The 461,373-nt window shown below is 37.9% G+C and carries 425 protein-coding genes, 1 tRNA gene, 5 pseudogenes and 1 riboswitch (2 of these 432 only partly in view); of the genes and pseudogenes, 182 read left to right on the top strand and 249 right to left on the bottom strand.

The window, feature by feature from the left end:
• Positions 1-621: the 3' portion of an AraC family transcriptional regulator gene (locus F936_RS10550; protein WP_005047329.1), read on the top strand. Its footprint begins 420 nt before the window's first position; only the last 621 of its 1,041 coding nucleotides appear in the window; the start codon falls outside the window, past its left edge; the stop codon is at positions 619-621.
• A 38-nt stretch (positions 622-659) separates the two neighbouring features.
• Here F936_RS10550 and F936_RS10555 read toward each other — a convergent pair whose 3' ends face one another.
• Positions 660-1,235 (bottom strand): recombinase family protein, encoded by a 576-nt coding sequence (locus tag F936_RS10555; protein ID WP_004642761.1) that lies wholly within the window; start codon positions 1,233-1,235, stop codon positions 660-662.
• Between the two features lie 836 nt (positions 1,236-2,071).
• The gene (locus F936_RS10560; protein WP_005047331.1) at positions 2,072-2,473 is read right to left on the bottom strand and encodes a J517_1871 family lipoprotein; all 402 of its coding nucleotides are present in this window, start codon (positions 2,471-2,473) and stop codon (positions 2,072-2,074) included.
• A gap of 192 nt (positions 2,474-2,665) precedes the next feature.
• Here F936_RS10560 and F936_RS10565 point away from each other — a divergent pair, with 192 nt between their 5' ends.
• The 5 genes from F936_RS10565 to F936_RS10585 all read left to right on the top strand — a co-directional run bounded on the left by F936_RS10565 (position 2,666) and on the right by F936_RS10585 (position 7,905).
• The gene (locus F936_RS10565; protein ID WP_003651681.1) at positions 2,666-3,547 is read left to right on the top strand and encodes a LysR family transcriptional regulator; all 882 of its coding nucleotides are present in this window, start codon (positions 2,666-2,668) and stop codon (positions 3,545-3,547) included.
• 246 nt (positions 3,548-3,793) lie between these two features.
• A complete protein-coding gene (locus F936_RS10570) occupies positions 3,794-4,498 on the top strand; it encodes a CoA transferase subunit A (protein WP_005040846.1) in 705 nt (234 codons plus the stop codon).
• A 1-nt stretch (position 4,499) separates the two neighbouring features.
• Positions 4,500-5,141 (top strand): 3-oxoacid CoA-transferase subunit B, encoded by a 642-nt coding sequence (locus F936_RS10575; protein WP_004642758.1) that lies wholly within the window; start codon positions 4,500-4,502, stop codon positions 5,139-5,141.
• Positions 5,142-5,257: 116 nt separating this feature from the next.
• Complete coding sequence (locus tag F936_RS10580; protein WP_005047333.1) at positions 5,258-6,667, top strand: short-chain fatty acid transporter; 1,410 nt, start codon at positions 5,258-5,260, stop codon at positions 6,665-6,667.
• Positions 6,668-6,732: 65 nt separating this feature from the next.
• Positions 6,733-7,905 (top strand): thiolase family protein, encoded by a 1,173-nt coding sequence (locus F936_RS10585; RefSeq protein ID WP_005047334.1) that lies wholly within the window; start codon positions 6,733-6,735, stop codon positions 7,903-7,905.
• 48 nt (positions 7,906-7,953) lie between these two features.
• Here F936_RS10585 and F936_RS10590 read toward each other — a convergent pair whose 3' ends face one another.
• The 4 genes from F936_RS10590 to F936_RS10605 form a co-directional block, all read right to left on the bottom strand.
• Positions 7,954-8,847 carry a LysR family transcriptional regulator gene (locus F936_RS10590; protein WP_003651675.1) on the bottom strand — a complete coding sequence of 298 codons (894 nt, stop codon included), beginning with the start codon at positions 8,845-8,847 and terminating at the stop codon, positions 7,954-7,956.
• 231 nt (positions 8,848-9,078) lie between these two features.
• Entirely contained in the window at positions 9,079-9,972 is an 894-nt protein-coding gene (locus F936_RS10595; protein ID WP_005047335.1) for a LysR substrate-binding domain-containing protein, read from the bottom strand.
• Positions 9,973-10,519: 547 nt separating this feature from the next.
• Complete coding sequence (locus F936_RS10600; RefSeq protein ID WP_080028261.1) at positions 10,520-10,741, bottom strand: hypothetical protein; 222 nt, start codon at positions 10,739-10,741, stop codon at positions 10,520-10,522.
• 111 nt (positions 10,742-10,852) lie between these two features.
• Positions 10,853-11,035 (bottom strand): hypothetical protein, encoded by a 183-nt coding sequence (locus tag F936_RS10605; RefSeq protein WP_003651668.1) that lies wholly within the window; start codon positions 11,033-11,035, stop codon positions 10,853-10,855.
• 413 nt (positions 11,036-11,448) lie between these two features.
• Here F936_RS10605 and F936_RS10610 point away from each other — a divergent pair, with 413 nt between their 5' ends.
• Positions 11,449-12,867 carry an aspartate ammonia-lyase gene (locus tag F936_RS10610; RefSeq protein WP_016801908.1) on the top strand — a complete coding sequence of 473 codons (1,419 nt, stop codon included), beginning with the start codon at positions 11,449-11,451 and terminating at the stop codon, positions 12,865-12,867.
• A gap of 55 nt (positions 12,868-12,922) precedes the next feature.
• Here the strand turns inward: F936_RS10610 and F936_RS10615 are convergent.
• A pseudogene (locus F936_RS10615) lies at positions 12,923-15,125 on the bottom strand (TonB-dependent siderophore receptor).
• A gap of 528 nt (positions 15,126-15,653) precedes the next feature.
• On the opposite strand from F936_RS10615, the gene F936_RS10620 reads away from it, so the two are divergent.
• Complete coding sequence (locus tag F936_RS10620) at positions 15,654-16,940, top strand: MFS transporter (protein ID WP_004642750.1); 1,287 nt, start codon at positions 15,654-15,656, stop codon at positions 16,938-16,940.
• Between the two features lie 179 nt (positions 16,941-17,119).
• Positions 17,120-18,466: a chromate efflux transporter gene (gene chrA / locus F936_RS10625; RefSeq protein WP_005047338.1), complete on the top strand. Its 1,347-nt coding sequence runs from the start codon at positions 17,120-17,122 to the stop codon at positions 18,464-18,466.
• 19 nt (positions 18,467-18,485) lie between these two features.
• Here the strand turns inward: chrA and F936_RS10630 are convergent, their stop codons facing one another.
• The gene (locus tag F936_RS10630; protein WP_005047339.1) at positions 18,486-19,340 is read right to left on the bottom strand and encodes a helix-turn-helix domain-containing protein; all 855 of its coding nucleotides are present in this window, start codon (positions 19,338-19,340) and stop codon (positions 18,486-18,488) included.
• 166 nt (positions 19,341-19,506) lie between these two features.
• Between F936_RS10630 and F936_RS10635 the strand changes: the two genes are divergently transcribed.
• The gene (locus F936_RS10635) at positions 19,507-20,424 is read left to right on the top strand and encodes a DMT family transporter (RefSeq protein ID WP_005047340.1); all 918 of its coding nucleotides are present in this window, start codon (positions 19,507-19,509) and stop codon (positions 20,422-20,424) included.
• A gap of 31 nt (positions 20,425-20,455) precedes the next feature.
• Here the strand turns inward: F936_RS10635 and F936_RS10640 are convergent, their stop codons facing one another.
• The 4 genes from F936_RS10640 to F936_RS10655 all read right to left on the bottom strand — a co-directional run bounded on the left by F936_RS10640 (position 20,456) and on the right by F936_RS10655 (position 24,977).
• Complete coding sequence (locus F936_RS10640) at positions 20,456-21,460, bottom strand: homoserine dehydrogenase (protein ID WP_005047341.1); 1,005 nt, start codon at positions 21,458-21,460, stop codon at positions 20,456-20,458.
• Positions 21,461-21,571: 111 nt separating this feature from the next.
• Complete coding sequence (locus F936_RS10645; protein WP_005047342.1) at positions 21,572-22,363, bottom strand: sulfite exporter TauE/SafE family protein; 792 nt, start codon at positions 22,361-22,363, stop codon at positions 21,572-21,574.
• Between the two features lie 253 nt (positions 22,364-22,616).
• Positions 22,617-24,272 (bottom strand): bifunctional protein tyrosine phosphatase family protein/NAD(P)/FAD-dependent oxidoreductase, encoded by a 1,656-nt coding sequence (locus F936_RS10650; protein ID WP_005047343.1) that lies wholly within the window; start codon positions 24,270-24,272, stop codon positions 22,617-22,619.
• A 9-nt stretch (positions 24,273-24,281) separates the two neighbouring features.
• Positions 24,282-24,977 (bottom strand): MBL fold metallo-hydrolase, encoded by a 696-nt coding sequence (locus tag F936_RS10655; RefSeq protein ID WP_005047344.1) that lies wholly within the window; start codon positions 24,975-24,977, stop codon positions 24,282-24,284.
• Between the two features lie 192 nt (positions 24,978-25,169).
• Between F936_RS10655 and F936_RS10660 the strand changes: the two genes are divergently transcribed.
• Both F936_RS10660 and F936_RS10665 read left to right on the top strand, forming a co-directional pair.
• Positions 25,170-26,441, top strand: coding sequence for a sigma-54 interaction domain-containing protein (locus F936_RS10660; RefSeq protein WP_005047345.1), 1,272 nt, complete (start codon positions 25,170-25,172; stop codon positions 26,439-26,441).
• A 69-nt stretch (positions 26,442-26,510) separates the two neighbouring features.
• Complete coding sequence (locus F936_RS10665; protein ID WP_005047346.1) at positions 26,511-27,422, top strand: bestrophin family protein; 912 nt, start codon at positions 26,511-26,513, stop codon at positions 27,420-27,422.
• 45 nt (positions 27,423-27,467) lie between these two features.
• Here F936_RS10665 and F936_RS10670 read toward each other — a convergent pair whose 3' ends face one another.
• Genes F936_RS10670 through F936_RS10695 form a run of 6 tightly spaced genes read right to left on the bottom strand, consistent with a single transcriptional unit; the run spans position 27,468 to position 34,321 of the window.
• A complete protein-coding gene (locus F936_RS10670; protein ID WP_004642737.1) occupies positions 27,468-28,526 on the bottom strand; it encodes a 2,3-butanediol dehydrogenase in 1,059 nt (352 codons plus the stop codon).
• 29 nt (positions 28,527-28,555) lie between these two features.
• Positions 28,556-29,341 (bottom strand): acetoin reductase, encoded by a 786-nt coding sequence (locus F936_RS10675; RefSeq protein ID WP_005047347.1) that lies wholly within the window; start codon positions 29,339-29,341, stop codon positions 28,556-28,558.
• Positions 29,342-29,368: 27 nt separating this feature from the next.
• Entirely contained in the window at positions 29,369-30,772 is a 1,404-nt protein-coding gene (lpdA, locus tag F936_RS10680; protein WP_005047348.1) for a dihydrolipoyl dehydrogenase, read from the bottom strand.
• A 10-nt stretch (positions 30,773-30,782) separates the two neighbouring features.
• Positions 30,783-32,324 carry a 2-oxo acid dehydrogenase subunit E2 gene (locus tag F936_RS10685; RefSeq protein ID WP_005047349.1) on the bottom strand — a complete coding sequence of 514 codons (1,542 nt, stop codon included), beginning with the start codon at positions 32,322-32,324 and terminating at the stop codon, positions 30,783-30,785.
• A 1-nt stretch (position 32,325) separates the two neighbouring features.
• Positions 32,326-33,345 (bottom strand): alpha-ketoacid dehydrogenase subunit beta, encoded by a 1,020-nt coding sequence (locus F936_RS10690; protein WP_005047350.1) that lies wholly within the window; start codon positions 33,343-33,345, stop codon positions 32,326-32,328.
• A gap of 13 nt (positions 33,346-33,358) precedes the next feature.
• Entirely contained in the window at positions 33,359-34,321 is a 963-nt protein-coding gene (locus tag F936_RS10695) for a thiamine pyrophosphate-dependent dehydrogenase E1 component subunit alpha (RefSeq protein WP_004642729.1), read from the bottom strand.
• A gap of 361 nt (positions 34,322-34,682) precedes the next feature.
• Here F936_RS10695 and lipA point away from each other — a divergent pair, with 361 nt between their 5' ends.
• A complete protein-coding gene (gene lipA, locus F936_RS10700; protein WP_005047351.1) occupies positions 34,683-35,669 on the top strand; it encodes a lipoyl synthase in 987 nt (328 codons plus the stop codon).
• 156 nt (positions 35,670-35,825) lie between these two features.
• Positions 35,826-36,965, top strand: coding sequence for a hypothetical protein (locus tag F936_RS10705; protein WP_005047352.1), 1,140 nt, complete (start codon positions 35,826-35,828; stop codon positions 36,963-36,965).
• 48 nt (positions 36,966-37,013) lie between these two features.
• On the opposite strand, the gene F936_RS10710 is transcribed toward F936_RS10705, so the two are convergent.
• Positions 37,014-37,766 carry an iron-containing redox enzyme family protein gene (locus tag F936_RS10710; RefSeq protein ID WP_003651630.1) on the bottom strand — a complete coding sequence of 251 codons (753 nt, stop codon included), beginning with the start codon at positions 37,764-37,766 and terminating at the stop codon, positions 37,014-37,016.
• Positions 37,767-38,085: 319 nt separating this feature from the next.
• Between F936_RS10710 and F936_RS10715 the strand changes: the two genes are divergently transcribed.
• Complete coding sequence (locus F936_RS10715; protein ID WP_005047354.1) at positions 38,086-39,315, top strand: GGDEF domain-containing protein; 1,230 nt, start codon at positions 38,086-38,088, stop codon at positions 39,313-39,315.
• Between the two features lie 303 nt (positions 39,316-39,618).
• Here F936_RS10715 and F936_RS10720 read toward each other — a convergent pair whose 3' ends face one another.
• The 8 genes from F936_RS10720 to F936_RS10755 all read right to left on the bottom strand — a co-directional run bounded on the left by F936_RS10720 (position 39,619) and on the right by F936_RS10755 (position 47,023).
• Positions 39,619-40,344, bottom strand: coding sequence for a hypothetical protein (locus F936_RS10720; protein ID WP_005047357.1), 726 nt, complete (start codon positions 40,342-40,344; stop codon positions 39,619-39,621).
• A gap of 332 nt (positions 40,345-40,676) precedes the next feature.
• A complete protein-coding gene (gene aroC, locus F936_RS10725) occupies positions 40,677-41,768 on the bottom strand; it encodes a chorismate synthase (protein ID WP_005047359.1) in 1,092 nt (363 codons plus the stop codon).
• A 12-nt stretch (positions 41,769-41,780) separates the two neighbouring features.
• Positions 41,781-42,785 (bottom strand): 50S ribosomal protein L3 N(5)-glutamine methyltransferase, encoded by a 1,005-nt coding sequence (gene prmB / locus F936_RS10730; protein WP_003651622.1) that lies wholly within the window; start codon positions 42,783-42,785, stop codon positions 41,781-41,783.
• Positions 42,786-43,011: 226 nt separating this feature from the next.
• Positions 43,012-44,217 (bottom strand): tryptophan synthase subunit beta, encoded by a 1,206-nt coding sequence (gene trpB / locus F936_RS10735; protein ID WP_005047361.1) that lies wholly within the window; start codon positions 44,215-44,217, stop codon positions 43,012-43,014.
• Between the two features lie 37 nt (positions 44,218-44,254).
• Positions 44,255-45,442: a vWA domain-containing protein gene (locus F936_RS10740; protein ID WP_005047362.1), complete on the bottom strand. Its 1,188-nt coding sequence runs from the start codon at positions 45,440-45,442 to the stop codon at positions 44,255-44,257.
• A 15-nt stretch (positions 45,443-45,457) separates the two neighbouring features.
• The gene (locus F936_RS10745; protein ID WP_004642719.1) at positions 45,458-46,309 is read right to left on the bottom strand and encodes an AAA family ATPase; all 852 of its coding nucleotides are present in this window, start codon (positions 46,307-46,309) and stop codon (positions 45,458-45,460) included.
• A 29-nt stretch (positions 46,310-46,338) separates the two neighbouring features.
• A complete protein-coding gene (locus tag F936_RS10750; RefSeq protein ID WP_003651617.1) occupies positions 46,339-46,725 on the bottom strand; it encodes a hypothetical protein in 387 nt (128 codons plus the stop codon).
• Positions 46,718-47,023: a YcgL domain-containing protein gene (locus F936_RS10755; protein ID WP_005047363.1), complete on the bottom strand. Its 306-nt coding sequence runs from the start codon at positions 47,021-47,023 to the stop codon at positions 46,718-46,720. The genes F936_RS10750 and F936_RS10755 overlap by 8 nt, the downstream gene beginning before the upstream one ends.
• A 471-nt stretch (positions 47,024-47,494) precedes the next feature.
• Here F936_RS10755 and F936_RS10760 point away from each other — a divergent pair, with 471 nt between their 5' ends.
• Complete coding sequence (locus tag F936_RS10760; protein ID WP_002113596.1) at positions 47,495-47,659, top strand: hypothetical protein; 165 nt, start codon at positions 47,495-47,497, stop codon at positions 47,657-47,659.
• 66 nt (positions 47,660-47,725) lie between these two features.
• Here F936_RS10760 and F936_RS10765 read toward each other — a convergent pair whose 3' ends face one another.
• The 3 genes from F936_RS10765 to F936_RS10775 all read right to left on the bottom strand — a co-directional run bounded on the left by F936_RS10765 (position 47,726) and on the right by F936_RS10775 (position 49,435).
• A complete protein-coding gene (locus tag F936_RS10765) occupies positions 47,726-48,061 on the bottom strand; it encodes a hypothetical protein (RefSeq protein WP_005047367.1) in 336 nt (111 codons plus the stop codon).
• Between the two features lie 159 nt (positions 48,062-48,220).
• Positions 48,221-48,487, bottom strand: a complete 267-nt coding sequence (locus tag F936_RS10770) for a hypothetical protein (RefSeq protein WP_003651614.1) — start codon at positions 48,485-48,487, stop codon at positions 48,221-48,223.
• 96 nt (positions 48,488-48,583) lie between these two features.
• Positions 48,584-49,435 (bottom strand): LysR family transcriptional regulator, encoded by an 852-nt coding sequence (locus tag F936_RS10775; protein WP_005047369.1) that lies wholly within the window; start codon positions 49,433-49,435, stop codon positions 48,584-48,586.
• Positions 49,436-49,553: 118 nt separating this feature from the next.
• Between F936_RS10775 and F936_RS10780 the strand changes: the two genes are divergently transcribed.
• The gene (locus tag F936_RS10780; RefSeq protein ID WP_080595307.1) at positions 49,554-50,237 is read left to right on the top strand and encodes an FMN-dependent NADH-azoreductase; all 684 of its coding nucleotides are present in this window, start codon (positions 49,554-49,556) and stop codon (positions 50,235-50,237) included.
• 321 nt (positions 50,238-50,558) lie between these two features.
• On the opposite strand, the gene recR is transcribed toward F936_RS10780, so the two are convergent.
• The 4 genes from recR to F936_RS10800 all read right to left on the bottom strand — a co-directional run bounded on the left by recR (position 50,559) and on the right by F936_RS10800 (position 53,392).
• Complete coding sequence (recR, locus tag F936_RS10785) at positions 50,559-51,155, bottom strand: recombination mediator RecR (RefSeq protein WP_005047371.1); 597 nt, start codon at positions 51,153-51,155, stop codon at positions 50,559-50,561.
• 9 nt (positions 51,156-51,164) lie between these two features.
• Entirely contained in the window at positions 51,165-51,494 is a 330-nt protein-coding gene (locus F936_RS10790) for a YbaB/EbfC family nucleoid-associated protein (protein ID WP_003651604.1), read from the bottom strand.
• A 281-nt stretch (positions 51,495-51,775) separates the two neighbouring features.
• The gene (locus F936_RS10795; RefSeq protein WP_005040939.1) at positions 51,776-52,009 is read right to left on the bottom strand and encodes a hypothetical protein; all 234 of its coding nucleotides are present in this window, start codon (positions 52,007-52,009) and stop codon (positions 51,776-51,778) included.
• 195 nt (positions 52,010-52,204) lie between these two features.
• On the bottom strand, positions 52,205-53,392 hold the full coding sequence (locus F936_RS10800; RefSeq protein WP_005047373.1) for an O-succinylhomoserine sulfhydrylase: 1,188 nt from the start codon (positions 53,390-53,392) through the stop codon (positions 52,205-52,207).
• Positions 53,393-53,527: 135 nt separating this feature from the next.
• Between F936_RS10800 and F936_RS10805 the strand changes: the two genes are divergently transcribed.
• From F936_RS10805 to F936_RS10825, 5 genes are all read left to right on the top strand, one after another.
• On the top strand, positions 53,528-54,613 hold the full coding sequence (locus F936_RS10805) for an alpha/beta fold hydrolase (RefSeq protein ID WP_005047375.1): 1,086 nt from the start codon (positions 53,528-53,530) through the stop codon (positions 54,611-54,613).
• Positions 54,614-54,623: 10 nt separating this feature from the next.
• Entirely contained in the window at positions 54,624-55,496 is an 873-nt protein-coding gene (locus F936_RS10810) for an NAD(P)-dependent oxidoreductase (RefSeq protein ID WP_005047377.1), read from the top strand.
• Positions 55,497-56,298: 802 nt separating this feature from the next.
• Positions 56,299-56,568: a YARHG domain-containing protein gene (locus F936_RS10815; protein WP_004792570.1), complete on the top strand. Its 270-nt coding sequence runs from the start codon at positions 56,299-56,301 to the stop codon at positions 56,566-56,568.
• Positions 56,569-56,586: 18 nt separating this feature from the next.
• Positions 56,587-57,000 carry an HIT family protein gene (locus F936_RS10820; protein ID WP_004642705.1) on the top strand — a complete coding sequence of 138 codons (414 nt, stop codon included), beginning with the start codon at positions 56,587-56,589 and terminating at the stop codon, positions 56,998-57,000.
• Between the two features lie 255 nt (positions 57,001-57,255).
• Entirely contained in the window at positions 57,256-58,362 is a 1,107-nt protein-coding gene (locus F936_RS10825; protein ID WP_005047379.1) for a porin, read from the top strand.
• Positions 58,363-58,483: 121 nt separating this feature from the next.
• On the opposite strand, the gene F936_RS10830 is transcribed toward F936_RS10825, so the two are convergent.
• Positions 58,484-59,074, bottom strand: a complete 591-nt coding sequence (locus F936_RS10830; protein WP_005047381.1) for a YidB family protein — start codon at positions 59,072-59,074, stop codon at positions 58,484-58,486.
• Between the two features lie 99 nt (positions 59,075-59,173).
• Entirely contained in the window at positions 59,174-59,635 is a 462-nt protein-coding gene (locus tag F936_RS10835) for a DUF6231 family protein (protein WP_005047382.1), read from the bottom strand.
• Between the two features lie 39 nt (positions 59,636-59,674).
• Here F936_RS10835 and F936_RS10840 point away from each other — a divergent pair, with 39 nt between their 5' ends.
• Positions 59,675-60,544: a DUF2797 domain-containing protein gene (locus tag F936_RS10840; RefSeq protein ID WP_004642701.1), complete on the top strand. Its 870-nt coding sequence runs from the start codon at positions 59,675-59,677 to the stop codon at positions 60,542-60,544.
• Between the two features lie 44 nt (positions 60,545-60,588).
• On the opposite strand, the gene lpxB is transcribed toward F936_RS10840, so the two are convergent.
• The gene (gene lpxB / locus F936_RS10845) at positions 60,589-61,764 is read right to left on the bottom strand and encodes a lipid-A-disaccharide synthase (protein ID WP_005047383.1); all 1,176 of its coding nucleotides are present in this window, start codon (positions 61,762-61,764) and stop codon (positions 60,589-60,591) included.
• 220 nt (positions 61,765-61,984) lie between these two features.
• On the opposite strand from lpxB, the gene F936_RS10850 reads away from it, so the two are divergent.
• From F936_RS10850 to F936_RS10875, 6 genes are all read left to right on the top strand, one after another.
• Positions 61,985-64,120: a TonB-dependent siderophore receptor gene (locus F936_RS10850; protein ID WP_005047384.1), complete on the top strand. Its 2,136-nt coding sequence runs from the start codon at positions 61,985-61,987 to the stop codon at positions 64,118-64,120.
• A 66-nt stretch (positions 64,121-64,186) separates the two neighbouring features.
• Positions 64,187-64,486 carry a hypothetical protein gene (locus tag F936_RS19550; RefSeq protein ID WP_026055624.1) on the top strand — a complete coding sequence of 100 codons (300 nt, stop codon included), beginning with the start codon at positions 64,187-64,189 and terminating at the stop codon, positions 64,484-64,486.
• A complete protein-coding gene (locus F936_RS10860; protein WP_005047387.1) occupies positions 64,479-66,035 on the top strand; it encodes a PepSY-associated TM helix domain-containing protein in 1,557 nt (518 codons plus the stop codon). The genes F936_RS19550 and F936_RS10860 overlap by 8 nt, the downstream gene beginning before the upstream one ends.
• Positions 66,032-66,313, top strand: coding sequence for a hypothetical protein (locus F936_RS10865; protein ID WP_003651588.1), 282 nt, complete (start codon positions 66,032-66,034; stop codon positions 66,311-66,313). The genes F936_RS10860 and F936_RS10865 overlap by 4 nt, the downstream gene beginning before the upstream one ends.
• 156 nt (positions 66,314-66,469) lie before the next feature.
• Entirely contained in the window at positions 66,470-67,357 is an 888-nt protein-coding gene (locus tag F936_RS10870; RefSeq protein WP_005047388.1) for a sulfite exporter TauE/SafE family protein, read from the top strand.
• A 117-nt stretch (positions 67,358-67,474) separates the two neighbouring features.
• Positions 67,475-68,563, top strand: coding sequence for a 3-deoxy-7-phosphoheptulonate synthase (locus F936_RS10875; RefSeq protein ID WP_026055623.1), 1,089 nt, complete (start codon positions 67,475-67,477; stop codon positions 68,561-68,563).
• 100 nt (positions 68,564-68,663) lie between these two features.
• On the opposite strand, the gene F936_RS10880 is transcribed toward F936_RS10875, so the two are convergent.
• The 8 genes from F936_RS10880 to ybaK form a co-directional block, all read right to left on the bottom strand.
• Positions 68,664-69,404 (bottom strand): adenosylcobinamide-GDP ribazoletransferase, encoded by a 741-nt coding sequence (locus F936_RS10880; protein WP_005047391.1) that lies wholly within the window; start codon positions 69,402-69,404, stop codon positions 68,664-68,666.
• 108 nt (positions 69,405-69,512) lie between these two features.
• Positions 69,513-71,084, bottom strand: coding sequence for a histidine-type phosphatase (locus F936_RS10885; RefSeq protein WP_005047393.1), 1,572 nt, complete (start codon positions 71,082-71,084; stop codon positions 69,513-69,515).
• Positions 71,085-71,208: 124 nt separating this feature from the next.
• On the bottom strand, positions 71,209-71,808 hold the full coding sequence (locus tag F936_RS10890) for a histidine phosphatase family protein (RefSeq protein ID WP_005047394.1): 600 nt from the start codon (positions 71,806-71,808) through the stop codon (positions 71,209-71,211).
• Positions 71,801-72,856, bottom strand: a complete 1,056-nt coding sequence (gene cobT, locus F936_RS10895) for a nicotinate-nucleotide--dimethylbenzimidazole phosphoribosyltransferase (RefSeq protein WP_005047396.1) — start codon at positions 72,854-72,856, stop codon at positions 71,801-71,803. Before cobT ends, F936_RS10890 begins: the two co-directional genes overlap by 8 nt.
• A 1-nt stretch (position 72,857) precedes the next feature.
• Positions 72,858-73,376 (bottom strand): bifunctional adenosylcobinamide kinase/adenosylcobinamide-phosphate guanylyltransferase, encoded by a 519-nt coding sequence (gene cobU / locus F936_RS10900; RefSeq protein WP_005047397.1) that lies wholly within the window; start codon positions 73,374-73,376, stop codon positions 72,858-72,860.
• Positions 73,364-73,990 (bottom strand): 2'-5' RNA ligase family protein, encoded by a 627-nt coding sequence (locus F936_RS10905; RefSeq protein WP_005047398.1) that lies wholly within the window; start codon positions 73,988-73,990, stop codon positions 73,364-73,366. Before F936_RS10905 ends, cobU begins: the two co-directional genes overlap by 13 nt.
• A gap of 105 nt (positions 73,991-74,095) precedes the next feature.
• Positions 74,096-76,243 (bottom strand): bifunctional mannitol-1-phosphate dehydrogenase/phosphatase, encoded by a 2,148-nt coding sequence (mtlD, locus tag F936_RS10910; RefSeq protein ID WP_005047399.1) that lies wholly within the window; start codon positions 76,241-76,243, stop codon positions 74,096-74,098.
• 649 nt (positions 76,244-76,892) lie between these two features.
• Complete coding sequence (gene ybaK, locus F936_RS10915) at positions 76,893-77,360, bottom strand: Cys-tRNA(Pro) deacylase (protein ID WP_004642683.1); 468 nt, start codon at positions 77,358-77,360, stop codon at positions 76,893-76,895.
• Positions 77,361-77,550: 190 nt separating this feature from the next.
• Between ybaK and F936_RS10920 the strand changes: the two genes are divergently transcribed.
• The 4 genes from F936_RS10920 to F936_RS10935 all read left to right on the top strand — a co-directional run bounded on the left by F936_RS10920 (position 77,551) and on the right by F936_RS10935 (position 82,197).
• Positions 77,551-77,853 (top strand): hypothetical protein, encoded by a 303-nt coding sequence (locus tag F936_RS10920; protein WP_005047401.1) that lies wholly within the window; start codon positions 77,551-77,553, stop codon positions 77,851-77,853.
• Positions 77,854-78,085: 232 nt separating this feature from the next.
• The gene (locus F936_RS10925; RefSeq protein ID WP_005047402.1) at positions 78,086-79,459 is read left to right on the top strand and encodes an ABC1 kinase family protein; all 1,374 of its coding nucleotides are present in this window, start codon (positions 78,086-78,088) and stop codon (positions 79,457-79,459) included.
• 229 nt (positions 79,460-79,688) lie between these two features.
• Positions 79,689-80,972: an acyl-CoA dehydrogenase family protein gene (locus F936_RS10930; RefSeq protein WP_171061255.1), complete on the top strand. Its 1,284-nt coding sequence runs from the start codon at positions 79,689-79,691 to the stop codon at positions 80,970-80,972.
• Between the two features lie 22 nt (positions 80,973-80,994).
• Positions 80,995-82,197: an acyl-CoA dehydrogenase family protein gene (locus F936_RS10935; protein ID WP_005047405.1), complete on the top strand. Its 1,203-nt coding sequence runs from the start codon at positions 80,995-80,997 to the stop codon at positions 82,195-82,197.
• Positions 82,198-82,307: 110 nt separating this feature from the next.
• On the opposite strand, the gene F936_RS10940 is transcribed toward F936_RS10935, so the two are convergent.
• The gene (locus tag F936_RS10940; RefSeq protein WP_005047406.1) at positions 82,308-83,531 is read right to left on the bottom strand and encodes an alkane 1-monooxygenase; all 1,224 of its coding nucleotides are present in this window, start codon (positions 83,529-83,531) and stop codon (positions 82,308-82,310) included.
• 189 nt (positions 83,532-83,720) lie between these two features.
• Here F936_RS10940 and F936_RS10945 point away from each other — a divergent pair, with 189 nt between their 5' ends.
• Positions 83,721-84,665: a cupin domain-containing protein gene (locus F936_RS10945; RefSeq protein WP_016801999.1), complete on the top strand. Its 945-nt coding sequence runs from the start codon at positions 83,721-83,723 to the stop codon at positions 84,663-84,665.
• A 48-nt stretch (positions 84,666-84,713) separates the two neighbouring features.
• Here the strand turns inward: F936_RS10945 and F936_RS10950 are convergent, their stop codons facing one another.
• From F936_RS10950 to F936_RS10960, 3 genes are all read right to left on the bottom strand, one after another.
• Positions 84,714-86,579 (bottom strand): SurA N-terminal domain-containing protein, encoded by a 1,866-nt coding sequence (locus tag F936_RS10950; RefSeq protein ID WP_005047408.1) that lies wholly within the window; start codon positions 86,577-86,579, stop codon positions 84,714-84,716.
• A gap of 131 nt (positions 86,580-86,710) precedes the next feature.
• Positions 86,711-86,983 carry an HU family DNA-binding protein gene (locus F936_RS10955; protein WP_001043034.1) on the bottom strand — a complete coding sequence of 91 codons (273 nt, stop codon included), beginning with the start codon at positions 86,981-86,983 and terminating at the stop codon, positions 86,711-86,713.
• Positions 86,984-87,151: 168 nt separating this feature from the next.
• Positions 87,152-87,607 carry a phasin family protein gene (locus F936_RS10960; protein WP_005047410.1) on the bottom strand — a complete coding sequence of 152 codons (456 nt, stop codon included), beginning with the start codon at positions 87,605-87,607 and terminating at the stop codon, positions 87,152-87,154.
• 208 nt (positions 87,608-87,815) lie between these two features.
• On the opposite strand from F936_RS10960, the gene F936_RS10965 reads away from it, so the two are divergent.
• The 8 genes from F936_RS10965 (at position 87,816) to fdx (ending at position 93,927) form a co-directional block, all read left to right on the top strand.
• On the top strand, positions 87,816-88,463 hold the full coding sequence (locus F936_RS10965; protein ID WP_005047411.1) for a hypothetical protein: 648 nt from the start codon (positions 87,816-87,818) through the stop codon (positions 88,461-88,463).
• Between the two features lie 109 nt (positions 88,464-88,572).
• On the top strand, positions 88,573-89,046 hold the full coding sequence (locus F936_RS10970) for an Rrf2 family transcriptional regulator (RefSeq protein WP_003651563.1): 474 nt from the start codon (positions 88,573-88,575) through the stop codon (positions 89,044-89,046).
• 1 nt (position 89,047) lies between these two features.
• A complete protein-coding gene (locus F936_RS10975) occupies positions 89,048-90,265 on the top strand; it encodes an IscS subfamily cysteine desulfurase (protein WP_003651562.1) in 1,218 nt (405 codons plus the stop codon).
• Positions 90,266-90,332: 67 nt separating this feature from the next.
• A complete protein-coding gene (gene iscU, locus F936_RS10980; RefSeq protein WP_003651560.1) occupies positions 90,333-90,719 on the top strand; it encodes a Fe-S cluster assembly scaffold IscU in 387 nt (128 codons plus the stop codon).
• Positions 90,720-90,749: 30 nt separating this feature from the next.
• Complete coding sequence (iscA, locus tag F936_RS10985) at positions 90,750-91,070, top strand: iron-sulfur cluster assembly protein IscA (protein ID WP_003651558.1); 321 nt, start codon at positions 90,750-90,752, stop codon at positions 91,068-91,070.
• Positions 91,071-91,154: 84 nt separating this feature from the next.
• The gene (hscB, locus tag F936_RS10990) at positions 91,155-91,673 is read left to right on the top strand and encodes a Fe-S protein assembly co-chaperone HscB (protein ID WP_005047412.1); all 519 of its coding nucleotides are present in this window, start codon (positions 91,155-91,157) and stop codon (positions 91,671-91,673) included.
• Between the two features lie 38 nt (positions 91,674-91,711).
• On the top strand, positions 91,712-93,571 hold the full coding sequence (hscA, locus tag F936_RS10995) for a Fe-S protein assembly chaperone HscA (protein WP_005047414.1): 1,860 nt from the start codon (positions 91,712-91,714) through the stop codon (positions 93,569-93,571).
• Between the two features lie 17 nt (positions 93,572-93,588).
• Positions 93,589-93,927, top strand: a complete 339-nt coding sequence (gene fdx, locus F936_RS11000) for an ISC system 2Fe-2S type ferredoxin (RefSeq protein WP_003651552.1) — start codon at positions 93,589-93,591, stop codon at positions 93,925-93,927.
• Positions 93,928-93,972: 45 nt separating this feature from the next.
• Here fdx and F936_RS11005 read toward each other — a convergent pair whose 3' ends face one another.
• From F936_RS11005 to F936_RS11040, 8 genes are all read right to left on the bottom strand, one after another.
• Positions 93,973-95,439 (bottom strand): adenylate/guanylate cyclase domain-containing protein, encoded by a 1,467-nt coding sequence (locus tag F936_RS11005; RefSeq protein ID WP_004642669.1) that lies wholly within the window; start codon positions 95,437-95,439, stop codon positions 93,973-93,975.
• A gap of 56 nt (positions 95,440-95,495) precedes the next feature.
• Positions 95,496-95,930: an HIT domain-containing protein gene (locus F936_RS11010; RefSeq protein WP_003651547.1), complete on the bottom strand. Its 435-nt coding sequence runs from the start codon at positions 95,928-95,930 to the stop codon at positions 95,496-95,498.
• Positions 95,931-96,131: 201 nt separating this feature from the next.
• Entirely contained in the window at positions 96,132-99,593 is a 3,462-nt protein-coding gene (gene mfd, locus F936_RS11015; RefSeq protein WP_005047415.1) for a transcription-repair coupling factor, read from the bottom strand.
• 134 nt (positions 99,594-99,727) lie between these two features.
• Positions 99,728-100,084 carry a hypothetical protein gene (locus F936_RS11020; RefSeq protein WP_005047416.1) on the bottom strand — a complete coding sequence of 119 codons (357 nt, stop codon included), beginning with the start codon at positions 100,082-100,084 and terminating at the stop codon, positions 99,728-99,730.
• Positions 100,085-100,166: 82 nt separating this feature from the next.
• The gene (locus F936_RS11025) at positions 100,167-101,099 is read right to left on the bottom strand and encodes a Dyp-type peroxidase (protein ID WP_026055629.1); all 933 of its coding nucleotides are present in this window, start codon (positions 101,097-101,099) and stop codon (positions 100,167-100,169) included.
• Positions 101,100-101,232: 133 nt separating this feature from the next.
• Positions 101,233-102,015 (bottom strand): glutathione S-transferase N-terminal domain-containing protein, encoded by a 783-nt coding sequence (locus tag F936_RS11030; RefSeq protein ID WP_080595308.1) that lies wholly within the window; start codon positions 102,013-102,015, stop codon positions 101,233-101,235.
• A 21-nt stretch (positions 102,016-102,036) separates the two neighbouring features.
• The gene (gene rraA / locus F936_RS11035) at positions 102,037-102,543 is read right to left on the bottom strand and encodes a ribonuclease E activity regulator RraA (RefSeq protein ID WP_005047419.1); all 507 of its coding nucleotides are present in this window, start codon (positions 102,541-102,543) and stop codon (positions 102,037-102,039) included.
• A gap of 12 nt (positions 102,544-102,555) precedes the next feature.
• On the bottom strand, positions 102,556-103,221 hold the full coding sequence (locus F936_RS11040) for a Rossmann-fold NAD(P)-binding domain-containing protein (protein ID WP_005047422.1): 666 nt from the start codon (positions 103,219-103,221) through the stop codon (positions 102,556-102,558).
• Positions 103,222-103,433: 212 nt separating this feature from the next.
• On the opposite strand from F936_RS11040, the gene rpsT reads away from it, so the two are divergent.
• Positions 103,434-103,700 (top strand): 30S ribosomal protein S20, encoded by a 267-nt coding sequence (rpsT, locus tag F936_RS11045; RefSeq protein WP_003651535.1) that lies wholly within the window; start codon positions 103,434-103,436, stop codon positions 103,698-103,700.
• 57 nt (positions 103,701-103,757) lie between these two features.
• Here rpsT and F936_RS11050 read toward each other — a convergent pair whose 3' ends face one another.
• Positions 103,758-104,492 carry a histidine phosphatase family protein gene (locus F936_RS11050; RefSeq protein ID WP_004642661.1) on the bottom strand — a complete coding sequence of 245 codons (735 nt, stop codon included), beginning with the start codon at positions 104,490-104,492 and terminating at the stop codon, positions 103,758-103,760.
• A gap of 57 nt (positions 104,493-104,549) precedes the next feature.
• Positions 104,550-105,407: a 3'(2'),5'-bisphosphate nucleotidase CysQ family protein gene (locus F936_RS11055; RefSeq protein WP_005047424.1), complete on the bottom strand. Its 858-nt coding sequence runs from the start codon at positions 105,405-105,407 to the stop codon at positions 104,550-104,552.
• A gap of 298 nt (positions 105,408-105,705) precedes the next feature.
• On the opposite strand from F936_RS11055, the gene F936_RS11060 reads away from it, so the two are divergent.
• Positions 105,706-106,074: a hypothetical protein gene (locus F936_RS11060; protein WP_003651529.1), complete on the top strand. Its 369-nt coding sequence runs from the start codon at positions 105,706-105,708 to the stop codon at positions 106,072-106,074.
• 59 nt (positions 106,075-106,133) lie between these two features.
• On the opposite strand, the gene F936_RS11065 is transcribed toward F936_RS11060, so the two are convergent.
• From F936_RS11065 to F936_RS11095, 7 genes are all read right to left on the bottom strand, one after another.
• Positions 106,134-106,793, bottom strand: a complete 660-nt coding sequence (locus tag F936_RS11065) for an SOS response-associated peptidase family protein (RefSeq protein ID WP_003651527.1) — start codon at positions 106,791-106,793, stop codon at positions 106,134-106,136.
• A gap of 106 nt (positions 106,794-106,899) precedes the next feature.
• Positions 106,900-108,633 (bottom strand): ABC transporter ATP-binding protein, encoded by a 1,734-nt coding sequence (locus F936_RS11070; protein WP_005047425.1) that lies wholly within the window; start codon positions 108,631-108,633, stop codon positions 106,900-106,902.
• Positions 108,634-108,646: 13 nt separating this feature from the next.
• Positions 108,647-109,789 (bottom strand): ABC transporter permease, encoded by a 1,143-nt coding sequence (locus tag F936_RS11075; RefSeq protein WP_005047426.1) that lies wholly within the window; start codon positions 109,787-109,789, stop codon positions 108,647-108,649.
• A gap of 7 nt (positions 109,790-109,796) precedes the next feature.
• On the bottom strand, positions 109,797-110,735 hold the full coding sequence (locus F936_RS11080) for an ABC transporter permease (protein WP_003651522.1): 939 nt from the start codon (positions 110,733-110,735) through the stop codon (positions 109,797-109,799).
• A 12-nt stretch (positions 110,736-110,747) separates the two neighbouring features.
• The gene (locus F936_RS11085) at positions 110,748-112,760 is read right to left on the bottom strand and encodes a M3 family metallopeptidase (RefSeq protein WP_005047428.1); all 2,013 of its coding nucleotides are present in this window, start codon (positions 112,758-112,760) and stop codon (positions 110,748-110,750) included.
• 20 nt (positions 112,761-112,780) lie between these two features.
• Positions 112,781-114,604: an ABC transporter substrate-binding protein gene (locus F936_RS11090; RefSeq protein WP_080547590.1), complete on the bottom strand. Its 1,824-nt coding sequence runs from the start codon at positions 114,602-114,604 to the stop codon at positions 112,781-112,783.
• 15 nt (positions 114,605-114,619) lie between these two features.
• Positions 114,620-116,398 carry an ABC transporter substrate-binding protein gene (locus F936_RS11095; protein ID WP_005047429.1) on the bottom strand — a complete coding sequence of 593 codons (1,779 nt, stop codon included), beginning with the start codon at positions 116,396-116,398 and terminating at the stop codon, positions 114,620-114,622.
• A 782-nt stretch (positions 116,399-117,180) separates the two neighbouring features.
• Between F936_RS11095 and F936_RS11100 the strand changes: the two genes are divergently transcribed.
• From F936_RS11100 to F936_RS11120, 5 genes are all read left to right on the top strand, one after another.
• Positions 117,181-119,853, top strand: a complete 2,673-nt coding sequence (locus tag F936_RS11100) for a TonB-dependent receptor (RefSeq protein WP_005047430.1) — start codon at positions 117,181-117,183, stop codon at positions 119,851-119,853.
• Between the two features lie 110 nt (positions 119,854-119,963).
• Positions 119,964-120,677, top strand: coding sequence for an energy transducer TonB (locus F936_RS11105; protein ID WP_003651510.1), 714 nt, complete (start codon positions 119,964-119,966; stop codon positions 120,675-120,677).
• A 40-nt stretch (positions 120,678-120,717) separates the two neighbouring features.
• Positions 120,718-121,596, top strand: a complete 879-nt coding sequence (locus F936_RS11110; RefSeq protein WP_005047431.1) for a MotA/TolQ/ExbB proton channel family protein — start codon at positions 120,718-120,720, stop codon at positions 121,594-121,596.
• 15 nt (positions 121,597-121,611) lie between these two features.
• Positions 121,612-122,034 carry an ExbD/TolR family protein gene (locus F936_RS11115; RefSeq protein WP_003651506.1) on the top strand — a complete coding sequence of 141 codons (423 nt, stop codon included), beginning with the start codon at positions 121,612-121,614 and terminating at the stop codon, positions 122,032-122,034.
• 19 nt (positions 122,035-122,053) lie between these two features.
• Positions 122,054-122,467, top strand: a complete 414-nt coding sequence (locus tag F936_RS11120; protein WP_005047433.1) for an ExbD/TolR family protein — start codon at positions 122,054-122,056, stop codon at positions 122,465-122,467.
• A 70-nt stretch (positions 122,468-122,537) separates the two neighbouring features.
• Here F936_RS11120 and F936_RS11125 read toward each other — a convergent pair whose 3' ends face one another.
• The 3 genes from F936_RS11125 to F936_RS11135 form a co-directional block, all read right to left on the bottom strand.
• Positions 122,538-124,703, bottom strand: coding sequence for a malate synthase G (locus F936_RS11125; RefSeq protein ID WP_005047434.1), 2,166 nt, complete (start codon positions 124,701-124,703; stop codon positions 122,538-122,540).
• A gap of 366 nt (positions 124,704-125,069) precedes the next feature.
• The gene (gene zapE / locus F936_RS11130; protein WP_005047436.1) at positions 125,070-126,212 is read right to left on the bottom strand and encodes a cell division protein ZapE; all 1,143 of its coding nucleotides are present in this window, start codon (positions 126,210-126,212) and stop codon (positions 125,070-125,072) included.
• A gap of 77 nt (positions 126,213-126,289) precedes the next feature.
• Positions 126,290-127,312 (bottom strand): AraC family transcriptional regulator, encoded by a 1,023-nt coding sequence (locus tag F936_RS11135; RefSeq protein ID WP_016802036.1) that lies wholly within the window; start codon positions 127,310-127,312, stop codon positions 126,290-126,292.
• 121 nt (positions 127,313-127,433) lie between these two features.
• Here F936_RS11135 and F936_RS11140 point away from each other — a divergent pair, with 121 nt between their 5' ends.
• Together F936_RS11140 and F936_RS11145 are read left to right on the top strand one after the other, a co-directional pair.
• Positions 127,434-128,981, top strand: coding sequence for a flavin-containing monooxygenase (locus F936_RS11140; protein ID WP_080595309.1), 1,548 nt, complete (start codon positions 127,434-127,436; stop codon positions 128,979-128,981).
• Between the two features lie 49 nt (positions 128,982-129,030).
• A complete protein-coding gene (locus F936_RS11145) occupies positions 129,031-129,942 on the top strand; it encodes a LysO family transporter (protein ID WP_003651493.1) in 912 nt (303 codons plus the stop codon).
• On the opposite strand, the gene pyrF is transcribed toward F936_RS11145, so the two are convergent.
• From pyrF to F936_RS11285, 28 genes are all read right to left on the bottom strand, one after another.
• On the bottom strand, positions 129,939-130,637 hold the full coding sequence (gene pyrF / locus F936_RS11150) for an orotidine-5'-phosphate decarboxylase (protein WP_003651491.1): 699 nt from the start codon (positions 130,635-130,637) through the stop codon (positions 129,939-129,941). The genes F936_RS11145 and pyrF overlap by 4 nt on opposite strands.
• Positions 130,638-130,822: 185 nt before the next feature.
• Positions 130,823-131,188 (bottom strand): lipopolysaccharide assembly protein LapA domain-containing protein, encoded by a 366-nt coding sequence (locus tag F936_RS11155; protein ID WP_003651489.1) that lies wholly within the window; start codon positions 131,186-131,188, stop codon positions 130,823-130,825.
• 25 nt (positions 131,189-131,213) lie between these two features.
• Positions 131,214-131,516: an integration host factor subunit beta gene (locus F936_RS11160; protein ID WP_003651488.1), complete on the bottom strand. Its 303-nt coding sequence runs from the start codon at positions 131,514-131,516 to the stop codon at positions 131,214-131,216.
• A gap of 156 nt (positions 131,517-131,672) precedes the next feature.
• The gene (rpsA, locus tag F936_RS11165) at positions 131,673-133,346 is read right to left on the bottom strand and encodes a 30S ribosomal protein S1 (protein ID WP_003651487.1); all 1,674 of its coding nucleotides are present in this window, start codon (positions 133,344-133,346) and stop codon (positions 131,673-131,675) included.
• A 111-nt stretch (positions 133,347-133,457) separates the two neighbouring features.
• Positions 133,458-134,138, bottom strand: coding sequence for a (d)CMP kinase (gene cmk, locus F936_RS11170; protein WP_005047442.1), 681 nt, complete (start codon positions 134,136-134,138; stop codon positions 133,458-133,460).
• Positions 134,139-134,148: 10 nt separating this feature from the next.
• The gene (locus F936_RS11175) at positions 134,149-134,589 is read right to left on the bottom strand and encodes an SRPBCC family protein (RefSeq protein WP_004642638.1); all 441 of its coding nucleotides are present in this window, start codon (positions 134,587-134,589) and stop codon (positions 134,149-134,151) included.
• Between the two features lie 73 nt (positions 134,590-134,662).
• Positions 134,663-135,163, bottom strand: coding sequence for a tRNA adenosine(34) deaminase TadA (gene tadA / locus F936_RS11180; RefSeq protein WP_005047443.1), 501 nt, complete (start codon positions 135,161-135,163; stop codon positions 134,663-134,665).
• A 5-nt stretch (positions 135,164-135,168) separates the two neighbouring features.
• Positions 135,169-136,293 (bottom strand): enoyl-CoA hydratase/isomerase family protein, encoded by a 1,125-nt coding sequence (locus F936_RS11185; RefSeq protein ID WP_016802048.1) that lies wholly within the window; start codon positions 136,291-136,293, stop codon positions 135,169-135,171.
• Positions 136,290-137,003, bottom strand: a complete 714-nt coding sequence (ung, locus tag F936_RS11190; protein ID WP_003651482.1) for a uracil-DNA glycosylase — start codon at positions 137,001-137,003, stop codon at positions 136,290-136,292. The genes F936_RS11185 and ung overlap by 4 nt, the downstream gene beginning before the upstream one ends.
• A 49-nt stretch (positions 137,004-137,052) precedes the next feature.
• Positions 137,053-137,649, bottom strand: a complete 597-nt coding sequence (locus F936_RS11195; protein WP_003651480.1) for a 6-pyruvoyl trahydropterin synthase family protein — start codon at positions 137,647-137,649, stop codon at positions 137,053-137,055.
• A 229-nt stretch (positions 137,650-137,878) separates the two neighbouring features.
• Positions 137,879-138,838, bottom strand: coding sequence for a type II secretion system minor pseudopilin GspK (gene gspK / locus F936_RS11200; protein WP_005047445.1), 960 nt, complete (start codon positions 138,836-138,838; stop codon positions 137,879-137,881).
• On the bottom strand, positions 138,838-139,650 hold the full coding sequence (gene gspJ, locus F936_RS11205) for a type II secretion system minor pseudopilin GspJ (protein WP_005047446.1): 813 nt from the start codon (positions 139,648-139,650) through the stop codon (positions 138,838-138,840). The genes gspK and gspJ overlap by 1 nt, the downstream gene beginning before the upstream one ends.
• Positions 139,650-140,030, bottom strand: a complete 381-nt coding sequence (gene gspI, locus F936_RS11210) for a type II secretion system minor pseudopilin GspI (protein ID WP_005047448.1) — start codon at positions 140,028-140,030, stop codon at positions 139,650-139,652. The genes gspJ and gspI overlap by 1 nt, the downstream gene beginning before the upstream one ends.
• Positions 140,020-140,574: a type II secretion system protein gene (locus tag F936_RS11215; protein ID WP_005047450.1), complete on the bottom strand. Its 555-nt coding sequence runs from the start codon at positions 140,572-140,574 to the stop codon at positions 140,020-140,022. Before F936_RS11215 ends, gspI begins: the two co-directional genes overlap by 11 nt.
• Positions 140,575-140,583: 9 nt before the next feature.
• On the bottom strand, positions 140,584-141,192 hold the full coding sequence (locus tag F936_RS11220; RefSeq protein WP_004642629.1) for a TetR/AcrR family transcriptional regulator: 609 nt from the start codon (positions 141,190-141,192) through the stop codon (positions 140,584-140,586).
• A 36-nt stretch (positions 141,193-141,228) separates the two neighbouring features.
• Positions 141,229-142,002 (bottom strand): TatD family hydrolase, encoded by a 774-nt coding sequence (locus tag F936_RS11225; RefSeq protein WP_005047451.1) that lies wholly within the window; start codon positions 142,000-142,002, stop codon positions 141,229-141,231.
• 17 nt (positions 142,003-142,019) lie between these two features.
• Entirely contained in the window at positions 142,020-142,361 is a 342-nt protein-coding gene (locus tag F936_RS11230) for a PilZ domain-containing protein (RefSeq protein ID WP_003651467.1), read from the bottom strand.
• Positions 142,362-142,371: 10 nt separating this feature from the next.
• Complete coding sequence (locus F936_RS11235) at positions 142,372-143,352, bottom strand: DNA polymerase III, delta' subunit (RefSeq protein WP_005047452.1); 981 nt, start codon at positions 143,350-143,352, stop codon at positions 142,372-142,374.
• A 13-nt stretch (positions 143,353-143,365) separates the two neighbouring features.
• Positions 143,366-144,127, bottom strand: coding sequence for a 3-deoxy-manno-octulosonate cytidylyltransferase (gene kdsB, locus F936_RS11240; protein WP_005047453.1), 762 nt, complete (start codon positions 144,125-144,127; stop codon positions 143,366-143,368).
• Positions 144,128-144,136: 9 nt separating this feature from the next.
• Positions 144,137-145,147, bottom strand: a complete 1,011-nt coding sequence (gene lpxK, locus F936_RS11245; protein ID WP_005047454.1) for a tetraacyldisaccharide 4'-kinase — start codon at positions 145,145-145,147, stop codon at positions 144,137-144,139.
• Between the two features lie 2 nt (positions 145,148-145,149).
• Positions 145,150-146,877 (bottom strand): lipid A export permease/ATP-binding protein MsbA, encoded by a 1,728-nt coding sequence (gene msbA / locus F936_RS11250; RefSeq protein ID WP_004642622.1) that lies wholly within the window; start codon positions 146,875-146,877, stop codon positions 145,150-145,152.
• A complete protein-coding gene (locus F936_RS11255; protein ID WP_004642621.1) occupies positions 146,874-147,302 on the bottom strand; it encodes an ExbD/TolR family protein in 429 nt (142 codons plus the stop codon). The genes msbA and F936_RS11255 overlap by 4 nt, the downstream gene beginning before the upstream one ends.
• A 14-nt stretch (positions 147,303-147,316) precedes the next feature.
• A complete protein-coding gene (locus F936_RS11260; protein ID WP_005041113.1) occupies positions 147,317-147,952 on the bottom strand; it encodes a MotA/TolQ/ExbB proton channel family protein in 636 nt (211 codons plus the stop codon).
• A gap of 50 nt (positions 147,953-148,002) precedes the next feature.
• Positions 148,003-148,890 carry a ParB/RepB/Spo0J family partition protein gene (locus tag F936_RS11265; protein WP_004642619.1) on the bottom strand — a complete coding sequence of 296 codons (888 nt, stop codon included), beginning with the start codon at positions 148,888-148,890 and terminating at the stop codon, positions 148,003-148,005.
• The gene (locus F936_RS11270; protein ID WP_003651453.1) at positions 148,887-149,669 is read right to left on the bottom strand and encodes a ParA family protein; all 783 of its coding nucleotides are present in this window, start codon (positions 149,667-149,669) and stop codon (positions 148,887-148,889) included. Before F936_RS11270 ends, F936_RS11265 begins: the two co-directional genes overlap by 4 nt.
• 21 nt (positions 149,670-149,690) lie before the next feature.
• Positions 149,691-150,323: a 16S rRNA (guanine(527)-N(7))-methyltransferase RsmG gene (gene rsmG, locus F936_RS11275; protein WP_005047457.1), complete on the bottom strand. Its 633-nt coding sequence runs from the start codon at positions 150,321-150,323 to the stop codon at positions 149,691-149,693.
• Positions 150,324-150,410: 87 nt separating this feature from the next.
• A complete protein-coding gene (murU, locus tag F936_RS11280; protein WP_005047459.1) occupies positions 150,411-151,100 on the bottom strand; it encodes an N-acetylmuramate alpha-1-phosphate uridylyltransferase MurU in 690 nt (229 codons plus the stop codon).
• On the bottom strand, positions 151,100-152,113 hold the full coding sequence (locus tag F936_RS11285; RefSeq protein ID WP_005047460.1) for an aminoglycoside phosphotransferase family protein: 1,014 nt from the start codon (positions 152,111-152,113) through the stop codon (positions 151,100-151,102). Before F936_RS11285 ends, murU begins: the two co-directional genes overlap by 1 nt.
• Before the next feature lie 120 nt (positions 152,114-152,233).
• Here F936_RS11285 and F936_RS11290 point away from each other — a divergent pair, with 120 nt between their 5' ends.
• Together F936_RS11290 and F936_RS11295 are read left to right on the top strand one after the other, a co-directional pair.
• Positions 152,234-154,672, top strand: a complete 2,439-nt coding sequence (locus F936_RS11290; protein WP_005047461.1) for an LPS-assembly protein LptD — start codon at positions 152,234-152,236, stop codon at positions 154,670-154,672.
• On the top strand, positions 154,672-155,982 hold the full coding sequence (locus F936_RS11295; protein ID WP_005047462.1) for a peptidylprolyl isomerase: 1,311 nt from the start codon (positions 154,672-154,674) through the stop codon (positions 155,980-155,982). The genes F936_RS11290 and F936_RS11295 overlap by 1 nt, the downstream gene beginning before the upstream one ends.
• A 119-nt stretch (positions 155,983-156,101) precedes the next feature.
• Here the strand turns inward: F936_RS11295 and fba are convergent, their stop codons facing one another.
• From fba to F936_RS11310, 3 genes are all read right to left on the bottom strand, one after another.
• Entirely contained in the window at positions 156,102-157,139 is a 1,038-nt protein-coding gene (gene fba, locus F936_RS11300) for a class II fructose-bisphosphate aldolase (RefSeq protein WP_003651441.1), read from the bottom strand.
• Positions 157,140-157,260: 121 nt separating this feature from the next.
• The gene (locus F936_RS11305) at positions 157,261-157,506 is read right to left on the bottom strand and encodes a hypothetical protein (protein WP_005047464.1); all 246 of its coding nucleotides are present in this window, start codon (positions 157,504-157,506) and stop codon (positions 157,261-157,263) included.
• Between the two features lie 124 nt (positions 157,507-157,630).
• On the bottom strand, positions 157,631-158,818 hold the full coding sequence (locus F936_RS11310; RefSeq protein WP_005047465.1) for a phosphoglycerate kinase: 1,188 nt from the start codon (positions 158,816-158,818) through the stop codon (positions 157,631-157,633).
• 138 nt (positions 158,819-158,956) lie between these two features.
• Between F936_RS11310 and F936_RS11315 the strand changes: the two genes are divergently transcribed.
• From F936_RS11315 to putP, 14 genes are all read left to right on the top strand, one after another.
• Positions 158,957-159,340 carry a DUF2237 family protein gene (locus tag F936_RS11315; RefSeq protein WP_003651438.1) on the top strand — a complete coding sequence of 128 codons (384 nt, stop codon included), beginning with the start codon at positions 158,957-158,959 and terminating at the stop codon, positions 159,338-159,340.
• On the top strand, positions 159,340-159,933 hold the full coding sequence (locus F936_RS11320) for a Maf family protein (protein ID WP_005047468.1): 594 nt from the start codon (positions 159,340-159,342) through the stop codon (positions 159,931-159,933). The genes F936_RS11315 and F936_RS11320 overlap by 1 nt, the downstream gene beginning before the upstream one ends.
• A 31-nt stretch (positions 159,934-159,964) precedes the next feature.
• Entirely contained in the window at positions 159,965-161,128 is a 1,164-nt protein-coding gene (locus F936_RS11325) for a ribosomal protein uL16 3-hydroxylase (protein WP_005047469.1), read from the top strand.
• A 374-nt stretch (positions 161,129-161,502) separates the two neighbouring features.
• Positions 161,503-162,066, top strand: coding sequence for a TetR/AcrR family transcriptional regulator (locus F936_RS11330; RefSeq protein ID WP_005047471.1), 564 nt, complete (start codon positions 161,503-161,505; stop codon positions 162,064-162,066).
• Positions 162,067-162,532: 466 nt separating this feature from the next.
• The gene (locus F936_RS11335) at positions 162,533-162,844 is read left to right on the top strand and encodes an ArsR/SmtB family transcription factor (RefSeq protein WP_002121379.1); all 312 of its coding nucleotides are present in this window, start codon (positions 162,533-162,535) and stop codon (positions 162,842-162,844) included.
• A 410-nt stretch (positions 162,845-163,254) separates the two neighbouring features.
• Positions 163,255-164,457, top strand: a complete 1,203-nt coding sequence (sstT, locus tag F936_RS11340) for a serine/threonine transporter SstT (RefSeq protein ID WP_005047472.1) — start codon at positions 163,255-163,257, stop codon at positions 164,455-164,457.
• A 5-nt stretch (positions 164,458-164,462) separates the two neighbouring features.
• Positions 164,463-165,143 carry a YoaK family protein gene (locus tag F936_RS11345; RefSeq protein WP_005047473.1) on the top strand — a complete coding sequence of 227 codons (681 nt, stop codon included), beginning with the start codon at positions 164,463-164,465 and terminating at the stop codon, positions 165,141-165,143.
• 3 nt (positions 165,144-165,146) lie between these two features.
• Complete coding sequence (locus F936_RS11350) at positions 165,147-165,683, top strand: DUF2058 domain-containing protein (protein ID WP_003651432.1); 537 nt, start codon at positions 165,147-165,149, stop codon at positions 165,681-165,683.
• 367 nt (positions 165,684-166,050) lie between these two features.
• Positions 166,051-167,898 (top strand): ABC transporter ATP-binding protein, encoded by a 1,848-nt coding sequence (locus F936_RS11355; protein ID WP_003651430.1) that lies wholly within the window; start codon positions 166,051-166,053, stop codon positions 167,896-167,898.
• Entirely contained in the window at positions 167,898-168,338 is a 441-nt protein-coding gene (locus tag F936_RS11360; protein ID WP_003651428.1) for a MaoC family dehydratase, read from the top strand. The genes F936_RS11355 and F936_RS11360 overlap by 1 nt, the downstream gene beginning before the upstream one ends.
• 107 nt (positions 168,339-168,445) lie before the next feature.
• A complete protein-coding gene (locus F936_RS11365; protein ID WP_003651426.1) occupies positions 168,446-169,471 on the top strand; it encodes an AraC family transcriptional regulator in 1,026 nt (341 codons plus the stop codon).
• Between the two features lie 37 nt (positions 169,472-169,508).
• Positions 169,509-169,883 (top strand): glycine cleavage system protein GcvH, encoded by a 375-nt coding sequence (gene gcvH / locus F936_RS11370; protein WP_005047476.1) that lies wholly within the window; start codon positions 169,509-169,511, stop codon positions 169,881-169,883.
• Between the two features lie 99 nt (positions 169,884-169,982).
• On the top strand, positions 169,983-170,690 hold the full coding sequence (locus tag F936_RS11375) for an SIR2 family NAD-dependent protein deacylase (protein WP_080595310.1): 708 nt from the start codon (positions 169,983-169,985) through the stop codon (positions 170,688-170,690).
• A 397-nt stretch (positions 170,691-171,087) separates the two neighbouring features.
• A complete protein-coding gene (gene putP, locus F936_RS11380; RefSeq protein WP_005047480.1) occupies positions 171,088-172,578 on the top strand; it encodes a sodium/proline symporter PutP in 1,491 nt (496 codons plus the stop codon).
• 33 nt (positions 172,579-172,611) lie between these two features.
• Here putP and F936_RS11385 read toward each other — a convergent pair whose 3' ends face one another.
• Positions 172,612-173,100 (bottom strand): Lrp/AsnC ligand binding domain-containing protein, encoded by a 489-nt coding sequence (locus F936_RS11385; RefSeq protein WP_003651419.1) that lies wholly within the window; start codon positions 173,098-173,100, stop codon positions 172,612-172,614.
• A 125-nt stretch (positions 173,101-173,225) separates the two neighbouring features.
• Between F936_RS11385 and putA the strand changes: the two genes are divergently transcribed.
• The 4 genes from putA (at position 173,226) to F936_RS11405 (ending at position 179,227) form a co-directional block, all read left to right on the top strand.
• Positions 173,226-176,978 carry a trifunctional transcriptional regulator/proline dehydrogenase/L-glutamate gamma-semialdehyde dehydrogenase gene (gene putA, locus F936_RS11390; RefSeq protein ID WP_005047482.1) on the top strand — a complete coding sequence of 1,251 codons (3,753 nt, stop codon included), beginning with the start codon at positions 173,226-173,228 and terminating at the stop codon, positions 176,976-176,978.
• A gap of 105 nt (positions 176,979-177,083) precedes the next feature.
• Complete coding sequence (locus F936_RS11395) at positions 177,084-177,563, top strand: GrpB family protein (protein WP_005047484.1); 480 nt, start codon at positions 177,084-177,086, stop codon at positions 177,561-177,563.
• A gap of 98 nt (positions 177,564-177,661) precedes the next feature.
• Positions 177,662-178,747, top strand: a complete 1,086-nt coding sequence (trmA, locus tag F936_RS11400; protein ID WP_005047485.1) for a tRNA (uridine(54)-C5)-methyltransferase TrmA — start codon at positions 177,662-177,664, stop codon at positions 178,745-178,747.
• A 249-nt stretch (positions 178,748-178,996) separates the two neighbouring features.
• A complete protein-coding gene (locus F936_RS11405; RefSeq protein ID WP_003651412.1) occupies positions 178,997-179,227 on the top strand; it encodes a hypothetical protein in 231 nt (76 codons plus the stop codon).
• A gap of 35 nt (positions 179,228-179,262) precedes the next feature.
• On the opposite strand, the gene F936_RS11410 is transcribed toward F936_RS11405, so the two are convergent.
• Positions 179,263-180,009 (bottom strand): phosphodiester glycosidase family protein, encoded by a 747-nt coding sequence (locus tag F936_RS11410; protein WP_005047487.1) that lies wholly within the window; start codon positions 180,007-180,009, stop codon positions 179,263-179,265.
• A gap of 194 nt (positions 180,010-180,203) precedes the next feature.
• Between F936_RS11410 and F936_RS11415 the strand changes: the two genes are divergently transcribed.
• Positions 180,204-180,794 (top strand): lecithin retinol acyltransferase family protein, encoded by a 591-nt coding sequence (locus F936_RS11415; protein WP_004642591.1) that lies wholly within the window; start codon positions 180,204-180,206, stop codon positions 180,792-180,794.
• A gap of 43 nt (positions 180,795-180,837) precedes the next feature.
• On the opposite strand, the gene F936_RS11420 is transcribed toward F936_RS11415, so the two are convergent.
• A complete protein-coding gene (locus F936_RS11420; protein WP_005047489.1) occupies positions 180,838-181,419 on the bottom strand; it encodes a YceI family protein in 582 nt (193 codons plus the stop codon).
• A 218-nt stretch (positions 181,420-181,637) separates the two neighbouring features.
• Between F936_RS11420 and F936_RS11425 the strand changes: the two genes are divergently transcribed.
• Positions 181,638-182,045, top strand: a complete 408-nt coding sequence (locus F936_RS11425; RefSeq protein ID WP_005047491.1) for an OsmC family protein — start codon at positions 181,638-181,640, stop codon at positions 182,043-182,045.
• Between the two features lie 58 nt (positions 182,046-182,103).
• Here F936_RS11425 and tkt read toward each other — a convergent pair whose 3' ends face one another.
• The gene (tkt, locus tag F936_RS11430; RefSeq protein ID WP_005047492.1) at positions 182,104-184,092 is read right to left on the bottom strand and encodes a transketolase; all 1,989 of its coding nucleotides are present in this window, start codon (positions 184,090-184,092) and stop codon (positions 182,104-182,106) included.
• Between the two features lie 537 nt (positions 184,093-184,629).
• On the opposite strand from tkt, the gene metK reads away from it, so the two are divergent.
• Entirely contained in the window at positions 184,630-185,796 is a 1,167-nt protein-coding gene (metK, locus tag F936_RS11435) for a methionine adenosyltransferase (protein ID WP_004642588.1), read from the top strand.
• Between the two features lie 127 nt (positions 185,797-185,923).
• On the opposite strand, the gene F936_RS19410 is transcribed toward metK, so the two are convergent.
• Positions 185,924-186,172, bottom strand: coding sequence for a hypothetical protein (locus tag F936_RS19410; RefSeq protein WP_005047493.1), 249 nt, complete (start codon positions 186,170-186,172; stop codon positions 185,924-185,926).
• Between the two features lie 258 nt (positions 186,173-186,430).
• On the opposite strand from F936_RS19410, the gene F936_RS11445 reads away from it, so the two are divergent.
• Positions 186,431-186,625: a hypothetical protein gene (locus tag F936_RS11445; RefSeq protein ID WP_003651394.1), complete on the top strand. Its 195-nt coding sequence runs from the start codon at positions 186,431-186,433 to the stop codon at positions 186,623-186,625.
• A gap of 67 nt (positions 186,626-186,692) precedes the next feature.
• On the opposite strand, the gene F936_RS11450 is transcribed toward F936_RS11445, so the two are convergent.
• A complete protein-coding gene (locus F936_RS11450) occupies positions 186,693-187,253 on the bottom strand; it encodes an FxsA family protein (protein WP_005047494.1) in 561 nt (186 codons plus the stop codon).
• Positions 187,254-187,749: 496 nt separating this feature from the next.
• On the opposite strand from F936_RS11450, the gene F936_RS11455 reads away from it, so the two are divergent.
• Positions 187,750-188,571, top strand: coding sequence for a carbapenem-hydrolyzing class D beta-lactamase OXA-213 (locus F936_RS11455; protein WP_005047495.1), 822 nt, complete (start codon positions 187,750-187,752; stop codon positions 188,569-188,571).
• Positions 188,572-188,637: 66 nt separating this feature from the next.
• On the opposite strand, the gene F936_RS11460 is transcribed toward F936_RS11455, so the two are convergent.
• Positions 188,638-189,183, bottom strand: a complete 546-nt coding sequence (locus F936_RS11460) for a GNAT family N-acetyltransferase (RefSeq protein ID WP_005047496.1) — start codon at positions 189,181-189,183, stop codon at positions 188,638-188,640.
• On the bottom strand, positions 189,180-189,773 hold the full coding sequence (locus F936_RS11465; RefSeq protein WP_005047497.1) for a helix-turn-helix domain-containing protein: 594 nt from the start codon (positions 189,771-189,773) through the stop codon (positions 189,180-189,182). The genes F936_RS11460 and F936_RS11465 overlap by 4 nt, the downstream gene beginning before the upstream one ends.
• Positions 189,774-190,011: 238 nt before the next feature.
• Between F936_RS11465 and ruvC the strand changes: the two genes are divergently transcribed.
• On the top strand, positions 190,012-190,557 hold the full coding sequence (ruvC, locus tag F936_RS11470; protein WP_003651385.1) for a crossover junction endodeoxyribonuclease RuvC: 546 nt from the start codon (positions 190,012-190,014) through the stop codon (positions 190,555-190,557).
• A gap of 7 nt (positions 190,558-190,564) precedes the next feature.
• Here the strand turns inward: ruvC and F936_RS11475 are convergent, their stop codons facing one another.
• Positions 190,565-192,022 carry a bifunctional ADP-dependent NAD(P)H-hydrate dehydratase/NAD(P)H-hydrate epimerase gene (locus F936_RS11475; RefSeq protein ID WP_005047499.1) on the bottom strand — a complete coding sequence of 486 codons (1,458 nt, stop codon included), beginning with the start codon at positions 192,020-192,022 and terminating at the stop codon, positions 190,565-190,567.
• Between the two features lie 26 nt (positions 192,023-192,048).
• Here F936_RS11475 and queG point away from each other — a divergent pair, with 26 nt between their 5' ends.
• Together queG and bioB are read left to right on the top strand one after the other, a co-directional pair.
• On the top strand, positions 192,049-193,143 hold the full coding sequence (queG, locus tag F936_RS11480) for a tRNA epoxyqueuosine(34) reductase QueG (RefSeq protein WP_005047500.1): 1,095 nt from the start codon (positions 192,049-192,051) through the stop codon (positions 193,141-193,143).
• Positions 193,144-193,236: 93 nt separating this feature from the next.
• A complete protein-coding gene (gene bioB / locus F936_RS11485; protein WP_005047502.1) occupies positions 193,237-194,226 on the top strand; it encodes a biotin synthase BioB in 990 nt (329 codons plus the stop codon).
• 48 nt (positions 194,227-194,274) lie between these two features.
• Here bioB and F936_RS11490 read toward each other — a convergent pair whose 3' ends face one another.
• Positions 194,275-194,487, bottom strand: a complete 213-nt coding sequence (locus F936_RS11490; protein ID WP_005047503.1) for a hypothetical protein — start codon at positions 194,485-194,487, stop codon at positions 194,275-194,277.
• Positions 194,488-194,550: 63 nt separating this feature from the next.
• Positions 194,551-194,901: a hypothetical protein gene (locus F936_RS11495; protein ID WP_005047504.1), complete on the bottom strand. Its 351-nt coding sequence runs from the start codon at positions 194,899-194,901 to the stop codon at positions 194,551-194,553.
• Between the two features lie 449 nt (positions 194,902-195,350).
• Here F936_RS11495 and F936_RS11500 point away from each other — a divergent pair, with 449 nt between their 5' ends.
• The 7 genes from F936_RS11500 (at position 195,351) to F936_RS11530 (ending at position 202,870) form a co-directional block, all read left to right on the top strand.
• Positions 195,351-195,887, top strand: coding sequence for a fimbrial protein (locus tag F936_RS11500; protein ID WP_026055636.1), 537 nt, complete (start codon positions 195,351-195,353; stop codon positions 195,885-195,887).
• A 73-nt stretch (positions 195,888-195,960) separates the two neighbouring features.
• Positions 195,961-196,704 carry a fimbrial biogenesis chaperone gene (locus F936_RS11505; RefSeq protein ID WP_005047506.1) on the top strand — a complete coding sequence of 248 codons (744 nt, stop codon included), beginning with the start codon at positions 195,961-195,963 and terminating at the stop codon, positions 196,702-196,704.
• Between the two features lie 56 nt (positions 196,705-196,760).
• Positions 196,761-199,301, top strand: coding sequence for a fimbria/pilus outer membrane usher protein (locus F936_RS11510; RefSeq protein WP_005047507.1), 2,541 nt, complete (start codon positions 196,761-196,763; stop codon positions 199,299-199,301).
• Positions 199,298-200,317 carry a fimbrial protein gene (locus F936_RS11515; RefSeq protein WP_005047508.1) on the top strand — a complete coding sequence of 340 codons (1,020 nt, stop codon included), beginning with the start codon at positions 199,298-199,300 and terminating at the stop codon, positions 200,315-200,317. Before F936_RS11510 ends, F936_RS11515 begins: the two co-directional genes overlap by 4 nt.
• Before the next feature lie 560 nt (positions 200,318-200,877).
• Entirely contained in the window at positions 200,878-201,057 is a 180-nt protein-coding gene (locus F936_RS11520; RefSeq protein ID WP_003651366.1) for a hypothetical protein, read from the top strand.
• Positions 201,058-201,141: 84 nt separating this feature from the next.
• The gene (locus F936_RS11525) at positions 201,142-202,146 is read left to right on the top strand and encodes an AraC family transcriptional regulator (protein ID WP_005047511.1); all 1,005 of its coding nucleotides are present in this window, start codon (positions 201,142-201,144) and stop codon (positions 202,144-202,146) included.
• Positions 202,147-202,243: 97 nt separating this feature from the next.
• Complete coding sequence (locus tag F936_RS11530; RefSeq protein ID WP_004642570.1) at positions 202,244-202,870, top strand: sterol desaturase family protein; 627 nt, start codon at positions 202,244-202,246, stop codon at positions 202,868-202,870.
• Positions 202,871-202,960: 90 nt separating this feature from the next.
• Here F936_RS11530 and F936_RS11535 read toward each other — a convergent pair whose 3' ends face one another.
• On the bottom strand, positions 202,961-203,812 hold the full coding sequence (locus F936_RS11535; protein WP_005047512.1) for a LysR family transcriptional regulator: 852 nt from the start codon (positions 203,810-203,812) through the stop codon (positions 202,961-202,963).
• A gap of 94 nt (positions 203,813-203,906) precedes the next feature.
• On the opposite strand from F936_RS11535, the gene F936_RS11540 reads away from it, so the two are divergent.
• The 3 genes from F936_RS11540 (at position 203,907) to F936_RS11550 (ending at position 207,217) form a co-directional block, all read left to right on the top strand.
• Positions 203,907-204,836, top strand: a complete 930-nt coding sequence (locus F936_RS11540; RefSeq protein WP_005047513.1) for a DMT family transporter — start codon at positions 203,907-203,909, stop codon at positions 204,834-204,836.
• 254 nt (positions 204,837-205,090) lie between these two features.
• Positions 205,091-205,555, top strand: a complete 465-nt coding sequence (locus F936_RS11545; RefSeq protein ID WP_003651360.1) for a hypothetical protein — start codon at positions 205,091-205,093, stop codon at positions 205,553-205,555.
• A 246-nt stretch (positions 205,556-205,801) separates the two neighbouring features.
• Positions 205,802-207,217, top strand: a complete 1,416-nt coding sequence (locus tag F936_RS11550) for a purine-cytosine permease family protein (RefSeq protein WP_005047515.1) — start codon at positions 205,802-205,804, stop codon at positions 207,215-207,217.
• Between the two features lie 58 nt (positions 207,218-207,275).
• Here F936_RS11550 and F936_RS11555 read toward each other — a convergent pair whose 3' ends face one another.
• A complete protein-coding gene (locus F936_RS11555) occupies positions 207,276-207,713 on the bottom strand; it encodes a PACE efflux transporter (protein WP_005047516.1) in 438 nt (145 codons plus the stop codon).
• Positions 207,714-207,802: 89 nt separating this feature from the next.
• Here F936_RS11555 and F936_RS11560 point away from each other — a divergent pair, with 89 nt between their 5' ends.
• The gene (locus tag F936_RS11560) at positions 207,803-208,687 is read left to right on the top strand and encodes a LysR family transcriptional regulator (protein WP_005047517.1); all 885 of its coding nucleotides are present in this window, start codon (positions 207,803-207,805) and stop codon (positions 208,685-208,687) included.
• A gap of 1,017 nt (positions 208,688-209,704) precedes the next feature.
• Positions 209,705-209,781: transfer RNA gene (locus F936_RS11565), tRNA-Ile, on the top strand.
• 185 nt (positions 209,782-209,966) lie between these two features.
• Here the strand turns inward: F936_RS11565 and F936_RS11570 are convergent.
• Positions 209,967-210,830, bottom strand: coding sequence for a heme oxygenase-like domain-containing protein (locus F936_RS11570; protein ID WP_005047519.1), 864 nt, complete (start codon positions 210,828-210,830; stop codon positions 209,967-209,969).
• Positions 210,831-211,108: 278 nt separating this feature from the next.
• Here F936_RS11570 and F936_RS11575 point away from each other — a divergent pair, with 278 nt between their 5' ends.
• The 3 genes from F936_RS11575 to F936_RS11585 all read left to right on the top strand — a co-directional run bounded on the left by F936_RS11575 (position 211,109) and on the right by F936_RS11585 (position 213,312).
• Positions 211,109-211,681 carry a TetR/AcrR family transcriptional regulator gene (locus tag F936_RS11575; protein WP_005047520.1) on the top strand — a complete coding sequence of 191 codons (573 nt, stop codon included), beginning with the start codon at positions 211,109-211,111 and terminating at the stop codon, positions 211,679-211,681.
• A gap of 175 nt (positions 211,682-211,856) precedes the next feature.
• Entirely contained in the window at positions 211,857-212,402 is a 546-nt protein-coding gene (locus F936_RS11580) for a 1-acyl-sn-glycerol-3-phosphate acyltransferase (RefSeq protein WP_005047522.1), read from the top strand.
• A gap of 160 nt (positions 212,403-212,562) precedes the next feature.
• The gene (locus tag F936_RS11585) at positions 212,563-213,312 is read left to right on the top strand and encodes a YebC/PmpR family DNA-binding transcriptional regulator (RefSeq protein ID WP_003651352.1); all 750 of its coding nucleotides are present in this window, start codon (positions 212,563-212,565) and stop codon (positions 213,310-213,312) included.
• A gap of 44 nt (positions 213,313-213,356) precedes the next feature.
• Here F936_RS11585 and F936_RS11590 read toward each other — a convergent pair whose 3' ends face one another.
• Complete coding sequence (locus F936_RS11590; RefSeq protein ID WP_004642558.1) at positions 213,357-213,827, bottom strand: Lrp/AsnC family transcriptional regulator; 471 nt, start codon at positions 213,825-213,827, stop codon at positions 213,357-213,359.
• A gap of 344 nt (positions 213,828-214,171) precedes the next feature.
• Between F936_RS11590 and F936_RS11595 the strand changes: the two genes are divergently transcribed.
• Positions 214,172-215,485, top strand: a complete 1,314-nt coding sequence (locus F936_RS11595) for a DcaP family trimeric outer membrane transporter (protein WP_026055663.1) — start codon at positions 214,172-214,174, stop codon at positions 215,483-215,485.
• 53 nt (positions 215,486-215,538) lie between these two features.
• Here F936_RS11595 and F936_RS11600 read toward each other — a convergent pair whose 3' ends face one another.
• The 5 genes from F936_RS11600 to F936_RS11620 form a co-directional block, all read right to left on the bottom strand.
• Positions 215,539-216,282: an amino acid ABC transporter ATP-binding protein gene (locus F936_RS11600; protein WP_003651348.1), complete on the bottom strand. Its 744-nt coding sequence runs from the start codon at positions 216,280-216,282 to the stop codon at positions 215,539-215,541.
• A 13-nt stretch (positions 216,283-216,295) separates the two neighbouring features.
• Positions 216,296-216,973 carry an amino acid ABC transporter permease gene (locus tag F936_RS11605; protein ID WP_005047524.1) on the bottom strand — a complete coding sequence of 226 codons (678 nt, stop codon included), beginning with the start codon at positions 216,971-216,973 and terminating at the stop codon, positions 216,296-216,298.
• Between the two features lie 2 nt (positions 216,974-216,975).
• Entirely contained in the window at positions 216,976-217,818 is an 843-nt protein-coding gene (locus F936_RS11610) for an amino acid ABC transporter permease (protein ID WP_003651344.1), read from the bottom strand.
• 93 nt (positions 217,819-217,911) lie between these two features.
• Positions 217,912-218,805, bottom strand: a complete 894-nt coding sequence (locus F936_RS11615; RefSeq protein WP_003651343.1) for an amino acid ABC transporter substrate-binding protein — start codon at positions 218,803-218,805, stop codon at positions 217,912-217,914.
• A 536-nt stretch (positions 218,806-219,341) separates the two neighbouring features.
• Positions 219,342-220,106, bottom strand: a complete 765-nt coding sequence (locus tag F936_RS11620) for a glutathione S-transferase family protein (protein ID WP_005047525.1) — start codon at positions 220,104-220,106, stop codon at positions 219,342-219,344.
• A gap of 343 nt (positions 220,107-220,449) precedes the next feature.
• Between F936_RS11620 and F936_RS11630 the strand changes: the two genes are divergently transcribed.
• From F936_RS11630 to ychF, 8 genes are all read left to right on the top strand, one after another.
• Positions 220,450-221,685 carry an SfnB family sulfur acquisition oxidoreductase gene (locus tag F936_RS11630; protein WP_016802016.1) on the top strand — a complete coding sequence of 412 codons (1,236 nt, stop codon included), beginning with the start codon at positions 220,450-220,452 and terminating at the stop codon, positions 221,683-221,685.
• Between the two features lie 12 nt (positions 221,686-221,697).
• A complete protein-coding gene (locus tag F936_RS11635; protein WP_005047528.1) occupies positions 221,698-222,921 on the top strand; it encodes an SfnB family sulfur acquisition oxidoreductase in 1,224 nt (407 codons plus the stop codon).
• Positions 222,921-224,333, top strand: coding sequence for an LLM class flavin-dependent oxidoreductase (locus F936_RS11640; protein ID WP_005047529.1), 1,413 nt, complete (start codon positions 222,921-222,923; stop codon positions 224,331-224,333). Before F936_RS11635 ends, F936_RS11640 begins: the two co-directional genes overlap by 1 nt.
• A 14-nt stretch (positions 224,334-224,347) precedes the next feature.
• The gene (locus F936_RS11645) at positions 224,348-225,178 is read left to right on the top strand and encodes a MetQ/NlpA family ABC transporter substrate-binding protein (RefSeq protein WP_005047530.1); all 831 of its coding nucleotides are present in this window, start codon (positions 224,348-224,350) and stop codon (positions 225,176-225,178) included.
• Positions 225,179-225,191: 13 nt separating this feature from the next.
• Positions 225,192-226,025, top strand: coding sequence for a MetQ/NlpA family ABC transporter substrate-binding protein (locus F936_RS11650; RefSeq protein ID WP_005041243.1), 834 nt, complete (start codon positions 225,192-225,194; stop codon positions 226,023-226,025).
• A 5-nt stretch (positions 226,026-226,030) separates the two neighbouring features.
• The gene (locus F936_RS11655; RefSeq protein ID WP_080595354.1) at positions 226,031-227,107 is read left to right on the top strand and encodes a methionine ABC transporter ATP-binding protein; all 1,077 of its coding nucleotides are present in this window, start codon (positions 226,031-226,033) and stop codon (positions 227,105-227,107) included.
• Positions 227,088-227,747, top strand: coding sequence for a methionine ABC transporter permease (locus F936_RS11660; protein ID WP_003651328.1), 660 nt, complete (start codon positions 227,088-227,090; stop codon positions 227,745-227,747). Before F936_RS11655 ends, F936_RS11660 begins: the two co-directional genes overlap by 20 nt.
• A 93-nt stretch (positions 227,748-227,840) precedes the next feature.
• Complete coding sequence (gene ychF / locus F936_RS11665; RefSeq protein ID WP_005047532.1) at positions 227,841-228,932, top strand: redox-regulated ATPase YchF; 1,092 nt, start codon at positions 227,841-227,843, stop codon at positions 228,930-228,932.
• 50 nt (positions 228,933-228,982) lie between these two features.
• Here the strand turns inward: ychF and F936_RS11670 are convergent, their stop codons facing one another.
• Complete coding sequence (locus F936_RS11670) at positions 228,983-229,510, bottom strand: Mpo1 family 2-hydroxy fatty acid dioxygenase (protein WP_005047533.1); 528 nt, start codon at positions 229,508-229,510, stop codon at positions 228,983-228,985.
• 92 nt (positions 229,511-229,602) lie between these two features.
• Between F936_RS11670 and F936_RS11675 the strand changes: the two genes are divergently transcribed.
• Positions 229,603-230,310 carry a Crp/Fnr family transcriptional regulator gene (locus tag F936_RS11675; RefSeq protein WP_005047534.1) on the top strand — a complete coding sequence of 236 codons (708 nt, stop codon included), beginning with the start codon at positions 229,603-229,605 and terminating at the stop codon, positions 230,308-230,310.
• 172 nt (positions 230,311-230,482) lie between these two features.
• A complete protein-coding gene (locus F936_RS11680) occupies positions 230,483-230,779 on the top strand; it encodes a hypothetical protein (RefSeq protein WP_003651320.1) in 297 nt (98 codons plus the stop codon).
• Between the two features lie 72 nt (positions 230,780-230,851).
• Here the strand turns inward: F936_RS11680 and F936_RS11685 are convergent, their stop codons facing one another.
• Positions 230,852-231,322 carry a hypothetical protein gene (locus F936_RS11685; protein ID WP_003651318.1) on the bottom strand — a complete coding sequence of 157 codons (471 nt, stop codon included), beginning with the start codon at positions 231,320-231,322 and terminating at the stop codon, positions 230,852-230,854.
• Between the two features lie 121 nt (positions 231,323-231,443).
• Between F936_RS11685 and F936_RS11690 the strand changes: the two genes are divergently transcribed.
• From F936_RS11690 to dapC, 6 genes are all read left to right on the top strand, one after another.
• Positions 231,444-232,166, top strand: coding sequence for an AzlC family ABC transporter permease (locus F936_RS11690; RefSeq protein ID WP_016802018.1), 723 nt, complete (start codon positions 231,444-231,446; stop codon positions 232,164-232,166).
• Between the two features lies 1 nt (position 232,167).
• The gene (ygaH, locus tag F936_RS11695; RefSeq protein ID WP_003651314.1) at positions 232,168-232,509 is read left to right on the top strand and encodes an L-valine transporter subunit YgaH; all 342 of its coding nucleotides are present in this window, start codon (positions 232,168-232,170) and stop codon (positions 232,507-232,509) included.
• 134 nt (positions 232,510-232,643) lie between these two features.
• The gene (locus F936_RS11700; protein ID WP_003651313.1) at positions 232,644-233,033 is read left to right on the top strand and encodes a tautomerase family protein; all 390 of its coding nucleotides are present in this window, start codon (positions 232,644-232,646) and stop codon (positions 233,031-233,033) included.
• 103 nt (positions 233,034-233,136) lie between these two features.
• Positions 233,137-234,354, top strand: coding sequence for a formate-dependent phosphoribosylglycinamide formyltransferase (gene purT / locus F936_RS11705; protein WP_080631699.1), 1,218 nt, complete (start codon positions 233,137-233,139; stop codon positions 234,352-234,354).
• 27 nt (positions 234,355-234,381) lie between these two features.
• Entirely contained in the window at positions 234,382-237,045 is a 2,664-nt protein-coding gene (gene glnD / locus F936_RS11710) for a [protein-PII] uridylyltransferase (RefSeq protein ID WP_005047539.1), read from the top strand.
• A 25-nt stretch (positions 237,046-237,070) separates the two neighbouring features.
• Complete coding sequence (dapC, locus tag F936_RS11715; RefSeq protein ID WP_026055603.1) at positions 237,071-238,240, top strand: succinyldiaminopimelate transaminase; 1,170 nt, start codon at positions 237,071-237,073, stop codon at positions 238,238-238,240.
• 50 nt (positions 238,241-238,290) lie between these two features.
• Here dapC and F936_RS11720 read toward each other — a convergent pair whose 3' ends face one another.
• The 4 genes from F936_RS11720 to msrB all read right to left on the bottom strand — a co-directional run bounded on the left by F936_RS11720 (position 238,291) and on the right by msrB (position 240,733).
• On the bottom strand, positions 238,291-238,923 hold the full coding sequence (locus F936_RS11720; RefSeq protein WP_005047541.1) for a LysE family translocator: 633 nt from the start codon (positions 238,921-238,923) through the stop codon (positions 238,291-238,293).
• Between the two features lie 63 nt (positions 238,924-238,986).
• On the bottom strand, positions 238,987-239,832 hold the full coding sequence (locus F936_RS11725) for an AraC family transcriptional regulator (protein WP_005047542.1): 846 nt from the start codon (positions 239,830-239,832) through the stop codon (positions 238,987-238,989).
• Positions 239,832-240,317, bottom strand: a complete 486-nt coding sequence (locus F936_RS11730) for a glutathione peroxidase (RefSeq protein WP_003651303.1) — start codon at positions 240,315-240,317, stop codon at positions 239,832-239,834. Before F936_RS11730 ends, F936_RS11725 begins: the two co-directional genes overlap by 1 nt.
• The gene (msrB, locus tag F936_RS11735) at positions 240,314-240,733 is read right to left on the bottom strand and encodes a peptide-methionine (R)-S-oxide reductase MsrB (RefSeq protein WP_004792889.1); all 420 of its coding nucleotides are present in this window, start codon (positions 240,731-240,733) and stop codon (positions 240,314-240,316) included. Before msrB ends, F936_RS11730 begins: the two co-directional genes overlap by 4 nt.
• A 238-nt stretch (positions 240,734-240,971) precedes the next feature.
• On the opposite strand from msrB, the gene F936_RS11740 reads away from it, so the two are divergent.
• The 8 genes from F936_RS11740 to F936_RS11775 all read left to right on the top strand — a co-directional run bounded on the left by F936_RS11740 (position 240,972) and on the right by F936_RS11775 (position 254,534).
• Positions 240,972-242,402 carry a pyridoxal phosphate-dependent aminotransferase gene (locus tag F936_RS11740; protein ID WP_005047543.1) on the top strand — a complete coding sequence of 477 codons (1,431 nt, stop codon included), beginning with the start codon at positions 240,972-240,974 and terminating at the stop codon, positions 242,400-242,402.
• A 474-nt stretch (positions 242,403-242,876) separates the two neighbouring features.
• Complete coding sequence (locus tag F936_RS11745; protein ID WP_003651300.1) at positions 242,877-244,184, top strand: dicarboxylate/amino acid:cation symporter; 1,308 nt, start codon at positions 242,877-242,879, stop codon at positions 244,182-244,184.
• 687 nt (positions 244,185-244,871) lie between these two features.
• On the top strand, positions 244,872-245,939 hold the full coding sequence (locus tag F936_RS11750; RefSeq protein ID WP_003651299.1) for a type II asparaginase: 1,068 nt from the start codon (positions 244,872-244,874) through the stop codon (positions 245,937-245,939).
• 199 nt (positions 245,940-246,138) lie between these two features.
• Positions 246,139-249,702 (top strand): DNA polymerase III subunit alpha, encoded by a 3,564-nt coding sequence (gene dnaE, locus F936_RS11755; protein WP_005047544.1) that lies wholly within the window; start codon positions 246,139-246,141, stop codon positions 249,700-249,702.
• A 14-nt stretch (positions 249,703-249,716) separates the two neighbouring features.
• The gene (locus F936_RS11760) at positions 249,717-250,556 is read left to right on the top strand and encodes an RNA methyltransferase (protein ID WP_005047545.1); all 840 of its coding nucleotides are present in this window, start codon (positions 249,717-249,719) and stop codon (positions 250,554-250,556) included.
• Positions 250,549-251,364 (top strand): serine O-acetyltransferase, encoded by an 816-nt coding sequence (gene cysE, locus F936_RS11765; RefSeq protein WP_005047546.1) that lies wholly within the window; start codon positions 250,549-250,551, stop codon positions 251,362-251,364. The genes F936_RS11760 and cysE overlap by 8 nt, the downstream gene beginning before the upstream one ends.
• 105 nt (positions 251,365-251,469) lie before the next feature.
• Positions 251,470-252,411, top strand: a complete 942-nt coding sequence (locus tag F936_RS11770; RefSeq protein ID WP_003651293.1) for an ABUW_2363 family tetratricopeptide repeat lipoprotein — start codon at positions 251,470-251,472, stop codon at positions 252,409-252,411.
• A 116-nt stretch (positions 252,412-252,527) separates the two neighbouring features.
• Entirely contained in the window at positions 252,528-254,534 is a 2,007-nt protein-coding gene (locus tag F936_RS11775; protein WP_016802329.1) for an esterase/lipase family protein, read from the top strand.
• Positions 254,535-254,588: 54 nt separating this feature from the next.
• Here the strand turns inward: F936_RS11775 and ahpF are convergent, their stop codons facing one another.
• From ahpF to F936_RS11790, 3 genes are all read right to left on the bottom strand, one after another.
• Complete coding sequence (gene ahpF, locus F936_RS11780) at positions 254,589-256,154, bottom strand: alkyl hydroperoxide reductase subunit F (protein WP_005047551.1); 1,566 nt, start codon at positions 256,152-256,154, stop codon at positions 254,589-254,591.
• 179 nt (positions 256,155-256,333) lie between these two features.
• Positions 256,334-256,855, bottom strand: coding sequence for a chromate transporter (locus tag F936_RS11785; protein ID WP_005041292.1), 522 nt, complete (start codon positions 256,853-256,855; stop codon positions 256,334-256,336).
• Complete coding sequence (locus tag F936_RS11790; RefSeq protein ID WP_003651289.1) at positions 256,855-257,415, bottom strand: chromate transporter; 561 nt, start codon at positions 257,413-257,415, stop codon at positions 256,855-256,857. The genes F936_RS11785 and F936_RS11790 overlap by 1 nt, the downstream gene beginning before the upstream one ends.
• Positions 257,416-257,516: 101 nt before the next feature.
• On the opposite strand from F936_RS11790, the gene F936_RS11795 reads away from it, so the two are divergent.
• Complete coding sequence (locus tag F936_RS11795; protein WP_005047553.1) at positions 257,517-258,416, top strand: LysR family transcriptional regulator; 900 nt, start codon at positions 257,517-257,519, stop codon at positions 258,414-258,416.
• Positions 258,417-258,480: 64 nt separating this feature from the next.
• Here the strand turns inward: F936_RS11795 and arsH are convergent, their stop codons facing one another.
• Genes arsH through F936_RS11815 form a run of 4 tightly spaced genes read right to left on the bottom strand, consistent with a single transcriptional unit; the run spans position 258,481 to position 261,046 of the window.
• Complete coding sequence (gene arsH, locus F936_RS11800) at positions 258,481-259,194, bottom strand: arsenical resistance protein ArsH (protein WP_005047555.1); 714 nt, start codon at positions 259,192-259,194, stop codon at positions 258,481-258,483.
• Positions 259,181-260,227 (bottom strand): ACR3 family arsenite efflux transporter, encoded by a 1,047-nt coding sequence (gene arsB, locus F936_RS11805; protein WP_003651286.1) that lies wholly within the window; start codon positions 260,225-260,227, stop codon positions 259,181-259,183. The genes arsH and arsB overlap by 14 nt, the downstream gene beginning before the upstream one ends.
• An 11-nt stretch (positions 260,228-260,238) precedes the next feature.
• Positions 260,239-260,712, bottom strand: a complete 474-nt coding sequence (locus F936_RS11810) for an arsenate reductase ArsC (protein ID WP_005047558.1) — start codon at positions 260,710-260,712, stop codon at positions 260,239-260,241.
• Between the two features lie 4 nt (positions 260,713-260,716).
• Positions 260,717-261,046, bottom strand: coding sequence for a metalloregulator ArsR/SmtB family transcription factor (locus F936_RS11815; RefSeq protein WP_003651284.1), 330 nt, complete (start codon positions 261,044-261,046; stop codon positions 260,717-260,719).
• 84 nt (positions 261,047-261,130) lie between these two features.
• On the opposite strand from F936_RS11815, the gene arsC reads away from it, so the two are divergent.
• The gene (arsC, locus tag F936_RS11820; RefSeq protein WP_005047560.1) at positions 261,131-261,559 is read left to right on the top strand and encodes an arsenate reductase (glutaredoxin); all 429 of its coding nucleotides are present in this window, start codon (positions 261,131-261,133) and stop codon (positions 261,557-261,559) included.
• Positions 261,560-261,630: 71 nt separating this feature from the next.
• Here the strand turns inward: arsC and F936_RS18845 are convergent, their stop codons facing one another.
• The 3 genes from F936_RS18845 to F936_RS11830 form a co-directional block, all read right to left on the bottom strand.
• Positions 261,631-261,792: a DUF1427 family protein gene (locus F936_RS18845; protein WP_000784879.1), complete on the bottom strand. Its 162-nt coding sequence runs from the start codon at positions 261,790-261,792 to the stop codon at positions 261,631-261,633.
• 56 nt (positions 261,793-261,848) lie between these two features.
• A complete protein-coding gene (locus tag F936_RS11825; protein WP_005047562.1) occupies positions 261,849-263,723 on the bottom strand; it encodes an amidohydrolase in 1,875 nt (624 codons plus the stop codon).
• Positions 263,724-264,054: 331 nt separating this feature from the next.
• Positions 264,055-264,741: a hydrolase gene (locus F936_RS11830; protein WP_003651277.1), complete on the bottom strand. Its 687-nt coding sequence runs from the start codon at positions 264,739-264,741 to the stop codon at positions 264,055-264,057.
• A gap of 197 nt (positions 264,742-264,938) precedes the next feature.
• Between F936_RS11830 and F936_RS11835 the strand changes: the two genes are divergently transcribed.
• Positions 264,939-265,829, top strand: coding sequence for a LysR family transcriptional regulator (locus F936_RS11835; protein ID WP_005047564.1), 891 nt, complete (start codon positions 264,939-264,941; stop codon positions 265,827-265,829).
• Between the two features lie 39 nt (positions 265,830-265,868).
• On the opposite strand, the gene F936_RS11840 is transcribed toward F936_RS11835, so the two are convergent.
• Entirely contained in the window at positions 265,869-266,618 is a 750-nt protein-coding gene (locus F936_RS11840) for a GntR family transcriptional regulator (protein ID WP_017389931.1), read from the bottom strand.
• Between the two features lie 398 nt (positions 266,619-267,016).
• On the opposite strand from F936_RS11840, the gene F936_RS11845 reads away from it, so the two are divergent.
• Both F936_RS11845 and F936_RS11850 read left to right on the top strand, forming a co-directional pair.
• On the top strand, positions 267,017-268,486 hold the full coding sequence (locus tag F936_RS11845) for an NCS1 family nucleobase:cation symporter-1 (RefSeq protein WP_005047567.1): 1,470 nt from the start codon (positions 267,017-267,019) through the stop codon (positions 268,484-268,486).
• The gene (locus tag F936_RS11850) at positions 268,483-269,217 is read left to right on the top strand and encodes an aspartate/glutamate racemase family protein (RefSeq protein WP_005047569.1); all 735 of its coding nucleotides are present in this window, start codon (positions 268,483-268,485) and stop codon (positions 269,215-269,217) included. Before F936_RS11845 ends, F936_RS11850 begins: the two co-directional genes overlap by 4 nt.
• 67 nt (positions 269,218-269,284) lie before the next feature.
• On the opposite strand, the gene tauD is transcribed toward F936_RS11850, so the two are convergent.
• Genes tauD through tauA form a run of 4 tightly spaced genes read right to left on the bottom strand, consistent with a single transcriptional unit; the run spans position 269,285 to position 272,885 of the window.
• A complete protein-coding gene (gene tauD / locus F936_RS11855; protein ID WP_005047571.1) occupies positions 269,285-270,166 on the bottom strand; it encodes a taurine dioxygenase in 882 nt (293 codons plus the stop codon).
• 8 nt (positions 270,167-270,174) lie between these two features.
• Complete coding sequence (gene tauC, locus F936_RS11860) at positions 270,175-271,044, bottom strand: taurine ABC transporter permease TauC (protein ID WP_005047573.1); 870 nt, start codon at positions 271,042-271,044, stop codon at positions 270,175-270,177.
• On the bottom strand, positions 271,041-271,835 hold the full coding sequence (locus F936_RS11865) for a taurine ABC transporter ATP-binding protein (protein ID WP_005047574.1): 795 nt from the start codon (positions 271,833-271,835) through the stop codon (positions 271,041-271,043). Before F936_RS11865 ends, tauC begins: the two co-directional genes overlap by 4 nt.
• A 9-nt stretch (positions 271,836-271,844) precedes the next feature.
• The gene (gene tauA / locus F936_RS11870; RefSeq protein WP_026055578.1) at positions 271,845-272,885 is read right to left on the bottom strand and encodes a taurine ABC transporter substrate-binding protein; all 1,041 of its coding nucleotides are present in this window, start codon (positions 272,883-272,885) and stop codon (positions 271,845-271,847) included.
• A gap of 441 nt (positions 272,886-273,326) precedes the next feature.
• Between tauA and F936_RS11875 the strand changes: the two genes are divergently transcribed.
• Entirely contained in the window at positions 273,327-274,511 is a 1,185-nt protein-coding gene (locus F936_RS11875; RefSeq protein ID WP_005047576.1) for a hypothetical protein, read from the top strand.
• Positions 274,512-274,571: 60 nt separating this feature from the next.
• Here F936_RS11875 and F936_RS11880 read toward each other — a convergent pair whose 3' ends face one another.
• The 4 genes from F936_RS11880 to F936_RS11895 form a co-directional block, all read right to left on the bottom strand.
• Positions 274,572-276,038 carry an MFS transporter gene (locus tag F936_RS11880; RefSeq protein WP_005041326.1) on the bottom strand — a complete coding sequence of 489 codons (1,467 nt, stop codon included), beginning with the start codon at positions 276,036-276,038 and terminating at the stop codon, positions 274,572-274,574.
• Between the two features lie 192 nt (positions 276,039-276,230).
• Positions 276,231-277,622, bottom strand: a complete 1,392-nt coding sequence (locus F936_RS11885) for an LLM class flavin-dependent oxidoreductase (protein WP_005047578.1) — start codon at positions 277,620-277,622, stop codon at positions 276,231-276,233.
• Between the two features lie 169 nt (positions 277,623-277,791).
• Complete coding sequence (locus F936_RS11890; RefSeq protein WP_005047579.1) at positions 277,792-279,087, bottom strand: acyl-CoA dehydrogenase family protein; 1,296 nt, start codon at positions 279,085-279,087, stop codon at positions 277,792-277,794.
• Between the two features lie 117 nt (positions 279,088-279,204).
• Entirely contained in the window at positions 279,205-280,023 is an 819-nt protein-coding gene (locus F936_RS11895) for a hypothetical protein (protein WP_005047580.1), read from the bottom strand.
• Positions 280,024-280,676: 653 nt separating this feature from the next.
• Here F936_RS11895 and F936_RS11900 point away from each other — a divergent pair.
• The 5 genes from F936_RS11900 (at position 280,677) to F936_RS11915 (ending at position 285,808) form a co-directional block, all read left to right on the top strand.
• Positions 280,677-282,122: a cytochrome ubiquinol oxidase subunit I gene (locus F936_RS11900; protein WP_005047581.1), complete on the top strand. Its 1,446-nt coding sequence runs from the start codon at positions 280,677-280,679 to the stop codon at positions 282,120-282,122.
• Positions 282,115-283,122 carry a cytochrome d ubiquinol oxidase subunit II gene (cydB, locus tag F936_RS11905; protein ID WP_003651254.1) on the top strand — a complete coding sequence of 336 codons (1,008 nt, stop codon included), beginning with the start codon at positions 282,115-282,117 and terminating at the stop codon, positions 283,120-283,122. Before F936_RS11900 ends, cydB begins: the two co-directional genes overlap by 8 nt.
• Before the next feature lie 15 nt (positions 283,123-283,137).
• Positions 283,138-283,272 (top strand): hypothetical protein, encoded by a 135-nt coding sequence (locus tag F936_RS18855; protein WP_003651253.1) that lies wholly within the window; start codon positions 283,138-283,140, stop codon positions 283,270-283,272.
• Between the two features lie 98 nt (positions 283,273-283,370).
• The gene (locus tag F936_RS11910) at positions 283,371-284,789 is read left to right on the top strand and encodes an aminotransferase-like domain-containing protein (protein ID WP_005047583.1); all 1,419 of its coding nucleotides are present in this window, start codon (positions 283,371-283,373) and stop codon (positions 284,787-284,789) included.
• 101 nt (positions 284,790-284,890) lie between these two features.
• Positions 284,891-285,808: a LysR family transcriptional regulator gene (locus tag F936_RS11915; RefSeq protein WP_005041338.1), complete on the top strand. Its 918-nt coding sequence runs from the start codon at positions 284,891-284,893 to the stop codon at positions 285,806-285,808.
• A gap of 53 nt (positions 285,809-285,861) precedes the next feature.
• Here F936_RS11915 and madM read toward each other — a convergent pair whose 3' ends face one another.
• From madM to F936_RS11970, 11 genes and pseudogenes are all read right to left on the bottom strand, one after another.
• Positions 285,862-286,623 (bottom strand): malonate transporter subunit MadM, encoded by a 762-nt coding sequence (madM, locus tag F936_RS11920; protein WP_016801884.1) that lies wholly within the window; start codon positions 286,621-286,623, stop codon positions 285,862-285,864.
• Positions 286,624-286,667: 44 nt separating this feature from the next.
• On the bottom strand, positions 286,668-287,069 hold the full coding sequence (madL, locus tag F936_RS11925) for a malonate transporter subunit MadL (protein ID WP_005047586.1): 402 nt from the start codon (positions 287,067-287,069) through the stop codon (positions 286,668-286,670).
• A gap of 48 nt (positions 287,070-287,117) precedes the next feature.
• Positions 287,118-288,056 (bottom strand): malonate decarboxylase subunit epsilon, encoded by a 939-nt coding sequence (mdcH, locus tag F936_RS11930; protein ID WP_005047587.1) that lies wholly within the window; start codon positions 288,054-288,056, stop codon positions 287,118-287,120.
• A 12-nt stretch (positions 288,057-288,068) separates the two neighbouring features.
• A complete protein-coding gene (locus F936_RS11935; protein WP_016801885.1) occupies positions 288,069-288,677 on the bottom strand; it encodes a malonate decarboxylase holo-ACP synthase in 609 nt (202 codons plus the stop codon).
• Positions 288,668-289,495 (bottom strand): biotin-independent malonate decarboxylase subunit gamma, encoded by an 828-nt coding sequence (mdcE, locus tag F936_RS11940; protein WP_005047590.1) that lies wholly within the window; start codon positions 289,493-289,495, stop codon positions 288,668-288,670. The genes F936_RS11935 and mdcE overlap by 10 nt, the downstream gene beginning before the upstream one ends.
• Complete coding sequence (locus F936_RS11945) at positions 289,492-290,343, bottom strand: biotin-independent malonate decarboxylase subunit beta (RefSeq protein WP_005047591.1); 852 nt, start codon at positions 290,341-290,343, stop codon at positions 289,492-289,494. Before F936_RS11945 ends, mdcE begins: the two co-directional genes overlap by 4 nt.
• Positions 290,336-290,635, bottom strand: coding sequence for a malonate decarboxylase subunit delta (locus tag F936_RS11950; protein WP_004642485.1), 300 nt, complete (start codon positions 290,633-290,635; stop codon positions 290,336-290,338). The genes F936_RS11945 and F936_RS11950 overlap by 8 nt, the downstream gene beginning before the upstream one ends.
• A gap of 2 nt (positions 290,636-290,637) precedes the next feature.
• Positions 290,638-291,523, bottom strand: a pseudogene (locus tag F936_RS11955) (triphosphoribosyl-dephospho-CoA synthase).
• The gene (gene mdcA / locus F936_RS11960) at positions 291,523-293,202 is read right to left on the bottom strand and encodes a malonate decarboxylase subunit alpha (protein WP_005047593.1); all 1,680 of its coding nucleotides are present in this window, start codon (positions 293,200-293,202) and stop codon (positions 291,523-291,525) included. Before mdcA ends, F936_RS11955 begins: the two are co-directional and overlap by 1 nt.
• A 165-nt stretch (positions 293,203-293,367) precedes the next feature.
• Complete coding sequence (locus tag F936_RS11965; protein WP_005047594.1) at positions 293,368-293,961, bottom strand: GNAT family N-acetyltransferase; 594 nt, start codon at positions 293,959-293,961, stop codon at positions 293,368-293,370.
• Positions 293,962-294,003: 42 nt separating this feature from the next.
• Positions 294,004-294,639, bottom strand: a complete 636-nt coding sequence (locus tag F936_RS11970; RefSeq protein WP_005047595.1) for an FMN-binding negative transcriptional regulator — start codon at positions 294,637-294,639, stop codon at positions 294,004-294,006.
• Positions 294,640-294,754: 115 nt separating this feature from the next.
• On the opposite strand from F936_RS11970, the gene pdxR (F936_RS11975) reads away from it, so the two are divergent.
• A complete protein-coding gene (pdxR, locus tag F936_RS11975) occupies positions 294,755-296,248 on the top strand; it encodes a MocR-like pyridoxine biosynthesis transcription factor PdxR (protein WP_005047596.1) in 1,494 nt (497 codons plus the stop codon).
• 7 nt (positions 296,249-296,255) lie between these two features.
• Here the strand turns inward: pdxR (F936_RS11975) and F936_RS11980 are convergent, their stop codons facing one another.
• Positions 296,256-296,945: an LrgB family protein gene (locus F936_RS11980; RefSeq protein WP_005047598.1), complete on the bottom strand. Its 690-nt coding sequence runs from the start codon at positions 296,943-296,945 to the stop codon at positions 296,256-296,258.
• Positions 296,946-296,956: 11 nt separating this feature from the next.
• Complete coding sequence (locus F936_RS11985; protein ID WP_005047599.1) at positions 296,957-297,388, bottom strand: CidA/LrgA family protein; 432 nt, start codon at positions 297,386-297,388, stop codon at positions 296,957-296,959.
• Between the two features lie 110 nt (positions 297,389-297,498).
• Here F936_RS11985 and F936_RS11990 point away from each other — a divergent pair, with 110 nt between their 5' ends.
• The 3 genes from F936_RS11990 to yghU all read left to right on the top strand — a co-directional run bounded on the left by F936_RS11990 (position 297,499) and on the right by yghU (position 300,030).
• Entirely contained in the window at positions 297,499-298,404 is a 906-nt protein-coding gene (locus tag F936_RS11990) for a LysR family transcriptional regulator (RefSeq protein WP_005047600.1), read from the top strand.
• Positions 298,405-298,522: 118 nt separating this feature from the next.
• Complete coding sequence (gene yfcF / locus F936_RS11995) at positions 298,523-299,149, top strand: glutathione transferase (protein WP_005047601.1); 627 nt, start codon at positions 298,523-298,525, stop codon at positions 299,147-299,149.
• A gap of 32 nt (positions 299,150-299,181) precedes the next feature.
• The gene (yghU, locus tag F936_RS12000) at positions 299,182-300,030 is read left to right on the top strand and encodes a glutathione-dependent disulfide-bond oxidoreductase (protein ID WP_005047602.1); all 849 of its coding nucleotides are present in this window, start codon (positions 299,182-299,184) and stop codon (positions 300,028-300,030) included.
• Positions 300,031-300,107: 77 nt separating this feature from the next.
• Here the strand turns inward: yghU and F936_RS12005 are convergent, their stop codons facing one another.
• Positions 300,108-300,515, bottom strand: a complete 408-nt coding sequence (locus tag F936_RS12005) for a DUF2000 domain-containing protein (protein WP_005047604.1) — start codon at positions 300,513-300,515, stop codon at positions 300,108-300,110.
• Positions 300,516-300,670: 155 nt separating this feature from the next.
• On the opposite strand from F936_RS12005, the gene F936_RS12010 reads away from it, so the two are divergent.
• Positions 300,671-301,273, top strand: a complete 603-nt coding sequence (locus F936_RS12010; protein ID WP_005047605.1) for a LysE family translocator — start codon at positions 300,671-300,673, stop codon at positions 301,271-301,273.
• Positions 301,274-301,320: 47 nt separating this feature from the next.
• On the opposite strand, the gene F936_RS12015 is transcribed toward F936_RS12010, so the two are convergent.
• Positions 301,321-302,139 carry an AraC family transcriptional regulator gene (locus F936_RS12015; RefSeq protein WP_003651218.1) on the bottom strand — a complete coding sequence of 273 codons (819 nt, stop codon included), beginning with the start codon at positions 302,137-302,139 and terminating at the stop codon, positions 301,321-301,323.
• Between the two features lie 361 nt (positions 302,140-302,500).
• On the opposite strand from F936_RS12015, the gene F936_RS12020 reads away from it, so the two are divergent.
• The 4 genes from F936_RS12020 (at position 302,501) to F936_RS12035 (ending at position 307,090) form a co-directional block, all read left to right on the top strand.
• The gene (locus F936_RS12020) at positions 302,501-303,010 is read left to right on the top strand and encodes a rhodanese-like domain-containing protein (RefSeq protein ID WP_005047606.1); all 510 of its coding nucleotides are present in this window, start codon (positions 302,501-302,503) and stop codon (positions 303,008-303,010) included.
• A gap of 18 nt (positions 303,011-303,028) precedes the next feature.
• Complete coding sequence (epsC, locus tag F936_RS12025; protein WP_080595315.1) at positions 303,029-303,970, top strand: serine O-acetyltransferase EpsC; 942 nt, start codon at positions 303,029-303,031, stop codon at positions 303,968-303,970.
• Positions 303,971-304,221: 251 nt separating this feature from the next.
• Positions 304,222-305,154 carry a family 2A encapsulin nanocompartment shell protein gene (locus F936_RS12030; protein WP_001107602.1) on the top strand — a complete coding sequence of 311 codons (933 nt, stop codon included), beginning with the start codon at positions 304,222-304,224 and terminating at the stop codon, positions 305,152-305,154.
• The gene (locus tag F936_RS12035) at positions 305,129-307,090 is read left to right on the top strand and encodes a family 2A encapsulin nanocompartment cargo protein cysteine desulfurase (RefSeq protein ID WP_005047609.1); all 1,962 of its coding nucleotides are present in this window, start codon (positions 305,129-305,131) and stop codon (positions 307,088-307,090) included. Before F936_RS12030 ends, F936_RS12035 begins: the two co-directional genes overlap by 26 nt.
• A gap of 397 nt (positions 307,091-307,487) precedes the next feature.
• Here the strand turns inward: F936_RS12035 and F936_RS12040 are convergent, their stop codons facing one another.
• Positions 307,488-308,126: a LysE family translocator gene (locus F936_RS12040; RefSeq protein ID WP_005047610.1), complete on the bottom strand. Its 639-nt coding sequence runs from the start codon at positions 308,124-308,126 to the stop codon at positions 307,488-307,490.
• Positions 308,127-308,768, bottom strand: a complete 642-nt coding sequence (locus tag F936_RS12045; protein ID WP_005047611.1) for an alanyl-tRNA editing protein — start codon at positions 308,766-308,768, stop codon at positions 308,127-308,129.
• Positions 308,769-308,858: 90 nt separating this feature from the next.
• Here F936_RS12045 and F936_RS12050 point away from each other — a divergent pair, with 90 nt between their 5' ends.
• The gene (locus tag F936_RS12050) at positions 308,859-309,794 is read left to right on the top strand and encodes a LysR family transcriptional regulator (RefSeq protein ID WP_005047612.1); all 936 of its coding nucleotides are present in this window, start codon (positions 308,859-308,861) and stop codon (positions 309,792-309,794) included.
• 232 nt (positions 309,795-310,026) lie between these two features.
• Here F936_RS12050 and F936_RS12055 read toward each other — a convergent pair whose 3' ends face one another.
• The 5 genes from F936_RS12055 to F936_RS12075 form a co-directional block, all read right to left on the bottom strand.
• Positions 310,027-310,893, bottom strand: a complete 867-nt coding sequence (locus F936_RS12055) for a cysteine ABC transporter substrate-binding protein (RefSeq protein ID WP_005047613.1) — start codon at positions 310,891-310,893, stop codon at positions 310,027-310,029.
• A gap of 82 nt (positions 310,894-310,975) precedes the next feature.
• On the bottom strand, positions 310,976-311,836 hold the full coding sequence (locus F936_RS12060) for a transporter substrate-binding domain-containing protein (protein ID WP_005047614.1): 861 nt from the start codon (positions 311,834-311,836) through the stop codon (positions 310,976-310,978).
• A 31-nt stretch (positions 311,837-311,867) separates the two neighbouring features.
• Positions 311,868-312,599 (bottom strand): amino acid ABC transporter ATP-binding protein, encoded by a 732-nt coding sequence (locus F936_RS12065; RefSeq protein ID WP_004642454.1) that lies wholly within the window; start codon positions 312,597-312,599, stop codon positions 311,868-311,870.
• A 2-nt stretch (positions 312,600-312,601) separates the two neighbouring features.
• Entirely contained in the window at positions 312,602-313,267 is a 666-nt protein-coding gene (locus F936_RS12070; protein ID WP_005047615.1) for an amino acid ABC transporter permease, read from the bottom strand.
• Positions 313,257-313,916: an amino acid ABC transporter permease gene (locus tag F936_RS12075; protein WP_002114214.1), complete on the bottom strand. Its 660-nt coding sequence runs from the start codon at positions 313,914-313,916 to the stop codon at positions 313,257-313,259. Before F936_RS12075 ends, F936_RS12070 begins: the two co-directional genes overlap by 11 nt.
• Before the next feature lie 64 nt (positions 313,917-313,980).
• Here F936_RS12075 and F936_RS18870 point away from each other — a divergent pair, with 64 nt between their 5' ends.
• A complete protein-coding gene (locus F936_RS18870) occupies positions 313,981-314,094 on the top strand; it encodes a hypothetical protein (RefSeq protein WP_080026786.1) in 114 nt (37 codons plus the stop codon).
• Positions 314,095-314,199: 105 nt separating this feature from the next.
• On the opposite strand, the gene F936_RS12080 is transcribed toward F936_RS18870, so the two are convergent.
• Positions 314,200-314,484 (bottom strand): GNAT family N-acetyltransferase, encoded by a 285-nt coding sequence (locus F936_RS12080; protein ID WP_005047617.1) that lies wholly within the window; start codon positions 314,482-314,484, stop codon positions 314,200-314,202.
• Between the two features lie 262 nt (positions 314,485-314,746).
• On the opposite strand from F936_RS12080, the gene F936_RS12085 reads away from it, so the two are divergent.
• Positions 314,747-315,952: an MFS transporter gene (locus F936_RS12085; RefSeq protein WP_005047618.1), complete on the top strand. Its 1,206-nt coding sequence runs from the start codon at positions 314,747-314,749 to the stop codon at positions 315,950-315,952.
• Here the strand turns inward: F936_RS12085 and F936_RS12090 are convergent.
• Complete coding sequence (locus F936_RS12090) at positions 315,930-316,820, bottom strand: LysR family transcriptional regulator (protein WP_005047620.1); 891 nt, start codon at positions 316,818-316,820, stop codon at positions 315,930-315,932. The genes F936_RS12085 and F936_RS12090 overlap by 23 nt on opposite strands.
• 285 nt (positions 316,821-317,105) lie before the next feature.
• Between F936_RS12090 and F936_RS12095 the strand changes: the two genes are divergently transcribed.
• Together F936_RS12095 and F936_RS12100 are read left to right on the top strand one after the other, a co-directional pair.
• On the top strand, positions 317,106-317,582 hold the full coding sequence (locus F936_RS12095; protein WP_005047622.1) for a cyclophilin-like fold protein: 477 nt from the start codon (positions 317,106-317,108) through the stop codon (positions 317,580-317,582).
• 45 nt (positions 317,583-317,627) lie between these two features.
• Positions 317,628-318,698 carry an alpha/beta hydrolase gene (locus tag F936_RS12100; RefSeq protein ID WP_005047623.1) on the top strand — a complete coding sequence of 357 codons (1,071 nt, stop codon included), beginning with the start codon at positions 317,628-317,630 and terminating at the stop codon, positions 318,696-318,698.
• A gap of 37 nt (positions 318,699-318,735) precedes the next feature.
• Here F936_RS12100 and F936_RS12105 read toward each other — a convergent pair whose 3' ends face one another.
• Both F936_RS12105 and F936_RS12110 read right to left on the bottom strand, forming a co-directional pair.
• Complete coding sequence (locus F936_RS12105) at positions 318,736-319,695, bottom strand: response regulator transcription factor (protein WP_005047624.1); 960 nt, start codon at positions 319,693-319,695, stop codon at positions 318,736-318,738.
• Positions 319,692-323,156 (bottom strand): hybrid sensor histidine kinase/response regulator, encoded by a 3,465-nt coding sequence (locus tag F936_RS12110; RefSeq protein WP_005047626.1) that lies wholly within the window; start codon positions 323,154-323,156, stop codon positions 319,692-319,694. Before F936_RS12110 ends, F936_RS12105 begins: the two co-directional genes overlap by 4 nt.
• Before the next feature lie 195 nt (positions 323,157-323,351).
• On the opposite strand from F936_RS12110, the gene F936_RS12115 reads away from it, so the two are divergent.
• Complete coding sequence (locus tag F936_RS12115; protein WP_004642440.1) at positions 323,352-324,968, top strand: purine-cytosine permease family protein; 1,617 nt, start codon at positions 323,352-323,354, stop codon at positions 324,966-324,968.
• A gap of 59 nt (positions 324,969-325,027) precedes the next feature.
• Here F936_RS12115 and F936_RS12120 read toward each other — a convergent pair whose 3' ends face one another.
• Positions 325,028-325,483, bottom strand: a complete 456-nt coding sequence (locus tag F936_RS12120; protein ID WP_000376211.1) for an Lrp/AsnC family transcriptional regulator — start codon at positions 325,481-325,483, stop codon at positions 325,028-325,030.
• Between the two features lie 157 nt (positions 325,484-325,640).
• On the opposite strand from F936_RS12120, the gene F936_RS12125 reads away from it, so the two are divergent.
• Positions 325,641-326,252 carry a LysE family translocator gene (locus F936_RS12125; protein ID WP_005047627.1) on the top strand — a complete coding sequence of 204 codons (612 nt, stop codon included), beginning with the start codon at positions 325,641-325,643 and terminating at the stop codon, positions 326,250-326,252.
• 76 nt (positions 326,253-326,328) lie between these two features.
• On the opposite strand, the gene F936_RS12130 is transcribed toward F936_RS12125, so the two are convergent.
• A complete protein-coding gene (locus F936_RS12130; protein ID WP_005047628.1) occupies positions 326,329-326,940 on the bottom strand; it encodes a LexA family protein in 612 nt (203 codons plus the stop codon).
• A 287-nt stretch (positions 326,941-327,227) separates the two neighbouring features.
• Here F936_RS12130 and F936_RS12135 point away from each other — a divergent pair, with 287 nt between their 5' ends.
• Positions 327,228-327,461 carry a hypothetical protein gene (locus F936_RS12135; RefSeq protein WP_003651181.1) on the top strand — a complete coding sequence of 78 codons (234 nt, stop codon included), beginning with the start codon at positions 327,228-327,230 and terminating at the stop codon, positions 327,459-327,461.
• Between the two features lie 193 nt (positions 327,462-327,654).
• Here F936_RS12135 and katE read toward each other — a convergent pair whose 3' ends face one another.
• Positions 327,655-329,799 carry a catalase HPII gene (gene katE, locus F936_RS12140; protein WP_080595317.1) on the bottom strand — a complete coding sequence of 715 codons (2,145 nt, stop codon included), beginning with the start codon at positions 329,797-329,799 and terminating at the stop codon, positions 327,655-327,657.
• Between the two features lie 49 nt (positions 329,800-329,848).
• A complete protein-coding gene (locus F936_RS12145; RefSeq protein ID WP_005047631.1) occupies positions 329,849-331,261 on the bottom strand; it encodes an iron-containing redox enzyme family protein in 1,413 nt (470 codons plus the stop codon).
• 313 nt (positions 331,262-331,574) lie between these two features.
• On the opposite strand from F936_RS12145, the gene F936_RS12150 reads away from it, so the two are divergent.
• The 3 genes from F936_RS12150 to F936_RS12160 all read left to right on the top strand — a co-directional run bounded on the left by F936_RS12150 (position 331,575) and on the right by F936_RS12160 (position 332,994).
• A complete protein-coding gene (locus F936_RS12150; RefSeq protein ID WP_005047632.1) occupies positions 331,575-332,072 on the top strand; it encodes a CinA family protein in 498 nt (165 codons plus the stop codon).
• Between the two features lie 259 nt (positions 332,073-332,331).
• Positions 332,332-332,562 (top strand): hypothetical protein, encoded by a 231-nt coding sequence (locus tag F936_RS12155; protein WP_005047633.1) that lies wholly within the window; start codon positions 332,332-332,334, stop codon positions 332,560-332,562.
• 114 nt (positions 332,563-332,676) lie between these two features.
• Positions 332,677-332,994, top strand: a complete 318-nt coding sequence (locus F936_RS12160) for a hypothetical protein (RefSeq protein ID WP_005041460.1) — start codon at positions 332,677-332,679, stop codon at positions 332,992-332,994.
• A gap of 95 nt (positions 332,995-333,089) precedes the next feature.
• Here F936_RS12160 and F936_RS12165 read toward each other — a convergent pair whose 3' ends face one another.
• Positions 333,090-333,518: a hypothetical protein gene (locus F936_RS12165; RefSeq protein ID WP_005047634.1), complete on the bottom strand. Its 429-nt coding sequence runs from the start codon at positions 333,516-333,518 to the stop codon at positions 333,090-333,092.
• Between the two features lie 1,312 nt (positions 333,519-334,830).
• Between F936_RS12165 and F936_RS19565 the strand changes: the two genes are divergently transcribed.
• Positions 334,831-335,124 (top strand): hypothetical protein, encoded by a 294-nt coding sequence (locus tag F936_RS19565; RefSeq protein ID WP_005047637.1) that lies wholly within the window; start codon positions 334,831-334,833, stop codon positions 335,122-335,124.
• Position 335,125: 1 nt separating this feature from the next.
• On the opposite strand, the gene F936_RS12175 is transcribed toward F936_RS19565, so the two are convergent.
• A complete protein-coding gene (locus tag F936_RS12175) occupies positions 335,126-336,031 on the bottom strand; it encodes a LysR family transcriptional regulator (RefSeq protein WP_016801994.1) in 906 nt (301 codons plus the stop codon).
• Between the two features lie 110 nt (positions 336,032-336,141).
• On the opposite strand from F936_RS12175, the gene F936_RS12180 reads away from it, so the two are divergent.
• Complete coding sequence (locus F936_RS12180; RefSeq protein WP_005047640.1) at positions 336,142-337,380, top strand: SGNH/GDSL hydrolase family protein; 1,239 nt, start codon at positions 336,142-336,144, stop codon at positions 337,378-337,380.
• A 48-nt stretch (positions 337,381-337,428) separates the two neighbouring features.
• Here the strand turns inward: F936_RS12180 and F936_RS12185 are convergent, their stop codons facing one another.
• The 5 genes from F936_RS12185 to F936_RS12205 all read right to left on the bottom strand — a co-directional run bounded on the left by F936_RS12185 (position 337,429) and on the right by F936_RS12205 (position 343,602).
• On the bottom strand, positions 337,429-338,784 hold the full coding sequence (locus F936_RS12185) for an MFS transporter (protein ID WP_005047641.1): 1,356 nt from the start codon (positions 338,782-338,784) through the stop codon (positions 337,429-337,431).
• Between the two features lie 99 nt (positions 338,785-338,883).
• Positions 338,884-340,155 (bottom strand): DcaP family trimeric outer membrane transporter, encoded by a 1,272-nt coding sequence (locus F936_RS12190; protein ID WP_100224329.1) that lies wholly within the window; start codon positions 340,153-340,155, stop codon positions 338,884-338,886.
• A 279-nt stretch (positions 340,156-340,434) separates the two neighbouring features.
• The gene (locus tag F936_RS12195; RefSeq protein WP_005047643.1) at positions 340,435-341,106 is read right to left on the bottom strand and encodes a class I SAM-dependent methyltransferase; all 672 of its coding nucleotides are present in this window, start codon (positions 341,104-341,106) and stop codon (positions 340,435-340,437) included.
• 73 nt (positions 341,107-341,179) lie between these two features.
• Positions 341,180-342,874 carry an AMP-binding protein gene (locus tag F936_RS12200; protein ID WP_005047644.1) on the bottom strand — a complete coding sequence of 565 codons (1,695 nt, stop codon included), beginning with the start codon at positions 342,872-342,874 and terminating at the stop codon, positions 341,180-341,182.
• A gap of 110 nt (positions 342,875-342,984) precedes the next feature.
• Positions 342,985-343,602, bottom strand: a complete 618-nt coding sequence (locus F936_RS12205) for a TetR/AcrR family transcriptional regulator (protein WP_003651165.1) — start codon at positions 343,600-343,602, stop codon at positions 342,985-342,987.
• A gap of 144 nt (positions 343,603-343,746) precedes the next feature.
• Here F936_RS12205 and F936_RS12210 point away from each other — a divergent pair, with 144 nt between their 5' ends.
• From F936_RS12210 to F936_RS12230, 5 genes are read left to right on the top strand one after another with little or no spacing between them, the layout of a single operon-like run.
• Positions 343,747-344,919 (top strand): isovaleryl-CoA dehydrogenase, encoded by a 1,173-nt coding sequence (locus F936_RS12210; protein WP_005047645.1) that lies wholly within the window; start codon positions 343,747-343,749, stop codon positions 344,917-344,919.
• Between the two features lie 24 nt (positions 344,920-344,943).
• Entirely contained in the window at positions 344,944-346,545 is a 1,602-nt protein-coding gene (locus F936_RS12215) for a carboxyl transferase domain-containing protein (RefSeq protein WP_004642417.1), read from the top strand.
• 9 nt (positions 346,546-346,554) lie between these two features.
• On the top strand, positions 346,555-347,358 hold the full coding sequence (locus F936_RS12220) for an enoyl-CoA hydratase/isomerase family protein (RefSeq protein ID WP_005047646.1): 804 nt from the start codon (positions 346,555-346,557) through the stop codon (positions 347,356-347,358).
• Between the two features lie 11 nt (positions 347,359-347,369).
• Positions 347,370-349,358, top strand: a complete 1,989-nt coding sequence (locus F936_RS12225) for an acetyl/propionyl/methylcrotonyl-CoA carboxylase subunit alpha (RefSeq protein WP_005047647.1) — start codon at positions 347,370-347,372, stop codon at positions 349,356-349,358.
• Positions 349,355-350,257: a hydroxymethylglutaryl-CoA lyase gene (locus F936_RS12230; RefSeq protein WP_005047648.1), complete on the top strand. Its 903-nt coding sequence runs from the start codon at positions 349,355-349,357 to the stop codon at positions 350,255-350,257. Before F936_RS12225 ends, F936_RS12230 begins: the two co-directional genes overlap by 4 nt.
• A gap of 249 nt (positions 350,258-350,506) precedes the next feature.
• Here the strand turns inward: F936_RS12230 and F936_RS12235 are convergent, their stop codons facing one another.
• Positions 350,507-351,448, bottom strand: a complete 942-nt coding sequence (locus tag F936_RS12235; RefSeq protein WP_005047649.1) for a LysR family transcriptional regulator — start codon at positions 351,446-351,448, stop codon at positions 350,507-350,509.
• A 204-nt stretch (positions 351,449-351,652) separates the two neighbouring features.
• Here F936_RS12235 and F936_RS12240 point away from each other — a divergent pair, with 204 nt between their 5' ends.
• Positions 351,653-355,135, top strand: coding sequence for an indolepyruvate ferredoxin oxidoreductase family protein (locus F936_RS12240; RefSeq protein ID WP_005047650.1), 3,483 nt, complete (start codon positions 351,653-351,655; stop codon positions 355,133-355,135).
• Positions 355,136-355,208: 73 nt separating this feature from the next.
• Here F936_RS12240 and F936_RS12245 read toward each other — a convergent pair whose 3' ends face one another.
• The gene (locus F936_RS12245) at positions 355,209-356,012 is read right to left on the bottom strand and encodes a thioesterase family protein (RefSeq protein WP_005047651.1); all 804 of its coding nucleotides are present in this window, start codon (positions 356,010-356,012) and stop codon (positions 355,209-355,211) included.
• Between the two features lie 196 nt (positions 356,013-356,208).
• On the bottom strand, positions 356,209-358,011 hold the full coding sequence (locus F936_RS12250; RefSeq protein WP_005047654.1) for an acyl-CoA dehydrogenase C-terminal domain-containing protein: 1,803 nt from the start codon (positions 358,009-358,011) through the stop codon (positions 356,209-356,211).
• A gap of 304 nt (positions 358,012-358,315) precedes the next feature.
• Between F936_RS12250 and F936_RS12255 the strand changes: the two genes are divergently transcribed.
• Entirely contained in the window at positions 358,316-358,765 is a 450-nt protein-coding gene (locus F936_RS12255; protein ID WP_080595319.1) for a PaaI family thioesterase, read from the top strand.
• A gap of 20 nt (positions 358,766-358,785) precedes the next feature.
• Here F936_RS12255 and F936_RS12260 read toward each other — a convergent pair whose 3' ends face one another.
• From F936_RS12260 to F936_RS12290, 7 genes are all read right to left on the bottom strand, one after another.
• Positions 358,786-360,003 (bottom strand): MFS transporter, encoded by a 1,218-nt coding sequence (locus F936_RS12260; RefSeq protein WP_005047658.1) that lies wholly within the window; start codon positions 360,001-360,003, stop codon positions 358,786-358,788.
• Positions 360,004-360,021: 18 nt separating this feature from the next.
• Positions 360,022-361,338 (bottom strand): outer membrane trimeric porin-like protein DcaP, encoded by a 1,317-nt coding sequence (gene dcaP / locus F936_RS12265; RefSeq protein ID WP_005047660.1) that lies wholly within the window; start codon positions 361,336-361,338, stop codon positions 360,022-360,024.
• Positions 361,339-361,377: 39 nt separating this feature from the next.
• The gene (locus F936_RS12270; protein WP_005047662.1) at positions 361,378-362,031 is read right to left on the bottom strand and encodes a 3-oxoacid CoA-transferase subunit B; all 654 of its coding nucleotides are present in this window, start codon (positions 362,029-362,031) and stop codon (positions 361,378-361,380) included.
• Positions 362,031-362,699, bottom strand: coding sequence for a 3-oxoacid CoA-transferase subunit A (locus F936_RS12275; protein WP_003651139.1), 669 nt, complete (start codon positions 362,697-362,699; stop codon positions 362,031-362,033). Before F936_RS12275 ends, F936_RS12270 begins: the two co-directional genes overlap by 1 nt.
• 17 nt (positions 362,700-362,716) lie before the next feature.
• On the bottom strand, positions 362,717-363,994 hold the full coding sequence (locus tag F936_RS12280) for an MFS transporter (protein WP_005047664.1): 1,278 nt from the start codon (positions 363,992-363,994) through the stop codon (positions 362,717-362,719).
• A 181-nt stretch (positions 363,995-364,175) separates the two neighbouring features.
• Positions 364,176-365,462, bottom strand: coding sequence for an MFS transporter (locus F936_RS12285; protein ID WP_005047666.1), 1,287 nt, complete (start codon positions 365,460-365,462; stop codon positions 364,176-364,178).
• A 57-nt stretch (positions 365,463-365,519) separates the two neighbouring features.
• A complete protein-coding gene (locus F936_RS12290) occupies positions 365,520-366,674 on the bottom strand; it encodes an acyl-CoA dehydrogenase family protein (protein WP_003651134.1) in 1,155 nt (384 codons plus the stop codon).
• A gap of 311 nt (positions 366,675-366,985) precedes the next feature.
• On the opposite strand from F936_RS12290, the gene F936_RS12295 reads away from it, so the two are divergent.
• From F936_RS12295 to F936_RS12320, 6 genes are all read left to right on the top strand, one after another.
• A complete protein-coding gene (locus tag F936_RS12295; protein WP_005041507.1) occupies positions 366,986-367,774 on the top strand; it encodes an enoyl-CoA hydratase in 789 nt (262 codons plus the stop codon).
• A 29-nt stretch (positions 367,775-367,803) separates the two neighbouring features.
• Positions 367,804-368,565 carry an SDR family oxidoreductase gene (locus F936_RS12300; RefSeq protein WP_005047667.1) on the top strand — a complete coding sequence of 254 codons (762 nt, stop codon included), beginning with the start codon at positions 367,804-367,806 and terminating at the stop codon, positions 368,563-368,565.
• Between the two features lie 61 nt (positions 368,566-368,626).
• Entirely contained in the window at positions 368,627-370,150 is a 1,524-nt protein-coding gene (locus F936_RS12305) for a 3-hydroxyacyl-CoA dehydrogenase (RefSeq protein ID WP_005047669.1), read from the top strand.
• A 14-nt stretch (positions 370,151-370,164) separates the two neighbouring features.
• A complete protein-coding gene (locus F936_RS12310) occupies positions 370,165-371,370 on the top strand; it encodes a 3-oxoadipyl-CoA thiolase (protein WP_005047671.1) in 1,206 nt (401 codons plus the stop codon).
• Between the two features lie 107 nt (positions 371,371-371,477).
• Entirely contained in the window at positions 371,478-372,320 is an 843-nt protein-coding gene (locus F936_RS12315; RefSeq protein WP_005047674.1) for an IclR family transcriptional regulator, read from the top strand.
• 64 nt (positions 372,321-372,384) lie between these two features.
• Complete coding sequence (locus F936_RS12320; RefSeq protein ID WP_016801901.1) at positions 372,385-373,557, top strand: MFS transporter; 1,173 nt, start codon at positions 372,385-372,387, stop codon at positions 373,555-373,557.
• 72 nt (positions 373,558-373,629) lie between these two features.
• Here F936_RS12320 and F936_RS12325 read toward each other — a convergent pair whose 3' ends face one another.
• The gene (locus F936_RS12325; RefSeq protein ID WP_004642382.1) at positions 373,630-374,601 is read right to left on the bottom strand and encodes an NAD(P)H-dependent flavin oxidoreductase; all 972 of its coding nucleotides are present in this window, start codon (positions 374,599-374,601) and stop codon (positions 373,630-373,632) included.
• A gap of 288 nt (positions 374,602-374,889) precedes the next feature.
• Here F936_RS12325 and F936_RS12330 point away from each other — a divergent pair, with 288 nt between their 5' ends.
• The gene (locus F936_RS12330) at positions 374,890-375,699 is read left to right on the top strand and encodes an enoyl-CoA hydratase (protein WP_005047679.1); all 810 of its coding nucleotides are present in this window, start codon (positions 374,890-374,892) and stop codon (positions 375,697-375,699) included.
• Positions 375,700-375,770: 71 nt separating this feature from the next.
• Here F936_RS12330 and F936_RS12335 read toward each other — a convergent pair whose 3' ends face one another.
• Positions 375,771-376,616: an IclR family transcriptional regulator gene (locus tag F936_RS12335; RefSeq protein WP_017389939.1), complete on the bottom strand. Its 846-nt coding sequence runs from the start codon at positions 376,614-376,616 to the stop codon at positions 375,771-375,773.
• Positions 376,617-376,791: 175 nt separating this feature from the next.
• Complete coding sequence (locus tag F936_RS12340; RefSeq protein ID WP_005047684.1) at positions 376,792-378,009, bottom strand: CaiB/BaiF CoA transferase family protein; 1,218 nt, start codon at positions 378,007-378,009, stop codon at positions 376,792-376,794.
• 331 nt (positions 378,010-378,340) lie between these two features.
• Between F936_RS12340 and F936_RS12345 the strand changes: the two genes are divergently transcribed.
• Positions 378,341-379,492 (top strand): acyl-CoA dehydrogenase family protein, encoded by a 1,152-nt coding sequence (locus F936_RS12345; RefSeq protein WP_005047687.1) that lies wholly within the window; start codon positions 378,341-378,343, stop codon positions 379,490-379,492.
• A 60-nt stretch (positions 379,493-379,552) separates the two neighbouring features.
• The gene (locus F936_RS12350; RefSeq protein WP_005047689.1) at positions 379,553-380,803 is read left to right on the top strand and encodes an MFS transporter; all 1,251 of its coding nucleotides are present in this window, start codon (positions 379,553-379,555) and stop codon (positions 380,801-380,803) included.
• Between the two features lie 283 nt (positions 380,804-381,086).
• On the opposite strand, the gene pobA is transcribed toward F936_RS12350, so the two are convergent.
• On the bottom strand, positions 381,087-382,319 hold the full coding sequence (pobA, locus tag F936_RS12355; protein ID WP_005047691.1) for a 4-hydroxybenzoate 3-monooxygenase: 1,233 nt from the start codon (positions 382,317-382,319) through the stop codon (positions 381,087-381,089).
• Positions 382,320-382,460: 141 nt separating this feature from the next.
• Here pobA and pobR point away from each other — a divergent pair, with 141 nt between their 5' ends.
• Positions 382,461-383,276, top strand: coding sequence for an IclR family transcriptional regulator PobR (gene pobR / locus F936_RS12360; RefSeq protein ID WP_005047693.1), 816 nt, complete (start codon positions 382,461-382,463; stop codon positions 383,274-383,276).
• 163 nt (positions 383,277-383,439) lie between these two features.
• Here the strand turns inward: pobR and F936_RS12365 are convergent, their stop codons facing one another.
• Positions 383,440-384,084: a glutathione S-transferase family protein gene (locus F936_RS12365; protein WP_005047695.1), complete on the bottom strand. Its 645-nt coding sequence runs from the start codon at positions 384,082-384,084 to the stop codon at positions 383,440-383,442.
• Between the two features lie 216 nt (positions 384,085-384,300).
• Positions 384,301-384,858: a TetR/AcrR family transcriptional regulator gene (locus F936_RS12370; protein WP_005047697.1), complete on the bottom strand. Its 558-nt coding sequence runs from the start codon at positions 384,856-384,858 to the stop codon at positions 384,301-384,303.
• A gap of 1,052 nt (positions 384,859-385,910) precedes the next feature.
• Between F936_RS12370 and F936_RS12375 the strand changes: the two genes are divergently transcribed.
• The gene (locus tag F936_RS12375; RefSeq protein WP_228127750.1) at positions 385,911-387,089 is read left to right on the top strand and encodes a reverse transcriptase domain-containing protein; all 1,179 of its coding nucleotides are present in this window, start codon (positions 385,911-385,913) and stop codon (positions 387,087-387,089) included.
• 79 nt (positions 387,090-387,168) lie between these two features.
• On the opposite strand, the gene F936_RS12380 is transcribed toward F936_RS12375, so the two are convergent.
• The 3 genes and pseudogenes from F936_RS12380 to F936_RS12385 all read right to left on the bottom strand — a co-directional run bounded on the left by F936_RS12380 (position 387,169) and on the right by F936_RS12385 (position 389,319).
• Positions 387,169-387,501: a hypothetical protein gene (locus F936_RS12380; protein WP_005047702.1), complete on the bottom strand. Its 333-nt coding sequence runs from the start codon at positions 387,499-387,501 to the stop codon at positions 387,169-387,171.
• 69 nt (positions 387,502-387,570) lie between these two features.
• Positions 387,571-387,931: pseudogene (locus F936_RS18895) on the bottom strand (PaaI family thioesterase).
• 8 nt (positions 387,932-387,939) lie between these two features.
• Positions 387,940-389,319 carry an L-serine ammonia-lyase gene (locus tag F936_RS12385; RefSeq protein WP_005047704.1) on the bottom strand — a complete coding sequence of 460 codons (1,380 nt, stop codon included), beginning with the start codon at positions 389,317-389,319 and terminating at the stop codon, positions 387,940-387,942.
• A 466-nt stretch (positions 389,320-389,785) separates the two neighbouring features.
• On the opposite strand from F936_RS12385, the gene F936_RS12390 reads away from it, so the two are divergent.
• The gene (locus tag F936_RS12390; RefSeq protein WP_005047707.1) at positions 389,786-390,409 is read left to right on the top strand and encodes a hypothetical protein; all 624 of its coding nucleotides are present in this window, start codon (positions 389,786-389,788) and stop codon (positions 390,407-390,409) included.
• A 72-nt stretch (positions 390,410-390,481) separates the two neighbouring features.
• Here F936_RS12390 and F936_RS12395 read toward each other — a convergent pair whose 3' ends face one another.
• From F936_RS12395 to F936_RS12405, 3 genes are all read right to left on the bottom strand, one after another.
• Entirely contained in the window at positions 390,482-390,916 is a 435-nt protein-coding gene (locus F936_RS12395) for an I78 family peptidase inhibitor (RefSeq protein WP_005047708.1), read from the bottom strand.
• 158 nt (positions 390,917-391,074) lie between these two features.
• Positions 391,075-391,542, bottom strand: coding sequence for a redox-sensitive transcriptional activator SoxR (soxR, locus tag F936_RS12400; RefSeq protein ID WP_005047710.1), 468 nt, complete (start codon positions 391,540-391,542; stop codon positions 391,075-391,077).
• Between the two features lie 192 nt (positions 391,543-391,734).
• Positions 391,735-392,028, bottom strand: a complete 294-nt coding sequence (locus F936_RS12405; RefSeq protein ID WP_003651095.1) for a hypothetical protein — start codon at positions 392,026-392,028, stop codon at positions 391,735-391,737.
• A gap of 449 nt (positions 392,029-392,477) precedes the next feature.
• Here F936_RS12405 and F936_RS12410 point away from each other — a divergent pair, with 449 nt between their 5' ends.
• Entirely contained in the window at positions 392,478-393,137 is a 660-nt protein-coding gene (locus F936_RS12410) for an epoxyqueuosine reductase QueH (RefSeq protein WP_003651086.1), read from the top strand.
• Between the two features lie 277 nt (positions 393,138-393,414).
• Here F936_RS12410 and pdxR (F936_RS12415) read toward each other — a convergent pair whose 3' ends face one another.
• On the bottom strand, positions 393,415-394,893 hold the full coding sequence (gene pdxR, locus F936_RS12415) for a MocR-like pyridoxine biosynthesis transcription factor PdxR (protein ID WP_005047715.1): 1,479 nt from the start codon (positions 394,891-394,893) through the stop codon (positions 393,415-393,417).
• A gap of 111 nt (positions 394,894-395,004) precedes the next feature.
• On the opposite strand from pdxR (F936_RS12415), the gene F936_RS12420 reads away from it, so the two are divergent.
• On the top strand, positions 395,005-395,460 hold the full coding sequence (locus tag F936_RS12420) for a GNAT family N-acetyltransferase (protein ID WP_005047717.1): 456 nt from the start codon (positions 395,005-395,007) through the stop codon (positions 395,458-395,460).
• A gap of 90 nt (positions 395,461-395,550) precedes the next feature.
• On the opposite strand, the gene F936_RS12425 is transcribed toward F936_RS12420, so the two are convergent.
• The 31 genes and pseudogenes from F936_RS12425 to F936_RS12570 all read right to left on the bottom strand — a co-directional run bounded on the left by F936_RS12425 (position 395,551) and on the right by F936_RS12570 (position 435,895).
• A complete protein-coding gene (locus tag F936_RS12425; RefSeq protein WP_005047719.1) occupies positions 395,551-396,699 on the bottom strand; it encodes a winged helix-turn-helix domain-containing protein in 1,149 nt (382 codons plus the stop codon).
• Between the two features lie 127 nt (positions 396,700-396,826).
• Positions 396,827-397,495: a hypothetical protein gene (locus F936_RS12430; protein WP_005047721.1), complete on the bottom strand. Its 669-nt coding sequence runs from the start codon at positions 397,493-397,495 to the stop codon at positions 396,827-396,829.
• A 12-nt stretch (positions 397,496-397,507) separates the two neighbouring features.
• Positions 397,508-398,461, bottom strand: a pseudogene (locus tag F936_RS12435) (M15 family metallopeptidase).
• A gap of 7 nt (positions 398,462-398,468) precedes the next feature.
• Positions 398,469-399,092, bottom strand: coding sequence for a hypothetical protein (locus F936_RS12440; RefSeq protein WP_005047729.1), 624 nt, complete (start codon positions 399,090-399,092; stop codon positions 398,469-398,471).
• A 12-nt stretch (positions 399,093-399,104) separates the two neighbouring features.
• The gene (gene icmH, locus F936_RS12445; RefSeq protein ID WP_005047732.1) at positions 399,105-399,911 is read right to left on the bottom strand and encodes a type IVB secretion system protein IcmH/DotU; all 807 of its coding nucleotides are present in this window, start codon (positions 399,909-399,911) and stop codon (positions 399,105-399,107) included.
• 17 nt (positions 399,912-399,928) lie between these two features.
• The gene (tssK, locus tag F936_RS12450) at positions 399,929-401,293 is read right to left on the bottom strand and encodes a type VI secretion system baseplate subunit TssK (RefSeq protein ID WP_005047735.1); all 1,365 of its coding nucleotides are present in this window, start codon (positions 401,291-401,293) and stop codon (positions 399,929-399,931) included.
• A 16-nt stretch (positions 401,294-401,309) separates the two neighbouring features.
• Positions 401,310-402,404 (bottom strand): type VI secretion system protein TssA, encoded by a 1,095-nt coding sequence (gene tssA / locus F936_RS12455; protein WP_005047738.1) that lies wholly within the window; start codon positions 402,402-402,404, stop codon positions 401,310-401,312.
• 22 nt (positions 402,405-402,426) lie between these two features.
• Positions 402,427-405,108, bottom strand: coding sequence for a type VI secretion system ATPase TssH (gene tssH, locus F936_RS12460; RefSeq protein WP_080631700.1), 2,682 nt, complete (start codon positions 405,106-405,108; stop codon positions 402,427-402,429).
• Positions 405,109-405,256: 148 nt separating this feature from the next.
• A complete protein-coding gene (locus tag F936_RS12465) occupies positions 405,257-405,520 on the bottom strand; it encodes a PAAR domain-containing protein (RefSeq protein ID WP_003651066.1) in 264 nt (87 codons plus the stop codon).
• Positions 405,521-405,536: 16 nt separating this feature from the next.
• Positions 405,537-406,304: an OmpA family protein gene (locus F936_RS12470; RefSeq protein ID WP_005047743.1), complete on the bottom strand. Its 768-nt coding sequence runs from the start codon at positions 406,302-406,304 to the stop codon at positions 405,537-405,539.
• Between the two features lie 2 nt (positions 406,305-406,306).
• Entirely contained in the window at positions 406,307-407,266 is a 960-nt protein-coding gene (gene tagF, locus F936_RS12475) for a type VI secretion system-associated protein TagF (protein ID WP_005047747.1), read from the bottom strand.
• 37 nt (positions 407,267-407,303) lie between these two features.
• On the bottom strand, positions 407,304-411,125 hold the full coding sequence (tssM, locus tag F936_RS12480; RefSeq protein WP_005047749.1) for a type VI secretion system membrane subunit TssM: 3,822 nt from the start codon (positions 411,123-411,125) through the stop codon (positions 407,304-407,306).
• Positions 411,126-411,155: 30 nt separating this feature from the next.
• On the bottom strand, positions 411,156-412,565 hold the full coding sequence (locus F936_RS12485; RefSeq protein ID WP_005047752.1) for a hypothetical protein: 1,410 nt from the start codon (positions 412,563-412,565) through the stop codon (positions 411,156-411,158).
• The gene (gene tssG, locus F936_RS12490) at positions 412,562-413,560 is read right to left on the bottom strand and encodes a type VI secretion system baseplate subunit TssG (RefSeq protein ID WP_005047754.1); all 999 of its coding nucleotides are present in this window, start codon (positions 413,558-413,560) and stop codon (positions 412,562-412,564) included. Before tssG ends, F936_RS12485 begins: the two co-directional genes overlap by 4 nt.
• Positions 413,524-415,335, bottom strand: coding sequence for a type VI secretion system baseplate subunit TssF (gene tssF, locus F936_RS12495; protein WP_005047757.1), 1,812 nt, complete (start codon positions 415,333-415,335; stop codon positions 413,524-413,526). The genes tssG and tssF overlap by 37 nt, the downstream gene beginning before the upstream one ends.
• A gap of 16 nt (positions 415,336-415,351) precedes the next feature.
• Positions 415,352-415,828 (bottom strand): type VI secretion system baseplate subunit TssE, encoded by a 477-nt coding sequence (tssE, locus tag F936_RS12500; protein WP_002048404.1) that lies wholly within the window; start codon positions 415,826-415,828, stop codon positions 415,352-415,354.
• 78 nt (positions 415,829-415,906) lie between these two features.
• Positions 415,907-416,410 carry an Hcp family type VI secretion system effector gene (locus tag F936_RS12505; protein ID WP_003651052.1) on the bottom strand — a complete coding sequence of 168 codons (504 nt, stop codon included), beginning with the start codon at positions 416,408-416,410 and terminating at the stop codon, positions 415,907-415,909.
• A gap of 49 nt (positions 416,411-416,459) precedes the next feature.
• Complete coding sequence (tssC, locus tag F936_RS12510) at positions 416,460-417,941, bottom strand: type VI secretion system contractile sheath large subunit (protein ID WP_005047761.1); 1,482 nt, start codon at positions 417,939-417,941, stop codon at positions 416,460-416,462.
• On the bottom strand, positions 417,934-418,437 hold the full coding sequence (tssB, locus tag F936_RS12515) for a type VI secretion system contractile sheath small subunit (protein WP_003651049.1): 504 nt from the start codon (positions 418,435-418,437) through the stop codon (positions 417,934-417,936). Before tssB ends, tssC begins: the two co-directional genes overlap by 8 nt.
• Before the next feature lie 16 nt (positions 418,438-418,453).
• Positions 418,454-419,143: a hypothetical protein gene (locus F936_RS12520; RefSeq protein WP_016801976.1), complete on the bottom strand. Its 690-nt coding sequence runs from the start codon at positions 419,141-419,143 to the stop codon at positions 418,454-418,456.
• Between the two features lie 694 nt (positions 419,144-419,837).
• Positions 419,838-420,743, bottom strand: coding sequence for a tetratricopeptide repeat protein (locus F936_RS12525; protein ID WP_005047765.1), 906 nt, complete (start codon positions 420,741-420,743; stop codon positions 419,838-419,840).
• 16 nt (positions 420,744-420,759) lie between these two features.
• The gene (locus F936_RS12530) at positions 420,760-421,542 is read right to left on the bottom strand and encodes a putative type VI secretion system effector (protein ID WP_005047767.1); all 783 of its coding nucleotides are present in this window, start codon (positions 421,540-421,542) and stop codon (positions 420,760-420,762) included.
• A 2-nt stretch (positions 421,543-421,544) separates the two neighbouring features.
• Positions 421,545-422,336, bottom strand: coding sequence for a putative type VI secretion system effector (locus F936_RS12535; protein WP_005047769.1), 792 nt, complete (start codon positions 422,334-422,336; stop codon positions 421,545-421,547).
• Positions 422,337-425,114, bottom strand: a complete 2,778-nt coding sequence (locus F936_RS12540) for a T6SS effector BTH_I2691 family protein (RefSeq protein ID WP_005047771.1) — start codon at positions 425,112-425,114, stop codon at positions 422,337-422,339. It abuts the gene before it with no gap.
• 4 nt (positions 425,115-425,118) lie between these two features.
• Positions 425,119-426,057: a hypothetical protein gene (locus F936_RS12545; RefSeq protein ID WP_005047772.1), complete on the bottom strand. Its 939-nt coding sequence runs from the start codon at positions 426,055-426,057 to the stop codon at positions 425,119-425,121.
• Positions 426,054-428,681: a type VI secretion system Vgr family protein gene (locus F936_RS12550; RefSeq protein WP_005047774.1), complete on the bottom strand. Its 2,628-nt coding sequence runs from the start codon at positions 428,679-428,681 to the stop codon at positions 426,054-426,056. The genes F936_RS12545 and F936_RS12550 overlap by 4 nt, the downstream gene beginning before the upstream one ends.
• 152 nt (positions 428,682-428,833) lie before the next feature.
• Positions 428,834-429,157, bottom strand: a pseudogene (locus F936_RS18900) (hypothetical protein); the annotation flags it as partial.
• 65 nt (positions 429,158-429,222) lie between these two features.
• On the bottom strand, positions 429,223-430,239 hold the full coding sequence (locus tag F936_RS12555; protein ID WP_005047776.1) for a PoNe immunity protein domain-containing protein: 1,017 nt from the start codon (positions 430,237-430,239) through the stop codon (positions 429,223-429,225).
• 7 nt (positions 430,240-430,246) lie between these two features.
• The gene (locus tag F936_RS12560) at positions 430,247-431,818 is read right to left on the bottom strand and encodes a hypothetical protein (RefSeq protein ID WP_005047777.1); all 1,572 of its coding nucleotides are present in this window, start codon (positions 431,816-431,818) and stop codon (positions 430,247-430,249) included.
• Positions 431,818-434,895 (bottom strand): DUF2345 domain-containing protein, encoded by a 3,078-nt coding sequence (locus tag F936_RS12565; protein ID WP_005047779.1) that lies wholly within the window; start codon positions 434,893-434,895, stop codon positions 431,818-431,820. Before F936_RS12565 ends, F936_RS12560 begins: the two co-directional genes overlap by 1 nt.
• Before the next feature lie 103 nt (positions 434,896-434,998).
• Entirely contained in the window at positions 434,999-435,895 is an 897-nt protein-coding gene (locus F936_RS12570) for a LysR family transcriptional regulator (RefSeq protein ID WP_016801988.1), read from the bottom strand.
• A gap of 98 nt (positions 435,896-435,993) precedes the next feature.
• On the opposite strand from F936_RS12570, the gene F936_RS12575 reads away from it, so the two are divergent.
• The 4 genes from F936_RS12575 (at position 435,994) to F936_RS12590 (ending at position 439,646) form a co-directional block, all read left to right on the top strand.
• Positions 435,994-437,334, top strand: coding sequence for an MFS transporter (locus F936_RS12575; RefSeq protein ID WP_005047784.1), 1,341 nt, complete (start codon positions 435,994-435,996; stop codon positions 437,332-437,334).
• Positions 437,327-437,725, top strand: a complete 399-nt coding sequence (locus F936_RS12580; RefSeq protein ID WP_003651037.1) for a hypothetical protein — start codon at positions 437,327-437,329, stop codon at positions 437,723-437,725. The genes F936_RS12575 and F936_RS12580 overlap by 8 nt, the downstream gene beginning before the upstream one ends.
• Before the next feature lie 95 nt (positions 437,726-437,820).
• Positions 437,821-438,765 carry an ABC transporter permease gene (locus F936_RS12585; RefSeq protein WP_003651036.1) on the top strand — a complete coding sequence of 315 codons (945 nt, stop codon included), beginning with the start codon at positions 437,821-437,823 and terminating at the stop codon, positions 438,763-438,765.
• The gene (locus F936_RS12590; protein ID WP_005047789.1) at positions 438,765-439,646 is read left to right on the top strand and encodes an ABC transporter ATP-binding protein; all 882 of its coding nucleotides are present in this window, start codon (positions 438,765-438,767) and stop codon (positions 439,644-439,646) included. Before F936_RS12585 ends, F936_RS12590 begins: the two co-directional genes overlap by 1 nt.
• Positions 439,647-439,697: 51 nt before the next feature.
• On the opposite strand, the gene F936_RS12595 is transcribed toward F936_RS12590, so the two are convergent.
• From F936_RS12595 to F936_RS18905, 4 genes are read right to left on the bottom strand one after another with little or no spacing between them, the layout of a single operon-like run.
• Positions 439,698-440,720 carry an ABC transporter substrate-binding protein gene (locus F936_RS12595; RefSeq protein WP_005047792.1) on the bottom strand — a complete coding sequence of 341 codons (1,023 nt, stop codon included), beginning with the start codon at positions 440,718-440,720 and terminating at the stop codon, positions 439,698-439,700.
• Positions 440,717-442,528: an allophanate hydrolase gene (atzF, locus tag F936_RS12600; protein ID WP_005047794.1), complete on the bottom strand. Its 1,812-nt coding sequence runs from the start codon at positions 442,526-442,528 to the stop codon at positions 440,717-440,719. Before atzF ends, F936_RS12595 begins: the two co-directional genes overlap by 4 nt.
• Positions 442,529-442,540: 12 nt before the next feature.
• Complete coding sequence (locus F936_RS12605) at positions 442,541-442,975, bottom strand: CopG family ribbon-helix-helix protein (RefSeq protein ID WP_001118705.1); 435 nt, start codon at positions 442,973-442,975, stop codon at positions 442,541-442,543.
• Positions 442,976-442,979: 4 nt separating this feature from the next.
• Positions 442,980-443,105, bottom strand: coding sequence for a hypothetical protein (locus F936_RS18905; RefSeq protein WP_005047797.1), 126 nt, complete (start codon positions 443,103-443,105; stop codon positions 442,980-442,982).
• Positions 443,106-443,396: 291 nt separating this feature from the next.
• On the opposite strand from F936_RS18905, the gene F936_RS12610 reads away from it, so the two are divergent.
• Entirely contained in the window at positions 443,397-445,256 is a 1,860-nt protein-coding gene (locus tag F936_RS12610) for an AAA family ATPase (protein ID WP_005047799.1), read from the top strand.
• A 10-nt stretch (positions 445,257-445,266) separates the two neighbouring features.
• Here F936_RS12610 and F936_RS12615 read toward each other — a convergent pair whose 3' ends face one another.
• On the bottom strand, positions 445,267-445,638 hold the full coding sequence (locus F936_RS12615) for a winged helix-turn-helix transcriptional regulator (protein WP_005047802.1): 372 nt from the start codon (positions 445,636-445,638) through the stop codon (positions 445,267-445,269).
• A 92-nt stretch (positions 445,639-445,730) separates the two neighbouring features.
• Between F936_RS12615 and F936_RS12620 the strand changes: the two genes are divergently transcribed.
• Positions 445,731-446,267, top strand: coding sequence for an NAD(P)H-dependent oxidoreductase (locus F936_RS12620; RefSeq protein WP_005047804.1), 537 nt, complete (start codon positions 445,731-445,733; stop codon positions 446,265-446,267).
• A gap of 40 nt (positions 446,268-446,307) precedes the next feature.
• Here F936_RS12620 and uca read toward each other — a convergent pair whose 3' ends face one another.
• From uca to F936_RS12640, 4 genes are all read right to left on the bottom strand, one after another.
• On the bottom strand, positions 446,308-449,913 hold the full coding sequence (uca, locus tag F936_RS12625) for an urea carboxylase (RefSeq protein ID WP_005047807.1): 3,606 nt from the start codon (positions 449,911-449,913) through the stop codon (positions 446,308-446,310).
• 2 nt (positions 449,914-449,915) lie between these two features.
• Positions 449,916-450,569 carry an urea amidolyase associated protein UAAP2 gene (locus F936_RS12630; protein WP_005047809.1) on the bottom strand — a complete coding sequence of 218 codons (654 nt, stop codon included), beginning with the start codon at positions 450,567-450,569 and terminating at the stop codon, positions 449,916-449,918.
• Positions 450,570-450,584: 15 nt separating this feature from the next.
• Positions 450,585-451,325, bottom strand: coding sequence for an urea amidolyase associated protein UAAP1 (locus tag F936_RS12635; protein ID WP_005047811.1), 741 nt, complete (start codon positions 451,323-451,325; stop codon positions 450,585-450,587).
• 28 nt (positions 451,326-451,353) lie between these two features.
• A riboswitch (guanidine-I (ykkC/yxkD leader) is annotated at positions 451,354-451,449 on the bottom strand.
• A 295-nt stretch (positions 451,450-451,744) separates the two neighbouring features.
• Positions 451,745-452,695 (bottom strand): 3-hydroxyacyl-CoA dehydrogenase NAD-binding domain-containing protein, encoded by a 951-nt coding sequence (locus F936_RS12640; RefSeq protein WP_005047813.1) that lies wholly within the window; start codon positions 452,693-452,695, stop codon positions 451,745-451,747.
• A 204-nt stretch (positions 452,696-452,899) separates the two neighbouring features.
• Here F936_RS12640 and yddG point away from each other — a divergent pair, with 204 nt between their 5' ends.
• Positions 452,900-453,817, top strand: a complete 918-nt coding sequence (gene yddG, locus F936_RS12645) for an aromatic amino acid DMT transporter YddG (RefSeq protein WP_005047815.1) — start codon at positions 452,900-452,902, stop codon at positions 453,815-453,817.
• A gap of 42 nt (positions 453,818-453,859) precedes the next feature.
• Here yddG and F936_RS12650 read toward each other — a convergent pair whose 3' ends face one another.
• Positions 453,860-454,933: an alpha/beta hydrolase gene (locus F936_RS12650; protein WP_005047817.1), complete on the bottom strand. Its 1,074-nt coding sequence runs from the start codon at positions 454,931-454,933 to the stop codon at positions 453,860-453,862.
• 229 nt (positions 454,934-455,162) lie between these two features.
• Here F936_RS12650 and F936_RS12655 point away from each other — a divergent pair, with 229 nt between their 5' ends.
• Together F936_RS12655 and F936_RS19415 are read left to right on the top strand one after the other, a co-directional pair.
• Positions 455,163-455,594, top strand: coding sequence for an SRPBCC family protein (locus tag F936_RS12655; RefSeq protein ID WP_004642298.1), 432 nt, complete (start codon positions 455,163-455,165; stop codon positions 455,592-455,594).
• A 362-nt stretch (positions 455,595-455,956) separates the two neighbouring features.
• Positions 455,957-456,190: a hypothetical protein gene (locus tag F936_RS19415; protein ID WP_005047819.1), complete on the top strand. Its 234-nt coding sequence runs from the start codon at positions 455,957-455,959 to the stop codon at positions 456,188-456,190.
• Between the two features lie 53 nt (positions 456,191-456,243).
• Here the strand turns inward: F936_RS19415 and F936_RS12665 are convergent, their stop codons facing one another.
• The 3 genes from F936_RS12665 to F936_RS12675 all read right to left on the bottom strand — a co-directional run.
• Positions 456,244-456,798 (bottom strand): TetR/AcrR family transcriptional regulator, encoded by a 555-nt coding sequence (locus tag F936_RS12665; RefSeq protein WP_005047821.1) that lies wholly within the window; start codon positions 456,796-456,798, stop codon positions 456,244-456,246.
• A 689-nt stretch (positions 456,799-457,487) separates the two neighbouring features.
• Complete coding sequence (locus F936_RS12670) at positions 457,488-460,652, bottom strand: hypothetical protein (RefSeq protein ID WP_005047825.1); 3,165 nt, start codon at positions 460,650-460,652, stop codon at positions 457,488-457,490.
• A gap of 356 nt (positions 460,653-461,008) precedes the next feature.
• Positions 461,009-461,373: the 3' portion of a chloride channel protein gene (locus F936_RS12675; RefSeq protein WP_005047827.1), read on the bottom strand. Its footprint extends 856 nt past the window's final position; 365 of the gene's 1,221 nt are visible here — the last part of the coding sequence; the start codon falls outside the window, past its right edge — the gene reads right to left on this strand; the stop codon is at positions 461,009-461,011.

Genomic DNA, 461,373 nt, shown 5'->3' on the forward strand with positions numbered 1-461,373 from the left:
TACAACGGTCCTCCTCCAAGGCAATCTATGGATCTATGTATTGGTACAATACATCAGCATGCAAAATGCTTATTTGGGAAAGATTATGGTCTTAAAGCAGTCTCTTTTCCTTATGGTAAATCAGCCTCATTGAGTATGTATCAGAAAGTTTTTAACGTCCCTATTTATTTTAATCAAGAACGAGCATCCCTACATATAAGTAAAGACTTCTTATTATTAGAGCCTAATGGATCGAATCCATTACTTAGACAGATTGTTGAAGATTATATATTAAGAAATTTTAGCATGCGAAATGATAGTTTCAGTGATCGCGTTAAAAAAACTTTGAGATTAAATCTAGGTACCTCTCAAACAAGTAAAATTAATATTTCTAATCTTTTAGCGATACATCCTAGAACTTTACAAAGAAGGCTTAAAGATGAAAATACAACTTTCGAAGAAATAAAAGATAATTTAAGAAAGGATTTAGCCATTTATTATATAACACAAACAACTATTCCTTTTTATCAGTTAACAAGTTTATTAGGTTTTCCTGAGCAATCTGCTTTAAGTCGAGCTATAAAACGCTGGTATAACCTAACACCAACAGAACTTAGAGTAATGAGATTTATAAAATCCTAGAAAATAATCACAATATTTTTACTTAAAATATTAAAACTTTAATCAACCCCTTTAGTTTTATCCAATATTCTTTGTATCACAGTGCGAGTAACTGAAAAATTTTTAGCTAAACCGTATACTGTATGTCCCTTTTTATACATTTCTATTACTTTAGCTTTCTGTTTTTCATTTAAAATTTCCGGACGTCCAACTTTTTTAGTATTTTTTATATCTATATTATTTGAAAGGCTAAATTTTTTCTCAAATTCTTTACACATACTCAAAAAATGGATGAAAAAAACTTTTAATTCACCATTAATTTCACTTTTTGAATAATCTAAACATATTAATTTTATTCTTTTTTCATCTATTTCCTTAAGAGTATTATAAATTTCATCAAAGCTATTACCTAAACAATCTAAACTTTTTATTACCAAACTATCTTCTTGCTCTAAAGAATAGTTTATTAAATTCATAAAAATGTTTCTATAACAGATTGATTTACTTACTAGCACCTCTTCTACTACTAATCTATTTTTTTGAATATTGTACCCATAATCCTTAAATATTGATATATAGTTTACTTTATCAATATTATCATATGGATCAACTCTAATATAAGCATATGTACGCATTTTACAAACCCAATAATATACCACCAATCATCAAAATCAATGCACATATATCTAATTAAAAAACCATTAATTATATAAATATAAGTTTATTAGATTTCATCATATTTTATTGTTTATCGAAATAAAATTATTGACAATATGAGACAATCACTTAACACCCTGAGACAGTTTTTTTAAATAAATTATTTATAAAAATTTTATATTAGTAGATTTCTTTTCAACAATTGGTTCTGTAAATTATAATTCTGATAAAAATTTAAGTTAATCTTAATGAATACATCCGATTAGGTAATTGTTTCCTTTAATTTGCAATAAATCGCAATCGGATGTATCAATTTTTGATTTTCATAATTAAGAATATGGGTAATCCCAGATAAAAATTTGAATTATCATTTTCCAAATTTCAGCAAGCACCTCTGTCTTTATGCCATTTTCTATTAGGTGGATTAGTCTTTAGGAAGCGTTTTGTTAATTTCACCACCTGCAGTTTCATAAAATTTTAATAAGTTGAAACTTTCATAGTTAGCGAAAATACAAAAGAGAAGAGCGACTAGCAAAATTAGGGTAATTTTATTCATTTCATTTTACCTTAGAGATTTTAATTTTTTTAATCTCGTAATGGTACATGAAAATACTATCAAAACCTTAATTATTAAGAATCAATCACAATTTATTACAAAAGCTGTTTTGTAAAACTTAACCACCTTTTAAATCTCTTAATGCCAATACATCTTGCGAATCAACAACAATGACCAGACGACCGGATTCTTGTGCCAATTTTACTTTCCTTCTAGGCAATAAAAAACCGCACTAAGCGGATTTATGAAAGTAGATATCTATAATTCTTTGGCGCACTTCAGAGAAGCTGCTCTTAAGTCATTATCAGCTTTGTAAAGCATATTCAAATTAGAGGCACTTATAGTTGTTCTAGCTTCAAGTATATCTTTGTTTAGGAGCTTCACTTCTAGAGTCATACCATTTTGAATGTAAATCATATTATTTGCATACTTAACTTTGTTGAATACAACATACCCATTAGTATCGTCACAAAGTATTCCATTGCCATCTGAATCAATTTTTATTGTCGATATGCCAGGGCTGATCGAAATCGTCCATATACCTGACACTGAAGGTATTGAAGGTTGTACTTCTCTAAATTTATTATTAATCATTTGAGTGGCTGGAGTTACACATCCGCTTAATAAAAAAAACAAGCTCAATGCAAATATCTTTTTCATTAAATTATCCATTTTAGTTATGAGTAAAATTTACCAGATCAGAAAATGGAAAACCACCCGAAGGTAACTTAAGTAGTTCAGCCTATTGTTCTTCACTTTCTTTTTCTTAAATTTTTGTCAAAAAACATCTTATTAGACAAATTTTCGTATAAATTACAGCACTAGGCTGGAACTGTAATCTAAAGGAACGAAATGACGCTTAAACAACTAAAAGCTTTTTTGGCCCTTGCTCGTACGCTTAACTATGCCAATGCCTCTTTAGATTTACATCTTAGCCAGTCCGCTTTAAGCCTCACTATCAAAAGTCTAGAAGAAGAATTAGGCGGGAAACTATTTAATCGTAATACTCGGCGTGTTGAACTTACTCAGGAAGGTAAATCACTTATTCCCTATGCAAAAAAATTAATTGCCAATTGGGATGAAATGGAAAATGATGTTAAACAAAGGTTTAAGCTTAATCGTGGAACCTTAAGTATTGCCTCTATGCCATTTGTGACTCATGCAATTTTGCCTCAAGTCATTCATGAGTTTTTGAGTCTCCACCCAAACCTTAACTTTTCAATTCATGATATTCCTAATGAAACCATCATTGAAAAAGTACAGGATGGTATTTTTGAGCTTGGCCTATGTTTTGAGCCAGATCTCACTGAAGGTTTAGAGTTTAAACCGCTTTTTGAAGAAGATTTTTTAGCTCTGTTGCCAAAGACTCATCCCCTTGCCCAAGCCTCATCAATTACTTGGCAACAGCTTTGTTCTAACCCATTTGTCACTTTGCAAAAACCTTCGATTGTTCGTTATTTGGTTGAGCAAAATTGTTTACGAAATAATATAACTCTCGATTTAAAGGTTGAATGTCACCAAATTTCTTCACTTTCGAGTTTTGTTGCTTATGGAATTGGGGTAAGTGCAATTCCAAGACATTTTGCGTCTCACATTGATAAAGAACACAATGTATTAATTGAGCTACAAGACGAAGCTATTCATAAAACAGTTGGAATTGTCTATAAAAAGAACTTTGAAATTTCAAATATTTCAGCTCAATTTATTGAAGCATTGCTTCAATATAAATTTTAAAAAATTAAATACTGTATTTTAGGATGAGCTAAGCTTACGGCTAAGGTTAATTTCTTAATTATTATAAATTTCAATGCTATGAAATGATTTTTTTTAAGATTTTTTGCTTTTGTGCTTCTTATCTTTTGTTGTTAATTTGATGCGATTCATTGATTATACTTATTAATCCTTTTAAAAAATTAACTTCTATAACATAAAACTAGATGCTAAAACTAAAACCACTAAGGGATATAGGAAAACAATAGAATGAATAAAGTTTATGCCAATGCAGAGGCAGCACTGAAAGATGTTATTGCAGATAATCAAACGCTTGCCGTTGGCGGTTTTGGTTTATGCGGAATTCCTGAAAAACTGATTGTTGCAGTTAAGCAAAGTGGTGTAACTGGTCTCACTTGTATTTCTAATAACGCAGGTATAGATGACTTTGGCTTAGGTATTTTGCTTCAAACCAAACAGATTAAAAAAATGATCTCTTCTTATGTTGGAGAAAACAAAGAATTTGAGCGTCAGTATTTAAATGGTGAACTTGATGTAGAACTCACCCCACAAGGTACTTTAGCTGAAAAATTACGTGCTGGTGGTGCTGGAATTCCCGCGTTTTATACTCAAACTGGCGTAGGTACACTGATTGCTGAAGGTAAAGAAGAACGTACCTTTAAAGGCAAAAACTACATTTTAGAAGAATCTTTAACAGCCGATGTAGCACTTGTTAAAGCATATAAAGCCGATAAAGCGGGTAATTTAGTTTTCCGTAAAACTGCTCAGAACTTTAACCCTGAATGTGCAATGGCTGGAAAAATTACAATTGCTGAAGTTGAACAGGTTGTTGAAATTGGTGAATTGGATCCGGATGAAATCCATTTAGCGGGAATCTATGTAAATCGCATTGTACTTAATGCATCACCTGAAAAACGCATTGAGCATAAAACTTTAAGCACGGAGGCAGTATAAAATGGCTTGGTCACGCAATGAAATGGCACAACGTGCTGCAAAAGAACTTGAAGATGGTTTTTATGTCAATTTGGGTATTGGCTTACCTACCCTAGTTGCCAACTATATTCCTGAAAATATTAATGTTTGGCTTCAGTCTGAGAACGGTTTATTGGGTATTGGCGAGTTTCCAACTGAAGAAACTGTTGATGCCGATTTAATTAATGCAGGCAAACAAACGGTTACTGCTCGCCCTGGCGCTGCTTTTTTCTCAAGCTCAGCGTCATTTGCCATGATCCGTGGCGGCCATGTAAACATTGCAATTTTAGGTGCAATGGAAGTTTCCGAAAATGGTGACTTGGCTAACTGGATGATCCCAGGCAAGAAAGTAAAAGGTATGGGCGGCGCAATGGATTTGGTTGTTGGTGTCCAAAAAGTTGTAGTTCTTATGGAACATTGTGCAAAAGACGGTACGCCCAAAATTGTGAAAAACTGTAGTTTACCTTTAACCGGTAAAGGCGTGGTTCACCGCGTAATTACGGACTTAGGTGTAATGGACATTACCCCACAAGGTGTTGAACTGATTGAACTTGCTAAAGATGTCACTCTAGAACAGATTCAAGCTGTTACAGGCGTCGAATTCTATAAAACCTTAGTTGCTTAAATTTTAATTTTTAGTTAGCCAGACAAGACTTAAGCTCACTTTCTAGCTTAAGTCTTAGCTTCTTTAAGCACCGGATGTGCTGTCAACGAATAAGAACGAGAAGGATTTTTTCAGCTATGGAAAAACAGCAAGGAATTTTTGAAAGATTTGCCCTTCGGATTAGTGACTGGTCTGAAAAGTGGTTTCCAGATTCATATATTTTTGCTTTACTCGGCGTCATTATTGTCTCTATTGCCGCTTTGGGTATTGGTGCACCTATTCAAGATGTAGCGACGTCATTTGGTAATGGTTTCTGGAGTCTTATTCCATTTACTTTGCAAATGACCATGCTGATTATTGTGGGTTATGTCGTTTCCGTATCTAAGCCCGTAAAATTCCTGATTCAAAAAATGGCCCGTATTCCAAATTCTGGACGTGGTGCTATTGTTTTGGTTGCGACCGTCAGCTTGTTAATTTCGCTGGTCAATTGGGCGGTAAGTACCATCCTTACGGCACTTTTGGTGATCGCATTGGCAAAACGTAAAGAACTCAATATGGATTATCGTGCTGCCGCAGCGGCTGCGATTATTGGTATGGGTGCAACTTGGGCGTTGGGAATTAGTTCGTCAGCAGCACAACTTCAAGCGAATAAAAGCAGCTTGCCTGAGTCGATTTATAATTTGACCGGTGTTATTCCATTTACAGAAACGATCTTTCTTTGGCAATCAATTGCGATGACCATTATTTTGGTGATTGTTTCAATCGCAATCGCGTATTGGTCAGCTCCCAAAGGTAATAACGTTAAAACGATTGATAGTTTTAATGTGCAATTTGAAGAAGAAAAGCCACATGAAGAGAAATCTACCCGTCCGGGTGACTGGTTAGAAAACTCGCCTATTTTAACGATTATTGTGGTGGCTTTAGGTCTAATCTGGATGTTTTTTGAATTTTCAAAAAGTAATCCAATCATTGCCATTTCAAGTCTAAACACCTACAACTTTGTCTTTTTAATGCTAGGTCTAGCATTACATGGAACGCCACGAAACTTTTTAAATGCTGTTGCGAAAGCAGTTCCAGCAGTATCAGGCATTTTAATCCAGTTCCCGTTGTACGGAAGTATTGCCTTTATTATGACGCAAGCTTTAAATAGCCAAGATTTATCACTGTCGCACTATATTGCCGAGTTTTTCGTCTCTATCGCTTCAAAAGAAACCTTTGCGATTGTGATGGGAATTTACTCTGCCATACTCGGGTTCTTTGTACCTTCTGGCGGCGGAAAATGGATTATCGAAGCGCCATATGTCATGCAAGCGGCAAATGATTTAAAAGTTCATTTGGGTTGGTCAGTACAAATTTATAACGCAGCTGAAGCTTTACCAAACTTAATCAATCCATTCTTCATGCTTCCAATGTTGGGCATTTTAAAACTAAAAGCAAAAGATGTGATTGGTTTTACAGTTACTCAGCTCGTCGTGCATTTTCCTTTAGTTTTATTTTTACTGTGGTTCTTTGGAAGAACGCTTAGCTACACCCCACCTACTTTTTAATTTAATGGCGCCTTTAGTTTCGGTTAGAGGCAAATTTAGCAAATACATCAATAAGAGATATTAAGATGAGTTCAATTGTTATAGTTTCAGGTAGTCGTACTGCAATGGGCGGTTTTCAGGGCAGTTTATCTTCTTTAACAGCTCCAGAGCTTGGTGCTGCAGTAATCCGTGAATCGATTAAACGTGCAGGTGTTGCACCAGACCAAGTAGATGAAGTTATTTTTGGTTGCGTATTAAGTGCAGGTATAGGCCAAGGTCCCGCTCGTCAGGCTATGCGTAAAGCTGGCGTGTCCGATCATGTCGGTGCAGTCACCATTAATAAACTGTGTGGCTCTGCCATGAAAGCGGTATTAATGGCATCAGATACCTTAAAAGCTGGTAGTGCCAACATTATTGTTGCGGGTGGTATGGAATCTATGACCAATGCGCCTTATATTTTGCCTAAAGCTCGCGGTGGTTACCGTATGGGACATGGTGAAATTAAAGACCACATGTTTTTAGATGGTCTTGAAGATGCTGAAACTGGCCGATTAATGGGTTCTTTTGCTCAAGACATGGCAAATACCAAAGGCTTTACACGTGAACAAATGGATAATTTCGCGATTGCTTCACTTAAAAAAGCGCAAACTGCAATTACAGAAGGTTACTTCAAAGAAGAAATTGTTCCTGTTGAAGTAAAAACACGTAAAGGTGTTGAAGTTGTTGATCAAGATGAACAACCATTAAAAGCGAATCTTGAAAAAATCCCAACTTTACGTCCTGCTTTTAGTAAAGACGGTACAATTACAGCGGCTAACTCAAGCTCAATTTCTGATGGCGCTGCTGCATTAGTACTCACCACTGAAGAATATGCTCAGTCTCATGGTTTAAATACTTTAGCAAAAATTGTGGCGACTTCTAGTCATTCACAGCATCCAAGCGAGTTTACAATTGCTCCAATTAGCGCAATTCAAAAAGTACTTGAGCGTGCTGGTTGGTCTGTTGACGAGGTAGATGCTTGGGAAATTAATGAAGCTTTTGCAATGGTCGCAATGGCGCCAATTCATGAGCTCGGCATTGATGAAGCAAAAGTAAACGTACATGGCGGAGCATGTGCTTTAGGACATCCAATTGGCGCAACTGGTTCAAGAATTATCCTTTCTCTTATCTATGCTTTAAAACGCCTAGGTAAAAAGAAAGGTGTTGCTACGTTATGTATTGGTGGCGGGGAAGCTACAGCTGTCGCAATTGAAATCTAAAAATCAAACTACACAGAAGATGTAGGAGTTTTTCTTACATCTTCTTTTTCAGACTTTAAAAAGTTCATAACAGGTTTGGCGGAACCATTTATGGCTACTTTTATGATGACAAGACATATGCCAATGTTGTTTAACATCATAAGTTGGGAAGTCGAGAGGTGCTGGTAAAATCTGTAAATTTTCTCTGACCAATAAGACTTGGCTCAAATAATACGGTACGGTTGCAATCGCATCTGTTTCTTGAACGACTAGGCCCACCCCTAGATAACTTGGTAAGCGAATCAAGATATTTCTATCCAATCCTTTGTTCTGTAATTCATTTTTAATGTGGTAGTGACCGATTCCTGCATCAATATCGATATGATATTCCCGCATATAATCATCTAAAGTAAAATTATTTGGATCTAAACGAGGATGGCTCTTAGAGCTAATCACCACATAATGTTGTTTGAAAAACTTTTGTTGATAAAAGCCTTCTTCTAATTGAGGTAAAAAACCAATTGCAAGGTCAATTTCACCATTTGCCATTTGATAGCTAGTTTCTGGTGTAATCGGCCGAATATTCAAGCGAATTAAAGGAGCTTTCTCTTTTAAATAGTTTGTTAATTGCGGCAATAAGACCAGATGAGATACATCAGTCATCGCAATAGTAAAAAGTTGATCCGAAGTAAGTGGGTCAAAGTTCACACTAAAGTTGTTAATACTTTCAACTTTATCAATCACTTCACTAATGAGTGGAAAGATTTCTTTAGCTAATTCGGTTGGAATCATTTCATTCCCAACACGAATAAAAAGTGGATCATTAAAATGCTGACGGATTTTGTTTAGTCCATTACTAACACTCGGTTGGGTAAGACCAATAGCATCAGCAGCCATTGAAACGCTTTTAAACCGATAAATATGATAAAAAATATTTAGTAATCTACTATCTAGATCAAACAAAATTGTCTCCGTCTGGATCAAATAATCCATTCAAAAGGAATGAAATCAGGTACAGCATATATAAAAATGCTCACTAGATTTCTGAATTATTGATATATGGTCTAAATTAACAAAGAATCTAGACCATGAGCAATGTTTTATAAACCCTTTCATCATAAAGACAAAGGTATGGGCGCTTTAATTGATTACTTTGTATATAACTTTGCTGAATACAGCCCATAATTATAAATTTTAATCAGGCTGAGTTTGGAAGCCCTTCCAGATTTGTTGGACTGCTTTGTTATCACTCAAATTATTTTTAAAAATGTAAATATCTTGAGGAAGACAATATTCATGATGATCCAACATGACCAGTTTTCCGTTAGCAAGATCTTCCTCTACATTAATTTTTGGAATCCATGCCACCCCTAGACCTTGCAATACCAGCTCTTTCAAATTAGTTGCATTATCAGTCTCGTATAAGGTTTTATAAATTAGTTTACCTTCGATCAGTTGGTCCACTAATTTTCGCAAATACGCATGTTTACTGTAAGCAAGCAATGAAAAATTATTCTGAATTGTATGCTTAGGCGTATGGTCGACTTCGGTAGCTGATACAGGAACAATCTCTGTTTCCGCAATCTTGATCCCACTTAAAATATCATCACCAACACGATTAATATGAGATCGGTCTGCATAACAAATCATAAAATCGCAGGCACCCTCTTTTAAAAGAGATAAACCCTCACCACTATTGGTCGCTACAATTTCAATTTTTAAATCACGCATAAACGTTGGGAATTTTTTCAAAAAAGTCGTTAAAAAACCAGAAGCTAATGAATGAACAACACAAAAACGAATAGTAGATTCGGTTTCATTTTTAATATTTTTAATCAGCTTAGCGGTCTCTTCCACCTGCTTTTCAATATTTTTAGACATAACCAGCATAATTCGCCCGATGTCTGTAAATTCAATATTATTTTTATTATTTCTAATAATAACTTCAGCTCCTATCATCTCTTCTAATTGCTGAATTCTACGCGTAAAAGCAGATTGACTAATAAATCGCTTTTCGGCTGCCTTTGAAATAGAACGCTCACGCTCTAATGTCAAAAGATCTTCTACCCAACGTACTTCTAAGTTCATTTTATGCATTCCCTTTTTATATTTATGTCCTTAATTTGTCTTGTTGGGAAGCTGGATAAATAGCTGAATAGATGAATGAAAAATATAAAACATGGGAGTACCTGCAAAAATGCGATGGAAGAATGGCAAGGCCAAACGATAAAAGTATGTATTTAATAATTCTGACATAGAAAAGAGTGTAAGAGAATAAAAGACTTTGATTTAACTCATCAACTCATACAAATATAAAATTATTGCGGTAAAAATTATTTAAAATCAATAATTAAATTAAACATAACCTAAGTAAATGAACACTTCAATCTTAATAAAAAATAAAAATAATCTTATGTTTTCATCATGTTTTTAATTTTGATAAAAAAAAGTCCGTACCTTGGGGAAGAATACGGACTGTAAAACTAAAATGTTACTATTTTGATTATTTCAGGATTTAAGCTTTCTGACCTAATAAAATCATTCAAATCAGAAGATATATTTGCAGTATAATTCAACTAAATAAACCTGACTATTCTACTAAAGTATCTATCCGAGATTGAGCTGAAACAAATTTCTAATATTCACCAATGAGATAATATAGCTTTCTTGAAATTTCAACCATCATATTAGAAGTATATTGAGTGATTTCAAAAACTTGTTTTTTCTGTGGGTTAAACACCATATTATCTTTTTCATCGCTAAAAAAGATATAAGTGGTGTATTTGTCCATTTGATGGATATGCTCTTTTAAGCTTACTTTTTCCCCAGAATTGGGATCATAGGCGATAAACTTCATTCTCATGAATTTTGTCTCTATACATACGGTCTTTTACCTAAAGTTTAATAAAATTTAGGTAAAACAATATTTTGATGGATAATGTAAAATAGTTAGGCTAAGTAACCGTGGCTATTTATAAGATACTGCTACGATACTATTTGCCTTGTTTACAGAGGTTTCCGCAGAAGCAATAGATTGCTCGGCTTCTTTAAGCAGACGAGAAGTTTTTGACTCTCTCTTCTCTTCACCCTGAAAAAGTACATAGTATGTAAAACTACCCAAAATAATTAATGCAGCTGTGACTTTTAACATAAACTTAAAACTAGGATTTTTTCGTATTATAGTGGTTTTTATGTGAAATGCATCACATTTTTATATAAATTTGTTAGATGAGCTACACTCTTTGTGCTGTAAACCTTATTAATTTACTTGATATTTCACTTAAATTAATGAATCTATAATTTCGTATTCGGTTGTTTTTTAATTACATGACCATTTTGTTCATCAAAGAATTTTTGCATATTAAATTTATCTAAACAGTAAGCTGTTAATTTAAAAAATAAAATTTAGATTCAATGAGTGCAGGAAAAAGAATTTTTTATTTTTAAATTTAGAAAAGAAGAAAACTGATATGCAAAAAATGCATAATTAACTTGATAAATGCATTAGAAGTGAAGCATTTCGAAATCTAATATGAATTATCTACTCTACTAATTCGAAGTTTAATGATGAACGCTGAAATTACCACCCGTATTGAGAAGGATCTTATTGGTTATAGAGAAATCAACAATAATGATTATTACGGAGTTCAAACATTACGTGCTCTAGAAAACTTTAATTTAACCCAAAGCAAGGTTGGAAATTTCCCCCATTTAATTAAAGCTTTAGCAATGGTAAAACTTGCTTGTGCTGAAGCGAATCATAATCTTAAAAGCTTAGATCAAACTAAATTTGAAGCTATTGAATACAGTTGTAATCAACTTATTCGTGGTAATTTTCACGATCAATTCCCGATCGATATGTTGCAAGGTGGTGCTGGTACTTCAACCAACATGAATGCAAATGAAGTATTGGCGAATATTGCTTTAGAATATATGGGACATGCAAAAGGCCAATATCAATATTTACACCCTAATAATGATATCAACATGTCACAGTCTACAAATGACGTGTACCCTACTGCAATTCGTTTAGGCTTATTATTAAATTTAGACGAATTGAATCTCCCTTTTAATAACTTAATTTTAAGTTTCCGTAACAAGTCTCAAGAATTTGCTCACATCTTAAAAATGGGTCGTACTCAGTTGCAAGATGCTGTACCAATGACATTGGGTCAAGAGTTTGGAGCTTTTGCAGTAACCTTACAAAAAGACCTTGAGCAAATTAATACGCTTATTCCAAATGTTTTAGCTTACATGAACCTTGGTGGCACAGCGATTGGTACGGGCATTACCACTGAATATAGTTACCGTGAACTTGCGATTCAAGCGCTTGAAAAAATTTCTGGTAAGAAAATTAAGTCTGCTCCAGATCTAATTGAAGCAACTTCAGATATGGGTGACTTTGTTCTTTTATCTGGTTTATTAAAACGTACCGCAACTAAACTTTCTAAAATTGCTAACGACTTGCGTTTACTTTCAAGTGGTCCACGTACTGGTATCAATGAAATTAATTTAGAAGCACGTCAACCTGGTAGTTCGATCATGCCGGGTAAAGTAAATCCAGTTATTCCTGAAGCAATGAACCTCGCTTGCTTCCAGATTATTGCAAATGATTTGGCTGTAACTTTAGCTGCTGAAGCTGGTCAACTACAGTTGAATGCAATGGAACCACTTATTGCATTCAAACTATTTGAATCGATGGATTTGCTTGGTAACGCGATGGCAATGTTCCAAAGTAAATGTATTGATACGATTACGGCGAACCCTGAGCATTGCAAAGCTTTAGTTGAAAACTCAATTGGGATTGTGACTGCACTTAACCCATATTTAGGTTATGAAACTACAACTCGTATTGCTAAAACTGCAAACGAAACTGGACAAAGTGTATTGGCACTCGTTCAGAACGAAGGCTTATTATCGGCACAAGTGCTTGATGATATCTTGTCGATTAATAATATGGTTAAACCAAAAATGTCGGCTTAATTCCTGAAAATAAAAAAGGAGCTTTTATAAGCTCCTTTTTTATTTGTTCTATATTTTAAAAACTGAAAGTTGTAGAGAACTGGGCTGTACGTGGATTACCTAAGAATAGGTAGTCATCCCCCATAAATGCCCCTACATCACGCCAATATTTCTTATTAAATAAGTTATCAATATTGAATCTAAAAGTAGTGTCATGCCCAGCAAAATTTGTTTTATAGGCAGCACCAATATTAAAGACGCTATAGCCACCTACTTTTGCAGTTCCCTCTTTGTTTGCATATTTACTGCTGCTGTATTGCATTCCACTGAGTAATCTTAATCCTTCAACAGAAGGTACTTTATAAGATAACTGCGCAGTTGTGCGGACTTTCGGTACATTTTGAGTTTGGTGGCCTTTATAACTGTCAGTATCAACATCAACAAGGCGAGATTTGGTATAGGTAATACCTGAGCTTACGTCAACTGTATCAGTTAAGGCACCAGTCAGACCTAATTCAATACCTTGATTGTGTTGTTCACCTTGTTCAACAAAATCGAAAGATCCATCGGCATTGACTTTACTGTATTGATTATCCTGTTTTAAATCAAAGATAGCAGCCGTTATTAAGAGGTTTTGTACTTGTTGCTTAACACCAAGTTCAAATTGTTCAGAGTTTCTAGGTGCTAAAATTTCAAGAGCATTATTAGCAAACCAAGGTGCTTCACCACCATCAGATAACCCTTTGGCATATGATGCATAAAGATTAGTCGTAGCAGTTGGGCTATACATGAGAGCTAATTGCGGTAAAAACTTATTTAGGTCTGTATCTCGGCTTTGTTGTCCATCTGAATTATAAGCCTGTTCATCAAGGTGAATAAGTTTTCCACCCAGTAAAGTTGACCATTGCTCGTTAAATTGAACTCGGTCAGATATCGTGAAAGCAGTCTGATCACTTTCTAGAGCTTTGTAACGATCGCCTAAGCTATCTGATGATGGGCTGTAGTCAATCGTATCTTGATAAATATTGCCTGTTCCTACCGCTACATTAAGAGGTGTATGGTGCTTTAAGGTCTTATAAGTACGTTGTAGTTCCAAAGCAACCTGATGTTGAATATTGGCAGTGTTGAATTGTCCATTTAGCCCAGCAGCAAATTGATTAGTAATACGTGTGTCATCTGGGCTACGGAAATCGTAAATATCGTAATTACCGTGTTTATCAAAAGTATTGCCTAAACCAGTAACTTCACAATTATCGTTATAACATCCCCATGGGAAAGCACTATTATCATCAATCACAACACGGCTTTGCGATGCACTTAAGCTACCATTCCACTGATCGTTAAAGGCATATTGATATTTCAAGCTTGCATTTACGCTGTTATTTACAACAGGTTTGCTCCAAGACTGATACCCCAACAAACGGTCTTCATCAACATTTGTTGGTACTTGCCCATCAAGCAGTTGATACCCCGGAACTGAGCGTTGGCTTTGATGCTGAGCTTCAATATCAAACAGTAGTTTAGAGCGATCATTAATTTTCCAATCTAAAGCAACTGAACCAAACTCACGTTTACCATTTGCATGATCGACATTTGGGTGAATACTTTCATGGGCTAAATTAATTCGATATCCAAATTTATCATTCAAAAAGCCACCTACATCCGTTGCAAGTGTATAACCACCTTCTGAGTTTGCATCGACGGTAACACTCTTAACATCGGCAGGTCGTTTGGTTACATAGTTGACAACACCGCCTGGAGTCGACATTCCACTTTGAATAGCGGAAATCCCTTTTAAAATTTCTACTCGCTCTTTGTTTTCTAAAGCAACGTTTTGTTCACCACGAATGTTATGGCCATTAATAAGATAACTTGAACCTAAATCGAGCGAAAAACCACGAGCTACGAAATTTGGATAATAGCCAATTGCAGCATAACCATCTCCTAACGATGAGTCATTCTTAACAACATCAGTCAGTGTTTTTGCATGCTGGTCTGCCATGCGTTCAGATGTAATTGTTGTGATAGATGCAGGAATCTTTTTTATATCGCCTGTTTGAAAACCAGATAAATCAACTTTTTTTGAGGAATATAAATCGTTAGTGTTTTGGGTAGCATTCACGGTAATTGTAGGTAGTTGAGAAACTTCCGCTTCATTTGCATAGACAACCGATGTCATCAGTGCAATAGATGATGCTAATGCTGTTTTAGAACATGTAATGAAGTGAAGATTTAACGAGTGTCTGTCCATTGAATAACTACCTGCCCATACCGTGCATAATATAAGTATGCTAAAAGTCGGAAATCTTCCATATTTTTTAGCCTCGAAAGAATACAGTGACACATATCGAGAAACAACAAATTATGTAATTTTCAGATCAAGTAAATTTTATGTAATAAAGCGTCATCATTATATAAATTTCATTTATTTTCTTTGAAATTGGTACTATAACTTTTTAAGTATTACCAAATAGTCAAAATAAAACTAAGCTCAAAATAAGCTTAAAACCAAGGAGGAATACAATAAAGAATATGGTTGATAAATTAGATGTCTGATTTTAAATAAAGTTTATAGTGCGATGATCGTCTAAGTAAATTAAGGAAATGTTCGATAATCGATAAAAATATCTTTAAATCGAACAAAAGATCATACAATCACTAGAATGGAAATTTAAAATTATAAAAAATGCATGGAGAGGAATTCTAAGGTAAGTACTCAGGATTGAGTGATATTTAAAAACTCATGCTATTTCCTGTTCAGTACACCTAAAAATTTCTATTTTTTTCTGCTAACTGACGGAATATATATGACATACACTAAGGAAGAAAAACGTAGCAGAATACGCGGTATTGTTGGTGCGGCCTCTGGTAACCTTGTTGAATGGTTTGACTTTTATATCTATGCAGTCTTTGCTGCCTATTTTACACAAGCCTTAACTGCACCCGATATGGATAGTTCGACCAAAGCTATTTATGTCTGGGGTGTATTTGCTGCAAGTTTTTTCATGCGTCCTATTGGTAGTTGGATATTCGGGCGCATTGCAGATCGACATGGTCGAAAAAAATCAATGGTCATTTCTATTTGTTTAATGGCATTGAGTTCCTTCTTATTTGCGGCCTTACCTACCTACGATCAAGTCGGATTATTTGCCCCATTTCTATTACTGGTAGTACGCTTACTTCAAGGTTTATCAGTCGGTGGTGAATACGGTGCCGTAGCAACCTACATGAGTGAATTAGGCTTAAAAGGTCAACGTGGTTTTTACTCTTCTTTTCAATACGTCACACTCTCTGGTGGTCAATTGCTGGCAAGTTTGCTCGGCGTAATCTTATTAGCATTTTTGAGTGAGCAACAATTACATGACGGCGGTTGGCGTATTCCGTTTGTTATTGGTGGTTTTGCTGCAATTTTATCCTTACTTGCTCGTAGTCGTTTGGAAGAAACCCTTTCTCATCAAGACAGTGAACGTGAAGAGTCTGGTAGCTTAAGAGAACTCTTTAAAAAACATTGGAAAACCTTTTTATTGGTGGTTGGTTATACCTCTGCTGGTTCATTAACTTTTTATGTTGAAACCGTTTATTCAAAAACCTATTTAACTAACTTAGGTATGGATGGAAAAACTGTTGGTTATATTATGACCTTCGCGTTATTTGTCTATATGTGTGCTCAACCTGTATTTGGTTCAATTTCCGACCGCATTGGGCGACGTTCTTCAATGCTGGCATTTAGCTTATTATCTGCAATTTTTATCTATCCAATTATGGCGATCGGTATGCCTAATTATATAGATTCACCGATTATCATTACCTTGCTACTCATTTTTATGATGATGATCCTGAGTTTCTATACATCAATTAGTGGCTTAGTCAAAGCAGAGATGTTCCCTCCTCATGTGCGTGCACTAGGTGTAGGCTTCTCTTATGCGGTAGGTAATGCCATTTTTGGTGGATCGGCTCCTTCAGTTGCACTACAGTTTAAAGCTGCTGGAATTGAAAACACTTTCTTCATCTATGTCATTGTTATGCTTATTATCTGTTTCTTGTGTAGCCTTGCGCTCCCTAAAAAACCAGATTATTTAGAACATGATCACTAAAAAATAAAATATAGATATTCTTCTAGAGATTTTTTAGAAGAATATCTTTTTAAAATAATAAGAAATTCACTTTTGTTCTGTATCTTATAGCTGCATAGCACATCTAACCTATTCGATTAACTATAAATTGCTAGTTTGATGTTCATGATCTGTATAAATCAATTTTGATGGGATAAAAAATGGAAAATGAAAAATCCCCTTTGCCTGAAAGCATTAATCAAGTCACCTTCTGGCAAGCCTTTTTATTTTGGCTCAAGCTTGGTTTTATTAGTTTTGGGGGGCCAGCTGGACAAATTGCTGTGATGCATCAGGAACTAGTTGAACAAAAACGCTGGATTTCTGAGAAAAGATTTTTACACGCGCTTAACTACTGCATGTTATTGCCTGGCCCTGAAGCACAGCAATTGGCGACTTATATTGGTTGGCTTATGCACAGAACGGCTGGAGGGTTGGTCGCTGGTATTTTATTTGTATTACCTTCTTTATTTATTTTAATTGGACTGTCTTGGGTTTATATAAAATTTGGAGATGTTCCGGTTATTGCGGGAATTTTTTACGGGATTAAACCTGCTGTCACCGCAATTGTTTTTCATGCTACTTATCGAATAGGTAGCCGCTCACTTAAAAATAAGTTTTTATGGGGAGTTGCAATTGCTGCTTTCTTTGCCATCTTTGTCTTAAAACTTCCTTTCCCTCTTATTGTTTTATCAGCTGGTATTGCAGGCTATTTAACGAGTAAAAAATATCCTGAGCTATTTTCTTCAGCGGCTAGTCATAAAGCCAGTCAAAAAGATTATGGTCGAGCATTTATTGATGATGATACCCCCACGCCAGAACATGCTAAATTCCTATGGTCGCGTTTAGCTAGACTTATTTTTGTGGCTATCGGCTTATGGTTATTACCCATTTTAGCTTTGGGTTCATATTTTGGATGGCATCATTCTTATACTCAAATGGCATGGTTTTTTACTAAAGCTGCACTGCTTACGTTTGGTGGTGCATATGCCGTTTTACCTTATGTATATCAAGGTGCAGTTAATAACTTTGGCTGGCTTTCACCTACTCAAATGATTGATGGACTAGCTTTAGGTGAAACCACACCAGGCCCACTGATTATAGTCGTTGCTTTTGTTGGTTTTTTAGGTGGTGTGAATCATGCACTACTTGGCTCTGAGCATCTATTCTTTGCTGGTGCATTAGGTGCAGTCATTGTCACTTGGTTTACTTTTCTCTTTTCATTTGTATTTATTTTTGCTGGTGCGCCCATCATTGAATCTACACATAATGAAATCAAGTTTACGGCGCCACTCACTGCGATTACCGCGGCTGTGGTCGGTGTAATTTTAAATCTGGCATTATTTTTTAGCTACCATGTTTTGTGGCCACAAGGTTTTTCTGGTCACTTTGATGTTGTTGCGGCTTTAATTACCATTGCAGCATTTATTGCCTTGTTCCGTTTTGAAATTAATGTGTTATACGTGATTTTTACATCTGCCCTTATTGGCTTGTTGGTTTATCTTTTATAGAAAATTAACCATGAGTCCTTTAACGCAACTGTGAAGGACTCATGCCATAAAACTGTTTAAAGCGATGGCTCAAATGGCTTGCTGAACTAAAGCCACATACCAATGCAATGTCTTGTAAAGAAAAGTGTGAAGACTGAATTAGTCCTTTTGCCTTGGTTAAACGTCTTTGCATGACATATTGGTGAGGTGCCATATTCATGGATTGTTTAAACATATGGGCAAAATGGTATTCGCTTAAATTCACAACATTTGCCAAATCTGACAAAGTCATAGCTTGATCGAGATGATCTTCAATCCATTCTTGAATATATTTGAGCTTATGAGGCGCAAGCCCGCCTTTAATGGCAGGCTGTTGCCATTTAACATTGCTATATCTTCGAATTAAATGATTTAGCAATAAACTGGCGGTTGTACTCATTTGCAAATGATTAGATGAATCTTGCCAGTCACAGTCGAGTAAGAAGAACTGATATAACGCACGAATCCGTTCATCGTCATTAAAGACAACTTCATTTAGTTCAATTTGATTGGGCTCTTTGTCCCATATTTTTTCAGCAACATCACGCAAATGTTGGTCGGTATAGTACAAGTGAACGAATTTAAGCCCACCACGTATATCCCAAGTTGACTCCTGATGTTCAGGCAATAAACAAAAACGACCCGGCCCACCGCCATTTTTCCAGCCCGCAGGTGTTTTTTGATAGCTTTCATAGCCATCTTGAATATAGAGACTTAAAGTGTGGTGATCGCTACAGACACTTACACGATCTTGCTCATTAGACCAAAATGCAAGTTGCATATTTTCATCAAGCACCACGGTTTCGTGAAGCTTGGCTTTAGATTGCTGTAGCTGTTCTAAAGTTTGATAGGCCATGCAAAATTAAAACGAATATTATTGAGCTTAAGTTAACCATATTCAGTAAAATTGAGCTAGTTTAGATCTATAAAAAACGCAAGATCTTGCATGTATAACACAAGAATATATACGTGAAAAATGAAGCATTCCTCGATACTTAAGCTTGGTAATCGAGGATGAAGTTATGAATATTTTACTCTATGTTGCGGTGGTGTTGATTTGGGGAACAACATGGATTGGAATAGCTGTTCAGAGCCATTATGCAACACCCATTGTCGCAATTTTATGGCGTTTTGCCATTTCAGCCTTATTGCTTTGGGTTGTTTTATTATTTTCAGGAAAATTACAACGAATTGCTTTTAAAGATCACTTGTTTTGTATACTGCAAGGGCTTTGTGTTTTTGGCCTAAACTTTATTTGTTTTTATACCGCAGTTAAATATGTAAATAGCGGTTTAGAATCTGTCATTTTTTCTATGGCCGTTTTCTTTAATGCCATTAATGCGCTTATCTTTTTTAAGCAAAAACCTTCCCCAAACTTTGCTCCAGCTGCACTTTTAGGACTTGGTGGTATTGTTTTACTCTTTTGGCATGACCTGATTAATAGCCAGTTTAATGCACAGTTATTGATGGGTATTGGGCTGTGTGCAATAGGCACTTATGGTTTTTCTTTAGGGAACATGATTAGTGTTAGACATCAGAAACGTGGCCTAAATATCTTTTCAACCAATTGTTATGCCATGACTTATGGTGCATTGGTGATGTTAAGTCTGGCTTTATTTACTGGCCAAGATTTAATGCCTCCTATGAATTTTCCATTTTTAAGTTCAGTACTTTATCTAGCTGTATTTGGCACAGTAATTGGCTTCTCTGCTTATTTTTCATTGGTTGGGCGAATTGGCGCTTCAAAAGCAGCATATAGCACCTTACTTTTCCCTTTAGTCGCGCTTTCTGTTTCTACATTCTTTGAAGGATATGTATGGACCCTAAACGCTCTATTCGGAATTTTATTAATTTTACTCGGCAACTACTTAATGTTTAGTAAGTTTGAAATTGGAAAAAAGTTATTTAATACTCAAAAAAGTTGTGAGAAGCAGGCCTAAAAGCCTGCTTTTTTATAAACCATGATTAATTCTAGCAGCCCGTTTTTAGCATCAACTCGAAATCTTTTAAAGCTGCGGCTGCTGTGGCTAAGGGCGCGGATGCTCCTCCACTTACCACAAGTTCCCCCATTTCTTGTGTTAACACCCGAATGCATTTATTTGAACCTTGAAGATGGGCAAAAGGGTGATTTGCTGGGACTAAACGTAATTCAACCCCTGTTTGAATTTGCTGATTTTCAATATGAATAAAACCCACCAGACGAGGAATTAGATCTTCTTTTTTCCAATCACGAATATGATCGGCAGTAACATGGCTGATTCCTTGTCTTGGAATATCTTTAATTTTTACATCAGCTCCCAAAACGGTATTTGCCAATATCGTAATTTTAGCAGCAGTATCCCATCCATCTACATCAAAAGAACTATTAGGTTCGGCAATACCTTTTGCTTGGGCTTTTTCAAGAGATTCTGCAAACGCACATTCATGTTGCAACATATCATTTAAAATAAAATTTGTGGTTCCAGTAAAAACACCTTCTATTTCTAAAATCTGACAGCCAGCCAAGTTATATTCAAACAAATCAACTGTCGGTAAAGCCGCAGCCGTCGCGCCGCTAAAAAATAATTTTTTATTGTGTTGATGCGCCAAGTTAATTAATTTTTTACCTTCTACTACTAAAGCACCTTTAGATACTGCTATCGCATTCATGTTATGTGTTAAAGCATAATTTAAATAAAACAGGCCTTTGCCTCCTGTCACATAATCACTTGGCCCAGTCTCAAGAATGACATCCGCTTGTACCTGTTCTAAAAACTTTTGCTCAGTGAGACCTGCTTGATATTGTGTTTTATCTAGCCATTTGGCAGCTTGCAAACCGTCTTGGTCGATTAAGCCTGATGATGAGTTGCAGACACCTACTAAACGGGCATCAATTTGATATTTTTCTTTATAGTATTCAGATCGATTTAAAAGAAGCTCTGCAATTTGTTGCCCAATCCGTCCAAAACCACAAATTGCCACGTTGACTCGCTTCATATCGCTTTCTCAAAAAACTTAAAGGGTTTAAATAGAAAATTTCCAAAGTTAATGTTAAGGCTTCATTTGGAAACTTTGTATTTATAAAGGTAAGTTAAAATACTATATCACTTAGATATTTGTGAGATTAACAATCTTAACTACCATATAAATTGCGACAGCAAAAACCATTAAAGCAAAGACTTTTTGTACAATTGCAGCCGGAATAAAACGAATGGCTCTGCGCCCTAATAACATACCGAATGCACATGCGAGTGCAAACGCACTGGTAATACCTACTGGATAGTGAAAACCCTCTGCAATATGCATCACAATACTTATGCCACTAATGAGAAAAATAATCATGAGTGAGGTTGCAACAATGCTATGCATGTCGAGGTTAGTGACTTTTCTAAGTGCAGGTACGATCACAAAACCACCGCCAACCCCTAACATTCCCGTTAAAAGCCCAGCAATAATCCCGATGCTCGCAAGAACGCCTCCCGTTTTAAAATTCCAGATAAAGCGCCCGGTACTTGGGTTAACCTGACACGGCGGATTATGAAAATCTGATACTCGGTTACTGATGAGTCGATAGCCCACTGTAAACATAACTAAGCTAAACATGAGCATGAGCCAAACAGGAGAAATCGTGTTGGCTATTAAAATTCCGATATGTGCCATAGGTGCGCCAATAATGGCAATCCAGATTGCAGCACGATAACGAACCATCTTTTTAAATAGTCCTTCAATCGTTCCAATCAGTGTAGAAAGCGCAACCGCCAATAAACCAATCGGTGCTGCTTGAGCTACGCTCCAACCTTGACTGGTCATTAGTGCAGGTACAGCAAGAATACCGCCACCGGCACCAGTAAGACCAAGTAAAAAGCCAATCACAATGCCTTCAACGACAAGTAATAACATATTAGAAGCCTAAAATTTCATGTTTTTCATTTGCAATGAACTACTGTATTTACTCGAACCTAGTTCTCACCTTCTTTGGAAGCTTTAACCGCTTCTCAGGAAAAAGCGTTGCTTTGTTTAACCTCTTCCACTCGAACCTAGTTCTCACCTTCTTTGGAAGCTTTAGCCGCTTCTCAGGGTAAAGCGTTGCTTTACTTATCCTCTTAACTCGAACATAGTTCTCGTCTTGCGCTCGTACAAAGCGTTGCTTTGCTTAACCTCGCTCAGGTTTGACCATCCATTCGCGGCCTTTGAGCATGCCTTGCCAATAAATCGGTGGCAAAATTTGCTCTTTGAGTAACCATGCCAAACGAGATGGTTTTTGCCCATCAATCACCCATTTGGGAAAACTTGGAAGTAATTTGCCGCCATAACCAAACTCAGCCAGAACAATCTTTCCACGCTCTACAGTCAGTGGGCATGAACCATAACCGTTGTATTCACAAAAGTTTTGCTCACCTTTTAGTTTCGCAAGAACATTCACAGCGACAATTGGAGCTTGTGCCCGTGCCGCAGCAGCAGTTTTTGCATTAGGTGCATTCATCACGTCGCCTAAAGCAAAAATATTGGCATGTTCGGTATGTTGTAAAGTTTGCGAGTTAACGCTCACCCATCCAGCTTCATCTGTGAGAGTACTGGCACGAATGAAATCAGGCGCTTGTTGCGGTGGAACAACATGCAACATGTCAAAATCGGTTTCGACTAGTTCTGCATTTTCATCGTTTACTACCTTAAACCAAGCCTTCTTCGCAGGCCCATCTACTTTGACAAGTTGATGGTTAAAGTGCAGTTCAGAACCATATTTTTCGACATATTGCATCAGTGCAGGCACATATTCTTTCACACCAAATAAAACACCGCCGGTGTTATAAAAATGGATAGAAATATCTTTAATTTTGCCTTGCTTTAACCAGTAGTCGGCTGAAAGATACATTGCTTTTTGAGGAGCACCAGCACATTTAATCGGCATAGGTGGCTGGGTAAAGATTGCCTTTCCAGCGTTTAGCTGTTGTACCAGTTGCCATGTATAAGGTGCCAAGTCATAACGATAGTTAGAGGTCACCCCATTTTTACCAAGGGTTTCGACTAAACCTTCAATCCCATGCCAATTCAGTTTTAAACCAGGGCATACGACCAACGCTTTATATTGAATCGGTTGGCATCCTTCCAGAATAACCTGATTGTGCTCAGGGTCGAATCCGGCAACGGCAGCTTTCATCCATTTAACTTTGGATGGAATCACACTTGCCATTGAGCGTGCTGTTACTTGCGGCTTAAAAATACCAGCCCCTACCATGGTCCAGCCGGGTTGATAATAATGCGTATCTGCCGGATCAATAATGACAATATCTAAGTTCGGTTCACGGCATAAGAGACTAGACGCTACAGAAATTCCAGCTGCACCAGCCCCCACAATCACAACGCTATAGCAAGGAATCGTTGCTGATTCATGATCCCGTTTTAAAATACGTGGCACTAAGCCTTTCAAGTTAAAACCAAGTTTATTACCTGTTTCGACTAAAAGTGCTGCATTTGAAGGATCAACTTCCGCTAAAGCCCATAGACTGATGGCACGCATGCCAGAGCGGCAATACGCTAAAACAGGTTTCTGAGTATTGTGGTAAAACTGCTTAAACTCGGTAACTTGTTGATCGGTAATTTTGCCACTTGTCACTGGTTGATAAATTACATTTAGGCCATGTCGCTGAGCTGCTTCTTCAATTTCAATCACATTGGGTTGGTCTGCACCTTCTCCATCTGGACGGTTACATATCAGAGTTTTTATCCCCTGATCCGCAATTTTTGCGACTTCATCAGCAGTGATTTGACCAGCAACATAAAAATCTTGATTAATTCGTTTGAGTTCCATATTGCCACCCTAAGATTGCGAAGTTGAGCCACAGGCTTGATTAGCTGGTAATGCTTTATCGATCTGTTTTGGATATGGCAGATTTAAATCATCCATTAATTTAATAAAATCTTCACGTGACCGTTTTTGGCCTAAACGTGAGTTATATAAACGTTCATTAGCAATAGTCGAAGATAAACGTCCTTTATAATCATGTCCCGGATAAACAATTGTATCGTCAGGCAAACTGAAAAGTTGTTTATGAATACTGTCATAGAGCGTTCCAGCATTACCCGCTTGGAAGTCAGTTCGACCACAACCGTCAATTAATAATGCATCCCCAGTGAAAACCATGTTTCCAACCAGATAACTCGTACAAGCATTGGTATGACCTGGTGTATAGCGCGCTTCAATACTAAGGTTGCCCAATTTAAGCGTGCAACCATCTGTGATTAAAATATCTCCGCAATTTACACCTGAATTTCGGTGTAAAACTGATTTGCAATGAAAGCGTTCACGCAGCAAATTCGCAGCCGTAATATGGTCTGCATGAACATGTGTGTCTAAGGTATAGATGAGTGTAAATTGATGCTGCTCTAATTCTTTTGTATAAATCTCTATATCTGATGCGACTGGGTCAATTAAAACAGCCTCAAATGTTTCTTCACATGCAAGCATATATGTATAAGTCGAACTTTCTTGCTCAAAAAACTGTTTAAAGAACATGGTTTATATCCCCAATAATTTATTTCTTTCCTATATTTTGCAAATAAGATGCCAATTATTTCAATTTAAATAATAAATATAAAAATCAAATATTTAAAACAATAAGTAAAATTAAAGTTATAAAATAAATTCAGCTTGATGTTCCTTTGAAACTCAAGTATGTTTCAATGAAACGATTGTGAAACACAGACAATGGCAAAGTTAAATTTTGAGTCAGAACAAGATTTTTTTATTCTATTTGAACAATTAAAGGCTTTATTCCCAAGTGCTAGTCTGTTTTTAGCAGATATAACGACTCAAGCAATTCACTATAAATTTAATACAGATAATATTTCTGTCGAGAGTATGGCAGCTCTGACTCAAGATCATCACAATCAATATCTTGAAATTAATACGCATAAAATTAAAAAGCGATTTATCTATCAGGAAAATGATATTTACATCGCAGAGCATCGCATTATCGGAAAATTGCATATTCTACAGCCCGTTAGCATAGAGAATGATATTGCTGATCAAGTAGAGCTAACAGAACAATTGCAAGACTTGGCTAAAGTTTTCAATAGTTGTTCACCAGAAATGGCCCGTATGTTTTCAATTATTCAAAGGGTGGCAATTACTGAGTTTCCAGTACTCGTCCGAGGCGAATCTGGTAGTGGTAAAGAACTCGTGGCAAAGGCTATTCATGATTATAGCCAACGTAAAAATAAGATCTTTGTTGCCATTAACTGTGCTGCTCTAAATGCCAATATTCTAGAAAGCGAACTCTTCGGGCATGTTAAAGGCGCTTTTACTGGAGCAATTCGCGATCATAAAGGCGTGTTTGAACGTGCCGCGGGCGGAACCCTTTTTCTTGATGAAATTGCCGAGATCCCTTTAGAGCTACAAGCTAAATTATTACGGATACTAGAGACAGGTGAATTTACACCGGTCGGTGGTGAAAAACCTATTCAGGCCAATGTGCGCATTATTACAGCAACGCACAAAGCTTTACGTGAGGAAGCTAAGGCTGGGCGTTTCCGCCACGATCTACTCTATCGTTTACGCGTGATTCCAATTTTTATACCACCTCTTAGGGAACGTAAAGTCGATATTCCACTTATTGTCGATCAGATTTTAAAAGAAAGCTCCACGCAACTGGACACAATGCCTCATCAAGTCAATCAAAAAGCCATGCAAGTTTTGCTTAACTATGATTGGCCGGGGAATGTTCGCGAGCTTAAAAACACATTGCTTTATGCTTTAACAATGGCAAATGGTAAAGATGAAATTGAAGTCGAAGACTTACCGAATGAGCTCTTAAATGCGGATGATTACGTTAAATTACCCGAAGCAAATACGGAACTTAATCCTGAAAATGTGCAAGCAGCTTTAGAAAAATATAATCACAACCTGAATATGGTGGCTAACATTTTTGGAATTAGCCGCACTACGCTTTGGCGATATAGACAAAAACATAAGCTTTAGGTAAGTATTTATCTGATCTAAGGCGTATCATACTGCACTTGGTTAGGTCCGTTAGTTCAAAGGCTTTCTATGATTGTTCGCGATAAAAGCAGCGTTTTTAAACTCTTATTTGCATGGAAAGGAACAGTTCTACCCAAGGTTTTACCCGCGCTAATTTTTGTTGTTCTTATTTCAGCCAGTGTAGTCTGGCTTTCTTATTATCATTGGATTCAAATTCCTACCGTACCCGCAATTGGATTTACCATCTTTGGCGTTATTCTTTCAATTTGTACCGGTTTTAGAAATAACGCGTGTTATGACCGTTGGTGGGAAGGACGCAAGTTATGGGGCGCTTTAATTGCAAATGCAAGGCATATTGTCAGAGATAGTCATGTTCTATCCAATGAACAACGTGAAAATTTAATTCATCAAGTCTTAATTTTTAGTAATTTATTGCGCGACCGTTTGCGCCAACAAACAGCAGAGCCGACGAAATTTCTTGAACATGCCTATTTAAATAACTCTTCACTCGATTATTTAAATGAGCATATTAACGCGCCTCAGTTTGTACTCGAAAATATTCAAAAAGATTTGGTCAAAGCGTTAAAAGATGGCGAAATTAGTGACATTATCTACAGCACATTGACGCGTCATATTGTTGAGCTAGGTAATATTCAAGCAGGTTGTGACCGAATTGCTGGTACACCTTTGCCCTATTCATATTCAGTACTTTTACATCGCGCTGTTTACTGTTTCTGTTTCATATTGCCTTTTAGTCTTGAAGCAGCTTTAGGTATTTGGACACCACTTATTGTTGGCTTAATTGCCTACATGTTTTTAGGGTTAGATGCCTTAAGTGCCCAAATTGAAGAACCTTTTGGTTTACAAGAAAATGATTTACCGCTTGATTCAATTGTTCGTTTGATTGAACGAGAGTCGTTAAGTTCTTTAGGGCAGCCATTACCCCCTATTATTGAAGCCCAAAATAACAATTTACTTTAATAAAAAAGAGCGAATTATCGCTCTTTTTTAGATTTAAAGGTTTATTTATGGTTGTACGATAATCTTAACGGCGGACTCATTGTTATGAATTAAGGTTTCAAAACCTTGTGAAATCAAATCATCAAGCTGAATACGCTGGGTAATAAAAGGTTCCAGATTTATTTTACCTTCTTCGACTAGCTTAATGGTTTCCTGATGGTCATTGACGTAGGCAATTGTTCCTCGCACATCAAGCTCTTTCATCACCACACTATGCACATTAATTGATGCTGGATGGCTCCAGATCGAAACAATAACAATAACGCCTGTTGGTTTCACTGCCGCAACCAAAGTATCTAAAACTTTGTTAACGCTACTACATTCAAATGCAACATCGACGCCATCACCATTGGTGATTTTCATGACCTCAGAAACCACATCAACTTCTGATGGATCTAAAATATAATCTGCGACTCCCGACTCTTTGGCTTTTTCTTTACGTTTTGCACTCAGCTCGGTAATGATGACGGTAAGTCCTTTGGCCTTTAAAATTGCCGAAAGTAATAAACCAATTGGCCCTGCACCACCAACCAGAGCAATATCACCAGCCTTCGCGCCACTGCGGACATAAGCATGATGACCAACCGATAACGGTTCAATCAATGCAGCTTGATCAAGTGGAATTTTATTAGAGATTGGGTGTACCCAACGACGCTTAACCGCAATTTTTTCCGACAAACCGCCTCCACGACCACCTAAACCAATAAAGTTCATATTTTTGGAAAGATGATAATTATCTCCCGGTCCAGTCGGAACATCCTCGCCCACAATATAAGGCTCTACGACCACATGTTGACCGACTTCAATATCATCAACACCTTCACCTACGGCATAGACAACACCAGAAAACTCATGTCCCATCGTAATCGGCGCAGATTCACCTGAAATAGGATGCGGATGTCCACACGGTGGAATAAAAATCGGTCCTTCCATAAATTCATGCAAATCTGTACCACAAATTCCACACCAAGCAACCTTAATGCCTACAGTGCCGGGAGTGACTTCTGGTTCTGGGATATCCTCAATACGGATATCGCCTCTGTCATAAAAACGCGCTGCTTTCATTATTATCTCCCTCAAATCAGGATGTTGTTTTAACGATAGACAATTCCGCCGTCCGTTAAAATAGATTGACCCGTAATGTAATCTGAATCTTCACTTGCTAAAAAAGCAACTAATGCAGCTACATCCTCTGGCGTTTGGGCTCTACCTAAAGCAATGCCTTCTACATATTTTTTATAAGTTTCACCTATAGCCGCACCGGTAATTTCAGCAAACCGTTTATCGATTTCAACCCACATGTCGGTTCCAACAATTCCGGGACAATATCCGGTTACCGTAATACCATGACTGGCATATTCTTTTGCGGCGGCTTGGGTAAGCGCACGCACTGCAAACTTGGTAGCAGAATAAACACCTAGCAAAGCAAACCCGTCGTGGCCTGCAATTGAGCAAGCATTAATGATTTTACCTTTATGTTGGCGTTGCTTAAATTTTGCAGCAGCAGCCTGTATGCCCCACAGTACACCGCCAATATTGATATCAACGATTTTGTGAAATTCATCAGGTGTCGTATCAGCAATAGCCTGAACCTGAGCAATTCCAGCATTATTAATCATGATGTCAAAGCCACCAAGCGTCTGTTCAGCATGATTTATAGCGGCATACACTTGTTCGTGGTCACTGACATCGGCAATAAACGTACTGGCATTTACGCCTAGAGCTTGAATCTCTTGCTGTACAGCATTGAGTCGATCTTGTTTCGTATCGACCAATGCAATGTGTACACCCTCTTGTGCCAAGCGCAGGGCAATCCCACGGCCAATGCCTTGAGCTGCCCCTGTCACTAAAGCGACCCTATCTTTTAATCCCTTAATCATTCTTCAACTCCTGTAAATGTAGAATTTCTACATATGAATTGCACGTTGCATTGAAGCCAAAATGGATTCATGCATGGCTTCTGATAATGTTGGATGTGGGAAAATGACTTGAGCTAGACTTTCATCAGTCGCTTCTAGATATTTAGCAATGGCGAAACCTTGAATTTGCTCGGTCACTTCATGGCCCACCATGTGTGCACCAAGTAATTCACCCGTTTCTGCATGTATGATAGTTTTAACGAAACCTGACGCATCTCCAATTGCTAAAGCTTTGCCATTCGCAGTTAAAGAAAACTTGCCGATTCGTACGGGTAAGTTCTGAGCTTTTGCTGCACTTTCTGTCAGACCAATGCTAGCCACTTGTGGATGAGTGAAAATACAACCTGGAATTTGGCTACGGTCGAGTGAATGCACGTTTGCTACGCCAGCAATTTTTTCGACACATATCATTGCTTCATGGCTTGCTTTATGGGCAAGACACGGTGCTCCAGCAACATCACCAATGGCATAAAGCCCTACTACGTTGGTTTTACAATAATCGTCAATTGCCACAAAACCTTGCGGGTTCAGTTCTACGCCTAAACATTCCAGTCCTAGTCCCGCAGTATTAGGCTGTACACCAATTGCCGAAAGCACACGATCAAAAACGACTGTTTGAACATCATTTGCCGTTTCAATTACACAGTGAACTTGCCCATTTTCAATTTGAATACTTTGAACAACAGCATCCGTTAGGACCTTCATTCCTTTTTGTTCAAATTGTTTTCTAACGTATTGAGCAACTTCTGCATCTTCGGTCGGTAGAATCTGCTTAGCTAAATCAATAAGCGTGACCTGACACCCCAAGTCTTGATAGAGGCTGGCAAACTCACTACCAATTGCACCCGAACCAACGACGAGTAAACTTTTTGGCAGTTCTTCTGGAATAAGCGCTTCTTTATAGCTCCAGACATATGTTCCATCGACAAGAAGCTGAGGAACATGTCGAGCTTTAGCTCCAGTTGCCAAAATAATATGTGGGGCGCTCAAAGCCTGACTATTACCTTGAGTATCTGTCACTTCAAGTTTTTCTTTCGCTGTAAGTTGAGCCCGACCATTAAACACAGTCACTTGATTCTTTTTTAGCAAGTAATCAATGCCCTCTACCAACTGTGCTGACACTTGTCGGCTATGTTGCACAAGCTTTTGAATATCAAAATCGAGTTGAGATACCTGAAAACCAAACTGTGCTGCATTTTTAAATTGAGTTGCCAACTCTGCGCCAGCCAATAGAGCTTTGGTTGGAATACACCCCCAATTCAGGCATATTCCGCCCAAATGCTGCTCTTCTACAATTGCGGTTTTTAGCCCGAGCTGGGCTGCACGAATTGCAGCCACATATCCACCCGGTCCCGCACCAATCACAATCAAATCGAATTGAGTTTCTGACATGCGGGTTCTCCTACACCAAAATTAAAGCAGGGTTTTCAACAAACTGCTTAAAGCTGGCCAAGAATTTCGCCCCAACTGCACCATCAATGACTCGGTGATCACATGACAATGTCGCTGTGACAATCTCACGAACCACTACATTTCCATTTTCAACGACAGCACGTGGTTCTGAAGTACCCAATGCCATAATTGCGCCTTGCGGTGGATTAATAATGGCATCGAACTGTTTAACGCCTAGCATTCCTAAATTTGAAATGCTAAAGCTGCCTCCCTGAAATTCATCAGGTTGTAACTTGCCAGTCTTGGCACGCGTTGCCAAATCACGCATGTCATCGGAAATCTGTGCTAAAGACTTCTGATTAGCGGCTTTCACGATTGGTGTGATTAAACCGTTTGGAATCGCCACAGCCACCGAAATATCTGCTTGTGAAAATTGCAGAATCGACTGTGTGGCTTCATCAAATTGAACATTCACTTCAGGTACTTTAATGAGTGCTGCTGCGGCGGCTTTAATGAGCATGTCATTAATAGAAAGTTTCACCTGTGGAACAGTCTCATTAATCTGCTTACGTAAATTTTGAAGTGCTTCCACGTTTAGATCGACTACAAGACGGAAATGTGGCGCATTACGTTTTGCCGCTTGCAAGCGTGAGGCAATCGCTTTACGCATACCATTCATTGCGACAGTCGTAATTGTCGATTGTGGTTGAGCAACAGCACATTGTGTAGACTGTTCACTTCCCGCCGTTGGGTTATTACGGTTGTAAACCGCTTCAACATCTTCTTTGCAAACGCGGCCTCGGGTACCTGAAACACGGCAGTCATTAAGGTTAATGCCCCATTGTCTTGCCAAACGGTGTGCAACAGGTGTTGCTAGAACTTGGCTATCATCGGCAGTTGACTTAACCACTTTAGCTTGATGTTGCTGTTTAACATCAGGCCACTGGCCTCCAGCAGCTTGCACACCTTTTTGAATGTCTTGAACACTAATACGTCCTTCACGACCAGAACCCGTCACTTTTGCCAAATTAACATTATGCTTTTCAGCAAGTCTCAAGGCATGCGGGGTTGCAAAAAGCTCATTAGATGCTTGATAGCCTTGTAATGACTCGGGTACAGCGTAATCACCTTTAGTAGCTTTTAATGGAACCGAAGCACTAGTTGCTACAGTCATTGGTTGTTCCGCTTTTTCAACAACAGCAGGTACAGATGTTTCCGCTTTACTTTGTTCTGAAGATGTTTCAGGTGCTTTAGCTGCCGCACCACCCAATGATGCAATAAACTTCTCAATTTCAGCATCAGAAACTTGGCTTTCAGCACACACAGCAATAAGACCACCTACAGGTAAAGTATCACCGTCTTTTGCTAAGATTTTACGGAGTGTTCCCGCAAAAGGTGCTTCTAATACATTGACGATTTTCGTGGTTTCAATTTCACAAATTTCATCGCCCTTATTAAAGCTATCGCCTTCTTTAATCAGCCATTGGGCAATCGTGCCTTCTTCCATGGATAATCCCCATTTCGGGATCTCCAGCGTTTTAATTTCGCTCATCCTAAGCCTCCAATGTTTTTCGCACAGCTTGCTCAATACGCTCTACACTTGGAATCCATTCTTTTTCTAAAACTGGAGAGAATGGAACAGGCGTATGTGGTGGCGTTACGAGTTCAACAGGTGCTTTTAAATAATGGAAACCTTTCTGTGCCACCAATGCAGCAACATCATGACCAAAACCACAGCGTGCCGCTGACTCATCCACAATCACAACACGCCCAGTTGATGCCACAGACTCTAAAATTCCTTCTTCATCAAGAGGCGAAATTGTTCGAGGGTCTACTACTTCAACCGAAATACCATCTTTTGCTAGCTTATCTGCTACTTCATTAGCGCGGTGTACCATCAAACCTAAAGCAATAATGGTCACGTCCGTACCTTCTCGGGTGTAATTCGCTACCCCAAAAGGAATGGTATAGGCTTCATCAGGAACATCACCTTTAATGTCATAGAGCATTTTGTGCTCACAGAACACGACAGGGTCGTCATCTCGAATTGCTTGAATTAAAAGTCCTTTCACATCATATGGGCTAGATGGAACCACAACTTTTAAGCCCGGAACCGCAGCGAATACGTTATATGGTGACTGAGAGTGTTGAGCTGCTGCAGAAAAACCAGCACCAATCATACCGCGAACAACCATTGGCGCTTTTGCTTTACCACCGAACATATAACGGAATTTTGCAGCTTGGTTATAGAGCATGTCATGACACACGCCATAAAAATCCATAAACATTAGATCGGCAACAGGACGTAAACCAGTTGCAGCAGCACCAGCCGCCATACCAATAATTGCAGATTCAGTAATTGGCGTATCAATGACACGTTCCGAACCAAATTCTGTCCACAAACCTTTAGTTACACCCAGCACACCACCGAAACCTTCAAGCTGGTTATCTTCGGTATTTTTACCGCCATGTCCACCGCGTACATCTTCCCCTACAACAAACACAGTTGGGTCACGGCGCATTTCTGATTCAATGGCTTCTTTAATTGCATTACGAAAACTTTTATTTGGCATCTTTACTATTCCTTTAGTAAGAGACATAGACGTCGGTAAGGAGTTGTTCTGGTTTTGGATATGCCGCAGCACGAGCTTTAGCAACTGCATCATCAACGTTTGCCTTAGACACTGCATCAATCTCGTCTAATTTAGCTTCATCAATTTTGCCTTTAACTTTTTCTCGGAAAATTTTCAAAGGGTCTTTATTTTCTTTAACAAAGTCGACTTCCTCTTTTGAGCGAATGAGCCCTGGGTCACCTTCAAAATGTCCATAAAAACGGTTAGTAATCGTTTCAATAACACTTGGCCCTTCACCACGGCGTGCACGTTCAATGGCAGTTTGAGCCGCTTCATATACAGCAAAGAAATCAGTACCATCGACTTTAACTGCCGGCAAACCAAAACCTGCTGCACGCCCAGCAATGTCTTTACTTCCTACCGCGTAGTCATGACCTGTACCCTCACCAAACCCATTATTCTCAAAGACAAAAATCACAGGAAGTTTAAGTACGACAGCCATGTTCATCGCTTCGAAAGTAAGGCCCTGATTTGAACCACCATCACCTGTAAAAGAAAGCCCAACACCGCCTGTCTTTAATGTTTTAGCTGTTAGCGCAGCACCAATTGCCAAAGGAGGTCCACCACCCACAATCCCGTTGGCGCCAAGCATGCCTTTGTCTAAATCGGCAATATGCATAGAGCCGCCTTTTCCTCGGCACAGCCCATCATCTTTACCGAAAATTTCCAGCATCATGCCGTGAATGTCACAGCCTTTTGCAATACAGTGTCCATGGCCACGATGGGTTGAAGTGATGTAGTCTTTATCTGTTAAATTCTCACAAATACCGACTGCTACAGCCTCTTCACCACTATATAAGTGAATAAAGCCGGGAATATCACCATTGGTATTTTCTTCGTGAAGTCGATCTTCAAATTCACGAATATCACGCATGCTTTTATATGCTGCGAGTAATTGCTCTTCCGTTAATTGCATATCCTTTTCCTTTATTATCTTGATTTCAAAAATCAACCAAGTTTCAAGCGAAAATTCTAGTTCGCTATAAATACTTAAACTTAAATTCAATAATTGATCTATTAGACTAAAAAGTTTTTATTTAAAATATTTTCAATTAAATTATTAATTTCAAAAACTTAACAACTCAAAATAAATTTAAAAAATTTTTATAATTTTCATTGGCTTGCAAAACAAACCTTTAACCAACCTTTGTTATTTTATAATACTCGCCACACCCTGTGTTTATAATTAATTGTGACTTATTAAGGAAATTTAAATTAGTCTTTAAATTAAATAGGCAGGAGTTTAAGTAAGTTTTAAATAAAATGGAATTATTAATATGGATTTTAAAAGACAAGTGGAAACTGGTGTTAAATTACGGGGAGCTGATAAAGTCGCCCGTATTCCAATTAAGGTTTTACCAACAGAAGAGTTGCCAACTAAACCTGAGTGGATTAGAGCAAAAATTACAGATTTTGAAGAAATTAAACGTATAAAAAACCTTTTACGTCAGCAAAAGTTACATAGCGTTTGCGAAGAAGCGGCATGTCCGAATTTACCGGAATGCTTTGGTGGAGGTACAGCAACGTTTATGATTATGGGTGATATCTGCACCAGACGTTGCCCTTTTTGTGATGTCGCTCATGGTCGCCCAAAACCCCTAGACGAAGATGAACCTAAACATTTGGCAGAAACGGTCGCAAACCTAAACTTAAAATATGTAGTGATTACCTCTGTAGACCGTGATGATCTACACGATGGGGGCGCTGCACATTTTGTAAAATGCATTGAAGAGATCAGAAAACGCTGTCCAGAAACTTTGATTGAAATTTTGGTACCCGATTTTCGCGGTCGTTTGGAGACAGCTCTTTCGACTTTGAGCTTATCTCCTCCCGATGTTTTTAATCACAATATCGAAACTGTTCCTCGTTTATATAAGGCAATGCGTCCAGGCTCAGACTATCAACATTCATTGGAACTACTAAAACGCTTTAAAGCATATTGTCCCGATATCAAAACCAAATCTGGTTTAATGGTTGGATTAGGAGAAATTGAAGCAGAAGTACTTGCCCTACTGAACGACTTAAAAGATTATCAAGTAGACCTTATTACCATTGGACAGTACTTGCAGCCTTCAAAGTCACATGCACCCATTCATCGATTTGTAAATTTACAAGAATTTGAAAGATATACGCGACATGGCAAACGGCTAGGTTTTAAAAATATCTGGAGTGCTCCTATGGTCCGTTCAAGCTACTTTGCTGACCGACAATATTTTGGAGAAGAAGTACCAAAGCCTTTTAGTCGAAAAGATGTCTTATCTTAAGGATCATGTAATTAACAAAACTTATCCAATAGGCTAATGGTCAAGACTTATAAAAGTATTTAAGGTAAGGAGATAACGAGGAAATAGTCACAATAAAAAAGTTATAACGGTTGAGCGGCTACGGATACGCCATTTCAATGATAAAGGAATTTCGATATGGATATGTCAGAACAATTATCATCGCCTTTTATAAATAATACTCCCCCCTTATTTCGGCCGGAAAAGTCATCTCATTCTCAACAATTAGGAAAAAAGCCATCACTTGACCTTGAAGCAGCTCCTATATTTGACCTAAGTGAAGAATGGGAACATTCATTATTCGGGCGTTCTATTCATGAGTGTCACCGAAACTTAATGCATATTGCCGAAGATGCCGATATGGCAATCGGTGTGACCGACCCACATGGCACCCTACTTTGGACATGGAGCAGTCATCCTATGCGCTCTTCGGCAGAGCAAGTTCATTTTGTTGAAGGGGGTCAGTGGTCTACTCAAGCAGTGGGGCAAAATGCAATTGGTTTAGCATTAAATACTCATTCAGCTAACTGCGTTTACTCACACGAAAACCAAATGAATAGTGTAAGAGATTGGGTCTGCTATGCAGCGCCGATTACCGATGCAAACACAGGCCAGTTTTATGGGATTATGAATTTATCGACTAAATATCAAAAGCATAACTCGTTAGGTATTTTAGCCGTTGAGAGATGTGCGGACATTGTTAAACAAGCAATTCAGCTTCACCAGAAGAATATTTTATACATTAAGGCCTTTGGAACTCCAAAAGTTCAATATAACCAACGCAGCCTTACTTTAACTCAACGTCAAATTGAGATTCTGTGCATTCTGACACTGTGCCCTGAAGGTATTAATCTTGAAGAGCTTCACTATGCGTTATATGGTGATCGGCCAGTAAGTACCACCACTTTAAAAGCAGAACTTTCTCAACTCAGAAACTTAATTCCCGATGTGATCGAGTCTCGCCCTTACAGACTTAACTGTGAAATTCAATGTGATTTTTTAATGGCAGAACAAGCATTAAATTTAGGCTTCACATCGACAACATTAACGCTTTACAGAGGGAGTTTTTTAGCTAAATCGGAAAGTCCATTTTTGTGTGCATGGAGAGATTGTTTTGATGCTCGCTTAAGTCATGTGATTTATCAGATTGAAGATGTTGATCAATTATTACGAGTCGTCAGTCGTGTACCTGACCGTGTAGACGCAGTTGAGCGTTTGCTTGAATTATTGCCTGAAGACACGCCTTATCGAACCAAACTGTTAAAACTACTCGAATAAAATAAAAGGGAGAATATCCATACGATATCCTCCCTTTTTAAGATAAGATCAAGCAGAGGCTTGAAGCTGTACCTTATAGCAATCGTCTAAAGCTAACTCATAATACCGCAGCCCTTCTTCCGCGGCATGAAATGCTTTTTGCTGCCAGTCGGGACGATCATTACATAAACGCTTAATCAGCTCCATGGCTTCATAAGGATGAAGATCATCATAGTGAGCATGCGCACGCAACCAAGCTAAAGAACGTTTATCAATCGTTACTTCAGGATGATCAGTATAGGTATGAATACCCTTATAGACCTGAATCGACCAATCCCCAGTTGCCCACTCAATTGCCAGATTTGTTGCAGCAAGGCATTCTGCTAAATTACCACGATGACTCATATTCCATAAGAAATGGTTCACCGCATTCATCGCAGCTGGCGGTCGTACATGATCAAGCTCATCAACAGTTAAGCCAAAACCTCCAGCCCAGTCGCGATACCATTTTAAGTGTCGCTCTTCTACCTTAATATTCTGGATTAACCAATCTCGTGCTTCTGTAACGCCAGGTTCAGAAAACCCCGTTGCTTTGCCTAACGCCCCTGCCATATATGACGGGAAATGCGCGACTAATGGATAGAAATTAAGTAAAGCATAACGGAAACTATCTAGGCTCAATCCCCCATTGGCCATTTCCGAAAAAAACGGATGTTTACTCACCCGTTCTTTCGCTGGTAGCAGGTCATCCCAGAACTGCTGTGACCATCCATTATGCGGTGTAATTTCTAAATGCATTCCATATTGATTTAGAGCAGTCATTGCTAATTTTCCTATTTATATGACAGCAATCATCTGTATTTCACGGTATAAGTCTATCCGAAAATGATAAAGATACAATCGTTAATCGACCATTTGTAACTTTTTTCGATGGATTGTGAATCTTTAGATAATTGTTACGCTAATCATTGAAATGTCGTGATTTTTATCACATTTAACTTAGATAAAAATCATTACTTTTTTAAAAAAACTGTATTATTATTTTGAATAAATCACACATTATATAATCAATATTTTTAGATGGAACTTTACTAAAATAAGTCTCATTTTATGACAACTTCCAATATAGTGAGCATTAATTATGAAGTTGCAGGGTTCCAATATATTGGGACAGGAACAAATAGATTTATTAACCACACGAGGATTAAATTTCGTATGGTTTCCAAAGCAGCTTGAAACGATTTATCGTTTTCAATACCAAAATGGTGCTGCCTATGAGTTCCGCTATAGAGCGCCTATTATTTTAATATTATATATATTTTTAAGCTTTGGTATATATCAAGTTTTACCAACTGAGCAAGTTTTACCCTGGTTTAGCTATTATTCATGGGTAGGCATAATCATTCTTATCGCCTGGATTTTATCATTTATTAAAAAATTAAATCAGTATTTTGATTATTATGTAGGAGTCGGTTCAGCTTTAGCTGTGGCAATCACTTTTATTTTAATTAACGTCATTGAAAATGGCCAAGATAATGTTCTTTTTCATGCAGCGATGATGTATGCGATTGTGATTATCTATGGTGCGGTAGGTATGCGCTTTTATACGGCCATATTTTCTGGATGGATGGGCGGGCTTGTTGGAATTTTGATAAGTAATTACTTAAATGGGGTGATCGACTGGACCTTCTTGAACCGGACTTACACCTTCAGTAGTTTTTTAGGAATGACCCTCGCCTATGCAACTGACCGTCAACATAGAGAAAACTATTTACAAAACTGCATGATTGAGCTGAATCGTATTGAACTGATGCAGCAAGCACAGCAATTATCTTTACTTTCACAGCAAGATGCACTCACCGGTTTAGCCAATCGACGCTATCTAGATGAAACACTTGATAATGAATGGCGCCGTGCTTTACGACATGAAATGCCCCTGACCATCATGATGGTCGATATCGACTATTTTAAAGCATACAACGACACTTTAGGACATCTAAAGGGAGATGAATGCTTAAAAGAAATCGCAATTGCTATTTCTTCTATTGCTGCACGCAGTGGTGATTTAGTTGCTCGTTATGGCGGCGAAGAATTTTTACTCTTATTCCCAATGACAAATGCTCAGCAAGCCTTGATCCAAGTTGAACGTTTAATGAATGCTATTGATAAAATTGCAATTAAACACCCATGTAGTGATGTTTCACCACAAGTCACTATTAGTGTTGGAGTCGCAACCACAATTCCACGTCTAAACGATTCAATTTCTGCTTTTGTAGCTCGTGCTGACCATGCTTTGTATAAAGCAAAAACCAATGGGCGTAATCAATATAAGATTGCTGTAAACGAAGAACAAATTGTAGATTTAACTTAAAAAGTCAGACTTCTATTCAAAATGACTTTTGACTAATTATTATCTCTCTTAGCTTCTTTTATAGCTCCTTTCCCAATTAAAATGACTCGAAATAAACAATTAGCTTTTCCATCCGTGGTAAAGCTAAAATGTAATTTAGAACCAGTAAGTACAAAAATCTCTTTTATTTAAGTTTAAACCATCTGTTAAAAATGACTTATATAAACTTAATAAATTTAGCGACTTTCAATACATCAACATCCTGTTTTTAGATAATGACATTACTAGATTCAGACAATCTAATATAGAAAAAATTCCATTTCATTAGAGCTCACCTTTCAGTCTCTTCCAAAATTTAATTAAAAAATAAAATAGTGAATTTTGTTCTATTCTTTGCGGTACAGTGGAAATAGCTTCAGTTGAAAATGGTAAAATCGAAACAATATTCTCATGTATTGTTTCATAATTTGGATAGGCTTCTTTTTTTATTATTTCTATAATTTTTTGTATTTCATCAATAGATAAATTCAAAAACCTCTTAATTTCTTGGGCTGTTTTTGACTCAATAGATAATAAAGCACAAACTCTAGTGACATTAACGATCTGCTCGGCATGAATGTTTTTAAAGTTTGGATAACAGACAAGCTTGTAAAGAATTTTTGTCTCTAAATGATCTTTAGACACTATATTATCGTTATTTATTATACGCTCTTGATGACTTGTTTTAAAATATTCATTCTTCTCAATATCTTGTAAAATATTGAGAAGTTCCTGATATCTTATTGGTCTCTTCAAACCATACTGATAGCCCTTTAAAAGCTCAGGATTATTACTTAATACGATCTTAATTTTTTTTGGAATAAGAATATTGGTATAACCACTATCTAAATCAATAATATGTATATCAGGCTTGTCTTCACTATATATCCAATTCCCCACAAGATGAGATGACAAAGATAAGTCATGAATAACTTTTATCATTGCCTCTAAATTTTTAGGCAATAGCCTATCCTTTGACATACAGCCAATTCTATATGTACACTGATTCATTGATATTTCCCCAATTTCAATGATGACTTTGAAAATTCTTTGTTAAAAGTAATAAAAATTTAAATATGTAATAAACTTATATAAAAGCAATTTGAGTAAATTAACTTTCAGTGATAAATATAGATATCGGGTGTAGTAAAAATTAACAAGATTTAATTGCCAAGTTCTACAGATGAATACACTCAAAAATAATTCGCAGAATATTATATTTATATAAATATTATAAGACAAGAAAATAATTTAAAATTTAATCAAACTCAATGGAATAAAAATTTAAAACCCCACATTTAATTTAAATATGGGGTTTTATTTACTTTAGTCAAAAATTATGACTATGGTTCGATTGGAGCAAATGGTGGAATAACATCTGAATTTTGTGCGCGATGGCGTAAGAAGTGATCCATCAAAACAATTGCTAACATTGCTTCAGCAATTGGGGTTGCTCGAACACCTACGCAAGGATCATGACGGCCTTTAGTCAACACATCTGTATCTTCACGATTTAAATTAATCGTTTTACCTAGTGTCGTAATGCTTGCTGTTGGTTTTAGTGCAATCGCTACTCGAATGGTCTGACCACTTGAGATACCGCCCAAAATACCGCCTGCATGATTCGCTAAAAAGCCATTACTGGTCATTTCATCACGTGTTTCATGACCAAACTGTCCAGCAACTGCAAAGCCATCACCAATTTCAACACCTTTAACCGCATTAATACTCATCATCGCATGAGCAATGTCAGCATCTAAACGGTCAAAAACAGGTTCGCCCCAACCCACAGGAACTTTTTCAGCTAAAATTTCTAGCTTTGCACCGCAGCTTGTTCCTTGTTCACGTAAAGAAGTCACTAAGGCTTCAAAACGTGAAACAGCGTCTACATCACCACAGAAAAATGGATTATTCGGAACTTCATTCCAATCCAGTTTTTCGGCAACTTCATTACCAATTTGTGTCACATGACCACGAATCAAAACGCCAAATTTTTCTGCTAAATATTTTTTAGCAATTGCACCTGCTGCAACACGCATAGCAGTTTCACGAGCACTTGAACGGCCCCCGCCACGATAGTCACGGAAACCGTATTTTTGCGTATATGTATAGTCGGCATGGCCAGGTCTAAAAGTTTGGGCAATATTGCCATAATCTTTCGATTTTTGGTCAGTATTACGAATCAATAAACCGATTGGTGTACCAGTGGTTTTACCCTCAAATACACCTGAAATAATTTCAACTTGATCAGGCTCTTTGCGTTGAGTCGCAAATTTTGATGTACCTGGCTTACGACGGTCTAGATCTTTTTGTAGATCTTCTTCGGTTAACGCAAGGCCCGGTGGCACACCATCAACAATTGCCATTAAGCCAACGCCATGAGACTCACCACAAGTAGTTACACGAAAGAGTTGTCCAATACTATTCCCTGCCATATGCCCAACTCCTTATATTTGCTCTTCAAATAGTTTTCTATAACGGCGACATTGTTCAGCAGTCAAAGCAAAAATACCTGAACCACCTTTTTGGAAAGTGAGCCAGTTGAAATCAATCGTATTAAAGTTCTGACGCATTGACCATTCAGAATTACCTACTTCAATGACAATGAGACCATCTTCAGTTAAGTAATCTGCTGCTTGTGCAAGCATTTTACGAACTAAGTCTAAACCATCTTGGCCCGCTGCCAATGCAAGTTCAGGTTCATGTAAAAATTCTTCTGGTAAGTCGGCCATATCTTCAGCATCAACGTACGGTGGATTACTTACAATCAAATCATACTGATTTTCAGCTGGAATCTTGGCGAATAGATCCGACTCAAGCAATGCAACTTGATATTGCTTATTGTGGTGCTCAGTATTAATTGAAGCAACTTCTAAAGCTTCTTTAGAGATGTCAGTTGCATCTATTTCAGCGTCTGGATAAGCATAAGCCAAAGCGACTGCAATACATCCAGAACCTGTACACATATCTAAAATACGGTGCGGAGTTTTAGGCTTTGCATTTTCTGGCAAATTATTGAGAGCTTCACGCATTTGACCATTTTCATCTAAACAATATGGTGCAAAACGTTGCTCAATTAATTCTGCAATTGGTGAACGTGGAATCAATACACGCTCATCTACATAGAATGGTTTATTAAAGAAATAAGCAAGGTTTAATAAATAAGATGTTGGAATACGATCATTGATACGGCGTTCCAATAAGCTTAAAAATTCTGCTTTCTCGCTTGGTAATAACTTCGCATCTAGAATTTCTGCGTCTGCTGACCATTCAAGAGATAAGGTTTGTAAAACTAATGCAGAACTTTCTGCAAAATAATCTTCAGTACCTTGTCCTAAATGTGCATCATGTTGACGTAATGCTGATACCCCAAAACGAATAAAATCTCGAATTGTTGATAAATTTTCAGCCGCTTCCTGTAAATTTTCAGGGCTAATCGTCGGTCGCTCCACTTAGGCGTCTCCAAAGGCAAATTTTGCAAAGTGACTATTCTACTGAGTGAGGTACAGCAAAGCAACGCTTTGCCTTGTGAACCGGAGTTTTACACGCCTATCTCGAACAATCACACGTTAAATTCAGAATACTTTGTTTTAATTGTAAAATGATGAACTTTAATTTAGATATTCAAAATAAAAAACGGCCCTTAAATGATGGACCGCTTCTAAAGTTTAATGGGTTTTAAAGCTTAAGCTTTTCAGCGACATAATCAGAATCTTTATCTCCACGCCCAGATAGATTCACTACAATCATGGTTTCTTTCGCTAATTGAGGAGCTTCACGAATTGCCCATGCAACAGCATGTGAACTTTCAAGCGCAGGAACAATACCTTCAACACGAGAAAGCGTCATAAAAGCATCTAAGCACTCTTGGTCAGTTGCAGTGATATATTCAACACGACCTAAATCTTTTAAAAAACTGTGTTGTGGGCCAACACCTGGGTAGTCAAGTCCTGAAGCAATAGAATGCACCGGTAAAGGCTCACCGTCCTCATTTTCAAGGACATAACAGGCCATACCATGAATTTGACTTGGCTTACCTAAAGTTAGTGTTGCTGAATGCATATTGGTGTCTAAACCATGTCCAGCCGGTTCAACTCCTACCAGCTTTACATCTGAATCATTTAAAAATGCAGTAAATGCGCCTATTGCATTTGAACCGCCACCGACACATGCCACAACATAATCCGGATTTTTTCCAAAACGATGATGTGTTTGTTCTTTAATTTCTATACCAATAATCGATTGAAAATCACGAACCATTTTAGGGAATGGATGTGGGCCCACGACAGAACCAATCGCATATATAAAGTTTTTTGGGTCTTTTAAATATTCTTCAAATGCACTATCTACAGCATCTTTTAATGTTGCTGTACCGCGTGTTACTGCGACCAAATGAGCACCCAAAATTTTCATTTTGACGACATTTGGATGTTCTTTTTCAATATCTACTTGCCCCATATGAATTTCACATGGAATCCCCACTAAGGCGCAAGCTGTTGCCAAAGCAACCCCATGCTGACCAGCACCAGTTTCAGCGATAACTTTCTTTTTACCCATATACTTGGCAAGTAAAGCTTCACCTAAACAATGATTGATTTTATGTGCACCCGTATGATTTAAGTCTTCACGCTTTAAATAAATTTGTGCACCGCCTAACTGTTCAGAAAGACGCTTCGCATGAAATAAAGGACTTGGACGGCCTACATAATTAGTAAAGAGATCTGCTAATTCATTTTTAAATTCAGGGGTATGGCGAATCTCTTCATAAGCAACATTAATCTCATCCATTGCCTCTTTTAAATGTGGAGGAATGAACTGTCCGCCATATTCACCAAAAAATCCTTGTTCATTCGGCAAAGCAATACCGTTAATTTGATGTTGCATGTCATCTCTCTTTTTTAAATTATTAAAGTTATCAAGTTTATCGAGAAAGGTAGCGAGTCATATCTTCAATGCCCTTTAGCGTCATTGGATACATATGATTTTCAAAAATTTCTTTAATCCAGCCAATGGTTTGAGTGTAATGCCAATACCCTTCAGTTTCAGGATTTAACCAAGCTGTTTTATCGAAATGTTGACGTAAGCGGCGTAACCAAACCTCACCAGTCTCATCATTCATATATTCAACCGAGCCACCCACCGATTTCAACTCATACGGTGCCATACTGGCATCACCCACTACAATTACACGATAGTCGCGTCCATAAGTGTGAAATAGATCCCATGTATTCATACGGGTAGCTGTGCGGCGATGGTTATCTTTCCAAACATAGTCATAGAGACAATTATGGAAATAAAAGTACTCAAGTGTCTTAAACTCAGTTTTAGCGGCACTAAAGAGTTTCTCGCATTGGGCAATATGAGCGTCCATAGAACCGCCTACATCGAACAACATAAGCACTTTTATTCGATTTCGACGCTCTGGTACCATTTGAACATCAAGAATACCTTGCTTGGCTGTTTCACGGATTGTACCGTCAACATCCAACTCTTCAGCTGCACCTTGACGTGCAAATTTACGCAAACGGCGCAAAGCAATTTGCATCTGACGAGTACCAAGAACTTGGTCGTCATCTAGATTTTGATATTTACGCTGTTCCCATACTTTAACAGCCGAACGTTTACGACCCGGCCCACCAATTCGAACACCTTCAGGATGATCACCAAAAGCCCCAAAAGGTGAAGTACCACCTGTACCCACCATGCGGTTGCCGCCTTGATGTTTCTTATGCTGTTCGCGTAACCGCTCTTCTAGCATTTTCATCAGTTCTTCTAAGGAACCTGCTTTTTGGAGTTCTGCTCTTTGTTCTGGAGTTAAATGCTTTTCTAGAAGTTCTAAATCAAACCAGTCTTTTGGTAATTTATGAACTTGCTTGAGTAACTCATCCAGATCAAAGGTTTCGATACCTTCAAAGTAGTCTTTTATGGCACGGTCAAACTTGTCAAAAAAGCGTTCATCTTTAACTAAAATAGTTTTAGCAAGTTGATAGAACTCTTCTTGATCGGCAAAAACTAAACCTTCACTTACAGCGCGGTTTAAGTCAATAAGCTCACGAGTTGTAACTGGAACACCGTATTTACGTAGGGTGTAAAATAACCGCACAAACATGGGTTATTCCCTCCTTTAACGTCGAGACATGAAAGCCAAACGTTCGAGGAGTTGTACATCCTGCTCGTTTTTGATGAGAGCACCATATAACGGTGGAATAGCTTTAGATGTATCTCGATTACGCAATACATCTTCAGGCATATCATCTGCCATGAGCAAGCTTAACCAATCAATTAACTCAGATGTTGATGGTGGTTTCTTCAAATTAGGAATTTCACGTAATTTAAAGAAAACCTGTAAAGCTTCGTTGACGAGTGTTGCAGAAATATTCGGGAAATGAACATCGATAATCTCTCGCATGGTCACTTCATCTGGAAACTCAATGTAATGAAAGAAACAACGACGCAAGAAAGCATCTGGTAACTCTTTTTCGTTATTCGAGGTAATAATTACAATTGGGCGTTGTGTTGCCGTAATGGTTTCACTCGTTTCATAAACATAGAAAGACATTTTATCGAGTTCATGCAACAAGTCATTTGGAAACTCAATATCGGCTTTGTCAATTTCATCAATTAACAAGACACAACGCTCTTCACTCGTGAAAGCTTCCCACAATTTACCGGGTTTAATATAGTTCTTAATATCGTAAACACGGTCATCACCTAACTGGCTGTCTCGTAAACGAGAAACAGCATCATATTCATACAACCCTTGCTGTGCTTTGGTTGTCGATTTGATATGCCAAGTAATGAGTTTTAAGCCCAAACTTTCTGCTACTTGTTCAGCAAGTAAAGTTTTACCCGTACCAGGTTCACCTTTAACCAGTAAAGGCTTTTGTAAAGCACGGGCTGCTTTTACAGCGAGCTTAAGACTGTCAGTCGCGATATATTGATCTGTACCGGTAAAATGTTGGGTATCAGCAGACATGTAAAGACCTTATTTTTCTATTTCAATGGTTAGATGGAACGCATGCTTTTGTTTGTTGAATATTTTGACCAACAATAGCCAATAACCAAACCTAGACCAACTACAAACAGAATTAAAGATAAATTTGACCAGATTAGAGGGCTATCTTTGGTTAAAACACCAAAAAGTAGTCCAAAAATAGCTGGTGCTACCGATGCATTCGGACCTTCAGACACGGTTGGTGTGACTAAAATAGCAAATACAATAAGCCAGCTAATCGCACCAAAAGTTGTAGGAAGACGGCGCATTAATCGCCACCAACACCACAAAGCAATAATAGCGCCTATTCCATAAGCTGTTAAAGCAATAGCATCTTCAGGAATAAAATCCAAAAAAGAGAATAATTGATTCATTATTCCAGTTTGATTTTCACGCACCACGTAAGCCCTCTGGTTCAACTGCATTTGGGTTAATTAACCCTTCTGGCGGCATCTGAAGAAAGAAACCTTTTGTTTGTAATGAGTCTAAAACATGTAAAACATTAGCACGCGCCAATTTACGTGTTGGAGCTAATTCTAAATGCATGACAAACGTTGCACGACCAAACGCTTGTAGAACAGCTTCAGGAACATTTTCAAACGGATCAGCTTGTTCCGCATCGTCAGGATAGTTTGGACGAGCAATATAAATGTACATTTCATCTTTTTTGCTCGATCTATAAATATCACAGTGCATTTCAAATCAACTCTTGAACTAAGGACAGCATACATGAAAAAAAACGACTCACCCACGCAGGTTTGTTTACGCATCAGTCGTTTTTTTAATTCTTGGGAAATATTAACCCACAACGTTGATTAAGGTCGATAATAACTTTGTTCTAGACTAAAGCCAGCTTACACACAAATAAAATAAGTTGCTGATTTTAAACATTAAATACAATTATCCATTTTAATAAAATAAAAACAATTTTAGAAAAAAATAAGAAATCGTTTGTTACTGAGTACTTTTTGTGATCTGTTTTTAATAATTTTACCCTTTAATACTATGAAATTTATCGTATTAAAATTAGCTATTACCTTTTTAAATTCACATTTAAGTAAAACTTCTAACCACTTAACAAACATTAGCAGACATTACTTAACTGGTTTAAATTCTCAATATGTTTCAATAATAAGTATCTTAATAATAGATGCGGAGGATGAACTTATGCCTCGTGGCGATAAAACAGCTTACACAGCAAAGCAAAAACGTCAGGCTAAACATATTGTTGAGAGTGAAGTAGACAGAGGTCATTCTCAAGAAGAAGCTGAACGAATCGCATGGTCTACCGTCAATAAACAAGATGGCGGCGGTAAGAAAAAGTCTCATTAATACAAACTTGAATACTTCTTTAGCCCAAGCTAAAGAAGTATTTTTACCAGTACAAATTAATGGTGTTTAGAAAACTCGAGAACTCTTTATATAGTTATCAGTTACTTGATTTAGGGCATTCAAAATAGCACTATCATCTTGACTTAATAGAGCTTCATTAAGGCATTCCATGTAGCCTATGAGCGTAGTCTTAGAAACGTTGGCAAATTCAGTTGTGACTGCTTCATCTTCATATAAAATCACGTAACTACGTGCAAAACCATAGATCAAATAGACAGCTGCTTTTTCTTTTGTATTTTGAGATTCTTTAAGAGACTGTTCACAAGCATTTTTTAAATCTTTAAATGCATCTGTACCAGTAGATTGATTTTTGAAAGATAAAAGTATTGTTTGGAAGTTCATATCCATATTCCACTTAAAAAGTAAAGCTACAGAAGATGGTAGAACGTGTCAAATAAAATCATGATTAACATAAGTTTAAATGTAAATAAATTTATATTCCCTTTTTTAACTCTATATAAAAGACCGCTCTTAAAAAGCGGTCTAATAAAAAATCGATATTTAAAAGCTTATTTCTATCGTTATGGTTGTACCAGAGTCCTCAATATTGGTTGAAACATTGAAGCCTCTCCCTCTAAGTTCCTCTTCTACGTGTGTGAGATGATCAGGACTTACAGCGTCAATAGGAAACAGGAAAGTTGCTTTTCGCTTCCCTGCTTTAGAATCAGTTTCAGTACCTGTTAAAATTTTTTCCAGCATGGCCTCTTGATTGATTTTAAAATTTTTAGCATTTTGACGCGCTTGTTCAGCACTAAAGTTATTAAGCATATTTATCTCTCTAATTATTAATTTATCTAATTTTATAGCATAAAAAGCTTATATAGTTTTGGTGTTGTGTAGTTAATTCCAATCAAAAATATAAGCTTATTGATTAAATAATCTTTCTATCCAGTCAATAAATTTTCTGGCATTTCTATTTTTAAAATCTTCTTTATTTGGGATGTAGTAGCACAGCTCAGATTGAACTGATTTAGTCTTAAGAGGTTGTATAAGATTCGCTTTAATAAATCTCTGGGCAAGTGTAGAAGAACAAAATACGAGTCCATTGGCCGCTAATGCCTCATGTATTCCAAAAATTTCCTGATCAAACTTCTTAATTGTTATTTGCGTTCGGTCCCATCCATTCACCTCAAGCCAAGTGTCTAGTGGTGGACTTGGTAATGCTTTATTTTTCCATTCTGTGGTAAATAGCGTTATTGGCTCAGTCGTATATTTGGAAAGATCAAGTTTAGATGTACCAAATACATTAAAAGACTCATATTTAAGAATATCGTTAGAAGGTATTAAAGATACATCGCCATATCGAATAGGTAATGTATATAAGTGACTTTCTAAAGCTTCCCCTGTAGAAAATTCAACTGAGATATCAGGATGTAATTGATAAAATTCATTTATTGAAGGAATTAACAACATTGCTGCCAATGAAGATGTTGTCGCCACTCTGAGTGTATTTCCATTTACTGTTATTTCATCTAGCGCATCTTCAATTTTACGAAATCCTTCAGAAATCGCTATTGCTAGCCTATCACCTGTCGTTGTAAGCGTTATTTTTCTTACCTGTCGATGAAATAAATCAACATTCAACCTGCTTTCAAGATTGGCAATATGATGTGAAATTGCAGTCGGTGTTAGCGAAAGCTCTTCAGCAGCCAATTTAAAACTGCCTAGTCGAGCAGCTGATTCAAATGCCCTAAGTGCTTGCAATGAGACTTGCATGCTTTCTCCTGAATCACAGTTATAGGTGATTTAAAATCATCTATAGCTGTAATTTTCTCGTTTGTCTACTTCTCATTTAAAACTCAGAATAAATTAACTCCTAACCCTTATGGAATTTATGATGAGCAAAATGTTACATATAGATGCCAGCGTACGAGCTGCAATTAACCCCAATCCAAATCATAATTCTATTTCAAAAAATATTGCCAGCCGATTGGTCAGTTTGTGGAAAAATAAAAGGCCTATGGATGAGTATATTTATCGGGATGTAGGAATGAATCCACCTCCATTTATTACTCAGGACTGGATTGATGCTGTATTCACACCTGAAAATAAAAGAACACAAACTCAATGTGATGTCTTATCAATATCCGATCAGTTAATAGCGGAGGTTTCGAGTTCAGATATAATTCTAATTTCTTCTCCTATGTACAATTACGGTATGCCTGCTCAACTAAAAGCATGGTTTGACCAAATTATTCGAATTAATAAAACATTTGATTTTGACCTTGCTCGAGGAGAATTCCCTTTACAACCTCTTTTATCTGGAAAAATTTTAATTATTATCACGTCTAGTGGAGAGTTTGGTTTTGAGAAAGATGGAATTCGTCACAACATGAATCATCTTGTACCTCACCTGCGTACACTCAGTAAATATTTAGGTGTAGAGAAAATTTATGAAATTGCCTCAGAATATCAAGAGTTTGGAGATGAACGACATATAAAGTCATTAGAAAATGCTTTTCAAAAAGCTGAAGAACTTGTAGCTGAACTTGCTGGTTCATTCACAAAAAGTCCGTAGAATATTAATACTTAGAGTGCTTAGAACTCTGGTATATATAACATAGAAGTAGGAAATTACCACTTAAACCTTTATGAATACTCTATTTTTGAACAATTTTTCGAAAATAGATAATTTTTTGATCTTTTATTTATACTTTTAAAGTTAACTCCAAATACTCATTCTTTAAAATCTCTAAGATCTTTTTCATTCTTATGTGCTTTCATATTTTATTTAAACTATCTTTTCTAATTAAAGACAGAATAATATTTGCCTTTAATAGCTAAATTAATAAATTTAATTCAATTTTATATCGCATCAATGAAATAAGCATCGGAATGCTTATTTCATTCTCATACGGTTATGAACTGCCTGACTTAAGGTGTGGCTATCCACATACTCAAGTTCACCACCTTGCGGTACACCTTGAGCAATACGCGTCATTTGTATAGGTAAGTGCTTAGTCGCCTCTACCAAATAATGAGCGGTCGCCTGCCCCTCTACAGTCGCATTAGTTGCCAAAATCACTTCTTCAATAGTGCCTTGACTTAAGCGCTGAATCAGATAAGGAACACCAATTTCTTCTGGGCCAATACCATCCAAAGGAGAAAGATGTCCCCCTAAAACATGGTATTTACCACGAAAACTACCACTTTGTTCAATCGCCATGACATCCGCTGGTGATTCAACTACACACAATAGTTGGTCTTCTCGCTCAGTTGAGGCACAAATATCACAAATTTCATTTTCAGTTAGAGAATGACAAACGCTGCACTCATGAATATAACTTGAAGCTTCATGTAAAGCATGAGCTAATGCGAACGCACCTTCTCGATTTTTCATCAAAAGATGTAATGCCATACGTTGAGCCGATTTCGGACCAACGCTAGGCAATATACGTAAAGCTTGAACGAGTTGTTCAAATCTATCACTAAACACAGAACTTCCTTAGAACATGCCCGCTAAGCCAGGTGGCAAGCCCATACCAGAATTCGCTTTTTGCATTTTTTCTTCTGAAATAACTTCTGCTTGACGCACAGCATCATTTACCGCTGCAGCAATCAAATCTTCAATCATATCTGGTTCATCTTGAAGTAATTCAGGGCTAATTTCGATACGTTTTACAAGATAGCGCCCATTCATTGTTACTTTAACCAAACCACCACCAGCTTCTGCTTGGACTTCAGTTTGGGCAAGCTCTTCTTTCGCCTTTTTTATATTTGTTTCCATATCTTTTTGCATGCGCTGCGCTTGCTGCATGAGCATATTGATATTCATAACTTTACTCCGTATCTCTATCAAATCTTTAAAGTATTATTGGTTATCTGGTAATACTTTATAAAAACTTAATCTCATTGAACCAACCCATGTGATTAAAATCCATACAGATTAGTGCATTGAACTCAAATTAATCTGTAATTCTGACACAATAGACTAATGTTTTCTATCAGTATCTCTAGCTCTATTTCACGTAGCTACATGAGTGGCATGATTAAACTTAGATCCACTTCATAAACGCCTAAAAATTGTACATTAAAGCCTTATGAAAATTTAGGTCACTATTGAGATGCCTGTAACCCTTTATCAATTGTTTTATATTCACTTAAAGGGACTTTCTTAAAGGAGGTATTTGCTTCTTGAATAGATTTATCTGCTTCTTGCACCGACTTCTCTGCATTGTTAATCAATAAGGTTGTCTCATTCACTGGGTTCTGATTCGGTTTGGTCAGCAATTTGTATCCAACTACCCCGATTACCCCCACTACAACGACAATAGCAATAGGCTTAAGCATTTTTAAAACTCGCATTTCTTTTAATTAAATTTAAAGTCTTTATACCTTGTGCTCTTAGCCCTTATTTAAACAAAAATGTAGGTTTTTTATTGCAATTCTGAAATTTGAGTAACATTTAAATATAAAAAACCATCTCGATTAAAGAGATGGTTTCATGAACAAAATAACCAAAGAGTGTTATTTCGATAGAATTAATTAGATTAAATCCAGACCACGTGAGATATCACGGATAATATCATTAATATCTTCTAAGCCTACCGATACACGTATTAGACCCTCTTGGATGCCTGCCGCAGCTTTAGCTTCAGCAGAAAGTTTGCCATGTGTAGTCGTTGCAGGATGTGTAATTGTTGACTTCACATCGCCCAAGTTACCAGTAATTGAAATAAACTTAGTATTATCAATAACCTTCCAAGCACCTTCGCGTTCGCCTTTAACTACGAAAGAAACGATCCCGCCAAAACCATTTTGCTGTTTGGCAGCAAGCTCATGACCTTCATGAGTTGGCAAACCAGCGTAGTAAACTTTTTCTACTTTTTCATGAGTAGATAACCATTCTGCAAGAATTTGAGCACTTTCACAGTGTGCTTTCATACGCAAACGTAAAGTCTCTAAGCCTTTTAAGAAAACCCATGCATTAAATGGACTCATTGATGGTCCAAGCGTACGGACAACACCAAAAACTTCTTCTAATAACTGATGATTACCGACAACAGCACCACCTAATGCGCGCCCTTGCCCATCTAAATATTTAGTCGCCGAGTAAATTACAAGGTCTGCCCCAAACTTTAATGGTTGCTGTAAAACAGGCGTACAGAAGCTGTTATCAACCGCAAGTAATGCACCATTCGCATGAGCAATATCTGCAAGCGCTTGAATATCTGCGATCTCTGCTAGAGGATTAGATGGCGACTCAACAAATAAAAGTTTAGTTTCTAGACGTACTGCGTTTTTCCAATCGTCTAAATCACATAAATCGACAAATGTAATATCTACACCAAACTTGGCAATATATTTTTCAAACAAGGCAACAACTGAACCAAAAACTGCTCTTGAGCAAATAACATGATCACCCGCTTTGAGATATGCCATAGTAACTGACAAAATCGCGCCCATTCCAGAGCTTGTCGCAACAGCACGTTCAGCACCATCTAAAGCTGCTAAACGTTTTTCGAACATCGATACAGTCGGATTAGTAAAACGAGAATAGATATTTCCTTGAACTTGACCAGAAAATTTTGCTGCAGCTTCTTCTGCATTTTCATATACAAAAGATGATGTCAAAAAAATCGGTTCGCCATGCTCACCTTCAAAACTACGAGTATGTCCGGTACGAATGGCTAAGGTATCAAGTTGGTATTCTAAATCATCAGACTGGTTCATTAAATGTTCGCCTTTACTGGTCATGTACTAAAAACTATCATCATTTTGAGTGTCTAATGTATTTAAGGTCAAGGTAAACCTTAAAATTATCGCTTAGACTTTATACAATCTTTAGTAAATAGTTGGTAAAGCAAGATGAAACGCTTAAAGTCCCTTGTCTCTGAACAAAGTCAAATGAAGCATCTTTCTGCCCGACTATTTCACCCAAAAACATTGGTTCTGTCACAAAGCACTCCCTATGAAGTCATTGGCGAGTTCAATCAAACCCGTATTCGCTATTACGCAGCAACACAGAAAAGATTTAAAGAGCCTTTAGTATTTGTTGCCCCACTCGCCATTAATATGGCGATATATGATTTATATCCTTATCGCTCTCTTATTAAATATTTCCAAAATGCTGGTTTCGATGTCTATTTGGTCGATTGGGGAAGTTTAAAGTTTAAAGATAGACATCTTAACTTTTTATCATTTATTGAAGATTTCATTCCTAAAGCGATAGAAATTGTCCGCACACATTCAGGAAGTGAACAAATCTCACTTCATGGATGGAGTATGGCTGGCATATTCGTCACTCTATATACTGCGCTTAACCAACCTAACTATATTAAAAACCTGATTGTTCTTGGTAGTCCAATAGATAGTTATGCATCTGGCTATATTGGCAAACTCTACCGAAACATGAATCATCTTATTGGTCGTAACAAAAAAATTCAGGACCGTATTTATTCTGGATTGCCAAAACGCCTGATTCATAGTCCCGGAATTTTAAATTCATTAGGCTTTAAAATTCTTGATCCTAAAGGCTGGTTTGATGGGCATGTTCAATTGCTAAAAAATCTTGATGACCTACAATTTGTACAAGAGCATGCAACCTTAAGTAGCTTTTTAAATAATATGATTGATTACCCAGGTGGGATTAATCAGGATATGTTGTTTAATGTCTGGCTACAAAATCCATTAAAACGTGGCTTTATTCAATTAGAAGATAACAAAATCGAATTAAAAAATATAGATTGCTCTCTCTTAGTTGGCGCGGGTCGTAGTGATCAGTTGGTGACTGCTGATGCTGCTTCTCCATTAAGTCAATTGACAAGCAGCCAAGATGTCACGTTTACTCTCATCCCCGGTGGTCATTTAGGCCTAATGTCGAGTCAGGCCAGTGCTCTGGAGTTTTGGCCACAACTGGCAAAATGGCTGACCGAACGTTCAACACAAATTTAAGGACAAGGTCATGAGTCAATCTGTTGCATTTATTGGTTTGGGTGCAATGGGCTACCGTATGGCAGCACATTTACCGAAACACTTCGATACTGTCTATGTATGGAATCGAAATTTCGAAAAAGCCAAACAACATGCAATAGCATATGGCACAAAGGCTGCCTCATTAGAGCAAGCGGTACAAGCAGATATTATCTTTTCATGTTTACCGACAAGCAGTGACGTAGAAGCACTTATTAATGATGTACAAATTAAATCTGGGGCAATCTGGATAGACTGTACAAGTGGAGTCCCTGACTCTGCCCGCACATTAGCAAGCTCATTAAAACAATTGAATGTTGATTTTCTTGATGCTCCAGTAAGCGGTCAAACCGTAGGAGCTGAAAATGCAACTTTAACTGTAATGGTTGGTGGTGATGTAGCAGCTTTCGAACGCGCATTACCAGCTCTACAAGCGGTAGGACAATTAATTAAACATGTCGGTGAGTCTGGCGCTGGATTTGCAGTAAAAGCAGTTAATAATATGCTACTCGCGGTCAACCTTTGGTCTGTTGCAGAAGGTTTTAGTGCTTTAAAAGCGCATGGGGTAAGCTTGAACGAAGCTTTAGAGTGTATTAACGCTTCAAGTGGTAAAAGTCTGGTAACAGAAACTATCTTCCCGCAGCGTGTATTGAGTCGTGAATTTCCAGTAACCTTTGGTTTACCGCTTCTGGCCAAAGATACAGGAATTGCTTTAGATTTAGTCCATCAAGCTAAGCTTCCTGCTCCACTTTTGTCATTAACACAAAGTTTAATTCAGGCTGCGAATTTAACTGCTGAAGACAATAGTGACTTCTCGGCGGCAGTTAAAATGTATGAAGCATGGACCAGGATTACATTAGAATAAATTTAATCTTTTAGATGGCAGCTTATTAAAGATGCTTAATTTTAATAAGCTACATAATGAATATCGAAAGAAAAGGATTGGTAAACATATAGCTCGGCAGCAAACTATATATGCCAATATAGAAGATTGAATTAGTATAATTCGAAATAACTTTAATAAAAAAAAACCCATTTCAATTTTAGAAATGGGTTACAAAAACAAAAAACTATCAAACGCAGCAATTAAGGATCACATAATAGAAGTTAAAACATGTAAAATCAATACATCTTTCAGTTGAATTGTAAACTAAGATCAATTTTGGCTTATTTATATTTTAGATATCAAAAGAAAAAGCCCATTTCCGTCTAAATTAAAATGGGCCCTGTGAATTCCACTTAATCCTAAAATACAAAAATGTGATAATTATCACGCTTTGTATTTTTATAATGTCATTGATATATTTCTTTTTCATTGACCCAATTTCAAACTCAAGCCGTCTATTTAGCAAATGAAAAAGCTATAAGATCTCATTTTTTCCTACAATTTTTTATATATTATCAACCGAACCAGAAGTATATTTTTCTCTCTTCAATAACAGTTAAAGTAGATTAAAAAGAGAATCAAATTCTGGAAATATATATATAATTTTTCTTAAGTTTATGTTTTTATTTGATTTTTATAAATAGTTGATATATAAAGTTTTTATTTATATTGTGAACAAATTATCAACCAAAATGACACTTGAGTAATTAATAGTCATTGAAATATTGGTAATAAACCTTATATTGAGTACAGGTTCATACCTTTAACTGAGGAAACGCTCATGAATAAATTTATGGTTGCAGTCTTTACTGGCATGGTGAGCATTGCTGGTTTAAGCGTTCAAGCTGCAACGCCTGAGCAAGAATGTCAGAAATTGCAAGACGATTATAATTTGATTTATGCATCAAAAGGCTTTTGTTTTAAAGATCCTGATGCAAAAGAAAAATATGGTAATGAAAACTGTCATACGACAAAACCAAAGTTTTCTGACAAAGAGCAACAACGTCTTGATGCTATTAAAGAGCGTCAGAAAGAATTGAAATGTAAATAATTTTTAAAGGAATAATACATGGCATACGATGATCAAAATATCTTCGCAAAAATTTTACGTGATGAACTTCCAGCGATAAAAATCTATGAAGATGATCAAGTTCTAGCTTTTATGGATATTATGCCTCAAGCCGATGGTCATACATTAGTTATTCCAAAAACACCTGCTGTAACGCTCCTTGATTTACCTCCAGAAGCAGCCGCATATACCATACAAATTGTTCAAAAAATTGCGAAAGCAATGGAAAAAGCCCTCAATTTAGAAGGTATTGTCTTGATGCAACTTTCTGGAGCAGCGGCAGGACAAACTGTTCCGCATGTTCATTTTCACCTTATTCCTACAAATGTGCATCAACTTGGACGCCATGCTGTAGAGTTAGGTGACCAAGAAAAAATTAAAGGATTAGCTGAGAAAATTAAAGCAGCTCTTTGATTTTTAATTCATTAAAGCGGAGTTTTGACTCCGCTTTTTTTCGTCTAAAAACTATAAAAAATTAAAATAATTAATTTATTTCTAAATTTTAACCGTCATAAAACTGTCATTTATTTTTCACGCCCCTGTCACAAAGTTTGCCGATACTGCTTAGCAAGTTGGTGAGCTTTTGTAACTTTTTGTACATAAGTCAACTACAAAATAAATAGTTAACTAGGCATACGCCATTTTTAAAAACTTTTTGGAGAAATCTCAATGAAGAAATTGCTACTCGCTGCCGCAGTTGCAACTTTGAGCATAAACGCGGTGCAAGCAGCGCCAACTTTGTATGGCAAACTGAATGTTTCTATTAACCAAGTTGACAATAAAAATTTCGATGGAAAAAGTGACGTTACTGAAGTTAACTCAAACTCGTCTCGCATTGGGGTAAAAGGCGAAGAGAAATTAACTGACAAGCTATCTGCTGTTTATTTAGCTGAATGGGCAATTTCTACTGATGGTTCAGGTTCTGATACTGATCTTAGCGCTCGTAACCGTTTTATCGGTTTAAAAACTGAAGGCGTTGGTACATTAAAAGTAGGTAAGTACGATTCTTACTTCAAAACTGCTGCTGGTGGTAACCAAGACATCTTTAATGACGATACACGTTTAGATATTACCAACATCATGTACGGCGAAAACCGTTTAGATAACGTGATTGGTTTTGAATTAGACCCTAAATTATTAGCGGGTTTAACTTTCAATATCATGGCTCAAACTGGTGAAAGCACCTCAGATAGCAAACAAGGTGAAACTGGTAAAGATAGCAAAAATGACAGCTTTGACTCTGTGTCAACTGCGCTTGGTTATGAAAACAAAGACCTTGGCTTAGCAGTGGCTGCCGCTGGTGACTTCGGTATTAAAGGTAAATATGCTGCTTACGGTCTGAAAGATGTTTATACAGATGCTTACCGTGTAACGGGTTCTTACGACATCGCAAAATCAGGCTTTGTTGTAGGTGCTTTATGGCAACATGCTGAGCCTACTGATGACTTGACTGCATATGGTCAAACATATAAATCAGATGGTGCAGTTGACAAAGCTGGTAAAGCATACCGCGGTTTAGAAGAGGAAGCTTATGCTGTTACAGCGGCTTATAAAATTCCAAATACTAAACTTAAAGTGAAAGCTGAATACGCTTCTGCTGAAACACAAGTAAGTGGTCAAACAGATCGTAAAATTGACTTGTACGGTTTAGGTCTTGATTACCAAATCAACAAACAAGCTCGCTTCTACGGCATCGTTGCTCAACAAAAACGCGACTGGCTAAATGATGACGACAAGCAAACTGTTGTTGGTACAGGTATCGAATATAATTTCTAATCAGTCATATCTGATTTAATTATAAAAATAAAAGGGCTTATGCCCTTTTATTCTTTATTGTGTAGTGTGAAAAATAAAAAAGCCGATACCAATTTTATCGGCTTTCATAACAATCTTTTTCTTATTTCAAGAAACCACTCACAAGATTCATCACATTTTGAATGTCCTGATTTGCTTCTTGATGGTCTGTACTGTCACCCTGAGGCGTTAATGAGTCAATGACTTGAGGTAAGACTGAAGCAATTGCACCGTAAACTTGTTCTTTTGGAGCTTGAGCTTGCTCTGCAACTTGTTCAATATCAGCGGGATTAAATAGACTTTGTAATTGTTGCGTTGGAACGGCGCTATTCGCTTGGTTTGGATCAACCCAGCTTTGAACTTGACTACCTAGACCTGCTCCTTTTAACTTTTCTAAAGCTGCTTGCAAACCACCTTGTTGCTGAACCCAACCTAAAATTAAAGGCACAACCGCAATTAATAAACTTTGTACACCACCACCTGCTTGAGGTGCATTATTATTGCCAGTCACTTGACCTAATACAGAACCTAATACTCCACCAAGGCCCCCTTGAGCGCCAGAAGAAGTATTACCACCCATTTGTCCAAGTACTAAACCTAAAATTCCGCCCAAACCGCCTTGACCTGATGCTTGCTGGTTCCCACCTAATGCTTGTTTAGCCAAAACTTCAACAATGCTGCTTAAATTTGTCATATGTAACTCTTATGTATGGTTTCTACATGAGCATACGCGGATTCTTGTTCAGACAGCAAAAGCCAAATTGTTAAATTTTGAAAGAGATTTAATGCTCTTTTACCAACGGAATTTATTCCAGTTTTCTGGGTTTGCCCAAAACTTTGAATTAAACCAATCTGGAACATGTTTATAGGTCAATATATTAAATTGCCATAGGGCAAAATCACTATCATGTGAAGTTTTATCAATGAGTTGAGTGAAACCTAGGGAGCGTAACAACTGTTCATCACTTCTTCTGCTCACCACAACAATTCGTTTTGCTAATAAATCTCGTAGCTTTACTAATAATTGTGATTTTTGCATATCACTAATGTTATGCATTTCATCAGTATCAAATAATACAAAACCCAAATCATAACGCTGAGTAAAAGGCAGACTTAAAAGCTCAGTTACGCTAAAATAGTGCCATTGAATTGCGTGATTCTGGTCAATTTTTTGGCCAATACAAAGTGCAGTATGAATGGGCTGTTCTTTTGATAAATCGTCTAGCATAGAAGCGATGACATTTTGTTCAGCCATGACTGCAACCCTTAATTGAAAGATGTGAGTTTAAACTTTATGGAACTACAAGGCATTTGCCATAAAATGCATGCAGGCCTAAAAGATGCTAGTGTAACTGATCAACAGACAACCAAGGCAAATGTTGAATACAAATTTGTATTAGACCGTTCAGAAATTGATCTTCCTTTTAATTTAGGACAAGAACTAGAGATCGAATGGACAGGTAATATTTACTGCACTTCTTGTGGCACTAAAACACCAAAATCTTATTCTCAAGGTCACTGCTTTAAATGTTTTAAAACGAAAGCGGAATGTGACCTCTGCATTATGAAACCAGAAACATGCCATTACCACTTAGGTACATGTCGTGAAGATGACTTTGCCCACAATGTTTGTTTTCAACCCCATATTGTTTATTTAGCAAATTCTAGCGCTTTGAAAGTTGGCATTACCCGTGTTAGTCATATGCCAGGTCGTTGGTTAGATCAAGGTGCAACTCAGGCCTTACCAATTATGAAAGTTGGATCACGTCGTTTATCTGGTCAGCTTGAAACAATGTTTGGTTCTTTAGTTGCTGACAAAACTGATTGGCGTAAACTCCTTAAAGGAGAAGCTGAACCTCTAAAACTAACTGAGCAACGTGATCAGTTAATCGAAGAATTTGCGCCCAAAATTCAAACGATTCGTGAGGAATTTAGCCAAAATCTTGAATTTAACGAAACCGTTGAATTATTAGAAGATGAGCTACCACGTGAGTTTGTTTACCCTGTTGAGCAGTACCCTGAAAAGATTAAGTCGTTAAATTTGGATAAAACTCCAAAAATTCGCGGCGTATTACAAGGTATTAAAGGTCAATATTTAATCTTTGATATTGGTGTTATTAATGTTCGTAAATATACGGGTTACGAGCTCATTGTGCGTGCTTAAACTAAAATAGAAATAGGCATTCAGAAGAATGCCTATTTTTTTAATTACTTTTCTAAAATTTTTAAAATTGCCTGTACTGGATCTTCTGTATTTCCAGAAATAAGCTGTTTATGCATGGTTAAATGTTGCATCACTTGAATTTGTGCCTTTTCAACATTCATCAATTTTTCTATTTCAGCTGCTAAATTTTCTGGCGTTGCATCTGCCTGAATCAACTCTTCAATCACTTTTTTACCAGCAATAATATTTGGTAAAGAATAATAAGGAATTTTCACCAAAAACTTAGCAATTAAATAGGTCAACCAATGCAACTTATAAAAAGTGACCATAGGTCTATGCATTAACATTGCTTCTAATGTCGCTGTTCCAGAAGCTAAAGCAATGATGTCACTTGCATTCATGACCATACGGCCAACTTTTGATTCAGTATCTGTATTTTCTAAAATATGAATTGCAGCTTTTAAATGAGGTGCTAATTGTTCAACACCCTGCTCAATCTGCTGTTTACGTGCGTCGTTGATTGCGGGAATCAAAAATTGAATATCTGGATATTTGGTATACAAAATATTGGCAGCGCCCAGCAACATAGGTAAAAGTCTCTCTACTTCCCCTTTACGGCTACCTGGCAACAAAGCAATATGTTTTTGATTCTCATCAAGACCTAATTGCCCTTTTGCAATTTGAATTGGATTTTCAAGTGGTAATTGTTTCGCTAATGGATGGCCCACAAAAGCTGCCGGAACTTCATATTGCTCATAGAAGACTTTTTCAAAAGGAAATAAACAAAGAACTAGATCTATACTCTGTTTAATGCCATGAACACGCCCCTGACGCCATGCCCAAACCGAAGGACTCACATATTGAACTGTTTTTATTGGAAGATTCTTTTCTTTAATACTTTTTGAAAGTCTGAGGTTAAAATCTGGCGCATCAATACCAATAAAAATATCAACGGGATGCTCAGTCCATTGGTTAATTAAACCATCACGTACAGCGAATAGTTTTTTTAAGTCTTTTAGTACTTCAACAATCCCCATTACCGACAAAGTTTCCATTGGGTAATAGCTGTTAAAACCTTCAGCAATCATTTGAGGTCCACCAATTCCCTCAAATTCAGCATCGATTCCCTGCTCACGAAAACTACGCATGAGCTTAACACCAAGCGTATCTCCTGAAACTTCCCCAACTACAATGCCTATTTTAAGTTTTCGGTTTGCCAAGGCGATTTACCCAAGAATTTGAAATAACGCATTCTAGCATAGAGGCTTATCAATCTTGAACTTGATCGATGCATCCTCACTAAAAGCGACCACGGCGTACACTATCTAAAATTACATTCATTCACCATCTTTTAATCTAAATTAACAATGCAATTTGAATTGTAGCTTACATACACAAACAATAAAATAAATGAGAATTATTTACATTATCTTTACTCTTATGAATATCCCACCTCGACCATTCAAGCTTACCGTAATCGCCTGCGCGATTTGTTATGCGAACCTCTCTTATGCTCAAGACTCAGAGGTACAAGCTTTACAGACCATTCAAGTTAAAGCCTCAAATGCTGAGCAGTCTTCTGAACAGACCAAAGCATACAATGTTAAAAATTCGAGTAGCGCAACCAAGCTTAATATTGAGGCTAAAGAAACTCCTCAAACTATTAATGTCGTTACTCGTCAGCAAATGGAAGATTTTGGGCTTACCAGTACGAGAGATGTTCTAAAAAATACTCCAGGAGTAACTGTAAGCAATCAGGAAACCGAACGTACTTCGTACATGGCTCGTGGTTTTGAGATTTCAAATATTTTGACTGACGGCGTGGGCTTTCCCCTCTCAGGTTATAACTACAACAACACTAACCCTGATACCTACTTTTACGATCGTGTAGAAATAGTTAAAGGTGCAGACTCTTTGACTAACGCATTTGGTGACCCAAGTGCAACGATCAACAATATTCGAAAGCGACCAACTCAAGAGTTCCAAGCTAGTGGTGGTTTGAATTATGGTTCTTGGGATACTCAACGTTATGAAGCTGACGTATCAGGCTCAATTACCCCTAGTGGAAAATTACGTAGCCGTATCATGGGCTATGAGCAAACGGGTGATTCCTACATTGACCGATATTCTTCAGAAAAAAATGGTTTCGCAGGTATTGTTGAAGCTGATTTAACAGATAGTACTTTACTCACCGTAGGCTATAGCCAAGAACAAAATAAACCGAATGCAAATAACTGGGGTGCTCTGCCCTTACTCGATGCAAATGGCAAGCAAATTTCATACGACCGCTCATATAACCCTAACCCCGATTGGGCACACTGGGATAATGAAACACAAAATGCTTTTGTCGAATTAAAGCAAAAAATTAATGAGCAATGGGCAGCGAAGCTAACCTATAACTATCTTGATACTAAGCATAATAGTCGCCTCCTTTACTATTATGGTTATCCAAAAGCTGATGGTTCAGGCGTATCTTTAACACCTTGGGGAGGTCAAGAACATCAAGAGAAACATGCAGTAGATTTTAACCTCGAAGGAACCTATAAACTTTTTAACAGGGAACATGAAGCAACTCTGGGTTATAGCTATGTACGTAGTCGTCAGCAAGATAAACAATCTACAGGAACGATTAACGATAGTAATGTTATAAAATCAACGACTACAGACTGGGCAAGCTGGACACCTCAATCTATAACTTGGTCAGATTTCACAGAAGCGGCTAACTATACGCAAAACATTGACTCGATCTATGCCGCGACGCGCTTACATCTCAATGAAGATTTAAAACTTTTACTTGGCGCAAACTATGTCAAAGCTGAGAGTAAAGGCGAAAGCTATGGCTCACCAATGTCATATAGTGAAAGTAAAGTATCACCCTATGTTGGACTCACCTATAACTTCACACCTGAATATACAGGTTATATGAGTTATACCTCTATTTTCCGCCCTCAAACCGGTATTGATAAAGACACCAATCAAGCTTTAAAACCTATTGACGGCAAAAGCTATGAAATGGGTGTAAAAAGCTCGTGGCTAGATGACCGTTTAACCGGAACACTTTCAGTATTTAAAACTGAGCAGAATAATTATCCGCTACGCAACTCTGACGGAAATCCTCTCAACAGAAAAGTACCAACCAGTGATTTAGAATCGCAAGGTGTAGAAGTCGGATTATCGGGCCAAATCACAGATAATGTGAATCTTTCTTTCGGTTATGCTCAATTTAGTATTAAAGATATTAAGAATGGTGGCGAGGCAAGAACTTATAATCCAAACCAGACGCTTAATTTGCTGACGACCTATACGCCGTCAGTTTTACCTAAGCTGAAAGTTGGAGCAGGCTTACAATGGCAAGATGGTGTAAAGCTATATGACTCAACTGTAAACAGTACTATCACACAAGATGCCTATGCCTTAGTCAACTTAATGGCGAGCTATGAAGTAAATAATCATATTACGCTTCAAGCGAATGGTAATAACATTTTCGATAAGAAGTATCTATATAGCTTCCCTGATGGCCAAGGATTTTATGGTCCTTCTGCCAACTATACAGTTGCTGTAAAGTTTAAATATTAATATCGTAGCCAATCCCAATTTAGGGATTGGCTTTTCTTATTACTCTTTGTTTATGTGTCATTAAAGATGTCCAAAACTGTAAATCTCCCTGTGTCATATCGCATAAAAGTTTTCTATCGATTTTTGCTGGTTTTCGGTATGGGTTTTGCCTGTATGGCGTATTTAAGTCTTGGACTCATTGGAATTTTTCTTTTGACCCTCGACAAAGCTGAAGCCATCTATCTCGCAGCATTTATAGCAATTCTATTTTATGTATTATTCGTAATTATAGGTTTTTGCATCCAGTCACTTTTGAAACTCACGGGGCTATCAGTCATTCTATGTGCCCTTTTCTTTTTTGCAACGCATATGGTGGGTTATGCATAAAGGTATACGCCAATCTATGGCATGGCTACACTCATGGACTGGCTTAATTTTTGGATGGCTCGTATTTGCCATTTTCTTAATGGGAAGTTTGTCTTATTACCGCCACGAAATTAATTTATGGATGCAGCCTCCACTTGTGCAATATGAAGTAAAGCAAGATATTGCTATTAAAACAGCCTATCAATACTTACAAGACCATGCTCCAGATGCCAAATCTTGGTATTTAAATGTTGCAACAGCTGAGAGTCCGGTAAACACCATGTATTGGGAAAAACCAGACGGCGGTTATGGAAATGCAACTCTGGATGCAAACACAGGCCAAGAGCTTAAACTTTCGGCAACGCTAGGCGGCGACTTTTTTTACCAATTCCACTACCAACTTTTTGGTATTCCAATATTCATCGGGCGATTATTAGTCTGTATCGCGGCATTTATTATGTTGATTGCCTTGGTTTCAGGCATCATTACCCATAAAAAAATATTCACCGACTTTTTTACTTTGCGTACATTTAAGTCTCAGCGTTCATGGTTAGACTTTCATAATATTTCTTCGGTCATTGCCCTGCCTTTCTTTTTAACCATTACATTTACAGGCCTAGCCATTTTCTTTTATTTATATCTGCCTTGGGGCATGCAAAAGCTCTATCCTGAAAACCCATATCAATATTTTACCGAAATACGTACAAAGACTGTGCTTGAGAATCAATCGATACAGCCAGCTCAGAACTTATCTATCGAAAAGTTATTAAACCAAGTACAACAACGTTGGGGAAATCAAACTTTATCGACAATTAGTGTAAAAAATCCAAATACCAATCAGGCTCAAATTAACTTTATTCAAAATGAAGATCATTCAATTACCCGGAATCAGGCTCAAATTACATTGAATGCTTCAACAGGCAAAGTCTTAGAAGACACACGTAATAATAGTGTTATTGCAACGCTGAATGCAGGAGTTTACGGTCTACACATGGCAACATTTGCCCAGCCTTTACTTCGCTTAGGTCTCTTCTTTTCTGGCATTTTAGGCTGTGTCATGATTGCCTCTGGTTTGTTACTCTGGAGCCTTAAACGGCAAATTCAAAATAAAAATAGTAAATTTCACTTTGGACACTATTTAGTTGACCGTTTAAATGTCGCAACTTTTGTAGGATTGCCGTGTGCAACTGTCGCCTATTTAAGTGCGAATCGATTATTTACAGTCACTTCAACCACGATCAATTATGAAATTTATAGCTTTTTCTTGGTCTGGCTAATCAGCTTAATCATTGCTTTAGTCACTAAAAAACAATATTTATGGCGAACTCAACTGAGTATTTTTATTCTGCTTTGTATGACTCTTCCAGTCTTAAATCTAATTTATTTGCTCAAGCATGATTATGTTGAAAGCTTCAATAACTATTGGGTATTTGCACGTATAGATGTATTTTTGTGGATATTTGTAGGCTTAGCGATTTTTATATTCTGCAAAATTCAACCTATTCAGCATAAAGCTGTAGAAAAAATTCAAAAGAAGCTGAATAAATTAAATACTGAGGTGAGCTCATGATCTTTATAGCTTTCATCTTAATTTTATTAGGAATGTATTTGTTATTTATGGCGAGTGAAAAATATCGATCGCCAAAATCAACAGGTCATTTCAAATCATTAGCTCAAAAATATTACCAGCACTTTAAGATAGCTGCATTCATATTATTTGTTTTATGCGCATATCTTCTGATTCGACATTATAATTTTTCAATTGGTTTTGTCAGTTGGTGGATATTTGCAACGCCCTTAACTTTTGGTCTCATACTTCTACTTAACCCATTAAAACCATCAAAATAATCTTAGACTCTAATAATTTGATGAAAAATAGCTCAAGCTAAGCAATTAAATTTTGATTGCTTAGCTTTTTTTTGCATAAGTAAATCATTATTCATGACAACTGTTTATCTCTAAAAGGAATAAGATATGGGCGTTTCGTGATAAGTGGCGATAAAGATGTCTGGTGCTTTTGAATTTATCTTAGCGGGTATGTTAGTTGGTTTCTGTGTAGGGATTACAGGAGTTGGTGGTGGGTCATTAATGACACCAATTTTAATTAGTCTTTTTAGAATTGAACCGCATATCGCAATTGGTACCGATTTACTTTATGCCGCAATTTCAAAGTTCTGTGGCTCAATGGTCCATGCTAGAAAACTCAATATTGTCTGGCCTATTGTTTTATGGCTTGCAGTGGGTAGTATTCCAGCATCTTTCATTACCTCATGGGTACTTGAACATTATTTAAGTCAGTCAACTCATTATAAAGCTGTGTTAACCATGGTTTTAGGTTTTATGCTAACTCTGACTGGTGTTTCAATTATCTTTCGTTCTCGTATTGAAAAATTCTTTAATCGTTTTAGAAGTAAAGAAGTAACCCAAACAGAAAATGAGCAATTGGCTATTCACCATAAACGCCTCTACATCATTATTATGGGTATTATTTTAGGCGTATTCGTAACGCTTTCATCTGTTGGCGCTGGTGCATTTGGCATTATGGCGCTCGTGATCATGTTCCCTAACTTGCCAATGATTCGAATTATTGGTTCAGATGTGGTACATGCGGTATTGCTTACATTAGTGGCCGGCCTTGGACACATGAGTGCTGGTAACGTCGACTTTACGCTTCTTATGTGGTTATTGGTGGGTTCAATTCCAGCAATTATTGTAGGTACGCTCATTAGTTCCCGCATGCCTGAACGTTTAATCCGAAAAATTTTAGGGATTACCCTATTTGCTCTTGGTGTTAATTTTATGGTTAACCCGGTCAAAGCAAAACCAAAAGCCCCTGTGGTACAACAACAAGTAGTGATTGCTGAAAAAACAAGCAATCCAACTGAAAGATAGCAAAATCAATAAGATTTTTCCAAACTGAAATACCATGAGATGTAGGATTTTCATAATTATTTCATGGTATATTCAGTACACAAAACAACCTTTAGTATGATCGAACCAGTGACAGCAATGAATACAAATTCAAAATCCGTTTCCAAGCCCGATATCGACGACGTTAATATTAAAAGCATTCAAACTCTTGTAACACCAGCTGAGCTTAAATCAGAGTTGCCTTTATCTGATGTTGCTTCACAAACCGTTCTAAAAGGTCGCGAAACTATTCGTAATATTTTAGATGGTTCAGATAAACGTTTGTTTGTCGTTATTGGTCCTTGCTCTATTCACGACCCGAAAGCTGCTCACGAATATGCCGATCGCTTAAAAGTGCTAAGCGAAAAAGTTAAAGATTCATTGTATCTAGTCATGCGTGTTTATTTTGAAAAACCACGTACGACAATTGGTTGGAAAGGTCTAATCAATGACCCAGACATGAATGACTCATTTAACATCGAAAAAGGTTTACGTATTGGTCGTAAACTTCTGCTCGAATTAAATGAAAAAGGTCTGCCATGTGCAACTGAAGCACTAGACCCTAACTCTCCACAGTACTATCAAGACTTAATTTCATGGTCTGCAATTGGTGCACGTACCACCGAGAGTCAAACTCACCGCGAAATGTCTTCCGGTTTGTCATCACCAGTTGGTTTTAAAAATGGTACTGATGGTGGCTTAACTGTTGCCACCAATGCGATGCAATCTGTTAAATATGGCCATAGTTTCTTAGGCCTGAACGAAGACGGTCAAGTTTCGATTATTAATACGAGCGGCAACCCTTATGCACACGTCGTATTACGTGGTGGTAATGGTAAGCCTAACTATGATGCTGGCTCTGTTGAAGAAGCAGAAAATGCTTTAGCGAAAGCAAAAGTTAGCAATAAAATCATGATTGATGCGAGTCACGCGAACTCAAATAAAGACCCGTACTTACAGCCACTTGTTCTTAAAAATATTACTGAACAAATTTTAGATGGTAATAAGTCAATTGTTGGTCTTATGGTTGAAAGTCACTTAAAAGGCGGCCGCCAAGATATTCCTGAAAACCTTTGTGACCTAGAATATGGTAAATCAGTGACTGATGGCTGTATTGACTGGGAAACCACTGAAAAAACATTGCTTGAAATGCATGAAGCTTTAAAAGACGTTTTACCAAATCGTTAATTCATCTTTTAAGAATATCGATTAAGCCCTCATTTTTGAGGGCTTTTTATTTTAATGAAATTTCTAGATAAGCCGTAATAGCGTTTAAAAGTTTTACTATTTATAAATAAAAATAGCTTACGATAAAAGCAAAAAGCAGCACAGTTTCGCTAATCTCAATCGCGGCCCCCACAGTGTCCCCTGTAATACCATCAATACGTTTTATAAACACATGTCTTAAATAAACAAGGCTCATTAAAAAGCCAATCACGGCAATTAGACCTTGCCATCCCCAATATAAAGGTAGCAGCAAAACTAACCCAGTTATTATCCAAGATGCTGTTTTAGGTAAATGATCAGTCAGAGAACGGCCTAAACCTTTTTCTCGAACATACGGCGTAGTTAAAAATAAAATTGATGGCACAAGGCGCCCAAGAGCAGGAACCAATATTAAAAATAGCATTTGATGCTGTTCAATCAGTACATAGACCAGTGCGAACTTGAGTAAACATATAACAACTAAACTCAATACTCCAATGGGGCCACAACTTGGATCCTTCATAATTTGTAAAGTACGTAGCTTGTCTCCAAAACCACCTACCCACGCATCTGCCGTATCTGCCAGCCCATCTAAATGCAATCCTCCTGTCAGCCAAACCCACAAAGTCGTTATGATGGCCGCAAGCAGAAAAATTGGTAACTTTGCGAACAAACATACAATAAGAAAAAGGATGCCACCGATAATGAGTCCAACCAATGGATAAAACAAAATAGCTCGACCATTTTGTTGCGCCGTCGGCATTATCTTTAACTCGATCGGCAGAACAGTTAAAAATTGCAATGCGATCCAAAAGGGTGTCATGTCCAAATCTCTAACTGAACTATATTTAAAAAACAGTTTGAATTATGAAGAAATAAAAATGGGAATAGCAATCCCTATTCCCTTTAAAGACGTCAGAAAACTGAAAATCTATTGTATTTGATAGCACTGTTTCAATTTTATGTAGTCGTAGTAGAAACTGGTTGGGCTATAGCGCGCATAGTTACATGCAGACTTAAACAAAGTTTCCTTTTCGTTATAAAGCATTTTTACCAAAGTATTGCCTTGGCCATTTTGATAAATATCCCACTGTACATTGGCAGCCATAGGTGAAACCACTTCTCCACGCCATGTGCTTGTTGAATAGTTATAAGTCTGGCGTAGAGGTAGAGGCTGCATCATATTATGCAGATCTAAGCTGGTCGCCAGAGGAATAATAATTTCAGCATGGGCAAAACGTAAAACCGCTTTGTAAGGTTGGGCTTTATTCACAACAGCATCAACTTGTTGGAACAGATCTTGTTTTAAGCCTTGTGCAATTTCACTCGTGACTAGATTTGACTCTGTGAAACTTGGGCCTTTTTCATAGAAATCATTGGCATCATTAAATTCAGCATAGAATTTTGCGGCTTCAATAGGCATATACTTATCAAAATCGATACCTTTTAGCTCATCTTTCATACCACCAGAAATCGAATAGAGCTCATACACATAAGCTGCTGCATCAACTGCACTGGCGATAGTGTTTTTACCCTTACCTTTTTCCGTAATTTCCTCACCTTTAGGCGAAGTTACGGTAAAAGACCCTGTATTACTAAAGTTATAACCCGCTGTACCCAATTTTTTAATAAAGTCTGCTTTAAAAATCGGGTTGAGTACAGTCTGAGCAGTTTTTTCAGCCAGAGAATTCTTTGATAACTCATCAAGTTTTTGGGCTAAATCATTATTATTTTCTTCAAAATCTTGATAGGTATGACTTGCATCATAAATTTTCTGCTGACTAGCACTGAGTGGCTGTGTTAAGTCTTCATCTGCATTCAAGCTATGGAAATAAAGTTTAAAACGGTCTACCCCACCATCTTCAACACTTGGAACGCTTGCACTCGACAAATTGGTATAAGAGACTGGAACAATTTTATCTTTGAGCTGCGGTTGTTGTTTAATTAATTCAGCCGTAAAAAATTTAGCACTATCTACCGCACGATCGACACCTGAACTTTGTACCGATATAGAGGCTTGCGGATTTAAAAGATTTGGTAAGCGTTGTAATAATCGATCTGCAATACCACGATGTTCTAAAATGCCCGTCATAGTTTCGTTTCCATAACCAAACTGGCGAATTCCCTCAACACCATAACCTAACAGAATATTGGCTTTCATCATTGCTTCTAAATCAGCACCTAATTGCTCACCTAACGGCGTTAAGGCATTTTCTGCTTTTGCCTGTTTCCACAAATTATAAAGTGCCAAGTCATATTTGAGACTTGATAAACCTCTTGAACCATGACGCGCCACTAACTCTGTAAAAACTGGCTGGAACCCATTGGGTGCTTGTTCATAGCTTTTTAAATCTTGTTGGGGTTGATAAGGCGTTTTGGTTTGATAATATTTTGATTGGGTTGTAGGTGGGGTCGTTGGTTGATCATCTTGATCGTCATTATTATTACAAGCCACAAGCAGCAGTGACGCAGCAAGCATCGTCGTTTTAAATAAAATATTCATAAGTCTGATAAGTGATTAATAAGAAATGCCCATAGCTTAATTTTTAGCAATGACAGTACGATTACACGACTTCAAATATCTTTATAAAAATAATAACTTACAAGTGTATAAAAATATAAATTTGCTATCTCAGCATAAAAGTTAATTGACCATCCACTTCAGAAAATTCGAGGGAATATAATTTCCCAAGCTCCGCTGGCATTTTAAGTAAGTCATCTAAAGGTTGCTGCCCGGCTAAACAAGCCAATAGCTTAATGACACCACCATGGGTAACTACCAATGCGTGTTGCCAGTTCTGCTTTTGCATATTTTCAAGTAAATCTTGAAAACCTTTCAAAACCCTTATTTGAAATTGCATTAATGTTTCTGCCCCAGGCGGACAATATTGACTTGGTTTTTCCCAAAAATTTGCCAGTAATTCTGGTGAAGTTTCATAAATTTGCTGAGTAGAAACGCCTTCCCAGTCTCCAAAGAACATTTCTTTTAAATCATGATTTAAAAGCAAAGGGAGTTCGGTTGTTTTAGCAAGTTGCTCCGCAAAGCATGCACAGCGTTTTAACGAAGAACTTACAATGACATCCCATGTCTGATTTTTATGTTGCTCAATGGTTGACTGCATTTGCTGCCAACCTTTTGGTGTTAGGTCATCATCTAAATGGCCACGTAAAGTATGGCTAAACTGACTTTCACCATGTCTGAGTAAATCAATTTTCAATTTACTCAATTTTGTCTCCACTTACAGCAGCTTGAGCAAAGGTAGCCATTTGGTTGTGTAATACACATGCCATTTTAACTAATGCCAAAGCAGCAGCTGCTCCACTACCTTCACCTAAACGCAAATTCATCTTTAAAATTGGCTCGGCATTGAGTTCTTGCAAAATGCGACGGTGACCATATTCTGCCGATTGATGACCAAATAACATCCAGTCACGTACTTTAGGGTTCATTCGTACTGCACATAAAGCTGCTACCGAACTAATAAAGCCATCCACAATTACAGGTAAGCCAATTTGAGCACACCGAATATAAGCACCGGTTATCGCCGCAATTTCCAAACCGCCTACAGCACTTAGGGTTTTAAACGCATCCCCAATCACATGTTGGTAGTGACGCTCTATTGCCTGCTCAATCACTTCGATTTTATGTCTTAACTGATCGGCACCAATTCCTGTACCTACACCAGTTAATTGCTCAGCCGTATCATTTAATAAAAGACATGCTAAGGCAGAAGCAGAACAGGTATTCCCAATACCCATTTCACCCGCAATATAAATATCTGCGCCGTCGGCTTTAGCTGTATCTACGCTCTTTTTTCCTAATTCTAAAGCAGCACGACATTCTTCAGCATTCATTGCCACTTGTTTGGCAAAATTTGCTGTTCCCGCACGAATACAATGACGTTCAACACCGACATATTCGTATGCTCCGCCTACTGTGCCACAATCAATGACTTGCAAATGAGCTTGATGATATTTAGCAATTACACTAATTGCTGCACCACCAGTTGTGAAGTTTTGCAACATTTGGCGTGTGACAGCTTGAGGATATGCAGAGATATTCTCTTCAACCACGCCATGATCGCCTGCAAAAACTGTGATCCACGGATGGTTAACTTGAGGATGAGCATTGGACTGTAAACTGGCAAGTGTAATTGCAATCTGCTCTAAATCACCTAAGGCACCTGTAGGTTTGGTGAGTTGAAGTTGATGTTGCTCAGCTTGTTGTTTTGCTTCCAGATTAGGTTGCTGTACAGATTCTAACCACCAGTTCATTTTACTTCTCACCTTTTAAAATCATTGGAAAACCAGCCACACAAAACATAACCTTATCTGCAATTTGTCCTAAAGCTTGATGCAGTCTTCCAGCTTCATCTACAAAACGACGGCTAATCTCGCCTAATGGCACAACACCTAGACCAGTTTCATTACTTACTAAAATAATTTCTGACTGGAGCTTAGGTAAAACTTTTAACAGCTGCTCACACTCAAACTCTTGAACGTTTTGATCATCTAAAAGTAACAAATTCGTTAGCCAGAGCGTTAAACAATCCACCAGAATAATTTGATTAGGTCGATCAATTTTTTGCAAAGTTTTTGCCAAAAATAATGGCTCTTCAACCAAAGACCAGTGAGCAGGACGCTGATTTTGATGGTGTGCAATTCGGTTTTGCATTTCTGGATCAAGCGCTTGCGCCGTTGCGACATAAGTCACAGCTAATTGCGTAGCTATTGCCGTTTGTTCAGCCAGTCGACTTTTACCAGAACGAGCACCACCCAAAATTAGTTGCAACATGAATCACCTAAAAATAAATGCTGATATGAATATAACTTACCTTGTAAAGTTTGGGCCTGGTAATAACCAAACGTCAAATGCTCAATTTTAAGTTCAAATTCAGCATGTTTATATTGTACAGGTAATTCAGAAATTTTTTGTAAAATCAAATCACTATTATAATTTTCTCTATATAGACCTAAGGTAATGTGTGGGCAATAATCTAAAGCTGCAATTTCATTAGAAACTGTGCCTAACTTTTGTCGTATTAGAGATAAGATATTTCTGGCATCTTGGATTTCTACAAATAAAGCACTACTAAAGCTATCAACTGAACCAATTTTTAATTCAAATGACGCAAAATTCTTTTTTCTTAAAATTTCTCTCTGCTGCTCAAACTCACTAAAGCTAAAGTCATCTTTATAAGCTTTAGATTCATCAGTCAAAAAACCACATATAAACAATGTGACATGATATTGGCGGCTATTGGGTTCTAACAGAAAATCTGAAAAATGCGCGCGCAATCCATCTAAATAATCAACTAATTTTTGATCATTAATTTCCAGATACCATAAGGCATAATTTTGACGCCCAAGGTGCCATTCCGGATAGTCCCGTAAAGGAGTTGGCACCATGGATGTCGAAGGTTTTAGCAGCACAGCTTTAATTCAAAATGATTCAATTTTTGTATTAAAGCATGTTTGCCTTTTAATTGTAGAGTCTTAATTCATTGAACGAATTTAAGCATATTGAGTTCGCGTAGTTTTGACGCTGGTAATATTCATGTTCAAAGGTTGCTTGCCTTGTTCAGAAAATAAATATTGAATTAATTGTGTCAACTCAACTTCCAGCTGTCTTTTCTGAACTGTACTCATGTCCAAGTTCTGAATTTGTTGCTGCAAATGTTTAATCGCATCAGTCTCATCAATTTCTAAAAATTGAATTGCATAGGCATAACCTAAAGCGGCGCCTTTTAATAAGTTTTTATAGGGTAAATCATGACCTATATTCACCACAATTGAAGCTATTACCCGTTCATTGTGACCCAGTTTACGCAGCGGATCTCGCGCAACACGCTGACATGGATCTTTAAATGCATATTCACATGAATCTAGAAAACTCTGTGCAAGTCGATCTAGATCTTTTGCATAGTTAGGTAATACGATTGCAAGTCCTTGCTTTACTTCTGTAATCAAATTCTCTGCAAATGCTTTAACAGAACGATCACCCATAGCAACACCAATAGAATCATAACCCAGTAAAGATGCATACCAAGCAAGCATCGCGTGTACGCCGTTCCACAGTCGATTTTTGATTAATTGAATATCTGTAATTTGCTCAACCAACACAACTTGGCGCAATTTTTCGAGTAAAGGGCTACCTTTTTCTACATAAATTGGCATATCAGTTTCGCTATGGAACAAGATTAGATCCATGCTTTGTAATATATGTCCCGGCTGAAAATTACGACGCATGTTATCTACATATAAAGATGCCTGATTTTGCTGATCTTGAGTCAGTTTATTGCAATCTTCAATTTCGACCTGCTCTTCATGTTCCACATCAGATAGATGCTGTTCAAGAAAATGATGCTTAATGCGAAGCTGACGATATAGATTTTGATTAGACAATTTTGAAACCATACGGTTTACAACGGTGTCGCAAAAGTAATGTTCTTTTAAAATATGCTCCGTCACGTCCTCATCATTAGTTAGTTCTAAAAGTGCTTCTCTAAGATGCTTCATCACCAAATATTTTGCGCCAACTTTATTTAAAATAATTAAAAAAGTTAACGGTTCTATACATGTTTCGAGTGACGAGTTAAAACGAGCGTATAAACCTTTTGCAATCGTTTTTGACTCAACTTCAATAGCTTGTTCAGGCAAACATAGTGCAATCAAACTTGAATGGGTATACATCTCTAACATTTGCTGTTCATTGTCAGAATCAACAATTGTCATATTTTCAATACGTTCATCATACGAAAACTGTCCATAGCGAATGCTATAAGTTCCAAATGCATTTACCGCTTCACGAAATAGACTATTACGTGTAGAAGCAATAATACGTCTTGGTTTTGTGTATCCATCCCAGTGCGACAAGATTTGCGCTATATAGCCGCCGCCAATAGCACCAAAACCGTGCATACCAACCGTAAGTTGATTTAGGCTTTGCGGAAAAGACTCTTGTCCTTGTGGCATATCCATAACAGGAATAAATTGGTCGAGATCTGTTAAGAAGTCATACATCTGATCGTAATAAAAATCGGCTTTTTCCAACATTTCATCATTTGGTTCTTTAATATCTTTTAATAAAATTGTTAGACCTTTCGATGAGTGAGCTGATGTTAAACCATTTTCAGAATCTTCAAACATTAAACATTGGTTAGCATCTAAATGAAGCTGACTTGCTGCTTTTAGGAATATTTCAGGATGAGGCTTTCCATTTTGTACTTCATCCCCACAAGTAATTACATCAAAAAATTTATAAACATTCGCGTTAATTAAATATTCTTCGGCAATTGCTCTACGACTTGAAGTAGCCACAGCCATTCTTAAACCTGATTTTCTTAAACGTTCTAAAACTTGAACTAAACCCTTCTTGATAGGAACGCCGTGTTTTCGTATATGTTCAAGCTCCATCTCATCGGCTCTTTTTCGTATCTCTTTATATGGAACATTCACACCATACAAACGTTGAGCCAATTGTTCAGCAGTAGTTGCACTTAAACCTAAACATTGCATTAAATATTCGTGTGAAAATTCCTGTCCAATGAGTTCTTGAGATGCTTGTTGCAATGTTTGAAACCGTAACCTCTCAGTATCAAACATTGTCCCATCCATATCAAAAATTGCTCCATGAACAGGTTTTCCATGAAAAATAAGCACGCTTTTACCTCTTTTTTTGATCATGTTTTATTCAGGGTATACAAAAAATAGGCTAAAAAGGCAGGATGTTAATAAATGAAACATTAGTGATCATTTTTTAATCAAAAATATAAGTAATCTGTTACTGAGCAGAGTTAAAACTCTAAAAAGGTTGAACAATATAAATAAGTATGAAATTAACTTTAAATACAAGAGTAGCAAGCCATCCTCGCTTGCTACTCTTGGTTTATTCTTTTTATTGCGCTGATAGTATTTATTTTTCTTAGTTCCATTTACCGCTGCTTGAACCCGCATATTTTTATAATGTCTTGCAGGTGTCACATACCAGAGATCAACTCGCCTTTCCTGTTCTTCTTATTTGAGCTTCTGGTATAACTCTAAATTTCATTAGAAAATGAGCATAAACTTAGAACATGGGCTTTATATTGCAATCAATCTCCTCCCCCCTATCGGGACTAGGACTATATCGCCATTAACAATAATGATAATCATTTTCATTTAATGGTTCAAGCTTTTTTACAATTATTTGTGCTTATCTCTTTTTTGAAAAATAAAGAAGGATCCGCAATGAGCTATACCTCTCAACAAAGTATTTTCTCAATGAAGATAAGATAATGATTAATTCTTAGAGTATTCCTTTAAACGTTTATTACTGATCAAGCACATCAACAAATTGAGCATTTAAAAGCTGTGCTAAATCTTTAGGATTTAAACCAATATCCAGCCCTCTTTTTCCGCCACTGACATAAATTTTGCTAAAGTTTTGTGCTGATGCATCAATGACAGTTTTTAAACGTTTCTTTTGGCCTAAAGGGCTAATTCCTCCTACCAAATATCCCGTTAAACGTTCAGCATCTTTAGGATTAGCCATCTGTAATTTTTTACATCCAAACGCCGTAGCTACTTTTTTTAAATTTAATTGGTGATTAACCGGCAAGACAGCAACAAAATAATTCTTATCGTCACTCACCATTAGAGTCTTAAATACTTCTTTTACATCCAAATCTAATTTTTCGGCTGCTTCTAATCCAAAACTTTTGGCATTTGAATCATGTTCATATTCATGAATTGAAAATTCAATTTTATTACTTTTTAACAATCTGCATGCAGGAGTCATGATAAGTAGTGTTATAGATGAAATTGTTTAGATTATAGTTTTTTTTAAAAAATTTTTAAATTTGCTTAGGCTATTTACAAGAGTTACATAAAAACTCAATCAGCAACTGAAGAAAAAATAATCTCAACTTGATATTCGCTGCTCGAGTCCATATATTTTATTTAGATTTGAAGTCTGAGCTGGCAATTTTATGAGTTATAAACACAACAATCTAATGGCTATGCGTCACCGTTTTTGGGATGAATCTTCAGATTCTGTATTAAACGAAAAGCAGTTTTTGCAGCAGACGTTAATTGAACAAGGTATTTTTAATAACGCAACTCTTGATGATGTTAAGTACTTCTTTTATACCCTGCCTAGCATCATTATCGTAAAAGCTCATGCACTTGGTTTCATGCATGATTCAGTCAAACAGATGTTATTGCAACATATTCAGAATAATCGCCTTCATTTGATGCAGAAATCTGAATTAAAGATTCAATTTAAAATGTAATCCATTTTGTTTTCAAAGGTCCGTTTTATCTTAGTTTTACTCATCTGAATGCTCTTAATTTCTTAAATTTATAAATTACTTAGGCTATTTAATAGTTAATGAAATAAAGATGGTGATTTCGACCTATCATTCAGTCTGAGAGAACTATTTTAATACGCTCAAAACATGTAATATTCGTTACAATTTTAGATCACAGCGTTTGGCTGCATGATGCGCATAGGATTCTATTTTCATGTCAAATCAGAAAGATAAGCTTAAGAGTTTAAAAACTTCTTCCATGGATCGACGCTTATCAATCGCGAAAGCTTCTTTACTTGCAGGAACACGTTGGGCAACTGCAAGTGCTTCTTCTATTTTTTCTAATGAGGAAGACAAAGAAAAGAAACGTAAAAAAGCGATGAGCGAACAAGCTAATTATCTGGTTTCTGAAATAGGTAAACTTAAGGGTTCTATTGTTAAAATTGGGCAAATGATGGCTCTTTATGGTGAACATTTTTTACCAGAAGAGATTACACAAGCATTAAATACCCTAAATAACCAAACCGTTGCTTTAGATTGGCCTGCAATTAAGCCACATCTACAAGAACAATTGGGCGCCAAGTTAAATGATTTAACAATTGATCATGAGCCAATTGGTACCGCCTCTCTCGCACAAGTACACCGTGCAACACGTAAATCAGATGGTTTGGAATTAGTTCTAAAAATTCAGTATCCAGGTGTTGCGAACGCCATTGATTCAGATATGAGCTTGTTTAAAAACATGCTTAAACTGACACGTATGGTGCCACAAACCCGTGAGTTTGATCAGTGGTTTGATGAAGTACGTGAAATGATGCATCGTGAAGTTGACTATGATGTTGAAGCAGCCACTACTCGTCGCTTCGGTGAACGCTTAAAAGATGACGAGCGTTATATTGTTCCGACAATTGTAGATGAATATTGCACCAACCAAGTACTGTGCATGACTTTCGAACGCGGTGTTCCAATCAATAGCCCTGTGATGTTGTCTTTGCCTCAAGAGCGTCGTAATCAGCTTGGTGAAGCTTCACTAGAAATTGCTGTTCGTGAAATTTTTGAATGGGGCGAAATGCAAACCGATCCTAACTTCGGTAACTACCTTGTACGTTTAGGTAATGGTCAAGATGTTCAGGATAAGATTGTATTATTAGACTTTGGTGCTATCCGTCAGTTTGATGACCACTTGTTATCGGTTGCCCGTAATCTAATTCAGGCAGGTTATCAGCATGATAAACATGCGATGGTACAAGCAATGACTGGTTATGAATTTTTTGATGCAATGCCGGAAAGCATTAAGCCAGGTATGGCCGATGTTTTTCTATTAGCGACAGAAGCATTTAGCACCCCTTCAAATAATCCACATATGCCTGCTGGTCTAATGGATGAACATGAACGTTATGACTGGAAGAAAAGTCAGTTACATAGCCGTGTTATGCAGCAAGCAAGTAAATCAATGGCATCACGTTATTTCTCAGTTCCTCCAAAAGAATTTATGTTTATTAGCCGTAAATTTATTGGGGCATATACGTTTATGACAGTCATCGATGCAAAAACAAATGTACGTCGTATGATTCGTAACTTCGCTTAATTTAGTGAACGGCTAGAATGATTCCATGTCATTCTAGTCAATACCCCTCTCAATACATCACAATAAAATTATTTTTAATAAATAAAATCATGCACTTAAAATACGTTTATTTTTTACCTACCATTTATCCACTCATTTTTTGAATGTCAGTAACGACATAGTCTTTTACTATGATGCGTGTCAGCATAAAACAATAACAACGTGTTAGGACACCATAATCATGACAAGTATGATCAATAAAGCTCAGGGTTTGGGTTTATCGCTGATCACAAAATTGGCTGGAAGCGATGTACTTGATCAACTCAAGTTACGTAAATTTTTAGAAAAATCCCTTTATCAAGGTTCAAAAGCTGGTTTTAGAGCATTAAGCCAGACTCAAAAAGCATTTAAACCTAAGCAAATATCTCAACAACGTCTACCTCAGCAGAACAAGAATCTGTTTGATTTAAACCTAACCGAAGAACAACAAATGACTTCCGAAGCAATGTCTCAATTTGCTCAAGAAGTTCTACTGGGGTTAGCTCATGATGCAGATCAGACTGCTCAGTTTCCAGAAAGTCTTTGGCAATATATAGAAGATCTAGGTCTTAACTACTATGCACTTCCAGAAGCATTAGGCGGTGTAGCAACTGAACAAAATATTGTAAGTAACTTATTGATTGCTGAAAAATTGGCTGAAGGCGATTTTAGCCTTACAGCTGGATTACTCAGCACATTTAGTGTCATTAATGCAATTACGCGTTGGGGTTCTGCCGAAGTTCAGTCGATGTACTTACCTTGTTTTGCAGAAGACTCAGACATTACAGCAACCTTTGCTGTACAAGAAGCAACTCCAGCATTTAATCCTTATGTATTAAAAACCAAAGCATCACTTGAAAATGATCAATTCTATATTGAGGGTGAAAAAACGCTTGTTATTTTAGGTGATCTGGCCGATATCTTTTTAGTAAGTGCGGACTTTAATGGCAAGCCAGATATATTTGTAGTGCAATGCAACGATAGCATTTCTATCAAAAATACGCCTGCTATGGGCCTTAAAGCGACAGAAACAGCAACTTTACGCTTTAATCACACTCCTGCTCTACGCTTAGGTACAACAGACTTTGATTACACTGCTTTTCTAGATTTAGGAAATTTAATGTGGTGTGCAATGGCTGTTGGTACTTGTGATGCTGTAAAAGCCTATTGTATTAAATATGCCAATGAACGAACTGCTTTCGGAGAGCCGATTTCTCACCGCCAAAGTGTCGCTTTCATGATTGCAGATATGGCAATTGAAATTGATGCAATGCGTATGTTGATCTTGAATGCTGCAAGCCGTGCTGAAGCAGGTCAATCATTCCATCGTGAAGCCTACCTTGCTCGTTTACTTTGTGCTGAAAAATCCATGAAAATTGGTACAGATGGTGTGCAAATTCTTGGGGGACATGGTTTCACAAAAGAACACCCTGTTGAACGTTGGTATCGTGATTTACGAGCTACTGCAATTTTACATTCTGGCTTACATGCATAACTGATGATCAGAGGATAATACAATGAACTTACAAAATCCTAAAAAATTCAAAATGATGATTGATCAGGCACATGATGTTGCGATCAATGTTTTACGCCCTATTTCTCGTAAATATGATAAAGCTGAGCATGCTTATCCAAAAGAGCTCGATATGTTAGCTTCACTCATTGATGGTATGAACGAAGGTGGCGAAGGCATTAATGCAGGCGCTGCCGTTGGTAAAAAACGTGGTGAAGTTGAAACAGGCAATAAAAATGGTAATAACATTTCAACTGCACTTGGCGTAATTGAAATGTGTTATGGCGATGCAGGCATGATGTTAACAATGCCACGCCAAGGACTTGGAAACTCAGCAATTGCTGCTGTTGCCAATGACGAACAGCTTGAGCGCTTCAAAAACACTTGGGCGGCAATGGCAATCACAGAACCAGGTTGTGGTTCTGACTCAGCAGCGATTCGTACCACAGCAACCAAAGATGGCGATGAATATGTCATCAATGGCGAAAAAATCTTTGTAACTTGTGGTGAGCGTGCTGACTCTGTTGTCGTTTGGGCGACTTTAGATAAAAAACTGGGTCGTGCTGCGATCAAATCTTTTGTTGTACCTAAAGGTACACCTGGCATGAAAGTTGAACGCTTAGAATATAAATTGGGCATTAAAGTATCAGATACTGCCGTGATCAGTTTTATTGACTGTCGTGTTCCTGCTGCCAACCTTCTAGGTAATCCTGAAATTGATGTGGCTAAAGGTTTTGCAGGCGTGATGGAAACTTTTGACAACACTCGTCCATTGGTCGCAGCGATGGCGGTTGGTTGTGCGAAAGCCTCTTTAGAACGTATCAAAGAGATTTTTAAAGATCAACTTGATGCTGACTATAAAACACCGTACTTACAAGCTTCTAATCTTGCTGCTCAAATCTATCGAATGGAAGCTGAATGGGAAGCTGCACGTTTGCTAACGCTAAAAGCCTGCTGGATGGCAGATAACAGAAAGCCCAACTCTAAAGAGGCTTCTATTGCGAAAGCCAAAGCTGGCCGTGTGGGTAACGAGATTACTTTAAAATGTGTCGAACTGGCTGCAAGCATGGGCTATAACGAAGATGAGTTACTTGAGAAATGGGCACGCGATTCGAAAATTCTCGATATCTTTGAAGGTACTCAACAAATCCAGCAATTGATCATTGCCCGCCGAGAACTGGGTAAATCTTCTAGCGAACTAAAATAATAATTAAGGGGAATTTTTCCCTTCTTTTATTAGCTCTTTATGTCAAAACTTAAAAAGCCCTCTAGCTATTAAACTAGAGGGCTTCGTATTTCAGGAATTAATATTTTTATTTATTCAGTAGTTGTACTATCTAACGTTTTATCAACTACACCAAATTTCTTAAAGATTTTTGCACGACGCTTTGATGAAATATTCGCTTTGTTTAAATCACCTTTATAGTGATCAAAAACTCGCTTATCCATGATTTTAAACCACAATGAAGGGATTAATGCCGGTAGTAGCATACTTGCGTAACCGCTTGGTAGATCTGGTGCCTCATCAAAATGACGTAATGCTTGGAATGGACGAGTCGGATAAGCATGATGGTCTGAATGACGCTGCAACTGGTACAAGAATAAGTTTGTTACTACGTTATTGTTGTTCCAGCTATGCTCAGGCATTGTACGCTCATAATTACCATCAGCTTTTTTCTGACGCAATAAACCATAGTGCTCAATATAGTTAATAATTTCGAAAAGAGTAATACCATAAAAAGCTTGTGTGGCTAAATATGGAATTGTACCTTTACCAAAGATTCCACCCATAGAACCATGAAAAGCAGCAGTCATTCCCCAGCCTTGTAATAATTCATTATCTGAAGACCAGAATTCTTTACCTTTACGTTTTAAACGATTTTTTTCAATTTCTATTGCAGATTTAAAAGAACCAATAACAGTACGTGGCCAGAACTCATAGAAGGTTTCACCCATACGTGATGAAGCAGGATCTTCTGGCGTTGCTGCACGCTTATGATGACCGTAAGGATGCTCAATACGGAAATGATTATAACCTGTAGGCACTAGTGCAAGATGAGACAGAATATGGTCTATACGATCATGCTTATGACTTAACTCATGGGCTGTATTAATCGCAATACCATTGATTGCACCCATTGAGATACCAAGTAAAATCTTATCAATAAAAGATGTCGTTTTACGACTTGTTAAATAACATGCATAAACATTTGCAGCGTACTGTAGAGGAATAAAGCTCTTCACAAGACGAGAATAATATGGATCTTTTTCTAAAAGCTTAATTTCTTCATCTGTCGGATTTCGAGCATCTTTCCCAATAATAGTATCAATTGCCGGAATCACGACATGTAATAAAAGTGGACCACCTAAAGCAAAGACTTTCTTTAAAGGGCGTGGACCAAACTGATAACCTGCTAAAATACCTAAACCGATAGCAGGTAAAGCAGGACTAATCATCCATAAAAAGCGTTTGCGATCTATTTCACGCATAGACGCAGGCACTGGCATAAGTTCTTGCTGAACATTTACTGGTGCATTCATAGCTATATTTCCTTTTTCTATATATCTATATAGTTAAAGAAATAGTGTTTAGTTAACAGTAGTAACTGTCCAAAAAACCTATGTTAAAGTCTTTGGCATTTTCTTCCACTTTTTTGTCCTAAAAACACATGTTGATCTATTCTTATAGCTCACTATAATTTTATTAAAATAATGATTGATCATTTAAATATGGATGCACTAAGTAAATTTTTTGATGATATTCACCTTAATAAGTCTGAATACATCTATTTAAAAGCGCAAGGAGAATGGGCTTTTAAAACACAAGATCAATCTGCTCTACTTGCTTATATTGTTTTAACTGGTTCAGTATATATACAACTTAATGCTTCAGAAAAAATAACTGCGACTGCTGGTGATATTATTTTAATTCCCTCTGGGAAAGCACATAGTGCGACTGACTCAAAATCAACAGCGAGTAAGTTGGTAGATTCTCTGGATATCACTTCGCTTTTTAACGGTCACAGACAAGACGCAATCGAGTTTGGTACTTCATCTCCGGATAATACATTATTGCTATGTTTACGCTGCCAAATCGATACTCATATGGCTGGACCACTCATTAATGCACTGCCGTCCATCATGCATATTCAGCATGAAAATCAAACCAATCCACCTGAATGGCTACAAATTGGACTCTATTTTCTAGCCATTGAAACTCAAAAAATTCGACCAGGCCATGACAAAATTATTGATCATTTAGTCAGTATTTTGCTCATTGAATGCATTCGTGATCATATTCAACAAATGACAGATCAACAAAACTGGTTAAGTGCCTTAACTCATCCTGAACTGAGCAATGCCCTATCTGCTATTCATAGTCGGCCTGAAGTCACATGGACAGTTGAATCTTTAGCTGAACAATGCTGTATGTCACGTTCTAAATTTGCAAATATATTTAACAGTATTATTGGTGAGCCACCCCTCACATATTTGCAGCATTATCGTTTTCGCTTGGCAAGTCAGTATTTACGCACAAGCAACTTATCAATTCAGCAAATTTCAAATAAGGTCGGCTACTCATCTGAAACAGCATTTAGTCAAGCATTCAAACGAATTTTTGATTTATCTCCTAAACAATATAGACAGCAATATATTGGACACAGCTTAGATTAACTGCCAATAAAAAAAGCGCCTCGGCGCTTTTTTTATTGAATCAAATTACTATTTAATTTTCGCATGTGATTTTAAATATTGACTGTAATCTTCTAATATTTGTTGACCACGCGATTGACGATAAAGTTGCTGTAACTGCTGTAACTGATCAGCAGGAATAGCATTCACAGCAGATGAATTTACATTTGAAACGGCAACAACAACCAGCTCATTTGGTAAATTCGCTGTTGAAACAGACCACATACCTGGCTTAGGTGTAGCTGCACTAAATGCTGCGCGCTCAATTTCACGCTTTAATCCTTGTGAACGACTAAATACGCCAGCTGATTCAAATACTACTTTATTTTTAGCAACAACTTGATCTGCTGGTTGAGTTTTAAATTCAGCCAACATTGTAGCAATTTTTGCTTGAACAGCTTTACGCGCTTTTTCATCGATAACTTTTGCTTTCGCTTCATTCATCGCTTGTGCTAAAGGTTTTACACCAGCAGCATGATAATCACGTACTTTAATCCATACCGTATCACCATTCGCTAACTGAATATTAGATGATGCATTACGGTCACCATTTTTCACGTCATCATTAAACAATTTAATTTTAACGTTTGGATCACTTAAATATGGATTTTGTGTAGCTAAAGTTACGCCATTGAATGATTCAACTTTTGTACCTTTTACTTCTTGTACAACAGCTTCTAAAGAATCATTACCAACAATAGTTTCATTTAAACTATTCACGGTATCTGAATAAACAGTCGCAACTTTATTCTTTTCAACCTCAGCAGTTAAACGCGCCTTCTCTGCTTCGAATGAAGGGATTTGATTAGCTTGAGTTTCTGCCTCAATAATATGATAACCATATTGAGTTTTTACTGGTTGAGAAATTTGTCCATTTTTTAAGCTTACTACAGTTTTATCAAATGCATCGGAAAAAACACCCGGTGCATATGCTTCAACTAAACCGCCTTTTGCTTTCGAACTTGGATCTTCAGAGAACTGAGATGCAGCTTGTGCAAATGTAAGACCGCCTTGAATTTTCACATATACTTCTTTAGCAAGTTTTTGAGCTGCTGCATCATCACGAGCATCTGTAGTAATTAAAATATGCTTCACCGTTCGTTTAGCATCTTTTTTCTGAGTTTCAACGAACTTGCTATATGCTTGCTGAAGTTCAGCTTCAGTTGCAGGAGCTGGTTTAGCCATCAGTGATGGAGACACAACAACATAATCCACGTCAACAGAAGCCTGTTGTTTAAATTCATTTTTGTGTTTGTTGTAATAATCTGTAGCTTCTTGATTAGATGCTGTTAAACCTGTTTTATAACCATCTAATTTAATACTAGCCAAATGTAATGTACGTTGTTCAGTTTGCAAATTTGCAATTTGCATTAAATCAACTTTACTTACTAAAGAGTAATCTGAAAAAGTTGAAGTTAGCATTTTTAAAGCATGATCTTGACGAAGGCTAGATATTAAGCCCTGACTTGTCATACCAATAGAACGTAAATAATTTTCATAGAGTTTTTGCGAAAATTGTCCATTCTCTTGCAAACTAGGCTGCTGAGCTAACATCTGCTCAATTTGAGTATCACTCAGTGAAATACCTAGTTTTTCAGCTTGTTGAATTAGTAAATTACGTGACACTAAAATATCGAGTGCTTTAGCCTGAATAACAGGCAAATTAAGTAAACTCTCATCACCTTTAACAGCAGCTAAATATTGTTCTTTGTAAGACTGAGTTAAAGTTTCAAGGTCTTTTTTAGATATTTCTTGGCCATTTACTGTCTTTGCAACATCAGCCTTGTTTCCCCCATTAAAATATCCTTCAATACCTACAAGTGCTAAAGGGGTCAAAAACAAAATTAGAAGGACTTTGCCGAGCCAACCCTTAATGACTGTACGAAACGATTCCATAAGTATTCCAATATTTTATTTCGAGGCGAATTTTAACTGAAAAACCACAATCAATGAATGAGCAATATTGGTCAATTCAGATTTTTAATAAAAAACGCGCCTATATTGGCGCGTTTAATCATCTTAAAAGATTAAGCTACTGAATCTTTAAGACCTTTACCAGCTTTGAAGCTAGGTACTTTTGTTGCTTTAATTTGAAGCTCTTCACCAGTTTTAGGGTTACGACCAGTACGTGCAGCACGTTCTTTAACACTGAAAGTACCAAAACCAACTAAAGTTACTGTGTCACCTTTTTTAAGTGCTTCAGTAATTGACGCAATTGTCGCATCGAGTGCCTTGCCTGCATCAGTCTTAGATACTCCCCCTTTTTCAGCAATTGCATCGATTAATTCTGATTTATTCATGAATAAAACATCCTCTTAATATCGTTTGTTTAAGGTCCAAGGCTATAGTTTAAAAGGCCATGACGCCTTTATAGCAATGCTTTGGGGGAAAACGCAATACTAGAGCAGGGCTTTTAGCGAAAATAAATGCTAAAAAACTGTTATATATTTGCTAAATCCCAACATTTTTTACTTTTTATTCAATTTTTCTTTCAACTGCTGGTTTTCTTCTATTAAAGCATCCACCTTAATATGAAGCTGTACCAAGAGCTGTTCAATGTGCTGTAAATCCTTCGGAGTCACCAATCCAATCCGGTTTAAAGAATGGTTAACACTGGTATCAAGAATTTTTTCTACTTTATCTTTTGTTTCAGATACAGATTCTTTTGCTTTTTCTGTGACCTTACCGACAGTAGTATCTGCTAATTCTCCTGTTTTAGATTCCAGTTCTTCACCTACCTTGACCAAAGAGTCAAATAGCTTATTACCTTCTTCTTCTGCGCGTGAAAAAGCCCCTAGCCCTGCTAACCAAATTTGCTTGGTATACTTTCTAAAATCCAAAGCCGACTTTCTTGAACCTCTTGATTTTAATTTGTTTTTTTCTTCTGAATCTTCTATCGAGGTATCTATATTTGCATTATCCATTGATCTAAGCTCCTAATCAGATGAGAGAGATGATGACTGATTTGACCACAAAATATTTCTATAATATCAAAGTAAAGACTTGATCCATTTACAAAACTGTTCTACAAAGCAATTAAGTCGTGTAAATATATTTAACAGGACATTTATTAAAGTTTGGGATAGGATGTCCCATTCTTCGGTTAACTGCTATTTGTAAGGATAAACTTTTATGAGTGAAACGCAACAAAGACAAAAACATCCCCGTCTGTTGCTGAATATTGTTCTAATTATTTTAGAAACTTTCTTTTCATTTATTCTCACCCACGATGGTGTTCTTCGCTTGCAAGCGAAAAAGTTTATTTCAAACAAAACAACTATTCGCATCAATAGCTACCTTCCTTTTTTTGACTTTTATGTTCAATTTACAGAAAAGGGTTTGTTGTTCGATATCCATTCTTTTGACCGACGTATTGATCTTGAAATCAATAGTACGCTTATCGACTTGATTAAGATTTTCGCTTTTTCAAACCAGCGTAGTCTTAAGAACATGCGTATTGATGGTGATGAAGAAACGAAAAAAGAGTTATTAGATTTAATTTCTCATCTTACTCTGCCTAAACTTTTAGCTGACTGGAAGCAATGGTTTAATACACCAGATGATGAAGCTGAAACTCTTGCTTCACGTAAACGAATTGCCCCATTGCTTGAAAAAATTGATCAACAACGTTCAGAAATTAATTCACTTCATGTAGAAATTAAACAATATCAAAATCGAATTACTCGCTTACAACAACGTCAACGCAACATTAACTTAGGCTTTGGTATAATTAGCCTGATATTTATTGTTTTTTTCATATATAATTTGTGGATAGCTTAAATTATTTTTCCATCCTGTTCCTGCACTTGAATTAAAAATAAAAAAACTTGACTATTTTAGTCGGGATTCATAAAATCCTATTATCTAGTCTTAACATGTGTATCGAATCATGCGCCTTACAACTCGCGGTCGCTACGCAGTGACTGCTCTACTTGATTTAGCTTTGCAGCCAACTGAACAAACGATCACGCTCGCCGAAATTGCCGCTCGTCAATCTATTTCAGTTGCTTACTTAGAGCAGTTATTCGCTAAACTTAAGCGTCATGGGTTAGTTTCTAGTGTCCGTGGTGCAAATGGTGGTTATCATTTGGCTCGAAACGCTGATGAAATTACTGTGTTAGAAATTATTGAAGCCGTAAATGAAACCGTTGATGCAACACGTTGCGACCACAAAGCTAACTGCCAAAATGGTGCAATGTGTCTTACTCACGATTTATGGCAAGAACTCTCTCATCATATTGCCGACTATTTAGCAAAAATCTCTCTTGCCGACCTCATTAGCCGAGACAACGTTCAAACTGTTGCATTACGCCAAAATGTGACTGGCACAGATTCAGCTCTTTTATCGGGTACAGGTATTTGATATGAAACGTCCAATTTATCTTGATTACGCAGCAACCACTCCAGTAGATCCGCAAGTTGCAGAACGTATGATGGAGTGTTTAACTTTCGACGGTACCTTTGGTAATGCTGCATCTCGTTCCCACGCTTATGGCTGGCAGGCAGAAGAAAAAGTTGAATATGCACGTGAGCAAGTCGCAAATTTAATTAAAGCCGATCCACGTGAAATCGTTTGGACTTCTGGTGCAACTGAATCAGATAACCTTGCACTTAAAGGCGTAGCTCAATTCTATGCATCTAAAGGCAAGCACATTATTACAAGTAAAATCGAACACAAAGCTGTTCTAGATCCTTGTCGTGAATTAGAAGAACAAGGTTTTGAAATTACTTATTTAGAACCAGAACCACAAACAGGTTTAATTACCCCTGAAATGGTAAAAGCTGCCCTTCGTCCTGATACTGTTCTTGTTTCTCTTATGATGGTAAACAACGAAATCGGTTCAGTTACAGATGTAGCAGCAATTGGTGAATTAACACGTGCCAATAAAACGTTCTTCCATGTAGATGCTGCTCAAGCTGCTGGTAAAGTCGAAATCGATTTATCTACCATGAAAATTGATCTTATGAGTTTCTCTGCTCATAAAATTTATGGTCCAAAAGGTATCGGTGCATTATATGTACGTCGTAGCCCACGTGTTCGTTTAAAAGCACAAATTCATGGCGGTGGTCATGAACGTGGTATGCGCTCTGGTACTTTAGCAACTCACCAAATTGTTGGTATGGGTGAAGCTTTTGAACTTGCTGGTAAAAGATTGCATGCAGAACAAGAACGCATTCGTAAACTACGTGACAAACTTTGGAATGGTTTACAAGGCCTTGAACAGGTTTTCTTAAACGGCCATCCAACTCAAAACGTTGCTAACTATTTAAACGTCAGCTTTAACTTTGTTGAAGGTGAATCTTTAATGATGGCACTTAAAGATGCTGCTGTATCAAGTGGTTCTGCTTGTACTTCTGCAACTTTAGAGCCTTCATACGTTCTTCGCGCATTAGGTTTATCTGATGAGCTAGCGCACAGCTCGATCCGCTTCAGTTTTGGTAAATACACAACTGAAGAAGACATTGATCATGTGCTTACAATTACCAAAGCCGCTGTTGAGAAATTACGTGAACTTTCTCCGCTTTGGGATATGTATAAAGAAGGTATCGATCTTTCTACAGTTGAATGGGCTGAACACTAATTCATTGAAATTAGTATTTTTACCCTCATATTAATATTAGGCTGACCCCGAGGTTTGGAGAAGCGACATGGCTTATAGCGAAAAGGTAATTGATCATTACGAAAACCCTCGTAATGTTGGTGTTTTAGATAAAAACTCTGAAAATGTTGGTACAGGTATGGTCGGTGCACCTGCGTGTGGTGACGTAATGCGTTTACAAATCCAAGTAAACGATAACGGTGTAATCGAAGAAGCACGTTTTAAAACTTATGGTTGTGGTTCTGCAATCGCATCAAGTTCTCTTGTAACCGAATGGTTAAAAGGCAAAACTCTTGATGAAGCTCAAACCATCAAGAATATTGATATTGCGACTGAGCTTGCACTTCCACCAGTAAAAGTTCACTGTTCTGTACTAGCTGAAGATGCGATTAAAGCTGCGATTGAAGATTACCGCACTAAAAAATCTAAAGCGTAATTTGTTACCATTGTAAACGTTGGAGTTTTCATGATTCATTTAACTGAAAATGCTGCGACTCATATTAGCAATTACCTTAAAAATCGAGGTAAGGGTGAAGGCATTCGCGTGGGTGTGAAAACTTCTGGTTGTTCTGGATTGGCCTATGTTCTTGAGTTTGTAGACTCTATTGATGAACATGACCAAGTTTTCGAACAATTTGGCGTTAAGGTGTTTGTAGATCCAAAAAGCTCCGTGTATTTAGAAGGCTTAGAAATGGACTACGTTAAAAATGGCCTTAATGAAGGGTTCGAATTTAACAATCCTAACAAAAAAGGTGAATGTGGCTGCGGTGAATCTTTCACTGTCTAAGCTTTCTCCTTTCATCTCTCATTAAAACAGTGTCTTTTTATAGCACTGTTTTAATGTATTTAATTAATGTGGACCTCATTTCCAATGAATCATTTTGAGTTGTTCAATTTACCCGTAGCACTCGATATCGATTTGGCGAGCTTAAAATCTAGTTTCTTGAATTTGCAGCAGCAGTATCATCCAGATAAAGCTGAAGATAAAGATCAGGGGTTGATCAAATCAAGTGAAATCAATCAAGCTTTTAAAACTTTGTCGCAAGTAGATAGCCGCGCTGCTTATCTATTGTCACTCAAAAAGCAAGATCACCACCTCGATCAATCCATTAGCGACTTTGAGTTCTTACAATCAGCTTTAGAAATTCGTGAACAACTTGATGAAGCAACTTCACAAGAGCATCTGACCACACTTAAACAAGAAGTGTTTCAATGGATGGATGGTCTAGTTCGCGAATTTAAGATTGATTACGCAGATGAGGACTGGGGCGAAGCTCGAGATACTGTACGTAAATTACGTTTCTTTCAGCGCGTTCTTAACGACATTGAAAAAGCAGAAGATCAAATGTTGGATGACGAAGACAACTTTGATTTAGACGACGATTTTTAATTTTGCTTTTTCCAAATTATATTCAAGGGATTTAACTCATGGCACTTTTGCAAATTGCTGAACCGGGTCAATCCAGTGCCCCACATCAACACCGCATTGCGATTGGTATCGACCTAGGAACAACACATTCTTTAGTTGCGACAGTGTTATCAGGCAAACCTAAAGTACTCAATGACGAAAAAGAAAGAAGACTCCTTCCTTCTATTGTGCACTATGGAAATGATGCAACTCACTATGGTGAAGAAGCAAAGCCTTTCCTTATTGCCGATCCTAAAAATACAATTGTTTCTGTAAAACGTTTTATGGGTCGTTCAAAAGCAGATATTAAATTTCAACACCCATATGAGTTAGTGGGTTCTGAAAATGAAATGCCAGCTTTTGAAACACGTGCGGGACGAAAAACACCAGTTGAAATTTCTGCTGAAATTTTAAAGCAATTAAAAGACCGTGCTGAAGCTAGCTTACAAAATCCAATAAATGGCGCAGTGATTACTGTTCCAGCCTATTTTGATGAAGCTCAGCGACAAGCAACACGTGATGCTGCCCAGCTTGCTGGCTTAAATGTATTACGTTTATTAAATGAGCCAACCGCCGCTGCTGTTGCTTATGGTTTAGACCAAGAAACTAATTTAGCTACAGATCATAACTATGTAATTTATGATTTAGGTGGTGGTACTTTCGACGTATCAATCTTGCGTTTCTCACAAGGTGTCTTTGAAGTATTAGCTACAGGTGGCCATACTGCTTTAGGTGGTGATGACTTAGATCGTCTCATTGTTAAATGGGCTAAAAAGCAGCTCAATATCGATACTCTTAACGATGAAACTTATGCAGTATTTATTGTTGCTGCTCGTCAAGCGAAAGAACAACTATCAACTCAAGAATCAGTTCAATTAAAACTACTTAAGAATGTACTAACACTTGATCGCCCAACTTTTGAAAGCATTATTCAAGTTGCTTTAGATAAAACAATCAGTGTTTGTAAACGTGTTTTACGTGATGCCAAACTTGAGTTAACTGATATTCAGAATGTTGTTTTAGTTGGTGGCTCTACCCGTTCGTATGCTGTTCAGCAAGCGGTTCGTAATGTATTTAATCAAGAACCACTTTGTACGATCAACCCTGATGAAGTAGTTGCAATTGGTGCTTCCATTACTGCAAACCAATTAATTGGAAACAGTCAAGACGGCTCATTACTTTTAGATGTCACTCCTCTTTCACTTGGCTTAGAAACCATGGGTGGATTAGTTGAGCGTCTTATTTCACGTAATACCGCTATTCCAGTCGCTCGTCGTCAAGAATTCACAACTTATCAAGATGGCCAAACTGCCATGCTTATTCATGTGGTTCAAGGTGAACGAGATTTGGTAGAACATTGTCGTTCATTAGGAAGATTTGTCCTTCATGGCATTCCTCCAATGACTGCTGGTCAAGCACGAATTGAGGTTACCTTTCAAGTAGATGCTGATGGTTTACTAACAGTTTCTGCTCGTGAAACAACTTCAGGTGTACAGGCTCAAATTGATATTAAGCCATCTTATGGCCTATCGGAATCTGATACTGAACGCTTATTAATTGAAGGTTTCCAGCACGCAGAAGAAGATAAAAATCTGCGTCATTTAAAAGAAACCAAAGTTGAAGCCCAACGTGAGCTTGAAGCTTTAGAACAAGCTCTCAAAGTTGATGCTGATTTGCTCAATGATGAACAGCTTGAAGCACTTAAAACTGCTGAAAACTTGCTTAAAGTACAACTTGAAGGCAATGATATTCAAGCAATTGAAAAAGCTGTAGAACAACTTAAAGTACATAGTGATGCTTTTGCCGCACTACGTATGAATCGACATATTGACCACGCCTTAAAAGGTACAACACTTGAAGATTGGTCAAATTCAAACTAAAGGTATAGGTGATCAATATGCCCCGTATTAAAGTACTTCCTCATGCTCAGATCTGCCCTGAAGGCGCAGAATTTGAAGTCGAACAAAATGCAAATCTTTGTCAAAGTTTGCTTGATCGAGGAATTAAAATTGAACACGCTTGTGACATGTCGTGTGCTTGTACAACTTGTCATGTAGTCGTTCGCAAGGGCTTTGACAGTCTAGAAGAAATGGATGACGTTGAAGCAGATCTTTTAGATCGGGCTTGGGGTCTTGAACCAGATTCTCGTCTCTCTTGCCAAGTGAAGATTGTTGATGAAGATTTAGAAATTGAGATTCCTAAATATACAATCAATCACGCTTCCGAAAATCATTAAAATAAAAAAGCTGCTTTAAAAGCAGCTTTTTTTTACTTCACGTTTTTAAACTTGATCTTGTTGATCAATTTCAACTGGCTTCACTTCATCTTCAAGCCTTAACCGTGCAATGCCTTGAGTATTAATTAAAGTTTGTTGAACTTTAAGTCGTTGAACCATTTTCTCGAGTACTTCTACTAATTCTGGATATTCATAATTTTGTACTTCTTCTAAATTAAGTACTAAATGAAAGCCTTTATACTCATAGTCAAACCATTGTTGATGATCTGACTTATTCCCCGTGTACTTCTCCATCACCTGCCATGTCTTTACTGCACCTTGAATACCTTTTAAGTAAATTGGCGTTTTGGGAGCACAAAGAAAATCACTTTTGATTATTTGATAAGTATCATCTGAAATTAAGATTTCATCTATTTCAGCAGCATATTGTAAACGAGCTGCCAAATTCACATCACGGCCTACAATGGTATAAGCCATACGATGCGTTGCCCCATAATTTCCTACGTGGCAGTAACCGGTACTAATTCCCATACGAATGTGTAAGGCTGAATAGCCCATTTTTTTCCATCGTTCGCGTAACAATTTCATTTGCTGACGCATAGCGATTGCCATTTCTACACAGGCTTTGGCATCTTGCTCTACACCCTGAGAATTTGGATCACCAAAAAATATGAGGATGGCATCTCCCATAAATTTATCGACAGTGGCTTCATACTGCTTCGCAATTTCCGTCATATGGCTTAAATAATCATTAAGCAAAAAAGCCAAATCATCAGGAATTAATGTTTCTGATAACTCTGTAAAGCCCTGAATATCAGAAAAAAATACAGTCATTTTTTTTCGCTTATATTCAATTTTTGCTTCCGCTTCACCACGCATAATAGACTGCCAGAGCTGTAGCGGTGCATAACGACTTAACTGATTAGCAAAAGCAATATAGCGCGTCATTTGATCATAGTAATGTTGGCGCTGTTGACTGATTTTTTTAACCCAACGATGTTGGTAATAATTTCCAATGGTGATAAACATGACCAAACCCAAGAGTGTAATTACTGTTAACTCTTGGCTAGTCGGTTCAAAATATGTATAAAAACCAAATAGGAAAAAAGTACTTAAATAAAAAATAATCGCGCCTAGCAAACTAGTCAAACAAATGACTGCGAAAGAAATACGACTATTAATTGCAGAATAAAATAATGCAAAAAGTGCAATAAATGTAGGCACCAAATTAAGATGCAAACCTGCTAAGGTAACCGCTACAACAATTGCATCAATTGCAAAAAAAACACTTTTTTGTGTTTTCTTATCAAATTGGTATTGAAGCCAGTGCTCTAACTTTGAGCTAATAAAAAGTAAAAATAGGAAGAAAGGTGGAACGTAGATCTGATAATTTGTATTAGGTGAGGTAAAAGCATAGATCACTAAAATTAAGGACAGAATTGAATATCCCATCAAGCGATGAAAATATGCAAACTGCTTAGGCTCTCTATCGATAAACCTCTCTAATTGCACCCTATCCTCCATACCTCAATGTAGCCACATTCATATAAATGTGGCATTGCATTGATTTAATCCATGCGCCAATCAAAAGGCATATCACCTTGACCACGTAAAGCAAGCATAAGGGTTTGACGCATGTGAGCCAGTACATCATTTGTGTATGGAACAGCAGGTGTGCCCCAAACTGGCTTAGGCCATGCAACATCATTTTGATAACGCACGACATGATGGAAATGCAACTGAGGCACGATGTTACCTAGAGCTGCAACATTCATTTTATCAGCACGGAATACTCGAGATAGCTGGCTAGACAACCAACTTGATTCACGTAAAAACTGCTCTTGATCAGCTTGGCTCAATTCATATAATTCTGTGATTCCCGGCACACGAGGGATTAAAATCAGCCACGGGAATTGCATATCATTCATTAAACGACATGTTGAAAGCGGGAAATCGCCTACAAAAAAAGTATCTTGAGCAAGTTGTGGATGCAAACTAAACATATCTTTTATAAATGACAATAAACAATAATGGCTAATACTATCACATCAGTTTTGATGTGAGTATTGGTAGTGTCTGGTTTGATTACAAATAACAATGATTTTATGCACTTATTCCTCCTATGGTCCAAGAAATCGTGCATAAAACCATGCTATCAACTTACATAAAATTCACACGCAGTAAAAAATGCTTCAAAACATCATTTATACATGTATTTCAGTTAATAATTTCGCTAACAAATCGTTAATGAACTGGATACGTTTTTCATGTTCTTCAAGCTGAACCATAACCTTCAAACGCTGCCCACCATCCATGCGGTAATAGGTCGGATTTTTTTGCATTAACTGAATAATGCTGATGGCTTGAACTGGAGTATCCGGTGAAAACTCAATATTACCGCCTTGTGTATTGATATCAATTTTCGTAATACCCAACTGCTCTGCTTTCAACCTAATCTGATGAACACTAAATAAGTGTTTTACAGATTGTGGTGGAACACCAAAACGGTCAATTAACTCCATACGAATATTGTCGAGTTTTTCTTGTGTATCTGTATTACTAATACGCTTATAAAACAACAAACGCTGATGAACATCGCCTAAATACTCATCTGGAATAAGCGCTGGAATATGTAAATTGATTTCCGCAGTTAATGACAAAGGTGCATCAAAATTCGGGGTTTTACCTTGCTGAATTGCCTTAGTGGCTTTCTCCAGCATTTCCATATACAGACTATATCCAATTGCCTGCATTGAACCACTTTGTTGCTCGCCTAAAAGCTCACCTGCACCGCGAATTTCTAAATCTTCTGTAGCTAGCATAAAACCAGCACCCAAAGTTGAAGCACGCTGGATTGCATCTAAACGCTTTTCTGCATCACCTTTTAAATGTTTAATAGAAGGAACCAGTAAATAAGCATAAGCTTGGTGGTGTGAGCGTCCCACACGCCCTCGTAATTGATGTAATTGAGCTAAACCAAGTTTGTCGGCCCTTTCTATCAAAATTGTGTTGGCATTTGGGACATCGATTCCAGTTTCAATAATGGTTGAGCATACCAATACATTAAATTCTTTGTGATAGAACTGCTGCATGACTTGTTCGAGCTCTCGTTCTCTCATTTGCCCATGAGCTACTGCCACACGAGCTTCAGGCACAAGAACACGGATGTTTTCAGCAGCTCGTTCAATCGTATCGACTTCATTATGTAAGAAGTATACTTGGCCACCACGTAGCAATTCACGCAAGATCGCTTCTTTAATAGAAGCTTCCGTATGTTCCTGTACAAATGTTTTAACCGCTAAACGACGGGCTGGTGGTGTAGCAATGATAGATAGATCACGCATTCCCGAAAATGCCATATTTAAAGTTCGTGGAATTGGTGTTGCGGTAAGCGTCAACATATCTACATCTGCACGTAATGCCTTGATCCGCTCTTTATCACGCACACCAAATCGATGTTCTTCATCGACCACCATTAGACCCAAGTCTTTAAATTGCACATTTTCTTGTAAAAGTTTATGTGTTCCCACCACAATATCTACTTTACCAGCAATTAAATCTTCAATATTTTTTGTATGGGCTTTATTTGAGCCAAAGCGTGACAACACTTCTATACGCACAGGCCAATCAGCAAAACGATCTTTAAAAGACTCATAATGTTGTTGTGCAAGTAAAGTTGTAGGGACTAAAACAGCAACTTGCTTACCGTTTTGCACAGCAACAAACGCGGCTCGCATTGCTACTTCAGTTTTACCGAAACCAACATCACCACAAACAAGTCGATCCATAGGCCTAGCTTGTTGCATATCGTGAAGCGTGGCTTCAATAGCATTCGCCTGATCGAGTGTTTCTTCGTAAGCAAATCCACTGGCAAATTGCATATAAAGTGATTGATCAAGTTCAAAACCAAAACCAGGTTTTGACTGACGACGTGCTTGTATATGTAATAATTCGGCTGCAACATCATGAATTTGTTCTAAAGCTTTGCGTTTAGCTTTACTCCACGCATCACTTCCAATTTTATGAAGTGGAGCTAAATCTGGGTCTCCACCACTATAACGACTAATAAGATGCAAATTAGTCACAGGCACATAAACTTTTGCCCCTTCAGCATAATTTAGTTGCAAGAATTCATAATCTTGCCCTTCAATTGCTAAAGTAACTAATCCTGCATAACGCCCTACACCATGATCAATATGGACAACAGGAGCATCTATACTTAATTCAGTCAAACTGCGAATTAAGAACTCTTCTGAAACTTCTTGCTGACGTTTACGACGACGCTGAACTACCCGATGTTCATATAACTGATTTTCTGAAATAACCGACAATCGGTCTGTTAAAAGTAAACCACGGTCTAGCGGTGCATTTGTAATAGCAATCGCAAACTGACTTGTCTGAAATTGCTCAAAACTATCTACGCCTGGGATATCTCCTAAACTAGCACGTAAACCATCTCTTAAGCTTTCACGTCGACCTGCACTTTCTGCAACCAACAAGACCGGATGATTTGCTTCATCAATATATTTTTTGACTACAGCGAATGGTTTTTCTTTTTTTGGATCAACTGGTAACTTGGGTGGCTGCTCTACCTTAAGATTTAACGCGCCAGCTTTTTCTTCAACTATTTCGGCGCTCACCAACATACGCGGAAACTGATTTAAAGCACTGAGCAGATGATTTGGAGCAATAAATAATTCTTCAGGAGGAAGAATTGGCTGATCTACGTTATGACGTCTGTCTTCATAACGACGAAAAACTTCTTTCCAAAAATTTGTTAAATCACTGTCTACATCACTTGTTGTAATTACAATGCAATTCTTTGGGAAGTACGTTGCAAGTGTACTTTGCGATTGCATTTGTGCTTTATCAAAAAATAATGGTAAATAAAACTCAATTCCTGGTGAAGCAATTCCCTCTAGGACATCTTGATAAATCGGGTTTTTCTTAGGGTTAGCCGTAGGGAAAAGTTCAGAATACCGATCTCTAAAAATTGAACGGGCTTCTTTTAGTGGAAATTCTTTTGCTGGTAAGACTGTAAAACTTTTTAAAGGCTTCGTTGTTCTTTGCGTTTCTGGATCAAAGAATTTTAATGTATCAATTTCATCATCAAACAGATCAATACGAATAGGCGCTTCTTGGCCTGACGCAAAAATATCCATAATACTGCCACGTACAGCAAACTCACCATGATCATAAACAGTGTCTACCAAATGATAACCGGCTTGTACTAAACGTAACTTTTGCTGTTCTAAATCGAATTTCTGTCCAACGTGAATATCAAAATGTTCGCCCAAAACCCATGAATACGGTGCAACTCTTTGAGCTAAAGTACTTGCTGAAATGAGCAATACACCCTTCTGAGGCATATTAGATAAAATTGCGAGACGTTCTGAAACAATATCTTGATGAGGTGACAAACGATCATACGGCAAGATTTCCCAATCAGGAAAAATTGTCGGTTTTATGCCATAAAACTCAAGTTCACTTTCTAATTGAGCAACATGTTGGTTATTTCTAGCGACCACAACAAGTAAAGATGGATGCTGAACAGCAATTTCTTTAAATAATAATGCAGCAGATGAACCTAATAACGACCCCACCCAACGCTTTTCACCGGCTTTGAGCTGTTGTAAATTCAATTGAGAGATTTCTTGTTGAAACATGTATATGGCTTTTATCAGCTAAGAAGATATGAGCCTAATAGTAGCATGATGTTTTTAGTGAAATGAGTTATTTTTTTGAAAATCAAACTACTAGTTAGCTCTACTTTTTATATTTTTTAATCAATCAACTATGATTATTTATCACGCAAAAACAAAACGTAATATTGATTTAATATTTGTATAATCGCTTTAAGCTGAAGTAGCTTTTCTTGTGTATTTCCTAATCTTTCTACATAACGTTGGGTTGCGATTTCCAGATCAATCTTTTCATTAATTTGTGGAGTAATTAGGAATAATTTCTGAAGATTATCAAAATTTTGCAATTTACGGTTTGAGAAATACTCAAGATGTTCTGACCATTTCTCATTAATCAGTACCTCCTTGATTATAGGACCGCGTTCAGAATCAAATTTTAATAGATTCTCTTGCAAGTAAATTTGTTCTGGCGTTTCTTTTGAGCCTTGAAAAAGCTGCGTTATCTTCTTAAACATTTCATCACATCATATTAATTTTCAATTCAAGCAATGGAAGTAATCTAGTTACTTCCATCATTTAAGCCTTTTAGTTTAACGACTAGTCATCACCTAAATCATCAAGAAAATCGACCGTTGGTACAAAAAATAAAGTTCCTGTTTGAGCAGTACTAAAGTCAAGCAACCGATCAAGATTGCCCTGCTCGTTCCCCAAGAACATGTTTTCAAGCATTTGTCGAGTTGTACTAAATTTACGCGAGTAACCGATAAAAAATGTGCCATATTCATTTTTTGAAGGATTTGAGAAAGGCATATTAGCTCGCATAATTTTAAGCTCATTACCTTCTGCATCATGCGCTTTACTTACAACATTATGAGCAGTTAAAGGCTTTTCATCATCACCTAACTCAATATCATTGAACTTTTTACGGCCAATCACTTTTTCTTGTTCTTCATCGGTTAATGAACGCCATTTTTCCATGTCGTGTGTATATTTCTGGATAAAAGCATAACTTCCACCGATAAAGTCAGGATCTTCATTGCCCACTAATGCCCATTGCGCTGCAATAACTGGTTCTGGATTCTCTGTTCCATCTACGAAGCCAATAATTGCCCGTCCATCAAAATAACGAAAACCATGCACTTCATCAATTGGATAAGTCACTTTACCAAGTTGTTGATTGATTATATTACCCAGCTCATAACATAAAGCCTGACGATCAGCACGAATATGAAAAAATAGATCACCAGCTGTTGAAACAGCCGTGTATTTCGGCCCTTTAATTTCTTTAAATGTTTCTAATTCTTGAGGCTTCGCTTGTTCTGAAAATAAGATATCCCATGCATTTGAACTAAAACCTAGTGTGGCATTAAACTTACTATCTGGATAACGATTAGTTAGACTTCTAGTTAATGCTGAAAAATTACTAGCAAAATCTTTTACTTTTTCTATTACAGAATCACCTTGAGTGAGTCCCAATACGATAAATAGTGCATTTTCACCAGGACTGCTCGTTACAGGTTGAATTCTCATACATTCCATAAAATATGCCTTATTTGGGTATTTAACCTCTTTAATTTAGCATATTCATGTTCTTATGAAATCTGATCTTTCTAAGAGTTTAAGTAAATTGACTTAAACTCTTACTAAAACCTATCTTAATTAATCAACGACCATATTGCTTCTTTAAATATTTTACGATTTGAGCAGACTCAAACATCTTCACTCCCGTATTTGGGTCTACCAAATAAGGTACCTGCATTTTACCTTGCATAACAGGCATTATTTTTTCTCGTTTTCCACCTTTTAGAGGTACATATTTACCCGGTTTTAAGCGAAGAATAGCTGGGCCTTGATCTTGCCATCTTTCTTTTGCAACATTATGCAGAATATAAGGAAGCTCCAGCTCACAGAGTAGACTTCTTACAACTCGTGAATAAGGGCTTGCCTCAAAGCTCCATAACTCAAGTTTTTGTTCAGGCGCAACTCTATCAATGATTTTTTTATTTATCCAAACTCCCCGAGCACCATTTAATATGGTCCCAGCAAATGCAGCATAAGGGACCTTAGGGTAACTCGAAAATTTCTGAGGCGTCTTTCCGGTCTTACCGTAGTGTTTAAATAAATGATGAATAATTTCTTGTGACTCATATAAGTAGTCACTTGTATTTTCATCTACTAAAAAAGGAAACTGTAATTTACCGCCAGTCTCTTTAACAATAGAACGATACTTCAACCCACCTTTAGGGCATGGATAAATTTCAACATCCAGATTTAAGAGAGTAATCACTTCGCGAACACGACGGCAAAATGGTGAACCTTCAAATTCATATAGCTTCAAGGCTTTTACAGGTTGCTGAGGAAATGCTGTACCTGTTACGCCCCGACCACCTTCAGCAATTGCAGAGACAACTGCCTGTAATACTTTAATTTGATGATTCACCATCATGCGATCCTTTATAAACTGTGATTACACTAATTTTTCTTTTGAAATCACAATTCCATTATTATCAGCATAGATATAATCGCCTGATTGAATTGTGACACCACCAAAATACAAAGTGGTATCTACTTCGCCAATGCCTTTACGATTACTTTTTTGGGGAATTGCTGCCAATGCATGTATACCCAAATCAAGGGTAGCAATAGCATCGACATCGCGTACACAGCCATAGATTACGACACCATTCCAGTTATTTTTAACTGCCGATTCCGCAATCAGGTCACCCATAAGCGCACAACGCATAGATGCACCACCATCTACAACGAGTACTTTATCTGTACCATCTGTTGCCAATAACTCTTTTACACGCGAGTTATCTTCAAAACACTTTACTGTTACAACCTGACCCCAAAAAGATTTACGCGCCCCATAACTTTGAAAGAACTTTCCATCCATTGAGGGAATTACAACTTGTAAGTCTTTTTCAGGGTTATCATCTAATAAATCACATGTTACAAACGGTACTGTGGACACTTCTATTCTCCCTTATCGAGTTTTCTGTATGCTCAGATTATCATATCGTTTGAATGCTTCAATTTGCGTTAGCGCCGCTACGACCATGGTATGAGCCAATTGCTCCGCAGTCACAGGTTTATATTTGAATGGTTTTTGCCATTTATTCTCAATAAATTTAAATAGACTTTGCCCTAAATCCTCTATAAGCCGCACATCACTGCGCTTACCAATCAGTAAAGAGGGTCTAAAAATAGATAATTTTTCAATTCCCAAGCTCTCGATATAATCTTCTAACTGTCCTTTCACTTTATTGTAGAAAATTGGTGAATTTGCATTTGCACCAAGGGCACTCACTAATAAAAGGTGAATATGTTTATCTTGTACCAAATCTGCCAAATGGGCATTGATTTCATAATCTACTGCGTAGAAACCTTGCTTTGAGCCCGCATTTTTTAATGTTGTTCCCAGACAGCTAAATGCATGGGTATAACCATTCACATCTTCATCATTCAACATTAAGAAATCTTCTATGATGAGCTGATTAACTTTTTCATATGTATTAAATACTTGAGATTCTTTTCTAACCACTAGCGTAATGGCTTCAAATTCTGGAGCCTGCTGGAGCTTTTCAACAAGTGCTAATCCGACCAACCCTGTTGCGCCGAGCACAATCGCTTTTTTCTTACTTGCTGTCATTTTTTATCCATCCCTCTTTAACTTTGTTTTAAATTTAACCTTTTCTTACCGTTTTAACAGCCCCTAAAACAGCTTAAAACGTTCTCAAGGCTTGACTTCACGGTGTCTATTCATCACAATATGGCACTTGTTTACGGGCTGGTGATGGTTGCACCAGTTTACTGGATTGACCACAGCCCGCCCAGACCAACTTATTTTCAAGGAGTGCAAGAGTGGCAAACTCTGCTCAAGCTAAAAAACGTGCGCGTCAAAACGTTACTGCACGTAAACACAACGCAAGCTTGCGTTCTATGGTTCGTACATACATCAAACGTACTTTAAGTGCAATTGCTGGTGGTGATCATGCTGTTGCTACAGAAGCTTACCAAAAAGCTGTTCCTGTAATCGACCGTATGGCTGATAAAGGCATCATCCACAAAAATAAAGCTGCTCGTCATAAGAGCCGTTTAAATGCTCAAGTTAAAGCGTTAGCTAACTAATTAAAGCATGTAAAAAAAGCCCAATAGGGCTTTTTTTATTATCTATCATTTTTGAGCTTATAGCGTTTTTCCAAATTTGGCTACATTTAGCTCATAGGCCTTACCTCTCCAAATCCATTTTAATTTACAATTTGGAAATTCTTCGCCTTCAAACCATACAAATAGGCCTTCCATCATTTCAGGCCAATCTTCTTTCTTAATTTCATTTTCACCAGAAATTACAGCAACAATTGCAGCAATAATAGTGTCATGGCTGACAGCTAAACTAAGCCCGCCTTGAGTTTTAGGATGCGTATGATAAATAAGCTCTAGTACATCTAAAACACCCGTAATTGGGTGTTTCATACCAGGTAATGCATTATTTACAAAACTATTAATAAAACCCAAAGCACCTTGCTTTTTAAAATAAGGGGCAGCTTGTTGTATGTCTAATACAAAGCTACCAGGTTCAACCAGTAGGCCTTGCTCAATAATTTCAATCGTATGTGTATTAAATTCAGGACTTACGGCATCAGCCCCTTCGATCATGAGTGCAGCCGTATCGACACAACGTTGTATTGGACTTGAAATACAATGCTGAATAACACGATCTGTATTTTTAATTAAATAGTTACCCCATGCCTGCGCAAGCTCACGCCCTTGAGGAGTGAGTTGGAGATCATATCCAGCTAAGCCCTGTCCATCTACAAGTTCTCTTAGAGAATGACGCGTAAATAAGGTTACAGGAGTTGAAGCATCGGGCAATAAATCAATTGCTTCAAACATACTTTTAGGCAATAAATCGAGTGCCATTTTTATCTTGTCATCTTTTTTCAATACTTTGCCACTATAACATGTCTGGCATAACTCTCAATCAATAACACCTGCTTGGGCTAATGCTTCAAATGCTATTTTTTTGCTTTCCTGATCACGAAATGCGATAAAGCCCTTATTTAAAACCGTGTGTCTCTGATTATATTCAAAAGGTTTTCCATCAAGAGTAAGTAAGCCACCCCCTATACTCTCTAACAAACCTTGACCAGAACTGGTGTCCCATTCAGAAGTTGGATGAAATCGCGGGTAAATATCTATTTCACCTTCCAACATCATGCAGAATTTGTAGGCACTTCCTGCTTCTCGTCGAATAATGCTATGTTTTTCTTCAATAGGTTGAATAAATTTTTGATATTTGGGGTTTTTACTGCCATGACTAAGTCCTATTTGAATAGGCTCATCTGGCGAAAACGAAGTTATTTGATATTGATACCATTGTTTTTGAGTGAAACTATATTTAAAAGGTAAATCTTGCAGATATCCCAAGTACACGACTTGTTGACATGGCACAGCAATAACTGAAAAGATCGTTTCTTTACCCTTAATCAAACTTAGGTTGATCGTAAACTCATCACGCTCATGTATGAATTCTTTAGTTCCATCAAGAGGATCTAACATCCAGCATGTGGACCACTCATGCCGAGCACTATAATCACTTTCTTCAGACAAAACCGGCAAGTCTGGCGTAATCTCTGCCAAGTGCTTTAATAAGAAAAGGTTCACTTTTAAATCTGCTTGAGTTACAGGTGAATCATCTTGTTTTTCGTGAATAGTAAACTCATAACCCGCAGAATAATTTTGATATTCTTGTAATAAAATCTGGCTCGCTTGTTCCAAAATTGGAAGAAGCTGATTAATCAAAGTATCTTGTGGGCGCGTAGTTGTTATAAACATAAATATGCTCTACATAGTTTCATTTCTATTATAGGTGAATTATGAACAATTCAGTATTCGCCAACAGTTTGATTTACTAAAATAGTCATTTATCTTAATCATTAGGTAAGCGCTGCTTTCTGTGCATGCTATATAGCTAATATGAATAATTATAGTGTTTAAAAGAAGCCTTTATCACGTACAAAAAACAATCTATAAGTTATGAAAAATAAACAACTTAAATAAGATTTATCCATTTCCTTTTCATGTATTTCTTGCTATGTTCAATCACACAATAACAAGATGGAAGAAAGCGTACATGATGCTATATGGATATCATTTCTCGACAATAGAACATAACTGGGAAGAACTCACTCCCTTAAATGAGTTCCTACAAACATTTGCAGATGATGATGGTGGTGTTTCAACAAGAGATAAAGAGTCTCTCAAAGAAATCATTGCGAAATCAGATACAGCTTTAGCTTTAGCAAGAGAAATGGGTTGGGATGGCAGTTACACAGGATGTCCTTATCTATTCTGGTTACCAAGTAAAAATAGCCAGTCTTTTGAATATGGCTTTGTATTTAAACAGACATCAGACAATACCACTTTTGTTATTTCGCCAATTGAGTTGAGCTATCTAGCTCAAGATTCAGAAGTACAAACACTAAGTAAAACTATTGAATAAGCAATATCGGTTATTGATTCAGATTTGACATCAATAACCTCATCTTGATTTTATTTATGTTAGTCAAACATGCTTAACTGTGGTGTAGGTTTTATAATTTTTTCTTTTGGTACATGCGAGCATTCAAATTCTTCAACTGGAAAACCTTCGATAAAGCTTGAAATATCAGGTGATTCCAAACTCAACCATTCTTCTAATCGGTCATGTGGGATCACAATAACTGATCTTTTGACATCTCCTGGCTCATGAAAATCTTTCATCATAGGATGGTCTATGGCATCCATGGTCAACATACTTGCAGAACGAATAATCGTTTCATTTATTTTGCAAATTTCATAGATTGCTGCAATAAAAAAAGCCTGTCCATCTTTACGGCGTACACCCCACCGCTCAGGTTTATCATTTATATATTTACTTTCATAGAATTCAGTCACCGGAATCACACCGAACTTACACTTAAGTGCAGCTTCTTGAAAACTCGGTTTTTGGAAAATCGTTTCATGACGGGCATTGTAGGTATGTTTTGCTATGTTTGTATCTTCGGCCCATTTAGGAACTAGGCCAAACATGACTTCACGCCATTCAAGACCTTGTGGTGATTTAAATAATAGCGGCATTGTTCCCGCAGGATAAACCTCTTCGGCATAGCTAAAGCCGACCACAGGCAACTGGAGTTGCTGCAATTGGGCAAGAGTTAAAGGCTTAAAGTTGGCACACATAGCAAGACTAAACTACTGTATTTTTACTCTCTTATTTTATAAGCATTTACGCGATAAACCAAATAAAAAGGCACTCTAAAGTGCCTTTAACGACATAACTTTACGCTTATGAAACGTGATGAATCCCTTGAGGAATGGCTTGTAAAAGTCGTTTGGTATAATCATGTTGAGGATGTGCATAGAGCTCATCCGAATTGGCAATTTCAACAACTTCACCATGATTCATGACCATGACCTGATCAGATATATATTTTACAACCGATAAGTCATGTGAAATAAAGATATAACTGAGTCCAAACTCATCTTGTAAATCTTGTAATAAGTTAAGTACCTGTGCTTGAACCGAAACGTCTAGTGCTGAAACAGATTCATCACAAATCAAAATTTCAGGTTTTAGGGTTAAACATCGTGCAATCGCAATACGCTGACGTTGCCCCCCAGAAAATTCATGAGGATAGCGATAATAAGCTTGCTCAGGTAAATTCACTCGCTCAAGCAGTCCAAGCGCAATTTGTTTACGCTCAGCATCATCTTTACCAATACCATGAATTTGCATGGGTTCTAATAAAATCTGCCCAACTGTAAAGCGTGGATTAAGAGAAGCATATGGGTTTTGAAAGATAATCTGGATTTTCCGTTGATATTTAGCAAACTCTTTTTCAGTTAATGAAAGAATATCTTTTCCTTCAATGAAAGCCTGCCCACCTGAAGCTTCATGTAACCGCATGAGTAGTAGACCTACCGTCGTTTTACCTGAACCAGATTCACCGACTAAACCTAAAGTTTTTCCTTTAGCAAGTTTAAAAGAAACTCCTTTTACGGCTTGAAACTCTTCTTTGCCAAATAATCCTTTACGACTATAAAAGCTTTTTTTCAGATCTTTTACTTCTAAAATAATTTGCTCATCGCCATTTAAGCCACGTTTGCGCTGCGGAATTTCCGAAGCATCAAAACTTTTCTCAACCAAGATATCGTCTTCTTGGCACATAAAATCACTGGTCACAGGCAATCGATAAGGACGCTGTGATATTTGTGGACGACAGTAAAGTAATGCTCGGGTATATACATCTTTGGGCTGTTCCAGAACCTGCTCAGCAGCACCTTGCTCTCTAATTTCACCATGACGCATCACAATGACTTTATCTGCAATTTCACCGACCAGTGCCAAATCGTGGGTAATAAAAAGCATCGACATTTGACGGCGCTTACGCAACGATTCAAGTAAATCAATAATCTGCTTTTGAATGGTGACATCAAGTGCCGTAGTGGGCTCATCGGCAATCAGTAGCTTAGGTTCACAAGCAATCGCCATTGCAATCATGACACGTTGCTGTTGACCACCTGAAAGTTGATTTGGATAGGCATTAATTTTAGTTTCAGGTGAAGGAATGCCTACTTCTTTAAGTAATTCTAAAACGCGTTGTCGGGCCTGTTTACGGTTTAACCCCATATGCAAACACAATACTTCCGCAATTTGATTACCAACTGTAAAAACTGGGTTTAAAGATGACATTGGTTCCTGAAAAATCATGGCAATATCTTTACCACAGATTTTCCGCATCTCTTTACGAGACAAACTGAGTAAGTCTTTGCCTTCAAATATAATTTTACTTTGATCATCAATTTTGCTTTGCCCTACAGGCAGTAAACCCATTGTTGCCAAAGAAGTTACCGATTTACCACTACCTGATTCACCGACTAAAGCAACTGTAGTATTTGCTGGAATATCAAAAGAAATTCCTTTTACGGTTTCAATATATTGCTTATCTTCACCTTTAAAACTTACTCGTAAATTTTTAACATGAAGCAACGGCGCATTCTTATATTCTTGTTCTATCATTTGGACCTTCCTCTTATTTTAGCTTTGGGTCTAACGCATCACGAAATGCATCAGTAAACATTGAGAATGCCGTAACTAAAACAGCCATTGCGACAGAGGCTGCGACTAGCTGCCACCATTTACCTAAAAGAAGTTCACTTTGCGCTTCATTTAACATGCTCCCCCAAGACACCACACCTACTGGTACACCAAAACCCAAGAAACTCAAAATCACTTCAGATTTAATAAAAGAAACCACCAAAATCGACATTTGAACTAAAGCGATATGGCTCACATTAGGAAAAATATGAATGAACATACGGCGGAAGTGACCAACGCCAATTGCTTTAGCTGCAAGAACATATTCACGCGCAGTATGTTTCATATATTCAGCACGAATTAAGCGATAAACGCCTGTCCAACCCGTTAAACCTAAAATCAGAACAATAGATAAAATACCTTTTTGTTGAAGCACGGCAGCAATAGCAAGCACTAATAATAAATATGGAATTGAGGTAAAAATGTTATAAAACCAGTTGAGAATATCATCCACCCAACCGCCAAAATATCCTGAAATTGCGCCTAAAAGTGTACCGATACCTACTGCAAGTAAAGCAGATATAACCCCAACAATAATTGAAGTTTCAGCCCCTTTAATTGTTTTCTTTAAAACGTCTTGTCCCCACTTATCAGCGCCAAACACAAGTGTGCTTTTAAGCTCGGCTTGCTGGTCTAATAAATGTCCGCCAAGTTGCTGATCGATCGCTTTCATATCATCAGCTAATGGATCAACTACACCATAGTAATCGATCGCATCCCCAGAACTCTTGCTTTGCTTAATCTGCGCATTCAGTTCTTTGATAACATCTTTTAATGGATCGACTGGATTTATCGGTAATTCCTCGTCAACCGCCGCTGCATTTTGTCCAGCATCTGTAGTCTTATCTGCACCTATAAATGTGGGAGGTGCGTAGCTCACTGCAACTTCTTTATTCCAATCAGATGCAATCACACCCGTCATTGATAGAATCAAGATAATAAAATAAAGCAATACGATCGCTAGTGATGACATCGCGATTTTGTCAGCCCGAAGACGTCGCATGGCAAGTTTCCACAGGCCAGATGAATGAGCTTCGGCTTTTGTTTGTTCTTTTCTTTTTGATAAAACGCTCAGCATAGCCCACCTATTTCAACTGTACACGTGGATCAACCACTTTGTAGACCAAATCGGCAATCAGGTTAAAAATCATGGTTGCAGCTGCGATGTAAACTGTAATTGCCTTAATAACAGGGAAATCACTTCGTTCAACTGCAATAATGACCTCTCGACCAATACCGGGAATACCAAAAAAACGTTCAATTAAAAATGCGCCTATGAGTAATGCAGGTAAAGTTGACATCACGTCGGTAATAATAGGAATTGAAGCGTTACGCAGTACATGCACACCTAAAATTCGGCTTTCACCTACACCTTTGGCACGTGCTGTTCGAACATAGTCCTGATTAATTTCATCAAGCACAAAACTACGATATAAACGTAAGGTTGGTGCAATACTCACAACTAACATGATTAAAATTGGAAGTAAGGCAAATTTAAATAAATTCTCGGTAAAGGTGTCACTCCAGCCTTGTACAGGAAACCAACTGAGCTGATAAGCCAAAACATATTGAAAAACAATAATGTAAACTAAAATACTAATTGACATAGCAATAGTACATAGCATCATGACCATACGGTCGGTTAGAGAACCTCGTACCGCTGCAACTGCCAATGCCAAAATAATTGAAATAACGGTTTGTAAAATAGTGAGCGGAATTAAAAGAGTTAACGACGGCCCTAATCGGGTTAAAATAATTTGGGAAACAGGTTCGCCAGTACTCCAACTCGCACCATAGTCAAAAGTCAGAATCTGCTTAATGAAAATCCAGAGTTGAACGTAATACGGCTGATCGACACCTAGCTGTTTACGAATGTTTTCGATTTGCTCAGGATTAGACATCTTGCCTGCTAAAATATAGGCAGGATCTCCACCGACCCAGTTAAAAAGAATAAAAATAAGTAAGACGACTCCCAACATGGTTGGAATCATCTGCCATAAACGCCGAATAACATATGCCAGCATAGTGATAATTCCTTATTTAACCCGTTGTCCGGTAATTTCATTAAAGAACGCTTTATTGTCAGGCTCACGACCAAGAAAATCTTTCACTAGCTCAGCAGCTGGCTTTTGGCTACCTTGCGATAAAATCGTTTGACGGTAACGTTGCCCTACTTGAGGATTATTGAGGTTATCGCCATAAGCAGAAAGCATGTCTAAAGCCAAAACTTCAGACCACATATAGCCGTAATAACCTGCTTGATAACCGCCCATCAAATGACCAAACTGCCCAGGAAACTCTGTTGTTGGTACATAACCTAAGGCTGTAGCGGCTTCCATTTTTTGCCAAGTTTCCAAAGGTTTTACTTTTAAAGCATCAGCGCTATGAAGGGCCATATCGTACTGGGCATAGAGTGTCTGACGTGCATAACGCAAACCACGTCCATAGTTATGCACCGCTTTTAAACGGGCAATTAACTCATCATCAACACGTGGACATGCCGGATCACAATAATCAGCCACTTTTGATAAAGTCTCTTTACGACGTGCCCACTCTTCATACATTTGAGAAGGTGCTTCTACAAAATCACGTTCTACGGATGTTCCTGACTGACTGGCATAACGTGTATTTGACAAAATGCCATGCAAGGCATGACCAAACTCATGAACAAAAGTTTCTAACTCATCGCTATTTAAACCTTTGCGGTTAAAATTGGTGACCAATGCTGAAACAGATAAACGGTTGGTTAAAGTGCTACCACCGTATACTCCCCAAACCGCGGCATGGCCATATTTCCCCTCACGAGGGAATTTATCCATATACAGACCGCCTAAAAGTTTTCCTGTCTTTTTATCAACTACATCGTAATATTCAACTTCATCCTGCCATGCTTTAACTTTGACAGGTTTAAAGTCAATACCGTAAAGGTCAGATGAAATGGCAAACAACCACTTTTGAGCAGCTAAAGTTGGGAAATAATCACGAAGCTTTTCCTGATCAATCTGATATTTACTCTTACGAAGTTTTTCACTCCAGTAAGCTTCACTCCAACGTGTTATCTCAGTTTTATCTAATGGCGTTTTTAAAGTTTGCGCTTTAAATGCTCGGAGTTCTTCGACTTCTTTACGTTCAAGTGGTGCTACTGTTTTTTGTACGTCTGCTAAAAACTGGTTTACAGCATCAGGGGTTTTAGCCATACGATCTTTTAAAACCCAATCCGCATAACTTGCTTTTCCAAACAATTGTGCCAACTCATAACGCAAATCTATTGCCTGCTTGAGTAGTTTTAAATTTTGCTCAGTACCACGTCTTGTAAAAGCAATCTGATATCTTTTTCGGGCATCATCATTGTCTGCCAACTCCATAAATGGCCGATATTCTGGATATTCAAAACCAACCAAATAATTTCCTTTCGCATTCTTTTTCAAAGCTGAAATATAACTTCCTGGTAAACCCTTCATCTCTTCAGGAGTAAACTCAAGTTTTTCAGGGTTATCACGAACGTTACGGCCATATTCTTGTTCTAATTTAGTCAATTCATCCAGAATAGCTTTCATTCTTGCGCGTTTTGTAGGTTCAAGTTGAACACCTGTATCTTCAAATTGGCTCAAAATATCTTGACGATATTTTTTATCAACTGGGTCCATTGCTTGTGTATTTTTAATTAAGTTATATAGCTTGGGATTTTGAAACATATCAGTGTGAAATTGATTAATTTTGATTTCACAATCTTCGGCTGCCTTACGCAGCTTTGCATCTGGGTCTACGTTGCTATATAAGCTTATCGGACCTGAAAAATCTTCAAAATGAGCAAAAATTTTATCCCATTTTGCCAAAATAGGTGCCGCTGCCGCGTTAGCATTAACAGGTGTTTTCTCAAAGTCTGTAATCTGTTGCTGAATTTTTTTTAAATTAGAATCACACCATGTTGGAAGCTGCTTTGCTTTAAGTAGTGGCAATGTACTACGAGTTGTTTCAGCTGAAGCATATTGGTTTATACCTATAGCCAACATACATAACGTTGTCATTTTTAGTGTTTTATTCTTCATCATATCTCCAGATTTTTCATTTAATGATTAGATTTAGTATTTGTATCAATATCAAAGTACATCCACTCAGCATGTAAAATTGGATGCTTTTTATAGCCAATGACACGCGGCTGGGCCAACATATTTCGGTAGCGGGCATAGGACATCTGCACAGGCATATAGACTTCTAACAAACGCGTCATTTTTCGATAAAGTGCATCTCGTTCAGAGCCAGCTTTCATTTGTTGGGTTTGGCGATACAACTGGTCAAACTCTGGAATCGGACCACAAGACCAGTTCGTCATATGCGTATTTGGACCATAAAAATTCTGCATAAAATTATCGCCATCAGGATAATCAGCAATCCATGCTGAAGCACCAAACATACCTTCACACTGTTTTTGTGCTCGAATTAGATCTGCAAAAAGCATTGGTTTAAACACCATTCGAATATTCAAACTATCAAAGTTTTTTTTCCAAAGTTCAGCACTTTGCTGACCAATACTGTCACTGCGAGCCATATATTCAATTACAAGGGGCTTTCCATTTGGTTGAGTTCGCCAACCTGATGCATCTTTTTTATAGTGATATCTATCTAACAGTAAATTTGCTGCTTTCACCGAATATGGCGTACTGGTTCTATACCGAGGGTCATATCCCACTACACCGGGTGGAACTGGAAAATGTAGACGCTCGGCATCATCATTTCTTACTAATTTAATTTCTTGATCTAGTGAGCGAGACATTGCAATTGCACGGCGTAAAGCAATTTTTTCTTTACTCATTCCCCCAACAACCGGATTTTTAAGGTTCCAATAAATATAGCTAATTTCAGGATCAACAATACGAGATAAATGCACACCTTCTTTAGCAAGCTCAGGTCTTAACTTACCGTCTTTAATCGCCTTCGCGACCAATTGCCCTTCAAGCTGAAATATATCAATCTCACCACGCTGAAATGCCAGCCATCGTGATTGGTTTTCCTCCATAACCTGAATATCAATTGTACCTATTTGCGGCATTTTTTTACCCTTAAGGCGCTTCACAATTGCCCCATCCTCAGGGCTACTGGCTGCAAAGTTCCAAGTAAAGCCGCGATAATCGGGATTCGCTTTTAGAACAATACGCGAAGCAGGCACCCATTTACTGAGTACATAAGGTCCAGTTCCTACAGGATGTCCCATGACAAAACCAGCTTTGTCTTTATACTTTTCGATGACTTCACGCGCTACTGCACCTGTCGGGTCATGTGCCAGTAATAAAGGAAAGTTATAATCTGGCTTAACTAAACGGATCACCAAAGTGTATTTATCTGGTGTTTGTAAACCACTTACCTTTTGGTCATAGTTAAATTTTCCGGTTTTATTAGCTGCTTTTATTAATGCATCCATACCTTCGATTTTGTTCTCTAATAACCAGCTATTGGGAGAACGTAAATTCGGATCCAATAAGCGCTTAAAAGAGTACGCATAATCATTGGCTGTTAACTCTCTAGGCTTCCCTTTAAAAACAGAGTCCTGCGTAAAATAAATGCCTTTTTTAATGTGGATGGTATAAGTCAGACCATCTGCACTGACTTGTGGCATAGTCGTAGCAATATGAGGAACTAATTTTGCGGGCCTTGCTAAATAGTCATACGTATATAAAGTTTCAAATATTGAAGTGGTTACATGCGCCGAATATAAATCATGGATATAAGCTGGGTCGAAACCTGTTTCAGCTGTCGGGAATACATAACGTAAAACTTTATTGGGATCGGCTGGGCTTTTCGCAAAAATACTTGTAGATCCAGTTAATGCCATGCTGGCAAGTAACAAACCGACACCACAATGCTTGAGCTGTTTTATTAAATTTTCAGTCATAATTATCTTTATCTAAAATTATTTTTTAACAGGAGTAATATCAAGATATTGCCAGTTTGTATTCATCATTGGGTGGGGTTTAAAACCCTGAACTTGTGGTCGTATCAACCAATTACGAATTCGAGTTACATGAACAATCCACGGATTATCAGCCTCAATCTGGCGGTTAAGCTTTTCATAATATGGAAGACGTTGTTGGGGTGGTAAATGAGTGGCTTGATTATAAAGAGTATCATATGTTTTAGACTGGTAACAAGCATGGTTTCCCTGACCTGCGTTTGGACCATACAGTAATTGTGCAAAATTATCTCCTTCAGGATAGTCAGCAATCCATGCGCCGCCCCAAATCATATATTTACATTGAGTTGCGGCTTTTAAATTATCTGCAAAATTACTTACTTTAAAGTCAGCACGAATACCAATGGCATCTAGATTTTTTTTCCATAGTTCGGAAAGAATAACTGAAGCCGAGCTATTTTCATTATTAATTTTTAAAACCAAAGGCTTCCCATTTGGTAAGTTTCGGTAGCCATCAACCCCTTTTTTATAGCCATAATAATCAAGTAGTTTATTGGCTAATAGCGGATTGTATCCTACGCTACTTTTATACTTTGGGTTATATCCATTTACACCTTCAGGTATAAACATTTCTGCTCTAACTGCCTGACCTTTATATACTTGTCGTATGCTTTCATTTTGATCATAAGCCAAAGTAATTGCTCTACGAAGCGCTATTTTTTCAGGACTAAAACCACCAATGACAGGGTCACGCATGTTCATCATCGTATAAGTAATTTCAGGTTCTTTATATGGAAAGTGTTTAATTCCTCTTTTTTGAAAAGAAGTCTTAAGTTGATTGCCATCTAAAGCTTGCGGAACAGCATCTGCTGTAAGTCTATCAAAATCCAATTGACCAGACTGAAAAGCTAACCATCGTGACTGTTGTTCTTCAATAATACTGACTACAACTTTACCAATTTGCGGCATTTTCTTACCGCTCATTTCTTTAACAAGCTGGTTATCCCACGGCGTTCCTGTTGACTTAAAGTTCCAAACAAAACCACGATAATCAGGATTGGCAACGAGCTCGACCTTACTTCGTGGTACATATTTACTTAACATGTAAGGTCCTGTACCTACTGGATGCATGCCAATACGATCACCGTAATAATCAACAACCTCCTTAGCAACACCACCAAATGCAATATAGGCAAGAATATAAGGAAAATTAAAGTCTTGCCGAGTTAAAGTGAGTTGTAGGGTATATCGATCAAGCGCTTTCACTCCTGCAATGGGTGCGGCGTAATCAAATTTTCCAGTTTTCTTTGCTTTAGCTACAACCGCATCGGCACCTAACAATTTCCCATCAATGAATGAAACAGAAGGTGCCCTATTTTCAGGATCTAAAATGCGTTTAATTGCATAAACATAATCTTCTGCCACAAGTTCACGGCGTTTACCTTTAAAAGCAGGGTCATTGGTGAAGTAAATACCTGGTTTAATTTTAAATGTATAAACTTTACCGTCTTGTTCCACCTTAGGCAGACTTTCAGCCGTATAAGGAACTAACTGCACAGGACGAGCTAAATAATCATATTTGAGTAAAGGCTCAAAAATAGCTTCTGCAATACTGCCACTATAAAAATTGGTGGTTTTAACCATGTCAAAACCATCATCAGGCGCTTCATAAGCAACATGTAATATTTTGTTTGGTTGTGCAGGCGTTTGGGCGAAAGCACAAGAAACTGATGTAATAGCCAGACTTAAAATGGCGAGCTTAAAAATTTTTAATTTCAAGTTCCTACCTACTTAATTAATATTTTAAAGATATTATCCTTTTGAGTAACATCTAAATCCGCATAAGAAAAGTTCTTTCTCAACGGACTACTTTCTTCTTTGTAAATTACTAACCGTTTTATTCAATCTTTTATTTGATCAAATGGAAAAAGCTAACAATAAAATTAGAAAGCTGTAACTATCTAATATAAAGCGAATTTCATGCCATATTTTGTGATCAAGAATAATCCATATAAAAATATTTAAAATTTACATTTTTATTAGGCACTTAAAACTTCTGGGACTATATAAATAAAAGTAAGTTTTTGCCAAATATTATATTTATATAACCTATCCATCATTAACCTATATTGCACAATTAAAAGTCACAAATGTTTCATTCTAGTTCAGAAAAAATCGTTATTTTTCACAAAAAATAACAGATCAACATTTTGATTTATAAATAGAAGTATATGAAATTATCACAATGTTACGTTATACAATTACATTTAATAAAGTTCTAAAAAGATACAGAAATGGATATCTAATACATGAAGATTCAAACAATGATTATTTTTTATACAAATAAATTTGAAACTTTTCGCCAACTCATTATTTTTTTCCAAATAGAAAAATAATTTTTTTGATTCCACCTTCTGAATTACAGCCTCAACCATAATAAAATCAATATTTATCAAAATTTTGCATAAACTAAAAAAAGAAAAATATATAGTTGGCACTTGCTTTGCTTAAACACTTTTCAGCAATATCGCTAACTACAACAAAAAGGGATCAAATCTACGATGAAAAAAAAATACAATGTTCGATCTCAGGTAACCCCCAAGATCGGCAAAACAATTCTTAAATTAAGCACCCTTAGTTTAAGCATGATGTGTCTTACCCTGGCACAAGCAGCAGAAACCGAACCATCATCAACATCTGAAGACAAACCAGTCAAAGTCATAAAAGTTGCTGTAACTGGCTCATCAATTAAAGGAGTTGCTGCTCAAAGTGCTTCACCCATTACTGTAGTAAAAGTTGATGAAATTTTAAAACAAGGGGTGACTACAACTGAAGAAGCCTTAGCCAAAATTAGCGCAAACCAATCAAATTTTGTTACTGCCAGCAACGTGGGTAGAAGTAAAACAGCCGGCTCGGCGGCAAACCTTAGGGCTTTAGGCGCCAACAAGACACTTGTTTTACTTAATGGTCGACGACTAGCTGCAAATGCCTATGATAGCGGTGTCACAAACTTAAATATTATCCCACTCGCAATGTTAGACCGTATTGAGGTTTTACGAGATGGCGCCTCTTCCATTTATGGAACAGATGCAATTGGCGGGGTAATTAACTTCATTACTAAAAAGCAGTTTACAGGTCTAAACTTAACCGCTGGTTATCAAAAACCAGAACAAAAAGGTGGTGAACAGCAAGACTATAGCATCTTTGGCGGCTTCGGTGATTTAGACGAAAATGGCTATAACGTTTTTGGTGTTGTGGACTATCGCAAAGGCGATGATGTCATGGCCAAAGACCGCAAGGTCAGTCAGCGTGGAGGGATATTACCCGAATTAGATGTTAATAGGACAAGTAGTGGTTCATTCCCTGCCAATGTCCCAGGTTTAGGTAACCCTTACGCATCCACTGGTTGTGGTAATAATCCTCTTAATAGTAACGATGATGGAACTTGTCGATATAACAGTCAAGCTGTGATTGGAATTGTTCCAAAAACAGAAGACATCTCAGCTATGGGTCGAGCTACTTTTAAACTGAACGATAACTTTAATGCGATTGCAGAATATTTATATGCAAGAAGTGAAGTTACCACTTCAGTTGCACCAGATGTATTTTTTGATTTGACGCTTGACCCTAGCAGTAAATATTATCCAGGAAATGGCATAACTCCAGCCCTAGCAGGCGCTACTGGAACTATCCCCCTATATCTGCGTTCACAATCGGGTAATCGTGTAAGTAATAGTATTAACCAGTCACATAGAATATTTGCTGGTATTGAGGGTGAAACTCATGGTTGGGATATTAATTCAGGAGTTACCTACGCACATAGTAGTGCATCAGATGCTCTCGTAAGTGGCTATTTAAACTATGACAAAACCCAAGAAGCTTTAACCAATGGCACATTAAACCCGTTCGGACCTCAAAACCCTGAAGATGCAGATGCGTGGAATCAGTTAGGTGTTGAAGGTAAATATTTAAAAGCTAATCTAGACACAACTACTGTAGATTTCACTGCAAGCCGACCTATATTTAAATTACCAGCTGGAGACGTTGGTTTTGCGATTGGTGCAAGCTATCGTTATGAAGATTGGACTTCAAAAGTTATGGCGGATATTGCCCGTGTAGCTCCAAGTGCAGGTAGCGACCCAGATGAGCCAGAAAATAATGGTGATCGTAATATTAAATCGGTATTTACCGAGTTCCATATTCCACTTCTTAAAACCTTAGAAGCTCAAATCGCTGCTCGCTATGATGACTACAATGATTTTGGCGATACGTTTAATCCAAAATTTGCACTTCGTTGGGAACCTATTAAACAGTTAATGTTCCGTACAACTTATAGTACAGGTTTCAGAGCCCCAACACTTTGGGAAGTGAATGGTCCAAATTCCGTAACCAATACAGGTGCGTCATATGATGATCCAGTACTTTGCACAGGTGGCAAGGTACAACCAGGAGGAAAAAAAGAACGCGATTGTAATATGCAATTCGACAGACAAAATGGGGGGAATAAAACGCTAGATCCGGAAGAGTCAAAGTCTTTTACCGCAGGCTTAGTATTTGAACCAGTTAAAAATTTAGCCTTTACTCTCGATTACTTCAATATAGAAGTTGATAAGCAAATTGCTACACTTTCAGAAACTGCTATTTTTGACGACCCAGTGAAATATGCAGATAAATTTGTCCGTAATCCTGATGGCTCATTAGATTATATTATTACAACGCAACAAAATTTAGGTGGAATTAAAACCTCAGGCTTCGATGTAGGCTTAAGTTGGGTTTCTCCAATGACAGCTACTGGTCGGTTTGGTTTTAATATTGATGGGACATATATAACAGACTACAAATATCAAGCTGAGCCAAATGGCGAATGGAAAGGCGTTGCCGGATCATACAGCGGCTTAGACTATCAATCTATTATTCTGCGCTGGAAACACACTGCAAACCTAAATTGGAATTATGAAAACTGGGCTTTAAACCTACAACAAAACTTCTCACGTGGGTATCAAGATCAGAACTCTAATGATCAAAACCATAGAGTCAGCGACTATACAACATATAACATTTCAGGCACCTATAAAGGCTTTAAAAACCTAGAAGTCACAGCTGGTATCAAAAATATTTTTGATGAAGACCCTCCTGCTTCTAATGTAATTGATAACTTCCAAATGGGATATGACCCACGTTACGCAGATCCTTTAGGACGTACGTACTTTGTACGAGGTACATATAAGTTCTAAATGGTTGTTCTGCAAACATAACTCTCAACAGTTAGTTTGCAGAACAAATACCCATTCTTAGCCAAACAGTCATTTAAAAAAATTGTTTGTCTACAGTTTCAGGAGTAACTATGGGCATGACTTTTACAGACATAGAAAATAAATCTGCAAAGCGCCTTATTGGTATTGCCGCAGTGCTTTTTCTGCATCTTCTTGTTGCCTATATTCTGATGTCAGGTTTAGCAAACAATATTCAAAAACCAGCAGAAAAACCTGTGGAATTACAAATTATTCAGGATATTAAGCCACCTCCTCCACCTAAACCGGAGGAGCCCAAGCCTAAGGAAAAACCGCCTGAGCCACCTAAAATGGTAGAAAAGGTAGCCAAAGTACCCGAGCCAGTGAAACAGGTCGAAAAAGCGACGCCTGTACAAAAAGTGACTCCAGTAGCACAACCGACAAAAGTTGCCCCAACTCCAACTGCTGCACCTAGCACTCCATCACCTAGTCCAGTTGCAGCACCGGCTCCAGTGGCTGCTGCTGCACCTGCACCAAAACCAACTGGTGTAACTCGCGGTGTTTCGGAAGGTTCTGCTGGCTGCGAAAAACCGGAATATCCACGCGAAGCGCTTATGAATGAAGAGCAAGGGACCGTACGTATACGTGTTCTAGTCGATACTTCTGGCAAGGTCATTGATGCCAAAGTCAAAAAAACGAGTGGCAGCAAAACTTTAGATAAAGCAGCAACTAAAGCCTACAGCTTATGTACGTTCAAACCAGCAATGAAAGATGGCGTGCCTCAGCAAGACTGGTATGAAATTGAATATCCATTCGTAATTGAATAAACAACTGTATTAGCAAGAAATTAAAAATATTGGAGATAATATGATGAAAAAACCAACTCAACACCTAGCACGCTTCGCTTCTGCAAGTTTAATCGCAGCATGCTCTTTACTTCCATTAAGCTCGGTTTTTGCAGAAGAAACTAATACTCCAGTTGCAACAGCAACCGCTGAGACAACTTCAAATGCTGCAACTCCTACTCCACCACCAAAGCCAGCAACAAGTGAAACTGTTAAAAATCCTTATGGCCTAGAAGCGCTTTGGCGTGAGGGAGATTTAGTTGCTAAATCTACTTTATTTATATTAGTACTCATGTCGATTGGTACTTGGTACATCATTATTTCTAAATTCTTACAGCAAGCTAAAGTAAAGCGCCAAGGTAAAGAAGCAGAGAAAAGTTTTTGGGAAGCAACTTCACTAGATAATGCAGCCGACAATCTAGAGCAAAGTAGTGCATATCGCTTTATTGCAGAAAAAGGCATTAATTCAACTAAATCACACGGCGGCTCTTTACTTGAACGTATTGACTTTAATACATGGGTAAGCATTTCAATTCAACGCGCAATTGAAAAAATACAAAATCACTTAGGTGGTGGCTTAGCCTTTTTGGCAACAGTTGGATCAACGGCACCATTTGTGGGTCTTTTTGGTACGGTTTGGGGAATTTATCACGCATTAACAGCGATCGGAATTTCAGGTCAGGCATCTATTGATAAAGTTGCTGGTCCTGTCGGTGAAGCTTTAATTATGACAGCTATTGGTCTTGCAGTCGCAGTACCTGCTGTACTTGGTTACAACTGGCTAACTCGCCGTAATAAAGCAGTTATGGAAAATGTCCGTTCGTTTGGTTCAGATTTGCATGCGGTTTTATTAAGCGGAGAAATTAATACCAATAACTCCATTAACCGCAGCATTAAATAATCAGGAGTAAACATTATGGGTATGAGTGTTGGCTCTGAAGATGATGATGAAATGATTGGCACAATTAACACGACGCCTCTCGTGGATGTCATGTTGGTTTTACTTATTATTTTTCTTATTACGATACCGGTAGTTACACATACGGTTCCAGTGAAACTGCCAGAAGAAAAAAATACTCCGTACGCAACCACGCCTGAAAATATTCAACTTTCTGTGAACAAGCAAGGAGATATTTTCTGGAATGAAAGCTATGTGCCTAATAAAGAAATATTGTTATCAAAACTCCAAGCAGTTGCACAAAAAAGACCTCAGCCAGAGGTACACATTCGTGGAGATCAGCTTACCCATTTTGAGGCAATAGATCAGGTCATTAGCACGACCAAACAAGCCGGTATTGGCAAAATTGCCTTTGTCACTAGCCCTCCAGCCTCCCCGTAATTAACTTAAGGAGAATTTTATGGGTATGAATGTCGGCTCAAATAATGATGATGACGTGATGTTGGAAGTCAACATGACACCTCTTATTGATGTCATGCTGGTACTCATTATTATGTTTATTATTACCATACCTGCGCCAAACAACGCGATTAATATTAATTTGCCAAATGGTACACCGCCACCAACAAATGAAAAGCCACCTGAAGTCATTGATGTTCGTATTGATTCAGCTGGCAAAGTATTTTGGAATAACCAACAGGTTTCTGACCGCACCGCACTAGAGACTTTATTTCAAAGTGTTGTCGCCAAAAAAGATCAAGACCAGATCAAACTTAAACCTGACCAAATGGCTGAATATAAAAATGTAGCAATGGTCATGGCTACAGCACAGCGTTTAGGTGTCACTAAAATTGGAATTGTGAGTAATAATTAAGTCATACATTTGATTTATTCTTGCAAATAAAAAAAGCCTCCGAAGAGGCTTTTTTTATGACAGGTTAAAATTAGTCACCTGTATAACCTTTTAACTTTAAACGAGCAGCATGAAGTAACGGCTCAGTATAACCAGAAGGCTGTTCACAACCTTTAAAGATGAGGTCAGAAGCTGCTTGGAAAGCGATATTGGTTTCAAAGTTAGCTGCCATTGGTTTGTACAATGGATCATTCGCGTTTTGCTCATCAACAATTTTCGCCATGCGTTTAAGCACTTCTTCAACTTGTTCACGAGTCACAATACCGTGACGCAACCAGTTCGCAACGTGTTGAGAAGAAATACGTAATGTTGCACGGTCTTCCATCAAGCCCACGTTGTTAATATCAGGAACTTTCGAACAACCCACGCCTAAGTCAACCCAACGTACCACGTAACCTAAAATACCTTGGCAGTTATTTTCAAGCTCATTGTTGATCTCTTCTGCTGACCAATTTGTTTCTGGTGCAAATGGAGGTGTCAACAAGTCGTCTAATGACAACATTTCTTCAGCTTTTAACTGATCTTGACGCGCTTTTACATTAACTTGATGATAATGCATTGCATGAAGTACCGCACCTGCCGGAGATGGAACCCAAGCACATGATGCACCCGCATTTGGATGTGCAGCTTTAGTTGCTAACATATCTTTCATGCTATCTGGTTTTGGCCACATGCCTTTACCAATTTGTGCTTTACCTTGTAAACCAGTCTTCAAACCAATTGCAACGTTACGATTTTCGTAAGCAGCAATCCATTTTTGTGTTTTTACAGCTTCTTTACGAACAACTGGTGCAGCTTCCATTGACGTATGAATTTCATCGCCAGTACGGTCCATGAAACCAGTATTAATAAAGATCGTACGGTCTTTTGCAGCAGCGATACAGTTTTTCAAGTTTACAGATGTACGACGTTCTTCATCCATAATACCGATTTTTAATGACTTCGCTGGTAATCCAATGGCCTGTTCAGCACGTTCAAATAACTCTACAGCAAATGCAACTTCTTCTGGACCATGCATTTTTGGTTTAACAATATACATAGAACCTTTACGTGAGTTCTTGTTTTCGTTTTCACTACGGATATCAGCAACTGACAATAATGGTGTTACCAGTGCATCCATAATTCCTTCGAAAATTTCTTCACCATCTACCAAAATAGCTGGGTTAGTCATTAAATGACCTACGTTACGAAGTAACATAAGTGAACGACCATGAAGTTTTGTTGTGCCACCAATTAAGTTTTTAATTTCGCGGTCTTTATTTAAATCACGAACAATCGTTTTACCATTTTTCTCGATAGATTCTTGAAGCGTACCCTTCATTAAACCTAACCAGTTACGGTAGCCTTCAACTTTTTCTTCAGCATCTACCGCAGCAACAGAATCTTCTAAATCCTGAATTGTAGTTACAGCTGCTTCAAATGTTAAATCTTTAACACCAGCTAAATCAGTTTGACCAATTGGGCTAGTCGCATCAATTTCGATAATGACATGAAGGCCATTACTTAGAAGTACAACTTCTGTAGGATTCGCTTCTTCACCGTTGAAACCAACGAACTGAGCTTCATGAGCTAAACCTGTTTTTGAACCATCTTTCAAAGTTACAACAAGTTTATTTTGCTCAATCTCATATTTTGTTGCATCTGCATGTGAACCTTGCGCAAGCGGAAAAACTTCATTTAAGAAATTTTTAGCGAACTCGATAACTTTTGCACCACGTACAGGATTATATCCTTTACCTTTTTCAGCTCCGCCTTCTTCAGAAATTACATCGAAGCCGTAAAGTGCATCATATAAAGAACCCCAACGAGCATTTGCTGCATTTAAGCTATAACGTGCATTACGTACAGGCACAACTAACTGCGGTCCTGCCAATAATGCAATTTCTTCATCAACATTTTCAGTTGTAATTTGAAAATCTTCAACTTCTGGCAATAAATAACCAATTTCAGTTAAGAACGCCTTATAAGCACCTAGTTCAAATTTATTGTTACGGTGCCATTCATCAATTTTTGCTTGTAATTCATCACGCTTAGCCAATAATGCTTTATTTTTTGGGCTAAGATCGACAACAACTTGCTCAAAGTTCTTCCAGTAAGTTTCACTATCTAAACCAGAACCTGGTAAAGCTTCATTTTCGATAAAATCGTAAAGTTCTTTAGCAATCGCTAACTTGCCTTTTTGAATACGTGCAGTCATTGTCTTTCCTGAAGTTGCTACTTTTTATACCAAGAGAATCCTAGTATACCGATTTAAATTAAGCTGAATACTAATATCACATTCCTAAATAGTAAGCATTTTCCCTTGTAAAACTATTGACAAAGATAAATTTTTCTATATAGAAAATATTAAAATTCTAACTAGGATTCCCAACAATTTATTCAATATTTAAAGATACTGAAACTAGACTTTTTGTTAACAGACAAAAAATTTCACTATCTTATTTTTCTAAAGCGTATTTAGTTATATCAAACTTTGCAGGTTGAAAAAGCACTATTTAACGAAATTTATTTATTTTTGTTGTAAAAAAAGCGCTCAATCTAGAGCGCTTTTCATATCTATTTTTTATGCGTTTTTAGCTTCATCAATATGGCGATGTTCTGAATGCAAATATTCATCGGATTGCATTTCTAATAAACGCGAACGAGTACGCTCAATTTCAAAGGCTAATTTTTCACCTTGATAAATATCAATAATACTATCTTGCAAAGTTAAAAGTAATTTTACTCCACGGTCATAAAACTCATCGACTAGATAAATAAAACGACGTGTGCCTTCAGACAAAAAATCTGTTAAATGAGGAACATTACTCACTAGAACCGTATTATAGATATTTGCAATTTCAATAAAATCTGCTGGGCTACGTGGTTTAAAGCAGAGTTCAGAAAACTCACACCACAATACATCTTCTGTATGCCCTAGAGTCTCAACAATACGATTATTGATTACAATAGGCTCTTGAGAATGAGCTTGTGTATGAGTTAATGCACTGAAACGTTCAGACATCCAGTTTTGGACTTCATTACTTAATGGTGATTTAAATAATTGAGCTTGTTTTAATACGCGTAAACGATAATCCACACCTGCATCTACATTTAAAATAGCGCAGTTCTTTTTAACCATTTCAATTGTTGGCAAGAAACGGTCACGATGAATACCATTTTTATATAAGCCGTCTGGTGCAATGTTTGATGTTGCAATTAATGTCACGCCACGAACAAACAATTTTTGAAATAAATCACTTAGAATCATTGCATCTGTTACGTTTGATACAAAGAACTCATCAAAACAAATAACGACTGCATCTTTATAAATTTGGTCAGCCACGATTTCAAGTGGATTACGTTGGCCTGAAAGCTTATTTAGCTCTTTATGAACATGTTGCATGAAATGATGAAAATGCATACGTGTTTTACGACGAAATGGCACTGACTCATAAAATTGATCCATAAGCCAAGTTTTTCCACGACCTACACCACCCCACATATAGACACCTTTAGGTGATGTTTGGCGGCGAAAACGACGGAAAGCTTTTTTAGAGGCTTTATAACGGTTTAAAAGTTCTTTCCATACACGATCTAATTCTTGCACTGCCTGTGCTTGCGCTTCATCTGCCATAAACTGGCCTGAAGCTAAAGCCTCAGCATAGCGTTCTGCTGGGGAAGAAGGTGAGAATGCAGTACTATGAGAAGATTTTAAATTTAACATATCGTTTTATTTCAATTTTAACTGATAGGAGTATAGCGAACATTTTGTTCAACCACATTAGCTTTTAGCATCAAGAATTACGACGATGACTCTTTGCCATATTGTCGAGGACTCTGTCCAAACCATCGTTTAAATGCATGATTAAACGCCGCTGGTTCAGAATAACCGAGTAAGTCGGCAATAACTTCTATTGAGTATTCTCTATATTCCATAAGCTTTAATGCCTTATTCTTGATAATTTGTTCACGAATTTGCTTATAACTCGTATTTAACTGTTGCAATTGATGCCTTAATGTCCTTTCAGGCATTTTCAATGCAAAAGCAGTTTCCGCCATGCTCGGGATAATACCTTGTTGCAACTCAAGATAATCTTGCACACATTGTATGATATGTGGAGTTTGGTGATCTTGTTGATTTAATCTTGTTATTTCTGTAATACATTTTGATTCATAAATACGATGTGTAATGATATCCGCTGAGGGAATCTTAATTTCAAGCACATCCTTGCTTAGGCTAAATGCTGCATATTTACCATTAAAGTGCACATCATCGCCATAGTATGCAAAATAGCGAGATAAAGTATCTGAGTCAGTTGGTTTTTCAAACGGAAGTTCTATACGCATAGCGGGCATTTGTAATCCCATCATCGTATAAATATCTTGAATAAATTTATAAGTTCCTGAAACTTCACATTGGGCCCGCAACTTGCCAATTTGTGTTTTCAAATCAACAGGCAAATAACTTAAAATTGTACGCTCATCAGTTTCATATAGGCCTAAAGCACCAAATAAATGAGTAAGTTTTTGATACTTTATCCCTTTATTTAATGCAGTTTGAACATCATTACTTGTGACAAGCAACATGAGCAATGGTCCGTAACCGGCTAAAGCATAATGCTGTCCAATAAATAGGCCCTTTTCAGGCTCAACATTTTCACTAATAATTTGCTGAATATCCCATTCTAGGCGATCATGAATTGTGGAACTCGGATCTAAAGCATCAACCTTAATTCCTATACCAGCCAAACGTGAGTCGACATCAATGCCTGCATTGCGCATTCCTTGAATTAAATACATTAAACCAAGTATCGACCGTTTCATTCTTCTATCAATTTCCCTAGACTCAAATGTTTTACTATAAACAAGAAAGAAAATTAATTGCCGAATCTATCAATTTTCACGTCGATACAATCATGTTTAAACTGGTTAAAAAACGTTAGTCTTGCCTGCAATCCTCCTTTTAGCTTATGCAGGGTTTCCAATGCTAAACGCAAAGCAAGATGCTATTCAAAAAACTAAAATCGCTATTATTGGTGCTGGATTTGGTGGCCTAGGAATGGCAATCCGTTTACTGCAAAATCAACAGCAAGACTTTGTTATTTTAGAAAAGTCTAATGATGTTGGCGGAACTTGGCGGGAAAATCGCTACCCAGGTGCGGCATGTGATGTTCAATCTCATATGTATTCCCTCTCTTTTGCACCTAAAACCGACTGGTCAAAACGCTATGCTGAAGCACCAGAGATTTTTCAATATATTCAAGATATTACAAAAAAATATAAGATTAAAGATTATTGCAAGTTTAACCATGATGTGAGCAATGTCCAATATGATGAAGCACGTCATGTATGGACTCTAGACTTTAAAAATCAGCCTTCTATTGAAGCTCAATTTGTTGTTTTTGCCTCAGGCCCGTTGCATATCCCGCAAATTCCCCATATTCAGGGTATCGAAAAATTTAAAGGGAAAGTTTTCCATTCATCACAATGGGAACATGACTATAATTTGAATGGTAAATCAGTCGCATCTATTGGTACAGGTGGTAGCGCAATTCAATATATTCCGGAAATAGCTGGAGATGTTAAGCAGCTCTATGTATTTCAAAGAACGGCAGCATGGGTAATACCACGAGATGAACGCAAATACTCAGGTTTGAGTAAAGCATTATTCAAATCTTCCAATATCTATCGCCAAATTCATCGTAGTCGTCTTTATTGGAGTAATGAGTCACGTGTTGTACCGATTGTTCAACCTCGAATCATGAAATATGGTCAAAAATTGGCAGAAGCTTTCATTCGCTTCCAAGTTAAAGACAAGGAAGTGGCTAAGAAACTCACACCGGACTTTGTGATGGGATGTAAACGTATTCTTATTTCAAATAAATATTTCCCTATATTTAACCGTAAAAATGTTGAGCTAATAACGGATAGCATTCAAGAAATTAAAGAAAATAGTATTATTACGAAAGATGGTAAAGAACGACCTATTGATTGTTTAATTTACGGCACAGGTTTTATTACTGACCCCCGTATTTACTTAAAACATTTCACTTGTATTGGACGCAATCAACTCGAGTTAAAACAAGCATGGAAAGATGGTGCAGAAAGTTATTATGGCATTATGACTAAAAACTTTCCTAACCTATTTCAATTAGTCGGCCCTAATACAGTACTAGGTCATAATTCAGTTATTTTTATGATTGAATCTCAAGTAAATTACATTTTACAGCTCATTCAACTTGTAGAGAAATCTGGTCAAAAAGCAATTGAGATCAAACCAGAAGTTCAAGACGCTTTTAACGAGCGGGTTCAAACTCAGCTTCAAGGGACTGTGTGGCAAGCTGGAGGCTGTAGTAGCTGGTATCAATCTGCCGATGGAAAAAACTTTTCGTTATGGCCCACCTATACATGGAAGTATTGGTTAGAGACGCGTAAAGTTAATCCAAAAGATTACTTACTCTTAAATAAAAGCTCACAGAGCTATGCAGCTTAAAATGTTCAAGACATAATAGGTGGGTTAAAAACAATCCACCTATTATTATATGCAATCCTTTTATCTTATCATTCAAATTTTTTTAGCACTTGCTTTCGGCTATTTTCTAGCACCTAGACTATCTCTAAATATCCGACAGTTTATTTTTAAAATACTACCCTATTTTTCTTATATTCTCTTAGCAAGTGTGGCTTTAGAATTAACACTAGCACTTGATCAAATTGAGAACCCATCTGCGATACTTCCACCGGCTATAATCATTGCACTTACCACATCTTTTGGTTCTTTTTTTACATGTTTATTGGCTTATACAATTTTTGATAAACAAAGTGTAAAAGGAAAAATCTCACTTCAACTTTTTGTAAATGCTTTAAAGAATATTGCAAAAGCCTTTCTTGCCTTAGGCGTCGGTGTTCTATTAGGAGCTATCGCTACTCAATTCAATTCACATATGGCATTTAATAGTTGGTATTTATTATTACTGTTTATTTTCTTAATTGGTATTGAACTTGCCTTCACTCATTTCAACCGTACGTGGTTAAGCTGGAAGGTTTTAATTGTACCTTTAGCTGCTTTTATAGGGTCATGTATTGCTGGCTTCTTCAACTACTTTTTGCTTAACAAGCATTTTGCACTGAACGAAACATTAGCATTAGCACAAGGTTATGGCTGGTACTCAATGTCAGGGATCTTATTTACGCAATTACATTCGGCAGAACTAGGTGGCATCGCGCTATTGACTGATTTATTTAGAGAAATTGTTGCTATATTTTTAATGTATACCATGGGATGGCGTTTTCCTCGCCCTGCTATCTCAAGTGCTGGCGCAACGTCAATGGATGCTACCTTAGCAATGGTAAAACAGTCATGTGGTACACATTATGTACCACATGCCATGATGAGTGGCTTATTATTAAGCCTACTCGCCCCGTTATTAATTAGCTTATTTCTAAATTTTTAGGCAATTGAAGCAAGAATAGATTTCAACATTTCTGTTGGGTTTTCTGCTTTAGTAATCGGTCGACCAATTACCAGATGTGTAGAACCATCAAGCATAGCCTGCTTTGGAGTTACAATACGTTTTTGGTCGTCTGCATTAGAACCTTCTGGGCGAATACCTGGTGTTACCAAAGAGAAGTCTTCCCCAATTAATTCACGAAGAATCTTAGCTTCTTGAGCAGAACAAACCACACCATCCAAGCCACTTTCTTTAGTGAGTTTAGCCAAGCGCTTTACATGTTCTACAGGTTCAACATCCAAACCAATATCTTTTAAATCTTCACGCCCCATTGAGGTCAACACTGTGACCGCAATTAACTGAGTTTGATAGTTACCCGCTTTTAAACGCTCTACACAAGTTTCCATCATTTTACGGCCACCTGAAGCATGGACATTTACCATCCACACTCCTAAATCAGCTGCTGCACAAACAGCCTGAGCGGTGGTATTTGGAATATCATGAAATTTAAGATCAAGAAAAACTTCAAAATTTTGTTCTTGCAGTTTTTTTACAACAGATGGGCCTTCATGAGTAAAAAGCTCTTTACCCACTTTTACACGGCATAAAGTAGGATCAAGTTGTTCAACAATTTTTAAAGCGTCATATTGGCTTTTTGCATCTAACGCAACAATGATACTCAAGAGACTTTCTTCCATCATATAAAATCAGCATCATTATAATAGACAAGTCATCAAGTAATAAAGGAATGTATAAGGAAGGCTTTCAAATTTAGAGACAATAATGCCACGAGGACTAATTTTTAGAAAAATAAAAAGAAGAAAACACTGATAAATTAAGGAATATACTACTCTTTACTCGTGAATAAAGAGTAGTGTTCGAATTATAACGGAGTAGAGTTTTTATCTTGAGGATAAGCATCTAAAACGGTTTTTTCATGTCTTACATTTGCAGCGGCTTCTGCTGCTGCTAATTGAGCACTTTGAATTTGTTCTTTTCTCAAATGGTCAATATCTTTACGAAGACGTTTAATTTCCCAGCTTTGTTGAAACACTCTGAAAACCTGTACACCTAGCAAAAGACCGACCACTGTTCCAAGTACTAATGTGAGTAGCAATAATAAGCCTAATCGCATAGCTGGAACTTGGGTAAATAACAAATCAACAGAAAGCTCTGTTGGATTTTGCAATACAAGTGCTAAAGAATAACCAAATACAACAATAAGCAATGCAATCAAAATATAACGCATAGGCACCCCACTTATAAATTTTTATTTATTTCCCGGATTCGTTGACTGCATCACGCAGTGCTTTCCCGGGTTTGAAATGTGGAACAGCTTTAGCGGCCACTTCCACTGACCTTCCTGTTTTAGGATTGCGACCAACTCTTGGGTCACGGTGGTGTAAAGCAAAGCTACCAAAACCACGGATTTCAATTCGATTATCAGTTGATAGTGCTTCTATCATTTGATCAATCATAATTTTAACCGCCTCTTCCACCAAAGGTTCAGCTAAGTGTGGGTTTTTTAGCGCAATGCGTTCAATCAAATCAGACTTATTAAGAGCTTCAGTAGTCATCTACGACCTCGTTATTTATTGCTACTCTATGTCGTCTGATAATAACCTGTTTAAATACAAAACGGTAGCGCAGTATGTTGAATACTAGGCTACCGTTTACAGTAATTTGTATAAAAAGTACAATTCCGTTACATGAAACTGTACTTTATTAACCTATTACTTCATTTGTGCTTTGATCAAATCACCAATAGTCTTAGGACCATTTTCTTGACTTGTTGTTACTGTACGTAAAGTAGCAACTGCTTCTTTCTCTTCAGCTTCGTCTTTCGCTTTAACAGACAAGTTGATAGAGCGAGATTTACGATCAACGTTGATGATTTTCGCTTCAACTTCTTGACCAACTTCTAAGAATTTAGTTGCATCTTCAACGCGGTCACGGTTGATTTCAGAAGCTTTAAGAGTAGCTTCTACTTCGTCAGCCAACTTAACAGTTGCGCCACGAGCATCAACTGCAGTTACAGTACCTTTAACTAAAGCACCACGTTCGTTAGCAGCTAAGAAATCATTGAACGGATCGCTGTTCAATTGCTTGATACCAAGGCTGATACGGTTACCTTCAGCGTCTACAGACAAGATAACAGCTTCAACAGTGTCACCTTTCTTGTAACGACGAATAGCTTCTTCGCCTTGCTCGTTCCAAGAAATATCAGACAAGTGTACTAAACCGTCGATACCGCCGTTCAAGCCGATGAAGATACCAAAGTCAGTGATAGACTTGATAGTACCAGATACTTTTTCGCCTTTCTCATGAGCTTTAGCAAACTCTTCCCATGGGTTAGCACGAGTTTGTTTGATACCAAGGCTGATACGACGACGTTCTTCGTCAACTTCAAGAACCATAACATCAACTTCATCACCAATCTGAACAACTTTAGATGGGTGGATGTTTTTGTTAGTGTGGTCCATTTCAGAAACGTGAACTAAACCTTCAACGCCTTCAGCGATTTCAGCGAAACAACCGTAGTCAGTTAAGTTAGTTACACGAGCTTTAACGATAGAACCTTTAGGGTAACGGCTCATGATCGCTAACCATGGATCTTCGCCTAATTGTTTAAGACCTAAAGATACGCGGTTACGCTCACGGTCAAATTTAAGTACTTTAACAGTAACTTCTTGACCAACTTCAACAACTTCTGAAGGGTGCTTGATACGTTTCCAAGCCATATCTGTGATATGGAGAAGACCATCAATACCGCCAAGATCAACGAATGCGCCGTAATCAGTAAGGTTCTTGATAGTACCTGTAACTGTTTGACCTTCTTCAAGTTGAGCAAGTAATGCTTCACGGTCAGCAGAAGATTCTGCTTCCATAACAGCACGACGAGATACAACAACGTTATTACGTTTAGCATCAAGTTTGATTACTTTAAACTCTAACTCTTTACCTTCAAGGTGAGTAGTGTCACGGATAGGACGAGTGTCAACTAATGAACCTGGTAAGAATGCACGAACAGGACCGATGTCAACAGTGAAACCGCCTTTAACTTTACCAGAGATAACACCAGTAACGATTTCGCCATCTTCAAAGATTTTTTCAAGTTTAGTCCAAGTTTCAGCACGCTTAGCTTTTTCACGTGATAAAACTGTTTGACCCATACCGTTGTCAAGAGCTTCAACAACTACGTCAACAGTATCACCAACCTGAACTTCAAGTTCACGTTGTTCATTTAAAAATTCAGCACGGTCAACAATGCCTTCAGACTTTAGGCCAGTGTCAACAGTTACCCAGTCGCTATCGATGTTTACAACAACACCTTGGATGACTGCACCCTTTTCAACGTTGAGGTTTAATTCACTTTCTTCAAAGAGGGCTGCAAAAGATTCGGTCATGATATACCTGATAAATTCCGCGGTCTTGGATCAGACAAGGCCGGTTTAGTTAAGTATCAACATAGTCTTTATAGACTGATCAAGCTATGCGTCAACTGATAATTCTATTTGCTAAATGGTACGGCTATTGACATACTCAACCATTAACTTAAACACCTGATCGATCGTTAATTCCGAACTATCAATGATATAAGCGTCTTTGGCTGGCTTGAGTGGAGCAACTTCTCGCTCCATATCTCTTTTGTCACGCGCCTGTATATTAGCTAAAATGTCGTTTATTTTAGCATCTAGGCCCATGCCCTGCAACTGTTTTACTCTTCGCTCGGCACGCGACTCAGCTGAAGCTGTTAGATAAATTTTCGCATTTGCTTCAGGGAAAATAGCTGTTGCCATGTCACGGCCGTCTGCAACTAAGCCTGGATTTTGTGCAAAAGCTCTTTGTCGCTCAAATAATGCCTGTCTAAGCTCTGGAATTGCTGCAACTTTCGATGCATATTCACCAACCCGTTCTGTACGAATTGTTTGAGATACATCTTCGCCATCTAGAAAAACTAAAATCCCTGCTTCGGAAGTTTCAAATTTAATATCCAGTTGACGTGCATATTGAATGCACTCATCGAGCTGACTGTCTAATTTCTCTAATAAATCGTGTTTATGTAATGACAACCCTAATAAACGATATAAGGCACCAGAATCGAGTAAATGATATTGATAATGTGCTGCAAGTTTTGCGGCCAATGTTCCTTTACCCGAACCACTCGGACCATCAATAGTAATAATTTGAACTGTCATTGAACTCTCACTAAGAAGCAATTGCTTTAGCTAATCTCGAAAAGCCTAGTGTAATGGCTAGTTTTAGCTGTGCAAGGATTAATTTACTTACCACTGGAGCTTTTGCTGTTAACTCGATGCGGTATGTAACTAAAGTTATATATGGCGTAATTTCAGAAAACTCGATTCGACCTAAATGGTGTTTAATCAAAGGATTATCTATTAATTTATATTCAATGCTTTTATTTTCTTCAAGCAATGTAATTTCTTCTTTAAGTGGTTTGATTGGACCAAATCCCATACGACGAACTGAGCCTAAACCATCAGGTCTTTTAGAATCTGCTGAGTCTTTTACTCGTACCACTTGTAATGGTGCAAAAGCAGTATTATAAGTTGCATGTTTAGAGAGCAAGTTAAATACATCACCAAGAGGAGCATTAAATTCTTTTTTTACGGTAATTACATTACGCATTGGTGTTCCTTATTAAATAGAATAATGGCACTAAAGTCGCGTTAGTTTGCCATAAGCTCATGTTACTTTTTAATCACTTAAGGACGTTTTTTTGTTGTTTTTCTAGTTTCTTTTGCTCACGTCTTTGTTTAAAAAAATGACTGAGTTGTTGGGCACATTTTTCTTGTAAACAACCATGCTGAAAGGTAAATCTGTGATTGTAATAACCATGTTGTAGTAACTGTCGAGCGCTTACCAATGAACCTGCTTTAGGTTCTGTTGTACTAAAAACCACATGTTTGATTCTTGCATGTACTAATGCGCCTACACACATTGTGCACGGCTCAAGAGTGACATATAAAGTTGCATCTTCAGGTAATCGATAATTCTCTAATGATAAGCATGCTGCACGGATAGCTTGAATTTCTGCATGTGCAGTTGGATCTAACAAACTAATTGGAGCATTATATCCAGATCCAATCACTCTATTTTGGCTCACCACAACCGCTCCAACGGGGATTTCACCCTGCTGAGCGGCTAATTCAGCTTGCTCGTAAGCAAGCTGCATCCAATATTCATCACTATATTCAGTCATGTATTTTAAATGATCACACCATGTTGTCTAAGCAAAGCATTCCAGCTATCTATTGAGGTAACTGGCGGACAATCAGCTAATATGCCTCTTAGGCTTAGGTCTTCACATGGTTTCCACTCTGGTGATAAATCTTTATCAACCAAGCGTGCACGAACACCTTCTACAAAGTCAGGATGCCGAATTTTCCACTCAGAAATTTGAGCTTCTAAATCAAAGACCTCATCCCAAGAATGTATTTGTTTACCCCATTGCCACAGCAACCAAGTAATTGCCGCAGTACTAGGAGATCCTTTTTGCAAGTTCTCACTCGCTTGGCGGAGCCAATCACTGCTGGCATCACGCAAGCTAACAATAGCTTGGTAATCTTGTTCAAAATTAAAGCCACGGCAAACGCTATGAATCACATCTAGCGAGTTTTGCAATGGACCTGCCGCAACAGGACGATGCAAACTATTTAAAGTATCATCAATTGCGCGGAAATCCCCTGCAGGATAATGAGCCCAATTAATATTTAAAACTTTTTGCAAAACATTATCACGCTGTGCTTCACAAATATGTGTTGCCCAACCGATGCTATATGCTCCAGCGGCTGTCATGATTGAACCAGTTAAACCAGTAAACAAACCTACTGGACCACGATCTGCTAGGAAACGGCTCGCCCCGACATCTGGATATAAACCAATATTAATCTCAGGCATTGCCAAACGAGAATATGGGGTTACTAGACGGAATGGTGCTGCCATAAACAAGCCCAAACCACCACCCATAACATAGCCTTCACCCCAAACAACCACAGGTTTAGCATAATTATGTAAGAGTAAGTCTAAAGCATATTCTTGCTGAAAAAATTTATTCGCAGTATCTACTTCTTGATTTATAACAAGTTGACGTAATTTTCTAACGTCCCCACCTGCACAAAAAGCTTTTGGTGTAGTTGAATCTAACCAAATTGCTTTAACGCTCTCATCATCACGAAAATCTTCAAATACACGTAATAATGCCGTTACGATTGACTCATCTAAAGCATGCAATGATTTAGGACGATTCAAACGTACTATACGCCAGCCGTTTTTTGCTTCTTCAACCACCAAGTCCGGGTGATAGTTATTTACATTGGGAGAGTTCATCATGCGTCCAATTGCCAGTCTATGGGCTCAATGCCATGTTGTTTCAAATATTGATTTGTTTTTGAGAACACTTTGCATCCAAAAAAACCTCCTCTATTTGCAGCAAGAGGTGATGGATGTGCGGCGGTTAAAACCAAGTGTCTATCTCTATTTATACGTTGTCCTTTGCGCTGTGCATAAGCACCCCACAAAATAAATACCACATGTTCTCTTTGCTCATTCAAAACATCAATGACTTCATCAGTAAATGCTTCCCAACCTTGCTTTTGATGTGAAGTTGGCTGCCCAGCTTCAACAGTAAGCACGCTGTTTAGTAAAAGCACCCCTTGATTAGCCCATTTCGTTAAGTCACCATGGCGAGGAGCTGGAATACCCAAATCTGTATGCAATTCATGAAAAATATTACGTAAAGATGGTGGTAATGCAATACCTTTTTGAACAGAGAAACTTAATCCATTCGCTTGGTTCGGTCCATGATATGGATCTTGTCCTAGAATAACGACCTTCACATCAGCCAATGGTGTCGTATTTAGAGCACTAAAGATTTGTTTACTCGGTGGATATATTATTTTTTGTGCTTGCTTCTCTTGAAATAAGAAATCGCGCAAATTATCCATTTGAGGACTTAATAAAAAAGGTGCTAAAGATATTTTCCAGCTTTCTTCTAATTGAACTTTACTGAGTTTATCTTGCTGTTGCTCAGTTAATTGCATTAATGTCATCCTAGATCAATTTTCAATTCTACAAATAGAGTAACTCGATTTACACTTCGACTTGTAAATCAACTTGAGGATTATTAAATTTCATCCCTTTTTTCAAGTCTTCATACATTTGCGGATTTGCCCACTCTATCTGAATTTGTTCTGAAAAAACAATTCCATCAAGACTTAAGATCCCCATTTGTTCGTTTTGAATATCTTCAATAAAGCTTTGAGCATATCCAGTATCGGTCTCATGAACAATAACTGAATAAACCTCAACATCACCTTCCCCATTTTGAGTGATTGTTGATTGCAAAACTTGCTGAGCTAAATAAAAGAAAATACGAGAGAACTGTTCGGCTGAGGGTGAAACCGGTAAAGAAATCCAGCGAGCACTAAAAGTCTGACAAGCATCAATATATTGAGAATCATCTTTTTCCCAAAAACAGATTGCATGATCAAAGCTGTCAATAAGGTCTTTTATTACCCCTTTTAAAAGCCCAAAATCATAAACCATTTGTCCATGATCTAATTTCGAAGCTTTAAGCAATAATTCGACTTTATAGCTATGTCCATGAATTGATCGCTTACAACGATCCGATGTACAGTTACGTACAACATGTGCATTTTCAAACTTAAATAACTTGCGAATTAACATGTGCCAAATCGATCATTCCTTCTAAGAACATTATTATAAAGCAAAAGACAAAAACTTCGCACCACTTTTCAATTAGAAACAATTAGCGAAAAGTATGATAAGACTTGTGAAGAAATATTGAAGATAAACATATGGAAAATTTATATTTATTCTATTATGTCCATTAGAGAAATTCATAAAAAAGACTTTTCAATGACATGACCCAAACAAATAAATTAAAATTTTTCAACTAGTTAAATGGTGACATATTTCTAGAATAAACATAAACCTGCTTATCATTACGCATGAGTGCACTTGTAAATTGTCTTTTTCTATTATTAAGCATGACCTCAATTTGTGCTTGAAAAAAACTCGACTTTACATCCAACAGGCTATTCACCTCAGTTCTCTTTTGAGTATCGACTGTTGAAAAAGCATTCAATTGCCATAATTCATCAACATTTTGAAAGAATTTTAAATTTTGTTGGCGCATTTGAAGTTCTTTTTCTACCGCCCCTACATCCAATTTTTGATCAATACTCGCTAAGACTAATGGTGAAGCGGTATTAATATTCACTTTTGTATTTTCAGGTAATGCAGAAATATAGGGAGCAATTAAATCGTATTTCTTGCCGTCAAAACCTCTTACTAATTTCAACTCTTCGATACGATGAAATTTAGCATTTGAAGCTAAATAGCTAGGATCAAGGCCTTCATAATAACTGCTTTCAGCACCCATAGGTCCAGATGGCTCTTCATCTGAATCTTGCCAATCAATAACTGCTTGACTTAACTCTGCTGGCAAGCCTACACGTACAAGTAAGCGCTCAAACCAGCTTTTGGCAGCTTCATTTACTTTACCTTCATTGGTCGTTAAATTGTTTAAGTTAAATTTCCCTGATTCGTCTATTAAACGCCCTGACACAGTTCCATCTTCTATTGGAAAAGGTGGCATTGGCTGTGCCCATGTTTCTTTTAAATGATCAACGCCACCAGCATTGTTTGTATCTTGAATTAATAACTCAGAAAAAAAAGCTTCTGCACTTTTGGCATAAAGTAGTGACTGATTTTGACGCATTAAATAACCAGTGTTTTCCATCGTGTTGGTTTGATGCTTTGCAATAGAGGCAGCTAAAATTGTAGCCAATGCAACCATAATTAAAATTGTGAGCAAAGCTACACCTTGCTGGCTCTTTTTATAGTGCAACATTATGCCCCTCCTTCTTTGGAGAGCGATAAATTCCCTTGGTTTAAGCTATAAATCCAATCATAACTTACGCCTGCAACCGTGAGTTGTATTTTTATTCCTTTCGGTAGTTTTCTAAACTCTTCTGGCTTTGTGGGATCAATATTAATTTCTGGCCACTTTGTCACTTCATGGGGTGTGAGCACCATAATTTGAAATTGTTCAACTTGGCTCAACAGCGTACTTGATAATGGCTGCTCTCTGTTTGAAGTATTTAAATTACTATATTTAAGACGATAAAGCTTTTTTTGATCAGGATCATATCGATATTCAATACGCTCAAAAGGTGATAATCCTTGTTTCAAGGGATCAGTAACACCAGCCTTACTAAAATAGAGTACTTGGTTATCAAGTTCTAATGCTGGATGAAGCTGTCCCCCTTGATTTGCCGATAAAGGTATAATTTGCAATGTATCTCGCAAAACTTGTTGATATGCATCTTGTAATTCAAATAGCTGCACTTCATGTTGAGCATTACGATCACGGACTTTTAATAAATAATCAAAAATCTTCCAACCTAATAAAGATAGAACAGCAAAAATTGCAATTGCGACTAAAAGCTCAACTAAAGTAAATCCTGAGGCACGAGTTAATCGAGCACTGCTCGATCGTGTCGCAAGATGAGAAACTGTGTTTCGAGTGTGAGAGTCTTTAAAGCAACGCTTTGTCCGAGCGCAAGACGAAGAGCTCCGCTCGGAGTAGCCCCTCATCATTTCCGATCGTGCCGCAAGACGGGAAGCTGTGCTTCGAGAGTAAAAATATTTATTTTTTATCATTATTTTGCTTTCATTGGATAATTAAAAAACACCAAATGGGTAATACCATTTTGAACTTTTCCTTTATCAGAATCATATAAGCTAATTTGTAAATCTACTTTCTGAACATTCGGGCTGACGGTAGATTCAGCTGATTTATCAATCTGCCAAGTTTCCCCTTGAGAAGTAACCTGCTTACTTTGAGTGCCTTGAAGCCATTCTTGATTTATCTCCATTAAGGCTACTTCATTCATTGCCACAAACCGAGCTTTTGTTCTAAGAATTGCATTTGAGGTAGATTGGGTATATTGCATGGCCACTTTAGTTAACGCGACAGCAGCTACTGCAAAAATTGCTAAAGCTACCATTACTTCTAATAGAGTAAAGCCTTTAGATTTCATTTATTTTACCCAAATGATCAATTTGTATTTCTGAACCAATTGGTTTTTGTTCAAAGTAAAACTGTATTTTAACTGTTTTAGCTTCACCATTTCCAAACCAGATTAGCTGAGGAGCCTGTCCTCCAACTAAATCGGTATTCGTCGCTTTTGAATAGGTTTGACCATCTAGAGGTTGTACTGTAAACGATACATGTTTAGGCAATTGGCGCGTAGTAAATTCTGGGTATTTCTGCCAACGGTTTTTTAAATCTTGGACCTGTAATTTACTCTGATCGTGGTATTCATACAGTTCATAGGAAAATGGGGAAACGTCAGTCTCACTCAGAGTAGATAAAGCTAAAACACGAGATTGATCAAGTGATTCTTTACCAATTTTATGTACATCAAGCAAAAATAATTCTCTTGCTTGCATCGCTTTCTTTTGATCAACCCCGCCTATGTTGAGTACAACTAGAGAGGTCATAATCGTCATAATAACAATCACCACCATCACTTCAATGAGGGTAAAACCTTTTTGTGATTTAGGCGGTGATTGAGATTTCATATCGACCTATTAAGCATATTGTTCAACAGCTTGTTTAGGTAAGGCTAATGCCTGATCAATATAAGCCACTCTTAACGTGTCCCTTGAACCTAAATACCGTTGGTAAAAACTTGAATTGAGAATAGCTGCTGCACCATGAGTTAATGACCAAATAGATGCTAAATAATCTCGAGTAGGCATATTGCTTTGGATAGATTCTAAATAGTGATCTGTCATGCGAATAATAATTCGTAATCGCTGTTTACGCACCTGATAAAGTTCATTAAAAAGGTGATGTACGCCTTGAGCTGTAATCGAAAGTTTTTCCTCAATTTGATGAAATAAAACTGTCCGCTCAGGATGATGTAAATGATGCAACATAAAAAAGGCCAAGTGTTCCGGAAAGGCCTTTTCAGTATCTTGAACCATTTCTAGTAACATACGTTCATTACGAATAATCAATAGCATGTACAATTCATCTTTACTTTGAAAGTGTTTGTACAAAGTTCCTTTTGCTAAATCAAGCTCAGCAGCCAAGACATCAAGTGTCATTCCGGCTTCGCCATTTTCTAGCAATAATTGCTCCGCAACCTGAAATATTAATACTTCTCTTGCTCGGAACTGAGCCTGACGATCCATCTTCACGCAATTACTCTCTTATATAGTTTCTATAACTTAAATCGCTTTTAGCAAGTTCTCAAAATTTTGTGAGGTGATCATTGCAATTTCCTCAACTGATTTATCATATACATCGCTGAGCGCTTTGGCTACATAAGGCACATATTTTGGTTCATTTGTTTTACCGCGGTATGGAACAGGTGCTAAATAAGGACTATCTGTTTCAATTAAAAGTCGATCTAGCGGAACTTGTTTAGCTACATCACGCAAGTCTTGTGCATTTTTAAATGACACAATACCAGAAAAAGAAATGTAATAACCGCAATCCAGTACAGCCTTAGCCGTTTCCCAATCTTCGGTAAAACAATGCAAAATTCCATGCGTGGAATGTTCAGCACGGATAATATCTACCGTATCATGCTTTGCTGAACGCGTATGAACGACGACTGGTTTTTTTAAAATTTTCGAAGCTTGGATATGTCTTGCAAAACATGCCTTTTGTTCTTCAACAAAATCTGTACTGTGATAATAGTCCAGTCCAGTTTCACCCAGAGCCCATACTTTTTCCGACTGAGCTAATTCAATCAAGTGCTCAGTCGTTGCACGTGCCATCGTATCTACATCTTCACAAGGATGCACACCTACCGTATAACCAACGTCTTCATGCCTATTTGCAATTTCTGCTAGTGCAATATGGTCATCAAGATCAACAGAAATTGCCATAAATTTAGACACTCCTTCTGCTCGTGCTGCAGCGAGCGCAAGGTTCAGATCACCGTTATAAGGCGTTAAATCTAACATCGTTAAATGGCAATGCGTATCAACAAACACTTTTCTATCCTATTTGATTACATGGTATAACTTGGACGATCTAGAGACATACTACCAGCCAAAACTCTTTCTGCCTCAGCTTTATAGTAAATTCCCTTATCTCCACTTAATTGAATAGCAAAACCTTGAGGTTTAAATCCACTTTGCTTGTGTGATATCCAAATTACCTTACCAGTGAGAGGAATTTTTTGAGACTGCTCAGGTAAAGTAGCTAAAATGAAAATTTCTTGCCCCATCTTTACCTTTTGTTTTGATGGTACAAATAGGCCTCCACCTTGCACATATCCCATATAGCTTGCTTGCAAAGTAGCTCTATCAGGAATATTTACCTGAATAATCCCCCCCATTTGCGGTTGCATAATCTTCCCCTTAAATATTCATTAACGTTATAAACAATTGATCTATAATAAGTTGACTTTGTACATTTTGCTCAACAAGCTTTTTTGCTTGTTGTAATTCACTATAAATATTAAATAAGCTTTCTAAATCGTAATATGGACTTAATTGATCAAAATCTAAATCAGTATTTTTTTGTGGCTGATTTAGCTTGACACAAATTAAATCTCCCAACAAGTATTCAAAAAGTACGATAAAATCATTAAAACTTAATTCTTTTTGCCATTTTCCTGAGAAAAATAGAGGCATATTTTTTTGAGCTACAATTTTTAGCCAGTCATTTAAGAAAATCTGTCGTTTAGCAAACCAATCACTTTTTGCAATTTCTATGGCTTGCAAAGGCATATCATTAGATAGACCAAGTAATAAATCAGGTTGTACTTCTGCAAGTTCAGATAAATGCTCGTCCAAATATGAAGTAGCCTGTTCATATGAAATACGATCTAAAGCAAAATGCTGCAATCGACTACGAATAGTGGCTGGTAATTTAAGGTAATGATCAGCCAATAAAATTAAAACAACACGTTCACCGGGTTCTTCTAAAGTTTTTAGTAGCGCATTTGAGGATGCCAAGTTAAGAGCTTCAGCAGGCTCAATAAGAATAACGCGCCAGCCTTCTCCCGTTTGTTGCACGAAAGGCAGTAAATCTCGAATCTTTTCGATTTTTATTTTTGCATTCTGCTTTTTATTTTCTTCATCTGTTGTGATATGGACATAATTTGGATGAGTATCTGACTTTAACCATTGGCAGCTACTACACTCACCGCAAGCGCCATGAACCTGCTTATTAAGACAAAGCACCCATGCCAAAAAATGCTTAGCAAAAGCATGTTTTCCACAACCTTGCTTGCCATAAAATAATAGGCCATGTCCAATATTGGGAAACCTTGTTATTAAGGTATCCCATGTTGTTTTTTGCCAAGGATAAACCTTTGAAGTTACATTCGGATTCATTAAAAATTAACGCTTATTCAAAAGATTCGACAGGCATTTTATTTAAGCGAGCAAGATCAGCTTGAGTGTCCACACCAGGAGGTAAATTTGCTTGAGCGACAGCAATCGCAATGCGATGTCCATTTTCTAAAACACGTAATTGTTCAAGACTTTCTAACTTTTCAAGCTTACCCATATCCCAAGTCACATATTCTTGTAATAAGTTCACTCGATAGGCATATAAACCTAAATGGCGAAATGCTTGGTTATGTAAACTTGGCTCTGCTTGTGCAGCCCCATCACGGTCGTACGGAATGGTTGCCCGGCTAAAATATAACGCTTCATTTTGCTTAGACATGACTACTTTTACAATGCTATCACGCTGAAATTCATCTAAGGTATGAATAGGCTCGCACAACGTAGACATTGAACAATTTGGTTTATCAACCAAGAGTTTTGCAACTTGTTGAACAAGTTGAGCTGGCAATAAAGGTTCATCCCCCTGAACATTCACAATAATATCATCTGCTGCCCACCCCTTAATACGAGCAACTTCGCTTAATCGGTCTGTTCCTGATGGATGATCAGGACTCGTAAGCACAACGTCCACACCATCTGCACGGCAAATCTCAGCAATACGCTCATCATCTGTTGCCACACATAGATCATCAAAACCTTCGACTTTTTTTGCTTGATCCACCACACGTAAAATCATAGGACGGTCATGAATAAGCAACAATGGTTTACCTGGCAAACGCGAACTTGAGAAGCGTGCTGGAATGACGATGTGTTTCATTTTTTCTTCCTAAGATAATTGGATATCAAGTTTTTGCAGTTGCTGTTTTAAAACCTGATAACACTCTATAGACAGGATAGCTTTAACAGGAACAACCCAAATAGGCTGTTTAAATTCCGGATGTTTTTCAAGCAACGGTAATAATTTAACTGCATCTTTTTCAGTTGTAATAAGTGGCAGTTCATCATTAAAAATTAAATCATTGATTGTGTAATCATGATGGTCACGAAACGCATGCTCTTGAAATTGTTTCAGGCCTAAATCTTTAAGTGTTTGATAAAAACGCTGTGGAAAGCCAATACCCACTACAGCATGATAACTATTTTGAGGATTGAAATCGTGTTCGACTATTGAGGATGGATTGAGTAAATATGGCCGCCCTGTATCGAGATGCATATTTAATTCTGTAGTTGGTTTATACGCATGTTCAATTACTGTTCCAGTTTCTAAACGCTCAACTGGCTCTCTCAAATATCCCTCAGGTAATAGTTTTTGATTTCCTAAACCACGATTTTGATCGAGCACAATCCACTCGATTTGTCGTCCCAAAGCCCAATGCTGTAAGCCATCATCACTAATAATTAAATCTAGTGGTGTTGATGCAATCAAGAGCTCTATTGCAGCCTGCCTATTAGGACCTACTGCCATTGGTACGCTCGTCGATTGAACAATTAATGCAGGCTCATCTCCAACCTGAGTCGCTTGAGCACCCGAAGTAACCAACATTGGAAAAGGGCCACTACCACCATACCCCCGACTAATTACTCCAACTTTGACATTGTGCTGTTGTAGATAATTCACCAGTTGTATTAATAATGGAGTTTTTCCACTGCCACCCACCGTAATATTGCCAATAACCATAACAGGTACAGGTGCTTTATAGACTTTCTTTAAACCCACTGTATAAAAATTACGATTTAATAGAAACCCAGCACGATACAAACAAGATAATGGGCGTAAAGCAATCAACCAACTCGATTGCTTATTCCATGCATTCTGGATCAGCTGGGCCAATGACATGCTTAGTTATCCTCAAAATTACGCTGATGTAATTGATAATAAGCACCATGTTTTTCAAGAAGTTCTTGATGAGTACCTTGCTCAACAATTTCCCCTTGATCCATCACCACAATACAATCAGCATTTTCAATTGTTGACAAACGGTGCGCAATAACGATTGTTGTACGGTCTTGCATCGCTTCATCAAATGCTTGCTGAATAAAATGTTCAGATTCGTTGTCGAGAGCACTCGTAGCTTCATCTAAAATTAGAATTGGAGCATTCTTTAAAATTGCTCGAGCAATTGCAATTCGCTGACGCTGACCACCTGATAGGTTTAGACCTTGTGCACCTAAAACAGTGTCATAACCGTTTGGTAAATTCATAATGAAGTCATGTGCATATGCTGCTTTTGCCGCTGCATAGATTTTTTCATCTGATGCACCTTCCAACTGACCATATGCGATGTTTTCACGAACAGTACGATTAAACAATATAACTTGTTGATTTACCATTGCAATTTGCGTACGTAGACTAGAAAGCTCAATATCATTAATTGGCAAATCATCTAAATAAATTTGTCCACTCGATACTTCTTGAAAACGTACCAACATATTGACTAATGAACTTTTACCCGCCCCTGAACGACCAACCAATGCCACAGTTTGACCTGGACGAATATCTAAAGAAAAATCTTTAATAGCTGCTACGTCATCAGCATAATTTAATGTCACATGATCAAAACGGATTGCCCCATTTAATTTGGGTTTCAATTGACCATTGTTTTGCTCTTCAGGTAAATCTAGTAATTCAAAAACAGAATGAGCTGCTGCTAAACCACGTTGTAACTTTTCATTAACATCAGTCAAGCTTTTAACTGGCTTTGCTAACAGACCAGCTGCTGTAAGGTAAGCTACAAATTCACCAGCACTTGTAGTGCCTAAAATCTGAGGTCGTAAAGCTAACCATACAATAAGAGCCATAGCACAAGCCATTACCACCTGAACAACTGGACTATTCAGGTTTTGTACAATTACCATTTTTAAGCCGCGTTTTAGGTTCTCTTCCGATGACTTATAGAAACGTTTTTGTTCAGATTCTTCACCCGCAAAACTTTTTACAACAGCATTACCATTAATACTTTCCTGAACAACATGATTGACGTCGCCCATGGTATCTTGAACCTGTAACGAAAGCTTACGCATTCGTTTCGAAGCTTTACGTACTAAGACCCCAATCACAGGTAAAAATACAAAAATACATAAAGTAAGACGCCAATTGGTATAAAACAGATAGCCTAATAGCCCCAGAGTAATCATCCCATCCCTAACGATGGTTCTTAATGATTCCGAAGAAGCAGCCGTAAGCTGTTCAACGTTATACATAATTTTGGCAGTAATATGGCCAGATGAATTATCTAAGTAATATTGTGCTGGGAGTTTTAAAAGTTTCGCATAAACTTCCTGGCGAATACTAAAAACCAAACTGCGTGAAATCACCGCAGTATAGTAGCCACCCATAAATAGGCCTAAGCCGCGAAAGAATACTAATAAAATAATTAATAACGGGAACCAATCCAAATCTGCTCTACTGCTGTTTTGGATTGCATCAATAATAAATTTAATCAATTTAGCAACGGAAACTTCTGTTGCTGAGTTTATACCGAACCCGATAAGTACTAATAAGGCCGCGCCCCAATAAGGTTTTAAATAGGCTATGAGACGCTTATAAACCTTAAAATCTTGATTCACTCAGAAAAACCTCTAGAAGGAACTTTGGTACTAATATTGATGTTAACAAAACCGAGTTGTCCTGCCACATCCATAACACGAATTACATCCTGATGAGACGCTTTGGCATCCGCAGCAATGATGAACATAAAATCACGGTGCTCTTGAGCAACTTGCTTAATCGCAGTACTCAGATCAGCAACCTCTTTAGACGAAAGTGCTTGACCATTCACAGCATAATGACCAGCAGAGTCTACCACGACTTCAATTTTGTGATCGTACTGTTTTGGTGGAACACCTTGTGCATCTGGTAATGTTAGATTGATGCGACTTGGCTGATTAAAAGTGGTCGACAGCAATAAAAAAACCAAAATGAATAACAAACAGTCAATCATAGGCGTTAAATTGATATGAATGTCTTCAACCTGAGAACGTTTAAATTTCATCTGGCTTTCACCTCCTAACCAACACGGCGGTGTTCAGCTACAGACGAAGAACGCTTATAGAACAATGAGGCATGAAATAAGGTCGATTGCTGTTCTAATTCGGCAATATAATCTTGCACTACTCTTTGAAAGTAGCGATAAGCAATCAAAGCAGGAATTGCAATTAACATCCCCACAGCTGTGGTAATTAATGCTTTAGAAATACCAGGAATCATTAAACTTGGACTACCAGCCGATCCAAAATCAATAACAAGAAATGACTCAATAATTCCCACTACAGTACCAAGCAACCCTAACAGTGGTGCTACAGCACTTAGAGTGCCCAAAAAATTAATATTTTTTTCCAAATAAGAAATTTCTTGAGAAGCTGCTACTTCCATTTGCGCACGAGCAAATTGCTCACCATGCTCGCGATGCTCAAAACCTGCTTTTAAAATGTGTCCCAATGCGCTACTTTGCGCTTCTACATTTTGTTCTAAACTTTCCACGATATCTTCAGCTCTTAAAGAGCCCTTACCGCTTAATGCTTCGGGTAGAACTTGTGAACGTCTTAACCGAACAAAACGCTCAATACTGATCGCAACAGTTAAAATCGAGCATAGAATTAAAGGCAGCATCAACCAGCCACCCGCTCTCACAAGTTCCCACATATGTTCTTCCCCAAGAATATAAAATTAGAAATACATGACCCAACTGCAAATTATTCTGGCAAACAAATATTTAAAATGCCATCTAACTCATCCAAGGTATGATAATGAATAACAAGTTTACCCTTACCTTTTTGGTTATGATCAATTTTTACATTAGCGCCAAAACGCTCTGATAATTTTTGCGTCAATTGCTCAATATCTGGTGCTACAGTCGTTTTTTCCTTCTCTTGTTTAGGCTCACTTCTATCACGCACCAATTGCTCTGTTTGACGAACGGACAATCCTTTCTCAATTACAATTTTAGCGACTTCTAATTGATCTTTCCCTTTCAATGTCAAAATTGCTCGAGCATGCCCCATATCAAGCTGGCCTTGCTGCATGAAATCTTTAATATCATCAGCTAAACTCAATAATCGCAATAAATTACTCACAGTAGTACGTGCTTTCCCTACCGTGTCAGCAATTTCCTGATGACTTAGACCAAATTCATCATGAAAGCGCTGTAAAGCGATTGCTTGATCAATTGGATTTAAATCTTGACGCTGAATGTTTTCAATTAACGCTAAAGCAATCGCAACCTGATCATTCAAATCTCGAACAATTGCTGGAATTTCAGTTAAGCCCGCAATTTGTGCTGCACGCCAACGACGTTCACCCGCAATGATTTCAAATGGATAAGTTTCATCATCAACTGGACGGATGACAATAGGCTGCATCACCCCATGTTTTTCAATAGACGATGCCAACTCTTGTAAATCATGCTCATGAATAAAACGACGTGGTTGATATTCACCACGTTTCAGTAAATTCACATCAACTTGTTTTAACTGTCCGTGGTCTAAAGCCTGTGCTTCCAGTTGTAATTTTTCTTTTTGAATTGAACCAAGTAATGCATCTAAACCACGTCCTTTAGCCAATCCGCGTTTTTTGATGCTCATACTTTACTTCCTTTCTTCACTTTACTTCTCTTTAACATCTCAGCTGCAAGATTTAAGTATGCAACTGCACCTTTAGAACTTTTTTCGAAATAGATAACAGGTAAACCATGTGCTGGTGCTTCTGCTAAGCGAACATTTCGTGGAACAACAGTATCATAAAGTTTTTTGCCGAAATATTGCTCTAGTTCTGCAGATACATCACGTGTTAAAGCATTTCGTGCATCGTACATCGTACGTAATACACCAATAATCTCTAAATCAGGATTGAGTGCTTTTTGAATACGATCAATGGTCTGAGTTAAATCAGCTAAACCCTCTAGTGCATAATATTCGCATTGCATTGGAATAATTACACTATCTACAGCCGCCAAAGCATTGACAGTAATCAAACTCAAGCTTGGAGCACAATCCACAATGATATAGTCAAATGAGTTTCTGATTTCATTCAAAGCATTTTTTAGAATGAATTCACGACCTTCTTGCTCTGCAATAGCAAGCTCTACACCTGAAAGCTCACGATTAGAGCCTAAAACTTTATATCCAACTTCTGCTTTTTGAATGGCTGTTTCAATTGGAACTTCGCCAAGAAGAACATCTGTAATTGAATACAAAAGATCGTTCTTTTGGATACCAGACCCCATCGTAGCATTACCTTGTGAGTCCATATCTACAAGTAATACACGTTTTTTTAATACAGCTAGAGACGCTGCAAGATTTACTGCAGTCGTTGTTTTACCAACACCACCCTTTTGGTTTGCAATCGCAATAATTTGAGCCATGGTAACCTTAATACTTTTTATTTAGATACGTTGAAGTAAAAGTAAATGACGTTGTTCATCAAGTCTTGGTACGCGCAGTTCAATCACTTTACATGAAAAGTCCTGCTTGAGCTGCTCAATTTCCTCAACTGGCACTACACCTTTCATCGCTGCGATTATACTGCTCTGATGAAGGTATGGCTGAGCCGCATCTACAAAGTCCGTTAAAGAAGCAAAAGCTCGACTTGTTATGACGTCAAACTGGCCAAGCTCATCAATTGTATCTTGATTCTCAACACGTGTTTGCACTGCCACAACGTTACTCAATTTAAGATCAGCAATAAATTGCTTCAAAAAACGAATTTTTTTACCATTAGAATCTAAAAGAACACATTGGCGTTCTGGCTGACAAAGAGCAATAATCATGCCAGGCATACCACCACCTGTACCCACATCAAGCAGTCTACCTTCAGGTAAATCATTTAAAATACTTAGACTATCCAACAAATGCTTCACTAACATTTCTTTCGGATCACGAATTGCTGTCAGATTATATGCTTTATTCCAAAGTACCAAAGCATCTTGATATTTTAACAATAATGCCAAAGCTTCATCGCTAAGCGATAAACCTAATTTTTGACTACCCTGTTGTAACTCTTGAAAAAACGGATGCATAAACAGATAACATCTAAGTAAAATTTAAAACAAAGTATACCCATTTATGCATCGTGGAACACTAGTTAACGATTAGGGATTACACAGTTAATCGTAGAAGCCTTCACGAATTTGCAAATCTAGCTCCATTAAACGCTCAGGCGTTCCCACATCTACCCATGCACCTTTAAGTTTTTCACCAGATATTTTTTGATTCTGCATCGCTTGCTTCAACAATGGAGCTAAGGGACGTTTACCAGGTTCCAATCCATCAAAAAGCTTAGGATGGATAACAGACACGCCACTAAAAGTGAGATTCTCACCCGTCACATCTTGATCGAATGTAAAAGTGCGTCCATCGAACAACGTAAAGTCACCTTCAGGATGCTGTTTAGGATTATCAACCAACACAAGATGTGCTAAATCATCATTTAGCTTAATATGGCGTAGGGCTTCAAAATCCATTGTGGTCCATACATCTCCATTCACCAGAATAAACGGATCTGTTCCAAGCAGTGGCAAAGCATTAATAATTCCACCAGCTGTTTCTAGCCCTTCATCCTCTCGTGTCCAACGGATATCCACACCAAATTGAGAGCCATCGCCTAAGCTGCTGATGAGTTTATCGGCCAACCATGCAGAATTGATGACAATTTCGGTCACACCAATTTTCTTAAGTTTTTCAATATGCCACACAATAAGCGCCTTACCACCTACCTCAAGCAAAGGCTTTGGTGTATATAGCGTAAGTGGACGCATACGATTACCCAAACCAGCAGCAAGAATCATTGCTTTCATTATGCTGCTACCTCGTAGTTACCATATTTCTCGATAAACTTCGGCATAACTATGTCATTTATGAACAACATAAACTCATCAAGTTCAGCATAACCACGGCTTTCTTCGATCAAATACCACATTACTCGTGGTAAATCTTTTAAATAACCTGATTTACCATCGCGCTCAAACAGACGCACAAAGATGCCCAAAATTTTAATATGACGCTGAATAGCCATTAAATCTGCATCACGTTTGAATTGTTCAAAACTACGGTTCTGTTTCGCAGACTCAGGTAATAAGTCATAAAAGACTCTAAACCATTGATACACACGCTCTGCATTCCACTGAACATAAGCATCACGAGTAATCGAGATTAGATCATAAGTATCTGCACCAATCACCGCATCCTGAAAATCAATAACTCCAAGCTCTGGTTCATTTGCAATTTTCATCAAATTACGACTGTGAAAATCACGATGTACAATCACTTGCGGCTGAGCCAATGCAGTTTTTGCTAATACATTGAAAGCATCATCAATTATCTGTTGCTGGTTCGCATTCGGAGTAATCTGCAAAGATGGCAGCATCCAGTCAGTCAACAGCTTCATTTCAGTTAACAATTTCTCATAGGAGTATGCTGGAAATTGCTCCTGACCATTCACAGACTGCAAATGAATCAGCTGTTTAAAGCTTTGTTCATAATATTTATCGACTGTTTCATCATTTAATAATGTCGACAACAGCACATCACCAAAATCTTCTAATAACAGAAAACCTTGAGCTAAATCTTTCGCGACGATCTGAGGGACGCGTACACCATGGCCTGCAAAAAATTCGTCAATGGTCACAAACGGAACACAGTCTTCTTTTTCTGGAGGGGCATCCATGAGCATATACGTTTTATTTTGTAACTGGATACGCGCATAACGGCGGAAGCTTGCATCACCTGCCAAAAAAGCGATCTTAAATTGATCATTTTCAAGAACAGATGTAAGCCATGTATATATCAATTGTTCACGTTGTGTATTCATTTGCAATAAAATCTAAAACAAGCTGAGATTTTTGAAGGGTTAAGTGTAGCCACTTATAAACTTTTTCTCTATGATGCGACAATAATTAATTGTGAATTAGCATACTTGGTTAATGAGACAATGAAGCATCAGTTTAAATTTAATCCTTTAGCGACAGCTATTTTTACGCTCTTATGTGGCTCCATACAATCAAGTTATGCTGAGTCAGCTGATGTTGTCTCCAATATAGACAATAATCAACTTAAAGCGAGCATCAAAGAAGCCTACCCGGGTCAAGAATTCTTTCAACAGTATTATGTTGATAAATCAGCACCTGAGGCACAGCTTCGTGACAATAAATATTTAAGCTCGGCATTTTGCCAGGGTACATGGGTTACACCGATTAACCCTGAGACCAAAGCACTAGATGCCGACAAAACGACTTCTGTCGTTACGGCTAACTATGGACACTATAATCCTGCCGGTGACTCTGTTTTAGAAGGTGACGTGGTTATTGATCAGGAAGGACGCACGGTTCGTGCTGACAAGGTTACGATTGATAAGACCCAAACCTTTGCACATGCACAAGGCCGAGTACAACTCGCTCAAGGTGGGTTGATTTCACAGAGTGACGAAATTAATTACAACCTGAAAAACCAGACTGGTAATTTAGACAACAGTTTTTATATTTCTGAACAGCAACATGCCCATGGTCATGCAGGCAAAATCGAAAGAACATCGCCAAATGTCATGGTTCTTAACGATGCAACCTATACGACTTGCCCGCCAGGCCAAAAACCGGGTTGGAAAATTCAGGCAAATAAAATTGAGTTGAATCAAGAAACTGGGCGTGGTGTAACTCGCGGGACAAAACTGTATGTTAAAGATGTTCCTGTTCTAGTAGTTCCTTACTTTAACTTCCCGATTGATGATCGCCGAACTACAGGTATTCTCAACCCACAGTTTGGTTTCTCAAACGATGGTGGTATTGAGCTTTCTGTTCCAGTTTATTTAAACCTTGCACCTAACTATGATCTAACACTGACTCCGCGTTATTTAGCAGACCGCGGTGCAATGCTAAAAGGTGACTTTCGATACTTAACCGATGGTTTTGGTGCGGGTGAAATGTGGGGTGGCATGTTGCCATCTGACAAAGAATACGATGATAAAGATCGTAAAGATTTCCATTTTTTACATAACTGGGATATCAACGATCAATGGTCAACTAATCTCGAATATAATTACGCTTCAGATAAAGATTATTTCTCAGATTTAGATAGCAGCCCTAACTCTAAAACAGACCTAAACTTACGTAGAGCATGGGAACTTAACTACCAACATGGCATTCCGGGGTTAAAAGCTCAGCTTAAAGTTGAAGATTTCCAAACGCTTGACCCAGAAATTGCAGATGCAGATAAACCTTATGCCCGTTTACCACAATTCTTATTAAATTACGTCACTGGTAATCCACTAGGTTTACAATACGAATTTAATAACGATACAGCCTATTTCAAGAAATCGATTAATGATGATTCTGCTCAAGAAAGTAGCGGTACACGTATCTACAACCAGTTTGCTACGCGTTATAACTACCGCACACCAGCAGCATTTGTAATACCTGAAGTTTCAGTACGTTCTATTCAAACATTCTATGATAAGGATAGTATCGCATCTCAGGGTTTAGATGGCGGTTCTGAAAATAAATCAGTAGTTGTACCTCAATTTACATTGGACACTGGACTGAATTTTGAACGTGAAGGCAAATATTTACAAACCCTTACTCCTCGTGCATTTTATGCCTATGCTCCATACAAAAACCAAGACAGCTATCCAAACTTTGACTCAACTTCAGCATCAGTAAGTTACGATCAATTATTTAACCCTTACCGCTTCTATGGACATGACCGTCTTGAAGACAACAACTTTCTATCACTTGGCGTAAGCTACAGTCTTTTTGACACAGTAGGCTTAGAACGTTTACGTGCAAGTGTTGGTCAAAGTTATTATTTTGAAGACCGCCGTGTGACATTAAAGCAACAAGACGAGATTGATACAGAACGCAATACTGGTCCGGTTGTAAGTTTAACAAGCCAGTTAAATCAAAACTTCACTATCGCAGCTAACTCAGCATGGATGTCGAATGGTGACAACGCTCAGCGTGATTTTCAGGTTTATTATACTGGAGATAAAGGCAATCTATATAACTTAGGCTATTTCTATCGCAAAGATATTCAAGGACGCCAAGACACTTACGATCAGGTCGTTGCATCGTTTATACAACCAATTAAAGACAATTGGCGTATTATGGGCCACGTACAATACGACATGGACAATGATGTTGCCCGTGAGCTCTTATTAGGGGTTAACTATGAATCATGTTGCTGGGGTATTTCAGTCTATGGCCGCTCATATTACAACGATCTAGACGATCCAAAATCTCCAGATGTTAGTGAAAAACGCGCCATTATGGCCGAAATTACGCTAAAAGGTTTAGGTGGTTTAAACAATAAACTCGCGTCTTTACTTGAAAATCGCGTTTTAGGTTTTAACAAAATTAATCAATCTTGGACACAACGTTAATGAAGACAAAGCATCTTAAACAGTTTTTTAAAGCAACAACACTTGCTGCCCTAATCTCTTCATCAATGCATAGTTTTGCCCAACCAGCTGATGAAGTTGTGGCAATTGTGGACAATAGCGTTATTTTAAAAAGCGATCTTCAACAAGGGATGGCCGAAGCTGCCCACGAACTACAAGCACAAAAAAAAGAGGTACCACCTCAGCAATATTTACAATTTCAGGTGTTAGATCAATTAATCTTGCGTCAGGCACAACTTGAGCAAGTTAAAAAATATGGTATTAAGCCTGATGAAAAAAGCTTAAATGAAGCTGTACTAAAAGTAGCAAGTCAATCTGGAACTAAAAGTTTAGAAGCCTTCCAGCAAAAGTTAGATGCTATGGCGCCAGGGACTTATGAAAGTTTACGTGGTCGAATCGCTGAGGATTTAGCGATTAGCCGTTTGCGCCAACAACAAGTAATGTCTCGTATTAAAATTAGTGATCAAGATGTAGAAAACTTCTTAAAATCACCTCAAGGTCAAGCAGCGCTAGGTAATCAAGTACGTGTAATTCATATGCGTATTGCTGGCGAAAATCCACAGGAAGTTCAATCTGTGGCTCAAGAAGTACGTTCAAATCTTGCACAAAGTAATGACATCAACGTATTGAAAAAACTTTCAACTGCAAATGTAAAAGTTGAGGGTGCTGACATGGGATTCCGTCCACTTTCAGATATCCCGGCTGAACTTGCAGCACGTATTACTCCATTACAAGACGGCCAAACAACTGACTTAATTTCAGTACGTGATGGTGTACATGTTTTAAAGCTTATTGAACGTAAACAAAATGAGCAAAAAGCATTAGTACCTCAATTTCAAACTCGCCATATTCTCATTCAACCTTCTGAAGTGGTTAGCCTTGAAAATGCCAAGCAAATTATTGACAACATCTATAAACGCTTAAAAGCTGGCGATGATTTTGCAACACTTGCAGCTACCTATTCTAATGATACGGGTTCAGCTCGCGATGGCGGTAGCTTAGGTTGGGTAACTCCTGGCATGATGGTGCCTGAATTTGATAAAAAAATGCAGGAAATTCCTGTAGGTGAAATCAGCGAACCATTCCAAACTCAATTCGGTTGGCATATCTTACAAGTAACTGAAAAACGTGAAAAAGATATGACTCATGAATATCAAGAGCGTATGGCACGTCAAATTTTAGGTGAACGCCAATTTAACACTGAAATCGACAGCTGGTTGCGTGAAGTACGTGCAAATGCATATGTAGAAATCAAAGATCCAAGTCTAGACAAAAAGAACTTACAGAAATAAGTTCTTTTATCGTCATCAAAACCTGTGTTTATCACAGGTTTTTTTATGAATGAAATTTAACTAATAAAAAAACCGGTTATATAAATAACCGGTTTCTATAAATTAAACCCTAACGGGAATTATTTATAACGATCAACCATTTTCTCTAAAGAAATTGGGCGGATCTTGTCAGCATTTCCAGCTGTACCAAACGCTTCATAACGATCGATACAAATTTGCTTCATTGTATCAACTGTTTTAGCAAAGTATTTGCGTGGATCAAACTCAGATGGATTCTCAGCCATAAACTGACGAATCGCACCAGTTGAAGCTAAGCGTAAATCAGTATCAATATTGATTTTACGTACACCGTGTTTGATTGCTTCTACAAGTTGCTCAACAGGTACACCATAAGTTTCGCCGATATTACCACCGAACTCATTGATTACCTTTAACCATTCTTGTGGAACAGAACTCGAACCATGCATTACAAGGTGAGTATTTGGCAATGCTGCATGAATTTCTTTAATGCGGTCAATTGCCAAGATATCGCCTGTAGGTGGACGCGTAAATTTATACGCACCGTGTGAAGTACCAACTGCAATTGCTAGTGCATCAACATTTGTATCAGCAACGAATTGAGTCGCTTCTTCAACAGAAGTTAAAAGTTGTGAGTGGTCAAGTACACCTTCCGCACCCACACCATCTTCTTCACCAGCCATACCAGTTTCAAGGCTACCTAAACAGCCAATCTCACCTTCGACAGAAACACCACATGCGTGTGCCAAAGCAACAACATTACGAGTTACATCAACATTGTATTCATAAGATGTAGGTGTTTTACCATCTACACCTAATGAACCGTCCATCATTACTGAGCTAAAGCCAAGCTGAATTGAACGCTGACAGATATCAGGGCTTGTACCATGGTCTTGGTGCATTACCACTGGAATATGTGGCCATTCTTCAATTGCAGCCAAAATAAGATGGCGTAAGAATGGAGCGCCTGCATATTTGCGAGCTCCAGCTGATGCTTGAACAATTACAGGTGAATTGGTTGCATCCGCAGCAAGCATGATTGCGCGCATTTGTTCTAAGTTATTTACGTTAAATGCTGGTACGCCGTAGTTATGTTCAGCAGCGTGATCCAAGAGCTGGCGCATTGAAATGAGTGCCATAATATCCTCCCAGGTAGTGCGGGTTATTCTACCCTTTCATTTATTTCAATTCAGCAACAAATCACAGTATTTCAAAAAAAATCCCCGCATATGCAGGGATTTTTTAACAAAAAACAACAAATTAATGTGTTTCTGAAGCAGCAGCCTCACTTGGTGCACTACCTTCAACCACATCGGTATTCTTTTCATCTAAAACTGGCTTATCAATCGCGTCAATTGATGCTTGTTGCTCAGGTGTTACTTTTTCAGAAACAGCAGTAGAAGCAGCCGATTCTTGTCCAGCCTGAGATGCTTCATCTTTCTTAGCACAAGCAGTCAACATCATCGGTACAATTAACAGAGCAGCAAATGTAAGCTTTAAATTCATCACTATTGTCCACAGTTGGTGATTTAATGCTCGCTATTTTATTGCAGATATATGACAGTTTAATGACCTATCCATGAAAAAAGGGACTGGTAACCCAGTCCCTTCTTATTTTTATATAACAGTATTAAGCACGCTCAAGTAAAACCGCGACTGCTGGCAAAGTCTTGCCTTCAACAAACTCAAGGAATGCACCGCCACCTGTAGAAATATAACCAATTTGATCAGCAACGTTATATTTATCAATCGCAGCTAAAGTATCTCCACCACCAGCAATCGAGAAACCAGCAGATTGTGCAACAGCAAGAGAAAGTGCTTTAGTACCTTCACCAAACTGATCAACTTCAAATACGCCTACAGGACCATTCCAAAGAATCGTTTTTGATGTTGTTAAAATATTTGCAAATGCTTTAGCTGTTTCCGGACCAACATCTAAAATCATATCGTTTGATGTTACATCTTCTACTTTCTTCACAACTGCTTGCGCTGCTGCTAACGAACCTAAGAAATCTTCAAAATTAATTTGCGAAGCATCGGCAACTACTACATCTGTAGGAAGTGGAACACTTACTTTCGCAGCAATTTGTTTTGCAGTTTCAACCAAGTCAGCTTCATATAATGATTTACCAACATTAAAACCAGCAGCTGCCAAGAATGTATTTGCAATACCGCCACCAACAATTAGTTGATCACAAATAGTAGAAAGTGAGTTTAAAACATCAAGTTTAGTTGAAACTTTAGAACCAGCAACAATTGCAACCATCGGTTTTTCAGGAGTTTGCATTGCACGGCCTAATGCATCTAATTCGGCAGCCAATAAAGGACCAGCTGCAGCAACAGGAGCAAAACGAGCTACACCTTCGGTAGATGCTTCTGCACGGTGAGCAGTACCAAATGCATCCATAACAAATACATCACATAGTGCTGCATATTTTTGAGCAAGGTCTGGATTATTTTTCTTTTCACCATGGTTAAAGCGCACATTCTCAAGCAATACAACTTGCCCAGCTTCAACTTCTACGCCATCTAAGTAATCTGTTAACAATTTAACTTCTTGGCCCAATACTTCTGTTAAATAAACAGCTACTGGTGCAAGTGATTGTTCTGGCTTTGGTTCACCTTCAACAGGACGACCCAGATGCGAAAACACCATCACAGCTGCACCTTTTTCTAAAGCAGCTTTAATAGTTGGTAATGCCGCGCGCAAGCGAGCATCGCTAGTAATCACACCATTTTTGACAGGAACGTTTAAATCTTCACGAATAAGGACACGTTTACCTGTTAAGTTAAGGTCAGTCATGCGCTGAAAATTCATGTAAAGCTCTCTTTATGATTTTAAAAACGCGCCAATTTTAAATGATTACATCAAAAAAGGTTAGTTTTTTTGCATAAAAGCTGTAGAAAGCCCCAGTTTTGATTATGATAGAGATAGTCATTTGATATTTCATCCATTATGTCTATTCATCCAGATCCACAAATCAATCGTTTAAATGTTTTAGGGGAACCTTTAGCAAGTTGTTGTTTCGACCCTATTACTGGCTATTTTAGAAATGGCTTTTGCCACACAGCAGTCACAGACCTTGGTCAGCATACTGTATGTGCGCAAATGACCTCTGATTTCTTAAATTTTTCACAAAAAATTGGAAATGATCTTATTACCCCTTTACCAGAAGTAGATTTTCCTGGCCTAAAGCCAGGTGATTTCTGGTGTATCTGTGTAACTCGTTGGGTAGAAGCTTATCAAGCGGGTCAAGCCCCTCCCATCAAAATACATGCATGTCATCAAGCTGTATTAAGCTATGTGCCTTTAGACGTTTTAATGGAATTTGCAGTGTAATGGTACAGCCACAAATTATTTTGGCATCAAGCAGTCAAACGCGCAAAGCCTTAATGGATCGCTTAGGGATTAACTATATCTGTGTTAGTCCAGATATTGATGAGAGCCCTCGGGATGAGATCCATGCGGATGAACTTGCAAAAAGGTTGGCTTTCACAAAAGCTCAAGTAATTGCTGCACAAAACCCACATGCAATTATTATTGGTTCCGATCAACTCGCATGGCGAGAACATGCTCCCAATGACTTTATTGGTAAACCGATGACCATTGAAAATGCCAAAGTACAGTTAGCAGAAAACTCAGGTCGAACAGTCTACTTTAGTACCGCACTCAGCGTGCAATGGCTTGACAGGAATTTTGAACAAACGCTTGTTGAACATTATCAAGTTCAATTCCGAACCTTAAATCAAGCTGAAATTGAACGATATATTGCATTAGATCAACCATTCCATTGTGCTGGTAGCTTTAAGTGTGAAAGTTTAGGAATTAGTTTGTTCGAAAAAATGACAGGCCAAGACCAGACGACTCTTATGGGTTTACCCATGATTCAACTTTGCCATATTTTAAGGCAGCTTGGCCTACAAATTCCTTAATTTTAGATATTTTTATAAATAGGTTATTTCCATGACAGAACCTTTAGCAGTTTTAGGCGGTATTACTGCCGAACAATTTTTAGCAGAATATTGGCAGAAAAAACCTTTGCTGGTACGTAACGGATTGCCAGAGATTGTAGGTCTTTTAGAACCGCAAGATGTGCAAGAACTTGCTTTGGAAGAACATGCGAGTGCCCGACTCATTCGCCAAAAAGATAGAAATCCAAATGAATGGCACGTCAAGTCTTCACCTCTAACCAAAGGTGACTTTCAAAAGCTACCAAAATTATGGACTCTTTTAGTACAGGCAGTAGACCACTACTCTTTTGACCTTTCTGAGCTTTGGAAAAAATTTCCTTTTATTCCTCAATGGCGCCGTGACGATATTATGGTGTCTTATGCACCTAAAGGCGGTTCAGTTGGAAAACATTTTGATTTTTATGATGTGTTTTTAGTTCAAGGTCACGGACATCGTCGCTGGCAGATAGGAAAAATGTGCGATATAAATACTGCATTTGTACCTAATCAACCATTAAAACTTTTACCAGAAATAGACGTACAATTTGATGAAGTTCTAGCACCAGGTGATTTACTGTATGTTCCGCCTGGAATGGCACATTATGGCGTTGCCGAAGATGATTGCTTAACTTTCTCATTTGGTTTTCGTATGCCAAACGTTGCAGGAATGATGGAACGTATTAGTGATCAATTTTCAGCTAATACTTTATTACAAAATCCTGTTGTAGACATTGCACGCAAACAGATGGGGCAAATTGGTGAAATTAACGCAACTGAACTGAGCCACTTAAAAGACTTAGTTTTAGCTCAATTAAAAGATTCATCAGCACTTGATGCCGCTATCATGTCTTATATGAGTGAACCTAAATATCCGGATAATATTCCAGAAGCTGATGAAATCGAAGCCGATGACTTGAAAGAAATTTTACACGAAGGATACGAAGTTCTTTTAGAGCCAGCCTCTCGACTACTTTATACAGAACAAAACGGAACCCTAAACTTTTGGGGAAATGGTGAAGTTCTATTTATAGCTGAACCCTTTGAGCAAAAATTAAAAGCGATTGCCAATGGAGAAAGCCTGCCATTTGATAGCCAATTTAATGATGACGAAACACTAGAAAACGTTGCTCACTTATTAAATGAATCTATTCTGATGCTTTTACCCCCCGCAGAGTAAATGTTTTAATAAAAGTAGGTTTTTTCATGAAAGTGGAAAAACCTACTTTTTAAATTAGCAAGCAAACTCAAAAATACATTCTATTATTATTCGTTAAATTTATCTAAAAAAATCTTAAATAGTGCGTGTTTAAGATTATTAAACTTTAAAGAAATCTTGAAATGAGAATTAAAAATAGAAAAGCTTCATGATTAAAAAAACAACATATTTCTTACTTACTTTTTCCTTAAAATTTAAACGTTACAGTTTAAAAAAATAATATCTTTTTTCTATCAATAACAAACAATACCTTGTAAAATTAAAGATCCAGATTTTCATTAATACAGATCACAGTTCACAAGCTAATAGCAATTCATTTGTGAGAGGCTAAAAATATGTCGAAGAAAGATGACATTATTAACACCGCATTAAGACTTTTTAACTCGTATAGCTACAATTCTATAGGTGTGGATCGCATCATTAATGAATCTGGCGTTGCAAAAATGACTTTCTACAAGCATTTTCCATCAAAAGAAAAATTAATTGAAGAATGTCTACTTCTACGAAACACGCTTTTACAGAACTCTCTTACCTCGGCCTTATCAAAACATGATGAGTTAGACCCTCTTGCGAGAATTAAAGCAGTATTTTTATGGTATTCCGACTGGTTTAATAGTGAAGACTTTAATGGCTGTATGTTTCAAAAAGCTTTGGAAGAGGTTTTAAAACAATATCCGTCAACGCATCAACCTGCCACTTTGTATAAAGCTTGGTTGACTCAACTCATGCAAGACCTTCTCAACCAATATGATGTAAATGAACCAGGTCCTTTATCTTTACTACTCGTTAATATATTGGAAGGTATGACCATTCAAGCTCAGGTCGAGCATGGCTCAATAAAAATTTATGATTATTGGAATCGAGTTGAAAAATTAATCGACTTTGAAAGAGCAGCTTAAAAATAAAGCGTGACATTCTTCTTCTTATATTAATATTCTTCTTATCTATCACGCTGCGTCTGAAAGTAATTTTGGTTCAAAATTAGACGTTTTTTTCGACCTTACTAAACCAAAATATACAGACCTGTCTGTACAAAACAGATTATATATTTAAAAAATAAAAACTCAATCATTTTTTTTGTTTCATTCAAAGATAAATTAGATTTAACTATTTATCGGAATGAAATAAGGCTTATTTCATGCTGGCTTCAATTCACTTATACTTAACAATCAAACTTATAACACAACGCAACATTTTAAACACAAAATAAATACAAACAACTGTTTTTAATTAAAAATACTACTTATTTATCAATTCCCCTTATATTGCTTTTCAACAAAAACAATTGGATTGATTAGTTTTGCTACATTCATTTTAGCAAGATCAATCTATACTATGCCCGCTATATTGATATAGGTATAAAGTATGAAAGATGGACTCCAAATTGAAGAAATGAAAAATGCGGCTGATTCAGTCGTGGGAATTCTAAAATCTTTGGCTAATACAGATCGTTTATTAATTTTATGTCACTTAGCTTACGAGGAGCTAAATGTCTCACAGATTGAAGAGAAGACCCAAATTACACAACCCACTCTTTCACAACAGCTTATGATGTTACGTAAAAGTGATGTTGTATCAACTCGTCGTGATGGAAAGCAAATTTTTTACTCTATTAAGGATGACAATATGCATTCAATTTTAAATACGCTTCATCAGCTGTACTGTGCAAGTAAATAATATTTTTAAATTATAAATTTATAATAATAGTAGTAATTTCCTGAAATATGCGATTTTTCAGCTTGAAAGCTTAGAGTTTAGTCCAAGCACAAAGTTTTGAAAATTCGCGTAGCTTTTCCAAAGCCTCACCGATACCATTTAATCTGTTATCAATTTATTTCTCTTGAGTTCATTCGGCACTTTCACCCCTTTTGATATATTTCATTTACTTAACGAACAATTAACAAGCAAAGCCTCCAATAAAAAAATTTAAAATTTAAAATTAACCAAAACTAAAACAATGACTTAATATTACCATCTACTATAAAAATCTCTAGTTAGCATAAAAAAGCTTAAGATTCCCATAACTTAAGTATAAAATACTCCGCTTGTTCAACCTTTAGCCACGAATAGATTAATAAGGTCTTTATATGCTTGAATTCCTTTCTCGATTAAGCTTGGTAGCCAAGATTATTATCGCCATTATTTTAGGTATTGGCGTTGCATTACTATTTCCAGACATTACGCCATATTTAAGTTTGTTTGGTGAGCTTTTTATTAAAGCATTAAAATCTGTTGCTCCTATTTTAGTCTTTGTATTAGTACTTTCTTCTATTGCCAACTTTCAAGTCGGTCATAGTGCAAATTTACGTCCAATCATGATTTTATACGTAGTAGGTATGTTGCTTGCTGCTTTCACAGCTGTGATTGTTAGTCTTTCTTTTCCTAGTACTTTGTTCCTCAACACTGTTTCACACAATGATTTGCAAGCACCAGGCAGTTTAGCTGAAATTTTAAAAAACTTGCTTTTAAGCTTTATTGCTAACCCTGTTCAAGCAATTAGCGAAGCAAACTTTATTGGTATTTTAGCTTGGGCAATTGGCCTTGGTTTAGCGATGCGCCATAGCTCAGACACCACAAAACAAGTCATGCAGGATGTTGCACATGCTGTTAGTGCTATTATTCATAAAGTAATTGCTTTTGCACCTGTCGGTATTTTCGGTTTAGTTGCAGTGACTTTTGCAGATGCTGGTCTCGCAACGCTTGAAAGTTATGCGCAATTATTAGTAGTACTGTTAGGTACGATGTTCTTTGTTGCTTTAGTTATCAATCCAATTCTTGTTGCGCTTACTATACGTGGGAATCCATATCCTCTCGTGTTTAAATGCCTTAAAGAAAGTGGGATTACTGCTTTCTTCACACGAAGCTCAGCAGCCAACATTCCAGTTAACTTAGATTTGGCAGAGCGCTTAGGTGTTAATCCATCTACAGCAAGTGTATCTATTCCATTAGGTACGACAGTAAATATGGCTGGTGCAGCTGTGACGATTACTGTACTCACACTAGCAACTGTTCATACGCTTGGAATTCATGTTGATTTTGCAACAATGCTTATCTTATCAGTTGTTGCTACAGTTTCAGCATGTGGTGCTTCTGGCGTAGCTGGTGGCTCTTTACTTCTGATTCCAGTAGCTTGTAGTCTATTTGGTATTTCAACCGAAATTGCTATGCAAGTAGTGGCTATTGGTATGATTATTAGTGTATTGCAAGACTCTACAGAAACAGCGCTTAACTCGTCTACGGATATTCTATTTACCGCAGCTGTAGATATTCGTTCCAAGCAAGCTTCATAAACGAAATGCCATTTCAACGCCTACCAAACTGGTTCCAACTTGGAGCCTTTTTACTGGCATTCAATGCCGGAATGATTAATGTATTAGGGCTAATTACCCTTTTGCATCAATCTATTTCACACATGACTGGCAACGTTAGTATGTTAGCTATGAGTTTGGTAGAGTGGCAACCAGAACATATCATTTTCTTGCTTCTGGTAATTATTTGTTATGTTTGCGGTTCATTTTATAGTGGTTTTATTTTAGGCAGCAGCCATTTTCGACTAGGTCGTCGCTATGGCTTACCTTTGAGTCTTGTTGCGTTATTCATTTTTCTTTGTTGGCTATTACTTCCTTATTTTCCACGCTATGGATTATTATGGGCTTGTACAGCGATGGGCCTACAAAATGCAATGATTAGCCATTATAAAGGAACCATTATTCGAACTACCCATCTATCTGGCGTTTTAACAGATATTGGTTTAGCACTTGGATATAAAGCTAGGGGCTTACAGGTGGAAAACCGACGTATAGTTTTACACTTACTAATTTTTGTAGGTTTTCTGCTAGGTGGAATTCTCGCCGCGCTGGTACATCCACATTTAAAGTTACAAGCATTTTTATTGCCAGCAACTCTAAGCTTAGTCTTAAGTATTTCTTACTGGGTAGTTTACTTTTATAGCCCTTCAACCTCACATAAGGATTAAGTCATGGTTAAAAATGCCTTACAAGCACAGCTACTAAAAGCTGGGTTAGTGGATAATAAAAAAGCAAAAAAATTAACAAAACAAGCTCATCACGAACAACGTATCGGTCAAAGTAATGAGGCCGAAATCAAAGCGAATATTGAAAAAGCTCAACAAGAAAAGTTAGCTAAAGATCAGGCTTTAAACTTAGAAAAACAACAACAACTTGAGGAAAAAGCCCTCAAAGCATCAATCATTCAAATGATTAAACATCATAAAATTTCAAATACTGATGGTGATAGTGTTTATCAATTTATTGATGAGAGTAAGATCAAGAAGGTATATATTTCTCAGCAAGTATATAATGCCCTTGTTTCAGGCAGTCTAGTCATTGCTAAAGATCAAAATCAATATGCTTACTTACCCAAAGCATTAGCTGAAAAAATTGATCAGAAGATGAAAGGTTTTATTTTATTGAACAATGCTGAGTCCAATGAACAGACTACAGATGAAGAAGATCCATATGCAGCTTATGTTATTCCTGATGATTTAATGTGGTAAGACATACAAGGGCCTTTATAATGCAAATATAAAGGCCTTTTTCAAATGGGTTTAAAAAGTATTAATTTAACAATTGTTCAAAATAGTAAGAAAAAATACTTAAAGAATAAATTCCTTCACCACTTTATCTATTAATCCCGATATAATAAATCATAATTTTTTAAGTCTTCGTGACATTCTTGAAGATTTCTTCAGGCATCCAAATTTACGTCATGTACTAATGAATGACGTACAACATAATCAGTTCATGTGTATTTGTGCATATTCAAAAGATCGAAAACCGAAGTGATATTGATCTAACTGACTTTTTTGTAAATTTAATTGCAAAGACTTAATTAAGTGGCTTTTGTCTTAAAGGTAGTAATTCATGCTGAAGTGGTTTGAAAAACTTGTAGATCCCTACCCAACAAAAGGTCTGGATGAACCTTTACCGACTCGTTTTTTTCCATTTGTCTGGCAAGCAACGGAAGGCTTACGCCCTTACTTATTCTTACTTATTCTTTTTACAGCAGGTGCGGCAAGCTTTGAAGCCTTACTTTTTTCAAAGATTGGACAACTCGTAGATTGGTTAAGTAGTAGTCACCCTGAAAGTTTTTTAAGTCAGCACACGACTGATTTACTACTTTTAATTGGTGTTTTATTTACCAATATCTTTTTTGTAAATATTCAATCTATTGTAAAACATCAGATTTTATATAGTACTTTTCCAATGCGTTTGCGTTGGCGTTTCCATAATCTTTTATTAAAACAAAGCTTAGATTTTTTCCATAACGACTTTGCTGGTCGACTTTCTGCAAAAGTGATGCAAACGGCTCTGGCCATCCGTGAATTCTGGATTATTTTGGGCGATATGTTGGCTTACGTCGCTATTTACTTTATTACCGTTAGTATTGTTCTGGGCTCGATTTCAACAATTTTGCTAATACCACTTTTAGTTTGGTTAACCTTATTCTTATTAAGTGCTTGGTTCTTTATTCCTCGTTTAAGTAAAGTATCTCAGCAGCAAGCCGATGCCAGATCAATTATGACTGGTCGCGTTACCGACGCTTATACCAACATTCAAACTGTTAAATTATTTGCTCATGCAGGACGTGAGAGCCAATATGCAAAAGCATCAATGAAAGAGTTTATGACAACAGTCTATGCTCAGATGCGTTTAGGCACTCTTTTTGAAATAAGTATCAACATGCTATCAGCCGTCTTATTTATTGGCGTTATTGGTACTTCAGTTTGGCTATGGACTCAAGGTTTAGCAGCATTAGGTGTAATTGCAGCGACTACTGCCATGATTTTAAAACTTAATAGTATGGCTGAGTTTATGATGTGGCATATGTCCGCGTTATTTGAGAATGTTGGAACCATTCAAGATGGTATGCAAACATTAGGTAAAAAAATTAATATTCAAGACAAACCTGATGCAAAAACACTTGAAGTAAGCCAAGGCGAGATTGTATTTAAAGATGTAAGCTTTGCTTATAACAATAAAAATGTGATTAATCACTTCAACTTAAAAATTAAAGCAGGTGAAAAGATAGGAATTGTTGGACGCTCTGGAGCAGGCAAATCTACACTTATTCAGTTGCTTTTACATTTTTATCATCTTAAGCAAGGTGCAATTTTAATTGATGGGCAGAATATTGAAGATGTGACTCAAGACAGTCTAAGAGCGAATATTGCCTTGGTAACACAAGATACGTCTTTATTACATCGCTCAGTCGCTGAAAATATTAAGTATGGACGTCCAGATGCATCTGATGCCGACATGAAAAATGCTGTAAAGAAAGCAAAAGCCGCAGAATTTATACCTCAATTGGTAGATTTAAAGGGTCGTAATGGATATGACGCTCAAGTAGGTGAACGTGGTGTAAAACTTTCTGGTGGTCAAAGACAACGTATTGCTATTGCACGTGTATTTTTAAAAGATGCCCCTATTCTCATTTTAGATGAAGCCACTAGTGCATTAGATTCAGAAGTTGAAGCAGCTATCCAATCAAGTTTAAATGACCTTATGGTTGATAAAACTGTTATTGCAATTGCACACCGATTATCTACTATTGCACAAATGGATCGTTTAATTGTTCTTGATGAAGGCCAAATTGCTGAGCAAGGAACACATGAAGAGTTAATTGCGCAAAATGGAATATATGCCCAATTATGGAAACGTCAAACAGGCGGCTTCCTAATTGAACAAAAAGTTTTACAGGGTCAAGATTAATGCTTTATTTAGAAGATTTGAAAATTGGTGATCGTTTTATTAGTCGTGAATATGAAATCACCTTAGATGAAATCAAAAAATTTGCAAATTCCTATGACCCTCAACCATTTCATATAGATGAAGAGCAAGCTAAGCATGATCCTATTTTTCAAGGGATTGCTGCCAGTGGTTGGCACACTTCTGCCATCACTATGCGTTTATGGACAGAATGCATGCCTATTCATGGAGGCTTGATAGGTTCAGAATCTAGTTTGCGGTGGCCACGCCCCACTCGACCGGGTGATAGAATTCATGTTGAAACTGAAATTTCAGCTATCACCCCATCCAAAACAAAATTAGATCGTGGTATTGTAAGTTACGTTACACAAGCCTTAAATCAACATGGGGATGTTTTACTTATTTCAACAACAAAAATTGTTGTCTTTAAAAAGAATGTTTAAAAATGGTTGATATGATTGTCTAACAGTTTTTATAAACTCAGATTATATTTCATGACAAGATGTGTAAGAAATGCATGTGAAAAATTGATGAGAGCAATGGAACGCATATGAAAATTACCTCAGCTCGTCAAGATCAGGGTATTCCGGGTGTCTATGGCTTATTGCTATTAGATGTCGTTTCACGTTGGGGATACAACGACGAAACATTATTTGCTCCATTTCATCTTACAAGCGAGCAACTGGCTGACCCTGACTATCGTATTTCTACACCAGTAGCAAATGAACTGGTTAAACACGCTCTTAAACTAACTGGTGAAACTACTTTGGGTTACCATCTTGGTACTCAAATGCGTATTTCAATTCATGGTTTCATTGGCTATGCAATTATGACAGCCAAAGATATTACAGAAGCAATTGCACTCGCAGCACGCTTTATTCAGCTACGCCTGCCCTTTTTACAATTATATTTCTCAACTTTTGGACCCAAGGCGACCTTACAATTACAGTGTGATATTGAACTTGAGCCTTTACGTACAGAAATCGTTTTAGGTTTAACCATTGGTATCATGAGCATGGCAAAAGCTATGACTGGCATTGAAGATTTAGCTGGGGATGTAGACTTAGATTTTCCAGAGCCAGAAGGTTTTGACAAATATAAAAATAAACTAAGCAGCACAATTCGCTTTAACCAACCACATTTAATTTCAAGTTTTGATAAAAAATATTTAGGACTTAAATTAGTCAACGCCGACCCTATTGCAAGTCAAGTTGCCATTAACCAATGTGAAACTGAACTTTCCGCTTTGGGTGAGCGCCGACGTTTAGCAATGCGAGTTCGTGATATTTTAAGTAATTCTGAACAACATTACTTAAGCATAGAAAATGTAGCAGAATGCTTACATATGTCGGACCGCACACTTAAACGTCAATTGGCAGCAGAAGGAACTTCCTTTTCTACATTAGTTGATGAAGTACGCTATCGACATGCAACATCTTTGCTTTCGCGTACAGATTATAGTCTTGAACAGATTGCGGATGAACTTGGCTATTCGGACGTAGCAAATTTTAGCCGTGCTTTTAAACGCTGGAGCGGCCGCAGCCCAAGCAACTGGCGTAAAGACCCATACTTATAATGTTTAAAACTATTGGACACAAGCTTAAGGAGTTACCATGAATCACCCTTCGGAACTGAAGTATGCACGTACACATGAGTGGGTAAAAATTGAAGGTGATCTTGTTATTACAGGGATTACTGACCACGCACAAGATGAGCTTGGCGATTTGGTATATGTCGAAACTCCTGAAGTTGGTAGTCAAGTTACAGCTGGCGAACAAGCTGGAGTTGTTGAATCAGTGAAAACTGCTTCAGACATCCATGCTCCTGTTTCAGGCACAGTAGTAGAAGTAAATACTGACCTTGAAGATGATCCTGATTTTGTAAATGACGATCCATACGACAAAGGCTGGATTTATAAAATCAAACCAGACAATATTGCAGATGTTGAAAAACTTTTAACAAATGCAGAATATGAAGCTGGCCTATAACATAGGTATAGTTTTCAAGATTTAATAAAAACCAGTTTAGATTTAGACTGGTTTTTTTCTTTGTTTATGCAGTTAATTTAAAATCAGCTATCTGATTTGGTGACCTATATGACAAAACTTGTTGTATTCTCTGGCGCAGGCATGAGTGCCGAAAGTGGAATTAGTACTTTTCGTGACAGTAATGGTCTATGGGAAAATTATGACATTCAGCAAGTTGCCACACCTGAAGCATGGCAAAAGAACCCTGCTTTAGTTCAACGCTTTTATAATGAAAGACGCAAAAATATTTTAGAATCTCAACCTAATCAAGCTCATCAATATATTTCCAAACTACAAGATTATTTTGAAGTACAAGTTATTACTCAAAACATTGATGATTTGCATGAACGCGCAGGAAGTTCCAACGTTTTACATTTGCATGGAAACATTCGGTTAGCAAAAAGCTCGGGTCCAAAGGCACAATTCACAACTCAGTTTTATGACATTAAGGGTTGGAAATTAGACTTAGAACACGACCTTTGCCCAGATGGATATCCCCTTCGCCCACATGTAGTCTGGTTTGGTGAAGCTGTACCGTCTTATGAAGAAGCAATTAGGTTAGTGCAAAGTGCAGATATTTTTATTGTAATCGGGTCGACATTAAGCGTATATCCGGTTGCAGGTTTAGTACATGAAATTGCAGCTCAATGTAAAGCTTACTATATAGATCCTCAGGCAGATCATGTGCGTGTTCCCCAACAATACGAATTGTTAAAGATGTCAGCTACTCAAGGAATGCATGAACTTTTTAAGAATTTAACTAATTGACTGCTATTTTTGAGTACCAAATAAATTTAATTTGAATAAAAATTATTTTTTTTGGATAAAATTCTCTAACATTGCTCTAATTTCGCGCAATAAAATTTTGCCTTCCACTCTCTTTGTAACCGAATATAGAGTTATTTTTTTAAAAAAATTATTTTTCTCAAGATAATTCAAAAAGACAAAATATTAAAAAACATAAGTCAATGATTAATAATATATTTTTTTAATTGTAATTTAAACTACACTCACTTACACAATGATACAAAAATATAATATAAAAATAACAGAGCAAAAAAATTCTTTTGTGGTTGAATCTCAACCTCTTGAATGCCGTACAAGAAAACAGCGACCTGGATTAGGTTACAATCACGGATTATGGATATAAGGACACACATCCATCATGAGTTATTTTGATCCCACCCTCATCATGTTTATGGTGTACATCTTAGCAATGGTACTTATTGGCTTATTTGCCTACCGTGCTACAAGCGACTTCTCAGATTATATTCTTGGTGGTCGTAGTTTAGGCAGTTTCGTTACTGCATTATCCGCAGGCGCATCAGACATGAGTGGTTGGCTGCTCATGGGTTTACCAGGAGCGATTTATCTCTCTGGTTTGTCTGAAGCGTGGATTGCAATTGGTCTTATTATCGGTGCTTGGCTTAACTGGCTACTGGTTGCTGGTCGATTACGCGTTCATACTGAAATACAAAATAATGCATTAACTTTGCCAGATTATTTTACAAGCCGTTTTGATGACCAGAAAAAAATACTTCGTATCTTTTCAGCGGTTATTATTTTAGTTTTCTTCGCAATTTACTGTGCTTCAGGCATGGTAGCTGGCGCCCGTTTATTTGAAAATTTATTCGGAATGTCCTACAACACTGCAATTTGGCTTAGTGCTATTGCGACCATCAGTTATGTTTGTATCGGTGGATTCTTAGCAATCAGCTGGACTGATACATTCCAAGCTGGCTTGATGATTTTTGCTCTGTTGTTAACACCAATCGTGACTTACCTTGCGATCGGCGACACAACTCATTTTGTTACCCTCATTGAAACTGCACGTCCGCATGCATTTAATCTCATCTCAGATTTTGGTGTGGTAGCAGTTTTATCCTCCATGGCCTGGGGTCTTGGTTACTTTGGTCAACCACACATCCTTGTGCGTTTCATGGCGGCTGATTCAGTAAAATCTATTCCTGCTGCACGTCGTATCGGTATGACATGGATGATTTTATGCTTAATCGGAGCTGTAGGTGCGGGTTTCTTCGGTATTGCTTATTTTGAGCAACACCCTGAATTAGCAGCAGTTGTAAGTAAAAACCCTGAAACTGTATTTATGGAATTGACTAAAATTTTATTCAATCCATGGATTGTGGGTATTATTTTGGCTGCAATTTTAGCTGCTGTTATGAGCACGTTAAGCTGCCAGCTTTTAGTATGTTCAAGTGCGCTAACTGAAGACTTGTACAAAGGCTTCGTTCGTAAAAATGCATCTCAAAAAGAACTTGTATGGGTTGGTCGTCTCATGGTTCTTGCAATTGCTGTTCTTGCAATTGTTCTTGCAGGTAACCCAGACAGTAAAGTTCTTGGCCTTGTTGCTTATGCATGGGCTGGTTTTGGTGCTGCATTTGGTCCGCTTATTATCTTGTCATTGTTCTGGAAACGTATGAATTTACAAGGTGCTTTAGCGGGTATGATCGTTGGTGCAGTTGTGGTTATTGGCTGGAAAAATCTTTTCGCAGACACTGGTGTTTACGAAATTATTCCTGGCTTTATCCTTGCATTTATCAGCATCGTTGTTGTGAGTCTTTTAACTAAAGCGCCAAATACGACAGTAACTGGACGCTTTGAACAAGCAGATAAACTCTACAAAGAAAGCGTATAATCCATCTAAATAAACTAAGGGGCTTCGGCCCCTTTATTTATTTTTAGTTTTGATTTTAATTTTTGAAGTATCCTTCACGACTTGCATTACTGGGTAACTACGGGTTTCTTTTACCCCAGGTAACTGCCATAACACTTGCCCTGCAATACGTCTAAACTCTTCCATACTGGCACTTCGTAATTTAATTAAAAAATCAAAGCCCCCACTGACCATATGGCACTCAACAATTTCCGGATAATGCACCACAGCATCAATAAACTCATCTAAAACATTAGGCGTCGTTTTATCCAGTAATACTTCAACAAACACCAAAAAATTAGCATTTAACTTAACAGGGTTTAACTTAGCCTCATATCCCAAGATGAATTCATCCTTCGTTAGCTTTTGAACTCGTGCCATCACAGCAGTTGGAGATAAATTCACAAGTTCGGCTAATTTACTGTTCGAAATACGCCCATCTGTTTGAAGAATATCCAAAATTTTTAAATCAGTGCGATCAAGGCTTAATAATGGGCCATTCATCTGAATTTTCCTCTAAAAAATGGGATAAATATAGTGAGTTATTCGGTGTTTCTTCTGTAATGATAAATTATCTAAACCTCTCTACTCAAGATAAATAGTACGAGAGCTAGTTGGCGGAAACAGATATGAATACAATGGATACTTTTCATCAAATGGATAAATCTCACCAAGGCTATATCACCGAATTCAACGATAAAAGTGAGTTTGAACAACGCATTAACACAGCTTGGCGTCGTGCTGAACCAGAAGCTGTAGAAGAGCTATTACAAGCTGCCGCGGTATCTGATGATTTAGATCATAAAATTTATGACCTTGCCTTTAATCTTGCCCATAACTTACGTGAACGTAAAACTTCTTCGGGTAAAGCAGGTATTGTTCAAGGGTTACTACAAGAATTCTCCCTTTCTTCACAAGAAGGCGTGGCTTTAATGTGTCTTGCTGAAGCTTTGCTTCGTATTCCAGACTCAGCAACACGTGATTTACTTATTCGAGATAAAATCAATCAAGGCAACTGGAAAGAACACGTTGGCCAAAGCAGCTTAATGTTTGTAAATGCTGCTGCATGGGGCCTTATGCTGACTGGTAAGCTGATGGAAACACCAAAGCAAACTAGTCTTTCAAGTGTACTTACTGGCCTTTTAGCACGTAGTGGCCGTGGCATTATTCGTAAAGCAGTCGATGTTGCAATGCGTATGATGGGTGAACAGTTTGTTACTGGTGAAACCATTGAAGAAGCTGTAGACCATGCAAGAGTACTTGAAGACAAAGGTTTCCGCTATTCTTACGACATGTTGGGTGAAGCTGCCTTAACAGAACATGATGCTGAACGTTACTTCAATGATTATACACAAGCCATCCATGCAATTGGCAAAGCGTCTAACGGTAAAGGCGTTTATGATGGCCCAGGTATCTCAATTAAGCTTTCTGCTTTACACCCTCGCTATCAACGTGCGCAAATTGAACGTGTTCATCAGGAACTTTACGGCAAAGTATTCGAACTCGCTCTTTTAGCAAAACAATACAACATCGGTTTAAATATCGATGCAGAAGAGTCAGAACGTTTAGAAATTTCTCTTGAATTACTTGAACGTCTTTGCTTCGAACCAGAACTTGCAAACTGGAAAGGCATTGGCTTCGTGATTCAAGCGTACCAAAAACGCTGTTTCTTCGTGGTTGATTATATTATCGATCTTGCCAAGCGCAGCCAAAAGCGCCTCATGATCCGTCTTGTGAAAGGTGCGTATTGGGATAGCGAAATCAAGAAAGCACAAATCGAAGGTATGGATGACTACCCTGTATTCACTCGTAAAGTGCATACGGATTTATCTTATATCGCTTGTGCTAAAAAATTACTTGCAGCACCAGATTTCATCTATCCGCAATTTGCAACTCATAATGCTCAAACGTTAGCAACGATCTATCATTTGGCTGATCCAAGCAAATATTATGCTGGTCAGTACGAGTTCCAATGTTTGCATGGTATGGGTGAGCCACTTTATGAACAAGTTGTTGGCCCACGTGAGCAAAATAAATTAGGCGTACCATGCCGTATTTATGCTCCGGTTGGTAACCATGAAACTTTGTTGGCTTACTTAGTTCGCCGTTTACTTGAAAATGGTGCAAATACTTCATTTGTTAACCGTATTGCCGATAAAACACTTAAAGTTGAAGATCTGATTCAGTCTCCAATTTACGATATTCGCAATGCAGCTAAACTTGAAGGTTCAGTTGGCTTAAAACACCCGTCTATTCCATTACCTTTAGACATATATGGCTCGCTCCGTAAAAACTCTAAAGGATATGATTTAGCAAATGATGCTCCACTTGAAGCTTTAGACAGCACAGCTCAACAACTGCGTAGTCGTATTTGGCAAAGCCATCCGTTATTGGCAGATAACAGTTCTTTAGAACAAGGTAATTCTGTTGCAATTACAAACCCAGCACAAAATGATGAAATTGTTGGGTATGTACAAGAAGCTGATCTAAAGCATGTAGAAGTTGCACTTAATGCAGCTGAACAAACTCAGTCTGAATGGGCTAATACACCTAAAGATCAACGTGCTCAATACTTAAAACGTGCAGCTGACCTGATGGAAAGCCGTATTGAAGAGTTAATGGTATTGCTTTGCCGTGAAAGTGGTAAAACCTATGCCAATGCGATTGCTGAAGTTCGTGAAGCTGTAGATTTCTTACGTTACTACGCAACTCAAGTTGAGAACCTTCCAGCTAATACAATCATTCAGCCTTTAGGTACTGTACTTTGCATTAGCCCATGGAACTTCCCTCTTGCGATTTTCTCAGGCCAAATCGCGGCTGCATTAGTCAGCGGTAACTGTGTTATTGCTAAACCTGCCGAACAGACTCCATTAATTGCAGCTCAAGCAGTGCAAATTTTATGGGAAGCTGGTATTCCTCATGGCGCTGTGCAGTTATTACCAGGTCGTGGTGAAACAGTTGGAGCTCAACTCAGCCAAGATAGCCGTATCGATGGCATCATGTTTACAGGTTCAACTGAAGTTGCAAAAATTTTACAGAAGACTGTTGCAAAACGTTTATCTGAAAATGGCCAGTCAATTCCCCTCATTGCAGAAACTGGTGGTCAAAATGCAATGATTGTGGACTCATCAGCTTTAACTGAACAAGTCGTACTTGATGTTGTAAGTTCAGCTTTTGATAGCGCTGGTCAACGTTGCTCTGCTTTACGTATTTTATGTGTGCAAGAAGACAGTGCTGCAACCGTTATTAAAATGCTTAAAGGTGCAATGCAACAACTTATCGTAGGTAACCCTGCGATTTTAAAAACTGATATTGGTCCTGTTATTGATGTTGAAGCAAAACAGACGATTGATCAGCACATCCAAAAAATGAAGTCTAAAGGCTATCCAGTACATCAGCTAATGTTTGGCGCAACGAGCCAGAATGAATTAGATAAAGGAACTTTTGTTGTACCAACAGCAATTGAGTTACCTAACCTTGATGATTTACAACGTGAAGTCTTTGGTCCAGTTTTACACATCATTACCTATAAGTATGGCGAGCTTGAGCAACTCATCTCGCGAATTAATGCCAAAGGTTATGGTTTAACAATGGGTCTTCATACGCGTATTGATCAAACGATCCAAACAGTGATTCAACATGCTGAAGTTGGTAACCTTTATATCAACCGAAATATTGTTGGTGCTGTTGTTGGTGTTCAACCATTCGGTGGTGAAGGTTTATCTGGTACAGGTCCAAAAGCTGGTGGTCCGCTTTACATGTACCGCTTAATGCAGCATTGTTCAAATAAAGTATTGGCAACACCATTTGCTATGAAAAATGAACAAACTGCTTTTGAAGGCTTTAACCGAGAGGTTTATCAGAGCTTACAAAATTGGGCGAAACAGCATTTACCGCAAGCAAATCGCGAAATTGAACCATTTGGCGTTGGTAAGTTTTATGAGTTACAAGGCCCTACTGGGGAAAGTAACCAATATATTATTCTGCCGCGTCACCGTGTTCTTTCAATCGCTGACACAGAACAAAATCAGTTGCATCAGCTGCTCGCAATTTTTGCAGTTGGTAGTCAAGCTGCGGTAATGCCTAATAGCCCATTATTGGCAAAATATAAACAAACTTTGCCAAAAGATGTATTAGATGCAATTCGTGTTATTAAAAACATCAGTTCAGATGATTTTGATGCAGTTTTACATCATGGTAACCGCGAAGAAATCTTCTCATTACAGCAAGAAGTTGCTACTCGTTCTGGTGCAATTGTGGGTATTACACATGTTGAGCCTAATGAGACTATTCCACTTGAACGTTTAGTAATTGAACGTGCAATTAGTGTGAATACAGCTGCGGCTGGCGGTAACGCAAGCTTAATGACAATGTCTGATTAATACGTAAGTTTCTAAAAAAGCCCAAATCTTAGTATTTGGGCTTTTTTATATAATGAAGTAATCTTTTCTTAAATATATAAATTTTATCAATTCGAGATTCTAATAATGATCTTTTTAGAACCAGAACAATATCAACAAAAATGCGCTCAGCTTTTTAATTTATACCAAAAAGATATTTCCACACTACTACCATTTGCCAGAATTGAGCATATTGGTTCATCTTCAATACCGAATGCAATTTCAAAGGGTGATTTAGATATTTATATTGAAGTTAAGCCTGATCAGTTCGAATTCGCAATCGAACAATTAAAAAAGCTAAACTTTATAGAAAAACAAAACACGCTGAGAACACATGAACTTTGTATGCTTGAGTCACTCAATAACGATGATGTTGCTTTTCAAATTGTAGCCACAGGTTCGAAGTTCACATTTTTCTTAACATTTAGAAATAAGCTTATCGCCTCTCCAGCACTGGTCGATGAATATAATCAATTAAAATTACAGTGTAGTCATTTAGACCATGATCAATATAGAGCAATAAAATCAGAATTTATTAGCCGTGTATTAAATCAACCTAAGGTTTAGCTACGTGTCGGTATTGATATCTAGCTAAAATTGGCTCCTGTAACCACGTTTTTTTTGATACCATTCACTATTTGATTCTGTCTAAATTTTCTTTGTCTATGACCTCTTCTTATCATCAACAACTTCAAACTAAAATTGACCGCATTACTGCCCAATTTTCTGAATTTACTCCACCTACATTAGAAGTGTTTGAGTCACCTGAACAACATTTCCGTATGCGTGCTGAGTTTCGTATCTGGCATACAGAAAATGACATGTTCTATGCTATGTTTGAACGTAACGATGATGACAAACAAAAAACCGTTTTACGCATTGATGAATTCCCTATTGCAGACCAAAGCATTAATGATTTAATGCCAAAACTTTTGGAAGAACTCAAAGCAGAACCTAAGCTTTCTAGCCGTTTATTTGAAGCTGATTTTCTTGCAACACTTAGCGGGGAAATGTTAGTTACATTAATCTATCACCGTAAATTAGATCAGGAATGGGAACAATCAGCTAAAGCGCTTGCTGAGAAGTTAGACATTAAGATTATGGGTCGTAGTCGTGGTCAAAAAATTATTATTGGCGATGATTTTGTCGTAGAAGAATTTGAACTTTTAAATCGTTCATTTAAATACAAACAAATCGAAAGTAGCTTTACTCAGCCGAACGCGCAAGTTTGCAAAAAAATGCTGCAATGGGCGTGTGATGCAGCTGAAGGATCGAAAAAACACTTATTAGAACTTTATTGTGGTAATGGTAACTTTACTCTACCTCTTTCTTTAAAGTTTGAACGTGTTCTAGCAACAGAACTTGCGAAATCTTCCGTTTATGCTGCTCAATGGAATATCGAGCAAAACCAGATTGATAATATTCAAGTAGCCCGTCTTTCAGCTGAAGAATTTACCCAAGCCTATCAGGGTGAGCGCGCATTCCGCCGCTTACAAGAAGCAAATATTGATATCCAAAGTTATGACTTTGATACCGTATTTGTTGATCCCCCACGCGCAGGGATTGATGATGAAACTTTAAAACTTTTACAAGGTTTTGAACGTATTATCTACATTTCATGTAACCCAGATACACTGTATGAGAACTTAAAAATATTAGGTTTAACTCATCGTATTACCAAGTTTGCATTATTCGATCAGTTCCCATATACACATCATGTTGAGTCAGGTGTATTACTTGAGAAGATTTAAACAAAATCTTTCATTGTAAATTTAAAATCAAAGGAGGTTACATACCTCCTTATTTTTTAATGTTTTTTTATTTAACTATTTAGATTTTTAAAAAATATCAAGTCATCTATCCGTCATAATTTCGTTTAACTCACGCATTCCTATCGAAAATTCTCGAGTTCAATTGGTGGATTTATCACTTATAGAGACTTGTATTTTATTTTAAATTGGCTATATTTCGAGCTATGTTAGATTGTATATGAAGGCTCTATGAGTTTTTGGCAAAAGCTGTTCTTAGCAGATCAACAGCATAACGAGCATAAAAACCAAACTGCTTGTGTTGAAAATGACTGCTCATGTAAAACAAATGAACAACTTCTAAGTGCTCTTGCACTAGCAACAGATGAAGATGTCATTAAGGGAATAAAGAAAGTTCTTATTTCCCGTGGTTATAGCCGAAAAGAGTTGAATGAACTCACTCAAAAACCATCTATCCATTAATTAAAAAGCCAGTCTTGTACTGGCTTTTTTATATTTCACTTTAATCTACACTCTGTCTGATCTACCCAACCAACAATTGGTCCCATTTCAAATTGTTGATCATTACGCTTGTCTTTTTGAACATATAAACTAGAAATAGAACCATCAAGATATAAAGCCTGCTCTACCTTAAGATTTCTTTGAAAGAACTGAGCAAACTTGTAGAAACTCACACTATTCTTCGATATTACAAAGTAGAGTTTATTATTTCGAATACCGACTCCATTACGAATTTTATTTGATTGAGAGTCCGATAAAAAAAGGGAATTTATCTTTCCATCAATCACTAACATCGGGCCAGATTGTGTCGCATAATCAACGTTGAAATCTCGGCGACTGTATTGCTGCGTTGTTAAAATGAAGGCCTGCTTTTTATTCCAACTTAACACCCCATTAGGCTGCAAAAAGAAATTTCCCAATCCTTTACTTTTATTTAGTGGCTGAATCACCTTAGCTTGTTCAACATACAGCCCTACTGGAGAAAATCCCGGATGAAACATCCCTGCATTCATTGCGAAAGAAAGTCGCTCACATTGCTTTAAATGTTTCTGCACACTATTAAAGCTTTTGTAATACTGTTGATTATTAGAATTCTTAAGAAACAAGCGTAACTGTTTTAAATTGCTAATTGCAACCACATCATATTGGTCGCCTTCCGCTGTTTTAACTTGCTGGTGTTCTATCGCATAGACAGACTGAATCAAAAGCCCATATATAGTTAAGCACCACATCAACCATTTCATTTAATACCACCAGACATGACATTTTTTCTTCATATTAAATCTTTAAATTATATACAATAAACACAATTATAATTGGATATGTACCAAACTCATCCATTCGACGTAATCAATACACTCCACATTGCTGATATTGGTTATAATGATTAGCAGCTTTTCAATAAAAGCCTTTTACACTTTATTGGATCAGCGTAAGCATGCAACAACCGAATAAGCGCTACCCTTTGGGGGCTCATCTCATCGTAAGGCATCTCGGCTATAGCCATCATGGTATATACGCAGGGAGAGGTCGAGTCATCCATTATTCAGGCTTAGCGCATTTCATCAAAAAACGCCCCATTGAAATTACCTCAATAGATGCATTCTCGCATGGCAAAAAAATACATGTTCGCTCTTATGATACGCCCCGCTATAAAGGAAGAGCTGTCGTGCGCCGAATGCGTTCACGTATGCATGAAAACCACTACCATCTAATTATTAATAACTGTGAACATTTATGTAGTTGGGCAATTACCGGAATCGAAAGTAGCACCCAAGTTGAACGTATGATGCATCGATTAACGACCATAGGTTATGTAAGTTCAATCATGAGCTATATGAATGGGATGATGCTCACTGTTGCAACAACATGTTTTGCTCTTGTTCTTTATATTAAAAAGAAATTGCGTGATCAGGCAAAAATGAAGGTCCCTACTTATCAATTCCTTAGAGAAAAATCTGAAAAAAGGAATATTGATCCTTCAGTCCCCTTAGTGTTTATAGATCCAGATAAAAAAGAACCAATTTAATAAAAAAGCCCTCAAATATGAGGGCTTTTAGAAAACTTAAAACTTATTTTTTATCAACTTTTGCTTCAGTCGTAATGTTTACAGTGATCTTATCACCTACGTTTGGAACGTAATTACCTAAACCAAAGTCAGAACGCTTGAATGAAGTTGTAGCATTGAAACCAATCGCTGGAACTTTTGCCATTGGGTGTTCGCCTTGCTTGTTTAAAACAGCATCAAGTACAACAGGCTTAGTTACACCTTTAACCGTTAAGTCGCCAGTAATTTTAAAGTGCTTTTTGTCTTTGGTTTCAACTTTAGTACTTTTAAACGTAATATTTGGATATTTAGCAGCATTAAACCAAGCTTCTTCTTGGAACTCTTTATCCAAAGCAGGAACGTTTGTATTTACGCTGCTTAAAGGAATAGTCACATTTACAGATGAATTTGCTGGTTTAGCATTATCAACTTTAATTACACCTTGGATATCCGAGAAGTTAGCGTTTGGAGTAGAGAAACCAAAGTGATTCCACGAGAAAACAGTAGCTGTATGTGTAGGATCAATTTTGTAGTCCACTGGCGCAGCTAAAGTAACTGAACTAGCCAATGCTACTGCCAAACCAAAGCTTAGTGTTTTAAGATGCATTTTTCGTATCCTTTATTGATATAGTCGTTAGTGTATACATCAAGTAATTTAATTCACTATTCTTTATAAAACGATATGTTTCATCCATGCAACAATAAAAGCGTTACAGTTATTATTTAAAAACAATATTATAAGACATCGGTGTTGTCATACCGCTTCCGAACTCTCAAATTAATTCGTTTTTACTTCGACTTTATTGATCAATAACAAGGTAAAACATGGCTAATACTGCTCAAGCACAAAGTACTTCCACTCCATATCGAGTAACTCTGACCGATCCTTCGGGTCACCAATGGTTTGCTGATGAACCTACAGACAAAGGTGGTCTAGATACTGCTCCAAACCCAGTTCAAATCTTACTATCTGCTTTAGGCGCTTGTACCACCATCACATTAGAGATGTATACGAATCTTAAAGGTATTAAGCTTGATCATGTTCAAGTTGATTTAGTATTAAACCCAAATGGTGAACCAGAGAAAGGCCAAAATCATATTGAACGCAAAATCACGCTCAAAGGTGAATTCAGTGAAGACCAACACAAGCGTTTATTAAAAGTTGCCGAGAACTGCCCTATTCATAAATTACTCACTTCTCAAATTAATATTCAAACCGAACTTAGCATTTAACCTTTCAGATATAAAAAAAGCGCTCCCTATGGAGCGCTTTTTTACACTACTTCAATATTTAAGCAGTTAATTCTTTTACTGCTGCAACAACAGCTTCAGTTGTAATACCAAAGAATTGGAACAAATCTTTTGCTGGTGCAGATTCACCATAAGTTGTCATACCAATTACTTTGCCATCAAGACCAACAAACTTCCACCAGTAGTCAACATGAGCAGCTTCAACCGCAACACGCGCACGGATATGAGCTGGTAATACAGCTTCACGATATGCAGCGTCTTGTTTCGTAAATTCTTCCGCACATGGCATAGAAACTACACGCACACCGTCAAGTTGAGCATAAGCTTCCATTGCTAAAGAAATTTCAGAACCAGTTGCAATAATAATTGCTTTTAATTCGCCTTTTTCTTGAGCAAGAACATAACCACCTTTTGCAACATTTTGAATTTGTTCTTCAGAACGTGCTTGGAATGGTAAGTTTTGACGAGAGAAAATGAGTGCTGTAGGACCATCTTTACGCTCTAGAGCAGATTTCCACGCAGTAGCAGTTTCAACAGTATCAGCAGGACGCCATGTATTTAGGTTAGGTGTACCACGTAAAGAAGCAATTTGTTCGATTGGTTGGTGAGTTGGACCATCTTCACCCAAACCAATTGAGTCATGTGTATAAACATGAATTACACGTTGTTTCATCAATGCAGACATACGTACTGCATTGCGCGCATATTCCATAAACATCAAGAATGTTGCAACGTAAGGAACAAAACCACCATGTAATGCAACGCCATTAGCAATTGCAGTCATACCGAACTCACGTACGCCATAATATACGTAGTTACCAGCTGGGTTTTCTTGAATGCCTTGGCAACCTTTCCAAAGCGTTAAGTTAGAACCCGCTAAGTCAGCAGAACCACCTAGCAATTCAGGCAATAAAGGACCAAATGCTTGTAATGTGTTTTGGCTTGCTTTACGTGTTGCGATTGTCTCGCCTTTCGCATTTGTTTCACGAATGAATGCATCTGCTTGCGCTGCAAATTCTGCTGGTAAGTCACCGCTAATACGACGAAGTAACTCAGCTGCTTCAGTTGGATATTTTGCTTGATACTGTGCAAATACCACATCCCAAGCTGCTTCAGATTCAGTACCTTTTGCTTTCGCGTCCCATGCAGCATATACATCAGCAGGAATAACGAATGCTTCTTCTTTCCAGCCTAATGCTTCACGAGTTAAGGTAATTTCATCTTTACCTAATGGCGCACCATGACAGTCTTCTTTACCTTGTTTATTTGGTGAACCTAAACCAATAATGGTTTTACACATAATAATGGTTGGTTTTTGAGTTTCAGCTTTTGCTTCGATTGTTGCTTGACGTATCGCATCAGCATCATGACCATCTACACGAAGAACTTGCCAACCATAGGCTTTAAAACGCTCTTCCGTATCATCGCTGAACCAGCCTTCTACTTCACCATCAATTGAAATGCCATTATCATCATAATAAGCAATCAATTTACCAAGTTGTAAAGTACCTGCTAAAGAACATACTTCGTGAGAAATACCTTCCATTAAACAGCCATCACCTAAGAAACAGTAAGTGAAATGGTCTACAACGTTTAAATCATCTTTATTGAACTGGGCAGCTAAAGTCTTTTCTGCCAATGCAAAACCAACAGCATTAGCAATACCTTGACCTAAAGGACCAGTCGTTGTTTCGATACCTGGTGCATAACCATATTCAGGGTGACCAGGAGTTTTTGAATGTAATTGACGGAACTGTTTTAAATCTTCAATTGAAAGATCATAACCTGTTAAATGAAGCAAAGCGTATTGCAACATTGAGCCATGGCCGTTTGATAAAACGAAACGGTCGCGGTTTGCCCATTGTGGATTAGTTGGGTTGTGATTTAAAAACTCGCGCCAGACGACGTCAGCAATATCTGCCATCCCCATTGGAGCACCAGGATGCCCTGAGTTTGCCTGTTGCACAGCATCCATTGCCAATACACGAATTGCATTTGCAATACGACGTTCGTTTAAAGGGGTCGCCATAAGATCAGAATCCAATTTTAATAGATTGATGAAAAGAAGAAGATGAATAACAATTCAATGCCGCTATATTGTCTTAAAAAAAAGGCTGAGGGTAAACCCCAACATAGTATATTTCTTTATTTTTAACCGTTTCTTGGTTACACAAAAAACATTTGCACCTTTAAGTTATACAAAACAGTGCTCATTTCTTAAATACTACTCCAATATGCGAGCAGGCAGTTCTATTAGACTTTGATATATAGATAAAATATTTTGAAATCTCTACCTAGATCGATCATGTTTCTTTTCTTTAAAATCCGACTTGTAAGGCATCATCTTTTTGTTAAGTCATATGTCTAAAAAACGCACTAATAACAAATTATTAAAATACCAATACTTTAAATAAATACTCTTTATATCAATTTTACTAATACACTTATCAATTAAAACACAGTATAAATGAAACAAATTCATGCTTTTTGGTCAGTATGAACTGGTCCTCAAGCTCAAGTCGATGTAACATATTATGTCTTTTGAAATAACCAAGATAGGACTTTCATGCGCGAGTACGCTGTTTTTACCTCGGAATCTGTAAGCGAAGGTCATCCTGATAAAATGGCCGACCAAATTAGCGACGCTATTTTGGATGCAATCTTAAAAGAAGACCCATACGCACGTGTTGCTTGTGAAACACTGGTAAAAACAGGCGCTGTTGTACTTGCTGGTGAAGTAACAACGACTGCTAATATTGATGTTGAAGCTGTTGTTCGTCATACCGTTAACGGTATTGGATACCACCACTCTGATCTTGGCTTTGATGGATCAACATGTGCTGTAATCAATATGATTGGTAAACAATCACCAGAGATTGCACAAGGTGTAGATCGTCAAAAACCTGAAGATCAAGGTGCCGGTGACCAAGGTTTGATGTTCGGTTATGCAAGCCGTGAAACAGACGTGTTAATGCCTGCTCCGATTTCTTATGCACACCGATTAATGGAACGTCAGGCTGAACTTCGTCGCTCAGGCGCACTTCCATGGTTACGCCCAGATGCAAAAAGCCAAGTTACTTTTGCATATGAAAATGGCAAGCCTGTACGTCTAGATGCTGTCGTTTTGTCTACTCAACATGATCCTGAAATTACTCAAAGCCAGCTTAAAGAAGCGATCATTGAGGAAATTATCAAGCCGATCATTCCTGCTGAAATGTTCCATGCTGCTACTAAGTTCCATATCAACCCAACTGGCATGTTCGTTATTGGCGGACCTGTGGGTGACTGTGGTTTAACAGGCCGTAAAATTATTGTAGATACCTACGGTGGTATGGCTCGTCACGGCGGTGGTGCTTTCTCTGGTAAAGATCCATCTAAAGTTGACCGTTCTGCTGCATATGCAGGTCGTTATGTTGCAAAAAATATTGTAGCAGCTGGTCTTGCTGACAAATGTGAAATTCAGGTGAGTTACGCAATTGGTGTAGCAGAACCTACTTCAATTTCAATTAATACATTTGGTACAGCAAAAGTTTCTGATGAGCTGATTATTCAACTTGTACGTGATCATTTCGATTTAAGACCATTTGGTATTACTCGCATGCTGGATCTTATTCAGCCAATGTATAAACAAACTGCGGCTTATGGCCACTTTGGTCGAGAAGGATCAGACACTGCATTTACATGGGAAAAAACTGATAAAGTTGATGCCCTTAAAGATGCTGCTGGCCTCTAATATAATGTCATAAAAAAGCCCGCCAATAAGCGGGCTTTTTTATTTATAGTTTAAATTTTATAGTATGTCGGGTTTACTCTTCTAGCAACCATCCTTGATGCCATATCATTTGTAACTGTGAACAAAATTATTGTCTTGTCGTTTTATTATCCTGATTTAGCACATCAAGTAATGTTGACTGCATTGGCGTATCTTGATGGTTCTGTACATAAATATGGACAACTTTAAATACAACAACAACCGCTAGACAAGCCATCACACAAAACATCCACAAACCATACGGGCTTCGAATATGTTGCGAACCACAATGTGGACATGATTTATCAGTTGATGCCACAACTTTGTCGCAACACGCACAATGGTATTGATATAGCATAGGTAACCCTCCTTCCCTCATTTCAACCGTTGTTGTTTTAATAGGTTTGCTACATTTTTAATTTATACATCCTTTATATTTATCCTATGTGAAATGAAAAGATAATTCAATCTGAATGAACAATTGAGTCAATTAAAAAATATTTTTAAAATACAAAAAGATAAGTTAAATATTATTTTTTTGGCACTATTTTTCTTATTTTGATATTTTGTCAAATTTGCTAAAATAAGCAAATAATCTCACATTTTAGGTCAATGCATGTCAGATACACAGCTCATTAATAAAGGTGGCTTTCGCGAAAGAGCAAACCGAAATCGAGGTTATCAACAATCTGAAAACAAGCAAACCGCTCTACCTTCAAATAAATATCAACCGCAGTCGAAACCACAAGAAGAAACTAAATTAGAAATAGACGATAGTGATTCATCTACTTCGGTTTCTCAGAATCAATAATAATTTAAAAATAAAAAAAAGCTTAAACCCATGAGGTTTAAGCTTTTTCATATTCATAACACACTTATTAATCTTTATTTTTATGCTCTATTTTTTTGTGGTTTGGCGTAACATCTCGCGCTTCACCATCGATAATGTTTGAATCATGGTGGCCTTGACCACCACCCTGCTGGTTCTGCATATCTTGCATTTGACGCATTAAATCAGCAAATGGATTTTGTCCCGAAGCATTACCGCCCATACCACCCATCATTTTATTCATCATAGCTTGCTGGCGTTTTGCAAGAGTTCTCATCGCTATATTACGAAATGCGGTTTGAACACCAGGAATCAAAATTAAAACAGCCAGAACATCTGATACAAGACCTGGCAACATTAATAAGAAACCTGCAAAAGCATAAGCAAGTTTTTTAGTTACTGTTGGATCACTACCTAGCTGGCCTGTCATCTGCATTTGCTGTAATTGAGGCATAATACCGGCAGTACTTCTGCGAATAAGCCCCAAACCAATAAAGAAAGCAATAATGAACCAAAAGAACACATACCATCCACTGATGAACTGTGCTACGCCAATCCATACGGCAATTTCAACAATCGCGCCCAGAACTACAATAAGAAGTAAATTCATGTAAAACTTTATCTATCTCAAAAAGAAAATTCATTGCAGTTTTATTTGACCTAACCTTATCTAGTTGCAAATAAGGATTAAGCATTCCTCTTAGCTCGGATTGTTCTGTCTAATTTCTAAAAATTAACAAAAACTATCGCATCGGCAAGAGTCTGCAATACTGGAGTACATTTGATTTTAACTCGATAAAAACAAACATGCTTTATTATTAATGAGTGCTGTATCAACTTTATCAAGTGTCACTTCAACCAGATTTTAATTTTTTTACTCTATTTAACTGAGAATTCTTTCAAAAAAGAACTTCTTTAGTCAAATAAAGTCTTATTTGCTTAGCAAAGTTAGAAGTATTCCTTTGTTTATGCTTTCCTTTTAGAGGACTTTAAAAGCAATACCTACATATCAATCTTCCTAGATAGCTTAACATTTTACCTATCTAAAGACAGTTCTATTCAAGTTAAATTAATTAGCAATACTTCAAATTAAACTTAGTCAGATTATGTACAAAAAAGCCCTTATCGTTGCAACAAGTATCCTATTTTTATCCGCCTGTTCTTCCAATATGGTAAAACAACATCAAATACACTCTATTTCTGCCAATAAAAATTCAGAAGAAATTAAATCACTGTTTGATCAAGCACAGACCACGGGAGTTTTGGTGATTAAGCGAGGGCAAACAGAAGAAATTTATGGCAATGATTTTAAAAGAGCATCAACCGACTATGTTCCCGCCTCTACCTTTAAAATGTTAAATGCTTTAATTGGACTTGAACATCATAAGGCAACTACAACTGAAGTATTTAAATGGAATGGGCAAAAACGTTTATTTCCTGATTGGGAAAAGGACATGACACTGGGCGATGCCATGAAAGCGTCTGCAATTCCAGTTTACCAAGAATTAGCCCGACGAATTGGTCTAGATCTTATGTCCAAAGAGGTGAAACGAGTTGGTTTTGGTAATGCTAACATTGGTTCAAAAGTAGATAATTTTTGGCTCGTTGGCCCTCTAAAAATTACACCTCAACAAGAAACCCAATTTGCTTATCAATTAGCCCATAAAACGCTTCCATTTAGTAAAGATGTACAAGAACAAGTTCAATCAATGGTGTTCATAGAAGAAAAAAATGGAAGTAAGATTTATGCCAAAAGTGGGTGGGGATGGGATGTTGAACCACAAGTTGGTTGGTTAACAGGCTGGGTCGTTCAACCACAAGGAGAAATTGTCGCATTCTCACTTAATTTAGAAATGAAAAAAGGAACTCCCAGCTCTATTCGCAAAGAAATTGCTTATAAAGGCTTAGAACAACTGGGTATCTTATAAGTTGAACTTTATAGCCCAAGCATAGACTGGGCTATTATTCTGTTTTTTAGAATGTGATGTTTTTATTTATCCATCGATTGGATGAAATGGTGTGCTCAAATTTAACTGGTAAAAAGCAGCATCAAGCCACTCACCAAACTTAAAACCAACTTGTTTAAAAGTGCCCGCATGAATAAAGCCCATTTTTTCATGTAACCCTATGCTTGCCTGATTAGTTGCATCAATACAACCAATCAATACATGTAACTCAGCCTCTTGAGCTCGCTCAATCAACTCTTGCATTAAAATTTTGCTTAGTCCGCTACCACGATGTTCATGGTGAATATAAATACTATGTTCAACGGTATATTTATAGGCAGGAAAAGCCCTAAAGGTTCCCCAGCTCGCAAAACCCAATAACTTGTCAGTCTCATCAACAATACCAATGACGGGAAAACCATTTTGTCTTTTAACCGAGAACCAATTTTTCATCGACTCTTCAGAGCGCGGTAGATAGTCATATAGAGCGGTAGAATTGATAATTGCTTCATTCAGAATCTCTAATATAGCCCCTGAATGTTCTGCTTCATTACAATCAATTAAACGAAAATTGGAATTGAGAGAAAAGGTCATAAAGATTCCTTAAGGGCAGAGACGAGTTGACTAGAGACGACTAAAATATAGCGTGCGACTTGAGATGAATTATTACTGTATATAACGGGCTGGTTTAGTTGCATTGCCAAACAATCCCCTGTGCTTAAAGCATAAGAAGATTCACCTAATTGAATATCAATTTTCCCTTCAACTACCCAAAGTTGCTGTTGTACCACCTTGGAAGTTTCACTAATTTCATAAGTAATTCGTGAATGAGCTGGAAACTCAATCTCAACAATCTGAAATGGAGACTTCCAATTTGGAGGTGAAATTTGACGGCGAATATAACCTGTTTCTGGGTCTTTCCATTGTGATTGTTGACTGCGCAGAACAATAGGCTGAGGTGATTGATTACCTTGCTGGTTAGCGAAGAGTTGAGTCAAAGGTACATCTAAACCATTTGCTAGCTTTTCAAGAACAACCGCTGTTGGGCTGGCCTCACCTCTTTCAATTAACGAAATTGCAGAACGGCTCACCTGACATCGTGTAGCAAGAACATCAAGAGTATATCCACGAGCTAAACGCAGTTCACGTACTTGCTGTGCAATACGGATATTAATATCTTCCATGCACCCAAAATTCCAATTCCAAAATTATAGACAAATATTCCACTAAACTAGAATTCTGTCAATTATTAAAGAATTTTATCTTTTTTAGAAATCTTGAAAACTATTCTTTGTAGTAACCAAAATAGAATCTATTAAAAAAACGAAAAATAACCATTCATAAGTGACTTGCTTAAATAACTCATGCAGATCATATTTTGGTATGTAACAATAGCTTTAAATTATTTATGTAAGCCTTCGCATGTCTTTGATTATTGGGATTGACCCTGGTTCACGCTTAACAGGTTATGGAATCATAGAAAAAGATGGTAGCAAACTACGTTTTATCGATGCAGGTACTATTCGAACAGAAACTAAGGAAATGCCCGAACGCTTAAAACGTATCTTTGCTGGTATTGAACGTATTGTTAAATTTCATGGTCCAACTGAAGCTGCCGTTGAGCAAGTGTTTATGGCCCAAAACCCCGATTCGGCTCTAAAACTTGGTCAAGCACGTGGTGCAGCAATAGCCGCTTTGGTTAATTTAGATTTGCAAGTTGCAGAATATACTGCGCGCCAAATTAAACAATCTGTTGTAGGTTATGGAGCCGCGGATAAAGAACAAGTACAAATGATGGTCATGCGATTACTTAACTTGACCATTAAGCCTCAAGCAGATGCGGCAGATGCACTAGCAGCAGCAATTTGCCATGCTCATGCATCTGGAAGTATGAGCAAACTGTCGGTCCTTAATGCCTTAGGTGGTATGGCACGTGGACGAAGCCGTTCTAGCAGTCGCAGACGTTAACGCTTTATTAGTTCACGACTTGAGTAATTGCTTCATTCATTTGATAAGCCTGTAAACCACGCATACCTTGTTTTGCAAGTTGGTCACCAGCTTGAGCATGAAGGGTAACAATTTCATGTAATGCAATTGCCTTATCGAATTGTGCTTTTAGACTTGCAATCATTCCTGCTAGTACATCGCCCATTCCTCCAGTTCCCATACCAGCATTACCTTGGGTACAAATATAAAGAGTATCTTCTAAAATCAGACTACCCGCTCCTTTAAGCACCCACTGACCTGCATATTTTTGTTGTAAGGCATAAATTGCAGAGATTCGATCATTCTCAATCTGAGTAGTAGAACACTCAAGCAATGTTGCAGCTTCTCCAGGATGAGGTGTTAAATAAATATGTGCATTCAATTTTTGAGGTTGCTTTGCTAGAAACCATAAAGCATCTGCATCTAAAACAATTTCCAGATGTTCACTCTGATTTAATAAATTAAACCATTGTCGGTAGATCTGCTTTGCCCAATCATCACGCCCTAATCCCATCCCAAAACACACTGCATCGACCTGAAATAAAATATCTTTAATAGACTTTTCATTTAGGGCATTAATATCACGGAGCATAATATTTGGTGAACGAGCCAAAATAGCCTGATGATGGTTTTGATGACAAACCACCGTGACTTTACCTGCTCCTGCATGAAAAGCAGCCTCGGCAGCCATAATTACAGCACCACCCATTTGTTCATGCCCACCAACGACTAAAACATGTCCATAACTCCCTTTATGACCAAATGCCATACGCTTAGGAAGCTTAATATTTGTTGATGTTAAATAAGCTAATGGTTTCAGCTCTTGGTCTATAGGAATTAAATCAATTAAATGAAACTCGCCTACGTATTCTTTGCCTTGACCTGTAAATAATCCAGCTTTAAGCCCTAAAACTGTAAATGTATGATCAGCCCTTATTGCACAAGGTAAAGTCTGTCCTGTGTTGGTATTTAAACCACTGGGAAGATCAATCGCAATTTTTAAGCCAGTCTGGATATTAAATTGCTGAATCACTTGTTGCCAATCTGCATTCAACTCCCGATTTAAACCAATACCAAACAGCGCATCAATATAACAATCAAAATGCTTTGCAAGTTCAAAACCTTGATGGATTTGTACCAGTTGATCTTTTGCAAATTGCACAGCTTGATGTAAATCTGCTGAAGCCCCTACTTCGGATGCAAAGATTTCAACATTCCAACCCGCTTGCTTTAAATAAGCTGCTATAAAATAACCATCACCAGCATTGTTGCCTTGCCCACACCAAACAGCAATATTTTTAATAGCCTGCTCTTTAAAAAGTTCAATTAACTGTTGAGCAATTGACCAAGCCGCTTGTTGCATTAAACCTAATGATGAGTTTTGCGCAGCAAACCAGCGTTGCTCCCATGCTTGAATATCATCGCTATGGTAAACTACCGTCTGCATATTATTATCCTCTTCTGTTTTGGTTTATGACATCTTTCGATACATCACGCATTGCGTTGCAACAACTTGATCTTCATGAATTAAAAGCATGGATCAAGGCTCAAGCTTTAGACTTGGGTTTTGCTGATTGTGTCATTGCAAAACCAGATGCTCAAGAGCAAATGCCGCGTTTTTTAAAGTATCTTGAACGTGGCTATCATGCAGATATGACCTATTTAGAAGAAAATCTAGAAAAGCGGGCTGATCCAACATTATTAGTTCCTGGCACAAAAAGTATTATCTGCGTTCGCATGAACTATCTGGTCGAGTCACCAAAGCCACGTTATGTACCTTTTGAACCGAACTCTGCCATTATCGCCCGTTATGCACGTGGTCGAGACTACCATAAAGTAATGCGAGGACGATTGAAAACTTTAGCCACACGAATTCGTGAAAAAGTTGGTGATTTTGAATCACGTCCTTTCGCTGATTCAGCCCCTATTTTTGAAAAATCATTGGCTGAAAGTGCTGGAATGGGTTGGACGGGTAAACATACTTTGCTTATTCACAAAAAGTCAGGTTCTTTTTTTGTATTGGGTGAGCTATTTACATCACTCGATTTACCTTTTGATGGCCCAACGACCTCTCACTGTGGTTCATGTAGTGCTTGTATTGATATTTGTCCCACACAAGCAATTGTAGAACCTTATATGCTCGATGCACGGCGTTGTATCGCATATTTAACCATCGAATATAAAGGAATTATTGCTGAAGAATTACGTGCCGGTATTGGTAACCGAGTTTTTGGTTGTGATGACTGTCAATTAATTTGCCCTTGGAACAGTTTTGCTAAAACTGCGTCCATTAGCGATTTCAATCCTAGAAATGGTTTAGACAGCATCAGCCTACTCGATATCTGGCAATGGGATGAAGCTACGTTTTTGGCAAATACGGAAGGCAGCCCAATCCGCCGGACAGGTTATCAATCTTTTAAACGTAATATTGCTATAGGTTTAGGAAATGCTCCTTATTCAACGGAAATTGTAGCTCAACTACAAAATGGCAAGATTTTGCATGATGATATTGTCAACGTGCATATTGATTGGGCAATTGAACAACAACTTAATCAACTTCAGTCATGAAATTAAAAAAATGATGTTTTTTGCCCTATAGCTTTAATACGAATTCTGTATGATTATGTGTAGTGAATTAATGCCATCATCATGGATATGACAATGACTCTACGTAATGATTGGAATCGTGAAGAAATCCAAGCTTTATATGAACAACCCTTTTTGGATTTAGTTTTCAAGGCTCAGCAAGTACATCGCGAGCACTTCACTGCCAATGCGATTCAGGTCAGCACCCTTTTATCGATTAAAACGGGTAAATGCCCTGAAGATTGCAAGTACTGCTCACAATCAGCACATTACGAATCAAAACTAGAAGCAGAAAAACGTATTGCTGTAGAAAAAGTGATTAGCGAAGCAAAAGCTGCAAAAGATTCAGGTTCTTCTCGTTTTTGTATGGGTGCAGCTTGGCGTAACCCACATGAACGCGATATGCCTTATGTTTTAGAAATGGTCCGTGAAGTAAAAGCTTTAGGTTTAGAAACCTGTATGACTTTAGGCATGCTTAACCAATCTCAAGCAGAGCGCCTACAAGTTGCTGGTTTAGATTATTACAATCACAACCTAGATACATCTCGTGAGTACTACTCACACATCATTAGCACGCGTACTTTTGATGATCGTTTAAATACCCTAGATTATGTTCGCCAAGCTGGCATGAAAGTTTGTAGCGGCGGCATTGTAGGTTTAGGCGAAAGCCGTGATGACCGTGTTGGTCTATTACATGAATTAGCTACCCTACCAATTCATCCTGAATCTGTACCAATTAACATGCTTGTTCCAATTGAAGGAACGCCGTTAGCAGATGTTGAGAAGCTTGATGTAATTGAATGGATCCGCACTATTGCTGTTGCGCGCATTATTATGCCGCATAGCTATATTCGTTTATCCGCTGGTCGTGAGTCATTAAGTGATTCAGATCAAGCATTAGCATTTATGGCAGGCGCAAACTCCCTATTCTCTGGTGATAAGTTACTCACCACACCAAATACAGGTGAAGGTAAAGACCAAGCGTTGTTTAACAAACTCGGCTTAACCGCAGAAAAACCAAAACCAACAGTTGCTGATCTATCAGTAAATGCTATGAGCGCATAACTCAAGGCAGTAAAATAAAAAAGCCCTGATTCTTCAGGGCTTTTTTATTTAAACAGAAGTAACTAAAATTCCATAAGTGGCATTAAGAAATGTCCCGACTCGAACAATGTCTTTTCCTGCTGCATGCGTTACAGACAACTCTTGGCTTAACACATCAAAATTAAAAGAATCAAAAACATCTTGATGGTGTAAGAGCCAAGTCACTGTATCCGCTGTATTATCATCCACAATATAAGTTAAGGCCTTAAAGTCTTTACTCATAAATCACTCTTAAAAATAAATTTTATGAATTTTATATGAGTTAACTCTACCTTAAAAGAGAATCTAAGCTGCTTTAGGGTTCACTAAAGAGCGACCCGACAATAAGCTTGTCAAAGCTTGTGGTGAAAATTCAAAAGAAAGCACATGATTCTTGAGATTAACAGAGTGCTTGCTGATCAATGGAAGTAAACCTTCTTCTGTTTCAAAGACGTATTCATCTGCAATATTTAAGATACCCTCAAGATTAGTTGTACTCGAAGCAAGATCATGACTAAAGATGTCATAAATCGTTTGTAAGTTAAACGTTGTCTCCTGCTCAGTTGGATGCTTAATGAGATAATCCTTTAAAAACAAAACTAGCTTATGAGCAAAGAAAAAGTAATTAGGTTTATAGCTATACTTCATACTATTCATGGAACGGAACTCCAGATTATCTTTTATTAAATTACAACTAAAACAGTAGGAATTGAATCTTAAAAAATTCTTAAAAAAAAACAAATATATTCACAAGATAAATTAAAAATAATTTTATTGTTAAAAAACATAAAGTTAAATCAAAAAAATATAGACAAATCCCATCTTAAATTCTTTAAAGTTATATTAATTTAATAAAATACAATTACTTAAATATTACGAGTTTTTTCATCTTATTTTAAAAATGAATCACAAAATATTTTACCAACTGATAAAAAATATATTTCCAAAATATTCATTAATAAAAACAACTAATCAAAATACATATAAATATAATGTTTTTCTTGTTTTTTAGTTGAAAAGTGATATATTTCCTTCGCCTTACTTAAGCAGAATAAACTTGCTGAAAAGTAATGGATTTTATTTTAAAAGACTATTCTGGGGATTTTATGAAAAGATTTATTTTTATGGCGGCGGTTTCTCTCTTAAATATAACAAATGCGCAAGCTGCAGATGGCACAATTACTATTAATGGTCTTGTCACAGATAATACTTGTACGATTGATACTGGAGATAAAAATCTAACAATTAACCTGCCTACAGTTTCATCTCAAACCTTAAAAAATGCAGGTGATGTAGCTGGTCGCACCCCATTTCAAATTAATTTAACGAACTGTGCTTCGGCTGGTAAAGTAGCAACTTATTTTGAGCCGGGTGCTACCGTTGACTTTAATACTGGTCGTTTATTAAACCAAGCAACTTCAGGCGGCGCAACAAACGTGAATATCCAGTTGCTAGGCAGTAATAATGCTGTAATCCCTGTACTCGCTACAGGCACGAATGCAGCTCAGACCAACTCACAATGGGTGAATGTTTCGGCAGGTGGTGATGCTGACCTTAACTATTATGCTGAATACTATGCTACAGGTGCTTCTACTGCGGGTACGGTAACATCGCAAGTAAAATACACCATTATTTATCAATAAAATTAAAATTGAAGCTTCTATTTAAAGATAGAAGCTATCTCCTATCTATTATTCATTATTGAGAATATGACTCATGCTTTTTCGTGGTCGTAAGTTTTTTTGGGGATTAGTTTGTCTACAGGTAGCACTGACTACCACAGGGCATACTGAAATTGTTTTACATGGAACTCGTGTCATTTATCCTTCAAATGCACGTGAGATCACTTTACAACTGAGTAATAACGGTACAGCTCCCTCTCTTGTTCAAGCTTGGATCGATGATGGAAATGCAAAGTTGACTCCCGATGAAGCAAATGTGCCCTTCATTATTACTCCCCCGATTTCACGAATAGAAGCGAATAAAGGCCAGACCTTAAGAATTACAGCTCTGCCTAATACTTCTCAATTAAATCAGCAACAAGAATCTATTTTTTGGCTTAATGTTTTAGATATACCTCCTAAACCGGAAGGCAAAACTCAACAAGACCAAACCACCTCTATTTCTAATAATTTTTTACAGCTCGCTGTTCGTTCACGCGTTAAATTTTTTTATCGACCTATAAATCTAAAAGAAAATATTGAACAACTAAGTGAGAAAGTTCAATGGAAAATGAATGATCAATATCTAGTAGTAAAGAACCCGACACCCTTTTTCCTGACTATTAGCTCCATTTTTCAAGGAAGTGAAGGCCATAAAATAGACTTATTACAACAAGGTTTAATGGTTGCCCCTTTTTCCGAAGATAAAATAAAACTAAAAAATAAAAATTTAGCAGATATGAGCTTTGTATATATCAATGATTATGGTGGAAGAGTTGAGCACCCAATAAAGTTCTAACCTTACTGTATTACTTAAGAAAACCTAAATACCTATCATGAATAGGCTCTAAAACTATGTCTAAATGGTTTATACCTTATATATGTTTAAAAAGCCCTTTTACTTGTTATGTGGCCTCAAGTATTTCGGTATTTATGCCTTTGGCTGCATATGCCGAAAATAGTACCGATGTTTCAGGTTTCTCAAAAGCAGAGTTTGATAGTAATTTTTTAGTAGGTAATGCGCAAAAAATTGATATTGGTCGTTTCAAATATGGAAACCCCATCTTAGCTGGTGAATATAGCTTAGATATCTATATTAATGGTCAATGGCTGGGTAAACGACGCATGCGCTTTAACGCGCACACTCCCAATGCAAATGCCGAAACCTGTTTCACAGAAACCATGTTACTAGAATATGGCGTAAAAGCTGAGGTGCTTAGCCAACACTCTCATACATCGTCTCTTTCTTGTGACGCACTAGGGACTTGGATAGATAATGCTTTTTATTTATTTGACAGCTCCCATTTAAGAATTGATATTTCTATCCCCCAAGCCACATTAGAAAAAAATGCACAAGGCTATATCGATCCACATTTTTGGGATCGAGGTATTAATGCAGCTTTTTTGACATATAACACGACTGCTTATCGGATAGTTAACGAACAACATGAAAGTACATATGCTTTTATGGGGACGAATCTTGGAGCAAATTTAGCGAGTTGGCAATTTCGCCATAATGGACAATGGAAATGGCAAGACCATACTGATTTTCAAACTGATAATTCTTCTTATACTTCAACAAATACATATATACAAAAAGCATTTCCAAAAATTCATGGCATTGTGACTTTAGGCGATTATTTTACTAATAGTGATTTTATCGACTCTTTACCGTATCGAGGCGTAAATATTTCAAGTGATGACCGAATGCTTCCAAACAGTATGCTCGGTTACGCTCCTAGAGTGAGAGGTTATGCAAAAACCAATGCGAAAGTCGAGGTTAGGCAACAAGGCAATTTAATTTATCAGACAACGGTACCAGCCGGAAACTTTGAAATTAATGACCTTTACCCAACGGGATTTGGAGGCGAGCTACAGGTTTCGGTAATTGAATCTAATGGAGTAATTCAAAAATTCTCTATTCCCTATGCTTCTGTCGTCGAAATGCTACGCCCTCAAATGAGTCGATACTCTTTTACTTTAGGGCAGTTTCGAGATTCAAACCTTAGCCTAACTCCATGGCTGATACAGGGTAAGTATCAACGGGGAATTAATAATTACCTCACAACTTACAGTGCGGTTCAAGCGACCCAGCAGTATCTCTCTTTGTTACTAGGCACTGCTTTTTCAACACCCATTGGAGCTGTCTCTTTTGATGCCACTCAGTCAAAAGCTGAGTTTGATCATCAATCTAAAATGACAGGACAAAGTTATCGTTTAAGTTACAGTCGACTATTTTCTCCAACAAATACTAATTTAACATTAGCTACTTATCGCTATTCAACAGAGAACTACCTCAAATTGCGTGATGCAATTTTAATTCAAGATTTACAACAACAAAATATTGATAGCTTTTCCGTAGGAAAACAAAAAAGTGAATTCCAGATTACTTTAAATCAAGTTCTTCCCAAGCAATGGGGGAATTTTTATTTAGTGGGTTCATGGATAAACTATTGGAATCAACCCACGACCAATAAACAGTTCCAATTAGGTTATAGCAATCAATTTAAAGATTTAACTTATAGTTTATCCGCAATTAGCAGCGAAATTAATGAAGGCGGCACCCGCACAGGTCAAGATACGCAGTACCTTGCTTCTTTATCTTTTCCATTAGATTTTAAGAAAAATTCTCTGACTTTTAATAGTGTTATTGGTGAGGACAGCCAGACTTTAAGCTTCAGTGGCTTTAAAGGAAGTCGCTTAAACTACGGCGCATCAATTTCTAATCAGGACCATGGTCAAACCAACCTAAATATTAATGGTACCTATAAAACAAACTATACAACACTAGGTGCTTCATTCAGTCACGCAGATTCATATCAACAAGAAATGCTTAACTTCAGTGGCAATGTTGTTGCACATTCCCAAGGAATTCTGTTTGGGCCAGATCAGGCTCAAACCATGGTGCTGGTCTATGCACCAGATGCTACGGGAGCACAAGTCGGTAATACACCAGGGCTCAGTATTAACAAAAAGGGATATGCCGTTATTCCGTATGTTACGCCTTACCGTATGAATGACATCAGCCTTGATCCACAAGACATGTCCACACAAGTTGAACTTGGTGAGAGCAGTTTACGGATTGCCCCCTATGCAGGTTCGATCACTAAAGTTCAATTCTCAACAAAAAAAGGTTATGCACTTTTTATTAGTACAACAACATTAGATGGTTCACATCTACCTTTTGCCGCACAGGTATACAACCAGAATAACGAAGTAATAGGAATTGTCGCACAAGGCAGTCGCATTTATTTACGAACACCCCTAACCCATGACCGTTTATATGTGAAATGGGGAAATACGAGTACTGAAAAATGCGAGATTGAATACGATATAGCGGATCAAATAAAGCATAACAACCAACCAATTATTATGACAAAGGCAGTCTGTAAATGAATAATATTTTAAAAAAAATTGGATTTTTGGCAGTGAGTCTATTTGCTTATAGCCATACAAATGCAAATTGTAATTTAAGTAAAGGATTTACTACCGTCGATATTCCAATGAATATAGGTAAAATCGTAGTAAAACCAAATGATCCAATAGGAACGATCTTACAAAAGAATACTTTTACAATATCTCCTAATAATTCAACTGCGACTTGTAATCGTGCGAGTGATCAAATTATTGCAGCTCTCCCCTTAAATTATCCAATTAGTCCTATAGGTAATAATGTTTATGCAACCAATATCCCTGGTATTGGTATTCGTCTTTACCGCGAAGCTGCCGATGCTTCAGATTTTTCAGGATATTATCCTTATAGACGGACATTAACACCCAATCAAACATATACACTTTCCCCTGGGTATTTTGTTATGGAAGTTATTAAAACTGCCATGACAACAGGTTCTGGAGCATTAGTCGCAGGCCGTTACAGTACCTATTACGTATCAGGACAACAGAACCGCCCATTTTTAACTACTACCGTATTAAGTAATGCCCCTATTCTTATTGCGTCTTCATCTTGTGAAATTCAAAATGGTGTAGATTCACCAGTTCAACTTCCAACCGTGATGAAATCAGGCTTTAGAGCGATTGGGTCAACCCAAGGGGAACAGAATTTTAATCTATCAATCTTATGTAATGGTGGCGAAAACAACTCTGGGATCGCTACGAGCAATACGATCAGCTTAAGTTTTGATTATAATTCTGATACCTCCAATAATCAGGTGATTAACAACAGTGCCGCGAATTCAATCAAAGCCAACGGTGTGGGTGTCGAACTGTTATGGAATATGAATGGAGCAAATAAGCCGATTCAAAAAGCAAGCAAACTAAATATAGGTATGGTGAGTTCCAACCAAACTGTTGAATATGATATTCCTTTAACTGCTCGTTACTATCAGACGGCCACCAATGTGACCGCAGGTGAGGTTAAAGCCACAGCGACGGTGACGATTCAATATGATTAACTACTATCTATAAAATTACTAAAAACAAATAAGCTTAATGCTACCAAGAGAACTCAAAAAACTAATGTTTTTAAACTTTGTAGTTCTATTAAAAAATCATATAAAAAAATGCTCATAAGCAAAAATAGCAAATGAGCATTAGTGATAACCACTTAACCTGAAATACAAATTGTGGGAAATAGATCACAATTTGCATGAGTATAATTTCAAAATTCGGCTTAAAGATCAAGTCTTTTTTTTAACAAAAATTTAAAAAACCACCATAACATATTGTTTTAAATAAATTAAAAAAATAAATTTAATTTATAAACGCTATTTTATAGTGCTTCTAAAGAATTATCATTCTATATAATTAATATAAACTTAATTTTAAGAAAAATTAAAAGACACTCGTCAAGTCGAATAAAATTAAATTTACTTTAACTTCAAATATTTAGGCCAAAATCATCAAAAATTAAATTTTACAGAATTACATAATTTATAATAAAAAAAACATAAATAAATTTAGAAATCCCCTTCAATTGCCAATAATATCTTTAGACTTTTTATCAGAACGTAACATGCTCATTTTTTGGAAAATATTATGTATCTTATTACTAAGTCTAGGTGCTACAAGTATAGGTTTTGCGATTAGTAACATTGATCTTTTTCTTTTTTTTATAGGTTTGCTTTTATTAACCTCTTTTATCTTAGCTTTAAAACAAGCACGTGAGGATGCGGGTTTCTTTCCTGATCATTAAACTAATATAAGTTTTTGAGATATAGAATCAGCAATAAAATCATGATTGAATATGCGCTATAGTTTATAGAGTTGTCATCAAATTATGTCTAAAAATTCTTCAGACGCTGGAATTTTTTTATGGATGACTTACCAGACTATGCAAAAGATGGGCTTAGATGCAGCATCTATTTTTGCAAGTGTAAATTTGCCCAATCAACCACCCGATAAAAATATTCGTAGAGATAATTCTACCCAACAACGGTTTTGGACAGCCGCTGAAGAAATTAGCCAAGATCCTGATATTGGCTTACATGTAGGTAAGCAAATGCCCCCTTTCCGGGGTTTGGTCATTGAATATCTATTTTTGAGCAGCTCTACATTTGGTGAAGGATTGCAGCGCGCTATAAGATATCAAACCCTACTTACAGACGTATTTAGCCTTTCCTTAACCATTAATGAAGATCAAGCAATATTATCGGGCTTTGAGCATCCCGTAAGACATTATCTAGAATGTGGGATTGGTATTTTCCTTAATTTTTTTAAATATATTACTAATAATGAGTTCAGACCTAGTCATATTACTCTACCTTATCAACAAGGTGCCTCGGCTGAAACTTATCAAGAGATATGGGAATGCCCCGTCATTTTAGGCCAAACAAAAGGTGCTATAGTTTTTCCTAGTGTACTATTAAATAAGACCTCGCCAGCTGCTGAGCCAGAATTATTAAAAATCCATGAAACTCTTGCGGAACAACAGCTATTAACATTAGAAAAGCATCAACTCATTCATGCAATTGAACGTTTGCTTAGTAATGGATTACTTGAATCTGGGCAATTTGATCAAAAATTGATTGCAGAACAATTAAACCGCAACCCTCGTACTCTTCGCGCTGATTTACAAGCTATTAATACAAATTATGAAAAGATTCTAAATCAACATCGAGAAAAACTTGCCAGACGTTTGCTTGCTAATACACAAGAAACTATTGATCAAATTGTTTATTTAACCGGTTTTTCAGAGCCCTCTGCGTTCACACGTGCATTCAAACGATGGACCAATGAAACTCCAAGTGCTTATCGACAACGTAAACAAAAACAATCAAATTGATTCTAAAGGCAATTGTTCTACTGCCTATTAGGTCAAAGGGATAAAACGTTCTTCTTTTACAATGGCTTTAAATTGTAATTAAGAAGAAGTGACCATTATGCTTGGATTCCCTGTAGGTGTTTTTGTAGCAAATGGCTTGGAATGGTACTTTCATAAAGTTTGGCTGCATGAGTTTCCAAGCCAGTATCGTAATAGCCCATTTTTCACCCATATTGCACATCATAAACGTGCCCGTTTAAATGGCTTCCATGACGAAGGCTATGCCGAATCTATGCTTAAAAATGCTGAAATTTATAATGAAAAAACAGCCTTAATTGGATTAGCAGGTGCTGCTACCATTTTTTTACCTGTAGCTCCTTTTTTTACAGCTGGACTCTATTATGGTTTATGGAATTATTGGCGTGTGCATGCCCAGTCTCATTTAGATCCAGAATATGCAAAAAAACGTATTCCTTGGCATTATGATCACCATATGACAAGTAATCAGAATGCTAATTGGTGCGTTACCAGACCTTGGTTTGACTATATTATGGGAACAAGAGTAACCACCGAAGTATCTAAAACCGAAACTAATCCTTTAGGGATAAAATTACCTAAATGGGTAGAAAAACCTATTAATTCAGCTGCTAGACGTTTACTTGCTAAGTCTTTTGCCAAAATTGATTTAAACTCTCGTCAAGATCAATCTAATTTACGTGAAGGTATAGAAGTTAGTCTGACCTAGCGTATTGATCTAACTAAATTCAAAAGAAGCTGTGAAAAAATGGCAGCTTCTTTAAACAGACGTCTAAGAGTTAGCATTAACTAACCAAGTTTAAGTTCTAAAAGACTCGAAACAACTCACCAGAAAGTCCATCACTACACGTATTGCAGGACTATGTCGTAGATCTTCATGGGTTACCAACCAGATTTCAGCACTCATGGGGTGATCATCTTGCAATCTGACCAAGTTACTCAATGTACCTAAAAAATCAGGTAACACAGCTAACCCAGCTTCGCCACATGCTGCTCTCCACTGAAGTTCAGGATGATTTGTAACCATTACAGGTTCTTTATTGCCTAATCTTTCTTTTAACTTCTGCTGTTTTTGACCATGTACACCCCCGACCTCTACGCTGATCCATTCATAACTTTCGGAATCAGTTGAAGCTAAATAATTTGGAGCAGCATATATCCCAAAAGGAATTTCGCCTACTTTACGAGCAACTAAGTTTTCATCTTTAGGGCGTCCAAATCGTACAGCAATATCAGCCTCACTATGCTGCAAAGAAACATAATGAACATCACCGAGTACACGTAATTTTAATTGGGGATAATGACGATAAAACCTTCCCAAATGAGGCATGATAAGATGCGCAGCCGTTAAAGGAGGCATACTAATAGAAACACTACCCATCACTTCTTGCTGACCAGCCTGAGTTAAACGTTCAATAGAAAACGTTTCTTCCATCATACGAGCAACTACTTGTGCAAGACGTTCCCCATCTGGGGTAAGTATGTATGTGCGTGGTCTACGATCAACTAATTTGAGTTTTAAATTTTGTTCTAGTTGAGCAATTCTTCTGGATACAGTTGCATGGTCTACCCCCAACTTTCTTGCGGCAGCTGACAGTGACTTCTCTTCGGTAAAAACTGAAAAGTAATGTAAATTTTCCCAATCAATCATTGTGCAAATTTTCACATTAGAAGTGTATTAATACGGAATTGTACACCTTTATATAATTGCCCAGAATAAAACCTTTCTTAGTGGGAGCCTGTCGATGAACAGAACGGTGGCTTATGCCTATGCTGGTGTTGTATTAACAATGTTTTTTTGGGGATCAGCATTTAATGCAATGTCTTATATTATTCAACATATGCCTCCGCTATCTGCCGCATCTGAACGGTTTTCAATTGCAAGCCTAAGCTTACTTCTGATCTTTTCAATAACAGGCAAGCTAAGATGGGCAGCCTTAAGTCAAAATTTATTTATCTATCTTATTATTGGGGTTGTCGGCATTGCAGGATTCAACATAGGTTGTTTTTATGGCTTACAGACTACATCTGCTGTGAATGGTGCTTTAATTATGGCAACCACACCATTGATGACTCTATTAATGACAATTATTTTGGACGGTGAAAAACTTACCCCTAGTAAATTTTTAGGTGTTTTATTCGGCTTAAGTGGTGTGTTACTCGTCATTAGTCAGGGGCATATAACAACTTTACTTCACCTGAAAATAGACATTGGAGATCTATTTATATTATTAGGGGCTTTTGGATTTTGCTTAGCAAATGTTCTATCTCGCCACTATGTAAAAAATGCTACGCCTCTAGAAACAACGACTTTTTCTATGATGTTCGGGGCAATAACACTTGGCGTGTTAAGTATGATATTTGAAGATCCTCTTACAGCCATCACTTCTGCGCCTGTAAATGCACATCTGGCCATGGGTTATGTCATTATCTGCTCTACAATGATTGCTTATTTATTCTGGTTTAATGGCATACAAAAGTTAGGAGCCGGGCGTGCTTCCGTCTTTTTTAACTTTGTACCTGTATTTAGTATGCTCATCGCCCTACTTACAGGGCAATCTCTCAATATCTGGCAATTGATAGGAACAGCTTTAGTAATGCTTGGTGTAATGAGTAGCGGAGGTTTTTTTAAAATTAAAGGCACGCCTCTTATAGTAAAACATTGTACAAAATAGGAAATATGCTGCTACATTAAAAATCATATGTTTATCATGTAGCAGCACTCTTAAATACAAAATATAAAAATTATTTACTTAATAAACTCTTTAATTTTATAAATTTTATTTTTAAAAATATATTTTTACATTTTCAATTATTTATAACAAAAGCTCATCTTAATTATTGCGTTGTAACAAATAATATATGTTTCTTTAAAACTTAATAAAAGATTGCCATATATAGTTTTAAAACAATCTAAGGAGATATTAAAATGAAGCTGGATTTCACCACCATTGAAAAGCAAGCCCAATTGCTGCAAGAAGAGCAAGAAAAAATTGGACAACAAGATCATGATTTTCAAATCGCTTTAGATAAGCATAGAGAATCTTTAAAGAATTTATTTAAAGAGCTTTTTCATGATCAAGAAATTAAAACAGAAAATGGAGGCCACTGTTGTGTAACATTCGGAAATTTTAAAATTTCTTTATTAATTGAAACTGCTAAATTTGAGAATGGCGTTCCGGTAAAATTAAATTCAGTAAACCCTATTATTGTGAAATTTAAAAAAGACAAACCAGTTGCAAAAGCACAATTTACCGATGCAACTCAATATCTCGATAATCATTCAGAAGCTCCAAACTATCAGTATTATTATAAACAAGAAGATAAAACCCAACTCGTCCAATTTTCTGAACTTCCAACTTTTTTTCAAGCTATCTTAGACACGAATGTATAAAGTCAGGCCCTCAATAGAGGGCTTTTTTATATATTATTTTTCTATCATTTAAATCTATTAAAAAATAAAATCAGTCTAATTATTTTCTATTTATCTATGAAATATTTAAGCCACTTTTAGGTTCTACACCCTCAAAAAGTATTTGATTCTTTTTAAAATTACTTGTATATACATGTTTGTATTTGTTTGTACAAATGCAGACTTAATAAAAAATAGAATGGACTCTTAAAGAACAAGGAGAGTGTAATGGACTCATCGGCTGAGAAACGAAATAGTAGTTTTATTGAAAACCGAAGCATTGATTTTATTCCAGAGAATGAAAGACATGGCGGAGTGTTTGCTCAATTCACCCTCTGGTTTGGTGCCAATTTACAAATCACCGCCATTGTGACTGGTGCTCTAGCAGTTGTATTAGGTGGGGATGTTTTTTGGTCGATTATTGGTTTATTTGTGGGACAGTGTTTTGGTGCTGCTGTCATGGCTCTACACGCCGCTCAAGGTCCAAAACTTGGCCTTCCCCAAATGATTTCAAGTCGTGTCCAATTTGGGGTATATGGTGCGTGTATTCCAATCATACTCGTTTGTCTGATGTATCTGGGGTTTACTGCAACTGGTGAGGTACTCGCGGGTAAAGCAATTGCACATCTAGCACATGTTAGTAATACAACTGGCATCTTAATTTATGCTTGCTTTATTATCTTATTTGCAACGATTGGATATCGCTTAATTCATGTTGTAGGCAAAGTAGCCAGTATTATTGGCTTGATTGCTTTTGTTATTATTCTGACTCAAATTTTAGCTCTTTCTGATTTTTCTGAACTCTTAGCAGTACGTCATTTTAGTTGGTCTTCATTTTTGTTAGCAGTTTCACTTTCTGCTTCTTGGCAAATCTCTTTTGGACCTTATGTTGCAGACTACTCTCGTTATCTTCCAACTAAAACGTCTTCATCTCGCGTTTTCTGGGCCGTTGGCTTAGGTTCTTTAGTGGGTTCACAAATTTCTATGAGCTTAGGCGTTTTGATTGCTCAGGTTGCAAACGGGAATTTTGTTGGAAATGAGGTTCAATATGTGGTTGGCATGAACCCCATCGCCTTAGTTGTTACCTTCTTATATTTTAGTATTGCCTTTGGCAAAGTTACTCTGACGACCTTAAATGCTTACGGTAGTTTTATGTGTGTTGCTACGGTTTGGAACAGTTTTAAATCGACAAATCAAATCTCAAAAATAACAAGATTGCTCATTGTCCTTGCTATGGTTGTGATTTCGACCTTTATAGCAATTATTGGCGAGCACACTTTCTTAAGTGCTTTTAAAGCATTTATTTTGTTTTTACTTACTTTTTTTATTCCATGGAGCGCAATTAATCTGGTTGATTACTACTTTATCTCTAAAGAAGAATGTGATGTAGATGCGCTATATGACCCAAATGGTAAGTATGGTCGCTGGAATCGGATTGGGATTACTTGCTACTTTTTAGGTATTTTAATTCAACTACCATTCATTGATAGTAAATTCTATACAGGTCAAATCGCGGCAATGTTAGGAGGGATCGATTTATCATGGCTAGTAGGACTTATCTCTACAGCACTGATTTATTATATTTTCGCAAAAAAAGCTCAACTAAAGTTTGTAAAACAGTTACCTCTCGAACAAGTTAAGTAAAGCCCAAACATAAGATATCAAAGTATGACTTTGATATCTTATTGAAATTGATAAAAAGCTATTCTTGTAGTGCTTTACCCTGTGCTGAAATAGGTAACCCAAATAATTTATCAAAGCCCCAATTAAAGATAAAAGTATAGATGGGAATAATGATAATAAAGGCTACATCTAACCAAAAAGCAGCAATCAGAGAAATATCCATCCACCATGCAATAAGAGGAATCAAAAATAAAACTAAGGTAAGCTGAAAACCAATTGCATGACCAACCCTACGTGTGACTGTACGGATATTACTGCTTTGCCTAGCCTCCCACTTCTCATATAAAACATTGTAAATAAAATTCCAAGTTACAGCGATGGTCGTAATCATGACAGATAGAGGCCCCGTATGCTCCACACTATCACCGGCCAAGATAGCTAACCCTACTGATGAAATAATCATTCCGATCACCTCATAAGAAGAAACATATACGATTCGACGTTTTACACCTTGCATAATCAACAAACTCTGCTTAATTCTTTATATTTTAATTTCAGTTAAAATCATATATAAAGTTAATAGCTTTCAGTTTGACTGATATCAAAATGAATTTTAACAGTGAAAATATTGAACTCTTTATCACCGTACTGGATACGGGATCTTTCTCTGCGGCCGCTCGTAAACTAAATCGGGTCCCCTCAGCAGTCAGCATGGCCATTGCTAATTTAGAAGCAGAATTGGGTTATATCTTATTTGAACGGACTCCTCGAAAGGTCATTCCAACCTCTACAGCATTAGCTTTAGAGCCACAGGCTCGCATTATTTCTGAACAGCTTAGGCTATTCAGCACTCATGCCCATGAACTTTCTTTAGGGCTTGAAAGTAAATTACGTATTGGCGTTGTCTCTGATGTAAATACCAAATTATTATTCTATTCAATAAAAAAATTAGCCGATAAGTTCCCATTACTTAATATAGAAGTTATTACTGCCCCTCAAGATGACATCGTCAATTTACTTTATAAGGAAGAAATTAGTCTTTGCTTAGCAGGTTCAGACCTAAATATAAAAATGCGTGAAAATCTGCAATTGGTAATGACTGAAACAGTAGTTGCCACTATTTCGTCTAGTCATAGTCTTCTACAAGAAAAAACAAAGCCGTTTTCTATTGAAGAGTTAATCAATATTAGGCAAATTGTAGTAGCGAGTAGTGACCATGAAATGACAGATTCTCGTTCAATTATTGGTGCAATGTACTGGAAAACGAATAGTCTACAAACAGCAATTAATATGGTTGAAGCAGGACTCGGTTGGGGAAATTTCCCTTTATCATTAGTACAAGAAAAAATCGATCAAGGTCATTTAGTTCTTTTAAATTTTAAAAATACCAAAAATCATTTACCTCTATCCATTTATTTAATTTGGCTTCAAGACCGCCCATTATCTAAAGCGGCTCGAGAACTCATCCAAATTATTCAAGAAAATTTATAATTTTTTATACTTTAATTCCGAGTACATCTGATCTCTTTTTATAGTTTTACTTCAAATTAAATATGCTTGCTTTAAAGATTTACCCTATTGTTCAGCCCCTATTTCCGTCAATATTATACAAAGCAAGAAGCCTACTTAAAAAGCAGGCTTCTTACTGTATTTCAGGACTAAGCAATAGTTTTTTATTTTGGAAAAATACATTTATACTTTATTAAAACCTAGCATTTTAGTCAAGAATAAAATTAATAAAATACAATCATTTGTATTCCATGTGAAAGCAATCACACTTTAAGTTTTATATAGAAAACACATTAGAAAAAGAAAGAAATTTCAATGATAAAAATTTCGAACTTTTCCACTTAAAAGTTCTATGTTTTGAATAAAATGAGATAAAGCCCTTAATTTTAAAATAAGCTCACTTTTATTCATCTGTTTTTGTTTTTCATCTTTAAAGCTTTATTCATCCTATATATTAGATTATTTATTTTAAAAACTTTGACTCTCAATATTTTATAAGTAATTTTTCGATTATATCCAAACTTCCAAAAATTGAAGGAAAAGTCCTTTATAGGTTCTAAAAATAATTAATCCTAAATTTATAAATTGCATACGATACATACATGCACAAATCAGCTTGTGCTCTACTATTTTTTGGTAAACCTATCTAACTTAATCTTGTCAGTATTATTCAAATAATCTCCCACAACTTGGTTGTATTTCAAACAATATATATTTTAAAAGAATTAATAATTTGAATCGAAAAGACAATTAAGCCTCTACCACTATAAGTTGCTGACTGGAATAAGTTCTAATTGATCGATAAATAACTTAGTTCACTTTACTCGCGAAGTACTCATACGCTAGAATCACTATCGCTTGTAATATTTAACCAAAACAACACAATATTTTTTGGGCTACGATGTGCCTACTTTAGAAAATGACTTGTGTTTAATTAAAAAATTGATTAGTATTGCACGCACTGAAAAGCATTGAGATTAAAAGCTTTTCTTGCTTATAGGGCCTATAGCTCAGTTGGTTAGAGCAGCGGACTCATAATCCGTTGGTCCACAGTTCAAGTCTGTGTGGGCCCACCAAATACCAAACCTCATAAACTAAAAGTTTATGGGGTTTTTTAATATGTATTCAAATAGAATTTGGTTCACCGTTATAAACAATACTTAAAATTTAATTATCAAATTTTAAAATTTATTTTTATTCTCAAACTTCAACTTTTTTTAAATAAATTTTCCTTGTGCACTGAATATTTCTACTTCATCTATTAAGCAAAGATTTGTTTCCGCATAAGTTCGGAATGTTCTAATTGAATATCCCAGAACTTTTCCCATAAATCACAATACTCTAAGCATATCTTTTCAATATAGTTATAATCTTCTTCTGTACAAGCTTGCATCAAGACAAACCATAAGTCTTCTTCATGATCATCATCCGCGGCTTCGGCACTCTCATCCTCAGAAATACCATGTACATGATAATAACCACCACCCTCCACCTCCAAACCTACGGCTTTAGTTGCTTTACGTAAAGGTGGACTGTAAAGGATAACCTCTTCTTCAGCGACTGCTAATAAGGCTGAAACAGCTTTATAGTCATGATAAGCATTTTCTAAAAATACTCTAACTTGATCTGCAATGTCACTTGGTTGATAAGTCAGACGATCTTCTTCCGTAATACCGAAATCATTTAATACATCTTCAAATAAAGGATAGTGAGCATATTCTGGGTTTCCCTGATAATAACCATCTTTGTCTAAACCGGGTCGAAATCCAAACTCATCAAAAATATTTAGGCTTAAAAGAAAACGTGGAAACATTTTTGCGCCAGCATGCAATCTCGGCTCTAATTGTTTAGTTTGAAATTGGGCCATGAGCAGTGCATCAGTAAAAGTTTGTACAATTGCGTGACGATATTCTAAGTGAATTTTTTTTAAATTTTCTTTATTAATTTTTCCGTTATTTAAAATATCAATTGCTGGATGATTTGACACGGCATGGTTACCGATTTTTGCTCTTAAACGGGACAAAAAGTCTGAATTTTTTTCCCATAGTTCAGCTGAAATGCTTTGCTTCATCCCTGCGAGTGCTTTCTTTCTAGGATTATTAAAATTCTCAAATTTCTTAGGCATATCCACTCTCATTAAACTTATTGAAGCCTGATCGATTTTTACATATTTTATTATAAAAACAATGACTTAAATTAATATTTAAATATGTTCCTTTATCAATCAATATTAGAATTAAAATCGTACGAAATCAAATAGAAATTTTCAAAAAAACTTAGATAATGATAATCATTATCACAATATAAACTTGTATCCAATCCCTTTTTTTATTATGATAATTCATATTAAAATTTTAATTTTTTAGATTAAGTTATAATTAGTTCTAACTATATGGAATAGTAATGTCAAAAAAAGAAGATATTATAAATACTGCTTTAAATTTATTTAATCAGATTGGATACAATGCTACTGGTGTTGACCGTATTATTGCTGAATCTAACGTTGCAAAGATGACATTTTATAAATATTTTCCTTCGAAAGAAAATTTAATTATGGAATGTTTGCAACATCGAAATTTAAATATTCAAAATTCAATTAATGAACAACTAAGTTTACGTCAAGATGCTAACCCGCTTGAGAAAATTCATATTATTTTTAATTGGTATATTGAATGGATCAATAGTGAAACATTTAATGGATGTTTATTTAAAAAAGCATTTATTGAAGTATCTAAACAATATACTTCAATTCGTGAACCATTTTACAAATATACGAAGTGGTTGACTCATTTATTACAAGAACAGCTCACTCAATTAGGGATAGAAAACCCTACTCCACTTACTCACATCATTATTTCTATTATTGATGGGATGATTATTGATGGAACAACAGATAAAGCGCTTATTAACTCTGAAAAAATTTGGCAATATATTGAATATTTAATTAATGAAGAGATACCTCAGCAGGTCTCTTAATTTTAAAATTATCTAAGTTTATTAAGTTTAAAAGAAAAATAAAAAGAACTTTTTAAATCTTCTACAGCTTAGATAATCTTCATTTTTGATGCCACACTTTAGCTTTCATAATTTTTCTATGCTTTTTTACAAACTCATATTAGAATCCTGAAAATTTATCACCTTGCACTGATCTATGAAAAAATTTCTAGGTAACTCTATCTTTAAAGCTGCTGGTTGGACCTATAATGTAGATCCCGAAATTCTTGAGAAAAAACAAGTTATTATTGGCTTTGAACATACATCAAATCTAGATGCAGTGCTATCTATTGCTCTCTTCCAAATTTTAGATATCAAGATTCATACTTTAATAAAGAAAGAACTTTTTAAGGGTCCTCTTAAGCCAATTCTAGAAAAACTTGGTGGCATTCCCGTTGACCGCAAAGCGAGTAAAGATATTGTTTCTCAAATGGTTGAACAATTTCAAAATCATGAAACTTTTAACTTGGTGATTGCTCCTGAAGCTACTCGTGCCAAAGATGGCTCTGAACGTAAACCTATCCGTACAGGTTTTTGGCATATTGCCAAAGCAGCTAATGTTCCCATTGTACTCATGTATGCTAACGCGCGAAGTAAACAAGGCGGAATTCTAGGAAAAATTTACCCAACAGACTTACAAAAAGATTTGGAAACAATTAAAGAGCTATATGCGAAATTTGACATAGACGTCAAAATTAACTAAATCAAATTGGACTTGATTCGGCCTAATCTTACTCATTAGGTCTTAAGTTTATTATTCTTATTCAATTGGCTAACAAAACGCAGGGCAACAGTTTTCAACAAAACCAAGCCTATACTAATATTCCAGCACTTTTGCATTTTCTTTTTTGGAGTTCACGTCCATGGCGGGTCATTCTAAATGGGCCAATATTAAGCATCGTAAAGCGAAACAAGATGCAAGTCGCGGTAAAGTTTTTACTAAATATATTCGTGAAATTGTGACTGCTGCCAGACTTGGCGGTGGAGATGCTGCTAGCAACCCTCGTCTGCGTGCAGTAGTTGAAAAAGCTCTTTCAGTTAATATGACACGTGACACCATCAACCGTGCAATCCAACGTGGTGCCGGTGGTGAAGATAATGATGATTTAAAAGAAGTAACTTACGAAGGTTATGGTGTTGGCGGTGTTGCTGTTCTTGTTGAAACAATGACAGATAACTTGAACCGCACAGTGCCAGATGTACGCCACTGTTTTAGTAAAACAAATGGTAACTTAGGTACAGCAGGTTCTGTAGCTTATCTATTTACTAAACGTGGTGAAATTACTTTTGAAGATGTTTCTTTAGAAGACAAAATCATGGAAGTTGCTTTAGAAGCTGGCGCTGAAGATATTGAAATTTCTGAAGATGAAATTTTGGTAATCACCTCACCAGAAACTTTTGGTGAAGTTCAAGATGCTCTGACTGCTGCTGGTTTAAAATCTGACAATGCAGAAGTGGTTATGAGTCCATCAACCAAAGCTGAAATTACTGATGTCGACCAAGCAAAACAAATTCTTAAAATGATTGATATGTTTGAAGATCTCGATGATGTACAAAACGTTTATACCAACGTTGAGTTCACAGATGAGGTTTTGGCTCAACTTGATGCCTAAATCAAACATTTGAATTAAAAAAACGCACCTAATGGTGCGTTTTTTTATAGTTTATTTAATAGGTTATAGCAGTTAAAAACATTATATTTTTTAATAACAAAGCTGGAATGCAAAGCAACCACATTGTCAATTTTTCCAATACGTCTTAATAAAATTTCACTGTAGTCATCCATGTTGCGTGCTACAAGTTCCAAAATAAAATCGGCACTTTGCCCCGTCACTAGAAATGCATTGGTCACTTCTGGAATTGCTTCTATTTCAGAAAGAAACTTGTCAAATGTTTCAGTGTCATGCTTACTCAATGAAACTTGCAATAAGATGTGCAAGGTAAAGCCGAGTTTACTAAAATTAATTTCCCTTTTGAGCTGCCCCATAACGTTGGCTTCAATCAGGTGTTTAATCCGGCGATGCACAGAACTGACTGACAGATTGATCCGTTCTGAAAGTTCATTCAAATTTAAGTCTTCATGAGACAAAATTTCTAGAATTTGTTTATCAAAACGATCTAACTCCATCCCTATCTCCAGCCAGAATTTACAATGAGGACAGTATACCCTATACAACTGCGACGCATTGAAAAATACAAAGGTTTAAAAATAGCTAAAACATTTATTTCTTTTACATATTTTATTGCAGTTATGCATTTTAACCGTGCAAATAGTCGAGCATATGACTCATTTTAGAGAGTCAATTTCATGCTCTCATTTATTTTTTTCAATGAAAGGTCTTATTTACACTTCTATTTTGACATAAGCCAATGATAATAATATAAATTTTACTATTTTTATAAATTCTTAAAGTTGGCATTATTATTGTTATGTATTTGCAGGAAAATTTTTATCCATGTCGGGGAATTCCTGTGAATAAGATCAAAACACTAGTGCTAGCAATGAGTTCTTTAGGTGTAATTAGCGTGACGATGCCTGTGCATGCAGCTACAGATGCTGAAGTTAATACGTTACGTGATGAGGTAAAGGAATTAAAACAACTTGTTCAGAAACTATCTGATCAACAAAAAACAGCTTTATCGGTCAGTGCTCCACCAGCACCTCCCGCAACACCTGCGGCTTCGACCTCTCCTGTATCAAAACCAGGTTGGATGGCAATGACGGATGGCCAAACCCAAGTCAAGCTTTATGGTAGTGTCCGCGCAGATGCAACCTATGACTTTAAAGGTTCAAATGGTAGCATTTCAAATGGCGCCAACTACCCTTTAAATAAAGATGACCCAAGACAAGATTCGTTAAATGTATCTGCTGCAACTTCACGAATTGGCCTAGATATTACTCGTCCAACTCAATATGGAGATTTAACAGGTAAAATTGAAGCCGATTTCATGGGTGGAAATGGCGATAATGGCAATGGAACCTTCCGTGTTCGTCATGCTTATATGTCTTTAGGTAAATGGTTAGCAGGTCAAACAACTTCACCTTTTGTAAATACAGATACATCGCCAGAAACACTAGATTTCACTGGAGCTGTTGGTACAGGCACTACGCGTACAGTACAAGTTAGGTACACTCAGCCAATTAATGCCCAACAGAAAATATTAGTTGCCTTAGAAGGTGGTGATGTTGAAAAAGTGAGTAATGCTGCTGGTGGGAGCCGTTTTCCTGCTTTAACAGCACGATATGATTTCAAAACTGCAGATAATAAAGGCCTATTACAGTTACATGGTCTTGCACATGAAAACCGTGTAGCACCGAAAGATAGCGCTTCTGAAGAAAAATTTGGTTGGGGTGTAGGCGTTGGAGGTAAATATGATTTAACTCCTCAAGATAGCTTGGTTGCTAACTACTATCATGTAAAAGGAGACGGTCGCTATTTATCTTATAGCAATTCTGCTTATGCCTATGACACAACAACACAAGATATTAATTTAGGTGAATTCGATAGTGCGGTTATTGGCTATCAACGAAAATGGAGCCCTATCCTCCGCTCTACTTTTGCAATAGGCGGTATTCAATATAAAGATGATAGCATTTACGCAAATAGCAATTTAACCAGTACCAGTTATAACAAAGAAATTTATAATGCCTTGGTCAATTTAATCTGGAATCCAGTTAAAAGTATTGATTTAGGTGCAGAATATACTTATGGCCAACGAGAAACTTTCGCAGGTGATAAGGGTGATTACTCGCGTATCAATTTATTAGCAAAATATAGTTTCTAAAAATTGGATGTAAAAAAAGAGCCTTTCAAAAGGCTCTTTTTTTATTAGCGGTATTAATGCATGGCTTGAATTTTTTCTAAGAAAAGCTTCGCACGTTCGTGGCGAGCATCTAAATTATCAAAAAATTCATGCGTTGGGCAGTCTTCTAAAATCTTACCTTCATCCATAAAAATTAAACGGTTAGATACTCTTTTAGCAAAACCCATTTCATGTGTAACACACATCATGGTCATGCCTTCATGTGCAAGCTGCACCATCACTTCAAGTACTTCACCTACCATTTCTGGATCAAGTGCAGAAGTTGGTTCATCAAACAACATACAGATTGGGTCCATAGACAAGCCACGCGCAATCGCTACACGTTGTTGCTGTCCACCAGACAATTGACCCGGAAACTTATCTTTATGCGCAAGCAAACCTACACGTTCTAAATATTTCAGACCTTTTGCACGAGCATCGGCAACTGAACGCTTTAACACTTTAACTTGAGCAATTGTTAAATTTTCCAAAACAGTCATGTGTGGAAAAAGTTCAAAGTGCTGAAAGACCATTCCCACCCGTGAACGGAATTTAGCAAGATCCGTTTTTGAATCTTTCAGAGAAACTCCATCAACAATAATGTCGCCTTGTTGAAATGGTTCTAACGCATTTACTGTTTTAATGAGTGTTGATTTTCCTGAACCAGATGGTCCGCAAACAACAACGACATCACCTTTTTCAATACTCGTCGTGCAATCTGTTAAAACCTGAAAATCACCATACCATTTAGAGATATGTTGGATGTCTATCATTGGCATTTAAAATCTCCAATTAGCGAATGATGGCAATTTTTTGCTGTAAGCGTTTGACTAATTGCGACAGCACAAACGAACTACAGAAGTACACTACAGCGACGATTAAATAGAATGTTGCTTTCGTTTCAGGACCATAAGTATTCGCCAATGTATCTGCACGACCTAAAAAGTCTGGTGCACTAATTACATAAACTAATGAGATATCCTGAAATAAAATAATTGTTTGAGTTAACAATACTGGGAGCATGTTACGAAAGGCTTGAGGTAAAACCACGTAGCGCATTGATTGTCCATAGGTAAAACCTAGCGCATAACCAGCATTTACCTGACCTCTTGAAATAGACTGAATGCCTGAACGTACAATTTCCGAGAAAAATGCAGCCTCAAAAATAGCAAAAGTCACAACACTCGAAAACAACGGTCCCCAATATGTATCAGATTGAAACTCAAATATTTTCGGCAACAAAAAGTAGAAAATAAAGATTACCTGAATCAATGGAATGCCACGAAACAGATCGACATAAAATTTTGCGAAATTACTTGCGATAGCATTGCTAGACAAACGCATCATTGCCAATGGGGTTCCGATCAGGATACCGCCCAGCATCGCCAATACAGTCACAGTAAGGGTAAAAACGAAACCTTCTTTGAGTGCCGCGATCACATCAGGATTCTGTAATAAAGAAAAATCCATAATTACTTCCCTCCCGAACCTAAGCCAGGTACAGCCATTCTTTTCTCAATCCATGCCATTACAAATTTAATGCTATAAGTAATGATCAAATAAACAGGTGTAGAGAGAATAAGAATAATGATGTCCTGAGAAGTTTCTTCCCGCATGGTTTTTGTATAAGCGAAGAAGTTCAAAACACTCAACGCATATAAAACAGCCGAGTTTTTGAAAACGTTCATTGCTTCAGAAGTAATCGTGGGCCACACAGTACGATATGCAACAGGTAAAATGACATAACGATAGCTTTGTGCAGTGGTAAAACCTACTGCGGAAGCTGCAAATTTTTGTCCTGTTGAAACAGTATTAATACCAGCACGTATGTGCTCAGATACACGCGCAGCTGTGTAGAGACCTAATGCAAAAACACCAACAACCGCAGGCTGCTGATTTAAAAGATTTTTCCACCATCCACCAGCAACAACATCCCCACTGCCTGCACTTATGCTGTCTGGCAAAAATTCAGGAAAAACAAATGCCCAGAAGAATAGCTGCACAATAAGTGGAATATTACGGAAGATTTCAACGTAACAATTGCCAATAAATGCGAGAGGTTTGTTGGGTAATGTACGAATTACCCCTAGGAGAGAACCTAATAAAAATGCGATAAGAAAGGCTATAATAGCTGTCCAAACCATAGTAAAGACGCCTGAACCTAACATTTGTAACCATGTGGGCGCTTCAGCATGAGCATTGTAGCTTGAGCTACCAATTACTCTACAGACTGATTCTGCCCATGCGGCTTTATCGACACCATATTCATTAGACTCCGCACAGAATATAGTCCAGTTTAGCGAGCCGACTGACATGTTTGCCCCTTAAATGAATATCTTTAGGAAAATAGACCGCTTAAGCAAGTGAGATTTCACTTGCTTAAGTAAATTTAGGACAAAAAGATCTTGTTAGATCCCTGCATCTGTTGGGCGAGCTTTTAATTTTTTATAAGATGAACTTTGTGGCATGTTCAAATTTGTATTTTTTGGTGGAATTGGCGACAAGAACCACTTCTTATATAAAGCGTCCATTTGACCAGTTTTCCATAGATTATTTACAGTACGGTCAGCAATCGCTTTAAATTTTGTATCACCTTTAGCAAGCATAATGCCATAAGGCTCTGATGAAAGTACTGGACCAACAATTGCGAAAGCTTTAGGTGTAGAAGACTTGGCAACTAAGCCAGCTAAAATATTATCATCCATGACAAATGCAGCAGCACGGCCTGATGCCATCATTGCAAAAGAGTCAGAGTGATCTTTACCATAGATATTTTGGATAGTAAGTGCTTGGCCTTTTTCATTCATCTTGATGTATTTATCAGATGTTGTACCTTGAGTTGTTACAACAGCTTTACCGTTTAAATCTGCCAAACTCTTAATGCCAGAATTCGCTTTAACTGCCATACGTACTTCAGTCGCATAATAGTTTGTTGAGAAACCAACTTGCTCCTGACGTTGCTTAGAGTTTGTGGTCGTACCACATTCCATATCGATATTGCCTGCTAAAAGTTCAGGAATACGAGTTGATGAAGTTACTGCCTTGTACTCAACTTTTAGCCCAGGCATTTTCAATTCTTTTTTAATGTCATTTGCAAACTGGTTACAGATATCGACTGCATAACCTACTGGTTTACCTGCAACAACATATGAAATTGGGTCAGAAGATTCTCGGTGGCCAATGACGATTTTTCCGCTGCTTTTAATTTTAGCTAATGTATCTGCTGCCTGAATTTGAGAAGTAGCACCAACCGTACAAAGCATAAATGTTGAAATAATGAGAGAGGTTGCAGAACGTTTCATAAGAACTCCTTGATGATCATTATCTCTATTTATCTATAGAATCATTCATATAGAGCAATAGAGTGATTTATTATTAAATTGCAATTATCGCGCCAACTTTTCCAAGTAGGACACATCCATTTGCTTCACTTATTTTATTCAATCTGTTTTGCAGAGTTAATACCTTTAAAACTGCTAACATGTTTCTACTTTAATCTATATTTTAATCTTCTGTCTATTATTAAGCTCACCTAATTACACTTAAATGTGGCAATTATTGATTACATTGTAAACACATGCACAATAAAGTGGCTTAACTTCAGCTAAAAACTGTTTTTAGAAAAATTTTATTTTCAGAAAAATTATAAAAATTAAAATTATTAGAGATTTAGATAAAAACTAAATACTCATTCTAAAAGAATGTCTAAGGATCAAAATAATATATGCAAATGGTTTAATAAAAATCATTTAGAAAATTGATAGTAATATTTAGATAAATGAGTGACCTTAGAAATATTACAAAAATGCCCTGAGAAAATCAGGGCATTTTATAAAGTTTAAATTCCTCGCCAATCTACGCGCGCGTTTCTTTCGGTTTGATATATTCTTAAAACATATTGGCCTAGAGGCAAATCAAGTAAATATTTTTGATAGTTGCTCCATTCGGCTGAAACTTCTTCTGCTTCTTCACGCTCCCACGGCGTACCTTTTACCTCTAATAGTGGTGCAAGCATCGAACAGACAGAAATATCGGCAAGACTTAATCGGTCGCCCACCATATAGCGCGCTTGATTTTCTATTAAATAGTGGTTTAGTTCATTTATGAGTTCGTCCATGTGCTTTTTGGACTGGCTCACTAACTCTTCTTCAAGCTTATAGTTCTTCTTTACGAGTGTTTTGAGAAAAGGTTTTGATATTTTTTCAAACTGACGTAAATAGCCTTGTTCACCCATCATAATTTCTAGAGCATGGTCCCCTTGGGCTAAATTATGTGCTAATGCCCAACGGCGCACATGTATCCCAAGATCATCAGCCAAACTATCAATTTTCAGTGTTTGTTGCCTAAGTTGCTCGTCACGACGTAAAAGCACATGTTCTGGGTAGGTATCATCCAGATAAAGTGCAATTTTGGTTGATTCAGCAATCCATTGATGATCATCTTTCAAAATTGGCAGCAAATTTTGCCCTGTTTTGAGTTGTGCGAAAGCACGATGAAACCCTGGAATCAAGTTATGAGCCACATAATCAAGTTCTTTATGGTCTAACAACCAGCGAGCTTTTTCACAATAATGGGACAAAGGAAACTGATACAAAACCCGCATAAAATCTCCACGTTTATTTTTATTTGACTATTTGTACAAAAATGGTCGATGGTAAGTAGATACTTTAGAAGCTATTTTTAGTGAAAACAATGGATATTGTGCTCATTTTTGCTGACAGTTAAGTCTATTTTTTTATATCTTTTTTTACCGTACTTATTGCTCTTTTTCATATTAAAACTAATTTTATGATTAATTTTTTGCATACAAACAACAACCAATTGATTTGTAATAACTTTTAATATCTTTATTTTTCCATTAAAAATCAAAAAAAATGCTTTGCACTTTATTTCATAAGCTGAGCATAAGTCCTCGTTTAGTGGAAAAATATTTCTTTTGTAAGGTAATGACAGCAATACAAGGTGTCATTATGTCTAATTCTCTATCTAAAACGACGGCATACGTCCACGTCATTCAAAATGATCAACAAGCCATTAATGCCGCTTATCAAGTGGCAGATTATGCTTTAGAGGGTCGTAATACACGTGATCAACAACGCTTATTACCTCATGAGCAAATCGAAAGCTTTAGCCAAAAAGGCTTAGGCGGAATTCGCATTGCAAAAAAATATGGCGGAGCTTTTGTGTCCAATAAAACCTTGGCACAAGTTTTCCGTATTTTAAGTAAAGGTGATGCGAATGTTGGTCAGATTCCACAAAATCAGATTAGCCTTTTAAACCTGATCGAAATCTTGGGTACAGAACAACAAAAACAATTTATCTTTTCAGAAATATTAGCAGGAAAACGTCTTGCCAACGGTGGCCCAGAACGTAATACACATGACTCAAAAACACTAAGAACCACGCTCACCATTGAAAATGGCAAATATATTTTAAACGGTGAGAAATTTTATTCGACAGGAACAAGTTTTGCGCACTGGCTTGCAATTAAGGCCGTTCATCCTGAAGGCCATGTCGTTTTAGTGATTGTTAACCGAGATACTCAAGGCATTGAAGTCATTAATGACTGGAATGCCTTTGGCCAACGTACAACTGCGAGCGGTACAGTTAAATTAAATGATGTTGAAGTTAATCCTGAACTTATTTTTGATGAACGCTTATTAACACAAGCCCCAACCTATCGCGGTGCTTATTCGCAGTTATTACAAGTTGCAATTGATGTTGGAATTGCAGAAGCCGCTTTTGAAGATACCTTATCGACCATTCATAAAGCACGTCCAATTATCGATGCAAATGTTGAAAAAGCCAGCTTTGAACATTACACCCTGCAAGAGGTTGGTAAGTTAAATATTGTGCTCGACGCTGCAATTTTATTGCTTGATGAAGCGGCTGAATATTTAGATGAACTTGACCAACTTGAAAATGTGACTGATGAACAAGTAGCGAAAGCTTCAATTTTGGTTGCTGAAGCGAAAGTCTATGCCAATGATGCCGCTCTACAAATCTCTGAAAAACTGCTGGAACTTGGTGGAAGTCGCTCAAGTTTAAGCCAGCACAATTTAGATCAACATTGGCGAAATGCCCGTGTACATACGTTACACGACCCTGTTCGTTGGAAATTACATGCCATTGGCAATTATTACCTGAATGGTCATTTCCCTGCCCGCCATGCCTGGATTTAAGGAGAAATTGTCATGACTTCATATCAATCGGTTCAAACTAAACAAACATCGGCATCAAACCAAGCACACATTATTCGAAATGATGCTGAAGCTTTGGAAATTGCTAAACAATTTGCTGAGCAATTTAAAAAAACCGCAGTAGAACGCGATACCAAGCGAATTTTACCGTATACCGAAATTGATGCCTTAAGCCAGTCTGGGCTATGGGCAATTACAGTACCAAAGCAATATGGTGGTGCCGAAGTTTCAAGCCATACGGTAGCTAAAGTAATTGCACTTTTAAGTGGTGCAGATGGTTCAATCGGACAAATTCCACAAAACCATTTCTATGCCCTAGAAGTCTTACGCAATATGGGAACAGAAGCTCAAAAACAACGCTTATATGGCGAAGTCTTAAATGGCACGCGCTTTGGTAATGCACTTGCTGAATTTAAAACAAAAACTTCGACTCACAAACAAACCAATATTCGTCCTCATGAAAATGGATACTTGATTCAGGGTGAAAAATTTTACTGCACAGGAAGTTTATTTGCTCACCGTATTCCAACCTTAGTTTTAGACGATGCAGGCCGAGAATATCTAGCCTTTGTAAAAAGTGGTTCACAAGGATTAAAACTTGTGGACGACTGGTCGGGCTTTGGACAGAAAACCACAGGTAGCGGCACAGTTAAGTTTGATCAGGTTTTTGTCGATGCAGATGATGTTATTCCTTTTGATACTGCATTTTTACAACCAACTTTAGTGGGCCCTTTTGCCCAAATTATGCATGCATCGATTGAGGTAGGCATTGCACGTGCAGCCTTTGAAGAAAGCTTGCAAAGAGTACATCAAGCTCGCCCATGGATTGATTCGCAAGTTGCAACGGCAAATCAAGATCCTTTAACAATTTATGAATTAGGACGGATTGCCGTAGATGTACGAGCAAGTGAAGTTCTATTAAAACAAGCTGCTCAATCAATTGATGCCGCAAAAATTGAAACTACATCTGAAAGGATTGCTAAGGCTTCAATTGATGTTGCCAAAGTACGTGCTCATAGTAGCGATATCGCATTAAAAGCGTCGTCGAAGCTGATTGAACTTGCTGGTAGCCGTGGTAGTCAAGCACAAGATGGCTTAGACCGTTTCTGGCGCAATGCACGCGTGCATACGTTGCATGATGCTGCACGTTGGAAATATTACTTTATCGGCAACTATGTTCTGAATGGTGTTCTACCACCTCGTCGGGGGACATTGTAATGACTGATTTTAAAGCGAAAGAAATTTTACTCAATGCTTTTGATATGAACTGTGTTGAGCATATTAATCATGGTCTATGGACACATCCACGTGATGAGTCACACCGTTTTAATGAACTGAGCTATTGGACAGAACAAGCAAAAACCTTAGAAAGTGGCCTATTTGATGGTTTGTTTATTGCCGATATTACAGGTGTATATGACGTCTATCAAAATGGCATTGACCTCACTTTAAAAGAGTCAATTCAGCTTCCAAGCCATGACCCATCTACACTTATTTCAGCAATGGCGGCAGTTACTCAAAACTTGAGTTTTGGGGTCACTGTTAACTTAAGCTATGAACATCCGTATCAGTTCGCTCGTCGCTTTGCGAGCCTTGACCATTTAACTCAAGGTCGTATTGGCTGGAATATCGTTACCGGTTATCTAGATAGTGCGGAACGTCTTATCGGTCAAAAAGGTTTAAAAGATCACGATGCACGTTATGAACAAGCCGAAGAGTTTTTAGAGCTTTGCTATAAATATTGGGAAGGTTCATGGGAAAACGATGCTGTTAAAAAAGATAAAGCAAAGCGTGTTTTTACAGACCCAACTAAAGTTCACACCATCTACCATCACGGAAAATATTACCAGAGTGAAGGTGTTTTTCAGGTGTCTCCTTCTGTGCAACGCACCCCAACATTATTTCAAGCTGGTGCTTCACCAAAAGGTATGCAGTTTGCGACTCGTCATGCTGAATGTGTATTTATTGGTGGTGACAAGCCCGAAAAAATTCGTGAGCAAGTAAAAAAGATTCGTACTCTTGCCGAACAACAAGGGCGTGCAGGTGATGACATTAAAATATTTGTCGGCATAACCGTTGTCGTTGCTGAAACACATGATTTGGCTGTACAAAAACTTAATGAATACCGTCAGTACGCAAGTCCTGAAGCAGGCTTAGCTCATTATGCGAGTTCAACAGGTATTGACCTAAGTAAGTTTGCTGATGATGAAGCAATTCCTTATCAGAAAAGTAATAGCATTGTTTCGATTACCGAAAAATTTAAAGAACAGCAAATCACTAAAAATGATTTAAAAGCTCAACATGTTTTAGGCGGCCGTTATCCACTCATTGTTGGCAGTGGCGAAGAAGTTGCTGAATATTTAATTCATCTTTTAGATGAAACCGATATTGATGGCTTTAATTTAACACGTACTGTTGCACCTGAGTCTCACCACGACTTTATTCGCTTGGTCATTCCTGAGCTGCAACAACGTGGTCGCTATAAAACTGCATATAAAACGGGTTCACTACGGAACAAAATCTTTAATCGGGGTGATCAATTACCGAAACAGCACCCTGTTCAAGCGTTCCGATGTAGTCCCTATAACAACAGCAAAAACTTAACAAAAATTGAAGAAATAACTGCTTAAATTTGGAGATAGACATGGCTCAAACAGCCTCTAAAAAATGGCTAGGCGTAGGCTTAGTCGTTGTAGTCCTTTTTGTTGCTTTATTCTTTTGGAATAAACACCGTCAAAGTGACTCAAATGAACTTGTAATTGGCATTAGTCCACCATTTGCAAAAACTTTACAAGCTGCTGCCGATGAAGCAAAGCTACAGGGTTTAAATGTGAAACTGGTTGAATTTTCTGACTGGAATACACCAAACATTACTTTAAATCATGGGGATATTGATGCGAACTTTTTCCAGCATCAACCTTTCTTAGATAATGCAATTAAAGAAACTGGCTTTAAATTAAAGGCATTTGCAGTGGGTGCAGCATCACATGTGGGACTTTATTCAAAGAAATATAAAAGCCTTGATGAATTGCCACAAAATGCACGTGTAGTCATTCCAAATGATCCAGTGAATCAAGGTCGTGCCCTACTACTCTTACAGCAAGCTAAATTAATTACGCTTAAAGATTCAAACAATCATTTATCTGCACTCAAAAATGTTGTTTCAAACCCTAAAAACTTGCAATTCATCGAAGTTGAAGGACCACAGACTGCTCGTGCAATTGATGATGTTGACTTGGCTTTTGGCTACCCACATTACTTACGCTTAGCAAAAACAGCTGACCCTGAGAGCGCACTTTTACTTGATGACAATACCAATAAACGTTATGCCATCTTGTTTGTAGTGCGTGATGACTATCAGGACAAGGGCGACAAATTGAAGAAATTTGTTGAGATTTATCAGAACTCGCCAAAAGTTAAAGCTGTCTTAGACGCTGAGATTGGGCCAACGCTTTGGTTCCCGGGCTGGAAGTAATAACGGAAAGATTATGGCTATTCAGTTCAAACAATATAAGCCTTGGTTACTCGGAATTACGATTTTAATCGTGATTCTGGGTCTCGTCGGTTATCGCTATATTAAAAATAAGCAAACCGATGATGTTTTAACGATTGGCATTAGCCCACCTTATGCTGAACTATTACAAAGCGTTGCCAATGAAGTTGAAAAGCAAGGTGTTCACGTCAAGCTTGTTGAATTTTCTGACTGGCGAGCACCGAATGTTGCCGTACAAAACGGCGATATTGATGCAAACTTTTTCCAGCAAAGCGTTTTTTTACGCAATGCCGTTAAAGAAACAGGATATGACTTACACGCATTTGCCGTGGGTTCAGGAAGTCACGTAGGTTTATATTCAAAAAAATATAAAACACTTGATGATTTACCTTTAAAGGCACGTGTTGCTATTCCAAATGATCCTGTCAATTTAGCTCGCGCTTTAATTTTATTGCACCGTGCTGGCTTAATTCAGCTAAAAGACAGCAACAATGAACTTTCGACCACCCAAGACATTATTGCTAATCCTAAACAGCTAAATTTTGTTGAGGTTGAAGGCCCTCAAACTGCACATGCATATAACGATGTCGATTTAATTTTCGGCTTTCCTCACTACTTAAAAATGGCAAAGGTAACCGACCCGCATAGCGCATTATTTTTAGATCCAATTGATAAAAAATATGCAATTTTGTTTGTGACCCGTCGTGATTACCAAGATAAAAACCAAAAACTTGCAACCTTTGTTAAAGCATTCCAGAACTCAAAACAAGCACAAGACATTCTGGATAAAGACTTTGGCCAAGGTATGTGGTTTCAAGGCTGGAAATAAGGAGAATTACGATGGTGAGTTTTGGATCACAAGTTGATTTTTCTCTACCCCATATCAAAATTCGCGGTTTAAATAAATTTTACCAATCGCAGGGTCAAAAACTGCATGCCTTAAAAGAAATTAACCTTGATGTTCCCCAAGGTAAAATCTTAGGCATTATTGGGAAAAGTGGTGCAGGCAAATCTTCCTTGCTCCGTACTTTAAATGGCTTGGAACAAGTGAATACTGGCAGTATTCATATTCATCAACAAAACATTGCTGAATTGAGTCATGCCGAACTCATTCAAACCCGCCAGCGTATTGGAATGATTTTCCAACATTTCAATTTGATGTCTGCAAAAACAGTTTGGGAAAATGTGGCATTGCCCTTAAAAGTTTCCAATTACAACAAAGCAGATATCGACCAACGTGTAAATGAGGTTTTAGCACTGGTGGGATTAGCAGATAAGTCTGGCTATTATCCGTCACAACTTTCTGGTGGGCAAAAGCAACGTGTCGGTATTGCACGCGCACTGGTTCACCACCCTGAAATTTTACTGTGCGATGAAGCAACTTCAGCGCTTGATCCAGAAAGTACCGCTACTATTTTGGCTTTACTTAAGAAGATTAATCAGGAGCTTGGCTTAACTATTGTATTAATTACTCACGAAATGCAGGTCATTCGAGAAATTTGCGATCAAGTCGTGGTGATTGACCAAGGTGAGATTGTAGAGGCTGGACAAGTTTGGTCTGTATTTTCACGACCAGAGCAACAAATTACTCAAGAGCTGCTGAATCTTGAACAAATCACGCTACCTTTTAAAATCAGTCCTCTACCCGATGAAGATTCGACTCATATTATTGTAAAACTTAAATATGAGGCTGAAGCACATCAAGTTCCAGATATTCAAGAATTACTTTCTAGGTTTAAAGCACCCGTCAATTTATATCAAAGTCAGGTCGACACTATTCAAGGGCATATTATTGGCTCACTTTTAGTCGGTATCCCTAACGTGGAAATTGATATTTCATCCATCCGACAATACGCATTAACAGCAATTGCACAATTTGAGGTACTTGGCTATGCCCGACCAGCTCATTGATCTATTAATTAGTGGAACTGTAGATACCTTACTGATGGTGGGCGCATCTGCATTGATTGCTTTTTTAATTGGCTTACCGATTGCTGTTGTTCTAGTGAGTACTTCTGAGCATGGCATTCACCCATCACAAAAAATTAATCAGGCTTTGGGCTGGGTAATCAACATTACTCGCTCTGTACCTTTTCTTATTTTAATGGTTGCACTTATTCCGCTGACTCGCTGGATTGTGGGTACAAGTTACGGTGTATGGGCAGCCGTTGTTCCATTAACGATTGCTGCAATTCCCTTCTTTGCCCGTATTGCAGAAGTCAGCTTACGCGAAGTCGATCAGGGCTTAATTGAAGCTGCGCAAGCCATGGGTTGTAACCGTAAACAAATTATTTGGCATGTGCTATTACCAGAGGCTCTACCCGGTATTGTTGCGGGCTTTACCGTGACTATTGTGACTATGATTAACTCCTCTGCCATTGCCGGTGCTATTGGTGCGGGTGGCCTAGGAGACATTGCTTATCGTTATGGCTATCAACGTTTTGATATGCAAATTATGGTCGCTGTAATTTTAGTGTTGATTGTTTTAGTCATGTTAGTACAAGCGACTGGTGATGCATTAGCCCAGCAACTTGATAAACGTAAAGTTTAAACTTAACAGAACCCTGCTCTAGCCATGACTTTGTCATGGCTTTCATGTAAAATCAGCGACAATTTTTAATTTACACATTTGTGAGTGGTTTTCATGGGTTTTAATTGCGGTATTGTTGGTCTGCCAAACGTAGGGAAATCTACCCTTTTCAATGCATTAACGAAAGCAGCAATTGCAGCGGAAAACTTCCCTTTCTGTACCATTGAACCAAACACAGGTATTGTTCCTGTACCAGATCCACGTCTAGACAAACTTGCTGCGATTGTTAAACCGCAACGTATTTTGCCAACTACAATGGAATTTGTAGACATTGCAGGTCTTGTTGCTGGTGCATCAAAAGGTGAAGGCTTAGGTAACCAATTCCTTGCTAACATTCGTGAAACTGATGCAATTGCTCATGTGGTACGTTGTTTCGAAGATGAAAACGTGATTCACGTAAACGGTAAAATTGATCCGTTAGATGACATCGCAACCATCAATACTGAACTTGCACTTGCAGACCTTGAAACTGTTGCTAAAGCAATTTTACGCTTAACTAAAGTTGCTAAAGGCGGTGACAAAGAAGCTGTTGCAACTAAAGCAGTTTTAGAAAAAATCCAACCATTACTAGACGAAGGTAAACCAGCACGCGCAGCTGATTTGTCTGATGACGAACGTAAATTAGTTCGTGGTTTTGGTTTAATGACTTTAAAACCAACGATGTATATTGCAAACGTTGCTGAAGATGGTTTTGAAAATAATCCACATTTAGATGCAGTAAAAAAACTTGCTGCGGAAGAAAATGCAATTGTTGTTCCTCTTTGCAACCAGATCGAAGCTGAAATTTCATTATTAGAAGATGAAGATCGTGCTGAGTTCCTAGAAGCAATGGGCATGGAAGAACCAGGCTTAAATGTGGTTATTCGTGCAGGTTATGCACTTTTAGGTTTACAAACTTATTTCACTGCTGGTGTACAAGAAGTACGTGCATGGACTGTAAAAGTTGGTGCAACTGCTCCTCAAGCAGCTGGTGTGATTCATACTGACTTCGAAAAAGGCTTTATCCGTGCTGAAGTTGTTGCATATGATGACTTCGTACAATTCAACGGTGAAAACGGCGCTAAAGAAGCTGGTAAATGGCGTTTAGAAGGTAAAACCTACATCGTTCAAGATGGCGATGTAATGCATTTCCGTTTTAACGTTTAAGTTTAAAGCTTAAGAAAAAAAGCCCCAACATATTGGGGCTTTTTTTATATTTATAAGGAATGATTCAGATCCATCATCTCTCGTTTACTACGTGCTTCTTTCAAAATTCGCTCATGCAATGGCTTTCTAAAACCCAACATAAATATAAATTCTGCCAATACAAATAACGGCCCTATCGCAAGTCCAATCACGTCATCAACAAAAGCTGGTTTTTTCTTTTCGAAATAATGCCCAACAAACTGAAAGACCCAGCCCACTACAAAGAAGCCAATACTTGCTGCTAACCATTCTCCCCAAGATAATTGAGCAATTTGGCTCGCCAGTGGATAGACAGCAACTAAAAGAATCAGCATGAGTAAACCAAATACTTTATCTAAAATAAAATAATAAATCGTACTAGCTGCAATCAACACCATGGCTAAAGTAAGTTTAAAACTACCAATATCTATCCCAGCTCTTACTGTTAAACATAAAATTGAAAACACGATGAGTGGAATACCAATAAAATGCGTCAAAATATTTTTATGATTTAAGTGGTAAGCCGCATATTTGCTAAGCTGTTGCTCCAGATTTGACATGAGTTATTCCCTATTAATCAACATATAGTCATACTGTACAAATAAGGAAAACTTAAAGTTGTCAGCTATTTGACAAATTAATGATTTTTTTCATGGATGGCCCAATATTGGACATTATTTATATTAACCGACTAAAAGAAAACACATGGTTTAGTGTGCTTCCAGAAGCATTCCAAAACTTTATTCTAGAACATGGTAAGCAAAGAACCTTTGAAAAAAATAGTTATGTTTTCCGTGCCCAAGATGTGTTTGATGGCATTTATACCGTGCTTGAAGGCTCAATTAGCTTAGGTTATGTCGATGTAAATGGTAATGAAGCTCTTTCTGCTATTGCTGAGCCAATCATGTGGTTTGGTGAAATATCCCTCATTGACCATGAACCGCGCTCGCACGATGCGATTGCTTTGAAAAAAAGTACGGTTCTGCATATTCCTGCAAGACCCTTAAATGAGCTACTCAAAGAAAACCCCTATTACTGGTACTATTTTGCTCGTTTAACTAGTCAAAAACTCAGGTATGTCTTCTTAGAGCAGATTGCGATACAAACACGCAGTATTTCTCAAAGGCTTGCTCAGCGTCTTCTATTTATTTTAGAGGGTTATGGTAATCATATTCTTATTCAAGATCATCACATTCATATTTCTCAAGAACAATTGGCAAATATGCTAACTACATCCAGACAGACCATCAATCATGAATTAAGCCTGCTCGAAAAACAAAAGATCATCAAAATTGCTTTTAAAAAAATTGAGATTTTAGATATTGAAAAATTGAAAGTAGTTGCTCAAGCCCATTCGTAATTCTTGCTAAGGCAGCTATATAACAAAAACTTAAAATTAAATTAAAAAATTAGATAACGCAGCAAAACAAAACATTGTTCAAACTCTATTTCCACAAAATAAATGTGTTAAAGCAGATATTTTCATTTTACACTCAGGCTGAGCAACAATACTCAACAAGGCGCTGATTAACATGAAAAAATTATCAACAATTCTTACAGCAGGCGTACTGGCTATGTTAAGTGTTTCGGCATTTGCATGTCCAAAAGGAACTCAATTACAAGGCGGTACAGGACCAAATCATAAAGGCGGAAAATGTGTTGCTGCACACGGCAAAGCAACTGCTAAAAAAGAAGTAGCAAAAGCAAAACAAGATGTTAAAAAAGATATGACTGAACAAAAGCATGAAGCTATGACGAAATCTATGCATGCTCAGCATGATGCAAATCAAATGAAACATGACGCAATGAAACCAGCAACAAAACCTTAATTAACATTCACTCATTATCGTTTAAAAGCAAAAAAGCGAGATTGATCATCTCGCTTTTTATATTTGTCTGCTTTATTTTGGAGAAGTATTTCCAAGACTTGGCTTCTCAATTGCATCCTTACATTGAGCTTTATCTCGTTCATAATCTGCCTGCTTCTTAGCAACTGAATCATTATTTTCAAGCGTTTCGCGTGCCCACACATCTAGACTAGTGAGAGCTTTACGACAAAGCGCGTATTTCCCTTCTGTCACTGAGTCAGTCATTTTCACATTAATACGCCAGTCTGTGCTCAATTGACGTAAAGGTTTACGAACTTTGTCATCGATTTGACTCAGTTGCTTTTCATAAACCAAATGCTCAACCGTATTAATTAATGTCCATGCTTTTTGAGCATAAACAGTTGCATCATTGGTTAGTTTCGGTGCTGGTTTAATTTCTACTTTTTTTTCTGCACCCTGATTACCATTGTCACAGCCCTGCAATGTAAAAATACCTGCACCCAACATGGCGATATAAACTAAACGAATCTTTGCGTTGAACATATCAAACTGCCGATTAAACATTTCGGCACTATGCTATTAAATTCGGCTACAATACTCAATCTTTCAAGTATTTTTATCATTTGGTTTATTGCCAAGGTGCATTGTGTCCAAACAACAATTGATGGCTGATCAAACGGCAACTTTTTGGCAAGGTGCCAAAGATAGTCAAGCTATCGTACTCACCTATTTACCCGTTTCCTTTGCCTTCGGTGTTTCTGCATCTCAGTTTGGTTTTACACCATGGGAAGCTTTTTTCCTATCTTGTTCAATGTATGCAGGAGCCAGCCAGTTCTTGGTTGTTGCACTTTTGGCCAGCGGTTCATCCATCTGGTTAACGGCATTAACCGTCATTGCACTTGATATTCGTCATGTGCTTTATGGACCAGCCCTATATAACCTTATTCCGAACAAGTTAAATCTTAAAAAAACGGCGGTTTGGGCATGGGGCTTAACCGATGAAGTTTTTGCAAGTGGCATGATCCAACTTTCACAACGTCGTCAGCAATGGTCTGAGTCTTGGATGTTAGGACTTAGCTTATTTAGTTGGATGGCTTGGGCAACTGGCTCATTGTTAGGGGGATTATTTGCAGATCAGGTCACTCATCTTCCAAAATTTTTACAAGCAACATTAGACTTTTTACTTCCAGCTTTATTTTTGAGTTTCTTGTTAGCGGCTTTTGAGCGAAAACATAGCCTTGTAGTCGCTGTATCTTTAGTCGTTTCAGCTTTAGCCTGCTATTGGATTAACTTATCTGCTGCCATTTTTATTGGCATTCTTTCAGGCATTTTAGCAGGCCTGTTTAAACATTATGTTTTAAGACAACAAGAAGAGGTCGAAGTTTAAAATGAACCTAGAGATTATTCTGGTCGGCATAATTGTGGGTATTGCTAATTTCGCCTCACGTTTTGGACCATTCTTTGTTATACAAAAGCTACAAGGTACACAGCAAAGACGCGGTTCAGTCTGGTTAAAAATTGCTTTGGGAAGCATTGGTATATCTGCAATTAGCGCCATGCTTGTGGTTGCGACCCTTCCACCACTTCTTGAAAATCCAGATAAGAGTTTCGCCATGCTTATCGGCTTTTTGGTTTTAGCAGGCCTTTATTTTAAATTTAAGAAAATTGTTCCAGCAACTTTAACTGCCGCAATTGTTTATGGCCTGATCTATACTTATTTACCTTTATAAATAGATAAACTCATCTTCCTTATATAAACTAAAACCTAGCCAGAGGTGTTTAAGATTGAAACTTCTGGCGTAAAAATCTAATTTTTGAATTGATTAAAAAGATAATCTTACCTACTAACTTAATAGAGATAAAAATGTCACAAGTTAAAATTTACGCAAATGAACAAACGATTATGCAGTATCGAGAATTACTTTCTCATGCCATACATCAAGCACTCATTGAAGAATTGAAATATCCGGTTGAGAAAAGATTTCAACGTTTTATTAGCCTTAAACCGGGAAACTTTATTTATCCTTCTGATCGTAGCCAACACTACATCATCATTGAGCTTTCAATGTTTATAGGTCGTAGTACAGAAACGAAAAAGAGACTTATCCAAACGTTATTTCGCAATATTGAAGAGCGATGCAAAATAGCGCCTCAAGATATCGAAATTACGATTTTTGAAACACCTCAAGAAAATTGGGGTATTCGCGGTAAAAATGCAGATGAGCTACGTTTAAACTATCAAGTTAATGTCTAAATAAAGTACATTCTTAATTGTCCGACAAAATTTATTTTTTATGCGTTATAAGGCTTAACTCCACCATAAGTTCTGCTATGCTTAAAAAAATAATTTTGTCAGGATGATTCGCATGAGCGTGACACTCGGTACCCCACTTCAATCTTCTGCATTTAAAGTTTTATTGTTAGGTTCAGGAGAACTTGGCAAAGAAGTTGTAATTTCCTTACAACGCCTTGGTGTAGAAGTACATGCAGCCGACCGTTATGATCATGCGCCAGCCATGCAAGTTGCACATTTTTCTTATGTGTTAAATATGGCTGATCCTACTCAATTAAAACAGCTCATCGAAAAAATTAAACCGAATTTAATTGTTCCAGAAATTGAGGCCATCGCTACAGAAGTTCTTGTTGAAATTGAAACGAGCCAAACTGCAATCGTTATTCCTTCTGCTAAAGCTGTAAACCTGACAATGAACCGTGAAGGTATTCGTCGTCTTGCTGCTGAAGAACTTGGTTTACCTACCTCTGCTTACCGCTTTGCCGACTCACTAGAAAGCTTCCGCGCCGCTTCTGATGATATTGGTTATCCAAATTTTGTAAAACCAGTGATGTCATCTTCAGGTAAAGGCCAATCTCGTGTAAAAAGCTTCGATGAAGTCGATGCTGCTTGGGAATATGCGATGCAAGGTGGTCGTGTTAACCAAGGTACGGTCATCATTGAATCTCAAATTGATTTTGATTTTGAAATTACATTACTTACCGTTCGCGCTAAAAACCCTGAAACTGGTGAAATCGAAACTCACTTCTGCGACCCAATTGGTCACCGCCAAGATGCAGGTGATTATGTAGAAAGCTGGCAGCCTCAACCAATGACACCTGCTGCACTTGAAGAAGCAAAACGTATTGCAAATAAAGTGACAACAGCACTGGGTGGCTGTGGTATTTTCGGTGTAGAACTGTTTATTAAAGGCGATAAAGTCTGGTTCAGTGAAGTATCACCTCGCCCACATGATACAGGTCTAGTGACTCTAGCATCGCAATTTCAAAGCGAATTTGAACTGCATGCTCGTGCAATTTTAGGATTACCAGTGAACACAGCTCGCCATAGTGTTGCTGCGAGTGCAGTTATTTATGCAGGAGTCGATGCCAACAACTTAAGCTACAGTGGCTTAAATACGGCGTTAGCCAATCCAAATACTGACCTACGCCTGTTTGGTAAACCAGAAGGTTTCAAACGACGTCGTATGGGTGTGGCAACTGCTCGTGCAGAAAATACTGATCTTGCTCGTACTTTAGCGAAAGAAACCGCTGATCAAGTAAGCGTAAAAACCAACTCTTAATATTTACTTATTGGTAGACCCATTTTCATGATCAATACATCGCCATTGCTGAACTATGTTACAAGCCATCATGATATTAAAGCCATTAATCAATGGCGAACGGATGTAGAAAAGCAATTGCAGGATTCATATGAAAATGGGCAATCTATTCGGGAAGTCATTAAAGCGCGCTCAGACCTCGTTGACGAAGCACTGATCTTTTTATGGAAACATGCCGAACTCGACCAGACAGCACTAGGTCTTTTTGCTGTAGGCGGTTATGGGCGCCGTGAAATGTTGCCCTATTCTGACGTTGATATCATGATTTTGTCAGAACATGAAATTAACGAAGAAAACGAAAAGCGTATTTCTACATTTATTTCCTCTTTATGGGATGTTGGTAATTTTAAACCTGGAATTAGCGTTCGTACCATCCAAAGCTGTGTTGAACAAGCTGCGACAGATCTAACCGTTGCAACGACTTTAATTGAAGCTCGTTTAATTACTGGTAATAGTCAACTTGCAAAATGGCCGCGTCGTATTGTTTCGCAAACGTGGACAGACAAAACATTTTTTGATGCAAAAATGGCTGAACAAGCTAAGCGTTACCACCAACACAACAATACTGAAAGCAATTTAGAACCAGATATTAAAAATGCACCGGGTGGCATTCGTGACATTAACCAGATTGGCTGGATTGCCAAGCGTCATTTCCGCGTAAACCGCATTTATGACTTAGTACATTTAGGTTTTATTTCAGAGTTTGAATTAACAGTTTTAGAAGAAGCTGAAAGTTTTCTTTGGGAAATTCGCCACCATTTACATCGTTTAGCGAAACGTGATGAAAACCGTCTTCTGTTCGATCATCAAAGAGAAATTGCGGCTCAATTTGGTTATGTCCGTCAAGAAGGCCAACCTGTAAATTATGGTGTTGAGCAGTTCATGAAACGCTACTACCGTACCGCACAACAGGTTTCTACCCTCAATGAAATGTTGTTGGCCTATTTTAGCGAATCGGTCATTACTCCGCGCTTACCAAATTACGAACGTAAAATTGAAGAAGTTAATAATCATTTTAAAATCGTTGATAACAAACTTGCCGTACAGCACCACAAAATATTCGCAGAACACCCAAGTGCTATTTTAGAATTATTCTATATTTTGGCTAATCGACCAGATATTGAAGGGATCCGCGCTCGCACTCTACGCTTACTTATTCTTGCTGCAAAACGCATTAATCAAAATTATCGAGATAATCCCGAGCATCAAGCGCTATTTATGTCGATTATTCGCTCACCCTATCGTCTATACGATACTTTGGTAGCGATGAAGCGGTATGGTGTTTTAGGAAACTATATTCCAGCATTTGGCCAAATTATGGGTCTTATGCAATATGACCTATTCCATATCTATACGGTCGATGCTCACACATTATTATTGCTGCGCAACTTAAACCGTTTTAAAGAACCCGAGTTTGCTAAAGAGTTTCCAGTTGTAAGCTCTGTTTTCCAACGTCTCGCACGTCAAGATATTGTATTTATCGCTGCATTATTTCATGACATCGCGAAAGGCCGCGGTGGGGACCATAGTGAACTCGGTGCAGAAGATGCCATCGAATTTGGACGTGCGCACGGCTTTACAGAGCGTGAATGCAAATTAATTGCATGGCTCATCCACAACCATTTGCTCATGTCACTGACTGCTCAGAAAAAGGATATTTCCGATCCGGATGTTGTTAAAGATTTTGCTGAAAAACTTGGCGATATGGAACATCTTGATTATCTATATACTTTAACGGTTGCCGATATTAATGCAACAAATCCAAAACTATGGAACACATGGCGTGCTTCACTTATGCGTCAACTTTATACGCATGCCCGTGATGTAATTCGTACAGGTTTAAGTCGTCCTGTTGACTATCAAATGCTGATTGAAGACACCAAATTTGCAGCGAGTGAATTACTGGTAAATAACTTCTCATTGGCAGACGTCGAAAAAGTATGGCAAGAGCTGGGTGATGAATACTTCATTAAAGAATCGGCAGATGAAATTGCATGGCACACTCAAGCAATTTTGAAACACGGTGATAATCCAGAGCCATTAGTACTGTTGCGTGCACACCGTAAAGCTGCCCAAGATGCAGTGCAAATCTTTATATATACACGTGACCAACCCAACCTTTTTGCCACCACTGTTGCAGTTTTGGACAAAATGAATTTAGACGTTCAAGATGCAAAAATTATCACGGCAAGTACGGCATTTAGCTTGGACACCTATGTTGTGCTCGATCGTTTTGGTACATTGCTGACCGACCCTGAACGCGAAGAAACAGTTAAAACTGCATTAGTAAAAGCGCTTAGTCAGCCAGACCAATATCCAGGACTCATGCAACGCCGAATTCCACGTCAACTACGTCATTTTGATATTGAAAATACAGTCGACGTTACATTGAATGAAGCTTTACAGCAAAACATGGTCGAAATTTCAACACTTGATCACCCTGGCCTACTTGCACGCGTAGGTGGCTTATTTATGATGCAAGGTTTAGACATCCATTCAGCTAGAATTGCAACTTTAGGTGAACGTGCAGAAGATATTTTCTTTGTCACAAAAAAAGATGGAAAACCATTAAATAACGAAGAGGTCAAACTCTTCTCGGAAAAGCTTAAAGCTGCATTAGATGAAGCATCTAATCAAATTTGTCAGCACTGAAACTCAACTAATTGGTAACTGTTTAATGAACTCTAGCTTGTCGTTATTGCACCCGTATCCATTTGAAAAGTTAAATCAGCTTTTTAAGGATATCACTCCTGCTAATCTTCCATTGATTCCACTATCAATTGGTGAACCTAAGCACCCAGCACCAGAGTTTGTTAAACAGGCAATTATTGATAACTTTAATCATCTATCAACTTATCCGAATAGCAAGGGTTTGCCAGAGCTTCGCCAAAGTATTGCAGAGTGGCTAACCAAACGCTTCAAACTCAATAGCATTAGTGCAGAAAATCATATTTTACCCGTATCAGGTACTCGTGAAGGGATTTTCTCATTTGTTCAGGCGCTCATTAACCGTGAAGACGCGCCGTATGTAGTAATGCCGAATCCGTTTTATCAAATTTATGAAGGTGCAGCTCTACTGGCTGGTGCAAAACCTTATTTCATAAATTGCACCGAAGAAAATGGCTATTTAGGTGATTTTGATGCTGTACCAGCAGAAGTATGGGAAAAAACCGCCCTTCTTTTTGTATGTACACCAGGTAACCCAACAGGCACAGTACTTTCTAAAGAGCAATTCAAAAAGTTAATTGCCTTGTCTGATCAATATAATTTTGTTATTGCTTCTGACGAATGCTATTCAGAGCTTTGGTTCGATCAAGCACCTACAGGTTTACTAGAAGTTTGCGCAGAACTTGGTCGTGATGACTATAAAAACTGTGTCGTATTCCACTCACTTTCTAAACGCTCAAACTTACCGGGTTTACGCTCAGGTTTTGTTGCTGGTGATGCAGAATTATTAAAACCATATTTGCAGTATCGTACTTATCATGGTGCAGCAATGCCTGTTCAACATCAGCTTGCATCAATTGCAGCATGGAATGATGAGAACCATGTTGAAGAAAACCGTAAGCAATATCGTGCAAAATTTGATTTATTCCAAACCGAACTAGGTCACTTATTACCTCTGCAAAAGCCAGATGCTGGTTTTTATTATTGGTTAAAAGTTGATAATGATGAAACTTTTGCCAAGATGCTAATGGAAAAAGCACATATTAAGGTTTTACCTGGTCGTTATTTATCTCGTGACACAGATCAAGGTAACCCTGGGGAAAATCATGTGCGTATGGCTTTAGTTGCCGATTTAGCGCAATGCGAAGAAGTGGTTAAGCGTTTAAAAGCAATTCTCTAAGCATAAGTACATTGTACAGCCTTTAGTAATATTAAAGGCTGTACACTACATTAACTATAAATAACCAGCAGTACTGCGAAAAATATAAAAGCCAAACTAGAGCAATAATATAGGCCCTTAGCAGAACGTTTAATCTGTTCTAGAACCCGATTTTGAAGCAATAAGCGAACCAATAATAAGTTCCAAGCAAGCACCACTCCAGTCATCCACGTACTCATTAGCAATTTTTGAAGCAGATTAAAGTCATGCTGAATGAGCAACATTAAGCTGCTATAAAACATAATATTTTTCGGATTAAGAAGACTAGATTGTATTCCTAACATTAAACTTTTAATTTTATTCTGGTATTTTTGTTCTTGATCCATCAAACCATTTTTTTCAATAGCAAAAGTTAAGGTGCCAGACCGAGCCGCACTAAAACAAAGGTAACTCAAATAAACCAAATACCCCGCCCCAAGCCATTTAAGTACTAAAAGAATGTTCGTACTCAAATTTCCAAGTAACATAAATCCAAATATACATGCCATCAAAATCAAGGCATTACCAAAAGTAATTCCCACAATGACGCCATATGTATAGCGCAAACCCTTTTGCAAAAGGCTAGTGAGAATCAGAAAGAAGTCAGGTCCCGGAGATAACAAAGCTAAAAAGTGAGTAAAGGCAATAACTAAAAAAACTTCCATAACGGTTTCATCTGTAAACAGTATGGAATAGCTTAAAAATAGAGAAAAATAATTTCTTGTAAATTATTGCGCGGCAACGAGTTGGAACTGACGAGGAGTGATTCCTGTATGGGCTTTGAAAGCTTTATGAAAATGGCTCTGATCACTAAAGCCTAAATTTACAGCCAGCTCTGCGAGTGGAATGCCTTGTTTTAATTGTGCTCTGGCCTGATTAATCTTTAAATTAATTTGAAATGCATGGGGTGTTAAACCAACATTGGCTTTAAATAGGCGAATGATTGCATATCGACTAAGGCCTACCTGTTGGGCAAGCTCTTCTAAAGAAATAAATCGTTCGGATGATTTAATAATATGAATCAAGTCCAAAAAGCTTTCATACAAATATTGAGTTTTCTGTATTTCTTCTAATATAAAATGAGGTAATAACAACTGTGTAAGGCAATAGATAAGCGACTGTTCTTTTTCGAGAATTAATTTTTGAGAATCAAATAAAGTTTCATTCATATCAGAAAAAGCCTGATATAAATTTTCATCTTTAATAATGAGAGGTCTATGCTGGGGCAAATTTAAATCAAAGCCCTCTTTTTGAAATTCGGCGTACCATTGATTAAGCCAAGATATATCCAGATGCAGCATCTGGTAACTCCAAGCCTGATCAGGCAACGGGTTACAAGAATGTTCAATGTGGGCAGGCACAATGACTAATGTGCCGGCAGAAATCTTTTGCTCTGTACCAAATGAGCTTTGAAAAACGCTATTCCCTTCGTCTATAGCTCCAATTGAAAATGTTGGATGACTATGAGACTTATAACATGTTCGGCTAAAACAAGATCTTCTGGTTTCAACATAAGGCATTCGCCCATCTTGCCAAAACTCAAAATCTTGGGGAATAGCGTTCATCGAATTCATTAACTTGCTAATGCTTTTTCAATATCAGCTTCTAAAGCTTCTGGTTTAGTCGTAGGAGCATAGCGATTTAACACAGCGCCATCTCTTCCCACCAAAAATTTGGTAAAGTTCCATTTAATCGTGCTACTGCCTAAAATACCTTTAGCTTCACGTGTTAAATATCTAAAAATCACATGAGCTTCCGGTCCTTTTACATCAACTTTTGCAAACATCGGGAATTTCACCCCATAGTTGCGCTGACAGAACGTACCGATTTCTTTATTGTTACCTGGATCTTGCCCCCCAAACTGGTTGCAGGGAAAACCTAAAACTTCCAAACCTTGATCTTTATATTTCTCATAAAGTTTTTCAAGGCCAGCAAATTGTGGTGTAAAACCACATTTACTCGCAGTATTTACAATTAGTAAAACTTTACCTTTGTAATCAGCTAATTGCTTAACTTCACCCTCTAACAGTTCAGCTTCAAACTGATAAATATTACTCATGGATAGGTTTCCTCATCATTTTTTTCTTGTGATTTCAGTTGTAATGATGCCGAGTTTACACAATAGCGCAAACCAGTCGGCTGTGGTCCATCTTCAAAAACATGCCCTAAATGGGCTTCGCAATCATGACAAACAATTTCAGTTCTGACCATACCATGCGATAAATCGTCATGTTCTTCAATTGCAGTTGGCTCAATCGGTTTAAAGAAGCTAGGCCAACCACAACCACTGTCATATTTAGTATCTGATGAGAACAATTCTGCGCCGCAGCAACGGCAGACATAGGTACCATGTTGCTTAGTATTCCAGTATTGCCCCGTAAATGCAGGTTCAGTGCCCTTTTGTCGTGTAATCCGATACTCTTCTGGTGATAACTCTCTTTGCCATTCCCGGTCTGTTTTATTGACTTTTCCCATGACATGCACCTTTATTCTGATGTAAACATTTCTGATGATTGAGTTTTATATTTACGCCATTCATCACAAAAACACTAGTCTCTGAACGTAAAATTTGTTGGAATTTAATCATCTAAGCAATAGAAAGCAAAAAGTAAGCAAAATTCAAAATCAAAAGTAAGCAAAATTATGCTTTATTTTCTTCCAAGGAAGCAAAGATGGTGCTATTCTTGTTTGGCACGGTTGTATAGGACAAAACATGTCTCAGAAAAAAAGTGTGCTTTTCCAGCAACTATTACCAGTTATCAAACAGTATCAGCAATCGGGCTTTACCCATGAAAAAATTGTTGAATTACTAAAAGATCAACACGATCTAAATTTGGTAACAGTTAAAACATTTAAAAGTTATTTATACCGATATGCAAAAGTGAATCCAGTTATGTCTAAAAATACTGCTACCATCCATTCCATGCCCTCCACTCGAGAAATTAAAAAATCATCAAAACTTGAGCATGTTTGTTATGACATTCGTGGGCCGGTATTGCGAGCCGCCAATGAAATGGAAGAGCAAGGACATAAAATTATCAAATTAAATATTGGTAACCCTGCTCCATTTGGTTTTGAAGCACCACAAGAAATTATTAATGATGTTGCTTTAAACCTACCAAATGCAATTGGTTATGTTGATTCAAAAGGTATCTTCCCTGCTCGTAAAGCAATTTGTCAGTATTACCAGCAAAAAGGGATCTTAAATATGCATGTCAATGACGTGTATATTGGCAATGGCGTATCTGAACTCATTGTCATGGCTATGCAAGGCCTATTAGATGATGGCGACGAAATGCTAATTCCAATGCCAGATTATCCACTTTGGACAGCAGCTGTTAATCTTTCAGGTGGTACAGCAATCCACTATAAATGTGATGAAGAAAATAGCTGGTATCCAGATATTGCTGATATTGAAAGTAAAATTACGCCGAACACACGCGGCATTGTCATTATTAATCCGAACAACCCGACTGGTTCAGTATATCCACGTCATGTGCTTGAACAAATTGTCGCAGTTGCAAAGAAACATGACTTAATTTTATTTGCTGACGAAATTTACGACAAAATTATTTATGACGGCATTGAACATGTTTCAGTGGCGTCATTAGCTGGTGACCAGCTATGCGTATCTTTTAATGGCTTATCAAAAGCTTATCGTATTGCAGGTTTCCGTTCAGGTTGGATGGCAATTACTGGTGACAAAAGCCGTGCTGCTGACTATATCGAAGGTTTAGATATGTTGGCATCGATGCGCCTATGTGCAAACGTTCAAGCTCAATATGCGATTCAAACCGCCCTCGGAGGATATCAATCAATTAATGACCTGATTCGTCCGGGTGGCCGTTTATACGAACAGCGTAATATTGCTTGGGAAATGCTAAATGAGATTCCTGGGGTAAGCTGCGTGAAACCAGAGGGAGCAATGTATTGTTTCCCTCGCCTCGATCCGAACATCTATCCAATTGAAGATGACGAAAAGTTAATGCTGGATTTGTTACGTGCAGAAAAAGTGTTATTGGTGCAAGGTACGGGCTTTAATTGGCCAACTCCAGATCATTTCCGTGTGGTTTTTTTACCTGCTGAAAATGAATTACGAGAAGCAATTACTCGTTTAGGTCGTTTTTTAGCCAACCGTCGTTAAAAAAATGCATATCAAAAAAGGCATCTTAAATTGGATGCCTTTTTTGATAATTCTATTTTATTATTTAAAAAAAAGAATAATCGCAAATACTTTCACCCTCCTACCCACTCAAAAACAACACTTTGAAGTTAAATACTTTTCATTAGAAATTTAATTCTTTTAACCTTTAAATTCAGCCTAAAAATTTATTTATATATTTTTTACCATACGTTTAATTTTGTATGTAATTTCGCATTTTCCTCTATCTTCATTATGCAAAAAATGCATGGATCAATATTTTTTTGCATTTCACACTGCATCAAAATCGAGCAACAATCCATCTCCATAACAACATCACCATATTCGATTCGGTTTAAACAGATACAGATCTAGGAAGATAAAATCGTTAAAACGACCGGACTGAACTAACAAGGAAAGCTTTCAATTATCCAAATCCCATCAAAGGATGATTGAATCAAATGGATAGAGGTTCATATGAAGCAAAAGAAATTGCTCAAGTATATTGTTGTTGCTATTTTACTTGGCATACTGACAGGTTGGATTTGTCACCACTTCTTTAATGAAGGTGAACAACTGAAGCAAATCGCTTCTTATTTCAGCATTATTTCAGACATCTTTTTACGCTTAATCAAAATGATTATTGCTCCACTGGTATTTGCCACAATTGTTGCAGGCATTGTATCAATGGGGAAATCTACATCAATTGGAAGTATTACACTTAAGTCAATGACTTGGTTTATTACTGCTTCGTTTGTATCGCTTGCAATCGGGATGGGATTAGCTAACTTCTTCCAACCTGGTGCAGCTTTAGATTTAGCATTACCAACAGCACAACAAATTAGTAGCTCTTCTCTCCCAACTACTACTGGTTTCACCCTACAATCATTCTTAAGCCATGTTTTCCCACGCAGCATTGCAGAAGCAATGGCCAACAATGACATCCTACAAGTACTCGTTTTTTCAATTTTCTTTGGTTCAGCTCTTGCTTTTGTTAATCAAGGCAACGAAAAAGACTCAGTTATTGTTCGTTTGACTGAAGAACTCAGTAAAATCATGTTCCGCATTACCGATTACGTCATGATGTTCGCCCCTTTTGCAGTATTTGCAGCAATGGCTTCTGCAATTACCGTACAAGGTTTAGGCTTAATCGTTGACTACGGTATTTTAATTGCAGAGTTCTATTTCGGTCTTCTATTACTTTGGATCATTTTATTCTCTGTCGGTGCGATCGTACTGAAAAAAGATATTTTCCGCTTAGGCAAATTAATTCGTGAACCTGTAACGCTTGCTTTTGCTACAGCTTCAAGTGAATCTGCGTACCCAAAAGTAATGGATGCATTAAATAAATTTGGTGTACCTAAAAAAGTGACTAGCTTCGTACTACCTTTAGGTTATTCATTTAACTTAGATGGTTCAATGATGTACACCACTTTTGCAGTACTGTTTATTGCTCAAGCTTACAACATCGATCTTAGCTTCACTCAACAAATCTTAATTCTGTTAACTCTTATGGTGACAAGTAAAGGTATTGCGGGTGTATCACGAGCTTCTATCGTCGTTATTTCAGCAACACTCACCATGTTCAATTTACCTGAAGCAGGTATTCTATTATTGCTTGGTATCGATCAGTTCCTTGACATGGGTCGTACTGCAACAAACGTAGTAGGCAACAGTATTGCTACTGCCGTAGTTGCTAAACTTGAAGGTGATAAAGTAACTGATACTGAAGAACTATCAGAGCCTGTATTAATTAAATCAACTCAAGAACAAACGACAGCTTAAGTTTCTCTTTTCTCCCGCTCTCCCAACTTAAGAGCAATTTTATATGACCTTATAAAATTGCTCTTCTTTTTATTCTAAAATTAAACAATCAAAATTTATCTGTATTTTTATATTAAATAATGAGCCCAATAATGCACTTTAACTCTTATTAAATTTTCTTAAAGCAAACCTTAAAAAGAGAATAAAAATCACTCAAACAGAATTTATATTCTTAGAAACAAACCTCAAGTGGTTAAATTTTAATTCATTTTATTATAACTTAATTATATTAAACTACTCTAATTACTATTTAGTTTCTCTACTAAAAAATTTATATTATTTTACTTATAAATAATAAATTTTAAAATCAATACTTTATAAATACCAAATGGTAAATAAAACCCCATCTCACTCATTATTTTTTAATTTTATAAAGATAAAAAAATCATTTAATTTCTTTATATTAAAAAGTAAACAAATCGAGATAAATTAGAAAAACTTAATAGATTTTTTATTTTATTCATGATATTTATTAACGCTGAATAAAAGCAATGACTAAGTAATTGTTGGTGAAACAAAATGCTATTCAGGGATGCTTCTTATTCAGCAAGTTACGAATATGTTTTACATGGTATGTATTTTGCTTAGGAAAAGCAGACATATTCGACAAACTTTTTTTACTTTCGTCACTTCATAAGGATATTTTCGATGTTGACTAAAACTGTTAAATCTTTAGGTTTAGCGATGGGCTTATTGGCCTGCTCTCTCCCACTTTACGCAAAAAACAATGTAGTTGTTGTTGCCACTGGCGGTACTATCGCAGGTGCTGGCGCAAGTTCAGCAAATAGCGCAACTTACACTGCTGCAAAAGTTCCAGTTGATACTTTAATCAATGCAGTTCCACAAATTAAAGATTTGGCAAATGTAACTGGTATTCAAGCATTACAGGTCGCTTCTGAAAGCATTACTGACAAGGAATTATTACAAATTGCTCGTCAAGTAAATGAACTTGTTAAAAAGCCTTCTGTAAATGGCGTTGTGATTACTCACGGTACAGATACTTTAGAAGAAACAGCGTTTTTCTTAAATCTGGTAGTTCACACTGATAAACCAATTGTGCTTGTTGGTTCAATGCGTCCTTCAACTGCTCTTTCAGCAGATGGCCCACTTAACCTTTATAGTGCAGTTGCTTTAGCAGCTTCTGATGATGCAAAAAATAAAGGCGTTATGGTTCTTATGAACGACTCTATTTTTGCTGCACGTGATGTAACTAAAGGCATTAACATTCATACAAATGCTTTTGTTAGCCAATGGGGCGCTTTAGGTACATTAGTTGAAGGCAAGCCATACTGGTTCAGACAGTCTGTAAAACGTTTTACAAATGCTTCTGAATTTAATATCGAGAATATTAAAGGCGATGCGCTCCCAACAGTACAGATCGTTTATGGCTCAGGCTCTATGCTTCCTGATGCTTATGAAGCATATGCAAAAGCAGGTGCTAAAGCGATTATCAATGCAGGCACTGGTAACGGTTCGGTACCAAAATATATCGTCCCAACTTTACAAAATCTTCACGACAAGAACGGTATTCAAATTATCCGTTCATCACGTGTTGCACAAGGTTTTGTAGTGCGTGATGCAGAACAACCTGACTCTAAATATGGTTGGGTAGCAGCACATGATTTGAATCCTCAAAAAGCGCGTCTACTTGCCGCATTAGCGCTTACTAAGACTAATGATACTCAAGAAATTCAGCGTATGTTCTGGCAGTACTAAGTTTTTCAACCAGCTCAAACCTAGATGTTTGGGCTGGTCATATTTTATAAAAATAATGTCTTTTATATTAAATCTGTACAATAGATGTTCAACTCATTCTTCTTAAATAATAAAATCCTTAACAGTTTGCCAAAATATTAACCATTTCCTTTTAACTTTGCGTGTTAAACTATGCTGCGGTCGCATTAAGGATTGGTTTATGCAGTTTGTTCATCTAGGTATTTATACAGAATTTTCGATTACGGAGTCGATAGTTCGCATACCTGACTTGGTCAATGCTGCAGTTAAAGACCAAATGCCTGCGTTGGCATTAACTGACCTCTCTAACCTCCATGCGGCGGTAAAGTTTTATAATTCTTGTTTAAAAAAAGGAATTAAGCCGCTTTTAGGTAGCACAATTCGCCTTGATGATGCTCAACATCGTGTCACCTTACTTGCAATGAGTGATATTGGGTGGAAAAGTCTGACCGAAATCGTTTCACGCGGTTTTATTGAAGGACAACAGCTCAGTATTCCATGTGTACAAAAAGAATGGGTACTTGAACAGCATCAAGATATTATCGTCTTACTTGGTCAGCATAGTGATGTTGGTCAGATGCTTTGCTCATCTAACCCTCAAAAAGCTGCTCCCCTTTTAGAAGCATGGCTCGAAAAGTTTGGTAACCGTGTTTATCTTGCTTTAACACGTACTGACCGTCCCGGTGAAGAAGACTTTATTCAAGAAGCAGCTAAGCTTGCTGCACAATATAATGTTGGTGTAGTTGCACATAATGATGTGCACTTTGTAGAAAAAGAAGATTTCGAGGCACACGAAGCACGTGTTTGTATCGCTGATGGTTATGTATTAGCAGATAATCGCCGTCCACGGACGTATAGCCCAGAGCAGCACTTTAAAACCTCAGATGAAATGATCGAGTTGTTTTCTGATATTCCTAGTGCTATCGAGAACACCTATCATATTGCTAAACGCTGCAACGTTAAACTACAACTCGGCACTTACTTTTTACCTGACTATCCAATTCCAGCTGGTTTTACCATCGACACTTATTTTGAACATTTGTCTAAAGTAGGTTTGGAAGAACGCTTAAATTATCTTTACCCTGTTGAAAAACGTGGTGAGGATTGGCCAGAGATTCGTAAGCCTTACGATGAACGAATTGATTATGAAGTCGGTATTATCCTAAAAATGGGTTTCCCAGGATACTTCCTCATCGTCATGGACTTTATTCAATGGGCAAAAAATAATGGTGTTCCTGTAGGACCAGGCCGTGGTTCAGGTGCAGGTTCATTAGTCGCATATAGCTTAAAAATTACTGACCTTGATCCACTTCGTTACGATCTACTCTTTGAACGTTTCTTAAACCCAGAACGTGTATCGATGCCTGACTTTGACGTCGATTTCTGTATTGCTGGACGTGACCGCGTCATTGATTACGTATCGCGTACTTATGGCCGCGAAGCCGTTTCACAAATTGCAACTTTCGGAACTATGGCAGCAAAAGGTGCAATCCGTGACGTTGCGCGTGTATTAGGTAAATCTTACGGTTTAGCTGACCGTATTTCAAAAATGGTGCCTACGAAACCGCTCGGTGTGGACTTAGCCACTGCTATTGATATGGAACCTCAGCTTAAAGATATTGTGACCAACCCATCTAACCCAGATAACGACGATGCAAGCGAAATCTGGGAAATGGCATTAAAATTAGAAGGTGTAACCCGAAATACTGGTAAACATGCCGGAGGTGTAGTCATTGCACCAGGTAAAATTACCGATTTCTCGGCTGTACTTTGTGATGCAGATGGAACGAACCGTGTTGCTCAATATGATAAAGACGATGTAGAAGCAGCAGGTCTGGTCAAATTCGACTTCTTGGGCTTACGTAACTTAACCGTTATTGAAGACGCCATCCAAAATATTAATAAAAAACGCGACAGTAATGATCAGCTCAATATCTTGAATGTTCCTCTAGACGACGCTAAAGCATATTCTGTCTTTGCCGATGCAAATACGACAGCGGTATTCCAGTTTGAATCCGTCGGCATGAAACGGATGCTTAAAGAAGCACGCCCAAGTAAATTCGAAGAAATTATTGCGTTCGTATCACTGTATCGTCCAGGTCCAATGGACCTGATTCCTGACTTTATTCACCGTATGCATGGTGGAGATTTTGAATATCTCCATCCCCTTCTTGAAGGTGTATTAGAACCAACATACGGGATTATGGTTTATCAGGAACAGGTGATGCAGGCTGCACAAATCTGTGCAGGTTACACGTTAGGCGGCGCAGATTTATTACGCCGTGCAATGGGTAAAAAGAAACCTGAGGAAATGGTTAAGCAACGCCAAATTTTCCTAGAAGGTGCTGCTGAAAAAGGGATTGATGAAAGCACAGCCAACCATATCTTTGACTATATGGAAAAGTTTGCAGGCTATGGTTTTAACAAATCTCACGCCGCTGCTTATGCACTCGTTGCCTACCATACAGCATGGTTGAAAGCTCATTACCCTGCTGAGTTTATGGCAGCCGTAATGACATCGGAAATGCAAAACACAGACAGTGTTGTATTCTTGATTGATGACTGTCGAAATAATAATCTTGATGTCTTACCACCATCGGTCAACATGTCGACTTATCACTTCCATGCGAGTAATGATAAAACGATTGTTTACGGTTTAGGTGCAATTAAAGGCGTCGGCGAACAAGCAATGCAGTCAGTTATTGACTCTCGTCGACAATATGGCCCTTATACAGATCTATTCGATTTTTGCCATCGTATTGATTTAAAGAAAATCAATAAGCGTACTCTTGAAGCTTTAATTCGTGCGGGTGCACTCGATTGCTTAGGAATTGAACGTGCAAGCTTAATGGCTCAATTGCCTGAAGCTGTTCAAGCTGCTGAACAAGCGCGAAGTAACCGTGAAAGCGGTATTATGGATTTATTTGGTGAAGTTGAGGAAGTTCAACGTAAACCAGCTAAACCTGTAAAACCGTGGAGCGATGAAGTTCGTCTAAAAGGCGAAAAAGATACGCTTGGTTTATATCTAACAGGTCATCCAATTGATGTTTATCGACAAGAACTCAAAGCTTTTATTCCTGTAAAACTAAATGAAATTACAGCTACGCGTCGTGGCGTTACTACGGTTTATGCAGGTTTAGTCATTGATGTCGCAAACTTCCCGAACCGTGTGGTTATTGTACTTGATGATGGTACGGCACGTTTTGAAGTCAGCTGTAATCATGAGCGCTTCCAACGTTTTAAAGATATCGTTCAAGTGGAACGTGTTGTAGTTTTCGAAGGCGAAATCTATGAACGAGAAGGCTTTGATCGTCCAATGGGACGTTTAACCAAAGCTTTCACCTTAAATGAAATAAGACAAAAACGTGCTAATAGCATTCAAATCAAATTAACAGAAGAGTTCATGCAACCAACATTGGCAAAAGATCTGCAAAACATGATCTTGCCATTTTGCAATGTTGATATGCATCAGCATATCGCTCTACAGTTACAGATTGATCAACCCTATGCTCAAGCCGAGCTTCAGTTTGGTCCGCAATGGAAAGTCGCTCCTCTAGATGAATTACTTGCTAAACTTAGAGATTATTTTGGTAAAGATAATATTTATATTGAATATCAAGTAAAGTCGAAAGCGGCTAAAGCAGCAGACCCTGTTCGTCCACATGCTGTTGCCTCTCCTCCTGCGGGTATGTCTATGGACGATGCATTGGATTTATACCAAAGCGAAGTTTCTCAATATTCGTAATTTCTGGAAATCTTATGAGTTCGTTTGACCACACCACCGTGTCAAAACAATTAGCACAAGTGCGTATTGTCATGGTAAATACTACTTTGCCTGCCAATATTGGCAGTGCTTTACGTGCCATGAAAACAATGGGACTCATTAAATTAGTTCTTGTAGCACCCAAAACATATCCTCATCCAGATATACAAGCGCTTGCTGCCGGTGCCCAAGATTTATTTGAGCACCTTGAGATTGTAGACACCTTAGAAGATGCGATTAAAGATTGCCATTTGGTTTTTGGAACAAGTGCACGTAGTCGCACCATTCCTTGGCCTTTACTTGATGTGCGACCTGCGGCTAAAGAAGCCATTAAAGCAACCTCTCAAGGACAACAAATTGCGATTGTTTTTGGTCGCGAAGACCGTGGTTTAACTAACGAAGAATTAGCACTGGCAAATTACCATTTAACGATTCCTGTAAATCCGGACTATGGTGTATTAAATGTTGCGCAAGCGATTCAAGTCGTATGTTATGAGCTTCGCATGTCTGCTCTGGAACAAGACAAAGTCGATCAGAATGTAGATGAAATGCCATTAGTGCAAGGCCAAAGCATGCAATGGGATGAACCTTTGGTTACTCAGCAACAAATGGAAGAGTTTTATCCTCACCTAGAAAAAATGCTGACTGAAATTGAATTTTTAGATCCAGAGAATCCACGTTTATTGCCTTTACGCTTGCGTCGTCTGTTTGGTCGTATACAATTAGATCGTATGGAATATCATTTACTTCGCGGTATTTTTAGTCGTGTGCAAGCTCTAACCAGTGGTAAATGGAAAAAAGCATTATCTGACAAGGAGGATCAACCCAATGCTTAAGCAGCTTAAAGAAGATATAAAGGCTGTATTTGCGCGAGATCCTGCTGCCCGCAATACACTCGAAGTTCTTACTACTTATCCTGGCATTCATGCAATTATGATGCATCGTGTTGCACATGAATTATGGCAAAAAGATTGTAAAGGTGCAGCTCGCCTACTTTCTTCATTTAGCCGTTTTGCCACAGGAATCGAAATTCATCCGGGTGCTAAAATCGGTAAGCGTTTTTTTATTGATCATGGTATGGGTGTTGTGATTGGTGAAACTGCTGAAATTGGCGATGATGTTACGCTTTATCATGGTGTTACCTTAGGTGGTACAACATGGAAGACTGGCAAACGCCATCCAACTTTAGAAGACGGTGTGGTTGTTGGTGCCGGTGCGAAAATTTTGGGCCCATTTACGGTAGGTAAAGGTGCTAAAGTCGGTTCAAATGCCGTGGTAACTAAAGCTGTTCCTGCTGGTGTGACCGCTGTAGGAAACCCTGCTCGCTATATTTATAAAGATGCCGACAAAAATAACGATAAAGATGAAGCACGTCGTCGTGATTATGCACAAAGTATTGGTTTTGCCCCATATGCGACAACTGCTGATCAGTCAGACCCTATTTTAGAAGGTATGCGCGTTTTGCTTGATCGTATTCAGAACAATGAAACGCGTATGAATAATTTATGCCAGTGTTTATCAGAGCTAGACCCTAGCTTCAAAAAAGAAAATCAAGATGAACAACCTTTTAGTGATGAAGAGCTAAAAATTCTTGAAGAAGTGCGTCGTGAATGTGGTGCACAAAACAAGATATCAAAAACGTAATATTCTTGATTCATAATGTAACACGCTTACTCTTGCATGTCGGTTTAGCTTTTCCTAGACTTACCACTACCAAATCTGACTTTACTAAAATGAACGGAAGATCCTATGAATTTTAAGCCTTTGGCATATATCATCCTTGCGACCTCAAGTTTAACAGCTTGTACAATGGCACCTGTAAAACAACAAAAAATTGAGCCTTTTGTTTTCAAGGAACCAGAGCTTACTCCTCCTTTTTATGCACTAAACCCTTTTAACTATGATCAGCCTCCGGCATTTGAAGTTGCATTAAAAGACGCTGCTGCACAGCCAGTAACGAAAATGGTGGTTAATCGTCAAGATGACCCAACCAAACAGCTTACTCTCGACACCAACAAACTGATTGTTCCGACTGTAAATAATTCACAGCGCTCAATGAAATACGCAGTTTTAGCTGGTGAGAATGAAATTGATGTTACGAGCATTGATGACTTCTTACAGTTAGTGGAAGGCAAAGCACGTCACTATCCACCTCGCTTTACTGACCGCCAAGAACGTAAAGGCTTCGAAAGTAAACTTAAAGAAGTAACACAGCAACTCGATACACTTGCTGCAAACCCAAATGCATCATTTGATATTTTGCTTCGCGCTTTTAAAGCAAGTGTTCTTGCACGTAACCTTGATTTAGGTACTGCTCATACCACTAGATCTTTAGAATATGCTCAAAGACTTTTAAAAATTAGCCCAGATGACGCGGAAGCAAACTTCTGGTTCGGTTTTGGCTTATCTGAAGGTGGTGGCCAACGTGAAGCCATTCCATATTTAGATAAAGCAATTAAAGGTAATGTTCAAGAAGCATATCTAGCTGCTGCAAACAACTATATTGCGATGGAGCAAAAGAAAAATGCGATCCAGACGCTTAAGAATTATAAAGTTAAATATCCAGACGAATCGGAAATTGCTGATCGTTTAATTCAAGAAATTGAAAAACAAGGTCGTTGGAACGTATGGCAAGTTTTAACTAACCCTGCAATGTCTGCAACTACCCCAAGTGCAACATCTAAAAAATAAGCTTAATTTTATAAAAAAGGGCTGTTTTGACAGCCCTTTTTTCTATTTGATCATTTGAAAAATATTTTAAAATTTGTATGATCTACCTACCATTGAGCCACTAAATTTTGACCATAATGTTTTCAATAAAAAGAAGCAAAACAGTATTGACGGTCATACTACTCGGTTCAATTCTGAGTGGTTGTCAGGTCGTTAATGTTAAACAGCAAGCTTTGAATGTAACTATTGCAAATGAACGTAATAGTATTCTTACCCAAAATAAACTCAGCGAAGCAAGTCTGAATGTTTTATCAATGTCTGGTCAGGAAGCTAAAGTTTGTACTGACACACCTGATAACTGTGTAAATCAACTCAAAAAATTACCTCAAATTTTAGATGAACAGTTCTTATCAGCTGCAAGTGAAATGTATTTGGCAAAAGCAATGGCCTTGTCAGATTCTTCGGATTGTAAAATTAGTAGATTTACTAAACATAAGTCTGAAGAAGAACAAACCAATATTCAAAGTAAATACGATGATTGTTTAGACCAGCAATTAAATTTACTGGATAAAAGTATTCGTTATAGTTACGCCTATTTGTTTTCCACAAAGCGCCAGCCTACTGACCGTATTTTTGATAATAGACAAGTTCAAATTCGTGACTTCTATAATCAAGCAATTGCCAAAATGGTCGGTGCTTATGATTTACGCTACCCTAAAAAAAATGGTGTTGAACCCCAAATACATATTGGTAAAAGTGTCTATTCGATTGATTTCGAATTTCACCAGCAGCTTGCCGGGCAAAAATTAGAAAAGTTAATTTCTAGTTATAATTTAAATTTTTCAGGGTTAAGAACCATTAACCGCCGTGATGGTTTTGGATCTGAATTTGTAGCGGTTTTTCCGAGTTCAGGAAAAGAAGATATTAATGAGTATATTTTAGACCCGCTTAAATACAATTATAAAAATGGTGTTAATCCAAATATTCATCATGCACGTTATTTGGCTGCAACTATTGTAGCTGAACCAAAACATGCGACCACTGTTGAAGAAATTATTAATAATCCTGAATTCGTGATTCGGGTTTACGATCCATACCGGACCGACAATATTAATGTAGCAAGAAAACAATATCCTCTAGCGGCCAACTTTTCCGCGCCTTACGGCCTATGGTTAGCTGAGAATAATTTAGGTGTCGCGGCTTATTTAAGTCTGATTGATCGTGATCAGCATTTAACCATGCCACACCTATATATGCTTGAACCATACAACCCAAATAAGAAAATTATTGTGTTAGTACATGGCCTAGCAAGTAGTCCTGAGGCATGGATTGCTTTGACTAATGATGTTATGGGTGACACGGTTTTAAGAGATAATTATCAAGTTTGGCAAGTTTTCTATTCGACTAATATGCCGATTCTGGAAAGCCGTTTCCAAACTTATGCCCTTCTTAAGCAAGCTTTTGGTTCTTTGAACCCTAATGATCCTGCTGCACATGATGCTGTACTGGTTGGACATAGTATGGGAGGTATTATTAGCCGTTTACTAGTAAGTGATGGAGATATTACCAAGCCTGCTTTAGAGCTAATGACGACACGTCAGCAAAACCGCTTTAAGAAACATCCAATGGTTACTGAACGATTGCAAATGCATTCAATTAATAATTTTGATCGTGCAATTTTCTTGGCTTCTCCTCATCGAGGTACAGATTATGCAGATCGCTGGTTTACATTAGCAGCGCGTAAAGTTATTCGTCTACCTGGTGCTTTTTTATCAGCTGTAGCAACTTCACTCACCACCGAAAATTTAGATGTTAAAGATTTCTTGAGTAATATTGATAGTGGTTTGATTCAAAATGGTCCAAGCGATTTGAGTCATCAGTCCAAATTTATGGAGCTCACAGAAAATATTAATCCTCATAAAGGCTTGGTTTTTCACTCAATTATGGGAAATATCACCAAGAGCGATGATCCAAATGTAATTACTGATGGTATTGTTCCGTATAAAAGTGCTCACTTAGAGGGTGCCAAATCTGAGAAGGTTCTTCCAGGTGGACATTCAATTCAGTTAACGCCGCAAGCCGTTTTAGAACTGCGTCGTATTTTACGAGAGCATTTAGTCGAACATGGTTTATATAAACCATAAAAATAAAAAGAGCCAAAGGATAACCTTTGGCTCTTTTGTTTGTGGATGGAAATCTTATTGTCCAGAACGGATAATGTAATCAAATGCAGAGAGTGATGCTTTAGCACCTTCACCTGTGGCAATAATGATTTGTTTGTACGGAACTGTAGTACAGTCACCCGCAGCAAATACACCTTTTACATTGGTTTCATTGCGGTCATTCACAATGATCTCGCCACGATTGGTTAATTCAAGCTCACTATCTTTCAAGAAGTCAGTGTTTGGCAATAAACCAATCTGGACAAAGATCCCTGCAAGCTCTACCACATGCTCTTCATCAGTGGCACAGTCTTTATATTTAAGACCTGTCACTTGTGATCCGTCACCTAACACTTCTGTACTTAAGGCATTCATAATCACAGTGGTGTTTGGCAAGCTATGCAATTTGTTTTGCAAGACTTGGTCTGCACGAAGTTTAGTGTCGAATTCAACTAAAGTCACATGCTCAACAATTCCTGCAAGGTCAATTGCAGCTTCTACACCTGAGTTACCACCACCAATCACGGCAACACGTTTGCCTTTGAACAATGGACCATCACAGTGTGGGCAGTATGCGACACCACGGGTACGGTATTCTTGCTCACCCGGAACATTCATTTCTCTCCAACGTGCACCTGTTGAAAGGATTACTGTTTTCGATTCAAGCTTTGCGCCGTTTTCAAGTTCAACTTCAACCAGACCATTTGCAGTTTGATCTGCACCAACGATTTTGCTGACACGTTGCAGGTTCATGATATCAACATCGTATTCACGAACATGTGCTTCCATTTCGGCAGCAAACTTAGGGCCTTGAGTTTTTTGTACAGACGTGAAGTTTTCAATGTCCATGGTATCCATGACCTGACCACCAAAACGTTCAGCCACGATACCTGTGTTAATGCCTTTACGTGCTGCATAGATTGCAGCAGTTGCACCTGCAGGTCCACCACCAATCACTAACACATCAAACGCATCTTTGGCATTAAGCGCTGCTGCATCTTTTTCAGCTGAGTTGGTATCGAGTTTTGCCACAATCTCTTCAAGTGTCATACGACCTTGACCAATGTGTTCATTGTCTTGGAACACCATTGGAACCGCCATGATTTTGCGTTGTTCAACTTCATCTGGGAAGAATGAACCATCAATCATGGTTGCCGTTGTGTTCGGGTTATAAATTGCAATCAGGTTAAGCGCCTGTACCACGTCCGGACAGTTATGACAGCTTAGCGATACAAACACATCAAAGTCAGCTTTGAGGTTTAAACCTTTAATCTGGTTGAGCACTTCATCAGACACTTTAGGAGCATAGCCAGACACCTGTAACAGTGCCAAGATCAAAGATGTAAACTCATGGCCCATAGGTAAGCCAGCAAAGAACACACGAGGTTGTTCACCTGCTTTAGCCACACCAAAGCTTGGACGACGTGTATTGTTGCCATCAAAACGGGCAGTCACCTTGTCAGAAAGTTCAGCAATTTCGGTAACCAGCTCTTTAATTTGAGCAGCTTTATCTGATTCATCTAAAGCAGCAACTAATTCGATTGGACTTTCTAAACGTTCTAAGTAAGCTTTTAATTGAGTTTTAATGTTTTGATCTAACATCTGTTTTTACTCCAATGCATCCAAATTCTTTCAATAGATGCATAGTACGTTAAAACATAAAATAGGTAAAACAGTATGATTTTATAGATTTGATCGGTTTTTTAGATTTAATTATTATTCACTTCAATCAAAAAAAGCCAACCTGAACTCATCCAGCGCAGGTCGGCAAACTGGTTAAACTAGAGTAACACTACGCCAAATACAGCCCCAGCAATCAAGACATGTAAGGGATGAACCTTTTTAATTAAAGATAATAACGTTGCAACGACGACCATAATAACAAGTAAAGTGTTGATTGCAGCCGCCTCAGAAATAATCCACGCACTGGCAAGTACCGTTCCAACTGTGACAGGTTGTAATGCAAGCTGTAAAACACGGCGCCATTTCTTATCTTTAAATTTTGACCAACCTCTCATTACAAATACAGTAATAATAGATGAAGGCAAAAATTTAGCGGTTGATGTCACAAGTAAACCCGATAAGCCTGCTACATGCCATCCCACCAACGGTACAATCATCATGTTTGGACCAGGGGCAGCTTGGGCTATAGCAAATAAGGCACTAAATTCTTGTGCAGTCATCCAGTGATGAATATCAACGACTTGACGTTGCATTTCAGGCAAAATTGTATTTCCGCCACCAAAAGCAATAAGTGATAACTGAGTAAAAATGATGGCTAAAGTAAGTAGAACTGCGCCCATTACACACGTCTCCAAATAACAGCTGAATAAAATGACAACAAAACCAGCATGGTCAAAAGCAAGGAGATTTTCAGAAAAGCGATACTGACAATTGCCACTACAACTACACAAATAGCTAATGGATTACGTAATAAAGGCTTGAGCATTTTCAACCCTGTTGCAACCAGTAGCCCAGCAGCAGCTGCTGCTAGTCCTTCAAAAAGATGCTTAACCATGAGGTTATCTTGGAACTGCTCATAGACATAATGTAAAAGTACAACAATTACCGTCGGTGCAAAGATTAAGCCAATCAGTGAGCTTACTGCACCGCGAATGCCACGAAACTCCATGCCAATCGCAACAGATAAATTAATAATATTGCCACCCGGTAAAAATTGACACAGACCAAGTAACTCAGTGAATTTTTCAGGACTTAGCCACTGTCTCTGCTCTACAACGACTTTTCGTGCTAAAGGCAACACGCCGCCAAATCCAATTAAACCTAATGTTAAAAAACCTAAAAATAGTTCTGTGCAGCTCGGTACACTCTCCTTCTGCACGGCAATCTCAACATGGTTCATTTTCGTTACTTTTCACTTTATCTGACCAAGATAGAATGATACTTTTATGACATATCTACAAATGCTTTTATTTTCTTTAACCATACCCTAAAGGTATTTCTATGCTAGATTTGCACAAGCTTCATGCCTTTGTTGTGGTTGTTGAAGAAAGAAACATTACCCACGCGGCAAACCGATTATTTATTCAACAGCCACCTTTAACGCGTTTACTCAAAAAACTGGAAGAAGAACTCGGGACACAATTACTTGTTCGTCAACCACGTGGGATTGAACCGACTGAAGCAGGTTTAGCATTATTTAAAGAAGCACAAATTTTATTAGAGCATGCCAAACATATTCCTAAATTAGTTCAAGATGTCAGCCAAGGTAAAACAGGACAACTCAATATTGGTTTTACAAGTTCTGCAGGCATGCATCCACTGATTTCATTAGTATTGCGCTCCTATCGGGAAATATATCCAGGGGTACAAACCAAACTTGAAGAAGCAGGCAGCCAAAAGCAATTAGATCGGTTAATCTCCGAGAAACTTGATATCGCTTTTTTAAGAGCCCCGATTAGTCGTGATATTGGTTTAAAACATCTTCATATATTAGATGAGCCAATGATGGTGGCATTGCCTATAGGACATCCACTTACGCAAAAAGAAAAAATTAGTTCAAGTGACTTATCAGATGAAAATTTTGTTTTATACCGTCGCTCTTCAGGACAAGGTTTATATGACAATATTTTATATAGTTGTTATCAAGCAGGTTTTAGCCCACGTATTATTCAGGAAGCACCTCGACCTACCGCAACATTAAATTTAGTCGCTGCTGGAATTGGTATAACTATTGTACCAGCCTCAATGCATAATTTCTGGAACCATGAAATTGTTTATCGCGAATTTGATAGTTCAATAAAACTTAATGCTCCTCTTTACTTAATTACAAGAGAAAGTGAAAATTCAGCCAAAGTGGCAAATTTTATTGACCTCTTACAAACATTATTACCTACTATCTAAATTCGCATTAAATATCAATAAAAAAGTGCTCTAATGTGAGCACTTTTTTATTGTGATCAATCTACTATTTTTGATTGACTCGTTTAGATAATTCTTCTGCTGATTCTTTACGTTCCGAATAGCGATCTGTCAGATATTGTTTTTGTCCACGTGTTAATAAAGTGAACTTATAGAGTTCCTCCATTACATCGACAATTCGGTCATAGTAAGAGGATGGTTTCATACTTCCATCTTCTTCAAACTCTAAAAAAGCTTTAGCAACCGAAGACTGATTTGGGATGGTAATCATACGCATCCAGCGCCCTAAAATGCGCATTTGATTCACAGCATTGAAAGATTGAGAACCTCCACTAACCTGCATAACGGCTAAGGTTTTACCTTGTGTTGCACGAATTGCTCCGCCAGCTAAGGGAATCCAATCAATCTGAGCTTTTAAAATCGAACTCATTGCACCATGACGTTCTGGTGAACACCACACCATACCTTCTGCCCAAGCCAAAAGCTCATGTAATTCTTGAACTTTTGGATGGTCTGTTGCTGCATCTTCTGGTAAAGGCAAACCTTTAGGATGAAAGATTTTAACCTCGGCACCTAAATATTCAAGAATTCGTCCAGCCGTCAACACAGCAAAACGGCTATAAGAGCGTTCACGATTAGAACCATATAGCAATAAAATGCGTGGTGGATGTTCAAGTTGCTGTGCTTGCACTTGTTCAAAGGTAGGCTTATCTAAAAGATTTAACGCTACATTTGATAAATCATTGTTAAGACTGTTCATGGGAGAAATACTTTTTCTTGAGCCAAAGAGAAACTGAAACGAGTGAAATTAAAACCGGAACCTCAACTAATGGTCCTATCACAGTGGTAAATGCTACAGGTGACGCTAAACCAAATGTTGCAATCGCAACGGCTAAAGCGAGCTCAAAGTTGTTACCCGCAGCGGTAAATGAAATGGCAGTGGTACGTGGGTAGTTATTTCCCATACGCTTACTCATAAAGAAGCTAATGAAGAACATCACCACAAAGTAAATCGTCAACGGAATGGCAATTCGTAGCACATCTAAAGGTAAGCTCACCACATCACCACCTTTAAGACTAAACATAGCCACAATGGTAAATAGTAATGCAAGCAAACTAATCGGACTGATTTTTGGTAAGAATTTAGTTTGATACCAATCTAACCCTTTTGCTTTCACTAAAATGAATCGCGTGAGGAAACCCATTAAAAATGGAATACCTAAATACACCAACACAGCATGGGTAATGGTCCAGAAATTCACATCAATGACTTGACCAGCCACACCAAAATACGGCGGCAAGAAAGTTAAGAAAAGCCATGCATAAGTACTAAAGAATAAAATTTGGAAAATACTGTTAAAAGCAACTAAAGCAGCAACATATTGGTTATCCCCACATGCCAAACCGTTCCAGACCAATACCATTGCAATGCAACGTGCCAAGCCTATCAAGATTAGACCTGTCATATATTCCGGATAGTTATGCAGAAAAATAATCGCTAAAGCAAACATCAAAATTGGAGCAATTAACCAGTTTTGGACTAAAGACAAAGCCAACGTTTTTTTATCTTTAAATACTTCCGGTAAAGCTGCGTAATCCACCTTTGCCAAAGGTGGATACATCATTAAAATTAAACCAATTGCAATCGGAATATTGACGTTATCTACACTGAGTTGATTCAAAGAAACCGAGGCTTGAGGAAAGAAAACACCTATGGCTACCCCTAAACCCATGGCAATAAAAATCCATAGCGTTAGGTTCCGGTCTAAAAAAGAAAGCTTTTGCTTAGTCATGTTCTGCTCTCTTACTCAATATGAGAGATTTTATTAATCTCAGCCATCAAATGTGAACGGTTTAAGTTCGCAACATCAAGTGCAAACAATGCATCTAAACGACGGTTGATATGATCTACAGTCTCTTGGAAAGCTTTGAGTTTTTCTTCTTTTGGCAAGTCCAAATGAGATGGATCACTTAAGCCCCAGTGTGCTTTGATTGCACCACCTAAATAAAGGGGGCATGCTTCTTGTGCAGCAGCATCACAGACTGTAATCACAACATCTGGTTGATACTGCTCGCAGTCATCAATGGTTTTGCTCCATAGCCCATCTGTTGAAAGACCTAAGTTTTCAAGAGTTTCAATGGTTAATGGATGCACCTGCCCTGAGGGTTTACTGCCTGCGCTATACGCTTTCCAACTTTCTGGTGCACGGCTATTAAATAAAACTTCCGACAAAATGCTACGGCAACTGTTTCCAGTACATAAAAATAAGAATTTCATGGTGTTACTCACAATAAGTTGAAATAGAAGAAAACTGTGAAGATGATTGATTCACGAAACTTTCATCTTGGTTTCCTATAATTTTCAAAACTTCAACGGCCCAACTTGGTAAATCTGGGTTAACGCTGTAATACACCCATTGCCCTTGTCTTGAGTCAAGTAAAATGCCATGAGTACGTAATAGCGCTAAATGTCGGGAAATTTTTGGTTGGCTTAAATCAAGTTGCTCGGTCAGTTCACAAACACATATGTTTTGTTTGCTTAAAACTAATTTAAGAATGCTTAACCGAGTAGGGTCCGAAAGACATTTAAAAAAATCGACTTGAGTGATCATGTCAGCAACAATTCATATTCGTTATTGCAAATATACGGATATCCATATATAAATGCAATATCTTAATTCGGCGATAAATTTGTCATGACTGAGCTAGTGAAGATTTACCATAACCCTGCTTGCGGAACCTCACGTAATACGCTGGCACTTATTCGTCACGCTGGGATTGAACCCATTGTTATTGAATATTTACAGACACCTCCTAGTAAAGATGAGCTTACTCAACTCATTTCACAAGCTGGATTAACCGTTCGTGATGCAATTCGTAAAAATGTTGATCCATATAAAGATTTAGATTTGGAACAAGACAGCTGGACAGATGAACAGTTAATTGATTTTATGGTTCAGTACCCAATTTTAATCAATCGCCCATTTGTGGTGACTTCAAAAGGTACACGTCTGTGCCGCCCTTCTGAAATTGTCCTTGATATTTTAGATTCAGAAAACTTAGGCTATTTTGCAAAAGAAGATGGTGAAGTGATCATTAATGAACAAGGTCAACGAGTAAAATAATTTAAGATTCTCATAAATATAAAAAGCTAAATGGCACAATACCATTTAGCTTTTTTGTTAAATGAAAACGGTTAAAAGTAGGACTTAATAAAAGGGAGGAGTTGTTCTCCTATCACCATGCCTAATAAACCAACTAATGCAACAAGAGGTGGAGCTGGCGACTTCACATTTAAAACGTAATATAAGACACCAACGAGCAACCCTACAGCCAAAGATAATAAGTACATTTTCATGGTACATACCTTAGAGAACCAAGCCATTTAAACGGTAGGCTCTCATACTGTTTTATTTAAAATGCGAAACACGAACACCCCAATGCGCCCCAGAAAGATTTTTTATCTTTATCATTTACAGGAACATCAAGCATCCATGAGTGGCTATGTCCATGCATGCCACAACTGCTAGCACATGCACAAAGCGCGCTTTCTGACTGTAAAGACTGATTTGAAGGTGCATTTCGATTTTCAGATAAACGCCATTGCCCACCAAAACGTTTTACTGGTGACCATGTTGGCAAGGCTGGCGGTAAAGGCGGATCATCTTGCTTAAACTCTGCCCCTGCATATACAACTTGTCCACCTAAAACAGTGAGCACAGACTCAATCCACTGAATATCATCTGCCTCAACTTTGAAGTAGTCATCAGACAATACAACTAAATCAGCAAGCTCTCCTGCTGTTAATGAGCCTTTGATATCTTTTTCACCTGAAAACCATGCAGAACCTTTGGTCCAGAGCATGAGTGCTGTTTGGCGATCTAATAGATTTTTTTCATCATACAAAGGTAAACCACCAACAGTTTTACCTGTGCTCAACCAATATAAACACACCCAAGGGTTATAAGATGCAACACGTGTTGCATCTGTTCCTGCACCTACAGGAACACCTAGTTCTAGCATTTTCTTAACGGGTGGCGTTGCTTGAGCAGCTTCAGCTCCATAGCGTTTTACGAAAATCTCACCTTGATATGCCATACGGTGTTGAATGGCAATACCGCCACCCAATGCACCAATACGCTCAATATTACGCTCAGATACGGTTTCGGCATGGTCAATAATAAATCGGGTTGCAAATGGCTGTTTTGAATTTACTTTTTCAAATACATTGAGCAAACGATTAATACTTTCATCATAGGTTGCATGAATACGGAATGGCCATTTCTTTTCAGCCAAGTGCTCTACAATAGCTTCGAGTTCACCTTCCATCTTTTCTGGTAAATCCGGACGTGGCTCATAGAAATCTTCAAAGTCACCCGCCGACCATGTCAGGTTCTCACCCGCTCCATTCATTCTAAATAGTTCATCACCATCGCCTGGGAATGTCATTTCTGTCCAGCGACGATAATCATCAAGTTCTTGGCCTGCCTTTTGAGCAAATAAGTTGTATGCAATTCGCACTGTCATTTGGTTTTGGTCATGCAATTGCTTAATCACATCATAATCTTCAGGATAATTTTGCCCGCCACCACCAGCATCAATCGCAGAAGTAATACCTAATCGATTGAGTTCACGCATGAAATGACGAGTTGAATTGACTTGATCTTCAACTGGCAATTTCGGTGCTTTACCCAAGGTCGAATATAAAATCATAGCCGATGGAGTTGCGAGCAATAGCCCTGTTGGCTCACCCTTTTCATCTCGTACAATCTTGCCGCCGGGCGGGTCTGGCGTGTCTTTATTAAAACCCAATACATCAAGCGCAGCTCGGTTCAACAAGGCGCTAGCATATAAATGTAAAACAAATACTGGAGTATCAGGAGCGGCTTTATTAATTTCTTCTAAAGTAGGTAAACGCTTTTCGGCAAACTGGAATTCTGTCCAACCACCAACCACACGTACCCATTGCGGAGCTGGTGTATTATCAGCTTGTTCCTTGAGTAAGCGTAGTGCATCCACTACAGATGGCACACCTTCCCAGCGCAGTTCCATATTGTAATTTAGGCCACCACGAATAATATGCAGATGACTGTCATTTAGACCCGGTATAACGCGACGACCATTTAAATCTACAACTTTGCTCGTCTCTGATGCCAGCTTCATGATCTCATCATTTGTGCCGGTGCGTACAACTTTACCATCTGCTATGGCAATTGCTTGTACTTCTGGATTTTTAGGATCTAGTGTGGTGATTTTACCGTTTTTGAGTATGAGGTTTATTTCGGTCATTCTGAACTCCATTCTTGTGAATTATCGTTCTAAAAAATAAAGGTATAGCAACATATATATTTCATTATTCTTTTTGATTTTACACGACGGAGTCTGACCGTTTTTACATTCAATAAGAGTAGTTAATTCTATTACTTTTCTTTCGGGAAAAGTAACCAAAACCTGAGCTGCCATTAAGGCAGCGCAAGATCTGCAAAACTCGTTCAATTACAATCTTTTTCAGATTTTGTCCAGCCTCGAACAGTTGCAAATGGCTTTTCCACTTATCAAATATAATCAAAAATCGAATAAATCAACTTAAATATCGAAATACCCTTAACTCAACTATTTCTTATTTTGCAGGAACGGGTGCAAGTACTTCGTGTTTTGATGTGGTACGTTCAGGTGCCTTATGTACCATTGTATAAGCATAGTCAACGCCCATACCATAAGCACCAGAATGCTCACGTACAATTGCCATGACTGCATCATAAGTATCACGGTGTGCCCAATCACGCTGCCATTCAAGTAACACTTGTTGCCAAGTTACAGGAACAACACCCGCCTGAATCATGCGCTGCATAGAATAATCGTGCGCTTCTTTCGATGTACCACCTGAAGCATCCGCAACCATATAAATTTCATAATCACCTTCAAGCATGGCACCAAAAGCAAAAGTGTTATTGCACACTTCAGTCCACAAACCAGAAACAATCACTTTCTTACGGTTATTTTTTGCAAGTGAATCACGTACTTTTTGGTCATCCCATGAATTCATTGAAGTACGTTCTAATAATGGAGCATCGGGAAATACATCTAAAAGCTCAGGATAGGTATGACCAGAGAAGCTTTCAGTTTCAACCGTGGTAATGGTGACAGGAATATTGAAAGTTTTAGCTGCTTTTGCTAACCCTACCGTATTATTTTTCAATACTTGGCGGTCTATTGACTGTACCCCAAAAGCCATTTGTGGCTGGTGATCAATAAAAATAACCTGACAATTCGTTGGTGATAGTTGTTCTAAAAGTGATTTATTCATGGGTAAACTCCATTATTCCTTATGAGTAATGCATTGAAATTGCTTACTGGTCACTATCAAAACAGATAAAAATGTAAAAGCATAGACAGCAAATCAGCACGAATCTGTATCCTGCACGAATACAATAAAAACAATGATTGCTTTTTAATTTTTATAGTTTAATCATTGATATATATTTTTTTAACTTTCGCTTATCCATGGATCGATTAGACTGTATTTCCACTTTTGTAAGTGTCGTAGAACATGGTAATTTTAGTAGTGCAGCCAGAGCACTCGATATCTCTCGTGACTTGGTTGCCAAACGCGTTTGCTACCTCGAAAATGACCTAAAAACTACACTATTAACCAGAACCACAAGACAGATGAACCTCACCTCTTGTGGAGAAAAGTTTTATCAACATAGCAAAGTCATTTTAAGTGAGTTTGAATGGGCTGCCTATGAAATTAGCTACAATCAGCAGTACCCTGAAGGAGAACTCAAGCTCAATACACCAATGTCTTTTAGCAACATTTTTCTTCAACATATCATTTCAGACTTTATTGAAAAATACCCCAGTATCAAAATTGATTTATTCATGACAGATCAGTTATTAGACATGAATAATAATAAATTTGATTTAACAATTCGTGTAGATGGTTCTCCTCCAAATTTGGCAAATAGTAAAATATTAAATACCTATCAACGTTACTTATACGCGACACCTGAGTATTTTAATCAGCATGGATTACCCGCCTCTTTAGAGGAACTCAAAGATCATAAATTTTTAATTTATTATCAAGATAGCCGTCATAAGAAGTTGATTTTCCAAAAAGATCAAAAAGAAGTGTCCTTTAATTGTTTCCCAGTAATGACCTGTAATAATGGTGAATTATTATTAGATATGTGCCTAAAAGATCACGGTATTGTCTTTCTTCCAGAGTTTATTGCGGAGCCTTACTACAAAGAAGGTAAATTACAGAAATGTTTAGAAGACTACACCAGTCAGCCACTTCACTTATATGTGACATGGCCAAACCGTAAAATTTTATCGAAGAAAGTAAAACTATTTATTGATTTTTTAACGCATCAAATCGCTCCTATAAAATAAGTGGTCTGGGCCTTTTCCATAAGAATTGGCCCACTTTTTTTAGTTGGTTTGAGTAGCTTCAATCTTCTTATTTTTAAATAAATTTAATAAATTTTGCTCTGCTGCCGCTGTGCTGTTTTCTTCAATAAATGTCGTCGCGTAGTGTTCTAAATGCTCTTCCATCAGTTGTGTGGCTCGTTTTTCATCGCCTTGCTCAATAGCATCTAAAATTGCACGATGTTCATCTGCCGAGCAATTATTATGTTTTGGAATTTCATACAAACCAATTAACAATGATGTTCTCGCAATAAGTGTCTGCAAATAACTGGTCATAATCGTATTCTGATTTGCTTCAACAAGCTTTAGGTGAAATTTACCTGATAGCTTAATCCACTCAGCCCAATTTCCAGCTAAACGTTCATGAGACTCTTGATCAACTAATGCTCTAAGCTCACTAAAATCTAAGTGATGAGACTTTTGTGCAAGTTTTTTTACCGTGGCGATTTCAAGCATGCTGCGTGCTTCAAAGACCTCTTTTGTTTCATCAAGGCTATGTTCTGCTATGAGTGCCCCACGATTGGGCTGTATTTCGATGACCTTATCGTGCGCAAGTTTAACAAAAACGCGTCTTAAGACACCCCGAGTCACACCAAATGCTTCACATAATGGCGCTTCAACCAAGCGTGCTCCAGGTGTAAGTTGCCTATTTAAAATGGCATCTACAATAGCGTTATATATATGGTCATCAATTTCATCATTGCTCATTTCTACGGCTTTTTTTGGTGCATTCGATGGCATTGATTTCTCCATTTTTATTAACGCCCCCTCTTTTTTAAAACATTATTTAATTTGAACAGTGTATGTCCAACTTAACCATTTGGAAATATTTCTATCATAAGAACAATATCTATGCTGGAAGATCTATTCAAGATTTAACATTATAAGATTCCTCCATTCCTTTAAATTTACTCATTTTTTTATAACAGATTAAGCAGACAAACTTTCATTCATTTACCTCTAAATACACAAACTATTAGTTGAACGGAAAAACTCACAAGCTTTGATTTCAGAATTTGGCATAACTTTTGCTCAATTACAATTGTGCACAATTTAAATGTCAAATTGCGCACAATCGTAATTTCATTCTTTTAGACAGAAGTCCAAAGCTGCTGAAAGTACCCACCATCTTAGGGAAGTGAGCGTTCAAGATGAATAATAGCGAAGCAATAATTAAACCTTCTTATGATGCAAAACTGACAAATCAAGACTTAGCCCCTTTAAAAAAGCAAACATGGGGTGCTTACAATATTTTTGCCTTCTGGATGTCTGACGTTCATAGTGTGGGCGGTTATGTTATGGCTGGAAGCCTTTTTGCACTTGGGCTGAATAGCTGGCAGGTACTTTTATCTTTACTCATTGGTATTGCAATTGTTCAGTTTTTTACAAATCTGATTGCCAAGTCTAGCCAACAAACAGGCACTCCCTATCCTGTTATTTGTCGTGCAACTTTCGGTGTGCTTGGTGCAAATATTCCTGCCGTTATTCGTGGTCTGATTGCAGTCGCGTGGTATGGCATTCAAACCTATTTGGCCTCAAGTGCATTCTTGTTGGTCATTTTAAAGTTCTTTCCGGAATGGTCAGTCTATGCAGATGTTTCAAATTATGGATTTCTTGGACTGTCCTTTTTAGGATGGATCGGCTTCATGCTGCTTTGGCTACTACAAGCTATTGTTTTTTGGTCTGGCATGGACAGCATTCGCAAGTTCATCGACTGGGCTGGCCCCGCGGTCTACGTTGTGATGTTTGCCATGGCAGTATGGCTCATCTGGAAAGCTGGATGGCAAAATATTGATTTAAACTTGAGTGGTGTTCAATACGACGGTTTTGCGGTTGTACCTGTCATGATCGGTGCTATTGCTCTTGTTGTTTCATATTTTTCAGGACCTATGCTGAACTTTGGCGACTTCGCTCGTTACGGCAAAAGTTTTAATGCCATTAAAATGGGGAACTTTCTTGGTTTACCCATTAACTTTCTAGGCTTTTCTTTACTTACCGTGGTTTGTATTGCAGCAACTCTACCTGTTTACGGCAAACTCATTACCGATCCTGTCGAAATGGTTGGCAAATTGGATAACACCTTTGTAGTCATTTTAGGCAGCTTGACCTTAATGATTGCGACCATCGGGATTAATATTGTCGCTAACTTTGTTTCGCCTGCCTTTGATTTTTCGAATGTTTCACCGAGCAAAATTAGCTGGCGTATGGGTGGAATGATTGCAGCAGTAGGTTCAATTTTCATCACCCCATGGAATCTGTTTAATAATCCTCAAGTGATTCACTACACCATTGATATTTTAGGTGCATTTATCGGCCCACTTTTTGGCGTGCTTCTAGCCGATTTTTACCTCGTTAAAAAACAAAAAATCGTAGTAGATGACTTATATACCTTAGACCCGAAGGGTTTGTATTGGTACAAAAATGGTTATAACCGTTCTGCTTTTTATGCCTTAATTCCAGCTTCATTAATTCCTGTTTTGTGCGTGCTTTTACCGCAATTATCCGCGCTTGCTAATTTCACTTGGTTTATTGGCATGGGGCTTGGTTTTGTGATTTACCGATTTCTTAACCAACCGCTTACTCATGCAAAATCTGTAATGACTAAGGCAAAAGTACAATGAAAATTAAAATTATTAACCCTAATACCACTCAAAGCATGACAGACAAAATTGCTGCATCAGCAAAGATAATCGCGGGCGCTGATACTCAAATTATTGCAGTGAGTCCTCAAATGGGCCCTGCAACGATTGAAAGTTATTATGATGAAGCATTAAGTGCTGTAGGTGTGCTGGAGGAAATCCGACAAGGTGAACAGCTAAATGTAGATGCCTATATTATTGCCTGTTTTGGTGACCCTGCGCTTTATGCTGCCCGTGAAATTACTTCAGCACCTGTAATTGGGATTGCTGAAGCAGCCATGCGAACTGCAAGTTATGTGAGTACTGGGTTTAGTATAGTCACTACATTACAGCGGACAGTGAATATGAGTTGGCATCTGGTTCATCGCTATGGAGCTCAGCCCTTTTGTAAAAACGTTCGAGCTTGTGACATCGCAGTTGAAGAGCTGGAGCTTCCTGACTCAGATGCTTATCGAACCATACGAGATGAATGCGCAAAAGCGCTCGCTGAAGATAAAAGCGATGCGATTGTTTTAGGCTGTGCAGGTATGAGTGATTTGTGCCTAAAACTACAAAATGAGTTGGGAGTGATTGTTATTGACGGCGTCACAGCAGCAGTTAAGCAAGCAGAAATGTTGGTTCAGTTAAATTTAAAAACCAGCAAAGTTGGCGATTGGGCCTTACCTCCCGTGAAAAACTACACAGGCATATTGTCAGGTTTTGGAATGCGCTAAAGAGTTATTGTTTCAATTCCAACTCAAAACACTGCATTGGAATTGAAACAAAGAATAATTAAAAGAATTAAACCTCGGCTAACTCTGGCTGTTGTTCTTCTTTATAAAATGGCACATCACCGTTAATAGTTGCACGGTGCATGATGCGATGAGCATCGCCATAATCAAATAATGCTTTATGTTGCGTGCAGCGGTTATCCCAAATCGCGATATCACCATCTTGCCACTTCCAACGCAAATGAAATTGCTCTTGGGTCGCATGTTCAAACAAGAAATCAAGTAATTGCTCACTTTCTTGTTCAGGTAACTCATTAATGCGAGTGGTAAAGCCCTCACTTACAAACAACAAAGGCTCATCTGTAACCGGATGGGTACGCACCACTGGGTGAACCACTGGTGGGTTACGCTTAAATGTTTGCAAAAGCTTTTCACGTTCTTCTTCGTTATGGGCAAAACGTTCAAGTGGAAAAGACTTACGAATATCGTGTGTCGCCGTTAAACCACGTAATTTATCCTGTAACTCAAGCGGAAGCCCTTTAAAAGCTGCTGTATTACTTGACCATAACGTATCGCCACCTACAGGTGGAATTTTAATGGCTTGCAACACGCAACCTAATGGTGGATTTTTGCTAAAAGTCACGTCTGTGTGCCAGAGTTCATTGTCACGCAAGTCTTGTTTCCAACTGTCGAGCACCATGACTTCAGGCACATCTTCAATAGAAGGATAAATCGGGTGCACATGTAAGGTGCCAAAACTACGTGCCAAATCTGCTTGTGCTTGAGGCGCTAATTGTTGCTTTCGAAAAAAAATGACCTGATGATCAAGCAAAGCCTGCTGGATTTGTTGCGTCGTCTTTTCATTTAACGCATTCAAATCAATATCGTGAATAATTGCGCCAATGGTAGGCTTGATCACTTCAATATTTAAGTTTGCAACTACTGTATTCATCTTCTTTACTACAACTGCTGACCATACCAAGGAGAAAACTGTTTTTGTAACCAACGTAAAAACAGCTCAAAACTAACTGCGACAATCGCAATCACAATAATGCCCAGAATCACCGTATCGGTAATTAAGAACTGTGCTGCCGATTGCACCATAAAACCAATACCACGGTCCGCTGCAACCAACTCCGCTGCAACCAATGTTGACCAACCTACCCCAAGACCAATACGAATACCGGTAATAATATGAGGTAAAGCTGTTGGTAAAATGACATGCCAAAATACTTGTGCCTGACTTGCCCCTAGCGACAGTGCAGCACGTTCACGATTAAGCTGATGGCTTAACACACCATGCGCACTACTAATAATGACAGGCGCCAAAATCGAGAAGAAAATCAAAAGTACTTTTGTGGTTTCACCAATACCAAACCAAATCACGAGTAAGGGCAAATAAGCTAACGGTGGGATTGGACGTAATAATTCAACCAAAGGATCTAAAACTGCACGAACCCATTTGTTCAGACCCATCCATAAGCCCAGCGGTACACCAATCACCACGGCAGCAATCAAAGCCAAAAACACACGAGAGATACTGGCTGCCAAGTGTTGCCACAAAGTAGCCTTCATAAAGCCTTCTTGGCTGACCGATATAAATTTTTGCCATACTGCCTGCGGACTCGGTAAAAACAGTTCGGGTACGACATGCAAAGCAGTAATGAGGAACCAGAGTACAACCACACTTCCCACACTAATTATGCTGACCGCCAAAGTGCGATGTTTCTCAAAAAATGACGATAAAAATGAAGGATTTTCTGTTTGCACATCTGGCTTAAGTTTTAGCCCTGCTTTGTCATATTCGTAGACGTTATCTTTAGTGCTCATGTGGTTAACGCCTCCTTACCGCTTTGTTTTTGTGCCCTTAAACTTTCAAATAGCTGTTCTCTAAGCTGAATAAATTGAGGGTCAGATTTAATCGAGCGAATAGACTCACCCTGACGATATCGTTTAGCAAAATCGAGATGTAAAGTTTCTACAATTTTGCCTGGATGAGCTGTCATCAGAACTAACTGATTGCTGAGCAATAATGCTTCTTCGATGTCATGTGTAATTAAAAAGAAGCTTTTATTTTGTTGAATCCATAAATCGAGCACTAACTGCTGCATGTTTTCACGCGTAAAAGCATCGAGTGCTGCAAAAGGTTCATCTAATAAAATAAATGGTGCGTCACTAATCAAAGCTCTGGCAATGCCAACACGTTGTTTCATACCACCGGAAAGTTCCCAAATATTGGCTTTTTCAACGTGACTTAAACCTACAATTTTCAAAATTGCTTTCACTTGCGCTTCGATATCCGCACGCTTTAAACCTTTTAACTGCAAAGCGAAGCCAACATTATCTGCAACATTCAACCAAGGAAGTAATGCATGGTCCTGAAACACAACTGCGCGGGTTACATCTGGTCCATTTACCACTTCATGATTTACAAGCACATCGCCTGAACTCGGCTTTTGAAAACCCGCCAAGATATTAAGCAAAGTTGTTTTGCCACAACCCGACTCACCTAAAATGACAGTTAAAGAACCTTCTTCAATCGTTAGGTTAATGTCTTGTAAAACTGGCTTTTGCTGTTTAGGAAAAGTCAGATGAATATGTTTGGCTTCTAATACACTCATGACAACTCCTTAAGGCTGCAAAAATGAAGAATTCACATTGCCTTTATAATCGGCTTTCAGTTGATCGACTTTACCCTGACCTTTTAAGAACTTCGCTGTATCAAAAATATTTTGTGCAAACTCGCCATCTAAGGTTTGTTTTTGCTGAGCGTGGTCAAGGTAAATATTTCCACTTAATAAAAGCGGGATATCTTTTGGATCAGAACCTGTTAACTGAGCAATTTTCTCAACGTTATCGGCATTTTTAACGTAAGCAGCTGGGTCTTGGTTATATTTTTCTAATTGCTCCAGTGTGGTTTTAACAAAAGATTTTAGGAAATCAGGATTTTTCTCTGCAAAGTCTTTACGTACAACCCATAAATCATAAGTTGGAGCGCCCCATTCACCTACTTGTTTTGAGTCGGTTAAAACCGTGCCAGATGCTTTGGCTTTACTTAAAGCAGGTTCCCATACATAGGCAGCATCAATATCACCACGTTCCCACGCCGCTGAAATTTCAGGTGGACGCAAGTTAATAATTTTTACTTTGTCTTCTGGAATGTTCCAATGTTTAAGCGCAGACAATAGGCTGTAATGCGTAGTTGAAACAAAAGGTACTGCGATGGTTTTACCAATTAAATCTTGAGGGGTTTTAATGCCTGATTTATTACTTACTACCAATGCTTCAGATGCACCAAGTTTTGAAGTAATTAAAAATACTTCAATCGGTAAATCACGGCTTGCCGCAGCTGCAAGTGGGCTTGAGCCAATATTACCAAGCACAACATCACCTGAAGCCAGAGCGTTTACAACGTCTGAGCCGGCATCAAATTTTTTCCATTGAATGGTACGTTGACTATGCTTTTCATATTCCCCATTGGCCTGTGCCACTTTGCTTGGGTCAACCCCAGTTTGATAAGCAATGATGACTGGATTGCTGTCGCGAACTGAAGCACTTGTATTATTGTCTTTCTTATTTTGCCATACGATAAATGCAACAATTGCTACAACCACAATTGCCGTGATAATCAACGGTTTGGTCTTTGTACTCATAATTTCATGATCTTTCAATAATATAAGCCCATGGTATGCAGCCGCCTTTATAATGAAAAATAAAAAAATATGAGTTGCTTATCAGGTTTTTATAAATAACTTTTCCTTATAAGTTTTTATCTTTTGGTAAAAAGAAAATATCAAACAACCTTACAGGTTAGAGGTAAAATTAAAATACTTATATATCAATAATTAAAAACGATATTCAAAAAATACATGATGATGAACACCTGACATACATCCTCTAATTATTTTATCCTACTCATTTCATCATTTTTGTTTTTGCTTATCGCAACCAGAGTTTTGTATCTAATTAATTTTCATTCTTTTATATAAAGTACAGATTTTATTATCTTTTTATCTTTAATCTTCTGCAAATATTGAGATTTGGACAAATCTTTTTCTGGTTTATACATGAGGCAAATTTAATTTTTATTTTTTAAGAGGAGAAAGAATCTTTTGTTTAAACATCCCACAACTTTCAAAAAAATATTTATCGCGACAACTTTAATTACATTCAGCCTCTCAAGTCATGCAGCCCTTACCTTTGGTAATGCTGAAGAAGGCCAACTTAAAGTGAGTGGTACTGTTCGGGCTAAATATGTTTATGATTTTGACTCTGAACCTTCTACGAGTAAATTTTCCTTTAACGACGCAGTATTATGGTTAGATTACAACTCCCCGAAATGGATTGGCCGTTTAGATTATCGGGTTTATGAATATTACGGGCGTTTAGGCGATGCCAATTGGCTAACCGATGCATGGATGGGCTATAAAATTAATGACAACAGTAAAATTATTGCTGGCTTAAACCCCGTTCCTTTTGGGTTGGGTCGCTTTTGGGGAAATACTTATTACTTAGGGATTGCCAATAGTGCAGGTTGGGAAGATGTGCATAACCTTGGGGTGAAATATGACTTCAATGATGGAATCAATGAAGCACAACTCGCCTTTTACCCGACCGATGGTGGTACCTATAGAGGTAAAAGCAAAGACTCAAGTCGATTTAGTATCAACCCTGTCAATGCGGATGACTCTGTACCGCAAGGCACCAATACCAAAGAAAAGAACTCCATTGTTGTTCGCGGTGCTCATACCTTTAAAAATGTTCTAGGCCAAGAAAATTTCTCTACCCAACTTGGTGCCTCTGCATGGTATTCCACCATTGAAAACAAACGTTCAGGACAAGATGGCGATCGCCAAGTATATTCAGTTTTTAGCAATACCAATTATAACCAATGGAATTTGCAGCTTTTAGCTGGTTATCAAGACATTGATAATGCCGACACCCAATATAAAGATCATCTGACTCTAGGCGGTTTCGATTATTCATTTAACTCTGCAACCAAAGGTCAGATTTATTCAGCCGAACTCAGCTATTTATTTCCTCAGCAGTTTGGCCCAATTACCTCTGTTCGTCCTTACCTAAACTATAGTTCTTATCGAAAAGAACAAGATGGCTTTAAAGATTCAACCCGTTTTATACCCGGCATTGCGTTTAATTATCAAAAATTAACAGTACAAGCCGAGTTGCTGATGGGCAAACATGACCCATACTTAGGAGATAGTGAAGGTCTGGCAGCCGGTGGAACTAACGATAAATGGAATAAAAAAGCGTTTGTGATTTTTGCTTATTATTTCTAACCCACAAAATAAAGGCCAACACATGTTGGCCTTTATTTTTATCTAAAGATTTAGATGTAACTAATCAATTACAGGTGAATTATTGAGTGGAAGTTCTGGACTGTTCTCATCAATCACATCGACATCTTGGGCAGTAGGCTCAAACTTAATCAGTAATCCAATCACAATTAAAGGAATAAATGCAAAGATAGAAATAATCAGATAAACATCCGTTTTATAACCCGCCATCCAAATTGGCAACACAAACAAAGCAATTGCTTGAGCGACACCTGTTACTGCACGGTTAAAGCCGACCCCTACGCCACGAATCGAAGCTGGATAAGCCATGGTTGGATAGACCATCATTTGCGCACCCGGTCCAAAACCTTCAGCAAAAAGCCACAAACCGAGCATGCCAATGGCGGTGTAGAGTAAAAAGCTATTGCCCGGTTCACCAATTAATGCCAATGCAATGAGGGCAATAAACTGAAGTAAAAAACCTGTGAGAAGCACATGACGAGATTTGAATCTGCTGGCAACAAATACGCCTAATAGCCCACCCGTAAATGCAAACAGTAAATTTAGTCCGAGCGTTGTAGTAATGGTCGTCAAAACATCTGTATGAAAGAACCGTGTCAAAATCGAAGGTAAAAAGAATGCAATGGTGGTGTACTGAAATGCCACAGAAATATGAATCACAATTGCCACTATGGTTCTTGGCAAATAGGTTTTATTGAATAAAACCGCAAATCCTTCACGCTTTTTCTTTTCAGCCGTTCTTTCTACTTTTTCGACTGTGGCGACTGCATTAATTGCATAAGACTCTTGTAAAACTTTAGCTGCCCCTTTTAAATCGCCTTGGTTTGCAAGCCAGATTGGTGATTCAGTTAAATATTTACCGCGAATAAAAATAATGAGTAACGCTGGCACTGCTCCAAAAATTAAAGATGCTCGCCATAACCAATTGCTATGCTCAGGTGGTAAAAGAAAATAAAGCGCCAGAACTAGACCAAAACAGACAGAAGAAGCGGCATACCACATTGGGCACCATGCCGCTAAACGGGCAGCTTTATTACTACTTCCGTTAAACTTGGAAAATTCAGATAAGTAGGACATTGCCACAGGCAAATCGATCCCCACACTAATTCCCATAATAAATCTGGCTAAAATTAAAACCCAAACATTTGGTGCAAAGCCTGCGACAATTGCCGCAATGACAAAGAGCACCATGTCAGCCATAAACACTCGATAACGGCCAATTTTATCAGTTAGCCAACCTCCAATTAAATTACCAACAATGGTTCCACAGACAATTGCTGAAGCCACCACACCCGTCATAACGGGACTTAAAGAAAACTCTGAGATGACTTGCTCAATACCGAATGAAAGTGTCGTTAAATCATAAGCATCAATAAACACACCAATGAGTGCCAACCAAATGACTTTATTAGACTTGCCCTTCCCTGCAAATTTAGAAATTAATTGTGAAACATCATCGGGAGATTTAATTTCATAACGATGGTTATGATCGAGTTCTTGGGTGCTCACTTAATAATTCCTGTATTTTAATCACAGAAACAAAATAATGATTATTCACATAATACAAAAACAAATTAATCTGATGTTTTAATCTGAATTATAGAATTATATTTTCATTATTAACTCAGCAGTAAAATCGATATAAAAGACAAAATAAAAGCTGGTATTTAACCAGCCTTTATTTAAGTGCTATTTACAACATTAACTCGCCTCAGCAAGTTTTAATTCTTTTAGATTGCGATATTTAGCACCGCGGTGATTTTTAGGCAAATATGGCCCAGCACCAAATAATTTTTCTCTTAATGTTCCTTGCGCATATGAGGTTTGATATACCCCACGTTTTTGCAACTCTGGAACAATAAACTCAACTACGTCTGCAAAGGTTTGATGAGCCAAAATATAGGCAAGATTAAAGCCATCAACATCGGTATCTTCAACCCATTGCTGTAAAGCATCGGAAACTGTTTCTGCCGAACCCACCAATACTGGACCATTACCACCTAAGCTGTTCCAGTTTGCAATTTCTTCAATCGTCCATACACGCTCTGGATCTGCATTTACATAAGAATCTAATAAAGATTGAATCGCATTGGTTTGAATATATTCAACTTTGTCAGTTGGTTGATATTGTGAAAAATCGACACCAGACCAGCCAGACAGCAATGTTAAAGCGCCATCATAGCTGCCATAGCTTTGATATTCTTTAAACTTGGCCTGAGCTTTTGCATCGGTTTCATCGGTTACAATAGACAAGAGCGCATAAATTTTAACTGAGTACGGGTCTCGACCTTCTTGAACCAGTTTTTGGCGAATGCCTTGCACGACTTTTTTAGTGGCAATTTTAGACGGCGCTGCAATGAATACGCATTCGGCATTTTGGCTGGCAAACTTCTGCCCGCGTGAGGAAGCACCTGCTTGATAAAGTACAGGCGTCCGCTGTGGTGATGGCTCACAAATATGGATGCCCGGTACAGTAAAGTATTTACCTTCATGCTGAATAGGATGTACTTTTTTATGGTCAGCAAAGATACCGCTTTCACGGTCACGCAGTACCGAACCTTCTTCCCAAGAACCTTCCCAAAGTTTATAAAGAACTTCTAAATACTCATCAGCAATATCATAACGATTATCATGATTGACCTGAGTTTTTAGACCTAAGTTTTTTGAACCACTTTCCAAATAAGAAGTCACGATATTCCATCCAACCCGCCCTTTGGTTAAATGGTCTAGGGTACTAATACGTCTAGCAAAAGGATAAGGATGCTCAAAGGAAATAGAAGTCGTGACGCCAAAGCCCAAGTGCTTTGTGACTGCCGCCATGGCTGGCACAATCTGCAAAGGATCATTGACCGGAACCTGCACTGCGCCTGTTAAGGCATGTTCAGCACTCTGATGGTAAACATCATAAATCCCCAACACATCTGCAATAAAAATACCGTCAAAAAAACCACGTTCCAAAATTTGTGCTAAATCTGTCCAATATTCTAAATCTTTATATTCAACAGATCGATCTTGAGGATGTCGCCATAATCCGGGAGATTGATGTGCAATACAATTCATTTCAAAAGCATTAAAACTAATCTTCTTAGTCATAAAATATCAACCAACATTTTAATTACTTTTATACTAAAGCAATTTTTATCTATTCTTTATAATATAAACCCCAAACAAAATATGATTTTATTCTAATAGATTTTTATAGTTTATTTTAAAAAACAATATTAAGCTACTAAAATAGCAGCTTAATATCTAAACTTTAAAATTATTGTTTAGCAACGTTACCAATTCGCCACTGATAAGGCGGTAATGTTCCATTCACACTAAAATCACCCACAATTCGATTTTTAAACACTCTTGGGTTGTGTGAAGATAAGGTTCGTACATTTCGCCAGTATCGATCTAGACTTAAATCTTTGTCTGTCGCTGAAGCACCTAATGCATCAAATAGAATTGTAGAAGCATTTAAAATTAAATCGGTAATAACTGTTTGAGACTGTGCACTTTCAAGTTCGGCAAGCGCATTTTGTTCTTCTTCAAGCTGCTCATTATTTTGAAATGCTGCCAAGTAAGCGCGCTGTAAGCTGCGTGCAACTTTTTCAACAATCGCCCCTGCACTGTAAGCAGCGCCACGGATTTGTCCCACTACTTGTAAAATTTGTGGGTCCTGTTTTACAAATTGGGCATTCGCATGAGTATAGTTTCGGGTACGTTTAGCCACCGCTTGGGAAACCTCATATGTCGCAGCACGCCCTAAACCAGTAATGATTGCCAGTTGCACAAGTTGATAATAAGCAGCTGAATATTTAAAACGGTCATCATCAGGTAAGATTTCGGTTTCATTAACCAGTACGTCATGGAAATATGCCGTGCCACTTGCGGTGAGTTGCTGACCAAAGCCATTCCAGTCATCAACAATTTCAACGCCTTCATCTTCACGGCGGACAACAACTGAGCCAGACTCCCCATTTAAATCTGTTACACCAACGTCAACCCAGTCCGCATATAGGCTACCTGTGGTGTAGTATTTTTGACCTTTAAGGCGAATTTTTCCGTCAGCATCCCGATATAAATGAGTTTCGAATTGATCGATTGACTCTTTCCCACCTTCAGACCAAGCACTGCCAACCGTTTCACCATTTGCAATACGACTTAGCCAGCGCTGTTGGAACGCTTTATCTTTGCTGACCAACACATCTTCAGTAAAACCAAAGTGCACACGCAACGCTTGCGGTAAATTTGAGTCGGCTTCTGCAAGTTCAATTAACAATGCAAATAGTTCTGGAATAGTTGCCTCAAAGCCACCATGTACTTTAGGAAGTCGTAACCGTGTAAAACCAATATCTTTGAGCCACTGAAGTTGTTCATACGGCAAAATATGCTGTTGCTCACGGATTAAAGCCCCTTCTTTAATACGGGCAAAAGTTGGTCTGAAATTTTTTGCCAATTCATCATAACGTTCAGAAGGCCCTTCACCCCATACCCGAGAAATGATTGAGGCCTGACTAAGTGCAGCGTGAGTTAGTGAACCGAGATGATGCTCAAAATTTAGATTTGTCATTTATGTAAAACCAATATTGCTTTGCTTTTACCATAAAATATTTATTTCACATGAAAACGATTATTTTTTTATAACAGTATTCATTCTTCATATAACGCCAGAAAATGCCTACCAACATTAAGCAATCTCTTTCTTTTGAAGACTATGCTGACTTTGCAATAAGGTTTGCATATATTCTGAATAGACAGATAACTTCTCAAAAATATGTTCCGAATAAAACATATCATCAATTAAATGGGTCATTTGAGAGGCGGTGAACGTATCACATAAGCCTACAAGCTGTGCATTTAGCTGGGCAAATTGGGCACACAATTTCACATAGGTTTCATCTTTATTTTTAAATAATAATTGACGCATATCTAAATCATTTAGATCGTTTAAATCAGTATTTTGTTGAGGATTAATCCAATAAATTTTGACTTTTAAAAACAACGCAAGCTCTTCTAAATGCTCTAGGTCTATATCTAAATTTGTAATTAAAAAAATTGTGGAGATATCATTTCGGCACAGCGCTTTGATTAAGCTTAAATAAATAAACCCGACTTCAGTCAGCTCGGTTAATTCTAAATCTAGATATATTTTTAAACTTTCAAGAACTTCATCTACTTTAAACAAAACTTTCTTTTCGGCTTGATAATATTTATTGAGAATAGCAAGAACGGGCTTTGTCGCTGGTGTTGTATAAATAGCAGGCTTATTGAGGTTAGCAAAAACAAAAGGTGAAAATAGATAAGCCAAACTGCTTTGCTGCGGATGAATATGTGATTGAATTAAATAAACAGTTTGAGATTTAGAAAAGTCTCTTAAGACTTTTGCTCTTAATAAAGTTGCTTCAAGATTAACATAGGCCTGCTCTAATTGAGCCATTATAGGTGCTGGAATAGCCTGATTTTTAATAATTTTATTTAGGATATTGAGTTGAGAAGTAATAAACATTTTTTAACATCCAAGCTATTTTAGAAGAGCTACACTTAAGCCAAGGTCTTTAATAACCTACGTAACAACCAGACCTCATACAAAACAACAAGGGAATAGACAAGAAGAAATTTATCCTGTGCTCATATGTAACCCCAAAGTCGCATTCATGGTATTTTTGAAGATTGATTTTGGTCAGCCATAAATCTTGTTCATTTTTATTTTGGACTTTAGATGAATGGATATATAGCTACAGATAATTGAAAAAAAACTATAGCACCCATAATAATGACTTCGGACTGTTATAGTTTTATAAAAAATTTCTGTATCTACATATACAAAATGAGTGAGTGCATGATTAAGAAAACTTCTTAAGGTAGGTAGTTTTCATGAAACGATCTATGGTTCATCGTCAGATATTTCATCAATGTTTCAATGCAACATGCATTTTTACAAATGCAACATCAAGCATGGGCTTTGTTAACAGATTGAGAACAATCAATCGGTCTATTCTATTGAAATATCAAGCAATTATATTACTTCGCCCTTCTGGCATTTTACTTGCTAAGAACATTTATCACAGAAGTAAGTTCAATCGTCAGAATACTTTATTGCCTGAAAATAAGTATTTAACACAATCAATCATCATCAGCTAGTTCACAGGGGGAATGTATATGAGCCTCGGTCTAACCGCTTTAGAATTAGCACGAATACAATTTGCTTTCACAGTATCCTTTCATATTATTTTTCCAGCCACCTCCATTGGTCTTGCCTGCTTTTTAGCAGTTTTAGAGTGGAAGTGGTTAAGAACCCAAAACCCGATTTATAAAGATCTGTTTAAATACTGGATCAAGATCTTTGCCGTTGCCTTTGGTATGGGTGTGGTCTCGGGCGTGGTCATGAGTTATCAGTTCGGTACCAACTGGAGTGAGTTTTCTCGTATTGCAGGAAGTATTACCGGTCCTTTACTTACCTATGAAGTCTTGAGTGCCTTCTTTTTAGAAGCTGGTTTCTTAGGCATTATGTTATTTGGTTGGGGGCGTGTCGGACCCAGAGCCCATTTCTTTGCCACACTAATGGTTGCGATTGGTACCTGTATTTCCATGTTCTGGATTTTATCCTCCAATAGCTGGATGCAGACCCCTCAAGGCTTCGCTATAGAAAATGGCATTATTGTTCCTAAAGATTGGTTCGCTATTGTTTTTAACCCATCCTTCCCTTACCGCTTTGCCCATATGGGTGCAGCAGCCTTTTTAGTTTCTTCATTATTGGTGGTAGGAACTTCTGCATGGCACTTAGTGAAAGGTCGTCGTGATGAATTGGTAAAAAAATCGTTCTCGATGGGTCTATGGATGGTACTTGTGACTTCATGTTTGCAAGTCGTAATTGGCGATAACCATGGTTTAAATACCCGTGAGCATCAACCAGCCAAACTAGCAGCGATGGAAGGTCATTGGGAAACGAATCACAATGAACCTATGCCACTGTTACTCTTTGCAATTCCAGACATGACAGAAGAACGAAACCATTTTGAAGTGGGTGTTCCATATTTAGGTAGTTTAATTTTAACTCACAGTTTAGATGGCCAAGTTACAGGTTTAAAAGATTTCGCCCCTGAAGATCGACCAAATTCAACCATCGTTTTCTGGAGCTTCCGTGTGATGGTCGGGCTTGGCGTACTCATGGTCACGCTGTCTTTAATTGCTCTTTGGTTACGTAAGCGTGGAAAACTCTATGAAACTTCATGGTTCCATAAGTTTGCTTTAGTGATGGGGCCATCTGGTTATATCGCCATGCTTGCAGGTTGGGTAACCACTGAGGTCGGCCGTCAACCATGGGTGGTATATGGCATCCTACGAACTAAGGATGGTTTATCTCATACTGTGTCGGCAGAACAAGTCGGCCTGAGCCTCTTTATTTTTGTAGTGGTATACACCATCGTTTTTGGCAGCGGTATCTACTACACCTTAAAATTGATTAATAAAGGCCCTGTATTTATCGATACGCCAAATATGGAAGCAGGCGGTGTTGGACACTTTAAAACACCAATGCGCCCACTCAGTGCTGTCGATGAAAACATTGACAGTAAACAAAATTCTGGGGAGAACCCTCATGATTGATCTTTCTTTAATATGGGTCGGTATTATCGGTTTAGGTGTCATGATTTATGTCGTCATGGATGGCTTTGACTTAGGAATCGGGATCATGTTCCCTTTCATTAAGAACAGCCAAGAACGTGATGTGATGATGAATACCGTAGCCCCTGTCTGGGATGGCAACGAAACATGGATGGTACTCGGTGGAGCTGGTCTCTATGCTGCATTTCCACTAGTTTACTCAACGGTTTTATCGGCACTGTATTTACCTATTATTTTTATGGTAATTGCCTTAATTTTCCGTGGAGTCGCATTTGAATTCCGCTTTAAAGCTCATCGCACCAAATACCTTTGGGATTTAGCTTTTATTTGGGGTTCAGTTTTAACTAGCTTCCTTCAAGGCATCATCTTGGGTGCCTATATTCAAGGCATTAAAACCACCAATGGTATTTTTTCTGGCGGATCACTTGATTGGTTGACACCATTTACCTTCTTTACTGGTATTGGTGTAGTTGCCATGTATGCCACTTTAGGATGTGGATGGCTTATTTTAAAAACCGAAAAAGGCTTGCAACAACGCATGTATGAGCTTATGCCAAAGCTGATTATTGCACTGCTTATTATTTTTGGTGGAGTGAGTTTATATACTCCGTTGACTCATCCTGAAATCGCAGATCGCTGGTTCTCTTTACCGAATCTGTTCTATTTTAGCCCAGTACCTATTTTGGTTTTATTGTTTGTTGGCCTGATTTTATCGGCGTGTAAAAAGCAGCAACATGACCTCAAACCATTTATATATACGCTAGCCCTCGTTTTCCTTGCATTTACAGGTTTTGTGATTAGTTTGTGGCCTTATATTATTCCGCCATCAGTCACCATCTGGCAAGCCGCAGCTCCACATTCAAGCCAACTGTTTGCTTTAGTCGGTGCGCTCATTCTGATTCCAATCATTATTGCTTACACTATTGTGTCTTACTGGGTATTCCGTGACAAAGTACGTGTAGGTGATGAAGGCTATCATTAAAGTTAGGAGGGTTTTATGAAAAATTTATCTTCTAAACTGTCTCAAACCCAATGGTTTATTTTGCTATGGCTAGGTGGTTTTTTAGCATTAGCTGTTATTGCTGGTTTGTTTAAAGTGATATTGATTTATGCAGCCCCTTACCTAAAGTAAACTTATTTTTATAAGCAAATGCCGTTTGTAGATTCTACAAACGGCATTTATTATTGATTAAGTGCATCTTTCATTTTGTCATTTCGTGCAGCCAATACATGTATAAATCAGAACAACTTGCCCATAGCATTCGCCAACTCATTGAGAGCGGCACTTTAAATGCACACGAGAAGTTACCTTCTTTAAGAGATCAGGTGCAACGCTCTGGTTTTAGTTTAATGACGGTAATGAATGCTTACCAAGAGCTTGAATCACAAGGTTTGATCTATTCCAAAGAAAAATCGGGATACTTCGTTGCCGAGCAAATTACGCTTAAACCTTTAGAACAATATTCTGTTGTTTCACTCAATTCTAAAATTGAAATTAACTCTTTAGTTTTTAAATATCTTAAATCGATTCAACATGAGTCTGTCATCCCTTTTGGCTCTGCCTTTCCCGATAGTCAGCTTTTATATGCACCAAAACTCATTCAGATTATGGGGCAGCTTGCCCGCCAGAAACAAAGTTATGATCAGACTACGAGCCTACCTCCCGGTAATTTAGCTTTACGAAAACTCATTGCTCAACGCTACTGTATGCAAGGGATTCAAACTGACCCAGATGACATTGTCATTACATCTGGAGGACTAGATGCGCTCAATCTTTCTTTACAAGCAGTTGCCCAATCAGGCGACTATATTTTATTACAGCAAAACGTATTTTATGGCGCTTGGCAAGCAGCAGAACGTTTAGGGCTAAAAGTTATTACGATTCCTGAACATCCTCAACATGGTTTTGATCTAGATGCTTTTGAACAGGTCATTAACAATTATCCAATTAAAGTATGTTGGCTCATGCTCAATAGCCATAATCCAATTGGGTTTACAGTCAGCGATGATATTAAATATAAAATTGCCAAATTGCTTCATGAGCACCAGATTTATTTGATTGAAGATGATGTCTATGAAGAGCTGTTTTATGGCGGACAAAAGCCACTTTCAATGAAGTATTTTGATCAGCAAAATCTGGTGCTCCACTGCTCGTCTTTTTCTAAAACGTTAGGTGCAGGTTTTCGAGTAGGTTGGGTCTATGCGGGGAAGTTTTCAGACCATATTCAACACTTACAACTCATGAGTACCATTTCAGTGAATGCACTCATTCAAAATGCATTGGTTGAGTTTTTGTCTCATCATCATTATGAAAAGCACTTGCGTACACTTAGACTTTCGCTTGAACGTTATAAAAAGCAGTTTTATCATTATTTAAAGCAAAATCTACCACCATCTTGCGAAGTGTATTATTACCCAAGTGGTTATTTTCTTTGGGTTAAGCTGCCGAATAGTTTAGATAGTATGCAAATTTATGAAGAGTTAATTCAACTAAACATTGGGGTAGCTCCAAGCCCATTGTTTAGTGTTTTACCCGCGCAGCAGCATTATTTAAGAATCAACTGCTCTTTTGAATCAACACCTAAAATTCAAAGTGCATTAGAACAAATCATTAAAACAATTCAACAAAGAGTTGAAGCTGTTTCTTAAATAAACTACTTCGACCTAAGCACAATTTTATAGTGATGGTTTTGTGGTAACTTTATAGCTTAAATCTATATTTTTAAAGGAAACAGGTTCAAGGGATTAATATGGAAATTGATGAAGAACTCACCCTTAAAAAGATACAGATTTTTTTAGCATTTATGCGCTGTGGCAATTTATCTAAAACAGCGACAGAAATGGAGCTTAGCAATGTCAGTGTTCACAAAGCATTGCACTCTTTAGAAAGTGCTTTGCGTTGCCCACTTTTTAAAAATGAAGGACGTAATCTCATTCCGTTAAAAAGTGCTTATGTATTTGAAGAACGGGCGCAAAAAATCGTACAGGACATTTTTATAACCGTTAATAAAACGAGAGAAGCTGCTGGCTTTGCGGCAAAAGTTTTACATTTAGGCTCTCTTTATTCTTTGACTGTCAAAACAATTCCAAATGTGATTAGTGGTCTTAAGCTCAGACGTAGTGAACTAGATATTCAACTGTTACTCAGCTCAAATCAGGATTTAGTTAAAAAGCTTAAAGCAACGGAGCTGGATGCGATTATTGTGGCACTCAATGAAACCACTCAAGATGATGACTTTGAAATTTTGCCGATGTTTTCAGATGATATTTTTCTGGCGGTAAACAAAGATTCTAAATATGCAGAGTTTAAAGAAGTTGATTTAAGTTTATTAAAAGAAGAGACCTTCCTCACTTTAACCAAAGGCTTTGCGACCCATAACGATAGCGATATTATTTTTAAAAAAGCAGGTTTTTCTCCTAAAGTTGCTTTGCAAGTGAACGATATTTTTACCTTAATTAGTATGGTCAGTTCTGGCGTTGGTTTTGCCCTTTTACCGGGTCGTATTTCGGCGGTTTATGAAAGCTCAGTTAAGCTTATTCCCCTAAAACAGCAATATCATATGCAACAAGAAATTGGTTTGGTTTTCTTGAAAAGTAAAGAACGAGATCCAAACTTACTCGCACTGATTGCTGAGTGTCGTATGTTTGCTTCTAATTTTAAAAGATAAATATCGGCAACTTATTAAATCTAATAAGTTGCCAGTATATTGGACTCGCTTAACTATGCAAAGATTGCATTAACTGTTAAGAAAAATAGGGATGGCCCAAGTAAGCAACCAAGTCCTGTGTAGAAGGTTGCAACTAAAGCACCATAAGGGACAAGTCTTACATCTGTTCCAGCTAAACCGGCTGCCGTACCGCTTGTTGTTCCAGCTAAACCGCCAAATACCATGGCTGAACGCGGGCTTTTTAGGTACATGAACTTTGCAAGAAGTGGTGTGCCGACCATAAAAAATACAGACTTGATTAATCCAATCGCAATAGAAAGTGCGATTACATCTGAACTTGCACCAATCGCTGTTCCTGTAATTGGACCGACAATATAAGTCATTGCACCTGCACCAATAGTCGTCATTGATATTGGATCTCGATATCCCATCACCCATGCGACCATAACCCCGATTGCAAAAGGTACAACGCAACCAAGCACTAATGCGATTAGACCAATTTTTCCTGCTTTTTTAACCTCTTTTACATCAACTTCAAATGCAGTTGAAGCAATAGCTAAATCTCGGATCATTGCTCCACCAAGCAATGCAAACCCAGAAAAAATTGTGATGTCAGAAATGCCCTTCGTCCCTTGCGTATAAACTCCTGCAAAATAGGCAACAACCAAACCTAAAGTAATCGCAATTGCAGAGCTTTGCAGTTTTCCTTTCGTCAAATATTTTGAGAGTAAATGGGAAACAAACATCATTAAACCAGTGACTGCAAGTGCAGTGACTAATGCATTTTTTGATAACACAGCAATTATAGCGTCCATCATTTAAATCCTTTTTGATTGAACTTTTTATAGTTTATATATGCTTAGGCTATTTTTTCCTTGGTCTCTATCGTCCATTCATAAGTTTCATAGTCACCACTAATTCTATTTAAATAACGGATGACTAAAACCGTACCAATTAAAGAAGCAATAGAAACAATTAGTCCTAGCATTCCTCCAGATAGTGCAGCAACGACGTTTTGCCCAGCCGACATCGCAACCACGATTGGAATATACATTCCTGACCAATACAAAACTCCAAATTGTGTAACTTGTGGCAAATAACCTTTTCGTGCCAACAACTCTTTAGATAAAATCAAAAGAATCATTGAAATAGCAACTCCACCCACATTGGCTTTCACACCTAATAACATGCCTAAGGTATTACCCAGATAATCGCCTAGTAAGTGGCAGATCGCTAATATTGCTGTTCCATATATAATCATGACAATCCCTCATATCCTTGGATCATTTATGCTTTTGTAAAATCAGATTCAAAAAGAAAAACTATTGTCCTGTTCTTTTTGCATTGCCATCTGAATGCTGTCTATGCGTGTTCCTTGAAAAGACAACACGGTTCCTTCTTTAAATGTTCGACGTGCAAGTGTAGTAAGCACCGTTCCCGGCAACGCTTCGATCTGCAACCTAACACCTCGCTCCCATGCAGCTTGGATGGTACTTTCCCAATCTACAGTTCGACTCATATTAAAAGCCAAGTCATCCCTAATCTGTTCAGCCTTGCCTAAAGTGCGAGCCGTTGTACCACTTAAATATCGAATTTTAGGCTGCTTAAAAGTGAGTCCCTCCATAGACGCTGCAAGTTGCTCTGCTTGCTGAATCAATAATTCACAGTGCGATGGCACAGATACATCTAATTTTTTTGCCACCACTCCTTGTTGCTTTGCCAAAACAGCAACTTGGTTCATGGCTTCAAAACTTCCTGAAATAACGATTTGATTATGTGCATTAATATTGGCGACAAACACCTGTGGCGTTATTTCATAAATCTGTTTGACCCATGTTTCAACAGCTGCACGGTCTGTACCAATCAGAGCAGTCATGCCATAGCCAATTGGGTAGGCGGTTTGCATGAGTTCCCCTCGATAGGCAACTAAGCGAATGGCATCTTCATAGACTAAAACCCCTGCCACAACCGCTGCCGACCATGCGCCAATCGATAGACCTGCTACATAATCAGGTTTTAAGTCTTCAGTAGCTAATAAAGCTGAACTCACCACGCCTGAAATGAGCAAACAAAGCTGTACGGCTCTTGTCGATTGCAACGCAGCCGAACTGTCTAGCATCAAGACATCTTCTTTGAGTGCATCCGATGCGCGCTCAAAATGTTCTTTGACCAGAGCGGTTTGAGGTAAGTCGTGCAACATATTGCTTCTTTGCACACCTTGTCCCGGATATACCCAAATCGAAGCCATGATATCTATTCCCTAATTCCATGGTTTTTCTACTAAAACAGCACCATCTGCATGTTTTAATAGAACTTTTCCGCTATTCCTAGCCCATTCTTTTAAAGCCAAACCACCCTGTGGTAGTTGTAGCTGTATATCCACATTGAGTCCTGCTTGCTGAAAATTTTCGAGTAGCTCGACTGCTTGCGTTTTGGCAAAAGGCTGTTTAGCTCGAATCAACAAATCTATGTCACTTTGCTGGGTGACTGTTTCAATACCAGTTGCCAACTCAAACCCAAAACTTCCTGTATAGCCCCAACATCCTGAAAAGTTTTTCATGATGTAAGAAATGCTCTGCAAACGTTCTGCCAAATGCTCAAACTGCTGTGTATCAACGTGAGTTAGTACCTCGGGTTTAAGTTGTTTGGTAATAGCAGATCGTGGCATTTGTGATGCATATCGTTGATGACGCAATTGTCCTCTTACGCCCACAGCCACCTGATCTACAGGAGTGATTTCCCGCCGAACCACAACAGGATCGCCTCGTAGTAACACCTCTTTCACCCAAAGCGGAGCATCATCAGCCAAGCAGTCGGCTGTCATGCCCCACAGCAAATCATGGGCTTCGAGATCAAGTTTCATGACCATTGCTCACGCAATAATTCACGAACCTTCTTAGACATCTGACGGTTTTGTCCGTGAAGTCTTTGTTCCAGTCCTCTAGACTGCTCAGCATTAATTTCTTTAAATGCTTGAGTAACCACCTGCTTCGCTAACAACAGATCATCATTTGTTGGTTGTTCAGGGTTTTCAACAGATAACAGTTCCGACAACAATCCAAGCGTTGCATAGCTCTCGATGTCATAAGCCATTGGAGGAATGCTTGCAGCTAATTGCTCTAACTCATCAACCGAGCGTTGGGTCACACGTGCAGCAGATTCTTTACCCATTGCATGCACCATAACACCTGAATCTTTTAAGGCAATAATACGATTGGCTTGGTAACCATGTGCTAAAAAAGCGCCTGACATCGACTTACCGACTAGTAAACTGACAATAGGATGGTCTGCCAATCTAGCTCTGGCATAACTGTCTACTGCACCAGCTAAAGCTTGATGAATACCTAATAACTCTTCACGGCGACCATAGGCCTGACTAGGTACATCAACTAGACATAAAATGCCGCGTTTAGTCTCGGCATGCGCATCAGCTTGAATTACATCATCAACCGCTTTTGCCAAGCTCCAACCTTCCAAAAGGCCAACTTCACCTTGCCTCGCTCGCGGGAACAAATTATTGCTGTCCTGAACAACGGCAATCACACGTACTGCTTGCTGATCAATCTGACCATCAGCCACCCAAATAGAAGCTGGAAAACCTTCAACTGTGTTAAAGCCCTTCGTGAGTGCTTTAAACCACTGTGCACCTCGCGTAGATGCTTTTAATGTATCAACGGCGATATTCATGCTTGTTCTCCTTGATACAAAGCTTGAACCTGTGCTGGGGTAATCTGCTCAGCAGTATCGACTTGTTGTAGCTGTGCTAAATAGAATGAGTAATTTGAACTACGATGCTGTTCAGGCACGCCTTGGACTAAATAATCGATTACTTGTTGGCGGATTTTCTGGCGATCATCGTCAACATAGGCATCTGCTAAGCCACTGGCAAAACGCTGATTTCCCCCAGTTATGCTCCAAATAAATGGACGATCTTTGGCGTTATATTCTTGTACGCCAGCTTCTTGTTCAATCACTTGTGGGCCATTTAAGCCTAAACGTCCTTCTTGTGTCATTACAATATAGCTACATAGTCCAGCAGCAATCGACATACCACCAAAACACCCTACACTACCGGCAACCACAGCAATCACTGGTTGATACTGACGTAAGTTCACAATTGCAGCCTGAATTTCAGCAATTGCAGCCAACCCCAGATTTGCTTCTTGCAAGCGAACGCCACCAGTTTCTAGTAATAAGATTGCAGCCGTTGGAATACCTTTAAGATTGTCTTCAACCGCAAGCTCTAATGCACCAGCAATTTTGGCACCACCAACCTCGCCTAAGCTTCCACCCTGAAATAAGCCTTCAATTGAAATCAAAACTACTGGTCGCTCTTCAATAGTTCCTTTTACAATCACTACGCCATCATCTGCTTGCGGCACAATATTTTGCTTAAGCAACCATGGCGACATGACACGTGCAAATGGGTCTAGTAGCTCTCTAAATGTTCCTTCATCCAATAATGCCTTGGCACGTTCTCTTGCACTCAGTTCAATAAAATCTTGTTTATTTAATAAACTTTGGATATCAGTCATGCGCAATCTCCTCCAAGGCTTGTTCCAGACGTAAGCGAACAACACCGGGGGTTGCACCAAAGTCATGAATATCAATATTGACGGCTGGTGGTATTTGCGCTGTAAAAATCCGTTCAAAAAGATTTTTCCAACGTGCAACACTACCATCCACCGAAGTCACCACCTGAATAGTGGTTTTTCCCGCCTCACCAGGTTCCATCAAAATTTCTAAATCACCCGACCCCACACATCCGACTAATGCTTTTTTTACAGGTGGCTCTGTCGCCAAAAACTCAAAATGAAGTGTTTCCATAATCAAAATCCCTCTTTATTTTTTGACAGATGACTGCTCAACACGATCTATAAACAATGTTGCTGCCAACAAATCGGCTGCTCCGCCAGCGGATGCTTTCATCCTAAATAGGTCAATCTCTAACAAATGCAAAGCACGTCGGCCTTCTAAGCTTGAACTACCGCCTAAATCGAGCACTTGCTGAGCCCCTTGTTGCATACGCTTTAAGCCATTTGTCCCAGAGCGATAAAGCACACAGGTATCGGTCAGGTTAGTCATCATGGCAAGTAACGCATCTAAGCGAGCAAACTCTTCTTTCATGGGTTTACTGCGACTTTGATAAAGCTGCTTTAAACCAAAATTTACGATGGTTGGAAAGCCTTGTTGTGCCTGTTCTTTTGCACCTAAAACAGCTAATTTTTTTTGTACCTGCTGACCATGACTCAAAGCCTGTTTGGGAATAAAACGGTCTTCAAGCTGGGCAAGCTGACCTGCTAACTGACATAGCTCAACAGCCGATAAGTACTGTTGATTTGTGCGTACCAATGCTGCTGCCGTAACCATTAAACCCAAAGCCCAAATTGCACCGCGGTGTGTGTTAACACCATCTGTTACCAACATCATGGCTTTTTCACCTTGGCGACCAATTTCACCAATCTCTTCACGCAAGGCCAAACAGACTTTTCCGTGATGCGTTGCAGCTTGGGCCATCGCTTCAAACATTGGGCTTAGACTTTTCGCAGAACGCTCCATTAATTCCAAAGTCAAATCATCATGTGCGCCACTGCCACGACGGTCGACCAAGGCTGGCTTTGGTGTCAGATTAACTTCATCAATTAAAGCCTCGACCGCCATGTCTGCCAAAAGCTGACTATGGCTGAGTGCTTGATATTGAATTTGAGCCATCATTACCAACTCCTGAATTTTGCAGGGGGTTGATATAAACCATCTGACCATGTCACCAAGTCAGCAATATTTTTTGCAGCTAAAAGTTCACGTGTAGCATCGGTACGGCGAATGCCTAAATCCTCAGGGAATACCACTAAACCTTCACGTCTTAAACGTGCTGTTGTTTTAGGATCTTGGCTTAAACCAATACTGGTTACCCCTGCCACTGCGGCAATCATGGCTTGACGCTCTTCTTGGCTACTTGCTTTATATAGATAAGCAATGCCTTCTTCGGTGAGTAAATGGGTGACATCATCGCCATAAATCATGATCGGTGCTAAAGGCAGACCTGCGGTTTTAGCAACATCAATCGCATCAAGACGTTCCACAAAGGTCGGCTTCCCGCCTTCTTGAAAGGTTTCCACCATTTGCACAACTAGCTTTTTACCGCGGGCCAAATAGGTTTCTGTTTCATTGGCACCTTGCAAGCGCATATCCAGCCATGCTGGCGTATCATGGCGGCGTCCGCGCGGATCATGCCCCATGTTCGGTGCACCACCGAAACCAGCTAAACGACCTTTAGTGACAGTCGAAGAATGCCCCATGCCATCAACTTGCAAAGTTGCACCAATAAACAGATCAACGGCGTACTGACCTGCAAGCTGACACATCATGCGGTTAGAACGTAAGGCGCCATCGCGACCTGTAAAGAAAATGTCGGGACGAGCGGCAACATATTTTTCCATGCCGAGTTCAGTACCAAAGCAATGCACGCTTTCAACCCAACCTGTTTCAATAGCTGGAATTAACGTTGGATGCGGATTCAGAGTCCAGTTTCGGCAAATTTTCCCCTTTAAACCTAAAGACTCGCCATAGGTTGGTAAAATCAGCTCAATTGCCGCAGTGTTAAAACCAATACCATGATTTAACGATTGCACATTATGCTTCTCATAAATTCCGCGAATTGCCATCATGGCCATAAGCACATGCACAGGCTTGATGTGTTTTGGGTCGCGAGTAAATAACGGTTCAATATAAAAAGGCTGGTCTGCCACAACCACAAAATCAACCCAAGAAGCAGGAATATCGACACGTGGTAAATCAGTTACGTCATCGACCAGTTCATTGACTTGCACAATCACAATACCGTCACTAAAAGCTGCAGGTTCAATAAGTGCAGGCGAATCTTCAGTACTTGGACCTGTATAGATATTGCCTTGGCGGTCTGCCATAAAACCGGCTGAAAGCACCACATTTGGAATAAGATCAACCACAAGGCGTGAATACAACTCGATATAGGTGTGGATAGCACCAATTTCTAATAATCCATCTTCAATCAACTGGCTAATACGCAAACTTTGCGGACCAGCAAACGAAAAGTCGAGCTTACGTGCGATACCTTTTTCAAACAGATCAAGATGTTCTGAGCGTCCAACGCTTGGCATAATCATATGTAAATCATGCAAAACATCTGGATTGGTTTGTGCCAAAGATCGAGATAAGAAATCTGCTTGCTTTTGGTTGTTTCCTTCGAGTACGACTCTGTCACCCGGTGTAATCAGCGTTTCTAAGACTTTAATAATGTCTTGAGTTGGAATCACCACACCATCGGTATATTGGTTTGCCATCTCTAGTTTTAATTGTTTGGCATGACGCCGCTTTGTCCATAACCGTTCTTTATTCTGAACTGATCCTTCCATGTGTTTACCTATATAGATCGCAGTTTTGTTCTGAATCTATAAAAACGCTTTATGGAATTTTGATCAATCAACCTACATCGGTAGTTATTAACCTGAAGTTAATGGTTGAAATAAAGAACAGCTATTAATGAACGAGTTTTAGGACTTTTAACCTACGACTTATTTCTAACGCGGTTTGCTTAACAGCCATTCCAAGTTTTGACGAACCGCAGGCCATTCATGTTTTAAAATGCTATAAACATGGGTGTCCCGTAAAATATCATCTTTTACAATTTGATGGCTTCTGAGTACGCCATCGAGCTTTGCACCTAAACGTACAATTGCGGCTTGGCTTTGCACATTTAAAGAAGATGTTCGTAACTCAACCGCAATGCAGTCTAAAGACTCAAATGCATGAGCCAACAATAGTTTCTTACACTCAGTGTTCACAGGCGTGCGCTGTGCAGATTTACGATACCAAGTCGAACCAATCTCTGCACGGCGATGTGCAGCTTCAATATGCATTAAGGTCGTCATACCCACCGCTTGCCCAGTTTTTCGGTCTTCAATATAAAATGGCAACATGCTTCCTGATTGCTGTAAACCAAGACGTCTTTCAATTTCAGCAGTCATCTGTTCAGGTCTTGGAACACGGGTATACCAAAGATTGTAGAGTTCTCCATCGCAAACTGCTTCTGCGAGGGATTCAGCTTGAGTTACATCTAGCGGCTTTAAAATAACGTGTTCGCCTACCAACTCAACAGGTGTAGTCCAAGACATGTTTTTCTCCTTAATGAATACTAAAATTTTATATTTTCAAAACTATTTGTTTAACTCAGCCACACTGTACATAGCATCCGCTATAGTTTTATGACCAGATTTCGATAGACCATCCGCCGCACCTAAAATATCTCGACGATCTTTGTTTTGCCCAAGTTTTGATTTTCCTTGAAGCTTGGTAATTTCAATTTCTATACCGACAATAGCTTTGAGCATGGGTTCTAGATAGTCTTTTGGTGCATCAGACATTTTCCATGGTTCAGGTTGAGATGCTTCATGTGTACGGGTTAAACGAGCCACGACACCTCGAACATAACGCTCATCATCTTGAATCGTCACTTTACCGTAAGCATGTACAACTCTATAGTTCCATGTTGGCACTTGTTTGTGCTGTTCATGTTTGGATGGATACCAGTTTGGAGAAATATAAGCATCACCCGCCTGAAACACGACTAGCACTTCATCTCCATTTTTAACGTCCTGCCAGACAGGATTAACTCTAGATACATGCGCATGCAACACCCCTAAGTTCCCTTCATTTGTCTGTAACTCAAACGGAAGATGATTTGCATCTAAACCATTGCTCCCATGACTAAAAAGCACACCAAACGGATGCTCTAAAATAAGAGAATGCAATACGTCCAAACGGTTTTCTGCAAAATCATCAGGGATATACATGGCTAAGAACCTCGTTGTAAATATCAGGATTATTTATATTTTGTGTTGTAAATTTTCTGGTTTATGTGGTTTATTAAAAAGAACCACTTTGTATTTTTTTAAGTAGACCAGAATTATGGCAAGAATGGCAAAAGTTGTTGAACTTCCATCTATTGCAAAGATTGATAAAAGCCAAGGAAAGATTAGTGCTCAATTGACCCAAGCCTTACGCGAAGCTGTGCAAAGTGGTGATTTGCAACCGGGAGACCCTTTGCCATCTTCCCGAGAACTGGCTCAAACCCTTGAGGTCGCCCGTGGAACCATCATTGAAGCTTATGATCAGCTTTTGGCAGAAGGTGTTTTTGATTCTCAAGCAAGAACTGGAACTTATGTATCTCATGCTTTGGTTAAAACACCTGCGCAGCAACATTTTCAAAAAGAATCGATTAAACCAAGCTCAATACCTTTGACCAAATCTGCTCTTTCTTATGCCCAAGTGCTGAAGGAATTTAAACCACTTCCCCATGTTCCATTTGCTGTATCTGTACCGGTTGGCCGCACTCAACCGAGTGATATTTGGCGTAAGTTTGGTAATAAATTTAGATCACGGGGCGCAGGTGTACCTTCTGGGTATGGTGAACCACAAGGTGTGCTATCACTAAGAATTGCTATTGCAGACTACGTGCGTCGTTCGCGCTCTGTACACTGCGAACCTGAACAAATCGTGATTACACCCGGCATTCAACAAGCACTTTATATTTGTAGCCAGATTTTATTTGAAGCCAAAGATGAGGTCTGGATAGAAGATCCGGCATATCGTGGTACAACAGCCATTTTTGAACATACCGTACAAAATATTCGCATGGTGCGTGTTCCGGTTGATGAAGAAGGTATTCAGGTTGAAGCTGGAATTAAACTGTCTCCGAATGCCCGTGCAGCTTTTGTAACCCCTTCTCATCAATATCCACTTGGCATGCCTATGAGCTTGGCAAGACGTACTGCATTATTGGCGTGGGCAAAGCAGCAAAATGCATGGATCATCGAAGATGACTATGACAGTGAACTCCGCTATAACGGTCAGCCCTTTCCATCTTTGCAAGGCATGGCACCCGATCAGGTGATTTATCTCGGAACGTTTAGCAAGGTTCTATTTCCATCTCTTAGACTTGGCTATGCAGTGTTGCCTAAGGAACTGGTTGCACCTTTTTGTGGACTGAGGGTATTAATAGATAGACATCCACCTACAGCCGACCAACATGTTTTGGCTGCTTTTATTCAAGAAGGCTATTTAGAGCGGCATATTCGACGTATTCGAAATGTTTACTCAGAAGTTCGAGAGCACATTATTGGTTTGATTGAAAAATACATACCTCAAGAGCTGGCTTGGTTACAACCGGGCGATCAAGGCATGCATATGGTGTTATGGCTTGCTCAACATATTAATGACGTTGAAGTCGCAAGCACAGCAGTCAATGCAAGCATTGCCATTAAAGCAATTTCACCGACATTTTCAAAAGAACAGCAACGTTCGGGTTTAATTGTTGGCTTGGGCGACTTTGAACTCGAACTTATGGAACAAGCCATAAAAAAACTATCAAAAATCATTCAACAACATGACAAGCCAAAGTAGACAAAATCTACAACAGCAACCATAGATGAATGGCAAACGGGCCAATCAGCACCATTAAGATACCTGCAATTACCATAGTTAAACTTGCAATTACGCCCTCTTCACTATTTCGCTGCTGAGCTCGGACTGTACCAAAACCATGGGCTGCGTTCCCAAAGGCTGCTCCATTTGCCACATTAGAACGAATTTTAGTAATCGCTAAAATTGCATCGCCACAAATCATTCCAACTAAACCTGTAATGACGGTGAATAATGAAACTAAAGCCGCCGAACCGTGAATATCTTCAGCTAAAATCATGGCAAATGGTGTTGAAATCGAACGTGCCATCAAACTATTGGTGACTTCAGGACTAAAATGGAACCACTGTGCCATTTCATAGGCAGACATCACGCCCACACTCATTCCCACAATAATCGCAATCGAGAGTACCCCTAAGTTTTTACGGATTGTTTCCCGATAGCGATAAATCGGTACAGCAAACGCGACCGTAGCTGGACCTAATAAATTAACAATCCACTGCGTATCTTCGGCATAAGTTTGATATGAAATTCCAAAAATCGTCATCAAAATGATGGTGAGTACAGGCACACTAATCGCGGGAGACAACCAAAGTTTTGGATGCTTTTGATAGATTTTTTTTGCCACAACATAGGCTGCTAGCGTCCAGATGAGGCAAAGAATTGACCAAATATTCATGTCATTTTCTCTTAGATATGCCTATGTTGAAGACGTTTTCGAGCCTGTAAATAAGCCTTCAAACGATTGTAATAATGAATGGTCAAACACGTACTGAGCATGACTGAAATAGTTCCAACTGCAATGCTCAAGACAATTTGCCAACCTTCAGTCATAAACAAGGTTTTATATTGAACTACGGCAACCACCACAGGCACAAAAAACAGTAACAGCTCACCTAAAACAACGGTTGCTCCCATTGCTACCTGATCCATTTTGATAATTTTAAAGAACAGGCATAAAAGCAATAAGAACATACCTAAAATGCCTGCCGAAACAGGTACGCCAAGTTTTTGATGTAAGAGATATCCCACCCACCAAAATCCAGCCAAAATTAGAATTTGTTTAACCAACTCTAAAAGTGAAAGTGGTGTGGGTGTTTCAGAAGCAGATTCAGTACTCATTTTGCGAAATTAAATGGTTAACTACACCATTATGCTATCTTGGTTAAACATGCTAAATATGAATTATTCATGTTAATATTATTCCAAAATGGAATAATCTACTCTTCGTTATGCTCTCTTTAAAACCATTACAGTGTTTCGTTACCTTGGTAAAAACAAAAAGCTTTACCCGTACCGCTGAAGAGTTGTATTTGACTCAACCGACGATTAGTAAAATCTTACAACAGCTTGAAGAGCAGCTTCAGGTACAACTTTTAGTTAAACCGGATCATGGACGCAAAAGACAAATTGAATTAACTGAAATTGGAGAGCGTATTTATCAACATGCGATTGAACTTCTTCAGGCAGAACAAAACATCTTTCTTGAAATTGAAAATTACCAACAATTAAAAACAGGTACTTTAAAACTTGGCGTACCGCCTTTAGGTTCGCAGCTCCTAACGACTGCCCTGTTTGATTATCATCAACAATGGCCAGATATTGAATTGGCTTTTATGGAGGTTGGTTCGCGCGGTATTGAACAAGCTTTACTCAACAACGAACTAGATGTTGGCGTTTTATTGCAGCCCTTTGATGAACAAATTTTCAATAGCATTGAGCTATGTAACTACCCATTAATGGTACTTTTACGTCGTGATGCGACTTGGGCAACCCGCAAAAAAATAAATCTAGAAGAACTACAACATCAATCGTTCTTAATGTTTCCCGAAAACTTCTCTTTAAACAGTATTATTCTCGATGCCTGTAAACAGCGTGGGTTTTATCCCTCTATCGCTTGCCGTACAAGTCAATGGCACCTCTTAGCAGATATGGTTTTACAACGTATGGGAATTGCGCTTCTCCCTCAATACTATACCGACATGCTTGACCCAACTTTATTTGCAGCAGTACCACTAGAAAAACCAAATATTCAATGGCACTTAGTCATGGCTTGGAAAAAGAACCTCCCTATCTCTCCAGCAGTAGAAGCTTGGCTCAGCGTTGTTCGTGAACATTTTCAGCACATTAAACCCTAATGAATAATGAAATTGCTTAATTCAAAAACCGATAAAGCTTTTCCACAAAAAAGCTACCCAATCTTTAACTCTCTCACTTAGACTAGATGCCATCTGTTTTATGACATGGACAATAACAATGAATAATGAACATTTTAAGCTGTACACAGATTCACAATTTCTAAGCCCCTACGCATTTACAGTTTTTGTCGGGCTACATGAAAAACAAATTCCATTTGAAATAGCGACCATCAACTTAGGCCAACAAGGCCAGTTTGAAAAATCTTTTGTAGCAAAGTCATTAACAGCAAAAGTTCCTGTACTTGAACACAATGATTTTGCTCTATCAGAATCATCTGCCATTTTGGAATATCTAGAAGAGCTCTATCCAAACAAACCAATTTATCCAACAGATATTCAGGCACGTGCAAGAGCTCGACAAATTCAGGCATGGCTCAGATCAGACTTGGTGGCATTAAGAACTGAACGTCCAACTGATGTTATTTTTATTGAACCCACATCTACCCCACTTTCAGAAGAAGGTCAAAAGGCAGCCGAGAAACTTTTTTTTGTTGCAGAAAAACTTCTAGCACCTCAGGCCGAATTTCTTTTTGGTTCATGGAGCATTGTGGATGCTGAACTCGCACTAATGTTACAACGCCTCATCCAAAATGGTGACGCTGTACCAGAGCGATTAAAAAATTATGCACTGCAACAATGGCAACGCCCGAGCGTTCAAAAATGGCTTGCCTTGCGACATAACTAAACCCTATATTTCAACCAAACATGAGATAAAAAATGAGTGATTCAAACTATATTCCTCCACAAGTTTGGCAATGGACTGGAGAAAAAACCGATTTAAACCAGCCCACTTCAGGCGCTCGATACGAACACACACTCCCTGTTGGGAAACACCCGCTCCAACTCTATTCTTTAGCAACACCTAATGGTCAGAAAGTCACTATTTTGCTTGAAGAGCTTTTAGAATTAGGGCATCAAGATGCTGAATATGATGCTTGGCTCATTAAAATTGGTGAAGGCCAGCAATTTGGCAGTGGTTTCGTAGAAGTTAACCCTAACTCTAAAATTCCAGCATTGGTCGACCATAGTCAAAATCCTCCGCTACGGGTTTTCGAGTCTGGCTCAATTTTGCTTTATTTGGCTGAAAAGTTTAAAGCTTTCATTCCGACCGATATTGCTACGCGTACTGAATGTCTCAATTGGTTGTTTTGGCAAATGGGTAGTGCGCCTTACTTAGGTGGTGGTTTTGGACATTTTTATGCCTACGCACCTGTCAAAATTGAATATGCAATTAACCGCTTTGCTATGGAAACAAAACGATTGCTTGATGTGTTAGATCAGCATCTAGCAAAAAATGAATATTTAGCTGGTTCTGAATATACCATCGCCGACATTGCCGCATTCCCTTGGTATGGTGGTCTTGTTAAAAACTGGGTTTATAACGGCGCCGAGTTTTTAGGTGTTGATGAATATAAACATGTAAAACGCTGGGCTGATGTGATTTTGGCACGCCCTGCGGTACAACGTGGTCGTATGGTTAATCGCACTTTTGGCGATTTAGAAACACAGTTACATGAACGTCATGATGCAAGTGATTTCGAGACTAAAACGCAAGATAAACTTTAATCGTTATTTTTAAAATAAAACCCACTTTTGCTTAAACAGTGGGTTTTATTAATCTTCAATATTAAAAATTATTTAAGCTATTGATGTAATGAAAGTCCCTTAATTGCCTTATCAACTGCTTTTTTAGGTCCTCTTAACGCTACCCCGACCAAATTTAATTGATTTGCATCGTCGGCCAAAAAAGCCGCTCGATTATCCTCATCATTTCCTGTAGAAAACATGGCATGTACATATGGAATAATCGTTAGATCTTGCTCAATTGCTTTACGATGCGCTTTTTGTAGTCCTGATAAATCACCTTCAAATACCAACATTGGCTGCCCTAACATATTGCCGTACTCATAACCATTTGCATCGATATAAGGTTTACCCAACATTTCAGGTACAGCCGAGGCAATCCCCGTTGCCAAAAAAGCCACAACATTTAGCCTTTGCCAAGTCGCAAGATCATTACGGACAATCAACGCAATTTTTGTGTCAAACATAAACCTCTATCCTGAATCATTTATCTCAAGTTAGTCATCATGCCTAATCCAGATTTTTTTCGTCTTGTACGTTTGTGCAAGCGCAATCACAAACGTACAAGACCCTAAATTTACGAGTCAGTATGCTGGGTTGTTTTTGATTCAGTAGATGCGTTATGGAAATCTTTCTTTATACCTTAAGTGTGATGTATAGCCCTGGCCCAGTAAATTTCATGGGTTTGAATGCGGGACTTACAGGACAATTCAAAAAAACCATTTATTTTTTTATGGGTGTCGGCTGTGCGATGCTGATCTTATTCATGATTTTTGGATATGCAGGTGCGGCTATCATTCCACAAAATGCCCTGCACTATATTGCCTTGCTTGGCGCGTGTTATACATTTTATCTTGCGTTTCAGATGCTAAAGGCAGATATCGATATTAATGATGAAGCTACTGAAATTCAGACGCTTTCTTTCTGGAATGGTTTTTGGATACAAACTTTAAATCCGAAAGGGATTTTGGTTATTTTGCCTGTTACAACAATTATGTACCCAACAGCGCACATTACTGGCATTCAAATCTTCTTAGTATCGTTGCTCATTTCGATGGGTGCAGCAGGCGCACCCTGTCTTTATTCGTGGGCTGGTGCAGTGTTAGGCAAAAAAATTAAAAATAAAATTTGGTTTAATCGCTTAAATAAAACCATGGCAATGATGCTAATCATTTCTGGCATATTTATGCTTTACGATTTCTTGAAAGGTATAACTCTAATTTAAGACAAATTCTATGTCAGTCTAAACAGGCTGACTTTTAAATAACCTGTTTAGGAAGATAACTTGTTGATCATCCGCCATCTGGCTGGAGTCAATCCAAATGCTTTTAGAAAATGACGAGTCATGTGGCTCTGATCAAAAAATCCGGCAATTAAGGAAGCTTGAGTCAATGACTCTCCATACATTAGACAAGACTTCACAACCTCTAACCTACGCATGGTCATATATCGATGTGGACTTGTACCAAATAGCAGTCGAAAGTCGCGTGAAAGACTCCAACGGTCGCGCCCAATATTTTTTTCAATATCATCTAAAGAAATATTCTCAAATAAAGATGCATGTATAAACTCTCTGGCACGTTCCGCTGCGACATAGTCATAAGAATGAGAAGTTCGCTGTTTTTTATCTGAAATTTCGTAAAGTGTAGTGGCTAAATCATATAAAGCATCTTGCTTTTCTAAAGGGTCGATATGCTGGTCTATCCCTTGCAATAAAACATCTGTTGCCTTAAATAAACGGGGGTCCCGACTTAAGCCATTTTCAAAAAATGGTAAAGGCTTACCCTTCATAATTTCCTGTAGGGTTGCAGGCTCTACGTACACCATCCGATATCTAAAACCATCTCGTGTACCTGACTCTCCATCATGTTTTTCATCAGGATGTAACACCATGGTCATTCCTGGCAAGCTATGTTTCATCTCTCCCCGATAATGAAAACTTTGAACACCAGTTAATGTCCGACCGATTGCAAATGTATCATGACGATGCGACTCATAAGCATGATCATTAAAAAATGCTTCGATTCGCTCCAGACTATTTGGATCGGAATTTCTGACAATCCAATCATTTGCATTGGGCAGTTCAATCACATCGTCACCAAAATTTTATACTTTTTAAGCAAAATTGAGTATACAAGTTATATTGCCAAATTGGCTCATCTGCAACACATTCGGTTAAATCACAAGTCATCTAGGTCAATAATATTTTTCTTATTTTTAATATCAGCTCCTATTTTATCGACATGATATTAACTAACCGCTCAATTATTATCTTTTACCCTTATCTCATTTCCATAATACTTAATAAGATTAATTAATAATATCCAACAAAATTAAATATACCTTATTGATTAAAAAATTATATATAAATAGATAATCCTTATTTTTGCTTATATTTAAAACGGCGTAAATTGAACAATAACAATCTGAATCAAAGATAAGGATATTTTCAATGAACGCTAAATTAAATACAGAAGCCCCTCAAAGCTTTATCTCAGATGGTTCAAATACATCCTTGTCAAACGAAGAGATTCTTTCTAAAGCAAAGCAATATGCGCAGGAACATGAACTGAATTTTAGCGGCAGCTTATCGCCCACTGATGCATGGCATCTCGTACAACAAGGGCACGCTATTTTAGTTGATGTACGCACCAATGAAGAACGTAAATTTGTAGGATATGTTCCTGAAAGTGTTCATGTTGCTTGGGCAACAGGCACGTCATTTAATCGTAATCCACGCTTTTTAAAAGAACTCGAATCAAAAGTTGGCAAAGATAAAACCATTCTTTTGTTATGCCGTAGTGGCAACCGTTCAGCACAAGCAGCCGAAGCCGCATTTAATGCAGGTTTTGAGCACATTTATAACGTTCTTGAAGGCTTCGAAGGTGACTTAGATGATCAACAGCAGCGTAATCAAAAAAACGGCTGGCGTATTCATCAACTCCCTTGGCAACAAGACTAAAACTTCAACACATTTTCAGTGAATCAAGGAAAGCTTGTGACTCAATGGAACATTAATGCTGTTGTACAGGGTTTACAACAAGCAAGGCATGACTGGCGTCAGCAACAGCACAGAATCAAAGAATTTGGGGGCCGTGAACTTCCATCTAAAGAAGCTTTAAAAGCTATTTTAGATGATCTCTGCGGGATTTTATTTCCAATGCGTTTAGGCCCTGCCGACTTACGTCAGGAAACTGAAGATTCTTATATTGCCTATACTTTAAATCGGGTACTCACAGCCTTACATGCTCAAGTACAACTGGCTTTAAATTATGAGGCAAAACGTCATTTGGGTCATTCAAGCACAGCCCAACAGCCGCAAGAGCTTGCTCAAAATATTGTTCAGGAATTTGCTAATACCTTGCCTTCCATACGTCGTCTTTTAGATGGCGATGTGCGTGCGGCCTACGAAGGCGATCCGGCGGCACATAGTGTGGATGAGGTATTACTCTGCTATCCGGGCATATTTGCGATTATTCATCACCGAATTGCGCATCAGCTCTATGCCCAAGTACCTCTACTGTCTCGCATTATTTCTGAGTTAGCCCACTCTGCAACAGGAATTGATATTCATCCGGGTGCACAAATTGGTAAAGGATTTTTTATAGATCATGGGACTGGCGTAGTGATTGGTGAAACCAGTGTCATTGGGGAACGTGTCCGTATTTATCAGGCAGTAACGCTTGGAGCAAAACGTTTTGAAACCAATGATGATGGTGCTTTGAAAAAAAATTATACACGCCATCCAATTGTTGAAGATGACGTTGTGATCTATGCAGGTGCCACTATTTTAGGTCGTATTACGATTGGTCGAGGGTCCATTATTGGGGGAAATGTCTGGCTGACACATAGTATTGCCGCAGGTAGCCAGATTTTACAGTCGCCAAATGAGTCTTATCAAAAAAATCATATTCCCGGTTAAAAACTATAGAAGTGAAATAAATAGATAAGGAGACAAATAAATAGTAAGAGCTGAATTAAATTAATTTAATGCTTATTTCTCATTTAAATATATTTTTATTTTAAAGATAGATTTTTAATTAATAAGCCACCTATTCAAAGTTTATAAAAACTTTTTATTTTTTAAAACCAGAATTAATTCTAGTTTATAGAAACACTAGAGTTTTTAATTTTTTGATTTTACCAAGCCACTGTAATAAGGAAAAATGATTCATGGCGAAAAATACTGATAAAGCCCAACTTGCGCTTGGGGACCATGCGGCTCGCCAACTGGCCAATGCAACCAAGACAGCTCCTCAACTTTCTACGATTACTCCCCGATGGCTGACTCACTTACTTCAATGGCTTCCAGTTGAAGCAGGTATTTATCGCCTAAACCGTGTAAATAATACCGATGATATTCAAGTGGCTTGCACACAACGTGATGAAGCAACTTTACCCCAAACTTTTGTTGATTATGACCCAGAGCCACGCGAATACTTTTTGAATGGTGTATCGACTGTTCTGGATGTACATACACGTGTTGCTGACCTTTACAGCAGCCCCCACGATCAAATTAAGGAACAGCTACGTTTAACGATTGAAACCATTAAAGAACGTCAAGAAAGTGAGCTCATCAATAACCCTGAATATGGCTTATTGGCGAGTGTGACAGATGATCAACGTATCTCAACGTTAAATGGCCCACCAACTCCAGATGATCTTGATGATTTATTACGTAAAGTCTGGAAAGAACCAGGATTTTTCCTTGCCCATCCAGATGCGATTGCAGCATTTGGCCGTGAATGTACACGTCGTGGCGTACCGCCTCCAACAGTGAGTTTATTTGGTTCGCAATTCATTACATGGCGCGGTATTCCACTCATTCCATCTAATAAAATTCCAGTAGAAGATGGCAAAACTAAAATCTTGCTGCTTCGTGTCGGTGAAAAACGTCAAGGTATTGTCGGCTTATTCCAACCGGGGCTTGCCGGTGAACAGTCACCGGGGCTTTCAGTACGCTTTATGGGAATCAACCGTAACGCGATTGCGTCGTATCTAATCTCGTTATATTGCTCACTTGCAGTACTCACTGATGATGCGTTGGCAGTATTAGATGATGTGGAGGTGGACAAATATCATGACTACCCAGTTAACTACAAGTAATCTGCAAGGTAGTCCAACAGGGCCTGAAGTGACTGGTGTTAACCCACCAGCCAACTTCCCTGATGAGTCCACCATTGCTCGACTTGCTAATGAGTTTTTTTCAGCATTGCCAAGCTCAAGCAGTTCAGCTTCTCCATCGGGCCTTAACTTGGACTTACCTGTCGGAGCGCCACCGCACCCACCGCAACCGGGTGAACCATTTTCTGCACTCAGTGGTCGTGCGCCCAATATCGCGTTTCAGAAAAGTCTCAATCCAGAATATCCTGAGCATATTCCAAATTTGCCAGACTACCCTGAACGTCGAATTGTAGCGTCTGCGCCTGTGGTTGGTGGAGCTAATTTGCCACGCCCACCATTTGAGCCACATTTGCCACAAGCTGCTCATAGTGAACCCAATGTGCCACGTATTGAACCAAGCCTTCCAACGGGTGCAGGTGAATCACCTTATTATTTTTTAAATGATTTTTCTGCTCCAAATACAGCAGAACCTTCTGTTACTGGTGTTGAAGATAACTATTCAATTGCACAGTCTTTTCAGTTGCCGCATGGCGACCAGCTAAAGTCTTTACTCATTGAAGATCGTTTTGCAGCTGACATACCAGCAAAAACCTCACCAAGCTCTGGATTTTATTTCTTAGACTTACCACAAAGCGGGCAAAGTTATAGTCACTATCAACCATTTCAACCTACCTTTGTAGCAAGCAGTGCTCAACCCTTAGATGTACATGCCATTCGTCGTGATTTCCCAATCTTGCAGGAACGCGTCAATGGTCGCCCGCTCGTCTGGTTTGACAATGCTGCCACTACACAAAAACCGCAGCGCGTGATTGACCGGATTGCTTATTTTTACCAGCATGAAAATTCAAACATTCACCGTGCTGCACATGAGTTAGCAGCTCGTGCGACCGACGCCTATGAACATGCGCGAAATGTAGTTGCCCGTTTTATCGGTGCACCTTCTTCCAAAGAAATTATCTTTGTTCGAGGAACCACTGAAGGCATTAACCTAATTGCAAAAACATGGGGTGAACAAAATATTGGTGAAGGTGATGAAATTATTGTTTCTCACTTAGAACACCATGCCAATATTGTACCTTGGTATCAACTCACTAAAAAAACAGGGGCAAAGTTACGGGTTATTCCAGTTGATGACACGGGTCAAATTATTTTAGAAGAGCTGCCAAAACTGATTAATGAACGCACTAAACTGCTGTCTATTACTCAAGTGTCTAATGCTTTGGGAACAGTTACCCCTGTTGCTGAAGTGATTAAAATTGCCCATGCCAAAGGTGTACGTGTATTGGTTGATGGCGCTCAATCTGTTTCGCATATACCAACCGATGTTCAAGCCATCGATGCAGACTTTTTTGTGTTCTCTGGGCATAAAGTGTTTGGTCCAACAGGCATTGGTGCAGTCTATGCGAAACCAGAACTGTTAGACACCATGCCAGTTTGGGAAGGTGGCGGCAACATGATTCAGGACGTTACCTTCGAACAGGTGGTTTACCAACCTGCGCCAAACAAGTTTGAAGCTGGAACTGGAAACATTGCTGATGCAGTCGGTTTAGGTGCAGCACTTGAATATGTCGAAAGTCTAGGCATTCATAACATTGCACGCTATGAACATGATTTACTTGAATATGGTCAAAATGTGCTTAGTAGTGTGGCTGGTTTACGTCTGATTGGAACTGCGCATCACAAAGCCAGTGTCATGTCGTTTACCCTACAAGGCTATTCGACTGAACAGGTGGGTAAAGCTTTAAATCAACATGGTATTGCCGTACGTTCTGGTCACCATTGTGCACAGCCAATTTTACGTCGTTTTGGTGTGGAACAAACTGTGCGTCCGTCTTTAGCTTTTTATAATACGACTGAAGAAATTGATTTATTGGTGTCTGTTTTACACCAGTTAACACGTAATAAGCGTACTGTTTAAATCTATTTTTGAAAAAAAGACTGCTTTCGAGCAGTCTTTTTTATAAATTATTTACTGAACCTTCTTGAGCTCAACTTCATATATAGGAACAAGTCAAAGTAGCTATCACAGCGGAGTCTTGTTATTTTAATTTCGATTCCTAGATTAACCTTCGGCTCGTGCTAAGAGTCATCTACAGCCTGCCCATAATTTATAAAAATAATGTTTTCGCAACATTTCCTGATAGATGAAAACAGTTAACAGGTTCTGTAGATAACAAAGTTTTTTGGTTACTTTTTCCAAAAAAAGTAACAGAATTAGCTACTTTCTATTGGTGTATAAACGATAAGACTCCGCCTTGAACACTATAAGCAATCTAAAATCGTACTTCTGCAACCCCACTAAATACTCTCGGCAATTAAACAAACAATCCCCAAATCAATCTCAATGCAATTCCAATCAACAACAATCCCATCACCCTCTCAAAATAAACCCCAAACTCCAAAAATCGTTTGCGTACTATTGGATGAGCAAACATTACACTCACGACCATAAACCAGATCGCATTAACCATACACATCCATACGCCATAAAAGATCTGAACTTTCATGGGAGTTGTTACACTCACAATCGTAGTAAAAATTGCCAGAAAAAAGATGGTAGCTTTTGGATTCAATGCATTGGTGAGAAAGCCCATCGTAAAGGCTTTAAATAAGCTTGGAGCATCTGAATCTGCCTGGTCATTAATCTCAATATTAGTATTCGGCTGACTACGCAAACACTGCCATCCTAAATACAGTAAATAAGCTGCCCCCGCTGTTCTGATGAGTGACATGAGCCATTCGCTTTGTTGAATCAAAAAGCCAATGCCAACAAGTGTATAAAACACATGAACCGAAATTCCAACACCAATACCAATCGCAGTCAGACATCCAATTAAGTAGCCATAACGTACACTTTGTCTTACCGTAACCACAAAATCTGGTCCCGGTAAAATCACTGCCAAAAAGTGAATGAGTGCCAGTGTTAAAAACTCATGCCCATACAACTGCCACATTTATTCAGCCTCCTTGGCAACGCTATAGCTGACACTGAGCTTTCCTTTCTTAATCTGATAGGACTGAATTTCTATAAAACCAATATCCCCCAACGTTGCAACATGAGTCCCGCCACAGGGAAATGCAGAAAACTCACCAAAACCGATTTCACGAAAACCATCTGCATGTTGCTGAAGATTGGCTGGTAAATTAGCCTGAATATATTGTAAACAATGCTGTTCAAGCATTTGAGCATCTAACTGCTGAGCTGTGTCCAAAGCAATGAACTGAACTCGTGCATCATGTGGCCAGTGTTGTGCTTTTACAGCTTGCCAGCCAAATAGATGCATTACATGCCCAAGCAAATGTCCCGCTGAATGTAAGCGGCTATGATAACGACGTCCTGCTTCATCGACTTGTGCAAAAGCCACTCCCAACTCAACAGGTTGTGTACAGTAATGAATGATTTCCCCTTGTTCAATCGCTACATGCACTACATCAACTTCTGCGATTTTGCCCGTATCACTCGGTTGACCGCCACCTTGAGGATGAAATGGGGTTGCCGATAAACGCACGGCAAAACGCCCATCTTCACAAGGATTACATGCTACAACTTCAACCTCAGCGGCAAGAGCACCTGTTAAATACAATGCTTGCGTCATATTTTTCTACATACACGTTAAGATGAAAAAGATTGTATTGCGATTTCTTAAACGCGATAATCCACTCTAAATCCAAATAACTTTTGCCTCATGAGCACAAATCAAAGTTTAGTTCTTTTAAATGAAATGGCGACTTTTGTTAAAGTGGTCGAGTCAGGGAGTTTTTCTGAAACGGCTCGACAACTCGGTACTACACCATCTGCAATAAGCCGTGCGATTGCTCGCTTAGAACGTGCTTTAGGAACACGCTTACTTTATCGAACCACACGAAAGCTTCGCTTGAGTGAAAGTGGTCAACAGGTCTATCAACGTTGCTTAGATATGGTCAATGCGGCACAGGCAGTGATGGAAAGTTCAGGCCAATTTCATGTCGAACCGCAAGGAATCATTCGCCTGAGTGTTCCAAAAGCCGTTGGACATTTTATGATTCATCCACATTTACCAGAGTTTTTAGAACGTTATCCAAAAATTGATATTCAAATGCTTTTAGAAGACCGTTACGTTGACTTAATTGATGATGAAGTTGATTTAGCGCTTCGAATTACCGAGCAACCCTCTGGCGGCTTAATGGGACGAAAACTCATTGATATCGATCACTTGATTTGTGCTACACCTGAATATTTGGAAAAACATGGCATACCAACCCATCCTCATGACTTAAAACAGCATGAATGTATCTATTTGGGTGAACAAATCAGTGATTCAAAATGGAAATTTCAACAAGGGAATAAGTCGATTAGTGTTACTGTGCGGGGCCGCTATGCTGCAAATCATACTGGTGTTCGTTTAAGCGCAGCCCTACAGCATTTAGGAGTAGCCAGCTTACCCTACTTTGTTGCGCGCCATGCTTTACAACAACAGACTTTGGTTCAAGTTTTACCCGACTGGGATTTTAAGACCTATTACAGTGGTGGGCTGTGGCTACTCTATCCGCCAACACGCCACGTACCGCCTAAATTAAGTGTATTTATTCAATATTTGGCAGATAAATTGGCAGCAGAGCCGACTTTATTTAAGTTCAAATAATATAGAATCGAGGAATTAAAACGATAGAATCCTATCTTTCTATTTCTAAAGCAATCAGCTAATTCTGTTACTTTTTTGGAAAAAGTAACCAAAAAACTTTTTCATCTACAGAACCTGACCACTGTTTCCATCTATAAAAAATATTGCAAAAACATTATCTTTATAAATTATGGGCAGGCTGTAGATGAATACTAGCTCAAGCAAATACTATCTAGAGTCCTCTTTATTAGAATTATTCAACCAATAAATCTTTTGGATTAATCGTATCGCCATACACTGGTTTCAACGTCTTTTCATAAGCTTGATGAATCACGCCTTCTTTTGCCAATTTCTCTAAATCTTGGTTCAACCAGTCCAATAGCTCTTTATCACCCTTTTTCACAGCTGGGGCGATTAAGTCCTGCTCACCCAAATTGGTAATGCCAACGGTGTAATTTGGATTTTCTTTAGCCCAAGCTAAAACCAGCAAGTTGTCATGGGCAAGCGCAGCACCACGGCCATCTTTTAAAGCATCAAAGGTTTCAGTGTTTTGCTCATACTTTTGCAGTTTAATTTCAGGATGAGTCTTGGTGAAGAATGAATCAGCCGTAGTACCTTTATTCACCAACAAAGTTTTATCTTTGAGTTGAGCAATATCTGTAATTGGATGACTCTTAGGAGACACCACACCCAAAGCAACTTTTAAATAAGGTTTAGCAAAATCGACTACTTCTTTACGTTCTGGTGTAACTGTAAAGTTGGCAAAAATAATATCCACTTTATTGGCTTTTAAATATTCGACACGGTTTGCAGCTTCAGTTAAAACAAACTCTACCTTGTTTTCATCACCCAACAAGTCTTTAGCAACATGCTTGGCAATCTCTACATCGAAGCCCTGATTTTTACCTTGAGCATCTAAATATCCAAACGGCGGTTTATCGCTAAATACACCAATACGCACGACTCCATTCTTTTTAATCTGCTCAATACTCGACACAGTTTGAGTGCTGTCAGCTGTTTTTTCATTAGATTGCGTGCCTTTATCACATGCAACCAAACCTAAACTCAGCAAAGATGCAGCGAGGACATGCTTTATATTTTGTAAAGTTAGTGTTGTCATTATTTCACCCTATCGTTCTTGTAAAAGTCTTATTTAAAATCACAGTGCCTACTTTTAGACACTGCTCCAGCGATATCGAAAATTATTGGCCTACATCTAAAAACACATTAGGATTAACCGATTCACCATAAATTGGTTTTAAGGTTTCATCATAAATTTTCTTAATTTCACCGCTTGTTCTTAGCTGCTTAATTTCAGTATTGAGCCAATTCAATAATTGGGTATTGCCCTTTTTAACTGCTGGTGCAATAAACTCTTGATCACCAATAGACTGGATACCCGCCACATAACTTGGGTTCTTCGCGGCCCATGCCAAAGCATAAGTACTATCTTGTGAAATTGCGTCGCCGCGACCGTCGGTTAAGGCTTTGAAGGCATCCGAGTTTCTTTCAAACTTCAGTAAATTCACTTTCGGATAGTGCTTAGTAAAATAGGTATCCGAACTGGTGCCTTTATTTACAATTAACGTTTTACCTTCCAATTGAGCAATGTCTGTAATGGGTTTGGCTTTAGGAGAGACGATCCCGAAAGCACCTTTTAAATAAGGCTCGGCAAAATCTACAACTTCCTTACGTTCAGGCGTTACTGTAAATGTCGCAAATACAACATCAGCACGGTTTGATTTTAAAAACTCCACCCGATTTGAAGCCTCAGTCACAATAAACTCAACTTTCTTTTCATCGCCGAGCAGATCTTTAGTGACTCGTTTTGCTAAAGCCACATCAAAGCCCTGATTATTGCCAGCACTATCTACATAACCAAATGGCGGATCGTCAGCAAAAACGGCAACTCGTAACACCCCATTCTTTTTGACTTGCTCTAAAGACTGGTCTTCTTGAGTATTATTTGCTTGCTCAGTTGATGGCGTTTTACTACATGCCGTTAATAACACCCCAGCAACAGCAATACTGCTTAATATTTTTATTGAATTACGTTTAAACATTCACTTCCTCATGATTCAAATAATAAAAAACTTAATACGACAAGATATTTAAAAAGGTTTTAGCTCGTTCTGTTTTCGGCTGTTCAAAAAACTCTTCAGGTGGTGCCTGTTCAATAATTTTGCCCTTATCCATAAAAATAATGCGGTCGGCAACCTTGCGGGCAAATGACATTTCATGTGTCACAATCAGCATGGTCATTCCTTCATTCGCTAACTTGAGTACTACATCGAGCACTTCTCTGACCATTTCTGGGTCAAGCGCAGCGGTAATTTCATCGAGCAAAATGACTTTAGGTTGCATGACCAGTGAACGGACAATGGCGATACGCTGCTTTTGTCCACCGGAAAGTTGTCGCGGATAATCGAGTTTTCGTTCAAATAGACCCACTCGCTTTAACAACTCATCTGCAACTTGTTCAGCTTCATCACGGCGGCGTTTTTGCACTTTGAGTGGTCCGAGCAAAATATTGTCAATGACATTCATATGCCCAAATAGCTCATAGTTCTGAAAAACCATGCCAATTTTTTGACGAGCATTTGTCCAGTCAACATCTTTACCCAAAACACCCGAACCTGTTAAACGAATCTCACCACCTTGAATCGGTTCTAAGCCATTAATGCAGCGAAGTAAGGTACTTTTACCGCAGCCCGAAGGGCCTAAAATAACAACCACTTCTCCTTGTTCTACATCTAGATCAATGCCCTGTAAAATATGACTTTGTGCAAATGATTTCTGTAATTGTTGTATCGATAACAAAGGCATAATTACTCCCAGACCTTTTCTAAATGTGCCGCCAAACGAGATAAGGGATAGCAAATCAGAAAATACAAAATAAAAATAAAGCCATAAATCCAAAGCGAGGCGCTCGGCACAGTCAGCAGCGAATTTTCAATAATTTGCTGGCCCACCTTAATGACCTCCACCACACCAATCAGAACTGCCAAAGAGCTGGTTTTCACCATTCGGGTAAATAAATTAATTGCGCCTGGTGTTACTCGTTTTAGACTTTGCGGAAAAATAACGTAGACCAATGCTTGAACATGAGTCAGTCCAAGCGCATAGGCAGAATCGCGTTGATGCTGATCGATCGAGGTAATTGCTGCACGGACCAAATCGCCCATTTCAGCCGTGCCCCACAAAACAAACACCACAACGCAAACCCACATTGCGGAAAACTGCCAGTTAAACCATGTGGCAAAGCCGAAATAAAACACAAAAAGCAAAACTAAAATTGGAATGATTCGAATCGCTTCTAAATACAGACGGCACAACGCTTTAACCGCTATGTTTTTAGAAGTCATAATGACACCTAAAACTGTGCCTAAAATTGCAGAAAAAAATACCGAAATAAACGCAATTTTTGCAGTTGCCCACAGTCCCCACATTAAACGTTCGAGATGACTCGCCTGAAATAAATAATCAAGTTCCATGGCTCACCTTCCGACTTCTGTGTTCCAGATAACTGGTTAGAATAGACACGGGCAATAAAATAATCAGATAAGCCATGATTAATAAAAACAAAGCTTCCGTGGTTTTATAGTCCATCCCAATTAAGTCTTTAGTGACAAAAAGCAGTTCAACGACAGCAATTGCACTGACCACAGAACTTTCTTTAATGAGAAATAGGCAATTTGCCCCTATTGCCGGAATTGAAATAGCCAGTGCTTGAGGAAAAATGACATATCTAAAAATTTGAATCGGTTGTAGACCAATACTTTTTGCCGAGTCAATCTGCCCTTTTGCCACAGACTGCAAACCTGCTCGAAAAGCTTCTGCCATATAGCTTCCGCCTAAAAATGTGAGTCCAATCACACCACAAGCAAAACCATCGATTTTGATACCAAGTTTGGGCAAACCGTAATACAAAAAGAATAGTTGAATTAATAAAGGGGTATTTCGAGATAACTCAATATAGAACTGGGCAATTCTATTTAGTACCCGCACACGATATGTGATTAAAATGCTGCAAATCAGTCCTACAATAATGGCCAGAATAATGCTGATAATTGAAATTTTCAGCGTGGTCAAAGTTGCAGAGAAAAATTGCGGCAACACACTATGGATATACTGCCAGTTCAAGGAAAATTCCAAAAAATAATATTAAAACGTTATAAATATTTAGCTCTAATCAGCGATCAAATATTTGTGCACTGAGTTTATTTTTTTCCCAATTGGTCTAAAACTATTTTTATTAGATAAGCTTTTCTATAACTTTGATAAATTCGATTTGGCAATCGAAAGCATTCAAATTAGTTGAATACAACCGCTTAAAACATGTCCATCTCAGTCCATATATAATAAAACCAATAAAAAAATCGGGCACCAACGCCCGATTTTTATGAAACAACTTTCAGTCTATTGCTTATTTTCTAAGGACATCGCCAATGCTTGGATCTTTATCAAATACCGATTTTGCATAAGGGCAAAGCGGAATCACTTTCACTTCTTTTTCTCGAACAAAAGCAACTAAAGCATCAAGTATTTGGCGACCTACGCCTTGTCCCCGATAATTTTCATTCACATCTGTGGCATCAATAATCAGCATGCCTTCGCCTGCCCATGTATAAGTCATTTCACCTGCAACGGTTTCACCATCAAGTAAACTAAAGCTACCGTGTTTTGTATCATCTTTTTGTTGAATATTCACAATAAATTCCTCTTCTTACGACTCATATTTATTTAAAAATGACTTTGTATATCTTGAACTATAAGAACAAATTTAAGTGTAAAAAAATAGCCTGTTTTTTGCAGCGAGTCTGTATGCTTTTTAAAGACAATTCATGCATAAAACTCATAATTCTATTCGTAATTCTACGTCTAATCCTTTCAAACCCTTGCTGATAAGCTCTGCAACCAGATTTGTTCATTTCTTTTATGAACATTTAACGGTTTTAAAAGTCGGAACTTTTATGTCTTCTTTTCATCAAATTGAGCAAGATACACATGAGAATAGCACACCTGCATGGGGTGCTGTATTTGTAATGTCACTATGCTGTGCAGTATTAATTGCCTCAGAATTCATGCCCGTAAGTTTACTCACACCAATCTCTTCAGATTTAAATATGAGTGAAGGCCAAGTCGGTCAGGCAATCGCAATTTCAGGCATTTTTGCTGTGGTAACCAGCTTAACTATTAGCCGTGTATTTAAGACATGGGATCGCCGTCATATCATGCTGTTACTTACCCTACTCATGATCGTTTCTGGCATGCTGATTACATTTGCTCACTCTGCTGCTTTATTCATGGTGGGTCGTGCAATTTTAGGTGTAGTGATTGGTGGTTTTTGGGCCATGTCGACTTCGATTGTGATAAGACTTGTCCCACCTCTTTCTGTACCTAAAGCACTCGGTCTGTTAAATGGAGGCAATGCGCTAGCAACCACAATAGCCGCACCTTTAGGAAGCTTTTTAGGTTCAATCATTGGCTGGCGTGGCGCTTTTTTCTGTATTGTCCCCATCGCGATTGTTGCGCTTGTATGGCAATTTAAAAGTATGCCCGCTCTTCCAGCAATGATGTCTGTTGAAAAGTCACAAAATCCATTTGGACTACTGAAACGTCCGATTGTGTTTTATGGCATGACAGGGATTTTATTGTTATTTATGGGGCAATTTGCGCTATTTACATACTTACGCCCATTTCTAGAAACCGTCAGTCATGTCGATGCGGCCATGTTATCTATTTTATTACTCATATTAGGTATCTCGGGTTTAGTTGGCACATTCGTGATTAGTTTTATTCTTCATCAACATGTCTATCGCTACCTCATCCTTATTCCTTTAATGATGGCAAGCATTGCTTATGCCTTTGTGCTTGGTGGTCAGCATTTGTGGTTGGTCGCAATATTGATGGGATTATGGGGATTCATTGGAACTTCGGCACCAGTCGCATGGAACACATGGCTTGCACAGACGTTGCATCAAGATACTGAGGTCGGTGGCGGTTTGATGGTTGCGATTATCCAATTTGCAATTACTTTAGGTGCAACTTTAGGCGGCTTGCTATATGACTCACAAGGCTATAGTGCTACGTTTTATATGAGCGCTATTGTGTTGTTATTGGGTGCTATCATTGCTTTTATTACTTGGCGAAGTGCTACTCACGCAACACATCAATAACCAACCTTAAGGCAGGCGAAAGCTGTCTACGATGTGGATAGTACAGGTGGTATCCGGGAAACTGGATACTGTACTCATCCAATACCTGAACAAGTTTGCCTTGATCGAGATCTTGTTGGATCAGTTCTTGCGGAATGTAAGCCAATCCAAATCCAGCTCTAACCGCCTCGACAATGTCGTAGCTTTCATTAAATATCCATTGTCCTTGGATTTTGATTTTTGTTTCTTGTCCATCCTTCAAAAATTCCCATGCATACACACTGCCTTGGGTTGTTAAACGAAAGCCAATACATTGATGACTGATTAAATCTTTGGGGGTTGTGGGAATTCCATATTTCTCAAAGTATTGTGGCGTTGCAATCACCGCCATTTTGACATCTGCGCTAATACGTACCGCAATCATGCCATCTGCTACACGACTTCCAAAACGAACACCTGCATCAAATCGCTCCGCAACAATATCCACCATACCGCTATTGGCAGCTAGCTCAACTTGTACATCAGGATAATCACCAGCAATCTTTTCAAGTTTTGGAATCAGCACTTCCCGTATCGCATGACTACTGGCATTAATACGAACCGTACCAGCGGGTTGATCCCGAAATGATGTTAAAAGCGATAATTCATTATCAATCTGGTCAAAGCTGGCGCTAATGGTTTGCTTTAACCTTTCACCCGCGGCTGTCGGCGAAACGCTTCGTGTGGTTCGGGTCAGAAGTAGCATCCCTAAGCGCTCTTCTAAACCGCGAATGGTATGGCTTAGCGCAGACTGCGAAATTCCCATTTTTCCTGCGGCCTTCGTAAAACTTCCTTCTCGAGCCACCATTAAAAAAGCATAAAGATCATTATAGTTTTCTTTGTTTATCATCTGCTTTTATCTCTTTGCACGGTTTAATCTCATTATAAATGATAAAACTATTTATGAATATTGCTCATAAGTCCATGTTTGTTTTTTAGGCTAATCATTATAAAGAGAATTTATTAAACTCTATATCAAGCAGTGAGTATCAAGATTTAGATGAGCTCAAGCATAAAAAGTACCTGATTTTATTATTATTAAAAATTAATAAATTCAGCTCATACCTTTACGCTAGAAATTGAATAACTTCACTGTATTTAAGTACGTTCTCTTAAAGAAATGAGGTTCTTCGATATGGCTAATCAGAAGTTTTTTCTCGCTTTACTCAGCATCTTTTTCTCATTTTCAGCCATATCTATCTCTTATGCAACAAGGCCTACGGGCAACAATCAACAAAGGTTATCGATGATGAAAATCCGTATTGATATTGAGGGGTCAAAGCAACCACTATTTGCAACATTACCCATGACACCGACTGTTCAAGATTTTGCCAAGCAGCTTCCGTTGACATTAACCCTTAAAGATTATGACTCTACTGAAAAAATAGCCAACCTACCCACCAAGCTAACTACACAGAATGCACCCAATGGCTATGCGGGCAAAGCTGGTGATCTTACCTATTACGCCCCTTGGGGTAATCTGGCTTTTTTCTATAAAGACTCAACTGTTGGGTACGCAAATGGTCTTATTTTGCTTGGGAAACTTGAGGCTATTCCCCAAGAGTTCAAGCAAAAACAACCCATCAAAATTTCAATTTCCCAAATGAAATAAGCATGAGCAAATTCACCCATTCAAATTATTTAAATTGAGGTATCCATGACTACATCTCCCTTGTTTAAAAAGCTTAAAACCCATACGGCGGCTGCGATTTGCGCTGCAACAATTGGTTTATTCTCCTCAACCTCAGGTATGGCAGCAGACATGACTAACGGCGCGAATAATTTTTATCAAAGTCAGCAAGTGACTATTCAGAAAGTCACTTTTAAAAATCAATACAACATGGATATAGTCGGTAATCTGGTTATCCCCAAGAACTTAAATAAAAAACTAAAAGCCCCCGCTATTGTAATTGGTCACCCAATGGGAGCCGTGAAAGAACAAAGCTCTATGCTTTATGCACAGAAACTGGCTGAACAAGGTTTTGTAACCTTGGCAATTGATCAATCATTTTGGGGTGAAAGCGCAGGCCAACCCAGAAATGTAGTTGCACCTGACATTTACGCAGAAGCATTTAGTGCGGCTGTAGATTATTTAGGAACACAATCCTTTATTAACCGTGAACGTATTGGCGTACTCGGCATTTGCGGAAGTGGAAGTTTTGTCATTAGCGCAGCAAAAATTGACCCTCGTATGAAGGCCATTGCCACTGTCAGTATGTATGATATGGGAGCTGCGAACCGCAATGGCTTACGTCACTCACAAACCTTAGAGCAAAGAAAGCAAATTATTGCTGAAGCGGCTGCGCAACGTTATGTCGAGTTCACAGGCGGTGAAACAAAATATACCAGCGGCACTACGCATGAGTTAACGGCAGATACACATCCGATCCAACGTGAATTTTATGACTTTTATCGCACCCCACGCGGAGAATATACGCCGAAAAGTTCATCAAAAGACCTTACAACGCATCCAACACTGACAAGTAATGTCAAATTTTTAAACTTCTATCCATTTAACGATATCGAAACCATCTCACCACGCCCAATGCTGTTTATTACAGGTGATCAGGCTCATTCAAAAGAGTTTAGTGAAGAAGCTTATAAACTCGCAGGCCAACCTAAAGAACTTTACTATGTTAAAGGTGCGGGACATGTTGATTTATACGATCGAGTCAATCTTATTCCATTTGATAAATTGACCAGTTTCTTTAAACAAAACTTAAAGTAATAGCAATGATAGAGGCTCAACACGGGCCTCTATTTATTTAATGAAACTCTTGCACCAGACTATTAATATGCGCCACAGCCGCAGTTCGATTTTCAACGCAAAGTTTTTCAAAAACATGTTCTAAATGTTTATTTACCGTCCGCGGGCTCAGCTCCAAAATTTCCGCAATATCTTTATTGGTTTTCCCTAACAATAACCAGTGCATGACTTCTGCTTCACGCTGAGTCAACTGTGGGCAATATTTTAAAATGTCAGCGACGTCTAATGCAGGCGTAGAGGTCTTGATCTGTATAAGATAATTTTTCGCCACACTTGTGTCAGATTGCCACGGCGTTAATAGTAAAAGTTGTAATTGCTGAGATGGCGTTGAATAAGAACAGCTTGTTAATTTTTTTGGGTCTTTTTCATGTTCCAAGTCTGAAAACCAGGCTTTTAAGCCTGCTTCAAAACCTTCTAATTCAGGTAAATATTGATTCAATAAATCACTGGCTTTTTGGGTTTTCCAAACAATTTTGCCGTGAATATCTAGCGCGAGAATTGCAGTTTCCGTTGCATCAATGACCTGTTTTTGTTGCTGCAATAGTTTGGCATGTGCCAAATGCGTTTTTACTCTTGCTAATACTTCTTCAATATTCAGTGGCTTTGTTACGTAGTCTACCCCGCCCACCTGAAACCCACGCACTATATGCTCTGTTTCCGACAAGCCTGTCATAAAAATGACGGGAATAAACTGAGTAATTGGGCTTGCTTTAAGCTGTATACAACTTTCAAAACCGTCCATATGTGGCATATTGCCATCGAGCAAAATCATATCGGGTAAGCATCGATGTGCAATCTCAATTGCACTTAATCCATCTGTCGTAACAAGCACGCGATACCCTGCCTGATCCAAACTTTCATGTAACAAGCCCAAATTTTCCGGTACATCATCCACAATCAGAATAACAGCCTGCTCAGTTGTTGAAGCCTGCTGAAAAGAAACATGTTGCGTACTCATTGCTTATCCTGAATTAATCGTTGGGCGTGTTTTAAATCAAATTTTTGAATAGCCTGTTCAAGCTGCTCCCATAACTCGTCATGCTCCGGAAAATCTTGACGACAATGCGTTAAAGCATGTTGAATGCCTCGAATATAGCCTTGTCCAATCAATTCATCTAGTTGCTGCAAGGCTTGAGTTAAATCTTGTGGGCCATTGTTTTCTGGTTGTCTTGTTGGTGTATAAACAGTGACTTTTTCTTGCTTATACGTCTTTATATGAAGTGCTTGAACCACATTATTTTCTTCGGTTATTGTTGACCTAGAATCAGCCCACACCAGCCCTAACTTGTCTCCAATTTTACTCAGCAACAAATTCAGATCGATTGGTTTTAGCATAAAGTCTTCACTTAAGACTGCATCTTGTGGATTGACTTCACGCTCACCTGCATTGGCTGAAATAATTAAGATCGGCACATTGGTAATATTATTCTGACGCAATAATCGTGCTGTTTCCCACCCGCCCATCAAAGGCATATTCAAATCCATTAAAATCAGGTTAGGTTGAAAAATAGGAACACGTCTTAAACAATCAATGCCCGACTCGGCTTCTTCAATCATAAAACCCAAAGGTTTTAGAAAATTGGCAACCAAGCCTCGATCCACGGCTTCATTATCGACAACCAAAATTCGTTTTCGCTCGCCTTGATAGCCCGTAATCTGGTTGGAATAAACATTAGAAATTGGATGAACCACTTCTTTTGAAGGTAAGTAAAACTTAATCTTAAATTGTGAACCCTGATTGAGCTGACTAGTCACAGATAGCTGGCCGCCGAGTAAATCGACTAATAATTTTACAATGGGCAGACCTAGCCCTGTTCCAGTAAATCCGCCTTGAACCACATTACTGCCTCGTTCAAACGGATTAAAGATTCGCTCCAAATCCGCTTCTGCAATGCCACAGCCCGTATCTCTAATTTCAAAATAGGCCGTTTGAAAGCGGTAATCGACTTTCAAAGTTATTGTGCCACTTGTCGTAAACTTTAAAGCATTGCCCAGCAAATTGATGAGTACCTGCTCTAAGCGCTTTTTGTCGGTACGGACATAGTGCGGCAGGTTATCTCCAATTTCATAAATAAACTGTAAATTCTTCTGTTCAAACTGCGGCTGAAACATTTGAATAATCTGTTCTATAAAATTTGGGAAATGAACATCCACCACATTTAAAGAAATTTTGCCTGTTTCAATTCGTGCTAAATCCAGTAAACCGTCAATCAGTGAAGTTAAATGCTGCCCACTACGACTAATCACCCCGAGCGCCATTTTGCCTTGTTCTGAAAGCTGCTCTTGTTTTTGAAGTAATTGGCTATAGCCCAAAATACTATTTAGAGGTGTTCTTAGCTCGTGACTAATTCCAATGACATAACGGCTTTTTGCATCATTTGCCCGTTCTGCTGAAATTCGGGCATCTTGCAGGTCTTTTGAAGTGACTTCATGGGCAGCAATTTCATCAATCAATAAAGCCGTTTGCTGGTGTGTCTCAATTTCGGCATTACGGCGGCTTTCATCGTTTAGCACTAACCACCATGCCGCAACGCTCATTAATAAAAACAAGATGGTGTAAATTTTGACAAATAGCGTAAATAGCTGAGGAACTCCTTCAGCATTAATCGTTTCCAGATATGCTTTTTCTTGGATATAAACCAGACTTAAACTCACCGCCAAAACAATAGAAAGTCCTAAAGTCAGTAATAAATATAAACTGACCCGACTATTTAAACGGCTAGCCCAACGTTCTGGTAAATAGTGCCAGATGGCTTTTTTAAGCTGCACCGACCAACGCGCATCAGGCTTACATAAATCATGACAGCGTGCTTCAAGTGAACAACATAAAGAGCAAATCGTACCGTTATAGGCTGGGCAACCTGCCATATCAGCAAGTTCATAGTCCCGCTCACATACCACACAGTTTGCAACCGAAGTTGCCTGAATTTTTTCAGGCTGGCGTGCAATGTAATATTTACCTTTAGTTAAGTAAGCAATGATAGGAACACATAACATCGAACTTCCCAGCGCAATAAAACTCGCCAAGCCTTTCGCCATTAATCCGAAAAAGCCCAAATAGCTAAGCATCGATAAAACTGAAGCAATCAGTAAGGCACCCACACCTACGGGGTTAATGTCATATAAATAAGCACGGCGAAATTCAATTCCCTTCGGACTTAAACCCAAAGGTTTACAGATAATTAAATCGGCAACAACAGCACCAATCCATGCCAAAGCGATATTGCTATATAGCCCCAAAATGCGCTCGACCGCATGGCTAATGCCCATTTCCATCAAAACAATGGCAATAAAAACGTTAAAAAGAAGCCAAACAATTCGCCCTGGATGGCTATGAGTCAAACGGGCAAAAAAGTTTGACCATGCCAATGAGCCCGCATAGGCATTGGTCATATTAATTTTAATTTGTGCCAAGCAAACAAGTGCCAACGTGAGAATTAAAGCAAGCTGGGGCTTTGGAATAAATTGTTGATAGGCAACCCAATACAGATACGTCGGATTGTCAAGTTCAGAGACAGGAATCAACAGCTGAAAAGCCAAAACCATCAGCAACATGCCCATCAAAACTTTTAGAAATCCAAAAATAATCCAAGATGGACCACCTAAAAAAACAGCAAAACGCCATGCGGTTCTATTCTGTTCTTGTTGCGGTAAAAAGCGTAAATAGTCGGCTTGCTCACCAATTTGGATCACAAATGAAAAAATAAGAGTGCACGCCGCACCAAAGTAATACAGATTAAAATCAGTTGAGTTTGAAACCGCACCAACAAAATGCAAACTACTACTTAAAATTTGTGGCTGTTTCCAAAGTACAAAAAACCACGGTAACAACAGCAACAAGAGCCAGATTGGCTGAGTGATTGCCTGAACTTTATTAATAAAACCAATACCTTTGACCACTAAAGGTAAAATCACCAATGCAGAAATTAAGTAACCAACAACTTGTGGAATGCCAAGGGCAAGCTCAAGTGCCATCGCCATGATTGCGGCTTCAAACGCAAGCAAAATAAAGGTAAAGCTGGCATAAATCAGAGAAGTAATGGTCGAGCCAATGTATCCAAAACCTGCACCACGAGTAAGCAAATCAACATCTACATTATATTTTGCAGCGTAGTAACTAATCGGCCAACTGGTTAAAAATATGATGGTACATACGACAATTGCCGCCCACAGCGCGTTGCTAAAGCCATACTGCCAAAGCATGGTCGCCCCAATGGCTTCCATAGCCAAGAAGCTAACTGTCGAAATTGCGGTATTGGTAACGGTCCAAGGCGACCATTTACGTACTGATGTGGGCGCATAACGGAGCGCATAATCTTCGATACTTTCATCTGCCACCCAAATATTATATTCACGGCGCGTTTTGATCACACGTTGTGGCGCTTGTTGGGGGCGTGAAGAATCTGGCATAACACTCATGTTTGGCATGTGGCTGCATTAAACCCAGCAATCCTTATGCCAAAAGTCATTTATCATGGCGATTTTTTCTAATACGCACATATACGCAAAATAACGTATTTCCAATTTTCATCAAAAATCACACACTCAAATTCATCAAAAAACAATGATCAATATTTGTGTTGATTGACCGAAAACGATTGGGAGATTGATGTTATGAGTGTATCTGAACATCCAAATCTGGACACTGTGCAAGGTACAGATTCACAAAAAGCAGTGAATGAAACCTTAGAAGATTATACTTTACGTTATGCTCCACATAGCTTTCGGCGCTGGAGCCCCAAAGTTGTTGCTATTACTGCACTTGGTGGTATTGCCTATCTTGCTGACTTTTCTATTGGCGCCAGTATTGGTATGTCTTATGGAACAACCAATGCGGTTTTCTCCATTTTATTTGCAGCAATTATTATCTTCTTAACCGGTATTCCTCTTGCCTACTACGCAGCACGTTATAACATCGATCTTGACTTGATTACCCGTGGCGCAGGTTTCGGTTACATCGGATCGGTCCTCACCAGTATCATTTTCGCCAGTTTCACATTTATTTTCTTTGCCCTTGAAGGTTCAATCATGGCGCAAGGGTTATTACTCGGTTTAGGTATTCCGCTTTGGGCAGGCTACCTCATCTCGACCGTTATGGTGATTCCGTTGGTGATTTACGGCATGAAAGCCTTAAGTAAATTACAAGTATGGACAACTCCCCTTTGGCTCATTCTCATGATTGGTCCTGTGGCCTATCTGATTTACCAAGAACCAACCTTAGTCAGCCAGTTTGCTACTTTTACAGGTAAAGAAGGTTTTGCGACTGTAGATATGGCAGCCATCATGTTGGGTGCTGGTATATGCCTATCTTTGATTATGCAAATTGGTGAGCAAATTGACTACTTGCGCTTCATGCCCGCTAAAACAAAAGAAAATAGCAAAGCATGGTGGGCTGCTGTGATTTCAGCAGGTCCGGGCTGGGTTATTTTAGGGGCAATCAAACAAATTATTGGGGCATTTTTAGGTTTCTACTTATTAACAAAATTACCGGGTGTAAACAGTACTGAACCTGTTCAACAATTTAATGCAGCGTTTCATGACATGCTTCCGGGCTGGGCTGCCCTAACACTTGCAGTTATTTTGGTGGTCATCTCTCAAATTAAAATTAACGTGACCAATGCTTACTCTGGCTCTCTTGCTTGGACAAGTGCCTACACTCGTATTAGCAAGCATTATCCTGGTCGTATTGTCTTTGTAATGGTGAACTTGGCAATTGCCCTTGCCTTAATGGAAGGCAACATGTTTGCAGTACTGGGTAAAATCTTAGGGTTCTATTCAAACTTTGCGATTGCGTGGGTTGTGGTCGTTGCAACAGATATTTCAATCAACAAATATGTTTTAAAGCTTTCACCAAAAGAACCGGAATACCGCCGCGACATGCTCTACAACGTAAACCCTGTCGGTATGGTTGCATTCCTTGTGTCAGCAGGCTTATCGATTGCCGCATTCTTCGGATTACTTGGTAGTTTCTTGGCTCCATACTCACCGCTTATCGCGCTTGTACTTGCCTTTGTATTAACACCAATCATGGGTTTATTAACCAAAGGAAAATACTACATCAAGTCACATGATGACGGCATTAAAGAACCACGTTTTGACGCTGAAGGTACACCTGTTGCAACAGTTTACCACTGCCGTGTATGTGAAGAAGGTTACGAGCGTCCAGATATTATGTTCTCTCATAAACATAACGGCACCATTTGCTCTTTGTGTAAAACACTAGATACCTAAATATCCTTAAGACTAAAAAAGAAGCTTTTTAAAGCTTCTTTTTTTTACCCCTAAAGATTTTAGCCAATCGGAAATAAACGTTCAGGCACGACATCTTTCATCACAATGGTTGAGATAAGTCGTTGTACGCTCGGAATAGCCGATAACTTTTCATCATATAGCCGTTGAAAAGCGGGTAAATCTTTTGCTACCACATGCAGCAAATAATCTGGCTCACCAAATAAGCGCTGGGCCTGAATGATTTGTGGAATATCAATCACGGCATTTTCAAACTTCTCAACTGCCTGCTTATCACCTTCTTTAAGCGTAATAAAAACAATCGCTGAAAACTCAAATCCCACTAAATTCGGGTCGAGTTCTGCCCGATAGCCTTTGATGGCTCCTGACTCCTCTAAAGCCTTCACTCGTCGATGACATGGTGAAATGCTTAAGCCTACTTTTTCTGCCAATTCAGTAATAGATAATCGGCCATTTAACTGCAATTCAGCAAGAATCTTTTTATCTGTGCGATCCATTTAGAAAAATTTACCCCAAATGAGTGTGATATGAGCAAACATTTAAAAGCACATTCTAAATACATGAGCATATTATTTTCAACAAGTTCGAATGAATAGGAATTTTTTCTAAAACACCGAACGAAACCTTTGGAAAATAGTTTGCCGAGATAAGCATATGGCTTTTAACATTTTTATTGCATTTTGGAGTGTCTCCATTCTTTTTATTATTACTCCAGGGGCAGACTGGGCCTATGCCATTTCGGCAGGAATTAAAGGCAAAGTCGTCGTACCCGCTGTTGCAGGTATGCTATTTGGGCACTTTATTACGATTTTATTGGTAGCGGCTGGTGTTGGTCTGCTTGTAGCAAATAATCCAACTGCACTCATGATCCTAACAATTGCAGGTTCTGCTTATTTGTTATGGATGGGAATAAATTTATTACTTACCCCTCCTACTCCAAATCAGTCTGAGTCTGAAAAAGCTCAATCATGGTTAAGCTGGGCAACAAAAGGCGTTTATGTGAGTGGCTTAAACCCGAAAGTTTTTCTACTCTTTTTAGCCTTGCTTCCTCAATTTATTGACACCACTGCATCATGGACGGTGACTACGCAAATTGTTGCTTTTGGTGTTGTCCACATGATTAGCTGCGCGATTATTTACTTAATGGTAGGTTACGGTTCACAAGCTATTCTAAAAAGCAGACCACAGGCAGCACGCTTAGTAGGAAGGTTTTCAGGTGGTCTTATGGTAATCATCGCCACATGTTTATTGATTGGGCAAATTTAAAAATATTACTTAGCTTAGAGTTACTGGTCCTTATCTCGGATCAGTAACTAAAACCATAAGATATGAAAGCAACGCCTTATCTCATTCGTTTAAGGTTATAAGTCACGACTCCCCAAATGACCAGTTCTTGCCCTTCTTCAATATAAATATTCTGATAATCGGAGTTTTCTGCTTTTAGCCAAATTTTAGGGGGGTGGTAATTATTATCAATCATTAAGCGTTTAACAGTGAAATCATTGTCAATAAGCGCAATTACGATATCCCCAGATTTAGCGGGAAGACTACGGTCCACAATAAGCGGGTCGTCAATATCAATTCCAGCGTCTAGCATTGACAAAGAATTTGCTTTGACAATAAATGTGGCATTTTCATTTCGAATTAAATATTCATTTAAATCGAGTGCTTGCTCAATATCATCTTGCGCTGGCGACGGAAAACCCGCAGCAACACGTTCAGTAGCTAAAGGGATATGGTAAATTTTATCGTTATTTGCATGGACCTGTTGAACCTTTAATTTTGAGCTAAAATCTGACCGGTTATCGGTTTTGACATTATTCAGTAACCAATTTTTGATAAAGTTAACTTGAGACTCGGGAACACGAATCACTTTTGTGGGTTCATTGAACTGTGCTTTACGACCAGCATTTTCACGGGCACCGCCATGTTCAAACTCGTTTTTCTTTGACATCTCGCCTCCATTTCACCGTTCAAATCCTACACAGACAATGTAACTTGAAAAAGTTACATTTTCAAGTTGACGAAATATTTTTTTTGCATAACAATAAATCCCATGATCAGATTTTAATCCATTTTGCTTTTAACAGGGATGTTTAAATCAAAATGGCAATTTGAAGAAAATCAAAACCTATTATGGGATAGTCCTGATTACTGACTGTTTTATGATTTTTATCAAATGAGATTCTGAACATTTAACATTCTGGTTAAATTCAGTTTTTTGGTATGGAGACATGCGAAATGAAAAATCAACGTGATGCAGTTTTAGGTTATGCAAATGAGCAACATGCTTACTATATCCGCCTCATTGAAAATGATGCGGTATTAGGCGAAAGCTATGGAATTTTCTGTGAAAATCCGGAAAGTGAAGCAGCAGAAAGTATTATGACCACCCTATTTTTAAAAAAATCTTTTTGGCTAAATGGCTCTGAATATCTTGATATTGTAAAAGGGCTACAACCACTCCCACAGTAAAGTAAATAAATTAAAAAACAAAGGAGGCAAAAGCCTCCTTTGTTTTTAAAGCACTATGCTTAAGACGTAAACCGTCCAGAGGCATCGCGTTTCTGATTTCGTGAATTTTGTCCACGACCATCATAATCATCGTCACGACTGCGGCCTCGATATAAAAAAGCCCTGAAAGTTAACAACCTTCAGGGCTTTTACTTTAAGCCGGAACGTGCTGAGCTATTTTCTCTCGCGACCAAACGCGATGAGCTTTAAGCAAGTTTTTAAGCTTCTCTGAAATATGCTTAAATTCATCTTCTATTAGTGTTCCTTCATCTGCAACCAAATTAAGTGGGTCAAGTAGGTCAGATTTATTCCCTAAAAAGACGATTGGTTTTAAATGTTTATAGGCTTCTAATATGTAATGACGAGTTACACCATCTTGTATCACGGCATTTAAATTATCACCATCGGGAATAATCACCGCATCATAAGCAATTGATGGTTCTGCCATTTGCATGCCATCAGCTGCAATAATTTTGTCTTGATGATCTTTAACTGGTGCTAAACTCGGTGCTAATAAATGAACAACAGCCCCTTCCTTAATTGCCCAGTTTTTAATGGTTTCTAATGCATCAGACTTCACCAGATTATGGATGAGTACGGCTATTTTTCGGCCTTGAATATCGGCTGGCGGGAAAGCGAGCATGGATAACTTAGCCGATTTTTCAACAGATTGAGGTTTAAAATCGAGGCTAAGATCAGGTACTTCTATACCTAGATTTGCTCCCACTTGACGTGCTAAATCGAGGTCGATATTCGCCAAAATTTGTTGAACCTGACGTTCCCGAATATGTTTTCTTTTTACCTTACTGAGCTCAAAGGTATACGCATCGACCACATGTTTTTGCTCATGAGGTGCAAGGCTCTTGTAGTAAAGACGAGGCTGAGAAAAATGATCGGAAAAAGATTCACTTCTTTCACGAATCTTTTGACCACTCACTCTTTCATAGTAACTTTCAAATCCACCATTTTCTGCCGCTGGAGGTGTCTCAACTGGCCAGTTCCCATCAATTGAATTTGGTTGATAAGAAGCTTGCCCTTTATGAATAGTATGCTGATGAATACCATCGCGTTGATTGTTATGGAATGGGCATACAGGTTTATTAATTGGTATTTGATGGAAATTCGGTCCGCCTAAACGACTTAACTGTGTATCGGTATATGAAAATAGTCGTGCCTGTAATAGCGGATCATTCGTAAAATCAATACCCGGTACAATATGCCCTGGACAGAAAGCAACCTGCTCTGTTTCAGCAAAGAAATTATCAACATTTCGATTTAAAACAAAACGGCCAATAGGTGTGACAGGAACTAATTCTTCAGGAATAATTTTTGTTGGGTCAAGTAAGTCGAAATCGAACTTCATTTCATCTTTTTCTGCAACAATTTGCACCCCTAATTCCCATTCAGGATACACGCCTTTCTCAATAGCTTCGTAAAGATCTCGACGATGGAAATCAGGATCTTTACCTGCAAGTTTTTGTGCCTCATCCCAAACCAGAGCGCTTAAGCCTTGTTTAGGGGTCCAGTGAAACTTAACAAAATGAGCTTTACCTTCAGCATTAATTAAACGGAAGGTATGCACACCAAAGCCTTGAATTGAACGTAAATTACGAGGAATAGCCCGATCGGACATCGCCCAAATCACGGCATGCGCGGACTCTGGTACTAAAGACACAAAGTCCCAAAATGTATCATGCGCACTCGCTCCAGTAGGCATTTCAGTATCTGGTTCAGGTTTTACCGCATGTACAAAATCAGGGAACTTAATACCATCTTGCACAAAGAAAACTGGAGCATTATTGCCGACCAAATCGAAGTTGCCTTCTTGCGTATAAAATTTAATAGCAAATCCACGTATATCACGAACGGTGTCGGCTGAACCACGTGGCCCTTGTACAGTCGAGAAACGTACAAAAATTGGAGTTTGAAGAGATGGATCCGTCAAAAAACCCGCTTTCGTTAGACGCTCATTGCCTTCATAAGCCTGAAAATAACCATGAGCTCCTACGCCACGAGCATGCACAATACGCTCTGGAATTCGTTCATGGTCAAAATGGGTAATCTTTTCTCGTAAGATAAAATCTTCTAATAACGTTGATCCGCGCGTTCCTGCTTTCAGACTATTTTGGTTATCAGCAATTTTAACCCCCTGATTTGTGGTTAAAGCCTGATTTGTAGCATCATCTCTTACTGTATCTAACTGTTCAGTTTTTTGAGTGGTATTGGCTTTGTTTGCCTCATCAGCACCAGCCATTTCACTTGTTTTATTTGTTAATTTAACGTTATCAGTCATGTTTATTACCTATGTTTTAAAGTTAAACCTTGGGTGAAGTAGAAAAATTAAAGAGCTAGTTTTTGTTAAAAGAATTTAAATATGGGAAAAGGAGTTCAACATATTTACGTGTGCTCCAAAGTCCAATACTTTTATGATGTGAATCTGGCCCCAGAAACGGAGTCAGCTTGCATATTTTTATGGCAAGATCATGTGATTTCTGCACGCGCTCTTGCAATGCATCAAGCTCGCCATCAGAGATATAGCTAAATAAATAATCTTGAATACGCTGGCTAGTATTTAATGCTCTGCTATATGCCAAGAAATTAGAAGAATGATCATTGCCCGCAATCCAGTCATGAATGATCTGACGCTCTACAGGGTTAAATACCCCATACATTTTTCCATTTTCATCATTAATTAATCTCCAGAAAATACTCTGTTCAGGGTCAGCATTAAATTTAATCCACTTATTTTCAATTAAATGAGATAGCAGCCCCTCAACATCGTCTGGGTTAGATAACCATTGATTAATCGTTTTGCACCCGAAATCTCTAGTTTCGTTATGAATTAACTGCCCAACCAATGCCTTTCTCTTTAAAATTTTAAGAACAAAATCTTCAAGATTTAAATTTTTTATAATGCTAGAAGAGCCTACGCCATGATTGTTTAGCGCAAAACCACGTTTTAATTTATTTAGAAAAAGTTCTTTATCTCTATATTTATCATAAATATTTTCTATAACTTTAATCGCTTTATTTGCATGTCCATTATCAATGTTATCAATAGTAATGTGCAGATTGAAGTACTTAGAATCGATGCCAAGCTCTGCAAGCTCATAATTGCTAATAAGTAGATGAAGTGGCAGTTGCTCATAGCCTAAATTAAAGCCCACAATCTCTGGAATAAACTCAGGTGGAGCATAACCAAGCGCCAACTGAATCACAGCATTATGGTAATATTCATCTGCTAAAAGCAGCTCAAAGCTATTGAGTCCCAAACTACGTAGCAAGTCATCATAAATACATACATGATTTGCCTTAGGCTCACCTAACCCAAGCTCTTCCAAATAGGTAATAATAAGATCGTGGAAAACTGGGTCATTCCAATAGTGAACACAACTATATAGCCATGCACCATCTACTTTTTTGGTTGGAGAAACTTTAATTAAAAATTCAAACGCCTGACCGACATTATTAAAGTACTCTCTCTCACCTCCGCTTTGTCTGCGGTTTAAATAAGACTGAAATACCTCACAATTTTCTTTATTATTGTTCTCACACCATGCTTTAACCATATTTATATTTGAAGGGAAATCAATTTCATTTTGATCTATTTTATCTATTTCTTTAGTTAGAAAATCGCTTGCTTTCTTTTCTTTTTCAAAACTAGAAATATCAGGATCAAGGAAAAAAACAAATAATTCGTAATAGTTCTGTTGATTATCTTGCAATAGGTCTAATAATCTTTCTTTCACTACAACAGGCATTTCCATTCTCCTTTTGTGAGATATAAACTACCATACTTTAATCAAATTATAATCCCAGTATTGCTTTGTTATATTGCGTTATTAAAAATAATTGTTTTCCCACAAATCTTTAAAATTCAGAAACATAACTTCTCACACAAAATTACATTCTCATCTTTAGAATAATTTAACTCCCTGTTTCTATAAAAAATATATAAATTTTAAATTTTTATTACATTAAGTTACCTTTAAAATTATAAAGATTAAAAAATTAACATAAAGTAATTAAAAATAATTTTATAACTAATTTAAAAACAATTGAAAGGAGAAAAAAATGTTTAATTCATGCTGTAAATTATTAGCACAAGAAAAAGTTAAAATTGCATTTTTTGAGAGTGCTTCTGCGGGTTATTTAGCTTACCGCTTTTCTTTAAGCCCCTATTCCGGCGACATACTTATTGGAAGTTTAGTCAGCTATGACTTACGGGTTAAAGAAAATACCCTTCACATTTCTTCGGAACTTATTGAAAAATATACACCTGAATCCATGCAAGTCACTGTAGAGATGATCAAAAAAGGGAAAGACCTTATAAAGGCAGATCTTTATGTTGCTTGCACGGGATTATTAAAAAAAGGTGGATCAGAAACAAAAGAAAAACCGGTAGGTACCTTCTTTTATTCTATTTATTATAAAAATAATTTTTATAATTTCCGTCGTATATTTAAGGGCCTTCCCTACATTAAGCTAAGACAACTTGTTTATTACATTACTCAAGATATAGAATTCATAATATTAGATAATAAAAAAGATAATCTCACTAATAAAAAATAACAAATACATATTTAGAAATGATCATAGTGTTTCTTTAACACCAATGTACTTAAATGTAATTTTATCCATCTTCATATTAATTATGTTTATCGATAAAATCTTCATTATATAAAAATCAAGGTTTTAATTAGTTTCTAAAGTTACAGTTAAATATAGGGTAACACCCTTAGACTTCACATTTAAAATTTTCGTGTTTAAATAAACCTATCTGAAGCTCTCAGATAAAACACACATCATAAATGATATGAGGTAATTAAAGATGAGCACTACTAATAATCAAAGCAATCAACCTAATAATCAGCAGCAACAACAGCAGCAAAATGACAACCGTAATAACCAGCAACAGCCAAATGGCAACCAACAGCAAAAAGATCAACAGCAACAAAACAATCAGCAACAACAGCAAAATGACAACCGCCGCCAACAACAAGGCTCTAATCAAAAAGATCCTAGTCAACAAAACTCAAATAACAATAATCAGCAACGTTAATTCATTGCCGATTTAATTGTCATTTGATGCGGTCTTCATTTTATTTAGGAAGGTGCCTTCACCTTCCTAAATTCAACATAAGCATAAAATTTAATAATAGATGAGGAAAAACTGATGACAGATCAAAATAGCGATCACGCACGACTGCCAGCTGGCGACCATAACTATTCTGATACTTATTGGCGCGAAAGTTACGTTACTCGTCCTTATTATCAAGAAGCTCAGCTTACTACTCCAGATCTAGATTATGATCGAGATTTCTCGACAGCCTATGAATTAGGTCATCGTGCCCGTACCGAATCTGAAGAAGGTGCTCAATTTGAAGATGTTGAAGGTAGCCTTCAACAAAAATGGGAAGAGCTGAAAGCTGAATCCCGCTTAAAATGGGAACATGCTAAACAGGCAATTAAAGATGCATGGAACGATAGATAGTATTTGAATGTAGTATCTTCTATTTATTAATTTAAAAAATATGAGCTTATTTCCTATTGGCCCTCGGAAATAAGCTCTTTTTATACGCCCCCTATTTAACTTTCATTTTTCTTAAAATATTCAATAATTTCTTCTCCGTTATTTATAGGAGTTGCTGAAGAAGGCAAGGTTTCATCGTAAGCATAGTTAGGTAAAGCAACCTTAGCTCGGATTGGTGGTAATTTTTCTTGTCCACCCGTGGTAATTCGTTCAATAAAACCTGCAAGCCACAATACAAATTCTTGAGTATTTTTACTTTTAGGAATAATACTTAAATCCAATTTAATTTTAGATTCCTGCAAAGGTTTAATCAGTAATTCAGCAAAATCAATATAATTGTATAAAAGCTTCAGATTTGTCCCCTTAATTTCATGTCTGAGTTCAATCATCAAATTGTTAAGATCTTCCATAGGCTCATCTGTAAAGCCTTTTTTTTCTTTAACATTTTGATATATTTTCTCAGCTATTCTTAAATACTGGGGCATATCCTTACCTTTATAAAATTGTCATCGCTACAATGAATTTTGGATGAATATAAGTAATTTATTGTGTGTATTTTATTAATTTTTTGAAACTATAACTCACCCTAGAAACAATTCAGTAACAACAAATTTATAGAAAGACAATAACCTACTAATTTACTGATTAATTTTATATTTTCATATAATTATCATTTTTATTATGTTACATATTTTATAGAAAATAACGATAAGAAAACTCACCTAAAAGTGAGCTTTCTTAGAAAAAATACTTATGAATTTTTATCAATTTGGTGAGGAGTAGTTGGATCATTAGCACCATGAGTTCCATCATCGCTTGAATTTCGATCTTGGCAAGCGCTCATACCTATTGCGATTGTAACAACCATGCTAACTGCACAAAAAATTCTTAACATTGAGGTCACCCTTATAAATTTTAAGATGTTGGCTTATGAATAACATTATCTTATGTTGGCCTACCGCTGTGGTTCTCTTAACTTTTGTAGGTTATGCAAGCTTTTGTAAAATCAAAATTAAACAAATGATTAAAAATACCATTCTTGCAATTGATATTTTAATTAAATTTTGGCATAAGCTAATTATTTAAGATTGCCATACTCATAAAAGTAAAATTGCTCATCCTTTCTGAGTTTATGTCTTATTAAGCCAATGATTGCAAACAATATATAAATAAACAATTAATAAATCTTTGATATATAAACATTAAAACTCAATTGTCGAAATTAGCTTTAATAATTATTCAATTGTTTAAATTCTAAATAACTTGTTATTTTATTAATGAAAATTTAAAAATATTAATATTTGTTTATATAAACCAATCTTTTATTTTTGCAATTGACCCGCTTTAAGGCTCAGCTTATGATGCTCCGGCTGACCTATTTTGTCAGTCGGTTTTAGCAGATCGTCTACCTAAGTGCACTAAAAACAAGTTTTTTGGTGTGGAGCCCCTCGTGCCTTTGACGGAGGAACGGGAGTGGGACACCTTCGGGTGTGCTGGTTTCTTAGGTATCAGTCTGCTAACCCTCTTTCGTTTCACCACCATAATTAATAGCAGTGATTGGGCACAACTTCTTTTATCAAGGAGTCTCTAATGACTATTATTTTATATCATTTTATTTTTATTACTCTTCATTATCTTATTGTTCAGCTTAAAACACGTTTAAAGAATTCTTCCCATCTTTTTACCTATCCCTACTTTTATCTTTTTAGGGAAAAGATCTCAACATTTAACGCCAGTTAAAGATGAGCGCATCTATAAGCATAACTTAACGATAACAACAACCAACGAAGAGCAATAATGATGTTTTTTTCATATCGTATTGTTTTAGTGTGCACTCTATTAATAATTTCTATAAGTTTATTAGGGTGCAGACCTATCAGTAAAAACGAATTCAATACTCATTGTGTGTGGTCAGGCCATGCGCTCTCACAATGCAATTGTATTTATAACGCTTTAGAAGAACATTATTCGCCACAATTTGTAGAAGATCTAGAAAAAGTAAGCTTACAAAATATTGATGCGAACATGAACTTTGTGGAAACAATGAATGAAACAATTCACCAATGTCAGTTAAGTGCAAGAAAAGACTAAATTAACTGATATTTGCATGTTCCACCAAGAAATCTAGAAAGACTCTTACACGTTTAGGAACGTATTTATCATGCCCGATCCAGACAGCATGAAATTCTTCAGAAGCATTAACATTCCAGTCTTCAAGAATTTTAGTTAACTGCTTTTGTTCTAGCGCTTTTCGAACTTGAAATTCATTGAGTTGTGCAATGCCTGCATCGGCAAGTGCTAACTGCAAAATCGCTTCCCCATGATTTACTCTTAAAACCTGAGTAGGTACGAGCGTGATTTCTTGATTCTCTTTTTTAAATAACCATGTCTTATTCTGGCGCTGATAACTTACGTCTAAAAGTTGATGTTCAGATAGTTCATCTGGATGCTGTGGACAACCACACTGTGTAATATATGCAGGTGAGCAGACATAATGTTTATGAGTATTCCCCAATGAGCGAGCCACCAAATTTGAGCTTTTTAAAGGTCCTGTCCGAATCGCGACATCAATTCTTTGCTCAACTAAATTAATGACTTCATCACTTAAGTGAGCCTCTAATTCAATTTGTGGATAGCGCTGATTAAATAAAGAAATACACGGCAACAAAAAATGGGTCCAATATGAAAGACTGGTATGTATTCTTATTCGTCCTTTAGGTGTGTGATTTGCAGTAACAGATTGTTCGAGTTCATCTAGCTCACTGAGTATTTGAAGACCTTGCTCATAGAACTGACAGCCTTCACTTGTGAGCTGAAACTGGCGTGTTGAACGATTCAGTAACCGGACTCCTAGTCGTTTTTCGAGCCGAGCAATTAATTTACTGACAGCAGACGGCGTCATGTCGCATGCTCTCGCTACTGCTGAAAAACTTCCTAATTCGACCACCCGAATAAAAATTGCCAACTCGCCAGATCGATTAATATCAAAACATGACATAACGAAATCTATTTATGAATCTAATTCACAAATCTTATTCCGCTTAGACCGCTATAACAAGCCACTAGTTTGTTTCAAGATGACTCTAATTCGTTTTAAGGATTCATGAGATGAAACTTTATAAATCTACCCTTTTCTCTTTAGTTTTATTGTCGACCGTAGCGCAAGCAGAAGTACAAAAAAACCAATGGATCACCAGTTGGTCAGCTAGTCCACAAAAGGTTTGGAATAAGGATTTTGTTTTTCCAACCCATATTCCAGAGCAAATATCCAATCAAACGATCAGACAAGTTAGTCAAATTAGTTTGGGTGGTGAAGCAGTTCGACTCGTTTTCACCAATCAATATGGCGAACAACCGCTTTATATTGATAAAACCACCGTAGGCTTAGTTAATTCAAAAAGTCTAAAATCTAACAGTACTTACCCTGTTTATTTTTCTGGAAAACTTAAAGCACAAATTTTACCGGGTAAACAATTGATTAGTGACCCAATTCATCTCTCTGTTCCTGATCATGCACAGTTAATGGTAAATAGTTTTATTCAAAAACCAACGACATTTAAAACTTTTCATTGGGATGCTAAACAAACCAGTTGGCTGATTACGGGTAACCAGACAGCAAATTTAAATACTCCTACCGATGCTAAAACAACCACTGCAAGATTATTACTCTCTGCGATAGAGGTAAAACCAAAGCATAAAGCCCATGTTGTTGCAGTTATTGGAGACTCAATTACTGATGGAGCAACTGCAACTCTAGATGCAAACACGAGATGGACCGACTTTTTAGCTAAGCGTTTATCGCCACATCAAGTAGCGGTGATTAATAGCGGAATTTCAGGAAATCGACTACTCACAGACGGTATGGGCGACAGTGCTTTAGAGCGCTTAAAAAAAGAAGTGTTTCAATATTCAGGTGTTAAAACATTAATTGTTCTGGTGGGCATTAATGATATTTCATGGCCGGGTACAGCTTTTGCTCCTAAACAAGAAATACCGTCTTTTGAAGCATTAACTCAAGGTTATAAACGTGTCGTAGAGGAAGCCCATAAGCAAGGCATTCAAGTGATTGGGGCAACCTTACCTCCATTTTCGGGTGCTTTACCCAATACCCCTTTAGATAACTACTACCAACCGAACAAAGATCAATTACGGAAAAAAATTAATGATTGGATAAGAACCAGTCAGACATTTGATGGAGTTCTTGATCTTGATCAAGGGTTAAAAGATTCAAAACATCCCGATCGATTAAACCCGATTTATGACTCAGGTGATCATTTACATCCAAATGATAAAGGTAATCAGCAAATGGCAAATCTGGTTCATTTAAAGCAGTTAATTAACAAATAAAATTTCCAGATACAGGTAGGAATTTTTCCCTACCTGTATCGATATCGATTAGTTACCTTCTAATTCAGCGGTAAGTTTCGGTTCACTCGGCTGTTTTTCAACTGCATGTCGTCGAAGCATCATGACTGCTAAAAGAGCAAGAATTGCAGGAATTGCGATCATCACGAAATTCATCGTATGTGGCAATTCTAATCCTAATAACATGCCCGTTAAGATTGGCCCAACAATTGCTCCAATTCGACCAACACCAGAAGCACAGCCGATGCCAGTAGAACGCACACTTAATGGATAATATTGAGCAACGTAACTATAAAGAAGAATTGAGGTACCAATGGTTGCTGCTCCTGCAACAGTCACCAAACCATATAAGACATAGGCTGGTGAGTTAAAGCCTAAACCGACTAATGCCACAACACCCGCTAGCAGCATTGCCATAATTACAGGTTTTAAATGGAATTTATCAGAAAGAATGCCGCCACCAATTGAGCCGATCATTGCGCCGACATTTAGGGCAAACAAGAATAAAATACTCTTTCCGAGTGAATACCCTGCGGCAAGCATGAGTTTTGGTAACCAGCTGCTTAAGGCATACACCATAAGTAAGCACATAAAGAACACTAACCAGAACATGAGTGTATTGAAAGCGCGGCCTTGTTGAAATAATCCCTTTACAGAGCTGCCTGTTGGAACATTATCGTCATTAAGCACTAACTGCGTATTGATCGTTAGGTTTTGTTCAGGTGAAATTTTTTGAATAATGCGCTGTGCTTGCTCAGTTTTACCAGTCTTAACTAAAAAGGTTAAAGACTCAGGTAAAAACTTCCATATAACAGGCAACAAAAATAAAGGGATGCCTGCAATCAGGAACATGATTTGCCATCCCTGACTTTCAACCAAATAACTACCAATTAATGCTGAAAGAATCCCTCCAATCGCATAGCCACTAAACATGGTACCTACTAAGGTGCTGCGTATACGTTTGGGTGCATATTCTGATGTGAGTGCAACTAAATTTGGCATTACCCCACCAATGCCTAATCCCGCTAAGAATCGAAGCACCCCAAACTCAAGTGGACTTGATGCAAAAGCACCTAAAAAAGTAAAACCACTAAAAAGAGCGACACAAATTAAAATCACATTTTTACGGCCTATTTTGTCTGCCAAAGTTCCAAAGAACATTGCTCCAAACATCATTCCGCATAGAGCCGTACTCGCTAACATCCCCGCCTGTACGGCCGTCAATGACCACTCTTGCATCAGCAAAGGTAGCACTACACCATAAATAACCAGATCATAACCATCAAAGATAATAATTAATAAACACCAAAGTAAAATACTCCAGTGATAAGGTCTAAATTTGGCCTGATCAATAACTTCATTTACATTTAATTTAGATGTTGTCATTTACTCACCTCCTTTGTGAGATAAATTCATATTCAATTTTTAAAACGACATATTGCACCCTAAAGAAAAAACAGATTATTCAAGGTTTTATTGAATTAATTAAAAATCATAACTCGCCATCATGTTGAAGCGGTTATCAGTCCCGTTACGCCCATCAAAAGTTTCGCGTTCGCCATAAACATATTCGACACCCAAAGTAATTGGTTTGTAAGGGTTATAAAGTGCATTCACCCAGCCCTGCCAAAGTTCTTTGTTTTGAGTTGTGCTAGTGCGTTGTAATTCAGCAAAACGGTTATCATCTTTGGCTTTCATATAGCCATAACCTAAGGTTGAACGAATTTGTGGCGTAAACTGATGGGTTATGCCCAATGAAACAGTGTCAAATTCATTGCTATGCATATTGTTTTGATCATCTATTGCATAACCGCTGTTACTCCATAGTAGGAAACGTCCATCTCCTTTGACATGGTAATAATCAGCTTTGAGTAATGTATCTGGCGTAATCTGATATTTCCCCCCTAGGCCTACACCCCAAGCCACTTCTTCATCATTGTTGGTTCTCTTTTCAGCCACAAAACTACGACCTGATAGCATCGAGCCATTTGTAAATTTATGATTTAAGCGCCCTACCAAAGCTGGTAAACGCATTTTGTTATCAGGGTCTGATGTAGCGGTATATTTCGGATCTTCAACCGATATTGCAAAGCTTGTATTTGCACTTAAGTTGTCGCTATAGCGAACCAGCGGTGATCTTAATAATGCTCCACCTACAAATGTGCCTGCATCAATCGTTTCTGGGTAATATTCTGGTGCAATAAATGTCGACCACGTTTGACCGATAAGCCATTTATCAAAAGTTAAATAAGCATGGCGTATACGGAACTGATCACGAGTGGCTGCCCCAAAGAAGTCCATTTCTAACTTTCCACCCACATCACCCACGGCTGTTGGGGTTTTAAAATTCAACCCAAAGCGTGTCACATTAACTGTGCTGTGCAACTGATCTTTTTGTGCGCCCTCTTCAGGGGTATTTTCGAGTGGAACCCCACTAATGTTGTTATACATGGTGGATGCACCCTTCATTTGATAAGAAGCATCTGCCCGTATATATCCATAGAGGTTAAATTCTGCACCAGATTTAGTTAACCCTTGCTGTATTGGCTGCGCAGCTTGAGGAGTTGCAGAAGTTGCTAGTTCCACTCGTCCTTGCGATAAAGATTTTTGAGCTTGTATATTTGCTTGTAGTTCTTTCACTTCTTGTCGAAGTTGTTCTATTTCAGGATCTGTTTGAGCTGCAAAGGCAGAAGACACAAACAGGGTCACAGAAACCGCCAATAGGCTTTTTTGAACCGTTGTATTTAAAGCATTTATCATAAAACTTTCCTTTTTTTGATCTTTAAATAGACTTAAAGATCTCGACATCCCTTTTGTTATGTACCTATTTAGATAGGTCCTTGAAAATTTGACTTTCTTTCTCAAGAAAGACCTTCCGTCATATTTTTTAGACAAAACCTCCCTAAAGCGGCATTAGGGCCACTTTTTAATTTGTTTTACGTAAAGCGAGTTCTTCTATTTTTTTCAGTTTTCATATTCTCTTCCTCATTGAGAATATTTGGGTGTTAAGACAACATTCCTATGTCTCTACTGACATTATTTTTTTGCAATTAAACCCTGATAAGTCAGAACCTGTGCATAAGACTGTACGCTTTCAAAGCTACTCTTTTGCAAAAGTTTTATATAACCTTCGGTCGTCAGGCTGAAGAAGTCTTGAGCCATACGCTCTAGCATTTTTTGGCATTGCTCCTCAGTTAAGCCTTGAGCCAAACATAAATAACGTAATGCTTGAAGCTGCTGAGGGTTTATACACGTCATTAAATCGTAGGTGAGCAAGACAGCATTTTCTTTTAAGCGATTATAAATATCTTTAAAGAACGCAGGTTTTATATCATCAGCAATAAAATGCGCCACAAGAATAGACAGTGCAGCATCAAAGCAATTTTCAAGAGGCAAAGCTGAAGTTTCCCCATGTACAAAAGTCACTTGTGAAGATTTCCCTAAAAGTTCAACCTGTTCTTGGGCTTTTTGAAGCATCGTTAAAGATGGATCAACGGCTGTAAATTTCCAGTTCGGATGTCTTTTAAGTAAATATTCGAGTTCATAACCCGTGCCACATCCCACAATTAATATGTGAGAGTTCGGTTTCAACACTGATTGCAAAATGGCATCCACCTGTTGATGGATCACTTCATAACCCGGAATTAATTTACGGATATGTTCATCATAACCATCGACTATTTTTGGGCTATTAAAGTCTTTTGCCATTTTGTTTTATCCTCTATTTAAACTGCCTTTCAATTTATAGTTTGCTGTACTTTGACTGGGCTTTTGGCTTTATTTAATCAAAGACATTTCCTGTTAAATTAAGCTCAGCACGCATAATTTCTTGTAACTTAAACTTTTGGGCTTTCCCAGAAGCAGTCATTGGAAATTCATTAAAGAATCGAACATAGCGCGGCACTTTATTATGGGAAATATGCTCTTTACAGAATTGACGAATGCTATTTTCATCAATTTGGTGGTGTTCATGCAAAATAATACATGCACAAAGTTCCTCACCATACCTTGCATCTGGCAAGCCTATCACCTGTACATCGCTCACATCGGGATGGGTATATAAAAAGTCTTCAATTTCTTTAGGAAAGAGATTTTCACCACCACGAATCACGACATCTTTAATACGGCCTTTAATTTTAATAAAACCGTCTTGATCCATTTCTGCAATATCACCCGTATGCATCCAGCCAGCCGCATCAATCACTTCACGGGTCTTTTCTTCTTCGCCCCAATAACCAGCCATGACTGAATAACCACGAACACATAGCTCGCCCAAAGTTCCTTGCTGAACAATCTGTCCTTCTAAATCGACAATTTTAATTTCAACATGAGGATGAACATGGCCAACTGTACTTACTCGCTTATCAATTGAATCGTTTACCGAGCTTTGTACACTGACTGGCGAGGTTTCAGTCATGCCATAACAAATCGTGATTTCAGACATATGCATTCGGTCTATGACCCGTTGCATAATTTCACGTGGACAAGGACTGCCTGCCATGATGCCCGTTCTTAAGCTCGACAGATCAAACTCATTAAATTGTTCATGTTCTAAAGTTGCAATAAACATGGTTGGTACGCCATATGCTGCCGTACAACGTTCTTGATGAATGGCTTTTAAAGTTTCTAAAGGATTAAATACGGCCGATGGATAGACCATCGTTGCCCCATGCGTAACACACGCTAAATTCCCCATCACCATACCGAAACAATGAAACAACGGCACAGAAATACAGACTTTATCTTGAGGTGTTAAACGAATACCTTCGCCAACAAAGTAACCATTATTTAAAATATTATGGTGGGTCAACATAGTCCCTTTAGGGTTACCCGTTGTACCTGAGGTAAATTGGATATTAATGGTTTCATCAAACTGATGTTGCTTGGTTAACTGTTTTAATTGTTCAAGCTGCTCAGAGTTTGGTGTTGTAACTAAATCACTAAAACGATGAATACCCGTATGTTGCTGGTCATCAATTTTAATCACGAATTTTAAATGTGGCAGTCGCTCTGAACTGAGCACTTTATCAGGACTGTTGGTTAACTCAGGGGCAATTTTTGTGAGTAATTCTTGGTAATCGGTGGTTTTGAATTGAGAAGCAATAATCAATCCTTTGCATGAGACTTTATTCAACACATATTCAAGTTCATGGCTTTTATAAGCTGTATTTAGATTAACTAAAATAATTCCTGCTTTAAAAGCTGCAAATTGGGTAACTGTCCATTCCACACAGTTTGGTGACCAGATGGCTAATCGGTCGCCTTTTTTTAAACCCAATTTCAACAAGCTACAAGCAAAAGCATTTACTTCATCCTGTAAAGCTTTATAGGTTAACCGTCTGTTTTGATGAAAACTGACGATTGCTTCCTTTTCTGCATATTGCCGACAGGCCTGATCAAATTGTTCACCAATGGTCATACCCAATAAGGGCTGTGTGCTTGGTCCCGAGGCGTAGCTTAACCGTTCTTGTTGCATTGAATCATTCTCCTTGATTCTTTGTAATTCTCTTCGTACCTGATCTAATTGTTGTTACTGCAACTACTTTTCCAAACCGCCTACTTTGTAATGTTTATCCTTTATATGCCCTATTTCTTCTGCACAGCATCCACACAAAAGTCAGCAATCTGTTTTGAAAAATAGTCTCTGTGTGCTTGATCAAACTTTGTATTTTGAGCTGGATCCAGGGGTTCAACGACCACATAGGTCATGGCACCAACAACACAAAGTGCTGCTGTATTTAAATCATCCAAGACAAACTCACCACTTGCATTTCCATCCGCAAGTATTTTTTTCATACTTTGTTTAATCAATTGCTTCACACGAAAACGCTCATGTTCAACCGTTGAATCGACGGGTTCAAACATGAGTGAATATGCAAGCTGGGGACTATTCAGTGCCCGTTTTACAAAGGTTGCCACAGCCTTATGTAATTTCTGCTTTGCCGATAAATCACTTTCGGTAATCGAATCGATCACCAACAGTTCTGTGTTAATGGCCTCAGACAAAACTTCAATGAGCACTTGGCTTTTATTATCGAAGTAGCGATAAACCAGACCACTTGATACGCCCGCTTGCTCTGCAATTGTTTGTATTTGCGCGTCTTTAAATCCTCCCTCTGAAATTAACTTTCTGGCTGAACTCAAAATCGACTTACGATTTTGCTCCATCCTCTCTTGCATTAAAGATGATCGTTTATAGCTCATAATTTATTCTCTAACAAATAAAATGAATTGTAAATCATTTTATGAATCTGTATTCACTTTTTTAAAAAATCATTGTATGGTACATCTCAAATACCCACAAAATATTTTATGGACAACAAATATAACCAATAGGATGAAAATATCATGAACCTCCGCAGCTTGAATTTCGGTCTAGATGAAACTTTAATTGCGCTTCAAGATTCAGTGGCCGCATTTTGTGCAAAGGAAATTGCACCAATTGCCCAACAAGTTGATCAAGACAACAAATTCCCTGCACATCTCTGGAAAAAATTCGGAGATATGGGCCTTTTAGGTATGACCGTTTCTGAAGAATATGGTGGTGCCAATATGGGTTATTTAGCTCATATTATTGCCATGCAAGAAATTTCTCGTGCTTCGGCAGCCTTTGGCCTCTCTTATGGTGCTCATTCTAATTTATGTGTAAACCAAATTAACCGAAACGGTAACGAGCAGCAAAAGCAGAAATATTTACCTAAACTGATTTCTGGCGAATATGTAGGTGCCCTTGCGATGTCTGAACCAAATGCTGGTTCTGATGTGGTTAGCATGAAATTACGTGCTGAGCAAAAAGGTGATCATTTCGTTTTAAATGGTTCAAAAATGTGGATCACCAACGGCGGTGATGCAGATGTACTTGTGGTTTATGCAAAAACTGACCCTAAAGCTGGTGCGAAAGGCATGACTGCTTTTTTAGTTGAAAAAGGCATGAAAGGCTTCAGTCACGGCAACCATTTAGACAAACTTGGTATGCGTGGCTCTAACACTTACCCACTATTTTTTGACAATGTGGAAGTACCTGCTGAAAACGTACTGGGTGGTGTCGGTAACGGTACAAAAGTACTTATGAGTGGTTTGGACTATGAACGTGCAGTTTTAAGTGCCGGACCTTTAGGAATTATGGATGCCTGTTTAGATGTGGTGATTCCTTATTTACATCAACGCGAACAGTTTGGTCAGGCTTTAGGTGAATTCCAGCTCATGCAGGGCAAACTTGCCGATATGTATTCAACTTGGTTGGCATGCAAAGCACTCGTTTATGCGGTTGGTGCTGCTTGTGACAAAGCCGACCATGACCGCAGCCTACGTAAAGATGCTGCAAGTGCCATTTTATATTCTGCCGAAAAAGCCACATGGATGGCAGGCGAAGCAATCCAAACTCTAGGCGGCAACGGTTACATCAATGAATTCCCTGCTGGGCGTTTATGGCGTGATGCAAAACTTTATGAAATTGGTGCCGGAACTTCTGAAATTCGCCGTATGCTCATTGGCCGCGAACTCTTCAATGAAACCAAATAATAATTATAAATAAGGACGCATCTTATGAACCAATTACAAAGCAAGATTAATGTTCGAAGTGAAGACTTCAAAACAAACCAGCAAGCCATGCAAACATTGGTCACAGATCTCAAACAAGTGGCCCAACGTATTGCTTTAGGTGGTGGTGAAAATGCCCGTCAAAAACATTTGGCTCGAGGTAAACTTTTACCCCGTGAACGTATTGATCAACTGATTGATGTCGGAACGGCATTTTTAGAAATTGGTCAATTGGCAGCGTACAACGTTTATGAAGATGATGTTCCAGCTGCGGGTGTGATTGCAGGTATTGGTCAAGTGAACGGCATCACTTGCATGATCGTTGCCAACGATGCAACGGTTAAAGGTGGAACGTATTACCCACTTACAGTTAAAAAGCATTTACGTGCACAAGAAATTGCCGAGCAAAATCACTTGCCTTGTATTTATTTGGTGGACTCAGGTGGTGCCTATTTACCAATGCAAGATGAGGTTTTCCCAGATCGCGATCACTTTGGGCGTATTTTCTATAATCAGGCACGCATGTCGAGCCTAGGTATTGCCCAAATTGCTGTGGTGATGGGTAGTTGTACCGCTGGTGGTGCTTATGTACCGGCCATGTCTGATGAAACGATTATTGTACGTAATCAAGGCACTATTTTCTTAGGCGGCCCTCCTCTTGTAAAAGCTGCAACGGGTGAAGTGGTGAGCAGTGAAGACTTAGGTGGTGGTGATGTACACACACGTCTTTCAGGTGTAGCTGACCATTTAGCCGAAAATGATGAACATGCAATTGCGATTGCACGTAACATTGTTGCTAACTTGAATAAGAAGCCAAATGATTTAAATAAGCAAGTTGATGAACCACTGTTTGATGCATCGGAACTCTATGGTGTAGTACCAAGTGATGCACGTAAGCCTTTTGATATTCGTGAAGTAATTGCACGCATTGTAGATGGTTCTCGTTTTGATGAGTTTAAAGCACGCTTTGGTTCAACACTCATTACTGGTTTTGCTTCGCTTTATGGGATGCCAGTCGGGATTATTGCCAATAACGGGATTTTATTTTCAGAGTCTGCACAAAAAGGTGCACACTTTATTGAACTGTGTACTCAGCGCAATATTCCTTTGTTATTCCTACAAAACATTACGGGCTTTATGGTCGGTCGCCAGTATGAAAACGAAGGGATTGCAAAAAATGGCGCTAAACTGGTCATGGCAGTTGCAACCGCAAATGTACCAAAACTCACCCTGATTATTGGCGGTTCGTTTGGTGCGGGTAACTACGGCATGTGCGGACGCGCTTATTCACCACGCTTTTTATGGACATGGCCGAACTCACGTATTTCAGTGATGGGGGGCGAACAAGCAGCCAGCGTACTTTCAACTTTAAAACGCGATCAAATTGAGCAAAAAGGTGCCGAGTGGTCAGCTCAACAAGAAGATGAGTTTAAACAACCAATCCGTGAGCAATACGAGCGCCAAGGCCATCCATATTATGCTTCTGCCCGCCTTTGGGATGACGGTGTAATTGACCCAGCTCAAACCCGTCAAGTACTTGGTTTAAGCCTTGCTGCTGCAATGAATGCCCCTATCCAGCCAACCAAATTTGGCGTGTTCCGCATGTAAGAGGTGTATATGAGCTATCAATTTTTACAACTCGAACAACAAGGTCAAGTTGCCTATGTTTGGCTGAATCGCCCTGAACTACACAATGCCTTCAATACCACAGTCATTGAAGAGTTGCATGCTTGCTTTAAGCAAATTAATACACGTGATGATATTCGTGTTGTGGTTTTAGCTGGTCGTGGCAAAAGCTTTTCGGCAGGTGCTGACCTAAATTGGATGAAACAGGCAGGTCAGGCATCTTCAGCAGAAAATGAAGCGGATGCTCTAAAACTCGCACAAATGTTAGATGCACTTGCAACATTGAGACAACCCACTATTGCCCGCGTTCATGGCATTGCCTTTGGTGGCGGTATGGGCTTGGCATCGGCTTGTGATATTTGCATTGCCAGCACAGATGCCAAGTTTGCAACCTCTGAAGTACGTTTAGGTCTTGCGCCCTCTACCATTAGCCCATATGTGATTCGTGCGATTGGTGCAAGACAAGCCTCTCGTTACTTCTTAACTGCTGAGCGTATTTCGGCACGTGATGCCAAACAAATTGGCTTGGCACATGAAGTCGCAGACGCGGAAGACTTAGACAGAAAGGTTCAAGAAATTATTGATGCTCTATTACTTGGTGGACCACAAGCTCAAGCGGCATCAAAACAACTCATTCAAATGGTGAGCAATCAAGCCATGAGCAATGAATTGCTGCAACAAACGGCGCATCATATTGCTCAAGTTCGCCAAGGTAGCGAGGCAAAAGAAGGCCTGAGTGCCTTTTTAAATAAACAACAGCCAGCGTGGACTGCCACCTCAAATAACAACAATTAAGGACGATCATCATGTTTGAAAAGATTTTAATTGCGAACCGTGGTGAAATTGCCTGTCGCGTAATTCGTACCGCAAAAAAACTGGGTATCGCAACAGTTGCTGTTTACTCTGATGCAGACGCAAATGCACAACATGTCAAACTTGCAGATGAAGCCCTCTATATTGGCCAGTCTCCTGCGACTCAAAGTTATTTACAAGCTGACCGCATTATTCAAGCTGCCATTGATACAGGTAGCCAAGCGATCCATCCGGGTTACGGTTTTCTTTCAGAAAATGACCAGTTTGCGCTAGCTTGCCAACAACACAATATTTGCTTTATTGGCCCACCAGTCGATGCCATTTTAGCTATGGGTTTAAAAGCAACCTCTAAAGCTTTAATGGAAAAAGCAGGCGTCCCTTTAACACCGGGTTATCACGGAACCAACCAAGATGCCGAATTTTTAAAACAACAGGCCGACCAAATTGGCTATCCAGTTTTAATCAAAGCCAGTGCCGGCGGTGGTGGTAAAGGCATGAGCTTGGTTGAGCGCAGTGAAGACTTTCTGCATGCCTTAGCCTCATGTAAGCGCGAAGCTAAATCAAGTTTTGGTAATGATGATGTCTTGATCGAACGCTATGTGATTCAACCGCGCCATATTGAAGTACAAGTGTTTGGCGACACACACGGTAACTATGTGCACTTGTTTGAACGTGATTGTTCGGTACAACGCCGCCACCAAAAAGTATTAGAAGAGGCCCCTGCTCCACAAATGCAAAGCGAAAAGCTTGATGCAATGCGCCAAGCGGCAATTGATGCTGCACGTGCAGTAGACTATGTGGGTGCTGGAACCGTTGAGTTTATTGTGGAACAAGATGGTACGGCGTATTTCATGGAAATGAATACCCGCTTACAAGTCGAGCACCCAGTGACAGAAATGATTACCGGTGAAGACTTGGTTGAATGGCAACTTCGTGTAGCTTATGGCGAACCATTACCTAAACTACAAAACGAATTGCAAATTCACGGCCACGCACTCGAAGCCCGTATTTACGCCGAAGAACCTGAAAAAGGCTTTTTACCTGCAATTGGTAAAATTGACTATCTGCACTACCCAACTCAAAACCAATACGTGCGTGTAGACAGCGGTATTGTTGAAGGCGATGAAATCACGACCTATTACGACCCAATGATTGCTAAACTCATCGTATGGGGTAAAAACCGTGAAGCTGCGCTTATTCAAATGCAACACGCTTTAAGTCAATTCCATGTAGATGGCTTAGGCAACAACATTGCCTTTCTTGAAAAGATTGTTCGCAGCGACTCGTTCAAACAAGCCAAGCTTGATACCAACCTGATTCAACGCGAACAAAACTTCTTGTTTAGCCCTGAAGATATCAAACCAGAACTTGTAGTGGCAGCAGCATTTATTGAGTTTCTAAGTAAACTTAACAACAGCTCAAGCCAAAAACAGCTTTGGCAAGCTCAACCACTTTGGCGTTTAAATATTTCCTACCAGCACAGTATTAAACTGAACTATTTAAACCAAAATATCCAAATCAAATTTGCTTCAAATGAACATGGCTTCACCGCAGAATATAACGGACAAAGCTACCCTATTTCTGGTCAATTAATTGATGCGCATACTGCCTCTGTTCAAATTGGCGCGACTCAGCAAAAGCTATCTTTTAATCAAAGTCAGCAAGGCATTACCTTATTCCAAAACGGACAAAGCTATAAGTTTGCTTATATTCGTCAAGATTTTAATCAGGCTGACAGTCAAGCCGATGAAGGTCACCTGAAAGCCCCAATGCCGGGTGTCGTCACGCAAGTGCTGGTGAGTGCAAATCATAGCGTTAAGAAAGACGATATTTTAATGACGCTTGAAGCAATGAAAATGGAATACACCATCCGTGCCCCTAAAGATGGCTTGATTGTAGACTCCTATTTTCAAGTCGGTGATCAAGTCAAAGCTGGCGATGAACTTGTTGAATTCCAGCCTGCTCAGGAGGAAGTTGCATGAGTGAGTTTGTCAAAATTGTGGAGGTCGGCCCCAGAGACGGCCTCCAAAATGAAAAGCAGGCTTTAACGGTTGAACAACGCTTAAACTTTATTAATGACCTGATAAATGCGGGCCTAAAATCAATTGAAGTGGGTTCATGCGTTTCGGCAAAATGGGTGCCGCAAATGGCTCAAAGTGATGAGCTATTTAAGCTGTTACCCCAGACCACAGATGTGCAATTTAGTCTACTCACTCCTAATATCAAAGGTTTTGAAACTGCTCAAGCCGTAGGATGCAAAGAGGTTGCGGTTTTTACCGCAGCTTCTGAAAGCTTTACCCGTAAAAATATTAACTGCTCTATCGATGAAAGCTTTGAAAAATTTAGCGATGTCATGAGCGCAGCGAAAGCACAGAACATACGTGTGCGTGGTTATGTCTCTTGTATTGTCGATTGCCCTTATGAAGGCACGATTGCACCTGAGCAAGTGGTGAAAGTCGTTAAACGACTCTATGACATGGGCTGCTATGAAGTGTCTTTAGGTGAAACCATTGGCACCGCAACACCAGATCGAGTTCAAAAGGTTTGGCAAGCCTGCCTCGCTGAACTAGACAGCAATGTTTTGGCAGGACATTTCCACAATACCTATGGCATGGCAATTGCCAATATTTATCAGTCCCTACAGCAAGGCATTCGTGTTTTTGACTCGTCCCTTGCTGGACTTGGCGGCTGCCCATACGCCAAAGGTGCCTCTGGTAATGTATCAACCGAAGACCTGTTTTATTTGCTGTCCCATATGGGATTTGAAACCGGTATCGACTTAGAAAAGTTAATGCAAGCCAGCCAAAATATTAGCAATGTATTAAACCGAAAAAGCTTGTCGAATTATGCAAATGCTTATTGGCAAACCAAGTGTGCGTAGTAATAAATAAAATAACTCAGCATCTGGTATAAGGCTTAATATTAGGCCGAGTACCAGATCATCCTATCTCATCTTTATCTCATTTCATTCAGGAATTGGGACTAAATCCCTTATGCAATTTATTTAAAATTTTGAATTAATCTCTGTATTAAATGCCCCACTCAACAGAAGCATTCTCTACCCTATTTTTATTCTAATCCGTATTATTGTTCATCCTTTTCTAGTTTAGTCCTTAAAAAATTTATCTCATTATTTATAAAAATAAGATGCATCCATTTCAATTCTTGGTGAAATATATTCTTCCACCCAATCCAACCATGCACGCGTTTTGGCGTCAATAAAATGACGTGAAGGCAATAAGGTATAAACCCCAATATCGGGCGAACGCCACTCAGGCAAGATATGGCATAATCTTCCATTTTGAACTGCCTCTAAAGCCGAAAACATCGGCAATAACGCCACGCCCATGTCCTGCTGTACAACATCTAATAATAATTCTGGGTTATCTGCAATGAGTTGCCCACCAATATCAATTTGGTAAGACTCACCATTTGCATTTAACAAATGCCAATCTGCTGTAATCGATGGATTAACTAATCGTAAACAAGCATGATTTTTTAAGTCTTCTGGTGACTTAGGAACACCATGTTTCTCAAGATAAGCAGGTGAAGCACATAAAACAGAAAAAATAGTGCCAATTCTGCGAGCAACAAAGCGGGAATCTGTTAAAGACTCAGTGAGATAGAGACTGACATCTACCCCTTTTGCCAACAGATCTGGAACGTATTGCGATGTCGTATATTCTACTGTTAACTCGGGATAATTTTTGCAAAACTCGGCCATGACTGGAAATACGTAATGATGCCCAAAGCTTCCCATACTCAATACACGTAAACGTCCTTTGGGTTTTGAGGCGGTTCCAGCGACTTCTGACTCAGCCTCATCCACCATTGAAATCACTTGTCGACAACGTTCTGCATAAGCTGCACCAATATCGGTCAGTGCCTGCTGGCGTGTTGAGCGTTGTATTAATTTTGTACCTAAGCGTGTTTCTAGCTCGCTGATAAGACGTGAAACCTGTGCTGTGGTCAGATCCATCTGCTCAGCTGCTGCTGTGAAACTCCCGCTATCAATCACTTTCAGGAATGCATGCATTGCATGCAATAGTCCACCATCGAGATTTTTGCGCATAACGTAAATATGTTTTCCTAAATTACGGATTGTTGCACCAGTTTAGATCAACCACAATGACTAAATGTACATACATTGGCACTAATTCTTTTTAAGAAGAGGAACCGATCTTTTTTTATTTCGTATGTCACTTGCTCCAAATATTCAACTGGATGTTGAAAAAAGAAAGTAGTCCGAGCTACTAAAAATTCTAAGGAGATATAAATGAACATAGCTACAAAAGTCACTCCAAATATTATTGCAACAAAGGATGTGTCACTTGAAGATAAATATATAAGTGATAACGGTACAGCATATATGACCGGCATTCAGGCACTTGTACGGTTGCCTCTTGCTCAGACTCGCCGTGACGCGATTAATGGTTATCATACTGCTGGTTTTATTTCTGGTTATCGCGGTTCTCCTGTTGGTAACTATGATAGTTTCCTTTGGCAAGTTCAAGGATTACTTAAATCCCATAATGTTGTATTTCAACCTGGTGTAAACGAAGACTTGGCTGCTACCGCAATTTGGGGTACGCAACAAGTTAATCTTTCAGGCCAAGGCAAATATGATGGAGTGTCTTCATGGTGGTATGGTAAAGGCCCAGGTGTTGACCGTTCAGGCGATGTACTCCGCCATGCTAACTTAGCTGGTACCTCTGAACGTGGTGGTGTCGTTGCTTTATTTGGTGATGACCACTCATGTAAATCTTCTACAATCCCTCACCAGTCTGAACATGTCATGATTGGTTGTGGTATTCCAATTTTCTACCCAACATCCGTTCAACAAATTTTAGACTTTGGTGTTCACGCCATTGCCGTTTCACGTTTTTCTGGCCTTTGGTCTTCAATGAAGCTGGTCAGTGAAATTGTAGAAACTTCCGCTTCAGTTCATGTTGATCTAGACCGTGTTACTCCAGTTATACCAGAAGATGTCAATTTCCCAGAGGGTGGCGTTAACATTCGTTGGCCAGATCATGGCATTCAGCAAGAAGAACGTCTTTATAAATATCGCTTACCTGCTGTTTTGGCTTATGCCCGCGCGAATAAAATCAACACCGTAACATGGCCTTGTGAAAATGCCCGTATCGGTATTGCCGCAAGTGGTAAAGGCTATTTAGATACGATTGAAGCCTTACGCATTTTAGGTATTGAAGATGAAACTGCCCAACAGCTTGGGCTACGTGTTTATCAAGTTGGTCTAATTTGGCCTTTAGAACCTCAAGGCGTTCGTGAATTTGCTGAAGGTTTACAAGAACTGATCGTTATTGAAGAAAAACGTCCAATTATTGAAACACAAATTAAAGATGAGCTGTATTCACTTCCTGATGGCAAACGCCCACATGTGATTGGTAAAGCCACCGATGGTAAAGGTGAATGGAGTACCTCTATTGAGGAAGCACCACTCATTGGTCACTATGAGTACCAGCCTGAACCTATTGCAAAAATGCTGGCTACTCGCTTCTTAAAACTAGATATTCCAGAAAACTTAAAAGTACAAATCCAAAATAGAATCGACTTACTGCTAAAAGCAGAGCAAGAGTCAAAACGTGTTATTGATCTTGCTGAGCGTAAACCCTATTTCTGTAGTGGTTGCCCACATAACTCATCAACCGTAGTTCCTGAAGGTAGCCGTGCGTTAGGCGGTATTGGTTGTCACTATATTGCCGTTTCACTTGACCGTGGTACCGAAACGTTCTCTCAAATGGGTGGTGAAGGTGTAAGTTGGGTAGGTGCATCACCATTTACCAATGAAAAACATATTTTTGCCAACCTTGGTGATGGAACCTATTTCCACTCAGGTTACTTAGCAATTCGTCAGTCTATCGCTGCAAAAACTAATATTACCTACAAAATCCTCTACAACGATGCGGTCGCTATGACAGGTGGTCAGCATGTAGATGGACATTTGAGCGTTGCGCAGTTAACTCGTCAGCTTGCTGCTGAAGGTATTAAAAAACAAGTCATTGTGACTGATGAAGTTAAACTATTAAACGAAGAAGACGGCATTGCACCGGGTGTAGAAATTCGCCACCGCAATGAACTTGACGCGGTTCAACGTGAATTGCGTGAAGTTTCAGGTGTGACCGCTTTAATTTATGTACAAACCTGTGCCAGTGAAAAACGCCGTCGCCGTAAACGTGATGCCTACCCTGACCCAGCTGAGCGTTTATACATTAACAGTGATATTTGCGAAGGCTGTGGCGACTGTTCGAAAAAATCAAACTGTTTATCTATTGAGCCAGTAGAGACAGCTTTAGGTACTAAGCGTCAAATTAACCAAAGTAGCTGTAATAAAGATTTCACTTGTGCTGAAGGGTTCTGCCCAAGTTTTGTGACTGTTCATACACGTGATATGAAACGTCCAGCTAAATTTGAAGGAATTGGCGCAGGCTGGCCAACATCACCAATCATTCCTCAGTTATATGATGTTCCAAGTCGTATTATGGTCGGTGGTATTGGTGGTACAGGTGTTGTGACTATTGGTGCACTCCTTGGTATGGCGGCTCACCTAGAAGGTAAAGCAACACGTGTTATGGACATGGCTGGACTTGCTCAAAAAGGCGGTACGGTTTATTCATACGTACAACTTGCAGCAAGTGATGAGCAAATCTCTTCAACAAAAATTCCAGCGGGTCAATGTGAATTACTGATTGGTGCAGATGCCGTAGTCGCTGGTGGTAGTGCCGCACTTTCTCGCTTAAGAGATGATGCTTTGGTTATTGTGAATGAAGACAGCACGCCGACTTCTGAATTTATTAAATCTCGTGACTGGTATGCGCCTATTACCGATTTAGTTGATCGTCTTCGTGGTCGTGTTCGTCAAGGTCAATTGGTTTCATTACCAGCCGCTCGTATTGCAACACAACTACTGGGTGATGCAATCTATACCAACCAGTTATTACTCGGTATGGCTTGGCAATCTGGTCGTATTCCGCTCTTACGTGAAAGCATTGAAAAAGCAATTAAGTTAAATGGTACTGCTGTTGAAAAGAACATCGAAGCTTTCCGCGTGGGTTGTCACCTTGCAAGTGACCCAGCTTTAGCTGCACGTTTACTTGCGGCAATGCCAAAAACCAAAACGCCGCAAACGTTGGCTGAACTTGTTGAAGACCGCTCTGCTCGTCTGACAGACTATTGGAATGACGCTTATGCAACTAAATACCGTACGCTGGTAGAACTGGCTGCTAAAAAGTTACCAGAAGAATTAACTGGTACGATTGCAACCCAGCTTTATAGAGTCATGGCGTACAAAGATGAATATGAAGTTGCACGTCTGTTAACCGGCAAAAGCTTCAAAGAATCGATTGAAACACAGTTCGGTAAAGGCTTACGTTTAACTTACCATCTTGCTCCGCCAGCGTTACTGGGTGGTCTTCAAAATGTTCGTAAACGTGCATTTGGTTACTGGATGCGTTTCCCAATGATGATGCTTGCTCGCTTACAATGGCTACGTGAAACTTTCCTTGACCCATTTGCACGTCAAGAAGAGCGTCAACACGAACAAGCATGGCGTGACCGTTACATCGCATTTGTTGAAGCACTTGTTGAAGCTCCAGAAAATCATAACTTGGCTGTTGCTGAACAAATTGCAAAATTACCAGCAGAAGTTCGTGGTTATGGACATATCAAAATGAAAGCAATGGACGCTGCAAAACAGCGTTGGGATGAACTTACACCAACACTCATTAAAGTTCGTAGCTAAGAAATTGCTTAAAAATTAAATCTGGAAATAAAAAAGTCATCCTCAGGGATGACTTTTTTATGGGTTCAAATATTTATTTGGTCATCTTACGTAAAGTTAAAATCTGCTCGCTTCGTCCAAATGGGCCATAGAGGTCATGTAAAACCGCGCTTGTTAAGCCAATGCCATCCGATCCATATTGCTGAACAGTTTCCAAACCTAACCATTTACCTTGCGGATAACGATGCATGTGAATTTGCAAATCAAGATTTGGAAAACCCCACGTAAACTCACCTTCTTGTCTTGGTACAATTCCGTTTGCGGTATCCACCATGCCAATCAAATGTGCAAAATCTGTGGTCGGCTGCCCTTCAACCATTTCTTTATCATTATTTAGCCAAACAATGCCTTTACCTGCGCGATGCTGATCATCAATTTTTGTCACTAGTGTTTGAATAAAACCACCCGGCCATCTTTTCATACCCTTCCACTCTGTAAAAGAGTCTGGATGATGAACTGGCTGATCTTCAAGCCCAGCAATATCAGAACTGTCTTGAGTACACATTCGCCATGCTCTGGCAACAATACAAGTTTTACCTTGTGCTTGCATTTCAGCTTCTATTAGCTCAATTGTTTTTCCAGCACGAATCACTTGGGTCTTAATTGTAAACTCACCAAATGCAATAAGACCGAAAATATCAAAACTAATTCGACCAATTCTCATGCCTTGTCGTGGTGAAAACTGCTCTAACTCCGCTGCTATTAAGCCACTTGCTGGTGCCATATGCTGTTCATGGGGGTTCCAAGTGCCTTGTGCATGAACAGTTGAGCAATAATGAGCAATGACCTCACCTTGAGGACCAATTGATCTATTCAGTAATTGATAATAAGCATTCATGATTTTCTTTCCTTAGTCCTTATCGAACATCAATATTTAATGAAAGTTCACGTTTTAATGCTTATATTAATGGTCTACTCCTTTGACTAAATTGATTTTTCCTACCAAAAACTCATGAGTCTAAAGTTACAAATTTAATCAATGGGTAAAATTCCACATGAAAATCCCACCCAGTGATCCTAAAAGTTACGATTCACTAAAATGCAAAAGCATCTTGATCAAGCTCCATGACAGATTCAGCTCCTGACTCAATTGCGGCAGCATGACTTTGTGTACGATGCAAAAGTTTTTGATAGAAAAACTTAGCTGTGCTTAGCTTCGCTTTATAAAAAGCTTCCTCTTGTGTACCTAATGCCAATTTTTCATGGGCAACTTGAGCCATTCGAACCCAAAGATAGGCAAACACGACGTAACTAGAAAAATAAAGATAATCTACAGAGGCCGCGCCAATTTCTTCTGGATTGTGCTTCGCTTTTTCAGCAATTGTTTTAGTGAGTGATAACCATTGTTGCTTAAGTTCACCTAATTTTTCTAAATAAGGTTTCAGTGCTACATTTGCTTGATGTTGAAGAATGAATTGATCAATTAAACCCGTCATATTCTTTAAGAGCTTGCCTTCTGAATTTAAGACTTTACGTGCAAGCAAATCTAAAGACTGGATTTCGGTTGTTCCTTCATACAATGTTGAAATGCGTGCATCACGTACAATTTGCTCCATTCCATGCTCAACAATAAACCCATGCCCGCCAAACACCTGAACACCATGTTTTGCAGACTCATTACCAGACTCAGTTAAAAAGGCTTTAGCAATAGGCGTTAAAAAAGCCAGTAAATTATCGGACTGTTTTTGCTGCTCTTGATCGGCTGAACTTTCAACAATATCTACATGTTGAGCTAGAAAATAAGCTAGCGCACGTCCACCTTCAGCAAATGCTTTTTGTGTCATTAACATTGAACGCACGGCAGGATGCACAATAATCGGATCGGCATTCTTTTCTGGATATTTTGGACCAGATAATGAACGCATTGCGAGGCGTTCTTTGGCATAACTTAACGCGCCCTGAAATGAAATTTCAGAGGCAGCGAGCCCTTGTACTGCCGTTCCAATGCGCGCGGTATTCATAAAGGTAAACATACAATTAAGCCCACGATTTTCCGGACCAATCAAATAACCTTGAGCACCATCAAAGTTAAGAACACAGGTGGCATTTCCGTGAATACCCATTTTATGTTCAATGGCACTACAGACGACCTGATTGCGATCTTGCAAATTACCTTCATCATCTACATTAAATTTAGGCACGATAAACAAAGAAATACCTTTTGTACCTGCGGGTGCCTGAGGTAGTCGAGCTAAAACAATATGAATAATATTTTCAGAAAGATCGTGTTCACCTGCCGATATAAAAATCTTTTCCCCAGTAATTGAGTAACTACCATCCGGATTTGGTTCAGCCTTAGTTCTAATTAAACCGAGGTCCGAGCCCGCATGTGATTCGGTTAAACACATGGTTCCAGTCCAGACACCACTAATTAACTTGGTTAAAAACTGCTGCTTTTGCTGTTCTGTTCCGTGGTGTTCAATTGTTCTCATCGCACCATGAGATAACCCTTGATACATTGCCCAAGCCCAGTTAGAACCACACAACATTTCAGAAATCGCAATGCGTAATAGAGTTGGTAAGCCCTGCCCACCATATTCAGGGTCGGCGGTTAGAGAGGTAAACCCAAGTTCGGCATATTTTTGGTAGGCTTCTTTAAAACCTTTCGGTGTAGTCACTACGCCTTGATTTAAATGACACCCTTCTTGATCACCATTTTGATTAATAGGTGCCAATTCATTTTCACAGAAATCTGCTGCTGCCTCTAAATATTGATCAATTAATTCTCGATTTACGCTTTCCTGATATTTGCTTAAACGTTGGTAGTTCTCTTCTGTTTGAAGCATTTCATGCAGAACAAATTGCATATCACGTAATGGAGCTTTGTATAAAGGCATAATTTTTTCCCTTTCACTTCACTGTCTGTTTCATGCAGGCAGATATGTTTTTCCTTGAATAGACTTTTATTTTTTCAACTCAACCAAAATATCAAAAAATTTCTTATAGCAAAACTAGTTTTCACTATTTTCATAAAATTTAACCAGTAAAAATATCCATTAAATATTTAATGTGCTGTATTTAAACAATATTATTAAATATAAAGGTAGAGAAATAAAAATTTGATTACTATTTTAATTTTGTACTGCAAAATATTATTCCGTAAAAAACCAATTTATAGTATTGTGATTACATTGCTTAATCATCCAAGGACGATTTATGGATACCCCGAAATACACAGGTCTTGAATTTTTAACAGCTTTAAAAAATGGCGAAGTTTCTCCATCGCCTATGGCTCACACCATCCCCATGCAATTAGTAGAAGTTTCCGAAGGTAAAGCCACTTATAAAGTTACCCCTAAACAAGAACATCGAAATATACAAGGCGGTGTACACGGCGGCTTCTGTGCTACAGCTTTAGATACTGCTACAGGAAGTGCTGCGCATACCCTACTCGAACATGGAGTTGGTTATGGGACTATTGATTTGAATGTAAAAATGATTCGTCCCATGCAAGTTGATACGTCTTACTACGCAAAGGCCGAGTTGATTAATGCAGGGCGCAATATTATTAGTACCGAAGGTAAAATCGTAGATGAAAATGGAAAAGTATATGCTTTTGCCACAGCCACATTAATGATTATTAGAAAATAAAAGTCATGTTAAGCTCCTCCTTATGGAGCTTTTTCTTGCTTGGCAATTTTGTCCATTTCATAGAAATCTAAGCGATCAATCATAAAACTCACAATAGCCAGACTTATACCTAAGGCCGCACAGGCTTCCCATCCCCAGTGTTTCCATGCATAAACTGCAATAAAAGAGCCCAAGGCCGCCCCACCAAAATAGAGTGTCATATAAATTGAGTTAATGCGGGAACGTGCCTGCGCGGAAATTCGATAAACCAGATTTTGGTTGAGTACATGAAATGCAGACAGCCCAAAGTAAGCCATAATTACGCCAACCGCATAGGCCACTAAAGATTGCTGTGCAAAAAATAGTGGTATCCATGCCGTAATTAATAAAACCATGCTAACCAGTGCAACTTTATTCTCAAGTCCCGCTGCAATTTTCTTACCCGCCCACGGTGTGGCAAACACACCAGCTAACCCGACAATTCCAAATAGACCAATTTGGAAATCATTAAAATGATAAGGAGCATTGGCTAAAAGAAATGTCATGGTTGTAAAAATAAGTGCCAAAATACCAAAGCCAATTCCACCAGCAAAACCACGGCGAAGCAGATGAGGTTGATGCGCCGCTAATGAAAATAATGAACTGTAAATTTGTAGAATATTGAGTTGATGAGATTTACGCGCAACTGGTAATTTTGACCACATGATCCAAGCAAAAACCAAAATGACGATGCCACTAATTAAATAAACGGCATGCCAAGACCAAACCGTAGAAAGTAAACCCGCAATAGAGCGCGCCAATAAAATTCCCAAGAACAAACCACTCATGAGAGTCCCAACAACTTGCGGGCTTTTTTTCGGACCTGCCAAACCTGCGGCAAATGGAACCAAAACTTGAGTTGCAATAGAAAAGAATGTCGCTAAAAAGGTAAAGCCATATAAGACTGGCAAGGTTTGGCTAAAAGAAAGCCCCACTTGTGCAAGTCCCGTACAACACATGAGCAAACAAATATAACTACGCTTTTCAAAGAAATCACCGAGTGGTACCAATAGAAACAGTCCTACCGCATAAGACAGTTGTCCAATCACAATGGTTAAAGCCACTTGTTCGGCATTAGCCTGCAAAGCTTTGGCAATTGAATAAATTAAAGGCTGGTTATAATAGTTCGAGCCCGCACAAATCCCGCATGTCATCGCCATGATAAAAATAAAGCTTTTTGACAAAATATTGTCTGCATCGGGTCGAACTATTTTTTCCATTTTTAATTACGCCCTATTTTAAAATTTATACATCGACACAAAGTTTACACGTGACACATCAGCTGTTCTGCCATCAAAGACTTCTCGTTTACCTTGATGGTATTCCATGCCAATATCCATTTGTTCAATAGGCGAATAAAAGACGTTAGCAGCATAGTCAGTTAAACGCTTATTGGCATCGGGATTGAGTTTTGCATAAGCCGTATCGTCATCATAATCAAACACTGAAGCTGATAAGTTTGCACGCCATTGCTCATTGAATTTATATGTATAACCAATATTTACGCTATTGAGTTTATTCATAACTAAATCTGTTTTTTCTTCATTTAAAGAAAAATCACCCGCTGCATTTAAACTTGTTGAATTTGCCAAGCCGCTTTGCGTGGTGTAAGGCATAAATTTTTGATCACCAACAATATATTGATAATTTGCTTGCACCGATTGCTGTGGCGTTAATTGGTATTTTAACCCGCCCCCTGCGCCCCAACTTACTTTCTTAACTGTTGAGGTGGCTACATCTGCTGACTTCTCGTTAATAAAACCTTGAGCAAGTGCAGTTAAAGGACCTTGTTTAAAGGTATAGCGTCCCGTTAATGATGGAAAAGCTGAGACTCGGGAACCTGTATATTCTAGAGCCACTTTTAAATCATTATTGGCATCAATTTTCCAGTCATAGCGAATTTGAGGAGTCCGTGTATAGGAAGTTCCTACAAATTGCGTGTAGTCCACAGATTCTGTACGTGTTTCCATGTTGGACATGAGTGACCATGTTTGACCGAATGTCCAATCCTTATAAGTGAAAAATGCATGGCGAATACGGAATTTACCATCACCCGTTCCCATGTTAGAGCTATCAAAGAAATCGGCTTCAATATTTCCCGTAACCGCTTTATTCGGGCTATTAAAATAAACCCCTAAGCGGCTTGCATTTACGCTTACATCTGAGCGTGCATGATTAGAACGTTTATCACTCTCAAAAGGTGTGCGGTTTAAGCTACTTGTCGTTCTCCCCCCTGAATCAGGTGAAGATTTAAAATCGACCGCCGCATCTATACGGGCAATACCGTAAACCTTAACATTGTCGGTCCAAGTCACCCAAGACGGAGCAATCGGCTTAGCTGTTTCAATGCTCTTATTCTTTTCGACATTTTCTTCAATTTGGGCCTGTTTGACCTGTAAATTACTTTGACTTTGTTTCTGAGCTACAAGTTCTGCTTTTAACTTTTGTAGCTCACTTTCTAGCAAATTAATTCGCTGTTCTGTTGTATCTGAAGAATTTGCAAAAACAGTCCCTGAAGCCGCAGCACAAGCTGCAGCTAAAATTAATTTTTTCATCTTTTAATCCTTAAAGAAGCTTTTTTCCATGTGTATAAATTAGGCTACACGTGCATCTATGAGCGGACAGTCGGTCACTGCCTGTAATTCATCAAAACTTAGACCTTCCACCATTTCCTTGACATAGGCTTTCTGATCTTTCAGTTCAATAATGCATAAATCGGTATAGATACGATTTACACATTGCTCACCTGTGAGTGGATATGTGAGTTCTTTTACAATTTTTGACTCACCCTTTTTAGTGACATGTTCCATATAGACATAAATCGTTTTTGCGCCGACCGCCAAATCCATAGCACCGCCTACAGCAGGTACATCATCTGGTTTGCCTGTGTGCCAGTTTGCCAAATCACCATTTACCGCAACTTGGAATGCACCAATAACGCAAATGTCTAGATGGCCTCCACGCATAATGTCAAACGAGTCACCATGATGCATAAAGCATCCACCTTCTAATAAAGTGACAAGTTCTTTTCCAGCATTGACTAAGTCTTCATCTTCTTCACCTGGTTGTGGTGGCGGGCCAAAAGCCAAAACACCATTTTCCGAATGTAAAAAGATTTCTTTGTCTTTTGGCAAAAATTTGGCAACGTTGGTAGGAAGGCCAATTCCCAAATTGACATAAGAACCGTCAGGAATGTCATTGGCAATCAGTCTGGCAATATCTTCACGAGAACGTTTTTGAACTGACATTAGATATCTCCTACTTTTACAACGTGCTGTACAAAAATTCCCGGTGTGATAATGCACTCTGGGTCAAGCGTTCCTAGCTCTACCGTGTCATTGACTTGAACAATGGTATTTTTTGCGGCTTTTGCCATAATCGGGCCAAAATTACGGGCCGCTTTGCGATAAGTTAAATTACCCCAACGATCCGCCTTATCTGCATAAATCAATGCAAAATCAGCTTCAAGTGGATATTCAAGTACATAATTTTTGCCATTAATAGTTCGAGTTTCTTTACCCTCGGCAACTTTGGTGCCATAGCCAGTTGGAGTAAAAACAGCTCCTAATCCTGCACCTGCTGCTTGAATACGGCATGCCAAATTCCCTTGTGGAACCAGCTCTAGCTCGATCTTTCCAGCTCGATATAAATCTTGAAAAACTGTTGACCCAGCCGATTTAGGGAATGAACAAATCATTTTTTTAACACAACCGGCAATAATCAGATTTGTTAAACCCCGATCACCAGAAGCCGCATTGTTATTAATAATGGTAAGTTCTTTTTTGCCTAAATCAATTAAGGCCTCAATTAATTCAGCTGGTTGTCCAGTAACACCGAACCCACCTGTCATGATAGTTGCCCCATCAGGAATAGCTTTTAAAATCGGTTCAATATCACTGGTCACTTTATTAATCATTTCTTCACTCTCCTTAGTTATTCAGCTTTTTGAGGATCGTATAAACGATCTTTAATAAATAAGGTTGGGATAAGCCCACAGACAAAATATGCAATACCCATCAGTAATAAACCTGCACCAATGGAACCATGCATTGCCAAATAACCAATGGTCAGTGGTGCAAAGATCGCTCCAATACGTCCAATATTAAATGCACCACCCACTGCTGTACCTCGAATAGAGGTTGGGAAGCTTTCGGTTAAATAAGTTGCGTTAATAGCGTACGGAATACCATAAAGGAAACCAAAAGCCAGCATCAGCCAACCAATGTTTTCAGGCGTATGCATATACACCACCACTGGAATAAACAGTGCAGTTCCAATCGTACCAAAGGCAAAAACAACTCGGCGTCCAATTCGGTCTGCCACAAAACCAGCAAGCACTTTGGCAAACATCATGGTCAAAAATGTTCCAATCATATAGATTGCCATTTCTTTAAATTTAATCCCTAACTCGGACTCTAGATAAGCAGGCAACCAGTTACTCACCCCCAAATAGCCAAACATCAGGAATCCAGAACTAAATGACCAAAGCATGAGCATCTTGCCGTGTTTTTTATCTTTAAATAGGGCGATATAAGGATTCTCAGCTTTTTTGGCAGTGCCAACAGCAGGGTTAGCAAGTTTTAAAGCACGGGCTTTTCTCCATGACTCAGGTTCAGGCACAAAGAAGAACATGAGAACAGCCAAAACAATCGGGATAATCGTAATGAAATACAGCATCCGCCAGCCAAATTCAGGAATAATCCAACCTGATAGACCTGTAATAGTTAAAGAACCGAGGGTATAACCAGTCATCAGTGTTGCTAACACCGTTGTACGATATTTGGTCGGCACCATTTCAGACATTAAAGTATTACAGCCGATGTAGAGACAACCCAATCCCATACAGGTAATAATTCTTAAGATCGCGAGTTGCCCATAGGATTGTGCAAACCCCGTCAGGCAAGAAAGTATGGCAAATGCTGCCGTTGAAATGACAATAATACGGACTCGTCCAAAACGGTCACTTGCCCAGCCACCAATCAGTCCGCCAATCGCCATACCAAAAATTGACCAACTGCCTAATGCTCCTGCTTGAATCGTGGTTAAACCAAATTCGGCCTTAATACTGGTCAGAGTAAAAGCTAGAATGCCAACATCAGCACCATCACAAAGTAAAGTGAGAAATGAAAATATAAAGGCTAGAACCCAGACTTTTTTAGGTGTCTGAGTAAGCTCATTGTCTTGGAATGTACTTACAGCTTCCATTTTCATATTTTTACCTATCCATTACATAAAAGTGAGTATTCCTAAGCTCATTTATTTGAAAGAGAATATTTTTATAAAAATCATCCATCTTTCTATTTATCATTTTTTTTCATGCAATAAATTAACTGGTAACCGTGCATGATTTAGGTCCAGACCTGATCATGATCAAGTCTGAAACGCTGCTGAATTAATCAGCTTTTTGTGGGTTAAATAATCGGTCTTTAATGAATAACAATGGAATCACACCGCAGATAAAATAAGCAGCTGCCATCACCAATAGCCCTAAACCAATAGAACCACTTTGCGATAAATAACCAATTGTAAGTGGAGAGAAAATCGACAGAACCTTGCCAATATTATAGGCACCACCAACCGCAGAACCACGAATCGAAGTCGGGAAGCTTTCAGTCATATAGGTGGCATTAATGGCGTATGGAATGCCATACAAGAAACCGAAGAACAGCATCATCCATAAAATATTGGTTGGTGTATTTAGATAAACAATGACAGGAATAAACAGTGCTGTACCAATGGTTCCAAAAGCAAACACAGCACGGCGACCCAATTTATCCGCAACAATGCCGGCAATTACTTTGGCAAACATCATAATCAGGAAGGTACCGACCATATACATCGCCATTTCTTTAAATTTGATCCCCAGATCAGATTCAAGATAAGCAGGTAACCAGTTACTTACCCCGTAATAACCGAACTGTAATGCACCTGTACTGATAATCCACAACACAAACATGGTGCCGTGTTTTTTATCTTTTAAAATTTCAAGATAAGGATTCTGACGTTTCACTTTTTGGGTTGGATCGACTGTCGTTGCAGCCAATGCTTTCAATTCACGTGATTTTTTCCACGATGCAGGTTCAGGCACACAGAAGTGCATCAAAATCGACAAAACCACAGGAGTAATTGCAATCCAGTACAGAAAACGCCAACCATGCTCAGGAATAATATGACCTGCTAACAAGGTTGCAAGTAATGAACCCAAGGTATAACCCGTCATCAAGGTTGCCAATACGGTGGTACGATGTTTAGTCGGCACCATTTCTGACATTAAAATATTACAGGCAATATATAATGCACCCAGCCCCATCGAGCCAAAGACTCGTACAATGGCAAACTGCATATAAGAATCAGTAAAACCAAGCGCACAGGTTAAAACTGAAGAATAAGCAATAAAAAACACAATAATGCGCACGCGCCCAAAACGGTCACATGCCCAACCACCAATCAGACCGCCAATTGCTGAACCTAAAAGCGTTAAACTTCCTAAAGTACCTGCCTGTACACCCGTTAAATGAAACTCCGCTTTTAAACTGGTTAAGCTGAGCGCGAGAAAACCCAAATCTGCGCCATCACATAACAAGGTAAGAAAGGCAAAGATAAATGCAGTAATCCAAATCTTTTTGGGGGTTTGAATCCCTTCAGGACTTGCTTCCTGCTTCAGTGTTTCTGTGGTCATATCCATATCCTTAGAGGAACATGAGGCATCCAATGCCTCATGGCATTTAATTTTTTATTAGGCTGTAGCTTCCCTAATCATGTTTTTGGCAATAATAATTTGTTGAACTTGCGTGGTTCCTTCATATAAACGGAACAAACGCACATCACGATAAAAACGTTCAATGGCATATTCGCTGATATAACCTGCCCCACCGTGAATTTGTACGCAGCGATCTGCCACTCGACCACACATTTCGGTCGCAAACATTTTTGCGCAAGATGCTTCAGTACTAATGTTTTCACCATTGTCACGACGGCGAGCTGCATCTAAAACCATACATTTAGCTGCATAAATCTCGGCTTTTGAGTCGGCAAGCATGGCTTGAATAAGCTGGAAATTCGCAATCGGCTGACCAAATTGCTTGCGTTCAATGGCATAGTGAAGAGCATCATTTAACATACGCTCAGCAACACCGACGCTATATGCCCCAATGTGCAAACGGCCTTTGTCTAGAACTTTCATTGCAGTTTTAAAACCAATACCTTCAATGCCACCAATAAGTGCAGATGCAGGTACTCGGCAATTTTCAAAAATGACATCACAGGTATGAGAACCCTTTTGTCCCATTTTTTGATCAATTTTTCCTAAAGTAATGCCGGGTGTGTTGGCTTCTACTAAAAAAGCTGAAATGCCCCCCGATCCTTTAATTTCAGGATTAGTTCGTGCCATTACTGTAAAAGTAGCTGCATGAGGTGCATTGGTAATAAAGCGCTTAGTACCATTTAGAACGTAAAAATCACCATCTTTTACTGCACTGGTTTTTAAAGAGGCTGCATCCGACCCTGACTCAGGTTCAGTTAAGCAAAATGAACCTATAATTTCGCCACTTGCATAACGTGGTAAGTATTTTTGCTTTTGCTCTTCTGTCCCATCAATCAAAATCGCGCTTGAGCCAATTCCATTATTGGTACCAATTAAAGAACGGAAAGCTGGAGAGGTTTGCCCAAGTTCAAATGCGACTCTTACTTCTTCTTCCATGGTGATGCCTAAGCCACCATATTCTTCTGGAATTGTGAGTCCGAACAAACCAAGCTCACGCATTTGCTGCACAATGTCATCCGGAATTTTATCTTTCTCTACCACTTCGTTTTCACGAGGGATCAATTCATTTTTTACAAAATCTCGAATTGTTGAAAGTAATTGTTCCAACATCCCTTCATCACGGATCATCTGTGATCTCCCTTCTTATGTATTTTCATCGTACCCATCAGCCAATTCCAGCTTGTCTGGCTACCATGTTTTAAATCTTGTTTACTGCGGATTTGTTTCATAGTACGAGAACGAAAACACAAATTTCAAGCTTTTTTGAAAATTAATTTCGTTTAACGAAATTTAAAAACAGACCAATACACAATATCAACCACTTACACTCTTTAAGAGACCACAATTGCTCTATTTAAATAAATAAGACTTGAAATAAATTCCAAAATAAGCATCATAAAAGGAATATAGTTTTGATATGCGAAACAAGGAATGTAGAAATGAGCAAAGAAATAGGGAATAATTTCGTAGATGTTGATTACACCATTCAAAAAATAGCGATTGTAAAAATTAACCGCCCAGAAGCTAAAAATGCCTTAAACGGTGAAGTTCGTAAGCAATTAGCACAAATTTTTTCCGAATTAAGTTTTAACGATGAGATCAATGCGGTTGTACTCACTGGCGGCGATGAAGTCTTTGCCGCAGGTGCAGATTTAAAAGAAATGGCAACAGCAACTTCAACGGAAATGCTATTACGTCACACTGAACGTTATTGGAACGCAATTTCCCAGTGCCCTAAACCAGTGATTGCGGCTGTAAATGGCTATGCATTAGGTGGTGGCTGCGAATTGGCAATGCATGCCGACATTATTATTGCCGGTAAAAGTGCAGTTTTTGGACAACCAGAAATTAAAGTTGGTTTAATGCCAGGTGCTGGTGGCACACAGCGTTTGTTTCGTGCAGTCGGTAAATTTCATGCTATGCGCATGATTATGACAGGTGCAATGGTGAAGGCTGAAGAAGCTTATATCATTGGGCTTGTTTCACAAGTGACAGAAGACGACCAAACTATTCCCACCGCTATTCAAATGGCGCAAAGCCTAGCAAAAATGCCACCTATCGCCTTGCAGCAAATTAAAGAAGTTGCACTTATGAGTGAAGATGTTCCATTAAATGCTGGCTTAACCCTAGAGCGTAAAGCATTCCAACTGCTGTTCTCTACCGAAGATAAAAATGAAGGTGTTCAAGCTTTTATTGAAAAACGCAAACCCTCGTATCAAGGTAAATAATTTAAATAGACAACACCAAAGGAATGAAAATGGCTAAAAAAGTATTTATTAGTGCAGGTGGTTCAGGGATTGGACGCTGCATTGCTGAAGCATTTTTAAACAACGATGATGAGGTTTTCATTTGTGATATTAATGCTCAAAGTCTAGAACAGTGTCAGAAAGATTATCCAAAGTTGCACATATATGCATGTGATTTAGCAGAGCCTGAGCAAATTAAGCTTATGTTTGCTGAAGCGATCAAAAAACTTGGACATATTGATGTTTTAGTTAACAACACAGGCATTTCAGGCCCAACCATTGCAGCAGATGAACTGAGTTTTGATGACTGGAACACGGTGATTAATTTGAATCTGAATAGTACTTTTTTAATTACTCAATTAGCGATTCCCTTGTTAAAGCAATCAGGCGCCGGTGTCATTATTAATATGTCATCAATTGCAGGGCGCTTAGGCTATCCATATCGTTTGGCGTATTCCACTTCAAAATGGGGACTTATTGGTTTTACCAAAACGCTTTCTATGGAACTCGGTGCAGATAATATTCGAGTTAACGCGATTCTTCCAGGTGCTGTTGATGGTGACCGTGTCCAACGCGTTCTACAGGCCCGCGCAGATGTAGCCCAAAGTTCTCTTGAGAAGGTCACACAAAATGCACTTAAAAATCAGTCGCTCAAATATTTTGTAAATCCAAAACATATCGCAGATTTATGCCTATTTTTAGCCTCTGATAGTGGGCGTTCTATTTCAGGCCAGATCTTACCAATTGATGGTGATAAACAATGCTTAAGTTAAATCACCAACCCTTATTTATCCGCTTAATTTCAAATACAGATCAATAATCAGGATGATCGACATGACTTATGATATTAAAAGCATGGCTGTGATTGGTGTAGGTATTATGGGCAGTGGTATTGCTCAAATTGCTGCACAATCAGGACATACCACTTATTTATATGATGCTAAGGCAGGTGCAGCAGAACAAGCAAAAGAACAACTTGCTGCTACATTTCAAAAGTTGGTCGACAAAAATAAAATTACGGCTGAACAAGCTGCAGCGGCAAATAGTCATTTAATTGTTGCGCAACAAATTGAAGATTTAAAAGATTGCGACTTGATTATTGAAGCTATTGTTGAACGTCTAGATATCAAACAAAGTTTGATGCAACAACTTGAAGAGGTTGTTTCCGAAAATACCATCCTAGCTTCCAACACATCTTCTCTTTCGATCACGGCAATTGCTGCAAACTGCAAAAAACCTGAACGTGTGGTGGGCTACCATTTCTTTAACCCTGTTCCACTCATGAAGGTTGTTGAGGTCATTCGGGGCTTAAAAACCGATCCACTTATTATCGACGCTTTAAATAGCTTGTCTCGTGCATTCGGCCACCGCCCTGTAGTTGCTAAAGACACACCAGGATTTATTATTAATCATGCTGGACGAGCTTACGGAACTGAAGCTTTAAAAATTCTAAATGAAAATGTCTGTGACATTAGTGAAATTGACCGAATTTTACGTGACGGTGTTGGTTTTAGAATGGGACCTTTCGAGCTAATGGATTTAACGGGGCTTGACGTTTCTCATCCTGTCATGGAGTCGATTTACCATCAATATTATGAAGAAGCACGCTACAAACCTAACCCATTAACCAAACAAATGTTGGAGGCTAAACAACTCGGACGCAAGGTTAATCAAGGTTTTTATAATTATGAAACTGGTTCAAAAACAGGTGAACAACCCGCCAAGTTTGTAGACCGTTTAGCGCAATATCCAAAAGTTTGGGTAGCAGCAGATTTCTCTGAAGATAAAACACAGCTTGAAGATTATTTAACTCAGCTAAATATTGCCTTAGATACTGGCTCTGCACCACAATCAAACAGTTTATGTTTACTCGCTTGTTATGGCGAAGACACAACTCAAGCAGCTACACGCCTAGGTGTTAATCCCGAGCAAGCAGTTGCTATAGACATGTTATATGGCATTGCAAAACATCGCACATTAATGCCTTCACTTGTCACAAAAGCTGACTACCGTCAGGCAGCTCACTCTATTTTCAATTTAGATGGAAATACGGTCAGCATGATTGCTGAAAGTATCGGGTTCGTTGCTCAGCGTGTTTTAGCAATGGTCATTAATTTAGGCTGCGATATTGCCCAGCAAAATATTGCAACAGTAGATGATATTAATGCGGCAGTACGTCTTGGCCTAGGCTATCCATTTGGCCCAATCGAGTGGGGTGACCAAGTCGGTAGTCAAAAAATCTTACTCATTCTCAACCGTATAACAGCACTTACCCATGACCCGCGCTATCGCCCTAGCCCGTGGTTACAACGCCGTGTTGCACTTCATTTACCTCTTACTTTTACTCACGAGTCTTGAAAAGGAATTTCTCAATGTTAAATGCTTATATTTATGATGGTTTACGTAGCCCAATTGGTCGCCATGCAGGTGAACTTGCCTCAATTCGTCCAGATGATTTAGCAGCGACAGTCATTCAAAAGTTACTTGAAAAAACTTGTGTTCCGGGTGCTGATATTGAAGATGTAATTTTAGGCGATACCAACCAAGCTGGTGAAGATAGCCGTAATGTTGCGAGAAACGCACTTTTACTTGCAGGTTTACCCGTAACTGTACCCGGTCAAACCGTAAACCGTTTATGTGCCAGTGGTTTAGGTGCAGTAATTGACTCTGCGCGTGCCATTACTTGTGGTGAAGGTGAGTTATATATTGCAGGTGGCGTAGAAAGTATGTCACGTGCACCCTTTGTGATGGGTAAAGCCGAAAGTGCTTATAGCCGTGATGCTAAAATTTATGACACCACGATTGGCTCTCGTTTTCCAAATAAAAAAATTATTGCTCAGTACGGTGGTCATTCAATGCCTGAAACGGGCGATAATGTTGCTGCCGACTTTGGTATTACACGAGAGCAAGCCGATTTATTTGCAGCTCAGTCACAAGCCAAATATCAAACAGCCAAAGAAGAAGGTTTCTTTGCGGGTGAAATCACCCCCATTGAGGTTTTCCAAGGCAAAAAGCTACCACCAAAACTGGTTTCTGAAGATGAGCACCCTCGTCCAAGTTCGACTGTTGAAGCACTTACGAAATTAAAACCATTGTTTGAAGGTGGTGTAGTGACTGCTGGGAATGCTTCAGGCATTAATGACGGCGCTGCGGCACTCTTGATTGGTTCAGAAGCTGCAGGTCAAAAATATGGCTTAAAGCCTATGGCAAAAATATTGTCAGCAGCAGCAGCTGGTATTGAACCCCGTATTATGGGAGCCGGCCCTATCGAAGCCATAAAAAAGGCAGTTGCACGTGCAGGGCTGACTTTAGATGACATGGATATTATTGAAATTAATGAAGCTTTTGCCTCACAAGTTTTATCTTGCTTAAAAGGCTTAAATGTTGATTTTGATGACTCTCGCGTAAATCCAAATGGCGGTGCAATTGCTATTGGTCATCCACTTGGTGCTTCTGGTGCCCGTCTTGCTTTAACTGTGGCACGCGAACTCATTCGTCGTAAAAAGAAATATGCTGTCATAAGCCTATGTATTGGTGTGGGTCAAGGCCTCGCTATGGTGATTGAAAACGTTTCATAATTACCAAACCAGATATCCATTCATCACAACAGCGCAGTGATGAATGGATTTATTTTGCAGAGCGAAATATAATAGCAAGACTTTGCTTTATTATATTTGAGGATCGAATGTCTCAGAATTCAAAAACTGAACAACCAATAAATTTTGATGAGATACGCCTAGATCCTATTTCACATATTCATCGGGAAAATAACCCTCAATTTATCGCTTCCTTAGCGCGTGGTTTAGAACTTTTACGCTGCTTTTCTGCAAATAATCAGGTACTTGGAAATCAAGAACTCGCAAAAATGACAGGTTTACCTAAACCGACTATTGCACGTATTACCAATACCCTTGTGTCATTAGGTTATTTAAAACAATTGCCTAATTCGACCAAATATACCCTAGACATTGGTGTTTTATCTTTAGGATATGCAGCATTGTCGAATATTTCTATCCGTACTATTGCTCATCAATATATGGAAGAGATGAGTCAATATGTGCAAGCCCCTGTGGCAATGGCAACACGTGACCGATTAAATATGGTGTATATCGATGTGGTACAAATTGAAACTGCACTAAATATGCGTCGTCCAATTGGTTCAACTTTGCCACTTCATAGTAGCTCAATGGGAAGAGCATGCTTAGCGGCGACCCCTGAACGTGAACGTAATTTTTTACTTGATGCGCTTAAACAAAAGAACGCTGAAAACTGGCCTGCCATCAAACGCTCTTTAGAACGAGCTTTCCGAGATTATCAAGATTACGGATATTCTTTGTCTTTAGGTGAATGGCATAAAGAAGTGAACTCGGTCGCTGTACCTTTAGTCAGCTCTAAACACGGTCTTTATGTCTTTAACTGTGGTGCGCCAAGTTTCCATTTAAATCCAGAAAAACTTGAAGGTGAAATTGGACCACGTTTAATCCATATGGTGCACAATATTCAAGATGCTTTGAATGAAACGCACTAACAACCGTACTTAGAAAAGTAATGGTTGTGATGGTTAAAGTTCCTCTTTCATTATGACAATAGGCATGATGAAAAACGCACTCTATACCCCAACCATTATTTTAATGGCTATTGCAGCAGGCATCTGTACAGGCGGAAATTATTTTAGCCAACCACTTATTCATTCGATTAGTTTAAGCTTAAATTTAACCGAAACCACCACGGCATGGGTGCCTACTTTAGCCCAGATTACCTATGCTTGTGGCTTACTCTTTTTAATGCCATTAGGAGACATTTTAGAAAAGCGTAAACTGCTCTTCACCTTTATGTTACTGGCTGCAAGTGGATTAATTATTAGTGGTTTTTCACACAATATTTATCTGCTCTTACTAGGTACAATCATTACCGGTCTATTTTCCAGTTCAGCCCAGCTTCTATTACCTCTCGCCGCAAGTCTGGTTCCCATTCAACAAAGTGGTCGTGTTGTTGGTTTTTTACTAAGTGGTCTCATGATGGGGGTTTTACTCGCTCGCTCCCTATCAGGTCTAATGTCTACGCTTTTTGCATGGAATGTGATTTATCTGGTCAGTGGCTTTTTATTACTGGTCATCGCCATTATTTTGCACCGTAGTATTGGATTGTTCCCACCCACCAAATCTGAAAACTATGCAAAAACCATTCGCTCACTTCCACAAATTTTTATTCAAAATCGACGTTTAAGAACCAGAACTTATATTGGTGGCTGTACATTTGCTTGCGTGAGCTTAACCTTTACCACCATGTCATTACTATTGGCCCCCGCTCCCTATTTTTTTAGTGACTTTACGATTGGTCTTTTCGGTTTTGTTGGTGTTTTAGGAACGTTCGTTGCCAATTTTTCAGGCAAATTTATTGACAAAGGGTATATCCACAAAATTTCAATTTATTGCGGCGTAGGGCTTATTCTAAGTTGGATTCTTTTTTCACTTTTACCCTACCATTTCATCTTTTATATTATTGCCTTACTCATTCTATATGCCTCACTTTCCGCAGTTCATGTCACCAATCAAAGTATTGTATTTAAGCTCAATCAAGAGTTACGTTCGCGTTTTAATGCGATTTATATGACTGGTTATTTTGCAGGTGGAGCTTTAGGCACCACAGCTGGAAGCTACGCGTGGAAACATTTTGGTTGGACGGGTGTCTGTATTTTAGGCTTAATTTTTGCCGTCTTGTGTCTTTATTATTGTATCGCCGATGCAAAAGATCAGCACAACTAGCAAGCTTGTACTGATCTTAAACGAATAACTTTCAATAATTTCGTAATAAACGTTATGAGCTAAAGTTAAATTTTATAAAAGCCCTAATAAACGTCCACGAATAATATCTTCTGCGTCTTTTACAATACGGCTGACCAATTCATCACAGGTCGGAATATCATGAATTAAACTTGCAACTAACCCACATGACCATGCTCCGGCATTTACATCGCCATCTATCATGACTTTAGGATAAACCCCTGCAACCTCTTCAATAATATCTTCAAATTTAATGTTGTCGCCAAGCGCTTTTTCTTTCGCTACAATTTTTTCAACGGCCACATTATTCAGGACGCGCTCGGTGTTGCGTAAAGCTCGCATAATTAAACGGGTATCTCTTTCAGTTGCATTCAGAATTGCCTGTTTCACATTTGCATGTACAGGAGCTTCCTGAGTTGCAATAAAACGTGTTCCCATATTAATTCCATCTGCCCCCATGGCTAAAGCTGCCGCGAGTGAGCGTCCATCCGCCATCCCGCCTGAAGCAACAAATGGAATTTCTAATGCATCGGCTGCTAAAGGCAATAGAATCATATTCGGTACATCATCTTCACCAGGGTGCCCACCACACTCAAAACCATCTACAGAAACGGCATCGCATCCAATTTGCTGGGCTTTTAGGCTATGTCGAACCGATGTACATTTATGAATAACTTTAATTCCAGCAGCCTTTAAATAAGGCATGACCTGTTCAGGATTGCGACCCGCTGTTTCTACAACTTTTACTCCGCCCTTAATAATTGCTTCTACAAAACCCGGATAATCTGGTGTATTTACGGTAGGCAAGAAAGTTAAATTTACGCCAAAAGGTTTATCAGTCATTTCTCGACAGCGCGCAATTTCTTTTGCTAGATTTTCAGGTGTTCTTTGAGTCAGGCCAGTAATAATGCCTAATCCACCTGCATTTGAAACCGCAGCAGCAAGCTCCGCAAAACCGACATAATGCATACCGCCTTGAATAATCGGGTGCTCGATTTCAAATAATTCTGTAATTTTCGTCTTCATATTATTTCCACTCACTTTTTATTTACCTAGCTTCTGATTTCCTTAGCATGTCTAGGTACTTTATTACCAATAAATCCTGTAAACATTTCTAAACTTACAAAGCTTAAAATTTCGCAATACAAAATTTCATACCACAATATAAAACAAATTAATTGATAATGGAATTTATTTTCGATAGGATCATCTTATTAATTTAAAGTTTTAATTTCAGATCTGTCTAAGAATATTTGGTTTGAATCAACAATAAAGCAAATATTTTTCAAATAGTTAAACAAAAAGGAATAAATGATGCAGCAGGATGATATGAGTCAAAATAAATTGACAATAGGTGTGATTAAGCAACATTTAGATAAAAATATACTCACGCTAACGATGAGCAATCCCACCAAAAAGAATGCGATTAATTATGAAATGTATTCTGCACTCAGTCAGGCATTAGATGAGGCAGCAATCAATCAAGAAGTTCATGTGGTTATACTTACAGGCGAAGGGTCTGCATTTACCAGTGGCAATGACGTAAATGCATTCCAAACGCGTAATACAACCAGTACCGAACCACCCTCTTCAATTGTGTTTCTAAAAAGCTTAGCAACGTTTCCAAAACCGATTATTGCTAAGGTAAATGGTGTGGCAATTGGCATTGGCAGCACCATGCTTTTACATTGCGACCTCGTATATGCAAGTCAAAACTCTATTTTTCAGTTTCCTTTTGTGAATCTCGGACTTGTGCCTGAAGCAGGTTCTAGTTACATCTTACCGAGATTATTAGGTTTCGCTCGAGCTTCTGAAATTATTTTACTGGGTGAGAAATTTTCGGCGCAACAAGCTAAAAATTATGGTTTAGTAAATAACGTATGCGAAGAAAATGAGCTTAATCAATTTGTTGAAGATACGGCAACCAAACTCGCAAATAAACCAACTCAAGCTTTACAGCTCAGCAAAAAGTTACTAAGAGATATGCCTATTGATGATCTATTAAATCGTATTGATCACGAGTCGACTATTTTTTCTCATTGTTTGCAAGGTGAAGAATTTAAAGAAGCTCTAAGCGCCTTCAAAGAAAAAAGAAAACCGATCTTTCATAAGCACATCATTTGAAATACAACTTATGAAAAAGGCCAGCAATCAATATCTTTGCTGGCCTTTTTTGATTTTTTAATTCAGTACAATTAACTAATCTCAGTACGAATGTTATTCACCATATGCAAAAGACGTGGTGCAATATCTTCTTCAAGTTTTTCTCGGTTCATAATAAAGCTTGGACCGCCACAGTTAAACACCAGCAAACCATGTTGTTCATGGATCAATGGAACTGCAACTGAGTTCACATCTTTATGCCATTCACCAATTGAAAAACAATATCCAAAATCTTGGTAATCTTTAAAAGCTTTGTCTAAATCACGATTAATCTTGATCCAGTCTTCTTTGTGCTTGGTACGAATCGCATCAAGCAAAAACTCTCTTTCATCTTCAGGCATTGCTGCTAAACATGCACGTCCCATCGAACTTAAATGAATGGGTAAATAAGTGCCGACCTGACGGCGCATGGTCATATTTCCTTTACCTTGTACCACGTCAAGATAAATCATATTGAGTCGATCACGTGTTGCCATTGCAACCGCAGCGCCAGCATAGTCTGCCAGATTTTTCATATATGGATGAGCAATAGAACGAATCGACACGTTAGAAAGCATCGAGTAACCAAAAGCAAGAACCCCAACTGAAAGTTGAAATTTGCTCGAATTTGGGACTTGTTTGATATAACCCAAACGAGACAAAGTGTGCGTTAGACGAGTAATGGTTGGCTTAGGTAAACCCGTCATTTGTGCGAGTTCTTGGTTTCCTAAATGCTGATGTTTTGGGGTAAAACAACGTAATAGCTCTAAACCACGAGCTAATGCAGTAATAAATTGGCGATCATTTTCATCCTGCATGTCTTGAATCGGATGTAATAATTCATGTCTTAAAGGCGCTAATAATTTTTCTGTTTGCTCTGCATCTACTGCATCATTCATATCTATACCAACCCACATTTTGTTTCGCACTGCGAAAATTATAATCTATTTTTTCTATAAATAGCAAAAAAGCAAACGTCCTAGTCTGCAACTAAAATATAACTTGATTTAAACCCTTCAAACGAAAGGCTAAATATTTTATTTTCTAATTTTAACCCTTCGCTTTCAGGCCAGCTTATGCAATTACGCCTTTTTTCTTAAGCTCATCTAATTTTTCCACAGAAACGATTCGACCTAGAACCACTTGTGTATGTTCGCCCAATAAAGGAGGAGCTGTTTTGTACTCAACAGGTGTTCTTGAAAGTTTGATTGGCGAACCAATTACCTTCAATTTTTCACGTTGTGGGTGATTCATCTCGACCAACATTTCTCGGGCAATCACTTGTGGCTCTTGAAAAGCTTGTTCCAAGTTATTGATTACACCTACCGGAACTTTAGCAGCATAAATCGCATCTACCCATTCATCTGCAGTTTTAGTTAAGAAATGGTTTGATAAAATTTCGATAATTTCATCACGGTGTTTAATTCGGTCTGCATTTCGGGCAAAACGCGCATCATTGGGTAAATCGGGTAACCCAATACTTCTACAGAGCTGAATAAACTGGGTGTCATTTCCACACGCGATAATAAAATCACGATCAGAGGCTTTGAATACTTGGTAAGGCACAATATTGGCATGTGCATTGCCATAACGCTTAGGGATATTACCCGATGAAAGATAATTCATTCCTTGATTTGCCATAGTCGCAATTTGGACATCAAGCAAAGCCATGTCAATGTATTGTCCTAAACCCGTCACATGACGGTTAAGTAAAGCAGCCTGTATGGCAATCGTAGAATAAAGTCCTGTAGCTAAATCAGAAAAAGCCACCCCTACTTTTTGTGGACCACCGCCCGGTAAATCATCACGCTCACCTGTGACTGACATCAGTCCGCCCATTCCCTGAATAATAAAGTCGTAACCAGGTTCTTCAGCTCTTGGGCCAGTTTGACCAAAACCTGTAATCGAGCAATACACCAATTTCGGGTTAATTGCAGATAAAGACTCGTAATCCAAACCATATTTTTTCAAAGAACCCGCTTTATAGTTCTCAATCACCACATCTGTGTCTTGAATTAAAGCTTTAATCAATTCTTGACCATCGGGACTGGCAATATCGATGGCAACCGATAGTTTATTGCGGTTTGTAGACTGATAATAAGCAGCCTCTTGAGTATCAAACCCTGAGTCATCCTTCATCCAAGGTGGTCCCCACGAACGAGTATCGTCACCGACTTTGGGTCTTTCAATTTTGATGACCTCTGCACCTAAATCGGCCAGCGTCTGTCCACACCAAGGCCCAGCCAATACCCGACTTAAGTCAAGCACCCGAATTCCATTTAAAGCACCCATCTTCATTCCACTCTATCTGGTGATTCATTTCCTATAGGAAAATTTATCCATTTAAAATTTCGCATAGCGATATATATTTTTAATATACACACCTCATTTTAAAAATCAAACTTTAATTTTCCACTAAAAATGATGAATTTTTATAAGAAAATATAGCTTAAATAAATCAATAAATTAGCCAATCAAATACCAATAACAATATATCGCATTGCGAAATTAATTTTCAAAATATATTGTTTTGCGTTCATCCTTTGATTACTATCGCTTCAAATATTGATGATTTTACGAACATCGAATTGATGTTCTTAGCATGTAGTAAAAGGATGAGACTATGATTCGAGATCAGGAAACCTTAGATCAACTTGTTGATATGATTCGACAATTTGTTGAAGGTGTATTAATTCCTAATGAGAATGAAGTCGCTGAAACGGATGAGATTCCTCAAGATATTATTGATCAAATGAAAGCGCTGGGCTTATTTGGTTTAACCATTCCTGAAGAGTACGAAGGCCTTGGACTTACAATGGAAGAAGAAGTCTATGTTGCTTTTGAATTAGGACGGACCTCTCCTGCTTTTCGTTCGCTTATTGGTACCAATAATGGCATTGGTTCAAGTGGTCTCATTATTGACGGTACTGAAACTCAAAAATCATTTTTCTTGCCACGTTTAGCTCGCGGTGAAGTAATCAGTTCTTTTTGCTTAACTGAACCCGATGCTGGTTCTGATGCTGCATCTTTAAAGACTAGTGCAGTAAAAGATGGCGACTTTTATATTTTAAATGGCACCAAACGCTTTATTACCAATGCCCCTCATGCTGGCGTATTTACAGTAATGGCGCGCACAAGTTCTGATATTAAAGGTGCTGGTGGTATTTCTGCTTTTATTGTCGACAGCCAAACCTCAGGTATTTCTCTTGGCAAACGCGATAAAAAAATGGGACAAAAAGGCGCTCACACTTGTGATGTGATTTTTGAAAATTGTCGTATTCCTGCTTCAGCACTCATTGGTGGAGTTGAAGGCGTTGGTTTTAAAACCGCCATGAAAGTGCTGGATAAAGGCCGTTTGCATATCGCGGCGTTAAGTGTTGGGGCCGCGACAAGAATGCTAGATGATTCTTTAAAGTACGCCATCGAACGTAAGCAATTTGGGCAACCCATTGCCGAATTCCAACTTATTCAAGCCATGCTTGCTGACTCAAAAGCCGAGATTTATGCAGCCAGATGCATGGTGTTAGACGCCGCACGCCTACGTGATGCAGGACAAAACGTCAGCACTGAAGCTTCCTGCGCAAAAATGTTTGCGACCGAAATGTGTGGTCGAGTCGCTGATCGCTGCGTACAGATTCATGGCGGTGCAGGTTACATCAGTGAATATGCGATTGAACGTTTTTATCGAGATGTTCGTCTGTTCCGTCTCTATGAAGGGACCACTCAAATTCAACAAGTGATTATTGCCCGAAACATGATTCGCGCTGCGTCTTAATCAACTTTGAGCACTTTCTAATGACTTGAAGTGCTTTCAATCAAATGTAGGTAATGGATTATGGCTACAAATTACAAAGAAGGTCTTTCTCGTATACAGCCTCATACGTGGAAAATAGCATTTATTTTTGCATTTCTAGCGCTATTGGTTGATGGTGCAGATTTGATGCTGCTGTCTTATAGCTTAAATAGTATTAAGGCAGATTTCGGATTAAGTTCGGTACAAGCCGGTATGCTCGGTAGTTTTACTTTAGCAGGTATGGCTGTTGGTGGAGTTTTTGGCGGTTGGGCATGCGATAAATTTGGTCGCGTCCGCATTGTTGTTATTTCTATTTTAATTTTCTCACTCCTCACCTGTGGCTTAGGTTTTACTCAGAGCTTTCTTCAATTCGGTATTTTAAGATTTTTTGCCTCACTTGGACTTGGCTCGCTCTACATTGCGTGTAATACATTGATGGCCGAATATGTCCCGACACGTTACCGCACAACCGTACTTGGAACTTTACAAGCGGGTTGGACGGTTGGATATATTGTTGCAACATTACTTGCGGGTTGGATTATTCCAGATCATGGCTGGCGCATGCTGTTTTACGTTGCGATTATTCCCGTCATTATTGCCGTTTTAATGCATATTTTTGTACCAGAACCACAAGCATGGCAACAGGCTCGACTACAACAACCTGTTGCGGCTCAAAACGCATCGAAAACTTCGGCATTTAAACTTATTTTCCAGGATAAGCAGAACCGTAATATGTTTATCCTTTGGGCATTAACCGCAGGTTTCTTACAGTTCGGCTACTATGGTGTAAATAACTGGATGCCTTCTTACCTAGAAAGTGAGTTAGGTATGAAGTTTAAAGAAATGACTGCCTATATGGTCGGTACTTATACCGCCATGATTTTAGGTAAAGTCCTTGCCGGCATGATGGCAGACAAACTAGGTCGTCGTTTTACCTATGCCTTTGGTGCCATTGGTACTGCTATTTTCTTACCGCTTATTGTTTTTTATAACTCTCCAAGCAATATTTTATATTTACTCGTTACCTTCGGTTTCCTATACGGTATTCCTTACGGCGTAAATGCAACCTATATGACTGAAAGTTTTGCGACAGCCATCCGCGGTACAGCAATTGGCGGTGCTTATAATGTTGGTCGTCTTGGAGCAGCCCTTGCACCTGCCACAATTGGCTTCTTAGCGTCTGGTGGTTCCATTGGTTTAGGTTTTGTTGTAATGGGCGCTGCCTATCTGATTTGTGGTGTGATCCCCGCCCTATTCATTAAAGAAAAATTATATGACCCTCAAAAGTCGTAAAAAGATCCATCACAAAATACCATCTAGGTCATGTGCCTATATGGTGATGGTTCTAACGATCAAACAGATGTTTTAAATCGTTGGAAGGAAATAAGGAATTTACTCCTCAAAGTTATTCCTTATTTCCAAACATGTAGAGTTTATTACTCTTCATTTTAATTTTTTAGGTAAGCTTAGTTCCCAAGGGAGCTAAGCTTAAAAAGATGAAGATGTACTTAGTATTTTTAATCGCTTTATTATAAAAGAACCAGCATTAAAGCAGGTTCCCTCATTACTTAGAAAATCAACTTGCATGCTTAAAACTATCAATTTGCTTAATCTCATAAGGCAAACCGACATAGTTTTCAGCCAATGTTGTTCTACCTGCAATTGACCCGAGCACATAACTTAGTTCGGCTTGTTTAATCTTATGATCAAACTCACTTTCAGTTTCAAAGCGATGCAACAAATGAGTCATCCACCAAGAAAAACGCTCTGCTTTCCATACACGTTGTAGGCATTTCTCGGAATATTCATCAATACCCTGTTCAGAACCTTCCACATAATATTCAACAAGTGCACTTGATAAATAAGCAATATCGGAAGCCGCGAGATTGAGGCCTTTTGCTCCTGTCGGTGGAACAATATGCGCAGCATCACCTGCTAAAAATAGTTTTCCGAAGCGCATTGGCTCAGTCACAAAGCTACGTAACGGCGCGATACTTTTTTCAATAGAGGCCCCAGTTACTAGCTTTTCACGACTTTCAGGATCTAGGCGGTTTTTTAACTCGTCCCAAAATTTTTCATCCGACCAGTCTTCTACGTGATCTGTTAAAGGGACTTGTAAATAATAACGGCTACGCGTTTCAGAACGCATACTGCATAAAGCAAATCCACGTTCAGACTGTACATAAATCAATTCATCGGCTACAGGTGGAACATCTGCCAACACACCTAACCAGCCAAACGGATAAACTTTTTCAAAGGTTTTAATTTTATCTTCAGGCACGCTGGCACGGCAGACACCATGGTAACCATCACAACCTGCTATAAAGTCACACTCAATTTGAAAAGCTTTACCTTGGTACTCAAACTCAACTTTCGGCGCAGTGTAGAAATCTTTAACCTGCACATTTTGAGCTTCATAAAATGAAGTCAGCTGCTCTGCTTCACGCGCAGTCATTAAATCTTTGGTGACTTCGGTCTGACCATATACGGTCACTTGTTTACCACCTGTTAGTGCAGCCAAATCAACCCGATGTTTTACACCATTGGTTAAGATTTCAATGCCTGAATGCGGTAATCCTTTGTCTTTTAAATTTTGGTCAACGCCTGCTTGTTTAAGTAAGTCGACCGAAACTTGCTCTAAAATTCCTGCACGGATCCTTGAAGCCACATATTCAGCACTGCGTTGCTCAACAATAATATGGTCGATCCCAGCTTTATATAGAAGTTGCCCAAGCAATAACCCTGCTGGTCCAGAACCAATAATTGCAACCTGTGTCTTTATTGCAACCTGTGTCTTTAAAATATCCATAACTTCATCCTTGTTTCATCCTGACTTTTAAATTACTGGCTTTAAGTTTTGTGCACTATGTATCCAAGACGAAAATAACCGTTTATCATTTAGTTTGTCCGAATAGCGGACAGAAACAACCAAAATAACAGGAATGAAAAGATGCCTTCTCTCGATGCTTTTTTAGAGCACCCGAACTCGCATGAGAAAATTCGTCAAGAAGACTACATTGCAGGGTTAGCAAAAGGCTTAGCGTTACTGGAAGCTTTTGGAACAGATCGGCAACGGCTCAATGTGACTCAAGTGGCCGAGCGAACCGGTATTAGTCGTACAGCGGCAAGGCGTTATCTGAAAACTTTAAAATACTTAGGCTATTTAGAAACAGATGAACATTACTTTTGGCTCACTCATCGCGTGCTGCGCTTTTCGAGTTCTTATTTAAGCTCTGCGCATTTGCCTAAAGTTGCTCAATCATTTTTAAATCTTTTATGCGCGCAGACCTCGCTTACTTTTTCGATTGTCGTTCTGGACGATAATGAAGTGGTGCCGATTGCTCGTAGTTATTTACCTCAGCAAGATAATTTGCGTGTAAGCCCTTATGGCATGCATTTAGGAAATCGACTCCCTGCCCATGCAACTTCTACGGGTAAAGTGTTACTTGCGGCATTGTCTGAAGAAGCTCAGCACACATGGGTAAAAACTTACGGTTTAAAACGCTTAACCCCATTTACCGTTGTAGATGAGTCAAAGTTTTTTGAAGTGCTTAAGGACATTTCGTTATCAGATTATTGTCTTTCTAAAGAAGAACATGAGCTTGGTGTGATTGCGATTGCGGTGCCTGTATTTAATGCACAAGGTCAAGCCATAGCAGCGCTTAACTGCATGTCTCAAACTAACCGTGTACAAGAAGATTATTTGGTTCAACAAATTTTGCCATTACTGCGCAACACGGCAAATGAACTCAGAAATGTAATTTAAATAGACATAGAAACTCTTGTCATCAATTAGAGGTCCAAGAGTTTCAACTCATAATTTTAAAACGACGAAGTCTTTAACTTGCTGGTTTGCCAGAACTAATGAAAGAACGAATACGAGCCAATTGAGCAGCTAAACAATATTGAAAAAATTACTTACAGCAATTTTAGGCATTGATTTGGTGAGGAAGATTTTGCTCAATAGACATGGCTTTTTTCCAGCTTTCTAAGTTTTCTAGACTTTTTACATATTGCTCAATATTGAGATATTTTGATCGAATATTTAAAGAATTAATTAGACCATAGACTACGAAACCAATCATAAAATCTGCACCCGTTAAGCAATTGCCTACTAAGAATTTTTTGCCTACTAATTGTTGATCTAAATATGAAAATACTTTATCCAACTCAGCATGCGCATATTGATCCAAGAACTTTAATTGAGTGCCATTTTTTAACTCAATCGAATTAAAAATATTTAATAAATATGGAACCATAGCCGAACTTTCTGAAAAATGAACCCATTGTAAATAATCAAGATAACTGTCTGAATTTTTCGCGGGCATAAGTTGAGGAGCAAACTTTTCAATCAAAATTTCTACAATGGCACCTGATTCAGCAATTACTTTTCCATCGAGCTCAATCACAGGTGATTTTCCTAAAGGATGAATGTTTTTTAATTCTTGAGGTGCAAGATTTGTAGTTTTATCTCGAAAATAACTTTTTAATTCATAAGGTTGATTAATTTCTTCAAGTAACCACAGAATGCGAAATGAGCGTGAAGCATTTAAATGATGAAGAATAATAGACATTAATTTTCTCTTTTAAACTAGAAGGTCAACAAAGTGAGGCCTCACTATATAGATTGATAGACGACCGGTCTAATATTTTTTGTTATCAGCTCAGCATTTGTCTGATTAAGTAATAAAGTAAATGTGTTAAAAACAAAAAAAACATCCGTAGATATGGTGACAAATTGGCTTTTAAATTTATCGATTTTCTAGCACATTCTGAGGCCTTAAATTATATTAACTACCTAAACTGCACAAAAAACAATCCAGTACCTTTTCCCTCTCATCTACCCCATCTGAGCTTAAAAGCTGAATAATTGCGCCCTCAATCATATATAAAAATAGTTTTGCATCCTGAAAAGTTGCATCGGTTTTAAGTGCTCTAAGCTGGCTATAGATTTCATTGATTAGCCACGTTCTATATTTAATTACGACTTGGTAAGCGTTTGGATAGCTCATTTTCGTTTCAAAAATGGCTTTAAATAGTAAGTAGTAAAGCCCCTCTAAATCTGTATGTAAGAAATAAATTTTCTTAAGTTTATCCTTCACGCTTGTGCTTTGGTCGTACTCAGCAATTGAAACCACTTTTTCTTTTAAACGTTCTTTTTGTACGATTAAACAGATTTCAATAAAGCGCTCTTTAGAGTGAAAGTAGTTATAAAAAGTCGCTTTTGGAATTCCGCACTCTTTCAGAATTTTATCGATCCCAACGGTATGAAAGCCGTGATGGTGAAACAAATAAATCGACGTATTAATGACTTGTATAGCACGTGTTGGGAGAACTAAATTTGGCATCGTTTTACCGTTATAAATTCTTGTTGTTTCTAAATGAGATACTTTTTTGGGAGAAAAAAGGCATAGCAAAGCCGTAAAGACTGTGCTTGGCACATCTCAAGTTTGTTATTGCTAAGTTTTAAATAAAAAGACTTAAAGCCTGAAAACCTTAGGGCGTTCAAGCTGCTTTATTTTTAAGCTGTGTCGTTATAGCTTTTGGCATTGAGAGCCAAGAAATAATGGATGTGCAAAGCCAACTCCTTTTTATTGGGAGTTCTACCAGACATTTATAGAATTATGGTGGCAGAACGAAGGGGGTTCGCGGACTGGCCTTAAGACTCCAGCACACCCAAAGGTGTCCCCCTCCGTTCCACCATAGAGGGGGCACGAGGGTGTACACACTAAAAGTATAAAACCTTTAATGCTCCTAAGGGACGGTCCGCGACGACCGACTGGCAATGTGGCCAGCAGGCAAAGGATAAGCTTCACATTTATTGCAGTCAAGCATGCAAAATGACATTTGTTTTAAATTAAATCGTTAGGAAAGTAAGGCTAAATAATGAGGGAGTTATTGTTAAGTGGGGGTTGTAGAAGGAGGATAAAAATTAAGTTTATTCTAAAGGATTAAATCGATTTTATCTTAGTATTAATGAAAAACCCTTTTTCTAAATAGCTTTGATAACTTGGCAGCAGAGCAATATATAATCAACTTCTTTGATTTATAAAGGGTTTCTTAATAGGCGCATTATATTACTTTTAGTACTTCTTAATATTTTTAACTAACATTTAATATGCTACAAAAATTCCAATTAAATCTATGCCTTTGATTAATTATGGTTTATAATTTTTTTGTTGAATCTGAAGCGATGCCAAAACACGGCAAAAACTTCAATGATGCGACCCGAGTACAGCACATCACACCGATTTCAGCAGGGTCCTTGACAGGATCATATACGTTCATCGAAAAATTAGTGAACAGCAGTGATGGTGTGATGCGTAGAATCACTTCGTACCTGTATGGGTAGCTGCATTATAAGCATACAGAGAAAGAGTTAATGAATTTTGAGACTTACGTGAAAGAGAATTTCATTGCAACTTTCAACAAATTATTTAGAAAACAATCATCTCACCTATTAACTATTAAGTACTATCCAGAAGATCTATCTTTCACTGAATTCAATTTAAAAAAAGAAAAAATTTTAGCTGAAGTTTTAAATGACTTGGCTACTAAAACATATTCACCAACATTACTACATCCTAACTTTCTAGAAAAGTCGGATGGGTCATTACGATTAATCTGTATTCCATCTATAAAAGACCGAGTCATTCAAAAGCTTCTTTTAAAATATATTAAAAAACATCACGAAAGTAAGTATATTTTGGCTACTAATCATGATTTTTCAGCTAAAATTTCAGACGCTGGAGCCATAAAAGCAAGAACTGAGGCTTTAAGTTTAAGAAACCAATATTCATATGTGTTAAAAACTGATATTTCGTCTTTTTTTGATAATTTAGATCGTCGATTAGCTATAAAAACTGTCAAAGAAAAGCTAGATATACCTGAAATAAATTATTTACTGGAAAGAATTATTAAGGTCGAAACAAGATGTCAAAAAGATAATTTAAACAATGAAAAAGAAAATACTCTTTTGAAATCAAAAAAAGGTAAAGGGATTAGACAAGGTATGCCTATGTCATCATTTCTCGCATCCCTGTATCTACATGATTTTGATAAATTTATTGAGGAAGAAAATATTAAGTGTGTAAGATATGCAGACGACTTAATTATTTTTTGTTCATCTCGTAAACAAGCCGTAGATTATCTAAAAAAAGTAACTATAGAGTTAGAAAAAATAAAACTAAATATTCCTCCCTTGGAAGATAAATCAAAAACTCAAATAGTAAAAAATAAACCTATTGATTTCTTAGGACTTGAATTTAAATTTGGCGGTACTAAATTTAAAGCTTATGTGCCAGATGTAGTTTTTAAAACAATTCATCGTAAATTAGAAGTCTATGATTCTCTAAACAAAAATCTCAAAAATAAAAAAGATTTTTCCGATGTAATTCAAGATATAAAATACATCTCGAATGGATATAGTGCAGCTTTCCCCGATGCTTGTAATATTAGTGAACTACAATATGAAATAAATACGAAAAAAATAATTATTTTTTCCAAACTTTTAACATCACTTGGATTAGATATAGAACGCCTTAGTGCTCGTCAAAAGAAATTCTTTTTTAGCATATAAAATAATACTCCTACTCCCTCAACGATCCCAAATCAATTTGAGTCCATTCAAAATAAAATCTAATTTGCAATAATTTATACTATTTATAAATTTGGTAGTTCTCAATGAGATTTTTGATCGTTAAAACACTAAATATAATTTGAAATATTAATGCAAAAGTATCTAAAATATTTTGATCAGATGATAAATTATTTAATAAAATTATTGATATACCTACTGAGCAAATAGCTTTAACTATTTCAGAATTAACTCCATGAAAATATTTAATACATAAAACTGTCGTATTAAATAAAACCATTAAAATCCAAGCTACCATTGGGGGTAGACTCATCATTTTGACAATAATCGCGAAACCCGTTGGAATTAAAAGTCCAACTTCAATGAAAAGTGATAAATTAAAATTTCTAATCATTTATTAAAATCCTTAAAGTGAAAATGGACATAAACAAGCTCAAACACTCTGTTCAAAGCTAACCACATCTTACGGCGCAAGTCTGTAACACGTAGATGTAAACAAAGCGACTCTATTATTCAAACCGTCTGTTATCACAACTTCATAATGCGCGAATTTCTTACTACTTCCTACTTTAGTTGCCGTTGCAAATAACTCCTTATCTTTAGCACCGCTCATATAGCGAATATCAGCCTGTAAGCCAGTATATGGACATCCTCTGCATTACAAGCCATCGCAAAAGCGATATCGGCTAAAGAAAATATGACTCCACCAAGCACGCCACCCAATATATTCAAGTGTTCATCTTTCACATTAAGTTGAAAAAACAGGCTTCATCAAAACTGCGATGCAGCCCTTGAACACCCAATAAGGGGCACTTCGACCCCATATGATTATTTAGCACTCAATGGCGTTAACAGCGAGTCCACCTTTTGAGGTTTCTTTGTATTTATATGACATATCCTTGCCAGTTTCTTTCATTGTCTGAATGACTTTATCTAGCGTCACAAAATGCTCCCCCTCATCATGAAGTGCCATTTGCGCTGCATTAATGGCTTTTACAGCAGCAATTGCATTGCGCTCAATGCAAGGTACCTGAACCAAGCCACCAATCGGGTCACACGTTAAACCCAAGTTATGTTCAAGCCCGATTTCAGCCGCATGTTCTACTTGTTCAGGTGATGCACCTAAAATCTCGGCTAAGCCCGCCGAAGCCATCGCACAAGCTGAGCCTACTTCGCCCTGACATCCTACTTCTGCACCAGAAATAGATGCATTGAGCTTACATAAAATCCCAACTGCCGCCGCACTTAGAAAAAAACGAAGCACTTTGTCTTCTGAAAAGTCTTTAGAAAAAGTCACATAATAATATAAAACTGCCGGAATTATCCCTGCTGCACCATTTGTGGGAGCTGTCACTACTCGACCGCCAGCAGCATTTTCTTCATTTACCGCCAACGCAAATAAATTGACCCACTCCATGGCATGAAAAGTAGTCACAATCAGGTTTGAGTTTTTCTTATTTAATAACTTATCGTGAATTTTTTTAGCCCGACGTTTTACATTTAATCCGCCTGGTAATATTCCTTCATTAATTAATCCATTGTGAATACATTGCTGCATCACTTTCCATATATCCATAATCTTGGCACGAATCTCACTTTCACTACACCAGCTTTTCTCATTTTCAAGCATTAACTCACTAACTGATAAATGATGAGTTTTACATAAGCTTAAAAGTTCAGCCGCACTATGAAATGGATATGGAACCTTAATTTCACCAGTCTCAGACTGGGTTTGTGTTAATTGCCTTTGGCTAACAATAAAACCACCACCAATCGAGTAATACGTTTCAGCATATAAAATTTCTTTCGCCTCGTTATAAGCAATCAGTTCCATTGCATTTGGGTGATGAGGCAAAGATTCATCTAAAAAAAGCAAATCACACTTATAGTCAAAAGAAATACTCTTTTGCTGATCGAGCTGGATCGTTTTATTTTCAAGAACATTTTCAATCAAACTTGTACTTACTTGAGTATCGATATGTTCAGGGTCAAAACCCATTAATCCTAAAAGAATAGCTTTATCTGTCGCATGACCAACACCAGTTGCTGCAAGCGAACCATATAACTTAATCTGAACTCGAAACGTCGTTTGGAGATCATTTTGCTTAACTAAATCATCCACAAAACTATATGCTGCTCGCATTGGTCCAACTGTATGGGAGCTAGATGGGCCTACACCAATTTTAAAAAGATCAAATACACTTATAAACACGGGTTCCTACCTTCAATTCATTATTATTCGTTTGTTCGTCGTTATTGTGTCCTTTCGGATAACTCTAAAACTATCATTAAGTCTGGTACAAATCACGAATAACTATTGGCTAGCAGCGCAAAAAGACAACGGTTGAACCATCAACATTAATCGGTTTAATCAAAGACATAAATTGTGGAGCTTTTATCTCCCTAATAGATGTTCTAGAAATAGTCTTTAAATAAGTATGCCAATTTGTATAAATAAAAAACCACAAATATTAGCCATTAGTCGCACCTCTCTATTTTTATTCATTTTTGCTGGTAAAGTGTTTTACATGGTTTGATACAACCTACTTAACTCAGATGCATAATTCACCTGTTACCGCATCTGATGTTTTTCAGCCTCTAGTCCGCTAGAGGCTTTTTTTATTATTGATTTAAAGCCTGATATATTAAATTTATAGAAATAATGAAAGAGAAGAAAAATGAGTCGCATTGTAAGATTGAGTGTTTTAAGCTTTCCAGTTTTATTCTTAAGTGGATGTATTGGCTGCTATAACCCAACAGGTTGTAACCGTGATGATTCGCCTTATTTCTATACGACCCAAATAACTCAAGCCAAAGGTGTAACTGTTCCAGTTGGAACAAAACTGGTTTATAAATCTCAAAAGTCAAAACAGAAAAATGAACAAACTGCTCCACTTAAAGAAGAAAATATAACTTCGATAAAACTACCAAAAGATACTGCTATTCTTTGGGGTGGAATGCCCACAAATCATCTGCTTCAATTTGCTAATTCGGAAATGCAGGGATTTACCGCCTACCGAGCCCAAGAAGTTCCTGCCACATATTCCAATCAATTTTTAAAACTCTGGAAAGAATGTGATAGTGATTTAGATATCTCGATCAAAAATAAAAATGACTGGAGTTTTAATCCTGCAAATATGAAAATTATTGGATGCGGAATTAACTATCAAGAAAGAGCTTCGTACAACACCAACAATTCAAGCCAAGATAAAGTTGATATTTTTCTAATCAATATTAACAAGGCTTTACAACAACTGCCTCAACAAAAAGATTATCCCGTAATTCATTCTTCTAAAAATTAAAGTCACAAAAAAGCCCGCATTTCAGCAGGCTTTTTTATTTCAAAATTCGGTCTATTAGCTTTTAATTAAAAGTTAGCCACAAGTTGCGTTCGTAATTTTTTTAGAAGCTGGATCAATGGTGACTGTAACTCGGTTTGTACGATAATCCATGGTCATTGGTTGACCTGGAGCAACTTTACGCACAATTTCTGATTGAGTCTTTTGTTTAATTTGATCATCAGTAAGACCTGATTGCCCCACTAATTTTTGAGCCTCTTCTGCTACACAGTTGGCTTGATTTTCACGGAATAATTTCCATTCTTCTACGACTTGGCCATTTGGTAAATGACAATAGCCGACCTGACCATTTGCTTCATTTCTAATTTCTAATTTTCCACCTTGTTCAACACAATATTGACTAGCTGGATTTGGTGAACCAATTTTTGGTGGAGTCGGATCTTTATGTTGTACAGACGAGCAAGCCGTTAATGAAACAAGTGCCAAGCCAAGAAAGAGAATTTTTTTCATAATTTTTTGCTTCTTACTAAAAAAACTAAAGATATCAAAAAATTTCATATTTCATGTCGCTTCTTTACAATAAAAAACTCACTTGAATGTTCTAGCAAAATAAATTTAATTTATTGGAAATTAAGATATTCCCAATTAAAAGCTATTTTTGAAATATTCTATTCAGGTCTTTCTAAAATTCGTGGCCCCGATCCTTCTAGCCCTAAAATATCTTCAGGATTTCTTAATGGACATTGCTCTAATGATAAACAGCCGCAGCCAATGCACCAGTCCATTTCATCTCTTAAACGAGTTAATTTTTGAATTCGATCATCCAGATTTTCTCGCCAATGACTTGATAGATCTTTCCATTGCTTGGCTGTTAATTTGCTACCCACAGGATACTGACTTAAAGCCTCTTTAATTTCATTTAAAGGAATACCCACTCTTTGAGCGACTTTAATAATCGCAATATATCTTAAAATAATTAAGGGATACCGACGTTGATTACCATTTGTTCTTATACTTTTTATAAGCCCTTTCGTTTCATAAAAATGTAGGGTCGAAACAGGAACTCCACTCCTTTTTGCAACTTCACCCACAGTCAAAACTCGACTAGAGTCAGCTTTTTTATTTTCACTCATCATGATTGACCTCAACTTTACTTGAGGTTTATAAGAGAGCGCTTTTATTTTGTCAAATAAATAACAGAGATTTTCTTATACGCTATGAACTACTCTCCCCAAGGTATAGGTCTTATCTGTAAAAGCTGATGACAAAATGGATCTGATAATTAATTTAATCTATAAAATAAATTGCTGTCATTTAAATTTAAGAAATTAGTTTTGTAGAGTAAACGGACATCCACAAATCCAAAACATGTTGTAAACGAAAGGCATGGGTGCACCTAATGGATAGACTTTTATCTGCTCGATCTTATAAGTTTTTTTACGTGACTCAATGTGTAATATATTATCGTAACGGGCAACCACAACTCCCTTTTTATATAATTTTTTCCTTTCATTCTTTGCGTCAAATTTATATACCAAAAAGTAAACTTTTTCTCCTACACCGATCTTTGAATGATTAACCATAATGTAACCATTACAATACTTACATTGCCAATCTTCCATATCTCAAATTATCACACGCTTAAATTAAAAAAACACACTGAATTTTATAGTATAGATTTATTAAAGATACAAATCTAAAGAAATATTTTAAATGAAAAAATAAGGTTTATTTGTGATACATATCACAATAAAAATTTCAAATTATATTCAGATACATCAACCACTTATAAAAAATATTTAAGGCTTATTATTTTTTAATATATAAAACCCATCCATAATTTACTTAATTATATAGTATATTTAGCAATAATTTTAAATATAACCACAAATCTTACCTTAATATAAAAACCACTTTTATTTAACTATCAAAATTTAACTTAACCTTAAATATAACAATAGATTTTTTTAAAATATTAAATTAATTTCACAGTAAAATTGAAAATAATTCATTTCACATTATATAAAAAATAAATATATAATTAATAGCATTACAATTTAATTTTTTTATTATGTCAACTCAACGTTTAAAATTAGAACTCCCTTCTGGACACGATCAATTATTACTTCACTCTTGTTGCGCTCCTTGTTCAGGAGAAGTTATGGAAGCATTAATCGACTCAGAAATTAAATTTTCAATATTTTTTTATAATCCTAATATTCATCCAGTAAAAGAATATTTAATCCGCAAAGAAGAAAATATTCGTTTTGCAGAAAAGCATAATATTCCATTTATCGATGCAGACTATGACACTGACAACTGGTTTGCCCGAGCAAAAGGGATGGAAGATGAACCTGAACGCGGCATTCGTTGTACCATGTGTTTTGATATGAGATTTGAACGAACTGCCCTTTACGCACATGAACACGGCTTTAGTCTCATCAGTAGTTCGCTAGGAATTTCTCGTTGGAAAAATATGGCGCAAATCAATGACTGCGGAATTCGCGCTGCTGCTCACTATCCTGAAATTCAGTACTGGGACTATAACTGGCGTAAAAATGGTGGCTCAAGCCGTATGATTGAAATCAGTAAACGAGAAGAATTTTATCAGCAAGAATATTGTGGCTGTGTATATTCTTTACGAGATACTAACCGCTGGCGTATGGGTAATGGGCGTGATCGTATTAAACTAGGTGTTAAGTTTTACAGTAATGCCATGGAAGAAGATTAATTTTTACTTCTCTTAAAAAATTAATTAATTTGTTCTTAGCTATATTTATTTTTTATAAAAAAAGAGCCACATCTGGAGAATGTGGCTAAAAGGTGTACTAAATAAGCTTTGATGTAGTTAGATTAATTGTGCTAGCTTAAAATAATATTAATTAAAATTAATTTTTAAAAATTTTAATAGCATTCCTATTTTCATATAACCAATTTATCATCATAAAAATTTGCATTTAAGTATTTGAATAATGATTAAATTTGTGTAAATAGCATAACTTAGGCTATTATTTAGCTTTTAAATATTGTGCAATTTTTTGAATGTTTTCAATAATTTCATTAGGTGTGTGGGCTGCATAGCCAATAAGTACAGCCGCCTTCTTGTTTGGCATCTGACAATATCTTGATAACGGCTGAACAGCTAAGTTTAGAGCTGAGCACTGATCAATAAATTCTTGCTCTGTCCACGTGCCTTTTAACCAGCACACGGCATGGATACCTGAATCGGTTGGTTGAACGTCGAGCACATCTGAAAGATGCTCATCAATAGCTTTAATCAATGCTTGTTGACGCTCATGGCATGCTTTTCTAACTTTACGCACGTGCCGAGCATAGTGGCCTTTTTGTATAAATAGAGACAAAGCCACCTGCTCTAAATAAGAACTTCGAACATCCGTATAATATTTGGCCGCACTAAAGGTTTCAATCAATGTTTCAGGCACAACCATGAATCCTAACCGAAACTCAGGGAACATCATTTTGGTAAAAGTACCAGAGTAAATAACTCTTTGCTGCTGATCTAAACCTTGTAGAGCTTGAATGGGGTGTGTGCCATAGCGAAACTCACTATTATAATCATCTTCAAAAATCCATTTCCCTTGTTGAGATGCCCAATCGAGTAACGCAAAACGGCGAGCTAAACTTAAAGTTCCACCTACAGGAAACTGATGTGAGGGTGCGGTATAAACAAGTTTGCTTTTTGAATAATGATCTGTAATGTCAGAGATTCGCATTCCCTCCTCATCACTCTCGATCAAATTTACCTGAGCACCAAAACTTCGAAAAATATTAAAAGCTGCGTCGTAGCCTGGTTCATCTAGGCACACCTCATCATTTGCTTGAAGTAAAGCGTAGCCAGCTAAATGAATTGCCTGCTGCGTCCCATTTACAATAATGATTTGCTGTTCATTGCAATTCAGTCCTCGGGTGGAACGGACATACTCACAGATTGCCTGACGCAATGGTAAATAGCCCCGCGAGTCATGAAATTGGCCCAGTTGATAATATGACTGCCGCCAAGCTTGATTTAATAACTTGCCCCAAAGCTGATGAGGAAATAAATCAATACACCCAACTCCTACATGGAACATTTTTTTCTTTGGAGTCGACCATGACTGTTCTCGCCATGAAGTTAATAAACCTTCAAAATTCGGATTAATATTCAAGGAAGGATGATTGGTTAGCATAGTTTTTTTTGAATTTTCTTGGATATGTATTAACTGATCTGGCACAACCTCAGCAACATAAGTACCAGAACTTGGTTTGGTAAATAAGTATCCTTCATCGAGTAACCGCTCAAGCGCAGCCAATACAGAATTCCGTGAAATCGACATCATCTCTGCTAGGGCACGACTTGAGGGTAATTTTGTTCCAGCACTAAGTCTTCCATCTAAAATAGCATCACGCAAAGCAGAATATAGTCCATATTTAATCTGGCCCTTTGGCAAAATTAAATGTGGAAAAGATGCAGAAATCGAAGTTGCCATAACAAACTGGTACTGTAGAAAATATCAAAAGTGTATCTTATAAAAATACCACTATCAAAACTACACTCTTGTTTTCGATTTTCCAGAACTTTAAAACAGAGTGTAATTATTATGCAAAATCAAGATATTCAGATTGTCCCTGTTCAGCAGCAGGACTATTCACAATGGGAAAAATATTGGCTTGCTTATCAAAATTTCTATCAGGTAAATTTACCCCTTCATGTCACCAAAGTGACTTGGGAACGCTTTTTCGATGAAAATGAACCCGTTTATTGTGCTGTTGCCAAACAAGGCGAGCAAGTTTTAGGAATTGTGCATTATGTTATTCATCGTTCAACGTGGGCAGAGAATAATTATTGTTATCTAGAAGACCTGTTTGTTTCATCTGAAGTTCGTGGTCAATACATTGGTAAGCAACTCATTGAATATGTACAGAAGCAAGCAATCGAGCATAACTGTGACCGTTTATATTGGCACACTCAAGAAACCAATCACACGGCTCAAAAACTCTACGACTGGATTGCACAAAAACCAGGAATAATTGAATATCGTATGCCTTTAATCTAAACCAATTACAAACACCAAAAGCTTTAATTCTTTTGGTGTTTTATCTTAAATAAATTTTATTTAAGACCAACATAGTTCCCTGCTTACACCTTAGCGAATGAGCTTTATGACTTTGTCATTAATGATGGTGCATTGATTAAATTCTGCAAAGCGCTTGATCTCTTGCTCTAATTCAAAAAAGAAAAGCTCTTTATCTTTGATTGTTTTTTCTAGATGTAGACTAATGACTTCTAACTCTTTTACTGTCCGATGTGCTTTGCAATCTATGCGGCCCACTAGCTCATCTTGATAAAGAATAGGTAAGCAAAAATAACCAAATACCCGTTTGGCCGCTGGCACATAGCATTCGATCCGATAATCAAATTCAAATAAAGATGTTAAGCGGTCACGATGAATCAGCGAGTTATCAAAAGGCGAAAGTATTTTTAATCCAAAATCAGTATTCACTTTTTGTTCTATTGCAGCTACATCAACATATAGAGTTTGCCCATCAGTAAGCTGAATTGCTGACACTACACCTGCGTCAATTTGTTCCTTCAGCACAACACGCATAGTTTCTTTTAAATCTTTTCCCTTTAAATGAACCAATTGCTTCCATGTAAATGCGCCATGTGCTCGAAGCGTTGTATTAAATAAATACTGCGCATATTCATGAAGCGTAGGCAGACTTAAATCAATATTTTCAGGTAAGCAGCGTTCGGTCAAATCATAGACTTTTTCCATACCGTTACGCTCACAGATCATCAGGTCCCCCTGCATATATAATTGCTCAAAAGCACGGCGGCCTGGGCCTGTATTCCACCAACCACCCAAATTCTTTTTATTATTCTTATCAATATCTCGTAGTCGAATTCTACCCTCCGCACGAACACGGGCTAGAATTTCATTCATGAGATGTTGATCACCTCTATTGAAATAACGGCTTTCCCCTTTTCTGACCGACATCATGGCAGGCAGTGCATAACGGTAGTCTTTCATAGGAAGATAAGACGCCGCATGATACCAATATTCAAAAATCTGACGCTCTCGAACCAAATTATTTAAATGACTTAAATCATAATCAGGCACTCGACTCCACAATATATGGTGATGAGCGCGCTCAACGACCGATATGGTATCAATCTGCACATAACCCAAATGCTCAATAGCCTGTAAAGTTCCATCCACACCTTTTGCAAATGGGCTAATCTTTCCTAAGCCTTGATTAAATAGAGCCAAACGTTTTAAAGATGAAATCATAAAAAGCTCAATTGGCTAATCATATTGATATGGTCTACTACTCATTCGAATATGAGATAGACTCAAATGAAATGTAAAGCGGGTTCTCTCACTCATATTCATAGCTAAAAAATTAGCTTGAGCGAAATCAGTTTCCTGCAAATACACTAAACATTGCAATAAGAGCAAAAGTATAAAATACCAAAGGTAAAGCCAAAAACCATAAAATTGCACGCTTATTTGCTGAAAATACTATTTTTGCAGCAACATAACTCACCCAACAGGAATAAATGCTAAAAAATAAAATGATTAAACCAGACCAAATCTCTTCACTAAAAAATGTATCTAAATAACTATCATAAATAAATGTTTGAATAACAGTAATAACAATTACAGGAAAGGCGGCAACAAACCATTGCATAATATTGGCCTGACGAACCAAAGCGATATCTGGGTTCTGTACACCACACCATTTCAAACGGATTTCATACCACCAACCATAGAAGAACCATGTAATAAATGAAGCAACCACACCAATTGCTGCAACACAAATCCAATAGTTAAGCCAATGATCTAAAATAAAAGAATATGAAGCATAATTTGGATGATCTGAGGCCAAAGCCTTAATGAGCTTTGTATCAATTCGATCCATAACAAAAAAGACAGCAACGAGATAAGTCGCGAAATGGATATACTGCATATCTAATTTCGCGAACATTAAGAAAAACGCTTTAGGCTTAAAATATAATTTTGCGATTTGTTTCGGACTAATCACTGAATCGATTTTAATGTCCTGTATTTTAGGTTCCGTAAACATATTTTTCTCTTTTTAATTTATATCATTCAAACTTTCGGCAATGAGTTTTTCTGCCATTTCTTGAGTTTTTCTTAATCCCGGCATACGGAATTCAGTATGCCCATAATCTTGGATAGATTTCCAACGTCCACCCCACGTGAGACCAACCGATTCAGCAACTTGTCCATATAAACGATAACCTTGCATAGCTCACGGGTCTCTTTCAGAAATAACCACTTTTCCATTTCGTTTAAAGGCTACATCTGCCGCCAAACCAAATTGATGATAACTCTGATACCCTTTTGCTCTGGTCGTATTCGGATTACCTGCCAGCATATTCTGACGAGTAGGACTACGATAACCTTCTAATAAAACCAACTCATAACCATACTGTTCTTTCATGATTTTAAAGACCATGAGTAAACGCTGCTTATAACGTGGGTTCATTTTGCTCCATTTACGATCTACTAGACTGGTATCTAAAATAGCTCGCCCATCGAAACTCGCATTATCAATAGGTGAAGAATTAATAGCGCCACTATTTTGAGAGGAATATTGTTGCTCTAATTGGGTAGCCTCTACAATCGCAGCCTCAATTAGGCTTTCATCCACTTCTGGCGGTGGCGATAGGATTTCACCATTCAAAAGTGCATAAATTTGAGGATCTGTTTTTTTCAGATATTCAGCCTCAATTCGAGTTGAACTAATAGGTCGAGTAAAAGCAAACACTAAAATACTGGCAAACAAGAAAAAGCCTGCAATGACAATCCACCACTGCTGTAAATGCCAATGGGATTGTAGCTTTTCAGGCGCAGCTGCCTGATTCATTGTTTGAGCAAATTGTCTAACTTGATTAAGCTGCTTACGGCCTTGTGGCAGTAATGACAAAACAAAATCTTTGCTTCTACTCCTTAGCTCATAGGACATTAAAAACGCTAAACCAATTGCCAAGCATGTAAAGCAAAAGAAAATGAGAAAAATCATCATCAGTTCATTAATTCACAGCAAAAGGACTTCGTGTAATTTTAATATCTACCGATGCCTTAGGTGGTTCAACCTCAGCTTCTGGTTCGGCTGGAGCTTTATTCTCAACAACAGGTTTAGTCTGCGCTACTTGTTGCTGTTGCGGTTTACTCACTGGCTTTTGTTGAGCTGGCTGTACCTTCGGTTGAGCCGTTTTAGCTGCACCCGTCTGTAGTTGAGGCACAACCTGAACTTTCTTTTCACCCGTGAGCTGTTCGTCAAATGGAGAAACTCGCTGTTCATTAGTAGTAGCGGACTTATGCGGAACAGGTTTAAAGATACTACTTAATTCATTATCTTTAGGTTGTTCAAAGCCATCACGGCTCATTGAATCTGTTTCATTGTCTTGACTTACAGCAACCTGATTTTGTTCATCAGAAGAATGAACCGTTTCTTGATTTAAAGTCTGTTCTTCTGTTGATTTACTCTCAATTGCTGCTGATTCTGACGAATGCGGTTGAGACAAGAACAGGAATAGCGAGATGCTTACAAACACCCCGGCAATAACACCAATGACAATATAAAGTATTGGTGATTTCGGCTTTTTTTTATTCGACTGTAAAACTCGAATAGAAGTTGGTTTTTCCTGAGCCATTTCGTACCATCATCAAGGTAAATAAATTGTAATATGTGCTTGCTCTTGAGGAGCAGAAATCACATTTTGATAATTAGATAATGCTTTATCATTTTGATTGTTCAGCATAAATCTTAGTCCTGCAAAGGTAAGTAATGCAAAAATCAATAAAAAGATCAAAATCCAGAAGAATGGTACTTCGCGATGAATAATATTTCGGATCTGATCTGGAATTGCCGAGAACGGCGAAAATGCGAGCTTTTTCCCTTTCAAATAATCAATTTCGTCACCCACTCGTGATACTAAGTGGTTGAGACTTTCCGTAGATTCGATTCGGTACTTACCCTGAAAACCTAATAAAAGGCAGTAATGAAATACTTCTAAAGCAGCTAGACGTTCTTTTCCACGGCTACGTAATTGTTCCAATATTTCAAAGAAACGATAACCCGCTAACTGAGAGCCAAATAAGCTCAATTGTAACGGGCTAATTAACCAAGCATTTTGCAAATTAAAATAACTCGCGTCTTGTTGCGTTACGATCGTTTCATCAATCAAAGCACAAAATGCATATTTAGCATCATGAATATCATCAGCTGAAAATTGCAACTTTTTGGCTTGTTGCTCAAATTGATTAAGTAAATTTAAGATTTTTTCACGAAACCGCTGCGCATCTGCTGGTACATACTGATTTCGAATCAAAAAAACCAAATAAAACCCATCATGCAATAAATCAATAAGATTGATTGCCTGCAGTTTTGCTTGAGACTGGCTATTATTGCCCCCGCCTGTTCCAATTTGCCCATCATCAAATAAAGAAGGAGCACCTGTGGATTGTGACATTTTTCTCTCCTTTATCGTTAAGCGTTCATGACCGCAATCAGTTCAATACTGATATCTTGGAAACCAGCCGGAACATAAATACAAATCGTCTCTGAATCTAACATGCGTTGGTATAGCTCGTGATGCGGTTCAATTTCAAAATAGCTCACACCAGAGCGTACAGGGATAGCAGTTGGAACTTGAATTAAGTGATGCAATGGAATTGCAGGCAATGCAGCAACCACACGTTGCTCTACATCTAAAGTACTACCGATTTTGAATCGTAAAGGTACGATCTGAATCAACTCATGTGTCTGCATTGCACTACTTGATACTGCAATATAAAGTCGAGTGTCTCGAGTAATCTTATCGGTCTCAAGACTTCCCACCCAATATGAAGGTCGGATTTCTTTAAGTGCAATACTGATGTATCGACTCGAAATAATCGTATCGAGTAAATCACGCAAAATCGTATCTAACTGCGAAAAACTTTCTTGTAAATTATGATGTTTATAGGCAGGTAATTGATCAACATCATAGGCCGTCGAGAAAGTTAATAATGAACCTGCTAAACGCAATAATTCAAAGAACAAACGCTCTGGATGGATTTGTGGATATTGCACAAAATGATTTAGACCAGCATAAGCTGTATTTAATGCATTCACTAACCAAAATGAAACAATATCACCTGAACGAAATTCAATTAACTTCTGTTCATTTTCCCTGTTATTGGTTTGAATCGTCTTAATTTTTGCCTTAATAACATTCAGTGTTCTTTTTAAATTTGAAATGAGTGTTTCAGAGGCATCCACATGCAAAATTGGTGGAATAAATTTTCGATCAATTTCAAAAGCACCTGAGCTTTGACGCTTAATTTTTCCAATAGGCAGATATAAGAAACCATCTAAATTATGGTCAGGATTACTATGTACATCTAATAGTTTAAAAACAGCACGACGGCGTAACAAACTAATATCTGCTTCGGTTGCATTAGTGAATAGATCATGTGTTTCAACAAGGTGAGATTGATATCTGCCCTTTTGCGCTTGGTTTTGATCAATTAGATTTTGCTTATTTGCTTGTAAAATCGGCAATGCTAAATAGATTAGCATCTCACCACGTAAATTAAGATCATCTAATAAAATTGGCTCAGGCAATAGATCATATGCCGGTGCCTGATAAATTTCACCGTCTTGCCAGATCATCTCTACAGACTCTAGAGCAAGAATATGTGTGCTCAATTGAGCCTCATCGAAATTTAATTTCTGAATACCATACGAAAAAGGCACAACTGCCCGAACCGTATGATTCAACCGTTGTTCATGATAGGTATCTTGAATTTGGAAATGTTGAGGTCTTAAAAATAAACCTTCGCCCCACAGGACTTTTTCAGCTTTAAACATATGTCTTTACCAATCTTTATTCGTATTCATTTTTAGGCTGTACACCTAACATTTCCTGAACCATTTGTAATGGATGCTCATCTTTAATGACTTGGGCTAACCATTCATGTAACGGCATTTGACTCCATTTAATGGTTTTTTGAAGCATATAACTCACAGGGCTATGAGGCTCGTTTGCTTGAAAGTAATCCGCGATTTCTTGCAACACTTTCATTGCTTGCTCACGATTCGCCAAGTGTGTTTGTGCTTGAGGCTGAAAAGCAGGCTGATCTGAAACAACTTGTACAGGCACTTGATTTTCCATAGATGAGCTTGTAATAACAGCAGCCTGTTCTTGGATTGGCGCAAGCCCAGTACCAAAAGCTTCTGCTTTATAAATCTTGCGTAATGTGCTGTGAATGGTTTCAAATGCTGAATCAATTGCACCAAAACTCGGCGAATCTAGACCCATTAAATGGTCAAGAGTTTGCTTTAAAACATCCCATTCAGTTAACACTGAACTAAAATCTTGATAATTAGAATATTGAAAAGTTTTAGACGTATTAAAAATAGCTTGATCGAATTGTTCTAACTCCGATGGTCCCGACTGACTATCGTAATCTTCAGTTTGTTTACGGCGAACATTTTCGTGATATAGAAAATTATCGTAATCAAGCAAATTATAATAAGGAGCTGTATTGGTTAAAGAAACTTTCTTTAACAACATCGGAAGTTGATTAATTAAACCCTGTAATAACCCAATGCGCTGATCTAAGTCATCATCTTCAATGACAGGGTGAATTTCCTGCCAATATTGATTCAACATGGTATGACTTAAGGTTAAACCTTTAGCCATACCATCAAAACCATAAAGATGACTCCAAGCTTCCAAGAGCCAAGTTAATAGACGAATATCTTTTGTATTCTCTTTTAGCAAAACACTCGTTTTATTTGATACAAAGTCCCAGTCGGCCTGTTTGCGTTCAGCAACCCAATCACCTTGATCTAGCAATAAATCATCTTGTGTTTTCGCTTTTTTTATTTCATGAAATTCATTAGAAAATGAAAAGTCATCACCACAAGGTAAGCTATCGCTAATGGGTTCAAGGAGTTCAGAAATATCAATATTCATCTAATTTTAGCTCTATTCAATTTTAAACTTCTGACTTCAACTTTTTACTGGTCCTTTTTTTAGCAGCTTTTGCAACAGGATCTAGTAAATATTGAATTTCGTCATCCTTAGCATCAATCATGATAATTTTTGGCAATTTTTGCTCTGCTAAAGCCACCAAAATTTCTGTAGCTAATGCAGGTAACACCGTAGAATTTAAAATATTATCAACATTACGAGCACCACTATCGACTTCTGTGCAGCGGCTTAAGAGCAGCTCTACCAAATCATCAGAATATTGGACTTGTGTACCGTATTGTTTCTCAATTCTTGCTGTGATCTTGCCTAGCTTGTGTTTAATAATTCGTACGAGTAAATCATCATGCAATGGGAAATACGGCACCACTCTCATTCGGCCCAAAAATGCAGGCTTGAATTGCTTGTATAAACTTGGTTTTAAATGGTCAATCAACTCTTCAGCTGTAGGCCATTCCTCTACAGGCGTATTTAAGCAAGCTTGCATAATCGCGCTTGAGCCAGCATTTGAAGTCAACAAAATAGTAGCGTTTTTAAAGTCAATTACTCGTCCTTCGCCATCTTCTAAAGTACCTTTATCAAATACTTGATAGAACAGTTCCTGAACATCACTATGTGCTTTTTCAATTTCATCAAGCAACACAACACTATAAGGATTACGGCGAACAGCTTCTGTTAAAACACCGCCTTGACCATATCCTACATATCCAGGAGGTGCACCTTTAAGTGAAGAAACGGTATGGGCTTCCTGATATTCAGACATATTAATCGTGATTAAATGCTGCTCACCACCATATAATTCATTTGCCAAAGTTAATGCAGTTTCAGTTTTACCTACACCACTTGGCCCAACTAAAAGAAATACACCTTGTGGCTTATTAGGATCTTCAAGTTTTGCTTTTGAAGTTTTAATCCCTTGAACTAATTGTGTGAGTGCATAATCTTGACCCATTACACGTTCGCCCAATTTATCTTCAAGCGTTAATATTTGTTTAATTTCATCATTAACCATTTTTCCAACAGGAATACCGGTCCAATCAGAAATAATTTCATTAATGATTTGAGAATTTACTCTTTCAAATACCAATGGTTGCTGACCTTGAATATCAGCAAGCCCCTTACGCAATAGATTGATCTGGTCATAAGCATCAGATTCATTCGTATGATTCTGTGCTTCTAATTCCTGAATTTTATGAACAAGTTCTAATTCTTTTTGCCACTGCTCTTCGGTTTCATGAATCTCTTTTTGCAAAGATTCTAAATTAGCTTTTAAAGTTTCCAATCTTTCATGATGAATTGGAATCTGACGATGCTCATTTTCTAAAATTTGCTGTTCAAGCTTTAAGTTATGCTCTTGAGCCTTTAACTGATCAAGCTTTACAGGTTGGGCATTTTGGGTCAACGCAACTCGTGCTGCTGCCGTATCAAGCACACTCACTGCTTTATCCGGAAGTTGACGACCACTAATATATCGATGTGAAGAGTGAACCGCAGTCACGATCGCTTCATCATCAATTTGTAATTTAAAATGCTGCTGCATCACAGGAATCATTGCCCGCAACATATCGACCGCAACTTCTTCGGTTGGTTCTTCTACTTTTACCACCTGAAAACGTCGGCTCAATGCAGCATCTTTTTCAAAGTATTGTTTATATTCTGCCCAAGTTGTCGCAGCAATCGTGCGCAACTCACCACGTGCAAGTGCCGGTTTTAAAAGATTTGCAGCATCATTTTGCCCAGCCTGTCCACCAGCGCCAATTAAGGTATGCGCTTCATCAATAAACAAAATAATAGGATAAGCAGAAGCTTGAACTTCTTGAATAACCTGTTTTAAACGATTTTCAAACTCACCTTTAACACTTGCGCCAGCCTGCAACAGCCCCATATCCAGCACATGTAAATGGACATTTTTTAGGGCGGTAGGCACTAAACCTTGAGCAATTTTTAAGGCTAAACCTTCGACCACCGCTGTTTTGCCAACCCCTGGCTCTCCAGTTAAGATCGGGTTATTTTGGCGTCTACGCATTAAAATATCGAGCATTAAGCGAATTTCATATTCACGCCCAATAACTGGATCTATACCGCCTTGTTTCGCTTTTTCAGTGAGATTAATCGTATATTGATCAAGTGCTGGTGTTTTAGCAGTTTTGGTATTCGCTACAGTCGTTTCTGTTGCTTCAGCTTCACCAGAAGGTGTTTTTGTTTCATCTTGTTGTTCAACACTCTTTTCACAAATTTCAAGAAACTTATGTTTCATTGAATCAATTGGTAAGAGATCAAATAAACTCGAAGCACGAGTCGCAATTTGATATAAATCAGATGCAGTTAATAACGCAACTAATAAATGACCACTACGAATAACTGGATGTTGCTCAGCCGAAGCCAATAACCAAGCTTGTTCGAACAAACGAACGATTGATTTAGCAAAAATAGGAGTTCGATTATTACCTTTCGGTAATTGAGATATTGTTTCTTTTAAATCATCAGCTAAAGCTTCAGGTGAAATTTTATATTTCTTTAATAAAATTTTTAAATCATTCTCTAGAGATTGATTAAGTAACTCTAAAAATAAATGTTCAATTTCAATTTCGTAATTTTGTTGAATAACACAAGCATTAGCCGATTTTTCTAAAGCAGTACGCGCAACTGTAGAAAGTTTTGTAATTAAAATTTTTAAATTACTCATCATTACTCTCAATATTTTTAAATAATATAATGCTTAAAATCATAATGTCTGTATATTAACAAAATTCAGCTTTATCAGACAAACTACTCATCATTTCAAGCGTTAATATGTTCTAGTAGATATTTATATCTATATAAAAATATCTCTACCCTTATCCTTGATTAACTAAACTCTGTTTTGGTAATAATTTGCAACCGCATGATAATGAATCATTTACGCGCGCTCCAGATTTTCCCATAACAAGCATATTCGGATCACCCGATACAATCGTAGAAACCGTTTTGTGTAACGGACAAGTTGCCTTGTCTCCAACACACGCAATTGCAATTCCATCAATTAAAAACGTACTATTACCAGAAATAACTTGCCCTCCACCTGTGGTTGGGCATCCAATCGTAATGTAAGGGCTAGCCATGTTCTTCTCCTTATATTTATAGAACTGTAAACTCAATTCGACGGTTTTTCTTTCTTCCTTCCGGAGAAGTATTATCTGCGACTGGTTTAGAGGAACCTAAACCTTCCGCAGATAAATGGTCTGCCGGAATACTCTTACTAATCAAATAGTTTTTTACTGCCAATGCTCGATCTTGGCTAAGTTTTAAGTTTTTAGTCGCATCGCCGGAACTATCTGTATGTCCTACGATTTTGACTTTTTTACCACCTACTTTATTTAAGGCAACAGCCATCTCATCTAGAATTTTTTGACCGGCATCAGTTAACACTGCACTGCCAGATTCAAACTCAATAATTCGATTTTTAAGTGCATCATCAATAATTTTCTGTTCAGCCTGATTGACTGATAACTGTGAATACAGTTGATATGGTGGCTGAACTAACCCTTGAAAAGACTGAATGGTCGGCTGAATATCTGCTGGATTCAGCATTTTTCCACTCAACTCAAATCGAGTACCGTTTACGCTTAACTTACCTTGCGAGACTTTTTTAAGATCAGGCGTAATGACTCGTGTAACAGAATCACTCCATCCATTTGGAGCAGCTACCGGTCTAACTTGTATTTTATCTACAACCTGATCTGCACCATAAACAGACTGCATTTTTAATAAGATAGCCTGTTTACTCGCTTCGTTAGGAACTACACCTTCTACAACAATAGGCTGAGCCAAAGCATAATTAGCTACGGCATAGATAAGACAGCCTTTTATGAACTGTGAAAGTTTAGTTTGATATTGTTGATTCATTATTATTCACCCAAAAAAGTCTGTCTAAATAGTTTTAAGCCTTGATTTAAACTTAATTGGCGTTGGCACAATGATTGTTCTAGCGTAGCTAAACCAGCATTCTGCTCCAAATAAGTATCAATCCACTGAGCTTCTATTAAAGAAACCCAATGTTTACTATCCATATTCTGAGTAAAAATATCGCTAAGGGCTAAAATATCAGCACCTTGAAAACCGAAGAATAATACGGGTTGCTCTCGATGTAACAAGCCGATGAGTACCTCAGTATTATGCTCCTTTAAAAAACGGCAAATAATACTGACCCAAAAAGCTGCTATTTCATAACTGTAAGCAGGATTATTAATAGGCAAAATTAAAACTTTATTTAAGCGGCTGGTTCCATTTTGTAAAATTGGCTGTAGCAATAATCCCAGCCCAATCATACTTTGCGCTAATTCATAAATACTTAACTTCATTAACTGAGCAAATGAGTGCATCGTATGATTTTCATAAAAGCCTACACATTCTCGTTCAGTTAAAACCTGAATTTGATTTTGTAAGTGACCTAATTTTCCAAGTAACAAATCAGAATCTTTAATGCCTTTTAAAGCACGATTGTTTTGAAATAAATCAACAAGCACATGTTTATAGCTATATGGTGCATATAACAAATTATCATACGGCAAATCAATTTCTAATAAATGGCTCAGCACCATTGGAAAAGATCGACCTGAACTATCTTCACTTGCGAGTAAGTTCGCAACCAAAAACATATTTTCTTTCGGATTTGCAATAAAGAAATCCAGTGAAGGCAAGGTGCTATAAGCTTCTTTAAAGCTGCCCGATTGCATCGCATATTCCAATGCTTCAGTAATCCACTGATCAAGCAACTGTATTAAGGCGTTCTGACCTTTTGTTTTTAAAAAGTCACCTCGTGCAGGACTTTTGCCGTAATACAAAGGAGTGGTTTTTAATGTTTGCATTATTGCTCCTCCTTTCGCATAGAGGTTATTTTCCATATCATGGTTTAACTCCCGCAGAAGGCTGAGCGAGTGCTGCAACAGGATTTTCAGTTCTTGCTGGAGCGGTAGCTTGAGCTGGCGCTTGCTGAGCAGACACCACTCGAGCGGCTTTATCGGCAGTGACTTTATCAACCAGTTGCATACCAGCATAACCACGGCTTGAACCGATACTGCCTGAATTACTGCTGATTAGACGGAAATTCATTTTTACAACTAATGATGGGTCGGTCTTACTACGCCAAAGCATTTCAAATCCGCCATTTTGTTCTTTACGCTGAGCACTATCAATTAAACGGTTAATACCATATTCACCTGGCTCATCAAAAATCGTGTGCGTTTGACCTTGTAAATCTACTGCGGTAATACGAGCACCCGGAATACTGCCTTGGTTTGGCCAAATGAAGTTAACCCACTGTTGAACACCATTTTCATAAGTCATACGCTGACCATCAATATCCACGGTATATGAAAGTAACTGTGGGTTTGGAATTGGGTAGAACTGGAAGTTCGATTGGTTGGTTGCTGGTGCTGCTGGAGCTTGAGCATTCAACTCACCTGTTGCCATACCATTCGCTGGAGTAACGTATCTTTGGAAATTCATGACGAATTGAGGATTTAAACTAATTCCTAAATCTTTCCATGTTTTAGACGTTAATGTATAACCACGACGGATCACAAATGGATCAAGGCTTTCTTTTACAAAGCGTGAAATACTACCATTTTCACCTAAAATTTGACCAATTTCACTGCTTGTCGCTTGCAAAGAAGCTGATGAGTTAAATGGATATTTCTTAGCAAGATTTGCTGTAAATGGCTGATAAGCTTGCATTACCCACAATTTATTAATTTCATCTTGCGTAGGTGTAATTAAACTCTCGAAAGCCTGTGTAAGTGGACTAACTACCAATTTTTGTAATAATCGCTGATCGATTTCATTGAAACCAACCGCCATTTTTTCATCTACAATTTTTTGCGTCTGGTTAAATACAGAAGTTTGCTCATTTAAGGTTTGCTTGACTAATGTCATTGCATTAGGCCCAACTTCCCCTGCATTCTTAAGCTCATTAAACTTGCTACGAACTAGAGCTAAATTTGTCATATATTCATCAAGCAATGATTTACCTTGTTGATCATCGCGTTTGCGAACCAACTGATAGAACATTTGATATTCTTGAGAAATAGCACCCTGAGCATTAGTCGCCACTTGATTGGCAACCTTATCATCATGATTTAAAACTTTACGTTTAAACCACGCAACAAATCCTTTTTGTGGAGCTGCGAGCTCTGCTTGTACAACTGGATTATCCCAGTTTGTTTCGATCGCCACTCTTTCAATTAAGGTTCTAATTGGAGAGTTCTGCGGTTCACCTAAAACATCAATATTTTTTACTTGCTGAGCAAATTGGCCCGCTTTAGCATAATGAATACCACTTAAGAATTTTCTCCATTCTGCAATATATTCTTGCTTATAGAGTGCTGTCAGTTGCTTTCTAATTTGTTCAGGGCTGCCTGAGAAAGTTAAATCATCAGATTGACGGCTATTTAACACCCAGTCTTTACTATCTGTTGGCTTATCTGCCGCTTCCTCAATCGCCTTTTCTACATAGTCATTCCATGCTTTTTGGGTAAATACACCAGGCAATGCATAACTACCCAATACAACATTTTTATTTGCCTCACCCACAATTTGACTTACAGTAAGTGCAGGAAAACGTACCGCAGCACGCATTTTTATTTCATTATAAACACGATCACGCGCAGGCATTCCTCTGACAACAGAGAGCAATACTTGACGTGTTTGATCAACAATTTGCGAATCCGCATCTAAAATTGGGAACTCTTTATCATTTGCCAAAGTCATTGCATATGACAAGATCTGTTCAGCTTCCTGAATCATATCTGCACGTGGCATTTGGCCTTTATTGGCATCAAGCCAAGAACGCCAGAAACGCGTAACCTGATCGCTTAAATGACTTGCATCCATGTATTGTGGATTACTCATCATTAAATATGCTTTTAAAGCATTGTAAGCATCTTGAGGATTTGTATCTGAAGGTTCCAAATATTGTTGAGACTGAGCAGTTTGTTTAATCTCAACATTCGTATGATTAGCTTTTAATGTTGCTTCATTATTTTTTACACGTTGCAAATATTGAGCAATATTTTGCTGTGTCGGTGTTAAAACAATTTGCTTAACGCCTTTTAAATATTCCGCTTTTAGTTTTTCACGAAGCTCATTGCCCTGATATAAACCAAAACTAAACTTAAGTGGTCTATTTTCATCAAACTCATCTAACTGCTGTAGACGTCTTTGAAGAATAAGTAAAGCTTCTAATTGAGTTGATAATTGCTGGCCTGAAGATTTTTCTAATTGAACAACCTTATTTAAATCTGCTTGAACTTCAGCAATCAATTGCTGATTATTGCGATATGACCAAACCCAAACACCAAGAATAATTGAAACACCGGCTAAAGCACCAATAAATGCAATGTAACGTTGACGTTTTCTGCCAGCATTTACATGCTGTTTAACAAGATCTTTATCTTTTAAAATAACATCTGAAAATAGACCATTTAAGAAATAACCGTGGTTAGGGGTAATTTTTGAATGATCTTTTAAATCACTTTGAGCAATTTGAGTAAGCTGGAATTCTTGGGCAATTTGCTCGGTCATTGGACTTTCAATGACACCTTCTTGCAAAGCACTAGTGAAGTAGAACCCACGGAAAACTGGTTGAAATTGATATGGATTATCTTCAAAAAGTGTCGCAATAAAGCTCTTTAAAGCTGGTTTTAATGTTTTAAATTCTAATGGGAAAGTCATTACACTTGGAGAGATATTCTGCGAATGGCGGCGACTTAAATGAGTCGAACTTACCCCTTTTAAACCATCGTAAAGAATATTGTAATGTTTTTCGAATAGATCAACGGCATTGTGGGAGGAACTCTGTTCATAAGGAAGAGTCGCACCCCAAGCTTGGTTATATTCCTGAGCTTCATAAAATTCAAAAAACTCTGTAAAACCTGCAATCAAATCCATTTTTGAAAAGACTAAATAGACAGGCACAACCACTTCTAAACGCTCAGTTAAATCTTGAATACGAGCACGTAAATTTTTAGCAAGCTTTAACGAATTTTCAGGACTTTGACTAATCAGCTCAGCAATACTGACAATTAAAATCAAACCATTGACAGGAGCTTTAGAACGGTTCTTTTTTAAAATATTTAAGAAACCTAGCCACTCAGAATGATCTTCGCTATAAACAGAATAACGACCAGCCGTATCGAGTAAAATACCTTCTGTAGAGAAAAACCAGTCACAATTTCGAGTACCGCTTAACCCAGCCGATACCATTTTTTGATGCGTTTCTTCAAAAGGAAACTTTAAACCAGAATTATAGATAGCTGAACTTTTACCTGCAGCGGGGTTACCAATAACCATATACCAAGGAAGCTCATAGAGTGCAGCATTCCCTTTTTTATCACCCAACTTAGATTTACGAATCAGTTGAATTGATTCTTTCATTTGTTGATTAACAAGCTGAAGCTCTTCTTTATCTTTATTTTTTCCGTACTCAGCTTGATTATCTTTTTCAATCGCTTCAGCTAACTCTTCACCTTGAGCCGCATGTTTTCTTCGTTGAATAAGCCAATAGATACCATAAACAATAAGACCCAAAGCATAGGCAGTCGCTAAAGCCCAGAATATATGACGGGGAATTGAAGTATATGAAGACATCAATGCCACGAACAATGACAAGGCGATAATTGCTTTAGGATTCGTGATGTACTGCCACAAGTAGCCTAAAATTGTATGCATTCTATTCTCGTTCTAAGTCCAAAGTTTAAATTAGTTATTCAACACCATCACATCATCTTCTGAATTTTCGGTGACATGCTGCACAAATATATGTGCTGACACCGTATTTTCACCAAAGACAAAAGGAATGATATGTTCAGGGAAATGCATACTCAGCATAAAGCCATAAATATCAGCTAAATGTTGGGTATGCCCTAATGAAGATTTCACATAAATATAGTGATGCGGTTCTACAGGTGTTTTAAGAAAGTGTTGCTGCAATTTCTTCGAAACTTTTATATCCGTCTGATCTGACAATATCAGCACATAAGGTTCCTCACCTTCATGCTGAGGTAAATCATTAAATTCAAAATTATTAAAAAGCTTCGCTGTATCTTGCTGACCCATTACCACTTTCAGTGCTTTAGTCGGTTCTAATTCTTGAACTTTTACTATAGGATCTGCGAGTAAACAGCTTGCTGAAAATTCAGCAGGAATATAATCTTTAATCATCCAAGATTTTTCATCGACTAGATCTTGATCAATCTCCGAATCAGCGACGACTAAAAAGAACATCTCATGCTCTCTTTTATGAATACCTTTTAATAGGTGTATCAACTCTTGGTAAGCTAATTGCTCTCCAAAAAAATGATATTCAATATGGATTTTTTGAGCAGGAATACCAATCTCAGTAAAAAACTCTAAAATTAATTCATTACTTTGGTCATCATTCCAGATATGTAACAAATCCTCCGAAAGAAGGATGTGTAGATTTAAGCGATTTAAACGGTAAACTTCGACTACAGGCATTTGAGCATCATCATATTCAGACTCGGGATCAACCCATGCTGGATGCATATGATATTCACGAGATTGTTGCGACTCATAAAATAAAGTCGAACGCTTTAAATGCTCTGCAAGAAGATATAAGTTTTCTATATTTTGTTCTAATTGCTGTTTTATTAATGACATCATACGAACTTGTCGTGGAGATGAGTAATCACTCTCCTTATGATTGTCTTCATCCAAGTCTTTAATACGATAAGATAATAGAGGCAATCCATAAGAATTTAACAGTTGATCATCTAACTCCGGGCTTTTGAAGTTTTGTAGCTGCTCAATAATTGATTCATTCTCACCTAATGCATGTACGGCAAAAGCAGAGTAAATATTAAAATCTAACTGTTCGAGTGGTGCGTCACTTACAGTAGTTTGTTTTTGATTAGCATCATCTTTATTTTGATTTATAGATTGTTCTTTTTTATCTTTATAAGCTCTATAGGCACTATAAATTAACCAAGGCGATAAGATCACCAAGGTAATAATTGCTGGCAACAATAAGAAATAAAGGAAAAAGTCACCTTTATCAGGGTTATATTGAACGTCACGCCAGTAGAAAATAATAATTCCACTAACCACTGAAAAAATAGCAATAAATGAGAGTAATATTTTTTTAATCATATTCTCTCTCCAATAAGGCTATAGCAAGTTTCATGACTATGTACGTTTGATTGTCGTGATATGAGAAAAGAACCCTGCCCTAAACCATTCTGGTTATTCTTAGTTAGACAAATAGGTTGTATTTCTGACTCATCCAATACGAGTCGAAGATCTATCGATAAAGTTGGACTACACCAAGTTTCTACAATTTTTTTTAATTTTAAACTTAACTCTTGATTTGGGAGGAAATTTAAATATTGCTGACGCTTTAGTGGTCCAATCTGGATTTCAATTTTTCCATCAATTTGTTGAATGGTTTCCCCACAAAACGTATTAATGCCAAGTAAGCTCGGCTGACTTCCACCTAAAGTCGTTAATTGATCACTCGCCAACTTAAAAGATTCTTGTATAAACTCTTTAATCGTAATTTCATGCTTAAAAATACAGGACAGCATCGTTTTTAATGCATGAACTGTATTATTCTGGCCCTGCATTAATCCAGAAAACTCTGCAAAATAGTCATCAAGCTCTGTTTGCTGATGTTGGGAGCGTACATAGCCATTCAATGCATGCAGAATATCTAAATAATCGTTTTTATACTCAGTCTCATATCGAATCGGTAAATTATATGTAATGCTGGACTCTACATATTGAGCAGTAAGCTTATGGTTAAATAAGCTCAGAAACTCTTTAGTTTCGGCTCTTTGCTGACGTGGGGCCTGTTTAATCTTATTCGTATATGTATAAGGTAAAGCACCTTGTATGCCAGTAAGACCAACAATTAAATTCGTGATATAAACCCTTTCGTCCGTTAATTCTAAATTTTCAATTTCTGTAGCAGGAAAATTTAAATTAAAGGATGTCTCAAACTTGAAATGATCACTCCAAGATGAACCAACCGCACGACTTGAATCGTGCCTTAATAGACGTGTTGCTTGAATAAATTCAAAAGACTTTGGCTTTGTAAACAGCTCAGCTGTTATAGAAGAGTCTTGCCACCAACGTTCTGACTGCATTGGTATAACTCCTGCTGAGATGAATAATCCTTAACAACCAAATCAACGAAACTATTAATTTGAACCTTTAAATTAAAAACACGACTTAACAATTGGCTAAAAATGTATAGGCTATGCCCTCTGAATACAGATGAATCAATTTGCAACTCAGCCTTCACGCCCCTTACAAACATTGGGAATGGTTTACCATCTACTAGTTTGTGAGTAAGTGAAAATTCAAGATGTTTAATTGATTCAATAATTAGATAATTTTCTTTTGATAACGGTAAGTTATATAAAGCAAGTAACTCTTTAATATGAGATACGGCATCACCTTTCATTAAAGCCAAACTATTTAATGAAAGGTGTGAAATTACACGCCACTGCTCAGTCTGGCTTTGTCCAAATTGATAAGGTTTAGTCGGTCTTTTTAAAACAATGGCACGTCTGGCCAAACTACTATCATTTAAGTTCAATATATTATTAGACTGCCCTAATGCTTCATGTGGCAAGTCACGATTTGAACATAATAATTTTGTACTAATAAAATCTGAACGTGTTGAAGAAGGATTTAAATTTTTAGAAATAATTGAATATCCCATTTCAACAAAATTTGGTTGTAGTTTTTGATAGTTTACCGAATAGAAAAAGCGGGCCTTGTCCGCATGGTAGTGGCTCATCGCAAAAAAAGGCAGCACCGGAACATAGCTTTCTTCGTGACTAGTTTTTTCACGCACCATATTCATTTCAGTAATTGAATAGACTTGATAAAACTCAGGATGATGTGCATCTGTAATTAATGGATATTCTAATTGCTTGTGTACGATTTTTTGAGGTTCAGCATATTTTTCAAATAAATTAATGACTGGAGTAGTAAACAATTTAAAATTAGCGACATTTAATTCAGAATAATTTCGAACTACGGCTTGATCATTTAAATTTAATTTAAAATGGATAAGCAGTTCAAAATCATTCTCTTCTAGAGATAGATTCTTTAAAAAGTCTAAATCTAGCTTAAGATAATTGAATTTTTCAGGAAAACAAAAATACTCCATCAGCAAACGATAAGCATGATGAGTATGTTGATCGAGTGGCAATAGACTTTCTTGCTCTGAAAAACCAGTTAACTCAAATGGATTTTTATCCAGCGCTACAACTTTCTGCCCTATTCTGATGGCAAAAGTTGTTTCCTTCTTAAAAATACTGTCTAGTACTTGAAGCGGAAAATTAGAAATTGCATCTAAATAAATAGGAAGCTTTTCATTTATTAAACATAAATGAGCATGGTTAAAAATTTCAAACTTAAAAGTTAAAGTCGCATTTTGACTTAAATGCATATGTGCACTAGGTGTACTTTTGAACTCTAGCGCTTGCAAACTTATCGGGAGTAATTTGATTTCTTGCGTGGTATTAAACTCACACTGAACACCTTTAAAACTGCGAGACTTCAAGACTGTGTGTGCAGGAACAATATGTGCTTCTGTGAGCTGCTTTATTTTATTTATATCTTCGAAACTTACCACCGAACAAGCAGGAAAGTGACGCAAGTATTGAGGAAACATCACCTCAAATAAAGAACGTGTAAATACGTCATAACTATCAGCAAGTTTTTTATCAATGCGAGCAGCAATTAATGAAAACGCCTGTATGAGACGCTCAATATGCGGGTCATCAATCTGCTCTTGATTTAAAGATAAGCGCTGAGCAATTTTCGGATATTTTTGGGCAAATTCACGAGATTGCTGACCAAATTCCTGTAGTTGTTTTTCGTAAAACGGTAAAAGCTCTTCTATCACAACACACCCACTACGCCTAGGTTCTCGCCGAAATTACATATTGTTGCGTTGTCGGTTTTAACAATGCATCAAAAACGACAGGTTCATACAGTGGATGAATATTTAGATAAGCCTGAATGCTTAAACACAATGCCCCCATATTATGTCCATCCAACAACATCTCTACCCGTATTTGTCTTAATCTAGGCTCATGAGCTGCAATTGATTGTTCAATTGATTGGCAAATCTTGTCTCGATCTAGCGGGTTTGCTGTAGAAAGCCCCACAAAATCAATAATCCCGAACTGAAGTATAGATTTTTTAACTAGCGGATAATCATCGACCACGTGGTCCAATTTAGCGACCCGACTATTCAGCAAGTCTTCTAAATCTTTCGCTACCGATTCTCTTAATTGCTGAATAGAGAGACCTTTTGCATAATCTTCACTTTCAGGAATTAAACGATCAAACAAAGTTGAACGAAATCCGTATGGATAAAGCCGATCTAAATTCATTCGAGTTCACAACAAGCATGCTTAAAGACAGCAGAGGCTAACTTTATGTCAGCCTCCACCAAATATTCACTTAAATAATTATGCTGCGTAAGAAGCAGTATTATTAGAAAGTGACCATTTCTTAGTAACAGCACCTTTTGCAGTACCGTTAATATCTTGTTGGTTATATGTCCACTCAACAGCTGCGTATTTCAAACCAAACGCTTCAGTTGGAACACCTTCTTCGTTAACTGTTGGAGTTACACTAGAAACAAGAACATGCTTCAATTTAATTTGTAAGTACTTGATGCGTTTGTCGCCATTCGCACGATAAAAATCAATTTGTACTTCATCAAATGTATAACCAGCTGAACATGCTTCCCATAATTTCGGGCTAGTTGCATCTAGGTCTTTAATAAAAAGCATATCTGAATGTTCAACACGTTCAGCAGTATGGCCACCAACACTACTTGAAGTAGCAGATTTTGGTTGACGAATGTTGTGAGACCAAGAGTTAACTTCTAACCAGCCTTTGTGCTCAGAATCACGAGACTCGCCATCAACTTTATACTTACCGCGAAACTCAACGTATATATCTTTCATTTAGAACTTTCCTATTTTTAATTTAAAGTTATTCTTTCGCTGACCTTTATTAATTTGAGGACTGAGGTAACTCAGTGACAAGTCGTAAAGAAACTGACAACTCATCCAGCTGGAAGTGTGGTCGTAAGAAAACCACAGACTTGTAGTGACCTGGTTGAGCAGGATCTTCTACAACTTTTACAGACGCTTCACGTAAAGGGTATTGAGCTTTCGCTTCTTGAGAAGCACCATCATCTAGTAATACATACTGTGACAACCACTCATTTAAGAATGCTTCAACATTTCCAGCAGAAGCAAAGCTACCCACTTTATCTCTCATCATTGCTTTTAAATAATGAGCAATACGTGAAACGGCCATGATGTACTGAATTTGACTTGATAAAGCAGAATTAGCATTTGCTGTATCATTGTCATATTTTTTAGGTTTTTGAGTTGATTGCGCGCCAAAAAAAGCAGCGTAATCCGTATTTTTACAATGCACTAAAGGAATAAAGCCCAAATCACTTAATTCTTTTTCACGGCGATCAGTAATCGCAATTTCTGTTGGGCACTTGAATACCACTTCGCCATCTTGTGTTTTAAACGTATGAACTGGCAAGCCTTCTACTAGACCACCACCTTCAACACCACGAATTGCAGCACACCAACCATGCATATCAAATGCATTTGTTAAACGCGTACCGAAAGCATAAGCAGCATTCATCCACAAATATTCGTTGTGGTTTGCACCTGAAACATCTTCAGCAAAGTTAAACCCTTCTGTAGCTGTTCCTTCTTTTGGATGGTAAGGAAGACGACCAAGCACATGCGGCAATGTTAATGCGACATAACGAGAGTCTTCACTGTCACGGAATGAACGCCATTGAACATATTCAGCCGTTTCGAAGATTTTTGAAACATCTCTAGGGCGATCAATATCTGTAAATGACTCAAGACCCAAAATGCTTGGGCTAGCAGCTGAAACAAATGGTGCGTGAGCTGCTGCTGCTACATGAGAGATTTGCTCAAGCAAATACATATCAGAAGGCGTACGGTCAAACTCAAAATCACCAATGAGTGCTGAATATGGTGCACCACCAAAAGACCCATACTCTTCTTCATAGATTTTTTTGAATAAAGTGCTTTGATCAAAGTCTGTAGCACCTTGGAAATCTTTTACCAACTCTTTTTTAGTCGTATTTAACATACGTATTTTAATGAGCGGATTAGATGGTGTTTCTTGACAGAAGTAGTAAAGACCACGCCAAGTTGACTCAATCTTTTGGAATTGTTCATTGTGCATGATCTGACTTAATTGTTTTGAAATCAGTGCATCAATTTCGGCAATACGCTTATCAATTGATAAAGTCATATTTTCAGAAACTGTAATTGTTCCTGCCATTACTTCTTTAGCAAGTTCACCAATTAAGCTTTTTGCACGCGAATGTTCTTCTTCATTTCGGGCAATACGGCTTTCTTCAACAATCGAGTCTAAAAGATTAACTTGTTCATTTTCAACAAGTGACATTGCTGCAGATTGAGTATTATTCATGATCAGCCTCCGCACTTAATTTACGGATCTGATCAGTACTCTTAAGCACTTCGTCAAGTAAGTCTTCTAGACGCTCACTGTTCGAAATCTTATTTCTCAAATCAGTTAAACGCTCACGTGCTTCAACCAGTTTCTTTAATGGGTCAACCTGTTGAACAACATTTTCTGGGCGAAAATCTTCCATTGACTTAAATGTTAAATCAACTGCAATTCTCCCGCCCTCTTCAGTTAGCGTATTATCTACCTGAAAAGCTGCTCTTGGAGACAATGACTCCATAACTTCATCAATATTATCTAAGTCGACATTGATGAATTTTTTATCTTTTAATTTTGTACGTTCAAGCTCAGATGCTGCCGAAAAATCACCCATCACACCAACAACAAATGGTAGTTCCTTCGCTTCTTTTGCATCACCAATTTCAACATCATATGTAAGCTGAACACGTGGAGGTCGAATTCGCTGAAGCTTCTTTTGTACGCTTTCTCTCTTAGCCATAAGATTCTATTCCTGATTATTTAATTAAAGGGTCAAAAGGCGAACTTTTTGATTTATTAACATTGGCTACAGGGGCAGTTTTTTGTTTAACCGCAGTTGCTTTTGCTGGAGTTACTACTCGTTTATTTGCTGTTCTGGAAGTAGTAACTCTGTTACGTGTTACAGTTTGTTTTTTATAACTTCTTCGTTCGTTATCAACTGAACCACCTTCTGTTGCAGCCCTAACATTTGAAGTATCAGGTGCAGGCATTGAAGTATGAATATTTTCAATTAACTGTTTAGCGGGTGGGTAAGTTACATCATTGCTTAAATAACGCATTTCCTGACTTCGCATTTGCTGCAATGAGTTATTTGCAATGCTTACACCAGATAAAAATAAAACATCTGTTATTAATGAACCGCGTATATTTTGACTTTGCAATTGACTAGCCAAATTCACAGCCTTAACTGGTTGATTGGTTTGATAAAAGCGCATGGCTGCTTTAGCTAATAAATCATTTTTTTGAGTCGTATTATCACTATCACAAACTTGCTTAAAAATATTCAATAGCTCAGGATCATTTTGGCCTTCTGCTAACGGATTCTTTTTAATACAACTTTTTTTAAGTTTTACAGGCTCTAGTTCTGCTGCTTGAGCACCTGATAGACCGATAATGTTTCCAGTCAGAAAAAGTATCAAAATACTTCGTTTCAACACAACTTTCATTCCTCTGTTTTCTTATTTATTCAAGGCTTTACTGAAAAGTTAATATTGAGAAAACATTAAAAAATCAGACTATAAACCTTATATTCAAAAAATTTATGCGCAGTTTATCATATAAACAAACATATTTTATATAAAAATCATATCAACTTAAACTAAAAGTAAATAGTTGAGATGGTTATAAAATATAGCTTAATAAAGTTATTCTTATAAAAATATAATATTGTTATTTTTTGTAATTAAAAATAAGTAATTGATTTTAATCAAATAAATAAAAATAAAAACTGAATGAAAAATTTATTTAAATATCATTCATTTAGTTTTTTTGAAACATTTGCTTAACAATATTTAAGTTTATATTAACTACAAGACGCTTCTATTTGGTTACGAACAAACCATCAAAACTTAAAGTAAAAAAGTGCGCTACAAAAAACCATAAAACTTGTCAAGACTAATCTGTCTATTTAGTATCTTTTTTATTTAACTTTGTGAGAGCAAGTAGAATCAATAAAACTCATAGATTTATGAGTAACTATTTTTACTTTAAGGTCAAGTTCTCGGGTGGCTCAAAACTACACTCAATATCAAGAAAATAAACTATTTGGCGTTATAGTTTTAAAGAATATTGCGAGTTTTTTAAGTTTAGATAAAGGGAAAAAGGCCTTTCACTCAAAAGAATTTTTATTTAAGTATAAATTTATATTTTAGACTTCCAATAATTAGCTTTCTCAGGATTATATTTTAAGCTACTGCTTTCTGCGTAAATATCATATAACAACGCCTTGGCTGATGAATTTCCATTGCGTACAGCCATTTCTGCATATCGTATTGACTCATCTAAATTTTGTTTCATACCTGCACCATTATAATATTTAAGAGCAGTATTATATTGCGCTAACGCATGTCCATGATCAGCCGCACGCTTAAACCAGACAAGTGCTTGAAGCGGATCTTGCTCTACACCCTCACCTCGCTCATAAGCCAAGCCCACATTGTTTTGTGATTCAAGATCTCCCTGTTCAGCAGCTTTTAATAACCATTTAAAAGATGTTTTGATGTCCTTCTCAACTCCATCACCTATATATAATTGAGCAGCAACTACCGTCTGGGACTGTATGAGTCCTAATTCAGCAGATCGAATAAAATATTTAAAAGCTTTTGCTCTATCCTGTTTTACATTTAAACCTTTGTAATATGCCAACCCAACATTGTGAATTGCGGAAGGGTTTCCCTTTTTAGCTCCGTCTTCAAACCACATTAAAGCTTTTTGATCATCTTTTTTTACAGCTTCATTGCCATTTCGATAAATCAGACCTAATTGAAGCATGGCATTTGAGGAGCCTAGTTGTGCAGATTTCTCAAATAGTTCCAATGCTTTCTTTTGATCAAATTTTTCACCTTCGCCTCTGGCATACATAGAGGCCAATACAAAGATAGCATCTGCATCATTTGCTTTTGTGGCCTTTTCCAGATCATGTTTAGACTTGTATTCAGACACATCTTTATAATCTTTAGTCAAAGTTCCGTGAGTGTATTCTTCTTTCTGTTGACTGCATGCAGATGTTACTAATATTAAAGTAATGACAAACAATCTAAGCTTCATAAAGCAACCTTTTACTTCAAAAATTTTTCTTATCAAAATAATCTTCTGGATAAGGGTCTTTACCTTTTAAATTTTTTCTATAATCCATAACACTGATGTTGATTCCATCATTAATTAAATAATCATTATAAAAATCCTGCTCTTTAGGATCTTCAAAACCTAATTTTTCAAATATTTGTTCAGATAATGTACCAAAATTCTCATACGATTTTCTATAACCAAAATAATTTACAAAAGCCATCAATGGAATACAGATAAAAATACTTATAAGTATCCACATTATTAAATATAGAAAAGAGTCCCAAGAGTAATTGAAATCAAAAATGTAAAAAAGTAAAAGCATTATTGACATCCCTCCCCAACAAATTAGGGTGAAATAATACGTTTGCATAATAATCGCTTTATAGCCCTTTTTTACTGAACGACCCATTTCATAGATCATATAAAGCAAACCAGATTTAGGATCAAGAATCGCATAAACCTGATAACGTCCATCAACAGGGCTGTCACTAATTACAGCTATCAGTTCATCATTTTCTTCAAAACGAACCGTCGTAAATTGCCCTAGTAAAGAATGTTCTTCTATTTCCCCCGTAAAGGTGATGCCATCTTTAGCTTTACCTGCCATTACTAGTATAGGAGCGCTGGTAAGCAGCGAACTACTTTCCGCGAGTACACCTGCAAAAGCAGTTCCAGCTGCGATCCCACTCACATTTTGATTTACAGGTATTTTGGACTTGGCTTTTTCTAAAGAATGTATTGGGCCTTTAACTAGCTTAAGGTTTAATTTAAGTTCCACTACTATTCGCTTGTTGTATTTTTACTAAAATAATCTTGAGAGTAAGGATCATTACCTTTTAAATTTTTTCTATATTTCATTACACTAATCTGAACACCATCATCAGTTAAAAAATCATTATAAAAATCTTGCTCTTTAGGATTTTCAAAACCTAATTTTTCAAAAATCTGCTCCGATAACTCCCCGAAATTTTTATAGGATTTACGAAAAGCAAAATAATTAACAAAAGTCGAAAATAAAATTGATGTAACTAATATTATTAAAATTGAAGAAATTAAATTGATAACAGAATCCCAGTTATAGGAAAAATCAAATATAAAAAAGAGTACAATTATAAAAGAAATAATAATCCATGAAATTAAAGAAAAATAGAATATCTGCTTAATAATAGCATTATAGCCCATTTTTACTGAACGGCCCATCTCATAAATCATATATAATAAGCCAGACTTCGGGTCGAGGATTGCATAAACTTGATGACGCCCATTCACAGGTTTTTCGCTAATTACAGCAATCAACTCATCATTTTCTTCAAAACGTGTTGTCGTAAATTGCCCTATTACTGGATATCCATCTATTTCACCTATAAAAGTTATACCATCCTTAGCCTTAGCGGCCATTACCAATATAGGTGCACTGGTAAGCAGAGAACTACTTTCCGCGAGTACACCTGCAAAAGCAGTTCCAGCCGCAATTCCACCAATATTCTGTTTAACTGGAATTTTAGACTTTGCTTTTTCTAAAGAATGTATTGGGCCTTTAACCAACTTAAGGTTTAATTTTAAATTTTCCATTTAGACACTCACCACAGCATTATTAAACTCTTTTTCTTCTTCTTTAACATCTTTAAAAGCATCTTCACCATTTTCCTTTTTTAGCTTGAATGCACATTTTTGACACCAGTCTTGCATTGCATTATCCAAAACATAATTTTTTAAATAGATTTCTAACCCTACTAAACCAATACCTACAATACTTAAGATAGCACCAACTTTTATAGCACTTACACCCAAAAATGCTCGCCCCAGAACATAACGGTCAATAGAATAATAAAGCGAGCTATTTCTCATTAAAGGCAAGTTTAATAGCGCATTAAAACCTACACCAAAAGTAAATAATGAATTCAAAGCTTTTAAACTGCTTAAAGCTATAGCATAAGGATTACTTTCTTTTTTTGATTTTATGAAACCCTTCACATCAATTATTAAGGAAAATATTGCACCTGCAATCGCGAAATATGCGCCAGTCCTAGCAATATAGGCAGCACGTTCTGCAAAAGAAAACTTTTCCATTGAGCTACTACCCACTTCTAAAATAGCAGCTGTTGTTGCCATCATGCCTGACATATATGACAAAGTATTATCTACTGATGGATCGATATTAAACTTAGAAATTTGTGTTCCAAAATTAATCAGTTCAAAAATAGCTACCACACCCGCCACGCGTAAACTCGCACTTGGCGAACTATTAGCAATAATTCGATCAATTTGACTAGCGGTTTTACTCGGATTTGTTGCAGGCGAAGAATATTTCTTCCAATTATTTTGAACCATTTCAGGTGTCAGCTTAATCCGACCCGTTAAAGTTTGAACTGGAATAAGATAATACAGAGAGTTCTTTGCAACATGCTCAACCAATGCCCCACTATGGGCAAAAGTATAAAACGTTAAGCGCCCAAGTTTTTTTGCAAATTCTGAACCTGGCGTATATTTCATACTCCACTTCACTGCACTTTGGGTCAGCTCAGACATCCAGTAAAATGTTTTTAATAGGCTAAATTTTTGTCCATGTAACATATAACCGTTATTGGTTTTATCTGCCGCCCATTCTTGCCAAGCTTTATCTGCGGCAACAAATGCTGCAATCGCAGTTTTAGCGGCATTTTGTCCATCATCCCAAGAAATATCGATAATACTTGGTGCTGCTGCATTATATTTATTTTTTAAACTTTCTTGGTTATAACAAATTGCCCTCATGTAAATATTTTCTTTGGCAATTTTTTCTACACCTAACCAAGTTTCAAGTAATGCTTGTCCACTCTGCACCCCACTCATCCCATTAATCATATCCATCGCATGAACATAAAAAATATTTCCATATGGAACTTGCACTTGCTCATCATAAGCATGAAGGGCATTTATTACAGCTTTAGACAATAACCATTTAATATGATCATCTCCTATGGCTCTTGCTCCAACTAGACATTCTTGAATTAATACATTAATTTTTTTATCAAAATTTGATTTAGCCACCATATCCAAATTTGGCTTATATTTTTGAATCCAAATCTGTTCTCCGTCCCTCCTACTTAATTTACCCATATCTTCAGTATAAATACCTTTATTTGCCGTTTGCTTCTCTTGAGCTTTTTTTAATAGCCTTTCTTGTTCTTCTTTTGATTTTCTTTTATATATTTTTTCTAACTCATAATTAATATCATCAGCATCTGTTAAGTTCTTTGGTAGTTCATCCCACAAACCCATTAATACTTGACTTTTGGTTACCTGAGTGCTCAATTGGCTACGTTCATTTAACAATCTATTTTCTAAACAAATTTTAATACTATCAATACATTGAGAACTATGTAAACGATGCTCATTTGTAAAATCCCCTTCTTTTTTTGCTAAAAAATCCATTACTTTTTTAAATTCTGAATTACGCAATGTATTTAATTTTCTTGTAATTCCTACAGGATCATATAAAGCCATACAAGCAAGCGATTTAGACTCATCTTTGAACTTGTTTAATGTTGCATCGATACGGTTTTTACCAAAACTGTTTAGATTATAAACCGTAGTTTTAAATTGGCTTGCAGCAATACAATGATCTTGTGCACTTCCACCATTAATTAAAATTTTCTGCCATTTTCCTTCTGTTACAAACTTATCAGCATTTTTTTCATACTCGGATATTTTGGCCTTACTCATAGGCACATGCGTATGAATAATATATGCAATCTTCGCCTCATCTTTAGGATTACTTTCTACAGCTATCACAGATGAATTAAAACTATGACCTGCTCCTTTACATGCGAACTCTGGAACACTTTTAGGTGCTTCTTTACCCACAGGGAAATAAGACAAATGTCCATTTGGGGTAACTTTATACCCAGCCCATTCCAATGCCCCAGATGTTCTTTTAACTAAGCGATAGATATACCCAGTATCAATCATCTCAACCGCATATTTGAGATGGCTTAACTGAATATCTTTAACATTTTTACCTAATGTTGCAGGTAAAGCAGGTGGATTATCTTTAACAACCGTGTACCTTAAAGGCAAAATATTAAAGCCTTTTCTACGACAAAAATTTGAACATTCTTTCTGGGCTTGCCCCGCACTACTATTTTGCATATTTGCAGCTGTTGACTGTTTTGCTGACTTTGCAATTTCACTTTCTTCAATCTTCTTATTAATATTTTTAGCAACTGTTGGGTTACGCATATCACCCACTGGTGCGGTTTTTCCCATAACAGGAATTTTACCCTGCTTCTGTTTTTGCTGAGCAATAATTTCATTAAATGAATTATTTGATTTTGACTTACCCAATATCATTTTTTGATTTTCTGTCATCTTTTTATCCATTCAATTCTTTAGCTATCTGTTCATATAAGTCTTTCGTTACATAATCCATAGCATCTGTAAAAGACATTTCATTCATTACACAATGGTCGTAGAGCACATTGGTTACCACAGGATGCTGTATGAAATTTTTATGTATAATTTGGCTGTACAAACCATATGTGACTAAATCTAAATGATTTTGAATACCATAATCATGGTAAGCCTCTTTAAGATTTTGATGGATTTCAACTGGATGAATTTTTATTAGATCAACTTGTTCAAATTCATTTAATTGTTGAAATACATTATTAGCAATTTCAATTAAATCTAAATCTATAGATTGCTCAAGGTTCACTTTTGTTAGATTCAAGATTGATTGCGATTCATCGTAAGACTTAAAGCCAAATAGACCTTTTGGATGCAAAAAATGCCATTGTTTAAAGCCATTTAATAAGCCATCTACATATTCTGTTTTAAAAATCTCATCCAAGTAGATCAGGACTCTAGGATCATACCAACGGAAAAGAATTTTTTTATCTTGATCAGAAATTACTAATTTAGTTTTTATCTGGTCTCGTAATTCCTCAAGTGAGCGTGTCTTCGCCACGCCAAACCCATGAACAAAATAGCAATCATTCGTAATATTTTTATTTCTCGATAGATTTTGCAATAAATCTTCTTTAACCTGCTCAAATACTTTTTTATCATCAATACAAATAAAAAAGAGGTTTGATTTTGCAATTTCTTTTTTATGCGCTAAAGGGATATATGCAATATTTTTGTTTGATAAATTATCTATTACACCGTTAAAAATAGAATCATTCAATGTAGTATCTAATAAAAAAATGATCTGACCATATTCATTCAGAATTTGGATACACTGTTCTTCAATTTTAGAAGTAATATCTTTTAAATCTTCATATTGGGTTGTATTAGAAATCGACAAACTCATGATAAATCTACCTTAGCCGAACCATTCTGAGCGGCTTGAGCCTGCTTCGCAGAACAGTCTGGTAAATCAAGCGCAGGTGGATTTATCGAGCCCCCTCCCATAAACAAATGTTGCCCTGCTTTCACCTCAAGCTTACCGCCCGTAACAGGGAAAATGCCTGAACCATTCAGCTTTACTTGAGATCCATTTGCAGTCAGATTAATTTCAGTTGGGCTAGTAATAAAAACCGTGTCTTCAGTTGAAGTAATTTGCACACCCTTTCGAGCAATGACATCTAAGCCATCACCTTGTGCCTGAATTTCTACTTTACCTTGACCAGCAAAAAGGCGAGCGCCTTCTTGGGCTGCAAATAGACTTATTTTTTGACTTGCATGAGCCACTATATTCTTTTGTGTACTGATATTAATGCTATCACCTGCACTTTGAGTAAGCTGACCATCTGCACTAACATAGATGTCCTCATTACTGCTCACAGCGATACTTTTTGGAGATGCCAACAGCATCACCGCTGATTGGAACTCTGCAGCCTTTTTTGGGTCTTCTTGTTGGAGGACTTCAATAAATGCCTGAATATTTTCAATCACATCTAGTGGATCAGTTTGCTGATTTTTGGCAACTTCGCTGAGTGCCTTGGCATTATTGAGGCCACCTTCAATTTGTTGTTTGGCGTCGGCTGCATCAAGGTGTACGCCTTGAGCTTGGTCCTGTTCATGAGTGCTCATAAGTAAGCCACTGCCTGCTCTTACTACACCCCACTGATCAGTTCTGAGTTCGAAACCTTCACCTCGGCCATCACTTGTCGCGCTTTCTTTTGGATGGCTTAAGTTACCGAGGTTGAGCTGACTGACAGCATGACTACTTTGGAGCTGGGCACTGATTTGCCCTGTGGTGTCATCAAAACGTAGCTGGTTAAAGCCCTTACCATCGACTTCTTCTGAGCGAATGCCGCTGAGCTTTTTGGTGTCGGGTAACTGGCCTTTCTGGTCAAACTGGGTTGGGTGACGTTCAGCTTCGTGAATGCGGCCCACCACAAATGGACGGTCAATATTGCCGTCAAAGAAGTCGATCACCACAATCTCACCCACACGTGGCAAGAAGCGTGCTCCATAACTTACGCCTGCCCATAGGGTTAGTACATCTACCCAAGCTGAGTCGGTATCATTGTCGTTACTGCCTGCTCCACCGTCATGACTATGGTCGTCAGCTCTAGTAAACAGAAAACGGACTTTAATGCGTCCCCATTGGTCAACATGGATACTTTCGCCTTCCAAGCCCACCACTCTAGCGCGCTGTGGGTAAGCTGCTGGTCGGTGCTCTAACGGATGATACTCAGGAACAGTTTTAATATTTCTACGCGACAAAATGAGTTCATTACCTTGACGCTCAGTCTTGTCATTTAGCCCTGATTGATTGTTTTGCCATTGGCTTTGACTAAAAAGTTGATTGATTTGTTGTTGCAAATCTTTAGGCAAATTATTTTGCAAATAGAAGCTTTTGCCAATAATAAGAAACTCTTTGTCTGACCCGCTATGCGTATCTATTTCTGGATGTTCATTGAGTTCAAACCAATAACCAACCTGCGCATCACGTACTGTGGTTTGTGCACGGAAGTATTTCGATTGAGATGCATAATAATCGGATAGATTTTGGTTGAGTTTTTCTAGCTGCTGGTGACTCGATGCGGTGGCTTGATCTTCACCGTTTAAATCTTGCATCCAAGCAGGACTCATGTGCCATGCCTGCTCTAGACTTAAACTTGCATTATCCTGATTAGCACTATGACTATGCTTTGACTGAACACTCCCCATGCCTTCTTCTTGACTTAAGGCATCAGCCTGCCAGCGTTGCACATGCACGGCTGTAGATTGCAAGTTTCGAGTTGGCACGAGGCTCGTCATACTGTCTTGTTGTTCAACTGCGCTACTACGGTGATAACGGATATTTCTTCGGTCTAATACTAAATATGATTCATTATTATCAATTAAACGTAATTTTTGCGGTTGAATCTCATCCGAGCTATCAGTGGCAAACAACTGAGCTTCATCAATTAACCAGTTAATGCCTTCACTACGCCAAAGTCGGGTTAAAAAATCATAATCCGTTTCATTACTTTGCATAACAAAAGGTCGAATATCGTAGTTTTCAGTTAAACTTTTTAAATCTAAAGTTAAGCTAGACGCGAACAATGGGCTTTTGTTCTGCCATTCTGTAAATAGAATTTCAGTGATATCCCGTACACTTTTACTCATAAACACACGGCTATTTCGGCGTTTATGCCATAGTGTGGTCGGGTCTTGTAATCTCAGTTTATACAGTGTCAATGAACCATCACTCTGCCCCTGACTGGCTTCAGTAATAATTCCGCTAGTTCTAAATAATTGCCCCTGATCAGTTACCTGATCGACTGCAACCTGACAACCAATAAATTGTTTTAATGAAATATGGGCATTCGTAGAAAGACAAAATAGATCGACAGCCAGCCCTTCATTTAACTGATGCTGCCCTTCAATACTTTGTAAAAAGACTTGTGTATTCAACGATGGATTAGAAAACTGAATATGAAGCACGCGTTTTTGCGAACTAATACCCAAATTTTCTAGAATTCTATGTATATGAGATAACATCTTTTTATGAAAATTTTGTCAGGATTGGCATTATTTTACAAAATACAGACACATCTGTCTATTTTGTAAAGAAAAACTTAACCATATGAATACAAGAATGGTCGAAAATGATATCCGTGATAAATATATAAAAGTGAATTAACAACTTACGCTATTAATTCATTTTTAAAGGTTATTAGTATTCCAAGAAATTTATTTTGAATTTGAGCCTGATAGCCTTTGTCAGGCCCATTCAACAATAATTACTGAGTTAAACGTCCGACTTCATCATAACGTTGTTGCTGACTAAGACCATTTGCATAGTGTCGTAATGTCTCTCTATGTAAATCATCGCACTCAAAGCTAACAACATCTTCACCATTTAATGCCATGCCATAGACATGCCCACGACCATATGTCAGTCAATCTATTCTCTGTCCATCTGGTCGTATGGTTGTAGTTCGATTATTTAATTCATCATATACATGGTTCCAGACATGAAAAAGCCTATCAAATGGATAGGCCTCTTATACTAATAGAATGAATTAAAGAGATAAAAATATTATTGATTTTCTATATCTAAATACCAAATGGTTTCACCCCAAGTGTTATCTTTAATTTCAGGCATAATTTCGCCTTGATTAAAATGACGCTTTTGCATGTCATTGGCTGGACTATACCATTCGCCGGATTGTAGACAAGGCTGCCCAGCTTCACAACGTAAACGGTTAGCTTCTCCCTCTATATTTCCATGTTCATCTAGAACTGTATACTGGCTTCGAGCATAATCAACCAAGTCTTTTGGATAGTATGGTTTATCTCGATAACTACTGTCATCTATTCGCAAAATGACCGTCATAGCTGCTGCTTCTAGCGACCAATAGCCTGGGAAAAAACTACTCTTATGACGATCATGATAAGGTTCTCTTTTGCTTGCACCATACCACTCATCCATATAAGCCGACATCAGAACAGGACGGTCAGTTTCATCCGCCGTAAATACTTTTTCAAGCTTTCTATACGGAAGTTGTCTTAAATACACTCCCGAGATTTCCCGATCTGGTAACCATGGAGAAACTAGCTTATCCAGTAATGCATCTTGCTCATCATTTTCATAAGCCAGAATTTCCATAATTGTTTTTAAATGCTCAGGTTGAGCAAATAAAATAGAGAAACAAACTAACTGTAAAGCTTCCCAATATTCATCTGTTACCAATTCTAAATGTGGTACTAAATGCCCATCACTTTCTGAACTTTGATGAAAATTGATATGGTGTTTAACATAAAGTTTCAAATATTCAATAATATTTGGAAAATAATTAGCTAACTCTTTTATAGATGAACCAGCAGAATAACTATAAAAAATAAGCTCTAAGCTTTCTTTAAACAAAAGACTTGAGGCATTCATTAAACCACTAAAATGATACCCCTCTACAGATAAGCTATCATCATTTATGGACCTCATAGTCTCCGGAATGCCATCAATTGCAGAGGAAGCAACCATCTGATAATCCTTATATTTCTGATAAGGTTCTCTTCTTAAATTTTTCCAGTCTTTCTCATTCAATAAGGTAATCATTTAAGTATTATTCCATCAAAACATTATCGGGTAATAAAATTATAGGCTGCTGAATATTATGGGTTTTACCTTTAGATCGATCATGTTGCTCATATTGTTTACCTGTTACCATATAAATTTCACGACAGTATAACGTAATAGGCTTTCTTAACCTCTGAGCACTACGATATTCAAGAATAAATTGATTTTTATAACCCACTGATATCGATGCATCAACAATTATTGATGAGTTAATCCATTTATGACTCATCTGACGACCTTTAGACTTAGTTCCACTTAGCCCGGCTTTCCCTTGACTGCCCGTTAGAGCCCCTTCATTTTTTATAGAGGTCTCCGCACTAGTTGATCTTTTACCTAACCCTGACTGTTCATTGTATTCAGTCTTAGGATCAAAAATTTTACCAATCTCGCTTCGATTACCTTCAATTGCTTTAGCATCAGAATCTGCCATTCCCGCTAAAAAAGCAAAATGACCAAAAATACTTCCCTTTGTTTCACCAACCAAATATTTACGACCTTTATGACTTCCAAACCACAAATGATCTATACCAGTTTGGTTAATATCTTGTTTACGTATTCGGTCACCCATTGCATTACGCTTTAAACGATCATGTTCTTCTATTAAACGTCCATTATCATTAATTTTACGTAAACCTTTTCGCTTTTCTTTTGAATAGTAATCCACAATATGCTCAGCAGGCACACCTGTAGACCAACGCTTTTTTTTCGATTGCCTAATTTCTTGACTACGTTTTGTTTTATTAGCAGCAGAACTCTGAACAGTCGGAGCCTTATCTTTTACTTGCTGCTGTGCTCCACCCCGTTGATGACTTGAGGGTTGTTGAGATGAGGCTTTTCCTTTCCCTGCAACTGTTGTCTGTCTAGGCGAAACTTGACGTGTGGTTTTAGCTGCTGCTGTACTCGGTAGTGGTGGATGCATATTCAGCATTTGATTAACTGTTTTTTGAATTTCCGCAAACGCAGAATTCATGTATTTTGGAGCATCTTTTTTTACTTGTTGAAGCATACGAATTACTTCGTTTACTTTAGGCCTACCCATTACTTGTTTTGCTAACCAAGAATCTAACACATCTACAAATTCATCAATCATTTTATTAAGTAAGGAAAGGCATTCGTTTTTAAGTCGATTCCAATCCATTTCTTTTAATGCTTTTTTAGGATCTATTTTGGCATATTTACGCATAGCATCAAATACACGCTCTGCATTTGCACCATTTCTTGCAAGCTTAAAGCCTGCTTTAAATGCATCTCCAAATCCGGGAATGCATCCAATTAAAGTAATGACTAAATCTACCCATCCCATTATATTGGCCGGATTTGTAGCTACTAAAATAATCCCCTTAATTAAATCACGTAAATCAAATAATTGTCCTACGACAGGAACGCATCCTAAAATTGCTGTAACAATAATTTGACTAGGCCCTGTACCACTCCCGTCTAGTAGACCTAAAAACCACTTACCCACATCGTCATCTGCTTTTTTCAACTGCTGAGGTGTTACTCTTTGTGTTACCGGTTGTTTGGTTGCTTTTGCCGGTACAGAAGGTAAAGTCGCCATTAAATATCACCTTCTTGATAATTACGCTCAGATTCAGCTTCGTCATCTGTTAAATCTTTCGAATGCATCTCTTTATATGATTTTGTCTCAGGTGTAATTTCATTTTCTAAAATATAATCATCATAATAGTCATGTATGATTTCGCTGTTATTTTGCATTTCTTCAATTTCATCATCAAAAAAATTATCTTTTAGATAAGCATTGTATGTGTCAGAGAAAGATGCTCTTGCAGATATCACATCTACTTCAGTACGTATTTTTTGCTCAGCAATAGGATTTTTCAAAAGCTCTATAAAATGTTCTGGTTTAACTCTAATGTCTTCGCCATATAAAACTTTGGCTTTCTTCCCTAACTCGATATTGTCAATTTTAACGTAACCATTTGCATCCAATACCCCTTTTTTACTGGTGCCATCTTCAAATAAAAGTTCATATGTTGCTTGTTTTACGGGAGATAAATCTTCATAAACATAATTAAGCTCTATTGAACCAGTATTTTTTCCTACTGCTGGTAAAGCTGGCAACTGCGGAGATACACTCCCTCCCCCCATAAACAAATGTTGCCCAGCCTTCACCTCAAACTTACCACCAGTGACAGGGAAAATTCCCGAGCCATTAATCTTGATTTGAGATCCACCCGCTGTGATAACAATTTCTTTAGAAGCACTAATTTCAATTTTGTCTTCTGTAGAAATAATCTGCACAGCTTTACGGGCAATTAAATCTGCCCCATCACCTTGCGCTTGAATCTCGACTTTACCTTTGCCTGCATACAGTCTTGCCCCTTCTTGAGCCGCAAAAAGGCTGATTTTATTTTGGGCATGCGCAATCAGGCTCTTTTGTGTAGTCAGGTTAATGCTGTCTCCAGCAGTTTGGCTTAACTGAGCATCTGCGCTTAAGTGAATGTCTTCATTACTGGCTAGAGCAATACTGTTAGGTGCAGTTAATATCATCAAGGCTTGCTTAAAAGCAGCAGCTTTGTCTTGATCTTTTTCTTCAATTTGCTCTATGAAGGTTTTTAAGTTCTCAAGCACTTCCAATGGATCAGTTTGCTGGTTTTTAGCAACTTCACTGAGTGCCTTGGCATTGTTGAGGCCGCCTTCGATTTGTTGTTTGGCCTCGTTTGCGTCTAGATGTACACCTTGGGCTTGGTCTTGTTTGTGGGTGCTAACAAGTAAACCACTGCCAGCTCTTACCGCACCCCACTGGTCAGTTCTGAGTTCAAAGCCTTCACCACGACCGTCACTTTCGGCTTTGTCTTTTGGATGGCTTAAGTTACCGAGGTTTAATTGGCTTGCCGCATGGCTGCTTTGCAACTGCGCACTGATTTGTCCCGTGGTGTCATCAAAACGTAGCTGGTTAAAGCCCTTACCATCAACTTCTTCTGAGCGAATGCCACTCAGTTTTTTGGTGTCAGGTAGCTGGCCTTTCTGGTCAAACTGGGTTGGGTGACGTTCAGCTTCGTGAATGCGCCCCACCACAAACGGGCGGTCAATATTGCCGTCAAAAAAGTCGATGACCACGATCTCGCCCACGCGTGGCAAGAAGCGTGCGCCATAGCCCGCGCCTGCCCACGGGGTGAGTACATCTACCCAAGCTGAGTCGGTGTCATTTTCGTTACTTCCCGCTCCACCATCATGGCTATGGTCGTCAGTTCGGGTAAACAGGAAACGGACTTTAATGCGTCCCCATTGATCGACATGAATGCTTTCGCCTTCCAACCCCACCACTCTAGCACGCTGCGGGTGAGCTGCTGGTCGGTGTTCTAGCGGGCTATATTCAGGCACAGCTTTAATGTTGCGTCGAACGACATTCAGTTCAGCATAGTGGCGCTGCTCAGGATTTTGCGTGTCGAGTTGGGCTGCCTTGAGCTTGTCTTTTGGTAATAGTCGCTCAAGTTGCTGTTGTAATTCTTTCGGTAAATTATTCTGGTTATAGTAGTGTTTGCTTAAGATTAAAAATTCTTTATCAGCACTGTCGTGGCGATCAAGTTCAGGGTGGTCATTGAGTTCAAACCAGTAACCCACCTGTGCATCACGAACGTTCCCTGAAACGGTAAACTGTTTAGAGCTAAAGTGATGGTAAGCATTAATATGCTGGTTCAGTTGTTCAATCTGGTTATTGCCTGAGGCGGTGGCTTGGTCTTCGCCTTTTAAGTCCTGCATCCACGCGGGGCTAACATGCCATGCATCTTCAAGGTTTAGGCTGGCATTATCATAGTGTTCACTATGTTGCTGCGTGCCCTGTACGCTGCCACTGCCTTCTTCTTGTTGTAAGGCGTCGGCTTGCCAACGTTGCACATGAACAGACGTTGGCTGTAAACGACGCTCAGCTTTGACTTGGGTAATAGTATCGAACTGTTCTGTGGCACTGCTGCGTTGGTAACGTAGGCTACGGCGCTCAAGAGCCTGATAATTTTGGTTATCGTCAATTAAACGCAGTACTTGTGGCTGAATGGACGCATTCGGGTCGGCTACTAAAAGCTGTGATTCATCAACCAACCAGTTAATGCCTTCGCTACGCCACAAACGGGTTAAAAAGTCATAGTCGCTTTCGTTTGACTGCATCACAAATGGACGCACATCGTAGTCTTTAGTTAACCCAGCCGTATCGAGCGTTAAGCTTGAGGCAAATAGCGGGCTTTTACCCTGCCATTCTTTAAACAGAATTTCGCTAATATCACGAACGCTTTTATTCATAAACACGCGGCTATTACGACGTTTATGCCAAAGTGCAGTTGGGTCTTTTAAGGTGAGGTTATAAATGGTCAGTGAGCCGTCGCTTTGACCTTGGCTCGCTTCAGTAATAATGCCTGTTGTTCTAAAGAACTGGCCCATGTCAGTGACCTGATCGACAGCAATCTGACAGCCAATAAATTGTTTTAATGCGATGTGTGCGTTCGTCGACAGACACAGTAGCTCAGCAACGCTGCCCTGATTAAGCGTATGTTCGCCTTCAATGCGTTGCAAGAAGACTTGATTGTTTAATGATGGGTTGGAAAATTGCACATGAAGTACACGATTCTGTGCAACCAAACCTAAACTATCTAAAATTTGAAATATTTTATTGGACATCATTATTATAAAACTGAGTCATAATCAGCGCTATTTTATAAAAAACAGACAGAATTGTCTATTTATATAAAATAACTTATCGTCCATAACTTACATACTTTTTAGTTTATCTAAAAGAAAGACGGGCCACCAAAAAGTCTATAAATGCTCGAGTTTTGGCCGGTAAATTAGAAGTATTAGGATAAAGTAATTGAATATTTTGTAACGGTAATGAGAAGTCAGGAAATAACCGAATTAAGCGGTTTTGTTGAATATCTTCATCAACTAACCATGCTGGGCAAATCGCAATACCTAATGATGACAGCGCCATTTGATGAATTGCGGTTACTGAATTTGATTCATACTGACTTCGAATAAAAGGTAATGAATATTGCTCCCCTAAACTATTTTGCAAAATATATTGTGAATCTTGCCAATTTAATAAGGTGTGTCCAATCCAAGGAACATCTGCCAAATCGGATATATTTTCTACAGGATGTTTTTGTATAAATTGCGGTGTAGCAACAATGTAAATTGGATATTCCCCAATTTTTCGAGTTTTTAGAGATGAGTTTTTTAAATTTCCTAGCCGTATAACAAGATCTAATTTTTCAGTGACTAAATCATCGAGAGATGAATTAAACGAATATTGTAAGCGTAAATGTGGGTAAAGCCGACAAAACTCAGGAAGTAAAGGCAAAATAAAGCGTTGACCAAATTCATTGGTTGATGAAAAACGTAAAGTGCCTGTAATGCTTGCGCCTAAATGTTGGCTTCGCTCAAATGCGTCATCAATCTGAAGTTGGATTTGTTTGAAGTCCTCATAAAAATGCTGGCCTATTTCAGTTAATGCAATATTACGAGTGTTTCGAATTAAGAGACTTGTATTTAACTGCTTTTCTAATTGTTTTATATCAATACTGACCATTGATCGGCTCAGTCCCAAAATTTCGGCAGCCTTAGTAAAAGATCCGGAATCGACAACTTGTAAAAAACTAGTAATTTGCTTGAGATTTTTTTGCACAATTCAGCCGATTGTTTGAAATTATTAAACAATGATTTTACTTCTCCTGCATCGACAATAAAAGAGCCGAATCTTACCCTGCCTGCACGGAGGTAGGTATGTCTTATCGATATAAAATAGCAACGGTGTTTTTACTTGGGTTCTTTATTGATTGCATTAACATTTTTATGTCAGCAATTGCTTTACCTAATATTGCATCATCATTTTCAGTCAGCCAATCCATGGTCGCTTGGGTAACAAATGCCTATATTCTCGGCCTCATTTTAATCATGCCGATGAGTTTATGGTTAGCCACCAAGTTAGGGAACCAAAAGTTATTGTGTTATTCGATGCTGTTATTTTCTATAAGCATTTGCTTTATTGGATTTAGCGAATCGATTTATAGCTTAATCTTTTGGCGATTTATTCAAGGTATCGCTGGAGGTTTATTAATTCCAGTCGGCCAAGCACTCGTATATGCCTTATTCCCCAATCAAGAACGCCAACGCATTTCTACAATGATTATGGCAATTGCACTGATTGCACCAGCTTTTTCACCTGCCCTTGGTGGTGTAATTATTGATTCATTGAATTGGCGATGGGTATTTTTTTCTAATCTTCCATTTTCTTTGCTTGCCTCATTTTTAGCATGGCTATGGGTTAAAAAAACAGAGAATGTGTCGAGTGAAAAACCAGACATAAAAGGCTTGGTTATTTTTAATATAAGCCTGTTATGTTTGTTACTCTCATTTTCATTCTATGGGGATTATCACAATCTCACGTTGGCTGTAAGCAGTTTGCTAATTTCGGTGGGAATGCTGATTTTTTACATTCAACATTCGAAAAAAATCGATCATCCTATTCTCAATCTACAGTTATTAAAAAATAAAAATTTACGCAATGCATTTATTATTTATTACGCTGTTCCTGGTATTTTTACAGGTGTTAATTTACTCAATATTTTTAATTTACAGGTTAACCTTGGCTTTAACGCAAAACAAACTGGCTCATTCATGTTGCTCTATGCAGCAGGTGCGCTAGTGGCAATGATCAGCGGTGGCCTACTCTATCAACGGTTAGGAAAGAAATATTTACTTATTATTGGCGTTACCCTTCATAGCCTTGGTATCTTTTTCTTATTTTTTATTTCAAACACTAGTCCAATCAGCTTGTTAGTATTCGCCTATTTAGTGATGGGTATGGGAGGCGGCTTAAGCGCCAATATTGCCCAAATTAGTTCGTTAATTGATTTTACGGGTCAAGATTTACTACAAGGCAGTGTACTCTGGAACATCAATCGACAAGTTTCATTTAGTGTCGGTACTGTTGTTCTCATTTCGATTTATAACCTTATGTCTGGCTCAACTGATCTCATTCGTTATCAACATACTTTTTTAATTGCAGCAGTCCTCTGCTTACTTTCACTCATTCCCATTTTAAAGGAGAAAGCACATGTCTAACCAAATGGATCAGGCCATTCAAAGCGTGATTGACCTACACGTTTTGATCGAAAATGTATTTACAGGAAAAAATGCACAGCAAAGTCTGAGCCCGCTTTTAGATAGCTTTGATCAAAATTTTAAGATGGTAACGGTTCAAGGTCACTCCATTGGTTTCGCCGAAGTGAATAGTTTATTTAGTCAAAATATTGGAAAAAAGCCTTCTTTAAAAATCGACATTATTAAGAGTACAGCTTTATACGAATTTGAAAATTATTGTTGGGTGCAATATCAAGAACATCAACAAACGAGTGAAACCGAAACAGTACGTACGTCCACTGCCTGCATTAAAGTAGAAGACGAAAAATGTTATTGGGTGTATTTACATGAAACTTTAGTTCCCTCGTCTTAATTCATCTAGAGCACCTTAAAGATGGCACCTATTTTGCTTAACAATATTACGTTTTATGAAAATCGTAATACTGATCAAAATGGGGAGCTCTCGATATGGGTTATGTTGCAAAGGAATTTACGCGAAAGAACAAGCTGATTCTCAGTATTTGTTCTTTCGTTATTCCAATATGTCTTTGGTGCGCAATCAGTTACTTACCTTTTGTTTGGCATCCTCAAGTACAAATCACGAGTTCGGGAAGTGTTTCTTACTTACAAGTAGGAAGTCACATTGATAAAAATGTGTTCTATCTCGAAGCACAAAATGCAGTCAATCGAAATTCTGCACCACCACAAGGTATTTTAGTTAATCCGATTTATTTACCCGCTCCTCATGAAGTAGCTCAAGCTTTGGTGACTGCATTTACTACGCCACCCGAACAACCTGATTCGCCGTGGTTTCATCAAAGTTTATGGCACAGTATTAAACTGGTATTTTCAGCTTTTTTCATATCTTCATTAATCGGGATTCCACTGGGTATTTTGTGTGGTTTTTCTAAGCGCATTTCACTGTTAACAGAGCCATTTGTCGAGTTTTTCCGTTACTTGCCTGCACCAGCGTTTGGCGCACTTGCAGTGGCAATTTTAGGAATTAATGATGCCCCTAAAATTGCAATTATTGTTATTGGTACGCTTTTTCAGCAAATTCTCATTATCGCCAATACCACCCGAATGGTAGATCGAAGCTTAATTGAGGCCGGCTATACGCTTGGCACCAATAAGCTCAAAAGTTTATTCCATGTGGTGATTCCTGCTGCCTTACCTGATATTTACCGTGACTTACGTGTGCTATTGGGCTGGGCATGGACCTATTTAATTGTTTCAGAGTTGATTGGTACGACTTCAGGTATTACGTGGTTTATTACCCAACAGGCACGCTATCAAAACTTTGACAATGTCTATGCAGCCATTCTGATTATTGGGGTGATTGGTCTGGTCTGTGATTGGGTATTAATGAAATTGGGTGAGCGGATGTTCACTTGGAAAGTAGGAGCAAAATAATGAATGATTCAACATTTAACGCGCATGAATACTTTCAAAAAATTTATGAACGTCCTGTTATTTTAGAAGCTAAACAGCTCAGCCAAGTCTTTAAACATGGTCAAACCGAACGCACTGTTTTAAATAAGCTCGATTTAAAAATTCATAAAAGAGAATTTATTTGTGTGATTGGTCCTTCTGGCTGCGGCAAATCGACGCTGAGCCGTGTCATTGCGGGTTTAGACCCATACCATAGCGGAGAAATTTTAGTAGACGGCGAATGCATTACTGGCCCATGCCCTGAACGCGGTATGGTGTTTCAGGGTTATACCCTTTTTCCATGGAAAACTGTAAAAGAAAACGTGATGTTTGGTCCGCAAATGCGCGGCGCTAGTCAAATGACAGCAGAGGCGCAAGCCCGTGAATGGATCAATATTATTGGTTTAGAAAAATATGAAAATCAGTATCCACACCAACTTTCTGGTGGCATGAAACAGCGCGTTGCAATTGCTAGAGCCTTGGTCAATCAACCTAAAATTTTACTGATGGATGAACCTTTTGGTGCGCTCGACCCTCACACTCGTCAAAAAATGCAAAAACACTTAATGGATTTATGGCAAAACATTGATATCACCATTATTTTTGTGACCCATGACATGGATGAAGCCATTTTACTGGCAGACCGAATTGTGGCACTCAAAGCCAACCCCGGTGAAATTAAGGAAATTATTGAAGTTAATTTACCGCGCCCACGCTCACTGGATTTAATGAGTACACCTGAGTTTAAACAGCTCCGTGCGCGGGTAGATTATCTGGTACATGCTGAAGAAGATGAACTTGACCCAGCTTTGCAAGATTTACCAAAAATTCCGCGTATGACTCAAGTCAGTACAGAAAAATAAAAAACACATTAAAAAGCCCAAGTTCAACTTGGGCTTTTTAATTGATTTAGCTTATTTGAGTTGTTCTACCAATGTTGGATAAATCAGCCCATCTACATTTTGTTCAGTTTTATAAATACCATTTTCAACGTTAAATTTATTGACGTGATAGCTAGAGCCATAAATCGAGTCAAAGCCTTGAGATTTAGCAAATACTTTTTTATTGGCATTGATATCTAATAGATGCGTTCCGCTGACCATCGACTCATATTGTTTCGGGTCAACCCCTGAACGGTTTGCCATGATTTTAACCGCATCGGCATGAGTTGCAGGGTCATTAATATATTTAACCGTTTTGTCCCACACCTGAATGATTTTTTTCCATTCTTCCTGATGGGCAGTTAAATGACTCATGTTGACGGTCAAGGTGTCATAAATTAAACCCGGCTTGTCTTTAGAGGTATAGATAATTTTAGAACCCGCTACGGCTTTTAATGCCTGCCCAGCAACAGGTTGCCAAACAGCAATCGCAGAAATATCTGGGCTATTGAACACTTGAGGTAATTGGTTGGTTGCTGAGTTTACTAGCTTGACCTCACTCGCTTTAATGTTATGGTCGGTTAAAGCTGTTGCTAGTAAAAGATGGTCAACCAAGCCTTTTTCGACACCGATTGATTTTCCTTTTAAGTCTTGAATGGTATTAATACCCTCTTTTGCAATAATGACATCATTACCCGCAGAATAATCTGTTGCCATGATCATCATGCCTTGAGTACCGCCCGAAGCGGTTACCAAGTTATCGCCATTAGTGACCAAAACGGCATCAAGCTGATTTGCCGAAAAAGCCGAGAGAGAAGCGGAATAATCAAACCATTTAAACTCAACATTTAACCCTGCTTCTTTTAACCAACCTTTTTCAATAGCCACTTGCCAAGCCACCCAGCCCGGCCAATCGCTATAGCCAATGGTAATTGGTTTTGTATTTGTGGCTGCCTGAGCATCTTGTTTAGCCTCGGGCACTTTAGCTGTATTGTCACACCCACCCAATACAACTGCCGATAAAATAGATACGGATAAAAACGCTTTTTTAATCATATAGAAACTTCCCCAACACTTTTACTAACAACACTTTGAGCGGTTTGATTGAGTGACTGTATATAGGCTCGCCAGCCCCCCAAATGGCTAATATCGGTTGCATCTTGAATGGCATAAGCTTCGCAAATAAAGCCTTTGACCCATGTTCCATCTTTTAATTTGAGGTTGCCAATGCCAAGTGGTGCAGGCACTTCAGCTACAATGGCCCCAAAATTTGCTAAAGGAACATCCCACACTTCAACCTCAATTGACGTACCTGCTGCATCGCATTGCAGGCCGGGTTTTGGTGGTGTGGTATTTTTTAAAGCAAAGAGCTTATAAGTATCTGCAGTCTGGGTTTTCTTGAGTAAAGTGGCATTACGACTAGTGAGCTGAAAATTAAGTGGCATGCCTGTTAAATGCGCTCCGACGACTGCAAGCTGCACTGAATGATTCGACTGGATATTTAGACTTTTTTGATAATGTTGGGTTGATTTACCCAAGCTTAGCAATGTTTCGGCTTGCCAGAGCTGCGCAAAATTGGCGAGTGCCTGATCGTGCCAAGCTGGTGCAATAAAGGTTACCCCGCTTGGTAAACCATCCTCACGCAGTACATTTGGTAAGGCCAATGCAGAAAGATCGGCAAAATTTACAAAGTTGGTATAGGCCCCCATGTGTGCATTTTTAGTCAATGGGTCGGCTTCAACTTCTGCAATGGTATAAATGGTTGGCGCTGTTGGCACCATCAAGGCATCAAAAGGTTGTAATGCCACATTAATTTTTCGAGCTAATACGGCGCGGTTATATTCAGCTTGAAGTGCATCTGTTGCCTTGAATTTATCTGCCTGCGCAATAATTTGAGCAATGACTGGATGAGCCTTTTCACGTGTTGTCATGCGTTCAACGGCGACTGTTCTTTCTGCCACCCAAGCATCGTTATACAGTGCGGCAGCAAGCTCATTAAACGCGCTGAAATCTATACTCTCAACTTCATAACCCAGCTTTTTTACGCGCTCAATTGCAATTAAAAAGGCCTTTTCAGATTCAAAATCACCATAAAACTCAAACTGAGCAGGAATAGCAATTCTTCGTTTAGAAAACTGAGTTGGTACATTGGCTGGATGTACTCGTGAATATTCATCTGTTTCATCATAGCCCTGCATTAAACTGGCAACTGTCCAAGCGTCATCAATATGCAGCGCAAAAATAGAAATGACATCAATAGTCCGACATGCAGGAATTAAACCTGTGGTAGAAAACCAGCCCTTTGTCGGTTTTAGGCCCACAATATTGTTATGGCCCGCAGGTACACGACCTGACCCTGCCGTATCGGTACCCAAACTAAAAGGCACAATGCCGTTGGCAACCACTACTGAAGAACCAGAGCTTGAACCTCCACTAATATATTCGGGGTTAAAACTATTTTTTACTGCACCATACGGAGAACGAACCCCAACCAGTCCAGTCGCAAACTGATCTAAGTTAGTTTTGCCCACCACAATCGCCCCTGCTTTTTTCAACTTGGCAACTACAGTGGCATCTTGCTTAGCCAAATATTGAACCTCTTTACAGGCAGCAGTCGTGTGAAAGCCAGCGACATCAATGTTGTCTTTGACTGCAAATGGCACGCCGTATAGAGGTAGGTCAGCAATATTCTGGTCTTTTAAAACATTAATTTGCGATTGAATCTGCTCAACGGAGGCAATTTCAATCCATGCATGGTCATCATTTTTAATTTCTGCAACATAGCCAATCAGATCTGCAAGATGGATTTGTCCGTTTTGATATGCGGTTTTCCAGTCTTGAATTGTCCATAAATTTTTCAACACGCTACTCCTCATTTAGTCATTTTGCTGTATAGGCGGCATGACGGCATCCATCAGTTCTAAATGCCCTTTAATCACCCCTTTCAGCACAATAAATTGCTGGCTAATTTGTCTGAGTTCAGAGCTCGCACCCTGCATTAACATGACTTGCAATATCTTTTGTTGGTCGAGCTGGATATGAAGTGAACTAATCACTTGTGCTAAAAACTGTTGTTGTAAATCAACCAATTGATTGCGCAGGGTCATTTGGCTAGCGTCGTAAAGCAAAGTCAACGTACCTACCATTACTTCATTGGCCTGCGCCTGCTCTGCAATCAAGTGTTTATTAATCATGTCAACAATGGCTTGCGAGCGACTTTCATAGTTCTGCTCGACAATTTTTTGGTCGAGTGCGTTGAGGGTCGTTTCAGGTACGGTAATACTGATTCGAGCTAACTTTTGTTTTGCCACAGTCTTATCCTTTTGTTTTAGTCGGATAATTGTTTTGTTTGATATATACGCCTGCACGAACGCTGAGCAATTCGACTAAAAAGGCTTTTAAAGTTTGCTTTGGTTGAACCACGGGTTTTACATCGTTCATATCGCACCTCTAGCTTGGTATTACCAAATTCAGTTTTTGTATTACTGATAAGAGATGCAGAAAATGTGCCAGTTTTTAAGCGTGGTTTTGATAGGCTTGGCAGAAATTTGTGAGTGATTTTTGGGCAAAAAAAAGCCCCATGCACAGAGATAGGGCTAAATTAATAAATCCAGCTAAACAGCATATTTAATTTTAGAAGCATAAAATTTTTAAAAAATAATTTAACTAGATAGAAATAGTATAAATTTTAAGCTAGATTAATCTAACAATAAATAATGAAGTCAAAATCATATGGAATTAATTTCAATAGTTTTGGAAAACTTTAGGGGCTATCATTTAAAACATACAATTTTAATTGATGAATGTTTAACAGGAATTATAGGAAAAAATGATGCTGGTAAGTCCACAATATTTGAAGCCTTAGATATCTTTTTTGAAAATTCAAGTTTTGAAAAAAATGATCGGTGCATCTTTGCTACAGAAGAACAAAATACTTCTATCACATGTGTATTTAAGGACTTCCCTGAAAGTTTAAGTTTAGATGCCACTTCTCAGACTACTTTAGAAAGTGAATATCTTTTAAATAATAATTCATTTCTAGAGATCAAAAAAACTTTCCGTGTAAATCAAAAAATCACAACCGAAGTTGCAATTATCGCTAATTATCCATCAAATCCTGATCTAAACAGTTTAATTACACTTAAAAATGCTGAGTTGAAAAGCTTAATAAAAACTAAAGGTTTAGATATTACTAAAGTAGATGACCAGCGCTCTAATACTTGCTTAAGAAAGTTTCTTTTTTCTTCCGAGGCTCTAACTTTCCAAACTAAAGAAATTTCACTGAACAAAGAAGATGCAAAAAATTTATGGGAAAATATAAAAAGTTTTTTACCTATATTTGCATTATTTAAGTCTGATAGAAACAGTAGCGATCAGGATAGTGAAGTTCAAGATCCAATGAAATTAGCAATAAAAGCAGCTCTTTCTGAAATTCAGCCCAAGTTAACTGAAATACAAGAATATATACGGACAAATGTAGAAGATGTAGCAAAGAGAACGTTAAATAAACTTGGGGAAATGGATTCAAACCTAGCCAAGGATTTGATACCTAATTTTTCTAAAGACCCGAAATGGGATTCAATTTTTTCTATGACTTTAACATCAGAGTTAGGAATACCAGTTAATAAAAGAGGTAGTGGTGTCCGTAGACTAATTTTATTAAATTTCTTCAGAGCTGAGGCTGAAAAAAAATTCAAAGAAGCTAGAAATAGATCAATAATATATGCAATTGAAGAACCAGAAACATCACAACATCCTAATTATCAAGAAATGCTTATCAAGGCATTATTAGAATTATCTCTATCTCCCAAAACGCAGATTTTAGTTACAACTCATACACCAGCATTAGCAGGTTTATTACCGCTGGCAAGCTTACGTTATATCAATAAAATTGATAAAAACCACACTATAGAACATGCAGATACAAACCAAATATTAGATAAGATTAGTAATGATCTAGGAATACACCCTTTTGGCTCTATAAATGATACGCAATGCAAAGGTTACATATTTGTGGAGGGAGTATCGGATGTTGTATTTCTAAAACATATCTTTTCAAAATTCGCAGAAAATTCTCTTATTCAAAGAGATTATATTACAGCGAGGGATATTCAGTTATTAATAAGCGGTGGCAGCGATAATTTAAAACATTGGGTAAATTACAAATTAATTGAAACGCTTCAAAAACCATGGGCTGTATTCTTTGACTCAGACAATGATGGGCAGAACTGTGATAAATATCAGAAGAATATAGAGACTCAAAAAAGATATTCACATGTTGTATTCCATCTTACGAAAAAAAGAGAATGTGAAAATTATCTTCATAAAAATGTTATTTCACGCATAACAAATGGAGAAGTTATTTTTTCACCTAATGATTATGCTGATCAGAAGGTCTTATTACATACCGAATTAATAAAATATATTTCAGTTAAAAAAACTAATTTAATTGAGAAATTATGGCATACAACCACTTGTGAGGAAATTATTGAAAGTTGCACAGATGTAGATGGAAACAATGAATTTCTAGAATTTATTAACCGTATAGAAACACATTTTAGTTTGCATGAAGATTCTAAAAAGACCGCATAAGCGGTCTTTTTTATTTGTTCTCTACACTATAAGTAAAACCAATCATCGTATGTGCCCATACCGATAAAGACTCTAAAACAGGCTTGAAAGTCTGGCCCAATTCGGTCATTTCATAGACAACTTTAATCGGTGCTTTTTCACCATAAACAGTTCTGGATATTAAGCCGCTTTGCTCTAGCTGTTTAAGTTGGAGGCTTAAAGTCATTTCTGTGATGGTTGGCATTAATTGATTGATTTCATTAAAGCGTTTTGGGCCATCTTTTAGATAATACAAAATAACGCCTTTCCATTTTCCACCCACCAAATCCATAGCCATACTGATATGACATGGATAAGTTTTTCCATTCATGGTGATTTCACATTTATTTTCAGTATTTGCCATTTTTAACGCCACCTATCAACTTTGATAGTTATTGTACACTCATACTATAAAAATTATAGTGACTATGATTTTTATAGCTACAAGGCATTATTATGGCTTTACTTATTTTGGCCCATCCCTACTACACTCAATCAATTGCAAATAAAACGATAGTGAATGAACTTTTAAAAACCTATCCAGATCTCGAAGTACGAGATATTTTCCAGCTTTATCCGGACTATCAAATTGATGTAAGTGCTGAACAAGAAGCCTTGTTACGCCACGACACGATCATTCTGCAATATCCAATGTTCTGGTTTAATATGCCAGCAATTTTGAAATTATGGTTTGATGAAGTTTTTACTTACCAGTTTGCCTATGGCTCTCAGGGCGACAAATTAAAAGATAAAAAAGTCATTATTAGTATGACGGTCGGGCAAAAAGAAGCTGACATGGTGAATGACCGAGAAAACTTAGCCGATAGCTTTTTAAAAGCGGTTCAACATTCAATTCAGTATACGCAAATGCAGTTAAGTGCCACTTACTTGCTTTATGACGTTTCGCCTTTATCAGGTAACCCAGAGTCGAAAATTAAATTAGAAGCGGTTGAACATGGTCATAAAGTATTAAAGCATTTGACCGAAGCATAAGGTTTAAAGAGAGCATCAATATCGATGCTCTCTTTAGGGTTTAAGCGACAGGCGCCAAGGTAAATAGCACTTGTCCTGTTTTTACGGTTTGCCCTTTTTCAATGGTAATGGTTTCTACCTTCATGCGTTCGGGTGCAATAATTGGAATCTCAATTTTCATTGCCTCAATCACCGCAAGAGTTGCACCTTCTTCAACAATATCTCCCGATGCACATTCGATTTTCCAGATTGAGCCTGGCATGTGTGATTCGACTGCACAGCCGCCTTCAGGAATAACCACGGTTTCGCCTTCATCAACCGTATCAAGACTTTCAGAGATATATTCTTGCAAACCTGCTTCATGCCAACGGCGGCGTTCAGCCTCAAAATTGGCTTGTTGCGTGTCTTTAAAGGCTTGAATGCTGTCTTGATGTGTTTTTAAAAACTCGTTGTATTCTTTTAAATTGAGCACACCCTCTTCAATGCGAAGTTGTAGACGGCCTGCCTTAAAGTCTTCACGCATTTGCAGAAGTTCTGTTTCAGAGACTTCATAAAACTTAACTTGGTCAAAAAAGCGCAGTAGCCACGGTTTGCCATCTTCGAAGTCGGCATTTTTACGGTAGCGGCTCCACATTTGGGTGGTACGGCCAACAAACTGGTAGCCACCCGGCCCTTCCATGCCGTATACACACATATAAGCACCACCAATACCCACAGCATTTTCAGGTGTCCAAGTTCGTGCTGGATTATATTTTGTAGTGACTAAACGTTGGCGTGGGTCGAGTGGTGTCGCCACAGGTGCGCCTAAGTACACATCGCCTAAACCCATCACTAAATAATTCGCACTGTAAACCACATCTTTAACCGCTTGCTTTGAAGCTAAACCATTAATACGGCGAATAAACTCGACGTTATCTGGGCACCACGGTGCATCTGGACGAACAATTTGTGTGTAACGCTCAGTTGCAAGTTGAGTCTGCGAATCTTCCCAAGCCAAAGGCAAATAGACAGTCCGTGAAGGAACTTGCATATTTTGAATGTCGGGTAACTCGGCTTCTGCTTGTTGAAGTTTCTGTAAAAGCTCAAGTTGATCGAGCTGGATTGAATCAAAATGAATTTGTAGTGAACGGATGCCCGGTGTTAAGTCGATAATGCCCTGAATGTTTTGATCTTTGACCCATTGCATGAGTGCATGAATACGGAAACGTAAATTTAGGTCGAGTACTAACTCACCATATTCCACCAACAAATAGCTATTTCCTGCTGGTCGATAGGTCACGCTTGGTAAGTCAGCTTCACCTTCTAAAGTTGCCAGAACGGCATCTTTTAAAGTGTCGGGTTCTGCTTGAATGGCTGGATTAAAATCAATGTAAGTTATATCAGTCGCGGTTAAGCTTTGATGATATTTTTGGTCCAGCGCTTTCGCTTGCGCGTAACTCACAGGTACAAATTTGACTTTATCACCTGCTTTTAATTGCCCGATTTTCCAAAGCTCAGAATGAATGACTACCGCGGGACATACAAAACCGCCTAAGCTCGGACCATCGGGACCAAGAATAATTGGCATATCGCCGGTAAAATCAATCGCACCAATCGCATAAGCGTTGTCGTGAATATTGGATGGATGTAAGCCTGCCTCGCCCCCATCTTCACGTGCCCACTCAGGTTTTGGGCCAATTAAACGAATGCCTGTACGGCTTGAGTTATAGTGAATTTCAAACTCATTGGCAAAGAACGTATCAATATCTTGTTTGGTGAAAAAATCTGGCGCGCCATGTGGACCATACATCACTGCGATTTCCCAGTTTTGGGTAAAGCTAGGAATTTGTGCTTGAGCCAATGCAGTGGTCGATTGAGTGGAATATTCAGTAATCGGTAGCATATCGCCAATTAATAAATTACGGCCTGCGTGCCCACCAAACTGACCCAAAGTAAATGTCGCCTGCGACCCTAAATAGTCAGGAACATCGAAACCACCTTTAACGCCAATATAGCTACGGCAACCTGAACGAATAATGCCACACTTTAAAATCTGGCCTTTTTTCACGTTGATGGTTTGCCACATCGGCACCTGTTCGCCATCAAGTTTTGAAGGCATCTCACCGCCCGTAATCACAATTTGGCTGTCACAGTGAAACTTTAAGGTTGGACCTTGCAAGGTACATTCAAGCCCTGCCGTATTTGGCTCATTGGCCAAAAGCTGGTTTGCCACAGTTAAACTAAGTGGATCGATTGCACCTGATGGCGGCACCCCGACATCCCAATAACCCAATCGACCTGTGACGTCTTGAATGGCAGTTTGAATGCCAGACTGCAACACCTCAATTTTTTGAGTTTTCCATTCAAATGTATTTAAAAAACGGGTGGTTTGAGTCCCTAAAGCAAACACATCGCAAGCAATAATGTTTTGTAAATATTCCAGATTGGTTTCAATCCCTGCAACTTGCGTGTTGGCAAGACTAGCACTCATTGCCTGTATGGCTTGCTCTCGGGTTGCAGCAGTCACAATGATTTTAGCAATCATCGGGTCATAAAAAGACGACACCGTTGAACCTGTTTCTACCCATGTTTCAACTCGTGCTTGTGGGTCAAATTTAACATGTGTGAGTAGACCTGCACTCGGTTGGAACTGTTTAATCGGGTCTTCGGCATAAAGACGAACTTGAATCGAATGTCCTGTTGGTTCTAACGGTTCAGTCGGTGCTGACCAGTCACCACTTGCCAATGTAACCATCCATTCGACTAAATCGACACCGAACACTTGCTCGGTCACGCCGTGCTCGACTTGCAAACGAGTGTTGACCTCTAAGAAATAAAATTCTTGGGTTTCGGTGTCCATAACAAACTCAACCGTGCCTGCCGAGCGGTAGTTCACCGACTGCATGAGTTGAATCGCAACTTTTTGAAGGTAGTCGCGTTGCTGTTCATTTAAGTGTGGCGCGGGTGTTTCTTCAATGACCTTCTGATTACGGCGTTGCACCGAACAATCTCGCTCACCCAACGCTAAAACTTGCCCGTTCCCATCACCAAAAATTTGAACTTCGATATGGCGTGCATGTTGTACAAATTTTTCTAAATATAAACCTGCATCTTTAAAATTGACCTGCGCTAAATAAGATACGGTTTGATAGGCATCTTTTAACTCTGTTTCGTTCCAGACCAGACGCATACCAATACCACCACCACCCGCCGTACTTTTAAGCATGACTGGATAACCAATACGGGCCGCTTCGGTCAAGGCTTCTGCTTCATCTGCAAGTAGTGAACTGCCCGGAAGTAAAGGCACGTTGCTTTTAATAGCGAGTTCACGTGCAGTATGTTTTAAACCAAAATCGAGCATTTGGCTTGAAGTTGGCCCAATAAAAGCAATGCCTTGGCTTTCACACAAATCACAAAACTCGGCATTTTCAGACAAAAAACCATAACCAGGGTGAATGGCTTCTGCCCCCGACTGTTTAGCAACCTCAAGAATTTTTTCAATATTTAAATAGCTTTGATGAGCAGGTGCAGGACCAATCAAGAAAGCTTCATCGGCTAAAGTGACATGTAGAGAATCACGATCGGCTTCGGAGTAAACTGCAACCGAAGCAATACCGAGTTTTTTTAGGGTGCGAATTACGCGACAGGCAATTGCACCACGGTTGGCAATTAGAACTTTTTTAAACATGTTTACACCCCTTCCACTTCACGGACAACCAGTTGAATTTTGGTTGGGTTATAGGCATTACATGGGTTGTTCAGCTGCGGACAATTGGAAATTAAAACAATCAAATCCATTTCTGCCCGAACTTCGACATATTTCCCCGGCCCTGAAATTCCATCATCAAATTTAAGCTGGCCGTCTGGCGTAACAGGCACATTCATAAAAAAGTTAATATTTGGGCCGATATGACGCACATTTAAGCCATGCTTTTTTGCAATTGGGTGTTTTGCCAAGGCGTACATAAAATTATTACGGCAACTATGCATGGGATACGTTTCATGTGCATAGCGAACCGTATTACTTTCACATGAACAGGCACCACCAATAGTGTCATGGCGACCACAGTTATCATCATGAATAACTGCAATTGGGCGGCCCAAGTTACTGTAGAGCTTCGTACCCTTTTCTAAATAAATGTGTTGGTTGATGGCCAAAGTATCCATTGCGCTATAACGCTCAGTTGGATTTTCGGCACTCATAAACAAAGTATCGACCGCTTGGTTTCCCTCAAGATCAATAATTCGGAAATATTGGCCCTTTTTAACCTCGCACATCCACGCTTCACCCGCAGGACAAACTTCATTTAAAACTGCTTTTTCAAATGATTGTAAAACTGTCATGATGCTTCTCCTGATTTAAATATTGCTAAGTGCGTAGTAGCGGGCTGTGTTTTGAAACGCACGCTGATTTTGCGAACATGCATCACGACAAATATCGCTGTCTGTTAGTGAATTGGCTTTAAATAAACTGAGTTGAATATCGGCAGGTTGATAGCTTGGGCTGGTGTCTAAACCATGCGGCGCGGCAGATAAAAATAGCAAACAGTCCATTTCAAAACGCAATTCAATGGTTTGATCGGTGTTGTCAGAACTGACATATGACAAAGCACCGCTTTCATCTGCCGCAACTTTAGAAAATAGATTAACGGCGGCACTGAGGTCTTGGCTTGCAAGTCCGTATTTACACATTTCAATGAGTAAGCTGTCTAAGCCGTTTTGGTACATATCATTGCGGGCATCTTGAAATGTACGAGTACCGAATTGCTTTTCAATCTGTTCGGGTCGGCTTGGGCCACAGAGTGCATCGTTCCAACCATGCTCATCATGAACAATGGAAGCCATGACACGACCAAGGTCTGAATAGAGCACATTAGATGCTTTTAAATAGGCTGTGTGTTGCCCTTTTAAACTGTCGGGCATGTTAAAACGCTCAAGCACATCGGCAGCATTTACACAAAACAAAGAAACGTTTGCTTGCGCGCCAAGTGATTTAAATCTAAGAATAGTTCCCTTTTGAATACGGCCCGACCAGTGATGTCCTCCGGGTAAAAGTTCGGTCCAAATCGCCTGATTGTTATGATAATTTGCGGTGTTCATAGCTACTCCTGTCGGATAGTTTTAGACTTCCTCCCGGGCTTTTATCCCTCCGTGTAGTTCGCTAGGAACCGTGAACTCTCGGTCCAGTCATACATGAAGTATCGGAACCCTAGATCACTTTTGATTGTTTATGACTATGCAAAGGACATGCCAGCTTAGTATTACGTTTTTGATTAAAAGTAATACTAAACTTGGGCAATTTGAGTGCGGTTTAAAATAAAAAGTAAAAAGCTGCACTAAAAACTGTGCATTTCATAGCAGCAATACAACATCGACACCGCAGTAATTGCTTCTATAGAGATTTCAGTAACAATTAATGAATACACAATAATTTCAGCTAAGAATGTTTTTCTTATTGATCTAACAAAAAGCCAATCATCTCTACAGTAAAATGATTGGCTCTGCCCTAAAGATTAGGCTTAATCTAACTTGAGCTGCTGTCTGAGCTTTAATATGTCTACCAATCCTTTATCTCTGGTTTGGTATAAATCGATATCTTCATATTGTGTTAACAGCTGGTTGGTTTCTGCTTCTAATAAGTCTGTTGTCTCGTCTGAATGTTGAAATGCTTGCATATCGTTCCACCATTCAGTCATTGGTGGGCCTAAATGATGGATCGCCTCTTTAAAGCCCTTTTGGTTTGCAAGCTGCATATTAATGTAGGGACCAAACAGAGCCCATCTTAATCCCGGCCCACTGGTAATCGCGATGTCAACATCTTCGGCAGAGCACACGCCTTGTTCAACCAGTGAAAAGGCTTCTCGCCATAGCGCAGCCTGCAAACGGTTTGCGACATGCCCTTTGACTTCTTTATTTAAAACGATTGGATTCTTGCCCAACTGTTTATAGAACTCAGAAGCCTGTTTTAAAACTTGTGGAGACGTCAAAGTACCACCAACAATCTCAACCAAAGGTAAAAGATGAGGCGGATTAAAAGGATGGCCTAATAAAATACGTTCAGGATGTTGGGCCTCTTTTTGAAAATCAGACACTTTTAAGCCCGATGAACTTGAAGCAATAATGGTATGTTCAGGGCAATATGAGGTGATTTCTTGATACAGCTTTTGTTTTACATCCAGACGTTCAGGTGCATTTTCTTGAATAAAATCAGCATCTGAAACCGCATCTTTTAAGTGATTAGAAATTTCCAGATTAAGTAATACATCTTGCAGAGAATGGTTATGCTCAGAGTTTCCATCCAAAGCTAGTAAATCATTTAAATTTGCATATATTCTTTTTTTAAAAATCGCTTCATCTATAGGATAAGGATCATAAACCTTAACTTTAAATCCTTTATATAAAAATAAAGCCGTCCAACTTGCTCCAATTACACCTGCACCTACCACACCAACCGTTTTAATAACTTCCATATTTTCCTCGTAACAACGTTGTTTTACTCGAAATTTCTTTACCCAATTGAATGCTTAAATAAACATAGCAGATTCAACCAATCAATAAATTTAATTGTTTATATTTTATATAATTTGTCCTATATTCCCTATCTTGAAAATTTATTCCTTTCGCCAGCACAGCTTAATCTTTTACCATTTTCTAACCGTTATTTACTGAATTTTATGTCAAAAAATCTAGCAACATTGATTGGTCTAAGCGCCATTCTCATGTGGGCATCTATGGTCGGCCTGATGAAACAAGTCAGTGCCGCCATTGGACCTGAGCTAGGTGTTACGCTTATTTATTCTTTAAGTGCGCTACTGTTGCTTGCCATTTTCAAAGTTCCAGACTTTAAGCAGATTTCCAAAAAATACTTAATATTGGGTACAGTCCTGTTCGTTGCTTACGAGCTGTGTTTTTCATTTGCAATTGCTTATTCTCAAAGCCCTCAACAAGCAATTGAAGTCAGCATTGTTAACTATCTCTGGCCGAGTTTAACGGTTTTGGCTTTTGTTATTTTTAAGGAATTAAAGTTTAATTTTCTTATTATTCTCGGCTTACTTATTTCAATTTCCGGCATTATTTTTATTCAAACTGGAAGCGGTGATTTTAGTCTAAGTAGCATTGTCGATAATTTTCATAGCAACCCTCTGAGCTATATTTTGGCATTTGTAGGTGCCATTATTTGGGCTTTTTACTGTGTACTCACCAAAAAAATGAGTAATGGGCAAAACCCGATCTCTATTTTCTTTGTTTGTGTCGCACTAACGCTATGGCTCAAGCTGCTTGTCTCTGGGCAATTCGCCATTCCTTCAATGGATATTCCAACTGTAATAACCCTTTTAATTGCATCCGCTGCAATTGGCTTTGGCTATGCGGCATGGAACATTGGCATCATTCATGGAAACATTACCATGCTTGTGGTTGCCTCATATTTCACCCCTATTATTTCATCTATTTTGGCAATGTTTGTTTTACAAACTCAATTATCTTTGAGCTTTTGGCAAGGCACAGCCATGGTTACAGCAGGTTCATTTATTTGCTGGATTTCAACCAACTGGTCTGTGATTCAACCTTTCCTCAAAAAAATTACGAAATAAAAAACCGTAACGAGCAGAATTAAAACGAATCACAATTACTCGTTATTTCACCGTAGTGCTGTAAAAGCTATCAATGGCATCAACCATTTGAGATAAACCCGGCTGCTCTAATGGGTAATGCCCTGCATTTTCCAATATTACGGTTTTTACAGGTACCTTCTGAATACGGCTAAGAAATGGTGTACTTAAATCAAGTGGAGTCCAACGGTCTTTTTCCGGTTGAGTTAACAAGACTGGGCACACATCAAACTCTTCAGGCGTCACTTCAGGTTTGTAATGTATATATGAGTCTAAAAATGTGAGTGAAACTGAGTTACCAGCCGAGGTTTTATCTTTCATGAAGGCCTTTAAAGCCTCTTTATTATTCACCAAGGTACTCATTTTACTTGCCCAGCTCATTGGAATCCGCATTGAGGCCAGAGGTGTTTTTGCAGTCAAATGCGCAATTGGTGTCCCTACTCGACTCATAAATAAGTTACTTGCTACAGTATCTGTAACCTTCTGGCTACTTGTGTCAAGAAAGGTCATTCCAACAATTGCTTTCACTTTTTTATTCTTTGCCGCAACGTGATACGTCAGCATTCCACCTGCGCTTAAGCCATAAAGCACAACCGGACGACTATCTTTTGCTAATTCAATATCAATTAAATCACTACCAGCCTGCACCCAATCGTTATAGCTAATAACCTTGCCTTTGCTAACTTGAGTGACACCATAGCCCGGCATATCGACTGCAATTGTTTCATATCCCCGATCAGCCAATGGTTTACCTAAAATCATCGACATTTGTCGGCCATTCGTACCTACACCATGAAATAAAATCACTTTAATTTTTGCATTTGGATTTCGATAAGTATCCAAATGGATGTTATTACCATTCCAAGCCCACCATTCTTCTTTCGGTAACCGGTCTTTGGGAATATGAAATTCTTGAGGAAGAAATTGTTGAATTTGTTGCCAAGCAGCTTGATTTTGATAACCCATTGCCGAATCTCCTGATTTTATTTCTTTAGCGGCAGATGCACTTGTGACACAGACTACGAGGCCTATTACACTCAGTTTACTTATTAAATACCGCATAACACCTGCGGGCTTTGTTGGTTGAACAGCATTCATTTTTGTTGTACTCGTTCTTATCCCAAGAATAGATATTAGGCGTTTAAATTTTAATTAACCATGTTAGGTTAAAGCAGATGTTTTAGTATTTAGGTCAATTGATAAATTCAGGCTCTGATTGCTGAAGACTTAAAACTCCGACGGATTAGAATTCCCCCATTGCCCAAAGCGTGCTAATATCCAAAAACTGACAATCACCAATGTCAAAATTATTTTCAGAGGAAATAAGATGTTAAAAACTCAAAAAATCAACATCGTACAAGAATTTGATGCACCCGTAGACAAGGTCTTTGCCGTCTTGAGTGAACATGAAAACCTAAGCAAACTTTTCGCTCCTGCTAAAGTCACTCGTATTAGCAACGGAAAAGACGCTCGTAATGGTGTTGGCTCTGCTCGTAAAATGTCTATGCCATTTACACCTTCTTTTGTAGAAACAAATTTAGTCTACAAAGAAAATGAACTGATCGAATATGCAATCACAAGCGGTATTAGCCCAATTAAAGGTCACCGTGGTGTAATGAAGTTTATTGATTTGGGAAACAACCGTACTCGTTTGGATTACACCATTAGCTTTAAAGGACGAGTGCCTTTTCTTGGCCCGATCATTAAAGCAGCTTTACAAAATGGCGTAAGCCGTGGACTTAAAAAACTTAAGTTTTAATCGCTAACTTAAAAAGTAAAAGGCCCAATCTAGGGCTTTTTATTTGTCCACAAAAACAAAAGCCGACTCGTTAAAGTCAGCTTAATACCACAGTGTGAGAAAATTGCTTAAGTAGTTATTGTTCGTGGCAATCTTCTATCTATTTTCTTTTTCTAACATTAATTTACACCTTGGTTATGACTGTTTGATTAAAAAGAAATCATAAATACCAAATAAAATGCAAATTAATTCACTCTTAATAGAATAAATGTAAATAAATTAACATTTATTAAAAGTGATGTATATCAACTACATCTTTAGAAATTTTCTAAAGTTTAGTATGCTGAAAATAACTTACTAATTAATAGAAAATAAGCAATACAATGGAACATCAGAGTTTGTTAAAGGAATTAAATTCACTTATTGAATATTATTCCAAAAGAACAGATTGTCCACCTACCAGAATCCGCATAGGTTACAGAGCCTATGCCAAACTCATGCAGAATCCAAAATTTGCTGATGAAGTAACAAACTCTGCTTTAGATCCAAACAAGCGTAAATATAAAAAGTTGAAAATCAAAGTCACGAAAGATGACGATCAACTAGAGCTCGAATAAATAAAAAGCCCAATGACGGGCTTTTTACTTTTAGAAAGTGTGTGGATTTCTCTCTAAGACAGCATTATTAAGAAATAATTTAGTAACTTGTCTCGCTCATCTACACTGTTTTTACTTAAAAGTTGAACCATTGCCCCATCAATCACGAACAAAAACATGTGGGCGTCTTTCATTGAAGCCGTAGTTTTGACGGTTAAAAGCAGTTTATAAATTTCGTTGATTAGCCAAGTTCTATATTCAATCACCACGCTATAGGCTTTTGGGTAGAGCTTTTCAATTTCAAAAATGGCTTTAAAGGGCAAATGATAAAAACCATTTAAGTCGGCATGTAAAAGGTAAATCTGCTTAAGTTTATCTAGCACCATTTCTTCACGATAAGATTTGAGAATTGAAAATACTTTTACTTTGAGCGCATCTTTTTGAAAAGTGAGACACATCTCGATGAGTCGGGCTTTTGAGTGAAAGTCATTATAGAAAGTAGCTTTGGGAATTTTGGCTTCCGCAATAATTCGGTCGACACCGACCTTATGAAAGCCATCTTGATTAAATAAATCTTTTGCTGCGTGAAGCACGCGCAGCGCTCTAAATGAAGATTCTAAATTGTTCATGTATACCGCTTAAAATAATTTTTTGTTGTATCTAAAAGAGATAGAAATGCCGTCACTCTTAAAATGAGTGCTCAAAACAGGCATGCAAAAGCAGCACAAAAATGTGCCCTAAGCTATCTCTGGTTTTATTGTTGCTATGATTTTTTAGTCGTAACGATTTAAGGTCGTAGAAAACCTACAAACGGTTAAAGCGTTTTAAAGACCAATTAGTTGGTATGGGCAGAGAGAGTTTGGCAAAGGCCAAAAATTGAGAAGAATTAGTACGCATAGCGGACTCCTTTGGCTATAAAAGAAGTTTCACCGCATTACTGCTAAATAATGGTGGTGAAACGAAAGAGGGTTAGCAGACTGGAGCCAAAGAATCCAGCACACCCGAGGGTGTCCCCCTTCCGTTCCACCGTAAAGGGGGCACACAGGGATTTCCACAAAAAAGTTAGACTTTTTCGTGTACTTTGGCTGATGGTCTGCTAAAACCAACTGGCAATGTAGGCCAGCACGCAAAGGATAGTATTCGCACTTGTTGGCGTCAAGCGCAGAAAATATAGTTTGTATTAAGTTCGAGCGATTGGGAAATTAAAAAGCCATTACGGTTTAGTAATAGCTTAGATTGGATAGATTTATTTTAAGAATCTAATTACATGTCGTATCTTCTGGACTTACTACTTTAGCAATTAAAATATAAGAATTTTTCAAGTTTCATTAACTATATTTAGATTAAATCTGAAAATTTTATAATTTTCTGAGAATTTTAATGCTATTTTATATTTAAATACTAAGTCGCCAACAAGGTCATCTTGATTCTTTTGTTCAAAAATCACATCAAAAAATTGTGAATTTTCATATTGATATAAGCTCAAAGATTCAAAGACGTTTTTACTAACTAAAATAATATAATCAATATCCTCAAAGAAAAGATCATATACTTCAGATTTATCAATATGACAAATATATCCGTCATTGCTGATATTTTTAAAATGTATAGGCATAGTTTCATTTCTATCACACTTATAGCGACGAAGTATATTCTTTAACTTTTGATTACCAACTAAAAGAACAGGTTCTTCAATTTCACTAAGTTGCATAGTAATTATTTGAAGAAGATCTTCTAGAGATGTACTTGAATAGGTGTAAGAAATCGGAAGCTTTAATATTCTAGATATAATAGAATTTCTTAAATGCCTTGAAATACCACCCTTAATCCACTCATTATCATCGATTACAACTTCACTAGCAACTATATCAGCAATATATTTTTTCTCATAGTTTTCAAAAGTAAAACTTCCACTTTGAAAATTATTAGATTTATTTTCAACAAAATTAAATAAACTAAAAGGATAAGATGTTTTTTTATCTTGAATTATACTCGATGCAATTTTAGATAATGCAACGATTTTCTCTGGATCAACAAGAGCATCAATAATAATTTTATTATTTTGATTTCTCAATTTTTCAATAATATTTCTGATTGATTTTATAAAATTTTCTTTAAGACTAGGAAATTCATCAACTCCAAACAATATATATTCATAATTTCTTTCTTGCCATGTATTTAAAATAAAAATCCATGATTCCAAATCTGAAATAATACAATTAATATCAGCTATGGTATAAAAGCTAGATGAAAGGGCCTGATACCACTTCAGAGGTAAATCCCATTGATTTTGAGAAAGTGATAGTGCAATTTCTATGTAATTATCATTCAGACTATTTATGTCTTCAAATGAACCCATATATGTTCGCCCAGTTATAAGCTGACCTTTAAATAAATTACTATAACTTTCTAGAACTTGGCTAAGCAATGATTGATATGAATTATCTTTATCTTGAGAATAGTTCTTGTGCCTGATGTAAGTTCCTACTAATTTTCCAGCATTTGAAATCGATTTAGAGTTTTCAGATATAGAAGTTGGATGTATTCTCTGCCCCTTTAATAATGCACCTATCATTTGCTTTACAACATCTAAAGATAAGTTATTATTCTTTTTTAATAGATAACAAGCTGTTATAACTCTTAAGTCAAGATGATAATTTTGAAAAGCAAGTTCATAAGCTGTTTCTCTAGAATATTTTTCTGAATTATTAATTAAAGTCCAAATATGATCAGTCTCTGGTATATTAAGCATAAAAATATTTAATATAGTAGAATTCCACATATAAGTGTCATGAAAAGTGGATCCATTCGTAAACTTCTCCAACCAATGATTTAGCATATCAATACTCCAACCAACTGCTCTGGAATTTTTGAAAGATAATGCTGCTACTACAGTCTTTGCTGTAAATTGAAGATGGATTTTAAAAGCTAATAAATTCTGCTCATTCCTATAATCTCTTTTCGAATGTGGTTCAATATAATATTGAATCCAACTTTCCCAAGATCCTACAAATTTATTTAGAATTTTTTCATAATTTTTATCAGTTCTAGGATTGCTATTAATCTCAAATGAATACCATTCTAGAAGTATTTCCCATAAGTTATAATTTTGTTCAATGTAAGTTTTTACTTCCTCATCTGTGAGGTTAGAGCTACATCTATATAATTGTTTATAAAAATATAAAATCTCATTATAAAATTCTGTATTATCAGTTATTTTAAATACTGATGCTTTTGATATAAAGAAATATTCAATTAAAAGATGATTAAAATAGCTTTTACCAAAAATTGTACCATCTGTTAATAACAACCAATTATCATTTATTTTATTATCATTTAAAAAGGCTAACGCAGAAGAAACATTCACATGATAGTCTATCAAATTCCCTATAGCTTCCTTAAATGCACGAATATCATTATCCCTTAAAGAAAGATGGATAGGATCTATAAAGTTTTTAAATAGTTTAAGTAGTTCTTCATCATTTTCAATAGCTATCTTCTTATTAAAGGAAAATGAATATTTATAGAGAAATTTAAGGCATGGGAAAAAACTAAATCCTTCAGTTTTTCCTACCAAATAATCTTCATCACTAATTTTTCCAATATCTAATATGAGTTTTGAATCTTGTTTTTTTCTATACTTAAGATAATGTGTCTGCAAGTAAATAACCCAATTGATTAGATAAAACCTAATATCACTTAATTCATATTCCATCCTGATTCTTATTTTTATAGGAGAAATTTTTGAATCATCCCAAGAAAAATTCGTAATCTTTAAGTTATTTCCATCAATTTCCTTTATCAATCCATAATTACATGCATTTTTAATATAATTATTTTTCAGCCTTTTACTTATATCGATTCGACAAGCTTCCTGAATTGAAAATCGAAGAATGATTTCTTCTCTAGAATGATCATTCATTATTAGAAAAGTTTTACTAAAAAACCATGCAGTTAGAAAAATATTAAATATTAGCCATATTGCGGATGTAATACAAAATACTAAATATATAGAATCAACTAAAAAAGAGCGAATGAAAAAACTTATAAGAATAAAAATTGATAAAGCTAGGCCACTTAAGCCTGCAAACATAAAACCTGAATATTTTTTATAAATTGGAAATATAACGCTATTCGAAGTTTTCTGATTAGAAAAAATACTGATAAAACTGATGACTAATGGATACACTACACAAACAATTGTCAACTGAGCACCCAAAAATGTTCCTTGCCATTGGATCAACTCTTCCCAAGAAGAAAAAAAATCTGAATAATTTTTTGTTAGTTCAAGCTTGATTAACAAATATATAAGCCAACTAATCAGAATAAAGTAGATACTGATAAGAACTGTATATTTCTTATAATTGGTAGACCAAAGAATGATATTTCTCTCTAAAATGTTCCACCTTGTCTTTTGGTAAATTCTATTTTTATAAAGTGATTCTTTTAGCTCTTTTTTAATTATCTTCTTAAGTGTTTGCATGAGGTCTTATGTAATACTTTGTCTTTTTAAATTATAAACTTAAATTAATATATTGGCAAAAAATAGACTACACCCAGACTAAAAATTCAATTTCTCCCCTAAGAATGATGTCCATTTATTGAAAATCTACAGCCCTAAATAACAACAGGCTAAATAAGGCTTTTTCCTTAGTTAGTAGTAATACTTTTAAATCTTTTGTATTAGCTTTATCAGAAGCTTTTTACTCTGTACTTTAATTTCCTTATTTCAACTGTTCTAATATTCAATGTGATATTTAGACAAACCTTCTTTAATTTTATTTCAAAATGATTCACGAGCCTTTTAGTTAAAATTTTTCCTTGATAAGCAAAACTTTTTTAATCCATCAACTTTTTACGGCGATATAACCCACAATTTCCAGAAAATAGCGCAGCCAATAAACAGGTAATGATGGCGTAAGTCGCAACATTCATTCCAAATAGCTCAACCGCTAAAATAATAGACGTCAACGGCGCCTTACTCGCCCCCGAAAACAGACTCACCAAACCTACGCCTGCAAGCAATGAAATTGGCAAGTTTAAAACAGCCCCTAAAGCATTACCTAATGTCGCACCCACATAAAATAACGGCGTAATCTCACCACCTTTAAAACCAGAACCTAAAGTGATGGCAGTAAAAATGGTCTTGTTGAAAAAGTCGTAAAATTCAATCGGCACATAAAAAGATGAAATGATTTTATCTG

The organism is Acinetobacter calcoaceticus DSM 30006 = CIP 81.8 (assembly GCF_000368965.1).
Classification (GTDB): domain Bacteria; phylum Pseudomonadota; class Gammaproteobacteria; order Pseudomonadales; family Moraxellaceae; genus Acinetobacter; species Acinetobacter calcoaceticus.

Coding starts and splice junctions, on each gene's coding strand:
- F936_RS11620 (WP_005047525.1), bottom strand. CDS start 220,106: ATGCGGGTTTTGTATCAGTTTCCTTTGTCCCATTATTGTGAAAAAGCT.
- F936_RS10715 (WP_005047354.1), top strand. CDS start 38,086: ATGAAGTTGCAGGGTTCCAATATATTGGGACAGGAACAAATAGATTTA.
- F936_RS11065 (WP_003651527.1), bottom strand. CDS start 106,793: ATGTGTGCCAACTTTAAGCCTTTAACTCTTGCCCAATTGCAGCAACTC.
- F936_RS11475 (WP_005047499.1), bottom strand. CDS start 192,022: ATGCAGACGGTAGTTTACCATAGCGATGATATTCAAGCATGGGAGCAA.
- F936_RS12055 (WP_005047613.1), bottom strand. CDS start 310,893: ATGACAACACTAACTTTACAAAATATAAAGCATGTCCTCGCTGCATCT.
- queG (WP_005047500.1), top strand. CDS start 192,049: ATGACATCTTTCGATACATCACGCATTGCGTTGCAACAACTTGATCTT.
- F936_RS12345 (WP_005047687.1), top strand. CDS start 378,341: ATGATTCGAGATCAGGAAACCTTAGATCAACTTGTTGATATGATTCGA.
- F936_RS10850 (WP_005047384.1), top strand. CDS start 61,985: ATGAATATCCCACCTCGACCATTCAAGCTTACCGTAATCGCCTGCGCG.
- F936_RS11460 (WP_005047496.1), bottom strand. CDS start 189,183: ATGACCTTTTCTCTCAATTCCAATTTTCGTTTAATTGATTGTAATGAA.
- gspJ (WP_005047446.1), bottom strand. CDS start 139,650: ATGATAAAAAATAAATATTTTTACTCTCGAAGCACAGCTTCCCGTCTT.
- F936_RS11175 (WP_004642638.1), bottom strand. CDS start 134,589: ATGCGTAATGTAATTACCGTAAAAAAAGAATTTAATGCTCCTCTTGGT.
- F936_RS19410 (WP_005047493.1), bottom strand. CDS start 186,172: ATGCTATATCAATACCATTGTGCGTGTTGCGACAAAGTTGTGGCATCA.
- bioB (WP_005047502.1), top strand. CDS start 193,237: ATGACTCTACGTAATGATTGGAATCGTGAAGAAATCCAAGCTTTATAT.
- F936_RS11305 (WP_005047464.1), bottom strand. CDS start 157,506: ATGAATTTAAAGCTTACATTTGCTGCTCTGTTAATTGTACCGATGATG.
- rpsA (WP_003651487.1), bottom strand. CDS start 133,346: ATGACCGAATCTTTTGCAGCCCTCTTTGAAGAAAGTGAATTAAACCTC.
- tssE (WP_002048404.1), bottom strand. CDS start 415,828: ATGAATTTAGATCGGCTTTATCCATACGGATTTCGTTCAACTTTGTTT.
- mfd (WP_005047415.1), bottom strand. CDS start 99,593: ATGTTTCAACAAGAAATCTCTCAATTGAATTTACAACAGCTCAAAGCC.
- F936_RS12070 (WP_005047615.1), bottom strand. CDS start 313,267: ATGGAACTTGATTATTTATTTCAGGCGAGTCATCTCGAACGTTTAATG.
- F936_RS10790 (WP_003651604.1), bottom strand. CDS start 51,494: ATGAATATCAATATGCTCATGCAGCAAGCGCAGCGCATGCAAAAAGAT.
- F936_RS11315 (WP_003651438.1), top strand. CDS start 158,957: ATGTCTATTCATCCAGATCCACAAATCAATCGTTTAAATGTTTTAGGG.
- F936_RS11840 (WP_017389931.1), bottom strand. CDS start 266,618: ATGGAGAAATCAATGCCATCGAATGCACCAAAAAAAGCCGTAGAAATG.
- F936_RS11535 (WP_005047512.1), bottom strand. CDS start 203,812: ATGATTGATTGGGAAAATTTACATTACTTTTCAGTTTTTACCGAAGAG.
- F936_RS18855 (WP_003651253.1), top strand. CDS start 283,138: ATGAAAAATTTATCTTCTAAACTGTCTCAAACCCAATGGTTTATTTTG.
- F936_RS11525 (WP_005047511.1), top strand. CDS start 201,142: ATGTCTAAAAATTCTTCAGACGCTGGAATTTTTTTATGGATGACTTAC.
- F936_RS11350 (WP_003651432.1), top strand. CDS start 165,147: ATGGTTAAAAATGCCTTACAAGCACAGCTACTAAAAGCTGGGTTAGTG.
- F936_RS10955 (WP_001043034.1), bottom strand. CDS start 86,983: ATGAATAAATCAGAATTAATCGATGCAATTGCTGAAAAAGGGGGAGTA.
- F936_RS10610 (WP_016801908.1), top strand. CDS start 11,449: ATGATGAACGCTGAAATTACCACCCGTATTGAGAAGGATCTTATTGGT.
- F936_RS10940 (WP_005047406.1), bottom strand. CDS start 83,531: ATGAATGCACCAGTAAATGTTCAGCAAGAACTTATGCCAGTGCCTGCG.
- F936_RS11365 (WP_003651426.1), top strand. CDS start 168,446: ATGAAAATTACCTCAGCTCGTCAAGATCAGGGTATTCCGGGTGTCTAT.
- tssK (WP_005047735.1), bottom strand. CDS start 401,293: ATGTTTAAAGCTGAAAAAGTCCTGTGGGGCGAAGGTTTATTTTTAAGA.
- F936_RS12425 (WP_005047719.1), bottom strand. CDS start 396,699: ATGATTTCATCTTTAAAACGTTTGGCTCTATTTAATCAAGGCTTAGGA.
- sstT (WP_005047472.1), top strand. CDS start 163,255: ATGCTTGAATTCCTTTCTCGATTAAGCTTGGTAGCCAAGATTATTATC.
- F936_RS11965 (WP_005047594.1), bottom strand. CDS start 293,961: ATGTCTTGGACTACACCTGTTGAGTTGGTAGGCGAACACGTTATTTTA.
- F936_RS11980 (WP_005047598.1), bottom strand. CDS start 296,945: ATGAATATTTGGTCAATTCTTTGCCTCATCTGGACGCTAGCAGCCTAT.
- trpB (WP_005047361.1), bottom strand. CDS start 44,217: ATGCAACATCAAATTAACGGTATTGCTTTGCCGAATGAACAAGGATTT.
- F936_RS12505 (WP_003651052.1), bottom strand. CDS start 416,410: ATGAAAGATATATACGTTGAGTTTCGCGGTAAGTATAAAGTTGATGGC.
- F936_RS11025 (WP_026055629.1), bottom strand. CDS start 101,099: ATGAGAATTCAACCTGTAACGAGCAGTCCTGGTGAAAATGCACTATTT.
- F936_RS12650 (WP_005047817.1), bottom strand. CDS start 454,933: ATGAATGCTGTTCAACCAACAAAGCCCGCAGGTGTTATGCGGTATTTA.
- ruvC (WP_003651385.1), top strand. CDS start 190,012: ATGTCTTTGATTATTGGGATTGACCCTGGTTCACGCTTAACAGGTTAT.
- F936_RS12330 (WP_005047679.1), top strand. CDS start 374,890: ATGCAGCAGGATGATATGAGTCAAAATAAATTGACAATAGGTGTGATT.
- yfcF (WP_005047601.1), top strand. CDS start 298,523: ATGAATAATGAACATTTTAAGCTGTACACAGATTCACAATTTCTAAGC.
- F936_RS10555 (WP_004642761.1), bottom strand. CDS start 1,235: ATGCGTACATATGCTTATATTAGAGTTGATCCATATGATAATATTGAT.
- gspI (WP_005047448.1), bottom strand. CDS start 140,030: ATGAAATCTAAAGGCTTTACTCTATTAGAAGTAATGGTAGCTTTAGCA.
- F936_RS10560 (WP_005047331.1), bottom strand. CDS start 2,473: ATGAAAAAGATATTTGCATTGAGCTTGTTTTTTTTATTAAGCGGATGT.
- F936_RS10640 (WP_005047341.1), bottom strand. CDS start 21,460: ATGAAGCGAGTCAACGTGGCAATTTGTGGTTTTGGACGGATTGGGCAA.
- F936_RS10825 (WP_005047379.1), top strand. CDS start 57,256: ATGAAGAAATTGCTACTCGCTGCCGCAGTTGCAACTTTGAGCATAAAC.
- F936_RS11290 (WP_005047461.1), top strand. CDS start 152,234: ATGAAGCATCAGTTTAAATTTAATCCTTTAGCGACAGCTATTTTTACG.
- F936_RS11640 (WP_005047529.1), top strand. CDS start 222,921: ATGACTGATTTTAAAGCGAAAGAAATTTTACTCAATGCTTTTGATATG.
- F936_RS11070 (WP_005047425.1), bottom strand. CDS start 108,633: ATGATAGAACAAGAATATAAGAATGCGCCGTTGCTTCATGTTAAAAAT.
- F936_RS11010 (WP_003651547.1), bottom strand. CDS start 95,930: ATGTTTAGTTTGCATCCACAACTTGCTCAAGATACTTTTTTTGTAGGC.
- F936_RS11790 (WP_003651289.1), bottom strand. CDS start 257,415: ATGAACCATGTTGAGATTGCCGTGCAGAAGGAGAGTGTACCGAGCTGC.
- F936_RS10635 (WP_005047340.1), top strand. CDS start 19,507: ATGAATATTTTACTCTATGTTGCGGTGGTGTTGATTTGGGGAACAACA.
- F936_RS12290 (WP_003651134.1), bottom strand. CDS start 366,674: ATGATCCGTGATGAAGGGATGTTGGAACAATTACTTTCAACAATTCGA.
- F936_RS11685 (WP_003651318.1), bottom strand. CDS start 231,322: ATGTTCAACGCAAAGATTCGTTTAGTTTATATCGCCATGTTGGGTGCA.
- F936_RS10675 (WP_005047347.1), bottom strand. CDS start 29,341: ATGATTAAGGGATTAAAAGATAGGGTCGCTTTAGTGACAGGGGCAGCT.
- fdx (WP_003651552.1), top strand. CDS start 93,589: ATGCCCCGTATTAAAGTACTTCCTCATGCTCAGATCTGCCCTGAAGGC.
- F936_RS12235 (WP_005047649.1), bottom strand. CDS start 351,448: ATGCGCAAAAATCTCGATGGTGGACTATTGCATGCAATGCATGCATTC.
- glnD (WP_005047539.1), top strand. CDS start 234,382: ATGATCAATACATCGCCATTGCTGAACTATGTTACAAGCCATCATGAT.
- F936_RS12325 (WP_004642382.1), bottom strand. CDS start 374,601: ATGAAGACGAAAATTACAGAATTATTTGAAATCGAGCACCCGATTATT.
- F936_RS12280 (WP_005047664.1), bottom strand. CDS start 363,994: ATGAAAATGGAAGCTGTAAGTACATTCCAAGACAATGAGCTTACTCAG.
- F936_RS11195 (WP_003651480.1), bottom strand. CDS start 137,649: ATGTTAATTCGCAAGTTATTTAAGTTTGAAAATGCACATGTTGTACGT.
- F936_RS11770 (WP_003651293.1), top strand. CDS start 251,470: ATGAATTTTAAGCCTTTGGCATATATCATCCTTGCGACCTCAAGTTTA.
- F936_RS12125 (WP_005047627.1), top strand. CDS start 325,641: ATGGCTTTTAACATTTTTATTGCATTTTGGAGTGTCTCCATTCTTTTT.
- F936_RS12085 (WP_005047618.1), top strand. CDS start 314,747: ATGTCTTCTTTTCATCAAATTGAGCAAGATACACATGAGAATAGCACA.
- F936_RS11545 (WP_003651360.1), top strand. CDS start 205,091: ATGAAGCTGGATTTCACCACCATTGAAAAGCAAGCCCAATTGCTGCAA.
- F936_RS11270 (WP_003651453.1), bottom strand. CDS start 149,669: ATGGCTCAAATTATTGCGATTGCAAACCAAAAGGGTGGTGTTGGTAAA.
- gcvH (WP_005047476.1), top strand. CDS start 169,509: ATGAATCACCCTTCGGAACTGAAGTATGCACGTACACATGAGTGGGTA.
- F936_RS10920 (WP_005047401.1), top strand. CDS start 77,551: ATGAGTTATAAACACAACAATCTAATGGCTATGCGTCACCGTTTTTGG.
- F936_RS12440 (WP_005047729.1), bottom strand. CDS start 399,092: ATGGCTCAGGAAAAACCAACTTCTATTCGAGTTTTACAGTCGAATAAA.
- F936_RS10905 (WP_005047398.1), bottom strand. CDS start 73,990: ATGGTGCCAACTCCTTTACGGGACTATCCGGAATGGCACCTTGGGCGT.
- F936_RS11865 (WP_005047574.1), bottom strand. CDS start 271,835: ATGAGTGTATTAGAAGCCAAACATATTCATCTGACTTTTCCTAAACAG.
- F936_RS11060 (WP_003651529.1), top strand. CDS start 105,706: ATGATGCTATATGGATATCATTTCTCGACAATAGAACATAACTGGGAA.
- F936_RS12270 (WP_005047662.1), bottom strand. CDS start 362,031: ATGTCAGTTCAAAAACGTTCTCGTGAAGATATTGCCAGACTGATTGCC.
- F936_RS11985 (WP_005047599.1), bottom strand. CDS start 297,388: ATGAGTACTGAATCTGCTTCTGAAACACCCACACCACTTTCACTTTTA.
- F936_RS12535 (WP_005047769.1), bottom strand. CDS start 422,336: ATGGAAAATTTAAAATTAAACCTTAAGTTGGTTAAAGGCCCAATACAT.
- F936_RS11320 (WP_005047468.1), top strand. CDS start 159,340: ATGGTACAGCCACAAATTATTTTGGCATCAAGCAGTCAAACGCGCAAA.
- F936_RS11740 (WP_005047543.1), top strand. CDS start 240,972: ATGTCTCAGAAAAAAAGTGTGCTTTTCCAGCAACTATTACCAGTTATC.
- F936_RS11255 (WP_004642621.1), bottom strand. CDS start 147,302: ATGAAATTTAAACGTTCTCAGGTTGAAGACATTCATATCAATTTAACG.
- F936_RS12040 (WP_005047610.1), bottom strand. CDS start 308,126: ATGTGGCAGTTGTATGGGCATGAGTTTTTAACACTGGCACTCATTCAC.
- F936_RS11075 (WP_005047426.1), bottom strand. CDS start 109,789: ATGCTGAGCGTTTTATCAAAAAGAAAAGAACAAACAAAAGCCGAAGCT.
- tkt (WP_005047492.1), bottom strand. CDS start 184,092: ATGGCGACCCCTTTAAACGAACGTCGTATTGCAAATGCAATTCGTGTA.
- F936_RS12575 (WP_005047784.1), top strand. CDS start 435,994: ATGTCTTATCGATATAAAATAGCAACGGTGTTTTTACTTGGGTTCTTT.
- F936_RS11935 (WP_016801885.1), bottom strand. CDS start 288,677: ATGGTCATGAAACTTGATCTCGAAGCCCATGATTTGCTGTGGGGCATG.
- F936_RS12525 (WP_005047765.1), bottom strand. CDS start 420,743: ATGAAGCTTAGATTGTTTGTCATTACTTTAATATTAGTAACATCTGCA.
- F936_RS11775 (WP_016802329.1), top strand. CDS start 252,528: ATGTTTTCAATAAAAAGAAGCAAAACAGTATTGACGGTCATACTACTC.
- F936_RS11360 (WP_003651428.1), top strand. CDS start 167,898: ATGCTTTATTTAGAAGATTTGAAAATTGGTGATCGTTTTATTAGTCGT.
- F936_RS12590 (WP_005047789.1), top strand. CDS start 438,765: ATGAATGATTCAACATTTAACGCGCATGAATACTTTCAAAAAATTTAT.
- fba (WP_003651441.1), bottom strand. CDS start 157,139: ATGGCACTCATTTCAATGCGCCAGCTCTTGGATCACGCTGCTGAACAT.
- F936_RS11395 (WP_005047484.1), top strand. CDS start 177,084: ATGATCTTTTTAGAACCAGAACAATATCAACAAAAATGCGCTCAGCTT.
- F936_RS10740 (WP_005047362.1), bottom strand. CDS start 45,442: ATGTTTGTGCGGTTATTTTACACCCTACGTAAATACGGTGTTCCAGTT.
- pobR (WP_005047693.1), top strand. CDS start 382,461: ATGCCTTCTCTCGATGCTTTTTTAGAGCACCCGAACTCGCATGAGAAA.
- F936_RS12630 (WP_005047809.1), bottom strand. CDS start 450,569: ATGACAGTTTTACAATCATTTGAAAAAGCAGTTTTAAATGAAGTTTGT.
- F936_RS11410 (WP_005047487.1), bottom strand. CDS start 180,009: ATGAAATGGTTGATGTGGTGCTTAACTATATATGGGCTTTTGATTCAG.
- murU (WP_005047459.1), bottom strand. CDS start 151,100: ATGAAAGCAATGATTCTTGCTGCTGGTTTGGGTAATCGTATGCGTCCA.
- madL (WP_005047586.1), bottom strand. CDS start 287,069: ATGATTATATATGGAACAGCAATATTAGCGATCTGCCACTTACTAGGC.
- F936_RS10575 (WP_004642758.1), top strand. CDS start 4,500: ATGGCTTGGTCACGCAATGAAATGGCACAACGTGCTGCAAAAGAACTT.
- F936_RS19565 (WP_005047637.1), top strand. CDS start 334,831: ATGATGTTTTTTTCATATCGTATTGTTTTAGTGTGCACTCTATTAATA.
- F936_RS11540 (WP_005047513.1), top strand. CDS start 203,907: ATGAACAGAACGGTGGCTTATGCCTATGCTGGTGTTGTATTAACAATG.
- F936_RS10780 (WP_080595307.1), top strand. CDS start 49,554: ATGATGAGCAAAATGTTACATATAGATGCCAGCGTACGAGCTGCAATT.
- F936_RS11355 (WP_003651430.1), top strand. CDS start 166,051: ATGCTGAAGTGGTTTGAAAAACTTGTAGATCCCTACCCAACAAAAGGT.
- F936_RS10865 (WP_003651588.1), top strand. CDS start 66,032: ATGATCTTTATAGCTTTCATCTTAATTTTATTAGGAATGTATTTGTTA.
- lpdA (WP_005047348.1), bottom strand. CDS start 30,772: ATGTCAGAAACTCAATTCGATTTGATTGTGATTGGTGCGGGACCGGGT.
- F936_RS10670 (WP_004642737.1), bottom strand. CDS start 28,526: ATGAAAGCAGCGCGTTTTTATGACAGAGGCGATATCCGTATTGAGGAT.
- dcaP (WP_005047660.1), bottom strand. CDS start 361,338: ATGAAAAAATTAATTTTAGCTGCAGCTTGTGCTGCGGCTTCAGGGACT.
- F936_RS11050 (WP_004642661.1), bottom strand. CDS start 104,492: ATGGCACTCGATTTATTGCCTAAAAGTATGTTTGAAGCAATTGATTTA.
- F936_RS11055 (WP_005047424.1), bottom strand. CDS start 105,407: ATGTTTATAACAACTACGCGCCCACAAGATACTTTGATTAATCAGCTT.
- F936_RS12095 (WP_005047622.1), top strand. CDS start 317,106: ATGGCTAATCAGAAGTTTTTTCTCGCTTTACTCAGCATCTTTTTCTCA.
- F936_RS10950 (WP_005047408.1), bottom strand. CDS start 86,579: ATGGAATCGTTTCGTACAGTCATTAAGGGTTGGCTCGGCAAAGTCCTT.
- F936_RS11950 (WP_004642485.1), bottom strand. CDS start 290,635: ATGGAAACACTTCATTTTGAGTTTTTGGCGACAGAGCCACCTGTAAAA.
- F936_RS11185 (WP_016802048.1), bottom strand. CDS start 136,293: ATGATGAACTCTCCCAATGTAAATAACTATCACCCGGACTTGGTGGTT.
- F936_RS12565 (WP_005047779.1), bottom strand. CDS start 434,895: ATGATGTCCAATAAAATATTTCAAATTTTAGATAGTTTAGGTTTGGTT.
- F936_RS12620 (WP_005047804.1), top strand. CDS start 445,731: ATGGCTTTACTTATTTTGGCCCATCCCTACTACACTCAATCAATTGCA.
- purT (WP_080631699.1), top strand. CDS start 233,137: ATGATTCGCATGAGCGTGACACTCGGTACCCCACTTCAATCTTCTGCA.
- msrB (WP_004792889.1), bottom strand. CDS start 240,733: ATGGGAAAAGTCAATAAAACAGACCGGGAATGGCAAAGAGAGTTATCA.
- zapE (WP_005047436.1), bottom strand. CDS start 126,212: ATGTTAAATTTAAAATCTTCTCATAGTACTGCATTCTCACCTTCTTCC.
- F936_RS11265 (WP_004642619.1), bottom strand. CDS start 148,890: ATGAGCATCAAAAAACGCGGATTGGCTAAAGGACGTGGTTTAGATGCA.
- chrA (WP_005047338.1), top strand. CDS start 17,120: ATGGAAAATGAAAAATCCCCTTTGCCTGAAAGCATTAATCAAGTCACC.
- F936_RS11650 (WP_005041243.1), top strand. CDS start 225,192: ATGGCTATTCAGTTCAAACAATATAAGCCTTGGTTACTCGGAATTACG.
- kdsB (WP_005047453.1), bottom strand. CDS start 144,127: ATGAAACACATCGTCATTCCAGCACGCTTCTCAAGTTCGCGTTTGCCA.
- arsC (WP_005047560.1), top strand. CDS start 261,131: ATGACTGAGCTAGTGAAGATTTACCATAACCCTGCTTGCGGAACCTCA.
- F936_RS10630 (WP_005047339.1), bottom strand. CDS start 19,340: ATGGCCTATCAAACTTTAGAACAGCTACAGCAATCTAAAGCCAAGCTT.
- rsmG (WP_005047457.1), bottom strand. CDS start 150,323: ATGCATCCGTTTTTTCAAGAGTTACAACAGGGTAGTCAAAAATTAGGT.
- F936_RS11330 (WP_005047471.1), top strand. CDS start 161,503: ATGTCGAAGAAAGATGACATTATTAACACCGCATTAAGACTTTTTAAC.
- putA (WP_005047482.1), top strand. CDS start 173,226: ATGAATACAATGGATACTTTTCATCAAATGGATAAATCTCACCAAGGC.
- F936_RS11385 (WP_003651419.1), bottom strand. CDS start 173,100: ATGAATGGCCCATTATTAAGCCTTGATCGCACTGATTTAAAAATTTTG.
- F936_RS11890 (WP_005047579.1), bottom strand. CDS start 279,087: ATGACAAATCTAAATTTTGAGCATCATCTCGGTTCACTAACTCACGCT.
- tssG (WP_005047754.1), bottom strand. CDS start 413,560: ATGCAGTCAGAACGTTGGTGGCAAGACTCTTCTATAACAGCTGAGCTG.
- cysE (WP_005047546.1), top strand. CDS start 250,549: ATGCTTAAGCAGCTTAAAGAAGATATAAAGGCTGTATTTGCGCGAGAT.
- F936_RS11420 (WP_005047489.1), bottom strand. CDS start 181,419: ATGCATCTTAAAACACTAAGCTTTGGTTTGGCAGTAGCATTGGCTAGT.
- F936_RS11885 (WP_005047578.1), bottom strand. CDS start 277,622: ATGACTAAGAAGATTAGTTTTAATGCTTTTGAAATGAATTGTATTGCA.
- F936_RS10960 (WP_005047410.1), bottom strand. CDS start 87,607: ATGGATAATGCAAATATAGATACCTCGATAGAAGATTCAGAAGAAAAA.
- F936_RS12245 (WP_005047651.1), bottom strand. CDS start 356,012: ATGAATGCTTATTATCAATTACTGAATAGATCAATTGGTCCTCAAGGT.
- tauD (WP_005047571.1), bottom strand. CDS start 270,166: ATGAATACAGTAGTTGCAAACTTAAATATTGAAGTGATCAAGCCTACC.
- F936_RS11555 (WP_005047516.1), bottom strand. CDS start 207,713: ATGCAAGGTGTAAAACGTCGAATCGTATATGTTTCTTCTTATGAGGTG.
- F936_RS12005 (WP_005047604.1), bottom strand. CDS start 300,515: ATGTTTGACACAAAAATTGCGTTGATTGTCCGTAATGATCTTGCGACT.
- F936_RS10760 (WP_002113596.1), top strand. CDS start 47,495: ATGCCTCGTGGCGATAAAACAGCTTACACAGCAAAGCAAAAACGTCAG.
- F936_RS11100 (WP_005047430.1), top strand. CDS start 117,181: ATGAAAAAAAAATACAATGTTCGATCTCAGGTAACCCCCAAGATCGGC.
- F936_RS12150 (WP_005047632.1), top strand. CDS start 331,575: ATGTTTAATTCATGCTGTAAATTATTAGCACAAGAAAAAGTTAAAATT.
- F936_RS12410 (WP_003651086.1), top strand. CDS start 392,478: ATGTCAACTCAACGTTTAAAATTAGAACTCCCTTCTGGACACGATCAA.
- F936_RS12020 (WP_005047606.1), top strand. CDS start 302,501: ATGAACGCTAAATTAAATACAGAAGCCCCTCAAAGCTTTATCTCAGAT.
- F936_RS12350 (WP_005047689.1), top strand. CDS start 379,553: ATGGCTACAAATTACAAAGAAGGTCTTTCTCGTATACAGCCTCATACG.
- F936_RS11020 (WP_005047416.1), bottom strand. CDS start 100,084: ATGTTTAAGAAGATAACGCAGCTTTTTCAAGGCTCAAAAGAAACGCCA.
- F936_RS12655 (WP_004642298.1), top strand. CDS start 455,163: ATGTTAAAAACTCAAAAAATCAACATCGTACAAGAATTTGATGCACCC.
- F936_RS10585 (WP_005047334.1), top strand. CDS start 6,733: ATGAGTTCAATTGTTATAGTTTCAGGTAGTCGTACTGCAATGGGCGGT.
- cydB (WP_003651254.1), top strand. CDS start 282,115: ATGATTGATCTTTCTTTAATATGGGTCGGTATTATCGGTTTAGGTGTC.
- F936_RS11990 (WP_005047600.1), top strand. CDS start 297,499: ATGCTCTCTTTAAAACCATTACAGTGTTTCGTTACCTTGGTAAAAACA.
- F936_RS10820 (WP_004642705.1), top strand. CDS start 56,587: ATGGCATACGATGATCAAAATATCTTCGCAAAAATTTTACGTGATGAA.
- F936_RS11580 (WP_005047522.1), top strand. CDS start 211,857: ATGAAAAAATTTCTAGGTAACTCTATCTTTAAAGCTGCTGGTTGGACC.
- F936_RS12390 (WP_005047707.1), top strand. CDS start 389,786: ATGAGTCGCATTGTAAGATTGAGTGTTTTAAGCTTTCCAGTTTTATTC.
- F936_RS11030 (WP_080595308.1), bottom strand. CDS start 102,015: ATGATGGTGAATCATCAAATTAAAGTATTACAGGCAGTTGTCTCTGCA.
- F936_RS12640 (WP_005047813.1), bottom strand. CDS start 452,695: ATGGAAGTTATTAAAACGGTTGGTGTGGTAGGTGCAGGTGTAATTGGA.
- F936_RS10770 (WP_003651614.1), bottom strand. CDS start 48,487: ATGCTTAATAACTTTAGTGCTGAACAAGCGCGTCAAAATGCTAAAAAT.
- F936_RS12550 (WP_005047774.1), bottom strand. CDS start 428,681: ATGTTATCTCATATACATAGAATTCTAGAAAATTTGGGTATTAGTTCG.
- lipA (WP_005047351.1), top strand. CDS start 34,683: ATGGATTTTAAAAGACAAGTGGAAACTGGTGTTAAATTACGGGGAGCT.
- F936_RS10800 (WP_005047373.1), bottom strand. CDS start 53,392: ATGAACCAGTCTGATGATTTAGAATACCAACTTGATACCTTAGCCATT.
- F936_RS12370 (WP_005047697.1), bottom strand. CDS start 384,858: ATGCCAAATTTAGTTCTCCCAACACGTGCTATACAAGTCATTAATACG.
- hscB (WP_005047412.1), top strand. CDS start 91,155: ATGAATCATTTTGAGTTGTTCAATTTACCCGTAGCACTCGATATCGAT.
- F936_RS11500 (WP_026055636.1), top strand. CDS start 195,351: ATGAAAAGATTTATTTTTATGGCGGCGGTTTCTCTCTTAAATATAACA.
- F936_RS11725 (WP_005047542.1), bottom strand. CDS start 239,832: ATGAATTCGATGAACGCTATTCCCCAAGATTTTGAGTTTTGGCAAGAT.
- tadA (WP_005047443.1), bottom strand. CDS start 135,163: ATGACTGAATATAGTGATGAATATTGGATGCAGCTTGCTTACGAGCAA.
- F936_RS11415 (WP_004642591.1), top strand. CDS start 180,204: ATGCAACAACCGAATAAGCGCTACCCTTTGGGGGCTCATCTCATCGTA.
- F936_RS10685 (WP_005047349.1), bottom strand. CDS start 32,324: ATGAGCGAAATTAAAACGCTGGAGATCCCGAAATGGGGATTATCCATG.
- F936_RS12420 (WP_005047717.1), top strand. CDS start 395,005: ATGCAAAATCAAGATATTCAGATTGTCCCTGTTCAGCAGCAGGACTAT.
- F936_RS11490 (WP_005047503.1), bottom strand. CDS start 194,487: ATGAGTAAAGACTTTAAGGCCTTAACTTATATTGTGGATGATAATACA.
- F936_RS11915 (WP_005041338.1), top strand. CDS start 284,891: ATGGAAATTGATGAAGAACTCACCCTTAAAAAGATACAGATTTTTTTA.
- F936_RS11080 (WP_003651522.1), bottom strand. CDS start 110,735: ATGCTGGCATATGTTATTCGGCGTTTATGGCAGATGATTCCAACCATG.
- F936_RS12335 (WP_017389939.1), bottom strand. CDS start 376,616: ATGAATGATGCAGTAGATGCAGAGCAAACAGAAAAATTATTAGCGCCT.
- F936_RS11550 (WP_005047515.1), top strand. CDS start 205,802: ATGGACTCATCGGCTGAGAAACGAAATAGTAGTTTTATTGAAAACCGA.
- F936_RS10695 (WP_004642729.1), bottom strand. CDS start 34,321: ATGCAATTAACGGAAGAGCAATTACTCGCAGCATATAAAAGCATGCGT.
- iscA (WP_003651558.1), top strand. CDS start 90,750: ATGATTCATTTAACTGAAAATGCTGCGACTCATATTAGCAATTACCTT.
- F936_RS11670 (WP_005047533.1), bottom strand. CDS start 229,510: ATGTCAAATCTGGAGCAACAGCTTAGCAAATATGCGGCTTACCACTTA.
- F936_RS11825 (WP_005047562.1), bottom strand. CDS start 263,723: ATGACCGAAATAAACCTCATACTCAAAAACGGTAAAATCACCACACTA.
- F936_RS12465 (WP_003651066.1), bottom strand. CDS start 405,520: ATGGCTAGCCCTTACATTACGATTGGATGCCCAACCACAGGTGGAGGG.
- F936_RS11235 (WP_005047452.1), bottom strand. CDS start 143,352: ATGAATCCGAATGTAACTTCAAAGGTTTATCCTTGGCAAAAAACAACA.
- metK (WP_004642588.1), top strand. CDS start 184,630: ATGCGCGAGTACGCTGTTTTTACCTCGGAATCTGTAAGCGAAGGTCAT.
- F936_RS12105 (WP_005047624.1), bottom strand. CDS start 319,695: ATGAGTACGCAACATGTTTCTTTTCAGCAGGCTTCAACAACTGAGCAG.
- F936_RS11900 (WP_005047581.1), top strand. CDS start 280,677: ATGAGCCTCGGTCTAACCGCTTTAGAATTAGCACGAATACAATTTGCT.
- F936_RS10840 (WP_004642701.1), top strand. CDS start 59,675: ATGGAACTACAAGGCATTTGCCATAAAATGCATGCAGGCCTAAAAGAT.
- F936_RS12045 (WP_005047611.1), bottom strand. CDS start 308,768: ATGACGCAAGCATTGTATTTAACAGGTGCTCTTGCCGCTGAGGTTGAA.
- F936_RS11700 (WP_003651313.1), top strand. CDS start 232,644: ATGTCACAAGTTAAAATTTACGCAAATGAACAAACGATTATGCAGTAT.
- F936_RS12145 (WP_005047631.1), bottom strand. CDS start 331,261: ATGCCTGTTGTAGTGAAAGAAAGATTATTAGACCTATTGCAAGATAAT.
- F936_RS12260 (WP_005047658.1), bottom strand. CDS start 360,003: ATGGAAAAAATAGTTCGACCCGATGCAGACAATATTTTGTCAAAAAGC.
- F936_RS10755 (WP_005047363.1), bottom strand. CDS start 47,023: ATGCACTGTGATATTTATAGATCGAGCAAAAAAGATGAAATGTACATT.
- F936_RS12520 (WP_016801976.1), bottom strand. CDS start 419,143: ATGAAAGTTGTGTTGAAACGAAGTATTTTGATACTTTTTCTGACTGGA.
- F936_RS12405 (WP_003651095.1), bottom strand. CDS start 392,028: ATGGAAGATTGGCAATGTAAGTATTGTAATGGTTACATTATGGTTAAT.
- madM (WP_016801884.1), bottom strand. CDS start 286,623: ATGGACGCTATAATTGCTGTGTTATCAAAAAATGCATTAGTCACTGCA.
- ahpF (WP_005047551.1), bottom strand. CDS start 256,154: ATGTTAGATCAAAACATTAAAACTCAATTAAAAGCTTACTTAGAACGT.
- F936_RS10945 (WP_016801999.1), top strand. CDS start 83,721: ATGGATGCACTAAGTAAATTTTTTGATGATATTCACCTTAATAAGTCT.
- F936_RS11600 (WP_003651348.1), bottom strand. CDS start 216,282: ATGCCAATGATAGACATCCAACATATCTCTAAATGGTATGGTGATTTT.
- yddG (WP_005047815.1), top strand. CDS start 452,900: ATGTCAAAAAATCTAGCAACATTGATTGGTCTAAGCGCCATTCTCATG.
- F936_RS10810 (WP_005047377.1), top strand. CDS start 54,624: ATGAGTCAATCTGTTGCATTTATTGGTTTGGGTGCAATGGGCTACCGT.
- F936_RS11835 (WP_005047564.1), top strand. CDS start 264,939: ATGGATCGATTAGACTGTATTTCCACTTTTGTAAGTGTCGTAGAACAT.
- F936_RS12340 (WP_005047684.1), bottom strand. CDS start 378,009: ATGGGTGCTTTAAATGGAATTCGGGTGCTTGACTTAAGTCGGGTATTG.
- pdxR (WP_005047715.1), bottom strand. CDS start 394,893: ATGGCAACTTCGATTTCTGCATCTTTTCCACATTTAATTTTGCCAAAG.
- F936_RS10930 (WP_171061255.1), top strand. CDS start 79,689: ATGATCAATAAAGCTCAGGGTTTGGGTTTATCGCTGATCACAAAATTG.
- F936_RS12210 (WP_005047645.1), top strand. CDS start 343,747: ATGAACCTCCGCAGCTTGAATTTCGGTCTAGATGAAACTTTAATTGCG.
- F936_RS12225 (WP_005047647.1), top strand. CDS start 347,370: ATGTTTGAAAAGATTTTAATTGCGAACCGTGGTGAAATTGCCTGTCGC.
- F936_RS11405 (WP_003651412.1), top strand. CDS start 178,997: ATGAGTTTTTGGCAAAAGCTGTTCTTAGCAGATCAACAGCATAACGAG.
- F936_RS10970 (WP_003651563.1), top strand. CDS start 88,573: ATGCGCCTTACAACTCGCGGTCGCTACGCAGTGACTGCTCTACTTGAT.
- F936_RS11505 (WP_005047506.1), top strand. CDS start 195,961: ATGCTTTTTCGTGGTCGTAAGTTTTTTTGGGGATTAGTTTGTCTACAG.
- F936_RS10705 (WP_005047352.1), top strand. CDS start 35,826: ATGGATATGTCAGAACAATTATCATCGCCTTTTATAAATAATACTCCC.
- F936_RS11040 (WP_005047422.1), bottom strand. CDS start 103,221: ATGACAGCAAGTAAGAAAAAAGCGATTGTGCTCGGCGCAACAGGGTTG.
- F936_RS10600 (WP_080028261.1), bottom strand. CDS start 10,741: ATGAAGTTTATCGCCTATGATCCCAATTCTGGGGAAAAAGTAAGCTTA.
- F936_RS11145 (WP_003651493.1), top strand. CDS start 129,031: ATGCAATCCTTTTATCTTATCATTCAAATTTTTTTAGCACTTGCTTTC.
- mdcA (WP_005047593.1), bottom strand. CDS start 293,202: ATGGAAGGATCAGTTCAGAATAAAGAACGGTTATGGACAAAGCGGCGT.
- F936_RS19550 (WP_026055624.1), top strand. CDS start 64,187: ATGTCCAAAACTGTAAATCTCCCTGTGTCATATCGCATAAAAGTTTTC.
- F936_RS11750 (WP_003651299.1), top strand. CDS start 244,872: ATGTTGACTAAAACTGTTAAATCTTTAGGTTTAGCGATGGGCTTATTG.
- F936_RS10710 (WP_003651630.1), bottom strand. CDS start 37,766: ATGACTGCTCTAAATCAATATGGAATGCATTTAGAAATTACACCGCAT.
- F936_RS11810 (WP_005047558.1), bottom strand. CDS start 260,712: ATGAAATTCTTATTTTTATGTACTGGAAACAGTTGCCGTAGCATTTTG.
- F936_RS11445 (WP_003651394.1), top strand. CDS start 186,431: ATGTCAGATACACAGCTCATTAATAAAGGTGGCTTTCGCGAAAGAGCA.
- F936_RS12560 (WP_005047777.1), bottom strand. CDS start 431,818: ATGGCGACTTTACCTTCTGTACCGGCAAAAGCAACCAAACAACCGGTA.
- F936_RS11785 (WP_005041292.1), bottom strand. CDS start 256,855: ATGGGCGCAGTTCTACTTACTTTAGCCATCATTTTTACTCAGTTATCA.
- F936_RS12305 (WP_005047669.1), top strand. CDS start 368,627: ATGACTTATGATATTAAAAGCATGGCTGTGATTGGTGTAGGTATTATG.
- ychF (WP_005047532.1), top strand. CDS start 227,841: ATGGGTTTTAATTGCGGTATTGTTGGTCTGCCAAACGTAGGGAAATCT.
- cobU (WP_005047397.1), bottom strand. CDS start 73,376: ATGTTGCAACTAATTTTGGGTGGTGCTCGTTCTGGTAAAAGTCGACTG.
- F936_RS12090 (WP_005047620.1), bottom strand. CDS start 316,820: ATGATAAACAAAGAAAACTATAATGATCTTTATGCTTTTTTAATGGTG.
- F936_RS11680 (WP_003651320.1), top strand. CDS start 230,483: ATGAAAAAATTATCAACAATTCTTACAGCAGGCGTACTGGCTATGTTA.
- F936_RS12615 (WP_005047802.1), bottom strand. CDS start 445,638: ATGGCAAATACTGAAAATAAATGTGAAATCACCATGAATGGAAAAACT.
- F936_RS10650 (WP_005047343.1), bottom strand. CDS start 24,272: ATGGAACTCAAACGAATTAATCAAGATTTTTATGTTGCTGGTCAAATC.
- trmA (WP_005047485.1), top strand. CDS start 177,662: ATGACCTCTTCTTATCATCAACAACTTCAAACTAAAATTGACCGCATT.
- F936_RS11260 (WP_005041113.1), bottom strand. CDS start 147,952: ATGTGGGAACTTGTGAGAGCGGGTGGCTGGTTGATGCTGCCTTTAATT.
- F936_RS11945 (WP_005047591.1), bottom strand. CDS start 290,343: ATGACTGATATCCAAAGTTTATTAAATAAACAAGATTTTATTGAACTG.
- F936_RS11135 (WP_016802036.1), bottom strand. CDS start 127,312: ATGAAACGGTCGATACTTGGTTTAATGTATTTAATTCAAGGAATGCGC.
- F936_RS10655 (WP_005047344.1), bottom strand. CDS start 24,977: ATGTTCTTTAAACAGTTTTTTGAGCAAGAAAGTTCGACTTATACATAT.
- F936_RS12485 (WP_005047752.1), bottom strand. CDS start 412,565: ATGATTAAAAAAATATTACTCTCATTTATTGCTATTTTTTCAGTGGTT.
- F936_RS11425 (WP_005047491.1), top strand. CDS start 181,638: ATGGCTAATACTGCTCAAGCACAAAGTACTTCCACTCCATATCGAGTA.
- F936_RS11590 (WP_004642558.1), bottom strand. CDS start 213,827: ATGGAGTTAGATCGTTTTGATAAACAAATTCTAGAAATTTTGTCTCAT.
- F936_RS11455 (WP_005047495.1), top strand. CDS start 187,750: ATGTACAAAAAAGCCCTTATCGTTGCAACAAGTATCCTATTTTTATCC.
- pdxR (WP_005047596.1), top strand. CDS start 294,755: ATGGCAAGAATGGCAAAAGTTGTTGAACTTCCATCTATTGCAAAGATT.
- F936_RS11285 (WP_005047460.1), bottom strand. CDS start 152,113: ATGAATACACAACGTGAACAATTGATATATACATGGCTTACATCTGTT.
- F936_RS12065 (WP_004642454.1), bottom strand. CDS start 312,599: ATGCCTTTGTTATCGATACAACAATTACAGAAATCATTTGCACAAAGT.
- F936_RS10745 (WP_004642719.1), bottom strand. CDS start 46,309: ATGTCTGCTGATACCCAACATTTTACCGGTACAGATCAATATATCGCG.
- soxR (WP_005047710.1), bottom strand. CDS start 391,542: ATGATGAGTGAAAATAAAAAAGCTGACTCTAGTCGAGTTTTGACTGTG.
- F936_RS10660 (WP_005047345.1), top strand. CDS start 25,170: ATGGCAAAGTTAAATTTTGAGTCAGAACAAGATTTTTTTATTCTATTT.
- lpxK (WP_005047454.1), bottom strand. CDS start 145,147: ATGTCATTGGCCCAGCTGATCCAGAATGCATGGAATAAGCAATCGAGT.
- F936_RS11115 (WP_003651506.1), top strand. CDS start 121,612: ATGGGTATGAGTGTTGGCTCTGAAGATGATGATGAAATGATTGGCACA.
- F936_RS12470 (WP_005047743.1), bottom strand. CDS start 406,304: ATGAATCAACAATATCAAACTAAACTTTCACAGTTCATAAAAGGCTGT.
- F936_RS10605 (WP_003651668.1), bottom strand. CDS start 11,035: ATGTTAAAAGTCACAGCTGCATTAATTATTTTGGGTAGTTTTACATAC.
- F936_RS11895 (WP_005047580.1), bottom strand. CDS start 280,023: ATGTTTATTACTTCTCAACTCAATATCCTAAATAAAATTATTAAAAAT.
- F936_RS11465 (WP_005047497.1), bottom strand. CDS start 189,773: ATGGAAGATATTAATATCCGTATTGCACAGCAAGTACGTGAACTGCGT.
- arsH (WP_005047555.1), bottom strand. CDS start 259,194: ATGAACAGTCTTAACAATGATTTATCAAATGTAGCGTTAAATCTTTTA.
- F936_RS12585 (WP_003651036.1), top strand. CDS start 437,821: ATGGGTTATGTTGCAAAGGAATTTACGCGAAAGAACAAGCTGATTCTC.
- pyrF (WP_003651491.1), bottom strand. CDS start 130,637: ATGGAAGAAAGTCTCTTGAGTATCATTGTTGCGTTAGATGCAAAAAGC.
- F936_RS10925 (WP_005047402.1), top strand. CDS start 78,086: ATGTCAAATCAGAAAGATAAGCTTAAGAGTTTAAAAACTTCTTCCATG.
- F936_RS10795 (WP_005040939.1), bottom strand. CDS start 52,009: ATGCTTAAGCCTATTGCTATTGTCGTTGTAGTGGGGGTAATCGGGGTA.
- F936_RS10975 (WP_003651562.1), top strand. CDS start 89,048: ATGAAACGTCCAATTTATCTTGATTACGCAGCAACCACTCCAGTAGAT.
- F936_RS11675 (WP_005047534.1), top strand. CDS start 229,603: ATGGATGGCCCAATATTGGACATTATTTATATTAACCGACTAAAAGAA.
- F936_RS11610 (WP_003651344.1), bottom strand. CDS start 217,818: ATGTCAGTCGGCTCGCTAAACTGGACTATATTCTGTGCGGAGTCTAAT.
- F936_RS10690 (WP_005047350.1), bottom strand. CDS start 33,345: ATGCCAAATAAAAGTTTTCGTAATGCAATTAAAGAAGCCATTGAATCA.
- F936_RS11690 (WP_016802018.1), top strand. CDS start 231,444: ATGGCTGATCAAACGGCAACTTTTTGGCAAGGTGCCAAAGATAGTCAA.
- tauC (WP_005047573.1), bottom strand. CDS start 271,044: ATGAGCACTAAAGATAACGTCTACGAATATGACAAAGCAGGGCTAAAA.
- F936_RS10885 (WP_005047393.1), bottom strand. CDS start 71,084: ATGAATATTTTATTTAAAACGACGATGCTTGCTGCGTCACTGCTGCTT.
- F936_RS11815 (WP_003651284.1), bottom strand. CDS start 261,046: ATGATCACTCAAGTCGATTTTTTTAAATGTCTTTCGGACCCTACTCGG.
- F936_RS11495 (WP_005047504.1), bottom strand. CDS start 194,901: ATGAATAGTATGAAGTATAGCTATAAACCTAATTACTTTTTCTTTGCT.
- iscU (WP_003651560.1), top strand. CDS start 90,333: ATGGCTTATAGCGAAAAGGTAATTGATCATTACGAAAACCCTCGTAAT.
- F936_RS12595 (WP_005047792.1), bottom strand. CDS start 440,720: ATGATTAAAAAAGCGTTTTTATCCGTATCTATTTTATCGGCAGTTGTA.
- F936_RS12230 (WP_005047648.1), top strand. CDS start 349,355: ATGAGTGAGTTTGTCAAAATTGTGGAGGTCGGCCCCAGAGACGGCCTC.
- tssC (WP_005047761.1), bottom strand. CDS start 417,941: ATGAATAATACTCAATCTGCAGCAATGTCACTTGTTGAAAATGAACAA.
- F936_RS12320 (WP_016801901.1), top strand. CDS start 372,385: ATGATGAAAAACGCACTCTATACCCCAACCATTATTTTAATGGCTATT.
- F936_RS12165 (WP_005047634.1), bottom strand. CDS start 333,518: ATGCCCCAGTATTTAAGAATAGCTGAGAAAATATATCAAAATGTTAAA.
- F936_RS11085 (WP_005047428.1), bottom strand. CDS start 112,760: ATGAAGAATAAAACACTAAAAATGACAACGTTATGTATGTTGGCTATA.
- F936_RS11510 (WP_005047507.1), top strand. CDS start 196,761: ATGTCTAAATGGTTTATACCTTATATATGTTTAAAAAGCCCTTTTACT.
- F936_RS12200 (WP_005047644.1), bottom strand. CDS start 342,874: ATGCAACAAGAACGGTTAAGCTACGCCTCGGGACCAAGCACACAGCCC.
- F936_RS12185 (WP_005047641.1), bottom strand. CDS start 338,784: ATGACAACATCTAAATTAAATGTAAATGAAGTTATTGATCAGGCCAAA.
- F936_RS11575 (WP_005047520.1), top strand. CDS start 211,109: ATGTCAAAAAAAGAAGATATTATAAATACTGCTTTAAATTTATTTAAT.
- aroC (WP_005047359.1), bottom strand. CDS start 41,768: ATGGCAGGGAATAGTATTGGACAACTCTTTCGTGTAACTACTTGTGGT.
- F936_RS11215 (WP_005047450.1), bottom strand. CDS start 140,574: ATGAAATCTCAATCACCGCCTAAATCACAAAAAGGTTTTACCCTCATT.
- ygaH (WP_003651314.1), top strand. CDS start 232,168: ATGAACCTAGAGATTATTCTGGTCGGCATAATTGTGGGTATTGCTAAT.
- arsB (WP_003651286.1), bottom strand. CDS start 260,227: ATGACTAAGCAAAAGCTTTCTTTTTTAGACCGGAACCTAACGCTATGG.
- F936_RS12300 (WP_005047667.1), top strand. CDS start 367,804: ATGGCTAAAAAAGTATTTATTAGTGCAGGTGGTTCAGGGATTGGACGC.
- F936_RS11635 (WP_005047528.1), top strand. CDS start 221,698: ATGACTTCATATCAATCGGTTCAAACTAAACAAACATCGGCATCAAAC.
- F936_RS11325 (WP_005047469.1), top strand. CDS start 159,965: ATGACAGAACCTTTAGCAGTTTTAGGCGGTATTACTGCCGAACAATTT.
- cobT (WP_005047396.1), bottom strand. CDS start 72,856: ATGAACTGGTGGTTAGAATCTGTACAGCAACCTAATCTGGAAGCAAAA.
- putP (WP_005047480.1), top strand. CDS start 171,088: ATGAGTTATTTTGATCCCACCCTCATCATGTTTATGGTGTACATCTTA.
- F936_RS12175 (WP_016801994.1), bottom strand. CDS start 336,031: ATGTCATGTTTTGATATTAATCGATCTGGCGAGTTGGCAATTTTTATT.
- tssB (WP_003651049.1), bottom strand. CDS start 418,437: ATGGCTAAGAGAGAAAGCGTACAAAAGAAGCTTCAGCGAATTCGACCT.
- F936_RS12365 (WP_005047695.1), bottom strand. CDS start 384,084: ATGTCTATTATTCTTCATCATTTAAATGCTTCACGCTCATTTCGCATT.
- uca (WP_005047807.1), bottom strand. CDS start 449,913: ATGTTTAAAAAAGTTCTAATTGCCAACCGTGGTGCAATTGCCTGTCGC.
- F936_RS12295 (WP_005041507.1), top strand. CDS start 366,986: ATGAGCAAAGAAATAGGGAATAATTTCGTAGATGTTGATTACACCATT.
- F936_RS12240 (WP_005047650.1), top strand. CDS start 351,653: ATGAACATAGCTACAAAAGTCACTCCAAATATTATTGCAACAAAGGAT.
- F936_RS11560 (WP_005047517.1), top strand. CDS start 207,803: ATGAATTTTAACAGTGAAAATATTGAACTCTTTATCACCGTACTGGAT.
- F936_RS11310 (WP_005047465.1), bottom strand. CDS start 158,818: ATGAATTTTCAGCGCATGACTGACCTTAACTTAACAGGTAAACGTGTC.
- F936_RS12160 (WP_005041460.1), top strand. CDS start 332,677: ATGACAGATCAAAATAGCGATCACGCACGACTGCCAGCTGGCGACCAT.
- F936_RS10570 (WP_005040846.1), top strand. CDS start 3,794: ATGAATAAAGTTTATGCCAATGCAGAGGCAGCACTGAAAGATGTTATT.
- F936_RS10815 (WP_004792570.1), top strand. CDS start 56,299: ATGAATAAATTTATGGTTGCAGTCTTTACTGGCATGGTGAGCATTGCT.
- F936_RS11520 (WP_003651366.1), top strand. CDS start 200,878: ATGCTCATTTTTTGGAAAATATTATGTATCTTATTACTAAGTCTAGGT.
- F936_RS11125 (WP_005047434.1), bottom strand. CDS start 124,703: ATGACTGCACGTATTCAAAAAGGCAAGTTAGCGATTGCTAAAGAACTT.
- cmk (WP_005047442.1), bottom strand. CDS start 134,138: ATGACAGTTCAAATTATTACTATTGATGGTCCGAGTGGTTCGGGTAAA.
- F936_RS12195 (WP_005047643.1), bottom strand. CDS start 341,106: ATGGCAAAAGACTTTAATAGCCCAAAAATAGTCGATGGTTATGATGAA.
- F936_RS12115 (WP_004642440.1), top strand. CDS start 323,352: ATGAGTGTATCTGAACATCCAAATCTGGACACTGTGCAAGGTACAGAT.
- F936_RS11345 (WP_005047473.1), top strand. CDS start 164,463: ATGCCATTTCAACGCCTACCAAACTGGTTCCAACTTGGAGCCTTTTTA.
- F936_RS12110 (WP_005047626.1), bottom strand. CDS start 323,156: ATGAGTGTTATGCCAGATTCTTCACGCCCCCAACAAGCGCCACAACGT.
- F936_RS12120 (WP_000376211.1), bottom strand. CDS start 325,483: ATGGATCGCACAGATAAAAAGATTCTTGCTGAATTGCAGTTAAATGGC.
- F936_RS10775 (WP_005047369.1), bottom strand. CDS start 49,435: ATGCAAGTCTCATTGCAAGCACTTAGGGCATTTGAATCAGCTGCTCGA.
- F936_RS12060 (WP_005047614.1), bottom strand. CDS start 311,836: ATGTTTAAACGTAATTCAATAAAAATATTAAGCAGTATTGCTGTTGCT.
- F936_RS10805 (WP_005047375.1), top strand. CDS start 53,528: ATGAAACGCTTAAAGTCCCTTGTCTCTGAACAAAGTCAAATGAAGCAT.
- F936_RS11155 (WP_003651489.1), bottom strand. CDS start 131,188: ATGCGTTATATTTTGATTGCATTGCTTATTGTTGTATTTGGTTATTCT.
- tagF (WP_005047747.1), bottom strand. CDS start 407,266: ATGCAAACATTAAAAACCACTCCTTTGTATTACGGCAAAAGTCCTGCA.
- F936_RS10620 (WP_004642750.1), top strand. CDS start 15,654: ATGACATACACTAAGGAAGAAAAACGTAGCAGAATACGCGGTATTGTT.
- F936_RS11585 (WP_003651352.1), top strand. CDS start 212,563: ATGGCGGGTCATTCTAAATGGGCCAATATTAAGCATCGTAAAGCGAAA.
- F936_RS11760 (WP_005047545.1), top strand. CDS start 249,717: ATGAGTTCGTTTGACCACACCACCGTGTCAAAACAATTAGCACAAGTG.
- F936_RS11910 (WP_005047583.1), top strand. CDS start 283,371: ATGTATAAATCAGAACAACTTGCCCATAGCATTCGCCAACTCATTGAG.
- tssA (WP_005047738.1), bottom strand. CDS start 402,404: ATGAATATTGATATTTCTGAACTCCTTGAACCCATTAGCGATAGCTTA.
- F936_RS10720 (WP_005047357.1), bottom strand. CDS start 40,344: ATGAATCAGTGTACATATAGAATTGGCTGTATGTCAAAGGATAGGCTA.
- dapC (WP_026055603.1), top strand. CDS start 237,071: ATGAACTCTAGCTTGTCGTTATTGCACCCGTATCCATTTGAAAAGTTA.
- F936_RS11120 (WP_005047433.1), top strand. CDS start 122,054: ATGGGTATGAATGTCGGCTCAAATAATGATGATGACGTGATGTTGGAA.
- F936_RS12100 (WP_005047623.1), top strand. CDS start 317,628: ATGACTACATCTCCCTTGTTTAAAAAGCTTAAAACCCATACGGCGGCT.
- F936_RS12395 (WP_005047708.1), bottom strand. CDS start 390,916: ATGAAAAAAATTCTCTTTCTTGGCTTGGCACTTGTTTCATTAACGGCT.
- F936_RS10830 (WP_005047381.1), bottom strand. CDS start 59,074: ATGACAAATTTAAGCAGCATTGTTGAAGTTTTGGCTAAACAAGCATTA.
- F936_RS12635 (WP_005047811.1), bottom strand. CDS start 451,325: ATGAACACCGCAAATTATCATAACAATCAGGCGATTTGGACCGAACTT.
- pobA (WP_005047691.1), bottom strand. CDS start 382,319: ATGGATATTTTAAAGACACAGGTTGCAATAAAGACACAGGTTGCAATT.
- F936_RS12250 (WP_005047654.1), bottom strand. CDS start 358,011: ATGCCTTTATACAAAGCTCCATTACGTGATATGCAATTTGTTCTGCAT.
- F936_RS11850 (WP_005047569.1), top strand. CDS start 268,483: ATGAAAATTAAAATTATTAACCCTAATACCACTCAAAGCATGACAGAC.
- F936_RS12030 (WP_001107602.1), top strand. CDS start 304,222: ATGGCGAAAAATACTGATAAAGCCCAACTTGCGCTTGGGGACCATGCG.
- F936_RS10565 (WP_003651681.1), top strand. CDS start 2,666: ATGACGCTTAAACAACTAAAAGCTTTTTTGGCCCTTGCTCGTACGCTT.
- F936_RS18905 (WP_005047797.1), bottom strand. CDS start 443,105: ATGAACGATGTAAAACCCGTGGTTCAACCAAAGCAAACTTTAAAAGCC.
- F936_RS12315 (WP_005047674.1), top strand. CDS start 371,478: ATGTCTCAGAATTCAAAAACTGAACAACCAATAAATTTTGATGAGATA.
- F936_RS11515 (WP_005047508.1), top strand. CDS start 199,298: ATGAATAATATTTTAAAAAAAATTGGATTTTTGGCAGTGAGTCTATTT.
- F936_RS12310 (WP_005047671.1), top strand. CDS start 370,165: ATGTTAAATGCTTATATTTATGATGGTTTACGTAGCCCAATTGGTCGC.
- F936_RS11615 (WP_003651343.1), bottom strand. CDS start 218,805: ATGAAACGTTCTGCAACCTCTCTCATTATTTCAACATTTATGCTTTGT.
- F936_RS11220 (WP_004642629.1), bottom strand. CDS start 141,192: ATGGATCGTCAGGCTCAGTTCCGAGCAAGAGAAGTATTAATATTTCAG.
- F936_RS12050 (WP_005047612.1), top strand. CDS start 308,859: ATGAGCACAAATCAAAGTTTAGTTCTTTTAAATGAAATGGCGACTTTT.
- F936_RS12215 (WP_004642417.1), top strand. CDS start 344,944: ATGAACCAATTACAAAGCAAGATTAATGTTCGAAGTGAAGACTTCAAA.
- F936_RS11795 (WP_005047553.1), top strand. CDS start 257,517: ATGCTAGATTTGCACAAGCTTCATGCCTTTGTTGTGGTTGTTGAAGAA.
- gspK (WP_005047445.1), bottom strand. CDS start 138,838: ATGTTGCACTATAAAAAGAGCCAGCAAGGTGTAGCTTTGCTCACAATT.
- tssM (WP_005047749.1), bottom strand. CDS start 411,125: ATGCATACAATTTTAGGCTACTTGTGGCAGTACATCACGAATCCTAAA.
- F936_RS10835 (WP_005047382.1), bottom strand. CDS start 59,635: ATGGCTGAACAAAATGTCATCGCTTCTATGCTAGACGATTTATCAAAA.
- yghU (WP_005047602.1), top strand. CDS start 299,182: ATGAGTGATTCAAACTATATTCCTCCACAAGTTTGGCAATGGACTGGA.
- F936_RS12180 (WP_005047640.1), top strand. CDS start 336,142: ATGAAACTTTATAAATCTACCCTTTTCTCTTTAGTTTTATTGTCGACC.
- F936_RS11605 (WP_005047524.1), bottom strand. CDS start 216,973: ATGGATTTTTCTTTATTACAGAATCCTGATGTGATCGCGGCACTCAAA.
- F936_RS11335 (WP_002121379.1), top strand. CDS start 162,533: ATGAAAGATGGACTCCAAATTGAAGAAATGAAAAATGCGGCTGATTCA.
- F936_RS11970 (WP_005047595.1), bottom strand. CDS start 294,639: ATGTATATCCCTGATGATTTTGCAGAAAACCGTTTGGACGTATTGCAT.
- mdcH (WP_005047587.1), bottom strand. CDS start 288,056: ATGGCTTCGATTTGGGTATATCCGGGACAAGGTGTGCAAAGAAGCAAT.
- F936_RS10870 (WP_005047388.1), top strand. CDS start 66,470: ATGTCTGGTGCTTTTGAATTTATCTTAGCGGGTATGTTAGTTGGTTTC.
- F936_RS12610 (WP_005047799.1), top strand. CDS start 443,397: ATGGAATTAATTTCAATAGTTTTGGAAAACTTTAGGGGCTATCATTTA.
- F936_RS10645 (WP_005047342.1), bottom strand. CDS start 22,363: ATGTTATTACTTGTCGTTGAAGGCATTGTGATTGGCTTTTTACTTGGT.
- F936_RS10765 (WP_005047367.1), bottom strand. CDS start 48,061: ATGAACTTCCAAACAATACTTTTATCTTTCAAAAATCAATCTACTGGT.
- F936_RS10965 (WP_005047411.1), top strand. CDS start 87,816: ATGAGTGAAACGCAACAAAGACAAAAACATCCCCGTCTGTTGCTGAAT.
- F936_RS10935 (WP_005047405.1), top strand. CDS start 80,995: ATGAACTTACAAAATCCTAAAAAATTCAAAATGATGATTGATCAGGCA.
- F936_RS12275 (WP_003651139.1), bottom strand. CDS start 362,699: ATGATTAATAAAGTGACCAGTGATATTGAACCGATTTTAAAAGCTATT.
- F936_RS11730 (WP_003651303.1), bottom strand. CDS start 240,317: ATGAGTAATATTTATCAGTTTGAAGCTGAACTGTTAGAGGGTGAAGTT.
- F936_RS12380 (WP_005047702.1), bottom strand. CDS start 387,501: ATGATTAGAAATTTTAATTTATCACTTTTCATTGAAGTTGGACTTTTA.
- hscA (WP_005047414.1), top strand. CDS start 91,712: ATGGCACTTTTGCAAATTGCTGAACCGGGTCAATCCAGTGCCCCACAT.
- F936_RS12135 (WP_003651181.1), top strand. CDS start 327,228: ATGAAAAATCAACGTGATGCAGTTTTAGGTTATGCAAATGAGCAACAT.
- F936_RS12010 (WP_005047605.1), top strand. CDS start 300,671: ATGGAAATCTTTCTTTATACCTTAAGTGTGATGTATAGCCCTGGCCCA.
- F936_RS12670 (WP_005047825.1), bottom strand. CDS start 460,652: ATGCAAACACTTAAGAAGATAATTAAAAAAGAGCTAAAAGAATCACTT.
- F936_RS11570 (WP_005047519.1), bottom strand. CDS start 210,830: ATGCCTAAGAAATTTGAGAATTTTAATAATCCTAGAAAGAAAGCACTC.
- tssH (WP_080631700.1), bottom strand. CDS start 405,108: ATGATGAGTAATTTAAAAATTTTAATTACAAAACTTTCTACAGTTGCG.
- F936_RS12035 (WP_005047609.1), top strand. CDS start 305,129: ATGACTACCCAGTTAACTACAAGTAATCTGCAAGGTAGTCCAACAGGG.
- F936_RS12540 (WP_005047771.1), bottom strand. CDS start 425,114: ATGACAGAAAATCAAAAAATGATATTGGGTAAGTCAAAATCAAATAAT.
- icmH (WP_005047732.1), bottom strand. CDS start 399,911: ATGTCACAATCCACAGGTGCTCCTTCTTTATTTGATGATGGGCAAATT.
- F936_RS19415 (WP_005047819.1), top strand. CDS start 455,957: ATGGAACATCAGAGTTTGTTAAAGGAATTAAATTCACTTATTGAATAT.
- F936_RS11530 (WP_004642570.1), top strand. CDS start 202,244: ATGCTTGGATTCCCTGTAGGTGTTTTTGTAGCAAATGGCTTGGAATGG.
- F936_RS12285 (WP_005047666.1), bottom strand. CDS start 365,462: ATGACCACAGAAACACTGAAGCAGGAAGCAAGTCCTGAAGGGATTCAA.
- F936_RS12205 (WP_003651165.1), bottom strand. CDS start 343,602: ATGAGCTATAAACGATCATCTTTAATGCAAGAGAGGATGGAGCAAAAT.
- F936_RS11745 (WP_003651300.1), top strand. CDS start 242,877: ATGAAGCAAAAGAAATTGCTCAAGTATATTGTTGTTGCTATTTTACTT.
- F936_RS11230 (WP_003651467.1), bottom strand. CDS start 142,361: ATGCAACCGCAAATGGGGGGGATTATTCAGGTAAATATTCCTGATAGA.
- F936_RS11830 (WP_003651277.1), bottom strand. CDS start 264,741: ATGAATAAATCACTTTTAGAACAACTATCACCAACGAATTGTCAGGTT.
- F936_RS18845 (WP_000784879.1), bottom strand. CDS start 261,792: ATGAAAATGTACTTATTATCTTTGGCTGTAGGGTTGCTCGTTGGTGTC.
- F936_RS12545 (WP_005047772.1), bottom strand. CDS start 426,057: ATGAGTTTGTCGATTTCTAATACAACCCAATATGAAGATTTAAAAGAT.
- F936_RS12555 (WP_005047776.1), bottom strand. CDS start 430,239: ATGATTACCTTATTGAATGAGAAAGACTGGAAAAATTTAAGAAGAGAA.
- F936_RS12430 (WP_005047721.1), bottom strand. CDS start 397,495: ATGTTTACGGAACCTAAAATACAGGACATTAAAATCGATTCAGTGATT.
- F936_RS12130 (WP_005047628.1), bottom strand. CDS start 326,940: ATGTCAAAGAAAAACGAGTTTGAACATGGCGGTGCCCGTGAAAATGCT.
- F936_RS10580 (WP_005047333.1), top strand. CDS start 5,258: ATGGAAAAACAGCAAGGAATTTTTGAAAGATTTGCCCTTCGGATTAGT.
- F936_RS11105 (WP_003651510.1), top strand. CDS start 119,964: ATGGGCATGACTTTTACAGACATAGAAAATAAATCTGCAAAGCGCCTT.
- F936_RS10665 (WP_005047346.1), top strand. CDS start 26,511: ATGATTGTTCGCGATAAAAGCAGCGTTTTTAAACTCTTATTTGCATGG.
- F936_RS11630 (WP_016802016.1), top strand. CDS start 220,450: ATGACAGCAATACAAGGTGTCATTATGTCTAATTCTCTATCTAAAACG.
- F936_RS12155 (WP_005047633.1), top strand. CDS start 332,332: ATGAGCACTACTAATAATCAAAGCAATCAACCTAATAATCAGCAGCAA.
- F936_RS10875 (WP_026055623.1), top strand. CDS start 67,475: ATGAATACAAATTCAAAATCCGTTTCCAAGCCCGATATCGACGACGTT.
- F936_RS10595 (WP_005047335.1), bottom strand. CDS start 9,972: ATGAACTTAGAAGTACGTTGGGTAGAAGATCTTTTGACATTAGAGCGT.
- F936_RS11295 (WP_005047462.1), top strand. CDS start 154,672: ATGAAGACAAAGCATCTTAAACAGTTTTTTAAAGCAACAACACTTGCT.
- F936_RS11110 (WP_005047431.1), top strand. CDS start 120,718: ATGATGAAAAAACCAACTCAACACCTAGCACGCTTCGCTTCTGCAAGT.
- ybaK (WP_004642683.1), bottom strand. CDS start 77,360: ATGACTCCTGCATGCAGATTGTTAAAAAGTAATAAAATTGAATTTTCA.
- F936_RS11450 (WP_005047494.1), bottom strand. CDS start 187,253: ATGAATTTACTTCTTATTGTAGTTCTGGGCGCGATTGTTGAAATTGCC.
- mdcE (WP_005047590.1), bottom strand. CDS start 289,495: ATGAATATCGCCGTTGATACATTAAAAGCATCTACGCGAGGTGCACAG.
- ung (WP_003651482.1), bottom strand. CDS start 137,003: ATGCAATTAACTGAGCAACAGCAAGATAAACTCAGTAAAGTTCAATTA.
- F936_RS12665 (WP_005047821.1), bottom strand. CDS start 456,798: ATGAACAATTTAGAATCTTCATTTAGAGCGCTGCGCGTGCTTCACGCA.
- F936_RS12220 (WP_005047646.1), top strand. CDS start 346,555: ATGAGCTATCAATTTTTACAACTCGAACAACAAGGTCAAGTTGCCTAT.
- F936_RS11160 (WP_003651488.1), bottom strand. CDS start 131,516: ATGACTACTGAAGCTCTTAATAAGTCTGATTTGATTGAACGCATTGCG.
- F936_RS11645 (WP_005047530.1), top strand. CDS start 224,348: ATGGCTCAAACAGCCTCTAAAAAATGGCTAGGCGTAGGCTTAGTCGTT.
- F936_RS11720 (WP_005047541.1), bottom strand. CDS start 238,923: ATGGAAGTTTTTTTAGTTATTGCCTTTACTCACTTTTTAGCTTTGTTA.
- F936_RS11660 (WP_003651328.1), top strand. CDS start 227,088: ATGCCCGACCAGCTCATTGATCTATTAATTAGTGGAACTGTAGATACC.
- F936_RS12580 (WP_003651037.1), top strand. CDS start 437,327: ATGTCTAACCAAATGGATCAGGCCATTCAAAGCGTGATTGACCTACAC.
- F936_RS11845 (WP_005047567.1), top strand. CDS start 267,017: ATGAATAATAGCGAAGCAATAATTAAACCTTCTTATGATGCAAAACTG.
- dnaE (WP_005047544.1), top strand. CDS start 246,139: ATGCAGTTTGTTCATCTAGGTATTTATACAGAATTTTCGATTACGGAG.
- F936_RS10880 (WP_005047391.1), bottom strand. CDS start 69,404: ATGACACCCTTTTGGATCGCATTGCAATTTTTAACTGTTCTGCCGATC.
- F936_RS10860 (WP_005047387.1), top strand. CDS start 64,479: ATGCATAAAGGTATACGCCAATCTATGGCATGGCTACACTCATGGACT.